This is a genomic window from Enterobacter sichuanensis (assembly GCF_009036245.1).
GTDB lineage: Bacteria > Pseudomonadota > Gammaproteobacteria > Enterobacterales > Enterobacteriaceae > Enterobacter > Enterobacter sichuanensis.
Genome location: NZ_CP027986.1, coordinates 3,772,910 through 4,228,346 on the forward strand (window position 1 = coordinate 3,772,910; position 455,437 = coordinate 4,228,346).

The 455,437-nt window shown below is 55.6% G+C and carries 436 protein-coding genes, 8 tRNA genes, 2 other RNA genes, 1 pseudogene and 1 riboswitch (1 of these 448 only partly in view); of the genes and pseudogenes, 192 read left to right on the plus strand and 255 right to left on the minus strand.

Annotation, left to right across the window (positions count from 1 at the left end):
* Nucleotides 1–34: 34 nt before the first annotated feature.
* The 4 genes from rlmM to C1N69_RS18240 form a co-directional block, all read right to left on the minus strand.
* Nucleotides 35–1,135, minus strand: coding sequence for a 23S rRNA (cytidine(2498)-2'-O)-methyltransferase RlmM (gene rlmM, locus C1N69_RS18225; RefSeq protein WP_025757041.1), 1,101 nt, complete (start codon nt 1,133–1,135; stop codon nt 35–37).
* On the minus strand, nt 1,128–1,523 hold the full coding sequence (locus C1N69_RS18230) for a DUF423 domain-containing protein (RefSeq protein ID WP_008499646.1): 396 nt from the start codon (nt 1,521–1,523) through the stop codon (nt 1,128–1,130). The genes rlmM and C1N69_RS18230 overlap by 8 nt, the downstream gene beginning before the upstream one ends.
* 39 nt (nt 1,524–1,562) lie before the next feature.
* On the minus strand, nt 1,563–2,480 hold the full coding sequence (gene gcvA, locus C1N69_RS18235) for a glycine cleavage system transcriptional regulator GcvA (RefSeq protein WP_008499647.1): 918 nt from the start codon (nt 2,478–2,480) through the stop codon (nt 1,563–1,565).
* A gap of 349 nt (nt 2,481–2,829) precedes the next feature.
* The gene (locus tag C1N69_RS18240; RefSeq protein ID WP_008499648.1) at nt 2,830–3,057 is read right to left on the minus strand and encodes a YgdI/YgdR family lipoprotein; all 228 of its coding nucleotides are present in this window, start codon (nt 3,055–3,057) and stop codon (nt 2,830–2,832) included.
* Nucleotides 3,058–3,249: 192 nt separating this feature from the next.
* Between C1N69_RS18240 and csdA the strand changes: the two genes are divergently transcribed.
* A complete protein-coding gene (csdA, locus tag C1N69_RS18245; RefSeq protein ID WP_155031661.1) occupies nt 3,250–4,455 on the plus strand; it encodes a cysteine desulfurase CsdA in 1,206 nt (401 codons plus the stop codon).
* Nucleotides 4,455–4,901 (plus strand): cysteine desulfurase sulfur acceptor subunit CsdE, encoded by a 447-nt coding sequence (gene csdE / locus C1N69_RS18250; protein WP_155031662.1) that lies wholly within the window; start codon nt 4,455–4,457, stop codon nt 4,899–4,901. Before csdA ends, csdE begins: the two co-directional genes overlap by 1 nt.
* Here csdE and tcdA read toward each other — a convergent pair.
* Nucleotides 4,892–5,698, minus strand: coding sequence for a tRNA cyclic N6-threonylcarbamoyladenosine(37) synthase TcdA (gene tcdA, locus C1N69_RS18255; protein WP_008499651.1), 807 nt, complete (start codon nt 5,696–5,698; stop codon nt 4,892–4,894). The two genes, csdE and tcdA, sit on opposite strands and share 10 nt — an antisense overlap.
* Before the next feature lie 76 nt (nt 5,699–5,774).
* Nucleotides 5,775–6,872 carry a murein transglycosylase A gene (mltA, locus tag C1N69_RS18260; RefSeq protein ID WP_047959387.1) on the minus strand — a complete coding sequence of 366 codons (1,098 nt, stop codon included), beginning with the start codon at nt 6,870–6,872 and terminating at the stop codon, nt 5,775–5,777.
* 209 nt (nt 6,873–7,081) lie between these two features.
* On the opposite strand from mltA, the gene C1N69_RS18265 reads away from it, so the two are divergent.
* From C1N69_RS18265 to C1N69_RS18275, 3 genes are all read left to right on the plus strand, one after another.
* Nucleotides 7,082–7,158: transfer RNA gene (locus C1N69_RS18265), tRNA-Met, on the plus strand.
* A 33-nt stretch (nt 7,159–7,191) separates the two neighbouring features.
* Nucleotides 7,192–7,268, plus strand: a tRNA-Met gene (locus tag C1N69_RS18270).
* 33 nt (nt 7,269–7,301) lie between these two features.
* Nucleotides 7,302–7,378: transfer RNA gene (locus C1N69_RS18275), tRNA-Met, on the plus strand.
* 86 nt (nt 7,379–7,464) lie between these two features.
* Here the strand turns inward: C1N69_RS18275 and amiC are convergent.
* Nucleotides 7,465–8,718 (minus strand): N-acetylmuramoyl-L-alanine amidase AmiC, encoded by a 1,254-nt coding sequence (amiC, locus tag C1N69_RS18280; RefSeq protein ID WP_025760261.1) that lies wholly within the window; start codon nt 8,716–8,718, stop codon nt 7,465–7,467.
* 227 nt (nt 8,719–8,945) lie between these two features.
* Here amiC and argA point away from each other — a divergent pair, with 227 nt between their 5' ends.
* Nucleotides 8,946–10,277 carry an amino-acid N-acetyltransferase gene (gene argA / locus C1N69_RS18285; RefSeq protein WP_014885072.1) on the plus strand — a complete coding sequence of 444 codons (1,332 nt, stop codon included), beginning with the start codon at nt 8,946–8,948 and terminating at the stop codon, nt 10,275–10,277.
* Between the two features lie 34 nt (nt 10,278–10,311).
* Here the strand turns inward: argA and recD are convergent, their stop codons facing one another.
* From recD to rppH, 12 genes are all read right to left on the minus strand, one after another.
* The gene (gene recD, locus C1N69_RS18290; protein WP_155031663.1) at nt 10,312–12,132 is read right to left on the minus strand and encodes an exodeoxyribonuclease V subunit alpha; all 1,821 of its coding nucleotides are present in this window, start codon (nt 12,130–12,132) and stop codon (nt 10,312–10,314) included.
* Complete coding sequence (recB, locus tag C1N69_RS18295) at nt 12,129–15,671, minus strand: exodeoxyribonuclease V subunit beta (protein WP_155031664.1); 3,543 nt, start codon at nt 15,669–15,671, stop codon at nt 12,129–12,131. Before recB ends, recD begins: the two co-directional genes overlap by 4 nt.
* The gene (gene ptrA, locus C1N69_RS18300) at nt 15,668–18,550 is read right to left on the minus strand and encodes a pitrilysin (protein ID WP_155031665.1); all 2,883 of its coding nucleotides are present in this window, start codon (nt 18,548–18,550) and stop codon (nt 15,668–15,670) included. Before ptrA ends, recB begins: the two co-directional genes overlap by 4 nt.
* A 139-nt stretch (nt 18,551–18,689) precedes the next feature.
* Nucleotides 18,690–22,064 carry an exodeoxyribonuclease V subunit gamma gene (gene recC / locus C1N69_RS18305; protein WP_155031666.1) on the minus strand — a complete coding sequence of 1,125 codons (3,375 nt, stop codon included), beginning with the start codon at nt 22,062–22,064 and terminating at the stop codon, nt 18,690–18,692.
* A 12-nt stretch (nt 22,065–22,076) separates the two neighbouring features.
* Complete coding sequence (locus tag C1N69_RS18310) at nt 22,077–22,400, minus strand: prepilin-type N-terminal cleavage/methylation domain-containing protein (RefSeq protein ID WP_095441244.1); 324 nt, start codon at nt 22,398–22,400, stop codon at nt 22,077–22,079.
* Nucleotides 22,385–22,786, minus strand: a complete 402-nt coding sequence (locus C1N69_RS18315) for a DUF2509 family protein (protein ID WP_095441243.1) — start codon at nt 22,784–22,786, stop codon at nt 22,385–22,387. Before C1N69_RS18315 ends, C1N69_RS18310 begins: the two co-directional genes overlap by 16 nt.
* Entirely contained in the window at nt 22,783–23,343 is a 561-nt protein-coding gene (locus C1N69_RS18320) for a prepilin peptidase-dependent protein (protein ID WP_155031667.1), read from the minus strand. Before C1N69_RS18320 ends, C1N69_RS18315 begins: the two co-directional genes overlap by 4 nt.
* Nucleotides 23,334–23,798: a prepilin peptidase-dependent protein gene (locus tag C1N69_RS18325; protein WP_155031944.1), complete on the minus strand. Its 465-nt coding sequence runs from the start codon at nt 23,796–23,798 to the stop codon at nt 23,334–23,336. Before C1N69_RS18325 ends, C1N69_RS18320 begins: the two co-directional genes overlap by 10 nt.
* 184 nt (nt 23,799–23,982) lie before the next feature.
* Entirely contained in the window at nt 23,983–24,777 is a 795-nt protein-coding gene (thyA, locus tag C1N69_RS18330; protein ID WP_025760095.1) for a thymidylate synthase, read from the minus strand.
* Between the two features lie 6 nt (nt 24,778–24,783).
* Nucleotides 24,784–25,659: a prolipoprotein diacylglyceryl transferase gene (lgt, locus tag C1N69_RS18335; protein WP_025760096.1), complete on the minus strand. Its 876-nt coding sequence runs from the start codon at nt 25,657–25,659 to the stop codon at nt 24,784–24,786.
* Nucleotides 25,660–25,852: 193 nt separating this feature from the next.
* A complete protein-coding gene (gene ptsP / locus C1N69_RS18340) occupies nt 25,853–28,099 on the minus strand; it encodes a phosphoenolpyruvate--protein phosphotransferase (RefSeq protein ID WP_045285824.1) in 2,247 nt (748 codons plus the stop codon).
* Between the two features lie 12 nt (nt 28,100–28,111).
* Nucleotides 28,112–28,642 carry an RNA pyrophosphohydrolase gene (gene rppH, locus C1N69_RS18345; RefSeq protein ID WP_013098553.1) on the minus strand — a complete coding sequence of 177 codons (531 nt, stop codon included), beginning with the start codon at nt 28,640–28,642 and terminating at the stop codon, nt 28,112–28,114.
* Between the two features lie 683 nt (nt 28,643–29,325).
* Here rppH and mutH point away from each other — a divergent pair.
* The 3 genes from mutH to C1N69_RS18360 all read left to right on the plus strand — a co-directional run bounded on the left by mutH (nt 29,326) and on the right by C1N69_RS18360 (nt 31,537).
* Complete coding sequence (gene mutH / locus C1N69_RS18350) at nt 29,326–30,018, plus strand: DNA mismatch repair endonuclease MutH (RefSeq protein WP_025760098.1); 693 nt, start codon at nt 29,326–29,328, stop codon at nt 30,016–30,018.
* 128 nt (nt 30,019–30,146) lie between these two features.
* A complete protein-coding gene (locus C1N69_RS18355; RefSeq protein ID WP_008499668.1) occupies nt 30,147–30,365 on the plus strand; it encodes a YgdI/YgdR family lipoprotein in 219 nt (72 codons plus the stop codon).
* Nucleotides 30,366–30,496: 131 nt separating this feature from the next.
* Nucleotides 30,497–31,537, plus strand: coding sequence for an NADP(H)-dependent aldo-keto reductase (locus tag C1N69_RS18360; protein WP_094919657.1), 1,041 nt, complete (start codon nt 30,497–30,499; stop codon nt 31,535–31,537).
* An 80-nt stretch (nt 31,538–31,617) separates the two neighbouring features.
* Here C1N69_RS18360 and lplT read toward each other — a convergent pair whose 3' ends face one another.
* Both lplT and aas read right to left on the minus strand, forming a co-directional pair.
* Nucleotides 31,618–32,811 carry a lysophospholipid transporter LplT gene (gene lplT, locus C1N69_RS18365; protein WP_025757803.1) on the minus strand — a complete coding sequence of 398 codons (1,194 nt, stop codon included), beginning with the start codon at nt 32,809–32,811 and terminating at the stop codon, nt 31,618–31,620.
* Nucleotides 32,804–34,963 (minus strand): bifunctional acyl-ACP--phospholipid O-acyltransferase/long-chain-fatty-acid--ACP ligase, encoded by a 2,160-nt coding sequence (gene aas / locus C1N69_RS18370; protein WP_059384968.1) that lies wholly within the window; start codon nt 34,961–34,963, stop codon nt 32,804–32,806. Before aas ends, lplT begins: the two co-directional genes overlap by 8 nt.
* A gap of 425 nt (nt 34,964–35,388) precedes the next feature.
* On the opposite strand from aas, the gene galR reads away from it, so the two are divergent.
* Nucleotides 35,389–36,405: an HTH-type transcriptional regulator GalR gene (galR, locus tag C1N69_RS18375; protein ID WP_025757800.1), complete on the plus strand. Its 1,017-nt coding sequence runs from the start codon at nt 35,389–35,391 to the stop codon at nt 36,403–36,405.
* On the opposite strand, the gene C1N69_RS18380 is transcribed toward galR, so the two are convergent.
* From C1N69_RS18380 to C1N69_RS18395, 4 genes are all read right to left on the minus strand, one after another.
* Nucleotides 36,366–36,842, minus strand: coding sequence for a GNAT family N-acetyltransferase (locus C1N69_RS18380; protein WP_155031668.1), 477 nt, complete (start codon nt 36,840–36,842; stop codon nt 36,366–36,368). The two genes, galR and C1N69_RS18380, sit on opposite strands and share 40 nt — an antisense overlap.
* Complete coding sequence (locus C1N69_RS18385; RefSeq protein WP_095441237.1) at nt 36,839–37,612, minus strand: GntR family transcriptional regulator; 774 nt, start codon at nt 37,610–37,612, stop codon at nt 36,839–36,841. Before C1N69_RS18385 ends, C1N69_RS18380 begins: the two co-directional genes overlap by 4 nt.
* Nucleotides 37,613–37,702: 90 nt before the next feature.
* Nucleotides 37,703–39,130 carry a glycoside hydrolase family 1 protein gene (locus tag C1N69_RS18390; protein ID WP_155031669.1) on the minus strand — a complete coding sequence of 476 codons (1,428 nt, stop codon included), beginning with the start codon at nt 39,128–39,130 and terminating at the stop codon, nt 37,703–37,705.
* Nucleotides 39,131–39,137: 7 nt separating this feature from the next.
* Nucleotides 39,138–40,463, minus strand: a complete 1,326-nt coding sequence (locus C1N69_RS18395) for a PTS sugar transporter subunit IIC (protein ID WP_095441235.1) — start codon at nt 40,461–40,463, stop codon at nt 39,138–39,140.
* Between the two features lie 300 nt (nt 40,464–40,763).
* Here C1N69_RS18395 and C1N69_RS18400 point away from each other — a divergent pair, with 300 nt between their 5' ends.
* Nucleotides 40,764–41,801 (plus strand): LacI family DNA-binding transcriptional regulator, encoded by a 1,038-nt coding sequence (locus C1N69_RS18400; RefSeq protein WP_059384966.1) that lies wholly within the window; start codon nt 40,764–40,766, stop codon nt 41,799–41,801.
* Here the strand turns inward: C1N69_RS18400 and lysA are convergent.
* On the minus strand, nt 41,771–43,033 hold the full coding sequence (lysA, locus tag C1N69_RS18405; RefSeq protein ID WP_155031670.1) for a diaminopimelate decarboxylase: 1,263 nt from the start codon (nt 43,031–43,033) through the stop codon (nt 41,771–41,773). The genes C1N69_RS18400 and lysA overlap by 31 nt on opposite strands.
* A 122-nt stretch (nt 43,034–43,155) precedes the next feature.
* Between lysA and C1N69_RS18410 the strand changes: the two genes are divergently transcribed.
* A complete protein-coding gene (locus C1N69_RS18410; protein WP_126801254.1) occupies nt 43,156–44,082 on the plus strand; it encodes a LysR family transcriptional regulator in 927 nt (308 codons plus the stop codon).
* On the opposite strand, the gene C1N69_RS18415 is transcribed toward C1N69_RS18410, so the two are convergent.
* The 7 genes from C1N69_RS18415 to C1N69_RS18445 all read right to left on the minus strand — a co-directional run bounded on the left by C1N69_RS18415 (nt 44,077) and on the right by C1N69_RS18445 (nt 51,957).
* A complete protein-coding gene (locus C1N69_RS18415; RefSeq protein ID WP_155031945.1) occupies nt 44,077–44,769 on the minus strand; it encodes an aspartate/glutamate racemase in 693 nt (230 codons plus the stop codon). The genes C1N69_RS18410 and C1N69_RS18415 overlap by 6 nt on opposite strands.
* Before the next feature lie 90 nt (nt 44,770–44,859).
* On the minus strand, nt 44,860–45,984 hold the full coding sequence (gene wzz(fepE) / locus C1N69_RS18420; protein ID WP_047959404.1) for an LPS O-antigen length regulator Wzz(fepE): 1,125 nt from the start codon (nt 45,982–45,984) through the stop codon (nt 44,860–44,862).
* Nucleotides 45,985–46,194: 210 nt separating this feature from the next.
* Nucleotides 46,195–47,610, minus strand: coding sequence for an arabinose-proton symporter AraE (gene araE, locus C1N69_RS18425; protein WP_025757791.1), 1,416 nt, complete (start codon nt 47,608–47,610; stop codon nt 46,195–46,197).
* Between the two features lie 309 nt (nt 47,611–47,919).
* The gene (kduD, locus tag C1N69_RS18430) at nt 47,920–48,681 is read right to left on the minus strand and encodes a 2-dehydro-3-deoxy-D-gluconate 5-dehydrogenase KduD (protein ID WP_047959405.1); all 762 of its coding nucleotides are present in this window, start codon (nt 48,679–48,681) and stop codon (nt 47,920–47,922) included.
* Nucleotides 48,682–48,744: 63 nt separating this feature from the next.
* A complete protein-coding gene (gene kduI, locus C1N69_RS18435) occupies nt 48,745–49,581 on the minus strand; it encodes a 5-dehydro-4-deoxy-D-glucuronate isomerase (protein WP_155031671.1) in 837 nt (278 codons plus the stop codon).
* Between the two features lie 237 nt (nt 49,582–49,818).
* Complete coding sequence (locus tag C1N69_RS18440) at nt 49,819–50,997, minus strand: acetyl-CoA C-acetyltransferase (RefSeq protein WP_025757788.1); 1,179 nt, start codon at nt 50,995–50,997, stop codon at nt 49,819–49,821.
* A gap of 93 nt (nt 50,998–51,090) precedes the next feature.
* The gene (locus C1N69_RS18445) at nt 51,091–51,957 is read right to left on the minus strand and encodes a LysR family transcriptional regulator (RefSeq protein ID WP_155031672.1); all 867 of its coding nucleotides are present in this window, start codon (nt 51,955–51,957) and stop codon (nt 51,091–51,093) included.
* 105 nt (nt 51,958–52,062) lie between these two features.
* On the opposite strand from C1N69_RS18445, the gene C1N69_RS18450 reads away from it, so the two are divergent.
* Together C1N69_RS18450 and C1N69_RS18455 are read left to right on the plus strand one after the other, a co-directional pair.
* Complete coding sequence (locus C1N69_RS18450; RefSeq protein ID WP_025757786.1) at nt 52,063–52,524, plus strand: multidrug/biocide efflux PACE transporter; 462 nt, start codon at nt 52,063–52,065, stop codon at nt 52,522–52,524.
* A gap of 119 nt (nt 52,525–52,643) precedes the next feature.
* Nucleotides 52,644–53,873: an amino acid permease gene (locus C1N69_RS18455; RefSeq protein WP_025757784.1), complete on the plus strand. Its 1,230-nt coding sequence runs from the start codon at nt 52,644–52,646 to the stop codon at nt 53,871–53,873.
* 55 nt (nt 53,874–53,928) lie between these two features.
* On the opposite strand, the gene C1N69_RS18460 is transcribed toward C1N69_RS18455, so the two are convergent.
* Nucleotides 53,929–54,381, minus strand: a complete 453-nt coding sequence (locus C1N69_RS18460; RefSeq protein WP_021242030.1) for an Lrp/AsnC family transcriptional regulator — start codon at nt 54,379–54,381, stop codon at nt 53,929–53,931.
* 116 nt (nt 54,382–54,497) lie between these two features.
* Here C1N69_RS18460 and C1N69_RS18465 point away from each other — a divergent pair, with 116 nt between their 5' ends.
* Nucleotides 54,498–55,109, plus strand: coding sequence for a LysE family translocator (locus tag C1N69_RS18465; RefSeq protein ID WP_025757782.1), 612 nt, complete (start codon nt 54,498–54,500; stop codon nt 55,107–55,109).
* A 169-nt stretch (nt 55,110–55,278) separates the two neighbouring features.
* Here the strand turns inward: C1N69_RS18465 and C1N69_RS18470 are convergent, their stop codons facing one another.
* Nucleotides 55,279–55,551: a GNAT family N-acetyltransferase gene (locus C1N69_RS18470; protein WP_008499687.1), complete on the minus strand. Its 273-nt coding sequence runs from the start codon at nt 55,549–55,551 to the stop codon at nt 55,279–55,281.
* A gap of 10 nt (nt 55,552–55,561) precedes the next feature.
* Entirely contained in the window at nt 55,562–55,792 is a 231-nt protein-coding gene (yjdI, locus tag C1N69_RS18475) for a 4Fe-4S mono-cluster protein YjdI (protein ID WP_008499689.1), read from the minus strand.
* Between the two features lie 176 nt (nt 55,793–55,968).
* Here yjdI and C1N69_RS18480 point away from each other — a divergent pair, with 176 nt between their 5' ends.
* The 12 genes and pseudogenes from C1N69_RS18480 (at nt 55,969) to C1N69_RS23100 (ending at nt 67,286) form a co-directional block, all read left to right on the plus strand.
* Complete coding sequence (locus C1N69_RS18480; RefSeq protein ID WP_155031673.1) at nt 55,969–57,609, plus strand: ATP-binding protein; 1,641 nt, start codon at nt 55,969–55,971, stop codon at nt 57,607–57,609.
* The gene (locus C1N69_RS18485) at nt 57,593–58,288 is read left to right on the plus strand and encodes a response regulator (RefSeq protein ID WP_155031674.1); all 696 of its coding nucleotides are present in this window, start codon (nt 57,593–57,595) and stop codon (nt 58,286–58,288) included. The genes C1N69_RS18480 and C1N69_RS18485 overlap by 17 nt, the downstream gene beginning before the upstream one ends.
* Before the next feature lie 168 nt (nt 58,289–58,456).
* Nucleotides 58,457–59,545: an ABC transporter substrate-binding protein gene (locus C1N69_RS18490; protein WP_095441228.1), complete on the plus strand. Its 1,089-nt coding sequence runs from the start codon at nt 58,457–58,459 to the stop codon at nt 59,543–59,545.
* An 81-nt stretch (nt 59,546–59,626) separates the two neighbouring features.
* The gene (locus tag C1N69_RS18495) at nt 59,627–61,396 is read left to right on the plus strand and encodes an ABC transporter permease (protein WP_025757776.1); all 1,770 of its coding nucleotides are present in this window, start codon (nt 59,627–59,629) and stop codon (nt 61,394–61,396) included.
* Nucleotides 61,389–62,459 carry an ABC transporter ATP-binding protein gene (locus C1N69_RS18500; protein ID WP_155031675.1) on the plus strand — a complete coding sequence of 357 codons (1,071 nt, stop codon included), beginning with the start codon at nt 61,389–61,391 and terminating at the stop codon, nt 62,457–62,459. The genes C1N69_RS18495 and C1N69_RS18500 overlap by 8 nt, the downstream gene beginning before the upstream one ends.
* A gap of 357 nt (nt 62,460–62,816) precedes the next feature.
* A complete protein-coding gene (locus C1N69_RS18505; protein WP_155031676.1) occupies nt 62,817–63,629 on the plus strand; it encodes a LecA/PA-IL family lectin in 813 nt (270 codons plus the stop codon).
* A gap of 688 nt (nt 63,630–64,317) precedes the next feature.
* On the plus strand, nt 64,318–64,644 hold the full coding sequence (locus tag C1N69_RS18510; protein ID WP_155031677.1) for an NIPSNAP family protein: 327 nt from the start codon (nt 64,318–64,320) through the stop codon (nt 64,642–64,644).
* Nucleotides 64,605–64,939, plus strand: a pseudogene (locus C1N69_RS18515) (IS3 family transposase); the annotation flags it as partial. The gene C1N69_RS18510 and the pseudogene C1N69_RS18515, both read left to right, overlap by 40 nt.
* A gap of 219 nt (nt 64,940–65,158) precedes the next feature.
* Entirely contained in the window at nt 65,159–65,620 is a 462-nt protein-coding gene (locus C1N69_RS18520) for a PAAR domain-containing protein (protein WP_072438991.1), read from the plus strand.
* Nucleotides 65,621–65,630: 10 nt separating this feature from the next.
* The gene (locus C1N69_RS18525; protein ID WP_155031678.1) at nt 65,631–66,767 is read left to right on the plus strand and encodes a PAAR domain-containing protein; all 1,137 of its coding nucleotides are present in this window, start codon (nt 65,631–65,633) and stop codon (nt 66,765–66,767) included.
* A complete protein-coding gene (locus C1N69_RS18530) occupies nt 66,751–67,026 on the plus strand; it encodes a hypothetical protein (RefSeq protein ID WP_089600312.1) in 276 nt (91 codons plus the stop codon). The genes C1N69_RS18525 and C1N69_RS18530 overlap by 17 nt, the downstream gene beginning before the upstream one ends.
* A complete protein-coding gene (locus C1N69_RS23100; protein WP_104556535.1) occupies nt 67,023–67,286 on the plus strand; it encodes a hypothetical protein in 264 nt (87 codons plus the stop codon). The genes C1N69_RS18530 and C1N69_RS23100 overlap by 4 nt, the downstream gene beginning before the upstream one ends.
* Before the next feature lie 509 nt (nt 67,287–67,795).
* Here C1N69_RS23100 and C1N69_RS18540 read toward each other — a convergent pair.
* Both C1N69_RS18540 and actS read right to left on the minus strand, forming a co-directional pair.
* Nucleotides 67,796–67,869, minus strand: a tRNA-Gly gene (locus tag C1N69_RS18540).
* A gap of 80 nt (nt 67,870–67,949) precedes the next feature.
* Nucleotides 67,950–68,693, minus strand: coding sequence for an amidase activator ActS (actS, locus tag C1N69_RS18545; protein ID WP_095452427.1), 744 nt, complete (start codon nt 68,691–68,693; stop codon nt 67,950–67,952).
* A gap of 164 nt (nt 68,694–68,857) precedes the next feature.
* On the opposite strand from actS, the gene idi reads away from it, so the two are divergent.
* Entirely contained in the window at nt 68,858–69,400 is a 543-nt protein-coding gene (idi, locus tag C1N69_RS18550) for an isopentenyl-diphosphate Delta-isomerase (RefSeq protein WP_025757767.1), read from the plus strand.
* Between the two features lie 38 nt (nt 69,401–69,438).
* Here idi and lysS read toward each other — a convergent pair whose 3' ends face one another.
* From lysS to xerD, 5 genes are all read right to left on the minus strand, one after another.
* Entirely contained in the window at nt 69,439–70,956 is a 1,518-nt protein-coding gene (gene lysS, locus C1N69_RS18555; protein ID WP_047959417.1) for a lysine--tRNA ligase, read from the minus strand.
* A gap of 9 nt (nt 70,957–70,965) precedes the next feature.
* Nucleotides 70,966–72,064 (minus strand): peptide chain release factor 2 gene (gene prfB, locus C1N69_RS18560; protein ID WP_095908218.1). Its coding sequence is split into 2 segments (ribosomal slippage): nt 70,966–71,988 and nt 71,990–72,064, totalling 1,098 coding nucleotides; the frame shifts between segments, so codons are not numbered across the junction.
* 90 nt (nt 72,065–72,154) lie between these two features.
* Complete coding sequence (gene recJ / locus C1N69_RS18565; RefSeq protein WP_155031679.1) at nt 72,155–73,888, minus strand: single-stranded-DNA-specific exonuclease RecJ; 1,734 nt, start codon at nt 73,886–73,888, stop codon at nt 72,155–72,157.
* A gap of 5 nt (nt 73,889–73,893) precedes the next feature.
* Nucleotides 73,894–74,607 carry a bifunctional protein-disulfide isomerase/oxidoreductase DsbC gene (gene dsbC, locus C1N69_RS18570; protein WP_047959419.1) on the minus strand — a complete coding sequence of 238 codons (714 nt, stop codon included), beginning with the start codon at nt 74,605–74,607 and terminating at the stop codon, nt 73,894–73,896.
* A gap of 28 nt (nt 74,608–74,635) precedes the next feature.
* Nucleotides 74,636–75,532: a site-specific tyrosine recombinase XerD gene (gene xerD, locus C1N69_RS18575; protein ID WP_028016949.1), complete on the minus strand. Its 897-nt coding sequence runs from the start codon at nt 75,530–75,532 to the stop codon at nt 74,636–74,638.
* A 101-nt stretch (nt 75,533–75,633) separates the two neighbouring features.
* Between xerD and fldB the strand changes: the two genes are divergently transcribed.
* Nucleotides 75,634–76,155: a flavodoxin FldB gene (fldB, locus tag C1N69_RS18580; RefSeq protein WP_008499710.1), complete on the plus strand. Its 522-nt coding sequence runs from the start codon at nt 75,634–75,636 to the stop codon at nt 76,153–76,155.
* 6 nt (nt 76,156–76,161) lie between these two features.
* On the opposite strand, the gene C1N69_RS18585 is transcribed toward fldB, so the two are convergent.
* Together C1N69_RS18585 and sdhE are read right to left on the minus strand one after the other, a co-directional pair.
* The gene (locus C1N69_RS18585; protein ID WP_025757758.1) at nt 76,162–76,572 is read right to left on the minus strand and encodes a protein YgfX; all 411 of its coding nucleotides are present in this window, start codon (nt 76,570–76,572) and stop codon (nt 76,162–76,164) included.
* Nucleotides 76,553–76,819 (minus strand): FAD assembly factor SdhE, encoded by a 267-nt coding sequence (gene sdhE / locus C1N69_RS18590; RefSeq protein ID WP_025757757.1) that lies wholly within the window; start codon nt 76,817–76,819, stop codon nt 76,553–76,555. Before sdhE ends, C1N69_RS18585 begins: the two co-directional genes overlap by 20 nt.
* A gap of 294 nt (nt 76,820–77,113) precedes the next feature.
* On the opposite strand from sdhE, the gene ygfZ reads away from it, so the two are divergent.
* The gene (gene ygfZ / locus C1N69_RS18595) at nt 77,114–78,094 is read left to right on the plus strand and encodes a tRNA-modifying protein YgfZ (RefSeq protein WP_025757755.1); all 981 of its coding nucleotides are present in this window, start codon (nt 77,114–77,116) and stop codon (nt 78,092–78,094) included.
* An 84-nt stretch (nt 78,095–78,178) separates the two neighbouring features.
* On the opposite strand, the gene trhA is transcribed toward ygfZ, so the two are convergent.
* Nucleotides 78,179–78,838: a PAQR family membrane homeostasis protein TrhA gene (trhA, locus tag C1N69_RS18600; protein ID WP_025757753.1), complete on the minus strand. Its 660-nt coding sequence runs from the start codon at nt 78,836–78,838 to the stop codon at nt 78,179–78,181.
* Nucleotides 78,839–79,103: 265 nt separating this feature from the next.
* On the opposite strand from trhA, the gene C1N69_RS18605 reads away from it, so the two are divergent.
* Nucleotides 79,104–79,835 carry a MurR/RpiR family transcriptional regulator gene (locus C1N69_RS18605; RefSeq protein ID WP_025757752.1) on the plus strand — a complete coding sequence of 244 codons (732 nt, stop codon included), beginning with the start codon at nt 79,104–79,106 and terminating at the stop codon, nt 79,833–79,835.
* Between the two features lie 116 nt (nt 79,836–79,951).
* Nucleotides 79,952–81,385 (plus strand): 6-phospho-beta-glucosidase BglA, encoded by a 1,434-nt coding sequence (gene bglA, locus C1N69_RS18610; RefSeq protein ID WP_128339439.1) that lies wholly within the window; start codon nt 79,952–79,954, stop codon nt 81,383–81,385.
* Between the two features lie 85 nt (nt 81,386–81,470).
* Here bglA and C1N69_RS18615 read toward each other — a convergent pair whose 3' ends face one another.
* The 8 genes from C1N69_RS18615 to C1N69_RS18650 all read right to left on the minus strand — a co-directional run bounded on the left by C1N69_RS18615 (nt 81,471) and on the right by C1N69_RS18650 (nt 91,502).
* Entirely contained in the window at nt 81,471–82,214 is a 744-nt protein-coding gene (locus C1N69_RS18615; protein ID WP_045285852.1) for an SDR family oxidoreductase, read from the minus strand.
* 70 nt (nt 82,215–82,284) lie between these two features.
* Complete coding sequence (gene gcvP / locus C1N69_RS18620) at nt 82,285–85,158, minus strand: aminomethyl-transferring glycine dehydrogenase (protein WP_045285853.1); 2,874 nt, start codon at nt 85,156–85,158, stop codon at nt 82,285–82,287.
* A gap of 126 nt (nt 85,159–85,284) precedes the next feature.
* On the minus strand, nt 85,285–85,674 hold the full coding sequence (gcvH, locus tag C1N69_RS18625) for a glycine cleavage system protein GcvH (protein ID WP_094919342.1): 390 nt from the start codon (nt 85,672–85,674) through the stop codon (nt 85,285–85,287).
* A gap of 23 nt (nt 85,675–85,697) precedes the next feature.
* Nucleotides 85,698–86,792, minus strand: a complete 1,095-nt coding sequence (gcvT, locus tag C1N69_RS18630) for a glycine cleavage system aminomethyltransferase GcvT (protein ID WP_095441318.1) — start codon at nt 86,790–86,792, stop codon at nt 85,698–85,700.
* Nucleotides 86,793–87,188: 396 nt separating this feature from the next.
* Nucleotides 87,189–88,391: an FAD-dependent 2-octaprenylphenol hydroxylase gene (gene ubiI / locus C1N69_RS18635; RefSeq protein WP_155031680.1), complete on the minus strand. Its 1,203-nt coding sequence runs from the start codon at nt 88,389–88,391 to the stop codon at nt 87,189–87,191.
* A 12-nt stretch (nt 88,392–88,403) separates the two neighbouring features.
* Nucleotides 88,404–89,582, minus strand: coding sequence for a 2-octaprenyl-6-methoxyphenyl hydroxylase (gene ubiH / locus C1N69_RS18640; RefSeq protein WP_155031681.1), 1,179 nt, complete (start codon nt 89,580–89,582; stop codon nt 88,404–88,406).
* Nucleotides 89,579–90,892, minus strand: a complete 1,314-nt coding sequence (gene pepP, locus C1N69_RS18645; protein ID WP_095452450.1) for a Xaa-Pro aminopeptidase — start codon at nt 90,890–90,892, stop codon at nt 89,579–89,581. Before pepP ends, ubiH begins: the two co-directional genes overlap by 4 nt.
* 31 nt (nt 90,893–90,923) lie before the next feature.
* Nucleotides 90,924–91,502: a YecA/YgfB family protein gene (locus tag C1N69_RS18650; protein WP_024906571.1), complete on the minus strand. Its 579-nt coding sequence runs from the start codon at nt 91,500–91,502 to the stop codon at nt 90,924–90,926.
* Nucleotides 91,503–91,670: 168 nt separating this feature from the next.
* Here C1N69_RS18650 and zapA point away from each other — a divergent pair, with 168 nt between their 5' ends.
* From zapA to C1N69_RS18665, 3 genes are all read left to right on the plus strand, one after another.
* The gene (gene zapA, locus C1N69_RS18655) at nt 91,671–92,000 is read left to right on the plus strand and encodes a cell division protein ZapA (protein WP_006811891.1); all 330 of its coding nucleotides are present in this window, start codon (nt 91,671–91,673) and stop codon (nt 91,998–92,000) included.
* A 41-nt stretch (nt 92,001–92,041) separates the two neighbouring features.
* Nucleotides 92,042–92,225, plus strand: a non-coding RNA gene (ssrS, locus tag C1N69_RS18660) — 6S RNA.
* 24 nt (nt 92,226–92,249) lie between these two features.
* Nucleotides 92,250–92,846: a 5-formyltetrahydrofolate cyclo-ligase gene (locus tag C1N69_RS18665; protein ID WP_155031682.1), complete on the plus strand. Its 597-nt coding sequence runs from the start codon at nt 92,250–92,252 to the stop codon at nt 92,844–92,846.
* Between the two features lie 100 nt (nt 92,847–92,946).
* Here the strand turns inward: C1N69_RS18665 and serA are convergent, their stop codons facing one another.
* Both serA and rpiA read right to left on the minus strand, forming a co-directional pair.
* The gene (serA, locus tag C1N69_RS18670; RefSeq protein WP_094919346.1) at nt 92,947–94,179 is read right to left on the minus strand and encodes a phosphoglycerate dehydrogenase; all 1,233 of its coding nucleotides are present in this window, start codon (nt 94,177–94,179) and stop codon (nt 92,947–92,949) included.
* A gap of 267 nt (nt 94,180–94,446) precedes the next feature.
* Complete coding sequence (gene rpiA, locus C1N69_RS18680) at nt 94,447–95,106, minus strand: ribose-5-phosphate isomerase RpiA (RefSeq protein ID WP_032672491.1); 660 nt, start codon at nt 95,104–95,106, stop codon at nt 94,447–94,449.
* A gap of 127 nt (nt 95,107–95,233) precedes the next feature.
* Here rpiA and argP point away from each other — a divergent pair, with 127 nt between their 5' ends.
* On the plus strand, nt 95,234–96,127 hold the full coding sequence (argP, locus tag C1N69_RS18685) for a DNA-binding transcriptional regulator ArgP (protein WP_008499727.1): 894 nt from the start codon (nt 95,234–95,236) through the stop codon (nt 96,125–96,127).
* Between the two features lie 42 nt (nt 96,128–96,169).
* Here the strand turns inward: argP and C1N69_RS18690 are convergent, their stop codons facing one another.
* From C1N69_RS18690 to tkt, 7 genes are all read right to left on the minus strand, one after another.
* On the minus strand, nt 96,170–96,901 hold the full coding sequence (locus tag C1N69_RS18690; protein WP_025757736.1) for an oxidative stress defense protein: 732 nt from the start codon (nt 96,899–96,901) through the stop codon (nt 96,170–96,172).
* Between the two features lie 92 nt (nt 96,902–96,993).
* Complete coding sequence (gene argO / locus C1N69_RS18695) at nt 96,994–97,629, minus strand: arginine exporter ArgO (RefSeq protein ID WP_155031684.1); 636 nt, start codon at nt 97,627–97,629, stop codon at nt 96,994–96,996.
* Nucleotides 97,630–97,775: 146 nt separating this feature from the next.
* On the minus strand, nt 97,776–98,630 hold the full coding sequence (gene mscS / locus C1N69_RS18700; protein ID WP_045286591.1) for a small-conductance mechanosensitive channel MscS: 855 nt from the start codon (nt 98,628–98,630) through the stop codon (nt 97,776–97,778).
* 186 nt (nt 98,631–98,816) lie between these two features.
* Nucleotides 98,817–99,896 carry a class II fructose-bisphosphate aldolase gene (gene fbaA, locus C1N69_RS18705; RefSeq protein ID WP_008499731.1) on the minus strand — a complete coding sequence of 360 codons (1,080 nt, stop codon included), beginning with the start codon at nt 99,894–99,896 and terminating at the stop codon, nt 98,817–98,819.
* A gap of 92 nt (nt 99,897–99,988) precedes the next feature.
* The gene (gene pgk, locus C1N69_RS18710) at nt 99,989–101,152 is read right to left on the minus strand and encodes a phosphoglycerate kinase (RefSeq protein WP_023309116.1); all 1,164 of its coding nucleotides are present in this window, start codon (nt 101,150–101,152) and stop codon (nt 99,989–99,991) included.
* Between the two features lie 49 nt (nt 101,153–101,201).
* Nucleotides 101,202–102,221, minus strand: a complete 1,020-nt coding sequence (epd, locus tag C1N69_RS18715; RefSeq protein WP_025757731.1) for an erythrose-4-phosphate dehydrogenase — start codon at nt 102,219–102,221, stop codon at nt 101,202–101,204.
* A 341-nt stretch (nt 102,222–102,562) separates the two neighbouring features.
* A complete protein-coding gene (gene tkt / locus C1N69_RS18720; protein ID WP_025757729.1) occupies nt 102,563–104,554 on the minus strand; it encodes a transketolase in 1,992 nt (663 codons plus the stop codon).
* A gap of 272 nt (nt 104,555–104,826) precedes the next feature.
* Between tkt and loiP the strand changes: the two genes are divergently transcribed.
* On the plus strand, nt 104,827–105,585 hold the full coding sequence (gene loiP, locus C1N69_RS18725; protein ID WP_021242066.1) for a metalloprotease LoiP: 759 nt from the start codon (nt 104,827–104,829) through the stop codon (nt 105,583–105,585).
* Nucleotides 105,586–105,794: 209 nt separating this feature from the next.
* Nucleotides 105,795–107,063, plus strand: coding sequence for an OprD family outer membrane porin (locus C1N69_RS18730; RefSeq protein ID WP_155031685.1), 1,269 nt, complete (start codon nt 105,795–105,797; stop codon nt 107,061–107,063).
* A 51-nt stretch (nt 107,064–107,114) separates the two neighbouring features.
* Here the strand turns inward: C1N69_RS18730 and speB are convergent, their stop codons facing one another.
* The 5 genes from speB to C1N69_RS23030 all read right to left on the minus strand — a co-directional run bounded on the left by speB (nt 107,115) and on the right by C1N69_RS23030 (nt 111,014).
* Nucleotides 107,115–108,035, minus strand: coding sequence for an agmatinase (gene speB, locus C1N69_RS18735; RefSeq protein WP_014071686.1), 921 nt, complete (start codon nt 108,033–108,035; stop codon nt 107,115–107,117).
* A gap of 216 nt (nt 108,036–108,251) precedes the next feature.
* Nucleotides 108,252–110,228 carry a biosynthetic arginine decarboxylase gene (speA, locus tag C1N69_RS18740; protein WP_025757724.1) on the minus strand — a complete coding sequence of 659 codons (1,977 nt, stop codon included), beginning with the start codon at nt 110,226–110,228 and terminating at the stop codon, nt 108,252–108,254.
* 8 nt (nt 110,229–110,236) lie between these two features.
* Complete coding sequence (gene yqgB / locus C1N69_RS18745; protein WP_127312443.1) at nt 110,237–110,368, minus strand: acid stress response protein YqgB; 132 nt, start codon at nt 110,366–110,368, stop codon at nt 110,237–110,239.
* A gap of 94 nt (nt 110,369–110,462) precedes the next feature.
* The gene (locus C1N69_RS23180; RefSeq protein WP_420796100.1) at nt 110,463–110,606 is read right to left on the minus strand and encodes a hypothetical protein; all 144 of its coding nucleotides are present in this window, start codon (nt 110,604–110,606) and stop codon (nt 110,463–110,465) included.
* A 9-nt stretch (nt 110,607–110,615) separates the two neighbouring features.
* A complete protein-coding gene (locus C1N69_RS23030) occupies nt 110,616–111,014 on the minus strand; it encodes a hypothetical protein (protein ID WP_025757723.1) in 399 nt (132 codons plus the stop codon).
* A gap of 138 nt (nt 111,015–111,152) precedes the next feature.
* Here C1N69_RS23030 and metK point away from each other — a divergent pair, with 138 nt between their 5' ends.
* The 8 genes from metK to ruvX all read left to right on the plus strand — a co-directional run bounded on the left by metK (nt 111,153) and on the right by ruvX (nt 118,231).
* Nucleotides 111,153–112,307, plus strand: a complete 1,155-nt coding sequence (gene metK / locus C1N69_RS18755) for a methionine adenosyltransferase (protein WP_014885184.1) — start codon at nt 111,153–111,155, stop codon at nt 112,305–112,307.
* 359 nt (nt 112,308–112,666) lie between these two features.
* Nucleotides 112,667–114,064, plus strand: coding sequence for a galactose/proton symporter (gene galP / locus C1N69_RS18760; RefSeq protein ID WP_047959430.1), 1,398 nt, complete (start codon nt 112,667–112,669; stop codon nt 114,062–114,064).
* Nucleotides 114,065–114,122: 58 nt separating this feature from the next.
* Nucleotides 114,123–114,620, plus strand: coding sequence for a SprT family zinc-dependent metalloprotease (locus C1N69_RS18765; RefSeq protein ID WP_025757721.1), 498 nt, complete (start codon nt 114,123–114,125; stop codon nt 114,618–114,620).
* 94 nt (nt 114,621–114,714) lie between these two features.
* Nucleotides 114,715–115,422, plus strand: a complete 708-nt coding sequence (endA, locus tag C1N69_RS18770) for a deoxyribonuclease I (RefSeq protein WP_059384945.1) — start codon at nt 114,715–114,717, stop codon at nt 115,420–115,422.
* 52 nt (nt 115,423–115,474) lie between these two features.
* Nucleotides 115,475–116,206, plus strand: coding sequence for a 16S rRNA (uracil(1498)-N(3))-methyltransferase (gene rsmE, locus C1N69_RS18775; RefSeq protein WP_095451743.1), 732 nt, complete (start codon nt 115,475–115,477; stop codon nt 116,204–116,206).
* 18 nt (nt 116,207–116,224) lie between these two features.
* Nucleotides 116,225–117,172 carry a glutathione synthase gene (gshB, locus tag C1N69_RS18780; RefSeq protein ID WP_155031686.1) on the plus strand — a complete coding sequence of 316 codons (948 nt, stop codon included), beginning with the start codon at nt 116,225–116,227 and terminating at the stop codon, nt 117,170–117,172.
* An 82-nt stretch (nt 117,173–117,254) separates the two neighbouring features.
* A complete protein-coding gene (locus C1N69_RS18785; protein WP_025757717.1) occupies nt 117,255–117,815 on the plus strand; it encodes a YqgE/AlgH family protein in 561 nt (186 codons plus the stop codon).
* Nucleotides 117,815–118,231, plus strand: coding sequence for a Holliday junction resolvase RuvX (ruvX, locus tag C1N69_RS18790; protein WP_021242076.1), 417 nt, complete (start codon nt 117,815–117,817; stop codon nt 118,229–118,231). The genes C1N69_RS18785 and ruvX overlap by 1 nt, the downstream gene beginning before the upstream one ends.
* A gap of 9 nt (nt 118,232–118,240) precedes the next feature.
* On the opposite strand, the gene C1N69_RS18795 is transcribed toward ruvX, so the two are convergent.
* On the minus strand, nt 118,241–119,221 hold the full coding sequence (locus tag C1N69_RS18795) for a type IV pilus twitching motility protein PilT (RefSeq protein ID WP_059384942.1): 981 nt from the start codon (nt 119,219–119,221) through the stop codon (nt 118,241–118,243).
* A 17-nt stretch (nt 119,222–119,238) separates the two neighbouring features.
* Between C1N69_RS18795 and C1N69_RS18800 the strand changes: the two genes are divergently transcribed.
* Genes C1N69_RS18800 through C1N69_RS18825 form a run of 6 tightly spaced genes read left to right on the plus strand, consistent with a single transcriptional unit; the run spans nt 119,239 to nt 122,954 of the window.
* Nucleotides 119,239–119,940 (plus strand): YggS family pyridoxal phosphate-dependent enzyme, encoded by a 702-nt coding sequence (locus tag C1N69_RS18800; protein ID WP_059384941.1) that lies wholly within the window; start codon nt 119,239–119,241, stop codon nt 119,938–119,940.
* 21 nt (nt 119,941–119,961) lie between these two features.
* Nucleotides 119,962–120,528, plus strand: coding sequence for a YggT family protein (locus C1N69_RS18805; RefSeq protein ID WP_013098667.1), 567 nt, complete (start codon nt 119,962–119,964; stop codon nt 120,526–120,528).
* Nucleotides 120,525–120,821 carry a DUF167 family protein YggU gene (yggU, locus tag C1N69_RS18810; protein WP_025757710.1) on the plus strand — a complete coding sequence of 99 codons (297 nt, stop codon included), beginning with the start codon at nt 120,525–120,527 and terminating at the stop codon, nt 120,819–120,821. The genes C1N69_RS18805 and yggU overlap by 4 nt, the downstream gene beginning before the upstream one ends.
* Nucleotides 120,822–120,824: 3 nt before the next feature.
* On the plus strand, nt 120,825–121,418 hold the full coding sequence (locus C1N69_RS18815) for an XTP/dITP diphosphatase (RefSeq protein WP_047959435.1): 594 nt from the start codon (nt 120,825–120,827) through the stop codon (nt 121,416–121,418).
* Nucleotides 121,411–122,559, plus strand: a complete 1,149-nt coding sequence (gene hemW, locus C1N69_RS18820) for a radical SAM family heme chaperone HemW (protein WP_155031687.1) — start codon at nt 121,411–121,413, stop codon at nt 122,557–122,559. Before C1N69_RS18815 ends, hemW begins: the two co-directional genes overlap by 8 nt.
* A 56-nt stretch (nt 122,560–122,615) precedes the next feature.
* The gene (locus C1N69_RS18825) at nt 122,616–122,954 is read left to right on the plus strand and encodes an endonuclease domain-containing protein (protein WP_047959437.1); all 339 of its coding nucleotides are present in this window, start codon (nt 122,616–122,618) and stop codon (nt 122,952–122,954) included.
* An 82-nt stretch (nt 122,955–123,036) separates the two neighbouring features.
* Here the strand turns inward: C1N69_RS18825 and C1N69_RS18830 are convergent, their stop codons facing one another.
* From C1N69_RS18830 to trmB, 3 genes are read right to left on the minus strand one after another with little or no spacing between them, the layout of a single operon-like run.
* The gene (locus C1N69_RS18830; protein WP_025760375.1) at nt 123,037–123,753 is read right to left on the minus strand and encodes a YggN family protein; all 717 of its coding nucleotides are present in this window, start codon (nt 123,751–123,753) and stop codon (nt 123,037–123,039) included.
* A gap of 56 nt (nt 123,754–123,809) precedes the next feature.
* Nucleotides 123,810–124,136: a YggL family protein gene (locus C1N69_RS18835; RefSeq protein WP_003862421.1), complete on the minus strand. Its 327-nt coding sequence runs from the start codon at nt 124,134–124,136 to the stop codon at nt 123,810–123,812.
* The gene (gene trmB / locus C1N69_RS18840) at nt 124,136–124,855 is read right to left on the minus strand and encodes a tRNA (guanosine(46)-N7)-methyltransferase TrmB (protein ID WP_155031688.1); all 720 of its coding nucleotides are present in this window, start codon (nt 124,853–124,855) and stop codon (nt 124,136–124,138) included. The genes C1N69_RS18835 and trmB overlap by 1 nt, the downstream gene beginning before the upstream one ends.
* A gap of 144 nt (nt 124,856–124,999) precedes the next feature.
* On the opposite strand from trmB, the gene mutY reads away from it, so the two are divergent.
* The 4 genes from mutY to C1N69_RS18860 all read left to right on the plus strand — a co-directional run bounded on the left by mutY (nt 125,000) and on the right by C1N69_RS18860 (nt 128,965).
* Complete coding sequence (gene mutY / locus C1N69_RS18845; protein WP_141237272.1) at nt 125,000–126,052, plus strand: A/G-specific adenine glycosylase; 1,053 nt, start codon at nt 125,000–125,002, stop codon at nt 126,050–126,052.
* Between the two features lie 25 nt (nt 126,053–126,077).
* Complete coding sequence (locus C1N69_RS18850) at nt 126,078–126,350, plus strand: oxidative damage protection protein (protein ID WP_023309138.1); 273 nt, start codon at nt 126,078–126,080, stop codon at nt 126,348–126,350.
* Between the two features lie 56 nt (nt 126,351–126,406).
* A complete protein-coding gene (mltC, locus tag C1N69_RS18855; protein WP_045286756.1) occupies nt 126,407–127,483 on the plus strand; it encodes a membrane-bound lytic murein transglycosylase MltC in 1,077 nt (358 codons plus the stop codon).
* A gap of 225 nt (nt 127,484–127,708) precedes the next feature.
* Nucleotides 127,709–128,965: a nucleoside permease gene (locus tag C1N69_RS18860; RefSeq protein WP_025760238.1), complete on the plus strand. Its 1,257-nt coding sequence runs from the start codon at nt 127,709–127,711 to the stop codon at nt 128,963–128,965.
* Between the two features lie 82 nt (nt 128,966–129,047).
* On the opposite strand, the gene citG is transcribed toward C1N69_RS18860, so the two are convergent.
* The 8 genes from citG to C1N69_RS18900 are packed head-to-tail and all read right to left on the minus strand — an operon-like array spanning nt 129,048 to nt 136,356.
* Complete coding sequence (gene citG / locus C1N69_RS18865) at nt 129,048–129,851, minus strand: triphosphoribosyl-dephospho-CoA synthase CitG (RefSeq protein WP_095442102.1); 804 nt, start codon at nt 129,849–129,851, stop codon at nt 129,048–129,050.
* The gene (gene citX, locus C1N69_RS18870) at nt 129,829–130,368 is read right to left on the minus strand and encodes a citrate lyase holo-[acyl-carrier protein] synthase (protein ID WP_155031689.1); all 540 of its coding nucleotides are present in this window, start codon (nt 130,366–130,368) and stop codon (nt 129,829–129,831) included. Before citX ends, citG begins: the two co-directional genes overlap by 23 nt.
* Nucleotides 130,365–131,888, minus strand: a complete 1,524-nt coding sequence (citF, locus tag C1N69_RS18875; protein WP_155031690.1) for a citrate lyase subunit alpha — start codon at nt 131,886–131,888, stop codon at nt 130,365–130,367. The genes citX and citF overlap by 4 nt, the downstream gene beginning before the upstream one ends.
* A 10-nt stretch (nt 131,889–131,898) precedes the next feature.
* Complete coding sequence (gene citE, locus C1N69_RS18880; protein WP_025760235.1) at nt 131,899–132,774, minus strand: citrate (pro-3S)-lyase subunit beta; 876 nt, start codon at nt 132,772–132,774, stop codon at nt 131,899–131,901.
* Nucleotides 132,771–133,064 (minus strand): citrate lyase acyl carrier protein, encoded by a 294-nt coding sequence (citD, locus tag C1N69_RS18885; protein WP_045286752.1) that lies wholly within the window; start codon nt 133,062–133,064, stop codon nt 132,771–132,773. The genes citE and citD overlap by 4 nt, the downstream gene beginning before the upstream one ends.
* Nucleotides 133,065–133,080: 16 nt before the next feature.
* Complete coding sequence (gene citC, locus C1N69_RS18890) at nt 133,081–134,103, minus strand: [citrate (pro-3S)-lyase] ligase (protein ID WP_155031691.1); 1,023 nt, start codon at nt 134,101–134,103, stop codon at nt 133,081–133,083.
* A gap of 10 nt (nt 134,104–134,113) precedes the next feature.
* Nucleotides 134,114–134,977 (minus strand): fumarylacetoacetate hydrolase family protein, encoded by an 864-nt coding sequence (locus C1N69_RS18895; protein WP_025760232.1) that lies wholly within the window; start codon nt 134,975–134,977, stop codon nt 134,114–134,116.
* Between the two features lie 17 nt (nt 134,978–134,994).
* Nucleotides 134,995–136,356: a 2-hydroxycarboxylate transporter family protein gene (locus C1N69_RS18900; RefSeq protein ID WP_047959445.1), complete on the minus strand. Its 1,362-nt coding sequence runs from the start codon at nt 136,354–136,356 to the stop codon at nt 134,995–134,997.
* 345 nt (nt 136,357–136,701) lie between these two features.
* Here C1N69_RS18900 and C1N69_RS18905 point away from each other — a divergent pair, with 345 nt between their 5' ends.
* Together C1N69_RS18905 and C1N69_RS18910 are read left to right on the plus strand one after the other, a co-directional pair.
* Nucleotides 136,702–138,327, plus strand: a complete 1,626-nt coding sequence (locus tag C1N69_RS18905) for an ATP-binding protein (protein WP_047959446.1) — start codon at nt 136,702–136,704, stop codon at nt 138,325–138,327.
* Nucleotides 138,317–139,009, plus strand: a complete 693-nt coding sequence (locus C1N69_RS18910) for a response regulator (protein WP_155031692.1) — start codon at nt 138,317–138,319, stop codon at nt 139,007–139,009. The genes C1N69_RS18905 and C1N69_RS18910 overlap by 11 nt, the downstream gene beginning before the upstream one ends.
* 99 nt (nt 139,010–139,108) lie before the next feature.
* On the opposite strand, the gene speF is transcribed toward C1N69_RS18910, so the two are convergent.
* On the minus strand, nt 139,109–141,244 hold the full coding sequence (gene speF, locus C1N69_RS18915) for an ornithine decarboxylase SpeF (RefSeq protein WP_155031693.1): 2,136 nt from the start codon (nt 141,242–141,244) through the stop codon (nt 139,109–139,111).
* Between the two features lie 180 nt (nt 141,245–141,424).
* On the opposite strand from speF, the gene C1N69_RS18920 reads away from it, so the two are divergent.
* A complete protein-coding gene (locus C1N69_RS18920) occupies nt 141,425–142,138 on the plus strand; it encodes a DUF554 domain-containing protein (RefSeq protein ID WP_155031694.1) in 714 nt (237 codons plus the stop codon).
* Between the two features lie 95 nt (nt 142,139–142,233).
* Nucleotides 142,234–142,309: transfer RNA gene (locus C1N69_RS18925), tRNA-Phe, on the plus strand.
* Nucleotides 142,310–142,535: 226 nt separating this feature from the next.
* Here C1N69_RS18925 and C1N69_RS18930 read toward each other — a convergent pair.
* From C1N69_RS18930 to C1N69_RS18940, 3 genes are all read right to left on the minus strand, one after another.
* Complete coding sequence (locus C1N69_RS18930; RefSeq protein WP_155031695.1) at nt 142,536–142,862, minus strand: hypothetical protein; 327 nt, start codon at nt 142,860–142,862, stop codon at nt 142,536–142,538.
* 127 nt (nt 142,863–142,989) lie between these two features.
* The gene (locus C1N69_RS18935; RefSeq protein WP_155031696.1) at nt 142,990–144,786 is read right to left on the minus strand and encodes a hybrid sensor histidine kinase/response regulator; all 1,797 of its coding nucleotides are present in this window, start codon (nt 144,784–144,786) and stop codon (nt 142,990–142,992) included.
* Nucleotides 144,783–145,415: a response regulator transcription factor gene (locus C1N69_RS18940; protein WP_155031697.1), complete on the minus strand. Its 633-nt coding sequence runs from the start codon at nt 145,413–145,415 to the stop codon at nt 144,783–144,785. Before C1N69_RS18940 ends, C1N69_RS18935 begins: the two co-directional genes overlap by 4 nt.
* A gap of 175 nt (nt 145,416–145,590) precedes the next feature.
* On the opposite strand from C1N69_RS18940, the gene C1N69_RS18945 reads away from it, so the two are divergent.
* Together C1N69_RS18945 and C1N69_RS18950 are read left to right on the plus strand one after the other, a co-directional pair.
* Nucleotides 145,591–145,905: a lipoprotein gene (locus tag C1N69_RS18945; RefSeq protein WP_045286548.1), complete on the plus strand. Its 315-nt coding sequence runs from the start codon at nt 145,591–145,593 to the stop codon at nt 145,903–145,905.
* Nucleotides 145,906–146,021: 116 nt separating this feature from the next.
* Nucleotides 146,022–149,084, plus strand: coding sequence for an autotransporter outer membrane beta-barrel domain-containing protein (locus C1N69_RS18950; RefSeq protein ID WP_155031698.1), 3,063 nt, complete (start codon nt 146,022–146,024; stop codon nt 149,082–149,084).
* Nucleotides 149,085–149,139: 55 nt separating this feature from the next.
* On the opposite strand, the gene C1N69_RS23105 is transcribed toward C1N69_RS18950, so the two are convergent.
* Nucleotides 149,140–149,673, minus strand: a complete 534-nt coding sequence (locus tag C1N69_RS23105; RefSeq protein WP_167514986.1) for a helix-turn-helix transcriptional regulator — start codon at nt 149,671–149,673, stop codon at nt 149,140–149,142.
* 672 nt (nt 149,674–150,345) lie between these two features.
* On the opposite strand from C1N69_RS23105, the gene pgaA reads away from it, so the two are divergent.
* From pgaA to pgaD, 4 genes are read left to right on the plus strand one after another with little or no spacing between them, the layout of a single operon-like run.
* Nucleotides 150,346–152,784, plus strand: coding sequence for a poly-beta-1,6 N-acetyl-D-glucosamine export porin PgaA (gene pgaA, locus C1N69_RS18960; protein WP_155031699.1), 2,439 nt, complete (start codon nt 150,346–150,348; stop codon nt 152,782–152,784).
* 8 nt (nt 152,785–152,792) lie between these two features.
* Entirely contained in the window at nt 152,793–154,730 is a 1,938-nt protein-coding gene (gene pgaB / locus C1N69_RS18965) for a poly-beta-1,6-N-acetyl-D-glucosamine N-deacetylase PgaB (protein ID WP_155031700.1), read from the plus strand.
* On the plus strand, nt 154,723–156,054 hold the full coding sequence (gene pgaC / locus C1N69_RS18970) for a poly-beta-1,6-N-acetyl-D-glucosamine synthase (protein WP_155031701.1): 1,332 nt from the start codon (nt 154,723–154,725) through the stop codon (nt 156,052–156,054). The genes pgaB and pgaC overlap by 8 nt, the downstream gene beginning before the upstream one ends.
* Nucleotides 156,051–156,491, plus strand: coding sequence for a poly-beta-1,6-N-acetyl-D-glucosamine biosynthesis protein PgaD (gene pgaD / locus C1N69_RS18975; protein ID WP_155031702.1), 441 nt, complete (start codon nt 156,051–156,053; stop codon nt 156,489–156,491). Before pgaC ends, pgaD begins: the two co-directional genes overlap by 4 nt.
* 438 nt (nt 156,492–156,929) lie before the next feature.
* On the opposite strand, the gene gss is transcribed toward pgaD, so the two are convergent.
* The 6 genes from gss to C1N69_RS19005 all read right to left on the minus strand — a co-directional run bounded on the left by gss (nt 156,930) and on the right by C1N69_RS19005 (nt 164,289).
* Nucleotides 156,930–158,795: a bifunctional glutathionylspermidine amidase/synthase gene (gene gss, locus C1N69_RS18980; protein ID WP_047959460.1), complete on the minus strand. Its 1,866-nt coding sequence runs from the start codon at nt 158,793–158,795 to the stop codon at nt 156,930–156,932.
* Between the two features lie 110 nt (nt 158,796–158,905).
* On the minus strand, nt 158,906–159,883 hold the full coding sequence (locus C1N69_RS18985) for an ABC transporter ATP-binding protein (RefSeq protein WP_155031703.1): 978 nt from the start codon (nt 159,881–159,883) through the stop codon (nt 158,906–158,908).
* The gene (locus tag C1N69_RS18990; RefSeq protein ID WP_155031704.1) at nt 159,880–160,857 is read right to left on the minus strand and encodes an ABC transporter ATP-binding protein; all 978 of its coding nucleotides are present in this window, start codon (nt 160,855–160,857) and stop codon (nt 159,880–159,882) included. The genes C1N69_RS18985 and C1N69_RS18990 overlap by 4 nt, the downstream gene beginning before the upstream one ends.
* A complete protein-coding gene (locus tag C1N69_RS18995; RefSeq protein WP_045286653.1) occupies nt 160,850–161,695 on the minus strand; it encodes an ABC transporter permease in 846 nt (281 codons plus the stop codon). Before C1N69_RS18995 ends, C1N69_RS18990 begins: the two co-directional genes overlap by 8 nt.
* 5 nt (nt 161,696–161,700) lie before the next feature.
* A complete protein-coding gene (locus C1N69_RS19000) occupies nt 161,701–162,654 on the minus strand; it encodes an ABC transporter permease (RefSeq protein ID WP_155031705.1) in 954 nt (317 codons plus the stop codon).
* Nucleotides 162,655–162,699: 45 nt separating this feature from the next.
* Complete coding sequence (locus C1N69_RS19005) at nt 162,700–164,289, minus strand: ABC transporter substrate-binding protein (RefSeq protein ID WP_095451809.1); 1,590 nt, start codon at nt 164,287–164,289, stop codon at nt 162,700–162,702.
* Between the two features lie 245 nt (nt 164,290–164,534).
* Between C1N69_RS19005 and yghU the strand changes: the two genes are divergently transcribed.
* The 3 genes from yghU (at nt 164,535) to C1N69_RS19020 (ending at nt 166,343) form a co-directional block, all read left to right on the plus strand.
* Nucleotides 164,535–165,401, plus strand: a complete 867-nt coding sequence (yghU, locus tag C1N69_RS19010; RefSeq protein ID WP_047959464.1) for a glutathione-dependent disulfide-bond oxidoreductase — start codon at nt 164,535–164,537, stop codon at nt 165,399–165,401.
* A 160-nt stretch (nt 165,402–165,561) separates the two neighbouring features.
* The gene (locus C1N69_RS19015; RefSeq protein ID WP_155031706.1) at nt 165,562–165,894 is read left to right on the plus strand and encodes a glycine zipper family protein; all 333 of its coding nucleotides are present in this window, start codon (nt 165,562–165,564) and stop codon (nt 165,892–165,894) included.
* Between the two features lie 125 nt (nt 165,895–166,019).
* The gene (locus tag C1N69_RS19020; RefSeq protein WP_155031707.1) at nt 166,020–166,343 is read left to right on the plus strand and encodes a hypothetical protein; all 324 of its coding nucleotides are present in this window, start codon (nt 166,020–166,022) and stop codon (nt 166,341–166,343) included.
* Between the two features lie 46 nt (nt 166,344–166,389).
* On the opposite strand, the gene C1N69_RS19025 is transcribed toward C1N69_RS19020, so the two are convergent.
* The 3 genes from C1N69_RS19025 to C1N69_RS19035 are packed head-to-tail and all read right to left on the minus strand — an operon-like array spanning nt 166,390 to nt 169,258.
* On the minus strand, nt 166,390–167,292 hold the full coding sequence (locus C1N69_RS19025; protein ID WP_155031708.1) for an alpha/beta hydrolase: 903 nt from the start codon (nt 167,290–167,292) through the stop codon (nt 166,390–166,392).
* Nucleotides 167,282–168,178, minus strand: a complete 897-nt coding sequence (locus tag C1N69_RS19030) for an alpha/beta fold hydrolase (protein WP_025759780.1) — start codon at nt 168,176–168,178, stop codon at nt 167,282–167,284. Before C1N69_RS19030 ends, C1N69_RS19025 begins: the two co-directional genes overlap by 11 nt.
* A gap of 24 nt (nt 168,179–168,202) precedes the next feature.
* Nucleotides 168,203–169,258 (minus strand): sugar phosphate isomerase/epimerase family protein, encoded by a 1,056-nt coding sequence (locus tag C1N69_RS19035; protein ID WP_155031709.1) that lies wholly within the window; start codon nt 169,256–169,258, stop codon nt 168,203–168,205.
* 141 nt (nt 169,259–169,399) lie between these two features.
* Here C1N69_RS19035 and C1N69_RS19040 point away from each other — a divergent pair, with 141 nt between their 5' ends.
* Entirely contained in the window at nt 169,400–169,990 is a 591-nt protein-coding gene (locus tag C1N69_RS19040; protein ID WP_059384915.1) for a TetR/AcrR family transcriptional regulator, read from the plus strand.
* A gap of 41 nt (nt 169,991–170,031) precedes the next feature.
* On the opposite strand, the gene C1N69_RS19045 is transcribed toward C1N69_RS19040, so the two are convergent.
* Nucleotides 170,032–171,579: a methyl-accepting chemotaxis protein gene (locus C1N69_RS19045; RefSeq protein WP_155031710.1), complete on the minus strand. Its 1,548-nt coding sequence runs from the start codon at nt 171,577–171,579 to the stop codon at nt 170,032–170,034.
* A 220-nt stretch (nt 171,580–171,799) separates the two neighbouring features.
* Here C1N69_RS19045 and C1N69_RS19050 point away from each other — a divergent pair, with 220 nt between their 5' ends.
* Nucleotides 171,800–172,840 carry an aldo/keto reductase gene (locus C1N69_RS19050; RefSeq protein ID WP_025759772.1) on the plus strand — a complete coding sequence of 347 codons (1,041 nt, stop codon included), beginning with the start codon at nt 171,800–171,802 and terminating at the stop codon, nt 172,838–172,840.
* Between the two features lie 93 nt (nt 172,841–172,933).
* Here C1N69_RS19050 and C1N69_RS19055 read toward each other — a convergent pair whose 3' ends face one another.
* Both C1N69_RS19055 and C1N69_RS19060 read right to left on the minus strand, forming a co-directional pair.
* On the minus strand, nt 172,934–173,422 hold the full coding sequence (locus C1N69_RS19055; RefSeq protein ID WP_014171606.1) for a TIGR00645 family protein: 489 nt from the start codon (nt 173,420–173,422) through the stop codon (nt 172,934–172,936).
* Between the two features lie 81 nt (nt 173,423–173,503).
* Nucleotides 173,504–174,007 (minus strand): ESA_00282 family adhesion-associated protein, encoded by a 504-nt coding sequence (locus C1N69_RS19060; protein WP_025758470.1) that lies wholly within the window; start codon nt 174,005–174,007, stop codon nt 173,504–173,506.
* Between the two features lie 103 nt (nt 174,008–174,110).
* On the opposite strand from C1N69_RS19060, the gene C1N69_RS19065 reads away from it, so the two are divergent.
* Nucleotides 174,111–174,515, plus strand: coding sequence for a hypothetical protein (locus C1N69_RS19065; RefSeq protein WP_025758471.1), 405 nt, complete (start codon nt 174,111–174,113; stop codon nt 174,513–174,515).
* Nucleotide 174,516: 1 nt separating this feature from the next.
* A complete protein-coding gene (locus C1N69_RS19070; RefSeq protein ID WP_045285891.1) occupies nt 174,517–174,963 on the plus strand; it encodes a hypothetical protein in 447 nt (148 codons plus the stop codon).
* On the opposite strand, the gene C1N69_RS19075 is transcribed toward C1N69_RS19070, so the two are convergent.
* The 3 genes from C1N69_RS19075 to exbB form a co-directional block, all read right to left on the minus strand.
* Nucleotides 174,960–176,411, minus strand: a complete 1,452-nt coding sequence (locus tag C1N69_RS19075) for a methyl-accepting chemotaxis protein (protein ID WP_155031711.1) — start codon at nt 176,409–176,411, stop codon at nt 174,960–174,962. The two genes, C1N69_RS19070 and C1N69_RS19075, sit on opposite strands and share 4 nt — an antisense overlap.
* A gap of 274 nt (nt 176,412–176,685) precedes the next feature.
* Nucleotides 176,686–177,111 carry a TonB system transport protein ExbD gene (gene exbD, locus C1N69_RS19080; protein ID WP_025758475.1) on the minus strand — a complete coding sequence of 142 codons (426 nt, stop codon included), beginning with the start codon at nt 177,109–177,111 and terminating at the stop codon, nt 176,686–176,688.
* Nucleotides 177,112–177,115: 4 nt separating this feature from the next.
* Nucleotides 177,116–177,847 carry a tol-pal system-associated acyl-CoA thioesterase gene (gene exbB, locus C1N69_RS19085; protein WP_025758477.1) on the minus strand — a complete coding sequence of 244 codons (732 nt, stop codon included), beginning with the start codon at nt 177,845–177,847 and terminating at the stop codon, nt 177,116–177,118.
* A 251-nt stretch (nt 177,848–178,098) separates the two neighbouring features.
* Here exbB and metC point away from each other — a divergent pair, with 251 nt between their 5' ends.
* Nucleotides 178,099–179,286, plus strand: coding sequence for a cystathionine beta-lyase (gene metC, locus C1N69_RS19090; RefSeq protein ID WP_025758478.1), 1,188 nt, complete (start codon nt 178,099–178,101; stop codon nt 179,284–179,286).
* A 143-nt stretch (nt 179,287–179,429) separates the two neighbouring features.
* A complete protein-coding gene (gene yghB, locus C1N69_RS19095; protein WP_025758479.1) occupies nt 179,430–180,089 on the plus strand; it encodes a DedA family general envelope maintenance protein YghB in 660 nt (219 codons plus the stop codon).
* 48 nt (nt 180,090–180,137) lie between these two features.
* Here the strand turns inward: yghB and C1N69_RS19100 are convergent, their stop codons facing one another.
* Nucleotides 180,138–181,037 carry an AraC family transcriptional regulator gene (locus tag C1N69_RS19100; protein WP_021242116.1) on the minus strand — a complete coding sequence of 300 codons (900 nt, stop codon included), beginning with the start codon at nt 181,035–181,037 and terminating at the stop codon, nt 180,138–180,140.
* Nucleotides 181,038–181,232: 195 nt separating this feature from the next.
* On the opposite strand from C1N69_RS19100, the gene yqhD reads away from it, so the two are divergent.
* Complete coding sequence (gene yqhD, locus C1N69_RS19105) at nt 181,233–182,396, plus strand: alcohol dehydrogenase (RefSeq protein WP_155031712.1); 1,164 nt, start codon at nt 181,233–181,235, stop codon at nt 182,394–182,396.
* Nucleotides 182,397–182,501: 105 nt separating this feature from the next.
* Nucleotides 182,502–183,329 (plus strand): 2,5-didehydrogluconate reductase DkgA, encoded by an 828-nt coding sequence (dkgA, locus tag C1N69_RS19110; RefSeq protein ID WP_155031713.1) that lies wholly within the window; start codon nt 182,502–182,504, stop codon nt 183,327–183,329.
* Nucleotides 183,330–183,370: 41 nt separating this feature from the next.
* On the opposite strand, the gene C1N69_RS19115 is transcribed toward dkgA, so the two are convergent.
* Together C1N69_RS19115 and C1N69_RS19120 are read right to left on the minus strand one after the other, a co-directional pair.
* Complete coding sequence (locus tag C1N69_RS19115; protein WP_045285897.1) at nt 183,371–183,772, minus strand: transthyretin-like family protein; 402 nt, start codon at nt 183,770–183,772, stop codon at nt 183,371–183,373.
* A gap of 109 nt (nt 183,773–183,881) precedes the next feature.
* The gene (locus tag C1N69_RS19120) at nt 183,882–186,056 is read right to left on the minus strand and encodes a YgiQ family radical SAM protein (RefSeq protein ID WP_045285898.1); all 2,175 of its coding nucleotides are present in this window, start codon (nt 186,054–186,056) and stop codon (nt 183,882–183,884) included.
* Nucleotides 186,057–186,255: 199 nt separating this feature from the next.
* Between C1N69_RS19120 and C1N69_RS19125 the strand changes: the two genes are divergently transcribed.
* Entirely contained in the window at nt 186,256–187,731 is a 1,476-nt protein-coding gene (locus C1N69_RS19125) for a TrkH family potassium uptake protein (protein WP_155031714.1), read from the plus strand.
* A gap of 31 nt (nt 187,732–187,762) precedes the next feature.
* On the opposite strand, the gene ftsP is transcribed toward C1N69_RS19125, so the two are convergent.
* The 4 genes from ftsP to C1N69_RS19145 form a co-directional block, all read right to left on the minus strand.
* Nucleotides 187,763–189,175 carry a cell division protein FtsP gene (ftsP, locus tag C1N69_RS19130; protein ID WP_045285900.1) on the minus strand — a complete coding sequence of 471 codons (1,413 nt, stop codon included), beginning with the start codon at nt 189,173–189,175 and terminating at the stop codon, nt 187,763–187,765.
* A 58-nt stretch (nt 189,176–189,233) separates the two neighbouring features.
* Nucleotides 189,234–189,971, minus strand: coding sequence for a 1-acylglycerol-3-phosphate O-acyltransferase (plsC, locus tag C1N69_RS19135; protein WP_025758488.1), 738 nt, complete (start codon nt 189,969–189,971; stop codon nt 189,234–189,236).
* 163 nt (nt 189,972–190,134) lie between these two features.
* Nucleotides 190,135–192,393: a DNA topoisomerase IV subunit A gene (parC, locus tag C1N69_RS19140; protein WP_045285901.1), complete on the minus strand. Its 2,259-nt coding sequence runs from the start codon at nt 192,391–192,393 to the stop codon at nt 190,135–190,137.
* Nucleotides 192,394–192,511: 118 nt separating this feature from the next.
* On the minus strand, nt 192,512–192,913 hold the full coding sequence (locus tag C1N69_RS19145; RefSeq protein WP_025758490.1) for a YgiW/YdeI family stress tolerance OB fold protein: 402 nt from the start codon (nt 192,911–192,913) through the stop codon (nt 192,512–192,514).
* Between the two features lie 138 nt (nt 192,914–193,051).
* Here C1N69_RS19145 and qseB point away from each other — a divergent pair, with 138 nt between their 5' ends.
* The 4 genes from qseB to C1N69_RS19165 all read left to right on the plus strand — a co-directional run bounded on the left by qseB (nt 193,052) and on the right by C1N69_RS19165 (nt 196,090).
* Complete coding sequence (gene qseB, locus C1N69_RS19150) at nt 193,052–193,711, plus strand: quorum sensing response regulator transcription factor QseB (protein WP_155031715.1); 660 nt, start codon at nt 193,052–193,054, stop codon at nt 193,709–193,711.
* Entirely contained in the window at nt 193,708–195,057 is a 1,350-nt protein-coding gene (gene qseC / locus C1N69_RS19155) for a quorum sensing histidine kinase QseC (protein WP_155031716.1), read from the plus strand. Before qseB ends, qseC begins: the two co-directional genes overlap by 4 nt.
* A gap of 105 nt (nt 195,058–195,162) precedes the next feature.
* Nucleotides 195,163–195,744 (plus strand): NAD(P)H-dependent oxidoreductase, encoded by a 582-nt coding sequence (locus C1N69_RS19160; protein ID WP_008502985.1) that lies wholly within the window; start codon nt 195,163–195,165, stop codon nt 195,742–195,744.
* Nucleotides 195,745–195,775: 31 nt separating this feature from the next.
* Complete coding sequence (locus C1N69_RS19165) at nt 195,776–196,090, plus strand: putative quinol monooxygenase (protein ID WP_025758496.1); 315 nt, start codon at nt 195,776–195,778, stop codon at nt 196,088–196,090.
* Nucleotides 196,091–196,186: 96 nt separating this feature from the next.
* Here the strand turns inward: C1N69_RS19165 and C1N69_RS19170 are convergent, their stop codons facing one another.
* The 5 genes from C1N69_RS19170 to C1N69_RS19190 are packed head-to-tail and all read right to left on the minus strand — an operon-like array spanning nt 196,187 to nt 200,857.
* On the minus strand, nt 196,187–197,074 hold the full coding sequence (locus tag C1N69_RS19170; RefSeq protein ID WP_155031717.1) for a MurR/RpiR family transcriptional regulator: 888 nt from the start codon (nt 197,072–197,074) through the stop codon (nt 196,187–196,189).
* Nucleotides 197,071–198,021 carry an iron-siderophore ABC transporter substrate-binding protein gene (locus C1N69_RS19175; protein ID WP_155031718.1) on the minus strand — a complete coding sequence of 317 codons (951 nt, stop codon included), beginning with the start codon at nt 198,019–198,021 and terminating at the stop codon, nt 197,071–197,073. The genes C1N69_RS19170 and C1N69_RS19175 overlap by 4 nt, the downstream gene beginning before the upstream one ends.
* 9 nt (nt 198,022–198,030) lie before the next feature.
* Nucleotides 198,031–199,071, minus strand: coding sequence for a FecCD family ABC transporter permease (locus tag C1N69_RS19180; RefSeq protein WP_155031719.1), 1,041 nt, complete (start codon nt 199,069–199,071; stop codon nt 198,031–198,033).
* Nucleotides 199,068–200,051, minus strand: a complete 984-nt coding sequence (locus tag C1N69_RS19185) for a FecCD family ABC transporter permease (protein ID WP_155031720.1) — start codon at nt 200,049–200,051, stop codon at nt 199,068–199,070. The genes C1N69_RS19180 and C1N69_RS19185 overlap by 4 nt, the downstream gene beginning before the upstream one ends.
* Nucleotides 200,048–200,857, minus strand: coding sequence for an ABC transporter ATP-binding protein (locus tag C1N69_RS19190; protein WP_047959858.1), 810 nt, complete (start codon nt 200,855–200,857; stop codon nt 200,048–200,050). Before C1N69_RS19190 ends, C1N69_RS19185 begins: the two co-directional genes overlap by 4 nt.
* Before the next feature lie 385 nt (nt 200,858–201,242).
* Here C1N69_RS19190 and C1N69_RS19195 point away from each other — a divergent pair, with 385 nt between their 5' ends.
* Entirely contained in the window at nt 201,243–203,384 is a 2,142-nt protein-coding gene (locus C1N69_RS19195; protein ID WP_155031721.1) for a TonB-dependent siderophore receptor, read from the plus strand.
* A gap of 83 nt (nt 203,385–203,467) precedes the next feature.
* On the opposite strand, the gene parE is transcribed toward C1N69_RS19195, so the two are convergent.
* Genes parE through nudF form a run of 5 tightly spaced genes read right to left on the minus strand, consistent with a single transcriptional unit; the run spans nt 203,468 to nt 207,876 of the window.
* Nucleotides 203,468–205,360 (minus strand): DNA topoisomerase IV subunit B, encoded by a 1,893-nt coding sequence (gene parE, locus C1N69_RS19200; RefSeq protein WP_025758507.1) that lies wholly within the window; start codon nt 205,358–205,360, stop codon nt 203,468–203,470.
* A gap of 28 nt (nt 205,361–205,388) precedes the next feature.
* Nucleotides 205,389–205,970 (minus strand): esterase YqiA, encoded by a 582-nt coding sequence (gene yqiA / locus C1N69_RS19205; protein WP_094918783.1) that lies wholly within the window; start codon nt 205,968–205,970, stop codon nt 205,389–205,391.
* Nucleotides 205,970–206,797 carry a 3',5'-cyclic-AMP phosphodiesterase gene (gene cpdA, locus C1N69_RS19210; protein WP_045285910.1) on the minus strand — a complete coding sequence of 276 codons (828 nt, stop codon included), beginning with the start codon at nt 206,795–206,797 and terminating at the stop codon, nt 205,970–205,972. Before cpdA ends, yqiA begins: the two co-directional genes overlap by 1 nt.
* Before the next feature lie 27 nt (nt 206,798–206,824).
* Nucleotides 206,825–207,247 (minus strand): DUF1249 family protein, encoded by a 423-nt coding sequence (locus C1N69_RS19215; RefSeq protein ID WP_003862516.1) that lies wholly within the window; start codon nt 207,245–207,247, stop codon nt 206,825–206,827.
* Nucleotides 207,244–207,876 carry an ADP-ribose diphosphatase gene (gene nudF, locus C1N69_RS19220; protein ID WP_025758512.1) on the minus strand — a complete coding sequence of 211 codons (633 nt, stop codon included), beginning with the start codon at nt 207,874–207,876 and terminating at the stop codon, nt 207,244–207,246. The genes C1N69_RS19215 and nudF overlap by 4 nt, the downstream gene beginning before the upstream one ends.
* Nucleotides 207,877–208,080: 204 nt before the next feature.
* Between nudF and tolC the strand changes: the two genes are divergently transcribed.
* From tolC to C1N69_RS19235, 3 genes are all read left to right on the plus strand, one after another.
* Nucleotides 208,081–209,568 carry an outer membrane channel protein TolC gene (gene tolC / locus C1N69_RS19225; protein WP_059384900.1) on the plus strand — a complete coding sequence of 496 codons (1,488 nt, stop codon included), beginning with the start codon at nt 208,081–208,083 and terminating at the stop codon, nt 209,566–209,568.
* A 194-nt stretch (nt 209,569–209,762) separates the two neighbouring features.
* Nucleotides 209,763–210,428 carry a DUF1190 family protein gene (locus C1N69_RS19230; protein ID WP_025758515.1) on the plus strand — a complete coding sequence of 222 codons (666 nt, stop codon included), beginning with the start codon at nt 209,763–209,765 and terminating at the stop codon, nt 210,426–210,428.
* Between the two features lie 2 nt (nt 210,429–210,430).
* Nucleotides 210,431–211,591 (plus strand): glutathionylspermidine synthase family protein, encoded by a 1,161-nt coding sequence (locus C1N69_RS19235; RefSeq protein ID WP_155031722.1) that lies wholly within the window; start codon nt 210,431–210,433, stop codon nt 211,589–211,591.
* Nucleotides 211,592–211,685: 94 nt separating this feature from the next.
* Here C1N69_RS19235 and ygiD read toward each other — a convergent pair whose 3' ends face one another.
* Nucleotides 211,686–212,474, minus strand: a complete 789-nt coding sequence (gene ygiD, locus C1N69_RS19240; protein WP_155031723.1) for a 4,5-DOPA-extradiol-dioxygenase — start codon at nt 212,472–212,474, stop codon at nt 211,686–211,688.
* Nucleotides 212,475–212,670: 196 nt separating this feature from the next.
* On the opposite strand from ygiD, the gene zupT reads away from it, so the two are divergent.
* Complete coding sequence (gene zupT / locus C1N69_RS19245; protein ID WP_025758519.1) at nt 212,671–213,444, plus strand: zinc transporter ZupT; 774 nt, start codon at nt 212,671–212,673, stop codon at nt 213,442–213,444.
* Between the two features lie 31 nt (nt 213,445–213,475).
* On the opposite strand, the gene ribB is transcribed toward zupT, so the two are convergent.
* Nucleotides 213,476–214,129, minus strand: a complete 654-nt coding sequence (ribB, locus tag C1N69_RS19250) for a 3,4-dihydroxy-2-butanone-4-phosphate synthase (protein ID WP_008502964.1) — start codon at nt 214,127–214,129, stop codon at nt 213,476–213,478.
* Between the two features lie 109 nt (nt 214,130–214,238).
* Nucleotides 214,239–214,389: riboswitch (FMN riboswitch) on the minus strand.
* A 119-nt stretch (nt 214,390–214,508) separates the two neighbouring features.
* On the opposite strand from ribB, the gene ubiK reads away from it, so the two are divergent.
* On the plus strand, nt 214,509–214,805 hold the full coding sequence (ubiK, locus tag C1N69_RS19255) for a ubiquinone biosynthesis accessory factor UbiK (protein ID WP_013098757.1): 297 nt from the start codon (nt 214,509–214,511) through the stop codon (nt 214,803–214,805).
* Nucleotides 214,806–214,920: 115 nt separating this feature from the next.
* On the opposite strand, the gene hldE is transcribed toward ubiK, so the two are convergent.
* Genes hldE through C1N69_RS19270 form a run of 3 tightly spaced genes read right to left on the minus strand, consistent with a single transcriptional unit; the run spans nt 214,921 to nt 220,570 of the window.
* Nucleotides 214,921–216,351, minus strand: a complete 1,431-nt coding sequence (gene hldE / locus C1N69_RS19260; protein WP_045285913.1) for a bifunctional D-glycero-beta-D-manno-heptose-7-phosphate kinase/D-glycero-beta-D-manno-heptose 1-phosphate adenylyltransferase HldE — start codon at nt 216,349–216,351, stop codon at nt 214,921–214,923.
* Nucleotides 216,352–216,391: 40 nt separating this feature from the next.
* The gene (gene glnE, locus C1N69_RS19265) at nt 216,392–219,247 is read right to left on the minus strand and encodes a bifunctional [glutamate--ammonia ligase]-adenylyl-L-tyrosine phosphorylase/[glutamate--ammonia-ligase] adenylyltransferase (protein ID WP_155031724.1); all 2,856 of its coding nucleotides are present in this window, start codon (nt 219,245–219,247) and stop codon (nt 216,392–216,394) included.
* 21 nt (nt 219,248–219,268) lie between these two features.
* The gene (locus C1N69_RS19270) at nt 219,269–220,570 is read right to left on the minus strand and encodes a CYTH domain-containing protein (RefSeq protein WP_155031725.1); all 1,302 of its coding nucleotides are present in this window, start codon (nt 220,568–220,570) and stop codon (nt 219,269–219,271) included.
* A 229-nt stretch (nt 220,571–220,799) separates the two neighbouring features.
* On the opposite strand from C1N69_RS19270, the gene C1N69_RS19275 reads away from it, so the two are divergent.
* Nucleotides 220,800–221,420 (plus strand): TIGR04211 family SH3 domain-containing protein, encoded by a 621-nt coding sequence (locus tag C1N69_RS19275; RefSeq protein WP_025758524.1) that lies wholly within the window; start codon nt 220,800–220,802, stop codon nt 221,418–221,420.
* A gap of 60 nt (nt 221,421–221,480) precedes the next feature.
* The gene (locus tag C1N69_RS19280; RefSeq protein WP_045285915.1) at nt 221,481–222,722 is read left to right on the plus strand and encodes a multifunctional CCA addition/repair protein; all 1,242 of its coding nucleotides are present in this window, start codon (nt 221,481–221,483) and stop codon (nt 222,720–222,722) included.
* A gap of 10 nt (nt 222,723–222,732) precedes the next feature.
* Here the strand turns inward: C1N69_RS19280 and bacA are convergent, their stop codons facing one another.
* Both bacA and folB read right to left on the minus strand, forming a co-directional pair.
* A complete protein-coding gene (gene bacA, locus C1N69_RS19285) occupies nt 222,733–223,554 on the minus strand; it encodes an undecaprenyl-diphosphate phosphatase (RefSeq protein WP_045285916.1) in 822 nt (273 codons plus the stop codon).
* A 107-nt stretch (nt 223,555–223,661) separates the two neighbouring features.
* Nucleotides 223,662–224,030, minus strand: a complete 369-nt coding sequence (folB, locus tag C1N69_RS19290) for a bifunctional dihydroneopterin aldolase/7,8-dihydroneopterin epimerase (RefSeq protein WP_025758528.1) — start codon at nt 224,028–224,030, stop codon at nt 223,662–223,664.
* A 107-nt stretch (nt 224,031–224,137) separates the two neighbouring features.
* On the opposite strand from folB, the gene plsY reads away from it, so the two are divergent.
* The 10 genes from plsY to ureG all read left to right on the plus strand — a co-directional run bounded on the left by plsY (nt 224,138) and on the right by ureG (nt 231,946).
* Entirely contained in the window at nt 224,138–224,752 is a 615-nt protein-coding gene (gene plsY, locus C1N69_RS19295; RefSeq protein ID WP_025758529.1) for a glycerol-3-phosphate 1-O-acyltransferase PlsY, read from the plus strand.
* Nucleotides 224,753–224,842: 90 nt separating this feature from the next.
* On the plus strand, nt 224,843–226,309 hold the full coding sequence (locus C1N69_RS19300; protein ID WP_047959483.1) for an MFS transporter: 1,467 nt from the start codon (nt 224,843–224,845) through the stop codon (nt 226,307–226,309).
* Nucleotides 226,310–226,460: 151 nt separating this feature from the next.
* Nucleotides 226,461–227,288, plus strand: a complete 828-nt coding sequence (locus tag C1N69_RS19305) for an urease accessory protein UreD (protein ID WP_155031726.1) — start codon at nt 226,461–226,463, stop codon at nt 227,286–227,288.
* 10 nt (nt 227,289–227,298) lie between these two features.
* Complete coding sequence (locus C1N69_RS19310; protein ID WP_006811999.1) at nt 227,299–227,601, plus strand: urease subunit gamma; 303 nt, start codon at nt 227,299–227,301, stop codon at nt 227,599–227,601.
* A gap of 10 nt (nt 227,602–227,611) precedes the next feature.
* Nucleotides 227,612–227,926 carry an urease subunit beta gene (locus tag C1N69_RS19315; protein ID WP_047959485.1) on the plus strand — a complete coding sequence of 105 codons (315 nt, stop codon included), beginning with the start codon at nt 227,612–227,614 and terminating at the stop codon, nt 227,924–227,926.
* Nucleotides 227,919–229,622 carry an urease subunit alpha gene (gene ureC / locus C1N69_RS19320; RefSeq protein ID WP_155031727.1) on the plus strand — a complete coding sequence of 568 codons (1,704 nt, stop codon included), beginning with the start codon at nt 227,919–227,921 and terminating at the stop codon, nt 229,620–229,622. The genes C1N69_RS19315 and ureC overlap by 8 nt, the downstream gene beginning before the upstream one ends.
* 9 nt (nt 229,623–229,631) lie before the next feature.
* Nucleotides 229,632–230,096 (plus strand): urease accessory protein UreE, encoded by a 465-nt coding sequence (gene ureE, locus C1N69_RS19325; RefSeq protein WP_025758536.1) that lies wholly within the window; start codon nt 229,632–229,634, stop codon nt 230,094–230,096.
* Nucleotides 230,097–230,105: 9 nt separating this feature from the next.
* Nucleotides 230,106–230,645 carry a HupE/UreJ family protein gene (locus C1N69_RS19330; RefSeq protein WP_155031728.1) on the plus strand — a complete coding sequence of 180 codons (540 nt, stop codon included), beginning with the start codon at nt 230,106–230,108 and terminating at the stop codon, nt 230,643–230,645.
* The gene (locus tag C1N69_RS19335; RefSeq protein ID WP_047959488.1) at nt 230,645–231,319 is read left to right on the plus strand and encodes an urease accessory protein UreF; all 675 of its coding nucleotides are present in this window, start codon (nt 230,645–230,647) and stop codon (nt 231,317–231,319) included. Before C1N69_RS19330 ends, C1N69_RS19335 begins: the two co-directional genes overlap by 1 nt.
* A gap of 9 nt (nt 231,320–231,328) precedes the next feature.
* On the plus strand, nt 231,329–231,946 hold the full coding sequence (gene ureG / locus C1N69_RS19340) for an urease accessory protein UreG (protein WP_047959489.1): 618 nt from the start codon (nt 231,329–231,331) through the stop codon (nt 231,944–231,946).
* Nucleotides 231,947–231,978: 32 nt separating this feature from the next.
* Here ureG and C1N69_RS19345 read toward each other — a convergent pair whose 3' ends face one another.
* Nucleotides 231,979–234,003 (minus strand): S8 family serine peptidase, encoded by a 2,025-nt coding sequence (locus C1N69_RS19345; RefSeq protein ID WP_155031729.1) that lies wholly within the window; start codon nt 234,001–234,003, stop codon nt 231,979–231,981.
* 286 nt (nt 234,004–234,289) lie between these two features.
* On the opposite strand from C1N69_RS19345, the gene C1N69_RS19350 reads away from it, so the two are divergent.
* Nucleotides 234,290–234,973 (plus strand): response regulator transcription factor, encoded by a 684-nt coding sequence (locus C1N69_RS19350; protein WP_155031730.1) that lies wholly within the window; start codon nt 234,290–234,292, stop codon nt 234,971–234,973.
* An 18-nt stretch (nt 234,974–234,991) separates the two neighbouring features.
* Here the strand turns inward: C1N69_RS19350 and tsaD are convergent, their stop codons facing one another.
* A complete protein-coding gene (gene tsaD, locus C1N69_RS19355) occupies nt 234,992–236,005 on the minus strand; it encodes a tRNA (adenosine(37)-N6)-threonylcarbamoyltransferase complex transferase subunit TsaD (protein ID WP_025758545.1) in 1,014 nt (337 codons plus the stop codon).
* A gap of 236 nt (nt 236,006–236,241) precedes the next feature.
* On the opposite strand from tsaD, the gene rpsU reads away from it, so the two are divergent.
* The 3 genes from rpsU (at nt 236,242) to rpoD (ending at nt 240,330) form a co-directional block, all read left to right on the plus strand.
* Nucleotides 236,242–236,457 carry a 30S ribosomal protein S21 gene (gene rpsU, locus C1N69_RS19360; RefSeq protein WP_001144069.1) on the plus strand — a complete coding sequence of 72 codons (216 nt, stop codon included), beginning with the start codon at nt 236,242–236,244 and terminating at the stop codon, nt 236,455–236,457.
* 114 nt (nt 236,458–236,571) lie between these two features.
* Nucleotides 236,572–238,317 carry a DNA primase gene (gene dnaG / locus C1N69_RS19365; protein ID WP_025758547.1) on the plus strand — a complete coding sequence of 582 codons (1,746 nt, stop codon included), beginning with the start codon at nt 236,572–236,574 and terminating at the stop codon, nt 238,315–238,317.
* Between the two features lie 165 nt (nt 238,318–238,482).
* Entirely contained in the window at nt 238,483–240,330 is a 1,848-nt protein-coding gene (rpoD, locus tag C1N69_RS19370; RefSeq protein ID WP_025758549.1) for an RNA polymerase sigma factor RpoD, read from the plus strand.
* A gap of 101 nt (nt 240,331–240,431) precedes the next feature.
* Here rpoD and mug read toward each other — a convergent pair whose 3' ends face one another.
* On the minus strand, nt 240,432–240,938 hold the full coding sequence (gene mug / locus C1N69_RS19375; RefSeq protein WP_025758550.1) for a G/U mismatch-specific DNA glycosylase: 507 nt from the start codon (nt 240,936–240,938) through the stop codon (nt 240,432–240,434).
* A gap of 125 nt (nt 240,939–241,063) precedes the next feature.
* Between mug and C1N69_RS19380 the strand changes: the two genes are divergently transcribed.
* Nucleotides 241,064–241,139, plus strand: a tRNA-Ile gene (locus tag C1N69_RS19380).
* 157 nt (nt 241,140–241,296) lie between these two features.
* Here the strand turns inward: C1N69_RS19380 and C1N69_RS19385 are convergent.
* From C1N69_RS19385 to C1N69_RS19450, 14 genes are all read right to left on the minus strand, one after another.
* Nucleotides 241,297–241,515 carry a DNA-binding transcriptional regulator gene (locus C1N69_RS19385; protein WP_095450178.1) on the minus strand — a complete coding sequence of 73 codons (219 nt, stop codon included), beginning with the start codon at nt 241,513–241,515 and terminating at the stop codon, nt 241,297–241,299.
* A 68-nt stretch (nt 241,516–241,583) separates the two neighbouring features.
* The gene (locus C1N69_RS19390; RefSeq protein WP_155031731.1) at nt 241,584–242,750 is read right to left on the minus strand and encodes a phage late control D family protein; all 1,167 of its coding nucleotides are present in this window, start codon (nt 242,748–242,750) and stop codon (nt 241,584–241,586) included.
* The gene (locus tag C1N69_RS19395) at nt 242,747–243,211 is read right to left on the minus strand and encodes a phage tail protein (RefSeq protein ID WP_095450176.1); all 465 of its coding nucleotides are present in this window, start codon (nt 243,209–243,211) and stop codon (nt 242,747–242,749) included. The genes C1N69_RS19390 and C1N69_RS19395 overlap by 4 nt, the downstream gene beginning before the upstream one ends.
* Before the next feature lie 11 nt (nt 243,212–243,222).
* Complete coding sequence (locus C1N69_RS19400; protein WP_155031732.1) at nt 243,223–245,670, minus strand: phage tail tape measure protein; 2,448 nt, start codon at nt 245,668–245,670, stop codon at nt 243,223–243,225.
* Entirely contained in the window at nt 245,660–245,782 is a 123-nt protein-coding gene (locus tag C1N69_RS19405; RefSeq protein ID WP_032658721.1) for a GpE family phage tail protein, read from the minus strand. The genes C1N69_RS19400 and C1N69_RS19405 overlap by 11 nt, the downstream gene beginning before the upstream one ends.
* A gap of 32 nt (nt 245,783–245,814) precedes the next feature.
* The gene (locus C1N69_RS19410) at nt 245,815–246,123 is read right to left on the minus strand and encodes a phage tail assembly protein (protein ID WP_155031733.1); all 309 of its coding nucleotides are present in this window, start codon (nt 246,121–246,123) and stop codon (nt 245,815–245,817) included.
* Nucleotides 246,124–246,183: 60 nt separating this feature from the next.
* Entirely contained in the window at nt 246,184–246,702 is a 519-nt protein-coding gene (locus tag C1N69_RS19415; RefSeq protein ID WP_023209060.1) for a phage major tail tube protein, read from the minus strand.
* A 12-nt stretch (nt 246,703–246,714) separates the two neighbouring features.
* A complete protein-coding gene (locus tag C1N69_RS19420) occupies nt 246,715–247,908 on the minus strand; it encodes a phage tail sheath protein (protein ID WP_155031734.1) in 1,194 nt (397 codons plus the stop codon).
* A 124-nt stretch (nt 247,909–248,032) separates the two neighbouring features.
* A complete protein-coding gene (locus tag C1N69_RS19425; protein WP_155031735.1) occupies nt 248,033–248,455 on the minus strand; it encodes a tail fiber assembly protein in 423 nt (140 codons plus the stop codon).
* On the minus strand, nt 248,456–250,444 hold the full coding sequence (locus C1N69_RS19430; protein ID WP_155031736.1) for a phage tail-collar fiber domain-containing protein: 1,989 nt from the start codon (nt 250,442–250,444) through the stop codon (nt 248,456–248,458). It lies immediately after the preceding gene.
* An 11-nt stretch (nt 250,445–250,455) separates the two neighbouring features.
* Complete coding sequence (locus tag C1N69_RS19435; protein ID WP_047352498.1) at nt 250,456–250,986, minus strand: phage tail protein I; 531 nt, start codon at nt 250,984–250,986, stop codon at nt 250,456–250,458.
* The gene (locus C1N69_RS19440) at nt 250,979–251,887 is read right to left on the minus strand and encodes a baseplate assembly protein (RefSeq protein ID WP_155031737.1); all 909 of its coding nucleotides are present in this window, start codon (nt 251,885–251,887) and stop codon (nt 250,979–250,981) included. The genes C1N69_RS19435 and C1N69_RS19440 overlap by 8 nt, the downstream gene beginning before the upstream one ends.
* 5 nt (nt 251,888–251,892) lie before the next feature.
* Entirely contained in the window at nt 251,893–252,243 is a 351-nt protein-coding gene (locus C1N69_RS19445) for a GPW/gp25 family protein (RefSeq protein WP_155031738.1), read from the minus strand.
* Nucleotides 252,240–252,875 carry a phage baseplate assembly protein V gene (locus C1N69_RS19450; protein ID WP_155031739.1) on the minus strand — a complete coding sequence of 212 codons (636 nt, stop codon included), beginning with the start codon at nt 252,873–252,875 and terminating at the stop codon, nt 252,240–252,242. Before C1N69_RS19450 ends, C1N69_RS19445 begins: the two co-directional genes overlap by 4 nt.
* Before the next feature lie 83 nt (nt 252,876–252,958).
* Between C1N69_RS19450 and C1N69_RS19455 the strand changes: the two genes are divergently transcribed.
* Nucleotides 252,959–254,029, plus strand: coding sequence for a hypothetical protein (locus C1N69_RS19455; protein WP_155031740.1), 1,071 nt, complete (start codon nt 252,959–252,961; stop codon nt 254,027–254,029).
* 34 nt (nt 254,030–254,063) lie between these two features.
* Here the strand turns inward: C1N69_RS19455 and C1N69_RS19460 are convergent, their stop codons facing one another.
* From C1N69_RS19460 to C1N69_RS19510, 11 genes are all read right to left on the minus strand, one after another.
* The gene (locus C1N69_RS19460) at nt 254,064–254,516 is read right to left on the minus strand and encodes a phage virion morphogenesis protein (RefSeq protein WP_155031741.1); all 453 of its coding nucleotides are present in this window, start codon (nt 254,514–254,516) and stop codon (nt 254,064–254,066) included.
* Nucleotides 254,509–254,976, minus strand: a complete 468-nt coding sequence (locus C1N69_RS19465) for a phage tail protein (protein WP_155031742.1) — start codon at nt 254,974–254,976, stop codon at nt 254,509–254,511. The genes C1N69_RS19460 and C1N69_RS19465 overlap by 8 nt, the downstream gene beginning before the upstream one ends.
* Nucleotides 254,939–255,184, minus strand: a complete 246-nt coding sequence (gene lysC, locus C1N69_RS22865; protein ID WP_244956310.1) for an Rz1-like lysis system protein LysC — start codon at nt 255,182–255,184, stop codon at nt 254,939–254,941. The genes C1N69_RS19465 and lysC overlap by 38 nt, the downstream gene beginning before the upstream one ends.
* Nucleotides 255,072–255,497, minus strand: coding sequence for an Rz-like lysis system protein LysB (lysB, locus tag C1N69_RS23040; protein WP_155031743.1), 426 nt, complete (start codon nt 255,495–255,497; stop codon nt 255,072–255,074). The genes lysC and lysB overlap by 113 nt, the downstream gene beginning before the upstream one ends.
* Nucleotides 255,494–256,003 carry a lysozyme gene (locus tag C1N69_RS19480; RefSeq protein WP_155031744.1) on the minus strand — a complete coding sequence of 170 codons (510 nt, stop codon included), beginning with the start codon at nt 256,001–256,003 and terminating at the stop codon, nt 255,494–255,496. Before C1N69_RS19480 ends, lysB begins: the two co-directional genes overlap by 4 nt.
* Complete coding sequence (locus tag C1N69_RS19485) at nt 255,987–256,208, minus strand: phage holin family protein (RefSeq protein ID WP_017382980.1); 222 nt, start codon at nt 256,206–256,208, stop codon at nt 255,987–255,989. Before C1N69_RS19485 ends, C1N69_RS19480 begins: the two co-directional genes overlap by 17 nt.
* Nucleotides 256,199–256,402: a tail protein X gene (locus C1N69_RS19490; RefSeq protein ID WP_006175797.1), complete on the minus strand. Its 204-nt coding sequence runs from the start codon at nt 256,400–256,402 to the stop codon at nt 256,199–256,201. Before C1N69_RS19490 ends, C1N69_RS19485 begins: the two co-directional genes overlap by 10 nt.
* Nucleotides 256,402–256,908: a head completion/stabilization protein gene (locus C1N69_RS19495; protein ID WP_047352507.1), complete on the minus strand. Its 507-nt coding sequence runs from the start codon at nt 256,906–256,908 to the stop codon at nt 256,402–256,404. The genes C1N69_RS19490 and C1N69_RS19495 overlap by 1 nt, the downstream gene beginning before the upstream one ends.
* Before the next feature lie 99 nt (nt 256,909–257,007).
* Nucleotides 257,008–257,763: a phage terminase small subunit gene (locus tag C1N69_RS19500; protein WP_155031745.1), complete on the minus strand. Its 756-nt coding sequence runs from the start codon at nt 257,761–257,763 to the stop codon at nt 257,008–257,010.
* 3 nt (nt 257,764–257,766) lie between these two features.
* On the minus strand, nt 257,767–258,834 hold the full coding sequence (locus C1N69_RS19505; protein ID WP_155031746.1) for a phage major capsid protein, P2 family: 1,068 nt from the start codon (nt 258,832–258,834) through the stop codon (nt 257,767–257,769).
* A 55-nt stretch (nt 258,835–258,889) separates the two neighbouring features.
* Nucleotides 258,890–259,732 carry a GPO family capsid scaffolding protein gene (locus C1N69_RS19510; RefSeq protein ID WP_155031747.1) on the minus strand — a complete coding sequence of 281 codons (843 nt, stop codon included), beginning with the start codon at nt 259,730–259,732 and terminating at the stop codon, nt 258,890–258,892.
* Nucleotides 259,733–259,897: 165 nt separating this feature from the next.
* Here C1N69_RS19510 and C1N69_RS19515 point away from each other — a divergent pair, with 165 nt between their 5' ends.
* The 3 genes from C1N69_RS19515 (at nt 259,898) to C1N69_RS19525 (ending at nt 264,020) form a co-directional block, all read left to right on the plus strand.
* Complete coding sequence (locus C1N69_RS19515; protein ID WP_155031748.1) at nt 259,898–261,667, plus strand: terminase ATPase subunit family protein; 1,770 nt, start codon at nt 259,898–259,900, stop codon at nt 261,665–261,667.
* Nucleotide 261,668: 1 nt separating this feature from the next.
* Nucleotides 261,669–262,694 carry a phage portal protein gene (locus tag C1N69_RS19520; protein ID WP_155031749.1) on the plus strand — a complete coding sequence of 342 codons (1,026 nt, stop codon included), beginning with the start codon at nt 261,669–261,671 and terminating at the stop codon, nt 262,692–262,694.
* A 426-nt stretch (nt 262,695–263,120) separates the two neighbouring features.
* Complete coding sequence (locus C1N69_RS19525; protein ID WP_155031750.1) at nt 263,121–264,020, plus strand: SIR2 family protein; 900 nt, start codon at nt 263,121–263,123, stop codon at nt 264,018–264,020.
* 79 nt (nt 264,021–264,099) lie between these two features.
* Here C1N69_RS19525 and C1N69_RS19530 read toward each other — a convergent pair whose 3' ends face one another.
* From C1N69_RS19530 to C1N69_RS19580, 11 genes are all read right to left on the minus strand, one after another.
* A complete protein-coding gene (locus C1N69_RS19530; RefSeq protein WP_155031751.1) occupies nt 264,100–264,831 on the minus strand; it encodes a hypothetical protein in 732 nt (243 codons plus the stop codon).
* 82 nt (nt 264,832–264,913) lie between these two features.
* Nucleotides 264,914–265,354: a DinI family protein gene (locus C1N69_RS19535; RefSeq protein ID WP_155031752.1), complete on the minus strand. Its 441-nt coding sequence runs from the start codon at nt 265,352–265,354 to the stop codon at nt 264,914–264,916.
* Nucleotides 265,355–265,472: 118 nt separating this feature from the next.
* Nucleotides 265,473–267,692: a replication endonuclease gene (locus tag C1N69_RS19540; RefSeq protein ID WP_155031753.1), complete on the minus strand. Its 2,220-nt coding sequence runs from the start codon at nt 267,690–267,692 to the stop codon at nt 265,473–265,475.
* Nucleotides 267,689–268,933: a phosphoadenosine phosphosulfate reductase domain-containing protein gene (locus tag C1N69_RS19545; protein ID WP_155031754.1), complete on the minus strand. Its 1,245-nt coding sequence runs from the start codon at nt 268,931–268,933 to the stop codon at nt 267,689–267,691. Before C1N69_RS19545 ends, C1N69_RS19540 begins: the two co-directional genes overlap by 4 nt.
* On the minus strand, nt 268,930–269,202 hold the full coding sequence (locus C1N69_RS19550; protein ID WP_155031755.1) for a DUF5405 family protein: 273 nt from the start codon (nt 269,200–269,202) through the stop codon (nt 268,930–268,932). The genes C1N69_RS19545 and C1N69_RS19550 overlap by 4 nt, the downstream gene beginning before the upstream one ends.
* Entirely contained in the window at nt 269,203–269,424 is a 222-nt protein-coding gene (locus C1N69_RS19555; protein WP_155031756.1) for a TraR/DksA family transcriptional regulator, read from the minus strand. It abuts the gene before it with no gap.
* Nucleotides 269,424–269,651, minus strand: coding sequence for a DUF2732 domain-containing protein (locus C1N69_RS19560; RefSeq protein ID WP_155031757.1), 228 nt, complete (start codon nt 269,649–269,651; stop codon nt 269,424–269,426). Before C1N69_RS19560 ends, C1N69_RS19555 begins: the two co-directional genes overlap by 1 nt.
* A 67-nt stretch (nt 269,652–269,718) precedes the next feature.
* The gene (locus tag C1N69_RS19565) at nt 269,719–270,057 is read right to left on the minus strand and encodes a DUF5347 domain-containing protein (protein WP_000963463.1); all 339 of its coding nucleotides are present in this window, start codon (nt 270,055–270,057) and stop codon (nt 269,719–269,721) included.
* The gene (locus C1N69_RS19570) at nt 270,021–270,221 is read right to left on the minus strand and encodes a phage filamentation protein Fil family protein (RefSeq protein ID WP_155031758.1); all 201 of its coding nucleotides are present in this window, start codon (nt 270,219–270,221) and stop codon (nt 270,021–270,023) included. Before C1N69_RS19570 ends, C1N69_RS19565 begins: the two co-directional genes overlap by 37 nt.
* A 7-nt stretch (nt 270,222–270,228) precedes the next feature.
* The gene (locus C1N69_RS19575; protein ID WP_155031759.1) at nt 270,229–270,738 is read right to left on the minus strand and encodes a phage regulatory CII family protein; all 510 of its coding nucleotides are present in this window, start codon (nt 270,736–270,738) and stop codon (nt 270,229–270,231) included.
* A gap of 30 nt (nt 270,739–270,768) precedes the next feature.
* Nucleotides 270,769–271,032, minus strand: coding sequence for a hypothetical protein (locus C1N69_RS19580; RefSeq protein WP_001630878.1), 264 nt, complete (start codon nt 271,030–271,032; stop codon nt 270,769–270,771).
* A 129-nt stretch (nt 271,033–271,161) separates the two neighbouring features.
* On the opposite strand from C1N69_RS19580, the gene C1N69_RS19585 reads away from it, so the two are divergent.
* From C1N69_RS19585 to C1N69_RS19595, 3 genes are read left to right on the plus strand one after another with little or no spacing between them, the layout of a single operon-like run.
* Nucleotides 271,162–271,740, plus strand: a complete 579-nt coding sequence (locus C1N69_RS19585) for a phage repressor protein CI (protein ID WP_155031760.1) — start codon at nt 271,162–271,164, stop codon at nt 271,738–271,740.
* A complete protein-coding gene (locus C1N69_RS19590; RefSeq protein WP_155031761.1) occupies nt 271,740–272,750 on the plus strand; it encodes a phage integrase in 1,011 nt (336 codons plus the stop codon). Before C1N69_RS19585 ends, C1N69_RS19590 begins: the two co-directional genes overlap by 1 nt.
* Nucleotides 272,747–273,640 carry a hypothetical protein gene (locus C1N69_RS19595; protein WP_155031762.1) on the plus strand — a complete coding sequence of 298 codons (894 nt, stop codon included), beginning with the start codon at nt 272,747–272,749 and terminating at the stop codon, nt 273,638–273,640. The genes C1N69_RS19590 and C1N69_RS19595 overlap by 4 nt, the downstream gene beginning before the upstream one ends.
* Nucleotides 273,641–273,988: 348 nt before the next feature.
* Here the strand turns inward: C1N69_RS19595 and C1N69_RS19600 are convergent, their stop codons facing one another.
* The 5 genes from C1N69_RS19600 to C1N69_RS19620 all read right to left on the minus strand — a co-directional run bounded on the left by C1N69_RS19600 (nt 273,989) and on the right by C1N69_RS19620 (nt 280,059).
* Entirely contained in the window at nt 273,989–274,606 is a 618-nt protein-coding gene (locus C1N69_RS19600) for a hypothetical protein (protein WP_155031763.1), read from the minus strand.
* A 44-nt stretch (nt 274,607–274,650) separates the two neighbouring features.
* Complete coding sequence (locus C1N69_RS19605; RefSeq protein WP_155031764.1) at nt 274,651–275,976, minus strand: McrC family protein; 1,326 nt, start codon at nt 275,974–275,976, stop codon at nt 274,651–274,653.
* Nucleotides 275,973–277,955 (minus strand): AAA family ATPase, encoded by a 1,983-nt coding sequence (locus tag C1N69_RS19610; RefSeq protein ID WP_155031946.1) that lies wholly within the window; start codon nt 277,953–277,955, stop codon nt 275,973–275,975. The genes C1N69_RS19605 and C1N69_RS19610 overlap by 4 nt, the downstream gene beginning before the upstream one ends.
* Nucleotides 277,956–278,524: 569 nt before the next feature.
* Nucleotides 278,525–278,806 carry a hypothetical protein gene (locus C1N69_RS19615; protein ID WP_244956311.1) on the minus strand — a complete coding sequence of 94 codons (282 nt, stop codon included), beginning with the start codon at nt 278,804–278,806 and terminating at the stop codon, nt 278,525–278,527.
* Nucleotides 278,807–279,375: 569 nt separating this feature from the next.
* The gene (locus C1N69_RS19620; protein WP_155031765.1) at nt 279,376–280,059 is read right to left on the minus strand and encodes an outer membrane protein; all 684 of its coding nucleotides are present in this window, start codon (nt 280,057–280,059) and stop codon (nt 279,376–279,378) included.
* Nucleotides 280,060–280,422: 363 nt separating this feature from the next.
* Between C1N69_RS19620 and C1N69_RS19625 the strand changes: the two genes are divergently transcribed.
* The gene (locus tag C1N69_RS19625) at nt 280,423–281,592 is read left to right on the plus strand and encodes a coiled-coil domain-containing protein (protein ID WP_155031766.1); all 1,170 of its coding nucleotides are present in this window, start codon (nt 280,423–280,425) and stop codon (nt 281,590–281,592) included.
* On the opposite strand, the gene C1N69_RS19630 is transcribed toward C1N69_RS19625, so the two are convergent.
* Nucleotides 281,593–282,357 (minus strand): siderophore-interacting protein, encoded by a 765-nt coding sequence (locus C1N69_RS19630; protein ID WP_155031767.1) that lies wholly within the window; start codon nt 282,355–282,357, stop codon nt 281,593–281,595.
* A 147-nt stretch (nt 282,358–282,504) separates the two neighbouring features.
* On the opposite strand from C1N69_RS19630, the gene C1N69_RS19635 reads away from it, so the two are divergent.
* Nucleotides 282,505–282,999, plus strand: coding sequence for a PadR family transcriptional regulator (locus tag C1N69_RS19635; protein ID WP_155031768.1), 495 nt, complete (start codon nt 282,505–282,507; stop codon nt 282,997–282,999).
* Here C1N69_RS19635 and C1N69_RS19640 read toward each other — a convergent pair.
* Entirely contained in the window at nt 282,996–284,555 is a 1,560-nt protein-coding gene (locus C1N69_RS19640) for a methyl-accepting chemotaxis protein (RefSeq protein WP_155031769.1), read from the minus strand. The two genes, C1N69_RS19635 and C1N69_RS19640, sit on opposite strands and share 4 nt — an antisense overlap.
* Nucleotides 284,556–284,891: 336 nt before the next feature.
* Nucleotides 284,892–286,412: a methyl-accepting chemotaxis protein gene (locus C1N69_RS19645; protein ID WP_155031770.1), complete on the minus strand. Its 1,521-nt coding sequence runs from the start codon at nt 286,410–286,412 to the stop codon at nt 284,892–284,894.
* A gap of 435 nt (nt 286,413–286,847) precedes the next feature.
* Here C1N69_RS19645 and ygjG point away from each other — a divergent pair, with 435 nt between their 5' ends.
* Nucleotides 286,848–288,227 carry a putrescine aminotransferase gene (ygjG, locus tag C1N69_RS19650; RefSeq protein ID WP_167514972.1) on the plus strand — a complete coding sequence of 460 codons (1,380 nt, stop codon included), beginning with the start codon at nt 286,848–286,850 and terminating at the stop codon, nt 288,225–288,227.
* An 85-nt stretch (nt 288,228–288,312) separates the two neighbouring features.
* On the opposite strand, the gene lsrG is transcribed toward ygjG, so the two are convergent.
* The 6 genes from lsrG to lsrA are packed head-to-tail and all read right to left on the minus strand — an operon-like array spanning nt 288,313 to nt 293,999.
* Nucleotides 288,313–288,606, minus strand: a complete 294-nt coding sequence (gene lsrG / locus C1N69_RS19655) for a (4S)-4-hydroxy-5-phosphonooxypentane-2,3-dione isomerase (RefSeq protein ID WP_008503162.1) — start codon at nt 288,604–288,606, stop codon at nt 288,313–288,315.
* Nucleotides 288,603–289,490, minus strand: a complete 888-nt coding sequence (gene lsrF / locus C1N69_RS19660) for a 3-hydroxy-5-phosphonooxypentane-2,4-dione thiolase (protein ID WP_025759588.1) — start codon at nt 289,488–289,490, stop codon at nt 288,603–288,605. Before lsrF ends, lsrG begins: the two co-directional genes overlap by 4 nt.
* An 11-nt stretch (nt 289,491–289,501) precedes the next feature.
* The gene (gene lsrB / locus C1N69_RS19665) at nt 289,502–290,503 is read right to left on the minus strand and encodes an autoinducer 2 ABC transporter substrate-binding protein LsrB (protein WP_025759587.1); all 1,002 of its coding nucleotides are present in this window, start codon (nt 290,501–290,503) and stop codon (nt 289,502–289,504) included.
* Nucleotides 290,500–291,483, minus strand: coding sequence for an autoinducer 2 ABC transporter permease LsrD (gene lsrD / locus C1N69_RS19670; RefSeq protein ID WP_155031772.1), 984 nt, complete (start codon nt 291,481–291,483; stop codon nt 290,500–290,502). The genes lsrB and lsrD overlap by 4 nt, the downstream gene beginning before the upstream one ends.
* Nucleotides 291,484–292,515, minus strand: coding sequence for an autoinducer 2 ABC transporter permease LsrC (gene lsrC / locus C1N69_RS19675; protein ID WP_095450133.1), 1,032 nt, complete (start codon nt 292,513–292,515; stop codon nt 291,484–291,486). It lies immediately after the preceding gene.
* Nucleotides 292,512–293,999: an autoinducer 2 ABC transporter ATP-binding protein LsrA gene (gene lsrA, locus C1N69_RS19680; protein ID WP_155031948.1), complete on the minus strand. Its 1,488-nt coding sequence runs from the start codon at nt 293,997–293,999 to the stop codon at nt 292,512–292,514. The genes lsrC and lsrA overlap by 4 nt, the downstream gene beginning before the upstream one ends.
* A 215-nt stretch (nt 294,000–294,214) precedes the next feature.
* On the opposite strand from lsrA, the gene lsrR reads away from it, so the two are divergent.
* The 3 genes from lsrR (at nt 294,215) to C1N69_RS19695 (ending at nt 299,044) form a co-directional block, all read left to right on the plus strand.
* On the plus strand, nt 294,215–295,186 hold the full coding sequence (gene lsrR, locus C1N69_RS19685) for a transcriptional regulator LsrR (RefSeq protein WP_094918747.1): 972 nt from the start codon (nt 294,215–294,217) through the stop codon (nt 295,184–295,186).
* Nucleotides 295,187–295,218: 32 nt separating this feature from the next.
* A complete protein-coding gene (gene lsrK, locus C1N69_RS19690) occupies nt 295,219–296,853 on the plus strand; it encodes an autoinducer-2 kinase (protein WP_025759580.1) in 1,635 nt (544 codons plus the stop codon).
* 169 nt (nt 296,854–297,022) lie between these two features.
* Nucleotides 297,023–299,044: an NADPH-dependent 2,4-dienoyl-CoA reductase gene (locus tag C1N69_RS19695; RefSeq protein WP_155031773.1), complete on the plus strand. Its 2,022-nt coding sequence runs from the start codon at nt 297,023–297,025 to the stop codon at nt 299,042–299,044.
* Nucleotides 299,045–299,119: 75 nt separating this feature from the next.
* Here the strand turns inward: C1N69_RS19695 and rlmG are convergent, their stop codons facing one another.
* A complete protein-coding gene (gene rlmG, locus C1N69_RS19700; protein WP_047959510.1) occupies nt 299,120–300,256 on the minus strand; it encodes a 23S rRNA (guanine(1835)-N(2))-methyltransferase RlmG in 1,137 nt (378 codons plus the stop codon).
* 85 nt (nt 300,257–300,341) lie between these two features.
* Here rlmG and C1N69_RS19705 point away from each other — a divergent pair, with 85 nt between their 5' ends.
* From C1N69_RS19705 to sstT, 4 genes are all read left to right on the plus strand, one after another.
* Nucleotides 300,342–300,845 carry a YgjP-like metallopeptidase domain-containing protein gene (locus C1N69_RS19705; protein ID WP_025759578.1) on the plus strand — a complete coding sequence of 168 codons (504 nt, stop codon included), beginning with the start codon at nt 300,342–300,344 and terminating at the stop codon, nt 300,843–300,845.
* Between the two features lie 70 nt (nt 300,846–300,915).
* Nucleotides 300,916–301,914, plus strand: a complete 999-nt coding sequence (locus C1N69_RS19710) for a Gfo/Idh/MocA family protein (RefSeq protein ID WP_047959511.1) — start codon at nt 300,916–300,918, stop codon at nt 301,912–301,914.
* Between the two features lie 251 nt (nt 301,915–302,165).
* Nucleotides 302,166–303,131 (plus strand): TerC family protein, encoded by a 966-nt coding sequence (locus C1N69_RS19715; RefSeq protein WP_025759576.1) that lies wholly within the window; start codon nt 302,166–302,168, stop codon nt 303,129–303,131.
* A gap of 255 nt (nt 303,132–303,386) precedes the next feature.
* The gene (gene sstT, locus C1N69_RS19720; protein WP_045286328.1) at nt 303,387–304,628 is read left to right on the plus strand and encodes a serine/threonine transporter SstT; all 1,242 of its coding nucleotides are present in this window, start codon (nt 303,387–303,389) and stop codon (nt 304,626–304,628) included.
* 92 nt (nt 304,629–304,720) lie between these two features.
* On the opposite strand, the gene C1N69_RS19725 is transcribed toward sstT, so the two are convergent.
* A complete protein-coding gene (locus C1N69_RS19725) occupies nt 304,721–306,208 on the minus strand; it encodes a UxaA family hydrolase (protein ID WP_047959512.1) in 1,488 nt (495 codons plus the stop codon).
* A gap of 17 nt (nt 306,209–306,225) precedes the next feature.
* Nucleotides 306,226–307,638: a glucuronate isomerase gene (uxaC, locus tag C1N69_RS19730; protein ID WP_025759858.1), complete on the minus strand. Its 1,413-nt coding sequence runs from the start codon at nt 307,636–307,638 to the stop codon at nt 306,226–306,228.
* Between the two features lie 476 nt (nt 307,639–308,114).
* Between uxaC and C1N69_RS19740 the strand changes: the two genes are divergently transcribed.
* From C1N69_RS19740 to C1N69_RS19790, 11 genes are all read left to right on the plus strand, one after another.
* On the plus strand, nt 308,115–309,413 hold the full coding sequence (locus C1N69_RS19740) for an MFS transporter (RefSeq protein ID WP_047959513.1): 1,299 nt from the start codon (nt 308,115–308,117) through the stop codon (nt 309,411–309,413).
* 133 nt (nt 309,414–309,546) lie between these two features.
* A complete protein-coding gene (gene exuR, locus C1N69_RS19745) occupies nt 309,547–310,323 on the plus strand; it encodes a transcriptional regulator ExuR (RefSeq protein ID WP_025759862.1) in 777 nt (258 codons plus the stop codon).
* Between the two features lie 344 nt (nt 310,324–310,667).
* The gene (yqjA, locus tag C1N69_RS19750) at nt 310,668–311,330 is read left to right on the plus strand and encodes a DedA family general envelope maintenance protein YqjA (RefSeq protein ID WP_045286330.1); all 663 of its coding nucleotides are present in this window, start codon (nt 310,668–310,670) and stop codon (nt 311,328–311,330) included.
* 2 nt (nt 311,331–311,332) lie between these two features.
* On the plus strand, nt 311,333–311,716 hold the full coding sequence (gene mzrA, locus C1N69_RS19755) for an EnvZ/OmpR regulon moderator MzrA (RefSeq protein WP_059386481.1): 384 nt from the start codon (nt 311,333–311,335) through the stop codon (nt 311,714–311,716).
* A gap of 143 nt (nt 311,717–311,859) precedes the next feature.
* Nucleotides 311,860–312,228: a DUF1090 domain-containing protein gene (locus C1N69_RS19760; RefSeq protein ID WP_025759866.1), complete on the plus strand. Its 369-nt coding sequence runs from the start codon at nt 311,860–311,862 to the stop codon at nt 312,226–312,228.
* 29 nt (nt 312,229–312,257) lie between these two features.
* On the plus strand, nt 312,258–312,563 hold the full coding sequence (locus C1N69_RS19765; RefSeq protein ID WP_008503141.1) for an ElaB/YgaM/YqjD family protein: 306 nt from the start codon (nt 312,258–312,260) through the stop codon (nt 312,561–312,563).
* Between the two features lies 1 nt (nt 312,564).
* Nucleotides 312,565–312,963: a phage holin family protein gene (locus C1N69_RS19770; protein WP_025759867.1), complete on the plus strand. Its 399-nt coding sequence runs from the start codon at nt 312,565–312,567 to the stop codon at nt 312,961–312,963.
* Nucleotides 312,960–313,256: a YqjK-like family protein gene (locus C1N69_RS19775; protein ID WP_008503139.1), complete on the plus strand. Its 297-nt coding sequence runs from the start codon at nt 312,960–312,962 to the stop codon at nt 313,254–313,256. The genes C1N69_RS19770 and C1N69_RS19775 overlap by 4 nt, the downstream gene beginning before the upstream one ends.
* A 686-nt stretch (nt 313,257–313,942) precedes the next feature.
* A complete protein-coding gene (locus C1N69_RS19780) occupies nt 313,943–314,335 on the plus strand; it encodes a DoxX family protein (RefSeq protein WP_023309292.1) in 393 nt (130 codons plus the stop codon).
* A 72-nt stretch (nt 314,336–314,407) separates the two neighbouring features.
* Nucleotides 314,408–315,394, plus strand: a complete 987-nt coding sequence (locus C1N69_RS19785) for a glutathione S-transferase family protein (protein ID WP_047959515.1) — start codon at nt 314,408–314,410, stop codon at nt 315,392–315,394.
* A gap of 106 nt (nt 315,395–315,500) precedes the next feature.
* Entirely contained in the window at nt 315,501–315,866 is a 366-nt protein-coding gene (locus tag C1N69_RS19790; RefSeq protein WP_025759870.1) for a DUF805 domain-containing protein, read from the plus strand.
* A gap of 41 nt (nt 315,867–315,907) precedes the next feature.
* Here the strand turns inward: C1N69_RS19790 and C1N69_RS19795 are convergent, their stop codons facing one another.
* The gene (locus C1N69_RS19795; protein ID WP_025759871.1) at nt 315,908–316,810 is read right to left on the minus strand and encodes a LysR family transcriptional regulator; all 903 of its coding nucleotides are present in this window, start codon (nt 316,808–316,810) and stop codon (nt 315,908–315,910) included.
* A gap of 103 nt (nt 316,811–316,913) precedes the next feature.
* Between C1N69_RS19795 and C1N69_RS19800 the strand changes: the two genes are divergently transcribed.
* Nucleotides 316,914–317,615 carry a pirin family protein gene (locus tag C1N69_RS19800; RefSeq protein WP_025759872.1) on the plus strand — a complete coding sequence of 234 codons (702 nt, stop codon included), beginning with the start codon at nt 316,914–316,916 and terminating at the stop codon, nt 317,613–317,615.
* A 37-nt stretch (nt 317,616–317,652) separates the two neighbouring features.
* On the opposite strand, the gene C1N69_RS19805 is transcribed toward C1N69_RS19800, so the two are convergent.
* The 11 genes from C1N69_RS19805 to garL all read right to left on the minus strand — a co-directional run bounded on the left by C1N69_RS19805 (nt 317,653) and on the right by garL (nt 330,853).
* Entirely contained in the window at nt 317,653–318,957 is a 1,305-nt protein-coding gene (locus C1N69_RS19805) for an L-cysteine desulfidase family protein (protein WP_155031774.1), read from the minus strand.
* A 20-nt stretch (nt 318,958–318,977) separates the two neighbouring features.
* On the minus strand, nt 318,978–320,309 hold the full coding sequence (locus C1N69_RS19810; RefSeq protein WP_155031775.1) for an SLC5/6 family protein: 1,332 nt from the start codon (nt 320,307–320,309) through the stop codon (nt 318,978–318,980).
* Between the two features lie 261 nt (nt 320,310–320,570).
* Nucleotides 320,571–320,981, minus strand: coding sequence for a Spy/CpxP family protein refolding chaperone (locus C1N69_RS19815; RefSeq protein WP_045286334.1), 411 nt, complete (start codon nt 320,979–320,981; stop codon nt 320,571–320,573).
* A 153-nt stretch (nt 320,982–321,134) separates the two neighbouring features.
* Nucleotides 321,135–323,429 carry a formate C-acetyltransferase gene (pflB, locus tag C1N69_RS19820; protein ID WP_155031776.1) on the minus strand — a complete coding sequence of 765 codons (2,295 nt, stop codon included), beginning with the start codon at nt 323,427–323,429 and terminating at the stop codon, nt 321,135–321,137.
* A gap of 15 nt (nt 323,430–323,444) precedes the next feature.
* The gene (tdcD, locus tag C1N69_RS19825; protein ID WP_155031777.1) at nt 323,445–324,653 is read right to left on the minus strand and encodes a propionate kinase; all 1,209 of its coding nucleotides are present in this window, start codon (nt 324,651–324,653) and stop codon (nt 323,445–323,447) included.
* 29 nt (nt 324,654–324,682) lie between these two features.
* Nucleotides 324,683–326,014 (minus strand): threonine/serine transporter TdcC, encoded by a 1,332-nt coding sequence (gene tdcC / locus C1N69_RS19830; protein ID WP_047959522.1) that lies wholly within the window; start codon nt 326,012–326,014, stop codon nt 324,683–324,685.
* Between the two features lie 9 nt (nt 326,015–326,023).
* Nucleotides 326,024–327,013: a bifunctional threonine ammonia-lyase/L-serine ammonia-lyase TdcB gene (tdcB, locus tag C1N69_RS19835; protein ID WP_047959859.1), complete on the minus strand. Its 990-nt coding sequence runs from the start codon at nt 327,011–327,013 to the stop codon at nt 326,024–326,026.
* 115 nt (nt 327,014–327,128) lie between these two features.
* Nucleotides 327,129–328,049, minus strand: coding sequence for a transcriptional regulator TdcA (tdcA, locus tag C1N69_RS19840; protein WP_014885345.1), 921 nt, complete (start codon nt 328,047–328,049; stop codon nt 327,129–327,131).
* Nucleotides 328,050–328,735: 686 nt separating this feature from the next.
* Nucleotides 328,736–329,112, minus strand: an RNA gene (gene rnpB, locus C1N69_RS19845) — RNase P RNA component class A.
* A 59-nt stretch (nt 329,113–329,171) separates the two neighbouring features.
* On the minus strand, nt 329,172–330,062 hold the full coding sequence (gene garR / locus C1N69_RS19850) for a 2-hydroxy-3-oxopropionate reductase (RefSeq protein ID WP_126801121.1): 891 nt from the start codon (nt 330,060–330,062) through the stop codon (nt 329,172–329,174).
* A 20-nt stretch (nt 330,063–330,082) separates the two neighbouring features.
* The gene (garL, locus tag C1N69_RS19855; RefSeq protein WP_094918733.1) at nt 330,083–330,853 is read right to left on the minus strand and encodes a 2-dehydro-3-deoxyglucarate aldolase; all 771 of its coding nucleotides are present in this window, start codon (nt 330,851–330,853) and stop codon (nt 330,083–330,085) included.
* 374 nt (nt 330,854–331,227) lie between these two features.
* Between garL and garD the strand changes: the two genes are divergently transcribed.
* On the plus strand, nt 331,228–332,799 hold the full coding sequence (garD, locus tag C1N69_RS19860) for a galactarate dehydratase (RefSeq protein ID WP_025756742.1): 1,572 nt from the start codon (nt 331,228–331,230) through the stop codon (nt 332,797–332,799).
* A gap of 46 nt (nt 332,800–332,845) precedes the next feature.
* Here garD and C1N69_RS19865 read toward each other — a convergent pair whose 3' ends face one another.
* Nucleotides 332,846–333,649 (minus strand): DeoR family transcriptional regulator, encoded by an 804-nt coding sequence (locus C1N69_RS19865; protein ID WP_059385424.1) that lies wholly within the window; start codon nt 333,647–333,649, stop codon nt 332,846–332,848.
* 239 nt (nt 333,650–333,888) lie between these two features.
* Between C1N69_RS19865 and kbaZ the strand changes: the two genes are divergently transcribed.
* The 9 genes from kbaZ to C1N69_RS19910 all read left to right on the plus strand — a co-directional run bounded on the left by kbaZ (nt 333,889) and on the right by C1N69_RS19910 (nt 343,114).
* Nucleotides 333,889–335,196 (plus strand): tagatose-bisphosphate aldolase subunit KbaZ, encoded by a 1,308-nt coding sequence (gene kbaZ, locus C1N69_RS19870; protein WP_155031949.1) that lies wholly within the window; start codon nt 333,889–333,891, stop codon nt 335,194–335,196.
* Between the two features lie 18 nt (nt 335,197–335,214).
* On the plus strand, nt 335,215–335,688 hold the full coding sequence (gene agaV, locus C1N69_RS19875) for a PTS N-acetylgalactosamine transporter subunit IIB (protein ID WP_094918730.1): 474 nt from the start codon (nt 335,215–335,217) through the stop codon (nt 335,686–335,688).
* 10 nt (nt 335,689–335,698) lie between these two features.
* Nucleotides 335,699–336,478, plus strand: a complete 780-nt coding sequence (agaW, locus tag C1N69_RS19880; RefSeq protein WP_155031778.1) for a PTS N-acetylgalactosamine transporter subunit IIC — start codon at nt 335,699–335,701, stop codon at nt 336,476–336,478.
* On the plus strand, nt 336,468–337,346 hold the full coding sequence (gene agaE / locus C1N69_RS19885; protein WP_095452517.1) for a PTS N-acetylgalactosamine transporter subunit IID: 879 nt from the start codon (nt 336,468–336,470) through the stop codon (nt 337,344–337,346). The genes agaW and agaE overlap by 11 nt, the downstream gene beginning before the upstream one ends.
* Nucleotides 337,347–337,362: 16 nt before the next feature.
* The gene (gene agaF / locus C1N69_RS19890; RefSeq protein ID WP_155031779.1) at nt 337,363–337,797 is read left to right on the plus strand and encodes a PTS galactosamine/N-acetylgalactosamine transporter subunit IIA; all 435 of its coding nucleotides are present in this window, start codon (nt 337,363–337,365) and stop codon (nt 337,795–337,797) included.
* On the plus strand, nt 337,794–338,927 hold the full coding sequence (gene nagA, locus C1N69_RS19895) for an N-acetylglucosamine-6-phosphate deacetylase (protein WP_155031780.1): 1,134 nt from the start codon (nt 337,794–337,796) through the stop codon (nt 338,925–338,927). The genes agaF and nagA overlap by 4 nt, the downstream gene beginning before the upstream one ends.
* Nucleotides 338,928–339,173: 246 nt before the next feature.
* Nucleotides 339,174–340,319, plus strand: a complete 1,146-nt coding sequence (locus C1N69_RS19900) for an SIS domain-containing protein (RefSeq protein WP_155031781.1) — start codon at nt 339,174–339,176, stop codon at nt 340,317–340,319.
* 12 nt (nt 340,320–340,331) lie between these two features.
* Nucleotides 340,332–341,204: a tagatose-bisphosphate aldolase subunit KbaY gene (gene kbaY / locus C1N69_RS19905; protein ID WP_155031782.1), complete on the plus strand. Its 873-nt coding sequence runs from the start codon at nt 340,332–340,334 to the stop codon at nt 341,202–341,204.
* A 20-nt stretch (nt 341,205–341,224) separates the two neighbouring features.
* Nucleotides 341,225–343,114 carry an alpha-galactosidase gene (locus tag C1N69_RS19910; protein ID WP_155031783.1) on the plus strand — a complete coding sequence of 630 codons (1,890 nt, stop codon included), beginning with the start codon at nt 341,225–341,227 and terminating at the stop codon, nt 343,112–343,114.
* 52 nt (nt 343,115–343,166) lie between these two features.
* Here C1N69_RS19910 and rsmI read toward each other — a convergent pair whose 3' ends face one another.
* Nucleotides 343,167–344,030 (minus strand): 16S rRNA (cytidine(1402)-2'-O)-methyltransferase, encoded by an 864-nt coding sequence (gene rsmI, locus C1N69_RS19915; RefSeq protein WP_045284768.1) that lies wholly within the window; start codon nt 344,028–344,030, stop codon nt 343,167–343,169.
* A 60-nt stretch (nt 344,031–344,090) separates the two neighbouring features.
* Between rsmI and C1N69_RS19925 the strand changes: the two genes are divergently transcribed.
* The 4 genes from C1N69_RS19925 to dolP are packed head-to-tail and all read left to right on the plus strand — an operon-like array spanning nt 344,091 to nt 347,800.
* A complete protein-coding gene (locus tag C1N69_RS19925) occupies nt 344,091–346,250 on the plus strand; it encodes a penicillin-binding protein activator (protein WP_155031784.1) in 2,160 nt (719 codons plus the stop codon).
* A complete protein-coding gene (locus C1N69_RS19930; RefSeq protein ID WP_025756731.1) occupies nt 346,208–346,603 on the plus strand; it encodes a YraN family protein in 396 nt (131 codons plus the stop codon). Before C1N69_RS19925 ends, C1N69_RS19930 begins: the two co-directional genes overlap by 43 nt.
* 21 nt (nt 346,604–346,624) lie before the next feature.
* Complete coding sequence (diaA, locus tag C1N69_RS19935) at nt 346,625–347,215, plus strand: DnaA initiator-associating protein DiaA (protein WP_003861754.1); 591 nt, start codon at nt 346,625–346,627, stop codon at nt 347,213–347,215.
* 9 nt (nt 347,216–347,224) lie between these two features.
* Complete coding sequence (dolP, locus tag C1N69_RS19940; protein ID WP_025756730.1) at nt 347,225–347,800, plus strand: division/outer membrane stress-associated lipid-binding lipoprotein; 576 nt, start codon at nt 347,225–347,227, stop codon at nt 347,798–347,800.
* 48 nt (nt 347,801–347,848) lie between these two features.
* Here the strand turns inward: dolP and C1N69_RS19945 are convergent, their stop codons facing one another.
* Together C1N69_RS19945 and C1N69_RS19950 are read right to left on the minus strand one after the other, a co-directional pair.
* Nucleotides 347,849–348,886: a permease gene (locus C1N69_RS19945; protein WP_104556955.1), complete on the minus strand. Its 1,038-nt coding sequence runs from the start codon at nt 348,884–348,886 to the stop codon at nt 347,849–347,851.
* A 40-nt stretch (nt 348,887–348,926) separates the two neighbouring features.
* Entirely contained in the window at nt 348,927–349,571 is a 645-nt protein-coding gene (locus tag C1N69_RS19950) for an NAD(P)H-binding protein (protein ID WP_155031785.1), read from the minus strand.
* 128 nt (nt 349,572–349,699) lie between these two features.
* Between C1N69_RS19950 and C1N69_RS19955 the strand changes: the two genes are divergently transcribed.
* A complete protein-coding gene (locus C1N69_RS19955; RefSeq protein WP_025756727.1) occupies nt 349,700–350,218 on the plus strand; it encodes a type 1 glutamine amidotransferase domain-containing protein in 519 nt (172 codons plus the stop codon).
* On the opposite strand, the gene C1N69_RS19960 is transcribed toward C1N69_RS19955, so the two are convergent.
* The gene (locus tag C1N69_RS19960) at nt 350,198–350,632 is read right to left on the minus strand and encodes a YhbP family protein (protein ID WP_025756726.1); all 435 of its coding nucleotides are present in this window, start codon (nt 350,630–350,632) and stop codon (nt 350,198–350,200) included. The genes C1N69_RS19955 and C1N69_RS19960 overlap by 21 nt on opposite strands.
* A gap of 14 nt (nt 350,633–350,646) precedes the next feature.
* On the opposite strand from C1N69_RS19960, the gene C1N69_RS19965 reads away from it, so the two are divergent.
* Nucleotides 350,647–350,976, plus strand: a complete 330-nt coding sequence (locus C1N69_RS19965; protein ID WP_141237599.1) for a GIY-YIG nuclease family protein — start codon at nt 350,647–350,649, stop codon at nt 350,974–350,976.
* Here the strand turns inward: C1N69_RS19965 and C1N69_RS19970 are convergent.
* Nucleotides 350,963–351,466: a GNAT family N-acetyltransferase gene (locus tag C1N69_RS19970; protein ID WP_025756724.1), complete on the minus strand. Its 504-nt coding sequence runs from the start codon at nt 351,464–351,466 to the stop codon at nt 350,963–350,965. The genes C1N69_RS19965 and C1N69_RS19970 overlap by 14 nt on opposite strands.
* A complete protein-coding gene (ubiT, locus tag C1N69_RS19975) occupies nt 351,460–351,984 on the minus strand; it encodes a ubiquinone anaerobic biosynthesis accessory factor UbiT (protein WP_025756723.1) in 525 nt (174 codons plus the stop codon). The genes C1N69_RS19970 and ubiT overlap by 7 nt, the downstream gene beginning before the upstream one ends.
* 211 nt (nt 351,985–352,195) lie before the next feature.
* Between ubiT and ubiU the strand changes: the two genes are divergently transcribed.
* The 3 genes from ubiU (at nt 352,196) to C1N69_RS19990 (ending at nt 355,163) form a co-directional block, all read left to right on the plus strand.
* On the plus strand, nt 352,196–353,191 hold the full coding sequence (ubiU, locus tag C1N69_RS19980) for a ubiquinone anaerobic biosynthesis protein UbiU (RefSeq protein ID WP_059385413.1): 996 nt from the start codon (nt 352,196–352,198) through the stop codon (nt 353,189–353,191).
* A 7-nt stretch (nt 353,192–353,198) separates the two neighbouring features.
* Nucleotides 353,199–354,077 (plus strand): U32 family peptidase, encoded by an 879-nt coding sequence (locus tag C1N69_RS19985; protein ID WP_155031786.1) that lies wholly within the window; start codon nt 353,199–353,201, stop codon nt 354,075–354,077.
* 78 nt (nt 354,078–354,155) lie between these two features.
* Nucleotides 354,156–355,163, plus strand: a complete 1,008-nt coding sequence (locus C1N69_RS19990) for a luciferase-like monooxygenase (protein ID WP_047959535.1) — start codon at nt 354,156–354,158, stop codon at nt 355,161–355,163.
* An 85-nt stretch (nt 355,164–355,248) separates the two neighbouring features.
* On the opposite strand, the gene mtr is transcribed toward C1N69_RS19990, so the two are convergent.
* From mtr to C1N69_RS20050, 12 genes are all read right to left on the minus strand, one after another.
* On the minus strand, nt 355,249–356,493 hold the full coding sequence (gene mtr, locus C1N69_RS19995; RefSeq protein WP_155031787.1) for a tryptophan permease: 1,245 nt from the start codon (nt 356,491–356,493) through the stop codon (nt 355,249–355,251).
* Nucleotides 356,494–356,635: 142 nt separating this feature from the next.
* Nucleotides 356,636–358,531 (minus strand): DEAD/DEAH family ATP-dependent RNA helicase, encoded by a 1,896-nt coding sequence (locus tag C1N69_RS20000; RefSeq protein ID WP_025756718.1) that lies wholly within the window; start codon nt 358,529–358,531, stop codon nt 356,636–356,638.
* Nucleotides 358,524–358,604: a protein YrbN gene (gene yrbN / locus C1N69_RS23185; RefSeq protein ID WP_100122156.1), complete on the minus strand. Its 81-nt coding sequence runs from the start codon at nt 358,602–358,604 to the stop codon at nt 358,524–358,526. The genes C1N69_RS20000 and yrbN overlap by 8 nt, the downstream gene beginning before the upstream one ends.
* 107 nt (nt 358,605–358,711) lie before the next feature.
* Nucleotides 358,712–359,596: a lipoprotein NlpI gene (gene nlpI, locus C1N69_RS20010; RefSeq protein ID WP_013098912.1), complete on the minus strand. Its 885-nt coding sequence runs from the start codon at nt 359,594–359,596 to the stop codon at nt 358,712–358,714.
* 108 nt (nt 359,597–359,704) lie between these two features.
* Nucleotides 359,705–361,843 carry a polyribonucleotide nucleotidyltransferase gene (gene pnp, locus C1N69_RS20015; RefSeq protein ID WP_025756716.1) on the minus strand — a complete coding sequence of 713 codons (2,139 nt, stop codon included), beginning with the start codon at nt 361,841–361,843 and terminating at the stop codon, nt 359,705–359,707.
* Between the two features lie 242 nt (nt 361,844–362,085).
* Entirely contained in the window at nt 362,086–362,355 is a 270-nt protein-coding gene (rpsO, locus tag C1N69_RS20020; RefSeq protein ID WP_003861789.1) for a 30S ribosomal protein S15, read from the minus strand.
* Nucleotides 362,356–362,509: 154 nt separating this feature from the next.
* A complete protein-coding gene (gene truB, locus C1N69_RS20025; RefSeq protein WP_025756715.1) occupies nt 362,510–363,460 on the minus strand; it encodes a tRNA pseudouridine(55) synthase TruB in 951 nt (316 codons plus the stop codon).
* The gene (rbfA, locus tag C1N69_RS20030) at nt 363,460–363,864 is read right to left on the minus strand and encodes a 30S ribosome-binding factor RbfA (protein WP_003024988.1); all 405 of its coding nucleotides are present in this window, start codon (nt 363,862–363,864) and stop codon (nt 363,460–363,462) included. Before rbfA ends, truB begins: the two co-directional genes overlap by 1 nt.
* 102 nt (nt 363,865–363,966) lie before the next feature.
* Entirely contained in the window at nt 363,967–366,657 is a 2,691-nt protein-coding gene (gene infB, locus C1N69_RS20035; protein WP_025756714.1) for a translation initiation factor IF-2, read from the minus strand.
* A 24-nt stretch (nt 366,658–366,681) separates the two neighbouring features.
* The gene (nusA, locus tag C1N69_RS20040) at nt 366,682–368,184 is read right to left on the minus strand and encodes a transcription termination factor NusA (RefSeq protein WP_003861798.1); all 1,503 of its coding nucleotides are present in this window, start codon (nt 368,182–368,184) and stop codon (nt 366,682–366,684) included.
* Between the two features lie 28 nt (nt 368,185–368,212).
* Nucleotides 368,213–368,665: a ribosome maturation factor RimP gene (rimP, locus tag C1N69_RS20045; RefSeq protein WP_014833432.1), complete on the minus strand. Its 453-nt coding sequence runs from the start codon at nt 368,663–368,665 to the stop codon at nt 368,213–368,215.
* A 207-nt stretch (nt 368,666–368,872) separates the two neighbouring features.
* Nucleotides 368,873–368,949 (minus strand) — tRNA-Met (locus C1N69_RS20050).
* Nucleotides 368,950–369,236: 287 nt separating this feature from the next.
* Here C1N69_RS20050 and argG point away from each other — a divergent pair.
* Entirely contained in the window at nt 369,237–370,583 is a 1,347-nt protein-coding gene (gene argG / locus C1N69_RS20055) for an argininosuccinate synthase (protein ID WP_047959538.1), read from the plus strand.
* 186 nt (nt 370,584–370,769) lie between these two features.
* Here argG and C1N69_RS20060 read toward each other — a convergent pair.
* The 6 genes from C1N69_RS20060 to rlmE all read right to left on the minus strand — a co-directional run bounded on the left by C1N69_RS20060 (nt 370,770) and on the right by rlmE (nt 376,362).
* Nucleotides 370,770–370,856, minus strand: a tRNA-Leu gene (locus C1N69_RS20060).
* 9 nt (nt 370,857–370,865) lie between these two features.
* The gene (gene secG / locus C1N69_RS20065) at nt 370,866–371,198 is read right to left on the minus strand and encodes a preprotein translocase subunit SecG (protein WP_045284760.1); all 333 of its coding nucleotides are present in this window, start codon (nt 371,196–371,198) and stop codon (nt 370,866–370,868) included.
* A 223-nt stretch (nt 371,199–371,421) separates the two neighbouring features.
* A complete protein-coding gene (gene glmM, locus C1N69_RS20070) occupies nt 371,422–372,759 on the minus strand; it encodes a phosphoglucosamine mutase (protein ID WP_025756711.1) in 1,338 nt (445 codons plus the stop codon).
* Complete coding sequence (gene folP / locus C1N69_RS20075; protein WP_025756710.1) at nt 372,752–373,600, minus strand: dihydropteroate synthase; 849 nt, start codon at nt 373,598–373,600, stop codon at nt 372,752–372,754. The genes glmM and folP overlap by 8 nt, the downstream gene beginning before the upstream one ends.
* A gap of 98 nt (nt 373,601–373,698) precedes the next feature.
* Complete coding sequence (gene ftsH, locus C1N69_RS20080; protein WP_013098921.1) at nt 373,699–375,633, minus strand: ATP-dependent zinc metalloprotease FtsH; 1,935 nt, start codon at nt 375,631–375,633, stop codon at nt 373,699–373,701.
* Nucleotides 375,634–375,735: 102 nt separating this feature from the next.
* Entirely contained in the window at nt 375,736–376,362 is a 627-nt protein-coding gene (rlmE, locus tag C1N69_RS20085) for a 23S rRNA (uridine(2552)-2'-O)-methyltransferase RlmE (RefSeq protein WP_003861812.1), read from the minus strand.
* A 127-nt stretch (nt 376,363–376,489) separates the two neighbouring features.
* On the opposite strand from rlmE, the gene yhbY reads away from it, so the two are divergent.
* Complete coding sequence (yhbY, locus tag C1N69_RS20090) at nt 376,490–376,783, plus strand: ribosome assembly RNA-binding protein YhbY (RefSeq protein ID WP_003861814.1); 294 nt, start codon at nt 376,490–376,492, stop codon at nt 376,781–376,783.
* Nucleotides 376,784–376,934: 151 nt separating this feature from the next.
* Here yhbY and greA read toward each other — a convergent pair whose 3' ends face one another.
* Nucleotides 376,935–377,411: a transcription elongation factor GreA gene (gene greA, locus C1N69_RS20095; RefSeq protein WP_025756709.1), complete on the minus strand. Its 477-nt coding sequence runs from the start codon at nt 377,409–377,411 to the stop codon at nt 376,935–376,937.
* Nucleotides 377,412–377,638: 227 nt separating this feature from the next.
* On the opposite strand from greA, the gene dacB reads away from it, so the two are divergent.
* Genes dacB through pmrB form a run of 3 tightly spaced genes read left to right on the plus strand, consistent with a single transcriptional unit; the run spans nt 377,639 to nt 380,777 of the window.
* The gene (gene dacB / locus C1N69_RS20100) at nt 377,639–379,072 is read left to right on the plus strand and encodes a serine-type D-Ala-D-Ala carboxypeptidase (protein WP_025756708.1); all 1,434 of its coding nucleotides are present in this window, start codon (nt 377,639–377,641) and stop codon (nt 379,070–379,072) included.
* 2 nt (nt 379,073–379,074) lie between these two features.
* Nucleotides 379,075–379,737 (plus strand): two-component system response regulator PmrA, encoded by a 663-nt coding sequence (gene pmrA / locus C1N69_RS20105; RefSeq protein WP_025756707.1) that lies wholly within the window; start codon nt 379,075–379,077, stop codon nt 379,735–379,737.
* Nucleotides 379,734–380,777 (plus strand): two-component system sensor histidine kinase PmrB, encoded by a 1,044-nt coding sequence (pmrB, locus tag C1N69_RS20110; protein ID WP_059385409.1) that lies wholly within the window; start codon nt 379,734–379,736, stop codon nt 380,775–380,777. Before pmrA ends, pmrB begins: the two co-directional genes overlap by 4 nt.
* A 37-nt stretch (nt 380,778–380,814) precedes the next feature.
* Here pmrB and cgtA read toward each other — a convergent pair whose 3' ends face one another.
* The 4 genes from cgtA to rplU form a co-directional block, all read right to left on the minus strand.
* Entirely contained in the window at nt 380,815–381,990 is a 1,176-nt protein-coding gene (gene cgtA, locus C1N69_RS20115; RefSeq protein ID WP_045284746.1) for an Obg family GTPase CgtA, read from the minus strand.
* 15 nt (nt 381,991–382,005) lie between these two features.
* Nucleotides 382,006–382,971, minus strand: a complete 966-nt coding sequence (locus C1N69_RS20120; protein WP_059385408.1) for a DMT family transporter — start codon at nt 382,969–382,971, stop codon at nt 382,006–382,008.
* Between the two features lie 96 nt (nt 382,972–383,067).
* Nucleotides 383,068–383,325: a 50S ribosomal protein L27 gene (gene rpmA / locus C1N69_RS20125; protein ID WP_004385076.1), complete on the minus strand. Its 258-nt coding sequence runs from the start codon at nt 383,323–383,325 to the stop codon at nt 383,068–383,070.
* A 19-nt stretch (nt 383,326–383,344) separates the two neighbouring features.
* Nucleotides 383,345–383,656, minus strand: a complete 312-nt coding sequence (gene rplU / locus C1N69_RS20130; RefSeq protein WP_003025032.1) for a 50S ribosomal protein L21 — start codon at nt 383,654–383,656, stop codon at nt 383,345–383,347.
* A gap of 257 nt (nt 383,657–383,913) precedes the next feature.
* Here rplU and ispB point away from each other — a divergent pair, with 257 nt between their 5' ends.
* Both ispB and sfsB read left to right on the plus strand, forming a co-directional pair.
* Nucleotides 383,914–384,885 carry an octaprenyl diphosphate synthase gene (ispB, locus tag C1N69_RS20135; protein WP_047959542.1) on the plus strand — a complete coding sequence of 324 codons (972 nt, stop codon included), beginning with the start codon at nt 383,914–383,916 and terminating at the stop codon, nt 384,883–384,885.
* Nucleotides 384,886–385,113: 228 nt separating this feature from the next.
* Nucleotides 385,114–385,401 carry a DNA-binding transcriptional regulator SfsB gene (gene sfsB, locus C1N69_RS20140; RefSeq protein ID WP_047959543.1) on the plus strand — a complete coding sequence of 96 codons (288 nt, stop codon included), beginning with the start codon at nt 385,114–385,116 and terminating at the stop codon, nt 385,399–385,401.
* Between the two features lie 61 nt (nt 385,402–385,462).
* Here the strand turns inward: sfsB and murA are convergent, their stop codons facing one another.
* From murA to mlaF, 7 genes are all read right to left on the minus strand, one after another.
* Nucleotides 385,463–386,722 carry a UDP-N-acetylglucosamine 1-carboxyvinyltransferase gene (gene murA, locus C1N69_RS20145; protein ID WP_025756701.1) on the minus strand — a complete coding sequence of 420 codons (1,260 nt, stop codon included), beginning with the start codon at nt 386,720–386,722 and terminating at the stop codon, nt 385,463–385,465.
* A 50-nt stretch (nt 386,723–386,772) separates the two neighbouring features.
* Entirely contained in the window at nt 386,773–387,027 is a 255-nt protein-coding gene (gene ibaG / locus C1N69_RS20150) for a BolA family iron metabolism protein IbaG (protein WP_008501458.1), read from the minus strand.
* Between the two features lie 126 nt (nt 387,028–387,153).
* On the minus strand, nt 387,154–387,447 hold the full coding sequence (gene mlaB, locus C1N69_RS20155) for a lipid asymmetry maintenance protein MlaB (RefSeq protein ID WP_094919362.1): 294 nt from the start codon (nt 387,445–387,447) through the stop codon (nt 387,154–387,156).
* The gene (gene mlaC, locus C1N69_RS20160) at nt 387,447–388,082 is read right to left on the minus strand and encodes a phospholipid-binding protein MlaC (protein ID WP_155031788.1); all 636 of its coding nucleotides are present in this window, start codon (nt 388,080–388,082) and stop codon (nt 387,447–387,449) included. The genes mlaB and mlaC overlap by 1 nt, the downstream gene beginning before the upstream one ends.
* 18 nt (nt 388,083–388,100) lie before the next feature.
* The gene (gene mlaD, locus C1N69_RS20165) at nt 388,101–388,649 is read right to left on the minus strand and encodes an outer membrane lipid asymmetry maintenance protein MlaD (protein ID WP_047959544.1); all 549 of its coding nucleotides are present in this window, start codon (nt 388,647–388,649) and stop codon (nt 388,101–388,103) included.
* Nucleotides 388,650–388,653: 4 nt separating this feature from the next.
* Nucleotides 388,654–389,436 carry a lipid asymmetry maintenance ABC transporter permease subunit MlaE gene (mlaE, locus tag C1N69_RS20170; protein ID WP_010436044.1) on the minus strand — a complete coding sequence of 261 codons (783 nt, stop codon included), beginning with the start codon at nt 389,434–389,436 and terminating at the stop codon, nt 388,654–388,656.
* Between the two features lie 7 nt (nt 389,437–389,443).
* Nucleotides 389,444–390,256: a phospholipid ABC transporter ATP-binding protein MlaF gene (gene mlaF, locus C1N69_RS20175; protein WP_025756698.1), complete on the minus strand. Its 813-nt coding sequence runs from the start codon at nt 390,254–390,256 to the stop codon at nt 389,444–389,446.
* A gap of 227 nt (nt 390,257–390,483) precedes the next feature.
* Between mlaF and C1N69_RS20180 the strand changes: the two genes are divergently transcribed.
* The 11 genes from C1N69_RS20180 (at nt 390,484) to npr (ending at nt 398,403) form a co-directional block, all read left to right on the plus strand.
* Nucleotides 390,484–391,461, plus strand: a complete 978-nt coding sequence (locus tag C1N69_RS20180) for a calcium/sodium antiporter (RefSeq protein WP_045284743.1) — start codon at nt 390,484–390,486, stop codon at nt 391,459–391,461.
* Between the two features lie 13 nt (nt 391,462–391,474).
* On the plus strand, nt 391,475–392,461 hold the full coding sequence (kdsD, locus tag C1N69_RS20185) for an arabinose-5-phosphate isomerase KdsD (protein ID WP_059385406.1): 987 nt from the start codon (nt 391,475–391,477) through the stop codon (nt 392,459–392,461).
* Between the two features lie 14 nt (nt 392,462–392,475).
* On the plus strand, nt 392,476–393,042 hold the full coding sequence (gene kdsC / locus C1N69_RS20190; protein ID WP_059385405.1) for a 3-deoxy-manno-octulosonate-8-phosphatase KdsC: 567 nt from the start codon (nt 392,476–392,478) through the stop codon (nt 393,040–393,042).
* Nucleotides 393,039–393,614 (plus strand): LPS export ABC transporter periplasmic protein LptC, encoded by a 576-nt coding sequence (lptC, locus tag C1N69_RS20195; RefSeq protein WP_047959546.1) that lies wholly within the window; start codon nt 393,039–393,041, stop codon nt 393,612–393,614. Before kdsC ends, lptC begins: the two co-directional genes overlap by 4 nt.
* A complete protein-coding gene (gene lptA / locus C1N69_RS20200) occupies nt 393,583–394,137 on the plus strand; it encodes a lipopolysaccharide ABC transporter substrate-binding protein LptA (RefSeq protein WP_025756693.1) in 555 nt (184 codons plus the stop codon). Before lptC ends, lptA begins: the two co-directional genes overlap by 32 nt.
* A 6-nt stretch (nt 394,138–394,143) precedes the next feature.
* Nucleotides 394,144–394,869, plus strand: a complete 726-nt coding sequence (lptB, locus tag C1N69_RS20205) for an LPS export ABC transporter ATP-binding protein (RefSeq protein ID WP_025756692.1) — start codon at nt 394,144–394,146, stop codon at nt 394,867–394,869.
* 47 nt (nt 394,870–394,916) lie between these two features.
* Nucleotides 394,917–396,350 carry an RNA polymerase factor sigma-54 gene (rpoN, locus tag C1N69_RS20210; RefSeq protein WP_155031789.1) on the plus strand — a complete coding sequence of 478 codons (1,434 nt, stop codon included), beginning with the start codon at nt 394,917–394,919 and terminating at the stop codon, nt 396,348–396,350.
* A 22-nt stretch (nt 396,351–396,372) separates the two neighbouring features.
* Complete coding sequence (gene hpf / locus C1N69_RS20215; RefSeq protein ID WP_013098943.1) at nt 396,373–396,660, plus strand: ribosome hibernation promoting factor; 288 nt, start codon at nt 396,373–396,375, stop codon at nt 396,658–396,660.
* Nucleotides 396,661–396,742: 82 nt separating this feature from the next.
* Complete coding sequence (ptsN, locus tag C1N69_RS20220) at nt 396,743–397,234, plus strand: PTS IIA-like nitrogen regulatory protein PtsN (RefSeq protein ID WP_008501443.1); 492 nt, start codon at nt 396,743–396,745, stop codon at nt 397,232–397,234.
* Between the two features lie 45 nt (nt 397,235–397,279).
* On the plus strand, nt 397,280–398,134 hold the full coding sequence (gene rapZ, locus C1N69_RS20225; protein ID WP_014885397.1) for an RNase adapter RapZ: 855 nt from the start codon (nt 397,280–397,282) through the stop codon (nt 398,132–398,134).
* Nucleotides 398,131–398,403 (plus strand): PTS phosphocarrier protein NPr, encoded by a 273-nt coding sequence (npr, locus tag C1N69_RS20230; protein WP_025756690.1) that lies wholly within the window; start codon nt 398,131–398,133, stop codon nt 398,401–398,403. Before rapZ ends, npr begins: the two co-directional genes overlap by 4 nt.
* Before the next feature lie 39 nt (nt 398,404–398,442).
* Here the strand turns inward: npr and mtgA are convergent, their stop codons facing one another.
* The 5 genes from mtgA to lptF all read right to left on the minus strand — a co-directional run bounded on the left by mtgA (nt 398,443) and on the right by lptF (nt 404,702).
* The gene (gene mtgA, locus C1N69_RS20235; RefSeq protein WP_095441913.1) at nt 398,443–399,168 is read right to left on the minus strand and encodes a monofunctional biosynthetic peptidoglycan transglycosylase; all 726 of its coding nucleotides are present in this window, start codon (nt 399,166–399,168) and stop codon (nt 398,443–398,445) included.
* Entirely contained in the window at nt 399,165–399,818 is a 654-nt protein-coding gene (gene elbB / locus C1N69_RS20240; RefSeq protein WP_025756688.1) for an isoprenoid biosynthesis glyoxalase ElbB, read from the minus strand. Before elbB ends, mtgA begins: the two co-directional genes overlap by 4 nt.
* 232 nt (nt 399,819–400,050) lie before the next feature.
* Nucleotides 400,051–402,384 (minus strand): aerobic respiration two-component sensor histidine kinase ArcB, encoded by a 2,334-nt coding sequence (arcB, locus tag C1N69_RS20245; protein ID WP_045284740.1) that lies wholly within the window; start codon nt 402,382–402,384, stop codon nt 400,051–400,053.
* Between the two features lie 135 nt (nt 402,385–402,519).
* Complete coding sequence (lptG, locus tag C1N69_RS20250; RefSeq protein WP_025756686.1) at nt 402,520–403,602, minus strand: LPS export ABC transporter permease LptG; 1,083 nt, start codon at nt 403,600–403,602, stop codon at nt 402,520–402,522.
* Nucleotides 403,602–404,702: an LPS export ABC transporter permease LptF gene (gene lptF / locus C1N69_RS20255; RefSeq protein ID WP_045284739.1), complete on the minus strand. Its 1,101-nt coding sequence runs from the start codon at nt 404,700–404,702 to the stop codon at nt 403,602–403,604. Before lptF ends, lptG begins: the two co-directional genes overlap by 1 nt.
* A 266-nt stretch (nt 404,703–404,968) precedes the next feature.
* Here lptF and pepA point away from each other — a divergent pair, with 266 nt between their 5' ends.
* The 5 genes from pepA to ahr all read left to right on the plus strand — a co-directional run bounded on the left by pepA (nt 404,969) and on the right by ahr (nt 411,592).
* Nucleotides 404,969–406,480 carry a leucyl aminopeptidase gene (gene pepA, locus C1N69_RS20260; protein WP_025756684.1) on the plus strand — a complete coding sequence of 504 codons (1,512 nt, stop codon included), beginning with the start codon at nt 404,969–404,971 and terminating at the stop codon, nt 406,478–406,480.
* 83 nt (nt 406,481–406,563) lie between these two features.
* Nucleotides 406,564–407,007 carry a DNA polymerase III subunit chi gene (gene holC / locus C1N69_RS20265; protein ID WP_025756683.1) on the plus strand — a complete coding sequence of 148 codons (444 nt, stop codon included), beginning with the start codon at nt 406,564–406,566 and terminating at the stop codon, nt 407,005–407,007.
* Nucleotides 407,007–409,862 carry a valine--tRNA ligase gene (locus tag C1N69_RS20270; protein WP_059385403.1) on the plus strand — a complete coding sequence of 952 codons (2,856 nt, stop codon included), beginning with the start codon at nt 407,007–407,009 and terminating at the stop codon, nt 409,860–409,862. Before holC ends, C1N69_RS20270 begins: the two co-directional genes overlap by 1 nt.
* Before the next feature lie 123 nt (nt 409,863–409,985).
* Nucleotides 409,986–410,489, plus strand: coding sequence for a GNAT family N-acetyltransferase (locus tag C1N69_RS20275; RefSeq protein ID WP_025756681.1), 504 nt, complete (start codon nt 409,986–409,988; stop codon nt 410,487–410,489).
* Nucleotides 410,490–410,572: 83 nt separating this feature from the next.
* On the plus strand, nt 410,573–411,592 hold the full coding sequence (gene ahr / locus C1N69_RS20280) for an NADPH-dependent aldehyde reductase Ahr (protein ID WP_155031790.1): 1,020 nt from the start codon (nt 410,573–410,575) through the stop codon (nt 411,590–411,592).
* A gap of 89 nt (nt 411,593–411,681) precedes the next feature.
* On the opposite strand, the gene C1N69_RS20285 is transcribed toward ahr, so the two are convergent.
* Entirely contained in the window at nt 411,682–413,319 is a 1,638-nt protein-coding gene (locus C1N69_RS20285; RefSeq protein ID WP_155031791.1) for a dihydroxyacetone kinase subunit DhaK, read from the minus strand.
* 137 nt (nt 413,320–413,456) lie between these two features.
* Here C1N69_RS20285 and C1N69_RS20290 point away from each other — a divergent pair, with 137 nt between their 5' ends.
* Nucleotides 413,457–414,959, plus strand: a complete 1,503-nt coding sequence (locus C1N69_RS20290; RefSeq protein ID WP_155031792.1) for a helicase HerA-like C-terminal domain-containing protein — start codon at nt 413,457–413,459, stop codon at nt 414,957–414,959.
* Here the strand turns inward: C1N69_RS20290 and mnmL are convergent.
* Nucleotides 414,939–415,880 carry a tRNA modification radical SAM protein MnmL/YtqA gene (gene mnmL / locus C1N69_RS20295; RefSeq protein WP_104556610.1) on the minus strand — a complete coding sequence of 314 codons (942 nt, stop codon included), beginning with the start codon at nt 415,878–415,880 and terminating at the stop codon, nt 414,939–414,941. The genes C1N69_RS20290 and mnmL overlap by 21 nt on opposite strands.
* Nucleotides 415,881–416,567: 687 nt before the next feature.
* Between mnmL and gltB the strand changes: the two genes are divergently transcribed.
* Nucleotides 416,568–421,028: a glutamate synthase large subunit gene (gene gltB / locus C1N69_RS20300; RefSeq protein ID WP_094919370.1), complete on the plus strand. Its 4,461-nt coding sequence runs from the start codon at nt 416,568–416,570 to the stop codon at nt 421,026–421,028.
* Between the two features lie 9 nt (nt 421,029–421,037).
* Complete coding sequence (gltD, locus tag C1N69_RS20305) at nt 421,038–422,456, plus strand: glutamate synthase subunit GltD (protein ID WP_155031793.1); 1,419 nt, start codon at nt 421,038–421,040, stop codon at nt 422,454–422,456.
* A gap of 26 nt (nt 422,457–422,482) precedes the next feature.
* On the opposite strand, the gene sspB is transcribed toward gltD, so the two are convergent.
* From sspB to zapE, 5 genes are all read right to left on the minus strand, one after another.
* Entirely contained in the window at nt 422,483–422,980 is a 498-nt protein-coding gene (sspB, locus tag C1N69_RS20310; protein ID WP_025756675.1) for a ClpXP protease specificity-enhancing factor, read from the minus strand.
* 5 nt (nt 422,981–422,985) lie between these two features.
* Nucleotides 422,986–423,624 carry a stringent starvation protein SspA gene (gene sspA, locus C1N69_RS20315; RefSeq protein ID WP_025756674.1) on the minus strand — a complete coding sequence of 213 codons (639 nt, stop codon included), beginning with the start codon at nt 423,622–423,624 and terminating at the stop codon, nt 422,986–422,988.
* A 307-nt stretch (nt 423,625–423,931) separates the two neighbouring features.
* Complete coding sequence (gene rpsI, locus C1N69_RS20320) at nt 423,932–424,324, minus strand: 30S ribosomal protein S9 (RefSeq protein ID WP_003860436.1); 393 nt, start codon at nt 424,322–424,324, stop codon at nt 423,932–423,934.
* 15 nt (nt 424,325–424,339) lie between these two features.
* Nucleotides 424,340–424,768 (minus strand): 50S ribosomal protein L13, encoded by a 429-nt coding sequence (rplM, locus tag C1N69_RS20325; RefSeq protein ID WP_003860434.1) that lies wholly within the window; start codon nt 424,766–424,768, stop codon nt 424,340–424,342.
* Nucleotides 424,769–425,070: 302 nt separating this feature from the next.
* Nucleotides 425,071–426,195, minus strand: coding sequence for a cell division protein ZapE (gene zapE, locus C1N69_RS20330; RefSeq protein WP_047959553.1), 1,125 nt, complete (start codon nt 426,193–426,195; stop codon nt 425,071–425,073).
* Between the two features lie 189 nt (nt 426,196–426,384).
* Between zapE and zapG the strand changes: the two genes are divergently transcribed.
* The 3 genes from zapG to degS all read left to right on the plus strand — a co-directional run bounded on the left by zapG (nt 426,385) and on the right by degS (nt 429,482).
* A complete protein-coding gene (zapG, locus tag C1N69_RS20335) occupies nt 426,385–426,783 on the plus strand; it encodes a Z-ring associated protein ZapG (RefSeq protein WP_008502832.1) in 399 nt (132 codons plus the stop codon).
* 171 nt (nt 426,784–426,954) lie between these two features.
* Complete coding sequence (gene degQ / locus C1N69_RS20340) at nt 426,955–428,322, plus strand: serine endoprotease DegQ (RefSeq protein ID WP_025756671.1); 1,368 nt, start codon at nt 426,955–426,957, stop codon at nt 428,320–428,322.
* 92 nt (nt 428,323–428,414) lie between these two features.
* Nucleotides 428,415–429,482 (plus strand): outer membrane-stress sensor serine endopeptidase DegS, encoded by a 1,068-nt coding sequence (gene degS / locus C1N69_RS20345; RefSeq protein ID WP_045284728.1) that lies wholly within the window; start codon nt 428,415–428,417, stop codon nt 429,480–429,482.
* 89 nt (nt 429,483–429,571) lie between these two features.
* Here the strand turns inward: degS and mdh are convergent, their stop codons facing one another.
* On the minus strand, nt 429,572–430,510 hold the full coding sequence (gene mdh / locus C1N69_RS20350) for a malate dehydrogenase (protein WP_025756669.1): 939 nt from the start codon (nt 430,508–430,510) through the stop codon (nt 429,572–429,574).
* A gap of 395 nt (nt 430,511–430,905) precedes the next feature.
* Here mdh and argR point away from each other — a divergent pair, with 395 nt between their 5' ends.
* The 3 genes from argR (at nt 430,906) to yhcN (C1N69_RS20365) (ending at nt 432,390) form a co-directional block, all read left to right on the plus strand.
* Nucleotides 430,906–431,376 carry a transcriptional regulator ArgR gene (argR, locus tag C1N69_RS20355; RefSeq protein ID WP_025756668.1) on the plus strand — a complete coding sequence of 157 codons (471 nt, stop codon included), beginning with the start codon at nt 430,906–430,908 and terminating at the stop codon, nt 431,374–431,376.
* 375 nt (nt 431,377–431,751) lie between these two features.
* The gene (gene yhcN / locus C1N69_RS20360; protein ID WP_025756667.1) at nt 431,752–432,015 is read left to right on the plus strand and encodes a peroxide/acid stress response protein YhcN; all 264 of its coding nucleotides are present in this window, start codon (nt 431,752–431,754) and stop codon (nt 432,013–432,015) included.
* A 108-nt stretch (nt 432,016–432,123) separates the two neighbouring features.
* Nucleotides 432,124–432,390 (plus strand): peroxide/acid stress response protein YhcN, encoded by a 267-nt coding sequence (yhcN, locus tag C1N69_RS20365; RefSeq protein ID WP_045284727.1) that lies wholly within the window; start codon nt 432,124–432,126, stop codon nt 432,388–432,390.
* 67 nt (nt 432,391–432,457) lie between these two features.
* Here the strand turns inward: yhcN (C1N69_RS20365) and C1N69_RS20370 are convergent, their stop codons facing one another.
* The 5 genes from C1N69_RS20370 to aaeX all read right to left on the minus strand — a co-directional run bounded on the left by C1N69_RS20370 (nt 432,458) and on the right by aaeX (nt 437,437).
* Nucleotides 432,458–432,730, minus strand: coding sequence for a barstar family protein (locus C1N69_RS20370; protein WP_025756665.1), 273 nt, complete (start codon nt 432,728–432,730; stop codon nt 432,458–432,460).
* Between the two features lie 45 nt (nt 432,731–432,775).
* Nucleotides 432,776–434,230 carry an NAD-dependent succinate-semialdehyde dehydrogenase gene (locus C1N69_RS20375; RefSeq protein ID WP_095450661.1) on the minus strand — a complete coding sequence of 485 codons (1,455 nt, stop codon included), beginning with the start codon at nt 434,228–434,230 and terminating at the stop codon, nt 432,776–432,778.
* Nucleotides 434,231–434,320: 90 nt separating this feature from the next.
* Nucleotides 434,321–436,288: a p-hydroxybenzoic acid efflux pump subunit AaeB gene (gene aaeB / locus C1N69_RS20380; protein ID WP_104556612.1), complete on the minus strand. Its 1,968-nt coding sequence runs from the start codon at nt 436,286–436,288 to the stop codon at nt 434,321–434,323.
* A 5-nt stretch (nt 436,289–436,293) separates the two neighbouring features.
* The gene (gene aaeA / locus C1N69_RS20385; protein WP_045284724.1) at nt 436,294–437,226 is read right to left on the minus strand and encodes a p-hydroxybenzoic acid efflux pump subunit AaeA; all 933 of its coding nucleotides are present in this window, start codon (nt 437,224–437,226) and stop codon (nt 436,294–436,296) included.
* 7 nt (nt 437,227–437,233) lie between these two features.
* Complete coding sequence (gene aaeX, locus C1N69_RS20390) at nt 437,234–437,437, minus strand: p-hydroxybenzoic acid efflux pump operon protein AaeX (protein ID WP_003860416.1); 204 nt, start codon at nt 437,435–437,437, stop codon at nt 437,234–437,236.
* Between the two features lie 179 nt (nt 437,438–437,616).
* On the opposite strand from aaeX, the gene aaeR reads away from it, so the two are divergent.
* Nucleotides 437,617–438,543 carry an HTH-type transcriptional activator AaeR gene (gene aaeR, locus C1N69_RS20395; RefSeq protein WP_045284722.1) on the plus strand — a complete coding sequence of 309 codons (927 nt, stop codon included), beginning with the start codon at nt 437,617–437,619 and terminating at the stop codon, nt 438,541–438,543.
* A gap of 217 nt (nt 438,544–438,760) precedes the next feature.
* Entirely contained in the window at nt 438,761–439,375 is a 615-nt protein-coding gene (locus C1N69_RS20400; RefSeq protein WP_155031794.1) for a YagU family protein, read from the plus strand.
* 48 nt (nt 439,376–439,423) lie between these two features.
* Here the strand turns inward: C1N69_RS20400 and tldD are convergent, their stop codons facing one another.
* The 8 genes from tldD to csrD all read right to left on the minus strand — a co-directional run bounded on the left by tldD (nt 439,424) and on the right by csrD (nt 451,692).
* On the minus strand, nt 439,424–440,869 hold the full coding sequence (tldD, locus tag C1N69_RS20405) for a metalloprotease TldD (protein ID WP_047959556.1): 1,446 nt from the start codon (nt 440,867–440,869) through the stop codon (nt 439,424–439,426).
* An 84-nt stretch (nt 440,870–440,953) separates the two neighbouring features.
* Nucleotides 440,954–444,754 (minus strand): AsmA2 domain-containing protein YhdP, encoded by a 3,801-nt coding sequence (gene yhdP / locus C1N69_RS20410; protein WP_155031795.1) that lies wholly within the window; start codon nt 444,752–444,754, stop codon nt 440,954–440,956.
* Between the two features lie 42 nt (nt 444,755–444,796).
* Nucleotides 444,797–446,266 carry a ribonuclease G gene (gene rng, locus C1N69_RS20415; protein WP_025756660.1) on the minus strand — a complete coding sequence of 490 codons (1,470 nt, stop codon included), beginning with the start codon at nt 446,264–446,266 and terminating at the stop codon, nt 444,797–444,799.
* The gene (locus tag C1N69_RS20420) at nt 446,256–446,849 is read right to left on the minus strand and encodes a Maf family protein (protein WP_095452370.1); all 594 of its coding nucleotides are present in this window, start codon (nt 446,847–446,849) and stop codon (nt 446,256–446,258) included. The genes rng and C1N69_RS20420 overlap by 11 nt, the downstream gene beginning before the upstream one ends.
* Before the next feature lie 9 nt (nt 446,850–446,858).
* Nucleotides 446,859–447,347, minus strand: a complete 489-nt coding sequence (mreD, locus tag C1N69_RS20425; protein WP_025756658.1) for a rod shape-determining protein MreD — start codon at nt 447,345–447,347, stop codon at nt 446,859–446,861.
* Nucleotides 447,347–448,363: a rod shape-determining protein MreC gene (mreC, locus tag C1N69_RS20430; RefSeq protein WP_023309400.1), complete on the minus strand. Its 1,017-nt coding sequence runs from the start codon at nt 448,361–448,363 to the stop codon at nt 447,347–447,349. The genes mreD and mreC overlap by 1 nt, the downstream gene beginning before the upstream one ends.
* 62 nt (nt 448,364–448,425) lie before the next feature.
* Nucleotides 448,426–449,469 (minus strand): rod shape-determining protein MreB, encoded by a 1,044-nt coding sequence (mreB, locus tag C1N69_RS20435; RefSeq protein ID WP_000913396.1) that lies wholly within the window; start codon nt 449,467–449,469, stop codon nt 448,426–448,428.
* Nucleotides 449,470–449,751: 282 nt separating this feature from the next.
* Complete coding sequence (csrD, locus tag C1N69_RS20440) at nt 449,752–451,692, minus strand: RNase E specificity factor CsrD (RefSeq protein WP_155031796.1); 1,941 nt, start codon at nt 451,690–451,692, stop codon at nt 449,752–449,754.
* A gap of 182 nt (nt 451,693–451,874) precedes the next feature.
* Between csrD and acuI the strand changes: the two genes are divergently transcribed.
* The 5 genes from acuI to accB form a co-directional block, all read left to right on the plus strand.
* Entirely contained in the window at nt 451,875–452,849 is a 975-nt protein-coding gene (gene acuI, locus C1N69_RS20445; RefSeq protein ID WP_155031797.1) for an acrylyl-CoA reductase (NADPH), read from the plus strand.
* Between the two features lie 77 nt (nt 452,850–452,926).
* Complete coding sequence (gene msrP, locus C1N69_RS20450) at nt 452,927–453,928, plus strand: protein-methionine-sulfoxide reductase catalytic subunit MsrP (protein ID WP_155031798.1); 1,002 nt, start codon at nt 452,927–452,929, stop codon at nt 453,926–453,928.
* Nucleotides 453,929–454,528 (plus strand): protein-methionine-sulfoxide reductase heme-binding subunit MsrQ, encoded by a 600-nt coding sequence (msrQ, locus tag C1N69_RS20455; RefSeq protein WP_025756654.1) that lies wholly within the window; start codon nt 453,929–453,931, stop codon nt 454,526–454,528.
* 233 nt (nt 454,529–454,761) lie between these two features.
* Nucleotides 454,762–455,214, plus strand: a complete 453-nt coding sequence (gene aroQ / locus C1N69_RS20460; protein WP_025756653.1) for a type II 3-dehydroquinate dehydratase — start codon at nt 454,762–454,764, stop codon at nt 455,212–455,214.
* A gap of 21 nt (nt 455,215–455,235) precedes the next feature.
* Nucleotides 455,236–455,437: the 5' end (the start) of an acetyl-CoA carboxylase biotin carboxyl carrier protein gene (accB, locus tag C1N69_RS20465; protein WP_013098992.1), read on the plus strand. It continues 263 nt past the right edge of the window; the window shows 202 of its 465 coding nt (coding positions 1–202); the start codon lies at nt 455,236–455,238; the stop codon falls past the right edge of the window.

Here is a 455,437-nt window from a genome sequence, read left to right on the forward strand (position 1 = left end):
ACTGTACAGGGGAGAGGGCCGGGGTGAGGGAGAACTACCGCTCGTCGCGACGCCCGCCCACAGCCGCCCACCAGCGACGAATATGCACCGTCACCTCTTCACGGTCGTGATACAGCTGACGCGCCTGGATTTCCACGTTAATGCCGTGTTCATCCAGCTGTTCCTGGATATAGGCCAGGTTTTGCGACACCTCTTCGTAGCGCTTTTTCATCGGCAACTTGAGGTTGAAAATCGTCTCGCGACACCAGCCGTTCACCAGCCAGGAGGCCATCAGCGCGGCCACTTTTGCCGGTTTCTCAACCATGTCGCACACCATCCAGGAGATGTTGTTACGGGTCGGGCGATAGCGGAAGCCGTCTTCACGCAGCCAGGTAACCTGTCCGGTATCCATCAGGCTTTGCGCCATCGGGCCGTTATCGACAGAAGAGACCCACATATTGCGTTTCACCAGCTGATAGGTCCAGCCACCCGGGCATGCACCAAGATCGACGGCATACATACCGTTTGCCAGACGCTCATCCCACTCATCCGCCGGAATAAAGACATGGAACGCCTCTTCCAGTTTCAGGGTGGATCGGCTTGGCGCATCGGCAGGGAACTTAAGGCGCGGGATCCCCATAAAGAACGGGGAGTTATTGTTGGTGTAGGAGTAACCTGTATAGCAGCAGCCCGGCGCAATAAAGAAGATATGCACCACCGGGCGCTTCGGCGTTTCGTAGTTCGTCAGCACACCCGCATCGCGCAGTGCCGCGCGCAGCGGCACGGTAAATTTGCGGCAGAACTTCATCAGCTCTTTGCTTTCGTTGGTATCCGCGACTTCAACGCGCAGCTCGCCCCCCTTCTCCACCACGCCCTGCAGCATGCCGACAATCGGCGTGATGCGGTCTTCCGGCGGAAGATCTTTGAGCAACTCACCCGCAACAAACATCTGGCGAGCGAAGATCAATGAGCTGAACGGCAGCTCGCGCGCCAGCTTATCGGCATCTTCAGGCTGATAGCATTCGAATACCACATACCCCGCGTTCTCTTTCACGCGGGCAAAGCCGAAGACGTCGCGCTTCGCCGCTTTATCGGTAATTTCCGCGGCGCACTCTTTCTCAAACCCCGGGCGACAATATAAAACAACCTTATTCATGAACAACGCCCTTGCGTTTCAGACGGATAGCTCCGATAAACATTAATACCCACCCCGCCAGGAAGCTGACGCCGCCGACAGGTGTAACAAACGCCCACAGGCGTAAATGCGAAAGTGCCAGACAGTAAAGGCTGCCGCTGAAAAGCACCGTACCCAGCGCCAGGAAGACGCTGCTCCAGTAAAACCAGATGCTGATACGGCGCTGCATCGCCACCGCCAGCCCAAAAATCGCCAGCGTATGGAACGCCTGATATTCAAGGCCGGTCTGGATCCAGCCCATCTCCACTGCGCCCAACGACTTGCTTAATACATGTGCGCCAAAAGCGCCCAATGCAACAAAAATAAAGCCACTCACCGCGGCAAAAATCAGCATGAATCGGCTGGTCATGTTTAAGTCCTGAATTGATGCGTGCCCGGCACACAAACGTTATTGTTCATACCTGAAGCGGAATTTTTCTTGCTCACTTGCCGCTTTCGCCAGTATCCACTGCCGGAAGGCGGCTATTTTACCCAGTTCTGCCTGACTGTCATGACAAACCAGATAAAACGCATTCTTGCTGACCAGTACATCATTAAAAGGACAAACCAGGCGGCCTGCCTCAATTTCGGACTGCGCCATGACGTTGTTCGCTAACGCCACGCCCTGCCCGTGAATGGCAGCCTGTAACACCATCGCGCTGTGGCTAAAAATGGGTCCCTGCTGCACGTTTATATGAGTAAGACCTAATTGACGGGTATAAGTTTGCCAGTCCCGGCGAGAAGCATCGTGCAAAAGCGTATGCTGAGCCAGGTCAGCGGGTGACTTCAGCGCCTTGTCGCCCGTTAACAGCAAGGGAGAACAGACCGGCAGGAGATATTCTGCGTATAATTTCTCGACACGCAAGCCCGGCCAGTTACCGCGCCCATAAAAAATGGCAACGTCCACATCATCGGCCAGTTTGTCTTCCTGACGATCCACCGCCTGGATTCGAACGTCGATCCCCGGATAAGCTGAGTTAAAGCTTGAGAGTCTGGGCACCAGCCATTGAATGGCAAAACTGGGCAATAAACTGACAGTCAGGGCACCTTTTGCACTGCGCGCCTGAAGCTTACGCGTGGCTTCCGTAAGCTGGGAAAAAATCTCTTTAATATCCTGAAAATAGCTCTGCCCCTCTTCGGTCAACAGCAGCGAACGGTTGCGTCGACGAAACAGCTTAAGGCCCAGAAAATCCTCCAGAGACTTGATTTGGTGACTTACTGCGGCCTGTGTCACAAAAAGCTCATCTGCTGCGCGGGTGAAGCTCAGGTGACGTGCTGCTGCATCAAAAACACGTAATGCATTGAGGGGTGGCAATCGCTTTGACATGGTTATCTGGCTTAGATGTTAACGGATTTTAACAAACAGGAAACAACGTTTAACCTATTAGTTTTTTTTATCTGAGCCATTATAATTTGTCCGTTGAGGAACTACCAGCAAATACCTATAGTGGCGGCACTTCCTGAGCCGGAACGAAGAGCTTTTTTCGGAATGCGTGTTCTGAAGGGCTTTTGGCTTACGGTTGTGATGTTGTGTTGTTGTGTTTGCAATTGGTCTGCGATTCAGACCACGGTAGCAACGCTACCAATTTTTCACTTCCTGTACATTTACCCTGTCTGTCCATAGTGATTAATGTAGCACCGCCAACTTGCGGTGCTTTTTTTTCGCCTGCGATCGGTTAATGCTCGATCTCTTTCATCTCTTTCACGTCCGTGCGGTTGATCTGCTGCTTGTTCCCGTTAGCATCTTTGTATGAAATCATCCCGGTATCGTTATCGGTTGTCGGTTTCCCTTCCGAAACAATGGAACGACCATCATTGGTGTGCATCACGTAGTTATTACCGGAACAGGCGCTCAGGGCAAAAGTAAACGCACAGGCAGAGATGATTGCAGCTGTCTTATTCATGATTATTCTCCTTTAGCAATTAATGCTATTCAAACCTCGATTTATAACAGGCTAAAACATCCGCCTAACACTATTTAGCATAACCTGCTTTTTGAGGGGCATCCGGATAAGCAGACAATTCTGATAGATATCAACCTCCTTGCCCTGCCGCGGAAATTGCGCGACGATCGCAGTATTGAAATGAGGAATCCCATGAACGCTTTCAGCCCTGCGCAGTTCCGCGCCCAGTTCCCGGCGCTGGCCGATGCTGGTATTTACCTTGATAGCGCCGCCACCGCCCTTAAGCCACAGGCGGTGATTGAGGCGACGCAGCAGTTCTACAGCCTGAGTGCCGGCAATGTGCATCGCAGCCAGTTTGCCGAAGCGCAGCGGTTAACCGCGCGCTATGAAGCCGCGCGCGATCAGGTCGCACACCTGATTAATGCCGAAAGCGGGAAAAACATCGTCTGGACGCGCGGCACAACCGAAGCCATCAACATGGTGGCCCAGTGCTACGCGCGCCCGCTGCTTCAGCCGGGCGATGAGATTATCGTCAGTGAGGCGGAGCATCACGCCAACCTGGTACCGTGGCTGATGGTCGCTGGGCAAACGGGTGCACGCGTGGTAAAACTCCCGCTGGGTTCAGATCTTCTGCCCGACATAGCCCTTCTACCAGAGCTTATCACCCCCCGCAGCCGCATTCTGGCGCTTGGACAGATGTCAAACGTCACCGGCGGCTGCCCTGACCTGGCGCAGGCAATTCGCATCGCGCATGTCAGCGGCATGGTCGTGATGGTCGACGGCGCACAGGGCGTGGTGCATTTCCCCGCCGACGTGCAGGCGCTGGATATCGACTTCTATGCCTTCTCAGGGCATAAGCTTTACGGGCCAACCGGTATTGGGGTGTTGTATGGTAAGCCAGAACTGCTGGCAAAAATGACGCCGTGGCTCGGTGGCGGCAAGATGATTACGGAAGTGACCTTCGAGGGCTTTAACACGCAGGAAGTCCCTTACCGCCTGGAAGCGGGTACACCAAACGTGGCGGGCGTCATTGGCCTGAGCGCCGCACTCGAGTGGCTCGCTGAAACCGACATTGTTCAGGCTGAAAGCTGGAGCCGGGGACTGGCGACGCTGGCAGAGGAAGAACTCAAAAAGCGCCCGGGTTTCCGTTCGTTCCGCGTGCAGGACTCGAGCCTGCTCGCCTTTGATTTCGCGGGCGTACACCATAGCGATATGGTGACGCTGCTGGCCGGGTATGGCATTGCCCTGCGTGCCGGGCAGCACTGCGCCCAGCCGCTTCTGGCGGCGCTTGGCGTAAGCGGTACGCTGCGCGCCTCGTTTGCGCCGTATAATACGCAAAGCGACGTCGACGCGCTGGTTGCCGCCGTCGATCGCGCCCTTGAAATACTGGTGGATTAATGACTCGCGCAGATTTAGCCGGACATCCGTTTGGCACCGTCATCACAGAAGAGACGTTAAAGCAGACCTTCGCCCCGCTTTCACAGTGGGAGGATAAATATCGCCAGCTGATCCTGCTCGGTAAGCAATTACCGACCCTCTCTGACGACCTGAAAGCGCAGGCAAAAGAGATCGCAGGCTGTGAAAATCGCGTCTGGCTGGGCGTGAGCGTCTCCAGCGGGAAGCTGCATTTCTTTGGCGACAGTGAAGGACGTATCGTACGCGGGCTGCTGGCGGTACTGTTAACCGCCATCGAGGGAAAAAGCGCGGCGGAGCTGCTGACGCACTCTCCGCTGGCGCTCTTTGATGAACTGGGACTGCGAGCACAGCTTAGCGCCTCGCGCGGTCAGGGTCTTATCGCGCTGAGCGAAGCCGTGCAGGATGCCGCGCGTCAGGTTCAGGCCTGACGTTCCGCCTTCGCCATCATCTTCTTCAGGGCGTGAGACACCGCCACAAAGCCAAAGGAGGCGGTCACCATGGTGGCCGCGCCAAAACCTGAGGCGCAATCCATCCGTTTTGGCCCTTCCGCCGTGCTTTTCATCGCGCAGACTGAGCCGTCCGCCTGCGGGTAGACCAGCGCTTCAGTCGAAAATACGCAGTCAACGCCCAGCTTGCCCTTGCTGTTCTTCACCACGTTGAAGTCGCTCTTCAGCCGTTCACGCAATTTGGCGGCCAGCGGATCCTGAATGGTTTTCGCCAGGTCGGCCACCTGAATCTGCGTCGGATCGATTTGCCCGCCCGCGCCGCCGGTCGTCACCAGGGGAACCTTGTAACGACGACAGTAGGCGATCAGCGCCGCTTTTGGACGCACGCTGTCGATGGCGTCAATCACATAGCTGTAGCCTTTACTCATGTATTCAGCGACGTTATCTGCCGTCACAAAATCATCAATCACCGTTACCCGACATTCCGGGTTGATCAGGCGGATACGTTCTGCCATGACCTCCGATTTTGCCAGACCGACGCTATCACGCAGGGCATGGATTTGACGGTTGGTGTTGGTAACGCATACGTCATCCATATCAATCAGCGTGATTGCGCCAATACCGGTTCTCGCCAGCGCTTCTGCCGCCCACGAGCCCACACCACCAATGCCCACGACGCAGACGTGCGCATCCGCAAACAGCTGCAGGGCTTTTTCACCATAGAGACGTGCCGTACCGCCAAAACGCTGGCGCCAGGCATCGCTGATTACCACAGACATAAAACCTCAGATGTAAAAAGGGTGAGGTTTTTCCTCACCCTGAACAGTAATCCGTATTCCGCTCAGAATACCACAATCAGCCGCTGAATACGTTTCCGGCGCCAGGTGCGGCCTTCAGCACCCATACGCGCCCGTAATGGTTATACCAGCCTGCACGGTGGCCGGCATCCGGGCCAATGCCCTGATAGATATCGAAGTGCTGGCCTTTAATCGCCCCGCCGACATCCAGCGCGACCATCAGACGCAGCTCATACTGCCCGTTGAATTTGCCGTTGTTGTCCAGCAGCGGGACTTCCGCCAGCAGCGTGGTGCCCGCAGGAATAATGGAACGATCCGATGCCACCGACGCCCGGCCGATCAGCGGGACGGCGCTCGCCCCTTTCACCGGAGCAAAGTTCTGCGGTTTGAAGAAGACAAACGACGGGTTCTGCTCCAGCAGCTCACGCACTTCGGCTTCACTGTGTTTTTCGCCCCACTCGCGGATCGCCTGCATCGACATGTCTTCTTTCTTCACTTCGCCGCGGTCGATCAGCACCTTACCGATACTGCGATAGGCGTGGCCGTTTTTGCCGGAATAGCTGAAGAAGTTAAGCGGCGAACCATCACCAAAATCAATATAGCCGCTGCCCTGAACGTCCATGATGAAGTTGTCCATCAGGGAGTTGCTATAGGCCAGAACGTAGTTTTCGCTCAGCGCACCGGCATAAATCTCAGCGCGCGACGGCAGACGTCCTCGTTTTGGCGGCATACGATAAATAGGATACTGGAACTCACCCTGGCGCGTGTGTCGCGCCTGAATCACAGGCGTGTAATACCCGGTGAACTGGACGTTGCCGTAGTTATCCGCCCCTTCCATCTGCCAGGCATCAATACCAAACTGGCGCATATTGCGCGTATCACCGCCTGCACGCAGCCAGTCCTGGACCGCGTTATACACGCTGCTCTGAGCGCCATACAGACGCGGCGACGCGTTGCGGATCTGGTAAACCTGCTCAGAAAAATCGCCGGCGTTAATCGGTGCGCCAACGGCATCAGGTTGATTAACTAACGAGAAAGGCTGGGATAACTTCCCGTCTTTATACTGTTGACCGCGATCGGTCGGTTTAGAAGAGCAGGCGGCAAGAATGGCTACCATTGCGCCCGTCATCAGATACTTCGCCCAACGTCCTTTCATTATATCTCGTCTTTAAGTTGCCCATTTCCGCGTGATGAAGATAACAAACCGCCAGGGCTAATGAAATGCGATCGCATGCCCTTTGGCAAATTCTGAGCAAAAAATAGTCCAAATGTCGCAACACCGTTCAATTTACATACAAAGTTAATGATTTATGTAAAAAAGGGGTTGCATCACAAAGCTATCCGAGTATAGTGCGCATCCACGGACGCGGGGTGGAGCAGCCTGGTAGCTCGTCGGGCTCATAACCCGAAGGTCGTCGGTTCAAATCCGGCCCCCGCAACCAATACAATGTGAAGAAGTAAAAGCAGTACGGTGACGCGGGGTGGAGCAGCCTGGTAGCTCGTCGGGCTCATAACCCGAAGGTCGTCGGTTCAAATCCGGCCCCCGCAACCAACACAATGTGAAGAAGTATAAGCAGTACGGTGACGCGGGGTGGAGCAGCCTGGTAGCTCGTCGGGCTCATAACCCGAAGGTCGTCGGTTCAAATCCGGCCCCCGCAACCAACACTTCTAAAACAATAAACACCCTTAAGGGTGTTTTTTTGTTTTTGTCGTTTGTGAATTTGCCGGGCGAGCCCCCGGCGTCCACACTATCCGCGTCGCGCCAGCGTCGCCCCGTCAGAGAAATACGCCCGGATCCCTGCCAGAATCGACTCCGCTACCTCTTGCTGGAATTTGGCCGTTTTGAGCTTACGCTCCTCTTCCACGTTACTGATAAATGCCGTTTCGACCAGTATGGACGGAATATCCGGTGCCTTCAGTACTGCAAACCCGGCCTGCTCAACGCTGTTTTTATGCAGCTTGTTGATGTTACCCAGCTTACCCAGCACCGCTTTACCAAACTTCAGGCTGTCGTTGATGGTCAGCGACTGCACCATGTCGAACATGGTGTGGTCGACGTAGCGGTCGCCGCTTTTACTCACGCCACCAATCAGGTCCGAGGCGTTCTGGGTGTCCGCAAGGTATCGCGCCGCGGTACTGGTCGCACCTTTGGTGGAAAGTGCAAACACCGACGAGCCGCTTGGCTGACGGCTGGTAAACGCATCCGCATGGATCGACACGAACAAATCCGCGCGCTGCTTCTGCGCTTTCGCCACCCTGACCTTCAGCGGGATAAACACATCCTCATTACGCGTCATGTAGGCGCGCATATTGCCTTCTTTATCAATCAACGCCTTCAGACGACGGGCGATTTGCAGCACCACGTCTTTTTCACGCGTGCGATATTTCCCCACTGCGCCGGAGTCTTCGCCGCCGTGGCCAGGATCAAGCATGATCACAATCGGGCGATCGCGCCCTGCTTTTCCCGGCTGCGGGCCGCTTTGCGCAGGAGGGACCTGTTTCTCAAGGTTGCCCTGGTTGTAGTCTTCCAGCAGCGCCAGCAGCGGATCCTGAATATCCGTCGCATTCGCCGGGTAGAGATCCATCACCAGACGCTCTTTGAACGTGGCTACAGGCGCAAGGGCAAACAGCTGCGGCTTCACGTTCTGCTTCAGCTCAAACACCATGCGCACGGTTTGCGGATCAAACTGCCCCACGCGCGCCGATTTAATAAACGGATCGTCGCCGCGGATCTGTGCCGCCATCCCCTTCAACACGGAGTTGAGGTTAACACCTTCGAGATCCACCACCACACGTTCAGGGTTACTGAGGGCAAATTGCTTATATTTCAGTACGCGATTGGATTCGACCGTCACGCGCGTATAGGTCGATGACGGCCAGACGCGCACCGCCACGACCTGACTGGTGGCGGCAAGACCGACCTGACTGACGCTAAGCAACCACATTGCCCCGGCCCCTTTTAACAAACGGCGGCGGCTTATTGCTGAATTGGATCCCGACATGCTTCTCCCGAGCAAGAACACTGATTGATATACAAAATGTCCAGATTGACCGAAAACTTTAACGAATGACGCATAAACTGTCATCTATAAAAGGGTAAACAATCCTATGCTAACGCACGGATTACTTATTATTTTCTATGGGTCGCGGAAAATTTACGCTTGCACACGCGGTCATAATCGAATAAAAATACAGAAATTACGAATAAACATTCATTAAGGGTTGTGCCATGGTGAAGGAGCGTAGAACCGAACTGGTCCAGGGATTCCGCCATTCTGTTCCCTATATCAACGCCCATCGGGGAAAAACGTTTGTCATCATGCTTGGCGGCGAAGCCATTGAGCATGAAAATTTTTCCAGCATCGTCAATGACATTGGCCTGCTGCACAGCCTCGGGATCCGCCTGGTGGTGGTCTATGGCGCACGTCCGCAGATCGATGCCAACCTGGCCGCTCATCACCACGAGCCGATTTATCACAAACACACCCGCGTAACGGATGCGAAAACCCTTGAACTGGTGAAACAGGCCGCTGGCCTGCTGCAGCTGGATATTACGGCTCGCCTGTCGATGAGTCTGAACAACACACCGCTGCAGGGCGCGCATATCAACGTCGTGAGCGGCAACTTTATCATTGCCCAGCCGCTCGGCGTGGACGATGGCGTCGATTACTGCCACAGCGGACGCATTCGTCGTATTGATGAAGAAGCCATTCACCGCCAGCTGGACAGCGGTGCCATCGTGCTGATGGGCCCGGTGGCGGTTTCCGTGACCGGTGAAAGCTTTAACCTCACTTCAGAAGAGATTGCCACGCAGCTGGCGATCAAGCTGAAGGCGGAGAAAATGATTGGGTTTTGCTCCTCCCAGGGGGTTGTGAACGACGAAGGGGTTATCGTGCCAGAGCTCTTCCCGAACGAAGCCCAGGCCCGCGTGGAAGCGCTGGAAGCAGAAGGCGATTACCACTCCGGCACCGTGCGTTTTCTGCGTGGCGCCGTGAAAGCCTGCCGCAGCGGCGTGCGCCGTAGCCACCTGATCAGCTATCAGGAAGACGGTGCCCTGCTGCAGGAGCTGTTCTCCCGCGACGGTATCGGCACCCAGATTGTGATGGAGAGTGCGGAGCAGATCCGCCGCGCCACCATTAACGACATCGGCGGCATTCTGGAGCTGATCCGCCCCCTCGAACAGCAGGGGATTCTGGTGCGTCGTTCGCGCGAGCAACTGGAGATGGAGATCGACAAATTCACCATTATTCAGCGTGATAACCTGACCATTGCCTGCGCTGCGCTCTATCCGTTCCCGGAAGAGAAGATCGGCGAAATGGCCTGCGTGGCGGTGCATCCTGACTACCGCAGTTCTTCACGCGGTGAAATGCTGCTTGAGCGCGTGGCAGCACAGGCGCGCCAGATGGGCCTGAGCAAGCTGTTTGTGCTGACAACGCGCAGCATTCACTGGTTCCAGGAGCGTGGGTTCACGCCGGTGGATATTGATTCGCTGCCGGAAACGAAGAAAGAGATGTACAACTATCAGCGGCGCTCAAAAGTGCTGATGGCGGATCTGGGATGAGACAACGCCCTCACCGTCCGGCGAGGGCTTTTGTTTACAGAGACTCAAATATCGCGCTCAGCCCGCTTCGACGTTCCGTGCGGGTGGCGATCGCCTGCACCAGCACGCGTTCATCGGTATACAGCGACAGGCGCTGACGCGCGCGTGTAATGGCGGTATAGATCAGCTCGCGGGTAATGACGGGTGATAGCTGCGTGGGCAGGATCAGCGCCGCATGGTTAAACTCAGAGCCCTGGGATTTATGCACCGTCATCGCCCATGCGGTTTCATGCTCAGGCAAACGGCTCGGCTGGAAAGACTTCACGCTACCGTCCGGCATCTGGAACCAGACGCGCAGCCCCTGGCCGCGATCGAGCGCAATTCCAATATCCCCGTTAAACAGCCCCAGCGCGCTGTCGTTGCGGGAGATCATCACCGGTCTTCCTTCATACCAGCGCGAATGCGGGGTACGGTGTATTTTACGCTTTTGAGCCAGCAGCTGTTCCAGCCTGTCGTTCAGGCCGCTGACGCCAAAGGGCCCTTCCCTCAGCGCACAGAGCAACTGATATTCACCAAACGCGGCAATCACCTGCTCCGGTGTGCGTTGCTGCTGTACGCCCGTCAGGAAATGCTGATACCCCAGCAGAGCATCATCAAGCATCGCCTGATACTCCTCCCCGTTTTGCAGCGATTTTTTCTCAATATCCGTAAAGGTGCCGTCAAAGACCGCACAGGTGGTGTGACGGTCCCCGCGGTTCACGGCCGCCGCAAGCTGGCCAATGCCGGAGTCGCTGCCGAAACGATAGCTCTTTTGCAGCAGACACAGGCTGTCGCGCAGAGCCCCCGCAAGGGAATGGTTTTCAGAGGCGAGCGAACATCCCGTCAGACGCGCCAACTCCTGCGCGCGTTCCGCGGTATACCCCAGGCTGGCATAGGTGCAGATATCGCCGAGTACAGCCCCGGCCTCCACGGAGGCAAGCTGGTCACGATCGCCGAGAAAAATGACGCGTGCATGAGGCGGTAGCGCATCAATCAAACGCGACATCATCGTCAGGTCAATCATCGACGCTTCATCCACCACCAGCACATCCAGATGCAGGGGGTTACCAGCATGATAACGCAGCCGCTGGCTACCCGGCTGCGCGCCAAGCAGCCGGTGTAGCGTGCTGGCTTCGTTGGGGAAAAGCGCGAGCTGCTCGCCGGTAAGGGGTAATTTTTGCAGCGCCCCGCCTAACGACTCCGTCAGACGCGCCGCCGCTTTACCGGTAGGGGCCGCCAGGCGAATACGGCACTTTTGCTCACCCGAGAGCTGAATCAGCGCAGCAAGCAGCTTTGCCACGGTGGTCGTTTTCCCGGTGCCCGGGCCACCAGATATCACCGAGATCCGTCGCGTTAACGCCACGGCGGCCGCCACTTTCTGCCAGTCTGTTTCGTTCTCAGAGGTAAACAGCGTATCCAGCACCTGCCGAAGCTGCGCTTCATCGCAGGGAAGCGGGGCGTTCGTCTCACTAAAGAAGCGCGCCACCGTCAGCTCGTTGCGCCAGAGTCGGTTAAGATACAAACGCTCGCCGGTGAGGATCATCGGCGTGCCGGTATCGGTTCCGCTCACGGCAGGCGAACTGAGTAATATCGCTTCCCAGTCCACGGTGTCACCCAGCAGAGCGAAACAGGCCTGTAAAGCCGGGGGCATTTTGTCGTCCACCGCCAGACGCGACAGCGGCAGACAGACGTGCCCTTCCCCCGCGTCTTTGCTCAGAATGGCGGCAGCGAGCATCACGGCTGGCTCTTCGCCCGCCACCATCATGGCAAACTGCACATCAAGGTGGCGCAGTAATCGTTGTTCAACCGCGTCCAGCAGTAGCGCCTGCATTGTCATGCCACCTCCTCCGTGCCTGCAGCAAACAGGTTATCCATTTTTTCAATCAGTTCCGCAGCCGGACGCGTGCTGAAGACGCCGGAACGCGGGTCGTTAGCATCCACGCCGCGCAGGAACAGGTAAATCACGCCGCCAAAATGGTCTTCGTAGCGATAATCGGCAATGCGATGGCGCAGATAACGATGCAGCGCCAGGGTATAAAGCTGGTACTGCAGATCGTAGCGATGCATTTGCATGGCTGACGCCATCGCCTGTTGGGTATAGGCTTCGCTGTTTTCGCCCAGCCAGTTCGATTTGTAATCCAGCAGGTAATAGCGCCCCTGATGGCGGAAAACCAGGTCGATAAAGCCTTTCAACATCCCCTGCACCTTGCGGAAGTTCAGCGGCGGGCACCCGGCGGATAGCGGATCGTACTCGCGGATCAGCCCATCAAGCGCCTCGGCCCTGAGCGGGCCAGCGATGGGGAGATAAAACTCCATCTCGACCTGCTTATCTCTGGCAGTCAGCTGGCTGAGGGAGACCCCCTGCGTGGTGAGCGGCGCGTGTAAAACCGCGTGGATCCAGTCACGCAAAACCGGCTGCCATTGTGCGTCGTAGCCGCCGCTCTGTAACATCTTCAGCACCCACTCTTCGGAAACCGGCTGCGTGAAATCGAGCTCTTCGAACAGGCTGTGCAAAAACGTGCCCGGAGAGGCGCCGCGCGGGAACTGGTGCGGCGTAAGCACCGGCTCAACGAGTACACTACCGGTTCCTGCCGCGTCCACGTCCAGTTTTGGCATCAGATCCAGCGCAACACTCTGTCCGTGCTGCTGTAAACCGGAGTAGCTGGTGACGCGCCAGTCGTCAGCAATCGGGCGTAGCACCTGGCGGGCATGCAGATCTGACTCACGCGGCTCCGGCATTTGCCAGCGGTCATTATCCGGTTGTGCCGGAATATGCAGGGCAACATGCTCCCCGCAAAGTGATTCGAGACACTGCCGTAACCCCGCAGCGTCTTTGGGTTCGCCGTGCTGAATTAAGCGCCCCAGCGCGCTCAGGTGAAAATCGCTCTCCCCGGTCTTTTCACCGCGACGACGGAACAGAGGGGCAACGCCCAGACTGCAGTGCCAGACCGAACGGGTCAGTGCCACGTACAGCAGGCGTAAATCTTCCGCCAGACGTTCGGCTTCTGCCAGCTCAACGCTGGACTCCGCGTTGCTGAGATCGAGCACCGCCTCGAACGACTCGCGATCGTGGTAAAAGGCCTGATCCTGCACTCGGTAATTGGCGATAAACGGCAACCAGACCAGCGGATACTCAAGCCCTTTCGATTTGTGAATGGTGACGATCTGCACCAGGTGTTTATCACTCTCAAGACGCATCTGCTGGCTGGACGAATTGCTGTTCGGGTCGGCAATCTGCTGTGCCAGCCAGCGCACCAGAGCGTGTTCGCTCTCCAGCTGCGTGCCCGCCTCCTGCAGGAGTTCGCTGATATGTAAAATATCGGTCAACCGGCGCTCGCCGCCCGCGGTTGCCAGCATATTCTCCGCAATGTGACGCTGTGCCATCAGCTCACGCACCATGGCCATCACGCCGCGCTTTTGCCATTTCTCCCGGTAGCGAACAAACTCTTCCACCACCGCATCCCATTCGGACTCGTCATTGTTGAGCGCATCGATATCACGGGCATTCAGCCCGAGCATCGCGCTGGCTAATGCGCTGCGCAGCGTGCTTTCCCGCTCCGGGGCCAGCACGGCCTGCAGCAGCCATAGCATCTCCTGCGCTTCCAGCGTTTCAAAGACGCTGTCACGGTTTGAGAGGTAGACGGACGGAATACTCAGCAGGGTCAGGGCATCCCGAATAAGCGCGGCCTCCTGACGGCTACGCACCAGCACCGTGATATCCGATGCTTTTACGGGGAGTGCATCCTGGCCTTTCCAGAGCACCGCCTCGCCGCGAGCCCCCGCACTGAGCCAGTCACGGATCTGCGCGGCACAATGCTGTGCCATGGCGTTTTGATAGTCGGCGACGCCACACCCTTCACCGTCCAGCAGCCAGAAGCGCATGGCAGGCTGCGTCTCGCCGTTGAACTCAAAGCGCAACGAGGCATTTTTCGCGGCAAATTTTACCGGCTGGAACGGGATCTCACGGAACATAAACGCCGTATCCATGCGGCTGAACAGCGCATTCACGCTTTCCACCATCCCGGGAGACGAACGCCAGTTGGTATCCAGGGTGTAGTGCGCCTCAACTTCGCTGCGGGCCTTCATGTAGGTGAAAATGTCCGCACCGCGGAAGGCGTAGATAGCCTGTTTAGGATCGCCGATTAACAACAGCGCGGTGCCGGGCTGCTGGCGCCAGATACGGCGGAATATGCGGTATTGTTGAGGGTCGGTATCCTGAAATTCGTCAATCATCGCCACCGGGAAACGGGTGCGGATCGCGGCGGCAAGCGCTTCGCCATTCTCACTGCACAAGGCCGCATCGAGGCGGCTCAGCATATCGTCAAATCCCAGTTCCCCCCGGCGGCGTTTCTCACGGGCGACGGCTTCGCGAATTTCCGTCATGGCGCGGGTGATCATCAGATCGTTGAGCGTCAAGGGTTCAGCCAGCAGGGTTTCAATCGCCACAAACAGGGGATGTTCAGGCACAATACCGTCGGGTTTGGTGCGCTCAACGAGGAAACGCCGGGAGAATTTCTCCAGCGCGTCCGGGAGCTGGTAGCCCCGCGTCTCTTCCTGCGCCCAGGCGTTGATCTTGTCGATCCATTTCCCCTGGTTGCCACGGTTGAATTTGCGTCGGTCGATCCCGGAGTTTTCGATAATGGCGTCAATCTCGCCGACTGACTCAATCCATTTTTGCTTAATGTCGACAATGCGCGCGATGATTTTTTCATGGCGTGACGCCAGGGTTTCATCCGCCGGCGGCGGAGATTTGATAACCGGCGCTTCCCCCTGAAGATAGCGATCGATCGCGCGCAGCAGCGCCTCAGGGCCCTTCCACAACGCATGTACCGCTTCGGCGATATCGCGCTGTAGCGGGTAGCAGTGGCGACGCCAGAAGTCCGCGCAGGCCTGATAGCGAAGTACGGTTTCATCTTCAATGAGCTGTTGTTCAAACAGCATGCCGGATTCAAACGCATTCAGGCTCAGCATCCGCTGGCAAAAACCGTGAATGGTAAAGACGGAGGCTTCATCCATCTGTCGTTCGGCAAGTAGCAGCCACTCTGCGGCCTGTTGCCTGTCGGCAATCTCTTCCAGAAGACTGGCATAAAGGGGGTTATCCGTGCTCTGACGCAGGCAGGCGATGCGCAGCTCGTGGATATTGGCGCGAATACGGCCACGCAGCTCTGCTGTGGCGGCTTCGGTGAAGGTCACTACCAGCAGCTCTTCCACGCTCAGCGGGCGGGGAAAAGCGGCGTTGCCGCCGAGCCCTAACAGCAGACGCAAATAGAGCGCGGCGATGGTGAAGGTTTTTCCCGTTCCCGCTGAGGCTTCAATCAATCGTTCACCCTGAAGAGGTAAACGTAAGGGATTAAGGGGCTCAGCGGTGTCGGTCATTCTTTCTTACTCCAGGGCATAGATTGCTGCAGCGCGCTGACGCTCTTCCAGACTTTCCAGCCTTGCGGGTTCACGTACTCCGTTTTCCCGTTCTGGCTACCGGAAACCTGAGACAGGATGGTCATTCCCTGCGGTTTAATCACCGCCTGATGGAAGAAGTCGGCAACCTTTTGCGGCGTCAGCTGTTTTATCTCGGCCACTACTTTATCACGCGAATCAAATTTCAGATTACCGCGATCAAAATCTTTGCTCAGCTGCGAGGCTTCTTCACCCAACGTCTGCGGCGGCTGCATCACCTGTGCAATGACGGCCTGCTGGATCTGGGCGAACTCTTCCGGCTTCATGGCACGCAGTTTTGCTTCCACCTGAGGGAAGAAAGCCTGGTAACGCTGCCAGAGATATGCCGGTTGCTTATCGCTGCTCTGCAGCAGGAAACCCAACCCCCACTGGCGGCCTACGTTCATGGAGAAAGCAAACACTGCGTAGCCGAGCTGCTCTTCCGTGCGTAACTGGTTATAGAACCACGGTTGAATAATTTGGCCCAGCACGGCACTCTGCGCCGAACTGGCGAATTCATCGTAGCCCGTTGGCACAAATACCGCGGCCAGGGCGGAATCCGTGCTGTTACCCGCCTTTTCAAAGATTACATTCTGCTTTTTCTCAACCAGCACGTCCTGGTTGCGGCACCACTCATCGCCTTTAGAGCCGAGCTGAGTGCGAACATTTTGCGCCAGGGTTTTGGCCTGATCCTCGCTCATGTTGCCCACAATCAGGAACTCCGGGCGCGTGTTGGTTTTCAGCGCGTCACGGTAAGCCAGCACGTCTTTTAAGGTGATCGAAGGCAACAGCGCGCGGCGATCCTCCCGCTGGAAATAAGGAACCTGCGATAACATTTGCGCTGGCATAAGCGCCAGATCGTAAGCTTTGCCCTTCTCCGCAGAATCCATCATCTGCGCATACCACGATTTGGCCTGCTCAAACTGTTCTTCCGTCGGCGTATAGCTGAAATAGCCCTCCAGCAGCGCCTGGAACAGCTGCGGCAAGCGCTGGGTATAGCCGTTTGCATTGAGCATCAAACCGTTGTTGGCGTTGGTGGAGAAGCTGATGCCGCCCACGGCCGCCTGGTTACTCAGCTGGTCAAGTGCAATACCGGCAAGATAGTCATTGAGCGCGAACATCACCTGATTTTTGGCGCTGTTCATCGCCTTCGGGTTACGCAGCACCACGCTGACGTCGGCCTTTGGCTCGCTTGCAAAATAGCGGCTTGGGCTATACACCACGCGAAGCGTCGGCTCATCAATGATAAGTGCCGGATGCGGATAGTCCTTCTCGGTTTTGATCAACGAGAAATCATCCGGGATATAGGGGTTCAGTTCCGGCAGTTTTAACGCGATCGCTCCCGCCTTCTTTTGCCAGTCGGCAAAGGTCTGGGCGCTGATTTTATCCACCTGATAAGGGGCATCGACAAAGTAAGCCGTTTTGTTATGCGGCTCATCCGGGCTGATGTACCAGATGCGGGCATTCTCCGGGGTCATCATCGCCAGACGGGCTTTGACCGCCTCAGGGTTGTACTGGTCGGCAATGTTCACCGCGTCGAGGGTGTGTTCCACCGGCACGCGGATCATGGTATCGGCCAGCCACTCCACATAATCCATGTCGCGGGTTATCGATGGGTAACGGAAATCAAGATCCAGCACGTGCGCCAGTTCATCAAAGTAGCGCTTGTCGACGCCTTTTTCACGCAGCAGAGAGAGGTAGCTGAAGATTGCAGCCACCACTTCATCGCGGTGTGCCTGACCTTTGTCGGTCAGGGTGGCGGATATCGCCAGCACGCCGCTGTTCCCGTTTACCACCGGATCGGAGTCGGCGCGGATACCTTCCGCCAGCCCTTGTTTTTGCAGCCAGTCAGACAGCGTATCCGGGCTACGGTTACCGATGAGATAGGTCACCAGCTCGTCGGTTTTACTGCGAAACTGTGCCGTGTTGTTATCAATGCGAAATTCAACGCGTAACACTTTGCGCGGCAGCGCAGGCACGTAGTGGATCACGATGCCTTTTTGCGCATCCGTGACCACCGGAACATCTATTTGCGGCCGGTCGATATTTTTATTCGGCACCCGACCAAACGTTTTGGCCGCCATGCCCGCCAGCTCTGGCAACGGTTTATTGCTGTAAATAACCGCTTTCATCAGATTGGCAGAGTAATATTTATCGCGAAACGCGTGCAGCGCATCCAGAACCGGGCTGTTCGGTTTGTCGCTCAAGGTCTCCAGGTTACCGCCGGAGAAACGAGACCCCGGATGCGCAGGGTTGATGGTTTCGGCGCTCACCTGGGCCATGCGCATACCGTCTCGCGTGCGGGCCAGGGTCAGTTCGGCATTCACCGCATTGCGTTCACGATCCGCGTATTTTTTATCCAGCAACGGGGCGGCGATGGCATCAGCAAGGCGATCGACCGCGCCTTCCAGCGCATCGTTCTCGACTTCGAGATAGAAGGCCGTGCGGTACGGGGCGGTACTGGCATTATGGCTGCCGCCATGCATTTTCAGAAATTCGGACAGGCTATCTGGCTGCGGGTATTTTTTTGACCCCATCAGCGTCATATGTTCCAGATAGTGTGCAAGCCCGGGATGGGATTCAGGATCTTCCAGCGACCCAACCGGCACCACCAGCGCCGAGAGGGATTTTACCGCCTGCGGGTCGGAAACCAGCAGCACGGTCATGCCGTTATCAAGGCGGATGGCCTGATACTGCCGGGTATCTTTTTCACTCTTACGGATAGTTTCCTGAACGGGTTGCCAACCGGAGTCTGCCTGAGTGACAGGTGCCCAAAGGGCGACAAACAAAACCAACGCTTTAAACAAGGTGCTGCCAGGCATTACGACCTCTTTATCACGGCTACATCATTAACAAACTGCGTGCTGGACACGCCAACATCTCTTTCTTTGGGTACATCAGTCCGTGATAAGAAGTGCATCATAAATGAACACCCCTGGCTGTGCAATTTTTATACAGACCTCAGGACTGATTAAATCTGAACAACGGTAACAAATAGCGTTGCGCTTCTTCCTTGATCGCCTCAAAGTACTCGGGTTCAAGCGCGCGCCATAAGCGCTGATACCAGACATCTTCCCCTTCGCCCTGCACCATCATGTTTCCTTCGTAGGCCTGCATAAACTTACTGCGCGCCTTCTGCAGTGACGCCTCATCCGTTAACATCGCATCATTCTGCGCGTCATAACAGGCTTTTATCCAGGCCCCGCCACTTTCCGGCAGGAGCAGGAGCGGTTTGTTCATTCCCTGACGGTAGCCCTCAATGTACAAAGACAGGTATTGTAAGGCCTGCTCCGCCTCCATCGGCGGGAAACGCCATTCGCCCTCTTTGCGCACAAAAATGCGGCTTTCGCCTTTATGGCCATCCGCACTGTAGACAAGATGTTCCAGCCAGAGTTGCAATCCTTGCGAAACACTCAACATTGAGGGCCGCCAGCGCAGCAGACCATCTGGCTGAACCTGGGTTAACCAGCCCGTAAGCTGCACACCATTACAGTTGAGATCGATTTCGATACTCTTCCCGGGCTGTCGGCACGCTCTGACGCGCTCTGCCAGAGCAGTCATCTCCTGACACTGCGCCTCCCAGACGATCTCCCCGAACGCACCATAAGGCAGTTGCCCTGCCGCACGGTAGCGGCGGTAAAGTTTGTCCGCATCTTCCTCTTCAACCAGCGCATTCAGCAGTTGCAGGTTTAACTGATAGCGCTCCAGCCCTTCCAGGGTAAAGGGTTCTGCATCAGGAATTTCGCTCTCTTCAGAGCGGAAGTTGACCTGTAATCGTTGCTGGAAGAAAGCGCGCACCGGATGCGCCCAAAACCGCTGAAGCTGTTCGACGGTCAGGGTATCAATCGGTAGCGGGTCAAGTTCCTGAATGAAATCGGTATGCGCGCTCCCCTCTTTTTTGGCCGCCGGCAGCCACTCCTGGGCATAGCTCTGGCGCTCGCTGGCAACGTAATTCACCGGATCAAACGGCATGCGGCTGTGGTGACAGGTGATATGCGCTTTCACCCGCTGCTCGCTCTCATCACAGTTGCGCTCTTCATCCCCCGGCAGGTAGTGGCTCTGGCCGATATAATCCACCAGCTCCTGCACCAGAACCGAAGGGAAACGCTCGCTGTTGTCCTGAATGGAACGGCCGATATAGCTGATATAGAGCTTACTCTGGGCGGAAATGAGTGCTTCCAGGAAGAGATAGCGGTCATCATCTCGGCGGCTACGGTCGCCGCGTTTTGGGTCTGCGCTCATCAAATCGAACCCCAGCGGCGCCAGCGCGCGCGGATAGACGCCGTCATTCATGCCAAGCAGGCAAACCACTTTAAACGGGATAGAACGCATTGGCATCAGGGTACAGATATTGATCGGACCCGCCAGGAAACGCTGACTAATTCGCTCCTGATCAAGCCGCTGCGTCAACTCATCCCGCAGCAGCGACAACGGAATCGCCTCGTGATAGTGGGAATTTACCCCCTCGTCGATGATAGCCTGCCACTGCGTTTCAATGAGGGCCATCGCCGCTTCGGTATCGCTGTCTGGCAGGAAGAAATCATTGAGCAGTGCCCGGCAAACCGGGAGCCACTCTTCAAGCGGGCGCGGCTGCATCAGTGCGTGTCGCCAGCGGTTAAGCTGCATCAGTAGTGACGCCAAATGTCCCACCAGTTCCGCAATCAAGCCGCTGGACTCATCGTAAGGCAGAACCTCGTTCCACTCGCCCTGGCTGCTTTCCATGGCGTAGCCCAACAGCATACGCGTCAGGCCAAATCGCCACGTGTGCTGCCCGGTTGGGGGAAGTTCAAACTCCTGGACGTTATCATCGTCAATCCCCCAGCGCACGCCAGACTCGTTAACCCACTGGCGAAGGTAACGTAACCCCTCTTCATTGATGTTGAAGCGTGCAGCCAGCACGGGCACATCCAGTAAGGCAAGGACATCTTCGGAGATAAACCGACTATCCGGCAGCGACAGCAACGTGATAAATGCCTGTAACGCCGGATGAGATTGACGGGCGCGACGGTCCGAGATGGCGTAAGGCAGGTACCGCTCGCCTGTCGCACTGCCAAACACGGCCTGAATGAAGGGACTGTAGCTGTCGATATCCGCCACCATCACCACGATATCGCGCGGCGTCAGCTCAGTATCCTCCTGCAGCATCGCCAGCAGTTGGTCGTGAAGCACTTCGACTTCACGCTGTGGGCTATGACAAACGTGGATCGTAATGCTGCGATCGTCAGGCTCCAGCTTTCGTTTCCTGTCGCTGCGTTCAAACTCGTCCGCCGTCACGCCCATAACGGCGCGGTTTTCCAGATCCAGAATATCTGACTGAATATGATGCAGCAGGCTGTCCGGAGAGATTTCAACGAAGGCATCCACATCGCCTTCGCCTGATGACGTGATGTCGGAGAGCATATGGATGTAATCACGCCCCAGCTTCCCCCAGGAGGCAAGGAGCGGATTGGGCAGGTTCTGAATACCGTGTTCATCGAAAAGCTGCGCGGCGGAAGCACTGTCCTTAAACAGGGGGACGGTACGCTCTTCAAAAAGGCGTCGCCTCTGGCGGCTCACCAGTCGAGAAAGCCAGCGACCATCCTGAATATCGCCCCAGTACTGGCGACAGGGGTTAGTAAAGAGAATATGAATGTCGATATGTTTACCCAGCGCATTCAGCGCTTGCAGGTAAACCGGTGGCAACGCCGAAATACCGCAGATAAACACACGGGAAGGCAGTCGCGGCGGTCGTTCATTGCTGTTTTGCAGAACAGAGATAAACCGCTGATAGAGGTTGGCACGGTGCCACTTAGGCTGCCCAAGTTTCTCCGTATGTTCCACCAGCGCTTTCCACAAGGGAGCCTGCCAGACCTGTGCCTCCGGCAACCCCTCTACCTGCTCACCCGCTTCCCAGCGGGCCAGCCACTCCGGACGGTAGACCAGATACTGGTCATAAAGGTCGGCGGTGCGCGACGCCAGCTGGAACAGCTTGCGTTTATCGGTATCGTCATTGAGGTAGTGGCGCAGCATGGCAAATTCATCGTGCTGCAGCATTTCTGGCAGCAGCGCCATCAGTTTCCAGCTCATGCCTTGCTTGTTGAAGGCGCTTTGCTCCGGAATGTCCGGCAATACGCGGACAAACATCTCCCAGATAAAACTCGCGGGCAGCGGGAAATCAATATTGGCGGCAATGCCAAACTTACGCGAAAGCGACATTTGCAGCCACTGTGCCATACCGGTGCTCTGCACCAGCACCATTTCAGGCTCAAAAGGATCGTCAAGCCGCTCGCGCTCAACGATAAATTCCATCAGTGCTTCCAGCACATCCAGACGATTTGAGTGGTAGACCCTTAACATAGACGCTCCCGACTACTGGCTAACCGGGCAATGCAGACGCGTTAACTCACCACGCCGCCCCAGAGGAGAAATTAGTGTAACCGTGATGCTGACACATCCGGCGAGCGTTGTCTGCCCCCGACTGGCCTGCCAGCCTGCGGGGAGACTCTTTGGTGAGAGCTGTGTCTGATTCCAGGCATGGTGCCAAAGCTGGCGATACTGGTTAAACACGACAAACCGCGCCGCCAGCGCCCGATGATAACCCGCCAGTGCCGTCACGATCATCACCAGCAACATCATCGCCAGCAGAACCTCCACCATGCTAAACCCTCTTTCTCTACTCACGGCAGCTGGCATAACGCGCTCTCCTGTAGTGGACAAAAATCACTCCAGCCATGCGGCGAAAAGTGAACTTTACCGTCGATAACTTCCCCTGAACGCCAGAGCAGCAGGTCATTGCCGCCAGCAATCAGTAGCACATGCGCCTCACCCAGCGGACGCAAACACACCTGCGAGGAGAATACCTTTTTGCACTGAACCTGTGTCGCTGATGACCAACGCTGAACGCGTCCCCACTCAAGCGCGGACTGCACAGACGCCTGTTGCTGGAGCGACCGGCTCTCACCCGCGACGAGCGCACTAAAGGTCACGAGCTGCTGGTTAAGGCCGGTAAGGATCAGAGTACCGAGCACCAGCAACAGCAGTACCAGAGCCAGCGAAGAGATTCCGCGTTGTCGCCTCACAGGTTGTACCCCGTGACCATGTACAGCGCCTGCCAGGGTTCCCCTTGTTCACCCTGACGAAGAGCAGCCAGTTCAATATTCAGCTCTGGCGCAAAACCGGCGCGATCGGCTTTACTCACCTTAAAGTGCGTGATCGCCAGACTTTCCGGGTCCGTGAGCTTTTCCCATCCCTTTCCTTCGCACGACGTTGCCCCTCGCAGGGTTTCCAGCGCCCCCGATTCCAGGCGAAAACCGGTGCTGTCGTTTTCTGATGCGGTGCTATCCCATTTGCCGTTACTGTTAGCGTCCCATCGCACAATGACACAGCTCCCTTGCCTGCCGATTAACAGCCCTTGTCCCTGACAGTTTCCTGCGCAGTATCCCGCACGTTGAAGCTGTTTGCCGATCGCAAACAGGTGCTGCCAGACCTCTTCCTCCCGCTCTCGTTGCCCGGATTGCAGTAGTACCGCCCGCTGCAGGCCGGGTAAGAAACGCGATGCGCTTATCAGTAAAAGGCTGCTTACCGCCGTGGCAATCAGCACTTCAGTCAGTGAAAAACCGCGCTGCCTCATCGACATGGACTTCCCTCTGAGACCTTACACATCCTGATGCGCCCTCCATTTGAGACAATGATCAGCCATTCTCCAGCCTGGCTTTGAACGCGTATCCGCCCTGCCCACGCTGTATTCCGTAATCCATAGAACCCTAGCGAGGGCGTTACCTCACTCACCTTCACGTCAGGCCAGAGCGGAATCAGTACAAAGGGGCTGCCTTTCTCGCAGGCCTGCATGACAGAACTCATCAGACAGCTTTTTTCGCCCACCCGATGAAGAGTAATCTGGTGGTCGCGGTTATGCCGGTTGGCATGGTTGCGCAGAAACAGCAGGTAATCTCGCACCTGACTGGCGGTCTGCCACAGACGCTGCTGCCGTTGCCAGCTGTCCCAGCCGTACAGACCTGAAGCGCTGAGAACAACCACAAGCGAAATGGCGACCAGCGTTTCGATAAGCGTAAAACCGTTCTCTTTGTTCATAGCGGGAGTGTGGCGAAGCGCCGTTGACATGACGAGCAACGAATGATCGTTTTACGAGGCGTTATCCGCAGAATCAGGAGAGTTGCAGCGTGTTGCACGCTTTCTGGATAGCACGTCGGGAAAGGGGATAATGGCGAAAAAAAACCGGCGCTCTAAAGCACCGGTTGTGTCACGCTTTATCCCATCAGATAGCGACGGGCGCTTTGATGCCTGGGTGCGGGTCGTAACCTTCAATCTCAAAATCGTCAAAGCGATAATCGAAGATTGACGCCGGTTTGCGTTTGATAATCAGCTTCGGCAGCGCACGCGGTTCGCGCGTCAGCTGAAGATGCGTTTGTTCCATATGGTTGCTGTAGAGATGGGTGTCCCCACCGGTCCAGACAAAATCACCCACTTCCAGGTCGCACTGCTGGGCCATCATGTGAACGAGTAGCGCATAGCTGGCGATGTTAAACGGCAGGCCGAGGAACACATCACAGGAGCGCTGGTAGAGCTGGCAGGAAAGCTTGCCGTCTGCGACATAGAACTGGAAGAACGCGTGGCACGGTGCCAGCGCCATTTTATCCAGCTCGCCCACGTTCCAGGCGGAAACGATGATGCGGCGCGAGTCCGGATCGTTTTTCAGCTGGTTCATCACGGTGGTGATCTGGTCAATATGGCGGCCATCAGGCGTTGGCCATGCGCGCCACTGCTTGCCGTAAACCGGGCCCAGGTTGCCGTTTTCATCTGCCCATTCGTCCCAGATAGTGACGTTATTTTCGTGCAGATACGCAACGTTGGTATCGCCTTGCAGGAACCAGAGCAGTTCATGAATGATCGAGCGCAGGTGGCAGCGCTTCGTCGTCACCAGAGGGAAGCCTTCCTGCAGATTGAAGCGCATCTGGTGGCCAAAAATGGAGAGCGTACCGGTACCGGTGCGGTCGTTTTTCGGCGTGCCCTCGTCGAGCACTTTTTTCATCAATTCAAGATACTGTTTCATGGTTCCTCAGGAAAGTTGTTGCTGTGGACGACGACGATACGCCCAAATCATCATAATGGCACCCGCGACAATCATCGGAATGGAGAGAATTTGCCCCATGCTGATGTACTGTACCCACTCGCCGGTAAACTGCGCATCCGGCTGACGGAAGAACTCGACGATGATACGGAACGCGCCATAGCCAATCAGGAACAGACCGGACACGGCCCCCATTGGACGTGGCTTGCGGATAAACAGGTTCAGGATGATAAACAGCACCACGCCTTCCAGCGCCAGCTCGTACAGCTGAGACATATGGCGCGGCAGAACGCCGTAGGTATCGAAAATGGACTGCCACTCCGGGTGTGATGGCAGCAGGGCGATATCTTCCGCACGCGAGCCCGGGAACAGCATGGTAAAGGACACGCTCGGATCGACACGTCCCCACAGCTCACCGTTGATGAAGTTACCCAGACGGCCAGCGCCCAGCCCAAACGGGATCAGCGGTGCGATAAAATCGGAAACCTGGAAGAAGTTGCGTTTGGTGCGTTTGGCAAAAATCACCATCACCAGGATCACCCCAATCAGACCGCCATGGAAGGACATGCCGCCGTCCCAGACGCGGAACAGATAGAGCGGATCGTTCAGGAATACCGGGAAGTTATAGAACAGCACATACCCAATACGGCCGCCGAGGAACACGCCGAGGAAGCCCGCATACAGCAGGTTTTCAACTTCGTTTTTGGTCCAGCCGCTGCCAGGACGGCTGGCGCGACGGCCAGCGAGCCACATGGCAAAAATGAAGCCCACCAGGTACATCAGACCGTACCAGTGAAGCGAAACAGGTCCTATTGAGAAAATGACCGGATCAAATTCCGGAAAATGCAGATAACCACTGTTCATCTGTCACCACAAGATGTTGTTATTCCGCTGAAAGTGGACAGCGGTAGAAATGCGATTCTGCCGTAAGCAGAGGCTCCAAAGTTGCGAATCATAGCATAAGGCGGGCGCGGAGGATGCGCCAGAGATGTAAAAGATGTGTATAGGATTTTATGCGCGCAGGTGCCCTCTCCCACAGAGAGAGGGCGAAAGGCGATTAGCGGCCGCCGCGGATCAGACCGCCCATGCCGCGTCGTTCCATAAACGCGGCGACCTGGTGGCGAACCTCGGTTGCCAGTTGCGCTTCAAGACTGCGTTCAGCCAGCTCGCGGGCATCGTTGATATCGATATGGCGCAACAGATACTTCACGCGTGCGACGGCCCGGCCGTTCATCGACAGATGGCGGTATCCCAGACCAATCAGGATCGCGACGCACATCGAATCCCCTGCCATTTCACCACACAAGCGTAAATCAATACCGTACTGCTCCGCTTCCCGGGCGATCATCGCCAGCGCACGAATGATCGCCGGATGCAGGCTATCGTAGATACTGGCGACGCGGGTATTGTTACGGTCGACAGCCAGAATATATTGCGTCAGGTCGTTCGTGCCGACGGAAATAAAATCAACCCGGTTTGCCAGCTGCGGCAGCATAAAGACCATAGATGGGACTTCGAGCATCACCCCAATCCGTGGTTTGGGGATCGCATAGCCAATCATCTCTTCTACTTCACGGCCTGCACGCTCAATCAGCCGCCGTGCTTCGTCGATCTCATCAATGCTGGTGACCATCGGCAACAGAATGCTGAGGTTACCCGTCGCCGCATTGGCGCGCAGCATCGCGCGCACCTGGATCAGGAAGATCTCAGGCTGATCGAGCGTAATGCGGATCCCACGCCAGCCCAGGCACGGGTTTTCCTCACTGATCGGCATATAAGGCAGCTGTTTATCCGCCCCGACATCCAGCGTACGCAGGGTAACCGGTTTGTCGTTAAACATCTGCAGCATGCCCTGATACTGCGCCACCTGCTCCTCTTCGGAGGGGAAACCGCTCTGCAGCATGAACGGGATCTCAGTGCGGTACAGGCCAATACCGTCGATGCGGCTGCCAAGTTTTTCTTCGTGCTCAGGGCTTAAACCGGCATTGAGCATCACTTTGATCCGCTCACCGCTTTTAAGCTGTGCGGGCAGGTTAACGTCATCTTCTGCCAGCTTGCTTAATTCATTCTCTTCGCTGATAAGACGCTGGTATTCCTGGAGCAGAACCGGCTCAGGATCGACCAGCAGCTCTCCGCGATAGCCGTCCACCACCAGCGTCCGTCGGTGCAGAACCGACGGCTGGATATCCGCCCCCATAACGGTCGGAATACCCAGCGCGCGCACCATAATAGCGGCATGGGAGTTAGCCGCCCCATCGCGCACCACGACACCGGCCAGCCTGTCCTGGGGCAGTTCAGCCAGCGTCGTTGCCGAGAGTTCATCGGCGACCAGAATAAACCGTTTTGGCCAGGCATTCGGCCCCTGAATAGTGTCATCAAGGTGGAACAGCAGCCGTTGTCCGAGGGCCCGTAAATCCCCGGCCCGCTCTTTCAGGTAACCGTCGGTCAGCGCCGCAAATTGCTCGGCAAATTTTTCGATAACCTTCTTAACTGCCCACTCCGCGACCGAGCCTTTATCCACCTCCGCAAAAAGCTCACGGCGCAGACGCGCATCGGAGAGAAGGTGCGAATAGAGGTCAAAAATGGCCGCCGTCTCTTTCTGCGCGCCTGCGGCAAAACGTTTGCTGTAGCGACGAAATTCATTCGCCGCCTCTTCCAGCGCGGCGGTAAGGCGCTCGCGCTCAAGCGCTTCATCAAGCGTTGAGGCTTCGTAAACCTGCTCCATCAACGGCAGCGTGGCGTCCATCCAGCCTTCAGCAATCGCCACCCCTGGCGAGGCCGGAAGGGCACGAATGCGCGTATGGCGGTACTGACCAAAGAGCGCGGCAAGCTGAGACTGAGAGAGGATGGCCGCCATCTGCGTAGCCAGCGTCACGAGGAAAGACTCTTCGCTTTCATCGTACTGACGTAGCTCGCGCTGCTGGACAACCAGCACGCCGAGCAGCTGACGACGCTGGATAATCGGCACGCCAAGGAAAGCGCGGAAACGCTCTTCTTTTACGGAAGGAATGTATTTAAAGCTGGGGTGTTTTTGCGCATCAGCAAGGTTGATGGGTTCAGCCAGCCGCCCAACCAGACCCACAATACCTTCATCAAATGCGAGGGTTACGGTGCGCCCACGTGGTTTTTTCAAACCACGGGTTGCCATCAGGTAATAGCAGCGTCGATCGTGGTCGGCCAGATACACCGAACAGACCTCGGTCTCCATCGCAAGACAGATGTCAGTGACCAGAATATTCAGCGCCTCGTTCAGACGCGGCGCACTGGCCACCTTCTCGACTATTTCTCGCAAGCGGGTGAGCATGATTTGCGTAGCTTAACCTCTTTTACGTCGCCAGGCAGGTGCGCTCTGCGGCTTAGGCGGGATCTCCTGAAGCTGCATCACCACACTTGCAAACTCTTTCATCACCCTACGGTAAACATCGCGTTTAAATGACACGACCTGACGAACAGGATACCAATAGCTCACCCAGCGCCAGCCATCAAACTCCGGCGTACTGCTGGTCTGCATATTGATGTCTGAATCGTTACCCACCAACTGCAACAGAAACCATTTCTGTTTCTGGCCGATACAAACCGGCTTTGTGTCCCAACGCACCAAACGTTTCGGTAACTTGTAACGCAACCAGTTGCGGGTCGAAGCCAGAATACGAACATCTTTCCGGCTTAAACCGACCTCTTCAAAAAGCTCCCGGTACATCGCTTGTTCTGGGGACTCTCCCGGATTGATCCCGCCTTGCGGGAACTGCCAGGAGTGCTGACCATACCGCCGGGCCCACATTACCTGGCCCTGACGATTACAAATTACTATTCCTACGTTCGGGCGGTAGCCATCGTCATCAATCACCGGACTACCCCAAACTAAACCTTATATATGAATGATTGTTTCACACTACAGGGAGGCGGTAAACCACTCTCTTACAGGCCTGCAACCTAATAACATTTGAATAACTCACAAATAAGTGCTGAGTTATAAACAGATGTGAGGCAGAGAGGGGAATTTTATTCACCTTTTCTGTGGATATAGTTGTGAAGAAGTGTCTGATTACCGATGAACAACCTTTATCACCGCCGTTCCCCCTCTTATACCAACTGAATATAATTTCTTTATTTACAGTCAGTTAAATGCAGATCGGTAAACAAAAAGCAGAATAGCGTGACGATCATCACATCAGAGATCGTTGTGCTGATGAAAGATCGAACAGCGTCGGTTTTATCCACAGATTGTGCCAATAAGTTAGTCACAATTTGTGTGAAAATTCGATTTTCATCGCACGTCAAGGCTGTAGATTGAAACAGTAGTCAGGGTTATGCCCAGTTATCCCATTTTTCTGTGGATAACATGGTGTAAGATCCTGTTCATTGTCAGTGACCAGATTTGAACAACCGCTTTTCCGCCCACGGTGAAACGATTTCAACGCGACAAAATATCCAATAAATCATAGACATGTCATATTGGTACAGAAAAAGTTAAACTCTATCCACAGGGGACAATTTCTTCGTTTATTTTTTAATCAAAAGGTTACCATCATGCATCCGCTTACACCCTTGCTTTCACCGCCCTCCAGCGAGAGCCAGTTGCTACAACAGGCCCAGCGCCTGGCAGGCTTTTCGCTTGGCGAGCTGGCCGCCATGGCAGGGCTGCCGATCCCGAAGGATCTGAAGCGGGATAAAGGCTGGATCGGCATGCTGCTCGAGCTCTGGCTGGGCGCCAGCGCAGGGAGTAAACCTGAGCAAGATTTTGCCGCCCTTGGCGTGGAGTTAAAAACCATTCCCATAGACCGTCAGGGGAAGCCGCTTGAAACCACGTTTGTCTGCGTTGCGCCATTAACCGGCAATACCGGCGTAACGTGGGAAACCAGCCATGTTCGCCATAAGCTGAAGCGCGTCCTGTGGGTACCGGTTGAAGGCGAGCGGGCGATCCCGCTGGCCGATCGTCGCATTGGCGCCCCGCTGCTCTGGAGCCCAACCGATGATGAGGAGCACCAGCTGCGTCTGGACTGGGAGGAGCTGATGGACATGATTGTGCTTGGGCAGGTAGAGCGCATTACTGCCCGACACGGAGAAGTGTTACAGCTGCGTCCGAAAGCGGCGAACAGTAAAGCGCTCACTGAGGCCATCGGCGCACAGGGTGAACCCATACTGACTCTGCCACGCGGTTTTTATCTCAAAAAGAATTTTACCGGCGCGCTGCTGGCACGCCATTTCCTGCTTAACACATAGTTTTTTACTTATTTTGAGAGCTCTCAAACATAATCACCTGGTTTTTAAGATTTTACCGCTTTCTCCATTCGCCATATCGGGTTAATACTAGACTATGATTTGATACGAGCCAGATGAGGACAATAACGATGAAAAAATGGGCAGTGTTAGTTTCAGCAGTCGGTTTAGCCTTTGCCGTATCGGGTTGTAGCAGCGATTACGTCATGGCGACAAAAGACGGTCGAATGATCCTGACTGACGGCAAACCCGAAGTCGATGATGATACCGGTCTGGTCAGCTACCGCGACCAGGAAGGCAATAAAATGCAGATCAATCGCGACGAAGTCTCGCAAATTATCGAGCGATAAACAGAGAGAGGTCAGTAGCTTGCTGGCCTTTTTGATTTTTTTCTTCCCCTTTTGCTTCCCCTCTGCCATGTTTATATTCCTTTGTCGGGAACACCCTGACGCGGTCTATATGTCTCATGAGGAAGCCGGCTATGCATTATCACCGTATCCCCCACAGCGCTCTCGAAATAAGCCAACTGGGGTTGGGCACGATGACATTTGGTGAACAAAACAGCGAAGCCGATGCCCATGCACAACTCGATTATGCCGTCAGCCAGGGCATTAACCTGATTGATGTAGCAGAGATGTACCCTGTTCCACCCCGTCCGGAAACGCAGGGACTTACCGAAACGTATGTGGGTAACTGGCTGGCAAAACACGGTAACCGTGAAAAGCTGGTGATCGCCTCAAAAGTCAGTGGCCCGGCGCGCAACAACGATACCGGGATCCGCCCGAATCAGATCCTCGATCGCAAAAATATCCGCGCCGCGCTGGATGCCAGCCTGAAGCGTCTGCAGACCGACTACCTCGATCTGTACCAGGTACACTGGCCACAGCGCCCCACTAACTGCTTTGGTAAGCTTGGCTACAGCTGGAATGAAAGCGCCCCTGCCGTGACGCTGCTGGAAACACTGGAAGCGCTGGCCGAGTGCCAGCGCGCGGGGAAAATCCGCTACATTGGCGTCTCTAACGAAACGGCCTTTGGGGTGATGCGCTATCTGCATCTGGCGGATAAACACGATCTGCCGCGCATCGTCACCATCCAGAACCCGTACAGCCTGCTTAACCGCAGCTATGAAGTGGGTCTGGCCGAAGTGACGCAGTATGAAGAGGTGGAACTGCTCGCCTATTCCTGCCTCGGTTTCGGCACGCTGACGGGGAAATACCTGAACGGGGCGAAACCGGCCGGGGCGCGTAACACTCTCTTTAGCCGCTTTACCCGCTACAGCGGCGAGCAGACGCAGAAAGCCGTTGCCGCCTATGTGGATATCGCAAAGCGTCACGGTCTTGACCCTGCGCAGATGGCGCTTGCCTTCGTGCGTCGTCAGCCGTTTGTTGCCAGCACCCTGCTGGGCGCGACCACCCTGGAGCAGTTGAAAACCAACATTGAGAGTTTCCATCTGAACCTGAGTGAAGAGGTGTTAGCGGAGATTGAAGCGGTGCATCAGGTATACACATACCCTGCACCGTAATAAAAGCAAAACGGCAACGCACGTTGCCGTTTTTAGGGTTTGCTCCCTCTCCCTTTGGGAGAGGGCCGGGGTCGCACTGATCAACGGCGACGCTGCCAAAGCCATAATGCGGCAATCGCAATCGCAAACAGCCCGCCAAACCCGACGCCAATCCCCACCACCGGCACGCCCACTTTTACTGCCAGTGAATAAAGCCCCAGCATCAACAGCATCGCCAGGTTTTCACCCAGGTTTTGTACCGCGATGGCATTTCCCGCCCCGACGGTCTGCTTGCCCCGTTCCTGCAGTAACGCATTGAGCGGCACCACGAAGAAGCCCCCGAGAATACCAATCAGGATCAGGAGGGCATAAGCGGGCAATAATGCATGCTGCAGCGAGAAAATAAGCACCACCACGCCAATCAGGATCCCTGCCGGCATGCAGCGTGCTACCGTCTCAAGCGTGACCAGCTTCGCCGCCGCGCCTGCCCCAACCACAATCCCGATAGCCACCATCGCATTCAGATAGGTTGGCGTCGCGTTGTCGGTGATCCCCAGCGCCACTGGCACCCACAGTACCAGCAGGAAGCGCAGCGTAACGCCTGCGCCCCAGAACATACTGGTGCCCATCAGGGAGAAACGGGTTTCACCGTTACGCCACAGCACACGACAGGCAGTAAAGAAGCTGCCGGTCATTGGCTTAAAGCGCCAGGACTGGCCCGGGCGAGCCACCGGCAGCTTCGGAATAAACAGGTTAGCGACGACCGCCCCGCCATACACCACTGCACACACGCCCAGGGCCGCCAGAACATGCCAGTCGGCCAGGACGCCGCCCGCGACGGAGCCGAGCAGGATAGCGGCAATCGTTGAGGACTCCATCAGGCCATTGGCTTTGACCAGCTTATCTCCCGTGGTCAGCTCTCCGAGGATGCCATACTTCGCCGGGGAGTAGGCGGCAGCACCGATGCCCACCAGCGTATAGCCAACAAACGGATTGAAGCCAAAACAGATACTGGCTGCGCCCAGCAGCTTGAGTCCGTTGGCAAACATCATCACCCGACCTTTGGGGAAGCTGTCCGCCACCTGTCCGACGAAGGGAGCAAATATAATGTAAGCGCCCACAAACACCATCTGCAGGATCGGCTGGCTCCAGTCGGGGTAAAACTCGGCCTTAAGCAGCGCCAGCGTGGCAAACAACAGCGCGTTATCGCCAAACGCAGAGAGAAACTGCGCGGCAATGACCGCCAGCATGCCTTTCGATCTGAGCGAGGTGTTAGTGTGTACTGACTCACGCATTTTGCTGTTCCGCCTCTTCAACCATGCCTTTCAGGGTCACGAAATCGGGCTTCCCGCTTCCCAGCACCGGAAGCTGCTTTAGGTAGCGAATATCGCGCGGTACCGCCAGCTCAGGAATACCATGTTCACGCGCATAGCTGAGTAACCTGTCGCGCTTAAGCTCACTGTCGGTTGTAAACAGCACCAGCGCCTCACCTTTGCTGGCATCGCTCTTCACGACCGTCGCGTGCATCTTCTCGGCGGACACGGCGGTCGCCAGCTGCTCAACCATTTCCAGAGAGACCATTTCACCGGCAATTTTGGCGAAGCGTTTTGCACGTCCCTGGATCTGTACAAAGCCTTGTTCATCGAAGCGGACAATATCACCGGTGTCGTACCAGCCGGTTTCAACCTCGCCGTTGACGTTCTCCGCCGTCGGCGCTTCCAGCACGCCTGGGTTTTCCACGCGCAGATACCCGTTCATCACGTTTGGCCCTTTGAGCTGCAGACGGCCGCCGTCCTCTATGCCCGGCACTGCCAGCAGACGCGCGTCCATCCCCGGCAGAATGCGGCCAACCGTTCCCGGTTTCGCCGCCATCGGCACGTTAATCGAGACAACGGGCGCACACTCGGTCACGCCATAGCCTTCGAGAATGCGCAGACCAAACTTGTCCTGCCAGATCTGACGCGTGCTCTCCTGCAGTTTTTCTGCGCCAGCCACCACATACCGCACGCGATAGAAGTCATACGGATTGGCAAAACGCGCATAGTTACCCAGGAAGGTTGAAGTCCCGAACAGCACGGTGCAGTTACGGTCATACACCAGCTCCGGCACAATGCGATAATGCAGCGGGCTGGGATAGAGGAACACTTCAGCGCCGGTCAGCAGCGGCGTAAACAGCCCGACCGTCAGGCCAAAGGAGTGGAACAGCGGCAGCGCCGACATAAACCGGTCGTTCGCGGTAAAGTCGGCAATGCTTTTGATCTGCTCAACGTTTGCCAGAATGCTCTTGTGGCTGTGGACAACGCCTTTTGGGTTCCCTTCAGAACCCGATGTGAAGAGGATAATCGCGTCATCTTCCGGCTGCTGTTTGACCTGGGCCAGACGCGGCATCAGCAGATGCGCAAAAATCCACAGCTTGTCGCCGGTGGTCACGTCCGCTTTCAGATCTTCCAGGAAGACCCAGCGCACCTGAGTGAGCTGCTCGGGAAGATGCCAGAGCTTGCCTTTGTCCAGGAACTGACGGGAGGTAAAGACGGTGTTAATCTGAGCGGCGGTGATGGCGCTGGTCAGCCCCTTCACACCCGCCGTGTAGTTCATCATCGCCGGAATACGGCCCCGTGAAACCGCGCCAAAAATCACCGCTGCGCTGATGCCCGCGTTAGGCAGCATCAGGCCAATCTTTTCGCCCTTTTTGCTGTACTTCTCCAGTATGCGGCCCACAAACAGGGTCTTGGTCAGCAGTTTGCGATAGGTATCCGGGGTAAAGTTGATGTCTTCGATACAGTTTTTCTTCGCGCCATAGCGGTACTGCGCAGAAAGCAGGGATTCGTACAGCGTTTCGCGCGGACGAACGGCCATACGCGCTTCCATCATGATCTGATGCAGCATCTCCCCGGCGATCTTACGGCGATCGCGGGCACGCGGCGCGTCGGGCATCGGGAGCGACGTTGGTGGCAGAATATGCAGCGTGATGGTGGGGAACAGACGCTGCTTGACCAGCCCTTTCAGACGACTGAAATGGGTTAGCTCCGCCCCTTCAATACGCAGCGGCACCACGGTCGCTTTTGACTTCGCCGCGACAAACCCCGCACCGTCGTAGATCTTCATCAGCGATCCGGTCACTGAGATACGCCCTTCCGGGAAAATGACCACCGGGCGCCCCTGCTCTACCAGACGGACCAGATGTTTAATCATCATCGGCTTTGTCGGGTCGAGCGGCACAAAATCAATCAACGGCGTGAGCCAGCGCATGTACCACTGCTGGCTAATGGATGTATAGACCGCAAACACCGGACGCACGGGCAAAAACAGTGCCAGCAGAATGCCATCGATAAAGGAAACGTGATTTGGTGTGATTAAAACGCGTTCACCGCGAAGCGCCTGGGCATCGCCCGTGACGCGGATGCGAAAGAGGATACGGAAAAGTGTACGGAAGAACCCAAATAGCATCTCAACTCCCTTTGCCAGCCAGTGTGAAGGGTTGATAGTAAATGGTGGCAGATTACACGAGAAGTGATACGGGAGCGACAGCAAAAATGGAGGCGAAAAAAAACCTGCGCATCCGCGCAGGTTGGTGCAAGAGATGAGTACGAAACCGTACTAAGAATTCTCACCAATCAATACCTCTGGGATCTCGACTTTAGCAATCTCTTTCACGTCCTCGCTATCTGACAATCGCAACAGCCTGAGGCAAAGTGTAACTAAAGGTTCAGAATGACATTCTTCAGACATGACTGCGCGTGTAACGATTACACCGCCAGGGTTGTTCTGCGTCACGTTTGTGGAGAGCGGGGATCCGCTCCCCTTGAATGCGCGGCGCTTTTCCGCAACACTATTTGGTGTGTAAACGCTTACCCCCAATAAGAAGGTATTGAATGGCGACAATAAAGGATGTGGCCCGTCTGGCAGGTGTCTCGGTAGCCACCGTCTCGCGTGTGATTAACGACTCCCCAAAAGCCAGTGACGCATCGCGCCAGGCGGTACAAAACGCCATGGAATCCCTGAACTATCATCCCAATGCCAATGCCCGCGCGCTCGCCCAACAGGCCACAGAAACCATTGGTCTGGTGGTGGGAGATGTTTCTGACCCCTTTTTCGGTGCCATGGTAAAAGCGGTTGAACAGGTTTCTTATCAGACAGGCAATTTTTTACTGATCGGCAATGGCTATCATAATGAGCAAAAAGAACGCCAGGCCATCGAGCAGCTGATCCGCCACCGCTGCGCGGCGCTGGTGGTTCACGCCAAAATGATCCCGGATGCCGAACTGATTCATCTGATGAAGCAGATCCCCGGGATGGTAATCATCAACCGTATTATTCCCGGCTTTGAAAAACGCTGCGTGGCGCTCGACGATCGCTACGGTGCCTGGCTTGCTACCCGTCACCTGATCCAACAGGGCCACACCCGGATTGGCTATCTCTGCTCAAATCACCCGATTTCTGATGCTGAAGACCGTCTGCAGGGCTACTACGATGCCCTGCGCGAAAACGGTCTGCCGTGTAATGACCGGCTTGTAGCCTACGGTGAACCGGATGAGAGCGGCGGCGAACAGGCGATGACCGAACTGCTGGGTCGCGGCCGAAACTTTACGGCAGTGGCCAGCTATAACGACTCCATGGCCGCAGGGGCGATGGGGGTGTTGAATGACAACGGGATTGAGGTGCCGGCAGAAATCTCACTGATTGGCTTTGATGATGTGCTGGTCTCCCGTTACGTCCGCCCGCGCCTGACTACCGTACGTTACCCGATCATCACGATGGCAACGCAGGCCGCGGAGCTGGCGTTAGCGCTGGCCGAGCAACGCCAGCCGCCGGATATTACCCATCTCTTCAGCCCAACCTTAGTGCGCCGTCACTCCGTCGCGTCGCCTGCGGAAGCGCAGAGCGAATAACGGTAAAGGTGTACCGTCTTATCCGGGTACTCCAGCGCATCGCCAATGTACTGCCAGCCGTAACGTTCATAGAAGTCACGGCAGGCAGACCACAGATGGAGCGTCTCATACCCCGCCTGCGCGGCGCAGGAAATGACATGTTGCTGAAGTTGCCCTGCCAGCCCTTTGCCGCGCGCCGCGTCGTCAACGTACAGCGCCGCCAGCCATGGAAAGAGATCCTGTCGGGTGATGAGATCGCAGCGCCAGAGCCCCACCGTGCCCACAAGCCGTTCGTCTTCCAGAGCAATAAAGGTCAGCGGTAATGCCCCCGGCGTCTGGCTATGCTCCACGATGCTGTGGAAAAATTCCCGTGGAAGCCCCTCGCCAAAAGCCTGCCAGATCCAGTCGGTCACCTGCTGCGCATACTGCGGCGCGGCGTAAAGAGGCAAAATCGTCATACCAGTTTCCCCTGGAAAATTGGTACGGACTCAAACAGATAGCCGTCAAAATCTGGCGCATCTTCATCCGAGAGTTCAAGTAAGCTCTTTTTGACATTTTCAAGGTGCTGGAACATCGCCTGCCAGGCCCCCATCACGTCACGACGACGGAGCGCCGCAAGGATAGTTTGCCTGTCGCCCAGCCATTTCAGACGGTATGCGCGGCTGGCGATGTGGACATTAAACTGCTGCCATAGCGGGCTACTGTCCATGTGGTGCCAGATACTTTCCACCGTCGCCAGCAGCATCTGGTTTTGCGTTGCGCCCGCCAGCACCAGGTGGAACATTTTGTTGTTATCCTGGCTGTTGTCGTCGGCGGCTATCGCGCGCTGCTCCTGCTCGATAATCCGGCGCAGGTTGTCGATATCGGCACGCGTCGCCATTTTAGCGGCAAACGCGGCAATATTGCTTTCAAGAAGCTGGCGCGCCTGCAGGATCTCAAACGGCCCCACGTCGCTATTAAGAAAACGCTCTTCTTCGTTTTCGTGTTCTTCCGGAATACGCATGACGTACACGCCAGAACCCTGACGGATATCTACCGTACCCTGTAATTCCAGCATCAGCAGCGCCTCGCGCACGATGGTGCGGCTCACGCCATATGTCTCAGCGATATTTCGTTCCGGCGGCAGACGGGAACCAACGGGATAGTGCCCCTGGATAATCTGCGCCCGCAAATCCTCGCCAATTTCCTGGTACTGTTTTTTTTCCGGCAGGATGACAGCCTTATCCACGTTACCACCTGTTTTTTCAGTTAATGCGCAGGCCAGGCGTCCTCCCGGCCAGTTTGCACACTATTTTACCAGAACCCGCCTGGTTTTCGCCTATTTCCATTCATCGTCAACGCCGAGCGTGAGGACGCGCGTATCGCGCAGCTGGCGAAACCAGGTTGCCGATTTTTTCGCTCGCCGGGCGCGGTTATCGTCCAGATCAATCTCAATCAGACCATAGCGATTTTTGAAGGCGTTCATAGGTGAGACATTGTCGGTAAAGGCCCACAGCATGTAGCCGTGACAGTTCGCCCCCGCCTCTCGCGCCAGTAGCGCGTAGTAAAGATGCTCGCTGATAAACGCAATGCGGTAGCTGTCGTCGATGATGCCGTCATCGTTGCGAAACCGCGCTTCGTTTTCCACGCCCATCCCGCTCTCCGCCACGAACCAGTCGATGTTCCGGTATTCCTGTTTAATCCGCATCGCCATGTCGTAGATAATGCGCGGGTAAATCTCCCAGCCGCGGGAGGGGTTCATCCGCCGCCCCGGCAGCTCAAACGGCTCGTAGTAGTAGGCCGGGTGGAACGGGGTTTCCGGGTGCCAGGCGCGGGAGGGGGCTTTTACGCGGTGCGGGTAATACAGGTTAATTCCCAGCTCATCAACGGTGTTTTCCGCGATCAGTGCCAGTTCGTCTGCCGTGTAGTCCCACTTCACCCGGTGCTGTTCCAGCAGGGTAAAAAGCACCGGTGGATAATGCCCGTGCACCAGCGGATCGAGAAAGACACGGTTGTAGAACAGATCGTACATTTCTGCCGCCCGCACGTCATGCGGCGCGCGGGAGCGCGGATATGTGACTTCCGGGTTAAGAATACAGCCCACCGAACCGCGGTAGCCTTTGGCGCGAAACAGCTTCACTACCTTCGCCGTCGCCAGCACCTTATGGTGATTCCACTGCATCCAGGTACTGGTGTTCTGCTCGTAGGGCCAGCGCAGCGCGTCGAGGTAGACGCGGGTCTGGACCACAATCGGCTCGTTGAAGGTAAACCAGCGGGTCACTTTGCCGTGGAAGCGTTCAAACACCTTTTCCGCATAGCGGACAAACAGCTCAACTACGTGCTTCGACGCCCAACCGCCGTATTTTTCAAACAGCACGCCGGGAAGCTCGTAATGTTCCAGGCAGATCATCGGCTCAATGCCCTGACGGTGCATTTCATCAAACAGGTCGGCGTAATACGCCGCGTACTCCTCATCCACCGTCGCATTTTCATAATCGGTCAAAAAACGGGACCAGTTGATCGAGGTCCGGTAATGCGTCAGCCCCGCCTGCTTCATCAGGGCCACATCTTCACGGAAGCGATTGATAAAATCGGTCGCCACCGCCGGGCCATAGCCGTTGTGCCAGACGTGACGATCGTTTTTATACCAGAGGTCGATCCACGAATCCTGGCCCGGTTTTTTGCCGCTCCAGCCTTCGGTTTGCCAGGCTGATGCCGCCGCACCGAGAATAAAATCCTGCGGCAGAGTGATCTTTTTTGTGCTCATCGCATCCTCACACGTTATCGGTGGCTTGCTGCAGCGCGGCCTGCTCTGCGCGGCGTGAGGCAATCTTCACAAACGGCAGATAAATAATGACGGCAGTGACGATGCAAATAAGCTGGGTGATCACCGCCCCCATCGACCCTGCGGTGGAAAGCCAGGCGTTAATCAGCGGCGGCGTGGTCCATGGCACCATCACCACGGCTTTACCGGCAAAACCGGTTACCGTCGCAAAGTAGCCAATCGATCCGGTCACCAGTGGGGTGATGATGAAGGGAATGGCGAGGATCGGGTTAAGCATGATTGGCATGCCGAAGATCACCGGCTCGTTAATGTTAAAGATGCCGGGGCCGATAGAGAGTTTGGCGATCTCCTTCATCTCTTTGCGTTTGGTGGCGATCATCACCGCGATCAGCAAACCGATGGTGAGCCCCGATCCGCCGATGCTCATATACACGTCCCAGAACGGCATGGTGATGATGTTCGGGACCTCTTTACCCTGCTCGAAGGCGCTCATGTTGACGGTGATCGCCCCCAGCAGCAGCGGCTCGCGGATAGGCTTAATCATCTGGTTGCCATGAATGCCAATGACCCAGAACAGCTGAGCGACAAACATCAGCAGCAGAATGCCCGGCAGACTTTGTACCACGCGCTCCAGCGGCTGTTGCACCACCTGATAGACCGCATCATAAAGATACATGCCGGTAAGTTGATGGAATACGAAGCCGAAGGTGGCAATGGCAGTGGTGGTGATGATAGCCGGGATCAGCGCGGAGAACGACGCGGCCACGTTAGGCGGCACGGTATCCGGCATTCTGATCTTTAGCCCTTTGCGGTTTTCCAGCCAGCAGTAGATTTCTACCGAAAGAATGGCGATAAACATGCCGAGGAACAGGCTGCGGGTATCGGAGAACTGACGCAGCAGGACATCCTTCACCACGTGCATTTCGCCATCCACCAGCATTTCCACGGTGGTCGGCGTCACGCAGATAAAACAGATCACCGCCAGCAGGCCGGGGAACAATGATTTTATGCCGTTAATACGCCCCAGTTCGATGCCGATTAAAAACACCGCGCCAATATTGAGGAAATTCAGGGTCGCGTAATTAAGCGCGCTGGTGATCGGTTTCAGCACTGCGAGGAATGACAGGGACTGGAAGCTCGCCAGCCCATTTTTCGGATCCAGTACCATGTTGGAGATCAGCACGGAAAATGCGCCAACGATGATGACCGGCATTAAAGTAATGAAGGCAGATTTGATCGCCATAATGTAGCGATAGCTGTTGAACGTAGTGGCGAAACTGCCCAGAGCGTCAATCAGTTTTTCCTGTAATGCCATAGGGTAATACCTCAGTAAAAGGGCTTTTATGGAATAAGAAGATCAGCCGGATACTATTGGCATACCAAAAATAGCTTTAAGGGGCTCTACGTTCTGTGATTTAGCTCTCAACGAGGCAAGAGGTATTCCAGATGAATATTTTTGACCATTTTGGCATACCACTTTCAGGCGTTTATTCCGCGCTGATCGATCCTTACCGAAAAGCGTGATCGTGGCGGAGTTTTTGCCCTTTCCGCATCGCTTATACGCCGTGAGGTCTGTGTTAAACTGCAGACCAATACGTGGAATCAGGAATGTAGAATGGCAACAATGCTGGATGTCTCACTGCGTGCGGGCGTGTCGAAGGCCACGGTATCGCGCGTGCTGAACGGCACAGGTCAGGTTAAAGAGAGTACGCGCCAGCAGGTGTTTGCGGCGATGGAAGAGCTGGGCTATCGCCCGAACTTTCTCGCGCGTTCCCTGGCAAACCAGACCAGCAACAGCATTGGTCTGGTGGTCTCGACCTTCGATGGCTTTTACTTTGGCCGCCTTCTGCAACAGGCGTCGCGGCAGACCGAAACCCACGGGAAACAGCTGATCGTCACCGATGGCCACGACGCGCCGGAACAGGAAGAACAGGCGGTGCAGATGCTGGCCGATCGCCAGTGTGATGCCATCGTGCTTTACACGCGCTATATGAGTGAAAAAGCGATCATCAAGCTGATGAATACCGTACAAACGCCGCTGGTGGTCATTAACCGTGAAGTGAGCCAGGCGCCGGATCGCTGCGTTTTCTTCGAACAGCAGGATGCCGCGTTTAAGGCCGTGGATTACCTGATCAATCAGGGCCACCGGGAGATCGCCTGTATCACCGTCCCAATCCACACCCCCACCGGGAAAGCGAGGCTGATGGGCTACCGCAAGGCGCTGGAAAAGCACGGTATTCGTCTGGACGAGCGTCGGATTAAATACGGCGATGCGGGCATGACGCGGGGATATGAGCTGTGCAAGGAGCTGATTGCCGAAGGTGTGTCGTTCAGCGCCCTGTTTGCCTGTAACGATGATATGGCGCTGGGTGCGTCCAAAGCGCTGCATCAGGCGGGACTGAAGATCCCGCAGGATATTTCCCTGTTCGGCTTTGACGATGCCCCCAGCGCGAAATGGCTGGAGCCTGCGCTGTCATCGGTCTATCTGCCCATCGACAGTATGATTATCACCGCCATCGATCAGGCGATCCGGCTGGCAAAAAACCAGCCGGTCGATGCGATCCCGCCGTTTACCGGCACGCTGGTCTTACGCGATTCGGTCACCACCGGGCCCTACTTTACTCAGACGAGTTCCAGCGCCAGCAGTTCCTGAATAGTCTGGCGGCGGCGGATCAGCCGCGCCTTGCCGTTATCAAACAGCACTTCCGGCAGCAGCGGGCGGCTGTTGTAGTTAGAGGACATCGACGCCCCGTAGGCACCGGTATCATGCAGTACCAGATAATCACCCGGTTTAACCTCTGGCAGCGCGCGGGTTTCCACTTTACCTCCCTCCTGCTGAGTAAATACGTCACCCGATTCGCACAGCGGCCCTGCAACGACGGTCTCAACGCGCGGCGCCTGCGTTAAATCGCGGCCGTCGGCAGCCAGTGCGGTAATGTGATGATAGCTGCCGTACATGGACGGACGCATCAGATCGTTAAAGCCCGCGTCAATCAACACGAAGTGACGAGAGCCCATCTCTTTCACGCTGCGCACCTGCGACACCAGCACGCCGGCTTCCGCCACCAGGAAACGACCCGGCTCAATTTCCAGTTTCACCGCGTGGCCCAGATGCGCGGCAATTTGGTCACGCGCGGCGCTCCACAGGCCGTAATAGTGATCGGTATCGATCGCCTCTTCGCCTTCACGGTAAGGAATGGAGAGACCACCACCGGCGGAGATCGCCTCCAGATCCTGCCCGAAGTCCACCACCTGGCGCACCATTGCGCCGCACACCTGCTCCAGATGACCATAATCCACACCAGAGCCAATGTGCATATGAATGCCCACCAGCTTCAGGTTGTAACGCTGCAGTACCTCCAGCGCAGCAGGCATATCGGCATACCAGATCCCGTGTTTGCTGTTTTCACCGCCGGTGTTGGTTTTTTGGCTGTGACCATGGCCAAAGCCCGGGTTCACGCGCAGCCAGACGCGATGGCCAGGAGAAACCTGACCCAGCTGCTCCAGCATATCCACAGACCCGGCATTCACCGGGATCTGCAGTTCGTGCACGCGCGCCAGGGTGGCATCGTCGATGACATCGGCAGTAAAGACGATCGCATCGCTGTCAGTTTTTGGATCAAAACCCGCCGCCAGCGCGCGCTCGATTTCCCCCAGTGACACGGAGTCAACTTTTACCCCCTGCTCGCGCATCAGACGCAGGATATGAATATTGGAACAGGCCTTCTGGGCAAAACGCACCACGTCAAACTGATGCAGGGCGGCGATCTTTTCGCGAATGATCTGTGCGTCATAAACCCACACCGGGCAGCCAAACTCGGCAGGCAGGCGTAGCAGGTTGTCAGCATTCAAATCGGTATCAGTCTGGTTGAGCGGGCGTGGCATGGTCTTCTCCGGGTCATCAAATTTTTTATGATTACGCCACAGCGCAAAGAGAATAAAAAATATCGTTTTATCCCGAGTCTATGCAAAAATGATATGGATCACCCTCAGCCTTCAGGTGCCCTATGCCCGCCGTCAACTTACGCCAGATTGAGATTTTTCACGCCGTGATGACCACCGGTAATCTCACCGAAGCCGCGCAGATGCTGCATACCTCACAGCCGACAGTCAGCCGCGAGCTGGCGCGCTTCGAGAAAGTGCTGGGGCTAAAGCTGTTTGAACGCACCCGGGGAAGGCTGCACCCAACGGTGCAGGGGTTACGTTTGTTCGAAGAAGTGCAGCGTTCCTGGTACGGGCTGGACAGAATAGTGAGTGCGGCAGAAAGCCTGCGCGAGTTTCGTCAGGGCGAGCTGTCGATTGTTTGCCTGCCGGTCTTTTCGCAATCCTTTTTGCCGATGCTGCTACAGCCTTTTCTGGCCCGCTATCCTGAAGTCAGCCTCACTATCGTGCCGCAGGAATCCCCGCTGCTGGAAGAGTGGCTTTCGGCGCAGCGTCATGATTTAGGACTCACCGAGACCCTCTCCACCCCCGCGGGAACGGAACGCATGGAATTACTCTCTTTAGATGAAGTGTGCGTTCTCCCGGCCGGACATCCGCTTGCCGGAAAGAGCGTGCTGACACCCGAGGATTTTCACGGGGAAAACTACATTAGTCTGTCGCAGACCGACAGTTACCGACAGCTCCTGGATACGCTTTTTGCCGAGCATCAGGTAAAACGGCGAATGGTCGTGGAGACGCACAGCGCAGCCTCAATCTGTGCAATGGTGCGGGCAGGCGTCGGCGTCGCGGTCGTTAACCCGCTGACGGCGCTGGACTATGCCGGAAGCGGGATCGTTATCCGCCGCTTCAGCGTTTCCGTTCCGTTCACCGTGAGCCTGATCCGTCCGCTGCACCGCCCCTCTTCCGCACTGGTAGATGCGTTCACCGAACACTTAGTGGCGCACGCGCGCCAGGTAGCGCTTCGCTTACCAGATCGACAAGCGCCATTATGAGAGCATAAACGCTACGGCATCCGCTGCGTGAATGGCGGCGGTATCAAATACCGGAACAGGGCTTCGCTCAACCGGCACCAGCAGGCCAATCTCCGTGCAGCCGAAGATCACCCCTTCAGCCCCCTGCTGCGCCAGCTTTTCAATCACGCTGACATAATATGCCCGGGATGACTCGCTGAAGGTACCGAGGCAGAGTTCGTCAAAGATGATCTGGTTGATGCGCGCCCGGTCATGCTCATCAGGGATCAGGCTTTCGATGCCGAACTGACTGTGCAAACGCCCACGATAAAAATCCTGTTCCATGGTGTAGCGCGTACCCAGCAGCGCCACGCGGCGTAGACCGGATGCCGCAATCGCACGCCCGGTGGCATCAGCAATATGCAGGAACGGCAGCGGGCAGCGATCCTCAATGTGCGACGCCACTTTGTGCATAGTGTTGGTACAGAGCAAAATCCCTTCGGCGCCGGCACGCTCCAGCCCCAGCGCCGCCTGGGCCAGGATCTCCCCGGCTTTATCCCATTCTCCGCTCGACTGGCACGCTTCTATTTCATGAAAATCCACGCTGTGCAGCAGCAGACTCGCGGAATGCAGACCACCCAGACGTTGCTTTATTCCTTCGTTAATCAGGCGGTAATAAGGGATTGTCGATTCCCAGCTCATTCCACCTATCAGGCCGATCGTTTTCATCATCCCTCCTTATTATCCAGGATCTTTTTTAACACAACCGGCAGCCATAAAAAAAGGCGCTGAAGTCAGCGCCTTTTTAATCTGCAGAGGTTATTCCGTCACCGGCTCTGGCAGAGGATTGCGGGTGAGCATCGCCTCACGCAGTAAAACGCTACCGCAGGCAAACAGCCCACCCAGGATCGCCGACAGAAGGACAATCAGCGCTTTACCCGGGCCATCTTTTTTCACCGGCATGGACGGTGAAAGCTGGTACCTGAAGGGCTCAAGTTTGACGTCGGCAAAGGAGAGTTTTTTCAGCTGTGCCAGGTAGTATTCCCGGTTCTGGAAATCCGCATTCAGCTCGGTCACGTCCTTCAGATTTTTTTCAATCTGCAGTTTTTGCGCAATGCCGTCAGCGCCGAGCGCAACGGAGTAATCAGGGTCATCTTTTACTGCCTGCCCGTTACTGTAGACCGGCTTCTTAATACCTGCGGCATTCGCCACGGCCAGCGAATAATTCAGTCGCTGCAGGTTGGTATTATGAATATTGGTCAGACGAACACGGTCCAGTTCCAGCTGCTGTTCAACGGCTTTCGTTTTCAGGGTTATCTGGCTACGGATATTCTGAATCGTCTCTTTTTCGACAATCGCGGTAATGTAATTGATATATCCTTCCAGCACGGTTTGCGCATCGCCTGCTGTTGGTGCCGTGAAGCTCAATGTCCAGGAGACATACGGCATTTTATCCGCATCTTTAACCTGAGTGTCATTCACCGCTTTCATTCGTTCTGAGATATTGACTATTGCACGATGCAGCTCAAGCGCATCCACCTCAGTACCTTCCAGCTGCGATGTCACGTAAGGAGAGGTTTTCATGTACTCTTCGAGCAATGACTGCGACTGAAACTTTTTAATAAACAGATCAAAGACTTCCGGGCGGGAAATTTTCGCATCCACATCAAGGACCTGTAATGCAACCAGCATCTGGCGCAACGGGTTCCACTGCGACTGCTCTGCCTGCGTGATCACGGCTTTACTGGTCCATTTCTGCGGCAGTAAAAATGAAACGGCCAGGCCTACCAGCGTGAAAGCAAGCGTCACGGCGATTATGCGTTTTTTCGCCGCCAGCAGCACTTCAACCAGACCCAAAAGATCTATCTCTTTAGCGTGTACAACCGGGGTGGCATAACGGGGAAAATCAAGATCTGTGCTTTTTTTGATATCCATCTCAGACATAGGCATTTTTCTTTTTAGGATTCGGCTTAATTTGCGCAAATAACAGCGGTGGTCGGATGATACATTATCCTAAGAATTATCTTAAGCTCAAATCCCTTAATTTATCCCCCCCTGCCAGAGTTGGTAGTGAGTTTCATTACGTTATTATTGTCATAACGCTGAATCATTCCAACTCCGGCATCGTCTGAAGCGTTTATACAGGCAATACGATCACACCCCGATATTGCGCAATTTCTCTCCTGCCATCAGCTTGCGCTCGATATGTTCCAGCGTTACGCCTTTCGTTTCCGGGATCAGCCAGAACGTGACGCCGATAAACACCACGTTCAGCACGGTATAGAGCCAGAACGTTCCCGCGGCGCCAATGGCGTCCAGCAGCGTCAGGAACGTCGCGCCGATGATCATGTTGGACACCCAGTTGGTGGTCGTCGAGCAGGTGATGCCAAAGTCACGGCATTTGAGCGGCTGGATTTCGGAGCACAGGATCCAGACCACGGGCGCGGCGCTCATCGCGTATCCTGCAATACACATCATCGTCATGCCGACAGAAAGCCAGGAAAGGCCACTTGAGGCGGTGCCGTTATCGAACTGCATCAGGCAGTAGCCGAGGATCAGCGTACCGAGCGCCATCACGCTGAAGCCAATTTTCAACGCCGGTTTACGTCCGGCTTTATCCACGGTGAATACGGCAATAAAGGTGGCGAACATGAAGGTCAGCCCGACCACCAGGGTGGCGATCATCTGCTGTTCCGTGGTGGTGAACCCGGCCATTTTGAAAATGCGTGGCGCGTAGTACATGATGATGTTCATGCCGGTGAATTGCTGCATCGCCTGCAGCAGCATGCCGAGGAAGACCGCGCGGCGCACGTTGCGGTTGATCTTAAACAATGCCCAGCCTCCCTGCTTCAGCTTCAGGCTTTCGCGGATTTCATTGAGCTCTTCGCGCGCTTTTTCTGAGGTGTCGCGCAGCATACGCAACACCTCTTCCGCCTCCACGTGGCGCCCTTTTTGCGCCAGCCAGCGCGGACTGTTTGGCAGGAAAATCACCAGCACGATCAGCACCAGCGCCGGTAAGGCCAGCACGCCGAGCATTGCGCGCCAGTTGCCGCTGTAGCTGAAGTAAGTGTCAGAGAGGAACGCCAGCACAATACCCAGGGTGACCATCAGCTGGTACATGCTGATCATCTTCCCGCGGACATTCTCACTCGCCATTTCGGAGAGATAAAGTGGGGCCGTGTAGGAGGCAATCCCCACCGCCACCCCCAGCAGCACGCGGGAGAGCAGCAACACCTCCACGTGCGTGGCAAATGCGGAGCCAATGGAACCCGCGACAAACAGAACCGCCCCGACCATCAGGCTGTATTTGCGCCCCAGACGAAACGAGAGCCAGCCGTTGAACAACGCGCCGATAGCCGCGCCAAGCATCATGCTGCTCACCACCCACTCCTGCAGACGGCTGCTCAGGGTAAAGTGATCGGTAATAAACGGTAAGGCGCCGGCAATCACGCCGATATCCAGCCCGAATAATAAGCCCGCCACGGCGGCGGCCACAGAGACAAACTGGTTCATGCGGCGTGTATCCCGCAGCGCAGCGGGCATAAGGGTAGAGTCATTTATTGATGTCATAGTTTCCTGCCTGAACAGTAAATGCGTTAAGTGAAATTACGAGATAGCGAGAAAAAGTGTCAGGTGGGAAAAGGTGAAGATATGGATTATTTCGCTACGACATAGCGATCTGTGATGGACATTACAATTTCAATTAATGCTGAATAATCGCATTGTTTTACTAATACATTAATTTTCCAGCAATAAAAGTGTGATGATGGTCATTTATGACTTTTTAGTATGGATTTTTCGTGTTTATCGATATGGATGTTGACAATTTTTGAGCAAAAAAACCTCCGCCCGAAGGCAGAGGTGTTTGCCCCAAACGGCTTATCGCGCCAGCCAGCCGCCATCCACCGCCACGGTGTAGCCGTTGATATAGTCCGACGCCGACGAGGCCAGAAACACGACCGGCCCCATCAAATCGCCCGGAAGCCCCCAGCGCCCCGCCGGAATGCGGTCGAGAATTTCCGCGCTACGCTGCTCGTCGGCACGCAACTGCTGCGTGTTGTTGGTTGCCATGTAACCCGGTGCAATCGCATTCACATTGATATTATGCTTCGCCCATTCGTTTGCCAGCAGGCGGGTCACGCCCATCACGGCACTTTTGGACGCGGTGTAAGACGGTACGCGAATACCGCCCTGGAACGAGAGCATAGAGGCGATATTAACGATCTTGCCGCCGTTCCCCTGCGCAATAAAGTGTTTTGCCGCCGCCTGGGACATGAAAAATACGCTCTTGATGTTCAAATCCATCACGTCGTCCCAGTCGCGCTCGCTGAAGTTAATCGCATCTTCGCGGCGAATCAGCCCGGCATTGTTCACCAGGATGTCGATATGACCGAATTCAGCTACCGCGCGATCCAGCAGTTCAGGAATGGCGTCAATTTTACGCAGGTCAGCGGTCAGGCTCAGGAAACGGCGGCCCAGGGCCGTCACGCGCTCGATGGTTTCCGTTGGCTCGACGAGATTAATCCCGACGATATCGCAGCCCGCTTCCGCCAGCCCTAACGCCATCCCCTGACCCAGACCGGTGTCACACCCGGAGACCACGGCCACTTTACCCTGCAGAGAGAATGCATCCAGAATCATGTTTGTTCCTTACTCGTTCAGAGCCTGTCACGCACAGGCAGGTTGATACTTCACTGCCCGCGACTAGCGCAGATCGCTGACCGCAACATGGTCCATATCATCAAAGACCTGGTTTTCACCCACCATTCCCCAGATAAAGGTATAGGCTTTCGTCCCGACGCCGGAGTGAATGGACCAGCTCGGCGAAATGACCGCCTGCTCATTGTGCATCACGATATGGCGCGTTTCCTGGGGTTGTCCCATCATATGGAACACGCAGGCGTCCTCCTCCATATTGAAATAGAAGTAGACCTCCATCCGGCGCTCGTGGGTATGGCACGGCATGGTGTTCCACAGGTTGCCCGGCGCCAGCTCGGTCAACCCCATGCTGAGCTGGCAGGTCTCCAGCACATCAGGAACGAAGTATTTATTGATGGTGCGGCGGTTGCTGGTGAGGTTGTCGCCAAGCGTTACCGGGGCGACATCCGCCGGAGTCACTTTTTTGGTTGGACAGGTGTAATGTGCCGGCGCGCAGTTATAGTAAAACTTCGCCGGTTTGCCGCCGTCGATGCTGGCAAAGAGCACCTCTTTTGCCCCTTTCCCCACGTACAGCGCCTCGCGATGGCCAATCTCATAGCACCGGCCGTCGACGGTGATGGTGCCCGGCCCGCCGATGTTAATGACCCCCAGCTCGCGACGCTCCAGAAAATAGCTTACGCCCAGCTGTTTACCGACCTCACCGCCCACGGAGACGGTTTGCGTAACGGGCATAATCCCGCCCACAATAATGCGGTCGATATGGCTGTAAACCATGGTGTAGTTATCAGCCTCGAACACCTGCCCGACTAAAAACGCATTGCGCAGCCCCTGAGTATCCAGCGTTTTGGCGTGCGCACTGTGGATGCTTTCTCTGACGTCCACGGTAACCTCCAGATGTGGTCATGCCCGAAGGCGGAAAATAAACGAAACAACGTTTCGTTTTTCATCATGAGCACATACTATCGGCATAAAATGGGCTTTTCAATTACAATTAAAACAGCGTTTCATTTTTTGTTTTGTTTATAACGAAAATGACGCCCGGATCACGATACGCAGCCAGGCAACAAACAGCAGGATAAAAAAAACCTCCCGCAGGAGGTTTTATTCGATGAACCAGGATTAGCGTTCGATGGCCAGCGCCACCCCTTGCCCACCGCCGATACAGAGAGTGGCAATCCCTTTACGGGCGTTGCGCTTTTTCATTTCGTGGACCAGCGAAACCAGGATCCGGCACCCGGAGGCGCCGATAGGATGCCCCAGCGCGATCGCCCCACCGTTAACGTTAACCCGCAGCGGATCCCACTCCAGCATTTTGCCAACCGAGATGGCCTGCGCGGCAAAAGCTTCGTTCACCTCAATCAGATCAACGTCAGAAAGCTGCCACCCTGCGCGATCGAGACAGCGACGGGTCGCATAGACCGGCGCGATCCCCATTAACGCAGGATCAACCCCCACGCTGGCGAAGGCTTTAATGCGGGCCAGCACGGGGAGATCGAGCTCAAGGGCTTTGCTTTCGCTCATCATCATGACGGCGGCTGCGCCGTCGTTAATGGAAGAGGCATTCCCCGCCGTGACGGAGCCCTGCGTTTCAAAAGCAGGATTCAGTCTCGCCAGGCCTTCGGCACTGGCGTCGGTGCGCGGCTGTTCATCGGTATCCACGACGATAACGTCGCCATTCTGGCGCCGGGTGCTGACCGGTACAATTTCGTCGCGAAAACGACCAGAGTCGATCGCCGCGCGCGCTTTTTGCTGCGAGCTGAGCGCATACGCATCCTGCAATTCACGGCTGATGCCGTACTCGCGCGCCAGGTTTTCCGCCGTCACGCCCATATGGTAATCATTAAAGGCATCCCACAGCCCGTCATGCACCAGGCTGTCGAGCAGCTGGCTATTGCCCAACTGTGCGCCGGTACGGCTGTCGGTCAGTACATGCGGCGCACGGCTCATGTTCTCTTGCCCGCCAGCAATAACCACATCCGCTTCACCACACTGAATGGCCTGCGTCGCGAGATGCAGCGCTTTTAATCCTGATCCACAGACGTCGTTGATGGTAATGGCGGAGACGGTATTGGGCAGTCCGCCTTTCAGCGCCGCCTGCCGTGCAGGGTTTTGTCCGGCGCCGGCCGTGAGCACCTGGCCGAGGATCACCTCGTCCACTTCATGTGCTGCGATCCCGCTGCGTTCCACCAGCGCTTTCACCACCACGCTCCCCAGGTCAACCGCCGAATGACGCGCCAGCGCTCCCTGAAAACAGCCGATAGCTGTACGCAACGCACCCACTATTACGACATCTTTCATCACGACCTCTGTGTTAAATGACATGACGATAGTAGAGGATTGTTACTGGCAATTATCTTAATTGTTTAAAAATAGTGAGTTTAATCACAAGGATCAGCGCGCATCCTGCAGATACTGCCGCAGCCAGCGTCCGGCCACGCCGGGAGGGGATCGTTTATTCCACAGCAGATCGATGCCGATCGCCCGCGGCCAGCCTGGCACGTTGAGCTGTACCAGGGATTTCGCGGCGGCAAACTCATCCACCAGCGCGCAGGGCAACACGCACCAGCCAAATCCCTGTACCGCCATACTCAAGAGTAACAGGTAATTCGGTGCTGACCAGACGGGCCCGCGGGCGATCTCAGCCTCGCGTTCAAGATAGGTGCTCAGCCGCAGCTCCCGCCAGCCGTGCAGCTCGTCATGCTGAACGTCATCCTGCCCCGCCAGCGGGTGTGTGGTGGCAACATAGATCGCCATCCGGGTCTGCATCGGCAGGCGGGTAGCGCCGATATCGGTGGGGTAGTTGTCCCGGGCTTCCGTCAGTCCCACCTGAGCCCGCTCCTTTTGCAGCAGATCGATCACGTCCTCCTCCTCGCCAATCAGACATTCGAATTCCGTATGGGGAAAGCGGGCGTCAAACTGCTTCATCATCTCTTCCAGCACGTCCGGGTTGAGGGTATCGGAAAGGACAAACGTCAGGCGCGCTTCGGTTTGCGCCGTTAGCGACACCGCCAGCTCGTCCAGCCGCGTGCTGGCGGCGAGAATGGCCTGCACATAGCCCAGCACCTGTTCCCCCTGGGCCGTTAACACCGGCTGGCGCGCCGAGCGGTCAAACAGCTCGAATCCCAGATCGGCTTCAAGATTGGCAATGGACGTGCTGATCGTCGACTGGCTTTTACGCAGCCGGCGAGCGGCCGCCGAAAAAGAGCCCGCCGCAACGGTCTCGACAAAGGCGGTAAGGGCTTCAGGTGAATAGCGCATAACCTATCTACTTTTACGATGGATACTATCTTTAATATATCAGCTTTAGCGATAAAAATAGACTGCATCAACGCCCATACCGGCGAATTAATGAGGTCTATAACTATGCAACATCAGGATGCACTCCAACGTAAACTGCCGGAGCGGATCTTTCATGCTGTCTGTTTCGAAGGGATCGCGACGGCGATCCTCGCCCCCACCGCGGCCTGGCTTATGCAGCGTTCCGTGGTGGAGATGGGTGGGTTGACCATTATTCTGGCCACCACGGCTATGCTCTGGAACATTATCTATAACGTCGGCTTCGACCGTTTCTGGCCGGTTCAGCGTGTCACACGTACGGCAAAAGTGCGTACGCTGCATGCGCTGGGCTTCGAATGCGGGTTTATTGTGATTGGCGTATCGATTGTCGCCGCCGTGCTGGGGGTCACGCTGCTTCAGGCATTCACACTGGAAATAGGTTTCTTCCTGTTCTTCCTGCCGTACACCGTATTCTATAACTGGGCGTACGATGGCCTTCGCGAGAAATTTCTTAAGCGCCGCCAGCAGCGACGCGCTCTGGCAGGCTAAATCTCCTCTGGCCGGACGTCCGTTCCGGCCTGACCACTTCGAAGCAACTGCGCTCTCCAGGCATAACTATGGTAAATTGCACTCCATTCCGATGGTTTGATAGTTGATACGTTGCTCTAATGTCGAAAATTTGGTCAAAAGATGAGACTCTCTGGAGTTTCGCTCTCTACGGCACGGCCGTGGGCGCAGGAACGCTATTCCTGCCCATTCAGCTGGGCTCCGCAGGCGCTATTGTCCTGTTTATTACCGCCCTCGTGGCCTACCCCTTAACCTACTGGCCGCACCGGGCGCTGGCGCAATTTATCCTGTCGTCAAAAACAAAGGGCAATGAAGGGATCACCGGCGCCGTCTCGCACTACTACGGCAGGAAGATTGGCAATCTGATCACCACGCTCTATTTCATCGCCTTCTTTGTGGTGGTGCAGATTTATGCGGTGGCCATCACCAACTCGCTGACGGAACAGCTGGCGAAACACCTGACGGTAGACACCACCGTTCGCGTGCTGGTCAGCCTGGGCGTGGTGCTGGTGCTTAATCTGATCTTCCTGATGGGACGGCATATCACGATAAAAGTGATGGGCTTCCTCGTGTTTCCGCTGATTGCCTATTTCCTGTTTGTCTCACTCTATCTGATCGGCAGCTGGCAGCCCTCGCTGCTCACCAGCCAGATGACCGTCGATCGCCATACGCTGCATCAGGTATGGATTTCGATTCCGGTGATGGTGTTTGCGTTTAGCCATACCCCGATTATCTCGACGTTTGCCGTTGATCGTCGCGAGAAGTTTGCCGATGGCGCGATGGATAAATGCAAGAAGATCATGAAGGTGGCATATCTGATTATCTGCCTGAGCGTGCTGTTCTTTGTCTTCAGCTGCCTGCTCTCTATCCCGCCGTCGTATATTGTGACCGCCAAAGCGCAAGGGGTGACTATCCTGTCAGCGCTGTCGATGATGCCCTCGTCACCGGCATGGCTCGGTATTTCCGGGATTATTGTGGCGATTATTGCGATGTCGAAATCGTTCCTCGGCACCTATTTTGGGGTGATAGAAGGGGCGACGGAGATCGTGAGGTCGTCGCTCAACCAGGTGGGTGTGAAAAAGAGCCGCGCCTTTAACCGCGCAGTTTCTATTATGGGGGTGTCGTTCATCACCTTTGCCGTCTGCTGCATTAACCCGAACGCCATTTCGATGATTTACGCCATCAGCGGCCCGCTAATCGCCATGATCCTGTTTATCATGCCGACGCTGTCGACGTATCTGATCCCCTCCCTGAAACAGTACCGTTCCATGGGCAACCTGCTGACGCTTATCGTCGGCGTGCTGTGCGTGTCGGTGATGTTTGTGGGCTAATTCCCTTTCCTGCCCGGCGCGATGCCGGGCAGGCCATTCAGTCCCGGCCTGCTGCTTACAGCGGAAAAGGCCTGTCTTGCACCACCGTTTTCATAACAAGCGTTGAGCGAAGATGCTGCACGCCGGGCATGGCGGAGAGCTTCTCGTCGTAGAGCTTCTGGAAAGCGGAAAGGTCGCGTGTCACGACGTGCATCAGATAATCAGGATCGCCAAATAAGCGCTGGGCCAGCACGATCTGCGGGATCTCTTCCACCGCCTCTTCAAACGCACTGACCGCCTTGCGGTCACCCTCTTTCAGCGTCGCGAACACTATCGCCAGGAAATTAAATCCCATTTTGGCAGGGTCGAGGCTGGCACGGTATCCCGTTATAGCCCCGCTTTGCTCCAGCGCCCGCACGCGACGATGGCACGGCGAGAGGCTCAGATTCACCCGCTCAGCCAGTTCGGTAAGCGACAGGCGGCCGTCAGACTGCAGCTCAGCAAGAATTTTTCGATCAATGCTATCCATATGGAAGATTTTCTCAATTTCACCGTGTTCTGAGCATAACATTGAAAACCTATTTCGCAGTGTTAGCGATATTCTTTTTCGCAACGTATAACGCACTGCGGGAGTATTTCAGGACGATGGAAATGAGTATTGTGGCCGGCTTTTGGGTGGTTTCTTTTCTGCTCATCATGACCCCGGGGGCCGACTGGGCCTACGCTATCAGCGCCGGGATCAACGGCCGCCGCGTGGTCCCGGCGGTGATGGGGCTTATGTCCGGGCATCTGCTAGCCACATTGGTTGTGGTGGCTGGCGTGGGGGTATTGATTGCTCAACATCCGCTGGCGTTAGCCGGGCTGACCGTGGCGGGAGCCCTGTATCTGCTGTGGCTTGGCATAACGTTATGGCGTCACCCTGCCGCACCGGAAAAGGCCACCCAACATGCGGGTAACTGGACGCAGTGGGCGGTGAAAGGACTCTGCATTAGCGGCCTAAACCCGAAGGTTTTTTTGCTATTCCTGGCCCTGCTTCCGCAATTTACAGATCCAACCGGAAGCTGGTCGATAGCGATGCAGATGTCTGCGCTTGGGATGATGCATCTTATCACCTGTACCCTGGTCTACCTGCTGGTGGGGTATGGTTCGAAAGCGGTACTGGCGACCCGGCCACAGGCGGCGCGTCTGGTGAGCAGGGCATCGGGAGGGTTGATGGTGCTGATAGCGCTGGTATTGCTGTTTGAGCAGGTGAGATAACTGTCTTTTTTGCCGGGTGGCGCTGCGCTTACCCGGCCTACATTTCACAACAATATCAATTAATTGCACAATTCATTGTAGGCCCGTGCAAGCGTAGCGCCGCCGGGGGAAACTCACAAATCGCACGTTGTCAGCAGTCTGAAATAACACCAGCCATCGCCGGTGTTATTTACGCCCGAATATCGTCATATTCCCGCGTTTTATCAAACTCATGTTTCGCGAACGGGCACAGCGGAATAATTTTGCGGTTCTCACCGCGCATCTTCTCCACCACTTTCGCCACCAGCTGTTTACCGACGCCCTGCCCTTTCAGGCTTTCATCCACATCGGTATGCTCGATAATGCTCAGGTGCTCGCCGGTCGGCACGAAGACAATCTCTGCGACCTGGTTGCCGTTCGCATCGTTCACGTAAAACTTGTTATGGCCTTCAAGAATATCCATGGTTCCTCGCTTATTTCTGGCGATATTTCAGAGCACCGCTCGGGCAGGTATCAATTACGCGTACAACCGTTTCAACGTCCACTTCATCAGGAATGATCCACGGCTTACGTTTCAGATTAAACAGCTTTGCGCTCCCACGCACGCAGTTACCGGAGTGTTTGCAGATCCCGGTGTTGAAGTAGACGTCAATTTTCTCGCCGGTATAGGCCCGGTAGCCCGCATCCAGTAGTTCTTTATCCATGACATTGCCTCTGTAATTATTATCGTGCTGAATGAAGAATAGCCTGACAGGATCCTTGTGGCTATAACGCCGAAAACGAAAAGCCAGGTCACAACTCTTTTCTCGCCAGATTGCGTCCGCTATTTGCACATGTCAGGCTCGGCAAATGTCACTTTTACAACACTGTCGCAGGTTGAATGAAACGCAGACTCTCTTTTCAGGTAAAGCTGTTTTTAGCGCTGGTGTGCTTCTCCTGCCTGCTGTTAGTTCTGCTGGGAACCATCCTGTTTCATTTTATTGACCGACAGCTTCATCACGATCTCGGCCAGCGCGCCCGGGTTCAGGCCAGCCAGATTGCGCTGATGCCGGGTCTGGCAGACAAGGTGGCCGCCAGAGATATTCCGGGCATCGCTCGGCTGATTCAGCCGCTGCGTGCCGAAAGCGATGCCAGCTATATTGTGATTGGCGATACCCGCGAGCAGCACCTCTACCATTCGGAATCTCCGGAGCGCATTAATTTACCGATGATCGGAGGGGATAACGCGGAGGTATTAAAGGGTAAAACCATCATTTCCGTGCGTCAGGGTGGGATTGGCGTGTCGCTGCGCAGTAAAGCGCCCATTTTCAACGCCCAGCATCAGGTCATCGGCATTGTCTCGGTCGGCTATCTGACGTCGTATATTGCCAACATTAACGCCCGCATTTTGTGGCAGTCCGGGTTATACGGCGTTGCGCTTCTGCTGTTGCTGTTTATGTTCTCCTGGCTGTTTACCCGCAATTTAAAAAAACAGATGTTCCGGCTGGAGCCGAAAGATATCGCTCAGCTGGTTTTGCAGCAGCGCGCGCTATTAGAAGCCATGTATGAAGGGGTATTTGCCGTTAATGAAGAGAAGCAGCTGATTTTAATTAACCGCGCCGCACGCGAAATGCTGGATATTCGTCAAAGTGAGAAAGACCTTATCGGCAAACCGCTGGAAGACGTTCTGCAGACATCTCCGGGCTTTTTATCCCAGCGTTACGCCTCGGTGAGCGCTGGCCGCCACGACCAGATTGCCGTGCTGAACCAGCGGGAGGTGATCGTCAACCGCGTCGCCATTGAGGTCGAGCCCGGCGTTGAAAGCGGCTGGGTGTATAGCTTTCGCGACAAAAACGACATCAACACCCTCAGCAGCCAGCTTAGTCAGATCAAACGCTATGCGGATAACCTGCGCATTATGCGTCACGAACAGCTGAACTGGACCGCCACGCTGGTGGGCTTGCTGCAGATGAAACACTATGATGAGGCGATCCGTTACATCCAGGTGCAGTCAGAAGGCGCGCAGCGCGTACTGGACTTTGTCTCTGCCCGTTTTGTCTCCCCGGCGCTGTGCGGGCTGCTGCTGGGTAAATATGTCAGCGCGCGCGAAAAAGGCATCGAACTGCAGTTTGATCCCGCCTGCCAGCTCACCCGCATGCCTGCCGCGCTCAGTGAAACGGAGCTGATGTCCATTATTGGTAATCTACTGGATAACGCCGTGGATGCGACCCTCAACGCACAGGTCCACGCCCCGGTAGAACTCTACATCTCTGACCGTAACCAGGAGCTGCTGATCGAGGTGGCCGACAGAGGCTGCGGCGTGGACGATGCGCTGAAGCCGCATATTTTCCGCCAGGGGTTCAGCAGCAAACCGGAACGTGAAAACGACATTGTGGGCACCGAGCATGGTATTGGCCTGTTCCTGGTGGCAGGCTATATCGATAAGGCGGGCGGCAGTATTGAGATTGCCGATAACACGCCGCAGGGCACGATTTTTTCTGTGTTTATTCCGAATGGACAACAGCATGACCCGACCACTTGATGTTGTGATAGTTGAAGATGAGCCGCACCTGGCGGAGCTGCATCGCGAGTATATCGAGCAGAATTTTCATTTGCGCGTGGTGGGCATCGCCGCGTCAATCGAACAGGCGCACAGCCTGATCCGTCAATATCAGCCGCGGCTTATCCTGCTGGATAACTATCTCCCGGACGGCAAGGGGGTGGAGTTAATCGATAACCCGCTGCTGAAAAGCTATGAATGCTCGGTGATCTTCATCACCGCCGCCAGCGATATGCAAACCTGCAGCCACGCCATGCGCAGCGGCGCGTTTGACTACCTGATAAAGCCCGTTTTTTTCCAGCGTCTGCACGCTTCGCTGGAGCGCTTTATGCGCTTCATCCACACCGTGCAGCAGGTGAAGGTGGTCGACCAGCATGCGCTGGATCGCCTGTTTAACCTGCCGGCCGCGGAGTCCTCACCTGCGCCGTCCACGAAGGGCATTGAACCCCAGACGCTGGAGCGGATTAAAAGCCTGTTCGCCGACCATCCCGACAGTGCGATGTCGGTTGAAGAGGTGGTGGAAAACGTGGGGATCAGTAAAACCACGGGGCGCCGCTACCTTGAATACTGCGTGGAGAGCGGGTTGATCAACATCGAAATGCTGTATGGCAATATTGGTCATCCGCGCAGGTTATACCGCAAAGCCCCCGACAAACCGTAATCCGCAACCGTTCGTTGGCTAACGTTCGCGGATTTTATGGTGTTAATTGCTGAAACGACGGCGACAATCACACTTCGGAATCATTATCCGCTCCCCCCTATTGTGGGGAGAGCCCGATACGCTATGTTGATAATTAGTTCCTCAAATGTAACTAAAAGGTTAACTATAATGTCGAACACGTTCCGAATTTCTCTGCTTACCGCTACTGTACTGTTCTCTGCTTCTGCACTGTCCGCCCTGCCGCAGGGCTATCCTGCTGAGTACCAAAAAGTGGTCGATGCCGCCACGAAAGAGGGCAAGGTTGTCATTTATTCCACCACCGACATCAAAGCCGCCGGACCGCTGATCCAGGGCTTCGAACAAACCTACCCGGGCATCAAAGTCGAATACAACGACATGAACAGCACCGAGTTGTACAACCGTTTCATCAGCGAACAGGCCTCGGGCGGCGTGAGCGGCGACGTGGTCTGGAGCTCCTCGATGGACACCGGGCTGAAGCTCGCCACCGACTACGCCATGGAGTACAAATCCCCGGAACAGAGCCAACTGCCGAAATGGGCGGTCTGGAAAGATAAGGCCTACGGCACCACCTATGAGCCGGTGGTCTTTATCTACAACAAGCGCCTGATCCCGGCGGGCGACGTGCCGGATTCGCACGCCGCGCTGGCGAAGCTTATCGCCAGCCAGACGGACAAATTCAAGAACAAAGTCACCACCTATGACATCGAAAAATCGGGTCTGGGCTTTATGCTCTCGGTGCAGGATCACAACGCCGATCCAAACTACTTTAAGACCCTGGCCGACGTCGCCAAAGGGGGCTTATCGGTGCAGTCGTCTACCGGCACCATGATGGAGCGTGTCTCCTCCGGTGAAAACCTGATCGGCTTTAATATCCTTGGATCCTATGCTGAAGCGCGTGCGAAGAACGATCCGTCGCTCGGCATCTCCTATCCGAAGGATTACACCCTGGTGCTGTCGCGCGTGTCGTTCATCAGCCAGCAGTCGCAAAACAGCAATGCGGCCAAACTGTGGCTCGACTACGTGCTATCTGAAAAAGGGCAAAGCATTCTGGCCAATCAGGCGGACATTCCGTCCATTCGTAACGATATCGAAGGGAAAAATGATATCGACGGCCTGACCAAAATCCTCGGCAACGCGCTGAAGCCGATCCCGGTTGATGAAACGCTGCTGGAATACCTGCAGCCGAAAAAACGCCTGGAGTACATCAAAGAGTGGCGTACCGCCGCCGGCAAATAAGCGTCTGAGCGCGGCGCAAGCCGCCGCGCTCCCTTATCGACCTGAGTTCGTTTTTCTGGGCTGCAATACCAGGGATACCCCATGAATACATTACGCAGAAAGTGGCAAAGCCTGCCGCGCGGCATCGTCGTGCTGATAACCGCTCTGGTTATCTATACGCCGCTGTCGTTTATCGTGATACAGAGCTTCCTGTCCGCCCCCTTCTTTTCGCCGTCAAAAGAGTGGAGCTTTGAATCATTTGATTTTATTTTCACTGACCCTGATTTTTATAAGGCCCTGAAGAGTGGCTTTATTCTGGCCTTCGGGCTGGTGTTTATCTCTATCCCGCTGGGCGGCGTGCTGGCCTTTTTGATGGTGCGTACCGACCTGCCCGGCCGCCGGTTGATTGAGCCGCTGATCCTGGTTCCGATTTTCGTTTCACCAATGGTGCTGGGCTTTGGCTACGTGGTGGCCGCCGGTCCGGTGGGCTTTCTCTCCCAGTGGGCTGAGGCGCTGATTGGCTTTGTGCCGTGGAATATCTACGACATGTCGAGCATTGTGGTCATTGCCGGCCTGACGCACGTCCCGCACGCCTATCTGTATATCTCGTCAGCGCTGCGCAGCGTGGGCTCCGATGTGGAAGAGGCCGCACGCACCGCGGGCGCGTCGCCCTGGCAGGTAATGACCTCCGTCAGCCTGCCGATGGTGCGCCCGTCAGTGCTGTACGCCACCGTGCTGCTGTTCTTCCTCGGGCTGGAAGTGTTCGGCCTGATGCTGGTCCTCGGAGACCCGGAAGGCAACATGGTGCTGGCGACCTATCTCTACAAGCTGACGAACAAGATGGGTACCCCCTCCTATAACCTGATGGCAGCGGTTGCCGTGGTGCTGATCTGTATCACTATCCCGCTGGTGATGCTCCAGCGACGCCTGATGCGCACCGCCAACCGCTTCGTCACCATGAAGGGCAAGGCCTCGCAGGCCCGTGCGTTACCGCTGGGCAAATGGCGCTGGGTGGCCGGCGCGGTGATTGCCTTCTGGCTTACCGTGACCATCGGCGTTCCGCTGCTCGGCGTGGTATTGCGCGCGTTTATCTCCAACTGGGGCGTGGGCGTTTCGCTGTGGGACGAGCTTTCTCTGAACACCTTCCGCACCATCTGGGCGCAGCCCAACCTGCTGCGCGCCATTATCAACTCCATGGCGATCGGGGTGATTGGCGGTGCGCTGGCGGTAGTCTGCTATCTGTTTGTCGGTATTGCGATGCACCGTAAGCCGGACAACACCACGCGTTTCCTCGATTACAGCGTACTGGTGCCGCGCGCGGTGCCCGGCCTGCTGGCGGGCCTGGCCTTCCTGTGGGTGTTCCTGTTCCTGCCGATGTGGCTCGATAACTCGCTGAAATCCGGCTGGCTTTCCGGTTTTGCCTGGACTGACTGGATGCGCGAAAACGTCATCGTCTGGCTGCGTTCCCTTCGCAGCACCATTTTCAGCGTCTGGCTGGCCTATACCGTGGTGTGGATGGCCTACGGGCTGAGGCTCATCTCTTCCACGCTGCTGCAGGTGGGGCCGGAGCTTGAAGAGGCAGCGCGCAGCACCGGGGCGACGCGCGGGCAGATCACCCGCCACGTCACCATCCCGCTCTCCCGTTACGGTCTTATTGGTTCGTGGCTGCTGATGTTCCTGATCTTTGAACGCGAATACTCAACGGGTGTGTACCTGCTGTCACCCGGCACGGAGACCATCGGCTCGATGCTGGTTTCCCTCTGGGCCGCAGGCGCCATTGATATCGTGGCGGCGCTCTCTTTCATTAACATCCTGCTGGTCGTGGTAGGTCTGGGCATTGCCCTTCGTTTCGGAGTGAAAATACATGATTGAATTAGCGGTTGACGATCTGCACTTAACCTACGGCGACAATCCTGTTTTAAAAGGTGTCTCCATGAACCTGAAGCGCGGCGAAGTGGTCTCTCTGCTGGGCCCATCCGGCAGCGGCAAAACCACCCTGCTGCGTGCCGTCGCGGGTCTGGAAAAGCCGACCCAGGGCTCGATTGTGATTGGTAAAAATAAAGTTTACGACGGCACGCCGCGCAGTGAGGTCCCGGCGGAAGAGCGTAACCTGGGGCTGGTGTTCCAGTCCTACGCCCTGTGGCCGCACAAAACCGTGTTTGAGAACGTGGCCTATCCGCTCAAGCTGCGCAAAGTTCCGGCCAAAGAGATCCAGCAGCGCGTGCAGGACGTGCTGGACCAGCTTGGTCTGGGCCATCTTGGTAAACGTCACCCGCACCAGCTCTCTGGTGGGCAGCAGCAGCGTGTGGCGATTGGCCGTGCGCTGGTCTACAACCCGCCGGTGATTTTGCTGGACGAGCCGCTTTCCAACCTCGACGCCAAGCTGCGCGAAGAGGCCCGCGTGTTCCTGCGCGAGCTGATTATCAAGCTCGGGCTATCGGCGCTGATGGTGACGCACGACCAGAATGAAGCGATGTCCATTTCCGATCGCATCCTGCTGCTGAACAACGGAAAGATCGAACAGCAAGGCACACCACAGGAGATGTACGGCTCGCCGAAAACCCTGTTTACCGCCGAATTTATGGGCAGCAACAATCGCCTGCACGGTAAGGTCACTGAAGTGCGCGACGGCAGAGCGCGCATCGAGGGGAAAGGTTGGGTGCTGTGGGGCCAGGCCGGTGAAGGGGTGCAGAGCGGTGATGAAGCCACAGCGGTGATCCGCGTCGAGCGCGTCGCGGTGGTCGAGGGGCCAGGGGAAAACCAGCTTGAGCTGCCGCTGCTCACCAGCATGTATCTCGGCGACCGTTGGGAGTACCTGTTCCGTACGGCGGGGGATGACTTTGTGATCCGCGCGTACGGGCATGAGGTGCGGGATCCGCAGCACTGCCATCTTTCGCTGCCTGAGAAGTATGTGTGGGTGTTTCCTAAAAACTAATAAAAAGGCTGCGTAATGCAGCCTTATTTATGTGCAGAAACAGGAATGGAAAAACAAAAGGGCAGCGTTCTTTTTTACTCTCTAAGCTCAGATTATTCTTAATGTCATGAAAAATAGCTTTTACTTTTTAATGAATTATAAAAATGCAACCCGGCATAAATGATTCAGACTTTTGAAATATAGATCCCCCCTGACTATTCTCATTCGAGCCGATAAGAAGCAGGAAGTGAATACGATAATATCATGAACTATTCACTAACCTTATCAGGCAAATAACCGAAGAGTTTTAAATTCACTCTTTTTGTATGGATATTTGAAAAGGTGTATTGACGCACCACGATGTCACAGGAGTAAGACATGAGCGAAAATTTAATCTGGTCAGGAAAAGTTGACGCTAAAAATGCCGAAGGAACAAACACAGGGATATTCCTCAAAGCGGGAGAGATAATTACCATTCTGGCCAGTGGTTGGGCCCGGAATGGGATTGAAACGTTTGCACTGACCGCGCCTCAGGGACGCATTCCCAGAGAGGGTGAAACGCTGACGGTACGTAATCCTTCGCTTCAGGCACGGATCGGTAAGGATGCCTGGCCAGTTGGCAACCATAAATATCGCTGGTCAGTTCCAGCTGAAGGCACTCTGACGCTGATTTTTGCCGACGGTAAAGACCAGTACAAAGATAATTCGGGTGAATTCAGCGTTGAAGTTTATCGCGAGGCGGATATTTCGGCCGCGACGGCAGCACCGTTTGAAGATTTAACCAACTTCGAACGTGATAACTGGAATAGCTGGCAGGCGGGACCGGCCGGGCACGATCTTTACCTGGTTGATGCCAGCACCCGCGCCGTCGAGTTCATTACCAATGCCAACAAAAACCACGCCGGCGTGATCCTCAAAAAGACGCTGGCAGGTCTTACTGCCGGGCATGAATATACCTGGACGGTGAAAGCTGCGCGCATTATTGGAAAATATGAAGCGCCAAAAATTTCTCTCCGTGCTGACGGCAAAGATATTTCCGCACCGTTAGAACTGAAGCAAGCGAACGAATGGATAACCCTGAGTGGTAAATTCAAAGCCACAGGCAGTAAAGCTGAACTCGAGGTAGTCAGCCATGTTGCAGCCAGTATGGGGAATGATTTCCGCATCAAGGAACTAAAAATTAAGGGTTAATCTCCTGAAATATCGGCTTTCTGTTCAGCGAGATGCTGGTGAGCCGTAAAAAATTGTGTAGCGCATATGATGAGATATGCGCTACACCAACAGGCAATAAACACACGCGGCATTACTCTTTGTTATGTTGTCTATCTTCTCAGGATCGCCAGCGCGTTGAAACAAGACACGTCTCGATTAACACCACCCGCAAGCAAGACGCTTACCGATTCCAGGTCAGGGTACCTGAGCGGAAGTAACATACTTCATGCCTAATAAACACCAGTGGGGGATTCCGGGTTGCGAACCTGCGTTTGAAAAAGCGTATTCCTTTAATAAAAAGAGCATGGTGCCTGAAAAAGCACACCATGAAAGAGTCACTACCTGCATTGAGCAAAGCACTTCCCTGTTTAATTAAAAGGCAACGCAATAGTACTGCCGCACTATCAATAAACGATACAAGACCTGTCTGGTTAATTTACGAAAAATTGAATCGCCGCGGATAAACGTGACTCTTTTGAACCGTGACTGGGCTGAACCTGCCCCATGCTAAAAACGCGGCATAGCGCTTTACTACGTGTTTGAATCACATACTGCTACTTTGATTACGGAAAGTCGTTTAATTACTTGTGGTCTCGCGGATCAATTCCGTTTACTTTAATCTCCATTAACAAGGAACTGCCGAGTGGCAACCAACGGAGATGATACTTTGAGAACGGTTGAGATACTGCAATACACACTGCACAAAGGCACCGGAGCAGCTTTTCACGCCATCATGCAGGAAATCAGTGTACCCCTTCACCAACGCCACAAGATCGATGTTGTTGCGTTTGGTAACTCGCTGCATGACCCGGATTGCTACTACCTTATTCGCGCCTTTGATAGTGCTGAAAGCATGGCTACGGTTCTTGAAAATTTTTACGCAAGTGCTGACTGGCGTAACGGTCCACGTGAAGACATTATTCGTAGCATCGAAACCAGCATTAAAACAGTGATGAATCTGCCATCAGAAAGCGTGGAAGGGCTGAGGGGGTAATCGTAGATCAGGACAGTCATTATACGAGCCTGCAGTACCAGCAGTTACTGTGACGTTACCGGCTCAGGCAAAGTATGAGCCGGCGTGGAAACAGCTGGGATAACAGCCCAATGGAACGCCTCTTCCGGAGCCTGAAGAATGAATGGGAGCTGGTGACTTTAGCGAAGCAGCTCATGTGATCACAGGCTATATCGTCGTGTATTACAGTTCGCTTAGGCCGCATGAATATAACGGTAGTTCCTCCCCCAACAAATCGGAAAACCGATACTGGAAAAACTCTAACGCGGTGGCCAGTATTAGTTGCCCCTTACAATACAGCAACGCCAATTATACGGAGATAGTGACGATCAGACCGTCGCAGCAATGCCGCTACACAATAACCTTTGAGGAGGAGTAACCCCCTTTACTGGTTGTTACGAAACATAATTTTGCTTAAGTCTAATACTTGTTGTTCATGAGGTCATTGCTTGTAAAATAGCCACTGAAATTATTTCCATAGCAAGTAGAGGGACTTATGAAGCAATACACCAATGAACTCACCGCCGAAATGCTGGCAGCATTTGACCAGTCACCATTCACAGCTGAACAGCTCGCGGAAATGAACGAAGAAGCCCGTAATCTGATCGCTGAAAGAAACGCCTACAACCTCGCTCACCCAGTTACAGCCGCTTATCTGATTGCTACAGAGGGTAGCTTAACCCGCAACGGGGGAACGGTTATCAGTGAATACAACGGGCAGCAGATCGAAATTGAAGACGGAACACGCCTAAATGTATCTCTTGTGGGTGATGAAGTTCGTTATCCAGATGGAACCACCGCGAAAATCAGCACTGGAGTAGGCAATACCTCTGGTGACTCCGCCGCTCTTGTCGGTAGCTTGCTCGACAACGGCGACGAAATTATCAGTAGCCCACAGAATGCCGGAAGAAGAGTAGTCCGAGCAGGGGAATCGTTGCCAGAAAACTTTCTGAAATAAGGCGGTCACTATGGCATCGGTTAACAGAGGCTGCACAGTTCACGGTAAGAACGTTGGTCTACATGGAGATAAAACATCTACAGGCGCACAATGTATTGCCGCCCGCCCCGGTATGTCTGTCATGGGCAAGTGGAAACTCTATATCGGCGATAAGACCACCCCTTGCCCGAAATGCGGGAAAGTGGGGGTGATAGTGAGCGGTGATCCTCGCTGCTCAAATAGCGCCGCAGTCGCCGTGGACGGTGCAGAAATCCACTGCGGTTGTCCACAGGGTACTAATTTTCTTATCGCGCCTGGCACCGTTGAGGTGAATACCCCTTCTTGGGCGACAGCGCCTGTAGAGCCAGTGCAACATGCACAGGCAGCGAAGAAGCAAAACACCTTTGCTGATACCTGCAAACCAGAAGATAACCAGCTATTGAACGGCGTTTACCTCTGGACTGAAACCAAAAACGCAGGTCACGCTTTCGTTTCGGTGCACGAGAATAACAATGTCTATCTCTACACGTATGGTCGCTATGGCAGAACCAATCGTGGAGGCTTTACGGGAGATGGTGTTCTTAACTTCCTGCAAGATGAAGATGCAAGGGTTTACTATCGTTCTGAACTCTATGAGATGGGTGCTCGTGTTTTCCGCATAGACGATGCTGACCCGATGAAGACAAGAGCGTTCTTCGAAGACCTATGGAACAACAGTAAGCCAGCTATACAAACATCAAAAATGCCAGAGACAACAAGGAGGAGAGGCCATACCATTGATGAGTATGACGTTACTGGCAGCAACTGCACCACACATTCAGTTGCGGGGATTAAGTTTGCTGGCTCTACGGTATTTGAGCACGGTTACACATCTACGACGACCCAACTACCTATTGAAGCTGAGGAAGATTTCACCGTTCCGGTATCGCTGCAAAGATTTCTCATCGCAAAGGGTGGAGACATGTCCTCAATGCTTGTCGTTGAGATGACCGGAGTATTCAAAGAGCAATACCCTAATTCAGGCAACTTACAACCATTCCAGGAAACTCGCGGTGGTGTAGCTCAGCATGTTGCAGCGGAAGGTGCAGCCACTGGCGATTCATTGTCTCCGTATTCCGGCGGCACTGTAGGTGGCGTATTAGGGGGATCTTATGGCGATGACGAATAGAATTAAAACAATTTTCCGATGGGGTGGGATTGTCATTGTATCGCTATGCTACTTTATCGCACTGGTGCTATCTACCTTCTCTTTTTCCGCATTCAGCGAGAGTGAAAGTATGCGGTTTTCTGGCCCAATCCCATTAAAAGAGTACCAAGCTTCTATAGACTCGATCATGCAAGCCACTGATGGCGTTTTTACTGTCGCCCTTTTTGGCTTTGCGATCTGCGTGCCTCTCATCCTACTGATCTTTAAAAAGGTGAGATGATGAATAAGAAGTTCTGGATCAGGTGGGGGATTATCGCGCTGATCTGCATAGCCTATTACGTCATCGTGCTGTATTTCGATCTGGTCTTCGCGCTTAACTTTTCAGAGACAATGAGCCAGAGTGGGGAGCTTACGCCTTCTCAATGCACCTGGTTTGTTAAGGATCTATCGCAAAATCACTCTGATTCGGCTTTAGCCTCTATCATTGGTTTCGCTGTCTGCGTCCCTCTGATCCTGCTTATCTTCAAGAAAGTGAGATGACCGCCAAAGGCTGGAGAGATCCAGCCTTTCCCCTTTTCCCTAATTTTAGATAATAGAAGCCATAAAGCCCCGTTGGTGATACAACAACAAGCGGAGCGTAGCGACTTCATCAGACTGTCAGAGGGATAACACCTTATCAGGATAACCGTGTACCCTTGCGGGAGCGTGGCTGAAACGCTGATAGAGCCTACATGTCGTTTGTAGGTACGTTATCACCATAAACCTGTTTACGTAGCTCTGAGAGCCGCACATCGGGCTTGAAATGCGTATGATCAATCTGTCGATGACATAACTATGCCTGGATGGGCTTTTTCTTCACGTTTTACTATCGCGGTTTGAGGATGCAACTGCCGCCAACGCTGAGTTATACTGTCATCTCACCATGTAACTTAGCGTGACAGTTACCAAGGGCGGATCACAATGGTAGAACCCATAGGCGACTAAAATAGGTAACTATTTAAGTTGCTGATAGCGAAGCCTTTTAAGGCTTCTCCACAAGGGGAGAGATCTGGAGCGGGCGAAGGGAATCGAACCCTCGTATAGAGCTTGGGAAGCTCTCGTTCTACCATTGAACTACGCCCGCTTTGAGGTGCGTAAGGCATTATAGACCTTACGCTTCTTCATACAAGCCTCTTCACCACTAACCGGCGATAAAATAATCACTTAGCACTTCGGTTTGCCACCGGGAGCAGGAAGATAACGCTGCGGATCGATGGCCGTCGCCTTATAGCGGATCTGGAAATGCAGCTTCACCGTGTCCGTGCCTGTGCTGCCCATGGTGGCAATCTTCTGCCCTGCCTTCACGTTCTGTCCGTTGTTGACCAGCATCGTGTCGTTGTGCGCATAGGCCGTGATGTAGTCTTCGCCATGCTTAATCATGATCAGGTTACCGTAGCCGCGCAGCTGGTTACCAACGTAAACCACCTTCCCGGCACCGGAGGCATAAACCGGCGTACCGCGTGCGGCAGCAATATCAATACCTTTGTTGCCACCTTCAGAAAGGGAGTACGGCAGCACCACTTTACCGCTGGCCGGCCAGATCCAGCAGCGTTGACCGACCGGCGGCCAGGAAGACTGCGGCACCGCGTAAGACGGCGTCACTTTCGCAGTTTTGCCCTTCGAGGAGGATTTTTTGCCTGCGGACGAACCGCCGGAAACCTTCAGCTTCTGCCCCACCTCGATAGTGTAAGGCGGAGAGAGATTATTGAGCCGCGCCAGATCCTTCACGCTGGTCCCGGTCGCACGCGAAATGCGATACAGCGTATCCCCGCGCTTAACGGTATAGACCGAACCGGTATAGCTGCCCATATCCGATGATTTGCTTCCTGAGCAGCCTGCCAGTAATAGCGTCAGCGTCAGACAAAAAATGGCGGTGATGGGTTTTCTCGTCAGGCTTCCTGCAAACAAAACAGATCCTCGGTCAGCGTGAATGGCGCCCTATAATACCAGCCTGAAGAGAGAAGGGTCAGCCCTTTTCCGCTCCTGGAGACAAACCGTTCGTATAAGAATGCCGTATAATGCTGCTCTGCTGATGGTGCAGAACCATCCGCATCGTTGGCACTGGAGCAGGAATGAGTATTCAAGAACACGTTATTTTGGTAAACGACCAGGGAAAGGTGATTGGCACTCAGGAAAAGTACGCCGCGCACACGACCCAAACCCCTCTGCATCTGGCGTTCTCCTCCTGGTTGTTTAACGACAACGGTGAATGTCTCGTAACCCGGCGCGCGTTAAGCAAAAAAGCCTGGCCGGGCGTCTGGACGAACTCCGTCTGCGGGCATCCGCAATCGGGTGAAGAGACGCAAGAGGCCATTATCCGACGTTGCCGCTATGAGATCGGCGCTGAAATTACCGATATTACCCCCGTGGCGTCCGAGTTTCGTTACCGTGAAACCGATCCTTCCGGGATCGTTGAAAACGAGATTTGCCCGGTATTCGCAGCACGCATCACCAGCGAACTGCGGATTAACCACGATGAAGTGATGGCGTTCGAGTGGGTTACGCTGGAGTCGTTATTCCACGCCCTCGATGCCGCGCCCTGGAGCTTTAGCCCGTGGATGGTGCTGGAAGCGACGGCCGCACGAGACGCCCTCAGAGCGTTCGCCGCGCAATAAAAAAGCCCCTTTCGGGGCTTTTTTTACGTCGGTTAGACTTATTTCACCGGGCGCATCGCCGGGAACAGGATCACGTCACGGATGGTGTGGCTGTTGGTAAACAGCATCACCATACGGTCGATACCAATCCCCAGACCCGCCGTTGGTGGCAGACCGTGCTCCAGCGCGGTCACGTAGTCTTCGTCGAAGAACATCGCTTCGTCGTCGCCTGCCGCTTTCGCATCAACCTGGTCCTGGAAACGCTGAGCCTGGTCTTCCGCATCGTTCAGCTCGCTAAAGCCGTTGCCGATTTCACGGCCGCCGATGAAGAATTCAAAGCGGTCAGTGATCTCCGGGTTCTGGTCATTACGACGCGCCAGCGGAGAAACTTCAGCCGGATACTCGGTGATGAAGGTCGGCTGAATCAGGTGCGCTTCGGCCACTTCTTCGAAGATCTCAGTTACGATACGACCCAGACCCCAGCTCTTCTCAACCTTGATACCGATGCTTTCGGCGATCGCTTTTGCAGAATCGAAGTTATCCAGATCCGCCATGTTGGTTTCCGGACGGTATTTCTTGATCGCTTCGCGCATGGTCAGTTTTTCGAACGGCTTGCCGAAGTCGAAGACTTCTTCACCGTAAGGGACCTGGGTGGTGCCTAGAATATCCTGCGCCAGCGTACGGAACAGGGATTCGGTGAGCTCGATCAGGTCTTTATAATCTGCATACGCCATATAGAGTTCCATCATGGTGAACTCTGGGTTATGACGAACGGAGATACCTTCGTTACGGAAGTTACGGTTGATTTCAAACACGCGGTCAAAACCACCGACCACCAGACGCTTCAGGTACAGTTCCGGCGCGATACGCAGGTACATGTCCAGGTCCAGGGCGTTGTGATGGGTGATGAACGGACGCGCAGACGCGCCGCCTGGGATCACCTGCATCATCGGGGTTTCCACTTCCATAAAGTCGCGGTTAACCATGAACTGGCGAATACCGGCCATGATCTGGGAGCGAATTTTGAAGGTCTTGCGGGATTCATCGTTAGAGATGAGATCCAGGTAGCGCTGACGATAGCGCGCTTCCTGATCCTGCAGGCCGTGGAATTTGTCCGGCAGCGGGCGCAAGGCTTTGGTCAGCAGACGCAACTCGGTGCAGTGGATAGACAGTTCACCGGTTTTGGTTTTGAACAGTTTACCTTTCGCGCCCAGGATATCGCCCAGGTCCCACTTCTTGAACTGCTCGTTGTAGATACCTTCCGGCAGATCGTCACGGGACACGTACAGCTGAATGCGGCCGCCAACGTCCTGCAGAGTCACGAAGGAGGCTTTACCCATGATACGGCGGGTCATCATGCGGCCTGCAACGGCCACTTCGATGTTCAGCGCTTCCAGCTCTTCGTTCTCTTTCGCGTCGAAGTCAGCGTGCAGTTGGTCTGAGGTATGGTCACGACGAAAATCGTTCGGGAACGGCACGCCCTGCTCACGCAGCGCTGCCAGCTTCTCGCGGCGGGTTTTCAGTTCGTTGTTAAGATCGACTACCGCGTCAGCGCCCTGTGCTTGTTGTTCAGACATGTTGGTTCCTCATAACCCTGCTTTCAAACTTGCTTCGATAAATTGGTCCAGGCTGCCGTCCAGCACCGCCTGCGTGTTGCGGGTTTCAACCCCGGTACGCAGGTCTTTGATGCGGGAGTCATCAAGGACGTAAGAACGGATCTGGCTGCCCCAGCCGATGTCAGACTTATTATCTTCCATCGCCTGTTTCTCAGCATTTTTCTTCTGCATCTCCAGCTCATAAAGCTTCGCTTTCATCTGCTTCATGGCCTGGTCTTTGTTCTTATGCTGGGAACGGTCGTTCTGGCATTGCGTGACCAGCCCGGTTGGAATGTGGGTAATACGTACCGCAGATTCCGTACGGTTAACGTGCTGTCCGCCCGCGCCGGACGCGCGGTAAACGTCGATACGCAGGTCCGCCGGGTTGATTTCGATATCGATGTCTTCATCCACTTCCGGGTAAACAAACGCGGAACTGAAGGAGGTATGACGACGGCCACCGGAGTCGAACGGGCTCTTACGCACCAGACGGTGTACGCCGGTTTCGGTACGCAGCCAGCCGTAGGCGTAGTCGCCAATGATCTTGATGGTGACGGACTTAATACCAGCCACTTCACCTTCAGACTCTTCGATAATTTCGGTTTTGAAACCGCGCGCTTCAGCCCAGCGCAGATACATACGCATCAGCATGCTGGCCCAGTCCTGCGCCTCGGTACCGCCAGAACCTGCCTGAATATCGAGATAGCAGTCAGCGCTGTCGTATTCGCCGGAGAACATACGACGGAATTCAAGCTGCGCCAGCTTCTCTTCCAGCACGTCGAGTTCTGCTACGGCTTCGTTAAAGGTTTCTTCGTCGTCGGCTTCTACAGCCAGCTCCAGCAAACCGGAAACATCTTCCAGCCCCTGAGCCATTTGATCCAGCGTATCTACGATAGCTTCGAGAGAGGAACGCTCTTTACCCAGCGCCTGTGCGCGTTCAGGTTCGTTCCAGACGTCCGGCTGTTCCAGCTCGGCGTTTACTTCTTCAAGACGCTCTTTCTTGGCATCGTAGTCAAAGATACCCCCTAAGAACGTCAGAGCGCTCCGTGAGGTCCTGAATACGGTTTTTTACCGGATTAATTTCAAACATGGTCTGTTTTCTTTTATGGACTAGTCAAAATGCGGTGATAAGAGCGGGATTGTACCGAATCCACGCCCTTTTTTATAGAGATTACTGCCGCTAAATTGGCCAGATATTGTCGATGATGATCTGAAGGGAGCGGTTACCGCGAAACTCGTTGATATCCAGTTTGTACGCCAGTTCAACTTCGCGCACGCCGTTATCCGGCCATATCGACGTGTCCACGTTGAAGGCAATGCCGTCCAGCAGCGGCCCGCCGCCGACCGGCTCAACCATCACTTTCAGATGACGCTCGCCGACGATACGCTGCTGCAGCAGACGGAAACGGCCGTCGAACAACGGTTCCGGGAACATCTGCCCCCAGGGACCCGCATCGCGGAGCATTTGCGCCACCTCCATCGTCATCTCCAGCGGTGAGAGCTCGCCATCGGACACCACTTCTCCCTGCAACAGGGCCGGGTCAATCCAGTCGGTGACCAGCTCACCAAACAGACGCTGAAACTCGTCGAACTTCGCCTCTTCAAGGGACAAACCCGCCGCCATCGCATGGCCGCCGAACTTGATCATCAGACCCGGGTAGAGCGTATCGAGCCGCTCCAGCGCGTCGCGCATGTGCAGACCCTGAATCGAGCGGCCGGAGCCTTTCAGCGTGCCGTCGCCCGCAGGTGCAAAGGCAATCACCGGCCGGTGGAAACGCTCTTTAATGCGTGACGCCAGAATGCCGACCACGCCCTGATGCCACTCGGGATGATACATCGCCAGGCCGCCCGGCAACGTATCGCCGCTGCGCTCCAGCTTTTCACACAGGGTCAGCGCTTCAGCCTGCATCCCCTGCTCAATCTCTTTACGGGTCTGGTTCAGGGCATCCAGCTCGTTGGCCAGCACGCGCGCTTCACCGATGTTGTCGCACAGCAGCAGCGCGACCCCGACGGACATATCGTCCAGTCGTCCGGCAGCGTTCAGGCGCGGCCCGAGGGCAAAGCCGAGATCGCTTGCCGCCAGCTTGAGCGGGTCGCGGTTGGCAATCTCCAGCAGCGCCTTGATCCCAGGACGGCACTTGCCTGCCCGGATACGGCTTAAGCCCTGCCAGGTCAGGATACGGTTATTGGTATCGAGCGGGACCACGTCCGCGACGGTACCCAGCGCCACCAGGTCGAGATATTCGGCCAGGTTCGGTACGGCAATCCCGCGGGATTCAAACCAGCCTTTATCACGCAGCAGCGTGCGCAGCGCCAGCATCAGATAAAACGCCACGCCTACGCCCGCGAGAGCTTTGGAGGGAAATTCACAGTCGCGCAGGTTTGGGTTAACGATCGCTTCCGCCGCAGGCAGCGTTTCGCCCGGCAGGTGGTGATCGGTGACCAGCACCGGGATCCCCAGCTGATGGGCATGATCGACCCCCGCATGGGAGGAGATGCCGTTATCCACGGTCATGATCATCTGCGCACCGCGGGCGTGGGCCTGATCGACCACTTCCGGGCTGAGGCCGTAGCCGTCTTCAAAACGGTTCGGCACCAGATAGGTGACGCTATCGCAGCCCAGCGCGCGCAGGCTGAGTACGCTCAGCGCGGTGCTGGTGGCGCCGTCGGCATCGAAATCCCCTACCACCACAATACGCGTGCCTTCGCGCAGCGCGTCGTAGAGCATCTCGGTCGCTTTTTCGATACCGTTCAGCTGCTGCCAGGGCAGCATCCCTTTCACGCTGCGTTCAAGATCCTCAGCGCGGCGCACGCCGCGGCTGGCATAGAGGCGCTTCAGCAGCGGTGAGAGATCGTCTGGCAAATCAACCGGTTCAACCGCCTCACGGCGGCGCAATTTTATGGGGGCTTTCACGCGGATTATTTACCACCAAACTGTTTCTGGTGGGCATCGAGAAATTCTTTCATCTCTTTCGGTCCCTGATAGCCCGGAACAACGTAACCGTTGCTCAGCACAATCGCAGGCGTACCGTTCACGCCAAACTGCACACCCAGCGCGTAGTGGTTAGCAATGTCGATGTCGCAGGACGCAGGCTTAACCTCTTTCCCACTCATCGCATCATCAAACGCTTTGTTGCGGTCTTTCGCACACCAGATAGCCTTCATGTCCTTCTCCGGCTGGCTCTGCACGCCTGCACGCGGGAAAGCCAGGTAACGCACGGTAATGCCCAGCGCGTTGTAGTCTTTCATCTCTTCATGCAGCTTGTGGCAGTAGCCGCAGGTGATGTCGGTGAAGACGGTAATAACGTGTTTTTCCTGCGCCGCTTTATAGACGATCATCTCTTTTTCGAGCGCGTTCAGGTTTTTCATCAGCAGCTGGTTGGTGACGTTGACCGGCTGCGCGCCGCTCACATCGTACAGCGGGCCCTGAATCATATGTTTGCCGTCTTCGGTGACGTACAGCACGCCGCTGTTGGTCAGCACCGTTTTCAGGCCGGCAACCGGGGCTGGCTGAATATCGCTACTGGTGACGCCAAGCTTCGCCAGCGACTGTTTAATGGCGGCGTCATCCGCATGGGCGAAACCGGTAAATGAGGCTGCCAGCAGGGTGAACAGCGCGAAAGACTTTTTCATAGTTGATCCTGTTACAATTCGTCGGCACTCACGCTCGAGGGTGGTGCTGTTGGTGTAGCTGCCGCAGGCGTTCCGTCGCGACATGGGTGTAAATTTGCGTCGTGGAAAGATCGCTGTGTCCCAGCAGCATCTGCACCACGCGCAGATCGGCGCCATGGTTCAGCAGATGCGTCGCAAAGGCGTGACGCAATACGTGCGGCGACAGCTTTTCACTGTCGATACCCGCCAGTGTGGCGTAATGCTTGATGCGATGCCAGAACGTTTGCCGCGTCATCTGCTGGGCGCGCTGGCTCGGGAACAGGACGTCGATAGACGCACCGTTGAGCAACCACGGACGGCCGTGCTCCAGGTACGTTTCCAGCCAGTACACCGCCTCTTCACCCAGCGGTACCAGCCGTTCCTTGTTACCTTTACCTATTACGCGCACCACGCCCTGACGCAGGCTGATATCGCTCATCGTCAGGCCAACCAGTTCCGAAACGCGCAAGCCGGTAGCATACAATAGCTCAAGCATGGCTTTATCGCGTAACTCCAGCGGCAGGTCAACTGCCGGTGACTGTAATAATCTCTCAACTTGTGCTTCGCTGAGATCTTTCGGCAGCCGCTGCGGGAGTTTCGGCGATGCCAGCAACGCACTGGGATCGTCTTCGCGGATCTTCTCCCGGTAAAGGTGCTGGAACAGCCGACGCATGGCGCTGAGCAAACGTGCGGAACTGGTGGCTTTGTACCCCCCCGCGATACGTTCCCCGAGCAGCGCCTGCAGGTCGTCACTTTGCGCGCTCGCAAGGGATAACCCCCGGTGCGCCAGCCACTCCACCAGCATGGTGAGATCGCGACGGTAGGCACTGAGGGTATTCTCGGCCAGATTTTTCTCCAGCCACAGTGCATCGAGAAACTGTTCGATCAGTGCGAGATCCTTTTCCACGTCAGCCCCTTTGATTCTGCAGTCAGGCCATTATGCCTGATTGTGACCGGTTTCTGGTACACTACGCGCAAAGTCAACGCAAGAATTGAGATAGTTACGCGATGAATATTGGTCTGTTCTATGGTTCCAGCACCTGCTACACCGAAATGGCGGCAGAAAAAATTCGCGACATCATTGGCCCGGAACTGGTGACGTTGCATAACCTGAAAGATGACGCGGTCGCGCTGATGGAACAGTACGATGTGCTGATCCTCGGCATCCCAACCTGGGATTTCGGTGAAATACAGGAAGACTGGGAAGCCATCTGGGATCAACTCGATTCAGTCAATCTCGACGGCAAAATCATTGCCATGTACGGCATGGGGGATCAGCTGGGTTACGGGGAGTGGTTCCTGGATGCCCTGGGCATGCTGCACGATAAGCTGGCGCCGAAAGGGGTGTCGTTCATCGGCTACTGGCCAACCGAAGGTTACGAGTTCACCAGTAAAAAACCGATTATTGCCGACGGCGAACTGTTTGTCGGGCTCGCGCTGGATGAAACCAACCAGTACGATCTCAGCGATGAACGCCTACAAACCTGGTGCGAGCAGATTCTTGGCGAAATGGCGGAAAAGTTTAGCTAACGCGCATTACCCCTGCGTCGTCTGTTGCAACAGCATACGGCGCAGGTCTCGCCACTCGGCCGCATCCATACTGTCAGCGGCCAGCCACAGATGCTGGCAACGTCCGCCTTCTACCTTGCGTAACCGTAACATCATGCCGGTATTGAGCATCCAGGGCATACCGAGGATATCCCACTCTGTTCCCTGCCAGCGCAGGCGGGAATCCATCAGTAATTTGATCTCTCCCTGACGGGCATTGATGCGACGCTGGCTGCGTACGCTGTCAAATACAACAAACGACAGTAGCAGCAGCCACAGCGGCGTGTAGCTCAGCGGCCATGGCATCAGCAGCACAATGGCCGCAACCAGGCCGTGGAGCAATAACGACATCCACTGCGAGCGCCATGAGACGCGAAGATCAGATTGCCACAGGACCACGTTCCCGATTCCGTGTTTGAATTAATTGCACCATCCGTTGCAACTCGGTGTCGGCGGGTTTGCCGTGGTTCATCAGCCAGTTGAATAAATCCGGATCGTCAGACTCAAGCAGGCGAACAAACAGATGCTTATCCTCATCGCTTAAGCTGTCATACTCATATTCAAAGAAAGGCATGATGGAAATATCAAGCTCACGCATGCCGCGACGACACGCCCAGTGGATACGGGCCTTGTTGTTAATATCCATGTTCAGTTTCCTGCATTACGTTTGGCACAGTCGGCGCCCCGTTCAGTGTTCTTTATTTCTCTACGGGGACACTCGTTAGTGTAACGTGTTTTTGACCGTTTCTTTACTGGAATATTGCGATCAACGAGTCAGCTTCCAGAATAAACCCTACGAAGACAGCGGATTACACTATTTTGCGTGGCGCTACGCATAAGCGGTTTAAGGCACAAATGGCCTGTTGAAAGCGCTTGCATTGCCTGCAGGCTCTTTTACCATTAGGCATTATCAAAGCGTTAAGCAATTCAGGATATCGTTATGGCATTTACACCATTTTCTCCTCGCCAGCCCGCCGCCTCTGCGCGTCTGCCGCTGACGCTTATTTCTCTTGATGACTGGGCGCTGGCAACCCTCACCGGTGCCGACGCCGAAAAATACCTGCAGGGCCAGGTGACAGCCGACGTCAGCCAGATGACCGAACACCAGCACCTGCTGGCGGCGCACTGCGACCCAAAAGGCAAGATGTGGAGCAACCTGCGTCTGTTCCGCCGTCAGGACGGCTTTGCCTTTATTGAGCGTCGCAGCCTGCGTGACGCACAGCTCAAAGAGCTGAAAAAGTACGCCGTCTTTTCCAAAGTCACTATCGCCCCGGACGATGAACATGTCCTGCTGGGCGTGGCCGGCTTCCAGGCACGTGCGGCGCTGAAAAACCTGTTCAGTGAACTGCCGGATGCAGAAAAGCAGGTGGTCAGCGAAGGCGCGACGTCCATTCTGTGGTTTGAACACCCGGCGGAGCGTTTCCTGTTAGTCACGGATGCCGCAACGGCCGAGCGCGTGACCGAGGCGCTGCGCGGCGAAGCGCAGCTCAATAACAGCCAGCAGTGGCTGGCGCTGAATATCGAAGCGGGCCTGCCGGTCATTGACGCGGCCAACAGCGCGCAGTTTATTCCTCAGGCCACCAACCTGCAGGCGCTGGGCGGCATCAGCTTTAAAAAAGGCTGTTACACCGGCCAGGAGATGGTCGCGCGGGCAAAATTCCGCGGAGCAAACAAACGTGCGCTGTGGACGCTGGCAGGCCACGCCAGCCGCGTACCGGAAGCCGGTGAAGATCTCGAGCTGAAGATGGGTGATAACTGGCGCCGTACCGGCACCGTGTTAGCCGCCGTACAGCTGGATGACGGACGTCTTCTGGTGCAGGCGGTGATGAATAACGACATGGAAGCCGACAGCGTGTTCCGCGTGCGTGACGACGCGAATACGCTGAGCATTGAGCCGCTGCCGTATTCTCTGGAAGAGTGATGCTGTATCGCCCGGTGGCGCTGCGCTTACCGGGCCTACAGATCCCGTAGGTCGGGTAAGGCGAAGCCGCCACCCGACAAAAAACTACACCTGCCCCACATACAAATAAATCGCCAGAAAATGGCACACGCTGCCCCCCAGCACAAAGCCGTGCCAGATGGCATGGTTGTAGGGGATACGCTTGCAGACGTAGAAAATCACACCGAGCGAGTACACCACGCCACCTAAGGCCAGCAGGGTCACGCCTCCTACCGCCAGTTTGACGGCCAGCTGATACACCACAATCAGCGACAGCCAGCCCATCGTCAGATAAGTCACCAGCGACAGCACCTTGAAGCGGTGCGCGATGGTCAGCTTAAACAGGATCCCCAGCAGCGCCAGGCTCCAGATAACAATCATCAGGCCGCGCGACAGCGGTGAGTTGAGCCCCACCAGCAGAAACGGCGTATAGGTACCTGCAATAAGAAGATAGATAGCGCAGTGGTCAAATTTCTTAAGCCACATCTTGGCCCGCTGATGCGGGATAGCGTGATACAGCGTCGAGGCCAGGAACAACAGGATCATGCTCCCGCCATACAGGCTGTAGCTGGTAATGGCCATCGCGCTGGCGTTGGTATCCACCGCCTGTACCAGCAATAACACTAAACCGACAATCCCAAACACCAGGCCAATGCCGTGGCTGATGCTGTTGGCTATCTCCTCAGCCAGCGAATATCCCTGTGCGATTAATGGTCTACTCACCATACAAAACTCCGGGAAAACAAAAGATGATTATTCATCGCATCACTATGCTAACTGAGAATGATTCCAGTGAACACCTGTTAGCTAAAATAATTTCATTTCAGAATTTATACCTAAAAATCATAGGCATAAATAAATTTTTCACCTAACATTTGTTCACATAAAAATTTAATCATTATGAATCAAAGGTATAAAAATGGATCGTGCCGTCTGGCTGCATGTTATGATGGGGAGATAAGGTCTGAATGAGAGTTATGCCATTGTGAGTATGTTCACCCACTCCGTCATTGCCAGTCTCAATAACCTTGAGATGATGGTCTATAACTATGTTATTAAAAACCGTGACAAAGTGATGTACATGACCATCCGCGAACTGGCGGATGCGGCGGGGGTCTCCACCACCACGATCCTGCGCTTTTGCCGCAAACTCAACTGCGAAGGCTATTCGGAGTTTCGCGTGCGCTTTAAGCTCTATTTAGAGCAAAATGAGCCCCAACAGGCGAATTTCGGTGCCAGCGAAATTATCAGCTTTTTTAAGAGCGTGAATAACGAAGAGTTCGATGCGTTACTGGATGATGCAGTCGATATTATTTTATCTTCAGAGCGAATTATATTTGTCGGCGCTGGTACATCTGGATCGCTGGCGAAATATGGTGCACGCTTCTTCTCAAATATTGGAAAATTCAGCAACCATATCGACGATCCGTATTTCCCTGTGACCAATGACATGGCGAAAAATGCACTTGCCATTGTCCTTTCCGTCTCAGGTGAGACCGAAGAGATCCTGCGCTTCGCCAGCCAGTTCAGCCTGCACCATTGTAAGGTGCTCTCTATTACCAGCCACGAGCACTCGCGTCTGGCAAAACTGGCGGATTTTAATCTCTCCTGGCATGTCCCCCAGACGCGTATTGCGGGCGTTTACGATATTACCACGCAAATTCCCGTCATCTATATTCTGGAATCTCTCGGCCGTAAACTGGCGAAGAAACTGACAGAATAAAACATCCTGTTTTTTTGATGTAACAAATCACATTGAGTGCAAATTGTTATATCGTGACATTTAATTCCGCTTTGCTAGACTCGATGCCAGTAAGCCATTTATTGAGAATAGCAGCGATGAAAAAATTAACCTTACCAAAAGATTTTTTATGGGGTGGTGCCGTTGCCGCTCACCAGGTGGAAGGCGGCTGGAATAAAGACGGTAAAGGGCCGAGCATTTGTGATGTTCTGACCGGCGGCGCACACGGTGTGCCGCGTGAGATCACCCAGGAGGTGGTGCCGGGTAAATACTACCCCAATCATGAGGCCATCGACTTCCACGGCCACTATAAAGAAGACATCAAGCTGTTCGCCGAGATGGGCTTCAAATGTTTCCGCACCTCCATCGCCTGGACGCGCATCTTCCCGAAAGGTGATGAAACGCAGCCCAACGAAGAAGGGCTGAAGTTTTACGACGACATGTTCGATGAGCTGCTGAAATACAACATCGAACCGGTGATCACCCTCTCCCACTTCGAAATGCCGCTGCACCTGGTGCAGGAGTACGGCAGCTGGACCAACCGTAAAGTGGTCGATTTCTTTGTGCGCTTCGCGGAAGTGGTTTTTGAACGCTACAAAAACAAGGTCAAATACTGGATGACCTTCAACGAAATCAATAACCAGCGTAACTGGCGTGCACCGCTGTTCGGCTATTGCTGCTCAGGTGTGGTTTATACCGATCACGACAACCCGGAAGAGACCATGTACCAGGTGCTGCATCACCAGTTTGTGGCCAGCGCCCTGGCGGTAAAAGCCGCGCGCCGTATCAACCCGGAGATGAAAGTCGGCTGCATGCTGGCCATGGTGGCGCTCTATCCCTTCTCCTGCAAACCGGAAGACGTGATGTTCGCCCAGGAATCGATGCGCGAGCGCTATGTCTTTACCGACGTCCAGCTTCGCGGTTACTACCCGTCTTACGTGCTGAATGAGTGGGAGCGTCGTGGCTTCTCCATCAGGATGGAGCCAGGTGACGAACAGATCCTGCGTGAAGGTACCTGCGACTACTTAGGCTTCAGCTACTACATGACCAACGCGGTCAAAGCGGAAGGCGGCACCGGAGATGCGATTTCGGGCTTTGAAGGCAGCGTGCCAAACCCGCACGTCAAGGCCTCCGACTGGGGCTGGCAGATTGATCCGGTGGGCCTGCGCTATTCGCTGTGCGAACTGTACGAGCGTTACCAGAAGCCGCTGTTTATCGTGGAAAACGGCTTCGGCGCTTACGATAAAGTCGAAGAAGACGGCAGCATCAACGATGACTACCGCATCGACTACCTGCGCGCTCACGTGGAAGAGATGATCAAAGCCGTGACCCATGATGGCGTGGATCTGATGGGCTACACGCCGTGGGGCTGTATCGACTGCGTGTCGTTCACCACCGGTCAGTACAGCAAGCGCTACGGCTTTATCTACGTGAACAAACACGACGACGGTACGGGCGACATGTCGCGCTCCCGTAAGAAAAGCTTCGAGTGGTATAAAGGCGTGATTGCCAGCAACGGCGAGAAACTTTAACTCCGTAACGCCGGGCGGCGCTACGCTTGCACCGGCCTACGATTGATCCCCTCTCCCCATTGGGGAGAGGGTTAGGGTGAGGGGGTTATTTCCCGCCCGCCAACTCTATAAAACTCCCCGTCACGTACGACGCCTTCTCGCTCAGCAGCCAGACAATCGCCTGGGCCACCTCTTCCGGTTGCCCGCCGCGCTGCATCGGCAGTAACGATTTCACCCGGTCCACGCGGCCCGGTTCCCCGCCTGAGGCATGGATATCGGTATAAATCAGCCCCGGTCGTACACAGTTTACGCGAATACCCTGCGCCGCTACCTCCAGCGCTAAGCCGGTGGTCAGAGAGTCAACCGCTCCCTTGGACGCGGCATAATCAACATATTCGCCTGGTGCACCGAGTCGGGACGCCGCTGACGAGACATTCACTATCGCCCCGCCCTTGCCGCCATGTTTAAAAGACATGCGCTTGACCGCTTCCCGGCAGCAGAGGAAGTAACCCGTGACGTTAGTTGCCAGTACGCGGTTAATGCGCTCTGCGGACAAATTCTCGATAGTCGATTGTTCAAACAGGATCCCCGCATTATTGACCAGCGCGGTAAGCGGCTCGCCATCACGATCGAGGCTGTCAAACATCGCCAGCACCTGAGCTTCATCGCTGATGTCTGCGCGAACGGCAAAGGCTTTCCCTCCGGCATTGACAATCTGGTTGATAACGTCCGTCGCGGCCTTGATGTTGTGATGATAATTTACCGCCACGGTATAGCCTTCGCGTGCCAGCTGCAGCGCGGTGGCTTTCCCGATGCCGCGGCTCGCGCCGGTCACAAGTGCAATACCCATTCTCTTCTCCCAATAAAAAAGCCGGGTGGCGGCTTCGCCTTACCCGGCTTATATGACTTCACCCGCGCGATTACTGGTATTCGCTCATCGGTACGCAGGAGCAGAACAGGTTACGGTCGCCGTACACATCATCCAGACGCTTCACGGTCGGCCAGTATTTGTTTGCCACACCTGCCGGGAAGACCGCCAGCTCGCGGGAATAGCCGTGGTTCCACTCGGCCACCATTTCGTGCTGAGTGTGCGGGGCGTTAACCAGCGGGTTATCTTCCAGCGTCCACTCGCCGTCCTGCACGCGATCGATCTCCATGCGGATGGCCAGCATCGCGTCGATAAAGCGGTCCAGCTCGGCTTTGCTTTCGGACTCCGTTGGCTCCACCATCAGCGTGCCCGCTACCGGGAACGACATGGTTGGCGCGTGGAAGCCGTAGTCGATCAGGCGCTTGGCGATATCCAGCTCGCTGATGCCGGTCTGCTCTTTCAGCGGACGAATATCGAGGATGCACTCGTGCGCCACGCGACCGTCACGGCCGGTATAGAGGACCGGGAAGGCCGACTTCAGTCGAGTCGCAATGTAGTTGGCATTCAGGATCGCCACCTGGCTTGCTTTTTTCAGCCCTTCCGCGCCCATCATGCGAATGTACATCCAGCTGATTGGCAGGATAGAAGCGCTGCCGAACGGTGCCGCAGAGACCGCCCCCTGACGGGTCAGCATGCCTTCAATCTGCACGACGCTGTGGCCTGGGACAAACGGCGCCAGGTGCGCTTTCACCCCGATTGGCCCCATGCCCGGACCGCCACCGCCGTGCGGAATGCAGAAGGTCTTGTGCAGGTTCAGGTGCGACACGTCCGCGCCGATAAAGCCCGGAGAAGTAATGCCTACCTGAGCATTCATGTTCGCGCCGTCGAGGTATACCTGACCGCCGAACTGATGCACCACTTCGCACACTTCACGGATGGTCTCTTCGTACACGCCGTGGGTGGACGGATAGGTCACCATGATGCAGGAGAGCTTGTCGCCTGCCTGCTCGGCTTTCGCACGCAGGTCGGCCAAATCGATGTTGCCGTTCTTATCGCACGCCACGACCACCACTTCCATGCCCGCCATCTGAGCGGAGGCCGGGTTGGTGCCATGCGCGGAGCTTGGGATCAGGCAGATATCGCGGTGCCCTTCGTTACGGCTTTCATGGTAATGACGGATGGCCAGCAGGCCCGCGTATTCACCCTGCGCGCCGGAGTTCGGCTGCATGCAGAGCGCGTCGTAACCGGTCAGCTTCACCAGCCAGTCGGAAAGCTGATTGATCATCATATGATAGCCTTCCGCCTGCTCTGGCGGGCAGAACGGGTGCAGCTCGGCAAACTCAGGCCAGGTGATTGGGATCATCTCTGCCGCGGCGTTCAGCTTCATGGTGCAGGAGCCCAGCGGGATCATCGCCTGATTCAGCGCCAGATCTTTGCGTTCCAGAGAGTGCATGTAACGCATCATCTCGGTTTCGCTGTGGTAGCGGTTAAAGACCGGGTGCGTCAGGATCGCGTCATTACGCAGCATGCTGTCCTGAATGGAGCGGCTGTCGAGCGCAACCTCTTTGTCGAGCGCGTCAATGTCCAGACCGTGCGCGTCACCCAGCAGCACGTTAAACAGGTTGAGAATATCGTCGCGGGTGGTGCTTTCATCCAGCGTAATGCCGACGGCGTTGTGGATGTCGCTGCGCAGGTTGATCTCTGCGGCATTCGCGCGAGCCAGCACTGCCGCTTTATCCGCCACGTCCACACACAGCGTGTCGAAGTAGTGGGCATGGCGCAGTTTGAGGCCTTTCTGCTGCAGGCCGCAGGCCAGAATATCGGCCAGACGGTGAATGCGGCTGGCAATGCGTTTCAGGCCAGCCGGGCCGTGGAACACGGCGTACAGGCTGGCGATGTTGGCCAGCAGCACCTGCGAGGTACAGATGTTAGAGTTCGCTTTCTCGCGGCGGATATGCTGCTCGCGAGTCTGCATCGCCATGCGCAGCGCAGTGTTACCGGCAGCGTCTTTTGAAACGCCGATAATACGGCCAGGCATGGAGCGTTTGAATTCATCTTTCGCGCCGAAGAACGCCGCATGTGGGCCACCGTAGCCCATCGGCACGCCAAAGCGCTGTGCAGAGCCGAAGACAATATCCGCCCCCTGTTTACCCGGGGCCGTCAGCAGCACCAGCGCCATAAAATCGGCGGCAACGCTGACCACCACTTTACGGGATTTCAGCTCGGCAATCAGTGCGCCGTAGTCGTGAACTTCACCGGTGGTCCCCACCTGCTGCAGCAGCACGCCGAAGACGTCCTGGTGATCCAGCACTTTATCAGCGTCGTCGACAATCACGTCAAAGCCGAAGGTTTCCGCTCGGGTACGCACCACGTCCAGCGTCTGCGGATGAACGTCCGCCGCCACGAAGAAACGGTTAGCATTTTTCAGCTTGCTGACGCGCTTCGCCATCGCCATGGCTTCGGCAGCCGCGGTAGCTTCATCCAGCAGAGACGCGGAAGCGATGTCCATTCCGGTCAGATCCAGCGTCACCTGCTGGAAGTTCAGCAGCGCTTCCAGGCGACCCTGAGAGACTTCTGGCTGATACGGGGTATAGGCGGTGTACCAGCCCGGGTTTTCCAGCATGTTTCGCAGGATGACCGGCGGCAACTGCACGTTGGTGTAGCCCATGCCAATGTAAGACTTAAAGCGCTTGTTGAGGCCGGCGATAGCCTTCAGCTCCGCCAGTGCGGCGAACTCCGTGGTGGCTTCACCCACCTGAGGCGGTGTGGCAAGCTGGATGTCTTTTGGCACAATCTGGCCGATCAGTGCGTCTAATGAATCCGCGCCAACCGTCTTCAGCATCTCCTGCTGTTGCTGAGCATCCGGCCCAATGTGACGTTCAATGAAGGCGCCACGGTTTTCAAGCTGGCTTAAAGTCTGTGTCATGAGCGATGGTTCCTGAAACGTGCAGTGAATGTGTTTTCTCCCTCTCCATGAGGGAGAGGGCTGGGGTGAGGGTGTCGTCTGTTCCCCTCACCCTACCCTCTCCCCAAAGGGGAGAGGGATAATGGCTTACTCGTCTTCTAACAGGGCTTCGTACGCGGTCGCATCCAGCAGCGCGGCAACCTGCGATTCGTCGCTGGCTTTGATCTTGAAGATCCAGCCGCCTTCATAAGGCTCGCTGTTGACCAGCTCCGGGGAGTCGTTCAGCGCGTCGTTGACAGCGACAATTTCACCGCTTACCGGTGCGTAGATATCGGATGCCGCTTTGACGGACTCCGCCACCGCGCAGTCGTCGCCCGCGCTCACGGTCGTGCCCACGTCAGGCAGGTCAACAAACACCATGTCGCCCAGCAGCTCTTGCGCATGCTCGGTGATCCCGACGGTGTAAGTGCCGTCCGCCTCTTTGCGCAGCCACTCGTGTTCTTTGCTGTATTTCAGTTCTGCTGGCACATTGCTCATTGAAGTTCTCCTGATAAAAATAGTTAGGCGACCGGCTTACCGGCGCGAACAAAAATCGGTTTGGTCACGTTGACCGGCATTTCGCGGTTGCGGATTTGCACCACCGCCGTTTCGCCAATGCCTGCCGGCACGCGTGCCAGTGCAATACTGTAGCCCAGCGTCGGGGAGAAGGACCCGCTGGTGATCACGCCTTCACGCGGATTGCCGTCAGCATCGGTAAAACGCACCGGCAGCTCGCCGCGCAGTACGCCTTTTTCCTTCATCACCAGGCCAACCAGCTGTTCAGTGCCCTTCTCGCGCTGCATCTCCAGCGCTTCACGGCCAATAAAGTCACGGTCAGCCGGTTCCCATGCGATGGTCCAGCCCATGTTAGCGGCCAGCGGAGAGACGCCTTCATCCATCTCCTGACCGTAGAGGTTCATGCCTGCCTCCAGGCGCAGCGTATCGCGCGCGCCAAGGCCAGCCGGCTTCACGCCCGCTTCCACCAGCGCACGCCAGAAATCAGCGGCCTTCTCGTTCGGCATCGCAATTTCGTAGCCTGCTTCGCCGGTGTAGCCGGTGGTGGCGATAAACAGATCGCCCGCCTGCACGCCGAAGAACGGCTTCATGCCTTCAGTGGCTTTACGCTGCTCATCGTTGAACAGAGACGCGGCTTTCGCCTGCGCGTTCGGCCCCTGCACGGCAATCAGTGACAGATCGTCACGGACGGTGATGTCGATGGCATACGGTTCGGCGTGTTGGGTGATCCAGGAGAGGTCTTTTTCGCGGGTGGCGGAGTTTACAACGAGGCGGAAGAAATCTTCGGTGAAGTAATAAACGATAAGGTCGTCAATCACGCCGCCAGAGGCATTCAGCATGCCGGTATAGAGCGCTTTACCCGGCGTTTTTAGTTTGGCGACGTCGTTTGCCAGCAGATAACGCAAAAACTCCCGGGTGCGGCTACCGTGCAGATCGACAATCGTCATATGGGACACGTCGAACATACCGGCATCGGTGCGCACCGCGTGGTGCTCATCAATCTGCGAGCCGTAGTGCAGCGGCATCATCCAGCCGTGGAAGTCCACCATGCGGGCGCCGCATAACACGTGCTGTTCGTACAAAGGAGTCTGTTGAGCCATCTTGTCCTCGTTGAAAAATTCACCGTGAAACCCGGTATCGGCCCCGTTATCAGGCCCGACGCAAACGTTCTCTTTTACCTGAACTTACCACCGAAACCGGCGGTTAACCATAAGGTAAAACGGGTCATCACATTAGCTTATGACCAAAAAACGCTGAAAAGCCTACAGAGTTATTCACTGGAAAAATGCGATTAACCCCGCACAAAATTAACATCGCGCTAACAGGATTTAGCACATGGTGATATTTCATGCGGAAAAACGGGCTGAATTTCCGTAACCCGAAAAACGCGGCATTAGATTATCTAATGCGAAAAATGGCGTGAAATTAGAATATTTCAAACGAGGAAATTTCCCCGGCGCAGAGGCCGGGAAAATAAAGTGTGACGGGGGTCTAAATTAGCGTAGCCAGTCCGGCAGGTCGTTCAGACCCATCGCCTGACGAAGGAGTTGGGGTTTAACACCCGGAAGGGTATCGGCAAGCTTGAGGCCAATGTCGCGCAGCAGTTTTTTCGCCGGATTGGCCCCGGCAAACAGTTCGCGGAAGCCCTGCATGCCCGCCAGCATCACCGCCGCGCTGTGCTTGCGGCTGCGTTCGTAGCGACGCAGATAGAGATGCTGACCGATATCTTTCCCTTCGCGATGCAAACGACGCAGCTCTTCTACCAGCTCCGCCGCGTCCATAAAGCCAAGGTTAACCCCCTGCCCGGCCAGCGGATGAATGGTATGCGCTGCATCCCCCACCAGCGCCAGACGGTGCGCCGCAAACTGGCGCGCGTAACGGCCAGTTAGCGGGAACACCTGCCGCTCGCTCTCAAGCGTGCACAGGCCAAGGCGGTTATCAAACGCCACGCACAGCGCCTGGTTAAAGGCGTCCGGCGTCGCCTCATGCATCTGCAGGGCTTTCTCCGGCACCAGCGACCAGACAATCGAGCACAGGTGCGGATCGGCAAGCGGCAGGAACGCCAGTATGCCGTCGTTGTGGAAAATCTGCCGCGCCACGCCGCCGTGCGGCTCTTCGGTGCGGATCGTCGCGACCAGCGCGTGATGACGGTAATCCCAGAAGGTCAGCGGGATATCGGCTTTATTACGCAGCCAGGAGTTCGCCCCGTCAGCCCCCACCACCAGACGCGCGGTCAGCATGTCGCCGCTTTGCAGGGTAATAAATGCCTCGTTTTCCCCCCACGCCACCTGCTGGATTTGCGCGGGTGCCATCAGGGTGACATCGCTACAGGACTGCGCTTTTTGCCACAGCGCATGATGAATAACGGCATTCTCAATAATGTGGCCAAGGTGGCTGTAGCCCATGCTTTCATCATCAAAAGCAATATGACCAAAGCTGTCTTTGTCCCACACTTCCATGCCGTGATAGCAGCTGGCGCGCTGCGCCACGATATCCGGCCAGACGCCAAGGTGCGTCAGCAGCTTTTCGCTGGCCGCATTGATTGCCGAGACGCGCAGTTCCGGCGGCGCATCCTGGGCTACCGGCTGGGGCTGCTTTTGTTCCAGCACCGCCACGCGCAGGCCGCTGCCCTGTAAACCACAGGCCAGCGCCAGTCCAACCATACCGCCGCCAACGATAGCGACATCAACATTTTGCACGGTGATAACTCCTTAACGCGCGACCCAACCAAGAGTCCGCTGCGCCAGCACGTCACGTGCCGGTATGAATAGTTCCATCGCCATCAGCCCGAGGTTGCGGCCCGCAACCAGCGGCGCCCAGCGATTGGCAAACAGATGAACCAGGCCATCGGTGACACCGATTGTCGCCTCTTTATCCGCCTGGCGTCGTTTCTGGTAATGGCTGAGCACCTGATATGCGCCACAGTCTTTTTGCTCGCCCCACGCCTGCGAAAGCGTTTCTGCCAGACTCATCACGTCGCGTAATCCAAGGTTGAAACCTTGCCCCGCAATGGGGTGCAGCGTCTGCGCGGCATTACCGACCAGCGCCAGACGATGGGAAATGGACTGCGACGCGGTGGTTAACGAAAGAGGATATACCGTCCGCTTGCCGGCATGGGTAATGCGCCCCAGCCGCCAGCCAAACGCCTTTTGCAGCTCGGTACAAAAACGTTCGTCTGACCAGGCCTTAACCTCTTCCGCCTTATCCTGCGGGTGACACCAGACCAGAGAACAGCGACCGTTCGACATCGGCAGCATCGCCAGCGGACCATGCTGCGTAAAGCGTTCAAACGCCCTGCCGTTGTGTTCTGCAGCAGTAGAGACGTTGGCGATAACCGCCACCTGCCCGTAAGGCTGCTGGCGCCACTCCACGCCACACTGGGTGCCGAGCGCCGAGCGCGAACCGTCTGCGGCAACCAGCAGTTGGCCATCCAGCACGGTGCCGTTTTCCAGCGTCACGCTGACCGACGCTTCACTGCGGCTTACGCTTGCCACGCGTGCCGGACAATGCAACGTCACGCCCTGCGCATCCTGAAGCAGGCGGAACAGACGTAAACCCACATCGTGTAGCTCAACGACCTGACCCAGGGCATCAATACGGTAATCCTGCGCCTCCAGCGTGACAAAGCCAGCATGGCCGCGATCGCTGACGTGAACAGTACCGATCGCCGTGGCACGGTCGGCTATCGCCTGCCAGATACCAATACGCGCAAGCTGCTGACAGGTTCCCTGCGCCAGCGCAATGGCGCGGGCATCAAAACCGGGGTGATTCGACGCCTCTGGCGCAACGGCTTCCACCAGGTGCACCGGAAGCTGGCCCTGCGTCAAATGCGAAATGGCCAGCGCCAGCGTGGCCCCGGTCATGCCGCCACCCACGATGATCACGCTCATGCGCGCGCCGCTGCCATCAGCGCCTCGATATCGTCAGCGTTTTTCACGACGCTCGCGGTCAGGTTTTCATTACCGGTTTCGGTAATGACAATGTCGTCTTCAATACGAATGCCAATCCCGCGGTATTCTTCAGGCACGTCGGCATCCGGCGCGATATATAACCCCGGCTCCACGGTTAATACCATGCCCGGCTCCAGCACGCGCGAACGGTCGGCGCCATACGCACCAACGTCATGGACATCCAGCCCCAGCCAGTGGCTCAGGCCATGCATGAAGTACGGTCGATGCGCATTTTCAGCAATCAGGGTCTCCACATCCCCTTTCAGGATCCCGAGCCTGACCAGACCGGTAATCATGATGCGTACCACTTCGCCGGTCACTTCCTGCATGGAGGTCCCCGGGCGATACAGGTTGAGCGCCGTCTCAAGGGATTCCAGCACGATGTCGTAAATAGCGCGCTGTGCCGGTGAAAATTTACCGTTCACCGGGAAGGTGCGGGTGATATCCCCCGCGTAGCCCTGATATTCGCAACCAGCATCGATAAGCACCAGATCGCCATCGCGCAGCGCGCTTTCGTTTTCGGTGTAGTGCAGAATGCAGCCGTTTTCCCCGCCGCCAACAATGGTGTTGTAAGAGGGATAACGCGCGCCGTGACGGTTAAATTCGTGGTGAATTTCGCCTTCCAGCTGATATTCGAACATCCCGGGACGGCATTTCTCCATGGCGCGGGTGTGCGCCAGGGCGCTGATTTCGCCCGCACGGCGCATCACGTTCAGCTCTTCTTCAGATTTGAACAGACGCATCTCATGCACCACCGGACGCCAGTCCGTGAGGGTAGCGGGCGCGGAGAGGTTCTGCCGCGAGCCTTTGCGCAGCTTATCCAGCGCGGTGAAAACAATCTCATCGGCGTACGCATATTCGCCCTGCGCGTGATAGAGCACGTCGAGGCCGTTAAGCAGCTGGTAAAGCTGCTGGTTGATTTCGCTAAATGCCAGCGCACGATCAACGCCCAGTTTTTCCGGTGCGGCCTCCTGCCCCAGGCGGCGGCCAAACCAGATTTCGGCCGTCAGATCGCGCACGCGGTTAAAAATCACGCTGTGGTTGTGAGTGTCATTGCTCTTAATCAGCACCAGTACCGCTTCCGGCTCGTTAAAGCCGGTGAAGTACCAGAAATCGCTGCTCTGGCGATAGGGATATTCGCTGTCGGCGCTGCGCGTCACTTCGGGCGCAGCGAAAATCAGCGCGGCGCTGCCCGGCTGCATTTTTGCCAGCAGCGCCTGACGGCGGCGCGAATACTCTTGACTCGAGATAACCATGACACCCTCCTGTGCGTTATTTTTCTTAATGTAAGGTTGGCTTGCGGACTTCCGGCGCGGTCGGCTGTGAGCGCGTAAAGTTGTCATGGCACAGCAGTGCCGCCACGCGCACGTACTCAATGATCTCTTCGAGAGACATTTCCAGCTCTTCCTGGTCTTCGTCCTCATCGTAGCCAAGCTGGGCAATGTTGCGCAGATCGTCGATCGCTTCACCCGCTTCGCCGGTTACTTTGTCCAGTTTAGGCTGCGTGACGCCCAGACCCAGCAGATAATGATTTACCCAACCCGCCAGCGCATCGGCGCGATCGAACACGCTGACGTCGTCGCCTTCAGGCAGATAAAGCTGAAAAAGGAAGCCATCGTCTTCCAGCGAATCGCTGATGGCGGCATGCATTTTACGCAGCGCTTCCGCCAGCTCGTGACCAAACGCCAGCCCTTCATTCGTGAGGTCGTGGATCAGCGGCTGCCATGAGCTGTCGCTGTTTCCGCCGCACAGCATGCCACTGATCAGACCGTGCATTTCGGCAGGGGTTAAACCGACTCCCTGCTGGTTCAGTAACTGGTTTAAATCCTTGTAACCAGGCATTTCGTTCTGTATAGACATGCGCATTCGTCATCATTGGGGGGAAGTTTCATGATATGCTACCACTTTGGACCCTGGTGATACCAGAAAAGGGCTTGTATCTTCACATCAGGGTAGCTATAGTGTCGCCCCTTCGCAGCCCCCGGGGCATCAGGCGAAGGCAGCGCAGTCAATCAGCAGGAAGGTGGCATGTCTGCACAACCCGTCGATCTCCAGATTTTTGGCCGTTCACTGCGAGTGAATTGTCCGCCTGAACAAAGGGATGCTTTGAATCAGGCTGCGGACGATTTGAATCAGCGGTTGCAAGATCTAAAAGAACGCACTAGAGTCACAAATACTGAGCAGCTGGTTTTCATCGCCGCGTTGAACATCAGCTATGAACTGACTCAGGAAAAAGCGAAAACCCGCGACTACGCGGCAAGCATGGAGCAGCGCATTAAAATGCTCCAGCAGACCATTGAACAGGCATTGCTTGATCAGGGTCGCAATCCCGAAAGACCGGGACCAAAGTTTGAATAACACTTCTCAGTTGACTATGGTAGAGTAACTGTGAAGACAAAATTTCTCTGAGATGTTCGCAAGCGGGCCAGTCCCCTGAGCCGATATTTCATACCACAAGAATGTGGCGCTCCATGGTTGGTGAGCATGCTCGGTCCGTCCGAGAAGCCTTAAAACTATGACGACACATTCACCTTGAACCAAGGGTTCAAGGGTTACAGCCTGCGGCGGCATCTCGGAGATTCCCTCTCTTTTCTTCTACCGACTACCATGACTCAATTCCCTGAAGTTTCTGCCTCACGCCAGGATATTCGTCAGCTCATTCGTCAACGCCGTCGTGCGTTAACTCCAGAACAGCAAGCGCATTTTGCGCAGCAGGCCGCCGCTCGCATGATGGCGTATCCCCCTGTTGTGATGGCGCATACGGTCGCACTGTTTTTGTCGTTTGATGGCGAACTGGATACCCAACCGCTCATCGAGCAACTCTGGCGAGCCGGGAAGAAGGTCTATCTGCCGGTGCTGCATCCGTTTAGCAAAGGAAACCTGCTGTTTCTGCACTACCACCCACACAGCGAGCTGGTGGTGAATCGTCTGAAAATCACAGAACCCAAACTCGACGTGCGCGACGTGCTGCCGCTTGCCGAACTGGATGTGCTGGTCACGCCGCTGGTGGCGTTTGATGAACAGGGTCAGCGTTTGGGCATGGGCGGCGGTTTTTACGACCGGACGCTGCAAAACTGGCAGCAATACGGTTTACAGCCGGTGGGTTACGCGCATGATTGTCAGGCGGTGGAATCTTTGCCGGTCGAGAGGTGGGATGTGCCGTTGCCGGCGGTAGTAACGCCCAGTAAAACCTGGACCTGGTAGAATAAAGCCGGGTGGCGCTTACGCTTACCCGGCCTACATAAATCCTCGAACTTTGTAGGTCGGGTAAGCGTAAGCGCCACCCGACACACAGCCCGCACTATCAGTAAAGAAGACGTGCGCGAATCGTCCCTGGAATCGCCTTCATGCTCTGCAGCGCTTTCTCGGCAACGTCTTCATCCGCTTCGATATCAATAACCACGTAGCCCATCTGCGAATTGGTTTGCAGATACTGCGCGGCGATGTTGACGCTCTGCTCAGCAAAGATCTGGTTGATGGCAGTCAGCACGCCTGGACGGTTTTCGTGAATGTGCAGCAGACGACGGCCGCCGTGCAGCGGCAGAGACACTTCCGGGAAGTTAACGGCGGAGAGCGTCGAGCCATTGTCGGAGTATTTGCTCAGTTTACCCGCCACTTCCAGACCGATGTTCTCCTGCGCTTCCTGAGTCGAACCGCCGATGTGCGGCGTCAGAATCACGTTGTCGAACTCGCACAGCGGAGAGTTAAACGGATCGCTGTTGGTTGCCGGCTCCGTCGGGAAGACGTCAATCGCGGCACCTGCCAGATGCTTGCGTTTTAGCGCATCACACAGGGCTGGAATGTCGACAACTGTACCGCGCGCGGCGTTGATCAGCAGTGAACCTGGCTTCATCAGCGCCAGCTCTTCCGCACCCATCATGTTTTTGGTGGAGGCGTTTTCCGGCACATGCAGGCTGACCACATCGCTCATGTTCAGCAGGTCGGAGAGATGTTGAACCTGAGTGGCGTTACCCAGTGGCAGTTTGCTTTCAATGTCATAAAAGTAAACGTGCATCCCCAGAGATTCCGCCAGAATCCCGAGTTGAGTACCGATGTGGCCATAACCAATGATACCCAGTTTCTTACCACGGGCTTCGTATGAACCTGTAGCCAGTTTGTTCCAGACGCCACGGTGCGCTTTGGCGTTAGCCTCCGGGATACCGCGCAGCAACAGCAGCAATTCGCCAATCACTAACTCCGCCACGGAACGGGTGTTGGAGAAAGGTGCGTTGAATACAGGAATACCGCGCTTAGCGGCGGCGTTCAGATCAACCTGGTTGGTACCGATGCAGAAACAACCGATGGCAACCAGCTTTTCCGCCGCGGCAATCACATCTTCAGTCAGGTGGGTACGGGATCGCAGGCCAATGAAGTGAGCATCCCGGATGGCTGCCTTGAGCTCTTCGGTATCCAGCGCGCCTTTATGGAATTCGATGTTGGTGTAACCTGCCGCACGAAGGCTATCGAGTGCTTTCTGATGCACACCCTCGACCAGCAGGAATTTAATCTTGTCTTTCTCCAGTGATACCTTTGCCATTTACCCGACCCTGTATTTTATCTGAACTGATGTTGTGCTGGATTGAAATCCGCTCTAGCCAACATATCAAAAAAAACTATTGCAGCAATATTAACGTTTGCGTCGGCACTCTGAAGAAAAGTCATACAGGGCGAAATGACAGAGGAAAATGCTGCCGAATTTTACGTACGTGGCAGGATCGGCAAACGAGGCGTAAAAACGTGACACAAGTCACCGAATTTAGCTTTTCAAAAATTTTTTAGCGGGGGGTGAGCGCCCCCCGTCAGATCATTTTACGATGGTTTTCACACCGTCAGCCGTACCAATCAGCGCCACGTCCGCGCCACGGTTGGCAAATAACCCTACAGTGACAACGCCCGGAATGCCATTGATGGCATTTTCCAGCGCAATCGCGTCGAGAATTTCCAGACCGTGAACGTCGAGGATCACGTTGCCGTTATCGGTCACTACGCCCTGGCGATATTCCGGACGTCCACCCAGTTTGACCAGTTCACGCGCCACGGCGCTGCGTGCCATCGGGATCACTTCAACCGGCAGCGGGAATTTACCCAGAATATCGACCTGCTTGGACGCATCAGCGATGCAGATGAACTTATCCGCAACGGAGGCAATGATTTTTTCACGGGTCAGCGCCGCGCCGCCGCCTTTGATCATCTGCATATGGCCGTTGATCTCATCCGCGCCATCAACGTAAATGCCCAGACGATCAACGTCGTTTAGATCGAAAACGGTAATGCCGAGGCTTTTCAGCTTTTCCGTGGAAGCATCAGAGCTGGACACAGCCCCCTCAATCTGCCCTTTCATCGTGCCCAGCGCATCGATAAAGTGCGCCGCCGTCGACCCGGTACCAACACCGACAATGGTGCCCGGTTGTACGTACTGGAGAGCGGCCCATCCTACTGCTTTTTTCAGTTCATCCTGCGTCATGATCGTTTTGCCTGTGGTGTGAAAACTCAGGGCGCATTATAGAACACGTCGAATGGAATTCGTCTGCCACGAAGGGAAAATTGTGTCATAGTGCAGAATAAGCAAAATTAAGGAGCCAGCCAGAGCAATGAAACGTCCGGACTACAGAACACTACAGGCACTTGATGCAGTTATTCGTGAACGAGGTTTTGAGCGCGCGGCGCAAAAGCTTTGCATCACGCAGTCCGCCGTATCGCAGCGTATCAAACAGCTCGAAAATATGTTCGGCCAGCCACTGCTGGTGCGTACCGTGCCGCCTCGCCCAACGGAGCAAGGACAAAAGCTCCTCGCCCTGCTGCGTCAGGTTGAGCTGCTGGAAGATGAGTGGCTGGGTGACGAACAAACGGGCTCTACGCCGCTGCTGCTCTCTCTGGCGGTTAACGCCGACAGTCTGGCAACCTGGCTGCTGCCGGCCCTTGCGCCGGTATTGGCGGACTCCCCTATCCGCCTGAATTTGCAGGTTGAGGATGAAACCCGTACCCAGGAGCGCCTGCGTCGTGGTGAAGTGGTTGGGGCGGTCAGTATTCAGCCTCAGGCGCTACCGAGCTGTCTTGTCGATCAGCTGGGTGCGCTGGATTACCTGTTTGTTGGTTCAAAAGCCTTTGCCGAGCGCTATTTCCCCAACGGCGTGACCCGCGCCGCGCTGCTGAAAGCGCCTGCCGTGGCGTTCGACCATCTGGACGATATGCATCAGGCGTTCCTGCAGCAAAACTTTGACCTGCCACCGGGCAGCGTGCCGTGTCATATCGTCAACTCGTCGGAAGCCTTCGTGCAGCTGGCGCGTCAGGGCACGACCTGCTGCATGATCCCGCATCTGCAGATTGAGAAAGAGTTGAAAAGCGGTGAGCTGATTGATTTGACGCCGGGGCTGTATCAGCGCCGGATGCTCTACTGGCACCGTTTTGCGCCAGAAAGCCGCATGATGCGCAACGTCACCGACGCGCTGCTGGCCTACGGGCATAAGGTGTTGCGACAGGATTAAAAGAAAAGCCGGGTGGCGGCTACGCCTTACCCGGCCTGTTAATTATTGTGCAGGTTTCGGCTGTGCTGCAACGGGTTCCAGCTGGAACACCACATCAACCTGATCGTCAAACTGGATCGTCGGCTGCTCGTAAGTTTCCTGAGCGGATACCGGCGCCGCATCGGCTTTCATCATTCGTACCATTGGGCTTGGCTGGTAGTTAGAGACGTGGTAACGCACGCTGTATACCGGGCCGAGCTTGCTGTTAAAGCCGGCAGCCAGCTGCTGTGCCTGGTGCATTGCGTCATCAATTGCCGCTTTACGTGCCTGGTCTTTGTATTTCTCCGGTTGCGCAACGCCCAGTGACACGGAACGAATTTCATTCAGGCCCGCCTTCAGCGCACCATCCAGCAAGGCGTTCAGCTTATCCAACTGACGGACGGTCACTTCAACGGTACGAACGGCACGGTAACCTTTCAGGATACTTTTGCCATTCTGGTAGTCGTAATCGGGTTGAGTGCGCAGGTTAGCGGAGTTGATATCTTTTTTACCGACACCGTTCTGCTCAAGGAAAGAGAGGTATTGCGCAACGCGATCGTCAGCCTGCTTTTTGGCAGACGCCGCATCTTTCGCGGCCACATTCACTTCAATTGCCAGCGTTGCAACATCGGGTACCGCATCCACGCTTGCGGTGCCTGACGTGACGATGTGCGGACCATCCGGCAGTTCACTTGCCTGCACCGACACCGCACCTAAACTTACTAATGCCGCCAGGGCCATCACCTTAAACTTCACTGTCATTCCTCCATGTTGCAAAGAGTGCCCCAACAACAGGGCGCATGCCAGCAAGCTTAGCGCGTCTTGTTCAGTTGTCCATAAGACAAGGCTTAGTTGAACAATTGCTGGACATGGTGAATCCCCTCTTTTGCCAGCTGAAAGGCGATAAACCACATCACCACGCCCACCAGCGTGTTGATGATCCGCTGCGCTTTGGCCGTACGCAGACGAGGGGCCAGCCAGGCCGCCAGAATCGCGAGTCCGAAGAACCAGAGGAAAGAGGCGCTTACCGTACCGAGCGCAAACCAGCGTTTAGGTTCAACGTCCAGCTGTCCGCCCAGGCTGCCCAGCACCACGAAGGTATCAAGATAAACATGCGGGTTAAGCCAGGTCACCGCCAGCATGGTGACGATAATCTTCCATCGCCCCTGCTTCATCACTTCAGCGCTTGCCAGTTCGAGGTCGCTGCTCATGGCCGTTTTCAGCGCGCCGAAACCATACCAGAGCAGGAACGCCACGCCGCCCCAGGTAACCAGCGCCAGCAGCCAGGGAGACTGCATCAGCAGTGCGCTACCGCCAAAAATGCCGGCACAGATCAGCAGTAAATCGCTTACCGCGCACAGCAGGGCAATCATCAGATGATACTGGCGGCGGATGCCCTGGTTCATCACAAACGCATTTTGTGGACCGAGGGGAAGGATCATGGCCGCACCCAATGCAAGCCCTTGAAAGTAATACGATAACATGACGAGATTCTCACTGTATTGTCCTAGAAGCAGACTATACTGCGCGAATCACATTAGAGGAAATTGATAATATTAATTGGGGATTAGCGGGGCTTATAAAAACTAAAGCCCGGTGTCGCGAGCGCGTACCGGGCCTGAGGATGATGTTATTCTGCTTCTTTGACTTTTTTGACGTTGACGTCCATCTGCGGGTACGGGAAGCTGATGCCGTTGGCGTCGAAGTCGCGCTTAATACGCTCCAGCACGTCCCAGTAAACGTTTTGCAGATCGCTACTCTTGCTCCAGATACGCACCACAAAGTTAATAGATGATGCCCCCAGTTCGTTCAGACGAACGGTCTGCTCTTTGTCTTTCAGAATGCGATCGTCTGAGGCAATGATGTTGCTAATCAGCGTCTTCACCTGATCGATATCGGAGTCATACGCCACACTGATAATCAGCTCGTTACGACGCACCGGTTCACGGGAGAAGTTAATGATGTTGCCTGCAATGATTTTCCCGTTCGGCACGACCACGATGCGGCCATCAACGGTACGCAGTGTCGTTGAGAAAATCTGCACCTGCAGCACGGTTCCGGCAATGCCGCCAAGGTCGACATATTCACCTGAGCGGAACGGGCGGAAGGTTACCAGCAAGACACCTGCCGCCAGGTTCGCCAGCGAGCCCTGCAGTGCCAGACCAATAGCCAGGCCGGCGGCACCGAGCACTGCGATGACGGATGCCGTCTGTACGCCCACGCGCCCCAGGGCAGCAATCAGCGTAAAGGCGATGATGCCGTAGCGCACCAGTGCGGAGAGGAAATCAGCGACCGTAGCGTCAATATGACGAGCCAGCATCACTCGGTTAACCGCATTCGAGACAATACGCGCCACGATCATCCCGACGATAATGATGGCGATCGCCGCGACAATGTTCACGGCATAGCTCAGCAGCAGTGCCTGGTTGCGCACCAGCCAGTTACCGGCGGTATTGATGCTGTCTACAACATCGAGTTGTTCCATTTATTCTTCCTTTTGTTAAACCCAAACATAAAATCCATCCCCCGTGGAGACAGGCAGGTCAGTAAAGGGTAAACAAAAAGCACCGGATTTGCCAAACAGATCACAAAAACCAGCCCGACAGGCTATTGAAAAAGCATAAAAAAAGGCCCGCATTTGCGGGCCTTCTGATGCTGTTAGCAGCTCTGATTACAGAACGTCGATCGCGTTCAGTTCTTTGAAAGCCTGCTCCAGACGGGTCACCATGGACGTCTGCGCTGCGCGCAGCCATACGCGTGGATCGTAGTATTTCTTGTTCGGCTGGTCTTCGCCTTTCGGGTTGCCCAGCTGGCCCTGCAGGTAAGCTTCGTTCGCTTTGTAGTACTGCAGAATACCGTCCCAGGTTGCCCACTGGGTGTCGGTATCGATGTTCATTTTCACTACGCCGTAGCTTACGGAGTCTTTGATTTCCTGAGCAGAAGAACCGGAACCGCCATGGAAGACGAAGTTCAGGCTGTTGTGCGGCAGGTTGTGTTTCTTGGACACGTATTCCTGAGAGTCACGCAGGATGGTCGGGGTCAGAACCACGTTACCTGGTTTGTAAACGCCGTGTACGTTACCGAAGGACGCTGCAATGGTGAAGCGTGGGCTGATTTTGCTCAGCTCGGTGTAAGCGTAATCAACGTCTTCTGGCTGAGTGTACAGGGCAGAAGCGTCCATGTGGCTGTTGTCCACGCCGTCTTCTTCACCACCGGTGCAACCCAGTTCGATTTCCAGGGTCATGTCCATTTTGGCCATGCGCGCCAGGTATTTAGAGCAGATTTCGATGTTTTCGTGCAGGGACTCTTCAGACAGGTCGATCATGTGAGAAGAGAACAGTGGCTTACCGGTTGCCGCGAAGTGTTTTTCACCTGCGTCCAGCAGACCGTCGATCCACGGCAGCAGTTTCTTCGCGCAGTGGTCAGTGTGCAGGATAACAGGAACACCGTAATGTTCAGCCATCTGGTGTACGTGGTGCGCACCAGAGATCGCGCCCAGGATAGCAGCACCCTGAGGAATGTCAGTTTTCACGCCTTTACCCGCGATAAACGCAGCACCGCCGTTAGAGAACTGAACGATAACCGGCGCTTTAACTTTTGCAGCGGTTTCCAGTACGGCGTTGATGGAGTCGGTACCCACGCAGTTAACTGCTGGCAGAGCGAAGTTGTTTTCTTTAGCTACCTGGAACACTTTCTGTACGTCATCACCAGTGATCACGCCAGGTTTTACGAAATCAAAAATTTTAGACATGTTGCTTAGTCCTGTATCTTCGGCCGTTAGAAAAGGTGCGAGCTCTTAAAAGCGCGCTGAAAATTGGGCAGGTTTCCCTGCCCCTGAATGGCTTACTTCTTAGCGCGCTCTTCGAGCATTGCTACTGCTGGCAGTACTTTACCTTCCACGAATTCGAGGAATGCACCGCCACCAGTGGAGATGTAGGAGATCTTGTCAGCGATACCGAACAGGTCGATTGCTGCCAGGGTGTCACCGCCGCCTGCGATAGAGAACGCTTCGCTGTCCGCGATAGCGTTAGCAACAATTTCAGTACCTTTACGGAAGTTCGGGAATTCGAACACGCCAACAGGACCGTTCCACAGGATAGTTTTTGCGTTCTTCAGGATTTCAGCCAGTTTCTGTGCAGAAACGTCGCCCAGGTCCAGAATCTGCTCTTCATCTTTGATGTCGTTTACAGATTTCAGGGTCGCAGTCGCGGTTTCAGAGAACTCTGTTGCGACGCGAACATCCGTTGGAACCGGGATATCGCAGGTGCCCAGCAGGCGTTTAGCTTCGTCAACCAGGTCAGCTTCGTACAGGGATTTACCGACATTGTGGCCCTGAGCGGCAACGAAGGTGTTCGCGATACCACCGCCAACGATCAGCTGGTCAGCGATTTTAGACAGGGAATCCAGAACGGTCAGTTTGGTAGACACTTTAGAACCACCCACGATAGCCACCATTGGGCGAGCGGGTTCTTTCAGTGCTTTACCCAGTGCTTCCAGTTCGTCAGCCAGCAGAGGACCGGCACACGCAACGTCTGCAAATTTACCGATACCGTGGGTAGACGCCTGCGCACGGTGAGCCGTACCGAAAGCATCCATCACGAATACGTCGCACAGTGCAGCGTATTTTTTGGACAGGGTTTCGTCGTCTTTCTTCTCGCCTTTGTTGAAGCGAACGTTTTCCAGAACCACCAGTTCACCGGCAGCAACTTCAACGCCGTCCAGGTAATCTTTTACCAGGCGAACCGGGTTGGACAGTTTGTCTTTCAGGTAATTAACAACTGGCAGCAGAGAGAACTCTTCGTTGTACTCGCCTTCGGTTGGACGACCCAGGTGGGAGGTAACCATCACTTTCGCGCCCTGCTTCAGAGCCAGTTCGATGGTTGGCAGTGATGCACGGATACGCGCGTCACTGGTCACTTTGCCATCTTTAACCGGTACGTTCAGATCAGCACGGATGAAAACGCGTTTACCAGCCAGATCCAGATCGGTCATCTTAATTACAGACATGGTGAATCCTCTCGTTGATTCTTAAAGTTTTGCAGACGCACGATGCGTCTTACCTGAAACCTTGAGCGGCCATTGCTAACGTGGTGTCGAGCATTCGGTTAGCAAAGCCCCATTCGTTATCACACCAGACCAGCGTCTTGATAAGGTGTGCGCCACTGACGCGCGTTTGAGTACCATCGACGATGGCGCTGTGCGGGTCGTGGTTAAAATCCACTGAGACCAACGGTAATTCCGTATAGTCAACTATACCATGAAATGCCCCCTGTGCCGCTTTTTGCAGCAACTGGTTGACTTCACAGGCTTTTACTGGTTTTTTCACCGTCACGCTAAGATCGATGGCGGTGACGTTGATTGTCGGAACACGCACGGCAATCGCTTCAAAGCGGTCATTAAACTGCGGAAAAATTCGGGTGATCCCTGCCGCCAGTTTGGTATCCACCGGAATGATTGACTGGCTCGCTGCACGCGTGCGCCGTAAATCCGGGTGGTAAGCGTCAATCACCTGTTGATCGTGCATGGCGGAGTGAATCGTGGTCACGGTACCGGATTCAATGCCATACGCATCGTCTAACAGTTTGATGACCGGAATAATGCAGTTAGTGGTACAGGAGGCGTTGGAGACAATGCGGTGTTCAGCTTGCAGCTCATGCTGGTTGACGCCAAACACGACGGTCGCGTCGAGGTCGTTACTGCCGGGATGGGAGAACAGGACTTTTTTCGCACCTGCCGCGAGATGCGCTTCGCCATGTTCACGGTTGCCATACACACCGGTACAGTCAAGCACCACATCCACACCCAGTTCGCGCCAGGGTAGCCCGGAAATGCTGCTCTCATGCAGCACACGAATAGCGTCGTCACCCACATAGAGCTGATCTCTGTCCTGGCGCACATCCCAGGCAAAGCGTCCGTGGCTGGTGTCATATTTCAATAAATGCGCCATGCCCGTAGCATCCGCCAGTTCATTGATTGCCACCACGGTTATTTCCGCCCGACGTCCGGATTCATACAGAGCACGAACCACATTACGCCCGATGCGACCGAAGCCATTAATCGCTACGCGTACGGTCATAGATCTCCTGCAAAGCACTCCCTGGGTTTGAGGTGGCTGAAAGAGTAATCCAGCTACGCCCGAAGGGGAATCCTTGCTGTCACAAACTGCGATTGATTGGTCAATTGTCGAACATTTAATCGACTGAAACGCTTCAGCAAGAATAAGCGAAACGAGGAATAAAAGGAATGTCTGTCCAGATGAATAAGCAAGCTATATGACTTGCGTCACATTTTAGGTGGAATAATTTACGGCGAGGTAAAAGCAAAACGGTAACCGGGAGGTTACCGTTTTTAGTGTTTGCACCCTCTCCCAGTGGGAGAGGGTTGGGGTGAGGGCATCAGCCCGCAACGTACAAACAATTACAGCAGTTCTTTCGCTTTCGCGACAACGTTCTCAACGGTGAAGCCGAACTCTTCGAACAGCTGTTCTGCCGGAGCAGATTCACCGAAAGTGGTCATACCGACGATGGCGCCGTTCAGGCCCACATATTTGAACCAGTAGTCAGCGATACCCGCTTCCACTGCCACACGCGCGGTTACCGCTTTAGGCAGAACGGATTCACGGTAAGCAGCATCCTGTTTGTCGAACGCATCGGTAGACGGCATGGATACCACGCGCGCTTTCACGCCTTCGGCAGTCAGTTTGTCCCAGGCGGCGACAGCCAGTTCCACTTCAGAACCGGTTGCGATGAAGATCAGCTCAGGCTGGCCTGCGCAATCTTTCAGCACATAACCACCGCGCGCGATGTTCGCCAGCTGCTCTGGCGTACGATCCTGCTGAGCCAGGTTCTGACGGGAGAGGATCAGCGCGGTTGGGCCGTCCTGACGCTCAACACCGTATTTCCACGCCACAGCAGACTCAACCTGGTCACATGGACGCCATGTGCTCATGTTCGGGGTCACACGCAGGGAAGCCACCTGCTCTACCGGCTGGTGAGTTGGACCATCTTCGCCCAGACCGATGGAGTCGTGGGTATAGACCATCACCTGACGCTGTTTCATCAGCGCAGCCATACGCACGGCGTTACGTGCATATTCCACGAACATCAGGAAGGTAGAGGTGTACGGCAGGAAACCACCGTGCAGCGCGATACCGTTCGCGATCGCCGTCATACCGAATTCACGTACACCGTAATGGATGTAGTTACCGGCAGTATCTTCGTTGATTGGCTTAGAGCCAGACCACAGGGTCAGGTTAGACGGAGCCAGGTCAGCGGAGCCGCCAAGGAATTCCGGAAGCAGAGGACCGAACGCTTCGATCGCGTTCTGAGACGCTTTACGGCTGGCGATTTTGGATGGGTTCGCCTGCAGTTTAGCAATGAACTCGTTCGCTTTCGCGTCGAAGTCAGACGGCATGTCACCTTTCATACGACGGGTGAATTCAGCCGCTTCCTGCGGGAAGGCTTTCGCGTACGCAGCAAACTTCTCGTTCCATGCCGCTTCTTTGGCCTGACCTGCTTCTTTTGCATCCCACTGCGCATAAATGTCAGAAGGGATTTCGAATGCAGGGTGTTTCCAGCCCAGCGCTTCACGGGTCAGCGCGATTTCCGCGTCGCCCAGTGGCGCACCGTGGGAGTCGTGAGTACCCGCTTTGTTCGGTGAACCAAAGCCGATGATGGTTTTGCACATCAGCAGGGATGGTTTGTCAGTGACTGCGCGCGCTTCTTCAACCGCACGTTTAATCGAGTCAGCATCATGGCCATCAACGCCACGCACCACGTGCCAGCCGTAGGCTTCGAAACGTTTAGCGGTGTCGTCAGTGAACCAGCCTTCAACGTGACCGTCGATGGAGATGCCGTTGTCGTCATAGAACGCAACCAGTTTGCCCAGCTTCAGGGTACCTGCCAGAGAGCACACTTCGTGAGAAATGCCTTCCATCATGCAGCCGTCACCCATGAACGCATAGGTGAAGTGGTCAACGATGTCGTGGCCAGGACGGTTGAACTGCGCCGCCAGGGTTTTCTCAGCAATCGCCATACCCACTGCGTTAGCAATACCCTGACCCAGTGGGCCGGTGGTGGTTTCTACGCCAGCGGTGTAGCCCACTTCCGGGTGGCCAGGTGTTTTGGAGTGCAGCTGACGGAAGTTTTTCAGCTCTTCGATAGGCAGATCGTAGCCCGTGAGATGCAGCAGGCTATAAATCAGCATCGAGCCGTGGCCGTTAGACAGTACGAAACGGTCGCGGTCAGCCCATGACGGGTTCTGCGGGTTGTGGTTCAGGAAATCACGCCACAGGACTTCGGCGATATCAGCCATACCCATAGGGGCCCCTGGGTGGCCGGATTTGGCTTTCTGTACTGCGTCCATGCTCAGCGCACGAATAGCATTAGCAAGCTCTTTACGTGAGGACATTTTAACTCCAGATCGGACTGTTAAAGGCCATGCCCTTGACGACAGCGCGTTTTGGGCTACGCCGGAAAAAAGTGCCAACAATGTAACCCAAGCGGCATGCCATGTACATGGACCATTCTTTTGCAGCTTAAGAAATCTCTGGATCATGCTCGCATGTTGCGCAATCTGCTCGCCCGGCCTCGTCGATATTCCTTATACTTAGCCCGAGTCCGGCTTCGCTGCCGGTGCACTTTTCAGATTTTATTCAGATTAACGAGTACGGAAACAACCTCATGAAAATGCGTGCAATAGTGCTGGCCCTGGGTACAACGCTCCTGCTGAGCGGCTGTCAGAATATGGATTCTAACGGTCTGATGACGTCAGGCGCAGAAGCCTTTCAGGCCTATTCCCTGAGCGATGCGCAGGTTAAAGCGCTGAGCGACCAGGCCTGTAAAGATATGGACGGAAAAGCCACCCTCGCGCCGGCTAACAGTACCTACACGCAGCGTCTGAATAAGATTGCTTCCGCGCTGGGCGATAACATCAACGGCCAGCCGGTGAATTACAAGGTTTACATGGCGAAAGACGTGAACGCCTTCGCCATGGCGAACGGCTGTATCCGCGTTTATAGCGGGCTGATGGACATGATGACCGACAATGAAGTTGAAGCGGTCATCGGCCATGAGATGGGCCACGTTGCGCTCGGTCACGTGAAGAAAGGGATGCAGGTTGCCCTGGGCACTAATGCCATTCGCGCAGCGGCGGCCTCAGCGGGCGGTATCGTTGGCAGCCTGTCACAGTCACAGCTGGGCGATGTCGGTGAAAAACTGGTTAACTCCCAGTTCTCACAGCGCCAGGAGTCCGAAGCGGATGACTACTCCTATGATCTGTTGCGCAAACGCGGGATTAATCCTTCCGGTTTAGCCACCAGCTTTGAAAAACTGGCCAAACTGGAAGCGGGACGCCAAAGCTCCATGTTTGACGATCATCCGGCCTCAGAAGAACGCGCACAGCATATTCGCGACCGTATGGCAGCAGACGGAATTAAATAATTTTGGAAGGAGGCAAATTTGCCTCCTTTTTATTTAGCATGAATTGTTAACTTAACCGCACGTATCGGTAACGCCCCCGGAAGCCCCGCCAAATCAGTCTTATCCATTGAAATCTTTGGTCACATAATTATTGCAAACGTTAACCTTTCCGGTAATTATCACGTCCGCAGTCATTCAAATTAATATATCCATACAGAGACGTTCCCTCCGTGAAAAAAGAATTATCATTAGTTGCTTTAAGCTTATTTGCCGCATTACCCGCCGCTGCAAGCCAGCAATCCGACAGCCAGGGTTTTATTGACGACAGCCATTTGAACCTGTTTTTACGTAATGCGTATATCAGCCGTGATTACCATCAGGGCCAGCAGGATAAAGCCGAATGGGGCCAGGGCATCATCGCGACCTTTGAATCCGGCTATACCGAAGGCGTGGTGGGCTTTGGGGTCGATGGCATCGCCCAATACGGCGTGCGTCTGGACGGTGGTCGCGGCAAGAGCGGCGCGGGTGGCATTGACTTCTTTAAACAGGAAGACGACGGCCGGGCGAAATCCGATCTGGCGAAGTTTGGTGCAACCGCAAAAATGCGCTTTTCAAACACCGTCCTGAGCTACGGTAATCAGCGCCCTGAGCTGCCCATCGTTAATGCCGACAGCTCCCGCCTGCTGTTTGAAAGCTATACCGGCACCATGCTGACCTCAAAAGAGATCGACGGTCTGGAAATCAACGCCGGTTACTTCACCGACGAGCAGCGTAAAAGCGACGATCGCCACGACAGCGGACTGAAGAGTCTCTCCTTCGGCGGCGCGAGCTACCAGTTCAACGACCAGTTCAGCGGCGCGCTGTACGCCTCGCATAATGAAGAGGTGATGAACAAGCAGTATCTGGGCATGAACTTCAAACAGCCGTTCAGCACCGGACAACAGCTGGTGCTCGACTTCAACGGGTATAACTCACGTCTGGATCAGCGTTACGCTGACAGCCTCAACACGGGCCGCAGCAACACCATCTGGAGCCTGGCGGCAAGCTATATCTGGGATATTCACACGTTTAAACTGGCGTACCAGCAGAGCAGCGGCAGCACCGGCTACAACTACGGCGGCTACCGCGACCAGGGCGGCGTGGGTGACGGTGGCAACACCATCTGGCTGGCTAACTCCTACTGGTCTGATTTCAACGGAGAAGACGAGCGTTCATGGCAGGCTTCTTACGGTCTGGACTTCGCGGGTCTCGGCCTGCCGGGACTGAGCTGGACCACCGCCTACGTGCGTGGTGACAACATCAAAACGTCTGAAACCAGCAACGGCAAAGAGCACGAGTGGTTTAACCAGATCCAGTACCAGGTGCAGGATGGTCCGGCGAAGGATCTTAAACTAAAACTGCGTTACTCCGTCCTGCGCGTCTCCAGCAACGCCAGCGATTACAACGTCGGTGGGGACGAGATCCGCGCTTACGTGGAGTATCCGTTTAACGTGTTCTGATGAAAAAAAACCTCTCCGCGGAGAGGTTTTTTTACGCCACGAGAAGCTGGCTTATTCGCCTTTTTTCGCTGCCTGAATGTACAGCATTTCCAGCGCCAGAGTCGCTGCAGCCAGCGCAGTGATCTCGGACTGGTCATAGGCAGGGGCCACTTCCACCACGTCCATCCCGACAATATTCAGATCCTTCAGGCCGCGCACCAGTTTAATCGCACGGTCTGAGGTCAGGCCGCCGATCACCGGCGTACCAGTACCCGGGGCAAATGCCGGATCCAGGCAGTCAATGTCGAAGGTCAGATAGACAGGCATATCACCCACGATCTGTTTCACCTGCGCGATGATGTCATCCACGCCGCGATCGTTAACCTGGCCCGCATCCAGCACGGTGAAGCCATTGTCTTTGTCGAACTCGGTACGGATACCAATCTGCACGGAGTGGTTCGGGTCGATCAGACCTTCGTTCGGCGCGGTGAAGAACATGGTGCCGTGGTCGAACTCGCAGCCGTTCGCGTAGGTGTCGGTATGTGCATCGAAGTGCACCAACGCCATTTTACCAAAGTGCTTCGCGTGGGCGCGCAGCAGCGGCAGGGTCACGAAGTGGTCGCCGCCGAAGGAGAGCATGCGCTTACCGGCAGCCAGCAGCTTCTCGGCATGGGCCTGCAGCTTCTCGCTCATCTCACGCGCGTCACCGAAGGCGTACACCAGGTCACCGCAGTCAACCACGTTCAGCCGCTCACGCATGTCGAAGTTCCACGGGAAGCGGTTATGCTCCCAGGCCAGGTTAGTGGAAACCTGACGGATCGCTGCCGGGCCGTGACGACCACCCGCGCGACCAGAAGTGGCCATATCGAACGGCACACCGGTGATGACCCAGTCAGCGTCGCTGTCGTACGGCTGGAAGTTCATCGGAAGGCGTAAAAAACCAAACGCGTTAGATACCAGAGAGTTATCGTACTGATGACCTAAAGTGCTCATGTCCTGACCTCATTCAAAGTCTATGTAAAAAAAATCCCCTCCGCGTCGTTAAACCCGACGAGGAAGGGATTGATTCGTAAATCGCTAATTGGGGCGAATTATCGCCGGTAATGCATACGGGTTCAAGTGAGTATAGCACTCTGCCGGATGACGGCTTCGCCTTATCCGGCCTACAGTCGTAGGCCCGGTAAGCGCAGCGCCACCGGGCATCAGCGACTACTCGTCTTCCAGATACGTATACCCGTACAGACCCGCTTCAAACTCTTCCAGGAACTGCTGCTGCAGCGCATCGTCCAGACCGGTGTTTTTCACCTGATCGCGGAACTGGGTCAGCAGCGTTTTCGGATCCAGCTGCACATATTCCAGCATGTCCGCCACGGTGTCCCCTTCGTCGGACAGCTCAACTTCCACGCTGCCGTCAGGGAAGACAAACACGTCAACCGCTTCGGTATCACCGAACAGGTTGTGCATGTTGCCGAGGATCTCCTGATACGCCCCGACCATAAAGAAGCCCAGCATTGGCGGGTTCTCCGGGTCGTATTCCGGCATTGGCATCGTCGTGGCGATACCGTCGCCATCTACGTAGTGGTCGATAGCGCCGTCAGAGTCGCAGGTAATATCCAGCAGCACCGCACGACGTTCCGGAGCATGATTCAGCCCTTCCAGCGGCAGAACCGGGAACAGCTGATCGATACCCCAGGCATCCGGCATCGACTGGAACAGCGAGAAGTTGACGTAAATCTTGTCCGCCATACGTTCCTGCAGCTCGTCGATAATCGGACGGTGCGCACGGTTGCTCGGATCGAGCTGCTTCTGCACTTCGTGGCACATGTTCAGATAGAGCTGCTCTGCCCACGCACGCTCCTGCAGGCTAAAGGTGCCTGAAGAGTAGCCGACGTGGATATCGTGCAGATCCATCTGGCTGTCGTGCAGCCATTCGCGCAGGGAACGACGCGTGCCCGGCTCATGCATCTCCTGCCAGGTTTCCCACATGCTTTGCAGGGAACGGGGAGCATCCTCTGCCGGCGGCGTCGCTTCGGTGGTTTCGCTGCGCTCAACGCCAATGATATTCGAGACCAGCACGGTATGGTGCGCCGTAACGGCACGTCCGGATTCGGTGATCACCGTCGGGTGCGGCAGGCCATGCTCTTCACAGGCATCGCCAATCGCCCAGATAATGTTGTTGGCATATTCGTTCAGGCCATAGTTCACGGAGCAGTCGGACTGCGAGCGGGTACCTTCATAGTCCACGCCCAGGCCGCCGCCCACGTCAAAGCACTGAATATTGACGCCAAGCTTATGCAGTTCAACGTAGAAACGCGCTGATTCACGCACGCCAGTGGCGATATCGCGAATGTTGGCCATCTGCGAGCCGAGGTGGAAGTGCAGCAGCTGAATGCTGTCCAGACGACCGCGCTCGCGGAGAATTTCTACCAGCTGCAGCACCTGGTTGGCCGCCAGGCCGAACTTGGATTTTTCGCCACCGGAGGACTGCCATTTACCGGACCCCTGGGACGCCAGACGCGCACGCACGCCAAGACGTGGCACCACGTTCAGACGCTCGGCCTCTTCCAGCACGATCGCGATTTCGGTCATCTTCTCGATAACCAGATAGACCTTGTGGCCCATCTTCTCGCCAATCAGCGCCAGACGAATATATTCACGGTCCTTATAGCCGTTACAGACGATCACCGAACGGGTCATGCCCGCATGCGCCAGCACGGCCATCAGCTCTGCCTTGGAGCCCGCTTCCAGACCCAGCGGTTCACCGGAGTGGATCAGAGATTCAATCACGCGGCGGTGCTGGTTCACCTTGATCGGGTAAACCAGGAAGTAGTCGCCTTTATAGCCGTAAGATTCACGCGCACGCTTGAACGCGGCGTTAATCGAACGCAGACGGTGTTGCAGGATCTGCGGGAAGCAGAACAGTGCAGGCAAACGCTGGCCCTGCGCTTCGCGGGCTTTTACCAGTTTGGCAAGATCCACGCGCGCTTCAGGGACGTCGGGATCCGGGCAGACGCTAATGTGGCCCAGTTCGTTGACGTCGTAGTAGTTATTGCCCCACCAGGCAATATTGTAAGTGCGCAGCATCTTGCTGGCTTCCTGGGAGCTCATCGCAACCTCCTGCATAGAACGTAGTACACCCTGTTCGCCCGCTGACGAAGGCGAAAAAGAAGACATGTCGTCAGACATAGCGAACCTCAACTCTTTGTATTAAGTGTAAAACAGTTGACTACTATCGCAGCGTTATACGGCGATAACAACCCATAAACGGCTCCGTTTCCCAGCAGAGTATGCTGAAATCCAGACCGTGCGACCGGTTTCTTATTCATATCATTGTAAAACACGTATCCGAACTCTGTATGACAAGGTTCGGCGAAACCACGAGAAAACTCTTGTATTAACAAGAGCGCCCTTGTTCAGTTTTCACAAAGCGTGACCGGCCCTGGAATCCTGAGAAGCGCCGAGATGGGTATAACATCGGCAGGTTTGCAGACTAGAAATGCGGGTTGCGGGAATCAAATGCGCGCCAGAACGGCTGCGCTGAATTAGCGAAAAACGATGGTTCATTATCTCGTATCACCTCCACGGCCGCCTCTGTTGAAACGGACCACAAGCCAAAGCTAAAAGTTCACTGCTTAACCCGGCTGGAAGTGGCGACACGATGAATCCATCGAGCGCTTTTTTGGTTATCCTAAATAATTCGAGTTTCAGGAAGGCGGCGACGCAGCGAATCCCCGGGAGCTTACAAAAGTAAGTGACTGGGGTGAGCGAGGAAGCCAACGCACATGAAACTTGAAGTATGACGGATATGAGCCGCGCGCCGCGTTTTATACCGAGAAGGGGGCTAAAAAGCAAAACAAAAATGCGCGTGTTGCCAGTACCGTCAGGAAAAATTTCCAGCGCTGTTTTCAACTCAGTGAGAGGTGAGTCAAAAAAAACTGGAAATCGGGCGAAGAAGTGACCTAAAATAGCCATCCAGATGTTAATCCATCTATACTGATTAACACTCATACTGCCAGTGTCAAAAACCTGCAGGCCTTGGTAGAATTATCTCCTTTGGCTATTCCACACAGCAGCTTGAGCTAACCAAATTCCTCTTAGGTGAAATAAAACATGGCAAAACACCTGTTTACGTCCGAGTCCGTATCAGAAGGACATCCTGATAAAATTGCTGACCAAATCTCCGATGCGGTGCTGGATGCGATCCTGGCCCAGGATCCAAAAGCGCGCGTAGCGTGTGAAACCTATGTCAAAACCGGCATGGTTCTGGTTGGCGGTGAGATCACCACCAGCGCATGGGTTGATATCGAAGAGATCACCCGTAACACGGTGCGTGAGATCGGTTATGTGCATTCTGATATGGGCTTTGATGCCAACTCCTGCGCGGTACTGAGCGCGATTGGCAAACAGTCTCCAGACATCAACCAGGGCGTTGACCGTGCCGATCCGCTGGAACAGGGTGCGGGCGACCAGGGCCTGATGTTCGGCTATGCAACCAACGAAACCGACGTGCTGATGCCAGCACCTGTCACCTACGCACACCGTCTGGTGCAGCGCCAGGCTGAAGTACGTAAAAACGGTACCCTGCCGTGGCTACGTCCGGATGCGAAAAGCCAGGTGACCTTCCAGTACGACGACGGCAAAATCGTCGGCATTGACGCGGTGGTTCTCTCTACCCAGCATTCAGAAGAGATCGATCAGAAATCCCTGCAGGAAGCAGTGATGGAAGAGATCATCAAACCTGTTCTGCCAACTGAATGGCTGAGCAGCGCAACCAAATTCTTCATCAACCCAACCGGACGCTTTGTGATCGGCGGCCCAATGGGTGACTGCGGTCTGACCGGCCGTAAAATCATCGTTGATACCTACGGCGGCATGGCGCGTCACGGCGGCGGTGCGTTCTCCGGTAAAGACCCGTCCAAAGTGGACCGTTCTGCGGCGTATGCGGCGCGTTATGTGGCGAAAAACATCGTTGCTGCCGGCCTGGCTGACCGCTGTGAGATTCAGGTTTCCTACGCTATCGGCGTGGCTGAACCCACCTCCATCATGGTTGAAACCTTTGGTACTGAGAAAGTGCCTTCAGAACAGCTGACCCTGCTGGTGCGCGAGTTCTTCGACCTGCGTCCATACGGCCTGATTCAGATGCTGGATCTGCTGCACCCTATCTACAAAGAAACCGCTGCATACGGTCACTTTGGTCGCGAACATTTCCCATGGGAAAAAACCGACAAAGCCGCCCTGCTGCGTGAAGCTGCCGGTCTGAAATAATCGACTGACATCTCTTTTAAAAGGCCAGCCTTCGGGCTGGCCTTTTTTTGTCGGGTGGCGGCTGAAAGGCGCACTATTTGGAACCGATTACACCGCAACGGAAGCCTTCCGCTTTCAGAATATTCTCTTTGCATGATCGCCTTTCTTCTGCTGTTACATCCCCTTTCAGTTAAGTCTGAAATGTGCTCTTTCGCGATGCATATCACCTCATTTACCTCTATATTTTCAAAGCCTTAATTTTATTTACGGTTGCACATTAGTGTAACCGATTACACCAATGTGATTAATCTCACATATTTTTACGGGTCGCTCACCTACCCTTAATATCAATAAAACTGATAACCCAACTGGAGGGCATAATGCCTGACAATAAAAAACAGGGGCGTACGTCCAACAAGGCGATGACTTTCTTCGTCTGTTTCCTCGCCGCCCTGGCAGGATTACTTTTTGGCCTGGATATCGGCGTAATTGCCGGTGCATTACCCTTTATCACTGAAGAGTTCCAGATCAGCGCTCACACCCAGGAGTGGGTGGTCAGCTCCATGATGTTTGGTGCTGCCGTCGGGGCCGTCGGTAGCGGCTGGCTCTCCTTCAAACTTGGACGTAAAAAGAGTCTGATGATCGGCGCGATCCTGTTCGTTGCCGGTTCACTCTTCTCTGCCGCTGCGCCTAACGTTGAAGTGCTGCTGGTTTCCCGCGTGCTGCTCGGCCTGGCCGTAGGCGTGGCATCCTACACCGCACCGCTTTACCTGTCGGAAATCGCGCCGGAAAAGATCCGCGGCAGCATGATCTCGATGTACCAGCTGATGATTACCATCGGTATTTTGGGCGCATACCTTTCCGATACCGCGTTTAGCTACAGCGGCGCATGGCGCTGGATGCTCGGCGTAATCATCATCCCTGCGGTTCTGCTGTTGATTGGCGTCTTCTTCCTGCCGGACAGCCCGCGCTGGTTTGCCGCTAAGCGCCGTTTCGTCGATGCCGAGCGCGTGCTGCTTCGCCTGCGTGATACCAGCGCAGAGGCGAAGAACGAACTGGAAGAGATCCGCGAAAGCCTGAAGGTTAAACAGTCTGGCTGGGCGCTGTTCAAAGAGAACAGTAACTTCCGCCGTGCGGTCTTCCTCGGCGTGCTGTTGCAGGTCATGCAGCAGTTCACCGGGATGAACGTCATCATGTACTACGCGCCAAAAATCTTTGAGCTGGCGGGTTACACCAACACCACCGAGCAGATGTGGGGGACCGTCATCGTGGGTCTGACCAACGTGCTGGCGACCTTTATCGCCATCGGCCTGGTGGACCGCTGGGGACGTAAGCCAACCCTGACGCTGGGCTTCCTGGTGATGGCGGCCGGCATGGGTGTCCTCGGGACCATGATGCACGTAGGCATTCACTCACCAACCGCACAGTACTTTGCGGTAGGCATGCTGCTGATGTTTATCGTCGGGTTTGCGATGAGCGCCGGTCCGCTGATTTGGGTGCTCTGCTCCGAAATTCAGCCGCTGAAAGGGCGTGATTTTGGTATCACCTGCTCTACCGCAACGAACTGGATTGCCAACATGATCGTCGGCGCAACGTTCCTGACCATGCTCAACACCCTGGGTAACGCCAACACCTTCTGGGTCTACGCCGGTCTGAACATCTTCTTTATTGTGCTAACCATCTGGCTGGTTCCAGAAACCAAACATGTGTCCCTGGAACATATTGAACGTAACCTGATGAAAGGTCGTCCTCTGCGCGAAATCGGCGCCCACGACTAATCCTCACGCGGGAGGTGCCCCTTGCACCTCCCCGCTTCGCGCTTTATGCTCTGCCCCTATGAAAGCTCCCCGTCTCCCCATTGCCATCCAGCAAGCCGTTATGCGCAGCCTGCGGGAAAAACTCGCCCAGGCGAACCTGAAGCTCGGTCGCAACTACCCTGAACCTAAGATCGTGTATCAGCAGCGTGGCACCGCGGCCGGTACTGCCTGGCTTGAGTCTTATGAGATCCGCCTTAACCCGGTTCTGATGATGGAAAATCAGCAGGCGTTTATCGATGAAGTGGTACCGCATGAGCTGGCGCACCTGCTGGTGTGGAAGCACTTTGGGCGCGTCGCCCCCCACGGGAAAGAGTGGAAGTGGATGATGGAGGCGGTGCTCGGCGTTCCGGCGCGCCGAACCCATCAGTTCGAACTGGAATCAGTACGCCGCAATACTTTCCCCTACCGCTGCCAGTGTCAGCAGCACCAGCTTACCGTCCGTCGCCATAATCGCGTGGTGCGCGGCGAAGCGACCTACCGCTGCGTGAAATGCGGTGAACCGCTGGTTGCGGAATAATCACCTGAACTTTCAGGAACTTTCCTGATCTGACTGATTGCATACAGGAACAACATTCGTTACGTTGCGGGCTCGTTTTGACACGGAGTGTAAGATGTCCCGTAATGTTTCTCTCGCGGTCGCCTTTTTGACGACGGCGCTCTCAGGCCACGCGCTGGCCGACGGTATCACCAGTTTCTCTCAGGCCAAAGCGGCCGGTGTAAAGGTTAACGCTGACGTGCCGGGCGATTTCTACTGCGGCTGTAAAATTAACTGGCAGGGTAAAAAAGGGGTCGTTGACCTTGAGTCCTGCGGCTATAAGGTGCGTAAAAACGAAAACCGCGCCAGCCGTATTGAATGGGAACATGTCGTTCCGGCATGGCAGTTTGGCCATCAGCGCCAGTGCTGGCAGGATGGCGGACGTAAAAACTGCGCCAAAGATCCGGTCTATCGCCAGATGGAAAGCGATATGCATAACCTGCAGCCCGCTGTGGGTGAAGTGAATGGCGACCGCGGCAATTTCATGTACAGCCAGTGGAACGGTGGCGAAGGCCAGTACGGCCAGTGTGGAATGAAGGTTGATTTCAAAGAGAAAGTCGCCGAGCCTCCTGCCCGCGCGCGCGGCAGTATTGCCCGCACTTACTTCTATATGCGTGACCGTTACGACCTCAACCTTTCCCGCCAGCAGACGCAGCTGTTCAACGCCTGGGACAAGCAATACCCGGTGACAGAGTGGGAATGCCAGCGCGACGAACGCATCGCCAGGGTTCAGGGGAATCATAACCCTTACGTCCAGCGGGCTTGCCAGGCGCAAAAGAGCTAACCTACACTAGCGGCAATTCGCTTACATCGTATGACACACGGAATTTCTGACTATGCGCATTCCCCGCATTTACCATCCTGAACTGATTACCGCAGGCCGAGAAATCGCCCTGTCTGATGACGCAGCCAACCACGTTGGTCGCGTGCTGCGCATGGGCGCAGGTCAGGCCATTCAGCTGTTCGATGGCTCTAACCAGGTTTTCGACGCGGAAATTACGCGGTCCGATAAAAAAAGCGTGCACGTTAGCGTGCTGCATGGCGAGGTGGATGATCGCGAATCACCGCTGCACATTCATCTGGGCCAGGTGATGTCGCGCGGGGAAAAGATGGAGTTCACCATTCAGAAATCCATTGAACTCGGTGTAAGCCTCATTACGCCACTTTTTTCTGAGCGCTGTGGCGTTAAACTGGATGCGGAACGTCTGAACAAGAAGATCCAGCAGTGGCAGAAAATTGCCATTGCGGCTTGTGAACAGTGCGGCCGTAACCGTATTCCGGAGATCCGCCCGGCGATGGATCTGGAGGCGTGGTGTGCAGAAGAGGAAAGTGGGCTGAAGCTCAATCTTCATCCGCGCGCCAGCGCCAGCATCAATACGCTGCCCTTGCCCGTCGAGCGCGTACGCCTGCTGATTGGTCCCGAAGGTGGGCTTTCGGCGGATGAAATCGCGATGACGGCACGTTACCAGTTTACTGATATTCTGTTGGGACCTCGCGTTCTGCGCACTGAGACAACGGCACTCACGGCCATTACCGCGCTACAGGTACGGTTTGGCGATCTGGGTTGACGCATATTGGAGAGAAAGATGATCAAGCTCGGCATCGTGATGGACCCCATCGCAAACATTAACATCAAGAAAGATTCCAGCTTCGCTATGCTGCTGGAAGCGCAGCGTCGCGGCTATGAACTCCACTATATGGAGATGAACGATCTTTACCTGATCAACGGTGAAGCCCGGGCGCGCACCCGCATCGTTAACGTCGAGCAGAACTACGACAAATGGTACGAATTCGGCACAGAGCAGGACATCGCGCTTGCCGATCTCAACGTCATTCTGATGCGTAAAGATCCGCCATTCGACACCGAGTATATCTACTGCACCTATATCCTTGAACGTGCAGAAGAGAAAGGGACGCTGATTGTCAACAAACCGCAGAGCCTGCGCGACTGTAATGAAAAACTCTACACTGCCTGGTTCTCTGACCTGACGCCTGAAACGCTGGTGACCCGCAGCAAAATCCAGTTGAAGGAATTCTGGCAGAAACACGGTGATATCATCATGAAGCCGCTGGACGGCATGGGCGGCGCGTCGATTTTCCGCGTGAAAGAAGGCGATCCGAACATTGGCGTGATTGCCGAAACCCTGACCGAGCTGGGCACCCGTTACTGCATGGCGCAGAACTATATTCCGGCGATCAAAGACGGCGACAAACGCGTGCTGGTGGTGGATGGCGAACCGGTGCCGTACTGCCTGGCACGCATCCCGCAGGGTGGCGAAACCCGCGGTAACCTGGCCGCGGGTGGCCGCGGTGAGCCACGCCCGCTGACCGAAAGCGACTGGGAAATTGCCCGCCGCGTCGGTCCAACCCTTAAGGCTAAGGGACTGATCTTCGTTGGCCTGGATATCATCGGCGATCGTCTGACGGAAGTGAACGTCACCAGCCCGACCTGCATTCGTGAAATTGAAGCGGAATTCCCGGTCTCGATCACCGGAATGCTGATGGACGCCATCGAAAAACGCCTGCAGAAATAACCCACCAATGAGTGACAGCGCCCGGGTTTCTCCGCATACTGGTCGCTGTCGCTTTTTAAACCAGGAAACAGTACCTCTGACAATGAATTTACAGCATCACTTTCTTATTGCCATGCCTGCTCTCCAGGACCCGATTTTTCGCCGCGCTGTGGTGTATATCTGTGAATACAATGAAGACGGCGCGATGGGCATTATCATCAACAAACCGCTGGAAAATCTTCAGGTTGAAGGGATTCTGGACAAGCTGAAAATCCCGGCTGAAGCGCGCTTGCCGGAAATCCGGCTGGATAAACCCGTGATGCTGGGTGGACCTCTTGCAGAAGATCGCGGTTTTATTCTTCATACACCGCCAGTATTCGCTTCCAGTATTCGCATTTCGGATAACACCGTCATCACTACCTCGCGTGACGTGCTTGAAACGCTGGGCACCGCTGAGCAGCCTTCAGAAGTGCTGGTGGCGCTGGGCTATTCCTCGTGGGAAAAAGGCCAGCTTGAGCAAGAGATCCTCGATAACGCCTGGCTCACCGCCCCTGCGGACATGAATATCCTGTTTAAAACCCCTATCGCCGATCGCTGGCGTGACGCGGCGAAACTGATTGGCATTGATATTCTGACCATGCCTGGCGTAGCGGGGCACGCCTGATGAGCGGAACACTTCTGGCCTTTGATTTTGGCACCAAAAGCATTGGCGTCGCCGTGGGTCAGCGCATTACCGGCACCGCACGTCCGCTGACGGCCCTGAAGGCCAACGACGGCACGCCAGACTGGAATCTCATTGAACGTCTGCTCAAAGAGTGGCAGCCGGATGACGTGATTGTTGGGCTGCCGCTCAATATGGATGGCACAGAACAGCCGCTTACCGCCAGGGCGCGTAAATTTGCCAATAAAATTCATGGCCGCTTTGGTGTTTCCGTAAAGCTTCACGACGAGCGTCTCAGCACAGTCGAAGCGCGTGCGGGTCTGTTTGAACACGGCGGCTTCCGGGCGCTCAACAAAGGCAGCGTGGACTCCGCTTCTGCCGTCATCATCCTCGAAAGCTATTTCGAACAGGGCTTCTGAGCAAGGGGCCTATAGCCGCCCCTGCGCCCGTCTCTCCGCCAGGCTCTGGTCAAAGTTCTGCATGCCCGCCTGCTGACCGGTTTGAATGATGCCGGGCAGTTGCCACGTTTTTCCTTCGCGAATCAGATTCGCCGCCGCAGCGGTATTCACCAGCAGTTCATACAGCGCGACGCGTCCATCCTGGAGATCGGGAACCAGCCTCTGCGCCAGCACCGCCCGCAGGCTGCCGGCCAGCTGGTTGCGCACCGGATCTTTCTCCTGCGCCGGAAACGTATCCACCAGCCGTTCAATCGCCTGCGATGCCCCGCGCGTATGCAGCGTCGCCAGCACCAGATGCCCGGTTTCGGCCGCCGTCAGCGCCAGGCGGATTGTCTCGCTGTCGCGCAGCTCCCCCAGCAGGATCACGTCCGGATCCTCGCGTAACGCACCGCGCAGCGCTTCCGCAAATGACGGCGTGTGCTGGCCTATCTCCCGCTGTTGTATCAGGCAGCGTTCACTCTGGTAGATAAACTCCACCGGGTCTTCAAGCGTGAGGATATGGCCGTCGGTATGATGGTTGAGAAAATCGACCATCGCAGCGAGCGTAGTGGATTTGCCGCTACCGGTTGCCCCCGTCACCAGAATCAACCCGGCATCATTGGATAACAGTTCCGAAGTGGCCCGCGGCACGCCCAACGAAGCGAGTTGCGGACAGGTTCGCGGCAACAGCCGTAGCGTTACGGAAACACCTCTCATCTGCCTGAAGGCACTGCCGCGCAGGCGCTGGCCCCCCGCTACCGTCACCGCAAAATCCACCTGCCCGTTTGCCCACCATATTCCCTGCTGCTCGTCGTTGAGCCACGCTTTTAGCAATGCTTCAACGTCCGGAGGCGGAAACGGTGCCGGCTCAAGACGGCCTGTTCTGCGCCAGCGGGGTGGCGAATCACTGCACAGGTGTAGATCGGAGACGTTATGCTTTACACTAAGGGCCACAATTTCTTCCACATTCATAGACTACTCCTCGGAAAATGAACGACATTGCGCATAACCTGGCACAGGTCCGGGACAAAATCTCAGCAGCCGCAACGCGTTGCGGCCGTGCTTCAGAAGAAATTACGTTACTTGCAGTCAGCAAAACGAAGCCTGCGAGCGCCATCGCAGAAGCCATTGATGCAGGCCAGCGAGCGTTTGGTGAAAACTACGTTCAGGAAGGCGTGGACAAAATTCGCTATTTCCAGCAACAGGGGAATACGTCTCTGCAGTGGCACTTTATTGGTCCCCTGCAGTCGAACAAAAGCCGTCTGGTGGCAGAGCACTTCGACTGGTGCCACACCATTGACCGTCTGCGCATTGCGACCCGCCTGAATGACCAGCGTCCGGCAGAGTTGCCTGCGCTTAACGTGCTGATTCAGGTCAACATCAGCGATGAAAACAGCAAGTCTGGCATTGCGCTCGGTGAATTAGATGCGCTGGCGGCAGAGGTGGCCGCCCTGCCGCGCTTAACCCTGCGCGGGCTGATGGCCATTCCGGCCCCTGAGTCAAGTTATGAAAGGCAGTTTGCCGTGGCACAGCAAATGGCTGTAGCATTTGAGGCGCTTAAAGCGCGCTATGACACGGTAGACACGCTTTCTCTGGGCATGTCGGATGATATGGAAGCCGCCATCGCGGCAGGCAGCACTATGGTGCGCATCGGTACAGCCATTTTCGGTGCGCGCGACTACACCCAATAATAAGGAAACCTGAGGAACGCCATGAAGACGTTGACTTTCCTGCTCTCAACGGTCATTGAGCTGTATACGATGGCGCTTTTGCTACGCGTCTGGATGCAGTGGGCCCGCTGTGATTTTTACAACCCGTTCTCGCAGTTTGTCGTGAAAATCACGCAACCTGTTGTCGGACCGCTGCGCCGTATTATCCCGGCAATGGGTCCCATCGACAGCGCGTCTTTGCTGGTGGCGTTTATTCTGAGCGTTATCAAAGCAATCGTGCTGTTTATGGTCATTACCTTCCAGCCGATCATCTGGATTGCAGCCGTCCTGATCCTGATTAAAACCATCGGTCTGCTGATCTTCTGGGTGCTGCTGGTGATGGCCATCATGAGCTGGGTCAGCCAGGGACGTAGCCCGGTGGAGTACGCCTTGATTCAGCTGGCCGAACCGCTGCTGCGTCCGATCCGTAACCTGCTTCCGTCTATGGGCGGTATCGATTTTTCTCCGATGATCCTCGTTCTGCTGCTTTATGTGGTCAACATGGGGATCGCCGAGCTGTTACAGTCCACGGGCGATATGCTGCTGCCGGGGCTGTGGATGGCGCTATGAGTGCAGTAAGCACCTGCGCTGACGGGCTGGTTTTAAGGCTGTATATTCAGCCGAAAGCCAGCCGTGACACTATTGTTGGACTGCATGGCGACGAGTTAAAAGTCGCCATCACTGCCCCGCCCGTTGACGGCCAGGCGAACGCGCATCTGACCAAATATCTGGCAAAACAGTTTCGCGTGGCTAAAAGCCAGGTCATCATTGAAAAAGGCGAACTGGGGCGGCATAAACAGGTAAAAATCCTCAACCCGCAATCTATCCCGACGGAAGTCGCGGCTTTGACAGAACAGGACTAAACCATGCAGAAAGTTGTTCTCGCGACCGGTAATGCCGGTAAAGTGCGCGAGCTGGCCTCGCTATTACATGATTTTGGGCTGGATGTGGTCGCCCAGACCGAGCTCGGCGTGGATTCCGCCGACGAGACGGGGCTGACGTTTATCGAAAACGCGATCCTGAAAGCACGCCATGCCGCACAGATTACGGGCCTGCCCGCAATCGCTGACGACTCCGGCCTGGCGGTCGATTTTCTCGGCGGCGCGCCGGGGATCTACTCTGCACGCTATTCCGGCGTGGACGCGACCGACCAGCAGAATCTGGAAAAGCTGCTTGTCGCGCTGAAAGACGTGCCGGACGAGCAGCGTACCGCGCAGTTCCACTGCGTGCTGGTCTATATGCGTCATGCGGAAGACCCGACCCCCATCGTCTGCCACGGCAGCTGGCCGGGAGTGATTACCCGCGAAGCGGCAGGTAACGGCGGTTTTGGTTACGATCCTATTTTCTTTGTCCCGTCTGAGGGCAAAACCGCTGCGGAACTGACCCGCGAAGAGAAAAGCGCGATTTCCCACCGCGGACGCGCCCTGAAACTGTTACTGGAAGCACTGCGTAATGGCTAATCTGCCACCTCTGAGTCTTTATATTCACATCCCGTGGTGCGTGCAGAAATGCCCGTACTGTGATTTCAACTCGCACGCGCTGAAGGGCGAAGTGCCGCACGATGACTACGTTGCGCATCTGCTGGCCGATCTGAACGCCGATGTCGCGTACGCACAGGGACGTGAAGTTAAGACCATTTTCATTGGTGGCGGTACGCCGAGCCTGCTGTCAGGCCCGGCGATGCAAACGCTGCTGGACGGCGTGCGTGCGCGCCTGAACCTGGCAGCGGATGCTGAAATTACGATGGAAGCCAACCCCGGCACCGTTGAGGCCGACCGTTTTGTCGAGTATCAGCGTGCAGGCGTGAACCGCATCTCCATCGGTGTGCAGAGCTTTAGCGAGTCGAAACTGAAACGCCTGGGGCGCATTCACGGCCCGGATGAGGCGAAGCGTGCGGCAACGCTGGCGACGGGGCTTAATCTTCGCAGCTTCAACCTGGATTTGATGCACGGTCTCCCGGACCAGTCGCTGGACGAAGCGCTGGACGACCTGCGCCAGGCGATTGAACTGAACCCACCACACCTTTCGTGGTACCAGCTCACCATCGAGCCCAACACGCTGTTTGGTTCGCGCCCGCCAGTCCTGCCGGACGACGACGCCCTGTGGGATATCTTCGAGCAGGGCCACAGGCTTTTGACTGCCGCAGGCTATCAGCAGTATGAAACGTCCGCCTATGCGAAACCGGGCTATCAGTGTCAGCACAACCTGAACTACTGGCGGTTTGGCGACTATCTGGGGATTGGCTGCGGCGCGCACGGTAAAGTGACTTTCCCGGACGGGCGCATTCTGCGCACGGCGAAGACCCGCCACCCGCGTGGCTATATGGAAGGCCGTTACCTGGAACGTCAGCATGATGTCGAGGCGGTGGATAAACCGTTTGAGTTCTTTATGAACCGCTTCCGCCTGCTGGAAGCCGCACCGCGTGCGGAATTTTCGCGTTACACCGGGCTGCCGGAGTCAGTGATTCGTCCACAGATTGACGAAGCGCTGGCGAAGGGGTATCTCACGGAATGTGAGGAATACTGGCAGATCACCGAGCACGGCAAACTGTTCTTAAACTCCCTTCTTGAGCTGTTCCTCGCCGAAGAATCTGAAGGCTGATTCAGGATTTTGCATCCCGCGCTGCCGGCTGAGGGAGAGGCTGGCAGAGTGTGGGGATGGACAAATCAAAACAACTCCGCAAACACATGACGCCCGAAGAGTTACGCCTCTGGTATTTACTCAGGGGACGCCGCTTCTTTGGCTATAAGTTTCGCCGCCAGATGCCGATTGGTGCGTATATCGTAGATTTTGCCTGCTTTAAGGCGAAACTGATCATTGAGCTGGATGGTGGACAACATCAGAACAACGAAATGTATGATTCACGTCGTGCTGAATTTTTGAATGCGAACGGCTGGGAAATACTACGGTTCTGGAATAATGAATTCAGGACAAACGAGGAGGAGGTGTTGATGGCTATATTGCAACGACTGCGCTGCCTGATGCCCTCACCCTAACCCCCTCCCACAGGGAGAGGGAACGATTACACCCTCTCCCATGGGGAGAGGGCCGGGGTGAAGGGCCCAGCGCGCAGAGATCTTACTTCAACGTCCCCACCAGCGCCTTCCGGCTATCTTCCAGCGATACCACGCGTTTACACACGTCTTTGCCGAACTTCTGGAAATCATCTTCCTGGTTCTTCCACTCGTTCTGAATGGAGGTCTGCAGGCCGCCCAGACTGCCCAGCACGCCCTGAAGTGGGTTACCGCCGCCTTTCAGTACCGCTTTGGCGCCCATCTCGTTAATGCTGTCCTGCAGGATGCCGCCCATCGCCTGGTTCACCAGCTGCTGCCCGTCAGCGCGGACCTGATCAATCGCCTTGTAGTGGAACGTCAGGCCGTCGGTACGCGTTTCGATAATCCGGTTCATCTGCTCTTTCAACTGCTTATCGAGCTTCGTCAGGCGGGTGCGCATATTGCTGCTCTCCCCCACCTCTTTGGTGATGATCTTATCCAGCGCCACGCGGCTTTTCTCAACGCGCGTCAGCGCGCCTTCGTTAATCCATGGCAGCGCGGTACGCAAATCGGCCTGGTAGTCTTTCGCCTGCTCACGCTGTGCCGCAGTCAGGTTGTACTGTTTGCCGTTAAAGGTGACGTTACCTTCCGGCGTAATCACCAGATTGCCGTTCTCGCCTTTGACCTGCACGGTTTGCGGGCTTAACACCACGTCATCACGCGGGGTGACGCTACATTTATACTCCGCATGGGCGGTGAATCCGGTTGCCATCAAAGCAGCAGCCAGCAACGTTTTGCGCATCTTAAACACTCCCTCAGACAAAATGGGCCAGCTAATGCTGGCCCTTTACTACTTTATTAGTCCCACCAAACGTCGAAAAGTTCGCTGACGCGAACATCTTCCAGCTTGTGGTCTTCAAGCCATTTACGTACCAGGGCCTGATGTTCTTCGGTGCATTTACCCACTTCCTGGGTGCAGATCAGACCTTCCCACGCCAGATAGCCGCTACCATCGAAGGCCAGTTTGTTTGGCTCGATCACCTCGTTGATGAACGCATCAACGTCCTGATCAATCTGCTCAACGCTGGTGCCTTCCGGGAAACGCCAGGCAACGGAGAAGCCCACTTCCTGGAATTCTTCGATGTGCATCTTTTTACGCAGACGACGGCTACGATTCTTTGCCATTATTTCACCCTCTCGAACATTAAGTCCCATACACCGTGACCAAGACGATGGCCACGCTGTTCAAATTTCGTTACCGGACGCGATTCCGGACGCGGTACATAGTCGTTGCTCGCCGACTGGTTTTTGTAACCGTCCAGCGATGACATCACTTCCAGCATATGTTCCGCATAAGGTTCCCAGTCGGTCGCCATATGGAAGACACCGCCTAGCTTGAGCTTACTTTTTACCAGCTCAGCAAACGGCGCCTGAACGATACGGCGTTTATTATGACGTGCTTTGTGCCACGGGTCAGGGAAAAAGAGCTGAACCATGGTTAAAGAATTGTCAGGAATCATTTTGTGCAGCACTTCCACTGCGTCATGACACATCACGCGCAGGTTCTCAACGCCCTCTTCATGGGCCGTAGCCAGGCACGCGCCCACGCCCGGGGAGTGCACTTCAATGCCGAGGAAGTTCTGATCCGGGCGGGCTTTGGCCATGGCCACCAGCGAGGCGCCCATACCGAAACCAATTTCCAGGGTTACCGGCGCGTCGCGGCCAAACAGCTCGCTAAAATCCAGAGGCTGCTCGCTGAACTCAACGCCCATCACCGGCCAGTAGTTGTCCAGCGCATGTTGCTGCCCTTTCGTCAGGCGACCCTGACGGCGGACAAAGCTGCGAATACGGCGCAGCGGGCGACCGTTTTCATCAAATTCCGGTGAAATGACGTCGTTTTTCATAAAAGAGTTGTCTGCTTGTGAGAATGTTCGGGAAACGGGCATTATCCAAAGTTAAGGCTTCTATGCAAGCATGGGAAAGATCCGGTTTACAGCAGATTGACGCTGTGCTGCAATCGGCGTCCCTGATTATACGAATCGATGACCATGCAAGCCTCTCAATTTTCAGCCCAGGTGCTGGACTGGTACGACAAATACGGGCGTAAAACCCTGCCCTGGCAAATTGAAAAAACGCCTTACAAAGTATGGCTCTCCGAAGTGATGTTGCAACAAACGCAGGTCGCGACGGTGATTCCTTACTTTGAGCGTTTTATGGCGCGCTTCCCAACGGTGACCGATCTGGCTAACGCTCCGCTGGACGAGGTGCTGCACCTGTGGACCGGGCTTGGCTACTACGCCCGCGCGCGTAACCTGCACAAAGCAGCACAGCAGGTCGCGACGCGCCACAACGGACGCTTCCCGGAAACCTTTGACGAGGTAGCGGATTTACCCGGCGTCGGACGTTCAACCGCCGGCGCCATTCTCTCCCTCTCTTTAGGCAAGCATTTTCCGATCCTCGACGGCAACGTGAAGCGCGTGCTGGCACGCTGCTATGCCGTCGACGGCTGGCCGGGAAAGAAGGATGTTGAAAAACGTCTTTGGGAAATAAGTGAAGAGGTCACCCCGGCAAACGGCGTCGAGCGATTCAACCAGGCGATGATGGATCTTGGCGCGATGGTCTGCACGCGCTCAAAGCCAAAATGCGAACTCTGCCCGGTGAATAATCTCTGCGTGGCGTACGCCAACCAGTCGTGGGCACAGTATCCCGGTAAGAAACCCAAACAGACGCTGCCGGAACGCACCGGCTATATGCTGCTGATGCAGCACGGCGATGAAGTGTTCCTGGCCCAACGTCCACCGAGCGGTCTGTGGGGTGGTCTATACTGCTTCCCACAGTTTGAAGATGAAGACTTGCTGCGTGAATGGCTTAAAAAGCGCGGGATTGCTGCCGATAACCTGACGCAGCTGACCGCGTTTCGCCACACCTTCAGCCATTTCCATCTGGATATTGTGCCGATGTGGCTTCCCGTGTCCTCCTTCGCCTCGTGCATGGATGAAGGCACCGCTCTCTGGTATAACTTAGCGCAACCGCCATCAGTCGGGCTGGCGGCTCCCGTGGAGCGCCTGTTACAGCAATTACGTGCCGGTGCAATGGTTTAGCATCGGCTAAAAAAGAGGAATGAGTATGGCCAGAACGATTTTTTGTACTTTCCTGCAGCGTGACGCTGAAGGCCAGGATTTCCAGCTTTATCCGGGCGACCTGGGTAAACGCATTTATAACGAGATTTCCAAAGAAGCCTGGGGGCAGTGGCAGAAAAAGCAGACCATGCTGATCAACGAGAAGAAACTCAGCATGATGAACCCGGAACACCGCAAACTGCTGGAGCAGGAGATGGTGAGCTTCCTGTTCGAAGGTAAAGACGTGCACATCGAAGGCTATACGCCACCGGAAAAATAACAGCGCGCGGGGGAAACCCCGCCGTTAGAGCAAACACAACACGCACTCCCGGAATGATGAAAAAACTTTTAGCGCTAGCCCTTGTTGCGCCGTTGCTTGTCTCGTGTTCGTCAAAAAAAGGTGATGAGTACAACGAAGCCTGGATCAAGGACACCAACGGTTTTGATATTTTGATGGGGCAGTTTGCCCATAACATCGAGAATATATGGGGATTTAACGAAGTTCTTATTGCCGGACCTAAGGACTACGTTAAGTACACCGACGCCTATCTGACCCGTAGCCACATCAACTTTGATGAGGGTACGATCACGATTGAAACCATTGCCGGCACAGACCCTGCCGCTCGGCTCCGTCAGGCAATCATCAAAACCCTGCTGATGGGTGACGATCCGGGCTCAATCGATCTCTACTCCGATGCCGACGACATCACGATATCCAAAGAGCCGTTCCTGTACGGTCAGGTCGTCGATCAGACCGGCCAGCCCATTCGCTGGGAAGGCCGCGCCACGAAATTTGCCGACTACCTGCTGCAGACGCGCCTGAAAAGCCGCTCGAACGGCCTGAAGATTATCTATAGCGTCACCATCAACCTTGTTCCGAACCACCTCGACAAGCGTGCGCATAAGTACTTAGGCATGGTGCGTCAGGCCTCACGCAAGTACGGCGTGGATGAGTCGCTGATCCTGGCGATTATGCAGACCGAATCATCGTTTAACCCTTACGCGGTGAGCCGTTCCGACGCCCTGGGGCTGATGCAGGTTGTACAGCACAGCGCCGGTAAAGACGTCTTCCGCGCGCAGGGGAAATCCGGAACGCCGAGCCGCAGCTATCTGTTCGATCCGCAGAGCAACATTGATACCGGCACCGCCTATCTGGCGATGCTGAACAATGTCTACCTGGGCGGGATTGATAACCCGACCTCGCGCCGCTACGCGGTGATCACCGCCTATAACGGCGGTGCGGGCAGCGTGCTACGTGTCTTCTCGAATGACAAAGTGCAGGCCGCAAACATCATCAACAGCATGGCGCCGGGAGATGTCTACGCAACCCTGACCACCCGCCATCCGTCCGCGGAATCCCGTCGTTATCTGTATAAAGTGAATACGGCGCAGAAGAACTACCGTCGTCGCTAGCCCCCCTCCCCCTAACCCTCTCCCCAAAGGGGAGAGGGGACTGAACACCCTCACCCATACGAAAATGTTATTTGCATCACAATCCAAACTGCAAATTAATGTGGATTGCATTTTTTTGCGGGAGGTAACAAAACATATCGTTGCCAACTGATAGAATTGCATCAAATAACAACCCTGAATGTTCCTATAACAACATATCTCCCGCTCACTTGTGAGGAAAGTAACATGAACCTTAAGCTGCAGCTTAAAATATTGTCGTTTCTGCAGTTCTGCCTGTGGGGTAGCTGGCTGACTACACTCGGCTCCTATATGTTTGTGACGCTCAAGTTCGATGGCGCGTCAATCGGTGCCGTATACAGTTCGCTCGGTATTGCGGCGGTCTTCATGCCAACGCTGCTGGGGATCGTGGCGGATAAATGGCTGAGTGCCAAATGGCTGTACATGCTTTGCCATCTGGTGGGCGCGGGGACGCTGTTTATGGCAGCCCAGGTGACCACACCGGGGGCGATGTTCATGGTGATCCTGCTTAACTCGCTGGCCTACATGCCAACGCTTGGGTTGATCAACACCATCTCCTACTATCGCCTGAAATCCGCGGATATGGACATCGTGACCGATTTCCCGCCAATCCGTATCTGGGGCACTATCGGCTTTATCATGGCGATGTGGGGCGTGAGCTTCGCGGGCTTCGAACTGAGCCATATGCAGCTTTACATCGGCGCTGCACTCTCCGTGCTGCTGGCGCTGTTCACCCTGACGCTGCCAACCATTCCGGTCTCTAACCAGCAGAAAAACCAGAGCTGGAGCACCATGCTCGGCCTGGACGCCTTCGCGCTGTTTAAAAACAAACGCATGGCGATCTTCTTTATCTTCTCCATGCTGCTGGGCGCGGAACTGCAGATCACCAACATGTTCGGCAACACCTTCCTGCACAGCTTCGATAACAACCCGCTGTTCTCCGGCAGCTTTATCGTTGAACATGCGTCGGTGATGATGTCCATCTCGCAGATCTCTGAGACGCTGTTCATCCTGACCATTCCGTTCTTCCTGAGCCGCTACGGCATCAAGAACGTCATGCTGATCAGTATCGCGGCATGGATGTTGCGCTTCGGTCTCTTCGCCTATGGCGACCCAAGCCCGTTCGGTACCGTGCTGCTGGTTCTGTCGATGATTGTTTACGGCTGCGCCTTCGACTTCTTCAACATCTCGGGTTCCGTGTTTGTGGAAAAAGAGGTGAAACCTGAAATCCGCGCCAGTGCACAGGGTATGTTCCTGATGATGACCAACGGCTTCGGCTGTATTCTGGGCGGCGTGGTGAGCGGCAAAGTGGTTGAGATGTACACCACCAACGGCATCACCAACTGGCAGCCGGTGTGGCTGATCTTCGCCGCGTACTCACTGGTGCTGTTCTTCGCGTTTATCGTGCTGTTCAAGTACAAACACGTTCGCGTGCCGAATGGTGCGCAGCCAGTCGCGCATTGATTGTTGTGCCCGGTGGCGCTAACGCTTACCGGGCCTACAAAAACACCGTTCGTAAGCCGGGCAAGGCGAAGCCGCCACCCGGCTATTTTATTGCAGCAAGCACCCACCCCACCGACAGTAAATCCGCGCTGCCTCCGGGACTCAGGTTCCGTTCAATCAATGCGTTATCCATTCTGAGCAACGCCTCGCGGTCCCAGCCTGCAGCCAGCAGTTTCCGCGCATAACCCTGAACGAAGCGTAGCCCCTCAATGCCGCCGCGCGACACCAGATTGCTGTCCTGATTGACTGACATCAGGCGTAACAGCAGGTCGTGAAGTGAATGTCCGTTCCACTGCGCCAGCGCCTTACGCACCGTCGCAAAACCGCTTTCGGCCTCTCCGCGCGCGCCGGTTAAGCCATAAAGCTGATACTGCCGCTCGCCCGCCGTCGCCTGCCCGCTGCGTGCGGCCAGCTCCCGCGAGACCAGCCCGCTGCAGAGGTTACTCACCTCACAACAGAGGCTGTCTGCGGAGACCCTTTTCACACGCCCGGCAGCAAAGCACAGTAAACCAAGGGCAAAAATACCGCCTTTGTGGGTGTTCACCCCGTTCGTTGCGGCATACATCGCCTGCTCGCAGGCCATCCCCATCGGGCGGAGAACCCGTAACTGTTCGTCAGCGGGTTTATCGGCATGCGCGCTGCCCAGCTCAGCAAAGCGCGAAAACCACGGCGTAATCGCCGCAATGCTGCGGACAAACAGCGCGTGGTCCATATCGCGATGGGCGCCGTTATTGAGTTTGTCTACCAGACCCGGCTTGGGCGTCAGCTCCAGCTCCTGCCATAGCGCCGCTTCGGCAAGCGCGGGCACGTCAGCCGGGCGCAGTTTAGTCGCGAGCAAACCAGTCATCGATCATCTTCTCCACGCGAGCCACAACCTGCTCCACTGGATGCGCGCGCGAACGGGAACAGGCATGCGCCGGCTCGTCGCAGATCAGACAGCGTCTGAGATTCGTCCCCAGCGACTGTCGCCCGACGTGGCCGTGCTGAGGGCAGATCACATCCAGATCCCACAGCCTGCCGAGCGGATGCGTCTGCTCCAGTTCCGCACAGTGCGCTTTGATTTCTGCCGCCGGATGGGCCACGCACCACAGGGCTTCCGGCCCGGTCGGGAGCCACAGTACCTGGCGGTCCAGCACCTGCCAGCGGTTTTCCCACAGCAGCTGGTCGCACATCTGCAGCGCCACGCCCATGGTGTTGCGATAGCGCAGGCTGTCTTTGACCTCCCCCGGCGTCACCAGAGTGAGGGAAATGACCGGTTGTTGATAGTACTCAAGCATGTCAGCCTGACGCCCTGCGCGGCGCTCTTTCGCCGCCAGCAGTTCGTCCAGGCTGACACCCGTCCGCACGGGTGTCGCTGAAATCATACGTCCTCCTTTACCTGTCGCACGGTGTCGATCACGCTGCCGTCGCGGTAGCGGATCACCCCGACGATTTTGTCGGTAAACGCGATTGGTTTGGGGACGCCAGTCAGGGAAATCGCCCGCTCGTACAGCGCAGTGATGTCCACAACCTTGAGCCCCGCCTTCAGCAGCCGCTCGCGGATCTCCGGACGCGACGGGTTGACCGCAATACCGTGATCGGTGACCAGTACGTCAATGCTCTCCCCCGGCGTGAGGCGCGTGGTAACCCGCTTCACCACCGTCGGAATGCGGCTACGCAGCAGGGGGGCAACGACGATGGTCAGGTTCGCCGCGGCGGCCACGTCGCAGTGTCCGCCGGACGCACCGCGCATTACGCCGTCAGAGCCGGTGATGACGTTGACGTTGAAATCGACGTCAATTTCCAGGGCGCTGAGGATCACCACGTCAAGCTGGTCGCAGCTTGCCGCCTTACTGCCAGGGTTGGCGTAGACGTTGGTGGAGATCTCCACGTGATTCGGGTTGCGCGCCAGCGAGGCCGCCGCCTGGCCGTCAAAGCACTGGGTATCGAGCAGCTTTTCAATAAGCCCCTTTTCATGCAGATCCACCAGGCTGCCGGTGATGCCGCCGAGCGCAAAGCGTGCCTTCACGCCGCTGCGCTCCATCTTCTCTTCCATAAAGCGGGTGCAGGCGGTGGCCGCCGCGCCGGAGCCGGTCTGCATCGAGAAGCCCGGTTTGAAGTAGCCGGAGTGCTCAATGACGTCCGCCGCATAGCGGGCAATCATCAGCTCGCGCGGGTTGCTGGTGACGCGCGCTGCGCCGACGCTGATTTTCGCCGGATCGCCCACGCTCTCCACCTGCACGATGTAGTCCACCTGGTCCTGCACCAGGCTGGCGGGCATATTGGGGAACGGCACCAGCGCTTCGGTCAGCAGCACCACCTTACGGGCAAAATGCGCATCCACCATCGCATAGCCCAGCGAGCCGCAGCACGATTTGCCGTGCGTGCCGTTGGCGTTGCCAAATTCATCGCTGCACGGCACGCCGAGAAACGCCACGTCGATATTCAGCTCGCCGTCCTGGAGCAGCTTCACCCGCCCGCCGTGGGAATGAATTTGCACCGGCTCGTCCATCAGCCCGTGGGAGATGGCCTCTGCCAGCCTGCCGCGCATCCCGGAGGTGTAAATCCGGGTGATCACCCCGCTTTCAATGTGTTCGATCAGCGCGTCGTTGCAGGTCATCAGCGAGCTGGAGGCCAGGGTCAGGTTTTTGAAGCCCATCCGCGCCAGCAGCGCCACTACAGTGTTAATCACCCGGTCGCCTTCACGAAACGCGTGGTGGAAGGAGATGGTCATCCCATCCTGCAGACCGCAGCGCTTAACCGCCTCTTCGACAGAGGCGCACAGTTTGCGGTTGTGCCTCGCGTCGCTGTCCGCCAGCCACGGCGTCGCGCTGTGGGCGGTATCAAACGGTTTTAAGTCCCGCAGATGGGGAAAATTGACATGGAGAAGTTCAGTCTGATTCATTATCTCATCCTTACCGACGCACGCCGGAGGCCGCCGCGCGCTCCAGCACCACCTGCGCGTGGTTAATAATCGGTGCATCCACCATTTTGCCGTTGAGCGACACTACGCCCAGGCCGTTACGCTCGCCCTCTTCTGCCGCTTCAATCACCCTTTTGGCGTGATCCACCTCTTCCTGGGTCGGGGCATAGGCGTTATGCAGGAGATCGATCTGGCGCGGGTTGATCAGCGATTTACCGTTAAAGCCCATCTTGCGGATCAGATCGACCTCGCGCAGGAACCCGGCCTCGTCGTTAACGTCTGACCACACCACGTCGAAGGCGTCGATGCCTGCGGCACGCGCGGCGTGCAGCACGGCACAACGGGCGTAGAACAGCTCGGTGCCGTCACCGCGTTCGGTCTGCATGTCCATGACATAGTCAAAAGCGGCCAGCGCGATGCCGATTAAGCGCGGCGAGCTGCGGGCAATCGCCACGGCGTTAATCACGCCAACGGCCGACTCAATCGCCGCCATCACGCGGGTGGAACCCACCTCGCGGCCACACTCTTGCTCAATGCGCACCAGGTGGCCTTCCAGCTCATAGATGTCATCCGGCGTATCGGTTTTCGGCAGACGGATCACGTCCACGCCGGCCCGCACAGCGGCCTCCAGATCCAGCAGGCCAAACGGCGTGCTCAACGGGTTAATGCGCACCACGGTTTCGATATCCTGATACATCGGATGCTGCAGCGCATGAAACACCAGCATGCGTGCGGTGTCTTTCTCGCGCAGGGCAACGGCGTCTTCCAGGTCAAACATGATGGAGTCCGGGCGGTAGATAAACGCAGTGGAGAGCATGGCGGCGTTGGCACCCGGGAGGAACAGCATACTGCGGCGGAGTTTGCTCATTTCAGCGCCCCCCAGTTGATGGCCTGTTCATCGGCGGCACGCATCAGCGCGCTCTGCAGGCGCGCGCGGATCACACAGTCCAGCGCCCCTTTGTCTTCAATAATGATGAGTCCCTGGTGCACGTTCATGGCGCGCAATGTGTCGTTGACCACCTGGCGAATTTGCTCGCCAAACTGCTTAATCACTTCGCTGTGGATGACTACCTCCAGCTCGCCGTGAGCGGGAGCGATTTTCACCATCAGGTCGCTGGACTCCTGCGTTCCGGCCAGCGCCTCCCTTACAATTTTCATGATAAATTCCTGGTAGTTAAGCGACTTCCGCACTCGCCCGATAGTGTGTTTCGAGGTGCGCGAAGGTGGAGTCCGGGACAATCTCCCGGATCCGGGAAAACTGCTGTGTCTTCAGTAAGCGGCGCACTTCGGACGCTGAAATGGCGTTGCCGGTGGCCTTGATGCGCGGCATTTCCACCACCTCGATATGCGAGGCCAGCAGGTCGTGCAGCGTCTGGTTGTACTGGCGGGTGATGTCGCAAAACGGCTCCGAGCCGATGAAGCGGTGCGTGATGCCCAATGCCGGGGCAATGAAATCCCGGAAGATCAGCACATCGATTTCGCTCCACGCCTGCTGCACTTTGCCGGTCTCCTTCAGGAAGTAGGCCGGAAACGTGGCGCGGGAGATGATGTACTGCGAGCCTTCATGCACCACCACGTTCGGCAGATGCGCCACGCCCGCGCGCACCATCTCAAGACGCGCGCTGAACGGGAAAAACGAGGCATCTTCACGCACCACGAACAGATGCAGGGCATCACACTGCATCGCCGCCTGCTCCACCAGATGGCGGTGGCCGAGGGTGAACGGATTGGCGTTCATCACAATGGCGCCAATTTTCTCCCCGCTCTTGCGGTTCGCGCGCAGAGAACGGCAATAACGATCAATCCCCTGCGGGGTGTTCTCCATCAGTACCGCGTTGTTCCCGCTCTCGGCAATCGGCCAGAAACCGCTGCGGGCAAAACGCGCCTTGTTGCACGGACGGGTGCAGAGGAAGAGGTGAAAATGGCCGCGCTCCAGCGCCGCATTTTGCACCTCCGCCAGCAGCCGTGCGCTGAGATTCTCGCCGCGAAGTTGCTCGTTGACCGCCACGCATTTGATGACGTTGGCGGCAAGCCCTGCGCAACCCACCAGCTGCGGGCCGGACCAGGCTTCGACAAACAGCGTGATGTCGTTGTCCAGGCCCAGGCCGCTGTCCGCCAGCAGGTAACGGATCTGGCTTAAGCGTTCCGGGTGCTTCGCCACCAGCGTGTGGCGAAAATCGATGGGTTGACTGTTCATGCCGCCTTTCTCAGTGTGCCGCCGCAAGCCCGACGGCTGGCGCTTCCACGATCACGTTACTCAGATGACCGATATGCTCGATCTCCACCTCAATGCGATCGCCCTCTTTCATAAACAGCGGCGGGTTACGCTTTTTACCCACTCCGCCCGGGGATCCGGTGATGATCACGTCACCCGGGCTTAAACGGGTAAAGGTGCTGATGTACTCGATAAGCTCGGCGACTTTGTGGATCATGCTGCTGGTATTGTCTTCCTGCACCATACGACCGTTCAGCCAGGTGCGGATCGCAAGCTGGTGCGGGTCCGGGATCTCATCCGCCGTCGCCATCCACGGGCCAAACGCGCCGGTTTTGCGCCAGTTTTTACCGGCGGTAAACCAGGTGTGCTGCCAGTCTCGGGCGGAGCCGTCCATGTAGCAGCTGTAGCCCGCCACGTGGCGCAGGGCGTCGTCGCGGCGGATATTCTCCCCGCCTTTACCGATGATCACCGCCAGCTCGCCTTCGTAGTCGAATTCGCTGGAGTGGCGCGGCTTCAGCACCGGCTCGTTGTGGCCGGTCTGGGAATCCGGGAAGCGGACAAACAGCGTTGGAGCCGGGTTATGCTGGTCAAACTCCTTGCGCTTGTCGGCGTAGTTCATGCCCACGCAGAGGATTTTTTCCGGCTGCTCAATCACCGGTAAGAAGGTGATGGCGCTCATCGGCACGTCCACTGCGTCATTCAGGTAACGGGTGGCCTGTGCCAGCCCGTTACCCTGCAGCAGCGCTTTAAGGTCGCTGTAGCGGTCGCCCAGACGGCGGCCTAAATCAATCACGCCGTCGGCCTGCACGATGCCGTAGCTGCGTTTTCCCTGGTATAAAAAGCTTGCGAGTTTCATTGTTCTTTCCTGAAAACTTAAACGAGGAAGTTGCCCAGAATCAGCAGTGAGACAGAGACGTTAATCGCGCCGCCAATTCGGGTAGCAATCTGGGCGAACGGCATCAGGCTCATGCGGTTGCCTGCGGTCAGGATCGCCACGTCGCCGGTTCCGCCCTGGCCGCTCTGACAGCAGGAGACGATGGCGACATCAATCGGGTGCATACCAATCTTTTTGCCGACGAAGAACCCGGTCGCCACCAGCGCGGAGACGGTGCTGATGATCACCAGCAGGTTGGTCAGCGTGAAGGCCGCCACCAGTTCATGCCACGGGGTGATGGCCACGCCAACGGCAAAGAGAATCGGGTAGGTCACGGAGGTCTGGAAGAATTTGTACACCACCTGCGAGCCTTCCAGCAGACGTGGAGAAGCGCCGTTGCAGAGCTTCACCAGCACTGCCATAAACAGCATGCCCACTGGCGCAGGCAGGCCAATCAGCTTGTGGCCGAGCATACCCAGCATGTAGAGCAGCACCGCCAGCAGCGCGCCGGAGGCGATGGTGGTCACGTCCGCTTTACCAGAGAACGCAGGCTGAGAGACGGTGGCATCCGCATTCGCGCGGTTCGGCATCAGCTGGCCTTCACCGGTCAGGTGCGGATAGCGTTTGCCGAGCTGGTTCAGGCACCCGGAGATAATGATTGCCGTCAGACCGCCGAGCATCACCATCGGCAGCACGCGTCCGAGCGCAACGCCCTGGTCCATATGCAGCAGGGTGGCATAGCCGATGGAAAGCGGGATCGCCCCTTCTCCTACGCCGCCCGCCATAATCGGCAGAATGATGAAGAAGAAGATCTGGAACGGCTCAAGACCCAGCGCCAGACCGACGCCCATCCCCACCAGCATGCCGACGATTTCGCCGCACAGCATCGGGAAGAAGATGCGCAGGAAGCCCTGAATCAGCACCGTGCGGTTCATGCTCATGATGCTGCCAACAATGATGCAGCAGATGTAGAGGTAGAGAATGTTGGTGGATTTGTAGAACTTAGTGGTGGACTCGACCACCACGTCCGGCAGCAGGCCGTAGTAGACCAGCGCGGAAGGGATAAAGGTGGCGCAAATCGCCGCCGCGCCGAGCTTGCCGACAACCGGCAGGCGTTTGCCAAACTCACCGCAGGCAAAGCCGAAGAAGGCCAGCGTCGCCACCATCACCACGATATCACTCGGCAATTTTCCGCCCAGGCAATCAATCGCAATCAGCGCACCCGCCAGAACGAACAGCGGCAGAGGAATAATCCCAATTTTCCAGGTATCCATAATATGCCACCAGCGCTCTTTGAGCGAAGGTCGCTGAATTTCAATCGGGTCGTGGGTAACAGAGAAAGAATCGTCAGTTGTGCTCATAATAAGCCCCTTGGTTATTTTGTGCGTTCAGCTTAGAGTCACAAAGGCTTACTTTATGTGAGGGAAGGCATATTAAAAGCGAAGTTTTTATGGCCGCTATGGTTTTAATGGTTTCTTTTATTTACTGTGATTTATACCTTATTTATTCCCGTGGTTTTTATGGTTTCTTTTCCGAATTGAACAAACAAATAACATTTATTGCTGCAGCCTGAAGTCTGCCCTCCTTCCGGACTATGCTTTTACAGCCCCTGCTGTGCAAGGGATCACAAGTTTTCGGCAAAGCAGGCATCCGCAAGAAAAAAGATGATATATTGGCGATCTTTGTCGCTACCTCGCGTGATAGTTATGAAAGTCTCTTTCCAGATTAAGCTGTTTATTTCGCTGGTTGCCTTTTTCTCAGTACTTTTTACCTTACTGGGCGGATATTATTATGTCGATGTTGGTAAACAGCTTTATCAGGAAATGAGCGCGCGCGCCAAAATACAGGCTGAAGAGATAGCACTTATTCCGACATTACGTGATGAAGTTGAACAAAAGAATATCAATGCCATTCATGATTTTATGCAGAAGATTTCTGCGCTCAGTGACGCCAGCTTTATTGTGATTGGTGATAATAAGGGGCTGCACCTTTTTCACTCCGTCTTTGCCGACAGAGTGGGGACCACGCTGGTCGGCGGTGACAATGAAGCCGTTTTACAGGGGAAAAGTATCACCACGATCCGCAAAGGCGGGCTGGGCATTTCGCTGCGCAGTAAAGCTCCCATCTTTAACAATGCCGGACAGGTGGTCGGTATTGTTTCGGTAGGCTATCTTACCAGCTATCTGGATACCATTACCGTCAGTAAGGTAGTCAATATCCTGATTGCCGCCGTGCTGCTGCTGATCGCCCTCTTTGTCTTCTCCTGGTTCTTTACCCGCAGCATTAAGAAGCAAATCTTCTCCCTCGAGCCGCGAGAGATCGGTCTGCTGGTACGCCAGCAGAAGGCGATGATGGAGTCCATCTACGAAGGCGTGATCGCCATTGATAACGAACGACGCATAGAGGTGATCAACCAGGCGGCGCGCAAGCTGCTGGGCCTGAGCCAGCCGGCCCGGGAACTGCGCGGGCAGCTGATAAGCCAGGTGATTGAGCCGGTGCCGTTCTTCGACACGCAAACTATGCTGGCGAAAGATACCCATGACGAGATTTGCCGTTTTAACGACCTCACGGTCATTGCCAGCCGGGTACACATCATGCTTGAGGGGGCGCTGCAGGGCTGGGTGATCACCTTCCGCGATCGCAACGAGATCGACTCGCTGAGCGCCCAGCTCAGCCAGGTCAAACGCTATGTCGATAATCTGCGCATCATGCGCCACGAACAGTTAAACCGGATGACTACCCTCTCCGGCCTGCTGCATATGGGCCGCTATGAGGAGGCCATTGGCTACATTCAGGCGCAATCGGAACATGCCCAGGAGCTGCTGGACTTTATCTCATCGCGCTTCAGTTCCCCGACGCTGTGCGGCCTGCTGCTGGGGAAAGCCGCCCGCGCGCGGGAGAAAGGGGTCGAGCTCAGTTTCGACCCGGCCTGTCGGCTGGACAAACCGTTCCTGCCGCTGGGGGAACAAGAGCTGATTTCGATTATTGGCAACCTGCTGGATAACGCCATCGAAGCGACGCAACGGTCGCCGCTTCCCCACGCGCCGGTGGAGGTGCTGATCAAACTCAGCGAACAGGAGCTGATCGTTGAAGTGGCCGACCAGGGCGTTGGCATTACCCCTGCGATCCGTGACAGGATCTTTGAGCGCGGCATCACCACCAAAACACGCGGCGATCATGGGATTGGCCTGTATCTGATTGAAAGCTATGTCACACAGGCAGGCGGCACAATTGAAGTTGCCGATAACACGCCGCGCGGCGCCATTTTCTCACTGTTTATCCCTGCGACTGGAGCCGCCCGGCAACTGGAAGACACCGACTATGCAACATGAACTTATCGACGTACTGATTGTTGAAGACGAGAGCGAGCTGGCGCAGCTGCACGCCGAGCTGATAGGTAAGCATCCGCGTCTGAGGCTGGTGGGCATTGCCTCGTCGCTGGCTGCGGCCCAGGCTGAGCTTGAAAGTAAACAGCCGCAGCTGGTGCTGCTGGATAACTATCTGCCTGACGGCAAAGGGATCTCGCTTATCACTAACCCTATGCTGGCGCGCGCCAACTGCTCGGTGATTTTTATTACGGCCGCCAGCGATATGGACACCTGCAGCCAGGCGATCCGCAACGGCGCGTTCGACTACATTCTTAAACCGGTCTCCTGGAAGCGGCTCAGCCAGTCGCTGGAGCGGTTTGTGCAGTTTGCCGAACAGCAGCGCGTCTGGAAGATTGTCGACCAGCAGAACGTCGATTCGCTCTATCAGCTACAGGCGAAAAACTACCGCCAGGACAACGGCAGCAAAGGCATTGAGGAAAATACGCTGGCGCGGGTGCAGTCGCTGTTTAACGCCCGGGCAACGCACTGCTTTACCGTGGATGAGGTCGTGAGCGAGACGGGGCTGAGTAAAACCACCACCCGACGCTATCTGGAGCACTGCGTGGAGGCAGGTTTTCTGACGGTGGAGATGCTGTACGGCAAGATTGGGCATCCGAGGAGGATGTACAAGCGTAGTGCGGCTTAATACCCCTCACCCCGGCCCTCTCCCCAAAGGGGCGAGGGTGAAAAGACGGCTCCGCGCAATTCCCTCTCCCCTTTGGGGAGAGGGTTAGGGTGAGGGGGACTACTTCAATACATACCCATACAGCCGCTTAATCCCGTCGGCATCCTTCTCGCTGTAGACCCCCTGCAGCTCCGGCGAGAAGCCCGGCAGCAGGTTGATGCCCTCCTCCAGCGCCAGGAAGTAACGCTGCACCGCCCCGCCCCAGACTTCACCCGGCACCACGCACAGCACGCCCGGCGGATAAGGGAGCGCCCCTTCAGCAGCGATCCGCCCTTCAGCATCCCGAATACGCACCAGCTCCACGTTCCCGCGAATATACGCCTGATTGGCGTCCTGCGGATTCATCACCACCTCTGGCAGGCTCTCCTTGCGGAACATCGCCTTCTGCAGATCTTTCACGTCAAAGCTGACGTAGAGATCGTGCATCTCCTGACATAACTGGCGGAGCGTATAGTCCCGGTAGCGCACCGGGTATTTCTGGAAGATAGTCGGCAGCACGTCCGCCAGCGGCGTATCGTCTTCAATATGCTGTTCAAACTGCCCCAGCATCGCCACCAGCTGCGCCAGCTTCTCGCTGCTTTCAGCAGGCGTCAGCAGGAACAGGATCGAGTTAAGGTCGCACTTCTCCGGCACAATGCCGTTTTCGCGCAGATAGTGCGCCAGAATCGTCGCCGGAATACCGAAATCCGTATATTCCCCCGTTTCGGCATCAATGCCCGGCGTGGTCAGCAGCAGCTTGCACGGGTCGACAAAGTACTGCTCGCGAGCATAGCCCTCAAACCCGTGCCATTTAGCTCCGGGCTCAAAGCTGAAGAAGCGAAGCTCGCTGGCGATGGCGTGGGTGGGATGATCCTGCCACGGCCGCCCTGCCACCACCGGTGGGATAAACGGTTTGATCATATGGCAATTGGCAATGATCGCCTTACGCGCCTCAATGCCCAGCTCAACGCACTCCGCCCACAGCCTGCGCCCGCTTTCCCCTTCGTGGATTTTCGCGTTCACATCCAGCGCCGCGAACAGAGGATAGAACGGGCTGGTGGAAGCATGCAGCATAAACGCATTGTTAAGACGCTTGTGCGGGCAGAAACGCGCCTGACCGCGGATGTGGTTATCTTTTTTATGGATCTGCGACGTTTGCGAGAACCCGGCCTGCTGTTTATGCACCGACTGGGTCACAAAGATGCCGGGATCGTTCTCGTTCAGTTCCAGCAACAGCGGGGACGTCTCCGCCATCATCGGAATAAACTGCTCGTAGCCCACCCAGGCGGAGTCAAAGAGAATGTAATCGCACAGATGACCGATCTTGTCGATCACCTGACGGGCGTTGTAGATCGTCCCGTCGTAGGTGCCAAGCTGAATGATCGCCAGTCGGAACGGCCGCGCCTCGTCGGCCTTTTCCGGCGCAGTCTCGCGGATCAGCTCCCGGAGATACGCCTCGTCAAAGCAGTGCTCGTCAATTCCGCCAATAAAGCCAAACGGGTTACGCGCGGCCTCAAGATACACCGGCGTGGCGCCCGCCTGGATCAGCGCCCCGTGGTGGTTGGATTTATGGTTGTTACGGTCAAACAGCACCAGATCGCCACGGGTGAGCAGTGCGTTAGTCACCACCTTGTTGGCCGCCGACGTACCGTTCAGCACAAAGTAGGTTTTATCCGCGTTGAACACCTTTGCCGCAAACTTTTGCGCATGCTTGGCGGACCCTTCGTGGATCAGCAGATCTCCCAGCTTCACGTCGGCATTGCACATGTCGGCGCGGAAGACGTTCTCACCGAAGAAATCATAGAACTGCCGCCCGGCCGGGTGTTTTTTGAAAAAGGCGCCGTGCTGGTGACCCGGACAAGCAAAAGTGCTGTTGCCCATCTCCACATACTGGCTCAGGGTGTCGAAAAACGGCGGCAATAGCGTCTCTTCGTAACGGCTGGCTGCGGTCTCCAGCTCCAGAAACTCCTGAGCTTTACCCGAGATGACCGCGCTGACGCCGTCGGGCACTTCCATGGGCTCCTGCGAGAAAATGAACACCGGCAGCTGAAATCCCGTGCGTTTCAGTAGCGCAAGAATGCCGCTGCGACTGTCTGTCGTCGTCAGGACGACGGCGGCCACATCGGTGAAATCCGTGTTATCCAGCGTCACCTTTTCGCGGTGCGTAGACACAGTAGAGAGCAGCTCGCGGCTGACGGCGATTTTCATGGTTTTCATAAGCGCAGTTACCCTCACCGAACGGTGAGACAGGAGGAGAAAATTCGCGCAATAATGTCACCTTTTATTTTTAGCTGCAACAAGCAATCCTTATGCATTTAATCACCCAATGCTTACGGCCGGAAAGCAGAAGCATGTCATAATCATGCAATACCAATGAGTAAGTAACAGGAGTTAAGCGTGGTTATCGGGCCATTTATCAACGCCGGCGCCGTATTGCTGGGCGGCGTACTCGGCGCAGTGCTGAGCCAGCGGTTACCGGAGCGTATTCGCACCTCAATGCCCTCCATATTCGGCCTGGCGTCGCTAGGGATCGGTATTCTTTTAGTCATCAAATGCGCCAATCTGCCCGTGATGGTGCTGGCCACCCTGCTCGGCGCGCTCATTGGTGAGTTCTGTTATCTGGAAAAAGGTATTAACAGTGCAGTCAGTAAAGCCAAAAACCTGATTGCCCGGCCGGACAAAGCGAAGCACGGCACGCATGAGTCCTTTATTCAGAACTATGTCGCCATCATTATTCTGTTTTGCGCCAGCGGTACGGGGATTTTCGGTTCGATGCAGGAAGGGATGACCGGTGACCCGAGCATCTTAATTGCGAAGGCGTTTCTCGATTTCTTCACCGCCACCATTTTCGCCACCACCCTTGGCATCGCAGTGGCGGCGATTTGCGTCCCAATGCTGCTGATTCAGCTGGCGCTCGCCACCTGCGCCACCTTGATTCTCCCGCTGACCACGCCAGCGATGATGGCGGACTTCACCGCCGTCGGTGGCCTGCTGCTGCTGGCGACAGGCTTGCGTATTTGCGGGATCAAGATGTTTGCCGTGGTCAACATGCTACCCGCACTGCTGCTCGCCATGCCGCTCTCTGCGCTCTGGATGCACTTTTTCGCCTAAAGATGCGGCGAAATGGCGAGAGATTGCGCAGTCTGTAACGAAAACAACATTTTTCGTTGACGACAGAGGGCAGATCGGGTTTAATGCGCCCCGTTGCCCGGATAGCTCAGTCGGTAGAGCAGGGGATTGAAAATCCCCGTGTCCTTGGTTCGATTCCGAGTCCGGGCACCACTTATTTTGAACCCTCGCTTAGGCGGGGGTTTTTGCTTTCTGAGTCAGCAATTTTTGTTTTATCAGTAGCTAACGCCCTTATCTTCCCTCCGGCCCCGCTTCCCTGTGGTGCAACATGGGCATTATGATAAAGCCTACCAAAGACCGAAACGGTACCTACTACATCCGAAAAGTGTTTCCTCAGGCGCTACGTTTAGGGTCACACTCGGAGACAATCTGTTGTCCGTCAGCGACCCGTCCCAGAATTAGTCAGCATTTTACGATAACGCCAGGATTTATAGCCAAGTTTTGCTGGCGTTATATACCAAATAAAAGGGAGTAAAATCAATAACGTGAGCGCAAGGGCAAGACTTGTATCACTGGAGGCAAGTAAAAGAGTTAAAGCCAGTATGATGAACGCAATAATCGTTATCCACTTCATTGCTTTAAAACGATTGGACAGATCATGAGTTACGCTATCCAACGAACCACCGTAATTCTCAATATTGTTTTTTAGCTTTTGAAGATCTCGTTTACTAAAACCTGATTTTAAAAGTGCTTCTTCGCTGGTCATTCCGTTACCCGCCCTATAGCCCACTGAAATATTTGATGAAATTTATATTTATATCAACTAGTTGAAGATATCTATACCCTCGAAAACTGACATTATTGTCCACTTCAGAGCTTCACTGCTGCTGTTATCAATTCCCATATCCACGACACCCCGACCACTGCGTCAGCAGCGCATGCAGTTTAGACGGTTCGAGAGGCTTGCGAAGCACCAGGTATCCCTCCTGCTCCGCTTCCAGCAGAACCGGTGAATTAAATTCGCCGCTGACTATCGCGCCGCTCATATCAGGGAGACGTTCAAAAAGCGCTTTCAGGATATCGAAGCCGCTTTCGCCGGATCGCAGGCGCTGGTCGCACAGCACGGCAAACGGCGTGAAGCCGTCGTCGATAATGGCGAACGCTTCTTCAGCAGAGGCCGCACAGCGCACGTTGATTCCCCAGATGCTCATCAGGCTCTCCCAGGCAGACGTTACCAGCGGATCGTCATCGACGACCAGGCAAGAACCGTGCAGCGGCGCATAGCGTACCGGCGTGGCAGTGTTGTCACAGGTGGGCGAAATATCCGGCGCGATGTCTTCGCCAGTATATTGGGTGAAGCGCATCCAGAAGCGTGAGCCTTTACCTTCAATGGATTGCATCCCGTACTTCACCTTCATCAGCTTGGCACAACGGGCCACTACGGCCAGTCCCAGCCCGTGTCCGGCGCTGTCGATCTTCCATGCCAGCTCGGGACGGTAGTAAGGCGAGAAGATTTTGCCCTTCTCGTCATCGGCGATACCGACCCCCGTATCCCACACCTCCACCATACACTCCTCGCCGCGTGGTCGGATGGCGACCAGCACGCCGCCCTGGAGCGTGTAGCGGAGGGCGTTTTGAATCAGGTTAATCAGAGATTGTCGCACCAGCAGCGGATCGCCCAACACGTAGATGCGGCGTTTGGGCCGCCGGGTACATAGCCTAAGTGCGCGGCTGTTGGCCTCTTCGCGAAACAGCGTGATGACCGAGTCGAGCAGAGCACCGATATCCACTTTGCCAGGAGCAGAAAGTACATTCCCGGATTCTATTTTGCTGAGATCGAGCAGAGAATTGAGCATCAAATGTACCGAGCGAACGCTCTGCTGCAGGTCAAGAAGCTGTGGCATCAGGCTAACGTCCCGGTTTCGGTGGAGAATGGCCTCAATCAAAAAGCCCATCGCGTGCACGGGCTGGCGCAGATCGTGGCTGGCGGTGGTCAGAAATTGATTTTTATCCAGCAGCGCCTGCTCCGCGTCCTCTTTGGCCTGACGAAACTGTTCCGCCAGCCGTGAGCTTTTTTCCTCAAGCAACGCTTGCTGAATAAAGAACGCATGTGACGTTAACGCATGGCGGTAAATTGCGAAGCCGTAAAGCAGATTCAACATAAGCACGATAAACATTAGCTCATCCAGCCGCCAGATAATACCGAGGTTCAGCATCCCCCAGGAGGCGAAGAAAAACCGCGTAAAGGTGCTGATGACAGGCGTCAGATGCGTCGCATTGGCGGCGACGATGGCGGCGATGCTGATATTAAGCAGCAGGAAAAAGTCAAAGTTCTGCGTCTGCGGGGTAATTAAATAGAGTGATGAGATTCCCAGCCCGTGAATAAAGGCGATATTATTAATACGCGGAAGCCAGCGTCTCAGGACGTCTTTTTCAACGTCTTCCTTCGCTTCGCGCTGATAACGTCGGTGCAATATTCGTATCGCCACAGCGCATAGCAGATAAATGATTATCCAGGTAATCGTTGGGCCAAGGTCGTCCCCAAGCATATAAATCCAGATGGCGAAAGGAATACCGACAAAGGGCACCGCGCTAAAGCTGAACACCAACCGTAAAAAGGTGTTGTTTAGCAAACGGATCTGCGCTGGAGCGGAGATCCCATCGTTCTGTAAACTCTGAAAAAACCTCATTCCGACGGTTCCTGCTTGCCATGCAGAAGTGTAATGGCCTCGACCCGGCTATTAACGCCTATCTTTTTCAAAATATTACTGATGTGTTCTTTTACCGTGGGCTCGGAAATTGAAAGCTGCGCGGCGATTCTTTTATTTGGCAGGCCGCGCATAATCATATTTAACACGTCAATTTGTCGCGGCGTTAAGTTAAATTTACTTAACTTCTCATTATTCGACTTGATGGAAAGTTCGTTTCCCTCAGGAAACCAGGTCAGATTATCGGTGAGTGCGAAAACAGCCCGTGAGAACATTTCAGGCGGCTCGCTTTTTAATACAAAACCGTGCCCCCCGGCGGTATGAACTTTACGCCAGATATCATTATTGTCATCCCCACTGACCACCAGGAGTCGTACCTGTGGGTAAAGTTGTTTTATTTCCTTGAGTAAACTCAAGGCCGTTCCGGACGAGAGCCAAAAATCGATTACCAGCAAGCGTGGTGGGCCATTGTCCCTAATTTGTCGGTAGCAATCATCCTCATTCGTCACCACATACGCCTGCTTAAACTGGCAGTGTGTAATCAGAAAATTGGCGATGCCGCTTGCTACCAATGGATGGTCATCAACGACCAACGCATAATTCTGTCCCAAAGGGTCCTCCTTTTACCTTCGCATATCTAAGAGTACGGATGAATTATTTTCTACCCACCCTACTTTAGGAGGGTTTTTTCGATTAGGAAAGGGAAATATATTATTTGCTGATTTGGGTAACTGTAAACATAAATACAATCAGTGAAATTAACTGATTGGATATAAAGGGTAATTTATGAGAAAACCACTAATCTTTTTAACCGTTACGTTGATGCTAGCCGGTTGTTCCACGCTAAAAACCGATCAGGCTATTCCACTCCTGCAGGCGGAGACCGCTAAAATGCTGGGGCTGGGCTCATCGGATGAAATAACCGTGACTAACGTTAATGGCGCCCAGCCAGACGCACTGGGAGGACAAAAACTCTCTTATCGCGCGACGACAGAAAAAGGGCGTATTTTCGATTGTTCATCAATGATGATGCCAGGGATTTTAGGATCCGCACCGACGCTGAGCGCGCCAACCTGTACACCTGTTGTCACCCATAAATAATTAACACCATATTAAAAGGCGTACTGAAATAACGCCTTTTACGTCATCTGACATATCTGAGTTTTCATATAAAAACGATTTTCCCGACATCACGCTAATGAGTACGGAGATAGCCCGTGAATAACTCTACATCGCATTCTTTAGCGGTTAAGACACCGCTTTCCAGACTTTACCTCGCTCTATTTTCCGCGCCGCTGTTACTGCTTTCACCTGCCGATTTCGCGCGTGCAGCGGATGCAATTTTTGATGGCGACTCGCGTATTACCGAAACGCTGGGTTACACCGGAGATGTTTACGTAGGACGTAATCAACGCGGAAACCTGCTGATCGATAATGGCAAAATCACCGCCTATAACATCAATATCGGTCGGCTGTTCGACGGCCAAATTTATGAAAGCGTGGTCACGGTCCGTGGGCCAAACGCGGAGCTTAACGCGGTGAACGATCAATACGTCCTGCACGGCGACCTGAATCTTGGCCTCGGCACCCTTCGAGTCGAAGAGGGCGCGCTGGCAAGCGCTAAGGAGATCGTTGTCGGCACCACGCGTGGCTATGACAGTCACCTTATCGCCACGGGTGCTGGCTCTCGCGTGACCAGTAATTTTCTTAGCGTAGGCACCGATCTGGGCGCACGCTCCACGCTGGCGATTGAAGACGGCGCGGCGCTCAATACCGCCTACGATGCGCGCATCGGCAATGGTACCGGGCCGGATGAAACCGACACGCTGAGCCCAAAAGCCACCGTCACGGGGAGCGGCTCACAGTGGAATGTTGGCCGTACGTTGACGCTTAATGGCGACCTGGACGTACTGAACGGCGGAGCGGTTAACGTTGGCAGCGTGCAGGTAGCGGGCGTCTCCGGGGCAGGGAAAACCGCTGAGCTGGTTATTGCGGGCAAAGACTCGCGTTTTACCAGCGAGAGCAGCGTTAGCGTGGGCGATTATGGCAACGGCGTGCTGTCGGTTATTGACGACGGTTCATTTTCCGCTGGCAGCAATGCGCTGATCGTGGGGACATCGGGTTCCGGTTCGAACCGGGGTGCGCTAATTATCGGCAGCCGCGGCAACATGGACACCGGCACGGGTATAACTGAACCAACGCTTGGTAAGGCGGGCGGTGCGGGTGCCCTCGATGCGAAGACGGCGATCAGCCTGCGTGGCGGGCTGTTCGGCAGCTATGTCTACTTCAACCATACCAACGAAAATTACGTCTTCAGCAACACGATGAGCGGCGAAGGTGAGGTGATCAATACCTCCGGACAGACAACGCTGAACGGCGATCTTTCAGCCCTTCAGGCGAACGTGACCGCGCGCAGAGGCAAAGTCATTATTGCCAGCAACATCAACACCCAGGCAGAAGACGATATCTTTGACATTCAGACCCTTAGCGCCGAGAACGGCGGCACGCTGATCCTCAACGCGACGGCGGGTTCAGACGTCAGCAATGGACTGGGTTACAGCAGCGCCGCGTCAATCAAGGCCGGCGGCACCCTGGGCGGCAACGGCACGCTGGGCCAGACCGAGATCCTGTCCGGTGGGCATATCTCACCAGGGGATGGCGATATCGGCACGCTGACGCTGAAACGCTATCTGAATTTTGTGGGCGAGTCCTTCTATGACGTCGATATCGCAGGAGATGGCCGCAGCGACCAGCTGCTGGTATCGGGCAAAACGACTATCAGCGATCTGGCTAAAGTACAGGTCACCGCGCTGGACCCGCAAACCAGTTACAAAACGGGCCAAAGCTATCGCATATTAACCTCGGACGGGGGAATTGACGGTCAGTTCGCCGGAGCGATTTCCAAATCTGCCTTCCTGGACGTGGCGCTCAGGCAGGGCACCAACGCCGTCGATCTGACCATCGCCCAGAAAGAGACTGGAGGCGAGAATCCTGGAGGCGAAAACCCGGGTGGTGAGAACCCGGGAGGAGAAAACCCAGGAGGTGAGAATCCAGGAGGTGAGAATCCAGGAGGTGAGAATCCAGGAGGAGAAAACCCAGGAGGCGAAAACCCGGGCGGTGAGAATCCTGGCGGTGAAAACCCCGGCAGCGGCAAGCCGGGGATTTTCCAGACCGTGGCCAAAAGCAGCAACCAGTGGAACACTGCCGGCGCGCTCTCCACGCTGACGCAAAGCGGCCCGTCGCTGGCATTGTATAACTCGCTACTGGTGCTGAGCGCGCCGGAAGCACGCGAGGCGTTCAACCAGCTATCCGGTGAAGTCTATCCGTCAATGCAGTCCAACCTGATTGCCGGCAGCACGCAGGTGTTTAATGTGTTAAACCAGCGGATGCAGCGCGCGTTTGATAACGACACCCTGCCGATACCACCGTTAGCAATGTCGCTGGTGCAGCAGCCGGAGCCGCAAAACAATGGCGTCTGGGGCCAGACCTTCAGCTCCTGGAGCCGAAACAGCGGCGACGGTAACGTGGGCAAGCTGGACGGCAACACCACCGGCTTCCTGCTGGGGGCAGATCGCAAGCTGGCGGACCATAACGTGCGTGTCGGTGGCTACTTCGGCTATAGCCGGGGGGATTACGACGTCGACAGCCGTCGTTCCTCAACGGATACCGATAACTACCACCTTGGCCTGTATGCGGCTGGCCAACAGGATGCGTTCTCCCTTCGTGGCGCGCTGGGTTACACCTGGCACAAGATTGAAGGCGAGCGCAATGTGGATTTCAGCGGCTTCTCGGATCGGCTGAAGTCGGATTACGACGCCAACTCGCTGCTGGCGTTCACCGAAGCGGGCTACCGTTTCGGCCAGCCAGAGATGAATGTCGAGCCCTTTATTAATCTTTCCTGGATCCGACTGCATACCGACAGCTTCAGGGAAGACGGCGGTGCCGCCGCGCTGAGCGTACGTAATGAAACGATGAACACCTTCTATTCCACCCTCGGGGTGCGCGGCGTGACCGAGTTGCCGAAGAACATTAACCTCTATGGTTCACTGGGCTGGCAGCACGCCTATGGCGATAAGAATACGTCTTCGCGCATGGCGTTTGCGGGCAGCGACGCGTTCATTACTCAGGGACAAGCCGTGGATGAGGACGTGATGGTGGGTGATATCGGTGTGAGTGTACAGCTGTCGCGGGCTGCGACGCTGGATGTGGGGTATCAGGGACAATACGGTGCGGATACCCGCGTCAACTCGGTTAACGCGAATCTGCGCTGGTCGTTCTGAATGATTTCCCTTTAAAGAACCCGCCCTTGTGGCGGGTTCTTTGTTTCGGTTTCTGTCAAAGCCAGGGATCGTTCCCACCTGCGTCCAGCAGTTTGTTTTTAAAGATAAACAAACACGCCTCATTAAAGTTCTCAGCCCCCAGCCGTTCCGAGAGCGCCGTGCGTTTGCGGTAGAGGCTTTTAACCGACATCCCCAGCTCGCTTGCCACCTCCTCCATCGACATGCCTGCCCGCAGCAACCGCAACATGATCGCTTCGTGCATGCTTAGCCGCAGGTTAAGCAGCCACTTCGTGGTCAGACGCCTGCCCTTCATATTCAGCACCAGATTAAACAGTGAGGCCATATCCGCCGCGGTGTGCGACATGTTGGTAAACAATTTCATACTGAGCAGATTCTCCTCACGATGGCGCATATCGAGCATAACGCAGCAGATCGTTTTTTTCGTTCTGGCCGGATGGCGTATCAGGTAATCATATAAACGGAGCGGAGAACGACTATCAATCAATACAGAATATTCATCTGCACCGTTATCAAATATGTTTCTGTCAACCGAGTCGAGCAGGATAATATCCGGGAAAAATAGCCTCATCCCCCTGACAAGGTAGCGATCCTGAGTCACTAACACTATTGAAGTTGCCACTAACCATCCCTTTTAGATTAAAGCAAGAACGATCCTGCGGAAAGAAAACCGCCTTCGTTTTATAGCGCTGTCATATTAACGATAAATGTATTCTGGCTTTGGACATCCCTCAATTCAGACATTGATGAGTGAGACTTCCTGTAGACTCTCATTCAATGGCTGCCATTAATTATAAATAAAAAACAATCGCAGAAAAGTCACTTCTCTGAACATTAAGAATTTTTGTCATGAAACTTCCCAAACATGCACCAGAAACTACTTTAATTGACGCAGATAATCGGCATTAAAAATATAAACATTCTTGTCACAATAAAAATAAATTAAATATATTTCAAATAGTTAGAATTAACCAACCCCTTCGAAATAATCGTTAAAACCGGCTCATCCCAGAATTATCTCAAAACAGCATAGCCGCTTTTCAGCATATTTATCCGGCAAGATATCAGGTGTACATTATCTTCCATCCCACCGACTGAGATAAGGATCCATAATTACCTTTAAGTAAGTACCCCGTAACATCACTGCATTCAGATTTAATGTTCTCATTTATGGCCTTTAACGCTGAGTTTAAAGGCGGCCGTGTTATGCAATGGATTCATGATAAACAAATGGCAAATAGATATGGAAAGTTCACTTCGCTTCAATACGTTATTCTTTAATCGCATCCCAACATTATTGTTCCTGTTATTACTCTTTCCTGTTCTGGTTCAGGCTACGGGATCCGTTTATGAGCAAGAGATTCAGCAGGCGCGTAACGGTAATTACACACCGTTTCTCGATTATGTTCAGCGTTATCAGCAACAGCATGCCCTGACGCCTGAGAACGTTGCGGACTGGCTACAGGTAGCAGGATGGGCAGGGCGCGATGACGAGGTGATTCAGGTCTGGCGGCGTTATGGTATTTATATGCCGCTTCCCGCCCGGGGCGTTGCGGCCGTCGCGCAGTCCAGGCGAAATCAGAAAGCGTGGCAGCCCGCGTTATCGCTCTGGAATGAAGCGCGTAGCCTTGCTCCAGAGAATGACGATTACCGTATCGGCTACATCAAAACCCTTGCCGATGCCCGCATGGATACCCTTGCGCTGCAGGAAGCCCGGCAGCTGGTGGCTGAAAATCCCTCGCAGGCCCATCTTCAGACGCTCGCGTATGTCTGGTTAATGCAGGGAAAAAACGGCGATCGGCTTTTAGCGGACACGCGCGCGTTGAATATCGCGCCAGAGAATAACGCGCTGCAGAGAGACTTCATCGACGCGCTTACGGATAACCGGGTGAATACCCCCGCGCTTCAACGTTCACAACGGGTGGCGCTGACTCCGGCGCAGCGTCGCCGTCTTGAGCTGAATGCCGCTGCCGAAACCGTTCGCCTTGCTGATGTCCCCGCAAAGACAGAAAAAGAGCGCCTGCTTCTTGCGCAAAGCGCACTGAATCGTTACGACACCCTGTTTGCTCGCTGGCAAAACGATCCGCAGGCGGCGGACGACATTATCCTTGCCCGTATCGACAGACTTGGTGCGCTGTATGCGCATGGCGATTATCCGCAGGTCATCCGCGAGTATCAGGCGCTGACGGCCGCACGGCATCCGGTCCCGGGCTGGGCAATCGGCTGGGTTATCTCCGCGTATCTGCAGGAGAAAAACGCCGCTGCCGCCTTCTCACTTCTGCAACGCTATCCACAATATGCGTCCGATCCGCAGGACGAGGAGCATGCGCTGTTCTATGCCTGGCTGGATACCGGTCAGTATCAGGCCGCCCGTCAGTATGCTGAGCGCCAGACCCGCAACATCCCCTGGAGTCGTTACGATTTTGGTTCCCCTACCCCTCAGCCGAACGATCGATGGCTTAGCGGACAGTCGCTGCGCTTTAACTATTTACTGGCGACCCACGCCGAGCCGGAAGCCGAAAAGCTGGCTCAGCGTATGGCCGCAACGGCGCCCGGCAACCAGGGATTACAGATTGACTATGCCTCCCTGCTTCAGGCCCGGGGTCTGCCGCGCGCGGCCGAGCGAAAGCTGAAAATGGCAGAGGCGCTGGAACCGTCGAATCTGGAGCTGGAACTGCAGCAGGCCTACGTCGCGATGGATCTGCAGGAGTGGCGACAGATGGACGTACTGGCCGACGACGTGCTTGCCCGCGCACCCGTCGATCGCAGCGCCCGGCGTCTGGACAGGCTCAGAGCGGTCCACCACCTGTCCGAGCTGCGTCTCAACGCGGGAAAAGGTTTGCACTCCGATAATCCCGTTAGCGGTACCCACGACATGAACTGGGACGCCACGCTCTATGGTCCGCCAATGGCAGATAACTGGCGGCTGTTTGCGGGCACCCGCTACGCAGAGGGTAATTTCGATGAAGGCAAAGGTTCCAGCCGTCATTTGTCGGGCGGTGTCGAATGGCGGTCTCGTGACCTCCAGCTCGAAGCCGAACTCTCCGGGAACCACTATCACGGGGCCAACAAGCCCGGGGCTCGGCTCTCAACCACCTACAACCTCACGGATAACTGGCAGGTCAGCGGCAGCCTCGAACGCCTGTCCCGCACCACGCCTCTGCGGGCGTTACGCAATGGGATCAGTGCTAACCGGGGTGAAGGCGGCGTGCGCTGGTATCAAAACGAGCGGCGTGAGTACCAGTTCAGCGCCGCCGTCAGTCACTTTTCAGACCATAACCGCCGACAGGAATACACCCTCACGGGGAAAGAGCGTCTCTGGCAGGCGCCGTCCCTGACGCTGGATCTCGAACCGGAGATCGCCGCCAGTAAAAACAGCCAGCGGAACACGCTCTATTACAACCCGGCGCGGGACCTGTCCGTGACGGCTGCCCTGTCCGTCGATCATGAGATGTATCGCCATTACGACACCCTCTGGAGCCAGCAGATCGTGGCGGGAGGCGGCAGGTACTGGCAGAAAAATCAGTCCGCCGGGGCCATCACCCTGATGGGTTACGGACAACGCATCCAGTGGAACAACGTCATTGATACCGGCGTGATGCTGAACTGGGATAAACGCCCTTACGACGGCAAGCGCGAAAGCAATCTCTCCGTCACGTTTGATGCGACTTTACGCTTTTAAGGATGAATATGCTGAATACACGTCTTTCCGTGAGCCTGCTCCTCTTCGGCTGGCTCTGCCTGAGCGCGAGCGCCTGTGCACAGGCTTTCTCATTTATTGCCCCCAAAGCGCGACCGCAGCTGGAGGCGAGCAAACCCTGGCCGACGAACCAGTTTCTGGTCCTGGCCTACCACGACGTAGAAGATGATGCCGCCGATCAGCGCTACCTCTCCGTTCGCACCAGCGCGCTGAACGAGCAGATTAGCTGGCTTGTGCACAACGGCTATCACGCCATCAGCGTGCAGGACATTCTGGATGCCCATGACGGGAAAAAAACGCTGCCGCCGAAAGCCGTATTACTCAGTTTTGACGACGGCTACAGCAGCTTTTACACCCGCGTCTGGCCGCTGCTTCAGGCGTGGAACGTTCCTGCGCTGTGGGCGCCGGTGGGCAGCTGGGTGGATACGCCGGAAAATCAAAAAGTTAACTTCGGCGGCCTGATGACGCCCCGCGATCGCTTCGCGACGTGGGACATGGTGCGCGAGCTCAGCCACTCCCCGCTGATTGAGATCGGCTCGCATACCTGGGCCTCGCACTACGGCATTCCGGCCAACCCGCAGGGCAGCCGCGAACCGGCGATCGCCAATCGCTTTTATGATAACGCAACGGGCCGCTATGAAACGGACCTTGAGTTCAGCCAGCGGATCGGCGATGACGTGCGCAAAGTCACCGAAAAAATCACCCAGGTGACCGGCAAAGCTCCGCGTGCCTGGGTCTGGCCCTATGGCGCCGCCAACGGCACGTCGCTCGGGATTGCCAAAAAACAGGGCTATCAGCTGGCCTTTACCCTTGAGGACGGGCTGGGTGACGTGCGCAATCTCGGCAGCATTCCCCGTCTGCTGATCGCCGGGAATCCCTCGCTCAAAGCCTTTGCCAGCACGGTTAGCCAGGTTCAGGAGCCTGAACCGGTGCGCGTCATGCATGTCGATCTCGACTACGTTTACGATCCCAACCCGGCTCAGCAGACCCAAAATATCAACCGGCTGATCCAGCGGGTTTACGACATGAAAATCAGCCATGTTTTCCTGCAGGCGTTTGCCGATCCGCAGGGCGATGGCAGGATCAAGGCGCTCTATTTCCCCAACCGACGGCTCCCGGTCCGGGCCGATCTGTTTAATTTTGTCTCCTGGCAGCTGCAAACCCGCGCGGGGGTAAAAGTCTTCGCATGGATGCCGGTACTCTCGTTCGATCTCTCCCCTTCCCTGCCGCGCGTCCAGCGCCGGGATCGGCAAACCGGCCGGTTAAGCGACGCCACCGAGCCTTATATCCGGCTCTCCCCGTGGGATCCGCAGGTGCGTCAGCAGGTGACGGACATCTATGAGGATCTGGCCCGCTATGCCAGCTTCAATGGGATCCTGTTTCATGACGATGCGGTACTGACGGACGTGGACGACGCCGGGCAGGACACGACTCGCCAGAAGAGCCAACTGCTTATCGGGTTTACCCACGCCCTTGGCCTGGCGGTGAAGCACATCCGCGGTCCGCAGATACAAACCGCCCGTAATCTGTTTGCCTTACCCATCCTGCAGCCCGAAAGCGAGGCGTGGTTTGCGCAGAATCTCGATGACTTTCTGGCGGAGTATGACTGGACGGTGCCGATGGCCATGCCGTTGATGGAGTCCGTCCCGGTAGACGAAAGCGATGCCTGGCTGACGCGTCTGGTTAAGGCCGTCGCCGAACGCCCCGGCGCGCGCAATAAAACCATTTTTGAGCTGCAGGCCAGGGACTGGGGGCAGAAACCGCCCCGTGCCGTTTCCGATAGCCAGCTTGTGGCGTGGATGCAGGTGCTCCAGCTGAACGGCATTAAAAACTACGGCTACTACCCCGACGACTTTCTCAATAACCAACCTGATATTTCCCGTATCAGGCCTGAATTTTCATCGTACTGGTACCCTGACAATGACTGATCGCCTTATCGCCTTCTCTATTTTATGTCTGGTATTCGGGTTGCCGTTAGGCGTGGCCGCCCTCTTTACCGGCGAACTGATTCTGGATTTTGTCTTCTTCTGGCCGCTGTTTATGTCAGTGCTCTGGATAACCGGCGGACTCTATTTCTGGTTTCAGCTTGAACGACACTGGTCATGGGATCACGACACACCGGCCCCCACGCTCGCCGGCGAGCCGCTGATTTCCATTCTGATCCCCTGTTTCAATGAGGAAAGGAACGCCAGAGAGACCATCAGCGCCGCACTGGCTCAGCGGTATGAGAATATAGAAGTGATCGCCATTAACGACGGCTCGTCTGACAACACTGCGCAGGTGCTGCAGGAGCTGGCGCTGGAACAGCCGCGCCTGCGGGTGATTAACCTCGCGGAAAACCAGGGCAAAGCGCTGGCGCTCAAAGCCGGGGCAGCGGCGGCCCGGGGCGATCTGCTGGTCTGTATTGACGGCGACGCGCTGCTCGATCGCGATACCGCGGCTTATCTGGTGGCGCCGCTGATCCAGTACCCCCATGTCGGGGCGGTGACCGGCAACCCGCGTATTCGCACGCGCTCCACGCTGATTGGCCGCATACAGGTGGGCGAGTTCTCCTCCATCATTGGGCTCATCAAGCGGACGCAGCGGATTTACGGTCGGGTCTTTACCGTCTCCGGCGTCATCGCCGCCTTTCGCCGGCAGGCGCTGGCGGATGTCGGGTACTGGAGCCCGGACATGATCACCGAGGACATCGACATCAGCTGGAAGCTTCAGCTTCGCCACTGGGATATTTTTTTCGAGCCGCGCGCGCTGTGCTGGATCCTGATGCCGGAGACGCTAAAAGGCCTGTGGAAACAGCGTCTGCGCTGGGCCCAGGGCGGTGCTGAGGTGTTTCTGGTTAACCTGCGTAAGATCGTGCGCTGGGAGCACCACCGCATGTGGCCGCTGTTTATGGAGTACGCGCTGTCAACGCTGTGGGCCTTCGCCTACGCGATGACGGTGCTGCTGTTCGTCTTCAGCCATGTCGCCCCGCTTCCCGCGAACCTGACCGTCGAGAGCCTCTTTCCCCCGGCGTTTACCGGGCTGCTGCTGGGGGTCATGTGTCTGCTGCAATTCCTGGTCAGCCTGTACATCGAGCGGCGCTATGAGCGAAACGTGGCCAGCGCGCTTTTCTGGGTGATTTGGTTCCCGATGGTGTACTGGATGATTGGCCTGTTCACTACCCTCGTCGCCTTTCCAAAAGTGATGCTTAAACGCCAGCGTGCCCGCGCGCGCTGGATCAGTCCGGACCGGGGAAAAGGAAGCCTGCCATGAACGAAAATACCTTAATTTTGACTGAACATCGGCTCTTGCCGCGTCTTTTTGATGCCGCGTTAACGCTGGTCGCGTGGGGAGGGTTTTTCTTTTTCCTGTACGCCCGACTCTGGATGCAGCTCACCGATGAGAGCGACTACCGCTGGGGCGCGATCGTTGCGTCCTTTAATACGGTGTTGATCTATTTACTGTTCGCCGCGCTCAACGGCTGGCTGCTGATTTTGTGGTATCAGTACAACCGCCGCCGGGCTCAGGTGAGACGGCGTCAGCCGGGTTATTTGCCGGAGGAGGAGCTTGCCCGCAGCTTTAATGTCTCACCGCAAATCATCTCTGAGATGAGCCAGTACAACCTGCTGACGGTCTATCATGACCAGATTGGCCGGATTATTGATTTGAAGGTCAGCGGGCAGCAGGAAGAGGAAGAGGAAGAACCGTAACAAAAGGCGCCCGCAGGATGCCCTGCGGGCTGAGGGATCCACAGTAATTTTTAAACAGAAGCAATAATCTTGTTTCAGAATGACTAAAGGCTTTCAGCGATGCCCTGGTCCGGCTGTAAATCGCTGAGGCGTTTTCCTTCCGGCCGGGGCGAGGCGCATGGATGCGCCGAGAGGGCGGGCTTTACAGGGACGTTACCTCCGCCCGTCCCCGATAAGCCGGAAGGAATTAGCCGAAGGTACCGCGAAGCGGCGATTTACCGCCGGGAGCCCGGGTCGCCAGGGTGGTGGCGACTGAGCCACCCTGGCACGTTCACAGGCCATGTCGTTGCAGAGTAGCAAGGAACATAAAGTGAACGGAATGACCACCAGAGCCGTATGTTCCCCCTCACCCCAACCCTCTCCCTCAATGGAGAGGGAGTCGTCCGTGCAGGTAATATTTTATAGTGAGTCCCTTACCACAATCAGCGGCTCAATATCACTCTCTTTTTTCACCACCAGCGAGTCATCACCGCGCAGACAGGTTCCGCCGTAGTTCCCGCCCACGGTAAAGGTGCAAACCTGAATATGCTTGCCATCAACGTTTGGCAGGCACCACAGTTGCTGGTAGATATTTTTGCGGTCAACAAACTTGCCGCTGGATTTGTCCAGCAGTTCGTCCTCAGCACTAATCAGATCGATATTGCTGCCGCAGCGCCCGGCGATGGGCTTAACGGCATAGCCGGTCTGTTTCAGCAGATCGTTAACCTCAAAATCGGTATCGAGCAGGTAGCGGTGGTTCGGGAACAGTTGCCACAGCACCGGGAGGATCGCCTTGTTGCCGGGGATCACCGTCCACAGCGGTTCGAAGACCAGCACTTCCGGGCGCAGCAGGACGTCAATCAGCCGTACTTCCCCAGCCGGGTGGCCGGTGCGAATCGGTACCGCGGCATACTCGGTTTCACTCACCTCGCGGATCTGCTCTATCGCCGTCTCCCACGCCCAGGTTTTCCACACGCAGTTGACGTGACGGCCTTCGTCGTCAATCAACTGCCCGGCGGCATCCCAGCTCAGGGCGCCAAGCCCGTGAAGAATTTTCGTTTCAAACCCGGCCTGCAGCAGAGAACGCTGGATAAAGAGCGCGTGATAGTCCTCTTCGACATCGTTGTCCTGCATGATATGCACGAACGGACGCGCGTGGCTGTGCTTCCACGCCCCGGTCAGCTCTTCCAGCAGGCCTTCCGCCGGATTGTGCCCGTTGCCGCGATAGCCGTTTTTGACCCACTCTTCGAGGATCAGCCCGCCCTCCGTGTGGCAGGAGGCGGAGTCGGCGTTGTACTCATACACCTTAATCCCCCGCTCATCCATGCAGAAATCCATACGACCGGTGATCATATGGTGGCGGCGCCACTGCCAGGAGAGGCGCAGGCGCGGCCAGAGAATTTTCGGTATGTCGAAAAGCGCCAGTAAGTTGTCATCTTTCAGCACTTTATCGGTCGCGTGCAGGTACATCAGGTGCAGCTCGTTGGTGGCTTTGATCAGCTCCTGCTCGGCGCTTTCGGTAATGGTGAAGTACTGGCAGGGATCTTTATTGATAAAGTGACCGTTGGCGCGGATATAGGCCTGTTGCAGGGGGTCATTTTCGTTGAGCCACTTCCCGTCGAACTGGCGTCTGTTTTTCAGCCGCGCACCGCTGATTTTCAGCAGTTCGCCGTCGATTTCCGGCTGCGGAATGCTGTGTTCTGTGTCGTCAGTCTGGATCATCCAGCCGAGGATTTCGGTGTCAGTAAAGGTGTCGTGGATCGTGTAACTGCCGTTCTCAACACAGAGGCGCAGCTCGCGCGTCCACTGCTGCCCGAGCGGCAGCGGCGCGTGAATGACGTTCTGCTCCGCGATACGCACTTTATCGTCCAGAAGCTGGGTGATCACCGCCACGTGGCCGGTCTCGTGAAACTCGCCGCCCTTTTGCCAGATCAGCAGCGCCCCGGCGCGCGGCGCGCGCTTCGAGCCGTTGGCAAAGGCCTGAAGGGGCAGAATGTTATCGTTCACCACCTGACGCAAAAAGCGCAGAGAGAAGATCTCCCACGCCATGCCGACATCGGTAAACACAAAGCCATAGTTGAGAAACAGAAAACGGCGGGCGAACTCAACGCACTGCCACTTGTGGCCCATGTATTCGTTGCCAATATAGCTGCGGAAATCCGCATCTTCCGGGTAATTTCGCGGGTCCAGACTGCCGTAATTTGAAGAGTAAATCGCCACGCCACCGGGCGCATAGCCTAACAATGTCCCGAATGGCGCATCACTGCTTAACGTTCCTTTACGCATGTATCCAACCTAAAACAGGCAGGCGGCAATTTTTTAAGGGTTGTCGTCGTCTGCACGTTGTAATTAACCTGACAGAGGAGGATTTATCATACACCTGCGTGGCGCATTAATTACACGTTAAACAACCAGCATGCTGCAAAATGCCCTGGCGCAATCTCCTGCATCGCCGGCTCCTGCGTCTGGCAAACCGGCATGGCATGCGGGCAGCGGCTGCAGAACTTACAGCCAGGCAGCGCGGAGGTGGGGCCGGGAATATCGCCGCGCAGGGTAGCGTCGTCGAGGTGACGAATGCGCGGGTCGGGACGGGGAACCGCCGCCAGCAGCGCGCGGGTGTAAGGGTGCGCCGGATGCTGATACAGCGCATTCGCCGGGGCCACCTCCATCAGCTTACCGAGATACATCACCCCAATTCGGCTGGAGATATGGCGCACCATGGAGAGATCGTGGGCGATAAACAGATAGGTCAGCCCCAGCTCCTGCTGCAGGTCCTGCAGAATATTCACCACCTGCGCCTGCACCGAGACGTCCAGCGCCGAGAGCGGTTCATCGCACAGCACAAACTCCGGATTCACGGACAACGCGCGGGCAATACTGATGCGCTGGCGCTGCCCGCCGCTGAACTCGTGCGGGAACCGTTCAAGGTGTTCCTGCTTCAGCCCGACTTTATAGAGCAGCGTTTCCGTACGCTCCTGCTGCGCTTCCCGGCTGTAGCCGTGGATTTGCATCGGCTCGGCCACCAGCTGTCGCACGGTCATCCCCGGGTTGAGCGAGGACCAGGGATCCTGAAAAATCGCCTGCATTCTTTTACGCAGCGGCTTCAGCTCTTTTTCACGGGCGTGGGCGATCGCCTGTCCGGCAAAGTGGATCTCGCCCGAGGTGATATCGAAAAGACGCAGAATGGCGCGCCCGAGGGTCGATTTCCCGCAGCCGGACTCCCCGACCAGGCCAAACGTCTCGCCGGGCTGGATATCAAAGCTCACGCCATCGACCGCTTTCACGGCCACGCCTTTACGCAGCAAACCGCCGTTAAGTTGATAGTGTTTGTGCAGGTCCCGTACGCGCACTAAAGGCGTCTGTTGTTCACTCATGCCTGAATCTCCTTATCGGCCCATAGCCAGCAGGCGGCGCGATGGCCCTCTCCGACGGAATAAAACGCGGGCTGCCGCTCACACTGCGGCATACGCTTCGGACAGCGTTCGGCAAACGGGCAACCCGGCGGCGGATTAAGCAGGCCTGGCGGCGAACCTTCTATCGGTGACAACCGCTGATTCTCCTCATCCGGACGCGGCAGCGAGGCCAGCAGCCCCTGGGTGTAAGGATGCGCAGGGCGATAAAAAATGTCCTCCACGCTCCCCTCCTCCATCACCAGCCCGCCGTACATCACCACCACGCGGCTGCAGACCTGCGCCACCACGCCGAGATCGTGGGTGATCAGCAAAATCGCGGTTTGGGTCTGCTGCTGCAGGCTTTTCAGCAGGCGCAGGATCTGCGCCTGAATGGTCACGTCCAGCGCGGTGGTCGGTTCATCAGCAATAAGAAGCTTCGGATTACAGGAAAGCGCAATGGCGATCATCACTCGCTGACGCATCCCGCCGCTGAACTCGTGGGGATACTGGTCATACCGGCGTTCCGCCTCAGCAATGCCCACCTGTTGCAGCATGGCGATCGCCGCCGCTTTAGCCGCTTTTTTGCTGAGCCCTTTATTGCGCATCAGGATCTCCGCCATCTGCTTGCCGATGGTCAGCACCGGGTTGAGGGCGGTCATCGGATCCTGGAAAATCATCGCGATCTCGTTGCCGCGAATGTCGCGCATCTGCGCCGGGGTTTTCTGCGCCAGGTCCTCGTTCTGAAAACGGATGCTGCCGCCCGTTATCCGGCCGTTGCTCCCGAGAAGCTGGATAATCGACTTACAGGTGACGCTCTTGCCGCAGCCCGATTCGCCAACGATACCCACCAGTTCTCCCGGCTGAACCTGAAAGCTCACGCCGCGCACCGCATGCATTTCCCCCTCCCGGGTGCGGAACGTGGTATGCAGGTCATCGAGTTCTAATAAGCTACTCATCGCGACTGGCTCCCGGCTCAAAGGCGGTACGGAACACATCGCCCAGCACGTTAAAGCTGAACACCGTCAGCAGGATCAAAATACCGGGGAACATTGCCAGCCACGACGCTTCGCCAATATAGGACTGCGCGTTGTTCAGCATGCTTCCCCACGACGCCGCAGGTGCCTGCACGCCCAGCCCTAAGAAGCTGAGCGTTGATTCCATCAAAATCGCCGAGGCGATATTGAGCGTGGCGGCCACGATAATGGTCGGCAGCACACCGGGAATAATGTGGCGCACGATAATGCGCAGCGGATATTCTCCCGACGCGCGGGCATAGAGCACATACTCGCGCTCTTTCACCGACAGCGTTTCGGCACGCACCAGCCGCGACATGTTCATCCACGTCAGCAGGCTGATGATCAGGATGATGTTATCCACGCCCGGCTTGAGGTAAGCATTCACCACCAGCAGCAGGAAGAAGGCCGGAATGGCCATCAGGATATCCACAGCGCGCATCATCAGGTTATCCAGCCAGCCGCCAAAATAGCCGCTCACCGTTCCCACCACCGTGCCGATAAGCGTGGAGAAGAGCATGGCGAGAAAACCGACCATTAACGAGATCTGGCCGCCATACAGCGCCCGGGTGAAGTAATCGCGTCCGTATTCATCGGTACCGAACCAGTGCGCGGCATCCGGCGGTAGCGTGCGTGCGCCGAGCGCCATCCGATCCGGATCGTACGGACTTAAGCCGGCGCAAAGCGCGGCGACAACGAAAATAAAAAGCACAAACAGAGAGAACTGCGCCGGACGGTTGCGGCGCAGCTGGTGACGAACCTGCTGCCAGCGTCTGCTCATCCGGGTTACCTCAGCGTACGAATGCGGGGATCGGCGAAGCGATAAAGCAGATCGGCGATCAGGTTACCGACGATCAGCATCATCGACGAGAGCATGATGATCGCCATGATCAGCGGGTAGTCCAGCGAGGCGATCGACTGGATCCCGAGCAGCCCCATCCCCGGCCAGGAGAAGACGCTCTCCGTCACATAGGCCCCCACGATCAGCTCGCCGAACGACAGGCCAAACAGGGTGATCACCGGCAGCAGCACGTTTTTCAGCACGTGACGGAACAGAATACTGGCGCGCGTCGCGCCGTAGGCCAGCTGGGTCTGCACGTAGTCGGCGGAGAGCTGCGAGATGGTGTTGGAGCGGATGTATCGCACGTAGCTGGAGAGGTTGTAGAACGTCAGCGCAATGCACGGCAGCACGCCGTGGCGCAAGACATCCAGCGCGTTATCGTCCATGCCGATGGTGCGCATTCCCATGCTGGGGAACCAGTTAAGCTGCACGGCAAAGACGGTGATAAGCAAAATGCCGAACCAGAAAATCGGCACCGAGATGCCAATATAGGCGAACAGGTTCAGCACGTGATCCAGCCAGCGGTGCTTAAATGCTCCCGCCAGCAGGCCGAGCGGAATAGCCAGCACGATCGCCAGCAGCAGCGACGCCCCCATCAGCCCCAGCGTGGCCGGAATGCGTTCGCCGATCATCTCCAGCACCGGGCGGTGGTAGATCAGCGAATAGCCGAGATCGCCCTGCAGGACGTTTTTCAGCCACAGGACGTACTGCGTAACCAGCGGCTTATCCAGCCCCAGGGTCTGGCGAATACGTTCGATATCTTCCGGAGCCATACGCGGCGTGATGTACGCCGCCACCGGATCGCCCGGGGCGAGTTTGACCAGCAAAAATGCCACCAGTGAAATAAAGAACAGCATCGGGAACAGTTGCAGCAGCCGACGCGTGAGAAGTGTGTTCACGACATGCCCTTACCCAGGCCCCGACCCAACGGCCGGGGCAATGACTTATTTCTGATAGATTTTTGACAGATCCTGGAACAGGTAGACCGGCTTCGGCTCTGCTTCCTGGGTGCCGCCGAAGCGCTTGTCCACCGCGACGGTCGCATTGGTATAGGCAATCGGGTAGTAGGTCATGTCGTTTGCCACGGTCTGCTGAATTTGCTTGTAGATATCTGCCCGTTTCGCGGCGTCGGTTTCCACGGCGCCTTTATCCCACAGGGCATCGAACTGCGGGTTTTTATAATGCGCGTAGTTATAGGCCTCGTTGCTCATGAACAGTGATTTGTAACCGTCCGGCTCTGAGCCCATGATGTAGCCGCCCAGGTTCAGCTCCCAGGCGGTGTTGTTCATGTCGAGACTGCGCTGAGACATGGCGTTGGAGTCCAGCGGCATCAGCTCCACGTTCACCCCAATGCCCTTCAGCGCCTGCTGAATGTAGAGCGCCATACTCTCCTGGGTTTTGTTGGTGTTCACATACGCCAGGCGCAGCCTGAGGTTGTCCGGTGCGCCGGACGCTTTAAGCAGATCTTTGGCTTTTTGCAGATCGAATTTGTACTGCTCGACGTCATCCGTCTTGTAAAGCGTATCTGGCGTCAGGAACGAGGTCGCCGGTTTGGCGTAGTCCAGCGAGGTAAACGCGGTCTGGGTCAGCTCATCTTTGTTGATCGCGTAAGCAATGGCTTGCCGCAGCGCCTTGCTCTTCATCACCGGTACGTTCTGGTTGAAGGTCATGTAGGCCAGACGCCCTTCCGGATAGACCACGAAGTCAAACTTACCGGTATTTTTCAGGCGGTTCACATCCTGCGGGTCCACCATCTTGAGGTTGATTTCACCATTTTGCAGGGCAAGATTCGCGGCATTGCTGTCTTTGGCGAAACGGTAAGTCACGGAATCAAGCTTCGCTTTGCCGTTCCAGTAATCGTCAAAACGGGTCAGGGCGTAATACTGTCCGGCGCGGTACTCTTTGAATTTGAACGGGCCAGAACCCACCGGCGCATCGTTTTTGCTGCTCTTTTCCAGATCGTCTTCACCGGCGAACACGTGCTGCGGGATCGGGTAGATCTGCACCAGGGTGCCGGTAAAAGCCGCGCTGACCTGCGGTAAGGTGAATTTAACGGTGCGGTCGTCAACCTTGCTTACCTGCACCGGCTTATCGCCGTAGGTGAACATGCTGCGGAAGAAGCTGTGCTGTTTGGCATCCAGCAGCTTATTGAACGTAAAGACCACGTCGTCCGCCGTCAGCGGCTGCCCGTCCTGCCATTTCAGGTTGGGTTTTAACGTGAGGGTGTAGCTCAGGTTATCGGCAGAAGGCGTCAGGCTTTCCGCCAGGCCCCACTCAATTTTGCCGTTATTAAAGCTGTACAGCGGAGCATACAGCGCCTGCATGATGGTTAACGTTGTGCGGTCACTGGCATAGAGCGGATTAACGGCTAGCGGGTCGCCGGAGGTTATGCCGATAATAAGCGAACCGCCCTCTTTTGGCGCATCGTTTTTTGCCGCGGGGGACGTATTTGTCTCTTTATTTTTCGCATCATCACAGCCCGCCAGGCCTAACGCGAGCGAAACGACCACGGCCGATAACAGAAGCTTACGCATCTCACTAACTCCTTGCCTTATAAAGTGTTTATGACTGCATCTTTTATTTATGTTGAAGCATCATATGCAGCTTTATCTGTTTACGCATTAATTATGAAAATGCGATTTTCGATTAAGCTTATGCCGGATTTGTTATATATAAGCGCCGGAAGGAATAGCGGCAGATCGATTACGCTCAGTTCGTTAAACGCTTCACAAATCTCCTGCTACACTGCCTCAACACATCACAAAAAAGGCAGGCCAACATGTCAGACAACACCTATCAGCCACCCAAAGTGTGGGAATGGAAAAAGAACAACGGCGGCGCATTCGCCAATATCAACCGTCCCATTTCCGGCGCAACGCATGAGAAAGATCTGCCTGTCGGCTCTCACCCGCTGCAGCTCTACTCGCTGGGGACACCTAACGGCCAGAAAGTCACCATCATGCTCGAAGAGCTGCTGGCGCTGGGCGTGACGGGCGCGGAGTACGACGCGTGGTTGATCCGCATCGGCGAGGGCGATCAGTTCTCCAGCGGCTTCGTTGAGGTGAACCCGAACTCGAAAATACCGGCGCTTCGCGACCACTCCACGAATCCGCCAACGCGCGTATTTGAATCCGGCAATATCCTGCTCTATCTGGCAGAGAAATTTGGTCATTTCCTGCCAAAAGATCCGGCGGGACGCACCGAGACGCTGAACTGGCTGTTCTGGCTTCAGGGCGCGGCGCCGTTCCTCGGCGGTGGTTTTGGCCACTTCTACAACTATGCGCCAGTGAAGATTGAGTACGCGATCGACCGCTTCACGATGGAAGCCAAACGCCTGTTCGACGTGCTGGATAAACAGCTGGCTCGCGGTCGTTACGTCGCGGGTGAGGAGTACACCATTGCGGATATGGCGATCTGGCCATGGTTCGGCTGCGTGGCGCTGGGTAGCGTCTATAACGCCGCCGAGTTCCTGGACGCAGAGAAGTACACCAACGTGCAGCGCTGGGCGAAAGACGTGGCAAACCGCCATGCCGTGAAGCGTGGACGGATTGTCAACCGCACCAGCGGCGAGCTGAACGAGCAGCTCCACGAACGTCACGCGGCGAGTGACTTTGATACGAATACCGAAGACAAGCGTCAGGCATGACGAGTGGCCGGGCGGTTTACCGCCCGGCAGAACAGATCCCTGTTCAGGGCATGATTAGCCTAAGGGTTGGGCAGGTATTGCTGGCACTATCCGGGCGTGTTTCTTCCGCCAGACGGTGAGAAATGACGTATCAACCGACAGCAGTCACAAAGGATCTGTTATGAAACTGATTAAAACAACGCTGGTTATCAGCGCCCTCATTTTTTCCGCCTCGGGAATGGCTATCGATAAAACCGCCGCTGGCGCGGTAGCAGGCGCGGCAATTGGCGCGGCCACGGGTAAAGATCTGAAATCAACCGTTGGCGGTGCCGTGGTGGGCGCAGGCACCGGTGCCATGTTCAAAAACGGCGACAAAGGCAAAGCCGCACGTAAAGGCGGTGCCGTTGGTGCTGTTGTGGGTGCTGGCGCAGCTGCCGTGACGGACAATAGCGTGCTGAAAGGCGCAGCTGTCGGCGCCGGTTCCGGCGCGCTGATCGGTGAAGCGACGCACTGATAAACGCCGTAATTCTCCCTTTTCGAATCGGCATGATGAAGAAACCCAGCTATTACGCTGGGTTTTTTGTTTTCTCTCATTATTGTTTTAATACAGTATACTTTCGCCTGATTAGGGAGGATGTGATGGCTATCAGTGAGAAAGACTTGCTTGAGGCAGGTTTCAGCCAAAGCGAAGTAGACAATTTACAGGCCCGACTCTCAGCAGCTGGAGGCACCCTGCAGCATCTCATCGATGCGCTCTCACGGCGCTTCCAGGTTTCGGTATGGCTCACGGTCGCGCTGGTTCTGGTTATGCTGGTCACCCTCATCGCGGGTAGCCGGACACACATTCTTTCCGGGAGCATGAGTTCCCTCATTATCCTGATCATTGCCTGGGTGACCTTTCCACCCGCTCTGGGCTGGAAAGCATTCCGCCTGCTGAGGACTCTTACCCGGAAGGCTCGATAGCCAGCAAATCAAGCGCCACGTTTGGAAAACGAAGCCCCACCCTGAACTATATACGAGCCCGTTCAAACAACCGACGCGCGGCAGGCGTTAGCCCCGACATATGAATACAGGCATGCACCATGCCCGGCAGCCGTTCACAGCGTACTGGCACCCCCGCCTCCTCAAGCCGCCGCGCATACGCTTCAGCCTCATCGCGCAGGGGATCATACTCACAACTCAGGATGGTTGCTGGCGGTACCCCCCTCAGCGAGGGCATACGCAGCGGCTCGGCATAAGGATGACGACGGTCTCCCAGATAGTTTTCCCAGCAAAACGCCATCGCATCACGCGTTAAAAAATAACCTTCAGCAAATTCACAATAGCTTTCGGTCGACATATCGCGACTTAACGCCGGGTAGAGCAGCAACTGATGCTCTATATGAGGTCCACCGCGATCCCGGGCCAGCAGCGTTGTCGCTGCAGCGAGGTTTCCGCCTGCACTGTCGCCGCCCACCGCCAGACGAGTGGCATCAATACCCAGAAGCGCGGCCTGTTCACTGGACCAGCACAATGCCTGATAAACATCTTCTAACGGCCTCGGGAAGGGGAACTCCGGCGCCAGACGGTAATCCACGGAGAGTATTTTCCGGCCAGTAGCATTCGCCAATGCCTGACAGGGTCGATCGTACAGCGACAACGACCCCAGGCACCATCCGCCGCCATGAGCAAACAGCATTGCAGGCTGCGCGATTTCTACCTTCGAGGCGGCAGGGGTATAGACGCGAAGTTCAATCTCGTAGCCATCATCGGCAATCACAACGTGATGTTGAATGGCGCCACCCGTTTCCTCCTCGCCCTGTAGCCGCAGCAAATCCACGTCGGTGGCGACACGCAGTTCGGCTAATGACGCCGGCTGCGGCGCGCCCGATGACGCAGCCAGAAAATCAGCAATATGTTTATCAAGCGGCATGATGTGCATCCTCTGAGAGGAATGGCACGATCAGCCCAATAAACGCCTCGTGACACTCTTCGGTAATAAAATGCCCGCAATCGGCCACCGTCTCACCACGCAGATCACGGGCATTGCCCTGCAGGGTTATCAGCGGTGCATCGCGCGTGGCATGTTCGGCCCCCACCGTTAACACCGGCATGGTTAAAGGCGTTTGCGCGCGACGCTGGTTCTGCCGGATGGTCTCCGGGATAGCGCGATAATAGTCGAAGCCGGCACGCAATCCGCCGGGCGTCGAATAGGCGGTGATATACACCTCTGCAGCGACCCGTTCACGACGATGCGACCAGCGGTCAAAAATATAGCTGAGATATTGTGATTCGCGCCCGCTGGTCAGGGTTTCAGGTAAATCCGCCAGCTGATTGAACATGAAGTGCCAGAGAAAGATATTCTCTTCCGGTGCGACAAAAATTGGCGGTGGCGGTGCCAGTCCAGGGATAACCGCTTCTGTCAGCACAAGCCGTTCTATCGCCTGTGGAAAATCGCTCGCCATGGCATAACCCACCCACATGCCGATATCATGGCCCACGATGCTGTAATGTGAATGCCCCAGTTGCGCCATCATCGTATGCAGCGTGGCACCAACGCGTCCGGTGTCATAGCCGTCGCGCGGTTTGTCTGATTCCCCCATGCCTGGTGGATCAACCGCGATAGCCTTAAAACCTGCCGCTGCCAGCGCGCGCATGACATAGCGCCAGGTATACCAGGTCTGCGGCCAGCCCGGTATCAGTAATACCGGTTGACCTTCTCCCGCCACGACGCAATGGATGCGCTGTCCGTTCACTTTCGTATAGACGTGTTCTGCCCTGAGATCCGCATGCGCGATCTCACCGTATTGTTGTTCCATGGGGACTCCCTGTAATGTCGTGGCTTAGCGAATACCGAGTAATGCGTTGATTTGTTGAGGGTTCACCGGCGCACCGGCGAAATCATCAAAGACTTTATCGGTGATGTGAATAATATGGTCGCGGATGAACGCAGCCCCTTCTCTGGCACCGTCCAGCGGATTTTTCAGACAGCATTCCCACTCGAGGGTTGCCCAGCCGGCATAATCGTGTTGGGTCAGCGTCGAGAAAATAGCCCTGAAATCCACCTGACCGTCACCCAGTGAGCGAAAACGTCCTGCACGATCAACCCATGACTGATAGCCACCATAAATCCCCTGACGACCGGTCGGATTGAATTCAGCGTCTTTGACGTGGAACATGTTGATCAGGTCCTTATAGATATCAATGAACTCCAGGTAGTTAAGCTGCTGGAGCACCATGTGGCTGGGGTCGAAAAGTATCCGGCAGCGGGGATGTTCTTTAACCCGCTGATAAAACATTTCAAACGTTATCCCATCATGCAGATCTTCACTCGGGTGGATCTCATAGCAGAGGTTTATGCCCTGCTCGTCACAGGCATTGAGCACCGGCATCCAGCGTCTGGCCAGCTCGTCAAAGGCGGTTTCAATTAACCCTTCCGGACGCTGCGGGAACGGGAACAGATAGGGCCACGCCAGCGAGCCAGAGAAGGTACCCAGATCGCTGAGACCAAGCCGGGCGGAGGCCTTGACCGCCAGGAGCAGCTGCTGCCTTGCCCATTCGCCGCGGGCTTGTGGGTTGCCGTGTACTTCCACCGGCGCAAAGCTGTCGCATAAGCTGTCGTAAGCGGGATGTACCGCCATCAGTTGGCCGAAGATATGGCTGGTCAGTTCACTTACCACCAGATCATGCTCCGCCAGCATACCGGTCAGATCGTCGCAGTAGGTCTGGCTTTCTGCCGCCGTCGCCACGTCGAAGAGACGGCGGTCCCATGCCGGAATTTGCAGAGCGCTAAAACCCGTTTGCGCCGCCCACCGGGCGATCGCAGGCAAATTATTAAAGGGGGCCGCATCATCGCTGAACTGAGCCAGATGGAGAGAGGGACCTTTGAGGGTTTTCATCGTATACTCCTATTGTTTGTCGATTGACAAACAATAGGAGTAAAGCCGGATAACCGCAAGCGAAAATTATAAATTCGTTGGTAATCCAGATGATTTAGGCGATCCTGTTGCACAGAATTCAGGACCAACCGGAGCAACAAAATGGCAGGCAGACCGCGCCAGTTCGATCGTGACCAGGCGCTTATCAAAGCGCGTAACCTGTTCTGGCGACAGGGTTATGAAGGCACCTCAATGTCGGATCTGGTGGCAGAGCTGGGGATTGCATCGGCACGTATTTACAAGGCGTTCGGTTCAAAAGAGCAGCTCTTTCGGGAAGCTATCGCCGATTACGAAAAACAGGAAGGCGGTTTTGCGGATCGGGCCTTAGCCGCCGGGGGCAGCGTGCGGGATACCCTCCAGACGCTGTTAATGGATGCGGTTCATCTGTACTGCCATCCGCAATTGCCGCAAGGATGTATGGTGGTGGCCTCTGCAGCCAGCGTCAGTGCGGAAAATGAGACGATCAAAACCTGGCTGGCGCAGCATCGCCTGCAGCGTACACAGCAGATCATCGACCGTCTCCATCTGGCAGTGCGTAACGGTGAATTGCCGGCGTCGACCGATGCCGAGAGTCTGGGAGACTATTTTGCCGTCTTTTTACATGGTTTGTCGGTGCAGGCCCGGGACGGAGTGCCGGAATCACGTTTGCAGGCGGCGGTTAAACAGGCGCTTAGCCTGCTGCCGCATTCCTGAGTAAGAGGCTGAGAAAGACCGCACAGGGCGGCCTTTGCGCGTTAAGCCGTCAGGCGGAACTTCTGCACCGAACGCTGAAGATCTTCGGTCTGGCGCTCAAGCGCCGCCGCCGCCGCGGAAACCTCTTCCACCAGCGAGGCGTTTTGCTGGGTAACGCCGTCCATCTGGGTGATGGCGATACCGACCTGAGAAATGCCTTTGCTTTGCTCCTCTGAAGCCGACGCAATCTGCTTCATGATGGTGGTTACCTCTGTCACGTCACGCAAAATCGCATCCATGGTCGTGCCCGTGTCGCTCACCAGCTGCGCCCCCTGCTCCACGCGGGAAACCGAATCGGCAATCAGCCCCTCAATCTCTTTCGCCGCGTTGGCGCTGCGGCTGGCCAGATTGCGGACTTCGCCTGCCACAACGGCAAAACCACGACCCTGCTCGCCCGCGCGCGCCGCTTCAACCGCGGCGTTAAGCGCCAGGATATTGGTCTGGAAGGCGATGCTGTTGATGACGTTGGTGATTTCCGCAATTTTCTTCGAGCTTTCCGAGATCCCGCTCATGGTGGTGACCACCTCTTCCACCAGCGAGCCGCCGCGGCTGGCAGTTGTCGAGGCCACATCGGCCAGCTGGCTCGCCTGACGCGCGCTTTCGGCGTTCAGTTTCACCGTGGCGGTCAGTTGCTCCATGCTGGCTGCCGTCTCTTCCAGCGCCGCCGCCTGCTCTTCGGTACGGGAAGAGAGATCGTTGTTACCGCTGGAAATCTCCGTCGCCCCACGCCAGATATTCTCACTGCCGGAGCGGATGGTGCTGACCGCTTCGCGCAGGCTGTCCTGCATGGCGCTCAGCAGCGGCACCAGCTGTCCCACACAGTTGCGGCCAAACGGCTCAATAGGCTGGCTGAGATCGCCCTGGGCAATCTGGCGGAACTGATGGCGAATGCGATCCAGCGGTTTGACCAGCATTGCCACCAGATAACGGTCGGTGAAGAGGAGGATCAGCAGGCCGATAATCGTGGCGACGATAATCACCGTCCGGGTCATGCTGGTCAGGCCGTCCACCACCACACGGGTGCTGTCGAGCGACGTCGCGGCGGCAGTGTTGAATGCCTCAGCCGCCGCACCGAACGCGCGGCTCAGCGGTGGGGTGACATTATTCGCCTGCTGACGATAGCCGTCCAGCGCGCCCTGTTTCGCCTGCTGCATTTGCGGGGTCACCCCCTGTTCGAGCAGCGCCTGCCAGGCGCCAATCACCCGGGATGAGACCTGCTCATCCATCGGGCCTGGGGAGATGGCTTTCATCTCGGCCAGTTTCTTGCCCATGTTATCCAGCGCCTGTTGGGCAGAGGCCAGATCCGGCGTGCCGCCTGCGGCTTTGACTTCCATTGCGCGGCTCAGACGGGTCACGAAGCGGAAATACTGATCGTTACCCTGGCTGAGTACCGTCATCTGTTTAACCAGCTGGCGGTCCACGTCATTGCCATCGGAAACGCGGGAAAGGGACCAGGTGCTGTACAGCCCAACCCCCGCCCACATTACACAAAAGATCCCGAGGATCGTCAGCATGACGAAACGTATTGTGAAATTACGGAGCATATTCATAAGTCTTCCTTGCCGTGAGGGTGAATTCGCCCAGAGGCGAGTGCTTCTCTCGTTATCGGCAGGAAAGAGGGAAATTATAACGTTTTGTGATCATTTTTAATTAGCGTGGCTTCACTGGTCACACAGCCACCGTTAACCCTTATCTTCGCGAGGAGCGATGTGATAAGTTCAGAATGAAAACGACGTTTCAAAAAAATTATCGACAAGAAAAGGAGACATCATGACCTGGTACCCTGACGCTGCCCGCTATGAAACGATGCTCTACCGCCACTGCGGCAAGAGCGGCCTGCGCCTTCCAGCGCTGTCGCTGGGGCTGTGGCATAGCTTCGGCCACGTACAGCCTCTTGATGCCCAGCGCGCGCTGCTGCGCAAAGCCTTCGACCTCGGCATTACCCATTTCGATCTCGCCAACAACTACGGCCCACCGGCGGGCAGTGCGGAAGAAAATTTTGGCCGTCTGCTGCGTGAGGATTTTGCCGCGTATCGCGACGAGCTGATTATCTCCACCAAGGCGGGTTACGACATGTGGCCGGGCCCTTACGGTTCGGGCGGTTCGCGCAAGTATCTGCTCGCCAGTCTCGACCAAAGCCTGAAGCGGATGGGCGTGGAGTATGTGGACATTTTCTACTCCCACCGGGTGGATGAAAACACGCCGATGGAAGAGACTGCCGCTGCGCTGGCCCATGCCGTGCAGAGCGGTAAAGCGCTGTACGTCGGGATTTCGTCCTATTCAACCGAGCGCACTCGGAAAATGGCTGACCTGCTTCGCGAGTGGAAAATCCCGCTGCTTATTCATCAGCCCTCCTATAACCTGCTCAACCGCTGGGTCGATCATACTGGCCTGCTGGATACGCTTGAGAAAAACGGGACGGGCTGTATCGCATTTACCCCGCTGGCACAGGGGCTGCTCACCGGAAAATACCTGAACGGAATTCCTGACGGTTCACGCATGCAGCGCGAAGGAAACAAAGTGCGCGGACTGACGCAGAAGATGCTGACCGAAGCCAATCTGAACAGCCTGCGCTTGCTGAATGAGATGGCGCAGGCGCGCGGTCAGACAATGGCACAGATGGCGCTGAGCTGGCTGCTGAAAGATGAACGCGTGACGTCCGTACTCATTGGCGCAAGCCGTCCGGAGCAGATAGAGGAGAACGTGCGGGCGCTGGATAATCTACACTTTAGCCCGGATGAGCTGGAAAGAATTGATCGGCATGTTGCAGATGGGGAGTTGAATCTTTGGCAGGCGTCGTCGGAGAAATAGTGCGGTCTGATGCCCTCACCCCGGCCCTCTCCCACAGGGAGAGGGAGCTAACTATCCCCTCTCCCTGTGGGAGAGGGTTAGGGTGAGGGGTCATTACTTCTTACTGATCTTATCCAGATACCCCATTACAAACGCCGACAGTACAAACGTCAGATGGATAATCACATACCACATCAGTTTGTTATCCGGAACGTTCTTTGCGTCCATAAACACGCGCAGCAAATGGATGGAGGAGATCGCCACAATCGAGGCGGCCACTTTATTCTTCAACGACGAGGCATCCATTTTGCCCAGCCAGTTCAGTTTTTCTTTTCGCTCATCGATATCCAGCTGAGAGACGAAATTTTCATAGCCGGAGAACATCACCATCACCAGCAGTCCACCCACCAGCGTCATGTCCACCAGCGACAGCAGAACCAGAATTAAATCTGCTTCGGCGATGGAAAAAATGTTCGGCAGAACATGCAGGATTTCCTGAAAGAACTTAATCGTCAGCGCGATAAGGGCCAGCGAAAGGCCAAAATAGACGGGGGCCAGTATCCAGCGAGAGGCGTACATGGCGTTTTCAAAAAAGCGTTCCATAAAGTCCTGTTTGCAAAAGAAACCAGCGCCCAGTATAGCTCAACGGCGCTGACTGTTTGCAATAGCTAACCAGAACGTCACTCAGACGTTGTCGGGGTTAACCTCAGGACGGGCATATTCCGGCCAGACCAGCGCCACCAGCTCCGGGTAGGCTTCCAGACTAAACTCACGAAAACACTGGCGCAAATTTAATACATCCAGGTCGGAATAAGAGACCTTCTCACCGTTAAGGCAGCGCTTTTTGATATTGTCGTAATATTTATACACGGCTGAATTGAGGTCGCTACAGCGACGCTGGGCCTCAAACAGTCCGGGCGTGTCATTAATTTCCGACATTTTCATACGCTTAATTGTTGCGTGTAAAAAATCGATATATTCATGGTTGACCCGCCAGTACCAGACAGGCGTAACAGAGTTCATCAAAACAGAGAAATGGTCTTCACCTTCCTCTTTTGTCATGCGTTCCGGTTGCGGGGGTTCACTGGTGTCGTTCGACACTTTCGTTTTATTGAACTCCTGCATCAATAAAAGAACACCAGCGGTCAGTAATAGTAATGTGATGACCGTAAAAAAGATGCTGTTCATGGGTTGGCTCCATTTTTTTTGATTTTAAATTTGCCTCATGATATTGTCAACGAATCTCACGCCTTTACCAACCCCACCCTGTTGAAATTAAAGGAAATTAAAAATGCTGCCCGACTATCTCGTCCCGGCTAAGTACCACATTACGCCTGTGGAACAGCAACCGATGGAAGCAGAAAAAGAGGCCAGTTTCACTCAGGGGAAAAGAAAGCTCTCTGATTTCGAGCCTGATATATTAATTGGTGTTTCCGACAGCGGCAAATCCCGTAATATGTTGCTGGAAGAGCACGATCGCCATATAAAAGACCGCTTATTTCGTGCCATGAAAATTGAAGCCTTCGTCCATCTGCTGAATGACCTGCAGGCCGAAGGTGAAATAGATGCCCAAAAATTAAGCCAGATAATGGCCGAGAAAACCAAAGCAATTAATGAAGCGGGCAATGAAATTTGGCTTAATCTAATTACACGCGAAAAAAACAACCCTATTTTTTATACCCTGGGGGAAGATTAACGTGAAAGAAATTAAGAACAATGACGTTTATTTGACTTTAGATGATAAAAAAAGTGATGAATTTATCTTAAAGCAAAATCTCGATGCGCTGAGAAAATCAAAAAATGATGAGATGACGCGTATTACGCAAGACCTGGTCTCGATCCCGGCAGCACTGGTTCGACTGAAATGGCAGAACCGACGCGATATTTATCCGTTACAGGTAAAGGAAGAGATTTACGGTGCGGTGATGAATGCCATTATCGAACAGCGACCGGAACTCAAAGAGAAGCTTCTGGGACGCCTTGAAGCCAACTATCAGTATCTGCTTGCCAGAGAAATCGCCACCCTGCGCCTGACGCGCAAACTGGCAGACGGCGAGTACCGCACCTCAAACGTGACCTGCGTTGCGCTTGATGAGGACGCGCTGGCGTCTGGCAGCAGCGCCCCCACCGAACCACCACGCTAATTAAATCTGAATACGGCAATCGCCTCTTTTAACTGACTTGTCTGCTGCCGCTGCGCTTCAGCCACCTGCAGGGTCTGCGCAACGTGACGCACATTCTCCTGTACGCTGGCATCAATGCTGGCAATGCTGTCGTTCATTTGTGCGATGCTCGTCCGCTGCTGCTCACTCATCTGTGAGAGCTCTTCCAGCAAAGAGCGAAGCCCTTCGATACTCTCAATGATCGACTTCATCGTTAGCCCGGCGTGCTCAACCTGCTCGACCCCGTGCTGAGTGGTCGCCTGCGCCGCCGTCAGCAGCTGGCGGATCTCTTTTGCGGCCTCCTCGCTACGTTGCGCCAGGACGCGCACTTCGGAGGCGACCACTGCGAAACCTTTGCCATGCTCGCCCGCTCTGGCAGCCTCGACCGAGGCGTTAAGCGACAAAATATTGGTCTGAAAGGCAATGCCGTCGATCAGTTCCAGAATGGCGTAAATGCGCTGCGACTCCTCGCGAATCTGCTCCATTGCCGCCATCGCCTGCCGTACGTTATTCCCGCCCTGCTCCGCCACGTGGCTGGTGCTGAATGCCACTTCTCTGACCTGGCTGGCTTTTTCACTGGTCAGGGTGGCGACAGCCCGTAGCTGTTCCATCGCGCTGGCCGCCGTTGCCAGCGAGTTTGCCTGGTGATCGGTACGCTCTGACAGCGCACTGTTACGCTGGCCTAATGTGCGGGAAGCTTCCAGCAACTGGCCAATATTGGCGCTGACCTGCTCAAGCGTGGCGCGCATGGTGCCCAGCGTCAGGCTAAAGGTACGGGCGAAGGGCGACCCGGCGGGCGCGGCATCGACGGCGAGCGTCAGATAACCCGGCTCGCGGTTAATGACCCCGGCGAGTGCGGCCACCTCGCTCGCCGAGCGGGCGTCCTGCTCCATGCGCACCGCCAGCAGGATCAGGATCGCCGTCTGGACTACCACAAACAGGGCGTGAAAAACCACCATATGAAAACCGGTGTGCATAAACACCACCACGCCATACAGGTCGTGCTCCTGCAAATAGTTAAAGACCAGATGGTGTATGGCGATGACCGCAGCCCCCATCAACAGCGGTCGCCAGTCGCGCCAGGCAAGCAGCGCGGAGAGGAGGACGAAAACAGAGAAGTGATATTCGGTTTCCCCGTGCCCCAGATGGATCAGCAGCGCGGAAAAGGCCATCAGCACAAATGCCGAGCTCAGACGAAGCAGCAGCGCGCCGGGAAACAGCAGTGTTAGCACCGACGATAAACACGCCAGCGCAGTCGCCACGATGGCACCCTGCACCACATTCTCATTGAGGTAGCCCACGGCCAGGGAGATGCCCCAGAGTGACCAGATGAACACCAGTATTAGTCTGTCGGCGCGGCGACGTATGGAAGAAAGGGAAATCAGATCGTTTTGATGCGCGTGCGGATAGAGCCATGTCATCGTAGGCATACTGAGTCTCTTGCTGTGCAGGTGAAAAAGATCCTTCGAAGAAGGTCTGTTTTTATTATCTTTTTTAAGCGTAGCGGGGATATTCCGCGACGCCAGCACAATAAAAGATAGCGTTAAATGACGCAGCCGAATATTGATATTTGCTTAACAATCAAGAGATTATTAATGATGGCTTTATTGATAAATAAATATGATGTGTGGGGAGATACGGCAGAAAATAATAACGATTTGGCCTTAGAGAAAACAAAAAAGCCGGCTTTCGCCAGCTTTTATTTTATTTTTTAGCCGCTTTTTCTTCGCCGACCAGTCCAATCTTCAGGTAACCCGCCTGATGCAGCGTGTCCATTACCTTCATCATGGTTTCATAATCAACGGTTTTATCCGCCCTGAAGAAGACCGTGGTATCTTTCTTACCGCCAGTAAGCTGCTCCAGCGCCGGGATGACAGAGTCAGTCGTTACCGGGTCGTTACCGAGGAACATCGATTTATCCGCCTTCACGGACAGATAAACAGGCTTCTCCGGACGCGGCTGTGGCTGGCTGGAAGAGGCCGGCAGATTGACCTTCACGTCAACCGTCGCCAGCGGCGCAGCCACCATGAAGATAATCAGCAGAACCAGCATAACGTCGATAAACGGCGTCACGTTGATTTCATGCATTTCGCCGTTATCGTCCAGGTTTTCGTTTAGACGCATCGCCATCGCATTAACCTACGCGCAGTTTGGACGCCGCATGCACCGGCTTAACCGAGCTGGCATTAAGGTCGAGATCGCGGCTTTGCAGCAGCAGAACCTGCGCGGCCACGTCACCAAGCGTGGCTTTGTAGCTGCCAATCATCCGCGCGAAGATGTTGTAGATAACCACCGCCGGGATGGCCGCTACCAGACCGATTGCCGTCGCCAGCAGCGCTTCTGCGATACCCGGTGCCACCACCGCCAGGTTGGTGGTTTGGGTTTGGGCGATACCGATGAAGCTGTTCATGATGCCCCAGACCGTACCGAAGAGACCGATGAACGGCGAAATTGCGCCGATGGTCGCCAGATATCCGTTACCACGTCCCATATGTCGGCCAACGGCCGCAACGCGACGCTCCAGACGGAAGCCGGTACGCTCTTTGATGCCTTCGTTATCTTCACTGCCAGCGGAGAGTTCCAGCTCGTTTTGCGCTTCGTTAACTAACAGGGTGGTCAGGCTTTTCGCGTGGAAGGATGAGGTCATGTCAGAAGCCTGATCCAGCGAGCGGGCTTCGGCTAACTGCAGCTGCTCCCGCTTGAGGCGACGCTTCTGAGAAATGAGTTCGGCGCTCTTGCTAAAGAAGATAGCCCACGTGATCACGGACGCCAGAATCAGGCCGATCATCACAATCTTAACCACGATGTCAGCATGTTGATACATGCCCCAAACGGAGAGATCCGTCTGCATCAAATTATTACCCACTCTGTATCTCCAGGACGCAAATCACAAAATCTGAGCATAATAATATCAAAACGTCGCCGAATTGATAGTCGTTCTCATTACTATTTACATAGTGCCGCAATTTTTGCTCACTTTCTTTGCGCTTACGCAGTAAAAATTTCTTATGCGGTTTTTTGCTAATATTTTCTGCTTATTCGATAAGCCTCAGGGTGCAGATTTTTACAATCGTGGTAGTCTGGACGTCCAGACGTATAAAAACAGGGTTAGCGAACATGACTAAGAAGCATCTTGATACCACGCTGGTACAGGCAGGACGCAGCAAGAAATATACCCAGGGCTCGGTCAACAGCGTGATTCAACGCGCCTCCTCGCTGGTGTTTGATACCGTGGAGGAGAAAAAAAACGCCACGCGTAACCGCGCGAAAGGCGGGCTGTTTTACGGCCGTCGTGGCACGCTAACCCATTTTTCTCTGCAGGAAGCGATGTGCGAGCTGGAAGGCGGTGCGGGCTGCGCGCTGTTCCCGTGCGGCGCCGCGGCGGTCGCTAATACCATTCTGGCGTTTGTGGAACAGGGCGACCATATCCTGATGACCAACACCGCCTATGAACCCAGCCAGGACTTCTGCACCAAAATCCTCAGCAAGCTCGGCGTCACCACCGGCTGGTTCGATCCGCTGATTGGTGAAGGCATTGCCGAGCTTATTCAGCCAAACACGCGCATTGTGTTCCTGGAATCGCCAGGATCGCTCACCATGGAAGTGCACGACGTGCCGGCCATCGTGAAAGCCGTGCGCAGTAAAGCGCCAGAGGCGATTATCATGATCGACAACACCTGGGCGGCTGGTGTGCTGTTTAAGGCGCTGGAATTCGACATTGATATCTCGATTCAGGCGGCAACCAAGTACCTGATTGGCCACTCTGACGGCATGATTGGCACGGCGGTCTCTAACGCCCGCTGCTGGGATCAGCTGCGTGAAAATGCCTACCTGATGGGCCAGATGGTGGATGCCGACACGGCCTATATGACCAGCCGCGGTATTCGCACGCTGGGGGTTCGTCTGCGCCAGCACCATGAAAGCAGCCTGAAAGTGGCCGAATGGCTGGCACAGCACCCGCAGGTTGAGCGCGTTAATCATCCGGCGCTACCGGGCAGTAAGGGACATGAATTCTGGCAACGTGACTTTACGGGCAGCAGCGGTTTGTTCTCGTTCGTTCTGAAAAAACGCCTGACCCATGACGAGCTGGCAAATTATCTGGATAACTTTACCCTCTTCAGCATGGCCTACTCCTGGGGCGGATTTGAGTCCCTGATCCTGCCTAACCAGCCGGAACAGATTGCGGCGCTGCGTCCCGGCGGCGAAGTGGACTTCAGCGGTACCCTGATCCGACTGCACATCGGTTTAGAAAATGTGGACGATTTAATTGCCGATTTAGCAGCAGGGTTCGAGCGTATCGTGTAAAGTGCTGGCTTAAAATGTACTCCCTGGACGCTTTTGTGGACACTGCAACCAGAAAAGTCTGCATGAGATGCGCCCGCGATCAAACCCGACGGGCGAATAAGGGAGTACAATAGCGTTATATCTGCTGTTCCACAGGAAAGTCCATGGCTGTTATTCAAGATATTATCGCGGCGCTCTGGCAACACGACTTTGCCGCGCTGGCGGATCCTCACGTCGTCGGTATCGTCTATTTCGTGATGTTCGCAACGCTGTTCCTGGAAAATGGACTACTGCCAGCCTCATTTTTACCCGGTGACAGCCTGCTTTTACTTGCCGGGGCGTTAATCGGCAAAGGCGTCATGGACTTCACGCCAACCATGGTCATCCTCACCTCCGCCGCGAGCCTGGGCTGCTGGCTGAGCTATCTGCAGGGCCGCTGGCTGGGGAATACACGCGTCGTTAAAAGCTGGCTGGCGCAGTTACCGCATAAATATCATCAGCGTGCCACCTGCATGTTCGATCGGCACGGCCTGCTGGCGTTGCTGGCCGGGCGTTTCCTGGCGTTTGTTCGCACCCTTCTGCCTACCATGGCGGGCATTTCCGGTCTGTCGAACCGCCGCTTCCAGTTCTTCAACTGGCTGAGCGCGCTTTTGTGGGTCGGCGTGGTCACTACGCTCGGCTACGCGCTGAATATGATCCCGTTTGTGAAACACCATGAAGACCAGGTGATGACCTTCCTGATGGTGCTGCCGATGTTCCTGCTGGTGGCGGGACTGGTAGGGACCATCGCGGTGGTGATTAAGAAGAAGTACTGCAGCGCATAATTCAACAAAGCCGGGTGGCGCTATTGCTTACCCGGCCTACATGTCGCGTCAGGCTCCCTGCATCGTTCTGATACGTGACGCATCTTCTCCCGGCGTGACGCCGAAGTAGCGTTTAAATTCCCGACTGAACTGTGACGCGCTCTCATAGCCTACCCGCATTGCCGCCGCGCTGGCCTTCATGCCATCGTGGATCATCAGCATCCGCGCCTTATGCAGCCGGTAGGTTTTGAGGTACTGCAACGGCGAGGTGCTGGTCACCGACTTAAAGTTGTGGTGAAACGCCGAGACGCTCATGTTCGCCTCCGCGGCGAGCTGGTCAACGCTCAGGTTTTCGGTGTACTGGCTCTCAATACGCTTGAGCACGCGGCTTATCAGGCTGAAGTGGGTCTGCCGACTCACCAGGGCGAGCAACGCCCCACCGCCGGGTCCCAGCAGTACGTGGTAAAGAATTTCGCGGATGATCTGTTTGCCGAGAATGCGCGCATCCAGCGGCCTCTCCATCACGTCCAGCAGACGCTCAATGGCGCAGAGGATCTCTTCCGATAACGTCGCAGAGTTAATACCGCTCGACGCCATTGACGGCTGGAAGAGTTCGTCTTCGCCAATCTCCATCAGCAACTCCTGCAGTTGAAGGATATCGACATTGACGCGGATCCCCGCCAGCGGAACCGCCTCTGTCGCGAAGGTTTCACATTCAAAGGGTAAAGGTACCGTCAGCAGCAGATATTCATTGGTGTCGTAACGGAAGACGCGCTCGTTGATATAGCCAATTTTATGGCCAGAAAAGAGAAAAACGATGCCCGGCTGGTACATCACCGGCGTACGCGTCCCGGGCTGGGTGCCATAAAGCAGGCGAATATCCGGCAGCAGTTCGCTGGCGCGGTTTTCATTATCTATCAATCTCTTAATCTGCGCAGTGAGCTGCTGACAGATAGCCTCACGGTTCATTTTTCGTTACTCCGGGTACGGTTTCCGACGTTGACAGTGTGCGTCGTTTTCCGCGCTTTCTCCAGCGCTCTGTAGAAATGGGCAAGACATCGGCAGGAATGTGCATTGAGAGGATAGCCGCAGGCGACCACAATGTGCAGCATCAGGTTGCCCTCTGCGCCACCACGATTATTCACCCACTAAAGGGAACGAGCCATGAACAACTTTAATCTTCACACCCCAACCCGCATTCTGTTTGGTAAAGACGCTATCGCCGATCTGCGCGCGCAGATCCCGGCAGACGCCCGCGTCCTCGTCACCTACGGTGGCGGCAGCGTGAAAAAAACCGGCGTGCTGGATCAGGTTTACAGCGCGCTGGACGGTCTGGACGTGCGTGAGTTCGGCGGCATCGAGCCAAACCCCTCTTACGAAACGCTGATGAACGCGGTGAAAATCGCCCGCGAAGAAAACATCACCTTCCTGCTGGCGGTCGGCGGCGGCTCCGTGCTGGACGGCACCAAATTTATCGCTGCGGCAGCCCACTACGCAGACGGCGTTGATCCGTGGCACATCCTGGAGACCCGCGGCAGCGACATTAAAAGCGCGATCCCGATGGGCTCGGTGCTGACTCTGCCGGCTACCGGCTCTGAATCCAACAAGGGCGCGGTGATCTCCCGCAAAACCACTGGCGATAAACAGGCCTTTATGAACGAACACGTTCAGCCGGTGTTCGCTATCCTGGATCCGGTTTACACCTACACCCTGCCTGCGCGTCAGGTGGCGAATGGCGTGGTCGATGCCTTTGTGCATACCGTTGAGCAGTACGTCACCTACCCTGTGAACGCAAAAATTCAGGATCGTTTCGCGGAAGGCATTCTGCTGACGCTGATTGAAGAAGGTCCGAAAGCGCTGAAAGAGCCGGAAAACTACGACGTGCGTGCCAACGTGATGTGGGCTGCAACGCAGGCGCTGAATGGCCTGATCGGGGCTGGCGTGCCGCAGGACTGGGCGACCCACATGCTGGGCCACGAGCTGACGGCGATGCATGGTCTGGACCACGCCCAAACGCTGGCCGTTGTTCTGCCTGCGCTGTGGAACGAAAAGCGGGATACCAAACGTGCCAAACTGCTGCAGTACGCCGAGCGCGTGTGGAACATTACCGAGGGCTCTGACGATGCGCGTATTGATGCGGCAATCGACGCGACCCGCAACTTCTTTGAAGGGCTGGGCGTGCCAACGCGTCTGTCTGGCTACGGTCTGGATGGTAGCTCTATCCCTGCCCTGCTGGCGAAACTGGAAGAACACGGTATGACCCATCTGGGCGAACACGGCGACATTACGCTGGACGTGAGCCGTCGTATCTACGAGGCGGCACGCTAAGCGTTTTTGTCCCTCCGACTTTCGTTTTTTGACATTTCGTCCAGACTTAATGCACACCCCATCGCCGGAGTCCCTCTCCGGCGATGCGCACCTGAAGGAGGAAAAATGGCAAACCAAACCGTAATCAAGCTGCAGGACGGCAACGTGATGCCCCAGTTGGGGCTAGGTGTATGGAAAGCCGGTAACGACGAGGTCGTCTCCGCCATTCATAAGGCCCTGGAAGTCGGCTATCGGTCGATTGATACCGCCGCCGCATATAAAAATGAGGACGGCGTGGGTAAGGCTCTGACCAGCGCCGGTGTCCCTCGCGATGAGTTATTTATCACCACGAAACTCTGGAACGACGATCAAAAGCGCCCGCGCGAAGCGCTGCAGGAGAGCCTGGAGAAACTCCAGCTTGATTTCGTCGACCTGTATCTGATGCACTGGCCGGTTCCGGCTATCGACCATTACGTTGACGCCTGGAAAGGGATGATTGAACTGCAGAAAGAGGGGCTGGTGAAAAGCATCGGCGTCTGTAACTTCCAGGTACCTCACCTGCAGCGCCTGATAGACGAAACGGGCGTCGCGCCGGTGATTAACCAGATCGAGCTGCACCCGCTGATGCAGCAGCGCCAGCTTCACGCATGGAACGCCACGCACAAAATCCAGACCGAATCCTGGAGCCCACTGGCTCAGGGCGGCGAGGGGGTGTTCGACCAGAAAATTATCCGCGATCTGGCGGATAAATACGGCAAAACCCCGGCGCAGGTTGTCATTCGCTGGCACCTGGACAACGGCCTGGTGGTGATCCCGAAATCGGTCACGCCATCGCGCATCGCCGAGAACTTCGACGTCTGGGATTTCCGCCTGGACAAAGATGAGCTGGGTGAGATTGCGAAGCTGGATAAGGGCAAGCGTTTAGGGCCGGATCCGGATCAGTTTGGCGGGTAATACCTAAAACGAGCCCGATCTTACACCGGGCTCGTTTTAATCTATAAACCGGACTGACATCTCGCTTCTCCGGGGAGGTCAGGCAAGGTGCAAATAACGTTAAACGCTTTCCCTTCAAGTTCATGTGGTCCGCCGAGACCGCCGCCTGCTTCTGCTTCATATTCCTTTCCGTTGACACTTATCTGGAGCGGGGTGCGATAAATCCAGTCCATCGGACCTATTGGCAGAAAGAAGATCCACTCATGCTGGCTCTGAAAAGCAAAACGACCGTTGTCGTCAGAAAGCGTTTGCTCCCTCTCTAATGTTATTTTAGCGCCCGGGACTGGCTTACCTGCGCTGTCGATTAGACGTCCTTCCACTTCTGGCTGTGTCTGGCGGTGCATTACACAACCGCTTAACGTCAGGCCAATCAGCATCGCTCCCGTTAACTTCATTATTTTCATGTTGGGCCTCCTGCCCTTATGCAGAAAAAAGCCGGGGGGCGTCTGCGCCTTACCCGGCCTACGCGCTGAACTGTAGGCCCGGTAAGCGCAGCGCCACCGGGCAATATGTCTAGCCGCTCTTACGTTTTACGTTTTTCTTCGTTCCCGCCCCACCGTTCGAACGCTGATGCACAATCGGCGTGTGCTTGGTCAGCGCCGGGCGCGTATTGCGGTTCTGGCGACGCGCTTCGCGCATCTCCTCAAGCGTAGGCGCCGGCACCAGGCAGTCGCGGCGCGAGCCGATCAGGTGCTTTTTGCCCATCTCTTCCAGCGCCTGGCGGATCAGCGGCCAGTTTTTCGGATCGTGATAACGCAGCAGCGCTTTGTGCAGACGACGCTGTTTATCCCCTTTCGGCACCACCACCTCTTCGCTCTTATAGCCAATCTTACTCAGCGGGTTTTTGCCGGTGTAATACATGGTCGTCGAGTTGGCGAGCGGTGAAGGATAGAAGTTCTGCACCTGATCCAGACGGAAGCGACGCTGCTTAAGCCACAGCGCCAGGTTCACCATGTCCTCATCACGCGTGCCAGGGTGCGCCGAGATGAAATACGGGATCAGATACTGCTCTTTGCCCGCCTGCTTCGAGTAGGTGTCGAACAGCTCTTTAAAGCGGTCGTAGCTGCCCATGCCCGGCTTCATCATCTTCGACAGCGGGCCTTCTTCGGTATGCTCCGGCGCAATCTTCAGATAGCCACCCACGTGGTGCGTCGCCAGCTCTTTGATGTAGCGCGGATCTTCCACAGCGATATCGTAACGTACCCCGGAAGCGATCAGGATCTTCTTGATGCCTTTCAGATCACGCGCGCGGCGGTAGAGGTTGATCGTCGGCTCGTGGTTGGTGTCCATGTGCTGACAGATATCCGGATAGACGCACGACAGGCGGCGGCAGGTCTGCTCCGCGCGTGGCGACTTACAGCGCAGCATATACATGTTGGCGGTTGGGCCGCCAAGGTCGGAAATCACGCCGGTAAAGCCCGGTACGGTGTCGCGAATGGCTTCGATCTCATTGATGATCGAATCTTCAGAGCGGCTCTGAATAATGCGTCCTTCGTGCTCGGTAATAGAGCAGAAGGAGCAGCCCCCGAAGCAGCCGCGCATGATGTTGATCGAGAAGCGGATCATCTCATACGCCGGGATACGGGCGTTGCCGTACGCCGGGTGCGGCACGCGCTTGTAAGGCAGCGCGAAGACGCTGTCCATCTCTTCCGTGGAGAGCGGGATCGCCGGCGGGTTGATCCAGATAAAGCGCTCGCCGTGCTTCTGCATCAGGGCGCGGGCACAGCCCGGGTTGGTTTCATGGTGCAGAATACGGGACGCGTGCGCGTAGAGCACCTTGTCGGCTTTCACCTTCTCGTAGGACGGCAGCAGCACATAGGTTTTTTCCCACGGTTTCGGGCGCGGCGGCTGCACGACGATCGCCTTTGCCTCCGCCTTCTTTGGCTCTACCGGCTTGTTATCGGCACACGGCAGATCTTCACCATAGGGGTGGGGGATCGGGTCGATTTTGCCCGGCATATCAATGATACGGGAATCCACCCCGCTCCAGCCTGGCAGCGCCTCTTTCACCATGATCGCGGTATTGCGCACGTCGCGGATGCTGCTCACCGGCTCGCCCTGCGACAGACGGTGCGCCACTTCCACCAGCGGACGCTCACCGTTACCGTAAATCAGCATGTCGGCTTTGGAATCCACCAGCACCGAACGGCGCACGGTATCTGACCAGTAGTCGTAGTGCGCGGTGCGGCGCAGGCTCGCCTCGATGCCGCCCAGGATCACCGGCACGTCTTTCCAGGCTTCTTTGCAGCGCTGGGTATAGACCAGCGTGGCACGGTCAGGACGTTTACCCGCTACGTTATCCGGGGTGTAGGCATCGTCATGACGCAGCTTACGGTCGGCGGTATAGCGGTTAATCATCGAGTCCATGTTGCCTGCGGTCACGCCGAAGAACAGGTTGGGTTTACCCAGACGCATAAAGTCGTCTTTGCTGTTCCAGTCAGGCTGGGAGATGATCCCCACGCGGAAGCCCTGCGCTTCAAGCATACGGCCGCAGATGGCCATGCCGAAGCTCGGGTGGTCAACGTAGGCATCGCCCGTGACCAGAATGATATCGCAGCTGTCCCAGCCCAGTTGGTCCATCTCTTCCCGGGACATCGGCAGGAACGGCGCCGGTCCAAAGCAGGCCGCCCAGTACTGGGGCCAGGAGAAGAGGTCACGATCCGGCTGGATCAGGGAAATTGCGCTCATAATGCTTCCGAAGAAAAAATAGACAAAAGGAGCCGGATTATACGCTGTTCATCCGCCAGATTTGAAGAAAAGGATGCAGCAAGCAGGCAGATATTCACAGAAGTCGTTAAAATACGCCGCCCTGATAATTTTGAATCATAATATTCACTATATTTTCCGGTGATTTGCCCCGGAATACGTGTTTGCGCGGAGCTCACCTGTGAAGCCCAACGATTCGTTACATGTCTCCCAGTTGCGGGTGGTCCTTCACCTCTGTGGTTTTCTGGTGCTGCTGTACAGCCTCTCCATGCTGCCGCCGATGGTGATCGCTCTGCTGAACAAAGAGCGAACCTACTTTGCGTTTTTGACCACCTTTTTGACCTTTTTCAGCCTCGGTGGGATGGCCTGGCGGGCCACCCGTCACGCCGGTATACAGCTGCGTACCCGCGACGGTTTTGTCATTATCGTCCTGTTCTGGCTGCTGTTCTCATTCATTAGCGCCATGCCGTTATGGATGGATGACGGCCTGCAGCTCTCCTTTGCTGACGCGCTCTTTGAAGGGGTTTCCGGGATCACCACCACGGGCGCCACGGTCATCGGGGATGTTAGCGCCCTGCCTAAGTCCTACCTTTATTACCGCGCACAGCTCAATTTCATAGGCGGGTTAGGCGTTATTGTGCTGGCCGTCGCGGTTCTGCCGCTGCTGGGCATCGGTGGCATGAAGCTGTACCAGTCAGAAATGCCGGGGCCGTTTAAAGAGGAACGCCTGACGCCCCGGCTCGCCGATACCGCACGCACGCTGTGGGTAACGTACTTAGCGCTGGGGCTGGCCTGTACCCTGGCCTACTGGCTGGCGGGAATGTCCTTTTTTGACGCAGTCTGTCACGGGCTTTCAACCGTATCGTTGGGGGGATTTTCAACCCGTAGCGAAAGCATCGGTTTTTATGACAGCCACGCGATTGAGCTGGTCGCTGGTGCGTTTTCCTTGCTCTCCGCCTTCAACTTCACGCTCTGGTATGTTGCCATTGCCAGACGCACGCTAAAGCCGATTCGTCGCAGCCCGGAGGTCAAATTCTTTCTGAGCGCCGCCGGGGTGATTATTCTTATCACCGCCTGGCAGGTCTGGCATGCCGGGATGTATGACGCCACGGATAGCCTGGTGCACGCCTTCTTCCTTGCCAGTTCGATGATGACCGATAACGGCCTTTCAACAGCGGATTATGCCCACTGGCCTGCACACACCATTTTCCTGCTGTTGAGCGCCAGCTTTTTTGGCGGCTGCGTAGGCTCGACCTGCGGCGGGATCAAGGCCCTGCGTTTTCTGATTATGTTCAAACAGAGCATTCAGGAGATGAATCAGCTGGCGCATCCGCGGGCGCTGCTGAGCATCAAAGTTGGCAACAGCGTAGTGAATGAGCGCGTCCTGAGATCGGTATGGAGCTTCTTCTTTCTCTACGTGATGATCACGGGCTTTTTCGTCTGGGCGCTCAATCTGATGGGCTACGACCTGTTTACGTCATTCGCGACGGTTGCCGCCTGTATCAACAACATGGGGCTGGGCTTTGGCGAAACAGCCTCAACCTTTGGGACGTTAACAGAAGGGGCTAAGCTGTTGATGTGCGCGGCGATGATCTTAGGGCGTCTGGAAATTTACCCGGTGCTGATTCTGTTTTCGCGCTTTTTCTGGCGGGCTTAAACCATTCCCGGCGAACCGGGAATGTGAGAGGTTATGGCGCGGGATTGATCAGCATTTGCCCCACGGAGCCCCTGTCCATCATCTCCAGCGTCTGGCTGTGGAACAGGAACGGGAAGTGCGGCCACGAAGGCTGACCATAGTAGACGAGCAGTTCAACCTGACCATCCACCCAGACGGTATCTTTCCAGCCGCGGTCTTCCGGGAACGGCATCGCACCGTTCACGTTGCGGATCAGGAATGACACGCCTTCAATATGGAACGACTGCGGCATGTCCGAGCGAACAATCCAGCGCTCCCAGGTGCCCTGCTGCGCGGTAATGTCGATACGGTTGACGTCCCACAGCGCACCGTTGATGCCCGGATCGTCGCCCAGGCTGATATCCCGGCTGCGCACCGGCGAACCGCTCATGATCTCCTGCGGCAGCAGGCGCATGGGCAGGCTGTCGGTCACCAGCGGCAGCAGGCCGGTTGGGCGCAGGGTCAGCACCAGGGTGGAAACCAGAATACTCGACGGCTCAAAGAACCCGCGAATACGGTCCACAATGCTCGCCGCTTCGCCGCAGGTGACAGAAACTTCATCCCCGTTGGTCATATCAATGAGGATTTCGCGGCGCTCACCCGGCGAGAGGGCCAGCTGTTTAACGGACACCGGTGCCGGTAAAAAGCCCTGATCGCCGGAGATGACGTGCAGCGGACGGCCATCGCTCATCTGGAGCTGATAGCGGCGCGAGTTAGAGGCGTTGAGCAGACGCAGGCGTACCCAGCCGCGCGAGACTTCTACGTAAGGGCTTTGTGCGCCGTTGACCAGCAGCGTATCGCCCACAAAGCCACCGCTGCCCGGCTCGCTGTATTCCGGCGTACCGAAGTTATCCAGACGTTTGTCCTGGATAATAATCGGGAAGTCATCCACACCGTAGTGGTTCGGGATCGGCAGAGATTTACTGACCTCATCTTCCACCAGCCACATTCCGGCCAGGCCGTTATAGACCTGCTGCGCCGTACGGTTAGGGGTGTTGGCGTGATACCACAGGGTGGCCGCGCTCTGACGGATCGGCAGCACCGGCGCCCAGTCGGCGTTAGGCGACATCATGCGCGCCGCGCCGCCAATCAACGGGCCCGGAACCTGTAAACCGCTGATGGTCATAGCGACATTTTCAGACGTACGGTTGCTGTAGATGAGCTTAACGTCATCGCCATTCCATACGCGGATGGTCGGCCCAAGGTAACGTCCGTTAATGCCCCAGACCGGCGCGCGGGTTCCCTGGGTAAAGGACCAGTGGCTGCGCTGCAGCGTCAGGAAAAGCGGCTGACCGCGACGGGATTCTATCAACGGCGGAATGGGCAGCGGCTGCTGCTGCCCGGCGGCGCTGGCTGTCAGCGGCATCGCACCCGCACAAAGGGCGATCCCCGAAGCCTGAATAAACTGACGCCGACTGAGTGACATATAAGCTCCATCTGAAACGACTAACAACGCGGGAATTCGTTTTCCCTTCAACGCCGGGTTAAATCTTACCGGCGGCTTCTCTCTCTGCGACTTCTTTGTCGAGCAGCGCAATATGCTGAGCCATCAGCTCGCGGCAGTGTGCTGCCAGCTCGCGCACCTGATCTTTACCGTATTTGCTGGTATCAACGGGTGGCAACATTTCGACAATCACCAGCCCGTTATTCAGGCGGTTAAGATTAATCTTATTAGAAGTATTGGAAACGCACACAGGAATAATTGGAACACCTGCCGCAATTGCGGCATGAAACGCTCCGGTTTTAAACGGCAGCAGGCCGCGACCGCGGCTGCGCGTTCCTTCCGGGAACATCCAGATTGAGATTTTGCGCTTTTTAAAATGGTTCACCACTTCCGCAATGGTGCTGTGCGCTTTTGCACGGTTATTACGATCGATCAGCAGGTTGCCGGTAAGCCAGTACAGCTGACCGAAAAACGGGATCCACAGCAGGCTTTTTTTCCCCACCGTCACGGTCGGCGGAAGGACAATATTGGAGGCCGTCACCATATCGTAGTTGTTCTGATGGTTAGCGATATAGATGGCGTTACCGAAATTCTCCGCCCCTTCAGGCAGACGTTTTTCAACCTTCAGACCGAACAGTGGCGCCAGACGACCGAACATATGACCAAAAGTGGCAACATGCTTCGGATTACGCGGGCTGAACAGGCAATAAACAGAGCCGAAAACACAGACCAGAATGCAGTAGATAACGGTAAGAATGAGACGAACAATGTATAGCATAGCGACCTCTGAAGCCCTGACAGCTGACAATTATACTTCACCTGTGGCCAGGTAAGGACTTTATTACGAGCGCGTATTGTTAATCGCAACGCACGAATTAACAACGATTTTACGGGAAATTTTATTGAAATTCCCCCTCCGGACAGAGGGGGATATCACGACATCACTCTTCGCTGTCACCCGCGGAGCTGCGTGCAGGAGAGTCAATCTCCACGCGGTCGATACGCTGCAGGCCGCGCATCAGCGAGCCGCGGCGACCGCGCTCACCCACCACTTTCTGCAGCTCTTCCGGACGAAGTTTGATTTTACGCTTGCCGACATGGATGGTCAGCGTGCTCTGCGGCGGCAGAAGGAAGAGGTGCGCCAGGCCATCTTCGCCTTTCGCGGCTTCCGCCGACGGGATGTTGATGATCTTGTTGCCCTTGCCTTTTGACAGCTCCGGCAGATCGCTGACCGGGAACATCAGCATACGTCCGGCGGTGGTGATCGCCAGCAGCATATCGCTTTCGTTCTCGATCACCAGCGGCGGCATCACGTGAGCGTTGTCCGGCAGGCTAATCAGCGCCTTACCGGCACGGTTACGCGAGACCAGATCGTTAAAGGTACAGATAAAGCCGTAACCCGCATCAGAGGCCAGCAGCAGTTTCTGGTCATCGGCTTCCATCAGCATATGGTCAACCGTCGCCCCCGGCGGCAGCGTTAGCTTACCGGTCAGCGGTTCGCCCTGCCCGCGCGCGGATGGCAGCGTAATCGGGTCGATGGCGTAGCTACGACCGGTGGAGTCGATAAACGCCACCGGCTGGTTGCTCTTACCTTTCACCGCCGCTTTGAAGCTGTCGCCCGCCTTGTAGCTGAGCCCCGGCGCGTCGATATCGTGCCCCTTGGCGCTGCGCACCCAGCCGCTCTGCGACAGGACAATGGTCACCGGCTCGGACGGCTGCATGTCGTGCTCGTTCATCGCCTTCGCTTCTTCGCGCTCGTGCAGCGGAGAACGGCGGTCGTCACCAAACGCGTCGGCATCGGCCTGCAGCTCTTTTTTCAGCAGGGTATTCATCTTGCGTTCGGACGCGAGGATCGCCTGCAGCTGATCGCGCTCTTTTTCCAGCTCGTTCTGCTCACCGCGGATCTTCATCTCTTCCAGTCTGGCGAGATGGCGCAGCTTCAGTTCGAGGATCGCTTCGGCCTGGGTTTCGCTGATGCCAAAACGCGACATCAGGGCAGGCTTCGGCTCGTCCTCGGTACGGATGATCTCAATCACCTCGTCGATATTGAGGAACGCCACCAGCAAACCTTCGAGGATATGCAGGCGCTTAAGCACTTTCTCCAGACGATGGTTCAGACGACGGCGAACCGTATCGCGGCGGAACGTCAGCCATTCGGTGAGGATCTCCAGCAGGTTTTTCACCGCCGGGCGTCCGTCGAGGCCAATCATGTTCAGGTTGATGCGGTAGCTTTTTTCCAGATCGGTGGTGGCAAACAGGTGGTTCATCACCTGCTCCATGTCCACACGGTTAGAGCGCGGCACAATCACCAGACGGGTCGGGTTTTCGTGGTCGGACTCGTCGCGCAGATCATCCACCATCGGCAGCTTTTTGTTGCGCATCTGGGCGGCGATCTGCTCCAGCACTTTAGCGCCGGAGACCTGATGCGGCAGCGCGGTGATCACCACGGCGCCGTCCTCTTTGGTCCACACCGCGCGCATGCGCACGGAGCCGCGACCGTTCTGGTAAATTTTACGGATTTCCGCGCGTGAGGTGATGATCTCGGCTTCGGTCGGGAAGTCCGGCCCCTGCACGATATCCAGCAGCTCATCCAGCGAGGTTTTCGGTTGCTCAATCAGGGTGATGGCGGCATTCGCCACTTCACGCAGGTTGTGCGGGGGAATGTCCGTCGCCATACCAACGGCGATACCGGTGGTCCCGTTCAGCAGGATGTTCGGCAGACGCGCAGGCAGCATCTTCGGCTCCTGCAGCGTGCCGTCGAAGTTTGGCACCCAGTCAACGGTACCCTGCCCCAGCTCGCCCAGCAGCACTTCGGCATATTTAGACAGACGGGATTCGGTATAACGCATCGCCGCGAAGGATTTCGGATCGTCCGGCGCCCCCCAGTTCCCCTGACCATCCACCAGCGGATAGCGGTACGAGAATGGCTGGGCCATCAGCACCATCGCTTCATAACAGGCACTGTCACCGTGCGGATGGTATTTACCCAGCACGTCACCGACGGTACGGGCGGATTTCTTGAACTTGGCGGTAGCATTCAGCCCCAGTTCGGACATCGCATACACGATGCGGCGCTGTACGGGCTTCAGGCCATCCCCGATAAACGGCAACGCCCTGTCCATGATGACGTACATGGAGTAGTTCAGGTAGGCGTTTTCCGTGAATTCATGTAGCGCGAGGCGCTCTGCCATATCGCTCATTACGTGTGATTCCTCAACTCAGAAACCGATGGGTTTCAGGCAATATTGCCGCAGATACTACCCTATCTGACGAGTTGAGTCACAAAGAAAAAGGGCCGCTCAGGCGGCCCTTTCCGGGTTATTTGTTCAGCTTAATGATCTGCTTCACATCGATTTCAAAATCGTTCCACTCTTTATCGACCTTGCCCTGGATTTCCACTTTATCCTGCGGGGTGACGGTCACGCCGTTCCAGCGCTTGTGGTCAATCTCCACGTTTACCGTGCCGGTCTCATCGCGGAAGGTGTAGCGGTCGTCGGACAGGCGCTGGGTAATGTTCCCGCGCAGCTTCACCCAGCTGTCGTCTTTCATCTCTTTAACCTTCACCGCGGTGGTGAGGTTCGCGTCATTATCAACAAACCCGCCTGTCTGCGCGTGAGTCTGAGTTTGCGTGGCTGACGGGCCGTTAAATCCGCCCTGGGCAGCAAAAACAGGGGCAGTGGTCATCATCATGATGGCAGCAATCGCAGCGAATTTTTTCATATTAACTCTCCCTTTAATCTGGTTTCGCAAACCATTTAACAGGGTAATCCTTAACAACTTCTTAAGGGGAAAATTTATTTATTTTTACTGTACAGCAGGCGGATTCAGAGGGTTTACTGACGACATCAAGGAGGGAATATGCGCATTTTACTGGTAGAAGACGACAAGCTCATTGGCGACGGCATCAAAACGGGCTTAAGCAAAATGGGCTTTAGCGTGGACTGGTTTACCGATGGAAAAACCGGCCAGACCGCACTCTACTCTGCACCTTACGATGCCGTGGTGCTGGACCTGACGCTGCCGGAAATCGACGGTCTTCAGATCCTGCGCGCATGGCGAGAAAGCGGCCGCAGCGAACCGGTATTGATCCTGACCGCGCGGGATGCGCTTAACCAGCGCGTCGAAGGGTTGCGCCTGGGCGCGGATGATTATCTCTGTAAGCCGTTCGCGCTGATCGAGGTGGGTGCCCGCCTCGAAGCGCTGGTCCGCCGCAGCCACGGCCAGACGCGCAGCGAGCTGCGCCACGGTAAGGTCACTCTCGACCCGACAAGCCTCGTCGCCACGCTGGAGGGGGAAACGCTGACGCTCAAGCCCAAAGAGTTCGCCCTGCTGGAGCTGCTGATGCGCAATGCCGGCCGCGTGCTGCCGCGCAAAGCGATCGAAGAGAAGCTCTACACCTGGGACGACGACGTCTCCAGCAATGCGGTGGAAGTCCATGTCCACCATCTGCGCCGCAAGCTTGGCAGCGAGTTTATCCGCACCGTGCACGGCATCGGCTATACCCTGGGTGACGCATGAAACTGACGCAACGCCTGAGCCTGAAGCTGCGCCTGACTCTCCTCTTTTTAGCGCTCTCCCTGACGGCATGGTTTGCCGCCAGTCTGGTGGCCTGGCAGCAGACGACCCACAAGCTGGATAAGCTGTTTGATACCCAGCAGATGCTGTTCGCCAAACGGCTGCTGACGATGGATCTGGACGAGATCCGTGCCCCTGAGCGCATGCGCGAAATCCCGAAAAAAGTGAAGCATGGTCGTCTGGATGACGACGCGCTGGCTTTCGCCATTTATGCCGTCGACGGCAAAATGATCCTCAATGACGGCGAAAACGGGCGCGATATCCCGTATCACTATCGTCGCGACGGGTTTGCTAACGGAAGGCTTAAAGACGATAACGATGAATGGCGTTTCTTATGGCTGACGTCACCCGACGGGAAATACCGCGTGGTGATCGGCCAGGAGTGGGAGTACCGCCAGGAGATGGCGCTGGACGTGGTCAGTTCACAGCTCACGCCCTGGCTGGTGGCGCTGCCGGTGATGCTGCTGTTGCTGATTGTCCTCCTGAGCCGGGAACTGAAGCCGCTGAAAAAGCTGGCGCAGACCCTGCGCGCCCGCTCGCCGGATGCCACCGATACTCTGCCGACGCAGGGCGTCCCTGCGGAAGTGCGCCCCCTGCTTGACGCGCTGAATCATCTCTTCGCACGTACCCAGGAGATGATGATCCGCGAGCGTCGTTTTACCTCCGATGCCGCTCACGAGCTGCGCAGCCCACTGGCGGCCCTGAAAGTGCAAACTGACGTGGCGCAACTCTCTCTGGATGACCCGCAGGCGCAGGAAAAAGCGCTTTCGCAGCTTCATGCGGGGATCGACCGCGCCTCCCGGCTGGTGGATCAGCTTCTTACGCTCTCGCGTCTGGATTCGCTGGACAATCTGGAAGATGTCGAACCCATCACGATGGCCGATTTACTGCAGTCAGCGGTGCTGGATATCTGGCATCCGGCTCACCAGGCGGGCACGGATATTCGCCTGAACATTCATGCCCCGGAGGTGACACGCACGGGTCAGCCACTGCTGATGAGCCTGCTGGTACGTAACCTGCTGGATAACGCGATTCGCTACAGCCCGCGCGGCAGAGTGGTGGACGTGACGCTGGACGCCCGGAGCTTCACCGTGCGCGACAACGGCCCGGGGATTTCCCCCGAGGCGCTGGCGCGTATCGGCGAGCGGTTTTATCGCCCGCCCGGCCAGGATGCGACGGGCAGCGGGCTGGGGTTATCCATTGTGAAATGTATTGCTGCGCTACATGGACTGCGTGTCTCGCTGAACAATGCGCCGGAAGGGGGCCTGGAAGTCAGGGTCAGCTGGTAAGGGATTATTGCGTTTAATGCAAAAGACTTTGCACATTTTGCTCATTTTACCGTCCCGCCCTCGCGCGTAGAATACTCGCCATACTCTCATCGACGAGGACAAATAATGAGCAACATTCTGATTATCAACGGCGCGAAAGAGTTCGCGCACTCGAAAGGCCAGCTGAATGACACCCTGACCGAGGTCGCGGACGGTTTCCTGCGCGACGCCGGGCATGATGTTAAGGTCGTGCGCGCAGACAGCGATTACGATGTGAAAGCCGAAGTGCAGAACTTCCTGTGGGCTGACGTGGTGATCTGGCAGATGCCTGGCTGGTGGATGGGCGCACCGTGGACCGTGAAAAAATACATGGACGATGTGTTCACTGAAGGTCACGGCTCGCTGTATGCCAGCGACGGCCGCACCCGCTCAGATGCGTCTAAAAAATACGGTTCCGGCGGCCTGATTCAGGGCAAAAAATATATGCTGTCGCTCACCTGGAACGCCCCGCTGGAAGCTTTCACCGAGAAAGATCAGTTCTTCGAAGGCGTGGGCGTTGACGGCGCGTATCTGCCGTTCCACAAGGCTAACCAGTTCCTGGGCATGGATCCGCTGCCGACCTTTATCGTCAACGACGTGATTAAAATGCCTGATGTCCCGCGCTATATCGCAGAATATCGCAAGCATCTCGCGGAAATTTTTGCTTAACTGGTAACCTGGAATTAAAGGAGTAGTCACAATGCTTACCGTTATTGCAGAAATCCGTACTCGTCCAGGTCAACATCACCGTCAGGCGGTGCTGGATCAGTTCGCGAAAATTATCCCGACCGTACTGAAAGAAGAAGGCTGCCACGGCTACGCGCCGATGGTGGATGCCGCCACTCACGCCAGCTTCCAGGCGACCGCACCGGACTCGATCATCATGGTTGAGCAGTGGGAAACCGTCGCGCACCTTGAAGCGCATCTGCAGACCGCGCACATGAAAGCGTGGAGTGATGCCGTGAAAGGTGACGTGCTGGAAACCCACATCCGCATTCTGGAGCAAGGGGTTTAAATTTGTGGAATTTGCCGGGTGGCACTGCGTTTACCCGGCCTACAAAACCTGAACCGTAGGCCCGGTAAGCGCCAGCGCCACCGGGCTTTGTTGTTTTTAGCTGCTTTTCTTCCCCGGTTTTAACCCACGGTGTAGCTCGTTAATACGCTTCATGGACCTGATGGTGCGCTGCGGCTCGGTGGCGGCGACGGATAAAATGAGCATCTCCAGACACAGCAACACCGTGCCATGGAGCGGAATTTTACCCTTTTCACCGCCGCGCGGGACGTGGATCACTACGCTTGACTCTTTACTGAAACGTGAATCCAGCGCGTTGGTCAGCAAAATGGTGGGGATGCCCAGACGTTTCGCTTCACGCAGCGTAGTTTGTCCTTCCCGGTGCGCGGATTTCTGCGCCATCATCACCAGCACGTCACCGCGCTGAAGCGCTATCAGCTGTTCAGCAAGGCCTATCCCGGTGCGATTAAGCGGCGTGGCGGGCAGCCCCATCCGGCTGAACAACCTGGCGGTGTACTCGGCCAGAATGCCGGAGGCGCCAATCCCAAACAGGGCGACCTGCCTTGCCTGTGCCAGCAGTGAGACCGCCTGCGCCATCGCGAAGCGGTTGTGCGGTTGCGACAACACCTCGCAGGTGTGCTGGTGCCCTTCCAGCACAAAATCGATACTCGCATTCACGTCGCTGGTGAGCGTATTGACCGTAGAGGAGATTTTTTCGCTCGAGGTCACCACCGGACCAAACCACTGCTCCAGGGTCTGCTTGAGATCGCGCAGTCCGGCAAAGCCCAGCGCCTGGATCGCGCGGACCACCGTGGCGTCTGACGTTTTAAGCTGCGTGGCGATCTCCATTGCCGTCTGCTCCATCACCGCTTCGCGATTGTCATGAATATAGCGGGCGACCTGCAGCAGACGCGGCGTCAGCTGATGCGCCCGCGCGCGAAAACGTTCGCCATAAACATCCACGCGACCTTTCTCTTTGCGGATCACCGTGATGCCTCCGGCAGCGGACGCCCGGCAATCTGCGACTGTACCTGCGCGGCCATCAGCCCTAACGAGGCGAACGAATTCGAGATGGCCTCCTCGCGCGAGATCAGCACGTAGTGTCCGGTCCGGCAGGCGTTCAGGAACTGGCACCAGCCCGGCATCACGGCATCCATTGCCGCCAGCTCATCCTGCGGTTTTCCGCCGGTGTCCCCGCGCCAGGTAGCAAAGACAAAATCGGCATCCAGCTCCGGCAGGCGCTCGGCGCTGACGTCAATGCGCCCTCCGTCCGGGATGCTCTCAATCAACGGCGGGAATGTGAATCCTGCGTCGCGCAGCACGCGTCCAAGCGAGTGGTAGCTGTGCATGGCGTTAATTTTCCCCTGGTTGGCCTGAATGACCGACACGGTGATATGGCGGGTGTCGAGGGTTGCCTTCAGCGCTTTGATTTGTGCCTGATAACGGCGCTCCAGGATTTTCAGCCGCGCCTGCGTACCGGTAAGCTGCGCCAGCTTGCGGTAGATTTCCGGCGCACCGCCGTCGAGGTGATCGATACTCACCGTCGGGGCAATTTTCGCAAGCTGTTCCACTGGGGTATTACGGGTCGGCTCGGTAATGATCAGGTCAGGTTTGGCGGCGGCAATGGCTTCAATGTCGATATCGGCCGTGCCGATAAATTTGATGTCGGAGTTATCGAAATCGACACCCGTTAACATGCCGCTGGAGCGCAGAAAGTGGCTACCGTCCGGGCGCGTGCGGCCATGGCTTGCGACCGGTGGCACGCCAAGCTCAATCAGCGGAATGGTGATATCCAGGTCATGCAGCGAGACGATCCGCTTTGGGTGAAGCGGCACAACAGCCTTACGTCCCAAATCGTCGGTAAATGTTTGAGTCGGCTCAGCCGCACTCACTGCAAACCCCACCAGCAACAGCATCGAAAAAAGTACGCGCATTATCGTCCTCTAAAATCTGTCCCGGCGCTGCCAGAGCAGCAGCAGGAAAAACGGTCCGCCAATTAATGAAATGACAATGCCCGCCGGCAGCTGCAGCGGGAGGAATGCCAGCCGTCCAATGTTATCCGCCAGCAGCACCAGCAGCGCTCCCAGCACGGCACTGCCCGTCAGGAGCGCGGTTTGACCACCGCGCAGCAGCAGGCGCGCCATGTGCGGGGCAATCAGCCCCACGAAGCCAATACTGCCCACGCAGGAGACGCAGGCCGCCGTCAGCACCACCGGGGCGAGAACCCGCAGCAGCGCCAGCCGGCTGGTGCGCACGCCAAGGCCCGCTGCGGCCTGATCGCCGAGCAGCGCCACGTCCGCGGCACGGGCGGTAAACAGCAGCAGCGCAAACGCGGGGGCAGCCCAGAGCGCGGCCAGCCCCACCAGCGTCCAGTTTGCCGCATGCAGGCTTCCCGCCAGCCACAGCATCGCCGTCTGCACGTCGCGCACGTCAGCGGTGGTGATAAAAACCCCCATTGCCGCGGCAAAGGCCCACGACACGCCAATACCGATCAGGATAAATCGCGGGCGCGAGATATCCCGCGCCAGGGCTATCACCAGCAGCGCGGTGAGCAGCCCACCGGCCATCCCGACCAGCGGACGCCAGGCCAGGCTTAGCGCCGGGAACTGAAAAATCAGCAGCAGTACCGCTGCGCTACAGCCCTCTTTCACGCCGATCAGTCCCGGATCGGCCAGGCCATTGCGGGTGATAGACTGCATGGCTGCCCCTGCCATACCGAGCATTGCGCCGCACAGGATCGCCATCAGCAGACGCGGCAGGCGGATGTCCATCACGATGTAGCGCGTCTCTGTCGTCAGACTTTCAGGCAAAAACAGCGCGCGTCCGATGGCGGAGGTGGGAATGGGCAGGGACCCGTGCGTCAGGCCAAAACCGGCCAGCAGGCAGGCGGCCAGCGTCAGGATGGCAAGACACGCCAGCGCCTTTGGACGAACCAGCGCTGAGAAGGTGCCAACGCGCAACGCACGCAGTCCGGCGCGGTTCATTTAAACATCCTCGACGCCATGAAGATAAAGACCGGGGCGCCCACCAGGGCGGTCATGATGCCGGTTGCCAGCTCCCAGGGCGTAAACAGCCTCCGGGCCGCAATATCCGCCAGCAGCAGAACCAGCGCGCCGCACAGCGCAGACAGCGGCACCATCACCCGCAGATCGACCGACACCAGACGGCGAATAAGCTGCGGCACCACAAGGCCAATAAAGCCAATCGGCCCGGCAATGGAGACGGCCGCGCCGCAGAGCAGCGCGATAGCCAGCAGAGCGAGCAGACGGGTTTTCAGCAGCGATACGCCAAGCCCCTGCGCCATGTTGTCGCCAAGCGCCAGCATATTGAGCGAAGGCGACAGCGCAAGAGCAAGAACAAAACCAGCGGTGGCGGCCCATAGGGCGCTCTGCAGCGTCTGTGCGTTGACCCCGGCGACATCACCCGCCAGCCAGGTGCGCAGGGAGAGCAGCGTCTGTTCGTCCAGAATCAGCACGGCGGCGGTCACTGACGAGGCAAAGGCCGACATCGCGACGCCGCACAGGGTGACTTTCATCGGCGTGAGTCCGGTCCGCCCGGAAGAGGAGAACACCAGTACCAGCAAAAACAGCGTGGCGGCACCGGCAGCGGCAATAAGCGGCTGCCCCACTGGCAGGGTCAGGCCCAGCGCGCTCGTCAGCACCACCGCCAGCGCCGCCCCGGCATTGAGCCCCAGAATATGCGGCTCAGCCAGCGGGTTGCGGATGACCGACTGCAATAATACCCCCGCCACGCCCAGCGCCGCGCCAACGATCGTGGCCGCCATCAGGCGTAACAGGCGCAGCCTGATGATGATGTTATGGTCGAAATTGTGCGGGTCGAAAGCGAAAAAGGCCTGGGCCACTGTCCAGGGCGGAATAACGCGCGCGCCAGTTCCCAGATGGGCAATCGCGCCCGCCGTCAGCAGTAAGGCAAAAAGAATAAACGCCAGAGAGGTGCGGATCATTTTTCAGCGACCTGGCGAAACGGCATAAAGAACGGTTTGCCGGTCAACGGGTTGATGGACATATGCACGTCGACATCGAACACCGCTTTAATAAGCTCTGGCGTACAAACGTCCCCCTCATGCAATACCCCCTCCACCTTTCCCTGGCGTAAAAAGACCAGCGTATCGCCATAGTTCACGGCGAAGTTAAGATCGTGCAACACCACCAGCACGGTACGCCCGTGCTCACGCGTCAGCGTATGTAGCAGTTCGAGGATCTCCACCTGGTAGCGAAGATCGAGAAAGGTGGTGGGTTCATCCAGCAGGATATACGGCGTTTGCTGCGCCAGCGCCATCGCGATCCAGCAGCGCTGTCGCTGACCGCCGGACAGGCTTTCTACCGGCATATGGGCAAACGCTGCCGTACCGGTCAGCCGCAGGGCCTCTTCCACCGCCAGTTCGTCCTCTTCGCTCCACTGGCGCATAACGTTTTGCCAGGGATAACGACCGCGCGAGACCAGTTCAAAAACGGTTAACCCTTCCGGCAACAGCGGGGATTGCGGCAGAATGCCAAGCTGACGGGCGACCGCTTTGGTCGGCTGCTCATGAATGGCTTTGCCGTCCAGCAGCGCGGCCCCCCCAAGTGGCCGCAGCAGCCGCGCGATAGTGCTCAACAGCGTGGATTTCCCGCAGCCGTTCGCTCCTACCAGCACCGTCATTTTCTGCTGAGGGATCGCAAGGGTGAGCCCATCAATGATGATTTTTTTCTGATACCCCGCAGAGAGGTTCTCCAGAACCAGTCCCGGTTTGTTTGTGTTGTGAGCCACGTGAATGCCAACGTAATGAAAAGCCAATAAATAAAAATAAAACTCATTCTCTTTTGAGAGTTTGACGCTGCGCCATGTAGTAGTCAAGCGAAGAAACACCCTGTAAAAAACCAGGGGGAAACGGACAAGCAAGCGAGCTCGGATAGCTTTATATCAACTTTATTTTCAATAAATTAACTCTGTCGCCGTTACGCTTTATCTCCTTATTTCTAGCTGTAGTCGATTTATGCTTTTTTCCATTTACTACTACATCTGCTCATGATTGAATGATTCTCAATTACATGTCCGATGCCAGTTCTGGCTAACGGGCAGACCGTAAGGGGCAATGACTCACACATTCTTCCGCGAAACGTCTTTTGCGGAATATTTCGGGATAACAGATGTAATGGCTACGTTCACACCTTCACTCTCTGGGGTAAAAGGGCGCGCGCTCTTTTCACTGCTGTTTATGGCGCCGCTGGTGCAGGCAGCAGACACCACCACGGCTAAAGACGGCGAAACGCTGACCGTCACGGCCGATCCAAATACTACGGCGGACGCCACGAACGGCTACCAGCCGCTGAATACCTCCACCGCCACGCTAACCAACATGCCGATGCTGGATATCCCGCAGGTGGTGAATACCGTCAGCGATAAGGTGCTCCAGGATCAGCACGCCACCACGCTGGATGAAGCGCTCTACAACGTCAGCAACGTGGTGCAGACCAACACGCTGGGCGGCACGCAGGATGCGTTTGTGCGCCGCGGGTTTGGCGCGAACCGCGACGGCTCGGTCATGACCAACGGTCTGCGCACCGTGCTGCCGCGCAGCTTTAATGCCGCAACCGAGCGCGTGGAAGTGCTGAAAGGCCCCGCCTCGACGCTTTATGGCATTCTCGATCCCGGCGGGCTGATTAACGTGGTCACCAAACGCCCGGAACAGCGCTTCGGCGGGTCGATTTCTGCCACCTCTTCCAGCTTTGGCGGCGGCACCGGACAGGTTGACGTCACCGGCCCGATTGACGGCACGCGGCTGGCGTATCGCCTCACGGGCGAATATCAGGACGAGGATTACTGGCGTAATTTTGGTAACGAACGCAGCACCTTTATCGCTCCGTCGCTCACCTGGTTTGGTGACGATGCCACCGTGACCGTGCTCTATTCCCATCGCGACTATAAGACGCCGTTCGATCGCGGGACGATCTTCGATCTCAACACCAAACAGCCGGTAAACGTGGATCGTAAAACCCGCTTTGACGAGCCGTTTAATATCACTGACGGGCAGTCGGACCTCGCCCAGCTCAACGCGGAATATCGTCTCAACAGCCAGTGGACCGCAAAGTTCGACTACAGCTACAGTCAGGATAAATACAGCGATAATCAGGCCCGCGTGATGGCCTATGATTCAAAAACCGGCAACCTGACCCGCCGTGTGGATGCCACCCAGGGATCGACCCAGCGCATGCACAGCACCCGCGCGGATCTGCAGGGGAATGTGGATATTGCCGGTTTTTACAATGAGATCCTGACCGGCGTGTCGTATGAAAATTACGATCTGCTGCGCACAGACATGATGCGCTGTAAAAACGTGAAAGATTTCAACATCTACCACCCGACGTATGGCAACCTCGGCAAATGCACCACCGTGTCGGCGTCCGACAGCGATCAGACGCTCAAGCAGGAGAGCTACTCGGCCTACGCGCAGGATGCCCTGTACCTGACCGACAACTGGATCGCCGTCGCCGGGCTGCGCTATCAGTATTACACCCAGTACGCAGGTAAAGGTCGTCCGTTCAACGTCAATACCGACAGCCGCGACGAGCAGTGGACGCCAAAGCTGGGGCTGGTTTACAAGCTCACGCCATCCGTCTCGCTGTTTGCCAACTACTCACAAACGTTTATGCCGCAGTCGTCGATTGCGAGCTACATCGGTGATCTGCCGCCGGAAACGTCGAATGCCTATGAAGTGGGTGCAAAATTCGATCTGTTCGACGGGATTACCGCCAATATCGCGCTGTTTGATATTCACAAGCGCAACGTGCTGTACACCGAGAGCATTGGCGGGGAAACCATCGCCAAGACTGCGGGACGCGTGCGCTCTCAGGGCGTGGAGGTGGATCTTGCCGGGTCGCTGACCGAGAACACTAATATCATCGCCAGCTATGGCTATACCGACGCGAAGGTGCTGGAAGATCCGGACTATGCCGGCAAACCGCTGCCGAACGTGCCGCGCCATACTGGCTCACTGTTCCTGACCTATGATATTCACAATGCGTTTGCCGGGAATACCCTGACGCTGGGCGGCGGCGGGCATGGCGTAAGCCGTCGTTCCGCGACCAACGGGGCGGATTATTATCTGCCGGGCTATTTCGTGGCGGATGCGTTTGCGGCGTATAAGATGAAGCTGCAGTATCCGGTGACGCTGCAGGTGAACGTGAAGAATCTGTTTGATAAGACCTACTACACCTCGTCTATCGCCACCAACAATCTGGGTAACCAGATTGGCGACCCGCGCGAAGTGCAGTTTACGGTGAAGATGGAGTTTTGATGTAAAAAAGCCCGGTGGCGCTAATGCTTACCGGGCCTACGATCCATTCCCTCTCCCTGTGGGAGAGGGTTAGGGTGAGGGCATCAGGCCTCAATATCCGCCATATCGCCTTTCTCCTGCAACCAGTTACGACGGTCTTCCGAACGTTTCTTGGCAAGGAGCATATCCATCATGGCGTTGGTCTGCTGTTCGTCTTCGTCGCTGATCGTCAGCTGTACCAGACGGCGGGTGTTCGGATCCAGCGTCGTTTCGCGCAGCTGCATCGGGTTCATCTCGCCCAGCCCTTTAAAGCGCTGTACGTTTGGTTTGCCCTTCTTACGCTTAAGCTGTTCCAGCACGCCCGCTTTCTCTTCTTCCGTCAGCGCGTAGTACACCTCTTTGCCGAGATCGATACGGTATAGCGGCGGCAGCGCCACGTAGACGTGACCGTTTTTCACCAGCGTACGGAAGTGTTTCACAAACAGCGCGCACAGCAGCGTAGCGATGTGCAGACCATCGGAGTCCGCATCCGCGAGGATACAGATCTTGCCGTAGCGCAGCTGGCTCAGATCGTCACTGTCAGGATCGATGCCGATCGCCACCGAGATATCGTGCACTTCCTGCGAGGCCAGCACTTCATCAGACGAGACCTCCCAGGTGTTCAGGATCTTACCCTTGAGCGGCATGATCGCCTGATATTCGCGATCGCGCGCCTGCTTGGCCGATCCCCCTGCCGAGTCCCCTTCCACGAGGAACAGTTCGGTACGGTTGAGATCCTGCGCGGTACAGTCCGCCAGCTTGCCCGGCAGCGCAGGGCCGCTGGTCAGCTTTTTACGCACCACTTTCTTGGCCGCACGCAGACGACGCTGGGCGCTGGAGATGGCCATTTCGGCCAGCATCTCCGCCGCCTGCACGTTCTGGTTCAGCCACAGGGTAAACGCATCTTTCACCACACCGGAGACAAAGGCCGCGCACTGACGTGAAGAGAGGCGCTCTTTGGTCTGCCCGGCAAACTGCGGATCCTGCATCTTCACGGAGAGCACGTAGGCGCAGCGATCCCAGATATCTTCCGCCGAGAGCTTCACGCCGCGCGGCAGGATATTGCGGTATTCGCAGAACTCGCGCATCGCATCCAGCAGACCCTGACGCAGGCCGTTGACGTGGGTCCCGCCGAGCATCGTGGGGATCAGGTTAACGTAGCTTTCGGTCAGCAGCTCGCCACCTTCCGGCAGCCAGAGCAGTGCCCAGTCCACCGCTTCGGTGTCACCGGTGAAATTACCGACGAACGGTTTTTCCGGCAGCGTCGGCAGGCCGTTTACCGCTTCGCACAGATAGTCATTAAGGCCATCTTCGTAGTGCCAGCTCTGCTCGGTGTTGTTAACGTGGTCTTTGAAGGTGATTTCCACGCCAGGGCAAAGCACCGCTTTGGCTTTCAGCAGGTGCGTCAGGCGGGAAACAGAAAAGCGCGGGCTGTCGAAGAAGCTTTCGTCAGGCCAGAAGTGGACGCTGGTGCCGGTGTTGCGTTTACCGCACGTGCCAACAACCTGCAGATCCTGCACCTTCTCGCCGTTCTCAAACGCGATGTTGTACACCTGACCGTCGCGACGAACGTTAACTTCCACGCGTTTCGACAGGGCGTTGACGACGGAAATGCCTACGCCGTGCAGACCACCGGAGAACTGGTAGTTTTTATTGGAGAACTTACCGCCCGCATGCAGACGACAGAGGATCAGCTCGACGGCAGGCACCCCCTCTTCCGGGTGGATATCCACCGGCATGCCGCGCCCGTCGTCGATAACTTCCAGCGACTGATCGGCATGCAGGATGACGTCAACGCGTTTGGCATGACCCGCCAGCGCTTCGTCCACACTGTTATCAATAACTTCCTGGCCCAGATGGTTTGGGCGCGTCGTATCGGTGTACATCCCCGGGCGGCGGCGAACCGGCTCTAGCCCGGTGAGGACCTCAATGGCATCTGCGTTATAGGTTTGCGTCATGATTTAAACTAGCAATTCGCATTGATTGTCAGTGGCTGTGCAGTCCAAGAAAATCGACAATCTGGGTGAAATGATTCTCAAAGCCCGTGAAAGCATGATTTCCGCCCTCTTCTATAGTCTGGCGGCAGGATGCGTAATACGCCACTGCCTGGCGGTAATCCAGCACTTCATCTCCCGTCTGTTGCAGCAGCCAGATGAGATCCGGCGCTTCAAGCGGGTCGACCTGCATAACTTTGAGATCGTAAATATGGCGTGACTCTAGCACATATTGCTGGCCGGTGTAGGGGTTCTCGTTTTCGCCAAGAAAGTCCCGCAGCAGCTCAAATGGCCGTACCGCCGGATTGACCACAACGGCCGGCAGCATGAAGCATTGCGACAGCCAGGTGGCGTAGTACCCGCCCAGCGATGAGCCGACCACACCGAATGACTCGCCGCCGTGTTCAAGCACAATAGATTCCAGCATCTCCGCGGCCTCCGCAGGATAAGGCGGCAGCTGCGGGATAATCATGTCAACGTCGGGGTGATGCTCGCTCAGCCAGTGGCGAAACTGTGTCGCTTTTGCGGAGCGCGGCGAGCTGTTGAATCCGTGCAGATAAAGGAGCGTAGACATCAGTAGCCTTCTGAAGCGGTATCCGGGCGGAATTTTGCGCCGGTCAGACGACAGACTTCCGTGGTCAGCGTGCCATCGGCATGCAGGTCCAGCCAGCGCCAGCCTGGTGCGATGGTATCCAGCGTAAAGTTGGCGCAGTGCGGTTTAAACTGCACGCAGGTCGACGGCGTCGCCAGCATACGGCGTCCGTTCCAGTCGAGATCCTGTTCCTGATGAATATGTCCGCACAGCAGATTTTTTACCCGCGGGAACTTCGCCAGTACGTGATCCAGCGCCGCAGAGTTGCGCAAGCTGTGTTGATCGAGCCAGCTGCACCCCGCCGGCAGAGGATGATGATGAAGCAACAGCAGCGTATGACGTTCAGGCTCAGCAGCCAGTTTGGTCTCCAGCCAGTCGAGTTGAAACTCGCTTAACTCACCGTGCGGAACGCCGAATACCTGGCTGTCCAGCAGCAGGATCTGCCACTGTTCACCCGCAAAAACACATTTCGCCGGAGAAATGCCCGCATCCTGAAGAGAACTGTACATCGCCGGCTGGAAATCATGGTTTCCAGGCAGCCAGACGCAAGGCACGCTAAAGCTCGCGATGCCTTCAGCGAAATGCTGGTAGGCCGCGGAGGATTGATCCTGCGCCAGATCGCCGGTTGCGACAATCAGATCGCATGCACGATTTTCAGCGTGAATGGCGCTAAGTACCGCCTGATAACTCTCCCAGGTATTGACCCCCAGCAGCGTCTCATGCTTTTCGGCAAAAAGGTGGGTATCGGTGATTTGTAATATCCTGACTGGCGCCCCACCAGCAACAGTCAGGTTCAACAGGCTTTCCAAATGGTGTCCTTAGGTAGGTTTATGACGCTAACAAACCGGAATCGCCATTGCTCCATGTGCTAAACAATACCTTAGCCAGTCGGCTAAAAACTGGTTAATTTGATGCTTTTCGTCGCGTTGATGCAACTTTTTATTCGGATAATCATACCGCGCCTTGAAGCGAAAGATCTGCTGACTTGAACACACTTCAGCGACCATCGCGTCGTGATAGAGGCGCACCGTCATCGACGGCAGGCTCCAGTAACTGATGCTGGGGGCCGTTTGCTCAATCTCCACCAGCGTAGTGTAGCGCGTTGATTCTGTTATCGTTAACCGATACTGCGCATTGCTCACCTGATAGCTTACCGTTTCGCCGGGTGCGTCGTTTCTCGGCAGCAGGCGGCGCAATTGTGCGAAATTGGTTTCGCACAGGCGCATCATTTCTGGGAAGTCAGGCGTATAGCGCTTCATTTTTTCCACTCGTTTCGTAATGTCTGATAATGCAGCTGTAGCCATTGCAGGGCGATGACAGACGCTGCGTTGTCTATTTTCCCCTCTTCTACCCACTGATAAGCCTGTTCCCGGCTCACCACATGAACCCGAATATCTTCGTTTTCATCTGCCAGACCGTGGATCCCTTCCGCCGTCGTGGCGTCCACTTCGCCAACCATAATGGACAAGCGCTCGCTGGTGCCTCCCGGGCTTGCCAGATAGCTCAACACCGGTTTGGTGCGGCCCACCACCAGCCCCGCCTCTTCCAGCGCCTCGCGCCGGGCGACGTCCTCGACCGACTCACCTTCTTCGATCATCCCGGCCACCATTTCCAGCAGCCACGGGCTTTCACTGACGTCATAAGCGGCGATGCGGATCTGCTCCACCAGTACAACTTCGTCACGCACTGGGTCAAAGGGTAGCAAGACTGCCGCATGGCCGCGCTCAAAAATTTCGCGTCGAATTTCGCCGCTCATTTCACCGTTAAACAGGCGATGCCGGAAACGGTAAAGTTCCATCGAAAAAAAACCGCTATAAAGCGTTTCTCGTGCAATAATTTCTACATCGTTTTTGGCGAATGTCACGGGCAACTTTTCTGGTTTTTGCATGAGTCGGGTCCTGGTAGCAATAGTGATGAAATGATGAATTTCAAGGCTGTTTGGCTGCCGTTTGTAAGGCTCTATGGTAGATTGGTGCAAATTACCGCCAGATGGCACGTAACGCCAACCTTTTGGTGTGGATGATTCTGTTAGAATCGGCAATTATTTTTTAATTAGATCAGCGCTAATACTGCTTCACAACAAGGAATGCAAATGAAGAAATTGCTCCCCATCCTTATCGGCCTGAGCCTGACGGGCTTCAGTGCATTGAGCCAGGCGGAAAACCTGTTACAGGTCTACCAGCAGGCACGTCTGGGCAACCCTGATTTACGTAAATCAGCGGCCGATCGTGATGCTGCGTTTGAAAAGATTAACGAAGCACGTAGCCCACTGCTGCCGCAGTTAGGCTTAGGTGCAGATTATACCTACAGCAACGGTTTCCGCGACGCTAACGGCGTTAACTCCAATGCTACCAGCGCCTCACTGCAATTGACACAAACGCTGTTTGATATGTCCAAATGGCGCGCCCTGACCCTGCAGGAAAAGAGCGCGGGCATTCAGGATGTGACCTACCAGACCGACCAGCAAACGCTGATCCTGAACACGGCCACAGCTTACTTTAACGTGCTGAGCGCGATCGACGCGCTCTCCTACACCGAAGCGCAGAAACAGGCCATTTACCGCCAGTTAGATCAAACCACCCAGCGTTTCAACGTGGGTCTGGTGGCGATTACCGACGTGCAGAACGCCCGTTCACAGTACGACACCGTGCTGGCTAACGAAGTGACCGCGCGTAACAACCTCGATAACGCGCTGGAATCCCTGCGTCAGGTCACCGGGAATTACTACCCGGAACTGGCCTCCCTGAACGTGGACAACTTCAAAACGGATAAGCCGCAGGCGGTTAACGCCCTGCTGAAAGAGGCGGAAAACCGTAACCTGACGCTGCTGCAGGCGCGTCTGAGCCAGGACCTGGCCCGCGAGCAGATTCGTCAGGCGCAGGACGGCCACCTGCCAACCCTGAGCCTGACCGCGTCTACCGGTGTATCGGATACCAGCTATAGCGGTTCCAAAACCCACGGAGCCAGCGCTTCAGCGTATGACGATAAAAATAATGGAGAGAACCAGGTTGGCCTGAGCTTCTCCCTGCCGCTGTATCAGGGCGGTCAGGTCAACTCTCAGGTGAAACAGGCGCAGTACAACTTTGTGGGCGCGAGCGAGCAGCTGGAAAGCGCGCACCGCAACGTGGTGCAGACCGTGCGTTCTTCCTTCAACAACGTGAACGCGTCGATCAGCAGCATCAACGCCTATAAACAGGCCGTGGTGTCTGCACAGAGCTCCCTGGATGCGATGGAAGCGGGTTACTCCGTCGGTACACGTACTATCGTTGACGTGCTGGACGCGACCACCACGCTGTACAACGCCAAACAGCAGCTCTCCAGCGCTCGTTACCAGTACCTGATTAACCAGCTGAACATCAAACAGGCTCTGGGTACGCTGAACGAGCAGGATCTGCAGATGCTGAACAGCGCGCTGGGCAAACCGGTCTCAACTTCTCCGGACAGTGTCGCACCGGAGAACCCGGAGCAGGTAGCCGCAGTTGATAACTTCAACGCTGACAGCAGCGCGCCTGCTGCACAGCCAGCCGCTGCGCGTACCACGACGTCCGCCAGCAAAGGCAATAATCCGTTCCGTAACTAAGCATTGCCCGATGGCGCTTCGCTTATCGGGCCTACTGAATCGTAGGCCGGGTCAGCGCAGCGCCACCCGGCGCAAAATCACGCCCGAACGTAAGCCAACGTAAAGATCCCCCTGATTCCGCCCCTCTTCGCTTCATTTTCAACCACTCATCCTCTATCCTGAGCGTTATTACCACTGGGTCCTGGAAGACAAACATGAAACGGACAAAATCCATTAATCACGCGTCGTTCCGCAAAAGCTGGAACGCCCGTCATCTCACCCCTGTTGCGCTGGCGGTCACCGCTGTCTTTATGCTGGCAGGCTGTGAGAAAAACGACGAAACGGTTTCGCTGTATCAAAATGCAGACGACTGCTCTGCGGCCACCGGTAAAGCCGCCGAATGTAAGACGGCCTACACCAATGCCTTGAAAGAAGCGGAACGTACCGCGCCGAAATATGCCTCACGCGAAGACTGCGTGGCCGAATTCGGTGAAGGTCAGTGCCAGCAGACGCCTGCTCAGGCGGGCACGGCGCCAGAAAATCAGGCGCAGGCGCAGTCCAGCGGCAGCTTCTGGATGCCGCTGATGGCTGGCTATATGATGGGCCGCCTGATGGGTGGCGGTGCGGGTTATCAGCAGCAGCCGCTGTTTAGCTCGAAAAACCCGGCCAGCCCGGCTTACGGCCAATACACCGATGCCAGCGGCAAAGGCTACGGCGCAGCTACCCCAGGCCGCACCGTGACCGTACCGAAAACGGCAATGGCACCGAAACCGGCTACCACCAGCACCATCACCCGCGGCGGGTTTGGTGAGTCTGTGGCGAAACAGACCAGCATGCAGCGTAGCGCGACAGGTACCTCTTCTCGCTCAATGGGCGGCTGATCATGGAACGAGTCAGTATTACCGAGCGCCCGGACTGGCGCGAAAAAGCCACCGAATACGGTTTTAACTTCCACACCATGTACGGTGAGCCGTACTGGTGTGAAGACGCCTATTACAGGCTGTCGCTGGACCAGGTTGAAAAACTGGAAACGGTGACGGCCGAGCTGCACCAGATGTGCCTGAAGGTCGTGGAAAAGGTTATCGACAGCGACGCGCTGATGGCAAAGTTCCGCATTCCAAAGCACACCTGGGGCTTTGTACGTCAGTCGTGGAAAACGAATCAGCCTTCGCTTTACTCTCGTCTTGATCTGGCATGGGACGGCGTGGGTGAACCTAAGCTGCTGGAAAACAACGCCGATACGCCGACCTCCCTGTACGAAGCGGCGTTCTTCCAGTGGATCTGGCTGGAAGACCAGATGAACGCCGGAAACCTGCCGGAAGGCAGCGACCAGTTCAACAGCCTGCAGGAAAAGCTGATCGAGCGTTTTGCCGAGCTGCGTGAACAGCATGGCTTCAATCTGCTGCATCTCGCCTGCTGCCGCGACACGGAAGAAGACCGTGGCACGGTTCAGTATCTGCAGGACTGTGCGGCCGAAGCGGAAGTGGCGACCGAGTTCCTCTATATCGAGGATATCGGCCTGGGTGAGAAAGGTCAGTTTACCGACATGCAGGACCAGGTGATCAGTAACCTGTTCAAACTCTACCCGTGGGAATACATGCTGCGTGAGATGTTCTCCACCAAGCTGGAAGATGCGGGCGTACGCTGGCTGGAACCGGCCTGGAAGAGCATTATCTCTAACAAAGCCCTGCTGCCGATGCTGTGGGAGATGTTCCCGAACCACCCGAACCTGCTACCGGCCTACTTTGCGGAAGATGATTACCCGCAAATGGAAAAATATGTCGTGAAGCCTATCTTCTCCCGTGAGGGGGCAAACGTCTCCATTATCGAAAACGGTAAAACGCTGGAAGCGGTTGAAGGGCCTTACGGCGAAGAAGGGATGATCGTCCAGGAATTCTATCAACTGCCGAAATTTGGCGACAGTTATACGCTGATTGGCAGCTGGCTCATCAACGATCAACCTGCCGGAATTGGCATCCGCGAAGATCGCGCGCTGATCACGCAGGATCTGTCACGGTTTTATCCGCACATTTTTGTGGAGTAAGACTGCGGCCTGATGCCCTCACCCCAACCCTCTCCCACAGGGAGAGGGTGCAAACACTAAAAAACGGCAACCTTAAGTTGCCGTTTTGCTTTTATTACCCCACCTGCACCGACAGCATACTCAAACTCCCCATCTCAATACCGTCAACCGGGATCGTAATCGGCTCTTGTCCATCCCATGCGCCAAGAACGTACAGCAGCGGCAGGAAATGCTCCGGCGTCGGGTTAGAGAGCGAACCGCCCTCGTGATCCAGATAGTTCACCAGCGGATGCTCCTCCACCGGGCCCTGCCAGGACAGGTTCGCTTTTACGAAGTCGTTAAACGATGTTGCCCACGGGTACGGCGTATTTTCACCGTGCCAGCGTGCCGTGCGAAGGTTATGCACCACGTTGCCGCTCGCCACCAGCATGATGCCTTCATCACGAAGCGAAGCCAGCTTGCGCCCCATCTCCATGTGCCAGGCGGCCGGTTTGGTGCTGTCGATGCTCAGCTGCACCATCGGGATATCCGCATCAGGGTACATTTTGATCAGCACGCCCCACGAGCCATGGTCAAAGCCCCAGGCTTCTTTATCCAGCGCGACCGGGACAGGTGCCAGCAAATCAACCAGCTTCTGTGCCAGCTCAGGCGAGCCGGGGGCCGGATAATGAGTGTCATACAGCGCCTGCGGGAAGCCACCGAAATCATGAATGGTTTTTGGCGTTTCCATGGCGGTCACGCCCGTCCCGCGGGTAAACCAGTGTGCAGACACCACCACAATCGCTTTTGGACGCGGCAACATTTCGCCCAGATGATGCCATGCGCGGGTATAGACGTTATCTTCCAGCACGTTCATGGGGCTACCGTGGCCTAAAAACAGGGCTGGCATACGGGAAGTAGTCATGGTGATATCCTTACAGAAGGTGTCAATTTAATGGTGCTACATTACGCGCAATCGGGCCAGGATGAACGCTGATAAGCGTGAAGATCATCATCAGGAAATTTGAATGTAAGGAATGTGTAAAACAGCGTTCCCTCTCTCGCTTTACGCGTAGTGAATCATTAGGATTAATGAGAATCATTATCACAAGGAGCAATGCATGTCAGTCCCCTTGATCCTGACCATCCTGGCGGGCGCCGCAACCTTTATCGGTGCACTCCTCGGCGTGCTTGGCCAGAAGCCGTCTAACCGCGTACTGGCCTTTTCACTGGGCTTTGCTGCCGGGATCATGCTGCTTATCTCCCTGATGGAGATGCTCCCCGCTGCGCTGGGCACAGAGGGCATGTCTCCGCTGCTGGGTTACGGTATGTTTGTCTTTGGCCTGCTGGGGTACTTTGCTCTTGACCGTATGCTACCGCACGCGCATCCGCAGGATTTAATGCAGAAAAACATCACCCCCATGCCGCGGAATATTAAGCGCACGGCGATTCTGCTGACGCTGGGCATCAGCCTGCATAACTTCCCGGAAGGGGTCGCCACCTATGTGACGGCCAGCAGTAATCTTGAGATGGGCTTCGGCATCGCGCTGGCGGTCGCCTTACACAATATTCCTGAAGGACTGGCCGTTGCCGGGCCGGTTTATGCCGCCACGGGTTCAAAGCGAACGGCCGTGTTTTGGGCAGGGATATCCGGCATGGCAGAAATTCTTGGCGGCGTGCTGGCCTGGCTGATCCTTGGCAGCCTGGTCTCGCCTGTTGTGATGGCGGCCATCATGGCAGCGGTGGCCGGGATTATGGTCGCGCTTTCGGTGGATGAACTGATGCCGCTGGCGAAAGAGATTGACCCGAACAACAACCCCAGTTACGGCGTGCTGTGCGGAATGTCGGTGATGGGGTTCAGCCTGGTATTGCTGCAAACGGCAGGAATTGGGTAAAAAAACGCCGGGATGTCCCGGCGTTTTATCATCAGCTGGCTTTGCGCTCGTGCGCCTGGCGATACTCGATCAAATCTTCAATCGTCACGACCGGCATGTTGTGCAGACGTGCGAAGGTGATGCACTCTGGCGCACGCGCCATAGTGCCGTCGTCGTTGGTCAGTTCACACAGCACGCCAGCGGGTTTGAAGCCTGCCAGCGTCACCAGATCGATGGTCGCTTCGGTGTGACCACCGCGGGTCAGCACGCCACCCGCCTGCGCACGCAGTGGGAAGACGTGGCCAGGACGGTGCAGATCGGAAGGTTTTGCGTCATCGGCGATGGCGGCACGGACGGTGGTCAGACGGTCAGCCGCCGATACACCGGTGGTCACGCCATGCGCGGCTTCGATGGTCACGGTAAAACCGGTTCCGAAGGCGCTGGTGTTGTTCTCAACCATCATTGGCAGCTCAAGCTGCTTACGACGGTCTTCAGTAATACACAGGCATACGATGCCGCTGCCGTGACGGATGGTCAGCGCCATCTGTTCAACGGTCATGTTTTCGGCGGCGAAAATCATGTCGCCTTCGTTTTCACGGTTTTCATCGTCAAGCACCATCACACCGCGACCTTCGCGCAGTGCATCCAGTGCATGTTCAACACGTTGAGTTGAAGTGCCAAAAGAGGAAAGTAGCGTCTGATTCATGGTAAAAAAACCTCATTAACATTATGGTTACCAGAATCAGGGCAGTCTTAGGAGCGCCGTATTATAAGCGGCAAAAAGATAACGTGAGCGGGCCCATGCCCGACTGGATCGTTACTCTCTCCCATCCGGACTCTAACCGTCGGCCCCGGAATTACACCGGATCTGCTGACCTTTGAGAATGCACCCAAAGCGCTCGCGGGCTTTCAGCGTTACGCTGATTTACCGCCGGTGGGGAATTTCGCCCCGCCCTGAGAATAAGCGAGATAACTATAACGCTATTGATTAACCTGGGCAATGCATAAGCATCAAACAATTTTGTTTACCCCGGGCATGACGCGCTACAATGGACACTAACACCTTTCCATCAAGGGAAACGACAATGATTGACCCGAAAAAAATTGAGCAGATCGCGCGTCAGGTTCATGAATCCATGCCAAAAGGCATTCGTGAATTTGGTGATGACGTTGAGAAGAAAATCCGCCAGACGCTGCAGGCGCAGTTGGTTCGCCTTGATTTAGTCAGCCGCGAAGAGTTTGACGTGCAGACGCAGGTGCTGCTGCGCACCCGCGAGAAGCTGGCGCTGCTGGAACAGCGTCTGACCGAGCTGGAAAACCGTAATACGCCGGAAGAAGTGAAGCCGGCCCCGGCGATTCCGCCGGTGGATGACCAGGCCTAAGTGCGGCCTGTTGTGCCCGGTGGCGGCTACGCCTTACCGGGCCTACATGAACGCGTAGGTCGGGTAAGGCGCAGCCGTCACCCGACATAAAAAAACGGGCCAACTGGCCCGTTTTTTACTGACTGTCTTTCTGGATCTTCTTAATGATGTTGGTGGTTGAACACCCGTCTTCAAAGTTCAGCACCATCACTTCGCCGCCGTTGGCCCAAACCTCTTCGCTGCCCGCGATTTGCTCCGGTTTGTAATCCCCACCTTTCACCAGCAGATCCGGCAGAATTCCGGCAATCAGGCGCTGCGGTGTGTCTTCCTCAAACGACACCACCCAGTCCACCGCTTCCAGCGCGCCGAGGACGATCATGCGCTGTTCCAGCGGGTTCACCGGGCGCGTTTCGCCCTTCAGACGTTTCGTCGAGGCATCGCTGTTCACCGCCACAATCAGGCGATCGCCCAGCTTACGCGCATTCGCCAGATAAGAGACATGGCCCGCGTGCAGGATGTCGAACACACCGTTGGTCATCACCACTTTCTCACCGCGCTTGCGCGCAGCGGCGACGGCCACTTTCAGCTCGTCTTCGCTCATGACGCCAAAACCGGTATCGGCGCGACCGCGTACCGCGTTTTCCAGCTCGATGGGCGAAACGGTAGAGGTACCGAGTTTCCCGACGACTACGCCTGCCGCCGCGTTGGCAAAATAGCACGCCTCTTCCAGAGAGTTACCCGCGGCCAGGGTTGCCGCCAGCACACCAATCACCGTATCACCGGCACCGGTCACGTCGTACACTTCCTGCGCCTGAGTCGGCATATGCAGCGGCGCTTTACCCGGTTGCAGCAGGGTCATTCCCTGCTCGGAGCGGGTGACCAGCAGCGCAGACAACTCGAAGTCAGCGATGATTTTCATGCCGCGCTCGACGATCTCAGCTTCGGTCTTGCATTTGCCCGCCACCGCTTCAAACTCAGAGAGGTTAGGCGTCAGCAACGTTGCGCCACGGTAACGCTCAAAATCGGTCCCTTTCGGGTCGATCAGCACCGGCACATTGGCTTTGCGCGCCAGCTGGATCATCGTCTGCACGCTCGCCAGCGCGCCTTTGGCGTAGTCGGACAGCACCAGCGCGCCGATATTGCCCAGCGCCTGGTTGATGCGCTCGTGCAGCGGCTCAGGATCAACCCCTTCGAACCCTTCTTCAAAGTCGAGACGGATCAGCTGCTGGTTACGCGACAATACGCGCAGCTTGGTAATGGTCGGGTGTGTCGGAACAGAAACGAAGTCGCACTTCACGTTCACGTCCGCCAGCGACTTGCTCAGCGCACGTGCCGCATCGTCAATGCCGGTCAGGCCCACCAGACGCGAATGCGCGCCCAGAGAAGCAATGTTCATCGCCACGTTTGCCGCGCCGCCGGGACGTTCTTCAATGGTGTCGACCTTAACCACCGGTACCGGTGCTTCCGGAGAGATGCGGCTGGTCGGCCCATACCAGTAGCGATCCAGCATCACATCCCCAACAACCATTACTCCAGCACGTTCAAACTCTGGCAGTGTTACTTTCATTCCTGACTCCAGAAAGATTCACAATTTGCGCGCGATAATATCACACTTGTTTTGTTACGCACGGTTCCACCAGCCACTTCTGCCAGCTGGCCGTTACCTGAGCGCGTTCAGCGGTGAAACAGTCCAGCGCCACATGCCCTGGCTGCTCCTGCAACGCCAGATGATGAAGTTCATCGCGCAGCGTGGTGTAGGCGCGGGTTAAGGCCAGCGCCTCCTGCTCGTCCATGATGTCGTTTTGCGCCAGCAGTTCCAGAATGCGCACGTTATCCGACCAGCGCGTCAGCTTCGGCTTGTCGTGCGCGTGGAGCAGCACCAGATACTGGGTAATAAACTCGATATCGGTAATACCGCCCTCGTCGGCTTTGATATCAAAGCGATCGCGGTGTTTATTGCCCAGATGCGCGCGCATTTTTTCACGCATCTCACGCACTTCGGTCTGCAGCGTACTGCCCTCACGCGGGGTGGTCATGACCTCCTTACGGATAGCATCGAACTGCGTTTTGAGCTGCGGATCGCCATACACCACGCGGGCGCGCACCAGCGCCTGATGCTCCCACGTCCAGGCTTCATTCTTCTGATAATCGGCGAAGGATTCCGTCGAGGTGACCAGCATCCCCGCCGCACCGGACGGGCGCAGGCGGGCATCCACTTCATACAAAATGCCCGACGAGGTGCGGGTACTGAACAGATGCATAATGCGCTGCGCCAGGCGCAGGTAGAACTGACGCCCGTCAATCTCACGCTCGCCGTCGGTCATCACGTCGACCGGGCAGTCGTGCAGGAAGATCAAATCCAGATCGGAGCTATAGCCCAGCTCCCAGCCGCCGAGCTTGCCGTAGCCTACCACCGCGAAGCCGCGACCTTCACGATCGGCCAGATGTTTCGGCTGGCCGTAGCGCGCCACCATCTGCACCCATGCCTGCTGTACCACCGCGTCGATGATCGCTTCCGCAAGCCAGGTTAAGTGATCGCTCACTTTCATCACCGGCAGCGTGCCGGCGATATCCGCCGCCGCCACGCGCAGCATCTGCGCCTGCTTAAACTGGCGCAGCGCCTCCAGCTGTTGCTCCTCGTCCTCTTCCGGCACGCGCAGCAGATACTGACGCAGCTCGTCCCGGTAGGCATCGGTTGCCGTCGGCTGATAGAGGGTATTTGGATCAAGCAGCTCATCCAGCAGCAGCGGGTAACGCGCCAGCTTGTTGGCCACCATCGGCGAGGCGGCGCAGAGCGTAATCAGGTGCTTCAGCGCGCCGGGGAACTCGCTCAGCAGTTCAAGATAGGTGGTGCGCGTGATAATGCCACTTAGCAGCGGCATCATGCGTGACAGGGGCACCGGCGCATCCGCCCGCGAACAGACCTCGCTCAGCAGGTGCGGCATCAGGTGATCCAGCACCTGGCGCCCGCGCGGCCCAATGGCGCGTTTGTTCAGTTCGAGACGGAAATCGGCAATCAGCGCCACCACGCGATGGCGCGCGTCGTCGGTTAAGTGCGTCAGCACCGGCGTGGTGTCATCCTCCTGGAGCGCGTCCTGCCACAGCTCGCGCCAGTGTTCGGAAAGCGCATCGTCCTGCGATTCGCTTTCATCATCACCGATCAGCTCGTTAAAGATTCGGCGCACGCCTGCCATATGGGCATCGAGCCGTTCGGTCAGCGTTGACCAGTCGTCCACGCGCATTCCCCACGCCAGACGTGCCCGGTTAAGGTCATCGCCCGGCAGGGTCTGGGTCTGTTCGTCATTGATGCTTTGCAGCAGGTTTTCCAGACGACGCAGGAACAGGTAGGCCTCGCGCAGAGTGTGCGCATCGCCGTCCGGCAGAAGGTGCAGTTGCTCAATCGCTGACAGCGTCGGCAGCAGCGAGCGGGACTGTAGCGACGGCTCGCGTCCGCCGCGAATAAGCTGGAAGACCTGAACAATAAATTCAATTTCGCGGATGCCGCCTGCGCCAAGCTTGATATTGTCCTTCAGGCCGCGGCGGCGCACCTCACGGGCGATCATCCCTTTCATATTACGCAGGGACTGGATGACGCTGAAATCGATATAACGTCGGAAGACAAACGGGCGCAGCATGGCGCGCAGCTCGTTGGCATAGGCATCGTCGCTGTCGCCCATGATCCGCGCTTTGACCATCGCGTAACGCTCCCAGTCGCGCCCTTGCTCCTGGTAATAATCTTCCAGCGCCGCAAAGCTCAGCACCAGCGGGCCGCTGTCGCCAAACGGACGCAGGCGCATGTCCACACGGTAGACAAACCCGTCCTGGGTGGGTTGATCCAGCGCCTTAATCAGACGCTGACCGAGACGGGTAAAGAACTGGGCATTGTCCAGCTCGCGACGCCCGCCGCGCGTAGAGCCGTTCTCCGGCCAGGCAAAAATCAGGTCGATATCGGAGGAGAAATTCAGTTCGCAGCCGCCCAGCTTGCCCATCCCCAGGATCAACAGTGGCTGAGGAACCCCTTCCTCGCTGCACGGCGTGCCCCACTCTTTACAGCAGGCGGCGTAGAGCCAGTCTCGCGCGGCGACAATCAACGTTTGCGCCAGCTCGCTTAACTGCTGCAGCGTGCTCTCTTCACTCACGATTTCCAGCGCCTGCGCCCAGGCAATGCGCACCATCACCCGACGGCGGAACTGGCGCAGGACGCGCATCAGCGCGGCCTCATCCGCAACGTCTTCGAGTGCAGTCTGCAGCCAGCCAGCATAGTGCCGCCACTCATCTGCCTGCGGCGGTGCGGTTTCAAGTTCCGCCAGCCAGTCCGGATTGGCGGTGATACTTTCCTGCACAAAGTCACTGAAGGCGAGCACGCTCTTCGCCTGTTCGCTTAACGATGACGCCGGTAATGACTCAGGCAGACGTTCGCAAACGGTCTGCCACTGCTGCTGTAATTGCGAAGAAAGCGGCATTTTAGGGGTTCCTTGCCAGAGTTAACGTTTTCCGCTGTGCAGCCAGAACGGCTCCTGCGAAATGGCCTCGTTACGGAAATGCTCTATCTCAATATGCTGACGGGTTTCAATGGCATGCTTCAGCCCCTGCCAGTTTTCCAGCCACGCCTGCGCCTTTGGACCGTCGTAAGCACCGGAGAGGAGCAGCATGCTGTCGATGTTGCGCGAAAGACGAGGGAGCTGATCGCCATACCTATCGCCCAGCGGATAGGCAAAGGTGTTTTTCAGTTCGGCGGCATGACGGGAGAGATGAATATCCGCAAAACGCTTAAAGTTTTCCGCGATTTTGGCCTGCGCTTTCGCATCCAGGAAAGCGCGCCAGCCGCGCGTCACCAGGAACTCGGTCAGTGCGAGTTTTGCCGTTGCGGTTTGCGGGCTGTAGATCGCCGTTTGCGCCGAGACGTCGGAAAGCATCAGCGTTTCGGTTTGCGTCAGCAGATCACGTAAGTGAGCGCTCGCTTTTCGAGGAACGATGCCGCCGAAGAGCGCCAGAGTATGGCGCACCAGGGCAATAGCCGCCAGCACGTGGTATTTGGCGTGTTTCACGTTTCGCACCCACAGCTCTTCATGGAACTGCCACTGAGAAAGCGCCAGTTCCAGTGCGGCTTCCAGTCCCTGCTCAACGCTGGCTTTCGGCGCAACGTGCAAAATGGTTGTCTCTTTCAGCGCACGTGGCGCATTCCCGGCGGCCAGATGGTAGCCCCGCGCGGCTTTGCTCAGGCTCCCCTGGCGCAATCCGGACTGGTTCACCAGCTTGCGCGCCAGCTTCAGCACGTCGTTCGCATCCCCTTCCAGCAGCTCAAGCTCCAGTTCGCAAATCGGCTCCTGGAACTCACCCGCCTTCACGTCCCCCAAATCCAGGGCGATTTCAATGCGGCTTTTGCCTTCTGTCACCAGCCATTTTTCGCGCCAGAAATCGGTGCTGAACAGCGGCTGCACCTGTTCCGCAAGGGTGGAAGGCAGCACACCTTCCGGCCAGACTTCGGCCGGAAAACGTTCCAGCTCAAGTTCTGGCTTATTGATGTCGATATTATATTCCGGACGCTGATGTAACCCGCCGACCACGCGGCCGGCAATTTTCATCGTCATCTCGTAGCGTCCGCTTGCGCCGCGGATGCGCAGCCCCATATCGTGGCGGCGCAGCCAGTTGTCTGGCGTTTCGTAATAGATATTAAGCAGTTGTACCGGTGCATGGTGTTCGCCGGAAAGCGTATGCAGATGCTGGCGGAGTGCGTCAACGCTGTCTTTTTCGACGATAAATTTTAATTCGATTTCCTGAGCCATAGCCTTGTACTTTTGCGGGCGTCACAGACGCGTCAATGAGGGCGAACTTCCTCGCCATTTATTTGTCAGTACATAGTATTTTGCGCCAAATTGCCATGCAATGAGCAATTTGACGGGCGTAAATGTGTAGAGTCGTGACACAGATGATTCTGATTGCTGACGAATGCTTTGCGTAGAGACACTGTTGCCACTACTATCGTTCCACTTTTTATGAAAATAACGACTAATGATGCTTAAATTACGCCTGATTGGACTTACTTTACTCGCTTTTAGCGCCGCAACCGCCGTGCACGCTGAAGAGAAGCGTTACGTTTCTGACGAACTGAACACCTGGGTACGCAGTGGCCCCGGAGATAATTATCGCCTCGTGGGCACGGTAAATGCCGGCGAGGAAGTGACGCTGTTACAGACCAACGCGGAGACCAATTACGGTCAGGTTCGCGACAGTTCCGGCCGTACGTCCTGGATCCCGCTGAAAGAGCTGAGCACCGTGCCAAGCCTGCGCACCCGCGTGCCGGATCTGGAAAACCAGGTAAAAACCCTGACCGACAAGCTGAACAACATCGACGGCACCTGGAACCAGCGCACCGCTGAAATGCAGCAGAAAGTGGCGCAGAGCGACGGGGTGATTAACGGTCTGAAAGAAGAGAACCAGAAACTGAAAAACGAGCTGATTGTCGCGCAGAAGAAAGTGAATGCCGCCAATCTGCAGCTCGATGACAAACAGCGCACCATCATCATGCAGTGGTTTATGTATGGCGGCGGCGTGCTGGGCGTAGGTCTGGTGCTGGGTCTGGTTCTGCCGCATCTGATCCCAAGCCGTAAGCGTAAAGACCGCTGGATGAACTAATTCGTCTTCTCTGTCAGACTTACGTATTATCCTGGAAAAGAGAAAACAGGAGTGTAAGGCGTGAAGAGTTATCTGGTCGGTGGTGCGGTACGTGATGCGTTGTTAGGTCTGCCGGTCAAAGATAAAGACTGGGTGGTGGTTGGCGCCACCCCGGAAGAGATGCTCGACGCGGGCTACCAGCAGGTAGGCCGCGATTTTCCCGTGTTTCTGCACCCGCAAAGCCGCGAAGAGTACGCCCTGGCGCGTACCGAGCGGAAATCGGGCTCGGGCTATACCGGCTTCACCTGCTATGCCGCGCCGGACGTGACGCTGGAGCAAGACCTTCTGCGTCGCGATCTCACCATCAACGCGCTGGCGCAGGACGAGAACGGCCAGATCGTTGACGCGTATGGCGGCCAGGACGATCTGCGCAACCGTCTTTTACGTCACGTCTCCCCGGCGTTTTCTGAAGATCCGCTGCGCGTGCTGCGCGTGGCGCGCTTTGCCGCACGGTACGCTCATCTCAGCTTCCGGATTGCCGATGAGACAATGGCGCTGATGACCGCCATGACCGAAGCCGGCGAGCTTGCACACCTGACGCCAGAGCGCGTCTGGAAAGAGACGGAAAATGCCCTCACCACCCGCAACCCGCAGGTCTTTTTCCAGGTTCTGCGCGACTGTGGCGCGCTGAAGGTGCTGTTTCCGGAAATAGACGCGCTGTTTGGCGTCCCCGCGCCAGCGAAATGGCACCCGGAAATTGACACCGGCGTGCATACGCTGATGACGCTCAGCATGGCGGCCATGCTGAGCCCGGACGTGGACGTGCGCTTTTCCACCCTGTGCCACGATCTGGGCAAAGGCTTAACGCCAAAAGAATTCTGGCCTCGCCATCACGGTCATGGCCCGGCGGGGGTGAAGCTGGTCGAGGGGCTGTGCCAGCGTCTGCGCGTCCCGAACGAGATCCGCGATCTGGCGAAACTGGTGGCCGAGTTCCACGACCTGATCCATACCTTTCCGATCCTGAAACCGGCCACCATCGTCAAGCTGTTCGATAACATCGACGCCTGGCGCAAACCCCAGCGCGTGGAGCAGATCGCGCTCACCAGCGAGGCTGACGTGCGCGGGCGCACCGGGTTTGAAGCCTGTGACTATCCGCAAGGGCGCTTGCTGCGGGCGGCGTGGAACGTGGCAAAAGCCGTGCCGACGAAAGACGTTGTCGAGGCGGGATTCAAAGGACCGGAGATTCGGGAAGAGCTGACAAAACGGCGAATTCAGGCGGTATCAGACTGGAAGGAAAAACATTGCCCTCAGCCAAAAGACTGAGGGCAGTCGGTCAGAAGAAGACCACGTACACCGCAGCCGCGACGATAAAGCGATAGATCGCGAACGGAATAAACGAGATACGCTTAATCAGCTGCAGGAAGGTTTTGATGGCAATCAGCGCCACGATAAACGCGGTGATGAAGCCAACGGCGAACATCGGAATGTCGCCGGTGGTCAGGAAACCAATGCTTTTATAGAGGTCAAGCGCGGTGGCGCCCATCATCATCGGCACGGCCAGCAGGAACGAAAACTCTGACGCGGCGTAACGGCTCACGCCCATCAGCATCCCGCCGGAAATGGTGGCACCAGAACGCGAGAATCCCGGCCACAGCGCCAGACACTGGAAGCAGCCAATAATAAACGCCTGACGATACGTCATATCATCCAGACCTTCCGCGCGCGGCGTTTTTGGCTTCAGCACTTCCGCGGCGATCAGCAGGAAGCCCCCTACCACCAGCGCGTACATCACGTTAATCGGGTTGAACAGTGATTTAATGGTGTCGTGGAATACCAGCCCCAGCACTACCGCCGGGAGCATGCCGAGCAGAATATGGATAAGCGTCAGACGGCCGGTACCTTCACCTTCGCGCTGAGGAAGACGACCAAAGTGGATCCCGATCAGGCCAAACAGGCGACGCCAGAACATGACCACCACGGCCAGAATAGAACCCAGTTGAATGACCACTTCGAAGGTTTTTGCGGTATCGCCTTCAAAGCCCAGCAGATGGCCAACGATAATCATATGGCCGGTACTGGAAACCGGTAAAAACTCCGTCAATCCTTCGACCACACCCAGTATTGCCGCCACCAGCAGCGAGTGCATATCGCTCATCTATAAACCCCTAAAAAGATATAAAAAAACGGTGCCCCATACGGACAACCGATTAAAGATACAGTCCTGAGACCGGTATAACCTAAAATGGTTTAGCTATTATGACGTTAAATCTTCCCTTTCAGATTTGTGCCACGCTCGATGATGACCCCCACATTGGCGGCACGCGCCACCGCGCCCGGCTTGCTTAGTTTGATACGCACCCACGGTGAGTTGAATTTGCTAAGCAGCAGTTCCGCCACCTCTTCCGCCACCCGCTCGACCAGCGCAAAACGTTGCCCTTCAACGTGGGCGATGACCGTTTCACTGATGTCGGCATAGCTCAGACAGTCATTCACGTCATCACTTTTTGCCGACTTGCGGTTATCCCAGCCCATTTCGATATCGAACACCAGCTTCTGCTCGATGGTCTGTTCCCAGTCGTAAACACCAATTGTGGTGATTACCGAAAGTTGCTCTATAAATACAATATCCATCACGACCTGCCTGCTTTTTGGCTAAACCGGATACCACTTCCGGCGAATTATGCGTATTATCCACAGATGCTGAGAATACAGATACATTTTCAAAACGGAACAGCGTTATGAGTGCAATCGCGCCTGGAATGATCCTCCTCGCCTACCTTTGCGGCTCAATCTCCAGCGCCATTCTGGTCTGCCGCATCGCCGGGTTACCTGACCCGCGTGAAAGTGGTTCCGGGAACCCGGGAGCGACCAACGTACTACGAATTGGCGGCAAGGGAGCAGCCGTAGCGGTTTTGGTTTTTGATGTTCTGAAAGGGATGCTACCCGTCTGGGGCGCGTATGCGCTGGGCGTCACGCCGTTCTGGCTGGGGCTGATTGCGATTGCCGCCTGCGTTGGCCACATCTGGCCCGTATTCTTCGGCTTTAAAGGTGGTAAAGGCGTGGCGACGGCCTTTGGTGCCATTGCGCCTATCGGCTGGGATCTGACCGGCGTGATGGCAGGCACCTGGCTGTTGACCATTCTTCTCAGCGGCTATTCGTCGCTGGGCGCCATCGTCAGCGCGCTGATCGCCCCGTTCTACGTCTGGTGGTTCAAACCGCAATTTACCTTCCCGGTGTCGATGCTCTCCTGCCTTATCCTGCTGCGCCATCACGATAATATTCAGCGCCTGTGGCGTCGTCAGGAGACCAAAATCTGGACGAAGCTCAAGAGGAAGAAAAAAGACGCTCAATAAGGTTAGTTATGCCTTATAGCCAAATGTGATTTTGGTCACCTTCTGCCTGTGGTAACTGTTAGAGACACAACACAACCACATCAGAAGAAAATGGCAGACATTACAGACACCACTCCTCTTTCAACACCACGCCACGCAGCGGATGGCGATATCCAGTGGGTGCGCAGCGCCGCTGACGTTTCGCGGCTGGTCAATCACGGTTCGCAGGGACGAGCCAATGCACGCATCGTTATCGGCATCGCATTGGGCGGTATTTTTCTCGACGCCTACGACCTTGGTGCGCTGGCGTTCGGTATCAAAGACATCACCCGCGAATTTAACCTCACGCCAGCAGGCACCGGCATGGTGGCCTCGGCCATTACCTTTGGGGCCATTGTCGGGGCGCTGCTTGGCGGTTATCTTACGGACAAAATTGGCCGCTACCGGGTCTTTATGGCCGACATGCTCTTCTTCGTGGTGGCCGCCATTGCCTGCGCGCTGGCACCTAACGAATACGTGCTGGCGGGCGCCCGGTTTGTAATGGGGCTTGGGGTCGGGATCGACCTGCCCGTGGCGATGGCCTTTTTAAGCGAGTTTGCCAGGCTGAAAGGCCCGGGAAACAAAGCCTCCAGCGTCGCGATGTGGTGCCCCACCTGGTATGCCGCCATCAGCGTCTCCTACCTGCTGGTGCTCTTCTTCTACGCCGTACTGCCGGAAAGCCACAGTGACTGGCTGTGGCGCCTGATCCTCGGTTTTGGCGCGGTACCGGCGCTGGTGATTATTGCTATTCGTAGCCGCTATATGAGCGAATCGCCGGTCTGGGCGGCGAATCAGGGCAACCTGAAAGAGGCGGCGTCGATTTTACGCCAGTCGTATAACATCAATGCCCACGTACCGCAGGACGCGCTCAGCCAGCCAGCACCTGTCGTCAATAAAGCAAAATGGGCAAACTACCTGAACCTGTTTCGCGGCATCTATTTACGCCGTACGACGCTCGCCACGCTGCTGTCTGTGGTCTCCTCCTTCGCCTACAACGCCGTGGCGTTTGGTCTGCCGGTGATCATCTCCAGCTTCTTTGTTCAGTCGATGCTGACGACCATTCTGATTTCCCTGGTGCTTAACCTGCTGTTTGCCTTCGTCGGCGGGCTGCTGGCGGTACGCTACGTGCCGCGCTTCGGTGCCTGGCGGATGTCGCTTGCGGGCTACGCCTGCCAGCTGGTCGCGCTGCTCGGGCTGGCACTGGTGGGGCGGCCTGAAGGCGCAACGGAAGGTGTGGTCGCCGTCGGCATGCTGGCCCTGTTCCTGTTCGGCCAGGGCTTTGGTCCGGGTGCGCATACCATGACGTTTGCCTCCCTGAGCTACCCGACCTCGCTGCGCGGCGTCGGCGTGGGTCTCAACCAGACGCTGATGCGCAGCAGTTCCACGCTGTCGCTGTTCCTGTTCCCGCTGCTGGTCGCATCCCTTGATACCGCCGTGTTCTGGGTGATTGCGCTGGCGCCGTTTATCGGCCTGGCCTCTCTGCTGGCGATCCGCTGGGAGCCGTCCGGGTATGACGTGGATGCGGAGGATTACCGCTAGTCTCATCGCCTTTCTTGCCGGGTGGCGCTGCGCTTACCCGGCCTGCATTAATCATATGATCCGGTTTTTATCCATAAGCGACTCATATGACAGCCTTCAATTCTGCCAGGGCATACTGAAACGACCCCGATGATGAGCAGATGGATGCAGCATGTTAGCAGCTCAGGTCACTGATAATACGTATAAAGGCTGGCAGGCGTCGCTTGCCCTGCAGTTTTGTCACACCCCTGAGAAAACCCTCCTGCACTCCGCTCATCACCTCGGGCCGCTAACCGTTCAGCGGCCGTTTTATCCTGAAGGTGAAACCTGCCACCTCTATCTGCTGCACCCACCAGGTGGCGTTGTGGGTGGTGATACGCTGGATATTTCTGTCCGGCTGGACGCCAACAGCCACGCGCTCATCACCATGCCCGGCGCCAGCAAGTTCTATCGCAGCAGCGGCCCGCAGGCCTGCCTGAATCAGCACTTTTATCTCGATGATGGCTCCACGCTGGAGTGGCTGCCGCAGGACACTATTATCTTTCCCGGCGCCAATGCCGCGCTGCGTTCCGTCTTCCATCTGAAGGCCTCCAGTACGCTGCTGGCGTGGGAGTTGTACTGCCTGGGGCGTCCGGTGATCGGTGAGACCTTTAGCCACGGCACGCTGGAGAGCCGCCTTGAGGTGTGGGTCGACGACGAACCGCGCCTGATTGAACGTCAGCATCTCAGCAACGGCGATCTCACGCCCGTTGCCGGGCAACCGTGGCTCGGCACGCTGCTGTTCTATCCGGCCAGAGAAGAACATCTCGACGCGGCGCGGGTGCTTCTCGCCCCACTGGATACGTTTGCGGGCGCCACGCTCACGGACGATCTCATGTCGGTGCGTTTTCTCTTCCACGACAACCTGATTTGCCAGCGGGTGATGCGCGACATCTGGCAGTCGCTTCGCCCGCTTCTCACTACCAAAACCGCCTGTTCGCCGCGTATCTGGCAGACATAAGAGAAACGTTATGGAACTGACCCCCAGAGAAAAAGACAAGCTGTTGCTGTTCACCGCCGCGCTGGTTGCCGAACGCCGCCTTGCGCGCGGAGTAAAGCTCAATTACCCGGAATCGGTCGCGCTGATTAGCGCCTTCATCATGGAAGGCGCGCGCGATGGCGAAACCGTCGCCTCGCTGATGGAGGCAGGCCGCCACGTTCTGAGACGTGACCAGGTGATGGAGGGCGTACCGGAGATGATCCCGGATATTCAGGTGGAAGCCACCTTCCCGGACGGATCCAAGCTCGTCACCGTCCATAACCCGATCGTCTAAGGAGCGCGTGATGATCCCAGGTGAATACCAGATCAAGCCCGGTACTATCGCCCTCAACGTCGGGCGAGACACCCGGCGTGTCATCGTCGAAAACCACGGCGACAGGCCGATCCAGGTCGGGTCGCACTACCACTTTTACGAGGTCAACCCGGCGCTGAAGTTTGACCGGGAGGCCACCCGCGGCTACCGGCTGAATATCCCGGCGGGTACCGCCGTGCGCTTCGAGCCCGGCCAGAAGCGTGAAGTGACGCTGGTACAGGTGACAGGCGCGCAGCGCATCGTCGGTTTTCGCGGCGAGGTAATGGGAGAGGTGAAAAATGGCTGATATTTCGCGCCAGGCTTACGCCGATATGTTCGGCCCAACCACCGGCGATAAAGTGCGGCTGGCCGACAGCGAGCTGTGGATCGAAGTGGAAGACGATCTCACCGTCTACGGCGAAGAGGTCAAGTTCGGCGGCGGGAAGGTGATCCGCGACGGCATGGGCCAGGGGCAGATGACCGCAGACGACTGCGTGGATCTGGTGCTGACCAACGCGCTGATTGTCGATCACTGGGGGATCGTGAAAGCCGACATCGGCGTGAAGAACGGGCGGATCTTTGCCGTCGGCAAAGCTGGCAACCCGGACATTCAGCCCGGCGTAACGATCCCGATTGGCGCCGCGACGGAAGTGATCGCTGCCGAAGGGAAGATCGTCACCGCCGGCGGGATCGACACTCACATCCACTGGATCTGTCCGCAGCAGGCGGAAGAGGCGCTGGTCTCCGGCGTCACCACCATGATCGGCGGCGGCACCGGGCCCGCGGCGGGCACCAACGCCACCACCTGCACGCCCGGCCCGTGGTATATCGCCCGCATGCTGCAGGCTGCGGACACTCTGCCGGTAAACATCGGTCTGCTCGGCAAGGGCAACGGTTCAAACCCCGACGCGCTGCGCGAGCAAATCACAGCTGGCGCCATTGGGCTTAAGATCCACGAGGACTGGGGCGCGACGCCTGCGGCGATCAACTGCTCGCTTGAGGTGGCTGAAGAGATGGATATTCAGGTGGCGCTGCACAGCGATACGCTGAACGAGTCCGGCTTTGTGGAAGACACGCTGGCCGCCATTGGCGGGCGAACTATCCACACCTTCCACACCGAAGGGGCAGGTGGCGGCCATGCGCCGGATATTATCACCGCCTGCGCGCACCCGAATATTCTGCCCTCCTCCACCAACCCAACGCTGCCCTACACCGTGAATACCATCGACGAGCATCTCGACATGCTGATGGTGTGTCACCACCTCGATCCGGATATCGCCGAGGACGTCGCCTTTGCCGAGTCGCGCATTCGCCGGGAGACCATCGCCGCCGAAGACGTGCTGCACGATATCGGCGCGTTTTCTCTCACTTCGTCAGACTCTCAGGCCATGGGCCGCGTGGGAGAAGTGATTATCCGCACCTGGCAGGTGGCGCACCGCATGAAGGTCCAGCGCGGTGCCCTGCCGGAAGAAAGCGGCGATAACGACAACTTCCGCGTGAAGCGCTATATCGCCAAATATACCATTAACCCGGCGCTGACCCACGGCATCGCCCATGAGGTGGGTTCGATTGAGGCGGGCAAGCTGGCCGATTTAGTGGTCTGGTCCCCGGCGTTCTTCGGCGTAAAACCCGCCACCATCGTCAAGGGCGGAATGATCGCCTGCGCGCCGATGGGCGATATCAACGCCTCCATACCCACCCCGCAACCGGTCCACTATCGCCCGATGTTTGGTGCGCTGGGTGCCGCGCGCCACGCCACGCGGCTGACGTTTGTCTCACAGGCCGCTGACGCGCTGGGCATCCCGCAGCAGCTCAACCTGCAGAGCGCCACCGCGGTGGTGAAAGGGTGCCGGACGGTGAAAAAGGCGGACATGATCCACAACGGCCTGCAGCCAACTATCACCGTCGATTCGCAAACCTATGAAGTGCGCGTTGACGGTGAACTGATTACCAGCGAACCGGCTGAGGTTCTGCCGATGGCGCAACGCTATTTCCTGTTTTGAGGAGTGATGATGATCTATTTAACCCAACGCCTGGACCATGCGCATCCGATTACCGCCAGCGTCACGCTGCCGATTGACGTGCGGGTGAAAAGCCGCGCCCGCGTGGCGCTGAACGACGGCCGCGAAGCCGGGCTGATGCTGCCGCGCGGTTTACTGCTGCGCGGCGGCGACCTGCTCAGCAACGACGACGGCAGCGAGGTGATCGAAGTGATCGCCGCCCCTGAGTCCGTCTCCGTGGTGCGCTGCGCCGATCCGTTCCTCCTCGCCCGCGCCTGCTACCACCTGGGCAACCGCCACGTGCCGCTGCAGGTGATGCCCGGCGAGCTGCGCTATCACCACGATCATGTTCTCGACGACATGCTGCGCCAGTTCGGGCTGGAGGTGACGTACGCCACGCTGCCGTTTGAACCGGAAGCGGGCGCGTATGCCAGCGATGCCCACAGTCATAGTCACTCTCACGCCCATTCACACTGAGGATTATTCATGCGCACGTTACTTCCCCTGTTACTGCTGGCCTTTTCGGTTCCCGCGCTCGCCCATCCTGGCCACGGCGCCGAAAGCTTTCAGGCTGGTTTCTTCCACCCGCTGACCGGGCTCGATCACCTGTTGATGCTGGCGGGCGCTGGCGTGCTCTCGGCGCTGAGCGGTCGCAAACTGCTGCTGCCGTTTGCCACCCTCGGGATGATGCTTGTCGGCGCCGTGGCGGGTAGCCTGCTCGGCGGCTTTAGCGGCATGGAGATGCTGATTATCGCCTCGCTGGCGGTCTGCGGCGTGATGATGTTTAAAACCGAAAACCGCCTGCTGCTGGCGGTGCCAGCCCTGGCGATGTTCCACGGCTGGGCGCACGGCGTGGAGATGTCCGGCCATAGCTTCTGGCTCTTCACCAGCGGGTTTATGTTCGCCAGCGCTACCGTACTGTGCGCCAGTTTCGCCGCAGGCTTGCTGCTGCGCCGACACGACGGCCTGCGCAAAACCTTCGGCGGCGGGCTGATCGTCTCTGCCCTGCTGGCGCTGATGAGCTGATGGAGCATTCCCGCCAGTGGCTGCGCCTGATGCAGCTCTCCAGCAGCAGCCTGCCGGTCGGGTCATTTACCTGGTCGCAGGGGCTGGAGTGGGCCGTGGAAGCAGGCTGGATCACAGATGCCGACGCCTTTAAACGCTGGCAAACGCTACAGATGGAGCAGAGCTTTTTCTGCGTTGACCTGCCGCTGTTTGTCCGGCTGTACCGGGCCTGTGAACAAGGCGACCTTGCGGCAGCAAAACGCTGGACGGCTTACCTTCTCGCCTGCCGGGAAACCCGTGAACTGCGGGAAGAAGAGCGCAATCGCGGTGCCGCCTTTACGCGTCTCATTAAAAGCTGGGAGCCGGACTGCCCGGCCCGGTGGCAGACGCTGTTTATGCAGAGCCAGCTCTGCGGCATGGCGTGGCTCGGCGTACGCTGGGGCATTGGCGTGCGCGAGCTGGCCCTGAGTCTCGGCTATAGCTGGATTGAGAGCGCGGTAATGGCGGGCGTCAAGCTGGTGCCGTTTGGGCAACAGGCCGCGCAGCAGCTGATTATTGCGCTGAGCGACCATTTTGCGGCCGGGCTTGAACAGGCTTTTTTACGTGGCGACGACGAGCTGGGGGCGGCAACGCCGCTTTCCGCCATCGCTTCTGCCCGCCACGAAACACAATATTCACGACTTTTCCGTTCCTGAGGAAGCAACATGGCTGATTACAAACATCCCCTGCGCGTGGGCGTGGGCGGCCCGGTGGGGTCGGGCAAAACCGCGCTGCTGGAGGCACTCTGCAAGGCGATGCGCGACACGTATCACCTGGCGGTGGTGACGAATGATATCTACACCAAAGAGGATCAGCGCATCCTGACCGAAGCGGGCGCCCTTGAGCCGGAGCGCATCGTCGGCGTGGAGACTGGCGGCTGTCCGCACACCGCCATCCGCGAAGATGCCTCGATGAACCTGGCGGCCGTTGAAGCGCTGAGCGAAAAATTCGGCAATCTGGATCTGATCTTCGTTGAAAGCGGCGGCGATAACCTGAGCGCGACCTTCAGTCCCGAGCTGGCTGACCTGACGATCTACGTCATCGACGTGGCCGAAGGCGAGAAGATCCCGCGCAAGGGCGGGCCGGGGATCACCAAATCCGATTTTCTGGTGATCAACAAAACCGATCTCGCACCGTACGTGGGGGCTTCGCTGGAGGTGATGGAGCGCGACACCAACCGCATGCGCGGCGAACGCCCGTGGACCTTTACCAACCTGAAAGCGGGTGACGGTCTGGCGACGATCGTTGCGTTTCTGGAAGAGAAAGGGATGTTGCGGATCTAAAAAAGGCCTGGCATAACGCCAGGCCGTGAGGGTTATTTACAGCTGTTATTAGAAGAACCCTGTTCGCGCCATGCGCCCCACTGGCCGCCGGTTCCCGGCGTTTCCTGGCCCGGGTTGACATACCACTGGTTAAACCAGATTTTACCGTCGTACGAGACTTTGGTGCATTTGGTTGGATAGGCAATTTTGGCGTTGTAGGCCGGCGCCGCAGGTTTTACCGGTGTGTCATCTTTCGCCGGCGTATCATCCTTCGGCGGCACCGCGGGCTTACTGACCTTAATGGTCATGCTGTCGGTCGCGGTACGCCCATCCGCGCCGGTGGTGGTCAGGGTGTAGGTCGCCTCTCCCTCGCTGTTGGCAGGAATGACGGCATAGGCATGCGCGCTATCCACACTCTTGACCAGCGTGCCGTTCAGTTTTTCTTCCAGCGAGAAGGTTTCCGCCCCTTTCGTCACGCTCCAGTTAAAGGATACGGCATTCAGGCTCTTGCTGCCGTCCAGCGGATAGGTACTTACGCCAGTCGTCGGGGAGACCATCGTATAATCTGCTCCCGCGGCGGCAGTTGGCGCCGGAGCGGCAGGCGTGCCGCCGTCTTTCAACGCCATAATACGGGCAACCGCACGCTCCATCTCCGGGAAGGTGCCAATCCTGGCCGAATCCCCGTTTGCCAGCGGCGTCCCGGTTTCCTGCAGAATCTGACGCATCTGCTTCGGCGTAACGGTAATCCCGTGCGCTTTTGCAATCCCTGACAGGCTCGCCACCACCCCTGCAATGATGGGGTTAGCGGAGGACGTACCGGCAAATGAACGGGTGTAGTTATTGACGCCGTCTCTGTATAAATCGCCACTGCCGGTGGTCACCACGTCCCAGCAGCCCCACGCCGCGCTGGTCACACGTGAGCCATAGCTGCTGAAGTACGCTTTTTTGCCATCACTCGCACACATTGCGCCAACAATAATCGCGCCGGAATCCTTCACTGACAGATCAAATTTGCCGTTGTAAGCCGGATCGTCAAGGCTGAGGCCGCCGTTACCTGCGGCAGCGATGACATATACCCCTTTATCGGTCAGCGCCTTAGTGATATCAAAGAAGGCTGGCTGCGCCTCCCACGGGTTATAACACTCTTTCGTGCAGCCAGCAGGTTTGGCGCTTTCGGCCTGCATACCCACCTGCACCACGTCACCCGCTTTCAGCAGGGGGATCATGTTATAAAGATTGTTCGTCTGCCAGGCGGCATAACCCACCTTGCTGTTCCAGGCAAAGCCGCGAATACCGCTGCCGATATCTTTCCCTGCCATAATCCCCACGGAAGAGGAGTCATGATCGCCACAGCCAGGTTTCCAGGTGCGGTCGCCCTGGCTCAGGGACATCGCCGGTAAGTTAACGTGGCTGGTGTTCCAGGCGCAGTTTTCGGTGGAGATAATGGTAACGCCAGTACCATCGCTACCGGCATAACCGCTAACGCCGTCGCGGTTAACTCCACCCATATAATAACCCGGGCGTTTTTCCGCAGAGGATTTTAAATAATCCTGCAGGTTACGGAAATCAGGAACGGCAGTGGCGGTCAGCGTCGCATTTCCGGCGGACTGACGTAAAAGCGGCGCCGTGGTATTATCATGTTGATATTCATCCAGCGAAACCGGCATGGCTTCAGCATACACTAATTCAACTTTTGGATTTTGTTCCAGCTCGGCAATCGCGTGGTTAATAAAGGCTTTATCCTGACTTTTGTTTTCAGGAATATCTATCCGCATATAGCGATCAAACCCGTAGGTAGCATCCAGTTTAGTTAATTCATCCGACTGGGTGCTACGAAGTTTATTGGAGCGAAACATTTTATTCGCCACTAAAGAGGGATCGCCGAGCGTGAGCTCCTCTGGCGCCGTCGTGGTGGCGGTGTTTGTAGCTTTCAGCAGGGGCTTGCCGGGCTTAAGTTTTACGACGATAGCCGTATACGTGACGCCCTCCTGAGCGAACTCTACCTTTGTCGCTGCTTCAGCATACGCAGAGCTGGTTACTGCTGCGCAAATTAACAGTGAGAGAATACTTTTTTTCATTTGAGCCATTGTTCCTTTATGACATGTATACGCTTAATTGCTTTATTCAAACTGTATTAATGCGCATCACGGAACAATGAGAACCCTCTATTTAACGCTGAGAATTTTCTTTATAAAGCGTCACAAAAAAGAGATGAAATAAGTCAACCAGTCATGCAAATAAAATTACTTAAAAACAAGTAATCACAATAAAAATATCTTCCCGCAAGTTTTACAGATAAAACCATCTCTCAGGTAAAATAATTTCAACCAGGACATATACGCGTATAACGCAAGAGGAACCTCCGTGACCGTCAAATTTGCCATTGCTGATGAAAACCCTATTTTTCGGCGGGGACTGTACGCCATTATTGTGGATCAGTTGGCAACTAATCTGAGTCTTCACTCGCTTTCCTTTACTTTGGCGGGGGAAGCGGATGCAACATCAGCCCTGGTGGAGATGCTCGCGCAAGAAACGCCTGACATTTTGCTGCTGGGCTACAACCTGCGCACATCGCAGGGGCCACATCCTGCTTGCGGAATGGACGGTCTGGCGCTGCTGAAGTGGATCACCCGTCAATATCCGCTGCTGAAGGTTATTATGGTTTCCCCCTACAGCAACCCACAGCTGATTCGCGCGGCGCTGAAAGCGGGCGCCCACGGCTACATTACCCGCAATGTCAGTGAAAAGCGGCTCATTCAGGCCCTGGTTACCGTGGCTGGCGGGGAGATGTATATTGAGCGCTCAACAATGAACGCCTTTTTCCAGTCAGGAAAGCAGAGCGCAGACGAGCTGTCGCCGCGTGAGATGGATGTGCTGCGTCTGCTGTGCAGAGGGTTACCGCTGGTGGCAATCGCGAGGCAGATGCATCTGAGCATCAAAACCGTCAGCGCACATAAGCTCCGGGCGATGGAGAAATTACATGTCGCCAGCGACTGCCATCTTTATTGTCTGCTCACTACGACCCGGATGTTTGATATCCCCATCTGACATCCGGGTTTAGCGCCTTCAGGCCTCGGGCAGTTCCGCCAGCGGCCAGCGCGGACGTACGGAGACGCTGAGATCGGCGGTCGCTCCCGCGTTCAGACGCACCATCCCGGCGTAGGCGATCATCGCCCCGTTATCGGTACAGAATTCCGGACGCGCATAGAACACTTCCCCGCGACGTTTTTGCATCATCTCGGCCAGCTTCGCGCGCAGCGTGCGGTTGGCGCTGACGCCACCGGCCATCACCAGACGCTTAAAGCCGGTCTGATCCAGCGCGCGCTTGCACTTGATCATCAGCGTATCGACCACCGCATCTTCGAACGCGCGGGCAATATCGGCCCGGGTCTGCTCGCTGTCATCATTATTGCGGATAGTGTTGGCCGCGAAGGTTTTCAGCCCGGAGAAGCTGAAATCCAGCCCTGGCCGGTCGGTCATCGGGCGTGGGAAGACAAAGCGCCCTTCCGTTCCCTGTGACGCCATTCTGGACAGCATCGGGCCGCCCGGGTAATCCAGCCCCAGCAGTTTGGCGGTTTTGTCAAACGCTTCACCGGCGGCGTCGTCGATCGACTCGCCCAGCAGTTCATACTTGCCAATGCCCGTCACGCTGATCAGCTGGGTATGCCCACCTGAGACCAGCAGCGCCACAAACGGAAACTCAGGCGGATTCTCTTCCAGCATCGGTGCCAGAAGATGCCCTTCCATATGGTGAACCGGAATGGCCGGCACATCCCACGCGAACGCCAGCGAACGTCCCACCGTGGCGCCAACCAGCAGCGCGCCAACCAGCCCCGGGCCTGCGGTATAGGCCACGGCATCAATATCGTTTGAACGCAACCCGGCCTCTTTCAACGCCGCCTGAATCAGGGGAACCGTTTTACGCACGTGGTCACGAGAGGCCAGTTCAGGCACGACGCCGCCGTAGTCAGCGTGCAATTTCACCTGACTATACAGTTGGTTGGCCAGAAGCCCTTTTTCGTCGTCGTAAATGGCGATGCCGGTTTCATCGCAGGATGTTTCAATACCCAGTACACGCATGACTTGTTTTACCTCGCTTCAATACCGCGCAGTGTAGGGCGAATGCGGGTTGATGTAAAACTTTGTTCGCCCCAGGACATCCGCTCGTGTATACTCTTCCCCCTTATAAAAGTCCCTTTCAAAATCGCTTCGGTGCTTTACAAAGCAGCAGCATTTGCAGTAAAATTCCGCACCATTTTGAAATAAGCTGGCGCTGATGCCAGCGGCAAACCGAATTTATTAAAGGTGAGAGTTACATGCCGGTAATTAAAGTACGTGAAAACGAGCCGTTCGACGTAGCACTGCGTCGCTTCAAACGTTCATGCGAGAAAGCAGGTGTTCTGGCTGAAGTTCGTCGTCGTGAGTTTTATGAAAAACCAACGACCGAACGTAAGCGCGCTAAAGCTTCCGCTGTGAAACGTCACGCGAAGAAACTGGCTCGCGAAAACGCACGCCGTACTCGTCTGTACTAATTGATTGAGGGCCAACGCCCTCAATTGACAGACAGAGTAATAGTCGTAAGGCCGTGCTTCCGGAAGGAATGCGCGGCTTGTTTTCGTTTATAAGTCGCTTAAATTTTGGGGCATATGGCCGGAAGAATCCCACGCGTTTTCATCAATGACCTGCTCGCCAGAACCGACATCGTCGATCTCATCGACGCGCGGGTAAAGCTGAAAAAGCAGGGCAAGAATTACCATGCGTGCTGTCCGTTCCATAACGAAAAAACCCCCTCCTTCACCGTAAACGGTGAAAAGCAGTTTTACCATTGCTTCGGCTGTGGTGCTCACGGTAATGCCGTTGATTTTTTAATGAATTACGACAAGCTCGAGTTCGTTGAAACCGTCGAAGAGCTGGCGGCGATGCATAACCTTGAAGTGCCGTATGAAGCAGGCAGTGGCCCAAGTCAGATCGAGCGCCATCAACGGCAAACGCTGTATCAACTGATGGATGGCCTGAATTCGTTTTACCAACAGTCTCTTAAGCACTCTGCGGCTGAGCCTGCGCGTCAGTATCTGAACAAGCGCGGACTGAGCGATGAGGTCATTGCGCGTTTCGCTATTGGTTACGCCCCGCCCGGCTGGGACAACGTGTTAAAGCGTTTTGGCGGCAATAGCGAAGATCGTAAGTCTCTAATCGATGCAGGCATGCTGGTCACCAACGACCAGGGACGTAGCTACGACCGCTTCCGTGAACGGGTGATGTTCCCGATCCGCGACAAGCGTGGCCGGGTGATTGGTTTTGGTGGTCGCGTGCTGGGTGATGCCCTGCCGAAGTACCTCAACTCCCCGGAAACCGATATTTTCCATAAGGGCCGCCAACTGTATGGCCTTTATGAGGCGCAACAGAACAATGCGGAACCTCCGCGTCTTCTGGTCGTCGAAGGGTATATGGACGTTGTTGCGCTGGCGCAGTACGACATTAACTACGCGGTAGCGTCGTTAGGAACGTCCACAACGGCGGATCATATCCAGCTGCTGTTCCGCGTGACCAACAACGTGATTTGTTGTTACGACGGTGACCGCGCAGGACGCGACGCCGCCTGGCGCGCGCTGGAAACCGCGCTACCCTACATGACCGACGGTCGTCAGTTGCGCTTTATGTTTCTGCCTGACGGTGAAGACCCGGATACGCTGGTGCGTAAAGAGGGCAAAGCGGCGTTTGAAGCGCGGATGGAGCAGGCTCAGCCGCTCTCCACGTTTCTGTTTAACAGCCTGATGCCGCAGGTCGATTTGAGTACCCCTGACGGGCGCGCGCAGCTCAGTACGCTGGCGCTGCCGTTAATCAGCCAGGTGCCCGGCGAAACGCTGCGTATCTATCTGCGCCAGGAGTTAGGCAACAAGCTCGGCATTCTGGATGACAGCCAGCTTGAACGTTTAATGCCTAAACAGGCTGAAAACGGCACGGTTCGCGCCGCGCCTCAGCTAAAACGCACAACCATGCGTATACTGATAGGGTTGCTGGTTCAAAACCCCGAGCTTGCGCCGCAGGTGCCGTCGCTGGCGGGTTTGGACCACGAAAAATTGCCCGGACTTGGCTTATTTTCAGAACTGGTCAACACGTGTTTGTCTCAGCCAGGTCTGACCACCGGACAACTTTTAGAGCATTATCGCGGTACAAAAGAGGCCGCTACCCTTGAAAAATTGTCGATGTGGGACGATATAGCTGATAAGGACATTGCAGAAAAAACGTTCACCGACTCACTCAACCATATGTTTGATTCGATGCTTGAGCTGCGCCAGGAAGAGTTGATTGCTCGCGAGCGCACACACGGTTTGAGCAGCGAAGAACGCCGGGAGCTCTGGATGATTAACCAGGAACTGGCGAAGAAATAAGTCAAAGACAAAAGTATTTAACGGCTTAAGTGCCGAATATCGATCGGGAAGCCCCCGGCAGCCGCACTGAGAGGCAGCGGCAAAAATATAAGTACGCCCTCGCTTTAAAGGTTGGCAGCCCCATCGCCGACACCAATCAAACGAATTAAGTGTGGATACCGTCTTATGGAGCAAAACCCGCAGTCACAGCTGAAACTTCTTGTCCAACGTGGTAAGGAGCAAGGCTATCTGACCTATGCCGAGGTCAATGACCATCTGCCGGAAGATATCGTCGATTCAGATCAAATCGAAGATATCATCCAAATGATCAATGACATGGGCATTCAGGTGATGGAAGAAGCACCGGATGCCGATGATCTGTTGCTGGCTGAAACCTCCAACAACACTGACGAAGATGCGGAAGAAGCTGCTGCACAGGTACTGTCCAGCGTGGAATCTGAAATCGGGCGTACTACTGACCCGGTCCGCATGTATATGCGCGAAATGGGCACCGTTGAACTGTTGACCCGCGAAGGCGAAATTGACATCGCAAAACGCATCGAAGACGGGATCAACCAGGTTCAGTGCTCTGTAGCTGAGTACCCGGAAGCGATCACCTATCTGCTGGAGCAGTACGATCGCGTTGAAGCGGAAGAAGCGCGCCTGTCTGACCTGATCACCGGTTTTGTCGACCCGAACGCTGAAGAAGATATGGCACCAACCGCCACTCACGTCGGTTCTGAACTGTCTCAGGAAGAGATGGATGATGACGAAGACGAAGATGAGGAAGAGAGCGACGACGACACCGCGGATGATGACAACAGCATCGACCCGGAACTGGCACGTGAGAAATTTGCCGAACTGCGCACTCAGTACGAAGTGACGCGTGACACCATCAAAGCCAAAGGTCGCAGTCACGCTGCTGCCCAGGAAGAGATCCTGAAACTGTCTGAAGTCTTCAAACAGTTCCGCCTGGTGCCAAAACAGTTCGACTACCTGGTGAACAGCATGCGCGTGATGATGGATCGCGTACGTACCCAGGAACGCATCATCATGAAGCTGTGCGTTGAGCAGTGCAAAATGCCGAAGAAGAACTTCATCACCCTCTTCACCGGCAACGAAACCAGCGAAACCTGGTTCAACGCAGCTATCGCGATGAACAAGCCGTGGTCTGAAAAACTGCACGACGTGAAAGAAGACGTGTATCGCGGCCTGCAGAAACTGCAGCAGATTGAAGAAGAGACCGGCCTGACCATCGAGCAGGTTAAAGACATCAACCGTCGTATGTCTATCGGTGAAGCGAAAGCCCGCCGTGCGAAGAAAGAGATGGTTGAAGCGAACTTACGTCTGGTTATCTCTATCGCTAAGAAATACACCAACCGTGGTCTGCAGTTCCTGGATCTGATTCAGGAAGGCAACATCGGTCTGATGAAAGCGGTAGATAAGTTTGAATACCGTCGTGGTTACAAGTTCTCCACCTACGCAACCTGGTGGATCCGTCAGGCTATCACCCGCTCTATCGCGGATCAGGCGCGCACCATCCGTATTCCGGTGCATATGATTGAGACCATCAACAAGCTCAACCGTATTTCCCGCCAGATGCTGCAGGAGATGGGTCGCGAGCCGACGCCGGAAGAGCTGGCCGAGCGCATGCTGATGCCGGAGGACAAGATCCGTAAAGTGCTGAAGATCGCCAAAGAGCCAATCTCCATGGAAACACCAATCGGTGATGATGAAGATTCGCATCTGGGAGATTTCATCGAGGATACCACCCTCGAGCTGCCGTTGGACTCTGCCACCACCGAGAGCCTGCGTGCCGCCACGCACGACGTGCTGGCCGGCCTGACCGCCCGTGAAGCCAAAGTGCTGCGTATGCGTTTCGGTATCGATATGAACACCGACCACACGCTGGAAGAAGTGGGTAAACAGTTCGACGTAACCCGCGAACGTATCCGTCAGATCGAAGCGAAGGCGCTGCGTAAGCTGCGTCACCCAAGCCGCTCTGAAGTGCTGCGTAGCTTCCTGGACGACTAACCCAGGTAAACAGCAAAAAGCTCCCAATCGGGAGCTTTTTTTTTGTTTATTGCCTCTCCCTATGGGAGAGGGCTAGGGTGAGGGCATCAGGCCGCAGAGTATTAAAGCCCCCGCACCATCAGCGCCTCATCCAGCTCCCGATAGGCCTCTACCAGCTTGTCCAGCGTTGCCCTGTTGAGCCCGCTCGGATTCGGCAGCACCCACACCTGCGTCACGCCGATGGTGATAGCCTGCTTGCCCCACTGCGCCCCACGCTGACTGAATGCCTGCTCGTAGGCCTGCTTACCGAGGATTGCCAGCGCGGCGGGCTGATAATCTTCAATCTTCTTGATCAGCTCCCGACCGCCACTTCGCAACTCATGCAGGTTGACTTCACTCGCCTGTACCGTCGGGCGCTCTACCAGCATGGTAATGCCGCAGCGCGTATCCAGCAGGTGCTGTTCCTCTTCGGGCTTTAGTAACCTGTCGGTAAACCCGGCCTGATAGATCACCTTCCAGAAGCGATTTCCCGGATGGGCAAAGTGAAAACCGGTGTGCGCCGAGGACTTGCCGGGGTTAATGCCGCAGAACACCACCCGCAGGCCAGGGGCCAGAATATCGTTGATCATCGTTACTCCCACTCAATACATCGTCAGGGAAGTATAAAGGATTGATTATGCGTTGTTTATAAAAACAGCAGGCAGGTGTGAATGGCTGGATTGCTGAGGGGAGTTACTTTATAATTCACCGCCACGGCCCCTTAGCTCAGTGGTTAGAGCAGGCGACTCATAATCGCTTGGTCGCTGGTTCAAGTCCAGCAGGGGCCACCAAATTTTAGCTTTAAAATCATATAATTAAGCCACTCAGTTGAGTGGCTTTTTTGTTGTCTTTTTTTCGAATGGCGATGAAATGGCGGTGTTTTTTTTACCGCCACTTTTCTTCGCGCATAAAAAAACCCGCGCGCGGCGGGCATTTAGAGAAAATTTGTCATAGCCATAATGTACGCTGACCACCGACAGCCGGGTGCGGTGGAGCAGGAGTTACCGTCCCGGGCGTAACAATAAAACGCTCTACCGACTCCATCGTCACAAACGTACAACTACAGTTGATGTTTGTGCACTGGTGATAGCGTTCTTTAGTATTCTCACTCAGATAGCGACTTGTGCGCGCATGCGCTGCGTGCTGACATTTAGGACAGTGAAACATAAATCGCCCTCAATTCACATAAAGTGAATGAATGATACTCACATTTTCACCATTTGAGAATAACTTATTTATTCTTCATCTACAGTTGTGTATTCAACATCAGATACTTTTACCTCAAGCTCTAGCCCCGTCGTGTAGCCGTTTCCGTTGAGGTTATGCACCACCCGGCTGATTATCCACGCCTGTTCGTCTATAACGCGCTTAAAGCCTTTTACGGCTATTGGCGTTTCAGGAAATAAATCCGCCCGTCCAATTGCCAGCGAGATTGAAAACTCCGCAACGCCGCGCTGCAGCTTGTCCCACTTTGCCTGAGCGGCGCGCATGGCCTGCGCCTTTGTCGCGTAGATGGTCGTGAGCTCCAGCACGTTGTCAGATTCACCGGCCATATACTCACCCTCGCGTGCTTCCTGCTCTTTTTGGGTTTTGACCTTTGTCGGGGCTTTGGTCGCTTTCGGGTGCTGCAGCGCGCGCAGGTGCTGCTCTTTCGGTTTACGCTGGAGCTTTACCTTTTGCTTCTGCGGTTTCGGGTCTTTCGTATGCAACCATTTAGCCGTAACGCCGGTGTAAGCTTCTCGGTCAGCAATGGCAAACTGATGACGGTCTCCGTCGCCACGCTCAAGGGTCATCTGAGGGATGGGCTTCCCGCTGGCCGTCTTACCGCTCCCGGCTTTCAGGAATAACAGTTTCCCCGCTTTTACCGAGACCGCTGCACCGTTCCGGTCAGCCAGGCGGGAAAGAAACACCGCGTCGGACTCCTGCGACTGGTCAATGTGGGGCACGGGGATCGCTTTCAGCGTGTCGGCCACACTGGCCGTCAGTTTGTTGCGTGCTGCAATCGTCTCCAAGATTTGCCCGATAGTGGTGTTATGCCATGACTGCTCGCGGCGTGAATTCAATGTCCCGCGAAAATCGGCGCTGCGCCCCCGGATGGTCAGAGTATCAGGTGCGCCTCTGTGCTCGATTTCGTCGACCGTGAACGTGCCTTTATTCAGCAAAGCCGCCCCCTGCCAGCCTAACCACAGCGTGAGCATTGCCCCGCGTGGCGGCAGCTCGACAAGCCCGTCGGTGTCATCCAGCTCAATATCGAGCTGGTCGGCCTCGAATCCGCGATTGTCGGTCATGGTCAGACCGATAAGACGGTCGCTGAAATTCTGCGTGATATCCGCACCATCAAGCGTGAGCATAAACGCAGGGGCTATCTTCGCCCCGGCATGAATATCCATTCCTGTAATCATCCTGCCAGCCCTCCCAGCCAGTTACCGGCAGACGTGACCAGATTGTCGGCCTGCGTCTGCAGGTCGCCATAAATGGCCGCGAGCGATTTATCGACCCGCTTTAGCGACAGGCTAAACTCGATTTTTCTGGCTGCACCGTCGCTGAAAAGTTCGGTGTGCGTGTGCGTCACCTTGTCGATGACGTACATGCCGTGGATCATGCCCGTTCCGTCAATCAACGGCCACGCTCTGCCCTCGTCGGCCATCAGCTCGATGGCGGTCAGCGACAGACGACCACCGGTGATTTCGGGATAGAGCACTCCCGACAGCGTGCGCGTGGTTTCCCCTTCCCCGAGATACTGATAAGCCGGTGGCTTGCCGATACGGTCGTTTGACACCCAGCGGTAATCTTTCGAGTACTGCATTGACTGATGCGGTATCGTGTGGCGCTCAAACACAAACAAACCTAAAACCATTAACATGCATTTCCCCCTCAGTCATGGCGCATACTTGAGCGCTGGCGCGCACGGTTTTCCCGGTCAAGTTTATCGACCGCCTCGCGGAGCTGACGGTCAAGGTCGCTACCCGGCGCGATACCACCATTCAGGTGAATGTTATATTCCGGCTTGCTCTGGTCGACGTAAGTCTTTCCAGTGGGAGCCGTTACCGGCTGATATGCCTGATAACCGCCATATGTTGAGGTTGCCGGAATATAAGACCCATTTTGCGAGCCCGTTGTGGCACTGGCTTTTGCTGCGGTCTGGTCGAGGTCACCCGACTCTTTTTTGATGACTCCGAGCTTTTCCAGCAGCCAGCTAACCTTGCCGCTCAGGCTGTTGAAGATATTGAGTGGAGCCATCAGCGCATCAGCCAGCATCTGACCAAACGCCACGCCGACATTTTTGCAACGGTCGAGTGTTTCCTGCGTCGCCTTCACCGGTGCTAGCAGGTCAGTGAACCATTGCCAGACCCCGCGCAGTTTCTCGATGATGGAATCAAACACCGGCGCAAGTGGTGAGAAAATTCCGGCCACCGGCGCAAAGGCCGCTTTAAGCCCTTCCACCACGCCGGAAAAGAATGCGCTGATTGGCTCCCAGTGTTTCCGAATCAGGAGCGCACCGGCCACCACCGCACCGACAACCGCCACCACTGGCAGGCTAATTGCCCCGATGGCGGTCACTATCGCGCCACCGGTCACGGTAAACACCGTTCCCAGCAGGCCAGCAGCGGCAATAATGGCGTTGATACCCATCACTACCGGCCACGCAACGAGACCAATACCGCCTATAATGCCAATCAACGCCAGCGCGCCACCGGCAACGACACCAATAGTGGTCGCAAGTGTTTTATTTTGGGTGATCCACCCGTCGAGCTTTAAAACATATCGTGTAGCCGTTTGCGTCAGCTTACGCAGTGAGCCCTCCTGCTGGTCAAACAGGTCAGTACCGACGGCCTCATAAGCTGACTGGAATTCTTTGAAGTCGCCCCCGAGGTTGTCCTGCATGATTTTGACCAGCTCCTCGGTTTTGCCGTCAGAGGCTTTAAACGCTGCCGTGAGCTGGTCGAGTTTGCCGCTTGAGGCCGCGGTCATCAGTACCGCCGCCGCTGAGCTGGCCTCCTCACCGAAAATGGTTTTCATGTACTCGCCGCGCTGGCTTGTTCCGAGATTGTTTTTCTCAAAACTGTGCTGCATTTCTTTCAGAATGGCGAATATCGGGCGCGTATTACCCTTGCTGTCAGACGTTTTAACACCGAGTTCTTTAATGGCCTCGTATGCTTTACCGGTTGGAGCCTGCAGGCGACTCAGGACGGCACGGCTACCCGTTCCCGCCATCGAGCCGGTGATTTTGGCGTCATGGAGCGCCCCGACCATTGCGGCAGTCTGCTCGATACTGACCCCGGCATTTTTTGCCACCGGCGCGGCATAGGTCAGCGCGTCGCTCAGCCCGTCAAAGTCAGCAGCCGTTTTGTTCATCGTCATAGACAGCACGTCGCCGATGTGTGCGATCTGGTCGTTTGACATCTGAAACGCGGATTTCATACCCGTCAGCAGCGCGGCGTTTTCTTCCATCGAGCGCTGGTTAGACAGCGCCATATTCAGCGTGACCGGCGTCGCCGCCTGAATGGCTGCAGCATCCCCGCCGCTTTTCGCAATGATAATCTGCGCGCTCGCCGCATCGTCTGCAGACGCAGCGGTATTGTCACCGAGCTGGCGTGCCTGTTTGCGCAGCGCCTCCATTTCGGGTGACTGTTTGTCGACCCCGAGCACGGCCTGCAGCTCAGAGTTTTTCTGTGCAAACGAATAGCCAGGCATCAGCAGTTTTACCCCGGCCATCGTTCCCGCCGTGGCGATACCTACACCGGCAGCGCCTGCAGCGGCCATATTTCCCGCTAGCTCCTTGCCAGATTTATATCGCTCTTTCACCTGGCTTAATTTCGCCTGCTGAGCACTGACCCGCGCCAGTGCTTCACGTTGCCGGTTAAGCTGAGCGGTGGTTTCACTGATGCTCGTTTTCAGGCGGCGCTCATCCGCCGAGAGGGTGCGGGTATTAATCCCGGCCTGCGCGAGCTCGCTGCGCTGGCGCTGTATCGACTGCCTGAGGCTGTTGTATTTGAGCTGCAGGTCAGCAGCGGATTTTTTTGCCGCTTCCATTGCGCGCGCCTGCGCATTAGTGGGGTTTTCCGTGTTTTTAAACTGGACGGCCAGCGCAGCGGCCTCCTGTTTCGCTTTGTTAAGCGACTGACCGGTCACGGCAAGCTGTGCGCTCGCTTTCCTGAATCCGTCAATTCGGGACGCCTGCGCATTCAGATCGCGCAGGCTGTTTTGAGAAGTGCGGATGTCGCCTGCAAGGGTCTTGCTGGCAGTCTGGATAGCTTTGAGCGGTCGGCTTGCCCGGTCTACTGCGTTCAGCAGTACCTCAATCCTGACGTTATTGCTCATGGTGGTTTCCGCTTCGCTGCAGCGCCTTGTCGCGCCATGTGATGAGCTCGGTCACACTCAGGGAATTCAGCTCTGATGGCGGCCAGTGAAATATCACCGCGATATCCGCCATCAGGTCATCGACCGAAAGGTTATCCGGGAAGGTCAGCGAGCCGAAGATTGTGACAAAAAACCGACCACCTTACCGGCGAGTAAAATCAGGTCTGATGCTTCCAGACGCATGACCTCGTGCTCGGTCAGCGCCGGGTAAGTCATGCGCGGCAGCACCTTAATCAGCGCATCGACGTCAGAGTTTGCCAGTGCCGCCAGACTCACACCGCGCAGGGTTCCGGCGTTGGGTTTGGTCAGCGTCACCTGTTCGATTTTTTGCTCACCGCGCATGACAGGGTTATCGAGGATCACAATGTTCGGGTTTTCGGTTTCGGTGGTGGCGATTTCGTTGATGTTTTCCATGATGTTGCTCTCTTTGAAATTGAGTAAATGCCCGGCCAGCCTGGCTGACCGGTTAAGGGATTACAGGCCAATCGCCCGGCGGTGCTCAGCGAGACGGTCGACGCCGTCGACTTTCATCACCATGTTGATGACGTCAATTTCGATGACCTCTTTGCCGTCAATCGTAAGCTGGTAGTAAGCGCACTCGGTCGACATCTTGGTCGTGCCGCTTTCACCCTGTTTGTTCTCGCCGCCGTCGTACTCCTTGTGACGGCCACGCATGACCACCTCAACGGCAGAAATTGCGCCGGTATCATCGCGCTGGAATGAGCCAGTGAAGCGCAGCGGCACGCTGTCTGCACCCGGTGACGCGTACTGCGCCCACAGCTCAACGTCAGGCAGGCCGCCCAGCGTCCACTCAAGCGACAGCGCATCGTCGTCGAGGCCGAGGTCAATCGACACCGCGCCCGGCATCCCGCCGCCGCGATATTTTTCGAGCTTACGGGTCAGCTTTGGCAGGGTGACGGATTCAACGACGCCCATGTAGCTGAGACCGTCGTTAAACATATTCAGATATTTCAGTTTGCGTGGTAACGCCATGCTCTGAGCTCCTTAGCTGTTGACCGAGTCTGACAGGTCTGCCAGATAGGTATCAGTGATGCGCTGGCGCAGGGTCAGGTTTTCCAGCGGCGGGACGGGGGTGTAGTCGTAGTCAATGTATAGTTTCCCGGCTTTCAGGGTTTCCACGCTGTTTGACTCCGGGTCGTACCAGCATGAGCCGTCAACGATATAGCCGTTATTTTTCAGCTCGCGGAATTTGGCATTGATACCGGCGACGATGTCACGGATGAGCGTTGCAGAAACGGGCTTATCCATCGCCCACGCGTGCGCCTCTGCCATCGTGTCGGCCAGCACCTGCGCCGTGCGGGTGTAGTTTTCAAACACGAATAACGGATCGTCCGAGCAGGTGCGGTTACCCCAGAATTTGAAGCCGTCGTTACGGATGAGTGTTGTCACCCCGGCCTGATTCAGCAGGTTGGCGTCGGTGGCCTGCTCCTGCAAATCCCATGAGACCGAGGCACTGACACCGGTGACGCCATTCACCCCCACGTTGGACAGCGTTTTGTGCCAGCCGGTCTCCTGGTCGATTCTGGCACGCAGGCCGAGCGCCCGGGCGGTCGCCCATGCAATATCGGTTTCGTTTGCCGTGGTGTCCCATGCAAGAAAATCAGGGTGAATCACCATGAGCTCACGCTGGCTGAAGTTCTCACGGTATTTGATGGCGTCAGAAATGGTCTTGCATCCCCACGCGCTCACATAGCCGAACGCGCGCAGGCTCTGGCAGGTCGACGCAAGCTCGGTCGCCACTTCCTGCGTATCCAGCCCCGGCACGCCGAGAATGCGAGGTTTAACGCCGGTGACGGTTTTCGCCGTTAACAGCGCTTTCAGACCGGTGTATTTGCCGTTCTCATCCGTCGTACCGATGATGTTGGAAATGGTCTCTTTTTGTGCCGCTTCCGGGTCGTCAGGGTCTTCGATACCTTCGGGAACGCGCACCACCACAATGACCGGTTTGCACTGGTCGGCGATGGCCTGCAGGGATTTTGCCAGCGTGCCTTTTTTACCGGCTTTACCGATAGCCGTTTGCACACTGGTAATCAGCACCGGCTCGTTAAGGGGGAATGTCTTTGCGTCAGCATCGCTGGCCGTGCAGACCATGCCGATGATGGCCGTCGAGACGGTGGAAATGGTGCGCGTGCCATCGTTAATCTCGATGACCTCGACGCCGTGATGATAGTCGCCCATCTGTTTAACTCCGTGGTTAAGGGGTGCGACTATTTTCTGTTGTGTGCTCTGCGGGCGCGATGCAATGGCGTTGGTGGAGGTATGAGACAACAAACAAAAAGCCCTCCGGGTGGAGGGCTTCGAATTATTCAGGCAGCAAAGGCCAGTCGACCGGACCGGTGACGGATTCAGTGGGGATATCCTCCACCTCGTCAATGTAATCGAGCACGCTGTTTAACAGCTCTGTTTCCGCATCGCTGAGCGTGCGCCCGGCCTGCAGCTTGAGCTGAATAACGCTCACTGACTGCATGGCGTTGCCGATTAACATTTCCTTTTGCGCTTCTGCGATGGCCGGATAATTAATTTCAACGGCCTGCAGCACGGGCTGGCCGTACTCATCCGGGACAATCGAGCTGCCTTTAGCCTGCCCCTCAATTAAATACTGATACCACCGGTCTGATATCGCGCTGGCATCCTCAGGCCATCCGGCACCGGCAATACACGCCGGTTTATCCGCCTCAAAATAAAAGCCCTGTCTGCTTGCACTGTAATAAACTTGATTTTCCATTCAGTACCCCACGGCCTTAATCAATGCGGCAACCTGCCCGACGCTGCCGTAAGCCCTGTTTGCTCTTACCACACAACCGGTGTTTGATTTCGATATTAGCTGGAACATCCCCTCAGTATCATTGCTGTTATTCACGTTCAGGGTTCCCACCTCAACATGCAGGCAGGCACTCGGGAATGCTTTCGGAAAGGTGATCGTCTGCGTGGCTTCGCTGGTCATGGTTGCCCCCTGACACCACTGCTCTATAATGCCGGTACTCCCGCATTGCCACCAACCGTTATCCGCCCTAGAGGCCGAGTTTGGCGCACCGTAGGAGCCTTTGGGTTGGAATCGCCCGTCGCTTTCTGCTTTCGTGTAGACGCTGGTTTTTGCGGCGTAACCATTATCTGACTCAGCCTTAGTGTACGAATCCCCAACCTTTGCTAATTGCACCACTGCATTGCTGACCCTGTGACGCATGTAAGGTCTTGCTGCATCTCCGCTCACAAAACCTGCGTATGTGGCTCCATCCGTATTAATATATCGGCTGTCAAAATTGCTATAGTTTGTCGGTATAATCTGACCGGTGAATGAAAACGTTGTTTTATTCCAGAACCCAACCATTGCACCGTTAGACCATAAATCTACCTGTCCATCGATAGAGCTACGCAATCCAGAGTCATTGTCGCCAATATTAAGAATCCCTGAGCCGACGACACCTATCTGAGTGGTTCCTTTTATGGTTAATCCTCCGTTAAGAGTTCCACCTTTTATAGGAAGAGCACCAACATCATCGGCAGTTGGCTTGTTTAATGTCGTGTAATGCATAGCCCATGCAGTATCAACATCGAGAGCGACATCAGAAAGAGAAAACCTTGAATAAAATCTCCCGGAAGTGTCCATGAAAGCCTGGGCGCGGCGAGACGCGCCATATGCTGATTGCCATCCCGCGCCATTTGCGGGTACTTCTTTTGAATCAGCGGCGGCATATGCGAGGAATTGCGATGCCTGTCCCATGCGGAATTGAGCGGCAGAACCCAGCCCCTGCCAGCCCACCACTGGAACACGTCCTGCAGTTGTGTCGGTCATTGACGTTACGACATTTGCACCTGACGCCGTTCCCAGAGTCTCTTTCATTTCATTAACTGCGGCGCTTACTGCTTTAGGTGTGGCCGCCAATGTCTCTGACGCGCTGTTAGTCGCACTGCTTAACTGGACAATCCCCTTTCGTCCTGTGGTTGCATCCTGCGCAGTGTATTTGCCGTTCGCAAGGTCATACGCCGCTTTAACTGCTTTCGGCGTCGCTGCGAGCACCTCAGACGTGCTGTCGGTGGCACTGCTGAGCTGAACGATACCTTTTTGCGCCGTGGTGGCGTCCTGAGCCGTGTATTTTGCTTTAGCAAGGTCATACGCCGCCTTAACCGCTTTCGGCGTTGCTGCGACGCTCTCAGACACGCTGTCGGTCGCATTGCTTAACTGCGTAAACCCCTTTGCGGTGAGCGTGGCGTCAGGATGACGGCGGGACTGCTCATGCTCTGCGATTTTATCGTCGACATAGTCCTGCGTTGCCATGACCGTTGAGGTATCAATCGTCAGCTCGACCGACTCGATATCGCTCACCATAATGACCATGCGCACGGTCTGCGCGCGGCCTGAGCCCTCTGCCAGCGCTGGCTTGTAGCTTTCGGCCATATTACCGACTGCAATCAGCGTACCGGTGTCGTCATAGAGACCCATTTCACGCATCCAGAAACCGCCGGTTTCAGGCGGGATAAGCAGCTCCGCGACGACATAATTTTTGTTTTTCTTGTCCTGGCTGATTTTATTCAGGGCATGACGCCAGACCTCTTTGACGAGTTTCGTCTGGTTTGGGTCAGGCACCGGCAGCGTGCCGCCACCGTCACCGATGGCCATCGCCGTAAAATTCACTTTTTTCCCGTTCGGGACGGTCGCTGCGGCCAGCTTAATCGCACCGGCTTTGGTGATGACCGTTTTATATTTCACTGTCATTGTTCTCTCACTTATCCGGGATAAACCGTGATGATGTCGCCGTCATAGGTCAGGGCTCCGGTGTAGAGGTGGCCGGGGATGTCCTGAATGATATTGAGGCCGATAAGGTGGCGGCTGGCTGGCTTGGCATCCGCGATGAGCCGCTCCATCTCGTAATACATTTCTTCGGTGATGCCGGTCTCTAACACACCGATATCGAGGCGAAACGTGCCGGGCGGGTCGTTGGTTTCCCACCATTCGGTCACGTTAATCAGATAGCCGAGCGGCTCCACCACGCGACGCACAGCCCCAATCGTCCCTTTGTGTGCATGAATAAACCACGCCGAGCGGATCACATCGCGCTTTGTGGCCTCCGGCCAGTTCTCATCCCAGCGGTCAACGGAAAACGCCCACGCCAGCCACGGCAGCAGATTTGCCGGGCAGTCGTCAGGGCTCCAGAGGCGGCGCAGGGGAACGGGGGTATTTTCAATCTCAGCGCAGGCGCGCGCTGCCGCCACCTCAAGCGGTGACGAGCCCACCGGCAGCAGGCGGGTATCATTCATCGTTGCCCCCGATAGTCACACTGTACTCACTGCACCATGACGCCTGCGTGTCATCGAGTACGATGTCGGCCACCGGCGCGGCCAGCTCGACGCGCTGCACGCCCTCGACGTGGAGCGCGGCATAAATGGCCGACTTGCGGATATCGCGACCGAGGCGGTGCTGCGCGGTGATATACGCCTGCAGCTTTGCTTTTGCCGCATTGAGCACCGGCTCGCTTTCGGGACCGGGGTAAAGGTAAAGCGACGCGATGATTTTATAGTCGACAATGTTCGCCGACTGCACGGTCACGCGGTCAGCGACCGGCCTGACGTCCTCATCGTTGAGCGCGTTGCGCACGATAGCGAGCAGCTCGTCAGACGCCACGCCGTTATTTTCGCGGGACAGCACCGTCACCGTGACACACGCAGGCGCGGGACTGATGACCGAAATATCGGCGACCCGCCCGTCAGCGCTGCGGCCATGAAACTGATATGCGCCGGTTGAGCCTGCGGTACTCAGCCCCTCGAATGCCTGTTGAATGCGCAGACGGTAGTCGGTGTCCGACTCCATGACGGCAGGCGTCGGCGGTAACGTCGTGTCGTCTGCAGGCGTGATGACAAGGCGCTCGACGTTGTAATTTCCGCCTAACTGGTCGAGGTCAGTACCGGCAGCGTAGGCCAGCATGACCGCGCGTGCGGACTCGTTTACACGCTGACGCCAGATAACTTCCCGGTAGGCGTTATCCTGCAGCAGCTTCACCAGTGGCTCTGACTCAAGCGTCAGCGTGCGCGCGATAGCGTCCTGCTGGTCTTCCGGGTACAGCGAGACGAGCGTCGCCTTTCGCTCTGCAAGGATGGTTTCATAGTCCAGCACTTCCACGACATCAGGCGCGGCGAGCTGGTTAAGGTCAACAATTGCCATAGCGTTTAACTCAGTGGAATGGTGAGTGAAAAAGGCTGGCCGCCGGTTGAGCGCGTGCCGGTGATATCGACATACAGCCCGCCGTCGGTGTCCGACCGTTCAAAGGTGATGGTTGTCAGGCTGACGCGGGGCTCCCACTTCTGGATCGCGGAATAGCACGCGGCCATAATCTGCAGGCGCAGTGCCGGGGTCTGCGGCTGGTCAATAAGCTGCGACAGGAGCGAACCGTATTCGCGACGCATGACGCGCGAGCCAACCGGCGTGACCAGAATGTCGCGCACGCTTTGCCGGATATGCTCAACCTCAGAGATACTGAGCCCGGTCTGGCTGTTCATTCCCAGATAACGCACGGTCATTTGATGCCCTCCGTCCAGCTTCCGCCCCGTTCGACGCCGCCGTGGTCGTGGTCATCCACCTGCACGCCATTTGAGGTCAGTTTCCCGCCGGTGTGTTCGATGTTCCCGGTCATTTTCCCGCCTTTCTGCACTTCGAGCGTGCCGGTTATCAGCTTGTTGGTACACACCACCTCGGGTGTATCGAGCGTAATGCGGGTATCGGCTTTCACCAGCACCACCGGCACGGTGGCCGTAATGAAATCTGACGCGGTGATGTCGGCGGTTTGGATGCCTGACACGGTGAGCGCGCCGTTTTCGGGTTCGTACTCAATAACCGCCCCGTCAGGAAAGGAAATGTGAAGCGCATCAGGGGAGGCAGACGGCGCGGGATGGTCATCAGAGAAAATGCCCGGCAGCACAAAGGCCGTATCGAGCTCACCGCCGATGGCCAGCAATAACACCTGCTCGCCAACGGACGGAGCCCACCATACGCGTGAGCGACCAGCGCGACAGGTAAGCCAGTTCAGCCAGGTGGTTTCCATCCCACCAGTTTGAACACGACACAGCCCCTTGTCGGAGTCGACTTCGCTAATAACACCAATGCGGATGAGATTCCGCAGAATTCGCATAACGTTATTGAGTTCGGTTTTCATTAGCGCATAATGTTACGTTACAAAAATGATTTAAACTCAATGTCGTTTTGTCACATCCTATACAACGTAACGGGCAAGCCTTAATGAAAATAAAGTTTTTTGAGACTCCAAAAATTCAACAACTGCTTCAAAAGTACATTATCGAAATGGAGTCATTAGCTGTTTCGAATGAATTTGAAAACGAGAGAAATCACCTCATCAAAAATGCTCTGGATATGTTTTTAAAAGAGCCCGAGCAATGGGATGAGAAAGCAGCGTTTAACATCAAGTTTATAGGCGAAGCAATTAGCAATGAGTTAGAAGATAAGTTACTTTCTTTTTATTCCCTAAACCTTCTTTTTACCTCGTGCTTTCGCATTGTTATTGAACCTTCCACATTTACAACAATGGTTAATAGTCCATCGGATACTATAAGGAAAATAAAGGACTTTGGAATTTATAGATATAATGAATTCGACGAAAGAAGTAAGGGGCAAATAGATTACGCACTCAGGGAGATGCCGATAGTTATAGTGAGGGAGGCATTTAAAGACGGTGATATAAGCACCTACAATGATTTCTTAAAGAATGTTAGGTCGTCAAGAGCGTTTGCGCGTGAATGGGAGAAATATATAGAAAACAAAACCAAGCAAATTGATGGTATAAAAACCACCCTTGACGGTTATGAGAGTGCTTTCAATTTTGTCGGCCTGTATGACGGTTTTAATTCGCTGGGAAACCAAAAGTCGAGTGAGATTCTTTGGTCAAGGTTCTTGCTTGTAGCTCTAGCTATAGCTATCCCTTGTCCGCTAATGATTGAGGTTGTGTTAACTATAAAAGGCGTTATAGGCACAACCTTAATTGACAAGCTTGTAAGTTTTATCCCTTTATTTTCACTGACATTTATTTTGATTTATTATTTTAGGGTTGCCCTTACAAACCATACCTCACTTAAGGCACAGGCATTGCAAATTGATTTAAGAAAAAGTCTTTGTCAGTTCATTCAAAGCTATGCCGATTACTCCAAAAAAATTAAAGAGTCAAACCCCAACTCACTTGCGAAATTTGAAGAGGTTATCTTTTCAAACATTATGCCAAATCAAGAAAAGATCCCTTCTACCTTTGATGGCATCGAACAAATAGCAACCCTGATTTCAGCGGTAAAGCCAAAGTAACTTTTTTAGTGGCGGGGCTATCCCGCCATGCAAGTTAATTATTAAGAATAAATTCACTTATCACTTTATTTATTACTTCTTGATCAGTCTGGCTAAATCCGAGTAACTTTCGCTCTGCATACTGCACGTCACGGCTGTGCGGATTTGGCCGGTCTTTGAGGCCGTACTGATGGACACGCGCTATGCGCTGCACTTTTCCGGTAAATTCCACCACAGCACTGTTTTCGCGACCTGTGGCTTTCATGTACCGGCTTGTGCGGAGCTTCTGGAACATCGCCCGCTTAATCCGCCCGCTCTTAGCCCTGAGAGGCTGACGCTTTCGCGCCTGATACGGTGAGCCGTCCGGGGCTTTTTGCTGTTTGATACGTTGCTGTTGCGACTTGCGCAGATCCTTTGCTATCTCCCCGGCCAGTTTCCGGCGCGCTGCCGGTGACAGGGCTGCAATCAGACCATTGAGCCTGTCGTCAAAGGGCTTTAATTCACTCATCCCACTTACTCACCAGTTCGCCGTTGATGTAGAGCTCTTTTGGACGCGTGACGGGTTCAGGCAGTGGCGGCTCCGGGGCATAGCTCACATGCAGTGCGCCGTTTTCCTCTTTGATGAGGGTGCGCTCGGTGAGCTGCAGGCTGATGCTGATATCGACACTATCCCCGTCGTTTAAATCCATCTGGAAACGATAGCCCTTTTTACGCCCCTCATCGAGCGTGCATATATCCGGCTGATTTTCCCTGAGCCACGCGGCCACCGGCACGAAAATCAGGTCAGGGTCGCCCACAAAGTCACACACGATCACATTCAGGGTATAAATTTTCTCATGCGACAGCGAAGCCGCGAGACGCGCATCGATATTGCCCTCATCGGCAAAGATGCGCATCATTTCGGGGTTCGTTTCCAGTTGCGGAATGGCTTTAATCAGCGCTTCGCGCAGGCTGCGTGCTTTCTTCATCAAGTTTATCCTGACAGTCTTTGACGGTTTCAACCTGCAGCGCGCAGGCGGCGAGCGCGTGCTCAAGCCTGCGAATATCGGCGCTCAGGTCGCCATTAGTGGCCGGGTCGCTTTCCGGCATCGGGCAATAACTCACCTTCGGGCAGGCGCTGTAAACAATGACCGGCGGAGGCGCAACCGGCGCGGGTGTGCAGCCTGCGCACAACATCAGGCAGCTTATCGCCATACCAGCGGCGTAAGGTTTCATTCTCATTAATCAGCCTCGTAATGGTTTCTTCTCGCCGCACGGCCATTTCACCTGCGGCCATCAGTTCGCTGCGTAAACTGACCTGCGCGGTTTCGTTCGTCCTGGCGATTTGCTGCGACACGGAAAGCTGATTTTTCAGCATTCCTATCGTCGTTTTTTGTTCGGTAGCGACCTTATTCGCCCGCTCAAATGAGCGGGACAGGTTGCCGTTTTCATGACGCTGCCAGATCACAACCGCCATCAGCGCGGCCAGTAAAAACAACATCACTTTCATTGAATCCCCCTGAGGCAGTAAGCACGCTCTCGCGCACGGCGGTTTTCCAGCCCTTTGTTTATTTCGCCATTCACATAAACCCAGCGGGGGAGCTGGTCGCATACCTGCCACCATTGATGGCGCTTGATATAAGCGACCATCGTCGACCGGCAGGCCGCACCGGTTCCCACGTTGAATGAGAAACTGACCAGCGCGTCGTAAATGTGCTGCGGCATTTCCACCGGCACGCAGACCGCGAGGCGTTTCTCGACGTTCATGACATCCGCGACCAGATTCGCCGCCGCCTGACGCTCGGTAATTTCCCCTTTCGGCACGACGCCTGCAGTGTGGCCGATGCCTGACGTCCACACTCCCGCGCTGCACTGGTAAGGCGTCAGGCGACATCCTTCGAGGTCGGCAATCAGCGCCAGCCCCTCGGGCGAGGTGTTAAGCAGACGAAAGTCAGGCATCAGAGCCGCCAGCGCCAGCACTGCGGCCACACTGCAACGTTTAACGATTGATTTCACGAATAGCCCCTTTATCGAGTCCGAGCGATGTCAGATAGAGGTACGTCTTGCGCTTAAACCAGTAGTTAGTCAGCGCAGTAAAAATGGCGCATCCGCCGCCCACGTAAAGCGCCATCTTTTCGGGCGACATTGCCCCGAGATATGCCAGCGCGACGGCCAGCCAGTAGGCGATAAACGTGGTGATTTTTTCCATACTCAGTCCCATAGATTCACCGTTTCGGTTCTGGCCGCGCTGTCGGTCTCGGGCAGTTCAATTGCCGTGCCGTGCGGCAGGATGACGCCGAGTTCAGACAGGCCGGGATTTGCCTCCAGGACGGTTTCGACCACGCCCTCTGTGCGCCCGTAGTAGCGCGCACAAATCGCGTCGAGGGTGTCGCCCTGCAGCGCATACGCTTTCATCAGATTTGCCCCACAATGCAGCGTGCTTTGTCCTGGATGCGCGCCACAGACCAGCGCATGTCCCGCCACATTTCATCGATAGTGCTGTCGATGCTGTCGGCCTTTTTGTCGCCTTTGGCAGTCGCATCCACGCCGCGAAAACGCTCATAAAGCGTGGCCGTCGTCATCGAGCACACGGCGTTGAAGTAGTGGAAAACGCGCACGCTCTCGCCGTCGAGTTTGTCCGTCGGGACATCCGCCAGCGTGGCGTAACCGGCATCGATCTGACGCTCGCGCCAGTCGCTCAGCTCTGCGTTAGTCTCCGCGATGGCGGTCTTAATCGCCCGGCGCAGACGCACAGGGGAAACGGTCTGCTCTAAACGCATTTCCTCGCGCACGCGCTTCGGATCCACGTCAGGAAAAAACGGGGTGTTTTTGATTACCGGCTCGCTCACGCCCGGTGGCGGTATCACCACGCCCGGCACATCCTGCGGCTCTTTGTTTTGCTCAATAATCAGCGTCGTCATGACAACCTCGGGTAATGGGTGGGCGGTGGACGCCGGTCGCAGTCAGGGCAATTGATACCCGCATTGACCGGCGTGCCGCCCGGCTCGGGGAGCGCTCGGTTAACCTGCGGCTTTTACCGCCTTTGGTGGACGCCCGCGCCGTGCCGCAGGTTTGGCGGCAGGTTTGCGCGTGCGCGGTTTAGTCGTTTTGGTTTTCGGTGCCGGTTCGGGTTTTGGCCTGAGCTGACGCTCTAACTGCTCGATGTCTTTTCGAACGCCGATGGCGCTCTCTAACTGGATCGCACGCTGCAGGTGCGCCAGTGCCTCGGGCAGTTGCTCTGCGTCACGCAGCACGTAGCCGGTGATTTTGTGCAGCTTCGCGCGCACGATGTCGGGCATATCCGCACGCTCGGTCAGTGCGAGGGTGTCGAGCAGGTTCGCCAGTTCGACAGGCTGTTTTGCACTGCGCAGGCGCTGCGCGGCCAGTGCCACCTCCTCGGCCAGCAGGTAAGGCGTCGGACGGCGACCGGTCGGCATGGTCAGGCCATAGGTCAGCGCATAACGGGCAATTTCCAGCGCCCCGGCGATATCGTCAGCATCAAGACGCCAGAGCATGACCGTCATGACGATGTCATCCTGTGCACCTTTGCCGTTTGCGAGGACGCCAGCGACCCACGGCAGATAGAACGGCAGCAGCTCGCGCTTTTTGTCTGCCTTGCGTTCATTGGATCGGATTTGTTTCAGCGTGCGGTTGTCTGCGGCCAGCTTAACGAGCATCTGCTCATAGACAGTTGCATTGCGCAGCGGGACAGCAGCCCGCCGCGCTGTTTCAGAGGCCGAGACCCGCATCATGTGACGCGCTGCGGGACTCGTCATGGCTTACTCTCCGCTTTCCGGTGCTGCAGGGGCGGTGAAGTCACCGAGCTTGATATTTTCAATCAGGCAACCAGCGGCATAAGCCTCGACCACATAGTCAACATTCATTGACTCGTAGTTTTCGATGCGGTCTTTCTTCGGGTTTTCAATGATGCTGCGGCGATGCGCGTCATCCATGAAGTAGATAGACAGATTGTCGAGACGCGTCACCATCAGGGCATTAGCCGGGAAGTAAGGCACGCGCACGGCTGGCAGGTTGCCGATTCGCTTCTGGCTGATGATGATGTCAGCGGCCAGCGACTCGCTGTTTTCCTGCTCTTTGTTGACGATCGGGAAATACTTATCCGCCATCAACTTACGCCCGGTGATGACAACCAGCTCCGGGTCATCCTGATAAATCTCGTCAATCAGATTGCCGGTGGCATCCATAACCAGCGCGTCGAGGTTCGCATAGTCGCCGTTTTTACCCACGCGGATCACATCGGAAATGACCTTGCCGTCCTCGTCGGTGATTTTGGACATCACGCGCGCGGGCGCTTCTTTGCGGTACTTCTGCAGCCAGCCGGTCGCTACGTCCTGCAGCAGGGGATTTTTTTTACGGTCGGACGTTTCCGCACGCTCGATACCGTTAAAACCGGCCATGATGAAATCAAGGGACTGACGCTTGATAATGGCGTCACGGATACGGGTCTGGAAGTCCTGGAATCGCGCCCACAGGTCGAGCTGTTTGTAGCGGATATGGAAGTCAAAGTTAATCTGCGCGCACTCGTATTTGAATGACTCCAGCGCCGTGAAGTCAGCGGTTTTACGCTCATCATCACCGGCGGTGTCGGCGGTGCTCGCAATCGTACCGTTAACGCCCACCCCGACTTTTTCGCCCTTCAGCTCGTCGACCGGCACGATGTTGATTTTGGTCAGAAACGCGGATGACATCTGCAGGGTGGTCATCAGGGTTTGCGTGACCGACGGCTCGACGGTGAATTTCTTCGCCACGTCATCAGTGGAAACGCCGTTCAGCTCCGCAACGCGGGACAGATAGGCATTAAATTTGAAACGGGTATCTTTACGCATGGTTTTTCCTGTTCGGGTAATAGGTATCTGGCCGGGCAACGCGCCCGGCGTGTTATCAGCAGTTGGTCAGCAGCTCGTCGCCCGTACCGCCTTTTGAAAGCTCGCGGCGCGGCTGGCGCTGGCTTTCGGTGTTATCGAGGGAGTTTTTCAGGGAGGTAAACGCCTGCTTGTTTTTAGCAACCGCATTGGTCACACCCTGCATTAATGTCTCCAGCTCGGTAATGCGCTGGTCAGTGGCGGTGAGGTTGGTTTGTACCAGCTCAGTGACGGTGGTCACCGCCTCATGCACATCGGCGAAACGTGCGTCGTCGCTGGCCTGCTTGCGGCTGAAAATGGCCTTAACTTTGTCGGTCAGGCTGTTGAACATGGTGTCGGGAACGTCCTCAAACTCCAGCTCAGCCAGTGAGGCCACAGAGAAAACGTCGTCCGGCTGGTCTTTTTTACCGGCGAGCGGGTTCTGCGTGGCTCGGCTGCAGAATTCGAGGTATTCCGTGCCGAGGCTTGCCGGGTCATCGGTGACGGCCAGGCCAACGAGATAACACTTGCCGCTGTTGGCAAAGTTCGGGCGGATCTCCATGGAGGTGTAAACCTTCTGCCCGGCCTTAACCATGCTGACCAACTCGTCGAGCGGCTGGATTTTGCCAAACAGCGCTTTTTTGCCATCGAGCGCAGAGCCATCGCTGATAATCTCCGCCTTAAGCTCGGTTACATCGCCATAACGTTTAAACTGGCTGTCAGGCATCAGTCCCCGGATATGTTCGAGGTTAATGCGGCAGCCGTAGACGCGCGGGTCGAACGTGTCGGCCATATCCTGAATATCATCGCCGCTGATGACACGGCCATCGCAGGTGTCACCCTCGACGCCGATGCGAAACCATTTAGAAACTTTCTTTGCCATTGTTCAGGTGTCCTGATGTTGGGTTTTCGGGTCGGGGTTAGTTTCCCGACTCTCTCCCGCATCAGCCACCGATTGAGCTCCTGTTAGCTCTGACACAACAGGCACTTAGCGCTAACAGCGCCCCATTTCCTTAGCCTTGCCACGTGACACCAAAACGAGGCAAGCATGACTATTTCAACTGACCTTTCACTGTTAAATGACCCGCGACGGCAGGCGCGACTGTTGTACTGGCAGGGGTTCGCCGTGCCGCAAATCTGCGACATGCTGCAGCTCAAGCGCCCGACAGTGCAGAGCTGGAAGCAGCGCGACGGATGGGAAGAAACCGCGCCGATTAACCGCGTGGAATCGACATTAGAGGCACGACTTATCCAGCTCTACGCTAAGCCAGACCTGACCGCGCATGACTTCAAAGTCGCCGATTTTTTGTCGCGCCAGATGGAGCGGCTCGCGCGCATTAACCGCTACGGCCAGACCGGAAACGAGGTGGATTTAAACCCCAATATCGCCAGCCGCAACAAAGGGGATCGCAAAAAGCCGAAACGCAACTATTTCAGCGAGGAGGCCATAGAGAAGCTGGAAGAAATTTTCTTCGACCAGTCGTTTGAGTATCAGCTCAACTGGCATAAGGCCGGTTTAGAGCACCGCATCCGCCACATCCTGAAATCGCGCCAGATTGGCGCGACGTTCTACTTTGCGCGTGAGTCACTCCTGCGCGCGCTCAAGACCGGACAAAACCAGATATTTTTATCGGCGAGTAAAACGCAGGCATATGTGTTCCGTAAGTACATCATCGCCTTTGCCCGTCTGGTTGACGTCGACCTGTCAGGCGACCCGATTGTCATCGGCAATAACGGCGCAGAGCTGATTTTTCTCGGTACCAATTCCAACACTGCGCAGAGCCACAACGGGGACCTGTACGTCGATGAGATTTTCTGGATACCCAATTTCCAGCGCCTGCGCAAAGTGGCCTCGGGCATGGCGTCACAATCGCACCTGCGCACCACCTATTTTTCGACGCCGTCCACGCTGGCCCACGGTGCTTACCCGTTCTGGTCAGGTGAGCTGTTTAACCGTGGCCGCAGTAACCGCGACGAACGTGTCGACATTGATATCAGTCATCAGGCACTCGCCGATGGCGTGCTTTGTGGTGACGGCCAGTGGCGGCAGATTGTCACTATTGAGGACGCGCTCGCCGGTGGCTGCACCCTGTTTAACCTCGACCAGCTTAAACAGGAAAACAGCACGGATGACTTCCGTAACCTGTTTATGTGCGAGTTCGTCGACGATAAGGCGTCGGTATTCCCGTTTGAGGAGCTGCAGCGCTGCATGGTCGATGCGATGGAAGAATGGGAGGACTTCGAGCCGTTCGCCGACCGTCCGTTTAACTGGCGTCCTGTGTGGATTGGCTATGACCCTTCACACACCGGCGACAGTGCCGGGTGCGCGGTACTGGCTCCGCCGCTGGTTGCCGGTGGCAAGTTCCGCATCCTTGAGCGCCACCAGTGGAAAGGCATGGACTTTGCCGCGCAGGCCGAGGCCATCCGGGCGCTGACCGAGAAATACACCGTCGACTATATCGGCATTGATGCAACCGGCATCGGCCAGGGTGTTTACCAGCTCGTGCGCTCATTCTTCCCGGCAGCGCGCGCCATCCGCTACACGCCGGAAATGAAAACCGCAATGGTACTCAAAGCGAAAGACACCATCCGACGCGGGTGCCTGGAATACGACGCCGGTGCAACCGACATCACGCAGTCATTTATGGCTATCCGCAAAACTATGACCAGCAGTGGCCGCAGCGCCACCTACGAAGCCAGCCGCAGTGAAGAGGCCAGCCACGCGGATATCGCATGGGCAACCATGCACGCGCTGTTAAACGAGCCGCTTTCAGCCGGTAGCGGTATGCAGTCAAGCTCAATTCTGGATATTAACTAAGATGAAAAAGCGCCAAAAGAAACAGCCAAAACAGAACAACATGACCGCCAGCGCGCCCCAGAAAATGGAGGCGTTCACCTTTGGTGAGCCGTCACCAGTTCTGGATCGCCGTGACATCCTCGACTATGTCGAATGCATCAATAACGGCAAATGGTACGAGCCGCCGGTCAACTTCTCGGGACTGGCAAAAAGCCTGCGCGCCGCCGTGCATCACAGCTCCCCGATTTACGTTAAGCGCAACATCCTGACGAGTACCTACATTCCGCACCCGTTGCTGTCGCGTCAGGACTTCAGCCGCCTTGTGCTCGATTATCTGGTGTTTGCCAACGGCTATCTCGAAAAGCGTATGAGCGTGACCGGCCAGCTCATGAAGCTGGAAGCCTCCCCGGCCAAATACACCCGCCGTGGCGTGGAAGATGGCGTTTACTGGTACGTGTCGAGCTTTAACCACCCGCACCAGTTTGCCCCCGGTTCGGTGTGCCATCTGCTTGAGCCCGATATCAATCAGGAGCTCTACGGAATGCCGGAATACCTGAGCGCACTCAATTCAGCCTGGCTGAATGAATCCGCCACACTGTTTCGTCGTAAGTATTACCAGAACGGCGCGCACGCGGGTTACATCATGTACGTGACCGACGCGGCGCAAAGCAGCACCGACGTCGAGGCGCTGCGCTCCGCGATGCGCGACTCGAAAGGGCTCGGTAATTTCAAAAACCTGTTTTTTTACGCCCCGAACGGGAAACCGGACGGCATTAAGATCGTGCCGCTGAGTGAAGTCGCCACGAAGGATGATTTTTTTAACATCAAGAAGGTGAGCGCCGCTGACCTGCTCGACGCGCACCGCGTGCCGTTTCAGCTCATGGGCGGCAAGCCTGAAAATATCGGCTCGATGGGCGATATCGAGAAGGTGGCACGGGTGTTTGTGCGTAACGAACTGACGCCGTTGCAGGAGCGTTTCAAAGAAATCAATGAATGGCTTGGTATGGAAGTGATCCGCTTTAAGGATTACAGCATCGAGACAGAATAAACCCCGACTGAAATGCCGCCTCAGGGCGGCATCCCCTCAGAGCCAGCCAGACACCGCACACGCGACGCAATTGCACCAACATCACCATGAACGATCCCACACCTCAGCACGTCGCCACGACGCGCACAGGCGCGTAAAATAAATTCCGTCACCACGGCTGGCGCGCAGTGCTATCCCCGCCTCGCCTACCCGCTTTATGGGTCGGTTTTAATGCAGCTGCATATACCTCGAAAAAACTCGCCAAGCCTGGCAGGACGAACGGTTCACAACTCGATTAAGCTCATGCACTTTCATGCAGCATAGACATGCAGACAACCTTCCACAGAATCGAGCTATCAATTAGAAAAAACCTGTCTATCTTAACTGTTTTATCGCGCATTAATGATTAAGATGCATAGCATAACTTACTGTTTATAAGGAAACAAAATGGGAACGTTATTTTTATTCGGTGCCGGGGCTAGTTTTGGTAGTGGTCCATGCAACGGAGGGAGGCCTCCGTTAGGAGGTGATTTAATAGACGCAATGAGAACTGAAGGGCATATCTCAAGGACAATACAGGGTGAAATGCTTGAACTTTTCAGGAAGGATCCAGAAATGGCAATGATAAGATTTTTCGAAGAAAGAAACAGTGACGTTACGAACCTATTAAAAGAGATGGCTGCCGCATTGGCAAGATTTAGCATCAGAAAGGGTAATCACTATCTTGAGCTCATAGCCATGATAAAGAAAAAAAAGAACATTTATCTGGCCACAACTAACTATGACCTGCTCATTGAGCAAGCAATATTGTCACATCGAAAACACGTGCAGTACAGTACCAACAACCGCATTCACAACAGCGTATCTCTTTTAAAGATACACGGCTCATGTAATTTCATACCTGCGGGCAGAGTCACAGGAGTTACTTTTCGGCACGCCCCAGGTGCTGTAGGTGCATTCACTGATGGTGACATTAACATCTATAGCAACCAACAAGAAATCATTAATTATTGCAAGAGTGATACGTCGTTAGCTCCTGCTGTTGCCATGTACCATCCAGAAAAACCAGTTCTCTTTTGCCCCAGCATTGTTACTCTGCAACAGCAGCAGTTTAAAGAAAAGCTTAAAACATCCAATAAAATTATAATTATCGGTCTAAAAATAAATCCTGCCGATCATCACATATGGGATGAATTAAATAAAACCAAAGCTGATATATACATCGTTGATAAACAAAAACAACCAGTTATGGAATGGAAAAAACAAACAGCCAAAACAAACATTTTCTATTTATCAGATACTTTCGAAAACTCCCTTAAGCCAATAGAACGACTATTAGGTCGCTAACGCCTCGCAAAGCTCGTTGCTCAACCCCGCCAGCACTGAAAGCGAGTTTCAGCACCGGCGGCATTTGTCAATTTATTGTTTAATTGTCGAGTATCGAATCGACCTCACCCGTTCGCACGTTGACGCGTGCCGCTACGGTCTGTTTGACCACGCCGCCATAGGTATTAGTGCCGCGAAACGTTGTTTTTACAACGGCATGCGGGTCTTTATTCAAAATCAGATGGTAGACCGTTGAAACGTGTTTATAAGAGGAATCATCATTCATGCTGGCTTTTATCAGCTTCTCTAACGGGCGATAAGAGCCATCCCAACCGCTAAAATTACCCTGAAATGCATCAAGGTTGATTTTATTATTCAGAGATTGTGGATCCTTCTCGAAATCATTGAAACACCACCCCAACACATCACCGAGCTTTAACGCATCATCTTTAGTAAAAGTGTACTCACTCATACAGGCATAAAATGCATCAGCAGAGTTGGCCGGTACACCTTTGAAGTCCACATAGTCTTTAACGATATCGTGCCGGGTTTCTTTTGGCTCGTTGCGATATTCTTTGAGAGTTTTATCTGCATACTCAAACGTTGGCGTTGCCGGTTCCGCTTTAACCGCCGGTGCGTCAATTTTTGCCACTGGCTGACTTTTTTCAGTCGGCCATAAGATTGAGCCAATAACGCCAAGCGCCAGACAGCCACCGAGATAAACTGCACTGGAGCGCTTACGGCTCGGCATTCGAACCAGCGACGGCTTGATTAACCCCACGATAAAAGCAATAAATAGTGCCAGAGATAAAAATGCTATTAAGGTATCCATGATTTTCCTTTGTGTGTAATCCCCATACAAAACAACCCCATGCTATCAAACATGGAGTCGAGGGTTGCACATTTTTCAGGGATTAACGCCAGCTCTCATCTTCCCAGACTTCCTGAAGGATGCTATCCAGCGCCTCGCGGTCTGAATCTTTATCGAACCCCATCAACTCGACACCGGTCATGGATCCCTTTTTAACAGTAACGCGCGTCGACGGGAAAACAGACTGTATTCGCCTGGTCAATTCGCATTGAAAAGCATCAATTATCGGCTGTCCTATTTTTTGGTCTTTATCTAACGTGATATTTACCTTCACCTTGCTCTCCTTTGCAAAAGACTCATCGACAGGCTGAGCGGAAAAAACAACGGAAAAATTATTGTTTTTCATTAGGTTGCCTTTTGCTATTTCCGCAATCAAATTTAAGGCAATTTCTCGGTCTCGCTCCTGACAAGCACCCTCAGTCGTCAGACGCGCAATCATTTCGACACGTTCAATCATGACATGCTCTCTTAACTCTCTATCCACACAACCTCCACAACGTGATACTGTATAAATATACAGTACCACGTGTCGATAAATGGTGTGAAGAAAAAAATCACAAAGAAATGCACTGTATGTGCATGATATGGATGAACATTGTCGCTTAGGTTTTCGTTGCCATTTCTGTTAAAGCCGCTACACGATTGAGGATTTTCCTAGCTTTAGCCTGATGCGATGGCGCTGCGGAAAATATTTCTCCTTTGGCAGTTCCGCGTAGCCATTTGCCATCAAAACAACTTTTACCACCAGCCATCAGGTGCAGGGCTTCGCCCCGGCTGATATTAATGCCGGTTGTAAGATGTATCTCATCGATAGTTTTCGCTATAGCTGCGTTTTGCTCATCCGTTCCGTGGATGAATTTTCGCTGTGAAACTGCTTTTTTCTCTCTAAGCTGGTTCGTCAGAGCTCGCCTTTCTCGCCTACTCAGTGGTTTTGATAAATCGAGCGCCGATGGATCGCTTTCGCTTCCCGTACAGTTATTGACAGAACTCCGAGAGGGCGCAGAAGCGCCCTTAACGTCAACGGCCAAATCAACGGCACGCTTCGGCACAATTTTCCACTGCGTTAGCCGGGTTAAAATCGGAGTACCTGCACCAACAGCGGAATCGTACACTCCACGAATGCAGACGGTTTCCTCACCATACTGGTTAAACTCGGCGCGCGGTTCATACAGCGTGCGCACCTGCAAATCATCGCGACGGACAAACGGGCCACCCTGCGCATTAACGTAACCAGCCCAGTCACCAGCGTCAGCGGCATCATGGACGGCGGCGAACTCAACGCTCAGACCATGTGCGGTCTCGGTGTCAGCGAGACGGCGCAACTCACGGTAGACCGTCACTGGCGCACCGCCGATAAACTGAAACTGACGGATGTGCCAGCGTGCCGCCCATGCGGAAACGGCGGGGGCTGTCTCTTTCAGCAGCTCACCGCTTTCGTCATCGGTTTCACCATCAAGAGCATAGCCGTCGATGTTTTTGGAAATGTATTTAGCGACATAACCGGTAGCGCTGCCCTTTTCCGGGTCAATGGCTTCGGCATGGAAGCGTGCCTTTTTGGCTTTCTCGCTTCTCAGTTCGTGGCGTTCTTCCTCCCACGCATAATCACGGACGATGAGGCGCACGCGCTCGACGTCTTCCGGCAACATGAACATAAGCATGTGCCAGTGAGGCGTTCCGTCGTGATGAGGCTCGGCAACACGTATGCCGAAAATGCGGATTTCTTCCCGGTGCAGCTTGGCGCGTATGCGCGCCCAAAGGCCGGTGAGATAGCTCTGCGTGTCCGACGGGCTGGCACCGTTCCATTTGCTGTTACGGTAACCAGCTTTGGTGGTGGCGTGATATTTAGATGGTGCAGTCAGGGTGTAAAACTCCCCGACATAACCGAGCTCATTACAGATATTTTCAAACCCACGAATGCGGGTCATCAGCTCGCAACGGCGTATCGCAGGATTAGCGACCGAGCCATCGTATTTTTCAATCAGGCTGATGCGGTTGCCGTCTTCGTCTTCGAGATCCAGCCCCTTGAGAAATTCGCGCGTGCGGCGCTTCTGCTCGCGCCAGTCAGTCACGCAGTTTTTACTCGCGTAGGCATGCTTTTTCTTGCTGACGTTTCCGATAGCAATTTGCAGATGTTCGCGCCATGCAGCCGCAATGCGACGCAGACGACCACGCCACCACACATCATTAAACATGCGGGTGATAGCCGGAGCTATTTCATCCTCGCCGACATATTTCTTTGTCACCTGTTCCCAATGCGGCGGGTTAACGTTGAATTGCAGGGAAATAAAACCGGCGCGCATGTACCACGTGTACAGCGTTTTGAGCTCGCTAAATCCGGTGTCATCAATGTCGGCCAGTTCAGCACGAATGAAATTAGCGATATCAGCGGCCAACAGGTCAATATCGGCGCGCGACATATCAGGGAGGCGGTTGTATCTGGCGACCATATTAACCATGCGTGATGCCAGATATTGCATAAGCTGGGTATCAAAATATCCCCCGAAAACAGCGGCTGATACGTTGCTGTTGATACCCGCGCACTCATATTTTTTTGCAACTAGTTCAAGACGCGGCAATGCCTTTTTGCAGAAGCTGATTAAAAAGGCATTGGCTCGTTGACTGCCCTGAGTTTGCTCCAGCACTGCAGCGGTGCGATAAACGTCAAAACGCACGCACTCAGGCTGGAGAGAAAGCACCTTTCTCGCATGCAGCAAAGCCGCGAACATACGGTCGCGGCGATACTGTTGCTCATAGGTAAGATATGGGCTGGCTATTGCCGACCGTGGAGCATTCCACGGATAGGCATAAGAAATGGAGCTCATTCGCACAGGCCGTAGCGCGAGGAGCAAGTAGCCGTATCAAGACTGGCTTTAACGAGGTCATAGACCTTTCCGCCGCGACCAGTTTTAGCCCATTCAACAACATCGCCAACGCCAGGGGAATTAAGCCCCCCGCGCGGGCCATAGAATCCCGACCAATCGATGTTCTGGACTTCTGGTGCAATCCCTAACATCTGAACATTGCGGCCAAGAGGTAAATCAAACTGCTTCATCCAGCGCTGGCTAACTTCTCCAACACTCATCCAGTGTACCCAGCGGCTGGTCAGGCGAACTTTAAGTTCCCATTGTTTGTGCTTCTCGATGTGTTCAGGCCAGCGCGCTGCCGTCTCGGCAATTTCTTCTTTGTTGCTAAGAACACAGTTCATACAGCCAACACGCGAAGCTCCCTGCATGTATAGTGGGTTTGGCTTAATACCAAAATATTTATGCAGAGCAAAAACATCGGCTGCTGTCCACTGATGGATAGGCAGAAAATTATATAAAAATTCCTGGTCTCGTCGGTCAGGAGCGAAACGCTCATAACCAGCTCGCTTTGATGACTCATCGGCTCGTACACCTGACCATTGAACAACAACATCACCATCGTCCAGCATTGGCAGCATTGTTTTTTCATAAGCGATTTGAATTTTCAGTTCATCAGTACAGAAACGGTCGCGCAGCATTGGAAACTTGCCGTGAAGCAATGCACAGTCCAAGAAGCTGTTTCCTGATGGATGTAAAACTGAAAGTGCCGCGTCGAGGGGGGTTTCAAATTCAATTCCCCACCGTTCAGCGGTACGTAACCACGCTTGACCGAATTTAGTGTCCGAGCGAGCAAGGGACGGCATCACAATTCCACGATACACTCCCATACGGATTGCCTGACGTTTTCGCCAGTTTTTCTCCAAATATGCGCGGCGTTTAGCAAAGTCAGCCTCTGTGTAAACCCGTTTAACTACCTGCACTGGGTTGCAGCCAATTTGCTGATGGACGTTGCGAGCAGATTCAACAGTCAACTCATGCTCGTTATCAGTGTCCGCCATTACAGCTTGCACACGGTTTCCGAACAGTGCATTAGCGACAGCAAGAGTCGCAGTGCTGTCTTTACCGGCAGAATAATTCACGACTATTTTATGGTCATCTGGGATACGGAATAAATTCAAATAGCGGTGGTATGCTATTTCGATTTCCCTGACCTTCTCCGCAATATCAGATACAGAAATTACAGTAGCTGACTGGCTCATTTTTCCCCCTTAAATTCCGCAGAGCAGATAGCGCTAACCCTCTCTATTTCCGACGCCATTTCAGAAAGAGAATTAATCGTTGCAGTTTGAATATGGTGATGAACCAGACCGGAAATAAGCTGGTTAATCTTTGGGTAATAGCCGATGGTATCGAGCCATTCCTCGCCAACTTTATTACCTGACTTAACGACTTTCTTTTCATTCAGGATGAATTGATATTGGTCGCTTGTAATAACCCATTTGTCTCCGACTTCTATACGAATACTCATTTATACGCCCCTATAATGTTTTGATTTGAGCTCGGCGATTTGCTGACAAGTCACGCAAAAGGCCACGCCCGGTATCGCAATACGGCGAACTTCCGGAATTGGTGCGTCACATTCTTCGCAGAGAAAACGGGAAGGTGCAGCGATACGACTACGCGCGTTGCTGATGTGGCGTTCGCGGTCTTCCTGCTCGCGCTGTTGTGCTAAATCCATTGCGTCGGCCATTAGTGCAGCTCCTGTAATTCATTCTCAAAGCGGGTTGCTTCACGGCGCAGCAGTTCGGCAGCTTCGGTGCCGCTCATACCTTCTTTGGTGATATGGATAGCCAGCGCCTCAAGGCGAATGGAAACAGCGAGCGCGCGGTCTTTACGCTCCTCTTTTTTTGCATCGGTCAGCAATACGGCCAGCGCATCACTATCAGTGTTAAAACTACGGATTTCGGTATTACGCATAATTAACTCTCCTGATTTCGGGCAATAAGAAGCCCGGCGGGTTTACGCCATTAAATTTCTGTTTGGATTAATTCGGCATGGTTAGCCGTTTGGGAAATAAACTCACCACTGCACGAAAATGATTCATCGCTGTAATAAGCGCCTTTTTCTCGTCAGTAGTCAGCTCACTTAATTCGAGCTCATGACGAGCCGCCGGTATTTTTGCCAGAAAGAAAATAGCGGCCAGCGCCCGATTATTTTCTTCAAATTGTGGGTCACGTTTATCGCGCATATCATCGACAAAACGCTCAACCTCTTTCCAGCTATCGCCCCAATATCTCGCGCGCAATTCAGCCACATGATTGAGACCGGCCAGACGTTCTCCCGCTTTTAGCGGAACAGTCGCGGAAACAGCTTCGATAGCCACGATTCCCCCTGCTTTTGAGTAGAGAGACCAGCCAATAAATCAGCCTGTGAGTGACTCGGGTGCCAGCGCTTGCCGTCCTTACCTGCGATCCAGCCGTGGCCGTAGTGCATGCAGGGGCTTTGCTTAACGAGCAGAGACGCGAATGACGGTTCACTTTTCAGCATACGCACCTCAAATCAGACCGAATGACGCGCCAATACCGCTCATGGTATCGACCACGCTCGTCATAGCGGGATTAGTCTGCAGACGTGCATGCAGCGCCAGTGCCGACAATGACAACATGCGAATGCCAGCGTTAACGCTTTCAATCATGTTGTGCTTGCGGGCAGAGGTCAGACGTTCATCAGATACCGCACCGCTCGCCAGTTCGCCGAGTTCACGCATTGCGCGCATTACATAAGACTGCAATTTTTCTTTAGCCAGCTCATTAACCGGCACGCATGGCAGGCAATGAATCTGCGCCAGAAAACCATCAACAAGGGTTGAATCTTCGGTCAGGTCAGTCAGCAGCCACAATTCAGGCGGTGTGAACTGGTGAGGCTGTTCAGGGTTGAGCTTGTTACGTAACGTTTGAACGTTCATACCCGCACGCTCGGCCAGCTTCGCCATGTTGTGACGCTGCGCAAAAGCCCGGCATGCTTCGTCATAGTGGGGATGTTTGGAAACCTGAAAATCAAACATGTTGCATCCTTACAATTCACATAAAGTGAATTAAGCGCCGATGACGAGTTGAAAACGGGAATGACCCAACGCCTTACGCAACTGCTCTTCTTTCCAGCGTGCGTAATAAATACGAATCGGGCCCCCGGCTTTCTTGCAGCCTTTACGGATGGTGCGGGGTTCGATTGGTACACAAGGGTTGTCGCCGGTTGTCCAGCGGTAAGCGGTGCGTTCAGATACACCCTCAAGCTCTGCGAATTGCTGCAGAGTAACGATAGGTGCAGGCACTTTGATGATTGCGATTTCAGAAGCCATATTGCATGATTCCCTATTAGCCAAGGTTTGCAATTGATTTGACTCTGTTTGCCAACACTTGCCATCAATTGCGTGGGTTTAGCCAAAATATATCTCCCAATTGAGAGATAGTAAATAGGTTTTATCGAAATGAGAATAGATTCTTTAGGATGGAGCAACGTAGATGTACTTGACCGCATCTGCGAGGCGTACGGATTTTCACAGAAAATTCAATTAGCTAACCACTTCGATATCGCATCCAGTTCATTGTCAAATAGGTACACCCGAGGCGCTATCTCCTATGACTTTGCGGCTCACTGCGCCCTTGAAACAGGTGCTAATCTTCGGTGGTTACTTACCGGAGAAGGGGAAGCGTTTGTAAATAACAGAGAAGCTAGCGACGCTAAAATGATTGAGGGATTCACATTAAGTGAAGAAATCCTCAAATCCGATAAGAAACTGAGTATTGATGCCCAATTTTTCACAAAACCACTCACAGATGGGATGGCTATCCGTTCCGAGGGGAAAATTTATTTTGTGGACAAGCAAGCATCATTGTCTGACGGCCTATGGCTAGTCGACATTGAGGGAGCAATAAGCATTCGAGAGTTAACAAAACTACCGGGCAGAAAACTACATGTTGCAGGCGGGAAGGTTCCTTTCGAATGCGGCATTGATGATATTAAAGCGCTGGGGCGTGTGGTGGGTGTATACAGCGAGGTTAACTGATGACCGTCCGTAAAAATCCGGCTGGCGGTTGGATTTGTGAACTCTACCCAAACGGCGCAAAAGGCAAACGTATCAGAAAGAAATTCGCTACCAAGGGCGAGGCTCTGGCGTTTGAACAGTACACCGTTCAAAACCCGTGGCAGGAAGAAAAGGAAGACAGGCGCACGTTAAAAGAGCTGGTTGATTCATGGTATAGCGCTCATGGCATTACACTGAAAGACGGCTTGAAACGCCAGTTAGCCATGCACCATGCTTTTGAGTGTATGGGCGAACCACTCGCACGCTATTTCGATGCGCAGATGTTTTCCCGCTACCGAGAAAAACGGTTAAAAGGTGAGTATGCCCGTTCAAACAGAGTGAAAGAGGTATCGCCTCGCACACTTAATCTTGAGCTGGCCTACTTCCGGGCGGTGTTCAATGAGCTAAACCGCCTCGGAGAATGGAAGGGTGAAAACCCACTGAAAAATATGCGCCCATTCCGCACAGAAGAAATGGAAATGGCCTGGCTAACTCACGACCAAATTTCGCAACTGCTCGGAGAGTGTAAACGGCATGACCACCCTGATGTAGAAACCGTGGTAAGAATCTGTCTCGCCACTGGCGCACGGTGGTCTGAGGCTGAGAGTCTGAGAAAAAGCCAGCTCGCGAAATACAAAATCACATACACCAACACTAAAGGCAGAAAAAACCGCACCGTCCCAATCAGCAAAGAGCTCTATGAGTCTCTACCTGATGATAAAAAAGGCCGGTTGTTTAGTGATTGTTATGGCGCGTTCCGTTCAGCTCTGGAAAGAACAGGCATTGAGCTACCGGCAGGACAGCTAACCCACGTTTTGCGCCACACCTTCGCCAGCCACTTTATGATGAATGGTGGTAATATTCTTGTCTTGCAACGCGTGCTCGGCCATACCGACATCAAGATGACAATGCGTTACGCACATTTTGCTCCAGACCACTTAGAAGATGCAGTAAAGCTCAATCCACTTAGTACTCTTAAGGAACACCAATGAAAAAGTGTCCTATCTGTAACAAGCTAAGCAACCTCGATAATCATCTCTATGAACTATCTATAGCTTGCGAATACTTTAAATCCGACAGATATGATAATTTTTCAAATATTGCTGAATGGCTTAAGCTTTCAGCATACCTCGATGAAGTTCAAATTGCCCCAGAAAAATACGCAGGCTCTGACCTGATATGGTGCAGACCTGCTGCCGAAGCATATGAAGCTGAACGGCTCCATTACAGCCGCTACTCAACTGCACTGACCCGTTTTCTATATACCTCTAACGCATTAGAGGAAACATACCGTTTCGCCAGTACGTATTACTCTCTTTCGTCAAAGGAGATTAAAAGTAATAGAGAGTACAATGACAGTAAGAAAAGTGTTCTTTTGTTCGAAAAAACCGACGAACAAAATTTACCTGTAGGCTTCTATCATTATTGTGACAACTTGTTTTCGAGATTCGAGAAGTATAAAAAAGAATATGACCCTCAAATAAGCATTATTAAAAACTACCCAAAGAGTCACAAGTGTCACGGGCTTCATATAGTTCGCAACCTAAGAAATTTTATTGCGCATGGTACAATTCCAATAAATCTTGTGCCTGAATATTACGGTTCAGCCGAGATGTGGCATGTATTGCATAGCTTACTAATTTCTGCGACTCGGGTCACAGCGCTCTATATACAATCATTTCTCCTTGAATTTGGCGACAAGTTTGACATGCATGCTTACCTCCAAAGGATGGATTATGACTACTATCTTGAGCGGCAAGATGACATGCTTGAAGACAATCCCGAGCATGTAGCAATGCCAGTACCTTCAGGCGCTCAACAGCTGATGACTAATCTTCACCTGAAGGATGGCTTTGGCTATTTGAAAATTGCGATGTATTGATAGTAAATGTGGCGATAAAGTGGCGGTAGAAATGGCGAATAATGGGTAATCATTGGCAAACAATGGCAGTCTATGTCAGTGATAAATAAAGCAAACTATTGATTTTCGGTTGTTCCGGTAGGAACTCATAATCGCTTGGTCGCTGGTTCAAGTCCAGCAGGGGCCACCAGACATATCAAGGAGTTAGATACGAAATTATCTAACTCCTTTTTCTTTGCGTCGAATCAGGGTCTGGAAATGGGTAAGTCCAGCTATAGGGCAGGATCGTCTACCGGGGGGTTAGTCCATAAATGGCTCTGAGCAGTTTGTTAAACCCGTGCCGATTCAATATAAAGCGTTAAACTGGAATTAAGGCATTTTACTCTTTAAACAAGCATGCTTTTTCACGGTGCTAAGCTTTGTTATTTTGATGGCTTCTTTCTCAAGAAGACAAAGGCTTACTGAGCAAATTTTAAAGTAATCATTACCAGTGAATGGCTCTGAATGTGAATAACTGCGTTCATTATTTACCGAAGAACAGCCTGCGGAATGCAGACAGGTTGAATTTGTAAGGTCCAGCTCACTGCTTCTCTCACTTCTTTTAAGCAAATTTAAAACATAGCCTTCAGGATTTTCTTTTAGCCAGTATTTATATTGCATTTCGCTGTTGTGAATTTCTTCACTGTGGAATCGCACAACAGATGAATTCTGCTCAGTAATATATTTCATTGCTGCCAACAAATAGGAGGCTTTGAAAGTCACATCCTGATAGTCTTTTGCTAACAAACTTTCACTTTCTTCAAACCGCTCAACAAACGCTGCAACTTCTTTAGGATCGATACGGCTGATATTATTTTTTCCATTTCGGACAAACAGCTTTGTTTCTTCAGCATAGAGAGTAAAAGGTACATTTCTTGAGCCAGTGAATAGCTCAACTGGTTGGGAAAATGTATCCAACAGTAAATGGTAAAAATCTTTATAGAGCATGATTACTTCTCCCTCGCCATTCTAACTTTCTAGAAGTGAATGGCTTATTCATAAGCCGTTGCAGGATCATCACCCGGAAAGCAGCGGAACGAATCCCGCCATTCACCTTTTACTAATCCCCCCGATTCAAGGTCAAATGGCACGCACCACAATGATAAATCTTCGTCGAAACGGAACACCGGTAGCGGTTTAGCAAAGTACTGATGCCGCGGATAAATCAACATCATATTTCCTTGCCCATGGAGATACTTCTGCCCATAGGCAAACATCTGATAGAGGTCAGCCTGGCTGATTTCATACTTCCTTAGGCTGTCACCGGCTCTGCTATCTAATAGTTTCCATTTAGCATCGAGGACCAACGTCTGCCCACCGATGATAAGAAAGTCCGGTTTAAGCATAAACCATCGTTGAGATGACTTTTCGCTAACAGGAACATGCTCTAGCAAGTACTGGCTCTTAGTCTGTTCTATGAGTTGGTAATCATGATGCAACGCTCCAGACAGACCGTATCCTACCCAGCCCTCATATAACTTCTCCATCGGGAACAACAAAGAAATTCCCTGATGCGACCCATGTTGAAAATCCGGATTCATCTGTTCAAGAACGAGTTTGCACCACGGTTTTATGGCGCGATAACCCAAAAGATATTTACCATCACTCCATTGCCTCATGGATTGTGTTTTACTACCACAAATAGGCTTAATGCCATCCAGTTGGTGGCTAAGTGAATTTGCCTGCCTCCAACTCTGTCCTTGCCTGGTCATTTTAAGCGCCCAATCCAAAGCGGTCCGCAACAGACGGTTCTCGATACGCTGTGGGGAAAACTCGGCATAACGCACATGAAAATGAGTCTCTCTGCCCGGAGGCGTTCTCATCTGCGCAGTGACATTCCATTGACCACGGATGAACGCGCTATGTTCATCCTCGATAAGGTGGTAATCAAAACGCAGCCCTTTACGCACTAACTCAGTAAGATGCCGCAAAAATTCACTGATTATCCATTCATGTAGAGGCTGGTCACTACATTGCAATGCCGCCTGGTTCGCCTCACGGGGTGTAATACCTAAAGAGATGCTTAGCATTCGGCGTAAAAGCAGACGCAGGGAGACTACTTCAGTTGGAGCTTCAAATGTGGTTTTTGGTAAAATTTCAATTGATTCGCCATTCGGGGATTGGAGATAACCGACATAACTTCCCAAACGCAAAAAACGCTTCCCTTCTCGGTTGAGAATTTGAGAAGTACCACTCCACTTTTGTTGCAATTGCTCAAGCCAGGAAAAGGTTGCCTCAGAGACAATCCCCAAGTCCATACTGGCTAGTTGAGAGTTATCACAGGTAAGCAGAGCGTATTCCCGAACCTGGATCATCATGCGACAATACCCTGATAAGCTTCTGCCGACACGAAAGCATGCTCATTGATACGGAAACGCCTGTCAGACAAACTATCCGCAATATCTTTCGGGAATAGAGCAGAAAATGATGGTAGTTGTGCTGACTGTTGCAACAGGATAAAACGATTTTCTTTCGCTTTCACCGAATCATTCAGCACCCAACCGATACGCTCATAATCGTCAAAGAAATACTCTCTCAGCAATGGAATGATTTTGTCCTTGAAAATGCTGGCAAGACAGGTCTCGCGGTCGTCATTATCATCTAATTTCTTTAATGGCATAAAGTAAGCATGACCAATCATATGCTCACTATCCAACAGCGCTTCGATACGTTGATTAATACGCGTCAACAACGTTTCGACATTAACGCCAAATACCGTGACCCCTGCTAGCAGTTCCGGGCGTGAGGGCATTTCGGTAAAGCTAAAACGTCGTCTTAGTGCCAGGTCCATTTGAATCAGGGATTTATCCGCAGTATTCATCGTCCCAATAACATAGATATTTTTTGGCACTGAGAATGTTTGTTTTGAATAGGGGAGCATGAGTGACCGCTCGTCATCAGCCCCCTGACGCTTGTCCGGTTCAAGAAGAGTAATAAGCTCACCAAATATACGCGCTATATTACCGCGATTGATTTCATCTATTATCAGTACATGTGGAAGATCCTGACTATCGACATTCTCAACTGGAGCCAACAACTGTGTTAATTTTTCACGATCAATCGTCGTATCCTGCAATTCATAAAGGGTCATCTGAGATAGCGACTTGGTGAAAATTTGCTCTTTAGGCAGACTTGGGGTGTATGTTCTTAACCATTTAACTGAGCGCATTTGATGGTAATACTCACGCTCATCATTGGGGAAGTAACTATATTCTCCAGTAATTTCAGCTATAGCACGGAACTTATGATTCCCATCAGAGACGACGACTAAATCACCTTTCTTAATAATATTTTTAAAAGTATTAACGGCGACTGCCATATAATTACTGGTGCCTTCCAGTGACTGTTTTGCTGATGCAATCCGAGCTTTAACTGATTCATAGGTTGGGCAATTACTAAAGTCGATATCTTCTCCCCAGCCCAGGAGGACATAATTGTTTGCCAGGCAATCTTCATACACATCCTCTTCTCCCCCCATGGTATTACCCAAAGACATTTTCCAGATCCGTCGACCTTTGAGAGAGATAGATTGTGTAGCATTCCCCTGGATCTTAACCCTGGCATTCAGACACAGCTGTTTAAAAATACCATCCACCACGTCGTAGCGTAGCGCGCCCGATTTTTCATCAGTTGTCGCGCGAATTCCTTCAATAAAGTCTTCATAGGAGAAACTCTGATGGAAAGTGGTAAACATAATGCGCTGCTTTTCTACCAAGGCCTTATAGCGTTCTTTTACCAACTCCCGAAAGTCATTGCCATGTTGTTCTCGCGTAGCTTGTTGGTACCAGGCATGATCGGCAATTTTGACCGCCATTTCGGTCGTCGTATAGGTTTTACCTGTGCCAGGTGGTCCGAAGAGAATCTGATTTAAGGGGTACATAGGCGATCGTTCCTTGTGTTCGTTGTCTCTTTTTAGTTCGGTTTGAGGAATCGAAGAGGGTTGACCACCCAGTAAAGTCACCAGCGCCAGTAGCGCTTCGACTGATTCAACATCAGCCGCGAAACCATATTGAGACGTACCATTATCTTTCGGGTAACGACGGTAGCTGGTGCTTTTTACTTTTTCCCAAAGGCAGTGTATACCCGCAATACGATCAATGTCCGCCTTTAAGGATAGGGTTTCTGGTGCAAGAACCAATGGGCTCTTGTTAACCACGCCATCCCGGCTACGTTTGACATACAGATACTTTCCATTCCCAAGCGCATGCTCGGATGCATAGCTTGGCTCGAATTTTCCAGCCTCAAGCCGGTAACCCAATTCATTCAACGCCTGGTATATCTCGAGCGAATTCAGCATTTCCTGCACCACACTCCTTGATGAAAAGGCGTTAAGCCCCTTCCAACATATCTAACACAACCCGATCAAAGCCGTTCGCCAGTCAGAGTTAGAGAGGTATTGCACCATCAACTCTGCTATCTGGTAAATGCGTTGCCATGTCATCACCTATTCATTTTCGCTTACCTCACCCAATCAAATTTTGGGTCAGGCAATGGGCCAGGTAACGATATTACTGCCGCAAACATTTACGGGCAAAGAGAAACCAAGGTAAAGAAATAACACAATGATTTATATCACCTTAAATCAAGGCCCCGCATAAATGAGAACATATAGGAAATAATGATTTTTATGATTCATAATCGCTTAGTCGCTGGTTCAAGTCCAACAGGGGACACCAAATTATTGCTTAAGAATCATTTAATTAAGCCACTCTAACGAATGGCTTTTTCTATGTAACTGACAGTATCCCATTACCGTTACATAGCATCTTAACTGAACCCGATCTCGATCCAGCCCCCAACAGTATGACGTAAATCTGAACACACTAACTCCGCCTCACCTGCCGCCTTGTGGATCAGTTTTGAAGATTAGCTTTTGTATCGAGTGACATGGTGGTAAATTTTTTTCGTTACAAAAATGGCGAGTACACCCATCAGAATGGAAGCTAAGCCAAGGAAAATCAATAAAGAAAGGATATGACTGAACAAGCCACCAAAGCTTGTAAAATCACTTAATCGAGCAAACTGCTCTGGAGTAAGTACACGAACGACGATCTCCGGAATAGTGAGAAAGAAAATAATCACCACCAGAACATAAATTGCCACTCTACCGCTTTTTTTCATTTTCTTGCTTGCCCCTATGACGATCATGATCAATTATTGGCAGGGTAATTTTACAACAAGGCAAATTATAATGGCAGACAGCTATGTAAAAATGAAGGTGAAATCAGAAAGGAATTTTACCCTGACGATTACTGCCGCAATGTCTGTCGCGAGGTAATAAATAAAGACCACCGTCCGACATTAGCACTTGTCGAAATCTATAACCGAAGCGATGTTGCTCTTGATATACCACAAATGACAAAAATAATTTATCAAATTGAATCAGGTGGCAACAATGAGGAAATAATCGGTGATGCTTTATATGAGTTATTAAAAAGATGAAACGAACAATATTATGGTTTCTGCAGTCATATATTTATTATATCCCTATAGCGCTCATCGTTGCTGGCGCTTATCTGTTTGCGCGTTTCTTCCCCGACTATTTTGGTCTTCTTACCCTGGCATGGATCATCATCGTTAGCTATTTTTATGTAAAACATAATCGTTGGTTTTGATGGGATTCAGGAAACCTACATGCCACATGCACGCAAGAAAAAAGCCAACCCCGCACTTCCACGGTGTTGGCCCTGTTTTAAAGCAGTGACATTCACAACAGGTTAAAACACGTAACGCATGCCCAGCGTAAATTCGTTAGAGACGATATGCGCCTTCATCTGCTCATCCTTTAAGCCACGCATGTTCGCATAATTGTTATATCCACTTTCGATCTTACCCATATCGATATAGCGATAGCCCAGATCGACATACAGACGCTCAACCGGCGTGTAGCTTACGCCTGCGCCTAATGCGTAAGTCAGGTTGTTTTGCGTCGTCGAGCCGTATTCACGGCCAGGATTGCCCTGCCAGCCGCCGGCTTTAATCCTGCTCACACCAAGCCCTGCAGTACCGTAAAGAGAGACACCGTAGCCCAGTTCATAATCACGATAGACGTTCAGCATCAGACGTTCTGTTTCCGTCTTAAGATGATCAAAACCGTTAGGGAAGGCGCTGGAACCGTTGGTGTATTCGGTTTTCTGCTTAAAGGTATATTCACCTTCAGTGCGCCAGCCGTTACCAAACTGATAACCCGCAGCAATCGCCGCGCCGCCTAAGTGTTCTTTTTGTTTACCGCCCACAAACTGCCCGACACCCGGACGGGAGCTGGTATCCATCTCTTTGGCCCGCTGTTCAATCTGCAGATATTTTGCCGAACCGTAATACCCTTCTTCCGTATTTGCCGCCAGAACGGTAGCCGGGATCATCGCGACAGGCAGGGCGACTACAATAGCTTTCATCTTCATCTACACTCCTTTGGAAAAACATTCCGCACGGCGAACCCTCGTCTGCCGGTGTCAGGAAAAGTCAGTGAGACGAAGCATAAGCACTCCCGAAAGGGCAAACTATTCGGAGGAATACGCGTTTTACCTGGTAATTTTACGTAGGGACTGGTCTTGTTTTTAAAACGATTGTTATTTATTTCAATGGATTAGCGCTTATCATCAAAATCAACCTGCTCATTTCATCTGTTACGCGCCCATCTTCACATTCTGCAATTCTAAAGAAATCCCCCATCGCGCCGATCATCATCCGTGTGTATTATTTCCTGTAGCTTTTACAACAACTACCCTTAACTCAAATACTTAAGCGCCAAAGCGAAAGGCATCATGAGCACACCGATCAAACGGCTAGAAATCATTAAAAATGCCATTGAACTGGAAGATGACGACATCATCCAGAGCCAGCTGACACGCCTGAAAAATGAAGCGTTTGACGATGCGCTACAGGCAATCGTCGTGGCGCTTGAGGAGAAGAACTACACCGCGGCGATGGCAGCAATCGTCGCCTGGCTGCAGGGCCAGCGCGCCGTGACCCCATGGCGCGACCCGCAGGTGGCGGCCAGCAAGCTGGAGCTGAAGGCGCTGGAAGAGCGTCTTCGCGATCTGATTGACCGCCGCAACGCGCGGGTGCAGCAGCTGGATGAGTTTAACGATCTCTATTTCTCCCGCCTGGGTCCCCTGATGCAGCAGATCCTCGCCCTGCGTAAAACCCTGGCCGAGCTAAACCTGCGTCGTCAGCAGGCGGAGGCGCGTCGTCGCGAGGAAGATTACCGTCGCTGCCAGCACTATATGGCGCAGGCGGTAGAGGTGCTAGCGACGCTCACCCAGCGCTGGCGCGATCTTCCGGCAGATTCCGTACAGGCCGCCGAGGCGCGTAAGCATCTGGAACAGCAAAGTAATCTGATTGCCAACCTGCTGGCCGAGGCGCTCGAGCTGGAGAGCGGCTTAACCCGCGAAGAGGAGCCTGCGCGGCAGGCCCGCGACGAGGCCAACGAAGAGTATGAGAAGTATCGCGAGCAGCATCACGATGCCGAAGTGCGTCTGCGCAAGGGGAAAGATCTTTCGGACGAAGATCGGAACGAACTGAAGCGACTCTGGCGGCAGGCGAGCAAACTTTGCCATCCGGACCTGGTGGCGGACGACCTGAAAGAAGAAGCCAACGCAATGATGGTGCAGCTTAACCAGGCCAAACAGCGTGGAGATGTGAAAGCCATCCGCTCACTGGTGGCCCGTTTGCAGCAGGGCTTCGAGCCGCTGATGGCCAGCGACAGGCTGAACGATCTGGAGCGTATCCGCAAAAAAATGGCGCAGGTCCGCGAGCAGATCGACATTTTAGTGAACGAGCTGGCGGAGCTGGAGAAAGAGGAGTCCTGGCTGCTGGTCTCGTCGCTGAGCAATATGGAAGCGTACTTTGCTCAGCAGGAGAAGGCGCTGCACGAGGTCCGCGCCTCGCTCGAACATCAGGTGAACGAAGCGCAGCTGGATTCCGCCGCCTGACTATTTGTCGTGCCAGTATGCGCTGGCACGCACCAGCTGCGGGTCAATCGCGTCGGTTTCAAACTGACGGCTCAGCGTTTTCACCACCTTCCCTTCCCCGGTGAGCCAGATGAAGTAGTCCTCCGCCGGGACGCTCAGCGCCGCCAGATGATCTGCGACCGCCTGCTCGCTGTGCCCCACCACCCAGGTGATATCGAACCCACTCAGGTGCGCCAGATACGCCTTATAAGACTCGTCTCCAACCGTCACTACCGCATGAACCTCCGGGCGAACCGGCAGTTTAGCAAGGCTCTCTAAGCGCCGACGCAGCGCGGGCATGCCGGATTCATCGCACACGTACAGCTGCCAGGCGTAATCTTCCGGCACCACCAGCGAACCGCGCGGGCCGCCGATGGTCAGTCTGTCGCCCGCTTTCGCCTCAAGGGCCCAGCGGCTGGCAATACCGCCATCATGAATGAAGAAATCAAGCATCAGTTCATGACGGGCTTCATCGTACAGCGGTGTATAGTCGCGCGCCTGCGGACGCACGCCTTCACCCCAGTCGATGCCTTCATCGGTCACCACCGGCGGTACAAACGTTGTCCCGGGGGCCGGGAAAAAGACTTTGGTGTGGTCGTCGAAACCGCGGGAGCTGAAGCCCTCCAGCGCCTCGCCGCCTAAAACAATGCGCTGGAAGCCCGCGCTGACGCGCTCAACGCGAAGCACCGTCAGCTCGCGAAAACGCAGCTCATTACGAACACGCTGTGGGTAACGGGTAGATGCCATTTTTAGACCCTTCTCTGGTGAATACGATATATCTAAATCAATCTTCAAATGATAATGATTACTAATCAGAGAAAAAGCAAGATCTTTTAGATTGCATCTGAATATATCTTAGATATAGTTTAGATATATCAAATCAAAGGGGATAGTATGCGACACGAACACGAGGGCGGCGGACGTCGACCGCGCTTTTTCGGCCACGGCGACCTGCGGCTGGTGATTCTGGATATCCTGACCCGCAACGCGAGCCACGGCTATGAGCTGATTAAAGAGATCGAGAACCTGACCCAGGGAAACTACACCCCCAGCCCTGGGGTGATCTATCCGACGCTGGACTACCTTCAGGATCAGGCCTTTATCACCATTACCGAAGAAGACAACGGGCGTAAGCGGATTGCGATTAGCGCTGCAGGACAGCAGTGGCTGGATGAAAACCAGGAACAGCTTGAACACATACAGGCCCGCATTAAAGCGCGCTCCGTCGGCTTTCAGCTGCGCAAAAACCCGCAGATGAAGCGGGCCCTGGATAACTTCAAAGCGGTGTTAGACCTGAGGGTGAATCAGGGAGAGCTCAGCGACGCGCAACTGAAGCAGATCGTCGGCGTGATTGACCGCGCGGCGCTGGAGATCTCCCAACTGGATTAAGCCGGCGCGTGTTCGCTCACGCGGAAGACGCGTACCAGCTCTTTAAGGTGCATCGCCTGTTCGTTAAGCGATGCCGCCGCCGCAACCGACTCCTCGACCAGCGCGGAGTTTTGCTGGGTGGTGGCATCAATCAGGCCAATCGCGCTGTTGATCTGCGAAATCCCCTCCGTCTGCTCATGGCTGGCCTGGCGGATCTCGCGCAGGATCACATCCATCTCCTCCACGTTGCCGACCATCCCGTTGATTAGCGCGCTCGCTTTCTCCACCAGGTTCATCCCATCCTGAGTTTGGCTGGTAGAACTCTCAATCAGCTCGCGGATTTCACTGGCTGACGACGCGCTCTTCTGCGCAAGCTGGCGCACCTCACCGGCCACCACCGCAAAGCCGCGACCGTGCTCGCCGGCACGCGCCGCTTCCACTGCCGCGTTCAGCGCCAGAATGTTGGTCTGGAACGCAATGGCGTCGATCAGGTCGATAATGTCGGACATCCGGTTCGAGGTCTCATTAATCAGGCGCATTTTGCTGGTCACCTGCTTCATCATCTCGCCGTTGTTTTTGACCACCGTGGCGGCATCTGCCGAGAGGTTGGTCGCTTCCCCGGTGTGCGCGGCCGTGTTTTTCACCGTCGCGGTGATCTGCTCCATTGAGGCGGCGGTCTGTTCAACGGAACTTGCCTGCTCTTCCGTGCGCGCGGCCAGATCCTGGTTCCCGGCAACAATCTGCGCGGCGGCGCTGGAGATATTCTCCGAGCCGGTCTGGACCTGCTGTACAATATCCAGCAGGCGCGTTTTCATCTCCATCAGCGCATGCAGCAGCAGGCCCGTTTCGTCTTTGCCGTGCGGCGTGATGCTCCCCGTCAGATCGCCTTCTGAAATCGCTTTTGCAAAATTCACCGCCTCGCCGAGCGGACGGGTGATAGCGCGCACAATTAACCAGCCAATCAGGCTACCTGCCGCGACGCTAAAAAGAGTAATCAGGATCAGCAGCAAACGGCTGGACCGGAAATCCCCTTCCACCTGCGCGCCAGCACTCTGCATCTCGCTGTTTTGAATGGCAATCAGCTCCTTCACCTTCGCTTTATAAGCCTGCTGCACGGCGAGAGTGGTGGTCATCATCTCCTGAATGGCGCCCTCACGATTGTTGTTCTGCACCGCCTGCAAAATGCGGTAGCGCGAGTCCAGATACTGCTGGCGCACGCTGCGGATCTCCGCCAGCACCTGCTGAGACTTTTGATCCTGCAACGCGTTGTTCAGCTCGCCCAGGATCACCGTGATATGCTCGCTGATCTCTTTCAGGCGCTGCTGAGACTGCCCCGTGTAAGTTCCCCGTTCATCCAGCAGCATCATTTGCTGAGTGCTAATAAATTCCTGGAAGTTATCAATTAACTGGTTCGCTTTTACCGTGGTGGGATAATCACGGGTAATAATGGATTGCATCCCGTTATTTGCCCGGTTCAGGCTCAGCAATGACAGGCTCGCGCTGATGACCATCAGGACAATAAAGAACCCAAACGCCAGAAATAATTTCGTGCCGATCTTTACGTCATGTAGGAACATATTTTCTCCATCGATGTGATTATTTCTCAGACGATCGCTGTTATCGGTAACGGACTAGCTAACTTTATGACTTTGATCGTTTTTTTATTTCATAACCATCACAATGGATAGGTAGCGACTATTAATATTGCTTCATCGATCGTTACCAGACCGCCGGACGGGGCTTTTTCGAAATAGCATTCTGAAGAACTGACTTAGGCAGGAATAAATAACTGAGGCACTTTCTTTAGTTATTTAATATAAGATTAACATTAAACCACATGAATAGTTACAATCAGAAAAATAAAAAGCCGCTTATTCCTTACGGTATAAACGGCTTTTCTGGAACATAATGGCTTAATGGAGCACGGTCACGGCATCCTTAAGACGTCCGGCGCGGTGTTTCACCATCGCAGAAATGTGCGCGCTCTCCTCGACCAGGTCGGCGTTTTTCTGCGTGATGCTGTCGAGCTCAGCCACCGCGCGGGTTAACTCTGACAACCCGGTGGCCTGCTCGGACGTGGCGTGGCTGATCTGGGCGATCAGCTGGGTCACGTTCTTCACCTGCTCAACAATATCATCCATTGTGCGACCTGCGGCGTGTACCTGTTCGGAGCCGGACTGCACCTTGCTGGCGCTGGCATCAATCAGCTTACGAATATCATTTGCTGCGCTGGCGCTGCGGCTGGCGAGATGGCGAACTTCACCAGCCACCACGGCAAAACCTTTCCCCTGTTCGCCGGCCCTTGCCGCTTCAACAGCCGCATTCAGCGCCAGAATGTTTGTCTGGAACGCAATGTCGTTAATCAGGGAGGTAATGGAGCCAATGCGCTGCGTGCTGTCGGCGATGTCATCCATGGTTTTAACGACGGTCTGCATCGCATTACCCCCTTTCGTCGCCGCACTGCTGGCAGCCACAGAGAGTTTATCCACCTCGGCGGCGGTTTCAGAGTTACTCTGTACGGATGCGGCCATCTGGTTCATTGTCGCGACGGTCTGCTGCACGTTTGCCACGGTCTGACGCGTACGATCGTTCAGATCGTCATTTCCCTTCGCCAGCCTGTCGCTGCCGTCACGGACGCTCACCACCTGGCTCGAGACGTCATTGATCAACCAGCGGCACATCAGGCCCAGCTGCCCTACCGCCCGCAGCGTTAGCCCCAGCTCATCGCTGCGGTTCAGATGCTCCACGCTGTTGCGCTCACCGGTTGCGACCCTCAGCGCCTGTCGCGCCACATTCTCTACCGGGCGGACAATCTGTTGCTCAAACAGCAGCGTCCCCAGCAGCATCACCACCGCAGCAGCGGCGAGCGGTGTCCAGCCTGCGGAGGTGGTAACCAGCGAGACGGCGAGTACGGCAAAGAGTACCGCCATCACGCTGCGCACGCGCCAGCGCAGCGGCATGGCCGGTAGTTTACCCAGCCAGCCCTTTCTGACCACCAGCCCTTTATGAATACGTTTCTTACAGCTTCCGTCATTCAGCGCCCGGTAGAGCGGCTCCACGGTGGCAATTTCCTCCGCAGTGGCCCTGGTGCGAATCGACATATAGCCTGTCACCTGCCCGTGGCGCACCATCGGCACCGCGTTAGCACGCACCCAGTAGTGGTCACCGTTTTTACGTCGGTTTTTGACGATCCCGCTCCACGGCTCGCCCTGCTGCAGCGTGTACCACATATCGGCAAACGCGGCTTTTGGCATATCGGGGTGACGCACCATATTGTGTGGCTGGCCCGTCAGCTCATCGAGCTGGTAGCCGCTCACCTGCACAAAGGTGTCGTTGGCGTGGGTGATGTAGCTGTGGATGTCTGTGGTAGACATTAAGGTGGTGTCATCGTCCAGAGGATATTCATTCTGGGTGACATAGGTTGGAGAGGACATCGTGGGCATCCCTTGCAGGTTATTTGAATGTTAATTTTGTGGGTCAATGTTTTTTCGGCGGTAAACAATTTATCTTTAGTTGTTAAACTTGATGAAGATCGCAGATTTGACTTAAACCATACTTTTTGTACGATTTTATAATCCATTGATTTCAAATACTTTCGATAAGAAATTACCCACAGTGCATGACCCATTAACGCCCACTTAAGTCGCATCACCTGCACCTCTTTAGTGCAACATGGCGCTTACCCCCTCCCTGATGCTCGCAATCCGGTACCGCGAAATCCCGTTTCGGTTGTATCGGCATGATTAAATATTGTGCAACATTATTTTAACCTGGCGTTTATCCCGATTTTCGTTAAGGCAGCTGAAGTGGCGTAATCCCTGCAATACTTAAACCAGTATCATGTGATACGCGATCCCCGGGAGCATATTTTGAACAGGTTACCTTCCAGCGCCTCGGCTCTTGCCTGTACCGCGCACGCACTGAATCTCATTGAGAAGCGAACGCTTGATCATGAGGAGATGAAACAACTTAACCGAGAGGTCATCGATTACTTTAAAGAGCACGTCAATCCAGGGTTTCTGGAGTATCGCAAATCTGTTACCGCCGGCGGGGATTACGGAGCCGTAGAGTGGCAAGCGGGGAGTCTGAATACGCTTGTCGACACCCAGGGACAGGAGTTTATCGATTGCCTGGGAGGTTTTGGAATTTTCAACGTGGGGCACCGTAATCCAGTTGTGGTTTCCGCCGTACAGAATCAACTTGCGAAACAACCTCTCCATAGCCAGGAGCTGCTCGATCCGCTTCGCGCCATGCTCGCGAAAACGCTGGCAGCCTTAACGCCCGGCAAACTGAAATACAGCTTCTTTAGCAACAGCGGCACGGAATCGGTCGAAGCGGCGATTAAGCTCGCCAAAGCGTACCAGTCGCCGCGCGGGAAATTTACCTTCATTGCCACCAGCGGCGCGTTCCATGGTAAATCCCTGGGCGCACTGTCGGCGACCGCGAAATCCACCTTCCGCAAACCGTTTATGCCGCTGCTGCCGGGCTTCCGCCACGTGCCGTTTGGCGACATTAACGCCATGCGCACCGTGCTGACGGAATGCCGTAAAACCGGTGATGACGTGGCCGCGGTGATCCTGGAGCCGATTCAGGGTGAAGGCGGCGTGATCCTCCCGCCGCAGGGCTATCTGCCTGCCGTGCGTCAGCTGTGCGATGAGTTTGGCGCATTGCTGATCCTCGACGAAGTCCAGACCGGGATGGGGCGCACCGGCAAGATGTTTGCCTGTGAGCACGAGAACGTTCAGCCGGACATTTTGTGCCTGGCGAAAGCGTTAGGCGGCGGCGTGATGCCAATCGGTGCGACGATCGCCACCGAAGAGGTCTTCTCGGTGCTGTTCGACAACCCGTTCCTGCATACCACCACCTTTGGCGGTAACCCGCTGGCCTGTGCGGCCGCGCTGGCGACCATCAACGTGCTGCTTGAGCAAAACCTGCCTGCGCAGGCGGAGCAAAAAGGTGACATCCTGCTGGACGGTTTCCGCCAGTTGGGCCGTGAATACCCGGATCTGATCCAGGAAGCACGCGGCAAAGGGATGCTGATGGCGATTGAGTTTGTTGATAACGAAATCGGCTATAGCTTCGCGAGCGAGATGTTCCGCCAGCGGGTGTTGGTCGCCGGCACGCTGAACAACTCGAAAACCATCCGCATTGAACCGCCGCTGACGCTGACTATTGAGCAGTGTGAGCAGGTGCTGAAAGCGGCACGCAAAGCGCTGGCGGCGCTGCGCGTGAGCGTGGAAGAGGCGTAATCAACGCCCGGTGGCGCTACGCTTACCCGGCCTACCAAATACGGCATATGTAGGCCCGGTAGCGTAGCGCCACCGGGCATGGCCGTTACTCCGGCAACAACCCAACAAAACTGCGTTTTTTGCGCGGCTCGGACATCAACTCTTCAAGCTTATCCACGCACGCCAGATAGTGCGGGGTTTGCTTGTGCGCCAGCACCGCCTCTTCGTCTTTATAGGCCTCGTAGATAAAGAACCGGGTTTTCACCCTGGGGTCCTGCAATACGTCAAAGCGCAGATTTCCGGGCTCCTGAATCGCCCCCTCGTGGTTGGCGCGAAACACCTCCAGAAACTCGTCCACCCGCTCGGGCTTAATGTTGATTTCAACCAGCGTCACGTTCATTTTGCTTCTCCCTGTTTCTCTTCCTGCCAGAACTGGAACGCCTCCCGGGCGTTCATGTTCTCGTGAACCACTTTCTTCACCGCTTTCAACATGGCGAGCGGCGCGCTGGACTGGAAGATATTGCGTCCCATGTCCACGCCGGAAGCCCCCTGATCAATCGCGCGCCAGCACATCTCCAGCGCCTCGTGCTCCGGCAGCTTTTTGCCACCCGCGATGACGATCGGGACCGGGCAGCTGGCAGTCACTTTTTCAAAGCCCTCGTCCACATAGTAGGTTTTGACGAACTGCGCCCCCATTTCGGCGGCGATGCGGCTGGCGAGCGAGAAATAGCGCGCGTCCCGCGCCATCTCTTTCCCGACGCCGGTCACCGCCAGCGTCGGCATACCGTAGCGCGCCCCGGCGTCCACCAGCTTGATGATGTTGTTGATCGACTGATGCTCAAACGGGCTTCCGATATAGACCTGCGCCGCCACCGCGCAGACGTTCAGGCGCAGCGCGTCCTCCATCGCCACCGCCACACACTCGTTGGAGAGCTCACCCAGAATCGAATTCCCCCCGGAGGCACGCAGCACCACTGGTTTGTTCGTCGCGGCTGGTACCTGGCTCCTGAGGATGCCGCGGGTACACATCAGCACGTCGGTTTCGCCGAACAGCGGCGCGATGGAGAGATCGATACGCTCAAGGCCGGTGGTCGGCCCCTGAAAATAGCCGTGGTCAAAGGCCAGCATCACCGTGCGGTTGCTTTGCGGGTTAAAGATGCGCGCCAGCCGCGACTGCATTCCCCAGTCCAGCGAGCCGCAGCCTTTCAGGGTGAACGGCACATTTTGCTGCGGCGTGCCGATGCCAAAATCCTTACCGTCTTTGATGTCGTCTAAATCAGCCATTTGCTCCCCCGTCAGAAATCGTATTTGTTGATGTTCTCTTTGGTGAACACCACGCGCTCCGGCAGCAGCACAATGCCGTTGCCCTTCGCCTCATACTGGTAGCCCTGCACGCTGTTCGGCTCGACCTTCAGCGCCCCGATGTTTTTTACGTCCACGCTGTCGCCAACGTTAAGATCGCCTTTTTTCAGCAAACGATCGGCGACATTGACCGCAATTTTTCCCTGTTGTACGACATCCCACAGGCCGAAGGCTTTCACCGTGCCGCGCTCCACGTACGGGCGCATCACGTTCGGCGTGCTGAACCCGACAATCGCTACCCCTTCCCGTTTCAGGTTTTCTGCCGCCTGGGCGGCGGCGGGAAGTGCGTTGGCGTCCGGCGCGATGATGGCATCCAGATCCGGATACGCTTTTAAGATCCCCTCGGCGGTCTGCAGGGATTTGGTGGCGTCGTTATAGCCAAACTGCGTGGTCACGATCTGCCACTGGGGATGGTCTTTCTCAATTTTGGCCTTCGCCTCTTTCACCCACTGGTTCTGGTCGGTAACGGTGGGGCTGGAGTAGAAGAACGCCACTTTGGCATTCGGTTTGGTGACCTGCTTGCCCGCCATCTCCACCAGCAGTCCGCCGAGCTGTTCCGGCGTCCCCTGGTTGATGTAGATGCTGCGGCACTCCGGTTTGGTGTCGGAGTCCCAGGTCAGGACCTTGACGCCGCGCTGCATCGCGCGCTTCAGCGCCGGGCAGAGGCCGTCCGGCGACACGGCGGAGACAATAATCGCGTTATAGCCCTGGTTGACGAAGTTATTGATGAGCTGCACCTGGCCGGAGACGCTCGGCTCGGTGGGGCCGTCGTAGGTGACGTCCACGCCAAGATCTTTCCCCGCCTCTTTCGCGCCGTTGCCGCCGCTGGTGAAGAAGCCGACCCCCACCAGTTTCGGGATAAAGGCAATGCGGTCTGCGGCCTGCGCCGAGGCGAAGCTGAGGGCCATTGCCAGGACGAGCAGTTTTGTTTTCATCTTACGCTCCGGGTAGTTTTCAGGAAGATATTGCGCACCCATTCACGGTGCAGACTCAGCGACCGTCCCATCACCACCACAACCAGCAGCGCCCCTGACAGCGCGCTCGACACCTGGTTGGGGATGCCGACCATCTGTAAACCCTGTTGCAGGTAGCCCACCAGCAGCGCCGCCAGCGCCGTACCGACAACCGAACCTGACCCGCCGTAGATATTGGCCCCGCCGAGCACGGCGGCGGTGAGTGCGGGCATCAGCAAATCGCGCCCCAGATCCGAACGCGCAGAGCCGAAATAGGAGACCATCACCAGCGCGGCAATGGCCGAGGCCACGCCCACCAGGCCGTACAGCGCGTAAGGCATGCCGTTCACCGACAGCGCTGCGTAGCGCGCCGCGCGCGGGTTCTGCCCGATCAAGAACAGATGACGGCCAAAGCGCCCGCGGTGGGCAATCAGCCAGAAGAAAACGGTCATCACCGCGAACAGCACCAGCGGGACTGGCAGGCCAAGCACCGTGAGGTTAGCGAACGCGGTAAAACTGTCCGGGAAAGCGCCAATCCCCTCATAGCCCGTCGCTCCCGCCATGCCGGAGAGCAGCAGCGCCCCGCCGCCGTAGAGGTAGAGCGTGCCGAGGGTGATAACCAGAGGACTAATGCCGGTGTAGTGGATCAGCGCCGCATTCAGCAGTCCGCACAGCAGGCCCAGCAGCAGCGTCAGAGGAATGGCAACCGCCAACGGCCACCCGGCCTGCATCATCACCCCCAGCGCGATAGCGCACAGGCCGATGGTGGACCCCAGCGAAATATCGATCCCGCCGCTGACGATCACCAGCGTCAGCGGCAGCGCCACAATGCCAATGCAGATGAAATCGCTGGTGCTGAACAGCAGCATATTGATGTCGAGCATGCGCGGGTTGAGGGCGCCAAAGAGCAGGATCTCCAGCACCAGTAACATCAGCAGCGCGCTTTCCCAGTTAAGCTTCATTTACGCCACCTCTTTTTTGCGTTTGGGAAAGGGGGTGACGTGCTTTCCCCCTCGGTTGCCCGGCTGGAAGCGACCGTACTTGAGCGCCCGCTGATGACGCGCCAGCGCCTGACGCAGCCGCCCGTCGAGCACCAGCACGCCCAGCAGCACCAGCCCGGCGATAAAGTCGTTCCACCACGCCGGGAGCTTAAACAGCACCAGCACGGTGTCGATTTGCGTCAGGAAGAAGGCACCGAGTAACGCACCAATCAGCGTGCCCGTGCCGCCCAGCAGTGAAATGCCGCCGAGCACGCAGGCGGCAATGGCTTTCATCTCCAGCCCGCTGCCGGTCTGGTTCGGCACAAAACCGATCTGTGAGGCAAAGACGATCCCGGCGCAGGCCGCCAGCATGCCGTTAAGCGTAAAGGCGATCATCCGCGTGCGGTTCACCGCCACGCCCAGCTGGCGCGCCGCGGCAAGGTTATCCCCCACGGCATAGAAATCACGACCAAAGGCGGTGCGCGACAGCGTCCACGCACCTGCGGCGGCTAAAAACAGCACCCCCATACCGAGCGGCGAAACGCCGAGGGCCACCGGCTCTGAGAGGGATTTCAGCCCGGGCGGCAGCCCTTCAATCCACTTCCCGTCGGTCCAGAGCAGCATTGCCCCGCGGTACAGCCCCAGCGTGCCGAGGGTGGCGACTATCGCCGGAATGCGCAGCCCCACCACCAGAAAACCGTTGAACGCCCCCGCCAGCGCCCCAACGGACAGGGCAAAGAGCATTGCCACCGGCAGGCTGTAGCCGCTGTTGAGCGCCACGCCGACGGCAATCGCCGACAGCCCGACGGTGGAGCCCACGGAGACATCAATATTGCGGGTCAGCATCACCAGCGCGGCACCGAGCGCCAGCAGGATCAGGATTTGCGCGCTGGCGAAGATCATCCCCAGCGTCTGAAGGCTCAGGTACGCCGGATTGAGCGCCACCAGCACGACAAACAGCGCCAGAATGGCGAGAAAGGCGCTCAGCTCACGATTTTTCAGTAACGTCTTCATGATTGTCCTCCGAACGCCAGCGCCATCATGCGATCCAGGCTGACGGCGTGGCGCGGCAGTTCGCCGCTGAGCACGCCCTGGTGCATCACCAGCACGCGATCGGCGAGGCCTGGAAATTCATCGAGATCGCTTGAGATCATCAGCACCGCCACGTTCTGCGCCGCCACGCTTTTGAGCAGCTGATAGATATCGGCCCGCGCCGCCACGTCCACGCCGCGCGTGGGCTCATCAACGATCAGCAATAACGGATTGGCTTCAAGACAGCGCGCCAGCAGCACCTTTTGCTGGTTGCCGCCGGAGAGGGTACGCACGGGTTGATCCGCATGGTTGAGCTTGATCCCGAGCGCCCGGTGGTAGCGTTCCACCACCGCAGACTCCCGCTTGCGCTGCTGCCAGAGAGACGGCTCGTTCAGGGCCACCGTGTTCCAGCGAACCGGCGCATCCAGGAACAAACCGGATACCTGCCTGTCCTCCGGCAGGTAGACCAGGCCTTTGTCCAGCCGCGCGCCAACGCTCTCGTGCGTGATCTCCTGATTCTCCAGCCAGACCCGCCCGCCGCGCACCGGGCGCAGGCCGTAGAGGGTTTCGGCAAACTCGGTGCGCCCGGATCCCACCAGCCCGGCCAGACCGACGATCTCTCCCGCGTAGATCTCAAGGCTCAGATCGATAAACCCCTCCCCGGTGAGATCGTCCACCCGAAGCACCGGAAAGTCCTGCGGCTGGGTACGGCGATTGCCCGGCAGCGCCAGCCACAGTTTTTGCGCATCGCTTAAGCCTTTCTCACGGCTCACCGGCGTCATGGCGGAGATCAGGGCGTTATCGTCGAACTGCGCCGTTTCGCCGCTCAGCACCACCGCGCCGTCGCGCATCACCGAGACGTGGCTCGAAAGCATGCGGATCTCCGGCAGCTTGTGGGAGATAAAGACAATCCCGACGCCGAGTTCCTGCAGGGCACGGATCTGCCGGAACAGGCGCTCAGTTTCGCCGGGCGTGAGCGAGGCCGTGGGTTCATCAAGGATCAGGATCCTGGCGTTGCGCATTAATCCGCGCAGGATCTCCACCATCTGCTGATCCGCCACTTCAAGGGTGCTGGCGGTGGCATCGAGGTTAAGCTGGCACTGCAACTGCTGGAGCTTATCGCCCAGCCGCTTTTCCAGATCCCGTTCGCGCGGCAGGCGGAAAAGGATGTTCTCCCTCACCGTCAGGTTGGGGAACAGCAGCGGCTCCTGCGGCACCAGATAGATGCCTGACTTGTGCGCCTGCACCGGGGAGAGCCGCGCATATGACTGCTCCCCGACACAAAGTTCACCGCTGTCCGGGGTCTCAACCCCGGCGATGATCTTCATCAGGGTCGATTTTCCCGCACCGTTACCGCCCATCAGCGCATGTACCTGACCCGCAAGCAGTGTGAAATCAATGCCTTTTAGAACCGGCACACCGGAGAACTGCTTGCAGATATCGCGCGCTTTAAGAAGTGGGGTCATCATCGCTCCGTTATTGAACAAATGATTTTTAGATTTAATAATGTTCAAAAGCGTAGACGGTGAACTATATTTACAACCGTGCAGGGATCACAGTTTTATTGATTAAGATCCAGATTAAACAGAAAGCACCATAAAGATCTGTTTTGTCGCGTGGCTCACATTTTCCCTGCGCGCCAACGCGAACATATGATCTAAATTTTTATAAGAGTTCAACTATGAGCGATAAACGCACTGCGGAAGAAGGACGGTTTGCCGGGCTGGCACTGGCGGAAGAGGAGCTGGTGGCCCGCGTGGCCTGGTGCTACTACCACGACGGGCTGACCCAGAATGACATTGGCGAACGGCTTGGCCTGCCGCGGCTTAAAATCTCCCGCCTGCTGGAGAAGGGGCGTCAGTCCGGGGTGATCCGGGTGCAGATCAATTCCCGCTACGAGGGCTGTCTGGCGCTGGAAACCGAGCTACAACAGCGCTTTGGCCTGAAGCTGGTGCGCGTACTGCCTGCCCTGAATACCCCGCCGATGAATGTGCGGTTAGGCATTGGCGCTGCGCAGTCACTGATGGGCGTGCTGGAACCCGGCCAGCTGTTAGCGGTGGGATTTGGTGAAACCACCATGAGCAGCCTGCAGCACCTGAGCGGCTTTATCAGCTCACAGCAGATCCGCCTGGTCACCCTTTCCGGTGGCGTGGGGCCGTATATGACCGGAATCGGCCAGCTGGACGCCGCCTGCAGCGTCAGCATGATCCCCGCCCCGCTGCGCGTGTCATCCGCAGAAGTCGCCGGGATCTTAAAACGCGAAACCAGCGTGCGGGACGTGATCCTCGCCGCGACCGCAGCCGACGTGGCGGTGGTCGGCATTGGTTCGGTGAACCAGCGCCGTGACGCAACGATACTGCGCTCCGGCTATATCAGCGAGGGCGAACAGCTGATGTACGCCCGTAAAGGCGCGGTCGGCGACATTCTCGGTTATTTCCTCAATGCCGAAGGGGAATGCGTCGAGGAGCTGGAGATCCATAAAGAATTACTGGGCGTCACGCTGGATGAACTGGCGCAGCTGCCCACCATCGTTGGCGTAGCCGGCGGTGTTGAAAAAGCCGATGCGATTTATGCCGCACTGAAAGGTCGCCGTATCAATGGCCTGGTGACGGAAGAGACGACAGCCCGCGCGGTGCTGGCTCTGGCCGGATAAGAGTCGCCCTGCGCTAACAACGAGGCAAGCTCATGAGTTACCTTTTAGCGTTAGATGCAGGGACAGGCAGCGTTCGCGCCGTTATTTTCGATTTACAGGGCAACCAGATTGCCGTTGGTCAGGCCGAGTGGAAGCACCTGAGCGTGGAAAATGTGCCGGGCTCGATGGAGTTTGACCTCGACACCAACTGGCGGCTGACCTGCCGGTGTATTCATCAGGCGCTGGCGCAAGCGGGCCTGAGCGCGGGGGATATTCAGTCCGTCGCCTGCTGCTCCATGCGCGAAGGGATTGTGCTGTATGACCGCAACGGCGAGGCCATCTGGGCCTGCGCCAACGTTGACGCCCGCGCCAGCCGCGAGGTGGCGGAGCTCAAAGAGATCCACGACGATCGTTTTGAATCCGAAGTGTACGACGTCTCCGGCCAGACCCTGGCCCTGAGCGCGATGCCGCGCCTGCTGTGGCTGGCGCACCATCGTCCGGACATCTACCGCAAGGCCGCAACCATCACCATGATCAGCGACTGGCTGGCGGCGAAACTCTCCGGCGAGCTGGCCGTTGACCCCTCCAACGCGGGCACCACCGGCATGCTGGATCTCTTCTCCCGCGACTGGCGTCCGGCGCTGCTGGACATGGCCGGGCTGCGGGCCGATATCCTCTCGCCGGTGAAAGAGACCGGCACCGTGCTGGGGGCCATCACCCATGATGCCGCGCAGCAGAGCGGACTGCGCGAAGGGACCCCGGTGGTGATGGGCGGCGGTGACGTGCAGCTGGGCTGTCTGGGACTGGGCGTGGTACGCGCCGGGCAGACGGCGGTGCTGGGCGGCACCTTCTGGCAGCAGGTGGTCAACCTGCCGCAGGTACGCACCGATCCTGAAATGAACATCCGCGTGAACCCGCACGTCATCCCCGGCATGGCGCAGGCGGAGTCGATCAGCTTCTTTACCGGGCTGACCATGCGCTGGTTCCGCGACGCCTTTTGTGCCGAGGAAAAACTGATTGCCGAACGGATGGGGATGGACACCTATTCCCTGCTGGAAGAGATGGCCAGCCGCGTGCCGGCAGGTTCCCACGGGGTGATGCCGATCTTCTCCGACGCGATGCATTTTAAGCAGTGGTACCACGCTGCACCGTCGTTTATTAACCTCTCCATCGACCCGGAAAAGTGCAACAAAGCGACGCTGTTCCGCGCGCTGGAAGAGAACGCGGCGATTGTCTCGGCCTGTAACCTGGCGCAGATATCCCGCTTTTCCGGCGTGACGTTTGAGAGCCTCGTCTTCGCGGGCGGCGGGTCAAAAGGTGCCCTGTGGAGCCAGATTTTAAGCGACGTTACCGGCCTGCCGGTGCGCGTGCCGGAAGTGAAAGAAGCCACGGCGCTGGGCTGCGCGATCGCGGCCGGAACAGGCGCGGGACTGTTTGCGGATATGGCCTCGACGGGCGAGCGGCTGGTGAAATGGAGCCGCGAGTTCACGCCAAACCCGCAGCATCGCGAGCTCTACGACGGCATGATGCAGAAGTGGCAAGCGGTGTACGCCGACCAGCTTGGGCTGGTAGACAGCGGGCTGACGACGTCGATGTGGCAGGCGCCGGGGCTGGTGCGGGCATCCCCCTCACCCCGGCCCTCTCCCCAAAGGGGCGAGGGAGAAAACCAGATCGAGCCAATACATTAAGACCGCACCGGCCAGCCCCCTCTCCCCTTTGGGGAGAGGGTTAGGGTGAGGGGCGAAGTTCTTTGAGATCTATCACAATCATTCGATCCCGCTTTTACCTTTCTTCCGCCGCTGGCTAAATTAGTAACTCATCCGACCACATAACAATAATTTTACACTGGAAGAGACTATGAGCCGCTACCCGTCGTTATTCGCCCCCCTGGATCTGGGGTTCACCACCCTCAAAAACCGCGTGCTGATGGGCTCGATGCACACCGGGCTGGAGGAGCATCCGGACGGGGCCGAGCGTCTGGCGGCCTTCTATGCCGAGCGCGCGCGCCACGGGGTGGCGCTGATTGTCACCGGCGGCGTGGCTCCTGCCCCTTCCGGCGTCGGCATGGAGGGCGGCGCGGTGTTAAACGATGCGTCACAGCTGCCGCACCACCGCATGGTGACCGACGCGGTACACCGTGAGGGCGGCAAAATCGCCCTGCAAATCCTCCACACCGGGCGCTACAGCTACCAGCCGAATCTGGTGGCCCCCTCCGCCATTCAGGCGCCGATTAACCGTTTCACGCCCCATGCCCTCAGCCACGACGAGATCCTGGCGCTGATTGACGACTTCGCACGCTGCGCCGCGCTGGCCCGTGAAGCGGGTTATGACGGCGTCGAGGTCATGGGCTCCGAAGGCTATCTGATTAACGAGTTCCTCGCCGCGCGCACCAACCAGCGTGACGACGAATGGGGCGGCGACTATGCCCGCCGCATGCGCTTTGCCGTGGAGGTGGTACGCGCGGTGCGCGAACGTGCGGGGGCTGATTTTATTATTATTTTCCGCCTGTCGATGCTCGACCTGGTGGAGGGCGGCGGCACCTTCGACGAAACCGTGCAGCTGGCGCAGGCGATTGAAGCCGCCGGCGCCAACCTTATTAACACCGGTATTGGCTGGCACGAGGCGCGTATCCCGACCATCGCCACCCCGGTACCGCGTGCAGCGTTCAGTTGGGTGACGCGCAAGCTGAAAGGGAAAGTCTCTGTTCCGCTGGTTACCACCAACCGTATTAACGACCCGCAGGTGGCGGACGATGTGATATCACGCGGGGATGCCGATATGGTCTCCATGGCGCGGCCGTTCCTGGCCGATGCCGAACTGCTGTCCAAAGCGCAAAGCGGCCGTGCGGATGAGATCAACACCTGCATCGGCTGTAACCAGGCCTGTCTGGATCAGATCTTCGTCGGCAAGGTCACCTCCTGTCTCGTCAACCCGCGCGCCTGCCATGAAACCAAAATGCCGGTCATTCCGGCGGTCAACAAAAAACGCCTGGCGGTTGTGGGTGCAGGCCCTGCGGGCCTGGCATTTGCGGTCAATGCCGCCTCGCGCGGGCACAGCGTGACACTGTTTGATGCCGCCGGTGAAATTGGCGGGCAGTTTAATATCGCCAAACAGATCCCCGGCAAAGAGGAGTTCTATGAAACCCTGCGCTACTACCGTCGGATGATCGACCTGACGGGCGTGGATCTGCGCCTCAATCAGTGGGTAAAAGCGGCCGATCTGCTGGCGTTCGACGAGGTGATCCTGGCGAGCGGGATCGCCCCACGCACGCCTGCGATCGAGGGTATCGATCATCCGAAGGTCCTGAGCTATCTCGACGTGCTGCGTGACAAAGCACCGGTTGGGGAGAAAGTGGCAATTATCGGCTGCGGTGGGATCGGCTTTGATACCGCCATGTACTTAAGCCAGCCGGGCGAGGCCACCAGCCAGAACATTGCCGAATTTTGCGTGGAATGGGGGATCGACACCAGCCTGAACCAGTCCGGCGGCCTGCGTCCGGAAGGACCCCAGCTGCCAAAAAGCCCACGGCAGATAGTGATGCTCCAGCGTAAAGCCAGTAAGCCAGGCGAAGGGCTGGGCAAAACCACCGGCTGGATCCACCGTGCCACCCTGCTCTCGCGTGGAGTGAAGATGATCCCGGCGGTGAGCTACCAGAAGATCGACGATGAGGGCCTGCACGTCACGATCGGCGGTGAGTCGCAACTGCTGCGCGTGGATCATGTCATTTTATGTGCCGGGCAGGAGCCGAAGCGGGATCTCGCAGATCCGCTGCGCGAGGCGGGGAAAACAGTGCATTTGATTGGCGGGTGCGACGTGGCGATGGAGCTGGATGCGCGGCGGGCAATTGCGCAGGGGACAAAATTAGCTCTGGCGATCTAGGACATTGCCGGGTTTGCTCCCTCTCCCTGTGGGAGAGGGTTGGGGTGAGGGCATCAGGCCGCACCGCTCTCAATCTTAACGACGACGCCCCAGCTTCACCGCTTTCAGCACCACAAACTTGTTGTTGGTCGCAATGGTGACGCAGTTACCGAAAATCTTCTTCAGCTTGTGGAAGTAGTCCAGGTGGCGGTTGGCCACGATGTAGAGCTCGCCGTTGATCTTCAGACAGCGGCGCGCGTGGTGGAACATCTCCCAGGCGACGTTATCCGTCAGGGCATGCTTCTGGTGGAACGGCGGGTTACAGAACACCGCGTTGAAGCGGAACGGTTCTACGCCGGACAGCGCGTTGTTGATCATAAACTCGCAGCGGTCCAGCGCCTCTGGCAGGTTGGTTTCCACGTTCAGACGGCTGGAGGCCACCGCCATTGGCGATTCGTCGCTGAACACCACGCTGGCCTCCGGGTTCTTCGCCAGCAGCGTCAGGCCAATCACGCCGTTACCACAGCCCAGATCGACAATCTCCCCTTCCAGATTTTCCGGCAGATGCTCAATAAAGAAACGCGCCCCGATATCCAGACCGGTGCGGGAAAAGACGTTCGCATGGTTATGGATGGTCCAGCCGGTCCCTTCCATCTTCCAGCTCAGCGTGTCCGGCGCGTCGGCCAGATCGGGCGCGCTGAACGTACAGTTGATCAGCCGCGCTTTTTTCCATGCCAGCGTGGTGGTGGTTGGGCCAAGGACTTTCTCAAACAACTCCAGTGTCGAAGTGTGAATATCGCGCGCTTTGGCGCCCGCAATGATGCGGGTTTCTGGCGTCACGACCTTACGCAACGCACGCAGCTGTTGCTCCAGCAGCGCCATGGTTTTTGGCACTTTAATGAGTACCACGCCAGGCGCCTGCGGGTAGTCCGCGGTGCTGTCGAGGAACTTCACGCTGGACTCTTCGATGTCGTTATGGCGCAGGTTTTCACGCGTCGCCAGCTCGCTTAAGTAAGAATCGCCGATGCTGTACGGCGCGTGTTCCGCCAGCGCGCAGCCCAGCGCGCCAAAGGCATCATTCAGGATCAAAACCGGGCCGCGGATTTCAGTCTCATCCAACTGCTGCAGCAGATATTCATCCGCCGCTTCCCACGCCTGAAGCGGGTTAACGTCGTCCGTCTCCGGGAAACGTTTAAGGTTGAGTGAACGGAAACCGTTGTCTAAGTGGCTCATCGGCCCTCCTGAATGGTAAAATTTCGGCGTTATCCCTGAAAAGGGTGCGTGAGTATACCCGTTTTCAACTTATTTTGGGGTTTTGATGAACCAGCTGACTTATCTCCAGGGCTACCCGGAGCATCTGCTTTCCCAGGTCCGCACGTTAATTGCCGAGCAGAAACTGGGCGCAGTGCTGGAAAAACGCTACCCCGGCACGCACGATGTCGCGACCGATAAAGCCCTCTGGCAGTATACGCAGGATCTGAAAAACCGGTATCTGAAGAGCGCGCCGCCGATCAATAAGGTGATGTACGACAACAAGATCCACGTGCTGAAAAACGCGCTCGGCCTGCACACCGCCATCTCCCGCGTGCAGGGCGGCAAGCTGAAAGCGAAAGCCGAGATCCGCGTCGCGACGGTTTTCCGCAACGCGCCGGAAGCCTTCCTGCGAATGATAGTGGTGCACGAACTGGCGCACCTGAAAGAGAAAGAGCACGACAAAGCGTTTTACTCCCTGTGCTGCCACATGGAGCCGCAGTACCACCAGCTGGAGTTTGATACCCGCCTGTGGCTTACGCATTTATCGTTAAAAGGTAATGCGCAGTAGCGCACGCGAATTGTCATGATGACGTGCTACAGTGGCTAAAGGTTCCCCGCTACGGAGTACGTAAACGTTTATGATACGTTTCGCAGTCATTGGTACGAACTGGATCACGCGCCAGTTCGTCGACGCCGCCCATGAAACCGGCAAACTTAAACTTACCGCAGTCTATTCCCGCAGCCTTGAGCAGGCGCAGAGTTTTGCCAACGACTACCTCGTCGAGCATCTCTTCACCTCACTTGAGGACATGGCGCAAAGCGACGCCATTGACGCGGTTTATATCGCCAGCCCGAACTCTCTGCACTTCCCGCAAACGAAGCTGTTCCTCAGCCATAAAAAGCATGTGATTTGCGAGAAGCCGCTGGCGTCGAACATCGATGAAGTGGAAGCCGCCATTGCGCTGGCCCGCGAAAACCAGGTGGTGCTGTTCGAAGCGTTCAAAACCGCCAGCCTGCCAAACTTCCTGCTGCTGCAGCAGTCGCTGCCGAAAATTGGCAAGATGCGTAAAGCCTTTATCAACTACTGCCAGTATTCGTCGCGCTACCAGCGCTACCTGGACGGCGAGAACCCGAACACCTTTAACCCGGCCTTCTCGAACGGCTCGATTATGGATATCGGTTTTTACTGCCTGGCCTCCGCCGTGGCGCTGTGGGGCGAGCCGCACAGCGTAAGCGCTCAGGCCAGCCTGCTGGAGAGCGGCGTGGATGCGCACGGGTTAGTGGTGCTGGATTACGGTGATTTCAGCGTCACGCTGCAGCACTCCAAAGTCAGCGATTCCGTGCTGCCGAGCGAAATTCAGGGCGAAGCCGGGTCGCTGGTGATCGAGAAGATCTCAGAGTGCCAGAAGGTCAGCTTTGTGCCGCGCGGCGGTAAAGCGCAGGAGCTGACGCAGCCTCAGCATATAAACACTATGCTCTATGAGGCAGAGGTCTTCGCCCGCCTGGTGGAAGACAACGAAGTGAATCACCCGGGGCTCGCGGTGAGCCGCAGCACGTCGAAACTGCAAACGGAGATCCGCCGTCAGACCGGCGTGGTGTTCCCGGCAGACGGCGTGAGCGCGAACGCTATCGCGTAAAGCTGTGTAATGAAACGGCGCAGACCATTGACGAAACCAATGGTCTGACATATTTTGTTACCTGCAAAGGGGAGTAACTTCTTCGCCGGTGGATCGTCATTACGATGCGTGCAAAACCGCATCCGGTCGCCGGGCAACCTTCGTGGTTGTAAGTGAGACCTTGCCGGAAGGCGAGGTCTATGCATAAAAAGCTAACGGCTATCGTCTTCTGACCATAGCCGTTTTTGTTTTTTATGTGTAAGGAAAATAGTATGCATTCTGTCGGCACTCCAATGTTGTGGGGCGGATTCGCGGTTATCGTGCTCATCATGCTGGCGATCGACCTCTTTTTGCAGGGGCGTCGCGGCGAGCACGGTATGACCATGAAACAGGCCGCCGTCTGGTCGCTGGTGTGGGTTACCCTCTCTCTGCTCTTCTGCGCCGCCTTCTGGTGGTATCTGGCCTCCACCGAGGGCCGGGCGGTGGCCGATCCTCAGGCGCTCGCCTTCCTCACCGGTTATCTGATTGAAAAAGCGCTGGCAGTCGATAACGTCTTCGTCTGGCTGATGCTGTTCAGCTACTTTGCCGTACCTGCTGCCCTGCAGCGCCGCGTGCTGGTGTACGGCGTGCTGGGCGCGATCGTTCTGCGTACCATTATGATCTTCGCCGGTAGCTGGCTGATTACCCAGTTCGAATGGCTGCTGTACGTCTTCGGCGCGTTCCTGCTGTTTACCGGGGTCAAAATGGCGCTGGCGAAAGAGGACGGCTCGGCGATTGGCGATCGTCCGCTGGTGAAGTGGATCCGTGGACATCTGCGCATGACCGACAGGATCGAGAACGAGCATTTCTTTGTGCGTAAGAACGGTCTGCTGTTTGCCACCCCGCTGCTGCTGGTGCTGATTCTGGTTGAGCTGAGCGATGTGATTTTCGCCGTGGACAGTATCCCGGCTATTTTCGCGGTGACCACCGACCCGTTCATCGTGCTGACCTCAAACCTGTTTGCGATCCTCGGTCTGCGCGCCATGTACTTCCTGCTGGCAGGTGCGGCGGAGCGCTTCTCAATGCTGAAGTACGGCCTGTCGGTGATCCTGGTGTTTATCGGTATCAAGATGCTGATCGTCGATTTCTACCATATCCCGATCGCCATCTCGCTCGGCGTGGTGTTTGGCATTTTGATCGTGACGCTGATTATCAATACCTGGGTTAACCGCCAGCACGATAAAAAGCAGCAGGCTTAGTACGTTTTGCCCGGTGGCGCTGCGCTTACCGGGCCTACAACGTCACCCCGTAGGCCGGGCAAGTGCAGCGCCACCCGGCATTTTCGTTAATCAATAGTTAAAAAACATGACGCAACACGTAAAATCCAGCATTTTACGCTTCCCTCCTTTCGCGCATTCCCTATACTCGACCAGGCAAACATTTTCTTACATCCGGACATAAATGTGACTTAGAGCACATCCAGGATGGAACGCAATTTCACTCAGGAATAACGTATGAGCACACAATCTAGCGGTCTGTTCGCGCGCCTGGCGCAGGGCAGCCTCGTAAAACAAATTCTGGTCGGGCTGGTGCTGGGTATTCTGCTGGCGATGGTCTCAAAACCTGCCGCGGAAGCTACGGGGCTGCTCGGGACACTGTTCGTTGGCGCCCTGAAAGCCGTCGCGCCGGTGCTGGTTCTGATGCTGGTGATGGCATCTATCGCCAACCATCAACACGGACAAAAAACCAACATTCGCCCTATTCTGTTCCTGTATGTTCTGGGAACCTTCTCCGCGGCATTAACAGCCGTTGTATTTAGCTTCCTGTTCCCGTCCACGCTGCATCTGACCAGCGCCGCCGGTGAGATCACGCCGCCATCCGGGATTGTGGAAGTGCTTCGCGGTCTGCTGATGAGCATGGTTTCTAACCCTGTCACGGCGCTGATGAGCGGCAACTACATAGGTATTCTGGTCTGGGCGATTGGTCTGGGCTTCGCGCTGCGTCACGGTAATGAGACCACCAAAAATCTGGTTAACGATCTGTCGAACGCCGTGACCTTTATGGTGAAACTGGTGATTCGCTTTGCGCCAGTCGGGATTTTCGGTCTGGTCTCCTCCACGCTGGCGACCACCGGTTTTGACGCGCTGTGGGGCTATGCCCAGCTGCTGGTTGTGCTGATCGGCTGTATGCTGCTGGTAGCACTGGTGATCAACCCGCTGCTGGTGTTCTGGCAGATCCGCCGCAACCCGTATCCGCTGGTGCTGACCTGCCTGCGTGAGAGCGGTGTCTATGCCTTCTTCACCCGCAGCTCTGCGGCAAATATTCCGGTGAACATGGCGCTGGCGGAGAAGCTGAACCTGGATCGCGATACCTATTCCGTGTCGATCCCGCTGGGCGCAACCGTGAATATGGCGGGTGCGGCGATTACGATCACTGTACTGACTCTGGCGGCGGTGCATACGCTGGGTATTCCGGTGGATCTGCCAACCGCATTGCTGCTTAGCGTCGTGGCATCGCTGTGCGCCTGTGGCGCATCCGGCGTGGCGGGCGGTTCGCTGCTGCTGATCCCGCTGGCGTGCAATATGTTCGGTATCCCGAACGAGATCGCCATGCAGGTCGTAGCCGTCGGCTTTATCATCGGCGTGCTGCAGGACTCCTGCGAAACCGCGCTCAACTCCTCTACCGACGTGCTGTTTACCGCGGCGGCCTGTCAGGCGGAAGACGCGCGTTTAGCGAAGAACGCCCTGCGAGGTTAACAGCAAAACGGCAACCCTGAGGTTGCCGTTTTTAGTGTTTGTACCCTCTCCCCGTGGGAGAGGGTCAGGGTGAGGGCATCAGGCCGCACCGATTACAGCGTCACACCACTCTTAAAGATCGCCAGCTCGCGGAAATCGTTCTTCTCGTTACAGGTCTGCTTGCCGTTAGCAAATTCCACAATGCTGTCCACAAACTCCGCCAGTAGCTCAGGCATCGCTTTACCGTGAATCAGCTGTCCGGCATCAAAGTCGATCCAGTGTTTTTTCTTCGCCGCCAGCTCGCTGTTGGTGGCGATTTTCACCGTCGGTACAAAACCGCCGTACGGCGTGCCGCGGCCAGTGCTGAACAGCACCATATGGCAGCCTGCGCCGGCCAGGGCGCTGGTGGCGACCGCATCGTTTCCGGGGGCGCTCAGCAGGTTGAGACCATGCGTTTTCAGGCGCTCGCCGTAGCGCAGCACATCGACGACCTGGCTCGCGCCCGCTTTCTGGGTGCAGCCGAGGGATTTCTCTTCAAGCGTGGTGATCCCGCCCGCTTTATTACCCGGCGACGGGTTCTCATAAATCGGCTGGTTATGGGCGATGAAGTACTGTTTGAAGTCGTTCACCATGGTGACGGTCTTTTCAAACGTCGCTTCGTCACGGCAGTGGCTCATCAGAATACGCTCCGCACCGAACATCTCCGGCACTTCGGTCAGTACCGTCGTGCCGCCGTTGGCGATCACGTAGTCCGAGAAACGGCCCAGCATCGGGTTGGCGGTGATACCGGACAGGCCATCGGACCCGCCGCATTCCAGACCAAATTTCAGCTCGCTCAGTTTGCCCGGCTCGCGCTTGTCATGACGCATCACCGCATAAAGCTGATGAAGCTGCTCAATGCCCGCTTCCACCTCGTCATCCTGATGCTGACACACCATAAAATGCACGCGCTCAGGGTCAAACTCACCCAGCGTCTCGCGGAAGGCGTCCACCTGGTTGTTCTCGCAGCCGAGACCGATCACCAGCACCGCACCCGCATTCGGATGACGCACCATATTTTGCAGCATGGTACGGGTATTGATATGGTCGTCACCCAACTGGGAGCAGCCGTAGGTATGGCTGAAGAGATGCACCCCGTCAGTGCCTTCGGCATTATTGGTCTCTTTCAGAAAGCGCGTCTGGATCTGACGCGCAATCCCATTGACGCAGCCGACGGTCGGGAGGATCCACAGCTCGTTGCGGATCCCCACGTCGCCATTGGCGCGACGGTAGACCTGCACCTCGCGATCCGCCGCCTGAACGCTTTCTGCGGGTATATCAGGTTGATAGCTGTACTCGTCCAGATCGCTAAGATTGGTGCGGGTATTGTGGGAATGAAGATGTTCACCTGGCTCAATATCCGCTAACGCATGTCCAATCGGCAGACCGTACTTCACGACGTTGTCCCCTTTGGCGAGAGGCTTCACGGCAAACTTATGTCCGCGAGCAATCGCCTGACGCAGGGTGACGCTCTGGTTATCAACGGTCACCACGTCGCCTTCAGCGAGATCCGTCAGCGCGACGGCCACGTTATCCAGCGAATGGATTTTGATGTATTGCATATCAACCTCAAACGGCCTTAGTTCAGTTCAATGGCGAAGTAATCGCGCGCATTGTTAAAGCAGATGTTTTTCACCATTTCGCCCAGCAGCTGGATATCCGCCGGCGCTTCGCCTGCGTGTACCCAGCGGCCAATCATCTGGCACAGGATGCGGCGGAAGTATTCATGGCGGGTATAGGACAGGAAGCTGCGGCTGTCGGTCAGCATGCCGACAAAGCGGCTTAACAGGCCAAGCTGCGCCAGCTGCGTCATCTGACGTTCCATACCGTCTTTCTGGTCGTTGAACCACCACCCGGAACCGAACTGCATCTTGCCCGGCATCCCTTCCCCCTGGAAGTTGCCGACCATGGTGCCCAGCACTTCGTTATCGCGCGGGTTCAGGCAATAGAGAATGGTTTTTGGCAGCAGATTTTGTTCGTTCTGCTTGCTCAGCAGCTTAGACAGCGCTTCAGCCAGCGGACGGTCGTTGATGGAGTCGAAGCCCACATCCGCGCCCAGCAGCGTAAACTGGCGCTGGTTGTTATTGCGCAGCGCGCCGATATGGTACTGCTGTACCCAGCCACGACGGGCATATTCTGCGCCGAGGAACACCAGCACCGCCGTTTTGAACTGCGCCACTTCATGCTCACTCAGGGACTCACCGGAAAGACGACGCGCCAGAATGCTGTCCAGCTCGGCTTCGTTTGATTCCGCGAACAGCACCACATCCAGCGCATGGTCAGACACTTTACAGCCGTGCGCCGCGAAGTGATCCAGCCGTTTGGTCAGCGCGGTTTGCAGGTCTGCGAAACGACGGATGTCGGTATCAGAAACCTCGGCCAGCTTCGCCATGTAATCCTTAAATGTGGCCTGTTCGATATTAAAAGCTTTATCCGGGCGCCAGCTTGGCAGCACTTTGATGTCAAACGCGCTGTCTTTGGCGATGGCCGCATGGTGCTCGAGAGCGTCAATCGGATCGTCGGTGGTGCCCACCATTTTTACGTTCATCTGCTTCATGATGCCGCGCGCGGAGAAGTTATCCTGTGCCAGCAGCGCATTACACCGATCCCAGATCTCATCCGCGGTCGCTGGAGAAAGCAGTGTTCCGGTGATACCAAACGGACGGCGAAGCTCAAGATGCGTCCAGTGGAATAACGGGTTGCCGATGGTGTGCGGAACGGTCGCCGCCCAGGCATCAAACTTCTCGCGGTCAGTGGCGTCGCCGGTACACAGGCGTTCAGCCACGCCGTTGGTGCGCATAGCGCGCCATTTGTAGTGGTCACCCTTCAGCCAGATGTCATACAGGTTTTTGAAACGGTAATTTTCGGCAACCTGCTGCGGCGGTAAATGGCAGTGGTAGTCGAAAATCGGCTGGTCTTTGGCGTAGTCGTGGTACAGGCGGCGGGCAAATTCGGTATCTAACAGAAAATCTTCAGTCATAAACGGCGTCATTATCGTCTTCCTCATTACGGGAGCGTCAGAAAGCGTATGTTCATATGCTGCAAAGTTATCACACCAATTTCCACCCACCGAACCTTTTTTCGTGAGTGAGATCAATAAACGCCAACAAATTCATTCCCCTCACTGGAACAAACCCTGCTGCAGGCCGCGCCATTACTGGCTTTGCCCGCAGCGACGAATGTCCCCACAAATAATCATACATTTGTGATGTCACTCACCTTTTAAAGTTGTATGACAAGTTATCTTTTCGCCGTCGCAAACACTTAGCCGACGGAATGCATTACCGGTGTGAGAGACATCGGGTTTAACGGTACGGATACCGACTTATGCACGCTTACTTATGGCAAGGTTCGGGCCGTTCCGGGAGCTGTTCCCGGCTACGCCCCTCCCGTTACACAACGGCTCCCGGCAACGGTTGAGCGGTTGCCGTGCTCTGGCGCGGAAATAACATAACGATGAGGTTTTAGATGCGTAAAATTAAAGGGTTACGTTGGTATATGATCGCGCTGGTGACGTTAGGCACCGTGCTGGGCTACCTGACGCGTAACACCGTGGCAGCAGCAGCGCCAACGTTGATGGAAGAGCTGCATATCTCCACGCAGCAATACTCCTACATCATTGCCGCCTATTCCGCGGCGTATACCATCATGCAGCCGGTGGCAGGCTATGTGCTGGATATTCTCGGGACCAAAATCGGTTATGCCTTCTTCGCCATCGCCTGGGCGGTGTTCTGCGGGGCAACGGCGCTGGCAGGCAGCTGGGGCGGTCTGGCGCTGGCACGCGGCGCGGTGGGTGCCGCGGAAGCCGCGATGATCCCTGCCGGGCTGAAAGCCAGCTCGGAGTGGTTCCCGGCAAAAGAGCGTTCGATTGCGGTCGGTTATTTCAACGTGGGCTCCTCCATCGGGGCGATGATTGCGCCGCCGCTGGTAGTGTGGGCTATCGTAATGCACAGCTGGCAGATGGCGTTTATCATCTCTGGCGTGCTGAGCTTTGCCTGGGCAATAGCGTGGCTGCTGTTCTATAAGCACCCGCGTGACCAGAAAAAACTGTCTGAAGAAGAGCGTGACTACATCATTGGTGGTCAGGAAGCGCAGCATCAGACCAACAACGGCAAGAAAATGACCGTCTGGCAGATCCTGGGCACCCGTCAGTTCTGGGGTATCGCCCTGCCGCGTTTCCTCGCGGAACCAGCCTGGGGTACCTTTAACGCCTGGATCCCGTTGTTCATGTTTAAAGTCTACGGCTTTAACCTGAAAGAGATTGCCATGTTCGCCTGGATGCCAATGCTGTTCGCAGACCTGGGCTGTATCGTTGGCGGTTATCTGCCACCGCTGTTCCAGCGCTGGTTTGGCGTGAACCTGATTGTCTCCCGTAAAATGGTTGTGACTATGGGCGCGCTGCTGATGATTGGCCCGGGGATGATCGGCTTGTTCACCAGCCCGTATGTGGCTATCGCCCTGCTGTGCATCGGCGGTTTTGCGCACCAGTCCCTGTCCGGCGCGCTGATCACCCTCTCCTCTGACGTCTTTGGTCGTAACGAAGTGGCCACCGCCAACGGTCTGACCGGGATGGCCGCCTGGACCGCAAGTACGATGTTTGCGCTGGTGGTTGGCGCGCTGGCGGATACCATCGGCTTCAGCCCGCTGTTTGCGGTACTGGCGGTCTTCGACCTGATGGGCGCGGTGGTGATCTGGACGGTGCTGAAAAGTAAATCGGCAGAAGAGCTGGCGAAAGAGTCTCTCGGAAAACCGGCCACACAAAGTTAGCATTGCGGTGCCGGGTGACCCGGCAAAACGTCTTAAAGGCCGCCTCCGGGCGGCTTTTTTAATGGCAAAATCTGGAGAGTGGCACGCAAAAGTGGTATAACAAATCATCTGCCGTACCCTGCCTGGAGCGCATATGGAAATCACCGAACCACGTCGTTTATATCAACAACTTGCTGCCGAGCTGAAAAATCGCATCGAGCAAGGGGTCTATCTTGTCGGTGACAAACTTCCCGCCGAGCGTTTTATCGCGGATGAAAAAAGCGTCAGCCGCACGGTGGTGCGCGAAGCGATTATCATGCTGGAAGTGGAAGGCTACGTTGAGGTACGCAAAGGCTCCGGCATTCACGTGATTTCCAATCTGCCGAAACACTCCCCCGTCGCGGACGAAAGTCTGGAATTCGCCAGCTATGGCCCGTTTGAGCTGCTCCAGGCTCGCCAGCTGATCGAAAGCAATATTGCCGAATTTGCGGCGACGCAGGTGACCAAGCAGGACATCATGAAATTGATGGAAATCCAGGAGAATGCCCGCAAGGAAAAATGTTTCCGCGATTCAGAGTGGGATCTGCAGTTCCACGTTCAGGTGGCTCTGGCCACGCAAAATACGGCGCTGGCGGCAATCGTTGAGAAAATGTGGACTCAGCGCGTTCACAACCCGTACTGGAAAAAACTGCACGACCATATCGATTCCCGTACCGTCGACAACTGGTGTGACGATCACGATCAAATCCTTAAAGCGCTGATTCGTAAAGACCCGCATGCCGCTAAGCTGGCGATGTGGCAGCACCTGGAAAACACCAAGCAGATGCTGTTCAATGAAACCAGCGACGACTTCGAATTTAACGCTGACCGCTATCTTTTTGCCGATAATCCTGTTGTTCATCTTGATACGGCCTCCAGTGGCGCAAAATAGATGACCTTTCTGCTGGCAGGCGCTTCGCTGCGCCTTCCGGCTTAAGTGGGTAAGCAAAACATATATAGTGTCAGCCTTTGTAAATCCCCTCGCTCACTTCCTGGCCTTACGCCAAAATCAACTCGCCCCTGCAAATTCTGTGACGCAGAACGTTGGGCTTTGTTACAATTGGATTCACTTCGTTATTTTGTAAGTTAGTGCTTGCCAACCAGCCAATTAACAGGGAACAGTGTTGGCCACACCGCAATGTGTCCGCGAGCGACCATAATGAAATCACAACAATGTTGCCGTGCTGTTTGTCCCGGATAACAGGCGTGACGTTAACCGATTTCCAGGAACACTGAATGGAACTTTTGACCCAACTACTGCATGCCCTCTGGGCGCAGGATTTTGAAACGCTGGCCAACCCTTCCATGATTGGCATGCTCTATTTTGTCTTGTTTATGATCCTGTTCCTCGAGAACGGTTTGCTGCCTGCTGCGTTCCTGCCCGGTGACAGTTTACTGGTGCTTGTCGGCGTGCTGTGTGCCAAAGGGGCGATGGCATTTCCGCAAACCATTCTGTTACTGACCGTCGCCGCGAGTCTCGGCTGCTGGGTGAGCTACATCCAGGGCAGATGGCTGGGCAATACCCGGATCGTTCAGAACTGGCTCTCGCATCTGCCTGCGCACTATCATCAGCGGGCGCACCACCTGTTCCATAAACACGGGCTTTCTGCGCTGCTGATAGGCCGTTTTATCGCCTTTGTCCGCACCCTGTTGCCGACCATTGCTGGCCTCTCCGGGCTGAGCAGCACACGCTTCCAGTTCTTTAACTGGATGAGCGGCCTGCTGTGGGTGCTTATTCTGACCACACTGGGCTATGCGCTGGGTAAAACCCCGGTCTTCATGAAATATGAGGACCAGCTGATGTCTTGCCTGATGCTGCTGCCCGTTGTTCTGCTGGTCTTCGGCCTGATTGGCTCGCTGGTCGTCCTGTGGAAAAAGAAATACGGAGCCAGAGGCTAACGATGGTTATCTCGCCGCTCGCCCTGCGCCGCTTTGCCTGTACCGCGATTGCCCTGGTGGTCATCAGCGCCCTGCTGCTGGCCTGGAGTGCGCTTTCGCATCAGGAATCGACGCTGGCCATTCGCCCGATAAACCAGGGGGCGAGCGTACCTGACGGCTTTTCTGTCTGGCATCATCTTGATGCGAACGGGATCCGCTTTAAGAGCATCACCCCGCAGGACGACGTTTTACTGATTAAGTTTGATTCCCGTGCGCAAAGTGCCGCCGCGAAAGTGGTTCTCGACCGTACGCTGCCGCACGGGTATATCATCGCTCAGCAGGAAGATGACAGCCAGCCTGCTGCCTGGCTGTCCTTGATTCGCGATACGTCGCATCGGTTCGGATAATTACCAGGATTCCGAATCTTTTCACCCACTTTGGTGAATCCCCCGTTTACTTACTATGCTTAAGTACGCGGAGCACCCCTCGAATGTACTCCGCATTAGTCTGGAACGCGGCTTACGCCGTAACACAATGGAAGGTTTCGATAATGAAATTCCGCATGACCCTGGCTCTGGCCCTTTTTTCTTTGAGCACAGCATCCTTTGCAAACTCTCTCTGTCAGGAGAAAGAACAGGATATTCAGCGTGAGATCGGCTATGCCGAAAAGCATAACAATCAGCACCGTGTTGATGGTCTTAAAAAAGCGCTGAGCGAAGTGAAAGCGAACTGTACAGACAGCAAGCTTCGTGCCGATCACCAGAAAAAAATCGCTGAACAGAAGGACGAGATAGCCGAACGCCGTCGCGACCTGCAGGAAGCGAAAGAGAAAGGCGATGCGGAAAAAATTGCTAAGCGCGAGAAGAAGCTGAAAGAAGCGCAGGACGACCTGAAAGCGCTGGAAGCTCGCGATTATTGAGTTAACGGAAATCTCAACAGGAGAGAATCATGTCAAAAGATACGACGTCTGAACATCTGCGCGCTGAACTGAAATCCCTGGCCGATACCCTGGAAGAGGTGCTGAACTCCTCTGCTGACAAGTCAAAGGAAGAGGTCAGCAAACTGCGTAGCAAAGCGGAGCAGGCACTCAAAGAGAGCCGCTATCGCCTGGGTGAAACCGGTGATGCACTGGCAAAACAGACCCGCGAAGCGGCTGCCCGTGCTGACGAATACGTGCGTGATAATCCATGGACGGGTGTCGGGATTGGTGCCGCAGTCGGTGTGGTACTGGGTGTCCTTCTGACGCGTCGTTGATATGGAAGATCCTCGTCACGCACAAGGGCCTGCTAATAACGTCCTCGGCATCGGCCAGCGTATTTTAACAACGCTGGTTGGCATTGCCGAAACGCGCGTCCGGCTGGCAGTGGTAGAGCTGGAAGAGGAGAAAGCGAACCTCTTCCAGATGCTGCTGATGCTGGGCCTGACCATGCTCTTCGCCGCGTTTGGTCTGATGAGCCTGATGGTGTTAATCATCTGGGCCATTGACCCGCAGTATCGTCTTAACGCGATGATTGCCACCACCGTCGTGCTGCTGGTTGCGGCGCTGATTGGCGGGATCTGGACGCTGCGTAAAGCACGCCAGTCCACTTTCCTGCGCCATACGCGTCAGGAGCTGGCTAACGATCGCGCCCTGCTGGAGGATGACAAGCCGTGAGCGGTAAAGCCGAACGTCAGAAGCGCAAAGCGTATCTGTTAAGCCAGATCCAGCAGCAACGGCTGGATCTGTCTGCCAGCCGTCGCGACTGGATTGATGCGACGCGACGCTTTGATCGTGGCTGGAACACCTTCCTGAGCCTGCGTTCCTGGGCTCTGGTCGGCAGTAGCGTGATGGCTATCTGGACGGTTCGTCATCCGAATATGCTGATCCGCTGGGCCCGGCGTGGCTTTGGCGCCTGGAGCGCCTGGCGTCTGGTGAAAGCCACAATTCGTCAGCAGCAGCTGCGGTGATAAAAGCAAAACGGTAACCCTGGTTACCGTTTTTTGTTTTGCGCCCTCTCCCTGTGGGCTGAGGGATCCCCACAAAATAATGTCTGCACAGACGACCCCCTCTCCCTTGAGGGAGAGGGCTGGGGTGAGGGGGAACATACGGCTCTGGTGGACGTTCCGTTCACTTTATGTTCATTGCTACTCTGTAACAACATGACCTGTGAACGTGCCAGGGCGGCTCAATCGCCGCCGCCCTGGCGACCCGGGCTCCCGGCGGTAAATCGCCGCTTCGCGGTACCCTCAGCTTATTCCTCCAGGCTATCGGGTCGGGCATGAGCCTGCATCCCTGCAGGCCACGCCCTCTCGGCGCATCCCTGCGCCTCGCCCCGGCCTTACGGAAACGCCTCGGCGATTTACAGCCGGACCAGGGCATCGCTGTAATTCATTCATTTTCCTGAAACAACCTTCGTCGCTTTCGGTAAAAAATTACTGGGGATTCCTCACCCCTGTGGGAGAGGGTTGGGGTGAGGGGACCAGCGCGCACGCACCCTTACTCAATATCTTTGAAGAAGATTGACAGTTTTCCTTGCTAACAATCGCCAACCGTCACGTTTATGATGCTCTCCATCGACAGCAATACCGCGGTATCTACCCGGAATTGCAGACAAATAACGTTCAGCCGCTGATGTGGTTTCCTGGAGAGTAAAATGAAAAAATTAGAAGATGTTGGTGTACTGGTAGCACGTATTCTGATGCCAATTCTGTTCATCGTGGCAGGTTGGGGCAAAATCACCGGTTATGCGGGTACCCAGCAGTATATGGAAGCCATGGGCGTTCCGGGGTTCCTGTTGCCACTGACTATTCTTCTTGAGTTCGGCGGCGGCCTGGCGGTACTGTTCGGCTTCCTGACCCGTACCACCGCGCTGTTTACCGCGGGCTTCACCGTGCTGACCGCGTTTATCTTCCACAGTAACTTTGCGGAAGGCGTGAACTCTCTGATGTTCATGAAAAACCTGACCATCGCGGGTGGCTTCCTGCTGCTGGCCGTCACTGGCCCGGGTGCATACAGCATCGACCGCGTTCTGAATAAGAAATGGTAAGCACGCTATACTGAATGAACACAAAGCGAGGAGATCTCTCCTCGCTTTTGCTATCTGACGGAGGAGAAAAGAATGGGACAACTCGTAGACGGCGTCTGGCAGGATGTCTGGTATGACACCAAATCCACCGGTGGACGCTTTAAGCGCTCTGTTTCGGCCTTCCGTAACTGGCTCACCGCCGACGGGGCTCCCGGCCCAAGTGGCGAAGGCGGCTTTGCGGCCGAGAAAGATCGTTATCATCTTTATGTCTCCCTTGCCTGTCCGTGGGCGCATCGCACGTTGATTGTGCGCAAGCTCAAAGGTCTTGAATCCTTAATTCCGGTTTCCGTGGTGAACCCGCTGATGCTGGAAAACGGCTGGACGTTTGACAGTGACTTCCCTGCCGCGACCGGCGACGATCTATACCACCATGATTTCCTTTACCAGCTCTACCTGCGGGCCGACCCGCACTACACCGGGCGCGTGACCGTGCCGGTGCTGTGGGACAAGAAAAACCAGACGATTGTCAGCAATGAGTCTGCGGAAATCATCCGCATGTTCAATACCGCGTTTGACGCCCACGGTGCCCGCGCCGGGGATTACTATCCGGTTGAGCTGCGCGATAAAATTGATGAGCTGAACAGCTGGATCTACGACAACGTCAACAACGGTGTCTACAAGGCCGGTTTCGCCACCAGCCAGGAAGCGTATGACGAAGCGGTCGGAAAAGTCTTTGAATCTCTTGAGCGTCTGGAGCAGATCCTCGGCCAGCACCGCTACCTGACGGGCGATCGTCTGACGGAAGCGGATATCCGCCTGTGGACCACGCTGGTTCGCTTTGATCCGGTCTATGTCACCCACTTTAAGTGCGACAAGCACCGCATCAGTGACTATCTGAACCTGTATGGTTTCCTGCGCGACATCTACCAGATGCCGGGCATCGCCGACACGGTCGACTTCGACCATATCCGCACTCACTATTTCCGCAGCCACAAGACCATTAACCCAACGGGCATTATCTCCATTGGGCCGTGGCAGGACCTGGATGAACCGCACGGGCGCGATGTGCGTTTTGGATAAATATTAAGGGCATCAATGGATGCCCTTTTTTAATTCACAATCTCCATCTATCCTTACCTCGATCGCTTAGAAAACAAGTGATTGACTGACTAATGAGGCAAGGAAAATGGACTGGTATTTAAAAGTACTGCGCAACTACATTGGATTTGGTGGCCGCGCCCGCCGCAAAGAGTACTGGATGTTCGTTCTGGTGAACTTCGTCCTGATTATGGTGCTGGGCATCGTGGATAAAATTCTCGGCTGGGAGCGGGCTGGCGGTGAAGGCGTACTGACCACCATCTATGGCCTGTTAGTCCTGCTGCCATCGTGGGCGGTACTGTTCCGTCGGCTGCACGATACCGATCGTTCGGCGTGGTGGCTACTGCTGCTGTTGATCCCGATTGTGGGCTGGATCGTGATTCTGATCTTCAACTGCCAGAGCGGCACCCCAGGCGAAAACCGCTTTGGTCCGGATCCGAAAGCCGGCGTGTAAATCAGAGCCCGGTGGCGCTTACGCTTACCGGGCCTACGGATCTACTTATTGTGGTGCGCAAAGAGCTTTGGAATTTCTCGCAAACACCACGACTTGGCTTCGCCCATGCTGTCACGACGCCATGCCATAATGATATCCACCTCGCTGGTGTATTCCGGGCTTACGACCCGCAACCGTCCTTCCGCAATATCTTTTTCCACAAACGGGTATGGCATCGTCGCCACGCCTAACCCTGCCAGCAGCGCCTGGCGCTTATCTTCCAGAGACGTAACGGTGAGTCGCGGCTGTTTATCCAGAAGCTGTACCGTCAGAACCGGACGTTCACGTGCGGTATCCGCAACCGCCACGCCGCGATACTTCACGCGAGTGACTTCAGAGAGTGGTTCCGGCTCCTGGTGAATCGGGTGATTGGGTGCGGCAACGTAGACATTCATCACGCTGTAAAGCTTGCGCGAGTTGATCTCCGACGAGGAACGGAAGTGCATGTCCGGCGCAATGACGATGTCCGCCCTGCCCGTCTCCAGCCGCTCCCACGCCCCTGCCAGCACCTCAGTGATGATCGACAGCTGCGTGTTAGCCTTCGCTGCCAGACGGTCCACCAGCGGGAACAGCGATTCGGTCGGCACCAGGGCTTCCGTCACCAGCGTCAGATGAGTTTCCCAGCCACGAGCCAGTGCTTCGGCATCCGTCGTGAGCTTATCCGCCGCTTCCAGCAGCACGCGGCCGCGCTCCAGCAGCATCCGCCCGACGTTGGTGAATTTTGTTCGATGACCGGAGCGGTCAAACAGCACCACGTCCAGCTCTTCCTCCAGCTTTTGCATGGTGTAGCTCAGCGCAGACGGAACGCGCCCCAGCTCATCTGCCGCCGCCGCAAAACTGCCGCGCCGGTCGATTGCGTCCATGACGCGAAGCGCCTCAAGCGTCAATGCTCTCTCTTTAGCCATCTCGTTCTCATTCAGGAAATTTGAACATACCCGGCAGAATATCTGGCTAACAATGCAGCGTCCATACCTTTACCATTGTTTTAGTGTAAAGAGAGGTCAGTTTATGATTACGACAAGAACAGCTAAACAGTGCGGACAAGCCGATTTCGGTTGGCTGCAGGCCCGCTACACCTTTTCCTTTGGACACTACTTTGACCCTAAACTCCTCGGTTACGCATCACTACGCGTGTTAAATCAGGAAGTGCTCGCCCCGGGCGCCTCCTTCCAGCCGCGTACGTACCCGAAAGTCGATATCCTGAACCTGATCCTGGAAGGCGAGGCAGAATACCGCGATAGCGAGGGCAATCATGTCCAGGCGAAGGCTGGCGAAGCGTTATTAATTTCCACACAGCCGGGCATCAGCTACAGCGAGCATAACCTCAGCAAAGACAAAACGCTGACCCGCATGCAGCTGTGGCTTGACGCCTGCCCTGAGCGGGAAAACCCGCTGGTACAAAAGCTAGACCTGACGGGCGATAAACAGCAGCTGATTGCATCGCCTGACGGCAGCAAAGATAGCCTGCAGCTGCGTCAGCAGGTGTGGCTGCACCATATCGAACTGAAGAAAGGTGAACAGGCGAGCTTCCAGCTTCACGGTCCGCGCGCCTATCTGCAGTCGATTCACGGCACGGTGCATGCGGTAACGCATACGGAAGAGAAGGAAGCGCTCACCTGCGGTGACGGGGCGTTTATTCGTGATGAAGCGAATATCACGCTGGTGGCGGATACGCCGCTGCGCGCGCTGCTGATTGATTTGCCGGTGTAAGATATTCCCCCTCTCCCCAGAGGGATGAGGGGGAAGTTCACAACACCTTACTCGCCATAATCTCAATTATCTGCCGGTCCGTGGCCTGCATCGAACGGCACGCGAGCGCGCACAGATTCGCGATCGATTGCTCCACATCGTGCGCTACAATGCCTTCGTTGCCCGTCACAGCCGAATCATCCAGCGCCATCATCACCGCTTTCCACGCACTTGCCACGCTGGTAGAGACCTTCATGGCACAGCTGTTTGAAGCGCCGTCGCAAATCATCCCGCTGACGTCGCCGATCATGCTGCTGATGGCCATCGCAATCGTCTGATAACTGCCGCCCATCAACCACGCCATACCCGCCGACGCCCCCATAGCCGCCGTTGTTGCCGCACACAGCGCCGACAAACGCGGAAGCTGGGCGTGAATATAAATAGCGGAAAGATGAGACAACATCAGCGCCCGCGCCAGCCGTTCGTCGTCGGCCTGAACGTGCTCAGCGACCACCACCACCGGCATGGTGGCGGTAATGCCCTGATTGCCGGAACCCGAATTGCTCATCGCCGGCAGCGTCGCGCCGCCCATGCGGGCGTCCGAGGCCGCACTGGTGCGAATAACAATGTCTGAACCCAGATCCTGCGCCAGCCATCCGCGCGCACGCTGCTTATTCAGCGTGGCACCAATGTGCAGCCCCCACTTCCCGCTAAGCCCTTCCCGGGAGAGCGCATCGTTTAGCTGCCCTGCTTCCAGGATAAAACGGATCGCCTCAAACGGCACCTGCTCGACAAACTCCAGGATCTGCGACAGCGTGGCGTTTGTCAGCACCGCCAGCGGATCGTCATTTTCTTCGCCCTGTTGCTCCTCAAGCGCAAAGCGCGTTTCGTCCTGATAAACCACCTCCACCACCCGGGTATGCTCACCGGCAATGGTCACCATTGCCGAGGTATCTCCGGCATATACCCGGGCGCGCGAGTAGAGGATTTCATCGCACGGCTCCTGCAGTTTCACCTGGACCTTACCTGAGTTCAGCAGCGATTTGGCCTGTACCAGCGCCCCGGCTGACGCGTCTTTTAACACCTCCAGCCCGGCGTGTGCGTTACCGCCAATCGCGCCCAACGCTGCCGCAATCGGTAACCCGACCATGCCGGTTCCCGGCACCGTCACGCCAAGCCCGTTTTTCATCAGGTTCGGCGAGACCCACGCCTCAATCTGTGTGACATCACCCGGCAGAAGGTCTGCGGCCATCGCGCAGGCCAGCGCCAGAGAGACGGGTTCGGTACATCCAAGTGCGGGTTTAACTTCTTCCTGCACTGCGCGAATAAATTGATTCCATAAAGGATAAGTTTGCTCAGACATCGTTACGACCTTAATAATCCTCAGGAGAAGGCGAGGAAAGGAGAAACACAAAGCAGCAGCCCGGTGATAACAATAATCACCAGCGAAACGCCTTTATATTTGTGCAGTGCCGGGACCTTACAGACCAGCCATGCGGGGATCAGGCAGCCCACCATGCCAAAAATGGGGCTGCAAATAGACGTGAAGCTCAACACCGGCGCATTTAATACAATCGCGCTCCAGGCCAGCAGGATGGCGAACAGCATAATCCCGCGCTGGACGGCGTTCTCATTGATTTTCTCTGCCGGCATTTTGCGGCGCAGGATATTCATGATGATACCCTGCGTGGCCTCGCGAAAACCGAGGTAGACGCCGAAGAATGCGGTCATGACGGCAAAGATATTCAGGACCACGCTGACGATTTTGACCCAGCCCGCGCCGTCGCCGCTGATAAACTGCGCCGCTATCGCCAAGGCAGAGATATTCTGTTCATAGGCTTTGACCGCCTCATCGTGCCCCATCGCCAGCGTAAAGGAGACTGCATAGAAGAAGACCGTTACAAACAGCACACCAAAGGCAATGTTCATTGCCCGCAGCGCTTTATGACGCGCCACCTCCACGGATTTTTCCCGTGAACGGTATGAGATCACCATCGGGCTCAAGGTCTGAATAAACAGAATGGAGGTTAAGGTAAAGGGCAACGTGATGATGGCGTTTTTAACCAGCAGCCCTACGGGCGGCAGCATGCCTACGTTGGCTAAATGCCACAGACCTATCATCGACACTCCCAGCGCCGCGACCACGAATAATTTGGTCAACACCATCAGGCTGGAGACTTTAAACAGCAGCTTTTCCCCCCGTGAAGAGATGGCCACCAGAATACAAATCAGGAATAACCCGTAGAATGGATTTTCAGAGAGCAAATGGTCGGTCACACCGAAGGTATGCAAATACGATGCGCTGTCGTTGGTAATGGCGGTGGAATAGACAAACATCCAGATCACCAGCATCACGAAATAGAGCGCACCTAATAAAATACCCCAGTTCTTGCCTAAATAACCGCTAATGACGCTCGGGTAGTCTTTGCATTCCGGTGATTCCGCAAGGGTATTAATAAACAGACGCTGGAATAAATACATGGCCGGATAACCGATTATGGACGAGAGTAAAAAGACCCACAGCCCCATGAGTCCTACCTGCACTGGGAGAAAAACAATCCCCGCGCCGATAGCCATCCCGATACTCATGATGACCCAGCCCGTATCGGTGCTGTCGAATTTAATTGCCGCTTGCCACTCACTTTCGCTCATTCCCGCACGCCTTGCCGCGGGGGAATCATTCACAATCACACTGCTGTTTGTTGCCGTATCCATTGGGCACTCGCTTATTTTGTAGGGTAAACAGTTGTTTTTATAGGTTTCCGATCGCCAGCGATTGCGATTCAGAGGGTTGCAGGTGTGTGTTATTGGTGTGGGAAGATCATATCCGGAGCGCGGGAGAAAAAGGTCACAACATTAATAAGGATATTCTTTGTCGGGAGGAAATTTTGCTTCTGAAGGAGGATATTCAAAGCCAGTTTTCTAAAAGTGATGACGATCAAGAAATAAATACCCGCGCCATGCGCGGGTAGGAAATCACTCAGCCAGCGCGTTAGCCATATCGGTTCTGATCTGCTTGCGTTGCTCCGGCGTCAATACCTGGCTGACGTCGAAGTAATATTTCACGCGGTAATAACGGGTCTGCTCTTCAATTTTGCTGAATGCGGTAAGCTGGCTTTTCACTGTGCTTTCGTCCCATTTACCAGCCTGGAACATGTCGATCAGCGCACCGTCCTTCACCCCCGTCATCGGGATCTTGCTGACATTTTCTTCCAGTTGCTTATGCAGATCTTCAATCTTCTTAACCTGCTCGTTGCTGAGCTTCAGGTGCTGTACCAGCGGATCCTGCGAGGGCGACGGGGCGGCCTCAACGTTAGCGGCCTGCGCCGTAAAACTGCACACCACCAGTGAAGCAGCAGCCAGCGCTATGCGGGTCATTTTCATCATCTTACAGTCCTTACAATCTGTTATAGGAAAAAGCAGGCGTATTGTTTTTCAAGAACGGATGAATATGTGTGAGTAATTATATAAACAATTTTGTATGTTAAGCGGGCCAAAAAAATGCCCCCTGCGGTGAGGGGGCATCAGGACTGACTTGCGTCAGATAGATTGCGTAAACGTCCTGGAGATCACATCCTGCTGCTGCTCACGCGTCAGGGCATTAAACCGCACCGCATAGCCCGAAACACGGATGGTCAGGTTCGGATAATTCTCCGGATGCGCAATGGCATCCAGCAGCATCTCCCTGTTCATAACGTTGACGTTCAGATGCTGTCCCCCCTCAATGGACGCTTCATGATGGAAGTAGCCGTCCAGCAGCCCCACCAGATTGGTTTTGCGCACCATCTCATCTTTACCGAGCGCCTGCGGCACGATGGAGAAGGTGTAAGAGATCCCATCTTTGGCATAGGTGAACGGCAGCTTAGCGACCGAGGTTAACGAAGCCACGGCCCCTTTTCTGTCGCGACCGTGCATCGGGTTCGCGCCTGGCGCAAACGGCGTGCCGCCGCGGCGTCCGTCCGGCGTGTTGCCGGTCTTCTGACCGTAAACCACGTTGGAGGTAATAGTCAGGATCGACTGAGTCGGTACCGCGTTGCGGTAGGTTGGCAGCGCCTGAATTTTCTTCATAAAGCGCTCCACCAGGTCACAGGCAATGCTGTCCACGCGGTCATCGTTGTTGCCGTACTGCGGGTAGTCCCCTTCTATCACAAAATCGACCGCCAGACCGGTGTGGTCGCGCACCGGTTTCACTGTGGCATATTTAATAGCGGACAGGGAATCCGCCGCCACCGACAGGCCAGCAATACCGCAGGCCATGGTGCGGTAAACGTCCCGGTCGTGCAGCGCCATCAGCGAGGCTTCGTAGCTGTACTTGTCGTGCATGTAGTGAATGAGATTCAGCGCACTGATGTACTGCACCGCCAGCCAGTCCATAAAGTGATCGAGGCTCGCCATCACGGTGTCGTAGTCCAGCACGTCATCCAGTAGCGGCGCGGTTTTCGGGCCGACCTGGATCTTCAGCTTCTCATCCATCCCGCCGTTGATCGCGTACAGCAGCGTTTTGGCGAGGTTGGCGCGGGCACCGAAGAACTGCATCTGCTTGCCGATCACCATCGGGCTGACGCAGCAGGCAATGGCGTAGTCGTCGCTGTTGAAGTCGGCACGCATCAGATCGTCGTTCTCATACTGCAGCGATGAGGTGACGATCGATACCTGCGCGGCATATTTCTTGAACGCGATCGGCAGGTGTTCAGACCAGAGGATCGTCAGGTTAGGCTCCGGCGCAGGCCCCATGGTGTGCAGCGTATGCAGATAGCGGAAGCTGTTTTTGGTCACCAGTGTCCGCCCGTCCAGCCCCATCCCGCCGATCACTTCCGTCGCCCAGATCGGATCGCCGGAGAAAAGCGTGTCGAACTCCGGCGTGCGCAGGAAGCGCACCATGCGGATCTTCATAATGAAGTGGTCGATCAGCTCCTGCGCCTGGACTTCATTCAACCGCCCGGCCTGCATGTCGCGTTCAATGTATATATCGAGGAACGAGGCCGTGCGACCCAGCGACATCGCCCCACCGTTCTGGGATTTCACCGCCGCCAGGTAGGCAAAATAGACCCACTGCACCGCTTCCTGGGCGTTTATCGCCGGACGTGAAATATCAAAACCATAGTTTGCCGCCATCTGCTGGATCTGCAGCAGCGCACGTTTGTGTTCCGCCAGCTCCTCACGCAGACGGATCGTCGCCTCAAGATCTTCACCACGTTCCAGTCTCGGCTGGAGATCGGCAAACTGCAGTTCACGCTCGCGCACCAGATAGCTGATGCCGTACAGCGCCACGCGGCGATAGTCGCCAATGATGCGCCCACGCCCGTAGCCGTCTGGCAGCCCGGTCAGCACCCCGGATTTACGGCAGCGCATCATCTCCGGCGAGTAGACGTCAAATACGCCCTGGTTATGGGTTTTGCGCAGATCGGTAAACAGGTATTCGAACTGCGGATCCATCTCCCGCCCGTAGGCTTCAAACGAGCTGCGGATCATGTTGATCCCACCGTACGGATGCAGGGCGCGCTTAAGCGGTTTATCGGTTTGCAGACCGACGATCGTCTCCAGATCCTGGTCGATATAGCCCGGTCCGTGAGCCGTAATGGTGGTGGCGATATTGGTGTCAAAATCCACCGGGGCGTGGGTGGCATTCTCCTGACGAATGCCGACCATTACCTTCTGCCACAGCGCCGTCGTTGCTGGCGTCGCCTGCGCGAGGAAAGCTTCGTCGCCTTCATAAGGGGTGTAGTTATGCTGAATAAAATCGCGCACATTGACGGCGTTTTTCCATTCTTCACCGCGAAACCCGGCCCATGCGTCGCTGTAGGGCGCGACGCCCGTATCGATTGTTACTTTCATCTTATTCTCGCTTTATCAGGCGTAAGCCGCAGCCGGGGTAACCTTCCCAAGACGGAGGGCATCCAGTGCGATCATTTTTTCTTCGTTGGTAGGGACAACCGCGCAGGCTACGCGGGACGACCCGGTGGAGATCACGCGCTCACCCGCGCTGCCCGGCAGGGCATTTTTGGCGTCGTCGAGGATGAGGCCAAAGACCTTCAGGTGTTCCGCCACCAGCGCGCGGATAAGCGTCGAGTTTTCGCCGATACCGCCGGTAAAGACCACGCCGTCCAGGCGGTGCAGCGATGCCGCGTGCCCGGCGATATGGCGCGCAACGCGGTGAACGAAGGTCTGGATCGCCAGCTGTGCGCGTTCATGACCCGCGTGCCAGGCCTTCTCCAGCGCACGCAGATCAGACGAGAGGCCGGAGATCCCCAGTAATCCGGACTCTTTATTGACCACGCGCTCCAGATCCTCGAACGACTGGCCGGTCTGCTGGGCAATCCACGCCATGGCACCAAAATCCACGTCGCCACAGCGTGTGCCCATCACCAGCCCTTCCAGCGGCGTCATACCCATGGAGGTATCAACGCTTTCGCCGTTGCGCACTGCGCAGATGGAGGCGCCGTTACCGAGATGGGCAATCACCAGACCGCTGTTATCGGGGGACAGCCCGAGAAGCGCCTGCGCCCGCCCGGCCACGTAGCGGTGAGAGGTGCCGTGGAAGCCGTAGCGACGCACGCCCAACTCTTCAAAATAGCGGTACGGTAAGCCATACAGATACGCCTGCGGCGGCAGCGTCTGATGGAAGCTGGTATCGAACACCGCAACCTGCTGCACGCCAGGGAAGAGGCGCTCTGCGGCTTCCACGCCGCTTAAGTTGGCGTAGTTATGCAGTGGCGCCAGCGGGGAAACCTGACGGATCTGCGCAATCACCTCCTCCGTAATCAGGGTCGACTCGCTGAAGAGGTCGCCGCCGTGAGCAATGCGATGGCCAATTAAGGCCACGCTGCTCATCAGGTTACGCTTCTCCAGCTCCAGGGCGATGGCAGCCAGCGCCCCTTCGTAGTCATGGTGAGCCAGTCTGGCTGGCTCACCCCCGTTTACGGAAATAAAGGCGTTATCCGTGTTGATGCCGTCTGCAATGCCCGTCATCAGGGCGTCACAGGCGCTGGCATCGATCACCGAAAACTTAACAGAGGACGAACCGCAGTTAATAACCAGTACTACCGGAAACTCAATCATGGTGTGGCTCCGCTCTTCCTGAGCTTTGGTTAGAACAGTTTGTAAACGATATTCAGAATGGTCAGCAGGCCCACAACCGTGACGAAGATGTTCTCCGGTCTGCCTTTATACTTCGCCATGGCTGGCGCTTTGCGGATGGCGTACATCGGCAGCAGGCACAGCAGAGAGGCGATGATCGGCGCCCCCATCGCTTCGATAAGGTCAAGAATGTTCGGGTTGGCGTATGCAACAATCCAGGTGGATCCCATGATGAACACCATGCTGATGGTGTTCAGCTTGCCCACAGAGACCTTCTTCTTGTCGCCCTTATAACCGAACTTCAGGATCAGACCGTTCAACCCTTCCAGCGTGCCCAGGTAGTGACCAAAGAAGGATTTGAAGATAGCGACCAGCGCGATGATGGAAGCCCCGTATTCCAGTACCGTCGCGAAGGTCGATTTGGTTCCCGACATCGAGGCAAAGTGGTTCGCCAGGTATGAGAGCACCGGAATGTTCTGCGCTTTGGCATCCGCCATGTTCTGCGGAGAGAGCGTAAACAGACAGCTAAAGGCGAAGAACATCACCACGGCGACCATCAGCAGGCTGGCGCGACCGATGATTTTGGAACATTTCTGCTCGGTAAATTCTTTTCCGTACGCCGGCTCGTACTCTTCACGCTTGGAGACCACAAACGAGGAGACAATCGGCGAGAAGTTAAAGGAGAAGACCATGATGGAGATGCCCAGCCACACCGTGACCAGAATGCCGTCATGGCCGGTGAAGGCGATATCGCTCAGGTTGACCTGGTCGATAACCGCCGAGTTCCAGTAAGGGATCAGCGACAGGGAAATCAGCACCAGACTGGCGATAAACGGGAACACCAGGAAGCTCATCACCTTCACCATCAGGTCTTTGCCGAACCAGATCACAAAGGCCATCAGCAGCAGCAGGAACAGCGCCACCACGCCGCGGTTCAGCGCAGGCAGCTGGAGCTGGTTTTCCCAGAAGGTCATAAAGGTGTTGGTAATGGTGACGCCGTAAATCCACAGCAGCGGGCAAATGGCGAAGAAGTAGAGGAAGGTAATGACCACTCCACCGGTTTTACCAAAATGCTCTTCCACCGTTTCGGTGATGTTGCCGGAGACGTTGCTACCGGACAGGCACAGACGCGCCAGCGCACGGTGGCAGTAAAACGCGATCGGGAAGGCGAGAACCAGCATCAGCAGGATAGGGATCAAGCCACCAAAACCTGCGCGAATGGGGAAGAACAGCACGCCTGCGCCAATGGCGGTTCCGAACAGGCCAAGCGTCCAGGTGGTATCAGACTTACGCCAGGAGGACGTTTTTGTCTGGCCAACGATAATGCTTTCTGTGTTGCTCATAGGTCACCTTTATGCGTCAACGAAGCCGGTAATTTGGGAAACACGGGAAAGGTCAATATTGCCGCCGGAAATAATGCAGACGGTTTTACGACCCTGAATATAGTGGTCAAGCTTGCCGCTTAATAACGCGGCACAGGCCAGCGCGCCGGCACCTTCGGTCACCACTTTATTTCGCTGAATAAGTGCAATCATGCTGTCGCGAATGTTCTCTTCACTGACCAGTACGATGTCATCGACCAATTCACGAACAATTTCGAACGTTAATTTACCCGGGCGAGAGACATCGCAACCGTCGGCTAATGTACCTGTGACGCGATGATTCATAATTTCTCCGGCCTGATACGATGCCGCCATCCCGTGAACATTTTCTGACTGCACGCCGATAATATTGATGGTGGGGTTGATGGATTTAATCGCCGTCGCGATCCCTGCAATTAAGCCGCCACCGCCAATTGGCACAATGACGTTATCCACATCGTACAAGTCTTCGAGAATTTCCAGCCCGATGGTGCCCTGTCCGGCGATCACTTTGGCGTCATCGTAAGGCGGGATAAAAATACGCCCTTCCATCTCGACGATTTCGCTGACTTTGGCGATGGTGTCATTGAAGTTCTCCCCGTGCAGCACTACCTCCGCCGAGTAGTCGCGCGTCGCGGCGACTTTAGACTTTGGCGCGCCCATCGGCATCACCACTTTGCCGTCAATGCCCAGCATGGCACAGGAGAGAGACACCCCCTGCGCGTGGTTTCCCGCGGAACAGGCAACCACGCCTTTGCGTCTTTCCGCATCGGTCAGCGAGCTTAATTTGTTGAACGCACCGCGAATTTTAAAGGAGCCGGTACGCTGCATATTCTCAAACTTAAGGAATATTTCACCCTTACAACGTTCGCTGAGGTAATTTGAGCGCGGCATGCCGGTTTTATATATTTTTCCTGCCAGTCGTTTTCTGGCATCCTGAATATCTTCAATCGTTACCGGGAGATCGTAGGTAATATGCATAATATCCTCGTTATAATAATTCATTCTTTTCAGGCAAAGTCAGGGTATCAGAGCACGGCTAAAATAAGCTCTGGGTGTTTTAAAAAGGTTTAATACTTATCCGGGAGTTAATATATCATCGTCGTCTTTCGCCAGTGAGTGACGCATATTGTTTTGCCAGTTCGACTAATACTGACGCCGATTTTTTTATTCTGTAATTTTTTGACCATACGGCGGCATAACGCGCCACGGGTAATTCATCTTCCACTGGCAGGACAATAAATTGGTCGGAACCGAACGGGGCAATCATGTCACGGGGAATGACCGTCAGATAATCGGCATTCAACACAAGGTTATAAATGGTGACGACGGAATCGGTCTGGACGATATTTTCAATGCTGATGTGGTTGTCTTGCAGGGTGGTCAGGAGTTCTTTGTAGTAGCCCATGTCGGTTTGCGGCATCACCCACTGCTCGTGGGTGAGTGATGCCAGTGTCGTCGGGCCGGTGCACGTTCGTGATTTGCTGGCTACCAGCACAAACTCGGATTCAAACAGCGGCTCGACGTGCAGATCCTGCAGCAACATTTCATCGCTCAGCGTACCGATGGCAAAATCCAGCCGACCGTCGCGAATGGCCGGCAGGAAAGATGACAACTGCGCTTCATACATGGAGACACGCGCTTTCGGGAACACTTCCTTGAATTTTTTGATCATTTCAGACAGGAAGGTAAAACCAATCAGCGACGGATAGCCAAAGGAGACGTCCATGACGGTGCTGAAACTCAGGCTGTTGATTTCGCTCACCATGTTTTTCATCTCACGAGTGATCGACTCTGAGTACGAGAGCAGAACCTGGCCCGCGGCAGTGAGTTTTACGCCCGTGTTTTTACGCACCATCACTTCGACGCCAAAGTAGGACTCAATATCGCTGATAATTTTGCTGACGGCGGGTTGCGTCAGCCCCAGCTGTCTTGCTGCAGAACCTATGGAGCCACTTTTAATGACTTCCTGAAATACCACGAGGTGCTGTGTTTTCGGTAGAATAATAGTGTTCATAATATTCTGCGCTTATTTCCCTATGACGGGGTGGATTCTACTCAATAATGTTTCAGGGGGTATGTGCTGTTACTCACAATTTACCTTTTCGCACCCAAACCAGACAGGATGAAAACCCATTAAAATACTTTATTATCAATAGCATAGCGACATCACAACACGCCATTACGCTGATATTGATCAATAAAAACCGTGGTAATAAATTTATTTTATGGCGATAACACGGATAAATTTTCCTGCATTAAAAAAATCAATAAAGACGATCTTTCAGGCAATTAAAGGACAATAAATAACCACTACTCTTTTGAAACATTCTTTTAATTTCTAAAAATTTTCAGACGTGATTGGACAGACTGGCGTTAAAGAGTGGAATACGTCACACATTCATGGAGTGAATGTTTTTAATTTCAATATGTTTATATCAAACGAGAAAAAAATCGAGATCATTAAGGTAACAATCATAACAAACTATCAATACCAAAAAATGACCACTTTTTAGCGTGAAATTTTGTGATGACGATCGTCTACAGAAGCGGGATGAACACTGACGGGGCAAAAACAGTGAAATGTGCTTAATGTCGCAAATATGAGAATTGATGTCGTTTGTACGGTTGCCGGGTGGCGCTGCACTTACCCTACCTACACACCCGGAAAGTAAAAACCCCGCCGAAGCGGGGTTTTCTAAGAAGTGAAACTGACCGATAAGCCGGGTTCTGTCGTGGACAGTCATTCATCTAGGCCAGCAATCGCTCACTGGCTCAAGCAGCCTACCCGGGTTCAGTACGGGCCGTACCATGTGAACCCCTATTTGGCCTTGCTCCGGGTGGAGTTTACCGTGCCACGGACTGTTACCAGCCGCGCGGTGCGCTCTTACCGCACCCTTTCACCCTTACCTGATCCCGCTTGCGCGGGCCATCGGCGGTTTGCTCTCTGTTGCACTGGTCGTGGGTTTCCCCCCCAGGCGTTACCTGGCACCCTGCCCTATGGAGCCCGGACTTTCCTCCCCTCCGCCCGTCTCCCCCGAAGGGGACGACGACGAAGCGGCGACTGTCTGGTCAGCTTCGGCGCGCAGTATAGAGGGTTTGCGCGCCGCTGTCACCCTCAGGTGTAGGCAAGACGCGATTAACGGGCGACTTCCACCTTCGCCAGCTTTTCGTAATAGCACGCGAGCGCGCTGTGATCGGCCGTGCCCAGGCCATCCGCGCGCAGCGCCTGCATCATCTCCATGACCGCCGCCGTCAACGGCAGCTGGGCTCCCACGCCGTGTGAGGTATCCAGCGCGTTGGCCAGGTCTTTAATGTGCAGATCGATACGGAAGCCAGGTTTGAAATTCCGGTCCATCACCATCGGCGCTTTGGCATCCAGCACGGTACTGCCCGCCAGCCCACCGCGAATAGCCTGATAGACCAGGTCCGGGTTGACGCCCGCTTTGGTTGCCAGCGTCAGCGCTTCCGACATGGCGGCAATGTTCAGCGCCACAATCACCTGGTTCGCCAGCTTAGTCACATTACCCGCCCCGATGTCCCCCGTATGCACCACGGAGCCCGCCATCGCTTTCATCAGATCGTAGTATTTGTCGAAAACGGCTTTCTCACCGCCGACCATGACCGACAGCGTGCCGTCGATCGCTTTTGGTTCACCGCCGCTGACCGGCGCGTCCAGCATATCAACGCCCTTTGCTTTTAACGCCTCGCTGATTTCACGGCTTGCCAGCGGCGCGATAGAGCTCATATCGATCAGCACCAGGCCCGGCTTCGCACCGTCGATAATACCGTTCTCACCCAGCGCGACCTCTTTGACATGCGGTGAGTTTGGCAGCATGGTGATGATGACATCGCACTGCTCAGCAATGGCTTTGGCGGTGGTGGCCGTTTCTGCGCCAGCCGCCATAAGCTCAGCCACGGCCTGCGGATTGTGATCGGATACCACCAGTGAGTAACCTGCTTTGATGAGGTTCTTACTCATTGGTTTACCCATGATCCCCAGGCCAATAAAACCCACTTTCAGCGTCATAGTCTTTTCCTCAATGATGGTTATTTTTTAAAAGCGTCCGCTAATTTCTGCGTGGCCGAGCGGAATACGCCGAGGTCGCTGCCGACGGCAACAAACGTGGCTCCCCACTCCAGATAGCGGCGGGCATCCGCCTCAACCGGTGCCAGAATGCCGCTCGGTTTGCCGTGCGCGCTGGCGCGGGCAAAGATGTGCTGTATGGCACGTTGTACGTCCGGATGACCGGCATTGCCCAGGTGTCCGAGTGCGGCCGCCAAATCGCTTGGGCCTACGAAGATACCGTCCACGCCGTGGGTGGCGGCAATCTCATCGACGTTATCAACACCCTGCTGGCTCTCGATCTGGACCAGGATGGTGATGTTGCTGTTGGACTGCACGAAGTAGTCCGGGACGGTGCCAAACATGTTGGCGCGGTGCGAAACGGAAACGCCGCGGATCCCTTCCGGGGGATAGCGCGTGGAGGCCACAGCCAGCGCTGCCTGCTCTGCCGTTTCCACAAACGGGATCAGGAAGTTGTAGAAACCTATATCCAGCAGACGCTTAACGATCACCGGCTCATTGGTGGGTACACGCACTACCGGGGCGCTCGGGCTGCCTTTCAGCGCCATCAGTTGCGGAATAAAGGTGCTGATATCATTAGGCGCATGTTCGCCGTCCAGCACCAGCCAGTCGAACCCGGCCAGTCCCAGCACTTCCGTGCTGATTGGGTTTGCCAGCGCGGACCAGCAGCCAATCTGAATCTGGTGCGCCGCAAGGGCCGCTTTAAACTTATTCGGGAAGATATCGTTATTCATCGCGTTTACCTTTTTAATTCCGCAGCCTTGTTCAATATCATTTTATTTATTCAGACACAGCGACAGGATGATATTTATTATTCTGACCTGGTTTGGCGTAATAAAATCGTCATTCAGTATAAGACGCTATTCATGACCACACATTGTTTTAATGCTCAAGCATTACGTTGCATTTTGATAATATTTTGAGCATATGCACAAAGCACTGGGCGCTGATGCACAGAATCAGGCATTACTGGTTCGGGAGCGATCGGGATCACATTTTCATATGTCATCTGCTGACATGCTTTATTTCTGAAAGCCGCGTATTAATTTCTACCATTAGAAAACTGGATGAATTTATTATCAGACACTTTGCCGGAGAATAGTGAACAATGGCCGACATTGAAATTCGACACGCATCGCCGACGGCGTTCTATATAAAAGTGCACGACACCGATAATGTGGCGATTATTGTCAACGACAATGGCTTAAAAGCAGGAACCCGCTTCCCGGACGGACTGGAACTGATTGAGCATATTCCGCAGGGGCATAAAGTCGCCCTGGTGGATATTCCTGCTAACAGCGAAATCGTGCGTTACGGTGAAGTCATCGGTTATGCCGTGCGCTTCATTGCCAGGGGGAGCTGGGTTGAGGAGTCGCTGGTTGAGCTACCGGAAGCCCCGCCGCTGAATACGCTGCCCCTGGCAACCCGCGTGCCGGAGCCGCTTCCCCCGCTGGAAGGCTATACCTTCGAAGGCTATCGCAATACGGACGGCAGCGTCGGCACCAAAAACCTGCTCGGCATTACCACCAGCGTACACTGCGTGGCGGGCGTAGTGGATTACGTGGTGAAAATTATCGAACGCGATCTGCTGCCGAAATACCCGAACGTGGACGGCGTGGTCGGCCTGAACCACCTTTACGGCTGCGGCGTGGCGATTAACGCCCCGGCAGCCGTCGTGCCCATCCGGACCATCCACAATATCGCCCTCAACCCGAACTTTGGCGGCGAGGTGATGGTGATCGGCCTGGGATGTGAAAAGCTCCAGCCCGAGCGCCTGCTGCAGGGCACGGAAGATGTCAAAGCCATCCCGGCCGATGAGGCCAGCATTGTGCGCCTGCAGGACGAACGCCACGTCGGTTTCCGCTCAATGGTTGACGACATTCTGCAGGTCGCAGAGCGCCATCTGGACAAACTCAACCAACGCCAGCGCGAAACATGCCCGGCATCGGAACTGGTGGTGGGCACCCAGTGCGGCGGCAGCGATGCATTCTCCGGCGTGACGGCCAACCCGGCGGTGGGCTATGCGTCCGATCTGCTTGTTCGCTGCGGTGCCACGGTGATGTTCTCCGAGGTGACCGAAGTCCGTGACGCCATTCATCTGCTTACGCCGCGCGCCGTCAATGAAGAGGTGGGCAAACGCCTGCTTGAGGAGATGGCCTGGTACGATAACTATCTCGATATGGGCAAAACCGACCGCAGCGCCAACCCCTCTCCCGGCAACAAAAAAGGCGGTCTGGCAAACGTGGTGGAAAAAGCCCTTGGCTCGATTGCCAAATCCGGTCAGAGCGCGATTGCGGAGGTGCTTTCTCCCGGCCAGCGCCCGACGAAGCGCGGCCTGATCTACGCGGCAACCCCCGCCAGCGATTTCGTCTGTGGTACCCAGCAGGTTGCTTCCGGCATTACGGTACAGGTCTTCACCACCGGGCGCGGTACGCCGTACGGCCTGATGGCAGTGCCGGTAATAAAAATGGCGACACGCACCGAGCTGGCAAACCGCTGGTATGATTTAATGGATATCAACGCGGGCACCATCGCCACCGGGGAAGAGAGCATTGAAGAGGTGGGCTGGAAATTGTTCCACTTCATTCTGGACGTGGCGAGCGGACGGAAGAAAACATTCTCGGATCAATGGGGGTTGCATAACCAGCTGGCGGTGTTTAACCCGGCGCCGGTGACGTGATTTCCCCTCACCCTACCCTCTCCACATAGGGGAGAGGGTAAAAACCTTAAACCAGCACCACCTCAATCCCGCTTTTCCGTAATCCTTCCAGACTCTCCGGCGGAATACCTTCATCGACAATAATCATATCAATCCTTTGCGTATCAATGATTTTATGCAGACTTGAGCGGTTAAACTTGCTTGAGTCAGTGACAACGATAATACGCTCCGCCACCTCGCACATTTTACGGTTCAGACGGGCTTCGTCTTCGTTGTGCGTACTTACGCCGCGGTCGAGATCGATAGCGTCAACGCCCAGGAACAGCAGATCAAAATGGTAATTCTGTAGCGACTGTTCTGCCTGGTCACCGTAGAAGGATTGCGACTGACGGCGCAAATGCCCGCCGGTCATCAGCAGTTCAACCCCTTCCGCTTCCAACAGCGCATTTGCCACGTTCATGCCGTTAGTCATCGCAATCACGTCCGAGTGCTGACGCAGCATACGGGCGATTTCAAACGTCGTGGTGCCGGAGTCCAGAATAATACGGTGCCCGGGTTTGACCAGCGCGGCAGCGGCCTGCGCGATACTGCGCTTTACCGCCGTATTCAGCGAGCTTTTATCCTCTACGGAAGGCTCAGCGCCCGGCATGTTGCCTTCGCAAATCAATGCCCCACCGTAGGCGCGAACGGCAATGCCCTGCTTCTCAAGAAAGGCGAGGTCATTGCGGATCGTCACCGTCGATACGCCGTACAGATGAGACAGATCGTTAACCTGCACGCTTCCCTGCGCCCGCAACCGCTGAATGATCTGCTCTCGCCTTTCACTGGTGCCGGTGATGCGCTTTTCTGCGGATGAATCGGTGCTGCTCATACGAGCTCCTTAATCAATATTCTTTCGTTTCATTTCGTTTTGTCTATTAAGGCCTTTCCTTTACGGGAATGCAAGCCCTGCATGGTGACGATACGCAAGCTGGCATCGCGCTGAAAACTTTCATTATGTTTCTTTTGTGAAACAGATCGGAAAACCATTATCTTTCGTTTTATTTTTATATCACCGTGATGCAGGATTAAATGAAACAAAACGAAAGACAGGTATCATTACCATCCGACATGGAGAGGAAAGTGAAACATCTGACAGAAATGGTGGCGCAGCATAAACGGGGGAAGACAAACGGAATTTATGCCGTCTGCTCCGCACATCCGCTGGTACTGGAAGCTGCAATTCGTTACGCCCATTCACAGCAGACGCCGCTGCTGATTGAGGCTACCTCTAACCAGGTCGATCAGTTTGGCGGCTACACCGGCATGACGCCCGCTGATTTTCACGGATTTGTCTGCCAGCTGGCCGAGTCGCTCGGTTTCCCGACGTCACAGCTGATCCTCGGCGGCGATCACCTTGGCCCTAACCGCTGGCAACACCTGCCAGCGGTTAGGGCAATGGCAAATGCCGACGATCTGATCAAAAGCTATGTCTCTGCCGGGTTCAAAAAGATCCACCTCGACTGCAGCATGTCCTGTGAGGACGATCCGGTTCCCCTGACCGACACGATCGTCGCCGAACGCGCAGTGCGTCTGGCAAAAATTGCCGAAGCGACCTGCCGGGAACAGTTTGGTGAATCCGATCTGGTCTACGTTATCGGCACGGAGGTTCCGGTGCCGGGTGGCGCACACGACACGCTCACCGAGCTTGAGGTCACCACACCAGACGCGGCGCGCGCGACGCTGGAAGCGCATCGTCACGCGTTCGAAAAGGAAGGGTTAGGTGACATCTGGCCGCGCATTATTGGCCTGGTGGTACAGCCCGGTGTGGAGTTCGACCACGCACACGTCTGCGACTACCGGCCGGAAAAAGCCATTGCCCTGAGCGAAATGGTGGAAGCCTACGATACGCTGATTTTTGAAGCGCACTCCACTGACTACCAGACGCCGCAGGCGCTGCGCCAGCTGGTAAAAGATCACTTCGCCATCTTAAAAGTCGGTCCGGCCCTGACCTTTGCCCTGCGCGAAGCCCTCTTCTCACTGGCCGCTATCGAAGAGGAGCTGCTGCCAGCGAAAGCCAGTTCTGGCCTGCGCCACGTGCTGGAAAACGTGATGCTCGACCGACCGGAGTACTGGCAAAGCCATTACCACGGTGACGGCAACGCGCGTCGCCTGGCGCGCGGCTACAGCTACTCTGACCGCGTGCGTTATTACTGGCCGGACAGCCAGATTGACGAAGCCTTCGCGCGGCTGGTACGTAACCTGGCAAACGAACCCATTCCATTGCCACTCATCAGCCAGTACCTGCCGCTGCAGTACAGCAAAGTTCGCGAGGGCGCTCTCAAGTCGACGCCTCGGGAACTCATCCTCGACCACATTCAGGACATACTCCAGCAATACCACGCCGCCTGCGAAGGCGTAACGACGCAAAACGCATAATAAAAAGAGGAAAGCACTATGCCAAACATTGTCTTATGCCGCATTGATGAACGCCTGATCCACGGTCAGGTGGGCGTACAGTGGGTAGGGTTTGCGGGGGCAAACCTGGTTCTGGTCGCCAACGATGAGGTGGCTGAGGATCCTGTTCAACAGAACCTGATGGAAATGGTGCTCGCGGAAGGGATTGCCGTGCGTTTCTGGTCATTACAAAAAGTGATCGACAACATTCATCGCGCCGCGGACCGTCAGAAAATCCTGCTGGTCTGTAAATCTCCCGCCGATTTTCTGCAACTGGTCGAGGGCGGCGTGCCCATCACCCGTATCAACGTAGGAAACATGCACTACGCCAGTGGCAAACAACAAATTGCCAAAACGGTCTCCGTCGACGCGAACGATATCGCCGCGTTCAACGGCCTGAAAACGGCCGGGGTGGAATGCTTTGTTCAGGGCGTTCCGACAGAAACTGCTTTGGATCTCTTTAAACTACTCTGAGGGATTCACAATGGAAATCAGTCTGTTGCAGGCATTCGCGCTGGGGCTTCTCGCCTTTATCGCGGGTCTGGATATGTTTAACGGGTTAACGCACATGCACCGCCCGGTCGTTCTCGGGCCGCTGGTTGGCCTGATTCTTGGCGATCTGCACACCGGGATTTTGACCGGCGGGACGTTAGAGCTGGTCTGGATGGGCCTGGCGCCGCTCGCGGGCGCACAGCCGCCTAACGTGATTATCGGCACTATTGTGGGTACCGCATTCGCCATAAGCACAGGTGTGAAGCCGGAAGTTGCCGTTGGCGTCGCCGTGCCGTTTGCTGTCGCGGTACAGATGGGGATTACGTTCCTCTTCTCGGTGATGTCCGGCGTGATGTCCCGCTGCGATCGCATGGCGGCCAATGCTGATACCAACGGCATTGAACGGGTTAACTACCTGGCTCTGCTGGCGCTCGGCATCTTCTATTTCTTGTGCGCGTTTCTTCCCATCTATTTCGGTGCAGAGCACGCGAAAACCGCCATTGATGTTCTGCCGGCGCGTCTGATTGACGGCCTCGGCGTCGCGGGCGGCATCATGCCAGCTATCGGCTTCGCCGTGCTGCTGAAGATCATGATGAAAAACGTCTACATCCCCTACTTCATTATCGGCCTCGTGGCTGCAGCCTGGCTCAAGCTCCCGGTGCTGGCGATTGCCGCCGCCGCGCTGGCCATGGCGCTGATCGACCTGATGCGTAAATCACCTGAACCGACGGCTCAAACGGCCCAGAAAGAGGAATTCGAAGATGGCATCTAATCAAACAACGTTACCGGGCGTGTCTGAAATTGAAGAGACCCTGCTGACCGGCATCAACGAAAACGTCTACGAAGACCAAAGCATCGGTGCCGAACTGACGAAAAAGGATATTAACCGCGTCGCCTGGCGTTCAATGCTGCTGCAGGCCTCGTTCAACTATGAACGTATGCAGGCCTCCGGCTGGCTGTACGGATTGCTGCCAGCGCTGAAAAAGATCCACACCAACAAGCGGGACCTGGCGAGGGCAATGAAAGGCCATATGGGCTTCTTTAATACCCACCCATTCCTCGTGACCTTTGTAATCGGCATTATTCTGGCGATGGAGCGCTCCAAACAGGATGTGAATAGCATCCAGAGCACCAAGATTGCCGTCGGTGCGCCGCTCGGCGGCATCGGTGACGCCATGTTCTGGCTTACCCTTCTGCCCATCTGCGGCGGTATTGGTGCCAGCCTGGCGCTGCAGGGATCAATTCTGGGTGCGGTGGTCTTTATCGTGCTGTTTAACGTTGTGCACCTCGGCCTGCGTTTTGGTCTGGCGCACTACGCTTACCGGATGGGCGTTGCGGCCATTCCGCTGATCAAGGCCAACACCAAAAAGGTCGGCCATGCGGCCTCCATCGTCGGGATGACGGTGATCGGCGCGCTGGTAGCAACCTATGTCCGCCTCAACACCACGCTCGAAATCAAAGCCGGGGATGCGGTTGTCAAGCTGCAGGCCGACGTTATCGACAAGCTGATGCCCGCGTTTCTGCCGCTGGTCTACACCCTGACCATGTTCTGGCTGGTACGCCGGGGCTGGAGCCCGCTGCGGCTGATTGGTATCACCGTGGTATTGGGCGTTGTCGGTAAATTCTGTCACTTCCTGTAAAAGCAAAGAGGTTGCGATGTTAGGCATTATTTTGACGGGTCACGGCGGTTTTGCCAGCGGGCTTGAGCAGGCGATGAAGCAGATCCTCGGCGAGCAGCCACAGTTTATCGCCATCGATTTTCCTGAAACATCCACTACGGCGCGGCTGACCGCTCAGCTTGAGCAGGCGGTGAGCGAACTCGACCCCCGGCACGATATTGTGTTTCTTACTGATTTGCTGGGCGGCACGCCGTTTCGCGTGGCCTCAACGCTCGCGATGCAAAGACCAGGCAGCGAAGTCATCACTGGCACCAACCTGCAGCTCCTGCTGGAGATGGTGCTGGAGCGCGACGGATTAACCAGCGAAGCGTTTCGTCTGCAGGCGCTGGAGTGTGGACACCGCGGCCTGACGAGCCTGGTGGATGAGCTTGGCCGCTGCCGCGAGGAAACGCCCGCAGAGGAAGGGATATGAGCCAGCTGCTGCGTGCGCGACGGGTGCTGACCGAAAAGGGCTGGCTGGATGACCACCAGCTTCGTCTCGAGAACGGCGTTATCGCGGCGATTGAGCCCATCCCCGCGGGCGTTACGACGCGCGATGCGGAGCTGCTCTGCCCGGCGTATATCGATACCCACGTCCACGGCGGTGCGGGCGTGGACGTCATGGATGATGCGCCTGACGTGCTGGACACTCTGGCGATGCATAAAGCACGCGAAGGTGTGGGTGCATTTCTGCCCACCACCGTCACCGCGCCACTGGAGGCCATCCACGCCGCGCTGATGCGTATCGCCCGGCGTAGTCAGTCCGGCGGACCCGGCGCTCAGATCCTGGGCAGTTATCTGGAAGGTCCGTACTTTACGCCTCAGAACAAAGGGGCGCATCCGCCTGAACTGTTCAGGGAGTTGGATATCGCCGAGCTGAACAGGCTGATTGACGTTTCACTGAGCACGCTACGGGTGGTGGCGCTCGCGCCGGAGAAGCCCGGCGCGCTGCAGGCGATCCATCACCTTAAACAGCGCGGTATACGCGTGATGCTGGGCCACAGCGCTGCCTCATACCGGCAAACTCTCGCCGCGTTTGATGCGGGTGCCGACGGGCTGGTGCACTGCTATAACGGTATGACGGGGCTGCATCACAGGGGGCCCGGCATGGTTGGCGCCGGGCTGACGGATAAACGGGCGTGGCTGGAGCTTATCGCCGACGGGCACCATGTTCATCCAGGAGCCCTGCGCTTATGCAGCTGCTGTGCAAAAGAGAGGGTGGTACTGATTACCGATGCCATGCAGGCGGCAGGTATGCCGGATGGGCGGTATACACTCTGCGGCGAAGAGGTCACGATGCAAAACGGCGTGGTTCGAACCGCATCTGGCGGACTGGCGGGCAGCACGCTGTCGCTGGATGCGGCAGTCAGGAATATGGTGGAACACGCGGGCGTCACCGCTGAAGACGCTATTCATATGGCCTCGCTGCACCCTGCCCGCCTGCTGGGCATCGATCGTCAGCTCGGATCCTTAACGCCGGGAAAAAGCGCCAATATTATTGCTCTGGACGGTGGTTTACACCTTCAACAGATCTGGATTCAGGGCCAGGCTCTCCCCCTTTAGCCCTTTCATTGTGTCTCCTTTTGGCTTTACGGCCTGAAACCGTAAGGCCTTTCTTTTCCTTTCTTTAAATTTGCCCTTTCCTTTCACGATCACACTTTTCGTTTTATTTCTTTTCTTTCATTGAACTTTCAGTTTCTTTTCTATAGATTTTATTTAACTGCTGAAGTGAACAAGTGAAACGAAACGAAAGATGGCCACACGTTTGCCAGCGTCTGATGTGGAATTCACACGACTAAGGACTGAGTTATGCCACAAATCACCCCCACCACCACCGGCACCTGGACCGAAGAAGAGATCCGCCAGCAGCCTGCCAGCTGGATCCGCTCGCTCAACAACATCGATAATCTGCGTTCCTCAATTGACGGTTTCCTGACGCCGCTGCTGCGCAAGCGCGATCTGCGGATCGTGCTGACCGGCGCGGGCACGTCCGCGTTTATTGGCGATATCATTGCGCCATGGCTTGCGAGCCATACCGGGAAAAACATCTCCGCCGTACCGACCACCGATCTGGTCACGAATCCGATGGATTACTTCAGCCCGGCACATCCGCTGCTGCTGGTTTCGTTTGCCCGTTCCGGTAACAGCCCGGAAAGCGTGGCTGCGGTAGAGTTGGCCAATCAGTTCGTGCCGGAGTGCTACCACCTGTCGATCACCTGTAACGAGGCGGGCAGCCTGTATCAGAACGCCGTCAACAGCGATAACGCCTATGCCCTGCTGATGCCTGCTGAAACGCACGATCGCGGCTTCGCGATGACCAGCAGTATTACCACCATGATGGCGAGCTGCCTGGCGATATTCGCCCCGGAAACGATCGGAAGCCGCACCTTCCGCGACGTGGCCGATCGCTGTCAGGCGATCCTCTCCTCACTCGGTGATTTCCGCCACGGCGTCTTTGGCAACGAACCGTGGAAAAGGATCGTCTACCTGGGAAGCGGTGGCCTGCAGGGCGCGGCGCGTGAATCGGCACTAAAGGTGCTGGAGCTGACGGCAGGCAAGCTGGCGGCGTTCTACGAGTCCCCAACGGGCTTCCGTCACGGGCCTAAATCACTGGTGGATAGCGAAACGCTGGTGGTGGTGTTTGTCTCCAGCCATCCGTATACGCGTCAGTACGATCTCGATCTGCTGGCTGAACTGCGCCGCGAACGCCAGGCTCTGCGCGTCGTCGCTATCGCCGCTGAAAACGATCCGGTTATTGAAGCGGGTCCGCACATCCTGCTGCCACCTTCCCGCCCGTTTATCGATATGGAACAGGCGTTCTGCTTCCTGATGTACGCCCAGGTCTTTGCGCTGTCTCAGTCCCTCAGCGTGGGCAATACGCCCGATACGCCATCTGCCAGCGGCACGGTCAACCGCGTGGTCCAGGGCGTAGTTATTCATCCGTGGCAGGCTTAAGAGGATCGCACTATGAGCATTATCTCAACGAAATATCTTCTGCAGGACGCGCAGGCAAAAGGCTACGCGGTGCCGGCGTTCAACATCCACAACGCTGAGACGATCCAGGCGATCCTCGAAGTGTGTAGCGAAATGCGATCGCCGGTGATCCTCGCGGGCACGCCGGGCACGTTTAAGCACATTGCGCTGGAAGAGATCTACGCCCTGTGCAGCGCCTACTCGCTAACCTACGACATGCCGCTGGCGCTGCATCTCGATCACCACGAATCTCTCGACGATATTCGTCGCAAGGTCAACGCTGGCGTGCGTAGCGCGATGATCGACGGCAGCCACTATCCGTTCGAACAAAACGTGAAGCTGGTGAAGTCGGTGGTCGATTTTTGCCACCTCAACGATTGTAGCGTCGAGGCCGAGCTGGGCCGACTGGGCGGCGTGGAAGATGACATGAGCGTCGACGCCGAAAGCGCGTTTCTCACCGACCCTCAGGAAGCGAAACGCTTTGTCGAACTGACCGGCGTCGATAGCCTCGCCGTCGCCATCGGTACCGCACACGGCCTGTATACCAAACGCCCGAAAATCGACTTCCAGCGGCTGGCCGAGATCCGCGACGTGGTCACCGTGCCGCTGGTGCTGCACGGCGCGAGCGATGTGCCGGATGAGGATGTTCGCCGCACCATCGCGCTGGGCGTGTGCAAAGTCAACGTGGCTACCGAGCTGAAAATTGCCTTCTCTGACGCGGTGAAAGCCTGGTTTGCCGAAAACCCGCAGGGCAACGATCCACGCTTCTATATGCGGGTCGGTATGGACGCCATGAAAGAGGTGGTCAGAAGCAAGATCGCCGTTTGCGGCTCGGCAAATCGATTGCTGCTTCCGGCAGAAGCCTGATAAAAAAAGAGATTACGCTGATGAAAAAAATCCTCGCACTCTCAGTGCTGGCCCTGTGCGTTTCCCATAGCGCAGTGGCCGCGAACTACACGCTCAGTAACGACAATATTGCTCTGTCATTTGATGATGCAAACTCAACGGTAGTGGTTAAAGACAGTGAAGCTAACCATCCGCTCACGCCGCAGGAGCTGTTCTTTCTGACGCTGCCGGACGAGACTAAAATCCACACCGCGGATTTTAAAATCAAGCATGTCGAAAAGCAGGACAGCGGGATTGTCGTTGATTTCACCCATCCGGAATTTAACGTGACGGTGAAGCTGAACCTGGTGAAGGGCAAATACGCCAGCATCGACTACACCATCGCCGCCGTTGGTCAGCCCCGGGACGTGGCGAAAATCACCTTCTTCCCGACCAAAAAGCAGGCTCAGGCTCCTTACGTAGACGGGGCAATTAACAGCTCGCCGATCGTCGCAGACTCGTTCTTTATTCTGCCGGATAAACCCATCGTTAATACTTACGCCTATGAAGCGACGACCAACCTCAACGTGGAGCTGAAAACACCTATTCAGCCCGCAACGCCGGTCAGTTACACCACGTACTTTGGTACCTTCCCGGAGACCAGCCAGCTACGCCGTAGCGTTAACCAGTTTATCGATGCCGTCCGTCCGCGTCCGTATAAGCCTTATTTACACTACAACAGCTGGATGGATATCGGCTTCTTTACACCGTACTCCGAACAGGACGTGCTGGGGCGGATGGATGAATGGAATAAGGAATTTATCACCGGGCGCGGCGTGGCGCTGGATGCATTCCTGCTTGACGATGGCTGGGATGACCTGACCGGGCGCTGGCTGTTTGGCCCGGCTTTCAGCAAGGGTTTTGGCAAGGTACGGGAGAAAGCTGACAGCCTGCACAGCTCCGTCGGCCTGTGGCTCTCGCCGTGGGGTGGATATAACAAACCGCGCGATACGCGCGTCTCGCATGCAAAAGAGTACGGTTTCGAAACGGTAGACGGGAAGCTGGCGCTGTCAGGCCCGAACTACTTTAAAAACTTTAATGAGCAGATCGTTAAGCTTATTAAAAACGAGCATATTACCTCGTTCAAGCTCGACGGGATGGGCAATGCCAATTCGCATATTAAGGGCAGCCCGTTCGCCTCGGATTTTGACGCCTCTATCGCTCTGCTGCATAACATGCGCAGCGCCAATCCGAATCTGTTTATTAACCTGACGACCGGTACCAACGCCAGCCCATCCTGGTTGTTCTACGCCGATTCCATCTGGCGCCAGGGGGATGATATCAACCTGTACGGCCCCGGCACGCCGGTGCAGCAGTGGATGACCTACCGCGATGCGGAAACATATCGCTCCATTGTGCGTAAAGGTCCGCTGTTCCCGCTGAACTCCCTGATGTACCACGGGATCGTCAGCGCGGAGAACGCGTATTACGGTCTGGAGAAGGTGCAAACGGACAGCGATTTTGCCGACCAGGTCTGGAGCTACTTCGCCACCGGAACCCAGTTGCAGGAGCTGTATATCACCCCATCCATGCTCAACAAGTCGAAGTGGGATGTCCTGGCGCAGGCCGCGAAGTGGTCCCGGGAGAATGCCAGCGTGCTGGTGGATACCCACTGGATTGGCGGTGACCCGACGGCATTGCAGGTTTACGGCTGGGCATCCTGGAGCAAGGACAAAGCGATTATCGGCTTGCGTAACCCGTCGGATAAACCACAAAGCTACTATCTGGATCTGGCAAGAGACTTTGAGATCCCGACAGACGGCACGACGCACTTCAATTTGAAAGCGGTGTACGGCAGTAACGATAGCGTACCGGAGGGGTATAAAAACGCGGTGGTGATTACCCTGAAACCGCTGGAAACGCTGGTGTTTGAGGCGATGCCTGTTAACTAACCGTAGGCCGGGTAAGGCGAAGCCGTCACCCGGCAAAAAAATTCGCAGGGGATTACTCCCCCTGCTGCTCCAGCGCATACTTATAGAGCGCATTTTTCTTCACGCCGTGGATCTCCGCCGCCAGTGCCGCCGCTTTCTTAAGCGGCAGTTCTGCCTGCAGCAGCGCCAGCGTGCGCAGCGCGTCGGCAGGCAGCGCGTCTTCTTGCGCTTTGTGCCCTTCGACAATAAGCACCATCTCACCCTTGCGGCGGTTCTCATCTTCCTTCACCCATGCCAGCAGTTCGCCCACCGGCGCGCCGTGAATGGTCTCCCAAGTTTTGGTCAGCTCGCGCGCCAGCACCACGTAGCGACCTTCGCCCCAGACGGTCACCATGTCTTCCAGGCTCTCCAGCAGGCGATGCGTAGATTCGTAAAAAATCAGGGTACGCGGTTCCGCTTCCAGATCCTTCAGCACGTCACGCCGGCCTTTGGATTTGGCAGGAAGAAAGCCTTCATAGCAGAAACGGTCGGACGGCAGACCCGCGGCGCTCAGCGCAGCAATGGCAGCGCACGGCCCCGGCAGCGGCACAACGCGAATACCGGCTTCACGACAGGTACGCACCAGGTGATAGCCAGGGTCGTTAATCAGCGGCGTACCGGCGTCGGAGACGAGGGCAATGTTCTGCCCTTCCTTCAGCTTCGCCACCAGCGTTTCGGCTTTTTGTTGCTCATTGTGATCGTGCAGGGCAAACAGACGGGCGTTAATCGCGAAATGTTGAAGCAGTAAACCGGTGTGTCGGGTATCTTCAGCGGCAATTAAATCAACAGTTTGCAATACGGTCAGCGCACGTTGGGTAATATCAGATAAATTCCCGATAGGAGTAGGTACAATATAAAGCTGGCCTTGAGAATTATCTGCCGTTTCGTGTTGTTTCATTGTTTCGTCCGTATTGCCGTTTTAATATTGAGCATTGCGTAAAAAATCACTGGATACAGTATGGTACCGTTAACGTTTCTTCGAAAAAAAGCCACGCGCAGCGTGCCGCTTCTGCTGGCAGCCCTGATCTTTGCAGGCTGTGGCACTCAGGCACCTGACCAGAGCACAGCCCATCTTCAGGGGTCTGCTCAGGCTGATTCTGGCTTTTATCTGCAACAAATGTCGCAGAGTTCAAATGATACCAGGATCAACTGGCAATTACTCGCCATTCGTGCACTGCTGAAAGAGGGGAAAACCCAGCAGGCCGCCGAGCTGTTCAACCAGTTGCCGAACGATCTTAACGACACCCAGCGCCGTGAGCAGAGCCTGCTCTCCGCCGAGCTGAAAGTCGCACTGAAAGATTACGCCGCCGCGAAGAAGATCCTCGGCGACATCGACGTGAGCGCGCTGGATAAAAATCAGCAGGCCCGTTTCTGGCAGACGGGCATTACCGCTGAACAGGGACGCCCTTCCCTGACGCTGCTGCGTGCGCTGATTGCCCAGGAGCCGCTGCTTGGCGGTGCGGATAAGCAGAAAAATATCGATGCCACCTGGCAGGCGCTTGCCTCTATGACCCAGGAACAGGCTCAGGCGCTGGTCATCAACGCGGATGAAAACGTGCTGCAGGGCTGGCTGGATCTGCAGCAGATGTGGTTTAACAACCGCAGCGATCCAAAAATGCTGAAAGCCGGTATTACCGACTGGCAGACACGCTACCCGCAGAACCCGGGCGCGAAAATGCTGCCCACTCAGTTGGTTAACGTGCAGAACTTTAAGCCTGCCTCCACCAGCAAAATCGCCCTGCTTCTGCCGTTAAACGGCCAGGCGGCGGTATTTGGCCGTACCATTCAGCAGGGCTTTGAAGCGGCGAAGAACGGTACCACGCCCGTGACCGGCAGCGCAGTGCCCGCCCAGGCCGCACAGGCGGCGAACGTGAGCGACGTTGTCAGCCCTTCCGCCGCGGAGACCAGCGACCTGACCACAGCGCAAACCCCGGCGCAGGGCACGATGCAAAACCCGGTGACGGCCCCGACAACGCCTCCAGCCGCGACGCCAGAGCCAGCCACGCCGGCTCAGGCGCCGGCAGAGACACAAGCCGCGCCGACCACGGCGCCCGCGACAGCGGAACAGCCTCAGTCGCAGACCACTCAGCCCACCGCTCAACCTGCCGCTCAGCCGCAGGCCGTGGCAACCGCCAGCGCTAACCCTGGCGCTGAGCTGAAAATCTATGACACCAGCTCGCAACCGCTTGATCAGGTTCTGGCGCAGGTTCAACAGGACGGTGCCAGCATCGTTGTCGGCCCGCTGCTGAAAAATAACGTGGAAGAGCTGATGAAGAGCAACACCACGCTGAACGTGCTGGCGCTCAACCAGCCTGAGCAGGTGCAGAACCGGGCCAATATCTGCTACTTCGCGCTCTCACCGGAAGATGAAGCCCGCGACGCGGCGCGTCATATTCACGAGCAGGGCAAACAGGCTCCACTGCTGCTCATCCCACGCAGCACGCTGGGCGATCGCGTGGCCAATGCTTTTGCCGATGAGTGGCAGAAGCTGGGTGGTGGCGTGGTGCTGCAGCAGAAATTCGGTTCCGTCTCTGAACTGCGCGCGGGCGTAAACGGCGGGGCAGGCATTGCGCTTAACGGTAGCCCGGTCACCGCGAGCCTGCCGCAGCAGCAGGGGGTGACCATTGGCGGTCTGACGATCCCTGCCCCACCAACTGACGCGCAGATTAGCGGCGGCGGTAAAGTGGATGCAGCCTATATCGTTGCCACGCCACAGGAGATCGCCTTTATCAAACCGATGATCGCGATGCGTAACGGCAGCCAGAGTGGCGCAACGCTCTATGCCAGCTCCCGCAGCGCGCAGGGCACCGCAGGTCCGGATTTCCGCCTGGAGATGGACGGTCTGCAGTACAGCGAAATCCCGATGCTGGCTGGCAGCAACCCGGCGCTGATGCAGCAGGCGCTGGGCGCGGTGCGTAACGATTACTCGCTGGCGCGTCTGTATGCGATGGGTGTCGATGCCTGGGCGCTGGCGAACCACTTTACCCAGATGCGTCAGGTACCGGGTTTTGAGCTTAACGGCAACACCGGCGATCTGACCGCGACTCAGGACTGCGTGATCAACAGGAAGTTATCATGGCTCAAATACCAGCAGGGGCAAATCGTCCCGGCCAGTTAAGCCGTAAAGAGACCGGCGACGCATGGGAATTAAAGGCGCGTCGCTGGCTTGAAGGCAAAGGACTGCGCTTTATCGCCGCTAACGTTCGCGGACGTGGCGGCGAAATCGATCTGATCATGAAAGAGGGTCAGGTGATTGTGTTTGTCGAAGTCCGCTTTCGACAGTCCTCCCGTTTTGGCGGTGCTGCCGCCAGCGTGACGCTCGCCAAACAACATAAATTATTACAGACTGCCCACTTGTGGCTTGCCCGCCATAATGGGAGTTTTGATACTGTGGATTGCCGGTTCGATGTGATAGCCTTCACCGGAAATGAGATCGAATGGCTTAAAAACGCTTTTGGCGAAGACGCATAATTAAGATTTAAAAGGGATAACGTGCTCGAAAGAATTAAAGTGTGCTTCACAGAAAGCATCCAGACTCAGATTGCCGCGGCGGAAGCCCTTCCGGATGCTATCTCTCGTGCCGCAATGACGCTGGTGCAATCCCTGCTTAACGGCAACAAAATCCTCTGTTGTGGCAATGGGACTTCCGCCGCCAACGCACAGCATTTTGCTGCCAGCATGATCAATCGTTTTGAAACAGAACGCCCCAGTTTACCTGCCATTGCACTTAATACCGATAATGTGGTCTTAACAGCGATTGCTAACGATCGTCTGCATGACGAAATTTACGCAAAGCAGGTGCGCGCTCTGGGTCATGCCGGAGATGTGCTGCTGGCCATTTCCACGCGCGGCAATAGCCGGGATATTGTTAAAGCCGTTGAAGCCGCCGTCACCCGCGACATGACTATTGTGGCCTTAACCGGCTATGACGGGGGGGAGCTGGCGGGTCTGCTGGGGCCGCAGGATGTGGAAATCCGCATTCCGTCTCACCGGAGCGCACGCATTCAGGAGATGCATATGCTCACGGTGAACTGCTTATGTGATTTGATCGATAACACGCTTTTCCCTCACCAGGATGATTAAGGAGTTCTTATGAAGGCTTTATCGACCCTCGCAGTCCTTATGTCTGCATTACTGCTTCAGGGATGTATCGCTGCGGCCGTTGTGGGTACCGCCGCAGTCGGCACCAAAGCGGCAACCGATCCACGTACTGTGGGTACGCAGGTGGATGACGGTACGCTGGAGCTGCGCGTTAACAGTGCGCTGTCGAAAGATGAACAAATCAAGAAAGAAGCGCGTATCAACGTGACGGCTTATCAGGGCAAAGTGCTGCTGGCAGGCCAGGCGCCGAACATGGAACTCGCCTCTCGCGCTAAACAAATTGCGATGGGTGTTGAAGGAACCACTGAAGTCTTTAACGAAGTGCGCCAGGGCAAACCCATTGGTCTGGGTGAGGCCTCGTCCGATACCTGGATTACCACCAAAGTGCGTTCCCAGTTGTTGGGCTCGGATCAGGTCAAATCTTCCAACGTGAAAGTGACGACGGAAAACGGTGAAGTGTTCCTGCTGGGTCTGGTGACCGACCGTGAAGGGAAAGCGGCGGCCGATATCGCCAGCCGGGTGAGCGGCGTGAAACACGTCACCACCGCGTTTACTTACATTAAGTAATCCACACCCGACTCCACGCCCGGTAAGCGCTAGCGCCACCGGGCTTTTTTACATCAGCGCCAGACTCCCCACTATCACCCCACTCAACGCCACCAGTCCCGCGGTGAGCCACAGCGCTTTCGCCGGGAATGACTTACGCAGCATGATGAGTGACGGCAGGCTGATGGCAGGCAGGGTAATGAGCAGCGCCAGTGCTGGCGCGGTACCCATACCAGCCAGCATCATGGTCTGTACAATGGGAATTTCGGCGGCCGTCGGGATAACAAACAGGCAGCCTGCAACGGCCATCGCAATCACCCACATCAGCGTGTTGTCGATAGCACCATCCGCATGCGGGAACAGCCAGACGCGCGCCGCCCCGAGAACCAGTACCGCCAGGATATAGACCGGGATAGTGCTCCAGAAAAGCTGCCATAGCGCCTTGCCCCAGCGTGCGAAAAAACCACCCTGCGGCTCGCTGACGTCCAGCTCAACGGACGCAGGCTCGACGGCAGTATCCTTCACCCATTTTTGCACCAGCGTCGCCACCACCAGCACAGTCAGCAACCCGGCCACCAGACGGATGAACGCGAAATGCCAGCCCAGCACAAAGCCCATAAACACCAGCGTTGCTGGGTTGAGCAGCGGGTTGCCCATCCAGAACGCCAGCGCACCGCCCATCGACACGCGCTGGCGACGCATCCCTGCGGCCACCGGTGCGGCACAGCAGGAGCACATCATGCCCGGCAGGGAGAAAACCGTCCCCAGCAGCGTGCCCTGAAAGCGCGGCTGGCCCAGGGTTTTGATCAACCAGTGACGCGGGATCAGCACCTGTATCAGCGAGCCCAGAATGACGCCTAAAACGGCCGCTTTCCAGACGGCAAGGAAATAGACCATGGCGTAATCCCACGCCGCCCGCAGCGGGCTGGCATCAGCCTGCGCGAGAATAGATTTTCCGATGCTGTGTGTTTCGGCGGCAGTGAAGGCTTTGCCGTAGTACGGCTGCCATTTCACATACCAGAGTCCAACAAGGACCACGAGAAAGAAGAGTGCGGGCTTCCACCATTGAACAGGTGTTGCCGCCTGAGATGAAGACTGACCAGTCATAGCATTCCCCGGAGAGTATTAGGTAATTAGCCGGGGGAGTTTACGCCTCGCCCTGTGCGATTTCACGCAGTTTTGCCGACGGGATAATGTTCACCCCTTCTTTCGAAGGAGATAACGCCTCTTTCAGCATCGTGCGCGCCACATCCCGCGCTTCAATTGATTTCCAGTTTCCGGGAAGAATGCGGAACAGCGGTGCGAAGATTGACTCATTAAAACGCCGTTCGTCCCGGTGTCCCAGCAGCATGGAGGGACGAACAATCGTCAGGTACTCCCATTTCTGGGCAATCAGCGCCTCTTCCATTTTGCCCTTCACCTTGTTGTAGAAAAAGGGCGATCCGGCGCTGGCCCCCAGCGAGCTGACCACCAGGAAATGTTTGGCCCCCAGCCTTTTGGCGGTGAGCGCCGTATCAATCACCAGCGTGTAGTCCGCATGCACAAACGCCTCCTTACTGCCCGCCTCACGCCGGGTCGTGCCAAGACAACAAAAGGCGATCTCAATCGGATCCTGCATCTGCGCCAGCGCGTCAGTCAGCTGCGGGTCGTGGGGGTTAAAGACGCCGGAGACGTCGGCGAGCGGTCGTCGCGTCGGGGCGGCGATGTAATTCACGCGACGATCCTGAATCAGCAGGCGCAGCAAATGTCCGCCCACCAGCCCGGTTGCGCCTGTTATCAGTACCTGGCTCATCTTCTCCCCTTTACAGAATTGTCCGTTTGCGAACTCGTCGTGGTCGACCACACTTAGAAGTCTGTTACAGGTAAGTATTTACCACAAGCGGAGAAAAATCAGTCTGAAGCCAAAACAACGGAGGAAGCATGGGCAAGAAAATCGCAGTCTTGATTACCGACGAGTTTGAAGATTCAGAATTTACCTCTCCTGCAGAGGCGTTCCGCAAGGCGGGACATGAAGTGATCACCATTGAGAAAGAAGCGGGCAAAACGGTGAAAGGCCATAAGGGCGAGGCCAGCGTGACCATCGACGAGACTATCGATAACGTCAGCCCCTCTGATTTTGACGCCCTGCTGTTACCCGGCGGCCACTCGCCGGACACCCTGCGCGGGGACGAGCGCTTCGTGACCTTTACCCGGGACTTTGTCTCTACCGGCAAACCTGTCTTTGCCATCTGTCACGGCCCGCAGCTGCTGATCAGCGCGGAGGTGGTACGCGGTCGTAAGCTCACGGCGGTGAAACCGATCGTTATCGATCTGAAAAACGCGGGGGCCGAGTTTTACGATCAGGAGGTGGTCAACGACAAAGACCAGCTGATCACCAGCCGGACCCCGGACGATCTCCCGGCGTTTAACCGCGAAGCGCTACGCCTGCTCGGCGCGTAACCAGTGCAGCTTCTTGCCAAAGCCCAGGGTGTTGTCGGTAAATTTCAGCTCATCGAGGCGGATTTCCCACACCGGGGCTTTTAGCGCAGCGGCAACCGGAAAGCGGCGCGTGTAGTGCTTACGACGCGCGTCGCTCTCTTCTCCATCCAGACGACGGATTTCCCCTTTAAACTGCACCCCACGGATCAGCGCGACCGTTTTAGGCTGACCATTCACCGTGCCCGCGACTTTTGCCTGCTGGCCGGTCATCTGCGCATGACGCGTTTTGTCTTCGCTCATGACGTAAAACGCGACGCGCTCAGGATCGTAGTAGTAAAACGCGTTTGCGCACCACATTTCTCCCTCGTGGTATACGCACCAGGTGACGACATGCTGCTTCGCCAGCCAGCGGTTAATGGCGGCCAGTGTTTCCATTTTCGCTCTCTCTCATGCTATGGTGCGGTCACCTTAACATACTGAATCTTTTTACCGTGTGCTGGTTTCTTTATCTTGTCCGAACCGCTGATAATACCCTCTACACCGGGATCACCACCGATGTGGCGCGGCGTTTTTTACAACATCAAACGGGGAAAGGCGCAAAGGCGCTGCGGGGGAAAGGGGAATTGCAGCTGGCATTTTCAGCCGCCGTGGGCGAGCGTTCCCTGGCGCTGAGGCTGGAATACCGCATTAAACAGCTGACGAAGCGCCAGAAAGAGCGCCTCGTGACCGGAGACGGCTCTTTTGAGGCGCTACGCGAGAGCCTGCTTAAAAGCGATTAAAATGGTCGTGGTACTCTACCAGGCCATGCACGCCGTTGAGCGCGTCGTCCGCCAGACGATGAACCTGGAAGGCGGATTCGGTGCCCGGCCAGCGGCAGCGAAGATCGTAATGCGCGGCCTGTTCAAAGCCTAAACGGCCATAAAACGCGGGATCGCCCAGCGTGACAACGGCCGCGTAACCGAACTCATTCAGTGAATCCAGCCCTTCATAGACCAGCTGGCGCGCCAGCCCCTGCCCGCGATAGCTTTCATCTACCGCCAGCGGTGCCATTCCTACCCACTGGAGCTCTTCGCCCTGAACGCTGACCGGACTGAAGGCCACATAGCCCACCACCTGACCTTCGTCATCGGTGGCAACCAGCCCCAGCGTAATCAGGCCGTCTTCGCGGAGATCGTGGACCAGTTGGGCTTCGGCATCGCTCTCAAAAGAACGTCGCAGCAACGCATCAATCCCCGGCGCATCAATCCCAATTTCGACTCGAATCAGCATGGCTCACCTACTGAAGTGTGTTTACTGTCCGGCGGGGTTGTCAGCCCGGCCTCAACGAAATCTGCCATTTGCATTAACATCACGCGCAGCGCTTTCGGCATCTGCTCCAGCTCAATGGCATCCATTAAATTTTTCACGTACAGGCCCAGCTCCGTATCGCCTTCAATCACCAGACGGCGCTGGAAGAAGAGCGTATCCGGATCCTGCTTACGCGCGGCAATCATCAGCAGATCGCTGGCGTTGGCGCTGAAGCTCACGTCCGCGTCAGCGGATTCGCGTACGATCAGCTGGTCATTCTCAACCGAGGTAAACCAGCGCAGCCCGATGTCACGCACGTCGATGCTTAACCAGCGTCCTTCCAGGAACTCCAGCTCGCCATCCTGCAACGCCTGACGGAACTGCCAGCTCAGGACCTGCTCCAGCACCTGACGTTTAAGCGCGAACGGCGCCAGTTTTACCGGCACGCTCAGCATTGATGGACCAAATTGTACGAGACGTGAACGCAGTTTATCCAGCACGAGCTTTACTCCCTGATAGCTATAGTCCCGCTATTTTGCCATATCCGGCACATAACATAGCGGCGTAAATCAACAAACCGTCGTCCGGTGACGCTCATTATTGGTGCCATCAATACGCCATTAGCTGCCTTAAATCAAAAATTGTCGCGTATGGGTTAATTAAAATCCCAGCTCGTTAACATTTTTGCGATCGACTACATCAGGATAAATTATGGAGCTGCTCTGCCCTGCCGGAAACCTTCCGGCGCTTAAGGCGGCCATCGAAAATGGGGCCGATGCGGTCTATATCGGGCTGAAAGATGATACTAACGCCCGCCATTTTGCTGGCCTCAACTTTACGGAGAAAAAGCTTCAGGAAGCCGTTAACTTCGTTCACCAGCACCGCCGCAAACTGCACATCGCCATTAATACCTTTGCCCATCCTGACGGCTACGCCCGCTGGCAGCGCGCGGTGGATATGGCCGCACAGCTGGGAGCCGATGCGCTGATTCTGGCCGACCTCGCCATGCTTGAGTATGCGGCAGAACGCTATCCCCATATTGAGCGCCACGTCTCTGTTCAGGCATCTGCCACCAACGAAGAGGCCGTACGTTTTTATCACCGAAACTTTGACGTAGCCCGCGTGGTGCTGCCGCGCGTACTCTCTATTCATCAGGTTAAGCAACTCGCGCGCGTCACGCCAGTGCCGCTGGAAGTTTTTGCCTTTGGCAGCCTGTGCATCATGGCTGAAGGCCGTTGTTATCTCTCCTCCTATTTAACCGGTGAATCACCCAATACCGTCGGGGCCTGCTCCCCTGCCCGCTTTGTTCGCTGGCAGCAAACACCGCAGGGGCTGGAGTCTCGTCTGAATGAGGTGCTGATCGACCGCTATCAGGACGGCGAAAATGCCGGTTATCCAACCCTCTGTAAAGGGCGCTATCTGGTCGACGGCCAGCGTTACCACGCGCTGGAAGAGCCCACCAGCCTCAACACGCTGGCGCTGCTGCCGGAACTGCTGGCGGCCAATATTGCCTCGGTGAAAATCGAAGGTCGCCAGCGCAGCCCGGCCTACGTGAGCCAGGTTGCGAAAGTCTGGCGTCAGGCCATCGACCGCTGCATGGCGGACCCGCAGCACTACGCCCCGCAGCCGGCATGGATGGAGACGCTGGGGTCGATGTCTGAAGGCACGCAAACCACGCTGGGCGCGTATCACCGTAAATGGCAGTGAGAAAATCATGAAATATTCATTAGGGCCCGTACTCTACTACTGGCCAAAAGAGACGCTGGAAGACTTTTATCAACAGGCCGCCAGCAGCAGCGCCGATGTGATTTACCTCGGCGAAGCGGTGTGCAGCAAGCGCCGGGCCACCAAAGTGGGCGACTGGCTGGAGATGGCGAAAACCCTCGCCGGAAGCGGCAAACAGGTGGTGCTTTCGACGCTCGCCCTGGTACAGGCCGCTTCTGAACTGGGCGAGCTAAAGCGCTACGTGGAGAACGGCGAGTTCCTGCTGGAAGCGAGCGATCTCGGCGTGGTGAACATGTGCGCCGAACGCAGGCTGCCGTTTGTCGCGGGTCATGCGCTGAACTGCTATAACGCCGTGACCCTGCGCCTGTTGCTGAAACAGGGAATGACGCGCTGGTGCATGCCGGTTGAGCTCTCCCGCGACTGGCTGGCAAACCTGCTCACGCAGTGCGAAGAGCTGGGCATTCGCAACAAGTTTGAAGTGGAAGTGCTGAGCTACGGGCATCTGCCGCTGGCCTATTCCGCCCGCTGCTTTACCGCGCGCTCGGAAGACCGTCCGAAAGACGAGTGCGAAACCTGCTGCATTAAGTACCCGAACGGGCGCAGCATGCTGTCGCAGGAGAATCAGCAGGTGTTTGTCCTGAACGGCATTCAGACCATGAGCGGCTATGTCTATAACCTCGGCAACGAGTTGGCGTCGATGGACGGGCTGGTAGACATGGTGCGTTTATCCCCTCTGGATACGGGTGTGTTCGCCATGCTGGATGCCTTCCGCGCCAATGAAAACGGTGCCGCGCCGCTGGCGCTGCAGGCTAACAGCGACTGCAACGGCTACTGGCGACGTCTCGCCGGGCTGGAGCTGCAGGCGTAAAAAAGGCTCACTTTGTTAACAACGGTTATCATTTTTTAATGCACTATTAATGATTGACCGTCGACAAAGTGAGCTGTTATGACTGACAAAACCCTTCCGTTTTCGGTGCTGGATCTGGCGCCGATCCCTCAAGGCTCCTCGGCACGAGAAGCCTTTTCGCACTCGCTCGATCTCGCTCAACTGGCCGAAAAACGTGGCTATCACCGTTACTGGCTGGCCGAGCACCACAACATGGTCGGCATCGCCAGTGCGGCAACCTCGGTTCTGATTGGCTATCTGGCGGCAAATACGACCACCCTGCACCTGGGATCCGGCGGCGTGATGCTGCCTAACCACGCCCCGCTGGTGATTGCCGAGCAGTTTGGCACGCTGAATACGCTCTATCCGGGCCGTATAGATTTAGGGCTTGGCCGTGCGCCGGGGAGTGACCAGCCCACCATGCGCGCCCTGCGCCGCCATATGAGCGGCGATATCGACAACTTCCCACGCGACGTGGCGGAACTGGTGGACTGGTTCGATGCGCGAGACCCGAACCCGCACGTGCGCCCGGTACCCGGTTATGGTGAGAAGATCCCGGTCTGGCTTTTAGGCTCAAGTCTGTATAGCGCGCAGCTTGCCGCACAGCTGGGGCTGCCGTTTGCGTTTGCCTCGCACTTCGCGCCGGATATGCTGCATCAGGCGCTGCATCTTTACCGCACCCATTTCAAACCGTCTGAGCGTCTGGAGAAACCGTACGCGATGGTGTGTATCAACATCATTGCCGCCGACAGCAATCGCGACGCGGAATTCCTGTTTACCTCCATGCAGCAGGCGTTTGTGAAGCTGCGTCGTGGTGAGACGGGCCAGCTTCCGCCGCCAGTGGAAAATATGCATCAGCTCTGGTCAGCCTCCGAGCAGTATGGTGTTCAACAGGCGCTGAGCATGTCACTGGTGGGTGATAAAGCGAAGGTGCGTCACGGGCTGGAAGCGGTGCTGCGTGAGACTCAGGCCGATGAGATTATGGTTAACGGCCAGATCTTCGATCACCAGGCGCGTTTGCACTCCTTTGAGCTGGCGATGCAGGTGAAAGAGGAGCTGGTAGGGTAGCCCTTTTGCCCGGTGGCGCTTCGCTTACCGGGCCTACGGGATCGCGTAGGCCGGATAAGGCGTAGCCGCCATCCGGCACAAAAACTTACTGATACACAGGCAACAGGTTAAAACTCGACAGCACGTGAACCAGCGCGTTACCCACCCCAAATACCAGAATCAGTACAATCATCGGTTTGCCGCCCCAGACGCGGAATTTAGGGCTGCCGAAGCGTTTACGTGATTTGCGGGCCAGCAGCGCCGGCACAATTGCCGCCCAGATGGTCGCCGCCAGACCGGCATAGCCGATGGCGTACAGGAAGCCGTTCGGCCACAGCAGGCCACCCGCGACTGGAGGCAGGAAGGTCAGTAACGCAGTTTTGAAGCGACCCATCGCGGAGTCATCGAAGCCAAACAGATCCGCCAGGTAGTCAAACAGGCCCACTGTCACGCCGAGGAACGAGCTCGCCACCGCAAAGTTAGAGAAGATAACCAGCAGCAGATCCAGGCTACGGCTGTTCAGAACGCCACTCAGCGCCTGCACCAGCACATCAATGTTACCGCCCTTCTGCGCAATGCCAATAAATTCCGGACGCGGGATGTTGCCCATGGTTCCCAGCAGCCAGATGACATACAGCCCCAGTGCCAGCAGCGTACCGTAGACCAGACATTTCACGATAGTGCGCGGATCTTTGCCGTAGTACTTCATCAGGCTCGGCACATTACCGTGGTAGCCAAACGAGGCCAGACAGAACGGCAGTGTCATCAGCAGATACGGCGTATACGAGGTGTTCACCTCGGCGACATTAAACAGCGTTGCCGGCGTTACGTGCCCCAGCAGGCTGCCGAACGTCAGGAAGAAGGTGATCACCTTTGCGCCCAGTACAATGGCCGTCATCCGGCTCACCGCTTTGGTACTCATCCAGACGATAAACGCCACGCCCAGTGCAAAGCACAATCCTGCCAGACGCGCCGGAACATTCAGCGACATCTCCGAGAAGGTGTGATGCAGAATCGAGCCGCTCGCCGAAATGTAGGCGTAGGTCAGGATGTACAGGACAAACGCGATGGAGAGTCCATTGACCAGGTTCCAGCCTTTGCCTAACAGATCTTTGGTGATGGTGTCGAAGCTCGCGCCAATGCGGTAGTTCAGGTTGGCTTCGAGGATCATCAGCCCGGAATGAAGCATACAGAACCAGGTAAAGACCAGCGCGGCCAGCGACCAGAAGAACCACGCACCGGACATGACCACGGGCAGGGAAAACATCCCGGCACCTATAATGGTTCCGCCGATGATCACCACGCCGCCAAGCAGCGAAGGTGACGTTTGGGTGGTGGTTAGTGTCGCCATACAGCCTTTTCTCCAGTCAATCATGCGGTTCTGCATTTTAATGTGACGCACTGTACCAGTACAAGAGTACAAAGGGAATAAAAAAAGCCCCGATAGCGTCTATCGGGGCTGTATATTTTACTTTACGTCAGAAGTGCAAGGCTTACGCGTCACCGAAACGACGACGGCTGGTGCCTTCTTCACGACGTGGGCCACGGTTTTCGCGACGCTCGCCGGAGAAACGACGACCTTCACCACCGCGACCTTCGCTGCGACCGCCTTCACGACGCTCGCCACCGAAACCGCGGCCGCCGCCACGACGTTCGCCGCCACGGTCAGGACGTGGCTGTGCATCGCCCAGCAGCTGCATGTTCATCGGCTTGTTCAGGATGCGGGTACGCGTAAAGTGCTGCAGTACTTCACCCGGCATACCTTTTGGCAGCTCAATGGTAGAGTGAGATGCGAACAGCTTGATGTTACCGATGTAACGGCTGCTGATGTCGCCTTCGTTGGCGATCGCGCCAACGATGTGACGCACTTCAACGCCATCATCACGGCCCACTTCAATGCGGTACAGCTCCATATCACCCGCATCGCGACGTTCACGACGTGGACGGTCTTCACCACCACGCTCTGGACGGTCGCCACGTGGGCCACGATCGTTACGGTCGCCACGACGTTCGAAGCGATCGTCACGGTCACGGAATTCACGCTTAGGACGCATCGGTGCATCTGGCGGCACGATCAGGCTACGTTCGCCCTGCGCCATCTTCAGCAGTGCTGCTGCCAGGGTTTCCATATCCAGCTCTTCGCCTTCAGCAACAGGCTGGATCTGGGACAGCAGCGCACGGTACTGATCCAGATCGCTGCTTTCCAGCTGCTGCTGGACTTTCGCGGCGAACTTTTCCAGACGGCGTTTGCCCAGCAGCTCTGCGTTTGGCAGATCGGCTTCTGGGATGGTCAGCTTCATGGTGCGTTCGATATTACGCAGCAAACGACGCTCGCGGTTCTCAACGAACAGCAGCGCACGGCCCGCACGACCCGCACGACCGGTACGACCGATACGGTGAACGTAAGACTCGGAATCCATCGGGATGTCGTAGTTAACCACCAGGCTGATACGCTCAACGTCCAGGCCACGTGCTGCCACGTCGGTTGCAATCAGGATATCCAGACGACCGTCTTTCAGACGCTCCAGCGTCTGCTCACGCAGGGCCTGGTTCATATCGCCGTTCAGCGCTGCGCTGTTGTAGCCGCTACGCTCCAGGGCTTCAGCCACTTCCAGGGTCGCGTTTTTGGTACGAACGAAGATGATCGCCGCATCAAAATCTTCCGCTTCCAGGAAACGTACCAGCGCTTCGTTTTTGCGCATGCCGTACACAGACCAGTAGCTCTGGCTGATGTCCGGGCGAGTCGTCACGCTGGACTGAATACGCACTTCCTGCGGCTCTTTCATGAAGCGGCGGGTAATGCGACGGATAGCTTCAGGCATGGTGGCAGAGAACAGCGCGGTCTGATGACCGTCCGGGATCTGCGCCATGATGGTTTCAACGTCTTCGATGAAGCCCATACGCAGCATTTCATCGGCTTCGTCCAGTACCAGACCGCTCAGTTTAGAGAGATCCAGCGTACCGCGCTTCAGGTGATCCAGCAGACGGCCCGGCGTACCGACAACAATCTGTGGGCCCTGGCGCAGGGCGCGTAACTGCACGTCATAACGCTGGCCGCCGTACAGGGCTACCACGTTTACGCCGCGCATATGTTTAGAGAATTCCGTCATGGCTTCAGCAACCTGAACAGCCAGTTCACGGGTTGGAGCCAGGACGAGGATCTGCGGTGCACGCAGGTCCGGATCAATGTTGTTCAGCAGCGGCAGCGAGAACGCTGCAGTTTTACCGCTACCAGTCTGGGCCATGCCCAGCACGTCACGACCAGAAAGCAGGTGTGGGATACACTCAGCCTGGATCGGAGATGGTTTTTCGTAACCCAGATCGTTAAGGGCTTCAAGGATAGGAGCCTTCAGGCCCAGATCTGCAAAAGTGGTTTCGAATTCAGCCATGTAGTACGAGTGCCTCAATGTCAATGGCGGCCAGTCTACTTAGCTCATCGTGAAAATGATTAGCAATTTTCATTGAAAAGTGTGAACCGGCTCAAAGTAGGTGTATTGACGAACAACAACGCCCTCACCAGTTAAGGTGATGGCAATCAAAAGATTACGGGCTGATGTTTATGTCGTCAGCTATTGCTGGTCCGATTCTGCCAGGTCGTCTTGCTCCTGGCCCAAGAGCGATAATTCCAACAATGCATAACGGTGCTCAACGAAGTTGTGTACGTTGTTAGCAACCGCTAATTTGAACAGTGCCGTAGCGCTGTCCTTATCCCCCAGACTTAGGTAGTACTTACCTAAATAGAAGTTGGTTTCACTGAGATGCTCAGCGAGCGAGGTGTTATCCGTTGCGTCCGCCTTGAGGCGTTCCATCAGCGTTGCTTCGCTAATGTTGCCCAGGTAGAACTCGACAATGTTCCATCCCCACTGTTCCTTATCCGATTTATCGAAGCGCTGTTTCAGTGCCTCTTTTGCCTGCTTCTCATCGAGCTTCTGCTCAACGATGTAAAGCCACAGGCTACGGAAAGGATCATTAGGATCGTCTTGATAAAACGCCAGCAGATCATCTTGCGCTAACTTATCACGACCGCCGTAATACAATGCGATACCGCGATTCAAGTGCGCGTAGTTGTAAGTTGGATCAAGCTCAAGTACAGAATCAAACGCTTCATAGGCAGCATCAAAATTGCCTGCCTGCGTTAAATAAATGCCTAAGTAATTGAATACTTCAGGCATATCAGGTCGGATAGCCAGCGCTTGTGAAAAATCATTCCGCGCTAATGCCCTCAGACCAAGACTATCATACAACACTCCGCGCTCATATAAAAGCTGTGCGCGTTCGTCATCGGTTAAAGCCCGACTGGCAAGTATTTGTTCCATGCGTGCCAGAATCACTTCCTGCTGCAAAGTCGGTTGCAATGGCACTGCGAGGACTTCGCTCTTACGCCAGGCAGAGTTGCTGCATCCTGCCAGCGTTAAAGCTGTCGCAACGAAACACCAGCGCAAAAAAGGCTTCATTTCCCACTCCCGAAGACAACTATTGGATGAACGTCCTGTCCCCCGGCGGCTTAACAAGGCGTCCTGCCTGATACCAGGCCCTCCGCAAAGCGGAGGGCAAATCGCAACTTACTCGCCTTGCTGTTCTGCAGCCTGTGCTTCAGGCGCAGCAGCTGGCTGAGACTGCTCAGTTGCTTCTTTAATGCTCAGACGGATACGGCCCTGGCGATCAACTTCCAGAACTTTAACCGGTACTTCCTGACCCATCTGCAGGTAATCGGTCACTTTCTCAACGCGCTTGTCAGCGATCTGAGAGATGTGAACCAGACCTTCTTTACCGCCACCGATGGCAACAAATGCGCCAAAGTCAACGATACGGGTCACTTTACCACTGTAGATACGGCCCACTTCGATTTCTGCGGTGATCTCTTCGATGCGACGGATCGCGAATTTCGCTTTCTCGCCGTCGGTTGCTGCGATTTTCACAGTACCGTCATCTTCGATTTCGATCGTGGTGCCCGTCTCTTCGGTCAGCGCACGGATAACGGAACCGCCCTTACCGATAACATCTTTGATCTTGTCTGGATTGATCTTGATGGTGTGAATGCGCGGAGCGAATTCAGAGATATCACCACGCGGCGCGTTAATCGCCTGTTCCATCACGCTCAGGATGTGCAGACGTGCACCTTTAGCCTGGTTCAGAGCAACCTGCATGATCTCTTTGGTGATACCTTCAATTTTGATATCCATCTGCAGCGCAGAGATACCGTCGCGGGAACCCGCCACTTTGAAGTCCATATCGCCCAGGTGGTCTTCGTCGCCCAGAATGTCAGACAGAACAACATAGTTGTCGCCTTCTTTCACCAGACCCATTGCGATACCCGCAACGGCGGCTTTGATTGGCACGCCTGCATCCATCAGCGCCAGAGAGGCACCACATACGGAAGCCATAGAAGAAGAACCGTTGGATTCGGTGATTTCAGAAACCACACGGACGGTGTACGGGAATTTGTCCGCATCTGGCATCACAGCCAGCACACCGCGCTTCGCCAGACGACCGTGACCAATTTCACGACGCTTCGGCGAACCAACCATACCGGTTTCACCAACGGAGTACGGAGGGAAGTTATAGTGGAACAGGAAGCTGTCAGTGCGCTCGCCCATCAGTTCGTCGATGATCTGCGCGTCACGTGCAGTACCCAGCGTCGCAGTTACCAGCGCCTGCGTTTCACCACGGGTGAACAGCGCAGAACCGTGAGTACGTGGCAGCACGCCAGTACGCACATCCAGACCACGGATCATGTCTTTTTCACGGCCATCGATGCGTGGCTCACCTGCCAGCACGCGGCTACGCACCACGTTTTTCTCGATGGCATGCAGAATTTCGCTCAGCTCGTTAGCATCCAGCGTTTCGTCTTCAGCAACCAGCGTGGCGATGGTTTCGTCTTTGATCACGTCAACCTGAGCATAACGCTCCTGTTTGTCAGTGATACGGTAAGCATCGCTCAGGCGAGATTCTGCCAGTGCAGCAACGCGTGCGTTCAGCGCGTCGTTTGCTGCTTCAGGCTGCCAGTCCCAACGTGGTTTACCGGCTTCTTTCACCAGTTCGTTGATGTTCTGAATAACAACCTGCTGCTGGTCGTGGCCGAAGACCACAGCGCCCAGCATCTGGTCTTCGCTCAGCAGTTCAGCTTCGGATTCAACCATCAGCACAGCGGCTTCAGTACCGGCAACCACCAGGTCCAGCTTGCTCTCTTTCAGCTCTTCCTGAGTCGGGTTCAGCACGTACTGGTCGTTGATGTAACCCACGCGCGCCGCACCGATTGGGCCATTGAATGGAATACCAGACAGTGACAGGGCAGCAGATGCACCGATCATCGCAACGATGTCCGGGTTAACCTGTGGGTTAACGGACACAACGGTCGCGATAACCTGAACTTCGTTAACGAAGCCTTCCGGGAACAGCGGACGAACCGGGCGGTCAATCAGACGCGCGATCAGGGTTTCGCCTTCGCTTGGACGGCCTTCACGACGGAAGAAGCCACCCGGGATTTTACCGGCAGCGTAAGTACGCTCCTGGTAGTTAACGGTCAGTGGGAAGAAGTCCTGACCTGGTTTAGCTTTTTTCTGACCCACAACGGTAACGAATACCGCGGTGTCATCCATGCTTACCATAACGGCAGCAGTAGCCTGACGAGCCATCATACCGGTTTCCAGCGTGACGGTATGTTGACCATACTGGAATTTACGAACGATCGGATTCAGCAAAATTCTGTCCTTTCTTAAATGTTTGACAGCACACCACCGGTGTGCTGTCGATTTGACCCGACCTTCTTCGCATCCTCGCGACTAATGACAACCAACACCTCCATGGGTGAAGCCTCTCATTAGCCGCGCGAACCTCTGCAATGAAGATCATTTATAGCAACAATACAATAGTTTCCAGTGAATTGCTGCCGTCTGGTTGAAAAAAGGGGCCATCAGGCCCCCTTTTCTGAAACTCGCAAGACTTAGCGACGCAGACCCAGACGCTCGATCAGCGCGGTGTAGCGTGCAACATCTTTACGTTTCAGGTAGTCGAGCAGTTTACGACGCTGAGAAACCATACGCAGCAGACCACGACGGCTGTGGTGATCTTTTTTGTGCTCTGCAAAGTGACCCTGCAGGTGGTTAATCTGTGCAGTCAGCAGTGCAACCTGAACTTCGGTAGAACCGCTGTCGTTAGTACCACGACCAAACTCAGAAACGATTTTAGCTTTAGCTTCAACGCTTAGAGACATTTTCAAACTCCAAAGTATAAAGAATGTAAGGGTGCCGATCTCTAATTCAGCGACCCCATGTACGCCTCGCGGATTGTTAAACAATTCACCAGGCGTTAAGCGGCGATATTCTACTCGTCTCCCCTGCTTATCGCAAGGTGAGCCGTTATCGCCGTCACGCGTCGACCGGATATTCGACGACCAGACGACGCGGCGCAACGCGCCCTTCGCCATCCATTTCGCCCATTCCGATGAACTTACCGTCGTCACCTTCAGTCACGCGAACCAGCCCTTCCTGCGGCGCTTGCGCCGTACGAACCGGGTTGCCGTTCTTAAAGTAAACGGACGATGTTAAAGGAAGATTAACCACCGGGAAATCCGCAGCCGGGCTATCCATCGGCATCAGCAGAGGATCGAGCAAATCGGCCGGCGCTATCCCCTGCGCGTGTGCCTGTTCAACCAGAGCGTGCAGCTGTTCCAGGGTCACCATCCGCTCAACCGGGTATTTACTGACCGCCAGGCGACGCAGGTAGATCACATGCGCGCCACAGCCCAGCTTCTCGCCCAGGTCATCGATGATGGTACGAATATAGGTGCCTTTCGAACAGTGTACTTCCAGTTCCAGCTCATCACCTTCGTGGCGAATAAAGAGCAGCTCATACACGGTGATCGGACGGGCTTCACGCGGGACGTCGATGCCCTGGCGCGCATATTCGTAGAGTTTTTTTCCCTGATATTTCAGCGCTGAATACATCGATGGCACCTGCATCGTGTCCCCGCGGAAGCTCTCCAGGGCAGCATCAAGCTGTTCCGCGCTGAACGTCACCGGGCGCTCTTCGACCACCTGGCCATCGGCATCGGAGGTATCCGTGCGCTGGCCCAGTTTAGCGATAACACGGTAACGTTTATCGGAGTCGAGCAGGTACTGGGAAAACTTTGTCGCCTCTCCCAGGCAGACCGGCAGCATGCCGGTTGCCAGCGGATCGAGCGCGCCAGTGTGGCCCGCACGGTTGGCGTTGTAAATGCGCTTCACTTTTTGCAGCACGTCGTTGCTGGAAGCGCCCTGGGGTTTATCCAGCAGCAGCACACCATGCACGTCGCGACCACGACGACGAGGACGACTCATCAGTCCTCCTTGCTGTCGTCCGCCGGGTTAACACGACGCTCGTCGTCATGTTTCACCACGCTGGTCACCAGGTTGGACATACGCATCCCTTCAACCAGCGAGTTGTCGTAGAAGAAGGTCAGCTCTGGCACGATACGCAGACGCATTGCTTTGCCGAGCAGAGAGCGGATGAAACCTGACGCTTCCTGCAGCGCTTTAATGCCGTTTTTCACAGCCGCTTCGTCCTGATCGTTCAGGAAAGTGACGAACACCTTGGCATAGGCCAGGTCGCGGGACATTTCTACACCCGACACGGTGGTCATCATGCCGACGCGGGGGTCTTTAATTTCACGTTGCAGAATGAGGGCGATCTCTTTCTGCATTTCCTGCGCGACGCGCTGTGGGCGACCAAACTCTTTCGCCATAATAAATTCTCCAGACAAAAAAGGGGCATTCAAGCCCCTTTTGAAATAGTTGCCGGGTGGCGCTTCGCTTACCCGGCCTACGATCAGCAATCTTAACGAAGATTAAGCGATGGTACGCTGGATTTCGATGATCTCGAACACTTCGATCATATCGCCTACGCGAACGTCGTTGTAGTTCTTCACGCCGATACCACATTCCATGCCGTTACGGACTTCGTTAACGTCATCTTTGAAGCGGCGCAGGGATTCCAGCTCGCCTTCATAGATAACCACGTTATCGCGCAGAACGCGGATTGGGTTGTGACGTTTGATGGTACCTTCGGTAACCATACAGCCCGCGATTGCACCGAATTTCGGTGATTTGAAGACGTCACGTACTTCAGCCAGACCGATGATCTGCTGTTTCAGCTCAGGCGACAGCATACCGCTCATCGCTGCTTTCACTTCGTCGATCAGGTTATAGATGACGGAGTAGTAACGCAGATCCAGGCTTTCTGCTTCGATCACGCGGCGAGCAGAAGCATCAGCACGCACGTTGAAGCCAACCAGGATGGCGTTGGACGCAGCAGCCAGGGTAGCGTCGGTTTCAGTGATACCACCGACACCAGAACCGATGATCTTCACTTTCACTTCGTCAGTCGACAGTTTCAGTAAGGAGTCGGAGATCGCTTCCACAGAGCCCTGAACGTCAGCTTTCAGTACGACGTTCACTTCGTGAACTTCGCCTTCAGCCATGTTCGCGAACATGTTCTCGAGTTTAGATTTCTGCTGACGAGCCAGTTTAACTTCACGGAATTTGCCCTGACGATACAGTGCAACTTCACGCGCTTTCTTCTCGTCACGCACAACGGTCACTTCGTCACCCGCAGCCGGCACACCGGACAGGCCAAGGATTTCCACTGGAATGGACGGACCGGCTTCCAGCACTTCCTGACCCAGTTCGTTACGCATCGCACGCACGCGACCGTATTCGAAACCACACAGAACGATATCGCCTTTATGCAGGGTACCTTCACGAACCAGAACGGTAGCAACCGGGCCACGGCCTTTGTCCAGGAAGGATTCGATAACCGCACCGCTCGCCATACCGTTACGGATGGCTTTCAGCTCCAGAACTTCAGCCTGCAGCAGGATCGCATCCAGCAGATCGTCGATACCGGTACCCGCTTTCGCAGACACGTGTACGAACTGGCTTTCGCCGCCCCACTCTTCCGGCAGGATGCCGTACTGGGACAGTTCGTTTTTAACACGATCCGGATCCGCTTCTGGTTTATCGATCTTGTTCACTGCAACCACAACCGGCACACCCGCCGCTTTCGCGTGCTGGATAGCTTCGATGGTCTGTGGCATCACGCCGTCGTCTGCAGCAACAACCAGAACAACGATATCCGTCGCCTGCGCACCACGAGCACGCATTGAGGTAAACGCGGCGTGGCCTGGGGTATCCAGGAAGGTGATCATGCCGTTGTCAGTTTCTACGTGGTATGCACCGATGTGCTGGGTAATACCACCCGCTTCACCGGAGGCCACTTTCGTAGAACGAATGTAGTCGAGCAGAGAGGTTTTACCGTGGTCAACGTGACCCATGATGGTCACTACCGGTGCGCGCGGTTCTGCCGCAGCACCCGTATCACGGTCGCTCATTACCGCTTCTTCCAGTTCGTTTTCACGACGCAGGATAACTTTGTGGCCCATCTCTTCAGCAACCAGCTGTGCGGTTTCCTGGTCGATCACCTGGTTGATGGTCGCCATGGCGCCCAGTTTCATCATCGCTTTGATGACCTGAGAGCCTTTTACCGCCATTTTGTTTGCCAGTTCGCCAACGGTGATGGTTTCGCCGATCACAACGTCACGGTTAACCGCCTGAGCTGGCTTCTGGAAGCCCTGCTGCAGAGAAGAACCTTTACGCTGTTTACCACCTTTACCGCCACGCACGGCTGCACGCGCTTCTTCACGGTCAGCTTTAGACTCAGCGTGTTTGTTGCCTTTCTTCGCCGGACGCGCTGCTTTCGCATTGCGACCACGGCCACGACCACCTTCTACTTCACGGTCGTTGTCATCTTCAGCCTGACGCGCATGCTGAGAAGTGGTCACGTGATAGTCGCTGGTATCTTCAGACTGCTCAGCGGTATCAACACCGTTCTTCTCGTTTTCTTCTGCCATACGGCGCGCTTCTTCAGCCACACGACGTGCTTCTTCTTCCAGCTTGCGGCGGGCTTCTTCTTCCGCTTTACGCTTCAGCTCGGCAGCTTCATTTTCACGGCGGGCTTTTTCAGCCTGGGCGGTTTTGGTCATTTCGTCTGTCTGTTGATTGCTCACTTTGTCTTTTTCCGCAGCGTCACGCTTCACTTTATCACTTGCGTCGCGTTTCGCTTTTTCTGCGGCCTCACGTTCAGCTTTTAATTCTGCCTCACGTTTGGCGGTTGCTTCCGCTTCACGCTGAGCTTGTTCTTCCGCTTCACGCTGTGCCTGCTCTTCCGCGGCAAGACGTTCTGCCTCTTGCGGATCACGTTTTACAAAGGTGCGCGTCTTGCGGACTTCAATTTGTACCGATTTACTTTTGCCACCGGTACCAGGGATATTCAACGTGCTACGCGTTTTGCGCTGCAGCGTCAGCTTGTCAGGCGTAGAGCCGTGTTCACGGTTCAGGTGCGTTAACAAGGTTTGTTTTTCTTGCGCGGTCACCGAGTCATCAGCGGACTTCGGGATCCCTGCATCAGCAAATTGCTGTACCAGGCGGTCCACGGAGGTCTGAATCTCGGCAGCCAGCGATTTTACAGTTACATCAGTCATGCTGTTCCTTCCTGCTACAGTTTATTACGCTTCGTCGCCGAACCAGCAAATATTACGTGCGGCCATGATGAGCTCGCCGGCTTTCTCGTCGGTTAAACCTTCGATATCAGCCAGGTCATCAACGCCTTGCTCAGCGAGATCTTCCAGCGTACAAACACCACGGGCAGCCAGCTTGAACGCAATCGCACGATCAAGACCTTCCAGATTCAGCAGGTCATCAGCCGGCTTTTTATCGCCAAGGCTTTCTTCCTGAGCCAGTGCCAGGGTGGTCAGTGCGTTTTTAGCGCGTTCACGCAGGGCTTCAACGGTTGGTTCATCCAGACCGTCGATTTCCAGCAGCTCTTTCATTGGCACATAGGCCAGTTCTTCCAGCGTAGAGAAACCTTCTTCAACCAGAACAGTGGCGAAATCTTCGTCAATATCCAGGTATTTAGTGAAGGTATCGATCGCCGCATGGGCTTCAGCCTGATGCTTAGCCTGCAGGTCATCAACGGTCATCACGTTGAGTTCCCAGCCGCTCAGCTGTGACGCCAGACGTACGTTCTGACCGTTACGGCCGATTGCCTGCGCCAGGTTGCCCGCTTCAACAGCGATATCCATAGTGTGTTTGTCTTCGTCAACAACGATAGACGCCACATCAGCTGGAGCCATTGCGTTGATCACGAACTGCGCCGGGTTGTCATCCCACAGAACGATATCAATACGTTCGCCGCCCAGCTCAGTTGAGACTGCCTGGACACGCGCACCACGCATACCGACGCAAGCACCGACCGGGTCGATACGCTTGTCGTTGGTTTTCACCGCAATTTTCGCGCGGGAGCCCGGATCGCGAGCCGCCGCTTTAATTTCGATAACTTCTTCACCGATTTCCGGTACTTCGATACGGAACAGTTCAACCAGCATTTCTGGTTTAGAACGGGTCACGAACAGCTGCGCACCGCGCGCTTCTGGACGGACAGCGTACAGAACACCACGGATACGGTCGCCTGGACGGAAGTTTTCACGCGGCAGCATATCTTCACGCAGGATCACGGCTTCAGCGTTACCCGGCAACCCTTCGGATTTGATCTCCAGGGAGATGTTGTCGCGGTTCACTTTTTTCACCACGCCGGTGATGATTTCGCCTTCCTGATCGCGGAACTGATCGACAACCAGCGCGCGCTCGGCTTCGCGCACTTTCTGCACGATAACCTGCTTGGCGGTCTGGGTAGTGATACGGTCGAAGGTCACAGATTCGATCTGATCTTCAACGTAGTCACCCACGTTCAGACTCTCGTCTTCAAAACGTGCCGCTTCCAGCGTGATCTCTTTGGTCGGCTGGGTCACTTCTTCAACGATTACCCAACGACGGAATGTATCGAAGTCACCGCTTTTACGATCGATTTCTACGCGAACATCGATCTCTTGCTCGTATTTTTTCTTGGTTGCTGTAGCCAGTGCACTTTCCAGCGCTTCGAAAATCTTCTCACGCGGCAGTGATTTCTCGTTGGAGACGGCTTCAACAACAGCCAAAATTTCTTTGTTCATCGCGGGCTTTTCACCTCAATCCAGACTGTTAAAAGTGGGGAACCAGGTTCGCCTTCTGGATATTACTCAGCGCGAACACTTCATCTTTGCCTTCGACTGTCACCGTGATCATTTCACCATCAACGGCTTTGATAATTCCCTGCCATTTACGGCGGTTCTGTACGGCCATACGCAGAACGAGAGCCACTTCTTCACCGGTAAAGCGCACATAGTGCTCGGCCGTGAACATCGGGCGATCGAGGCCAGGTGAGGAAACTTCCAGGTTGTACGCAACGGTAATCGGATCTTCAACATCAAGAACCGCACTCACCTGGTGGCTGACATCAGCACAATCATCAACATTGATGCCATCTTCACTATCAATATAGATGCGCAGCGTCGATGTACGGCCGCGAACGAATTCGATGCCGACCAGTTCGTAGCCCAGTGCTTCGACCGGTGCAGTAATCATCTCTGTTAATTTTTGCTCTAATGTGGACAAGCCCACCCCCAAGACATAAAAAAAGGGCGTAAAGCCCAGTTATTCTGTAGTCAGATAACAAAAAACCCCGATAAATCGGGGCTTTAGATAACTGAACCCTATAGCCACAACTGTGGCCTGGAGCACTCTCCGAAAGAAATTTTTCAAATCCAGCTACGAAGGCTCTAAGTCTTCACAGTATATTTGAAAAAGAACTTTATGGGAAAGTGGTTGCGGGGGCCGGATTTGAACCGACGACCTTCGGGTTATGAGCCCGACGAGCTACCAGGCTGCTCCACCCCGCGCCTGAAACGTGGCAAATTCTACGCGTTTTGGACAGAATTTGCAAATAATGCTGGGATTTGGTACCGAAGACGGGACGTAAAACCGGCGTTTAGTATATTGATAGTTGCCCCAACCTGTCAAGGTGACATCAGCCAGACAGAACAGACCAAAATTTTTACAAAAAACGCACGAGTCTCTTCCGGTCTTCGCCAAAAGATGATTAAATGAATACTCACTTATTTTGCATAAAAATGCACAAGAGAGCGAAAGCGGTCTCTAATCAGTCAATCAAGCAGGGTTTTATTCTATGACGACGATTCTCAAGCATCTTCCGGTAGGACAACGTATTGGCATCGCTTTCTCAGGCGGCCTGGATACCAGCGCTGCACTGCTGTGGATGCGCCAGAAGGGAGCGGTTCCGTATGCATACACTGCGAACCTGGGTCAGCCGGATGAGGACGACTATGATGCCATTCCTCGTCGCGCAAAAGAGTATGGTGCAGAGAACGCGCGCCTGATTGACTGCCGTAAGCAACTGGTCGCTGAAGGTATCGCGGCTATTCAGTGCGGTGCGTTCCATAACACCACCGGCGGCCTGACCTATTTCAACACCACTCCGCTGGGCCGTGCGGTTACCGGCACCATGCTGGTTGCCGCCATGAAAGAAGACGGCGTAAACATCTGGGGTGACGGTAGCACCTATAAAGGCAACGATATCGAACGTTTCTATCGTTATGGCCTGCTGACCAACGCCGAACTGCAGATTTACAAACCGTGGCTGGATACCGACTTCATCGACGAGCTGGGTGGTCGTCATGAGATGTCTGAGTTTATGATCGCCTGCGGTTTTGACTATAAGATGTCAGTCGAGAAGGCCTACTCTACCGACTCGAACATGCTGGGTGCGACGCACGAAGCAAAAGATCTGGAATTCCTGAACTCCAGCGTGAAGATCGTTAACCCGATCATGGGTGTGAAGTTCTGGGATGAGAGTGTCAAAATCCAGGCCGAAGAAGTGACCGTGCGTTTCGAACGCGGCCATCCGGTGGCGCTGAACGGTAAAACCTTCTCTGATGATGTCGAACTGATGCTGGAAGCTAACCGTATTGGTGGCCGTCACGGTTTGGGCATGAGCGATCAGATTGAAAACCGTATCATCGAAGCGAAAAGCCGTGGCATCTACGAAGCCCCGGGCATGGCGCTGCTTCACATCGCTTACGAGCGTCTGCTGACCGGTATTCACAACGAAGACACCATCGAGCAGTATCACTCTCATGGCCGTCAGTTGGGTAAATTGCTGTATCAGGGCCGCTGGTTTGATCCACAGGCGCTGATGCTGCGTGATGCCCTGCAGCGTTGGGTGGCAAGTGCGATTACGGGTGAAGTGACTCTGGAACTGCGTCGCGGGAATGACTACTCCATCCTGAACACCGTGTCTGACAATCTGACTTACAAAGCAGAGCGTCTGACCATGGAGAAAGGCGAATCCGTCTTCTCGCCGGACGATCGTATTGGCCAGCTGACCATGCGTAACCTTGATATCACCGATACCCGTGAGAAGCTGTTCAACTATGTTGAGAACGGTTTGCTGTCAGCCAGTTCCGGTAACGGTCTGCCGCAGGTTGAAAACCTGGAGCACAGCGACAAGAAGTAATCCCTGATGTGACAAGCAAAAGGCGCCCAACAGGCGCCTTTTTTGTAGCTTTCCCAGGCCCGGTAAGCGCAGCGCCACCGGCCCAAAATGGCGGGTGGCGCTGCGCTTATCCGCCCTACAAAAGATCAGATCCACAGAATACAGACGAAAAAAAAGACGTCTTTCGACGTCTTTCTTCTGGAATATTGGTACCGAGGATGGGACTCGAACCCACAAGCCCGTTAGGGCACTACCACCTCAAGGTAGCGTGTCTACCAATTCCACCACCTCGGTACAGAATACTTAGTGCGGGATATCGCTGGTTGGCTTAGCCGGTGCAGCTGGCTGAGTCTGCTCAGTTTTTGCTGGCGCGCTCAGGTTTTCCCACTCACTTCCTTTGTTGGTCTTGTTGCTGTTGATATTACCAAGCACCAGACTGATGATGAAGAACAGCGTAGCCAGAATCGCCGTTGTGCGGGTCATGAAGTTCGCAGAACCACTTGAACCGAACAGCGTACCGGAAGCGCCTGCTCCGAAGGAGGCTCCCATATCAGCGCCTTTACCTTGTTGCAGCATGATCAGCGCTACGAGAGCGATGGCTACAATAAGGAAAACAACTAAAAGAGCTTCGTACATAATCAACCTGTTCCTTGCGGATTTGCCGCATACCAATGCTTCGACCAATTAGCAGGATTTTTGTTTCCCACTGAAGCGGGTGTGAATACTAACCAAAGCGAATGACCTTCGCAAGGGCATTTTCGACGCATTGTATCAACTGCGGAAAAAAACAGCAAAAAGCCATTAATTGCTTAAAACCAAGGCGGCAAACGCCGCCTTTTTAATCATTTAGCGTGCACGGTTATGCAGCTTTCACGGCATCCGCAATACGGTGCGCAAATTCCGTCACCTGCGCTTCGTCTTCGCCCTCTACCATCACGCGGATCAGCGGTTCAGTACCAGACTTACGCAGCAGAACGCGCCCACGGCTGCCGAGCGCGGCTTCAACCTCAGCCATTACCGCTTTCACATTTTCACTTTCCAGCGGATCGCCTTTGCCAGCGGTGAAGCGCACATTAACCAATACCTGTGGGAACATCTTCATGCCGCTGCAGAGATCCTGCAGGGTCATATGGTTACGTGCCATGGCGGCAACGACCTGCAGCGCAGCCACGATGCCGTCACCGGTGGTCGTTTTGTCCAGCAGGATCACGTGGCCGGAGTTTTCAGCACCGATACGCCAGCCCTTCTCCTGCAGTTTTTCCAGCACATAGCGGTCGCCCACTTTCGCGCGGACAAACGGGATCCCAAGCTGTTTCAGCGCCAGTTCCAGACCCATGTTACTCATCAGGGTCCCCACCGCGCCTCCGCGCAGCTGACCCTGACGCAGACCTTCGCGCGCGATGATATACAGGATTTGGTCGCCGTCGACTTTATTCCCTTCGTGGTCGACCATGATCACACGATCACCGTCACCGTCCAGCGCAATACCCAGATCGGCTTTCTCCGCCAGTACGCGCGCCTGCAAGGCACGAACGTCCGTCGCACCGACCTGTTCGTTAATATTCAGACCATCCGGCTCACAACCGATAGCGATCACTTTCGCACCCAGCTCGCGGAAGACATTCGGAGCGATGTGATAGGTCGCACCGTTTGCACAGTCCACCACAATTTTGAGGTGCGCCAGGCTCAGCTCATTCGGGAACGTACCTTTGCAGAATTCAATGTAACGACCCGCTGCATCGACAATACGGTTCGCTTTCCCCAGCTCAGCAGAATCTACACAGGTGATCTCTTTTTCCATTTCGGCTTCAATGGCTTCTTCCACTTCGTCCGGCAGCTTGGTGCCATCGATAGAGAAGAATTTGATGCCGTTGTCATAGAACGGGTTGTGAGAAGCAGAAATGACAATCCCCGCTTCCGCGCGGAAGGTGCGGGTCAGATACGCGACAGCTGGCGTTGGCATTGGCCCTGTAAAGGAGGCAGAAAGACCGGCAGCCGCCAGACCGGCTTCCAGCGCAGACTCCAGCATATAACCCGAAATACGGGTATCTTTGCCGATAATGATCTTACGGGAACCATGACGTGCCAGTACCTTGCCAGCAGCCCAGCCAAGCTTCAGGACAAAATCAGGGGTGATTGGCGCATCGCCTACCCGCCCACGGATACCATCGGTACCAAAATATTTACGATTACTCATAGCGTTTGTTTTCCTTCGCTGCCAGTGTGGCTTCCACCACACGCATGGCTTCTACTGTTTCTTTGACGTCATGGACACGAATAATGTGCGCCCCCTGCATCGCCGCAATCACCGCGCAGGCCAGACTCCCGCTCAGGCGTTCACTCGGACCGACATTAAGCAACTGCCCAATCATCGACTTTCTCGACATACCCACCAGCAGCGGCAGGCCGAAATGATGAAACTCTGATAAGCGTGCAAGCAACGCATAATTGTGTGAGAGATTTTTACCGAAACCGAACCCCGGGTCGAGCAGCAATTTCTCTTTTGGGATGCCCGCACGTTCACAACGTGCGATGTGCTCAATAAAGAAGCGATTTACATCAGCAAAGACGTCGTCATACTTCGGCGCATCCTGCATCGTTTTCGGCTGACCCTGCATGTGCATCAGACAAACCGGCAGCCCGGTTTCCGCAGCCGCTTCAATCGCCCCCGGCTCTGTCAGTGAACGAATATCATTAATAATGTGAGCGCCCACTCTCGCCACTTCACGAATCACCTCAGGTTTGGAGGTGTCGACGGAGATCCATACCTCAAAGCGCTGGGCGATGGCTTCAACCACCGGCACCACGCGTGCCAGCTCTTCTTCCACCGAAACATCTGCCGCACCAGGTCGTGTCGACTCACCTCCAACGTCAATGATGGTGGCACCCGCGTTGATCATTAAATTGGCGTGCTTAACCGCCTCGATCAGGGTGTTATGCGTGCCGCCATCTGAGAAGGAGTCAGGGGTAACATTCAGGATCCCCATCACATGAGGATGTGAAAGATCGAGATGCGAGTCCTGGGCGAATAGTTTCATGGCTAAATCCCTGGTATTAATGTGGTTTAACGGAAAAGAAAAACCCCGGAGCAAGCTCCAGGGTTTGAGGTACAGAAAAACATTTCAACAGCAGTGACTTACTTATCGCCCAACTGTTCTGACATGGTGTTGCCCGGGTTCGGCGTACGCGGTTCATCAACCGGACGCGGCGCACGCGGAGTGCCATTATTGTCAGAATTGTTGGAAGCGCCTGGGTCTTCCCAGCCTGCTGGCGGACGCACTTCGCGGCGAGCCATCAGGTCGTCAATCTGCGGAGCATCGATGGTCTCATATTTCATGAGTGCATCTTTCATCGAATGCAGGATGTCCATATTGTCGTTCAGGATCTGACGTGCGCGACCATAGTTACGTTCAATCAGCGCTTTCACTTCCTGGTCGATGATACGAGCTGTTTCATCGGACATATGTTTCGCTTTCGCCACGGAGCGGCCCAGGAACACTTCACCCTCTTCCTCTGCATACAGCAGCGGACCGAGTTTGTCGGAGAAGCCCCACTGAGTCACCATGTTACGCGCCAGATTTGTCGCGACTTTAATGTCGTTGGACGCGCCGGTAGAAACATGTTCTGGCCCGTAGATGATCTCTTCCGCCAGACGACCACCGTAAAGGGTCGAAATCTGGCTTTCCAGTTTCTGACGGCTGGCGCTGATCGCGTCGCCTTCAGGCAGGAAGAAGGTCACACCCAGCGCACGGCCGCGTGGAATAATCGTCACTTTATGCACCGGATCGTGTTCCGGCACCAGGCGACCGATAATCGCGTGGCCTGCTTCGTGGTATGCGGTGGACTCTTTCTGCGCTTCCGTCATCACCATGGAGCGACGTTCCGCACCCATCATGATTTTGTCTTTCGCTTTCTCGAACTCTACCATCGACACCACGCGCTTGTTACCGCGAGCGGCAAACAGTGCAGCTTCGTTGACCAGGTTAGCCAGGTCCGCACCGGAGAAGCCCGGGGTACCGCGCGCAATGATTGCCGCATCGATATCTGGCGCCAGCGGTACGCGACGCATATGGACTTTCAGAATCTGTTCACGGCCGCGAACATCCGGCAGACCGACAACAACCTGACGGTCGAAACGGCCTGGACGCAGCAGCGCAGGGTCAAGAACGTCCGGACGGTTAGTCGCCGCGATTACGATGATACCTTCGTTACCTTCGAAGCCGTCCATCTCAACCAGCATCTGGTTCAGGGTCTGTTCACGTTCATCGTGACCACCACCAAGGCCCGCGCCACGCTGGCGGCCTACGGCGTCGATTTCATCGATGAAGATAATGCACGGTGCTGCCTTCTTAGCCTGCTCGAACATGTCACGCACACGAGATGCACCAACACCCACGAACATTTCGACGAAGTCAGAACCTGAAATAGTAAAGAACGGCACCTTCGCTTCACCCGCGATGGCTTTCGCCAGCAGGGTTTTACCGGTACCCGGAGGACCAACCATCAGAACGCCTTTCGGGATCTTACCGCCCAGTTTCTGGAAACGGCTCGGCTCGCGCAGGTATTCAACCAGTTCACCCACCTCTTCTTTCGCTTCGTCACAACCGGCGACGTCAGCAAACGTGGTCTTGATCTGATCTTCCGTCAGCATACGCGCCTTGCTCTTACCGAACGACATGGCACCTTTGCCACCGCCGCCCTGCATCTGGCGCATAAAGAAGATCCAGACGCCGATAAGAAGCAGCATCGGGAACCAGGAAATGAAGATAGAAGCCAGCAGGCTTGGTTCTTCTGGCGGCTCGCCTACAACTTTGACGTTTTTGGTCAGAAGGTTATCAAGCAGCTTAGGATCGTTCACCGGGATGTAAGTCGTGTAACGGTTACTATCTTTCTTGGTAACGTTGATCTCACGTCCGTTGATACGCGCTTCGCGAACCTGGTCCTGATTGACCTCCTGCAGGAAGGTAGAATAATCCACCTTGCGGCCATTCGACTCGCTGGGCCCAAAGCTCTGGAATACTGACATCAGCACAACGGCAATGACCAGCCAGAGTATTAGGTTTTTCGCCATGTCACTCAAGGGATTAACCTCATATTACAACTGTGTTAAAAACAGCGTCAGGATACTCTATATCCAGTTTCATTCAAACTTTCGCCTGAAATCTACCGGTTATCATTTTCGCCCGGTCGCTACAATATACACTTCACGGGAACGGGCCCGGGAAGAGTCCGGCTTACGAACTTTGACCTTCGCAAACAGGGAGCGAATTTCCTTAAGATACTCCTCGAAACCTTCGCCCTGAAACACCTTCACAACAAAACTACCACCAGGCGCTAGTACATCACGACACATTTCTAACGCTAGCTCCACCAGATACATGGCGCGGGGGATATCCACCGCCGGTGTTCCACACATATTTGGTGCCATATCTGACATGACAACCTGGACCTTACTGTCACCTACACGATCAAGTAACGCTTTCAGCACTAATTCATCACGAAAGTCGCCCTGAAGGAAGTCGACACCGACGATGGGATCCATTGGTAAAAGATCGCACGCGATGATTCGGCCCGTTCCGCCGATCTGCGTTACCGCATACTGGGACCATCCGCCAGGTGCTGCTCCGAGGTCGACAACCGTCATCCCCGGCTTAAAAAGTTTGTCACTTTGCTGTATTTCATCAAGTTTAAACCAGGCACGGGAACGCAACCCCTTTTTCTGTGCCTGTTGAACATATTTATCGCTAAAGTGTTCCTGAAGCCAGCGGCTGGAGCTGGCAGAACGCTTTTTACCTGTCATTTAACATTTCCGTCCTGGTTCATCGTTGCTTGCCTGTGACGTAAATTTCTACGCAGCTATTTGGCGATATAAGGGAGATGGCGGTAGAATGAACCGTTTTCAATCCCAACGTAAGCAAAAATATACGATGAATCTGAGTACTAAACAAAAACAGCACCTTAAAGGTCTGGCACATCCGCTCAAGCCTGTAGTGATGCTTGGCAACAATGGTTTGACCGAAGGGGTGCTTGCCGAGATTGAACAAGCGCTGGAACACCACGAGCTGATCAAGGTGAAAATCGCCTCTGAAGACAGAGACACTAAAAACCTGATCGTGGAAGCCATCGTGCGCGAAACCGGTGCCTGTAATGTACAGGTCATCGGTAAAACGCTGGTGCTCTATCGCCCATCTAAAGAGCGTAAAATCTCGCTGCCACGCTAAGGATATCCTGAATCAAACACATTTTCTGTGTTAAACGAGGGATTTCTGTCAGCAGGTGAGCAAAATGCCATGCTCCTTGAGTTGTTAAAAGGCCGCTATGCGGCCTTTTTCCTTTCTTTACAATGTATCAACATCTTTGCAGAGAGGCGAATTACAGGTACTCAACCTTGATAATTTCGTATTCCACTTCGCCGCCAGGGGTGCGGATGGTGACAACATCATCCTGCTCTTTGCCAATCAGGCCGCGAGCAATGGGTGAGTTCACCGAAATCAGGTTCTGTTTAAAGTCGGCTTCATCGTCACCCACGATACGATACGTTTGCTCTTCGTCGGTATCCAGGTTCAGCACGGTAACCGTTGAGCCGAAGATCACGCGGCCATTGTTAGGCATTTTGGTAATATCGATAACCTGCGCATTCGACAGCTTCGCTTCGATATCTTTAATACGCCCTTCACAGAAACCCTGCTGCTCACGCGCCGCGTGGTATTCAGCATTCTCTTTCAGGTCGCCATGCTCACGCGCTTCCGCGATAGCGGCGATGATTTCAGGGCGGCGAACGGATTTCAGGAAATCCAGCTCTTCGCGCAGTTTTTCGGCACCACGTAAGGTCATCGGAATAGCTTGCATTTGTTATACCTCTTAAACATTCCTGTTGGGAGCAGTGTTCCCTGCCCCGGCCCTCAAGAGCAGGCCAGAAGCAAAAAGAAAACCGACCCGGGAGCAACGCCCCAGGTCAGCAGCAATTTTCAATTTGATACGCATTTTACCGCGAAGTTCAGTATGGGTCATCGTTTACTTTGCAGTGCCATGCACCGTAGTATGACGGTTTGTTTTCGGGTTGTTAGCGCGAGATTATGCGATTTTCCAGATTTATCATCGGATTGACTACCAGTATAACGTTCAGCGTTCAGGCCGCGAATGTTGATGAGTATATTAATCAACTGCCCGCAGGTGCCAACCTTGCCTTGATGGTGCAAAAGGTCGGGGCGCAGACGCCGGAGATTGACTACCATAGTCAACAGATGGCCCTGCCTGCCAGCACCCAGAAGGTGATCACTGCGCTTGCCGCCCTCCTTCAGCTTGGTCCTGACTTCCGCTTTACCACCACGCTAGAGACCAAAGGCAAGGTCGAAAATGGCGAGCTGAAAGGCGATCTGATCGCCCGTTTTGGCGGCGATCCGACCTTTAAACGCCAGGATATTCGCAATATGGTGGCGGTGCTGAAAAAATCGGGCGTGCAGAAGATTGATGGCAACGTACTGATCGACACCTCCATTTTTGCCAGCCACGATAAAGCCCCCGGCTGGCCGTGGAATGACATGACGCAATGCTTTAGCGCCCCACCCGCCGCCGCGATTGTTGACCGAAACTGCTTCTCGGTTTCACTTTACAGCGCTCCCAAACCGGATGATTTAGCGTTTATCCGCGTGGCGTCTTATTACCCGGTCACGATGTTCAGCCAGGTCCGCACGCTGGCCAAGGGCTCTCCGGATGCACAGTATTGCGAACTGGATGTGGTGCCCGGCGATCTTAATCGCTTCACGCTTACCGGCTGCCTGACGCAGCGTGCCGATCCACTGCCGCTGGCCTTCGCCATCCAGGATGGCGCAAGCTACGCAGGCGCCATTCTTAAGGACGAACTGAAACAGGCAGGGATCACCTATACCGGTACCCTGCTGCGCCAGACGCAGGTTAATCAACCCGGCACGGTTATCGCCAGCAAACAGTCTGAACCGTTGCACGATCTGCTAAGGATCATGCTGAAGAAGTCTGACAATATGATCGCTGACACGGTGTTCCGCATGATTGGCCACGCGCGCTTTGGCGTTCCTGGAACCTGGCGTGCAGGTTCCGATGCAGTCCGTCAGATCTTACGTCAGCAGGCGGGAATCGATCTGGGTAATACTATCGCTGTCGATGGCTCCGGGTTATCGCGACACAATTTGATCGCCCCGGCAACCATGATGCAAGTGCTTCAGTACATTGCTCAACATGACACTGAGCTAAACTTTATCTCGATGCTGCCGCTCGCCGGGCATGACGGTTCACTTCAATACCGGGCCGGCCTTCACGCTGCCGGCGTTGATGGTAAAGTGTCAGCCAAAACAGGTTCACTGCAAGGGGTATACAACCTTGCGGGCTTCATCACTACCGCCAGCGGACAGCGCATGGCATTCGTGCAGTATCTTTCCGGCTATGCCGTCGAACCGACCGACCAGCGCAACCGTCGTATTCCACTGGTTCGCTTCGAAAGCAGGCTTTATAAGGACATCTACCAGAATAACTAGCGATGAAACTACTTATAGTTGAAGACGATCTGTTATTACAGGAAGGGCTGGCGCTTGCGCTGGCCAGTGAAGGATATGCCCTCGACTGCGCCGCCACGGCGGCGGAGGCCGATGCCCTGATCCAGAGCGGCGAATACAGTCTGGTGATCCTCGATTTAGGTTTACCGGATAAAGACGGCGCGACGCTGCTCACCCAGTGGCGCCGCCGCGGCATCGCTAATCCGGTGTTGATCCTGACGGCACGCGATGCCATTGAAGATCGTATTACCGGCCTTGATGCTGGGGCCGATGATTACCTGGTGAAGCCCTTTGCTCTGGCAGAGTTGCAGGCGCGCGTCCGGGCCCTAATCCGCCGTTATCAGGGACACAGTGATAACTTACTCACCGACGGCGATATCACGCTGAATCTGCAAACCCAGCAGGTCCTGCGCCAGTCCCAGCCGGTAGAAGTCACGCCCAAAGAGTTTGCCCTGCTTACGCGCCTGATTATGCGCAGCGGACAGACGGTGCACCGTGAGACCCTCCAGCAGGATATCTACTCCTGGCAGGACGATCCGGGGTCGAATACCCTTGAGGTTCATATCCATAATCTGCGTCGTAAGCTCGGGAAAGACAGGATCAAAACCGTCCGCGGCGTGGGCTACCGTCTGGAGAGTCAGAAATGAACAGCATGCGTCGGCGGTTAATGGTCCTGCTGGCGGTGATACTGTTGTTTTTCCAGCTGATCAGCGTGATCTGGCTCTGGCATGAAAGCCGCGAGCAGATCGGTTTTCTGGTCAATGAGACATTGTCTGCCAAATCACGCAATAACCATGTCGAGAAAGAGATCCGTGAAGCGATTGCCTCGCTGCTGGTCCCTTCCCTGGTGATGGTCGGCTTCACCCTGTTTTTCTCCTTCTGGGCCGTTACCTGGATAACCCGGCCCCTGAATAAACTGCGTGCCAGTCTGGCGAATCGTTCGGCGGATAACCTGACCCCGCTTCCGATGTACTCTGACATGGAAGAAATTGGCGCTGTCACCACCTCTCTCAATCAGCTACTTGCCCGGCTGGATCACACCATTCAACAGGAGAGGCTGTTTACAGCCGACGCCGCACACGAGCTGCGAACGCCCCTCGCCGGGATCAGGCTGCATCTGGAACTCATGGCGCAGTCAGGCACGCCGCAGGCCGCGACATTGATAACCCGTATAGATCAATTGATGCACACGATTGAACAGTTGCTGATGCTGGCGCGAGCCGGGCAGGCGATGGCGAGCGGTCACTACGAGACGGTGAACTGGACAGATACGATTATTACGCCGCTTGGCCTTGAGCATGAAGCCAAAGAGCATACGGTCATTTGGCCGCCTAAAAGTACGCTCACGGTGCAGGGAGACGCTGTGCTTCTGCGCCTTATGCTGCGCAACCTGCTTGAAAATGCCGGACGTTACAGCCCCGCAGGGACAACCATCACAGTGACATTATCCGCGCAGGGCGGCGGAACGCAGGTCAGCGTTATCGATCAGGGGCCTGGTATCGATGAAGCGCACCGACAGTCAATCACAGAACCGTTCCGTCGTCTCGACCAACGCTTTGGTGGCAGTGGCCTGGGCCTGAGCATCGTGCAGCGTATCCTGCAGCTTCATCATGGAAAACTGACGCTGGAGAATGGCGAGAAAGGCGGTCTCATTGCCAGCTGCTGGCTGCCTGCAACGTTAGAATAAAAAAAGCCCCTGAATCAACAGGGGCCTTTCACGACGATTAGTGCTTGTAGATGAACTCGACGCCTTCTTCGTCGTCTTCATCCCAGTCATCGTCCCAGTCTTCATCATCCTCTTCCGCTTCCAGCTCTTCGAGCTGCTGGCGGTGGTAGTCATCCCACATGAATTCGACTTTTTCAGGCTGTTTGGCTTCTTCCGCCTGAACAACTGGGTTCTCGATGATGAAGGTCATCACATCCCAGCACAGATCTTTCACGCCCACCTGGCTTGCGGCGGAGATAAGATAGTATTTATCTTCCCAGCCCATCGCTTCAGCAATGGCTTTCGCTTTTGCTTCCGCTTCGGCTTTATCCATCAGGTCGATTTTGTTAAAGACCAGCCAGCGCGGTTTGTTGGCCAGTTTTTCGCTGTATTTCTCCAGCTCGCCGACGATGATACGGGCATTTTCTACCGGATCGGAACCATCAATTGGATCGATATCGATCAGGTGCAGCAGGACGCGGCAACGCTCAAGGTGTTTCAGGAAGCGGATACCCAGACCGGCACCTTCCGCTGCGCCTTCAATCAGACCCGGAATATCGGCAACCACGAAGCTCTTCTCGTTATCCATACGAACAACGCCCAGGCTTGGCACCAGGGTTGTAAACGGATAATCCGCCACTTTTGGTTTCGCAGCAGAGACGGCACGAATAAACGTCGATTTGCCCGCGTTTGGCATCCCGAGCATGCCCACGTCTGCCAGAAGCATCAGCTCCAGCTGCAGATCGCGCTTATCGCCCGGCGTACCCATCGTTTTCTGACGTGGCGTACGGTTAACAGATGATTTAAAACGGCTGTTGCCCAGACCGTGCCAGCCACCTTTAGCGACCATCAGGCGCTGACCGTGTTTGGTCATGTCACCCATGGTTTCACCGGTCCCCTGGTCAATCACACGCGTACCGACAGGCACCTTAATGGTGACGTCTTTTCCGCGTTTACCGGTACAGTCACGGCTCTGGCCGTTCTGACCACGCTCAGCGCGGAAGGATTTTTCAAAACGGTAGTCGATCAGCGTGTTGAGGTTCTCATCCGCCTCCAGCCACACGTCACCACCATCCCCGCCGTCGCCGCCGTCAGGGCCGCCACGAGGGATATACTTTTCACGGCGGAAGCTCACGCAACCGTTGCCGCCATCACCAGCCACGACAAGGATCGTCGCTTCATCAACAAACTTCATTTTACACTCCGTAACTCATTCGCCTGAGCGGGGGACTACTACAACCGCTTCATTTTTGCGCCAACGTCCCCAAAGACGATGACCAATGGCGGAATACATCGCGCCCGCAACCACGACAAACGCACCGAGATAGCCCAACAGGTTGAGCATCGGTCTGACGAAGACATCGGGCCAGGCCATTGATAACAAATCTGAAAATAACAGCGTAAACAGCGGAGTAAGCGTAATTAATGCGCTCACCTGTGCTGCCTGCCAGCGCGCCATTGCTTCGGCCAGCGCGCCATAACCAACCAGCGTGTTCAGCCCACAAAAAAAGAGGCACGCCAGTTGCCAGTCGCTAAGCTCGGTGATTACCCCCGGCTTCGCTAACGGCAACAACGCCAGTGTACACAAAGTGTACAGCAAAAAGAGGATCTGCTGTGAGGCAAGACGACGCAATAACACCTTTTGCGCGACGCCATAGCTCACCCAGACCGTTGCTGCCCCTACACCGAAGATCACACCCCAGGTGTAATCGGTCAGCCGGGTAAAAATCTCGATCAGACTGGTATTGAAGAACATCACCAGACCGCATAGCAGCATGCTCGCCCCGATAATCTGCGTACCGCGCATCTTCTCCTTGAGGATAAAGACGCTGGCGACCATCATGCCCACGGGTGAAAGCTGACCAATCACCTGTGACGCCGTAGGGCTAAGATATTGCAGGGAAGAACTGAACAGAATGAAGTTCCCAAACAGTCCACCTGTCGCGATAGCCAATAACACCAGCCAGCGCGGTTTACGGAAGAGTCGCAGCGGAGGAAGCTTACCTTTGACAGCCAGAATCGCCCCGAGGCCGATACTTGCCATCAGAAAGCGATAAAAGACCACCGTAGGCGGCTCCATCACTTCCAGTACCTGCTTCATTGCAATTGGCAACGCACCCCAGCACATTGCGGTAGTGAGCGCCAAAAGAATACCTATGCCGGCCTGCTGCTTCATGCCCGTTTTCCCTACAGAAAAAATTACCGGGTTTCCAATGTAAAAAGCCCCGCAACAGGTTGCGGGGCTTTAATCCGTTACCGGACCGAGAAAACCTTACTCAGCAACGATGCTGATGTATTTACGGTTGTTCGGGCCTTTAACTTCAAATTTCACTTTACCGTCTGCTTTAGCAAACAGAGTGTGGTCACGACCGCAACCTACGTTGTTGCCAGCGTGGAATTTGGTACCACGTTGACGAACGATGATGCTACCCGCCAGAACGGATTCGCCACCGAAACGCTTAACGCCCAGGCGTTTAGCTTCTGAATCGCGACCGTTACGTGTGGAGCCGCCAGCCTTTTTATGTGCCATTTAAATCTCTCCTCAGGTCTTAGGCGCTGATGCCAGTAATTTTCACATCAGTGAACCACTGACGGTGGCCCTGCTGCTTACGGTAGTGCTTACGACGACGAAACTTAACGATTTTAACTTTCTCGCCACGACCGTGTGCAACAACTTCAGCTTTGATAACGCCGCCATCAACGAAAGGAACGCCGATTTTGACTTCTTCACCGTTTGCGATCATCAGAACTTCTGCGAACTCAACAGATTCGCCAGTTGCGATGTCCAGCTTTTCCAGGCGAACGGTCTGACCTTCGCTTACTCGGTGTTGTTTACCACCACTTTGGAAAACCGCGTACATATAAACTCCGCTTCCGCGCACGTCCTCGTATGAATCAGAGTGCGCTATAAATATTCACAATAGGGCGCGAATATTACGCAAAACGCGAGCCTTTGACAAGTGCTACCGTCAATACATGAAGAAAAAAAACACAACACGTACGGTAACGTTTATCTGAGCCGTTTTTTCAGTACAATCAGCAATACTATTGATAAACCGAAACCCTTCGTTACCCCATAGTAGATGGGATCAACAGGATAAAAAGCCCGGCTTTTGCGATGAATTTAGAAAAAATCAACGAGTTAACCGCGCAAGATATGGCGGGTGTGAATGCAGCAATCCTGGAGCAACTCAACTCTGACGTTCAACTGATCAATCAGTTGGGCTATTACATTGTCAGCGGTGGCGGTAAACGCATACGCCCGATGATTGCCATTCTGGCTGCCAGAGCCGTTGGTTATCAGGGAAATGCCCACATCACCATCGCAGCGCTCATCGAATTTATTCACACAGCGACGCTTCTGCATGATGATGTTGTGGATGAATCGGATATGCGTCGTGGCAAAGCCACGGCGAACGCCGCTTTCGGGAACGCAGCCAGCGTACTGGTGGGGGATTTTATCTATACCCGCGCCTTCCAGATGATGACCAGTCTGGGCTCCCTGAAAGTACTGGAAGTGATGTCCGAAGCCGTTAACGTCATCGCAGAAGGCGAAGTACTGCAGCTGATGAACGTCAACGATCCTGATATTACTGAAGAAAACTACATGCGCGTGATCTACAGCAAAACCGCGCGCCTGTTTGAAGCAGCCGCCCAGTGTTCCGGCATTCTGGCTGACTGTACCGAGGCCCAGGAAAAAGGGCTGCAGGACTATGGTCGTTATCTGGGTACGGCATTCCAGCTGATAGATGATTTGCTGGACTACAGTGCGGACGGCGAGACGCTCGGCAAAAACGTTGGTGATGACCTGAACGAAGGCAAACCGACCCTGCCGCTGCTCCACGCCATGCGCAACGGAACGGCCGACCAGGCGAAAATGATCCGTGAAGCGATTGAGCAGGGAAATGGCCGCCATCTTCTGGAACCCGTACTGGAAACCATGGCCATTTGCGGATCGCTCGAGTGGACGCGCCAGCGTGCGGAAGAGGAAGCGGATAAAGCCATTGCTGCACTTCAGGTTATTCCAGACAGCCCGTGGCGCGATGCGCTGATCGGTCTGGCGCACATCGCCGTTCAGCGCGATCGTTGATCCCTCCTGTTTCTCCCCGCGCCTTTGCGGGGAGATTCCCGTACGTTCCTGTAAATTACGTCTTCATGTAAATGCATCGGTTTAGAGACTGCATGAATAAAGCTGTGTCTTATTCTGAATATCCCTTCAAGTAACGCGAACTTTTTAGAACAAGAGTGTGAAATGGGTATAGTAACCCCGTCGTTTCTGACGAAACGGCGAAGGTGAATCCGAACTAAGGACAGCGTTATGGACACGAAATTTATCGACTGGCACACGGCGGATATTATTGCCGCACTGCGCAAAAGAGGCACGTCACTGGCAGCAGAGTCACGCCGCCACGGACTGAGTTCTTCAACCCTGGCAAACGCCCTCACCCGCCCCTGGCCTAAGGGAGAGCTCATTATCGCAACGGCGCTAGATACGCACCCGTGGGTGATTTGGCCCTCGCGTTACCACGATCCTATTACCCATGAGTTTATTGACAGAACGCGCATGATTCGCCAGAAAAAGGCAAAGAAAGGATTGCAGGAATAACACGTTAATTGACAGGCACAGCAACCCCCCGGTCATTGCTGGCAGGGGGCTGCCGGAACGATTACTCGCCCTTCACACGCTCGATATTCGCACCCAGCGCGCGCAGTTTATCTTCGATACGCTCATAACCACGATCGATGTGATAAATACGATCCACAATCGTTGTCCCTTCCGCGATACAACCCGCCAGCACCAGGCTCGCAGACGCACGCAGATCGGTGGCCATCACCTGAGCACCCGACAGTTTCTCCACGCCGTGGCAAATTACGGTATTACTCTCGATTTCTGCATGCGCACCCATACGGATCAGCTCCGGTACGTGCATAAAGCGGTTCTCGAAAATGGTTTCAGTGATGAAGCCGGTCCCTTCGGCGACCAGGTTCAGCAGGGTGAACTGCGCCTGCATGTCGGTCGGGAACGCCGGGTGTGGCGCCGTACGCACATTGACAGCTTTTGGACGCTGACCGTGCATATCGAGGCTGATCCAGTCTTCACCGATTTCGATATCCGCGCCGGCATCGCGCAGCTTCGCCAGCACCGCATCCAGGGTATCAGGCTGTGCGTTACGGCAAACAATCTTACCGCCAGAGATCGCCGCTGCCACCAGGAAGGTGCCGGTTTCGATACGGTCCGGCAGGACGCGATAAACACCACCGCCCAGACGCTCAACGCCTTCAATGGTGATACGGTCAGTACCCTGACCGGAGATCTTCGCCCCCAGCGCCACGAGGAAGTTGGCGGTATCCACAATTTCCGGCTCACGCGCGGCGTTTTCGATGATCGTGGTACCTTCAGCCAGCGTTGCCGCAGACATAATAGTGACCGTTGCGCCCACGCTCACCTTGTCCATGACAATGTGTGCGCCTTTCAGACGACCGTTGACGGACGCTTTAACGTAACCTTCTTCCAGTTTGATCTCTGCGCCCAGTTTTTCCAGGCCAAAGATATGCAGGTCAACCGGACGCGCCCCGATGGCACAACCGCCCGGAAGTGAAACCTGCCCCTGGCCAAAACGCGCCACCAGCGGGCCAAGCGCCCAGATGGAAGCACGCATGGTTTTCACCAGATCGTAAGGGGCAGAGAAGTTATTCACATTGCTGGCGTCGATCCAGACAGAGCCGTTACGCTCAACTTTAGTGCCCAACTGGGTGAGCAACTTCATGGTCGTGTCGATATCTTTCAGTTTCGGGACATTCTGAATTTCTACCGGCTCTTCCGCGAGCAGCGCAGCAAAGAGGATTGGCAGCGCGGCGTTTTTCGCGCCAGAAATTGTGACTTCGCCCTGGAGGCGCGTAGGCCCCTGTACACGAAATTTATCCATTGTGTGCTCTCTTATAAATTCAACCGTGCTGCGGGCCTGTCGCCCTCAGCTCAAAAACCGTTTAGTTTGCGATCGCGTGCCCACTCTTGCGGGGTGAACGCTTTAATCGACAGGGCGTGGATGCGGTTATCCGCAATATATTCCATCAGCGGCGCGTACACAGCCTGCTGTTTCTTCACGCGGCTCATGCCGTCGAACATCTCACCCACAGCAATAACCTGGAAGTGACTGCCATCGCCAGTGACGTGGGCTTCCTGAAGGGAGAGTGCATTCATCAGCACTGTCTGGATTTCATGATTTTCCATGGGTTCTTAATCATCTGATAGTGAAAACAAGCCCAACATCTTAGAGCAAAGTGGCGTCGTCTTAAACAAGCAAAAAGCCCCGACGATGAAACTGTCAGGGCTTTCGGAAGTAACGCACTGAAAATATTAACGAGGCAGTACGTCCTGAGGAAGATTGTACAGCTGCGCAAGGGTCACGACATTATCGCTCGCGCCGTGAAGCCTGACGCTCGCCCCCTGCTTTTTCCCCTCGGCAACCAGATGGGCAAGCAGCGCAACACCTGCCGTATCCACCCGGGTGATACCGCTTAAGTCAATCAGCGTCACGCCCTGCATGGCTTCATGGCGTTGGTCCCATAACGGGTTCAGGAGGTCCTGATCCAGTTCGCCGGACAGTTTCAATGTCTCGCCTTCACGCGACCAGCTGAGTTGCTGTGACATTACTTCTTCTCGTCCAGCGTGATTTTCTGACGAGCAATGGACTGCAGCTGTGCAGTCAGGCCATCAATGCCTTTGGTGCGCAGCAGGTCGCTCCACTCGTTCTGCTTGGTCGTGATCATGCTTACCCCTTCGGCAATCATATCATACGCCTGCCAGTGGCCGGTCTGGCTGTTTTTACGCCACTGGAAATCCAGACGAACCGGTGGACGGCCGTTTGGATCGTTGATCGTCACACGGATAGGCACGATGGTCGCATCACCCAGCGGCTGCTCAGGCGCAATCTGGTAGGTCTGGCCGTGATACATCGCCAGCGCCTGACCATAAGCCTGCTTCAGGTATTCACGGAACGCGGCAAAGTAGGCCTCACGCTGCGCAGGGGTCGCGTCTTTGTAATAACGACCCAGCACCAGCGCACCCGCATATTTAATCTGCACATACGGCAGCAATTCCTGGTCAACAACGTCACGCAGGTAATCAGGATTCGCACGAATTTTAGGCTGTTCGTTTTTAAGACGGTCGAAGGTTTTCTTCGCCGCTTCGTCCATCAGTTTGTACGGGTTACTCTGATCCGCAGCATAGGCAGCGGTAAGAGGGGCAATGACCAGCATGGCCACCATTAACAGTCGTTTAAACATGAATGACTTCTCCTGAAATTAATGCGTCGAGCCAGGTGTCGGTGCGACGTCGGTATGATCTTCAGACTGCGCAGGGGCAGCGTCGGATTTTTTCTCATCCCCTTTACTGTTGTAAAGGAACTGACCAATCATATCTTCCAGCACCATTGCGGACTTCGTATCCTGAATAACGCTGCCGTCTTTAAGAATAGTCGTTCCCAGCTCGGGGTCTTCAAAGCCGACGTTAAGCGCCAGATATTGTTCACCCAGCAGACCGGAAGTCCGGATCGACAGGGAACTGGTGTCCGGAATATGGTTGTAACGCTCTTCGATATCCATCGCGACGCGTGGCAGATAGGTTTTCTCATCAAGCGTAATATCTGATACGCGTCCGATCACCACGCCGCCAATACGGACCGGTGAACGGGCCTTCAGCCCGCCGATGTTATCGAAGGTGGCATAGATGCGATATGTCGGCTCGGTACGCACGGAGGTGATATCCGCCGCTCTCAGGCAGATAAACAGTGCGGCCAGCAGCGCCAGCAGCAGGAACACGCCGACCCAAATTTCATTTTTTTTCGTTTGCATGAACTCAATTCCCAAACATCAGTGCGGTGAGCACAAAATCCAGACCCAGTACGGCCAACGACGAATGTACGACTGTACGTGTAGTTGCACGGCTAATGCCTGCCGACGTCGGGATGGCATCGTAACCATTGAACAAGGCAATCCAGGTGACCGTAATGGCGAATACCACGCTTTTAATCAGACAGTTAACCAGATCCATTCGCAGGTCGATGGCGTCCTGCATGGCGGACCAGAAGAAACCGGCATCAATGCCTTTCCAGTGAACGCCAACCAGCGAACCGCCCCAGATACCCACGGCGACAAACAGAATAGTCAGTAACGGTAAAGAGATCACCCCAGCCCAGAAACGCGGCGAAATTACGCGACGCAGCGGGTCAACCGCCATCATCTCCATACTGGAGAGCTGCTCAGTCGCACGCATCAGGCCAATTTCAGCCGTTAATGCCGACCCCGCGCGTCCGGCGAACAACAGCGCCGCCACAACCGGCCCCAGTTCACGCAGCAGCGAAAGCGCCACCAGCATCCCAAGACTGGTTTCCGCACTGTAGGTTGTCAGGACGAGGTAACCCTGCAGCCCCAGCACCATGCCGATAAACAGACCGGACACAATGATGATGAGCATCGACAGCACGCCGACGTTATAGAGTTGCCGCACCAGTAAAGGCGCATGCTTTCGGAACTCCGGCTTGCCGACCAGCGCGTTGAATAACATCAATCCGGCACGCCCGAACGTCCTGATGGTTTTTATGCCACGGTGTCCGAGAGCGGCCAACGCATTTAACAGCATGAGTGGCTTAACTCCCTATTCCCAGTAAATCGTCACGATAGTCGCCCGCCGGGTAGCGGAACGGCACAGGGCCATCGGCAATACCGTCGAGGAACTGTCGCACGCGCGGATCGCAATTTTCCTGCAACGCCTGGGCGCTACCGTGTGCGACGATCTTTTTGTCCGCCACGATATAGGCGTAATCGGCGATGCTCAACACTTCCGGTACATCGTGAGAAACCACAATGCAGGTTACGCCAAGTGCGCTGTTCAGCTCAGAGATGAGCTTCACCAGCACGCCCATCGTGATGGGATCCTGCCCGACGAACGGTTCATCGAACATGATTAAATCCGGTTCTAATGCAATGGCTCGCGCCAGCGCGGCGCGGCGCGCCATCCCGCCGGAGAGTTCCGAAGGCATCAGCTTCGCCGCCCCGCGCAAACCGACGGCTTCAAGCTTCATCATCACCGTACTTTTCAGCAACGCCGGCGGCAGGCTGGTGTGTTCGCGAAGCGGATAGGCCACGTTATCAAAGACGTTCATATCGGTGAACAACGCCCCCGACTGAAAGAGCATGCTCATGCGCTTGCGAACGGTATACAGACGCGAGCGCGACATCTCGGGGACATTTTCGCCATCAAAGAGGATTTCACCGCTGTCAGGTGGGATCTGCCCACCGATAAGACGCAGCAGGGTCGTTTTACCGATCCCGGACGGCCCCATGATGGCCGTGATCTTGCCACGCGGTACGGTCAACGAAATATCATCAAATATCAATCTGTTGGCGCGAGAAAAACTCACACCGCGGACATCGACTAAATTCGCCATCGTTTGGCTCATTTATGGTTCCTTTCTTACCCTGCTCACGTTTAGGCATGCAGCCTGGATCAGCCCTAAACTCAGCATTTTTACAGAATAATAGCCGTTGAGGTTAGCGAAAGCTGGCATTTGTTTTACTTTTCCGGCGCATAAAGTCAAAATTAGGAATTCGTTACGCCTCAGACTGTATGCAGTCCAGCCATTCCCGCGCGATGGACCGACGAGTATACCTGAAGAAAGGACTTTTGATGCTTTTAGCAACAGCACTGTTAATAATTGGTTTACTTTTGGTGGTCTACAGTGCTGACCGTTTAGTGTTTGCTGCATCTATCCTGTGTCGCCTGACGGGCGTGCCACCTCTCGTCATCGGGATGACCGTTGTCAGCGTTGGAACATCACTTCCTGAAATCATCGTCTCTGTCTCGGCATCGCTGCATGGCCAGTTAGACCTGGCCGTCGGCACCGCGATTGGCTCTAATATCGTCAATATATTGTTGATTTTAGGGCTGGCGGCACTGCTCCATCCATTTCGCGTGCATTCTGATGTTCTGCGTCGTGAATTGCCGCTAATGTTAATCGTAAGTCTGCTGGCAGGATGCGTATTTTATGATGGCATACTGAGCGTCAGTGACGGCATTTTCTTGCTGGCGCTGGCCGTCATTTGGTTGCTGTATAGTGTTAAGATCGCCCGTCTGGCTGAGAAGCAGGGGCACGATAGCCTCACGCGTGAGCAGGTCGCCGAACTCCCGCGGGAAGGCACGCTCCCCGTTGCCCTGCTCTGGCTTGGCGTGGCGCTGATCATCATGCCGATGGCCACGCGCATGGTCGTAGATAACGCGACGGTCGTGGCGAACTATTTCGCCATCAGTGAACTGACCATTGGCCTGACGGTTATTGCCATCGGTACCAGTCTGCCGGAGCTGGCTACGGCCATCGCCGGGGCGCGAAAAGGGGAGGATGACATTGCCATTGGTAATATCATCGGCTCCAATATTTTTAATATCGCGATAGTAATGGGCCTGCCGGCCCTGATTACGCCGGGGCCCTTTAATCCCCTGGCGTTTTCACGCGATTACGGTGTGATGCTGCTGGTCAGCGTGATATTTGCCCTGCTCTGCTGGCGGCGGCAACGACAGATTGGCAAAGGCGCAGGCGCGCTGTTGACGGGTGGATTTATCGTATGGATGGCGATGCTGTACTGGCTCTCGCCTCTTCTCTCTGGGTAAACGGAAACGCATTATGTCGCAAATAGAATTGCAGCCGGGTTTTGACTTTCAGAAAGCAGGCAAAGACGTTCTGGAGATTGAACGTGAAGGTCTGGCGCAGTTGGATCAGTACATTAATCAGGATTTTAGTCTGGCATGTGAGAAGATATTCTACTGTGCCGGCAAAGTCGTGGTGATGGGGATGGGCAAGTCCGGCCACATTGGACGCAAAATGGCGGCAACGTTTGCCAGTACCGGAACCTCTTCTTTCTTTGTCCACCCGGGTGAAGCCGCCCACGGCGACCTGGGTATGGTCACGCCGCAGGATATCGTCATCGCGCTGTCCAACTCCGGTGAGTCCAATGAAATTCTGGCGCTGATCCCGGTACTGAAGCGTCTGCAGGTGCCGCTCATTTGCATGACCAGCCGTCCGGAAAGTAGCATGGCGCGTGCAGCCGATATTCACCTGTGCGTAAAGGTGCCGAAAGAGGCCTGCCCGCTCGGCCTGGCGCCGACCTCCAGCACCACCGCGGCGCTGGTGATGGGCGATGCGCTCGCCGTGGCGCTGCTGGAAGCCCGTGGTTTTACGCCGGAAGATTTCGCCCTTTCCCACCCGGGGGGCGCGCTGGGGCGTAAGCTGCTGCTGCGGGTTAACGATATTATGCACACCGGGGATGAAATCCCCCACGTCAGTAAAGACGCCTCCCTTCGTGATGCGCTGCTGGAAATCACCCGTAAGAATCTGGGTATGACGGTCGTGTGCGACGATCTGATGAAAATTCAGGGGATCTTCACCGATGGCGACCTGCGTCGCGTGTTCGACATGGGTGTGGATGTCCGTACGCTGGGCATTGCCGATGTGATGACACCCGGCGGCATTCGCGTGCGTCCGGGTACGCTGGCTGTGGATGTGCTGAACCTTATGCAGTCCCGTCATATCACCTCCGTCATGGTTGCCGATGGCGACCAGTTGCTGGGTGTGGTACATATGCATGATCTGCTGCGCGCAGGCGTAGTGTAATGAAGGATAAGACAATGAGTAATGCGGGTGCATCCCTTGCAACCTGTTATGGTCCGGTCAGTACCCAGATGATGGCAAAGGCGGAAAACATTCGCCTGCTCATTCTGGATGTGGATGGCGTACTCTCCGATGGCCTGATTTATATGGGTAATAACGGTGAAGAGCTAAAAGCGTTTAACGTTCGCGACGGCTACGGTATCCGCTGTGCGCTGACCTCAGGTATCGAGGTGGCTATCATCACCGGACGGAAAGCTAAACTGGTAGAAGACCGCTGTGAAACCTTAGGCATTACCCATTTGTATCAGGGTCAATCCGATAAGATGGCGGCGTTCAACGATTTACTGGGTAAACTGGCTATCGCACCGGAAAAGGTGGCCTACGTCGGGGACGATCTGATTGACTGGCCAGTAATGGCTGAAGTTGGGCTGAGTATCGCCGTTGCCGATGCGCATCCGCTGCTGATCCCGCGTGCGGACTACGTTACCCACATCAACGGGGGCCGAGGTGCCGTCCGTGAAGTCTGCGATCTGCTCCTGCTGGCGCAGGGCAAGCTTGATGAGGCCAAAGGGCAATCGATATGAGTAAAACCAGACGTTGGGTTATCATTTTGCTTTCGCTTATCGCCCTGGTATTGATTGGCGTGAACCTTGCCGATCGCGACGATACGCAAACGGAAGTGATCAACAATAACGATCCAACCTATAAAAGCGATCACAGCGACACTGTGGTCTACAGCCCGCAAGGCGCGCTGAACTATCGCCTGATTGCCCAGCATGTTGAATATTTTTCAGATGACGGTATTTCGTGGTTTACCCAACCTGTTATGACCACGTTTGATAAGGACAAAGTACCGACGTGGTCAATCAAGTCAGACCGGGCAAAACTGACAAATGACCGTATGCTTTATCTGTATGGCCACGTTGAAGTCAACGCCCTGACCGCTGACTCGCAACTGCGAAAAATTACGACGGATAATGCCCAGATCAACCTGGTGACCCAGGATGTGACGTCGCAGGATCTGGTTACTCTGTATGGCACAACATTTAATTCCAGCGGTTTGAGAATGCGCGGGAACTTACGCAGCAAAAACGCCGAGCTGATTGAAAAGGTTAGAACCTCCTATGAAATTCAAAACAAACAAACTCAGCCTTAAAGTAATTATCGCCAGCGCGATGCTGGCGACCAGTCTCCCCGCGCTTGCTGTAACGGGCGATACCGAGCAGCCGATTCATATCGAGTCCGACACCCAGTCTCTTGATATGCAGGGTAATGTCGTCACCTTCACGGGTAACGTCGTCATGACTCAGGGCACCATCAAAATCAACGCCGACAAGGTGGTTGTTACCCGTCCGGGTGGCGAGCAGGGCAAAGAGATTATCGATGGCTACGGTAATCCGGCGACCTTCTACCAAATGCAGGACAACGGCAAACCGGTGAAAGGCCATGCCACGCATATGCACTATGAGCTGGCGAAGGATCTGGTGATCCTGACCGGAAATGCGTACCTGGAACAGCTGGACAGCAACATTACCGGCGACAAGATTACCTATCTGGTTAAAGAGCAAAAAATGCAGGCCTCCAGCGAGAAAGGCAAACGCGTCACCACCGTACTGGTACCGTCGCAGCTGCAGGACAAAGGCAAAGGCCAGGCCCCGGCACAGAAGAAGAGTAACTAATTCGTTATGGCAACATTAACTGCAAAAAATCTCGCGAAGGCCTATAAGGGCCGCCGTGTCGTAGAGGATGTCAGTCTGACCGTTAACTCCGGCGAAATTGTGGGCCTGCTTGGCCCTAACGGTGCGGGTAAAACGACAACCTTCTACATGGTCGTTGGCATTGTGCCGCGCGATGCTGGCAACATTGTCATTGATGATGAAGACATCAGCCTTCTGCCGCTGCATGCACGCGCACGCCGCGGGATCGGCTATTTGCCGCAGGAAGCCTCCATTTTCCGTCGCCTTAGCGTTTACGATAACCTGATGGCGGTTCTGCAAATTCGTAACGATCTGACCAGCGAACAGCGTCAGGATCGTGCCAACGAGCTGATGGAAGAGTTCCACATTGAGCATCTGCGCGACAGCCTCGGTCAGGCACTCTCCGGTGGGGAACGCCGACGCGTTGAGATTGCGCGTGCGCTGGCCGCAAACCCGAAATTTATCCTTCTGGATGAACCGTTTGCGGGTGTTGATCCGATCTCCGTTATCGACATTAAACGTATCATTGAGCACCTGCGCGACAGCGGGCTTGGCGTGTTGATCACCGACCACAACGTGCGTGAAACGCTGGCCGTGTGTGAACGTGCGTATATTGTGAGCCAGGGTAACCTGATCGCCCACGGTACGCCGCAACAAATCCTCGAAGATGATCATGTTAAGCGCGTCTATCTTGGGGAAGACTTCAGACTCTGATAGGGTAGAGGTAACGTAACGCCGAACCGGAGAAAAATGCTCTGAACATGAAGCAAGGTTTGCAATTAAGGCTCAGCCAACAACTGGCAATGACGCCGCAGCTACAGCAGGCAATTCGCCTGTTGCAACTGTCCACGTTAGAACTTCAGCAGGAACTCCAGCAGGCGCTGGACAGTAACCCCCTGCTGGAACAAACCGATCTTCATGACGAGGTAGATACCCAGCAATCGCAGGATACAGAAGCGCTCGACACCGCGGATGCACTCGAACAAAAAGAGATGCCGGACGAGCTTCCGCTGGATGCCAGCTGGGATGAGATCTACACCGCCGGAACCCCATCCGGAACGCGTGCGGACTACCAGGACGATGAGCTACCGGTCTATCAGGGAGAAACCACTCAGTCGCTTCAGGATTACCTGATGTGGCAGGTGGAACTGACCCCCTTCTCCGACACCGATCGTGCGATTGCCACATCCATTGTCGATGCCGTTGATGACACCGGCTATTTAACCGTCACGCTGGACGACATCCTCGAAAGCATGGGCGACGAAGAGATTGAGCTTGAGGAGGTTGAAGCCGTTCTGAAGCGCATTCAGCGTTTCGATCCGGTAGGCGTGGCCGCAAGAGATCTGCGCGACTGCCTGCTGATCCAGCTTTCTCAGTTCAGCAAAGAGACGCCGTGGCTTGATGAGGCGCGCTTAATCATCAGCGATTATCTGGATCTGTTGGCTAACCACGATTTCCGCACCCTGATGCGCGTCACGCGGCTGAAAGAAGACGTGCTGAAAGAAGCGGTGAATCTGATACAGTCGCTCGATCCGCGCCCCGGTCAGTCGATCCAGACCAGCGAACCCGAATACGTGATCCCGGATGTGCTGGTCCGAAAACACAATGGCCGCTGGGTCGTTGAACTGAATTCTGACAGTATTCCTCGCCTGCAAATCAACCAGCAGTATGCCTCCATGTGCACCAGCGTGCGTAACGACTCCGACAATCAATATATTCGTAGCAATTTGCAGGAAGCGCGATGGTTGATCAAAAGTCTGGAGAGCCGTAATGATACGCTGCTTCGCGTCAGCCGCTGCATTGTCGAACAGCAGCAGGCGTTCTTTGAGCAGGGCGAAGAGTATATGAAACCGATGGTGCTGGCGGATATCGCCCAGGCCGTCGAGATGCATGAATCAACCATTTCCCGTGTCACCACGCAGAAGTATCTGCACAGTCCACGCGGTATTTTTGAGCTTAAGTATTTCTTCTCCAGCCACGTCAATACCGAGGGTGGCGGCGAAGCGTCCTCAACCGCGATTCGTGCCCTGGTGAAGAAGTTGATCGCCGCGGAGAACCCCGCGAAGCCACTGAGTGACAGTAAGTTAACCACCATGCTGTCCGAACAGGGTATTATGGTGGCACGTCGTACTGTCGCGAAGTATCGAGAGTCTTTATCCATTCCGCCGTCCAACCAGCGTAAACAGCTGGTCTGACACAACCGATAAGGAAGACACTATGCAGCTCAACATCACTGGACAAAACGTCGAAATTACTGAGGCTTTACGCGACTTTGTGAATACGAAGTTTGCAAAACTCGAGCAGTATTTCGAAAGGATCAACCAGGTCTATATTGTGTTGAAAGTGGAGAAAGTGACTCACATCTCGGATGCCACCCTGCATGTTAATGGGGGGGAACTTCATGCCAGTGCGGAAGGGCAAGACATGTACGCGGCTATCGACGGCTTGATTGATAAGCTTGCGCGACAGCTCAATAAACATAAAGATAAACTGAAACAACACTAATTGTCCGGGCAGTTAACGGGTGCAGGACGGCCTGTTGTGAAACACAACAGGCCATTTGTACAGTTAGCGCTTAGGTGAAATTATGATGAACAACGATTCCGCTCTTCAACTGAGCAATGTCCTTAACCAGGAATGTACCCGCAGTGCTGTTCACTGCCAGAGCAAAAAACGTGCGCTGGAGATCATCAGTGAGCTGGCCGCAAAACAGCTGGGCCTGCCGCCACAGGTGGTGTTCGAAGCGATCCTGACCCGTGAAAAAATGGGCAGTACCGGTATCGGCAACGGCATCGCCATCCCGCACGGCAAACTGGAAGAGGATACCCTGCGTGCCGTGGGTGTGTTTGTGCAGCTTGAAACACCCATTGCCTTCGATGCCATTGATAACCAGCCCGTCGATCTTCTCTTCGCGCTGCTGGTGCCTGCCGACCAGACGAAAACCCATCTGCATACGCTGTCGCTGGTTGCCAAACGTCTGGCCGATAAAACCATTTGCCGCCGACTGCGCTCGGCCCAAAGTGATGAAGAGCTCTATCAGATTATCACTGAAGCAGAAGGCAATCAGGATGATGCATAACCAGGAGATGGCCTTCACATCTGTTGTCCTGAGGAGAAACGGAACATGGTGCTGATGATTGTCAGTGGTCGTTCAGGGTCGGGGAAGTCCGTTGCTCTGCGCGCGCTGGAAGACATGGGTTTTTACTGCGTAGATAACCTGCCGGTCGTGTTGCTACCCGATCTGGCTCGCACGCTTGCGGAAAGACAAACCTCTGCCGCCGTCAGTATCGACGTTCGTAACATGCCTGAATCGCCTGAAATTTTTGAACAGGCGATGAGTAACCTGCCTGATGCGTTTTCGCCTCAGCTACTGTTCCTTGATGCAGACCGCAATACCCTGATCCGTCGCTACAGCGATACCCGTCGTCTGCACCCGCTTTCCAGCAAGAACCTCTCTCTGGAGAGCGCTATCGACGAAGAGAGCGACCTGCTGGAGCCGCTGCGTTCACGCGCTGACCTGATTGTCGACACCTCTGAGATGTCCGTTCACGAGCTGGCGGAAATGCTGCGTACCCGGTTGCTGGGCAAGCGCGAGCGCGAACTGACGATGGTGTTCGAATCCTTTGGCTTTAAGCACGGGATTCCAATTGATGCGGATTATGTTTTCGACGTGCGCTTCCTGCCGAACCCGCACTGGGATCCAAAACTGCGTCCCATGACCGGTCTGGATAAACCCGTCGCGGCCTTCCTCGACAGGCACACAGAAGTTCACAATTTTATCTACCAGACGCGAAGCTACCTTGAGCTATGGTTACCTATGCTGGAGACAAACAATCGCAGCTACCTGACGGTGGCGATTGGCTGTACCGGCGGTAAACATCGTTCGGTCTACATCGCCGAACAGCTGGCCGACTATTTCCGCTCGCGCGGGAAGAACGTTCAGTCCCGTCATCGCACGCTGGAAAAACGTAAAACATGACCGTAAAACAAACCGTTGAGATCACCAATAAGCTGGGCATGCACGCGCGCCCGGCGATGAAGCTGTTTGAACTGATGCAGGGTTTCGATGCGGAAGTTCTGCTGCGAAATGATGAAGGTACCGAAGCGGAAGCAAACAGCGTGATTGCGCTGCTGATGCTGGACTCCGCCAAAGGCCGCCAGATTGAAGTTGAAGCCACCGGCCCTCAGGAAGAGGAAGCGCTGGCGGCGGTGGTTGCGCTGTTTAACGCCGGTTTTGACGAAGACTAACGCCTCATTTTCTGGCGGGTGGCGCTGCGCTTACCCGCCTTACATCAGCTGATTACGCTGCATAAACCCTTCCCCACCCAGTTGACGCATCTGACGCAGAATCCACGCCTGACGGCTTCGCACGTACCCTGACGGGGCACTGGCTTTAAAGCGGATAGGGTTAGGTAACACCGCGGCCAATAACGCCGCTTCAGACATACTCAACCGGCTGGCCGGTTTATTAAAATAGCGTTGTGCAGCCGCTTCCACGCCAAATACCCCATCGCCAAACTCAGCGATATTCAGGTAGACGGTCAGAATGCGCTTTTTACTCCAGACCGTTTCCATGCCCAGCGTCAGCCCCGCTTCCAGCCCTTTTCGTACCCAGCTGCGGCCGTCCCATAAAAACAGATTCTTTGCCGTCTGCTGTGACAGAGTTGATGCGCCGCGCACGCGGTTTTCGTGGCGTTCATTATGGGCCAGCGCCTTCTCTATGGCCGCGACGTCGAACCCCCAGTGTTCCGGGAATTTCTGATCCTCCGCCGCAATCACGGCCAGCCCCATAAAGGGCGAGATGTCGTCCATGCTCACCCAATCAGAATGCGCGACATAGCTGAAATCACCGGTAAACCATGCGCCGAGCTGACGTTCAACCATCACGGCAGAAAATGGCACGGGCAGAATGCTGAACAGGGCGAGTCCCCCGCCCCAGAAGACCGCCAGCACAAGAACGATGCGCAACAGGGTGCGCTTCACCCATGCGCCAGCACCGGATGGACGACTCATTCAGCCAGCACCAGCACTCTGGCCACCAGCTTCTCAATACCCGTGGCCGCTTCTGCAATATTCTGCGCCAGCATATACGCAGGCGTGGTGACGATCTTATTGTCTTCGTCCACCACAATGTCATCCACCGGACAAGGCACGTGCTCGCCGCCCATATCTTCAATGACTTCCGCGGTATCAATATCCGTCCCGATGGTCAGGCGCAGCGGGAAATCAAAAATGTTAGGCAGCATGGCGGGGGCGATGCAGATAAAGCCCAGCGGTTTTCCCGCCGCGTGCATAGCCTGCGACAGCGTTTTTAGATGCGGATCGATCTGACACTCCGCCCCCTGGGTGGCAAACGTACTGAGATTTTTGGCCGCGCCAAACCCACCGGGCACAATTAGCGCATCAAGCTCTGTGGCGTCTGCCTGAATAAGAGGGTGAATATTTCCGCGGGCAATACGCGCGGCCTCAACCAGTACGTTACGGGTTTCCGCCATTGGCTCACCCGTGAGATGGTTAATCACATCCGCCTGATTTTTGTCCGGCGCAAAACAAATCACCTCTGCACCCTGTTTTGCCAGGGCCAGCAGCGTAATGACGGCTTCATGTATTTCAGAGCCATCGTAAACACCGCATCCACTCAGCACGACACCAATCTTTTTCATCATGAGGATCCTTTTCTGCAACTTGCTGAAGCACATTAATAATTTTGATTAAAACGCTATGCTTCACACATTTCACTGATTCATGTAACAAACCATTTAAGATTTGCTATCTTATCTGCGTGCGGCCTAAATTTTTCAGGCGGCGCCGATTCGAAAAATACTTGAAAAAACAGGCGCAGCCACAATTTCCCTGGTGTTGGCGCAGTATTCGCGCACCCCGGTTAAGCCGGGGTCATTTTTTTCTGGTATCGACCCAGGCTTTAAGCACCGCAACATCGTTTTGCCACTCTTGTTTCATCTCTTCAACCCAATCACCCACGTTATCTTCCCATGCAGGTAAATCAGGCGACTGAATCTGTTGACCCAGCTGTTGCAGGTGGCGCAGGCCGACCGAGCCGGCTGCGCCTTTGATTTTATGTCCTTCTTCTACGATGCCTTTCTGGTCGCGCGCAGTCAGGTTGGACTCCAGCACGCTCAGATAGCCCGGCATCATTTTTTCGAACACCGCCAGACCGTCGGTAATCAGTTTCGGGCCGACCAGATCGATATACTGCTCCAGCATCGCGGTATCGAGTATCGTTTGGGCTTTTGCGCTATCAACAGACGTCATGGTGCTCTCCTCTTCATCATGGGTATCCCAGAACTTCTTGATCATAGCGGTCAAAGCAGGCACCGCCAGCGGCTTGCTGAGCACATCGTCCATACCGGCATCGAGATACTCTTTTTTATCTTTCAGTACGTTCGCCGTCAGCGCAACCAGCGGCGGCAGCTCATCGGCCGCGTACTGACGCGTCAGCTCACGCGAGATATCCAGCCCGGTCATATCCGGCAGTTGAATATCCAGCAGAACGAGGTCGTATTCACCCGGTTTAAACATCTCCAGCGCGGCTTTGCCCGTCATCGCGACATCCACGCTGTTGCCCAGTTTTTCCAGCACCGAGCGCGCCACAATCACGTTCAGCTCGATGTCTTCCACCAGCAGGACATGCAGCGCAGGCAGCGGCATATCGTCGTCTTCAAAGGTATCCTCAACCTCTTCCGCCACCGCCGGAGCATGCACCGTCAGGGTGAACGTTGAGCCTTTGCCCGGCTGACTGGCAACGGTGATATCCCCGCCCATGCTCTTCGCCAGCCGTTTCGACACCGCCAGGCCAATGCCCGTACCGGTAGCCGGTTTCCCGCCATTGCTGTCTTTCACCTGGTAGTACATGGCAAAGATTTTGTCCTGCTCCTCCTGCGGAATACCAATCCCGGAATCCTCCACCTCAAAGTGCAGCATGTCACCGTCGTCATAGCGGACACGCACGGCCACCTGCCCCTTCTGGGTAAACTTTACCGCGTTGCTGATCAGGTTCCACAGGATCTGACGCAGACGCGTACCGTCAGTCACCACTTTATGCGGCAGCGGCAGGGTTGGCTCCATGACAAAGCTCAGTCCCTTCTGCTGCGCCTGCAGGCCGGACAGGTTTTCCAGATCCGCAAGGAAGCTGGTGAAATCAACCGGCTGATTATCAAGCTGAACTTTTCGGCGCTCCATCTTATCCATATCAATAATATCGTTGAAGATATTCCCCAGCGTGACCGCCGAGACATGGATAGTTTTGAGGTATTTTTCCTGCTCCGCGGTCAGGTCGGTATCCAGCAGAATGCGGCTCAACCCGACGATACCATTCAGCGGCGTACGCAATTCGTGGCTAATGGTAGAGATAAAGGTGGTCTTATCGCGGCTGGCACGCTCCAGGGCATCCTGATAGCGCTTACGCTCGGTGATGTCGCGCCCAAAGCCCATCAGGCCGTGGCGTTTCCCCACGCGGTCATAGTAGGGGACCTTACGGATCTCAAAGCAGGCTTTGCGTCCGTCCGGATAATCCAGCCACTGTTCATAGGTCAGCGAGACATTGTGACGGAACACTTTTTCGTCCGTTTCCATAACCTTGGCGGCCGCCTCTTCAGAGTAAACGTCCTGCGGCTTCAGGTGGATAAGCTGCTTCTCGCTTTTCCCGGTGAGCAACTCCATGGCCCGGTTACAGCCGGAAAACTCTTTATCTTCATTGCGGTAGAACACCAGATCCGGCGACGCGTCCAGGAACGAACGCAGGAAAGAGGATTGCTGTTCAAGCTGGATCTGCGTGACCTCACGCTCTTTCATTTCGATTTTCAGCTGCTCAAGCGTGGCCTGACGCTCGGCTTCCGCCTTCTCACGATCCGAAATCTCCTGATTGAGCTGCGCAATGTTGTCTTTGAGCTGAACGTTAAGCTTAAGGTCGCGCTCGCGCATCTCTTCCAGTTTATCGACCAGTTTTGACAAACGCTGACGGGACTCTTCCAGCTGTTCAACTACCACAGACAGGAAATAGACCGCCCAGGGAGTAATGAGCAATCCAAAGAAGATAGAGCGGATGACGTCGATACTCTCGACCTGACCATGCAGAACCATGGTGACGGCCATTTGCACGACGATGGCCAGAACGACCAGCGCCAGCGCAAGCAGCATGGAGAAACGCACCAGCCCAAGCTTCATCATCAGGTCGACGTAATACTGGGCAAGCATTCGAATTTGCTTCATAGAGGATCCCTTCACGACTTTATCGCTCAATAATACTCAAATTCGCGGCGGGACGTTGAAGGTTGTGAGAAAAAGTGCGGGGTGAAACAGGAGATTAGCCTCGCTCCCGGGTAACCGGAAGCGAGGAGAGGTCAATCAGGAGCGTTTAAGCAACAACCAGAGGCTGATCAGGAGGAAACTGGCGCTTGGCAGCAGCGCGCCAATAATTGGCGGAATGCCATACACCAGCGTCAATGGACCGAAGATCTGATCGAGCACGTAAAACACAAAGCCGAAGCTGATACCGGTGACAACACGCACCCCCATCGGCACGCTGCGCAGCGGGCCGAAGATAAACGACAGCGCCATCAGCATCATCACCGCCACGGACATCGGCTGGAAGATTTTGCTCCACATGTTGAGCTGATAACGTCCCGCATCCTGGCCGCTCGACTTCAGGTATTTCACATAGTTGTGTAAACCGCTGATGGAAAGCGCGTCAGGATCCAGCGCCACGACCCCGAGCTTATCGGGCGTGAGGTTGGTCTTCCACGTACCGGACACCGTCTGAGAACCGGTGATCTGTTTCGGATCTCTCAGGTCAGACTCATCAACCTGCGACAAACGCCACTGCTTATGTTCAGGGTCAAACTTCGCCGAAGAGGCGTGTTTAACTGACTGCAAGCGGCGCTGGTCATTGAAGGCGTAGATGCTCACACCGCCTAACTCATCATCGCCTTTTACGCGTTCGATGTAGACGAAGCTGTTGCCATCTTTCGCCCATAACCCTTGCTGAGTGGAAAGCAGAGAACCACCGTACATCGCCTGAGCGCGGTAGTTACGCGCCATCTGTTCACCCTGCGGCGCAACCCACTCACCGATCGCCATGGTCAACAGCACCAGCGGGATCGCGGTTTTCATTACCGACAACGCAACCTGCATACGGGTAAAACCCGATGCCTGCATAACAACCAGTTCACTGCGCTGCGCCAGCATCCCCAGCCCCAGCAGCGCACCCAACAGCGCCGCCATCGGGAAGAAGATCTGCACATCTTTCGGCACGCTGAGCAGGGTATACATTCCCGCGCCGAGCGCGTCATAACTTCCCTGCCCGGCTTTTTTCAGCTGGTCGACAAATTTGATAATGCCGGAGAGCGACACCAGCATGAACAACGTCATCATGATGGTGGTAAAAATGGTTTTACCGATATAGCGATCAAGAACGCCAAACGCCTGCATTAGATGGCTCCTTTACGCGAGAATCGGGCACGTATGCGGCGCACAGGCACCGTATCCCACAGGTTTAATCCCAGCGCCAGTAAGATATACAAGCTGTTCACGAACCATGTCCAGACCATAGGGTCCAGCTTACCCTTCGCGCCGTTGGAACGAATCGAGGTTTGCAGCAGGAAGTAGATCAGGTAAAGCAGCATCGCTGGCAGCATCGAGAGCACGCGTCCCTGACGCGGGTTCACCACGCTCAGCGGAACAACAATCAGCGCCATCATAAATACGGTAAATACGAGAGTAATACGCCAGTGGAACTCCGCACGCGCTCTGTTGGTATCGGTATTCCACAGGGTACGCATATCCATCTGCTCGGTATCGGTTGGATCGAGCGCCACCGTCTGATGGCCGATGATGGCCTGATAGTTCTGGAAATCCGTAATACGGAAGTCACGCAGCATCGCGGTCCCTTCGAAACGGGTACCTTTGTCCAGCGTCACGATCTGCGAACCGTCTTTGCGCTGAGCAAGTTGCCCGGAATCGGCAATGACCACTGACGGACGCGCGTTACCTTTCGTACGCAGCTGCGCCAGGAAGACGTCGTTAAACTTGCTGCCGTCAACGCTCTCAATAAAGAGCACGGAGTTCCCGTCGGTGGCTTGCTGGAATTGCCCCTGGGCTAACGCCGCCATGCCGGGGTTGGCTTTCGCTTCGGCCAGCACTTCGTCCTGATGACGGGAAGACAAGGGGCCCGCCCACATCACATTCACCGCCGCAACAATTCCCGTGAACAGCGCCAGTATCATGGCCGCTTTCACCAGTACCGCTTTGCTCAGGCCACAGGCATGCATCACCGTGATTTCACTCTCGGTGTAGAGCTTCCCAAGGGTCATGAGCAGACCAAGGAAAAGACTTAACGGCAGGATAAGCTGCGCCATTTCCGGGATCCCTAAACCAAGCAGGGAAAGCACCAGATTCGTTGGAATTTCGCCGTCAACAGCCGCACCGAGGATCTTAACCAGCTTCTGACAGAAAAAAATCAGCAGCAGGATGAAGAGGATCGCCAGCTGGCTTTTGAGCGTCTCCCGCACCAGATATCTTATGATTATCACTTTAAATACGCCCGTAAAAACCCGTCTCTTTGCAGGAATTTCGCTTGTTTCATGGCTTAAACGTCATTTATTCTCTTGAGTCGTCGAAATCATCGCTAAGATTAAAACATCCGGCGGATTCACGCTTCAGGACTTTTTCTGACGTGTCGAAACCGTAGTAACGTAAGATTAACACGAAGTCACCACAACAGCGGACATGAGTTACGAAAGGTTTCAATTCTATCCGTAGCCGCCGCCGTTGTCTTTAAGATTCAGGAGCGTAGTGCATGGAGTTCAGTGTAAAAAGCGGTAGCCCGGAGAAACAGCGGAGTGCCTGCATCGTTGTGGGCGTCTTTGAACCGCGCCGACTCTCCCCGATCGCCGAACAACTCGATAAAATCAGTGACGGCTATATTAGCGCCCTGCTGCGCCGTGGCGAACTGGAAGGCAAACCAGGGCAGACGCTGTTACTGCATCATGTTCCGAACGTCCTGTCCGAACGCATTCTGCTAATTGGCTGCGGCAAAGAACGCGAGCTGGATGAGCGTCAGTATAAGCAGGTGATTCAGAAAACGATTAATACGCTGAATGACACCGGTTCAATGGAAGCCGTCTGTTTCCTGACGGAGCTGCACGTCAAAGGACGTAACACCTACTGGAAAGTCCGTCAGGCGGTCGAAACGGCAAAAGAGAGCCTGTACAGCTTCGATCAACTGAAGACCAATAAAAGCGAGCCGCGTCGCCCGCTGCGTAAAATGGTCTTTAACGTGCCAACCCGCCGCGAACTGACCAGCGGCGAGCGCGCCATTCAGCACGGTCTGGCCATTGCTGCCGGCATTAAAGCGGCCAAAGACCTCGGCAACATGCCGCCGAACATCTGTAACGCCGCATACCTGGCCTCTCAGGCGCGTCAGCTGGCCGATGCCTACAGCAAGAATGTCATTACCCGCGTCATTGGCGAACAGCAGATGAAAGAGCTGGGAATGCACTCTTATCTGGCGGTGGGTAACGGCTCGCAGAATGAGTCGCTGATGTCGGTCATTGAGTACAAGGGCAATCCGTCCGAAGATGCGCGCCCTATCGTGCTCGTCGGTAAAGGCCTGACCTTCGACTCCGGCGGTATCTCCATCAAGCCGGCCGAAGGCATGGATGAGATGAAGTACGACATGTGCGGCGCGGCGGCGGTGTATGGCGTGATGCGCATGGTGGCGGAGCTTCAGCTGCCTGTTAACGTTATTGGCGTACTGGCGGGCTGCGAAAACATGCCTGGCGGTCGTGCCTATCGTCCGGGTGACGTCCTGACCACCATGTCCGGACAGACGGTTGAAGTGCTGAACACCGACGCCGAAGGCCGTCTGGTGCTGTGTGACGTGCTGACCTATGTGGAACGCTTCGAGCCGGAAGCGGTGATTGATGTCGCTACGCTCACCGGCGCCTGTGTGATTGCGCTGGGCCATCACATCACCGGTCTGATGTCGAACCACAATCCGCTGGCGCATGAGCTTATTAGTGCCTCGGAGCAGGCCGGCGACCGCGCATGGCGTCTGCCGCTGGGTGATGAGTATCAGGATCAGCTGGAGTCTAACTTCGCGGACATGGCGAACATCGGCGGACGTCCTGGTGGTGCTATCACTGCAGGCTGTTTCCTGGCACGCTTTACCCGCAAGTACAACTGGGCGCACCTGGATATCGCGGGCACCGCATGGCGCTCCGGTAAGGCCAAAGGCGCAACCGGTCGTCCGGTGGCGTTACTGTCGCAGTTCCTGCTGAACCGCGCGGGTTTTAACGGCGACGAGTAAGTCATCACGGCAGCAAACTGTAGGCCGGGTAAGCGTAGCGCCACCCGGCTTTGCCTTTGAATCCAAAACAAGAACCCCCATATATGAAGAATGCAACGTTCTACCTTCTGGACAACGACACCCATCAGGATGGCCTGAGCGCCGTCGAACAACTGGTGTGTGAAATTGCCGCAGAACGTTGGCGCGCAGGTAAACGTGTGCTGATTGCCTGTGAAGATGAACAGCAGGCGATTCGACTTGATGAAGCGCTGTGGGCGCGCCCGCCGGAGAGCTTTGTACCGCATAACCTGTCAGGCGAAGGCCCACGCGGCGGCGCACCGGTTGAAATTGCCTGGCCGCAAAAGCGCAGCAGCAGCGCGCGCGATATTCTGATTAGCCTGCGGATAGATTTTGCAGATTTTGCCACCGCTTTCACAGAAGTGGTAGACTTTGTCCCTTACGAAGAATCTTTGAAACAACTGGCGCGCGAACGCTATAAAGCGTACCGCCTGGCTGGTTTTAACCTGAATACGGCAACCTGGAAATAATGGAAAAGACATATAACCCACGCGATATCGAACAGCCGCTTTACGAGCACTGGGAACAGCAGGGCTATTTCAAGCCTAACGGCGACGAAAGCAAAGAGTCCTTCTGCATCATGATCCCGCCGCCGAACGTCACCGGCAGTTTGCATATGGGTCATGCTTTCCAGCAGACCATCATGGACACCATGATCCGCTACCAGCGTATGCAGGGTAAAAACACCCTGTGGCAGGCGGGGACTGACCACGCGGGTATCGCGACCCAGATGGTGGTTGAGCGTAAAATTGCCGCTGAAGAAGGGAAAACTCGCCACGACTACGGTCGCGACGCCTTCATCGACAAAATCTGGCAGTGGAAAGCAGAATCTGGCGGCACCATTACCCGTCAGATGCGCCGTCTCGGCAACTCCGTTGACTGGGAGCGCGAGCGTTTCACCATGGACGAAGGCCTGTCCAACGCCGTGAAAGAAGTTTTCGTCCGCCTCTACAAAGAAGACCTGATTTACCGTGGCAAACGCCTGGTAAACTGGGACCCGAAACTGCGCACCGCCATCTCTGACCTGGAAGTGGAAAACTGCGAGTCCAAGGGCTCCATGTGGCACATCCGCTATCCGCTGGCCGACGGCGCTAAAACCGCAGACGGTAAAGATTACCTGGTGGTCGCGACCACCCGTCCGGAAACCCTGCTGGGCGATACCGGCGTGGCCGTTAACCCGGAAGATCCGCGTTATAAAGATCTGATCGGTAAATTCGTGGTGCTGCCGCTGGTGAACCGCCGTATTCCGATTGTGGGCGACGAACACGCCGATATGGAAAAAGGCACCGGCTGCGTGAAAATCACCCCGGCGCACGACTTCAACGACTATGAAGTGGGCCGTCGTCACGCCCTGCCGATGATCAACATTCTGACCTTCGACGGTGATATCCGTGAAAGCGCAGAAGTGTATGACACCAAAGGCAACGAATCTGACGTTTACTCAAGCGACATTCCGGCTGAGTTCCAGAAGCTGGAACGTTTTGCGGCGCGTAAAGCGATCGTGGCTGCCGTTGACGCGCTCGGCCTGCTGGAAGAGATCAAACCTCACGATCTGACCGTGCCGTACGGCGACCGTGGCGGCGTGGTTATCGAGCCAATGCTGACCGATCAGTGGTACGTGCGTGCCGACGTGCTGGCGAAACCGGCTGTTGAAGCGGTTGAGAACGGCAGCATCCAGTTCGTGCCGAAGCAGTACGAAAACATGTACTTCTCCTGGATGCGTGACATTCAGGACTGGTGTATCTCCCGTCAGCTGTGGTGGGGTCACCGTATCCCGGCGTGGTACGACAACGAAGGCAACGTCTACGTAGGACGTAGCGAAGATGAAGTGCGTCAGGAAAACAACCTGAGTGCAGACGTTGCCCTGCGCCAGGACGAAGACGTGTTGGATACCTGGTTCTCCTCCGCACTGTGGACCTTCTCCACACTCGGCTGGCCGGAGAACACCGACGCGCTGCGTCAGTTCCACCCAACCAGCGTGATGGTGTCCGGCTTCGACATCATCTTCTTCTGGATTGCCCGCATGATCATGATGACCATGCACTTCATCAAAGACGAAGACGGCAAGCCGCAGGTTCCGTTCCATACCGTCTACATGACCGGTCTTATCCGTGATGATGAAGGCCAGAAGATGTCCAAGTCCAAGGGTAACGTCATTGACCCACTGGATATGGTTGACGGTATCTCTCTGGAAGAGCTGCTGGAAAAACGCACCGGCAACATGATGCAGCCACAGCTGGCAGAGAAAATCCGCAAGCGTACCGAGAAGCAGTTCCCGAACGGGATTGAGGCTCACGGTACCGACGCCCTGCGTTTCACCCTGGCGGCGCTGGCCTCTACCGGTCGCGACATCAACTGGGACATGAAGCGTCTGGAAGGTTACCGTAACTTCTGTAACAAGCTGTGGAACGCCAGCCGCTTCGTACTGATGAACACCGAAGATCAGGATTGCGGCTTCAACGGCGGCGAGATGACCCTGTCTCTGGCAGACCGCTGGATCCTGGCGGAATTCAACCAGACGGTGAAAGCGTTCCGCGAGGCGCTGGACAGCTTCCGCTTCGATATCGCGGCGGGCATTCTGTACGAATTCACCTGGAACCAGTTCTGTGACTGGTACCTGGAACTGGCGAAGCCGGTCATGAACGGCGGCACTGAGGCTGAACTGCGCGGTACGCGTAATACGCTGATTACCGTCCTGGAAGGTCTGCTGCGCCTGGCGCATCCGGTCATTCCATTCATCACCGAAACCATCTGGCAGCGCGTGAAGGTGATTGCAGGCATCAATGCCGACACCATCATGCTGCAGCCGTTCCCGGAATTCGATGCGGCGAAAGTTGATGACGCGGCATCTGCAGATACCGAGTGGCTGAAGCAGGCGATCGTAGCGGTACGTAACATCCGTGCTGAAATGAACATCGCCCCGGGCAAACCACTGGAGTTGCTGCTGCGCGGCTGCAGCGAGGCGGCGGTTCGTCGTGTCAACGAGAACAACACCTTCCTGAAAACCATGGCGCGCCTGGAAAGCATCACCGTGCTGCCTGCTGATGACAAAGGTCCGGTCTCCGTGACCAAAATCATCGACGGCGCCGAGCTGCTGATCCCGATGGCAGGCCTTATCGACAAAGATGCTGAGCTGGCGCGTCTGGCGAAAGAAGTGGCGAAAGTCGACGTGGAAATCGGCAAGATCGAAAGCAAACTGGCGAACGAAGGCTTTGTTGCCCGTGCGCCGGAAGCGGTCATCGCGAAAGAGCGTGAGCGTCTGGTGGCTTTCGCCGATGCGAAGACCAAGCTGATTGAGCAGCAGGCGGTTATCGCAGCCCTGTAATGCTATTACCCCTTACGCTTCAGGGCGTAAGGGGTATCCTTCCTGAAAACTCCTCGCTTGCACTCCCCTTTCCGCGGTGCTATTAACAGCAAATGTGTGTCAATTTTTGTAATGAGTAATGCTATGAGCGTGATCACTCCCGTCGCGACGACGATGCGTCGGATCGCTGTGCAGGACAACCCGGCTATCGCCGCCGTCATCCGCACGGTTTCTGCCGAATATGGCCTGACGGCCGATAAAGGCTACACGGTTGCCGACCCGAATCTGGACGAACTGTTTCAGCTGTACAGCCAGCCGGGGCATGCTTACTGGGTCATCGAGCAGAACGGCCAGGTCGTCGGCGGCGGCGGCGTAGCGCCCCTCAGCTGCAGCGAGCCGGATATCTGCGAACTGCAAAAAATGTATTTTCTGCCGTCCGTTCGCGGACAAGGCCTGGCGAAAAAGCTGGCGCTGCTTGCCCTGGACCACGCGCGCAAACAGGGTTTTACCCGCTGTTACCTCGAAACAACCGCCTTCCTCAAAGAGGCCATAGGCCTGTATGAACATCTGGGCTTTGAGCATATTGATGCACCGCTGGGCTGCACCGGGCATGTCGATTGCGAAGTCAGGATGTTGAAAACGCTGTAAACCTTTTTGCTGCCCTCTTCTGTTAAACGGTGGTTAACTGAATGCTCTACACTCTCAGTTCACACCACAACGGGGGAAACACGATGTCGAAGATAAAAAGCTACGCCGCACCGCAGGCGGGTGCAGAACTTGAACTGTACGAGTACGATGCAGGCGTTCTAAAAGCAGAAGACGTCGAGGTACAGGTTGATTACTGCGGGATCTGCCACTCGGATCTCTCGATGATCGACAACGAATGGGGCTTTTCAAGCTATCCACTGGTTGCCGGGCACGAAGTCATTGGCCGTGTTGTCGCGCTCGGTAGCGCTGCGCAGGACAAAGGGCTGAAAGTTGGCCAGCGCGTGGGCATTGGCTGGACAGCACGCAGCTGTGGGCACTGCGACGCCTGTATCAGCGGGAATCAGATCAACTGTCTCGAAGGCGCTGTTCCCACCATTCTGAACAAAGGCGGTTTTGCCGAGAAGCTGCGCGCCGACTGGCAATGGGTCATTCCGCTGCCGGACAACATTGATATTGAGTCCGCCGGTCCGCTGCTGTGCGGCGGTATTACCGTCTTCAAACCGCTTCTGATGCACCATATCACTGCCACCAGCCGCGTGGGCGTCATCGGTATTGGCGGCCTCGGGCATATCGCCATCAAACTGCTGCACGCGATGGGTTGCGAAGTAACGGCATTCAGCTCGAACCCGGCGAAAGAACAGGAAGTGCTGGCGATGGGGGCGGATAAAGTCGTTAACAGCCGCGATCCGGACGCGCTGAAGGCGCTGGCGGGTCAGTTTGATCTGATCATTAACACCGTTAACGTGGATCTTAACTGGCAACCGTATTTTGAAGCCCTGGCCTACGGCGGTAACTTCCACACCGTGGGTGCGGTGATGAAGCCGCTGCCGGTTCCGGCGTTTACCCTGATCGGTGGGGATCGTAGCGTATCCGGCTCTGCGACCGGTACGCCGTACGAGTTGCGCAAACTGATGAAGTTCGCCGGGCGCACCAAAGTGGCACCGACCACCGAACTGTACCCGATGTCGAAAATCAACGAAGCCATCCAGCACGTGCGCGACGGCAAAGCCCGTTATCGCGTGGTGTTAAAAGCGGATTTTTGATGTGATAGTGCCGGGTGGCAGCTTCGCCTTACCCGGCCAGGGTTCGTTTTTGTAGGCCCGGTAAGCGCAGCGCCACCGGGCTTTTTCGACTACCGAGCCAGTGCCGCAAAGACTTCCGCGACAGCCACCGCCCCCGGATCCATTACGCCATCCAGATTCTCTTTATTCACGTACGACGAACGTCCCGCACCCGCTTTTACCATTTTCGCCGTTGCCTCCGCCCCCTGCTGCGCCGCCTGCGCCGCAGCCTGAAGATCTTTTTTCTGTAAAGCCTCCAGCGCCGGTTGCAACGCGTCGATCAGCGTGCGATCGCCGAGATCCGCCCCGCCATACTGCTTCATCTGCGCCAGCCCGCTGAGCAATGCCTCCGGGAGCGATTGTCCGTCATGCAGCTTTTGCCCGGCCGCGGTGAAGAAGATCGACATTAATACGCCGCTCGATCCGCCCATTACCGTGGCCAGCCGCTCGCCTGCCAGTAACAGGAGCGTAGAGACATCATTAAGCGGGAGGGTATTCTCCTCCAGACGCTGCGCAATATCCCGTGCACCTTGCGCAAAGGTGGAGCCGGTGTCGCCATCTCCCACTTTCGCATCCAGCGCGTTGAGGCGATTTTCCAGCTGGATCAGCGTTTGCGTCACTGAGGAAACACACTCTCCCACCTGCGGATTGTCCGAAGGGGTATATTCCACGCGGTCATGAATGGCACTGTGCTCAACGGTGCGCAATGGCGCAAACGCCACGGGTTTCTGCCAGCCCAGCGTTTCGACGTCGGCGTGAATCGCCTTTTCGAAGAAATCGTTGAGCTTCAGCAGCGTCAGCGAAAAGCCCTTCATGTCCAGGGCGCTTATCAGTGGCGCGGGACCTATCAGGTACGCGATCTCTTCTTTCAGCGCCGAGTGCGCCAGCTCTTTCGTCAGCAACGCCATCTCCAGCGCCGATACGCCGCCGAGGTTGTTAATCAGTACTGCAAAGCGCCCCTCACCCGCCTCTGTTTTTAGTGGCGTGACCAGCGTGTCGATAATGGCTTTGCTGTTTTGGGTATCCACCACGGACGCCCCGGGCTCGCCGTGAATGCCCAGACCCAGCTCGACGTGGCCCTGCTTAATGCGCCCCTCTTCCTCCTCGCTGCCGGGCAGGTTACAGGTTTGCATTGCAACGCCCAGGCTCCAGAGGTTATCGCAGGCCTGTTGCGCGATCTCCCGCACTTCACTCAGCGATTTCCCGAGCTCCGCCGCATAGCCCGCAATCTTATGCACCAGCGCGGTGCCGGCAATACCGCGCGGTTGCTTGTTATCCGGCAGCGCGATGTCATCCGCTACAATCACCATCTCCACCTTCAGACCGTAACGTTTGGCCTTTTCCGCCGCGAGGCCGAAGTTCAGACGGTCGCCGGTGTAGTTTTTGACGATCAACAGACAGCCGCGATCGCCGGTTACGGCGACGATGGCATTGAGTACCGCATCCACGCTCGGCGAGGCAAACAGATCGCCACACACCGCCGCCGTCAGCATGCCTTTGCCAACAAATCCGGCATGCGCGGGTTCGTGTCCTGAGCCACCACCGGAGATCACCGCTACGCGGCTTTTGTCCCAGTCGCCGCGCGCGACAATCCTGATGGCCGGATCGATATCAAGCTTGACGAGATTTGCATGGGGCGCAGAGAGCAGTATGCCTTCAATGGCATCGTTGACCAGCTGTTTGCGGTCGTTAAAGAAGAATCTGGACATAGTTTCCCACTATTTTGTGAACCGTATGCAAAAGCATAGTCCGCGCTGGATAATGCGCCGCAAACTCAGGAATTTACTCATCCCTTTTGCCGTCAGGTTGCCTATACTCCACCCAGGACTACGAGAGGAAGCGCATCATGAGTACACCATTGTTAATTGCCCGGACGCTGGAAAAAGAGCTGTATTTACTGCCCGCCATGACGAACCGCCACGGCCTGATCACCGGCGCCACCGGGACGGGGAAAACCGTGACCCTGCAAAAGCTGGCGGAGTCGCTTTCAGAGATCGGCGTACCGGTGTTTATGGCTGACGTGAAAGGCGATTTAACCGGTGTGGCTCAGGAGGGTACCGCCTCAGAAAAACTGCTCGAACGGCTGAAGAATATTGGCATCACGGACTGGACGCCACACGGCAACCCGATGGTCGTATGGGATATCTTCGGTGAGAAAGGCCACCCGGTGCGCGCCACCGTCTCCGATCTCGGCCCGCTACTGCTCGCCCGCCTGCTGAACCTTAACGACGTCCAGTCCGGGGTACTGAATATTATCTTCCGCATTGCCGATGACCAGGGTCTGCTGCTGCTTGATTTTAAAGATCTGCGGGCCATTACTCAGTACATTGGCGATAACGCGAAATCCTTCCAGAACCAGTATGGCAATATCAGCAGCGCGTCGGTAGGGGCCATTCAGCGCGGGTTACTGACGCTTGAGCAACAGGGGGCTGAGCATTTCTTCGGCGAGCCTATGCTGGATATCAAAGACTGGATGCGCACCGACAGTAACGGCAAAGGCATTATCAATATCCTCAGTGCAGAGAAGCTCTACCAGATGCCGAAGCTTTACGCCGCCAGCCTGCTGTGGATGCTCTCCGAGCTGTACGAACAACTGCCCGAAGCAGGCGATCTGGAAAAACCAAAGCTGGTGTTCTTCTTCGACGAAGCGCACCTGCTGTTCAACGATGCGCCGCAGATATTGCTGGACAAGATTGAACAGGTCATTCGCCTGATCCGCTCTAAAGGCGTCGGCGTCTGGTTTGTTTCGCAAAACCCGTCTGATATCCCGGATAACGTGCTTGGCCAGCTTGGTAACCGCGTTCAGCACGCCCTGCGCGCCTTTACGCCGAAAGATCAGAAAGCGGTGAAAGCCGCTGCGCAAACCATGCGCGCCAATCCGGCTTTTGATACCGAAGCCGCTATTCAGGCGTTAGGCACCGGTGAAGCGCTGATCTCATTCCTGGATGCGAAGGGCAGCCCGTCCGTGGTGGAACGCGCGATGGTGATCGCTCCCTGTTCGCGGATGGGACCGGTGACGGACGATGAACGCAACGGCCTGATTAACCACTCCCCGGTGTACGGGAAGTATGAAGACGAGGTGGATCGGGAATCCGCGTTTGAGATGCTGCAAAAAGGGGTCCAGGCGACAACGGAATCGCAGGATGCTCCTGCCGCTAAAGGGCAGTCGGTGGCGGTGGATGACGGTATTCTCGGTGGGCTCAAAGATATCCTGTTTGGGAGCACCGGGCCGCGCGGCGGTAAGCGCGACGGCGTGGTACAAACCATGGCGAAGAGCGCTGCGCGGCAGGTGACTAATCAGATAGTGCGCGGCATGCTGGGGAGCCTGTTAGGCGGCCGTCGCCGGTAGACGGGGAACCCACGGGCGCCCCAGAGCCGAACCCTGCACGCCGTTTTCCTGAAGATAGCGGTCAATTTCCACCATCCCCGTCCAGCGGTTCTCGCACCACAAGGGTGCCAGAAGCGTTGGGCGGCGGGCGCTGGCAGAGATGCGATGGTAGACAATCTCCGGCGGCGTGTGACGAATCATCTCCCCCGCCGTCACCGTATAGGCGTCAAGTTCGATACCGTTCAAGCGCCCGGCTTCCCAGGCTTTGGCCATAATGCTGCCCTTCACGATATGCAGCGGGTGCAGCTTGATACCGTCCACGCCGGTCTCCACCACTTTTTCCAGCGTCTCCAGGCCGTGCCGCTGCCCTTCACCAGGCAACCCGACAATCAGATGCGAGCAGACTTTCAACCCGCGCTCACGGGCAAGACGGGTAGTGCGCTGGTAGCAGGCGAAATCATGACCACGGTTGATACGGTGCAGAGTTTTGTCGTGCGCGGTCTGTAGGCCCAGCTCCAGCCAAACCTCGTAGCCTTGATCGTTATACTCGCTAAGCAGATCCAGCACCGCATCCGGTACGCAGTCCGGCCGCGTACCCACACAGAGCCCGACAATACTGGCCTGGCTGACAGCCTGCTGATACATGTCGCGCAGCACCTGGACTTCCGCCCACGTGCTGGTATAGGCCTGAAAATAGGCCAGATAGCGTCTGGCGCGGTTTACCAGACTCGCCTGATGAGAAAGCTGTTCGGCAATAGAGCGATGCTGCTGGGCCTCGTCTGCAAATGACGCAACGTTACAGAACGTGCAGCCCCCGCGCCCGATCGTCCCGTCCCGGTTTGGGCAGCTAAACCCGCCATGCAGCGTCAGCTTGTGAACCTTTTGCCCGTACCGCTGCAAAAGATCCCCACCAAACATATTGACTAATTTCTGTAACTGCATAATCTGATAGACCGTCCCGGAGAAAGGGGACAAGCCTGCCACTTTTAGCCTCTGTCGGCGATGACTTGGATCAATCGCCCTGGACGGCTTTTATCTATATGAATAACTACTCAGGATTACTGCAATTTCATTCACGCCAGCCGTGATTACTTTTCCTTATGTTCTGATTGTTTTTTTCATTTATAGCGCCACCTCTGAAAAACAGTGACTTTATGCGGGTTTAACCCCCTCAGCAGCGTAATATTCTGTTAAAAAACCGCTATTCAGCATGCTGCATTGATAATACCGCTTTCAGATAGTGAGTCAGATCACACTCCGCTATGCCCTGCAAGGGCATTCATTCAATGTAAAATTAGTTAAATTGCCTTTAATTACAAACAGATAACTTACCTTTAGCACATTTTTGTATAAATAAGATTGCCATTTGACCTGTGTACCAATTCCCGATAAGTTGGAAATCCGCTGGAAGCTTTCTGGATGAGCGGCCTGCTCATCATATTTATGCAGTAATTGAGATTCCCTCTGAAGCAAGTCCTCAAACTTGTTTACCTGCGCGAAAGGATGAAAAAGAGGGCGAATACGAGGTCCGCGTATGAAACGCAAACCCCGTCGCCATGCTCTTTCTGCGCCTGTGCGCCACGGTTACGTTCAGAGAGAAGCCCGACGAGCCTGGGGAGGTTCACTGATATGTTGTACGATAAATCCCTTGAGAAGGATAACTGTGGTTTCGGCCTGATCGCCCACATAGAAGGCGAACCTAGCCACAAGGTAGTGCGTACTGCTATTCACGCACTGGCCCGAATGCAGCACCGTGGCGCCATCCTTGCCGATGGTAAAACCGGCGACGGTTGCGGCCTGCTGCTGCAAAAACCCGATCGTTTCTTCCGCATCGTGGCGGAAGAGCGCGGCTGGCGTTTAGCCAAAAACTACGCTGTCGGTATGCTGTTCCTGAACCAGGATCCTGAAAAAGCTGCCGCTTCGCGCCACATCGTCGAAGAAGAACTTCAGCGTGAAACCCTGTCTATTGTCGGCTGGCGCGATGTGCCTACCAACGAAGGGGTGCTCGGTGAAATCGCCCTCTCCTCGCTGCCTCGTATTGAACAGATTTTCGTCAATGCCCCTGCGGGCTGGCGTCCACGTGATATGGAACGCCGTCTGTTTATCGCCCGTCGCCGCATTGAAAAACGTCTCCAGGACGATAAAGAGTTCTACGTCTGTAGCCTCTCGAACCTGGTGAATATCTATAAAGGTCTGTGTATGCCGGCTGACCTGCCGCGCTTCTACCTGGACCTGGCGGACCTGCGTCTGGAATCGGCCATTTGCCTGTTCCACCAGCGCTTCTCCACCAACACCGTACCTCGCTGGCCGCTGGCGCAGCCGTTCCGCTATCTGGCGCACAACGGCGAAATCAACACCATTACCGGTAACCGCCAGTGGGCCCGCGCCCGTACCTATAAGTTCCAGACGCCACTGATCCCTGACCTGCACGATGCCGCGCCGTTCGTGAACGAAACCGGCTCCGACTCCAGCTCGATGGACAACATGCTGGAACTGCTGCTGGCGGGCGGGATGGATATCGTGCGCGCCATGCGTTTGCTCGTGCCACCAGCCTGGCAGAACAACCCGGATATGGATCCAGAGCTGCGTGCGTTCTTCGACTTTAACTCCATGCACATGGAGCCGTGGGACGGCCCAGCGGGCATCGTGATGTCCGACGGTCGTTTTGCCGCCTGTAACCTGGACCGTAACGGCCTGCGTCCGGCCCGCTACGTCATCACCAAAGATAAGCTCATCACCTGCGCCTCTGAAGTCGGTATCTGGGATTACCAGCCTGACGAAGTGGTTGAGAAAGGCCGCGTCGGTCCAGGCGAACTGATGGTTATCGACACTCGCGTTGGGCGCATTCTGCATTCCGCCGAAACCGATAACGACCTGAAAAGCCGCCATCCGTACAAAGAGTGGATGGAGAAAAACGTGCGTCGTCTGGTGCCGTTTGAAGATCTCTCGGACGAAGAAGTGGGCAGCCGCGAGCTGGACGACGATACCCTCGCCAGCTACCAGAAGCAGTTTAACTACAGCGCGGAAGAGCTGGACTCGGTTATCCGCGTGCTCGGTGAAAACGGCCAGGAAGCGGTCGGCTCGATGGGTGACGATACCCCGTTTGCCGTGCTCTCCAGCCAGCCGCGTATCATTTATGACTATTTCCGTCAGCAGTTCGCGCAGGTCACCAACCCGCCAATCGACCCGCTGCGTGAAGCACACGTGATGTCGCTGGCCACCAGCATTGGTCGTGAGATGAACGTCTTCTGCGAGGCCGAAGGCCAGGCGCACCGTCTGACCTTTAAATCGCCGATCCTGCTGTATTCCGATTTCAAACAGCTCACCACCATGAAAGAGGAGCACTACCGCGCTGACACGCTCGATATTACCTTCGACGTGAACGACGCGAGCCTCGAAGAGACGGTGAATGCGCTGTGTGACAAAGCCGAACAGATGGTACGTAACGGTACCGTACTGCTGGTGCTGTCCGACCGTAATATCGCGAAAAACCGTCTGCCGGTGCCTGCGCCGATGGCGGTGGGTGCTATCCAGACGCGTCTGGTCGATAAGAGCCTGCGCTGCGACGCCAACATCATTGTTGAAACCGCCAGCGCTCGCGACCCACACCACTTTGCCGTGCTGTTAGGCTTTGGTGCGACGGCGATCTACCCATATCTGGCCTACGAAACGCTGGCCCGCCTGGTGGACACCCGCGCGATCGACAAAGACTACCGTACAGTGATGCTGAACTACCGTAACGGCATCAATAAAGGTCTGTACAAAATCATGTCCAAAATGGGCATCTCGACCGTTGCCTCCTACCGTTGTTCGAAGCTGTTTGAAGCGGTCGGTCTGCATAACGACGTGGCAAACCTCTGCTTCCAGGGCGTAGTCAGCCGTATCGGCGGAGCCGGATTTGCTGACTTCCAGCAGGATCTGGTGAACCTGTCGAAACGCGCATGGCTGGCACGTAAGCCGCTGGATCAGGGCGGTCTGCTGAAATACGTTCACGGCGGAGAGTATCATGCCTATAACCCGGACGTGGTGCGCACGCTGCAGCAGGCGGTGCAGAGCGGCGAATACAGTGATTATCAGCAGTATGCTGAGCTGGTGAACAACCGTCCGGCGGCGACGCTGCGTGACCTGCTGGCCCTCAATCCGGGTGATGAAGCGGTCAGCATTGACGAGGTTGAGCCAGCATCTGAACTGTTCAAACGCTTTGATACCGCGGCGATGTCCATCGGCGCGCTGAGTCCGGAAGCCCACGAAGCGCTGGCGGAAGCCATGAACAGCATTGGCGGCAATTCCAACTCCGGTGAAGGCGGTGAAGATCCGGCGCGTTACGGCACCAACAAAGTGTCCCGTATCAAGCAGGTGGCCTCCGGCCGCTTCGGCGTCACCCCAGCGTACCTGGTCAACGCCGATGTCATTCAGATTAAAGTCGCTCAGGGTGCAAAACCGGGTGAAGGCGGTCAGTTGCCGGGTGATAAAGTCACGCCGTACATCGCCAAACTGCGCTACTCCGTACCGGGCGTGACGCTGATTTCTCCGCCACCACACCACGATATTTACTCTATCGAGGATCTGGCGCAGTTGATTTTCGACCTGAAACAGGTCAACCCGAAAGCGATGATCTCCGTGAAGCTGGTTTCCGAACCGGGCGTTGGCACCATCGCCACCGGCGTGGCGAAAGCCTATGCGGACCTCATCACCATCGCCGGTTACGACGGTGGTACCGGTGCAAGCCCACTCTCCTCCGTGAAATATGCGGGTTGCCCGTGGGAACTGGGCCTGGTGGAAACCCAGCAGGCGCTGGTGGCTAACGGTCTGCGTCACAAGATCCGTCTGCAGGTGGACGGTGGCCTGAAAACCGGCCTCGACATTATCAAAGCGGCGATTCTGGGTGCGGAAAGCTTTGGTTTCGGTACCGGCCCAATGGTTGCGCTTGGCTGTAAATACCTGCGTATTTGCCACCTGAACAACTGCGCAACCGGTGTTGCAACCCAGGACGAGAAGCTGCGTAAGAACCACTACCATGGTCTGCCGTTCAAAGTGACTAATTACTTTGACTTCATCGCCCGTGAAACCCGCGAGCTGATGGCGCAGCTGGGCGTGAAGCGCCTGGTAGACCTGATTGGCCGTACCGACCTGCTGAAAGAGCTGGAAGGCTTCACCGCGAAGCAGCAGAAGCTGGAGTTGAGCAAGCTGCTGGAAACCGCGCAGCCACACCCTGGCAAAGCGGTCTACTGCACCGAGAACAACCCGCCGTTCGATAACGGCGTGCTGAACGCGCAGCTGTTGCAGCAGGCGAAACCGTACGTGGATGACAAGCAGAGCAAAACGTTCTGGTTTGATATCCGCAACACCGACCGTTCTGTGGGTGCGTCCCTCTCCGGTTACATTGCGCAGACGCACGGTGACCAGGGGCTGGCGGCAGATCCGATTACCGCGCACTTCAGCGGTACCGCGGGTCAAAGCTTTGGCGTGTGGAACGCCGGTGGCGTTGAGCTATACCTGACCGGCGACGCCAACGACTACGTCGGGAAAGGCATGGCGGGCGGTCTGCTGGCGGTGCGTCCTCCGGTGGGTTCTGCCTTCCGCAGCCATGAGGCAAGCATCATCGGTAACACCTGTCTGTACGGCGCGACCGGTGGTCGTCTGTTCGCTGCAGGCCGTGCGGGCGAGCGTTTTGCGGTGCGTAACTCCGGTGCCATCACCGTGGTGGAAGGCATTGGCGATAACGGTTGTGAATATATGACGGGCGGGATTGTTTGCGTCCTGGGTAAAACCGGCGTGAACTTTGGCGCAGGCATGACGGGCGGTTTTGCTTACGTCCTGGATGAAGACGGCGAGTTCCGCAAACGCGTGAACCCGGAACTGGTGGAAGTACTGGACGTTGATACGCTGGCCATCCACGAAGAACACCTGCGCGGTTTGATTACCGAACACGTGCAGCATACCGGTTCTTCGCGCGGCGAAGAGATCCTGGCGAACTGGCCAGCATTCTCTGCAAAATTCGCGCTGGTTAAACCGAAGTCCAGCGATGTTAAAGCCCTGTTGGGTCACCGTAGTCGTAGCGCAGCAGAGCTGCGTGTGCAGGCGCAGTAAGGAATTCAGATGAGCCAGAACGTATACCAGTTTATCGACCTGCAGCGTGTTGATCCGCCAAAGAAACCGCTGAAGATCCGTAAAATTGAATTTGTAGAAATCTATGAGCCGTTTTCAGAAGGCCAGGCCAAAGCACAGGCAGACCGCTGCCTGTCCTGCGGTAACCCTTACTGCGAGTGGAAATGTCCGGTACATAACTACATCCCGAACTGGCTGAAGCTGGCCAACGAGGGGCGTATTTTTGAAGCCGCCGAGCTGTCTCACCAGACCAACACCCTGCCGGAAGTGTGCGGCCGCGTGTGTCCTCAGGACCGTCTGTGCGAAGGCTCCTGTACGCTGAACGACGAGTTTGGCGCGGTGACCATCGGTAACATCGAGCGCTATATCAACGATAAAGCCTTCGAGATGGGCTGGCGTCCGGATATGTCCGGCGTCAAGCAGACCGACAAGCGCGTGGCGATTATCGGCGCGGGCCCGGCGGGCCTGGCCTGTGCGGACGTCCTGACCCGCAACGGCGTGAAGGCGGTGGTCTTTGACCGTCACCCGGAGATCGGCGGTCTGCTGACCTTCGGGATCCCGGCCTTCAAGCTGGAAAAAGAGGTCATGACCCGCCGCCGTGAAATCTTCACCGGCATGGGGATTGAGTTCAAACTGAACACAGAAGTGGGCCGCGACGTGCAGCTCGACGACCTGCTGAAAGATTACGACGCCGTCTTCCTTGGCGTGGGCACCTATCAGTCCATGCGTGGTGGTCTGGAAAACGAAGACGCGCCGGGCGTTTATGACGCGCTGCCGTTCCTGATCGCCAACACTAAACAGATTATGGGCTATGGCGAAACAGCCGATGAGCCTTTCGTCAGCATGGAAGGTAAACGCGTGGTTGTGCTGGGCGGGGGTGATACCGCGATGGACTGCGTGCGTACCTCTATTCGTCAGAATGCGGCACACGTAATCTGCGCCTATCGTCGTGACGAAGAGAACATGCCTGGCTCCAAACGCGAAGTGAAAAACGCGCGTGAAGAGGGTGTCGAGTTCCAGTTCAACATCCAGCCGCTGGGTATTGAAGTGAATGCCAACGGAAAAGTGAGCGGCGTGAAGATGGCGCGTACGGAGATGGGCGCGCCGGATTCCAAAGGCCGCCGTCGTGCGGAGATTGTGGCGGGCTCTGAGCATGTGATCCCGGCCGATGCCGTCGTCATGGCGTTCGGTTTCCGTCCGCACAGCATGGAGTGGCTGGCGAAGCACAGCGTCGAGCTGGATTCGCAGGGCCGTATTATTGCGCCAGAAGGCAGCGATAACGCGTTCCAGACCAGCAACCCGAAAATCTTCGCCGGTGGTGATATCGTTCGCGGTTCCGACCTGGTGGTGACGGCGATTGCCGAAGGCCGTAAGGCGGCAGACGGAATACTGAACTACCTGGAAGTGTAAAAAAACAGGCCCGATTGGGCCTGTTTTTATTTTACAACGCGAAGAGCAGGACGCCCCCCGCGCGGTGGCGGATCGTCATCCGGATCGTTATCATCCTGGTGATCGGGTTTGTCACCGTCAATAACGGACATGACCGTGTCGCTTTCACGCTCCCCGGCGGTATCGTCATCATTCAGGCTGGCAACGTCTTCATCGTAAGCCGCTTCCGGCTCGAACATGGTACCCGCACCGTTTTCACGCGCGTAGATAGCCAGCACGGCAGCCAGCGGCACCGATACCTGACGCGGCACGCCACCAAAACGCGCGTTAAAGCGCACTTCGTCGTTGGCCAGTTCCAGGTTACCCACTGCTCGCGGCGCAATATTCAGCACGATCTGTCCGTCGCGTGCGTATTCCATTGGAACCAGCACGCCCGGCAACGTCACATCCACTACCAGGTGCGGCGTGAGCTGGTTATCCAGCAGCCATTCATAGAAGGCGCGCAGCAGATACGGACGGCGTGGGGTGAGTTGTGACATTTCCACAGTCATTAGCCTCGGCCGAGACGCATTTCACGTTCCGGTTCAGTTAAAGATGCCAGGAAAGAGTCGCGTTCAAAGACGCGAGTCATGTAGCCCTTCAGCTCTTTGGCGCCAGGGCCGCTGAATTCAACACCCAGGGTTGGCAGACGCCACAACAGCGGCGCAAGGTAGCAATCCACCAGGCTGAACTCATCGCTCAGGAAGAACGGTTTCTGGCCAAACACAGGGGCGATAGCCAGAAGCTCTTCACGCAGTTGCTTACGCGCAGCGTCAGCTTCCGCAGCGGAACCGCTGGTAATCACGTTCATCAGCGAGTACCAGTCTTTCTCGATACGCTGCATGTACAGGCGGCTTTCACCACGCGCAACAGGGTAAACAGGCATCAGCGGCGGATGCGGGAAACGCTCATCCAGATATTCCATAATGATACGGGATTCCCACAGGGTCAGCTCGCGATCCACCAGCGTCGGTACGCTTTGGCTCGGGTTGAGATCGATCAGATCCTGAGGCGGGTTATCCTTTTCCACATGCTCGATCTCAAAACTGACACCCTTCTCGGCCAGCACGATACGAACCTGATGGCTATAAATGTCAGTAGGACCAGAAAACAGCGTCATTACCGAACGTTTGTTGGCAGCGACAGCCATGAAAACCTCCAGGTATATTCAGAATTTTTACTGCTACCGGCCCAACAGGGGCCAGCCAGATGTTGTATCGCCCATCCCAGAGAAAACACATTGTTCAATAATCGAACAAAAAGCGAGTATTCACCGATATTTGGGCAGAAAATTGGATGATAGTTTACCAGATTTTGATGACTTTGTGGTGAGCGTTTCTGGAAATGTGGAAAAAGAGAAGATATATGCATTGATATTGTGGATAACCTGCGCATTATCCATAAAAAAACCCGCCGAAGCGGGTTTTTCGCCAATCGTTCTGCGCAAGCAGAATGGATTAACGTTTGGAGAACTGTGGACGACGACGTGCTTTACGCAGACCCACTTTCTTACGTTCAACCTGACGAGCGTCACGAGTAACGAAGCCAGCTTTACGCAGTTCAGAACGCAGGGATTCGTCGTACTCCATCAGAGCGCGGGTGATACCGTGACGGATCGCACCTGCCTGACCGGAGATACCACCACCTTTAACGGTGATGTACAGATCCAGTTTTTCTACCATATCAACCAGTTCCAGCGGCTGGCGAACTACCATGCGGGCAGTTTCGCGACCGAAGTACTGTTCCAGAGAACGCTGGTTGATAACGATTTTACCACTGCCCGGTTTGATGAAAACGCGAGCTGCGGAACTTTTGCGGCGACCAGTGCCGTAGTATTGATTTTCAGCCATTGCCTATAATCCCGATTAGATGTCAAGAACTTGCGGTTGCTGTGCCGCGTGGTTGTGCTCGTTGCCTGCGTAAACTTTCAGTTTACGGAACATAGCACGACCCAGCGGGCCTTTTGGCAGCATGCCTTTAACCGCGATTTCAATCACACGCTCAGGACGGCGGGCAATCATCTCTTCAAAGGTCGCTTCTTTGATACCACCGATGTGGCCGGTGTGGTGGTAGTACATTTTGTCAGTACGCTTGTTGCCGGTTACAGCAACTTTATCAGCGTTCAGAACGATGATGTAATCACCGGTATCAACGTGCGGAGTGTATTCCGCTTTATGCTTACCGCGCAGGCGACGAGCCAGTTCAGTAGCCAGACGGCCCAGAGTTTTACCGGTCGCGTCAACAACATACCAGTCGCGCTGTACGGTTTCTGGTTTAGCTGTAAAAGTTTTCATTAAAAGCTTACCCAAATAATAAGTTACACGTTGGTGAACACCCAAACGTTTAGTCAGTTGAGGTTCACACGACAAAGTCCGGCAAACCTACCCCTTCGAATAGCTCATGCCGACACATAGAAAGTTTCGGGAAAAAAACCTTCTCGTAACGTGGGGTCGCAAGATTATAGAGAAGTTGAGGTCAAAGATCGACCCTTAAATGTGATTCAAATTGGGTTTTTCGAGGCGGTGGAAAATGCCGGGTGGCGGCTGCGCCTTACCCGGCCTACAAGTCCCCCTTCACAGGGAGAGGGTGGCATTTATTATGGCATATGCTCAAGCTTCAGGTATTCCTCGCTCTGCATCTCCTGCAGGCGCGAGAGGCAGCGCTGGAACTCAAACTTCAGCCGCTCCCCCTGGTAGATCTCATATAAAGGTACCTCGGCGCTGACCACCAGCTTGACGTGACGCTCATAAAACTCGTCCACCAGCGCAATGAAGCGCCGTGCTTCGCTCTCCATCAGCCGGGTCATCACCGGAACATCCAGCACCATCACGGTGTGGAACAGACGCGAAAGCGCAATGTAGTCATGCTGACTGCGGGCATCAACGCAGAGCGTCGTAAAGGAGACCGCCAGCGTTTGGTTCTCAACACCGAGGGTGGGTAACGGGCGATGGTTAATCTCAAGTTCCGGGGCATGCTCGCGTTTTGCCCCCGCCAGCGCCAGCCACAGTTTGTCCATCTGGCGGGTGGTCTCGGTATTTAACGGTGAAAGCCACAGGTGCGCCTGGGTCAACGTGCGCAGGCGGTAATCCACCCCGGCATCCACGTTCATGATGTCGCAGTGCTGCTTGATGGCGTCAATCGCAGGCAGGAAGCGAGCCCGCTGCAGGCCATTGCGGTACAACTCGTCCGGCGGGATATTCGAGGTAGCAACCAACGTAATCCCGCGGGCAAATAACGCTTTCATCAGGCCGCCTAACAGCATGGCATCGGTGATATCAGAGACAAAAAACTCATCAAAGCAGAGCACGTCCGTTTCCGCCTTGAATCTGTCGGCCACAATCTCCAGGGGATCGCTTTTACCCTGCAGCGCCGTCAGCTCTTCATGCACCCGCAGCATAAAACGATGGAAGTGCAGACGCTGTTTACGCGACCCCGGCAGGCTCAGATAGAACAGATCCATCAGCCAGGTTTTTCCCCGCCCGACACCGCCCCACATATATAAACCGCGCACCGGCGTGTGCTCTGGTGGCGCTTTTTTACCGAGTAACCGCCCAAACGCCGCCTTTAGCCCACTGCTCTGCTCTGTTTCAGCGGGTCTGGCCGTGAGCTCCTGATATATCATCTCCAGACGGCTCACCGCCTCACGTTGAACGTCATCCGGCTGATGCGTGCCCTCGTTAAGGGCCAGTTGATATCGTGATGCAGGGGACAGGTTTTGCATAATCTTATTGTTATTCCTTCAATTAACGCTCATCAGCAGGCGTGACTGATGAAAAAAAGGCCGTTCTACACTACGCGATGATACGTCAGGATTCCACTTCTGCGGAAATAGCGGTTATAGTGGCATTATCAGGCACAGGCAGGAGCCGAGCCAACACCCTACGGAACAACAAGACAACGGGAGAAGTTCATGACCTGGGAATATGCGCTAATCGGTTTAGTCGTCGGCATCGTCATTGGTGCTGTGGCCATGCGTTTCGGTAACCGCAAATTGCGTCAGCAGCAGTCACTGCAGTACGAACTGGAAAAGAACAAAGCCGAGCTGGAAGAGTATCGTGAAGAACTGGTCAGCCACTTTGCCCGTAGCGCCGAGCTGCTGGACAACATGGCGACCGACTATCGTCAGCTGTATCAACATATGGCCAAAAGCTCCAGCAGCCTGCTGCCGGAAATGACGGCGGAAACCAACCCGTTCCGCAACCGTCTGGCAGACTCTGAAGCCGGTAACGATCAGGCCCCTGTCCAGATGCCTCGCGACTATTCAGATGGCGCGTCCGGCCTGCTGCGCGGCGGTGTAAAACGCGATTAATCGCACAACCTGAATTTATTTTACGGGCGCAGCGTTTGCGCCCGTCCTTTCTTCATGACCCCAGCTATCATTTAGTTAAACACCTCATTGTTCAGCGGTTTAAAATTCAATAACATCAACGTGTTTTTGGGGCCGTTTTTCCTTTATTCCAGGTTACGAGAGTCAACATCGATGAAGAAAAAAAACCAGCTGTTGAGCGCTATTGCGTTAAGTGTCGGGTTATCTCTCTCGGCGTCCTTCCCCGTCGTGGCCGCCATTCCCTCCCAGGTGCCCGGGCAAGCGGCCGTTCCAAGCCTCGCCCCCATGCTGGAAAAAGTGTTGCCGGCGGTCGTTAGCGTACAGGTTGAGGGCACGGCCGTACAAAGCCAACGCGTCCCTGAAGAACTGAAAAAATATTTTGGCGATGAGGCTCCCGACCAGCAGGCTCAGCCTTTTGAAGGCCTGGGTTCAGGCGTCATTATTGATGCAGCCAAAGGCTATATTCTGACTAACAACCATGTCATCAGCCAGGCCGATAAAATCAGTGTTCTGCTTAATGATGGCCGCGAGTTTGATGCCAAACTTATTGGCGGCGATGACCAGAGCGACATCGCGCTATTGCAGGTGCAAAACCCCAGCAATCTAACCCAGATTGCCATCGCGGATTCCGACAAACTGCGCGTCGGTGATTTTGCCGTCGCCGTGGGCAACCCCTTTGGTTTAGGACAGACCGCGACGTCCGGGATCGTCTCGGCGCTGGGCCGCAGCGGCCTGAATCTGGAAGGGCTGGAAAACTTTATCCAGACCGATGCCTCAATCAACCGCGGGAACTCCGGAGGGGCATTGCTCAACCTTAACGGTGAGCTGATTGGGATCAACACCGCGATCCTGGCCCCGGGGGGCGGCAGCATTGGGATCGGTTTTGCTATTCCGAGCAATATGGCCAAAACCCTGGCGCAGCAGCTCATCCAGTTCGGCGAGGTCAAACGTGGGCTGCTGGGTATCAAAGGAATGGAGATGAGCGCGGATATCGCGAAGGCGTTCAATATTAACGTGCAGCGCGGGGCGTTCGTCAGTGAAGTGCTGCCAAACTCCGGCTCGGCAAAAGCGGGCGTGAAGTCGGGGGACGTGATTGTCAGCCTGAACGATAAACCCCTGAGCAGCTTTGCAGAACTGCGCTCGCGGATTGCCACAACCGAACCCGGCGCCAAAGTGAAGCTGGGCCTGATCCGCGACGGCAAGCCGCTCAGTGTTGAAGTGACGCTGGATAAGAGCACCTCTTCCTCCGCCAGTGCGGAGCTTATCGCTCCAGCGCTGCAGGGGGCTACGTTGAGCGACGGGCAGTTGAAAGACGGGACGAAGGGGATCACCATCGACACCGTTGAGAAGAGCAGCCCTGCCGCACAGGCCGGATTGCATCAGGATGACGTTATCATTGGTGTAAACCGTAATCGCGTGCAGTCCATTGCTGAACTGCGCAAGCTGCTGGAAAGTAAACCGGCTGTGATTGCCCTGCAGGTTATGCGTGGCAATGAGTCTATCTATATTCTGTTGCGCTAAGCATTTGCGATCCCGGACATCACCGCTGCGTGTGATGTCCGGATAACTCATGTTATGCTGCAAATCGTTCCTTTTTTCACGACACGCGCATCATGCTTTTAAAGCTCTTACGTTCTATTGTCATCGGTTTGATTGTCGCTGGCCTGCTGCTGCTGGCGCTGCCGTCTTTACGTCAGTTCAATAAACTGTCGGCTCCCCAGTTTGATAGCACGGATGAAACACCGGCCACCTATAATCAGGCCGTTCGCCGTGCCGCACCTGCCGTCGTCAACGTCTATAACCGTGGTCTCAATACCTCAGCCCATAACCAACTGGAGATCCGTACCCTCGGCTCCGGGGTGATTATGGACGAGCGGGGCTACATTATTACCAACAAGCACGTGATTAACGATGCCGATCAGATCATCGTCGCCCTGCAGGATGGCCGCGTGTTTGAGGCGTTACTTGTGGGGTCGGATAGCCTGACCGACCTGGCTGTTCTGAAAATTAACGCTACGGGCGGTTTACCGGTTATCCCGATCAACCGTAAACGTACTCCGCATATTGGTGACGTCGTACTGGCTATCGGCAACCCCTACAACCTGGGCCAGACTATCACCCAGGGGATTATCAGCGCGACCGGTCGTATTGGTCTCAACCCATCGGGACGGCAGAACTTCCTGCAAACCGATGCCTCAATCAACCACGGTAACTCCGGTGGTGCGCTGGTCAACTCGCTGGGTGAGCTGATGGGCATCAATACCCTATCGTTCGATAAGAGTAACGACGGAGAGACGCCGGAAGGGATCGGCTTTGCCATTCCGTTCCAGCTGGCAACCAAAATTATGGATAAGCTGATCCGCGATGGCCGTGTGATCCGCGGCTATATCGGTATCGGCGGCCGTGAAATTGCGCCTATGCATACCCAGGGCGGCGGTATCGATCAGATTCAGGGCATCGTGGTCAACGAGGTCGCACCGGGTGGTCCGGCGGCTAACGCGGGAATTCAGGTCAATGATGTCATTGTGTCGGTCAACGGCACGCCGGCGGTTTCTGCGCTGGAGACCATGGACCAGGTGGCAGAAATTCGCCCGGGTTCCATCATCCCTGTAGAAGTCATGCGCAACGATAAGAAACTGACGCTGCATGTGACCATTCAGGAATACCCGGCCACCAACTGACAGCCATAAAAAAACCGAAGCCAGTAAGTGCTTCGGTTTTTTTGCCGGGTGGCGCTAACGCTTACCCGGCCTACAAAGGCGGGTTCGTTTTACTTGTTAACGAACTCTTCGCCCAGGGTGATATCTTTCTTCAGCGTATCCAGCATGCCTTCCATCGCGTGTTGTTCAAACGCGCTCAGCGTGCCAATCGGCTTACGCTCTTCGATACCGTTTTTACCCAGCAGCAGCGGCTGAGAGAAGAAACGAGCGTGTTCGCCATCACCTTCAACGTAAGCGCATTCGACCACGCCTTTCTCGCCCTGCAGCGCGCGAACCAGTGACAGACCGAAGCGCGCAGCCGCCTGGCCCATAGACAGAGTTGCAGAACCGCCACCCGCCTTCGCTTCCACCACTTCGGTGCCCGCGTTCTGGATGCGTTTGGTCAGATCAGCCACTTCCTGCTCCGTGAAGCTCACGCCAGGGATCTGTGACAGCAGAGGCAGAATGGTGACACCAGAGTGTCCGCCAATGACCGGGACTTCAATGTCAGTTGGCTGTTTGCCTTTCAGCTCAGCAACAAACGTGTTGGAGCGGATGATATCCAGCGTGGTCACGCCGAACAGTTTGTTCTTGTCGTAAACACCCGCTTTCTTCAGCACTTCTGCCGCGATAGCAACGGTGGTGTTCACCGGGTTAGTGATGATACCGATGCACGCTTTCGGGCAGACTTCTGCGATCTGCTGCACCAGGTTTTTCACGATGCCCGCGTTGACGTTGAACAGGTCTGAACGATCCATACCTGGCTTACGCGCCACGCCTGCAGAAATCAGCACCACGTCTGCACCCTGCAGGGCAGGACGCGCGTCTTCACCGGAGAAGCCTTTGATTTTTACAGCGGTCGGGATGTGGCTCAGGTCAACCGCCACACCTGGGGTTACCGGAGCAATATCGTACAGGGAGAGTTCTGAGCCTGAAGGCAGTTGGGTTTTCAGTAGTAGGGCAAGCGCCTGGCCGATACCACCAGCAGCGCCGAGGACTGCGACTTTCATCCTAAACTCCTTATTATGGTTAACTTAAGTATCTGTAAATCCGTTGCGGCGACCATAATTCAGCAAGTGTTTAATTACAATTTTCGTAGCTAAAGAATTTGAGGTCGCGCGACTTTATCTCTCTTCAGAAGGCTCTGACGACAGACGGCAACGCATTAAGAGGGGGTTACAATACACCCTGCCCCGCCACCAAAACAACATCATTTTGATAACATTTAATTTACTTTTAAGCTTATTTGCGCGGCGTGACCCAGGCATGTTTTCTGATAACGAAATCTGATAAAATCACTCCCTTTCATAACATTATTTCAGGCTGCTGCCTGGTAGATAATTTGCATAAAAATTCATCCACATGCATAATAATGTTGTTTCTATCGTCATATTCCGGGTGACTTATGCGAAGCTCGTCTAAGCAAGAAGAATTAGTCAAGGCGTTCAAAGCGCTACTCAAAGAAGAGAAATTCAGTTCTCAGGGAGAAATTGTTCAGGCGCTGCAGGAACAAGGCTTCGATAACATCAATCAGTCGAAAGTCTCCCGCATGTTAACCAAGTTTGGTGCGGTACGTACCCGCAATGCCAAAATGGAGATGGTCTATTGCCTGCCTGCGGAACTTGGCGTGCCAACCACCTCCAGCCCGCTCAAGAATCTGGTTCTCGATATCGACTACAACGACGCTGTTGTGGTGATCCACACAAGCCCGGGTGCTGCGCAGCTGATTGCCCGCATGCTGGACTCGTTGGGTAAAACGGAGGGTATTCTCGGCACCATCGCCGGTGATGACACCATCTTTACCACTCCGGCTAACGGATTCTCGGTGAAAGACCTCCACGAAGCGATTCTGGTGCTGTTCGAACAGGAACTGTAATTCTCTCTCCCCGTAGCACCGCTGCGGGGATCGTTCTGCTCCCCCTCTTTTTCTCCCGCTATTCCACTGCCCCTGCTTTGGCAAATAGTGCTTTTTACCACCCTTTAACATTCACTTGGTGAATGATAAATCAAAAAATCGCACAAAATATCAAAATCAAATATCCATATGATTTAATTAGAGATAACCACGTATATCGCACAAAAAACAGTCAATCTTATGCATTTTGGTTATTAAAAAAAGACCGGTTAACACGTAATAACAATAGAAACCATTAGCCTGGTATTAATTTTTGCCGTTATTAGTGTATACTTGATTTTGTGATGAGGGTCACGAAACAAGACCCCACTAAAAAATTCGACGAGGTAAAGAATCATGAAAATCAAAACCACTGTAGCGACGCTGAGCGTCCTGTCTGTCCTGTCATTCGGTGCTTTCGCAGCGGACTCCATCAATGCCGAACAGGCGCAATCCCGCCAGGCAATCGGTACGGTTTCTGTCGGCGCGATCGGCACGTCTCCGATGGACATGCATGAAATGCTGAACAAAAAAGCGGAAGAACAGGGTGCGTCATCCTATCGCATCATTGAAGCGCGTTCAGGTGACCACTGGCACGCTACCGCAGAGCTGTATAAATAAGTTTTAGTAATAACTGAATACGTGAATCTCCACTCAACGGCACCAGGCATAAAAATAGCGGTTCAACCCTTCTCGCCGTTGAGCAAAACCTCTTCAGGAGTAAAGACTATGAAAACTAAATTGATCATCGCAACCCTCGGTCTGGCATCGGTTCTCTCTTTCGGCGCAAGCGCAGCCGTTCAGCAGGTGAACGCAGACCAGGCACAAAATCTGCAGCCTATGGGCAGTGTGTCCGTAACATCCGTTACCGGCTCGCCGATGGATATTCGTTCCGAACTTGCCGCCAAAGCTGAAAAAGCAGGCGCCAGCAGCTATCGTGTCACCGAACTGAATCAGGGTGACCACTGGCATGCTACGGCAGAACTGTACAAATAAACCCTCGTCGTATCTCATCATACGACTTGCCCCTGGCCTTATGGTCAGGGGCTTTTTTTTATCTCTTTCAATGCCGCGCGTTAAAACGCAGTTGCCCTTCCAGCTCTTCTTCCGCCTCATCGAACAGTAATATCAGTGCGCCAAAACGTCTGCGCAGCTTATCGGGCAAATGGATGAACTCGATCTCCAGCGGTAGCGGCAACAGGCTACCGGTCACCACATCCCACAGCGTATCCAGATTCGTCACGCTTTGCCGTTCAAGATCAAACACCCGGATAAATTCACGATAGAAGTCTTCCTGACTGTCGATCTCGTCAAAATCAAAGGTATAGGTTTTCATTGCCAGCCACCCAGTCCAGGCGAGCGGCATCTGCCGCCCTGTCTATTATAATCCCCCGATATGCAGGGTTTTCACTTCCAGATACTCTTCCAGCCCCAGTACGGAGCCCTCACGTCCCAGCCCTGACTCTTTGACGCCACCAAATGGCCCCAGCTCCGTGGAGACGGCGCACTCGTTAATGCCAATCATCCCGCTCTCGATGGCCTGCGAAACGCGGAATACCCGCGAAAGGTTCTGGGTGTAGAAGTAAGCCGCCAGCCCATAAGGCGTGTTGTTGGCACGCTGGATCACTTCATCTTCCGAGGTGAAACGGAAGCAGGCCGCCACGGGGCCAAACGTCTCTTCTTCTGCGAGTTTCATCCCTTCATGGCAGTCACCCAGTACGGTTGGCATCCAGAAGTTCCCGCCCAGCGGGTGCGGTTTGCCGCCTGCCAGAACGGTCGCGCCCCGGGCAACAGCATCCTCTACATGCTCGCGCACTTTGTTCACCGCCGAAGGTTCGATCAGCGGGCCAACGACAACCCCCTCCTCCAGGCCATTCCCGACTTTCAGCGCCGTGACCGCATCGGCCAGTTTATTGACAAACTTGTCGTAGACGGTTTCCTGAATATAGAAGCGGTTAACGCTGACGCAGACCTGCCCGGCATTACGGAATTTATTGGCGATGGCCCCTTTAACAGCCGCGTCGATGTCCGCATCCTCAAACACGATATACGGCGCATTTCCCCCCAGCTCCATGGAGACTTTCTTCATGGTATCTGCGGCGTTACGCACCAGCGTTTTGCCAACGGCGGTCGAACCGGTAAAGGAAATTTTGCGCACCTCCCGGCTTGCCATAATCGCATCGCTGATCTCATGCGTATTCCCGGCCACGGCGTTAAGGACGCCGTCAGGCACACCTGCCTGTTTTGCCAGCGTAAGCAGCGCAAAAGCACTGAGCGGTGTGTTATTTGCCGGTTTGATGACCCCGGTACATCCCGCAGCCAGGGCCGGACCTAACTTGCGAGTGAGCATCGCCATCGGGAAGTTCCACGGCGTAATCGCCGCAACCACACCCACGGGTTCCCGGGTCGCCAGAATGCGCGAGCCGGGTTTGATAGGGGGAATAATTTCCCCGTTTGCGCGCTTGGCTTCTTCAGCAAACCACTGGATAAAGCTGGCAGCGTACTCTACTTCGCCTTCCGCTTCTTTCAGGGGTTTACCCTGCTCGGTCGTCATTAACCGACCGAGCCAGCTTTTATTCTCAATAATCAGCTCGTACCAGCGATAGAGAATGGCAGAGCGCTCCTTCGCGGTTTTGGCGCGCCATGCCGGGAAGGCTTTAGCGGCCGCTGCGATAGCGTCTTCGGTTTCCGCTTTGCCGGCCTTCGCCACTCTGGCGATGACCTCACCGGTCGCGGGGTTCAGCACATCAAACGTTGTGTCCAACGTTTTCCAGATCCCGTTGACCAGATAACCGGTCTGAAAAAGAATGTGGTCCTGTAGCGCCTGGGTCGTCATATGCCCTCCCTTTCTGAAATGTAAGAACATGCTGGAATTAAGTATAGCCACAAAAAACCGACGCTTTTGGCGTCGGCTTTTTTACTTCAGTCAGTTATCCGTAAGGGCATTCTGGTAGCGATGCAGCATAAAGACCAGCCGTCCTACCGGCTCGGTCACCTGAGGCGGTGCTTCCCAGACCTTAAGCTTCTCCTGGTAGATATCGAGCTCCTCCAGCAGTTGCGTAAAGTAACGACGCCGTTTGTCGTCACTGCTGGCGGACAATACGTGGTCGGCAGTGCGACGCAGCTGACGGTGCCAGGCCGACAGATCGTCGTTAATCGGCACCGGCGCGTTACGCAGGCGCTGGTGTGCAATGATCATGGTCAGCGCCAGGCGGAACTTGGCGATATCCCCCGGGAACTTATTCAGCAGTAAAAACAGCTGCTGATAGAGTGCGGGCAGGTGGTTCTCTTTCCGACGCGCCGTATTGGTGGTCATGGACGACACGGCAGCCGATACAAACTGGTTCAATAACACGCGTCCCGTTCTTGCCTGGGAGTTATCCCGTACCAGCAGAATAACCATCATCGCCAGGAAACAGCCCACCAGCTGGCCTAACGCGCTGTCGAGAAACTGGCTGAAATGGAAGGTCATCGGGTTATCCAGCACAATAATGTTAATCGTGCTCGCCAGCGCCCCCAGCGATCCGAGACGTCGTTTTTGCACCTCAATGCCGATAAAGAACGCCATCACCGCCAGGCTAATACAGAGCAGCAGCATGCTCTGCTGGGTAGACGGAATGATCACCAGGAAGTAAAGCGCACCTATCGGCAATGCGGCGATGGTGCCGTACAGGAAATCAATGGCGACCATACGCGGGTTAGGCAGGCGCATCGCAAGGGCGGTAACGACGGCAATCATCACCATCGCGCCGCTGCCGGAGGTCCAGCCCGTCCACAGCCAGAACAGCGTGCCGAGCATGCAGGCCAGCGTCGTACGCCAGAAGTTGACCATCGCATGATGACGTTCGGCAGATTCCGCCTTGATCACCACTTCCCCCTGCAGTACCTCTTCTTCCGCCGCGCTGATTTTAGTGTTACCGATCACGCCGCGTTTCAGCAACAGGTAGCGCGTCGCCGCGCCGACCCAGGTGTAGATCGTCACCGGCGTATCGCGCTCCCCGGTCCAGGCGATGACCCGGCGCATGCGCTTAAGCTGCTTGTGCACGTCCTGCACCGTTTCCACCGGTTCGGCAAACAGTTCGCGAAAGGTATCAGTGACCATTTCAGGTCGGGTGTTTTGAATGAGGTAGGTTTCGCATGCCTGGGTAATCAGCGTTAAGGAGACGGTGTTGAGCGCTTTAAGGCGACGGTTGGCGCGCGCCCAGCGCGACGACTCCATATTGAGGTTGCTGCGCATCCCTTCCAGGGCCTGCGTACGGCGAACCAGACCACTCCAGGCTTTATCTACCTCTTCACTGTCACCGTGCTTAATGCATAGCTGCATCAGCTGGTACTGGGCCACAATCAGCGCGTCGAGCTCGCGATCTACTTCCTGTTTAATGGATCGCGGAGAGAAAAGCAGGTCAGCGACAATGGCGCTGACGATACCAATCACAATCTCACTGCAGCGTTCAACCGCAAACTGCGGCGCGAGCAGCGGCTCGGACTGAATGGTGATGACAATAATCAGCGCGGTATAGCCCGCCAGTCCCCAGGCATAGGAGTTCTCGACTTTCACCAGCGAGGAGATCCAGGTGCAGAACCCCGCCCAGATGCAGCACACCATCAGCATCAGCAGCGGCGTGCGGATCATCAGAATAATAATGGTGAGTGCCGCGAAACAGCCGATGAACGTCCCGATGATACGCAGCATCCCGCGATAGCGGATCGCGCCTGAATAGGGCTCCCCACCCGCGGCAAAGGCTGGGCCCGCCGCGACAATCGCCGCCGTCAGCACCGCCCAGCGAGGGGTTTCAAGCTGGAAGTGGAAGCCCACAAACAGCGCCAGCACAATGGCACACGCCAGCTTCACAGCGAAGCGAATGTGCTGGCTGGCGATGGAAAAGATACCCATACCGGTTAACCAAACTCGCGCAGGCGATGGGCAATTTTACGGAAGAATGAGTCCTGGCTGGCGTCCCGGTCTTTTTCCCCGGTGATCACCACCGTCGCCGTGGTACCGGCAGGCCACACATTACCCTGCTGTTCATCCAGGTGGATACGCACCGGCACACGCTGGGCCAGACGTACCCACTCAAGGTTGGAATCGACGGTCGCCATCCCTTTTGCATCGTTAGAGCTGCTGGAGTTGGTCACCCCTGCCGCGACGCTGTCCACGGTACCTTTAAAGACGCGGTTGCTGCCAAGCGGCGTGATTTCCGCCCTAAAACCGGGACGTACGCCTTCCAGCTTGGTCTCTTCCATATAGGCGAGCACGTAGAAGGAGTTCTGTTTCACCAGCGCCACAGCGGTTGAGCCGCGGGTGATAAATTCTCCGGCATAGACATTCAGGTTGGTCACCCAGCCGTCAGCGGGCGCACGGATCACGGTGCGCTCCAGATCAAGCTTCGCCAGATCGCGCGTCGCCTGCGCTTTCGCCAGCTGGTGCAGTACGGTTTGCAGCACGTTGTTGGACTGATCAATCTCTTCGCGGGACATCGCCTGAACGCCCAGCTGATTACGACGCCCTGCCTCACGACGTTTCTCTGCGGCCAGCGCCTGGTAATAAGCTACGTCCGCTTCCGCTTCTTCCAGCGCCTTCTGGTAACGCGGCTGGTCGATGGTGAACAGCACCTGGTCTTTCTTCACTAACTGGTTATCGTGAACGTTAACCGCCGTGATAAGCCCGGCCACGTCGGGAGCGATCGCCACGACATCCGCGCTGAAACGCGCGTCACGCGTCCACGGCGATTCGGTGTAATAGACCCAGGCGCGAAAAATAGCGATGAACGCGAGGATAACCAGCGCCATGGTGATGGCGGTGCGGGAGATTTTTCTTGTTAGCGTTTTCACATCAACCTCAGACAAACATGCGCGATATCAGGTAAAACAGGCAGCAATACAGCGCGGTATTGAACAATGCAGGATGCCAGACGAAATCGTAGATCCCGGTAGGAACCAGCACCTTGCGCACCAGCCAGAAAATCGCCAGTGATAAAAGCAGCTCGAAAAATATCGGTGGGAACGACAGACCGAACACCACGATAACGGGAAACAGACTCATGTTGACCTTGATAAGCGAGAGTGCAGGCTTCAGAATTTTTTAGCGTACGCCACCGCAGGAGAGCAAGAAACGCCGGGCGGGAATGGCGCAGCCGTTATGTAATTAATAATATATTAACGTAACTGTTATGCTGTTATCTATAATATGTGATCTAAATCACTTTTAAGCCAGAGTGAACAATGGAACGTTTAAAACGCATGTCGGTCTTCGCCAAAGTGGTAGAACTGGGCTCTTTTACCGCGGCGGCACGCCAGCTTCAGATGAGCGTCTCATCCATCAGCCAGACAGTGTCCAAACTGGAAGATGAGCTTCAGGTCAAGCTGCTCAACCGCAGTACCCGCAGCATTGGGCTGACGGAAGCGGGTAAAATTTACTATCAGGGCTGTCGCCGCATGCTGCATGAAGTGCAGGATGTTCACGAGCAACTCTACGCCTTTAACAACACGCCTATTGGCACCCTGCGCATTGGTTGTTCTTCAACTATGGCACAAAATGTTCTCGCCGCCATGACCGCGGATATGCTGAAAGAATACCCGGGGCTGACCGTCAATCTGGTGACGGGTATTCCGGCGCCGGATCTGATTGCCGACGGGCTGGATGTGGTGATCCGCGTCGGTGCATTACAGGATTCCAGCCTGTTCTCGCGTCGGCTGGGCAGCATGCCGATGGTGGTCTGCGCCTCAAAAAGCTATCTGGCACAGTACGGTGTCCCCGAGAAACCCGCCGATCTCAGCAACCACTCGTGGCTGGAGTACAGCGTGCGGCCCGACAATGAATTTGAGCTGATTGCCCCGGAAGGGATCTCCACCCGACTGCTGCCGGAAGGCCGGTTTGTGACCAACGACCCGATGACCATTTCGCGCTGGCTGGTGGCCGGGGCCGGGATCGCCTACGTGCCGCTGATGTGGGTGATCAACGAGATCAACAGCGGCGTGCTGGAGATCCTGTTCCCGCGCTATCAATCCGATCCGCGCCCGGTGTACGCCCTGTATACCGAAAAAGACAAGCTGCCGCTCAAGGTACAGGTATGTATTAACTATCTGACCGACTATTTTGTGGACGTGGCAGAGCTGTTTCAGGGGATGCGGGGAAGAAGAAAGGAATAAGTGATTAATTTCTGAAATATCCGCGCCATTAATATTTCAGGATGAAGCAGACCTTCATCCAGGAATATTCTTTTGCCATTATCAGGAATAGCGAATTGACACTGCCGCCGCCTGCCCTTTACCTTAATAACAGTCTGGCATTCAGACTGTTATTAATTTGTTGCTGATTTGAATAATAAAATGTATTCCGCAGGATGACGTTAAACAAGGAAAAGAAATGAATATATTTGAACAAACACCGCCGTCACGCAGGCGCTATGGACTCGCCGCGTTCATCGGTTTGATTGCAGGGATTGTCTCCGCGTTTGTTAAATGGGGTGCCGAGGTCCCCCTCCCGCCACGAAGCCCCACCGATTTATTCAACGCCGCCTGTGGGCCGGAGCAATTAATAAGAGCCGCAGGTCAGATAGATTGCTCTCGTAATTTCTTAAACCCACCTTATGTTTTTTTACGCGACTGGCTGGGCGTCGTTGATCCTAACGCGGCGGTTTATACCTTTGCCGGACATATATTTAACTGGGTTGGTGTAACACATATTATTTTCTCCGTTGTCTTCGCGGTGGGATATTGTGTAGTTGCTGAAGTTTTTCCGAAAATTAAACTCTGGCAGGGTTTGCTGGCGGGTGCGTTAGCCCAGCTTTTTGTTCATATGATCTCCTTCCCGCTGATGGGGCTGACACCACCGCTGTTTGCACTTCCCTGGTATGAGCACGTGTCAGAGATCGTAGGTCATCTGGTCTGGTTCTGGTCGATCGAGATCATTCGTCGCGATTTACGCAACCGCATCACCCGCGAGCCGGATCCGGAGATACCGCTGGGTCACTTACGTTAAAAAAAAAAGGCGCTACCCGGTAGCGCCTGTTTTTTATGTGGACGCAGGTCAGGCCGTACCGCCCACCGTCAGGTTGTCCACTTTCAGCGTTGGCTGGCCCACGCCAACCGGCAGGCTCTGGCCCTCTTTACCGCAGACGCCGACGCCGTTATCGAGCCTGAGATCGTTACCGACCATGGAGATCTGCTGCATGGCTTCAATACCGGAGCCAATCAGCGTTGCGCCTTTCACCGCTTTGGTCACTTTGCCTTTCTCGATCAGGTACGCTTCTGACGTGGAGAAGACGAACTTCCCGGAAGTGATGTCCACCTGGCCACCGCCAAAGTTTGGCGCAAAGATACCGTAATCAACGGATTCGATAATCTCCTGTGGCGTCGATTTGCCCGGCAGCATATAAGTGTTGGTCATGCGCGGCATTGGCAGGTGCGCATAGGATTCACGACGACCGTTACCCGTTGGCGCGACGCCCATCAGGCGCGCGTTGAGTTTGTCCTGCATGTAGCCTTTCAGCACGCCGTTTTCAATCAGCACATTGTACTGGCCTGGGGTGCCCTCATCGTCGATAGCTACCGAGCCACGGCGATCGCGCAGAGTGCCGTCATCCACCACGGTGCACAGCTCAGAGGAGACAAGTTGCCCGATCTGACCGCTGAATACGGACGTACCGCGGCGGTTAAAATCGCCTTCCAGACCGTGTCCTACCGCTTCGTGCAACAGCACGCCCGGCCAGCCGGCACCCAGCACCACCGGGAATGACCCCGCCGGTGCCGCGACAGCATTCAGATTCACCAGCGCCATGCGCACGGCTTCTTTTGCCCACGCGTCAGCGCGCGCTTCACCGTCAACATCCCCCAGGAACCAGTCGTAGCCGAAACGACCGCCGCCGCCGCTGGAGCCGCGCTCGCGTTTGCCGTCATCATCGACCTGCACGCTGATGGAGAGACGCACCAGCGGACGCACATCCGCCGCCAGCGTACCGTCAGTGGCCGCCACCAGAATCAACTCGTACACACCGCTCAGGCTGGCTGAGACCTCCTGCACGCGTTTATCGGCAGCACGCGCCACTTTGTCCACGCGGCGCAGGATATCCAGCTTCTCTTCACGGCTCATGCTCTGCAGCGGATCGATGGTGGTATAGAGCGCAGAGTGCGACACTTCACCGAGGGTTTTCACGCGACCATCGCCGGTATCGCGCACAATGGTACGCGCGGCCTGCGCGCTCTGCTCAAGTGCGGCCAGGCTAATCTGATCGGCATAGGCAAAACCGGTTTTCTCGCCGCTGACGGCACGAACGCCGACGCCCTGGTCGATGTTATAAGAGCCATCTTTGATGATGCTGTCTTCTAAAACCCAGGATTCGTGATAGCTCGACTGGAAATAGAGATCGCCGTAGTCGAGACGGCGTTCGGTCAGTTGACCAAGAATGGAGAACAGGTCCTGATGGCTCAGGCCGTTCGCTGCGAGCAAATGTTCACTTACCAGGTTCAGACTCATCGTATTGCTACTCGTTCGTTGCCGCCCGTGGCGGTATAAAGATCGTATTTATTGAGAGTGAGGCAATTACCTGCCCACGTCAAATCATTGCTGTGCATCTTTGCGCGGCTGGCGCAGCACCTCGTTAATCTGCGGTTTATCCACCGGACCGGTAATGCGGTAGCGCAGAATGGAGACCTTGCTCCACAGCGGCCCCAGCACTTTACTGGCGGCAAACACCGCCGCACCGACAATCGGGTTCACCACAAAGGCCGCCGCCACACCCACGCTGGCGGAAATTTCCGGCGCCACCACGGCTTCCATATCCAGCTCGCGACGCACGAGGTTGACCGAGCCTTTCATGGCGATATCCGCTTCGAGGCCGTCCACCAGCGTGTCGTCCGTATGCATCACGCCGTCCTTGATCCACGCCGTACTGCGGATGGAGTCGTAGTAGAACCCTTCGCTGAAGGTATCGCTGAAATCAAAGCGCAGCTTGCGCAGCAGCGCATCAAAGCTCAGCAGGCGCAGGATCTGCCCGGCACGCCCCGTGCTCACGTCAGCGATTTCACCTTTGCCGAAGCGGGTTTTCAGAATGCCGTTCAGCGAAGCCTCATCCGGCTTCCACGGTGCGTCACGCCAGTGAAGATCGTAATCGACGTCAAATGACGAACCGCGCAGCGGTGTACTGATACCAAAGAAATTGGTGGCCGCATCCAGTTTGTTACCTTTAATGTCGCCTTTCAGAGACGTACGTTGTTCACCGGGATTATTCACCCATTCCCCTGCGGCGGTCATACGACCAAAACCGGTATCAACCAGGCCGCCGGAGAGCTTCAGCGTGTTTCCATCAATGGCGAAATCACCGTCGATACGGCCATATTTTTGCCCCCACAGCCAGCACTCCGCACAGCGCAGCTGGAGATCGGGCCAGCCGCTAAAATCAACGCGGGATGTCTTACTCAACGGCGATGTCTCGGCTGGCGAGTTTGTCCCGCTCGCGCTTGCCGGGTTGTAATAGAGATAGCGGATCGCCGCTTGCCATGGGGCGTTATCACGCATGGTGAGCGTACCGTTGATCTCCCTGCCCTGAGCCTCCACTTTCGAGCCGTTCGCGGTGGGCTGAGACACGATGCTCAGGTTGTTCCACTGCTGCCCGCCCAGCATCAGCGACGGGGTGCGTACGGTAATGGTTTGCGGGAACTGAGCCGATTCATCAACGTTTTGCCCCACACCTTTCTGGAACAGTGCCAGCCATTCTGCACCGTCCATTGGCGGGAGATTAAGCTCAATGCCCGACTGCTGCGGCAGCGGTGGCGTGGAGCGGCTATCCGTCGTCCAGATGGCTTTATCGAGGGTGAGCTTGCGGTTAAGCAGCCAACGGCTGTTGAAGTGGTTCATCCCGCCAGCGTTTCCGGTTAGCTCGAAGCTGTTCAGGTTGCCGTCAACGTTCAGCTTCACCGGCAGCGGCTGTCCGGGCTGTTTATCCAGCGGTGCAGGCAGCTGGCTCTGCAGGTTTTTCAGATCGCCCGTAATGTCGACCTGATAACGCGCCTCCGCGTGATAAGGCAGATCGATTGTAACCTTGCCCTGCCAGGCGACCGCGCCATTCACTGACGCCTCAATCGGCTTCGGTAGGACATCCATGCGCGATGGCTGCCAGTTACCGTTCAGATTGACGGCCACCTGATACGCCTTTTCCCCCTCGGTCGTCGAGAAGTCAATATTCACGGGCTGATTAAACCAGCTGGCGGTCAGCGGCTCGCTTTTCAGGTTACCGTTCTCAAAACTGAACTGCCCGCTGAGGTTTTTCAGGGTGCTCTCAAGGGGTTTGATATACAGACTGTTGTTCTTCAGACGGACGTCGCCTTTGGCGGTAGTCATTTCGCCGTCCAGCGGAATATCAAGATGTAAGCGAGCATTCACATCGCCATCAAGCTGGAGTTGCTGCAGCGTCGCCGCCAGCGACGCTTTTAGCGGCGTCTCCTCAAAATAGGGCCCCACGGCTTTACCCGGACCGTTGATGTCGGCATCAATCAGCAGTTTCTCTTTTGAATAGTCGGGGATATTTGCCGTCAGGTTGCTGGCCGTCACGCCGCCCAGCGCCACGTTGTCTGACTTCATCCACAATCCGTCATTGAGGAAATTAAGCTCAATGTCCAGGTTTTTCAGCGCCGGCCAGCCCGGCTGGAACGCGAAGGTGGCGTTGTGTAACGGCACCAGTACCTGGAACTGACCTTCATTATGTTTGTACGGGAAAAGATGTGGATTGCCACCGTAAACCAGCGTGGCATTATCGGCCTGACCGCCCTGAATGGCACCGCTCAGATAATCTACCAGCGCTTTACCCATCAGGTTTTCCGGGAAATAACGCCAGGCCTGAGAGCCATCAGTGGTACTGATCCCCGCCAGGATCCCCAGCCAGGGTTCATCACCTGCTGGCTGCAGATAGCGGAAATCGCCACGGGCATGTACGGCTTTGGCTTTAACGTCGATATGGCGGCCATCAAGCTGGAAACCCTTATCGTTACGCAGCCAGTTAAGCACAGCGTTGCCCTGTTCAATTTCCAGCGGCGCGCGGAACACCGTCTCGTAAGGCATTCTCGCGTCGTGCATATCAACCGTCAGCCGGCCGTCTTCCACGCTGCCTTCCAGCTTGCCACTAAAGTGTTCCGCCCCCGGCAGCAGCTTCCACTGCTTCCAGGCAAGATCTTTCCACGAGGCCTGAAAACGGGTCTTTTCCGTTGCCTGCAGCGGGATGTCGAGCGCCAGGGCGTCTATCTTCCCGCTCGGCTGCGTGGCCAGCCAAATCTCGCCGAGATCCGGGGAGAGCTTTGCAGCCATCGAGCGCAGGCCTTCAATGGCACCGAGATCCAGATTGCTGGCGCGGATGCGCAGTTCATCGCTGCGTTTGTTTGCCACGCCGCCGACATCCTGCTCCGGCATCCAGGCCAGCGTCAGCGCGCCGCGCGGCCAGGCCTTGCCGTCCATGGTGATACGCGTATCCGGAATGGCGAACTGCCATCCCTCTTTCTCCTGGGTTACGTGCGCCGTAAGGTTATCGACGGAAAGCTGGTGCTGTTGGTTTTCACCTTTCCAGCTTGCGCCACCCTGCTTGAGCCAGATATCCCCGCTGGCAAATTCGCCTTTCGTCAGGGTCAGCCAGCCTTCAAGGCTGAAACGGGCGGTTTCCAGCTGCATATTCTGCTGGATCCACTCCCCCAGCCACGGCTTCACATCCACATCGTCGGCCTGCAGCCAGACTTTGCCGTTGTTGAGCAGACCGTCATCATCCCGCAGATCCATGCGTACCTGCATGACGCCGTGCTGACCGTTCAGGCTGGAGAGACTCACCTGCCCTTCAGCGCGGTGCCGGTTTCTGCCGTTGAGCCAGGTCAGCTGTGGGATCGCCAGTTCCGCGCGCTGGCCGGAAAGGGTAATAAAGCTCACCTCGCTGTCGCGCAGATCGAAATGATCGAACTGGCGCAGGAAAAGATCGCTAAATCGGTTGGCCTCAAGCCCCTGACTGCTGTCGCCACCCGAAATGGGCGTATTGGTCAGAAACTGGAGCTGATAAAAGGTGAGATCGCGAAACTGCCAGCGCAGATGCAGCAGGCTTTGCCAGACATCGAGCGCCAGGGTCACGCGTTTGATTTTGAGGTGGCCGCCATCTTTCAGGCTGGCATTGATATCCCGGGCATCGAGCGTCGGGCCAAAGTTCTGCCAGCTGGCGCTTAGCTGGCTGACGTCCACCGGCACGCCGGTGGTGGATTCGATTTTTGCCAGCAGTTGCGGACGCCAGCTGTCCAGATGCGGTAAAACGAGGCGTAGCCCACTCACGAGCAACGCGACAATCACGACCAGCGTTGCCCCTGTAAGCAATAAAATCCCCGGCAATCGCCTCACGCATCTCTCCTTGTCAGCTTTGGTCACACAGCGAACTGCGTCTTACATCATCACGACGTCGAACTGCTCCTGGTTATAGAGCGGTTCAATTTGTACTTTTACCTGTTTGCCGACAAAAATTTCCACCTCCGCCAGCGCGTGTGACTCTTCGCCTTTCAGCGCTTCAGCCACCGCAGGGGAAGCATAGACCAGAAAACGATCGGAGTCGTAGGCATGATGAACGCGGACGATTTCACGCATAATTTCGTAGCAGACGGTCTCAACCGTCTTTACCGTTCCGCGTCCATGGCAGGTTGGGCATTCATTACACAGCACATGCTCCACGCTTTCACGGGTACGCTTACGCGTCATTTCCACCAGCCCCAGCTGTGAGAACCCGTTGATGCTGGTCTTCACGCGATCCTTACTCAGCGCCTGCTCAAGCGAGTGCAGCACGCGGCGGCGATGGTCTTCATTACTCATATCGATAAAGTCGATGATGATAATGCCGCCCAGATTACGCAGACGAAGCTGGCGCGCAATGGCCTGCGTGGCTTCGATGTTGGTGTTAAAGATGGTGTCATCCAGGTTGCGATGGCCGACAAACGCGCCGGTATTGATATCGACGGTGGTCATCGCCTCGGTCTGATCGATGATCAGGTACCCGCCAGATTTCAGCTCGACCTTACGCTCCAGCGCACGCTGGATCTCGTTTTCGACATCATACAGATCGAAGATCGGCTGACGCCCCGTGTAATGCTCCAGCAGGCCAGGCATCTCCGGAATGTACTCGGCGGTAAATTCCAGCAGCGCTTCGTAAGTCAGGCGAGAGTCCACGCGAATGCGGTCAAGCTGTGCATCGGCAAAGTCACGCAGGACACGCTGAGCAAGGGCCAGCTCACCATAGAGCTGGCAGCGGGTCTGGTTGCGTTTTTTACGCTCCATCACTTTGGTCCAGACGCGCTTCAGGTAAGCCGCGTCAGACGCCAGGTCTTCTTCGCTGATCCCTTCCGCGGCGGTACGGATGATAAATCCGCCCTGTTCATCGCAGTACGCGCTGACCACTTTTTTAAGGCGCTCACGCTCGCTTTCGCTCTCGATACGCTGCGAAACGCCCACGTGCGACGCGCCAGGCATAAAGACCAGATAACGGGAAGGTAAGGTAATGTCGGTGGTCAGACGGGCGCCTTTGGTGCCGAGGGGATCTTTCACCACCTGCACCATCAGATCCTGTCCCTGACGCACCAGCTCAGAAATATCGCGCACGGCAAACTGCTTTTGCTCTTCGCCGGCGACGCACTCGGTGTGCGGCATAATATCGGAGGCATGTAAAAATGCCGCCTTATCCAGTCCAATATCTACAAAAGCCGCCTGCATACCCGGTAGTACACGACTGACACGACCTTTGTAGATATTGCCTACTATTCCGCGCCGCGCTTCACGCTCAATATGAATTTCCTGAAGAATGCCACCATCAATGTAGGCCACACGGGTTTCCGATGGCGTTACGTTTACCAACAATTCAGCCGTCATAATTATCCCTTCCCTCACGCAGTGAGTTAAAATTGCTCAGCAACTCATACGTTTCCACCAGCGGTAAGCCGACTACGGCGTGATAGCTGCCATTAATCTTCCTGACAAAACAGCCACCCAGCCCCTGAATACCGTATGCACCTGCCTTATCCATCGGTTCACCGCTGGCGATATAAGCGGCGATCTCGTCGTCGGTAAGTACTCTGAATGTCACATCCGTCACCACCAGGCAATCCAGCACGTGCTGACGGTCAGCCAGCGCGACCGCCGTCATCACCTGATGCGTTTGTCCGGACATTTTGCGCAGCATGCGCGCCGCATGATCGGCGTCGCAGGGTTTCTCAAGCACTTCACCGTTAAGGATAACGATGGTATCTGCTCCCAGCACGGGAAGATCGCGCGGTACACTGGCGACGCCAGCCTGCGCTTTCTCGCGCGCCAGGCGCGACACGTACTGTTGAGCACTTTCGCCCTCGGCACGTTTTTCTTCAATGCCGGTCACGATGCGTTCAAAAGATACCCCTAACTGCGTCAGGAGTTCCTGGCGGCGCGGGGAGCCGGAAGCGAGATACAAAGACGTCATAGAAACCTTTTATTGCACAGCAAACTGCTGGCGAACCTTACGCATCAGCAGGAACAGCCATGGCCAGAGCACACCGTTTACTACACTACTCCAGAACACTTCCGGTCGGAAAGAGACGTTGATCACTAAAAACTCTGCCCAGAAAACAACGATATCCGCAGCGAGCGACAATAACATCACGACCAGAGCCTGTTGCCAGAGCGCAAGGTTACGAAAGAGCTGGAATTTGAGTGCGACGAGGTACGCAATAATACTCATGGACAAGGCGCGCACGCCAAGCGTAGAGCCGCTAATGAGATCCAGTATGGCACCCATCACAAAACCTGTGCCGACATTTACGCGATGCGGCAGGGCAAGGATCCAGTAAAGCAGAATGAGCAATACCCAGTTTGGCCGGAAAACGAGAATCTCATCCGGCCAGGGCATCACCTGCAGTAACAGTGCAATGAGAAACGAGAGCCAGATGACCCAGCGTCCCTGGCTACGATAACTTGCCACTACTGCCCTCCCGAAGAGAGTTTAGGCGGTGGCGGCGCATCCGGCAGCGGCTGCGTTAACCCTGTAGCCGGCGCTGGCACGGGCGCAGGCGGCCCCATGGAATCCGCAGGCGGGAGAACCTGCGGCATCATCTGCATCAGGCGTTCATTCGCCACACGATGCACCTCTTCAGGCGTCATCGGGTTAGCGCCATTCCGATCGGCACCCCACAACAGCAGCAGATAGCGCAGACGCTGTAAACCTGCGGTTGGACGCGCCTGGATCACGGTATAGGCCCGTTGCGTATCCAGCTTAACTGACGAGACCACCGCAACCGGATAGCCCTCAGGGAAGCGTCCACCCAGACCGGAGGTCACCAGTACGTCACCGACACGGATATCCGTGTTGGCAGGCAGGTGTTCCAGCTGCAGGTCATCCGTACAGCCGTTACCGGCCGCGATCACGCGAATGTCGTTACGCAGAACCTGGATCGGCAGCGCATGGGTAGCATCACAAATCAGCAGCACGCGACTGGTCAGCTTGGCCACGGCGACCACCTGGCCCACCACGCCTTTATCGCTGATAACAGGCTGGCCTTCATACACGCCGTTTACGCTCCCTTTGTCGATCACAACCTGATCGCTGTAAGGGTCGTTCACGGTGGAGATCACCTGCGTGACCATTTTCTGCTCATCCTGACGCAGCGGCGAGCCGAGGAGCTCACGCAGACGCGCGTTTTCCTGCTTGTATTGCCCCAGCATCAGCAGTTCGCTGTTTTTCAGCAGCAGTTCCTGGCGTAATGCCCGGTTTTCGAGTTCGAGTTGGTCACGCGAAGACAGCGTTTGTGAAACGGAGTCGAGGAGTTCACGGGGACCATTTGATACAAAGTAGAAAGGACTGACGGCGGTATCCATGTACGTTCTGATCTGGCTGAACGTACCGAGGCGGCTATCGGCAATAATGACCCCAAGCGCAACCAGAACCGCCAGAATAAGGCGAAACTGTAGCGATGGGCCACGGCTAAAAATTGGCTTCATAGGCTATGCGTATTCTCGCGTCAGAGAGAAAGGGTAGCAAATTGCTACCCTCTCGAACTCGACTACTCTTCGCTGAACAAATCGCCGCCGTGCATGTCGATCATTTCCAGCGCCTTGCCACCACCACGGGCGACGCAAGTCAGTGGATCTTCTGCAACTACGACAGGAATACCTGTCTCTTCCATTAACAGGCGGTCGAGGTTACGCAGCAGCGCACCACCACCGGTCAGAACCATACCGCGCTCGGAGATATCGGACGCCAGTTCTGGTGGGCACTGTTCCAGCGCAACCATTACTGCGCTCACGATGCCCGTCAGTGGTTCCTGCAGTGCTTCCAGAATTTCGTTGGAGTTCAGGGTAAAACCGCGTGGAACACCTTCAGCCAGGTTACGGCCACGCACTTCGATCTCACGCACTTCATCGCCCGGATACGCAGAGCCGATTTCGTGTTTGATACGCTCTGCGGTCGCTTCACCGATCAGAGAGCCGTAGTTACGGCGCACGTAATTAATGATGGCTTCATCGAAGCGGTCACCACCGATACGTACGGAAGAGGAGTAGACCACGCCGTTCAGAGAGATAACGGCCACTTCAGTGGTACCGCCACCGATATCCACCACCATCGAACCGGTGGCTTCAGAAACAGGCAGACCTGCACCGATTGCCGCCGCCATTGGCTCTTCAATCAGGAACACTTCACGTGCACCTGCACCCTGGGCAGATTCACGGATTGCGCGACGTTCTACCTGGGTTGCGCCAACCGGCACACATACCAGAACACGCGGGCTTGGACGCATGAAGCTGTTGCTGTGAACCTGCTTGATGAAGTGCTGAAGCATTTTTTCAGTCACGAAGAAGTCGGCGATAACGCCGTCTTTCATTGGGCGAATGGCGGCGATGTTGCCAGGGGTACGACCCAGCATCTGCTTCGCGTCATGACCCACTGCAGCGACGCTTTTCGGCGAGCCTGCACGATCCTGACGAATGGCCACAACAGAAGGCTCATTCAATACGATGCCTTGTCCTTTTACATAAATAAGGGTATTCGCGGTACCCAGGTCAATGGACAGGTCATTGGAAAACATGCCACGAAATTTTTTCAACATACTAAGGGATAATCCTGAAAGCTGGGGCGGAAAACAAAATCCGCTTACTTTACCAACCACACGCAGCAGCGACAAGGCGCAAAAATCATCTGCAACGGTGAAAATTTGTGCAGTACGTTTCCTGATGTTACAAATTCATCCCCTGACTCCCTCAGGGCTGAGTAAACAGTAGCGTTCCCCACTGACATTTGTAACCCGTTAAAGGTCGTTCACTGGCTATTTGCTCGACATACTCAAAGCTACAGGCGCGATATTCTACGTGAAAACAGCGTAAACGGCAGGTCAAACAGAGTATCTTTGCAAATATTTTTTCACGTTGGTGTCAAGCGGTTGAGAGGCAGCAAAAAAATCCCCCTGCCCCCCCATGACACCGCGCTCTGTTAACATCTGCCATTCGCTTCTGGAGCGTACGCCCGTGGCAAAGACTTGTGTCCGCGTTCCCTTGCAAGCTTCAACCAGACTCTGTACCAGCAACTGGTTTTCTGTTCGCTTCTCAATATTCCTTACCAGGCCTGGATGTAGCTTTAATAACTCCACATCCAGCTCCTTTATCCAGTTGGTACTCACCAGCGTTAAACCGGCCTGCGTCACCGCTATACGCGCGCCGAGCGCATTGATCAAACGTACCACCGGGCGTAACCGGCTGATGTGTTGACCAACATCCGCCTCTGCAAGTTCAAAAATAATGTGTTTGCGTTGCGATTTTTCGCATTGCATTAAGGTATCACGCAGCCAGCGCTGAAACCGCGGGCGTATTAACGACTCCACGGTGACCTGTAACGCCAGGTTTTCTTCAGGCCAGAACGATAAAAACGGCATCAGCCGGGTAATTTGCTGGCGGTCATACTCTTCAGAGAGGCCAAATTGCAGCACCATCGGCAGATATTCCGCAGAGATAACCTCTTCCGTACCGTCAAAAATACGACACATCAACTCGCGATGATGCACATTGCCATTTTTCATGACCGCGGGTTTTTGATAAATACGTGGTCCGCCGCGGCTAAGCATTTGCTCGATCAGCGTTCGCCAGCGCACGTTGCCGCGCCCTTTTTCCGGTAGCGAGTCATCATACACTGCCCATCCGTTCGCTCCCTGCAGCACGGCGTTGCGGGTGGCGGCTTCGGCATGTTCCATCACCTGTTCAGCCGATTGCCCACCGCGCCAGGCGCAGATCCCCATATGCACCATATCGTCCCTGTCGAGCATTTTGCTCTGCGGCAGCGCATCCACCGCCTTCAGCAGCTGGCTGGCAATGCTTTCCGACTCCTTCAGCGTGCGATGAGGCAGCAATACGGCAAAGTCGCTGCGGTGATAGCGGGCCAGTAACGCGCCCGGGTAGCGCATAATAAAGGTGGAGAGCAGGTTAATCAGCGTGAAGAGATTCTCTTCCGCGGCCCGCTGTCCCCAGGTGTCGCGCAGGAGATCGAAATCGGGCAGGCGAATCATCATTACCACCCCGTGTGTCCCTACCTTTTCTGAATCGTCGAGCAGCGTGGCGAGCTGATTATCAAAGAAAAGACGGTTGTTAAGGCCGGTTTTATTATCCTGGGCGGCATAAGAGCGGATCAGCGTGTCCATACGGCTACGCTGATCGCTGGCAAACTGGATTTCGGAGAGCAGCGTATCCAGCGCGCTGCTGGCGCGTGCAGGCCATTCATGGACCGAGCCCCTCACCTGCGGTCCGCGTTCACCGTTGAGGATCCGTACCGAGCGGAGCTCCAGTAGCTCCTGACCAGAGAGCTGGCGCCGCAGCCAGCGGACCGCGAGAAAGATCAGCATGACAATAAACACCACGGAGACGGTGAGCGGCGCAGTGGTCATCATGGAGCGGAAATAGCTGGCCATCGGATCGAGATAGACCATGTGTATAGTCATCCCAGGATTTTTAAGGGAATGTACCGTCACTTCCCGGTACTGGCTCACTACGCCCGCAGGCCGATAACCTCCCTGCCGTTCATGGCTTAATACGCGATGCTTTCCCTGTTGAATGTCGATCTGCACAATATCGACAGGGACCATTAACTCATCAAGTTCACGGGAAAGGGTCGGTAACGACGTCGTCACCAGACGCGTATCAATCACCGATGCGACAGACTGTACCCGGTTGACCAGTTTGTCCTGAATGGCGTTATAAAAGCTTAAAGAGCAACCCAGAAGGGTGACAAAAATGGTAAGTCCCGTCAGCAAGGTGATAAAAGCTGAGAACTTCGTCGTTAATCGCATCCTTGAGATTACTCCGTGGGTTGATGGGGTAGCGAGTAAGCGCTAACTTGCATTTCAAATGCGGCATACTACCAAATCGGGTGTATCTGGCAATTTATTGCGTTAAATCGGCATCGCGTTTCAATGAGCGAGTATAGTCTTCAGGACAAATTTTCCAATCATCAGAATAGTGAGGATCCTGTATGCAGGCTTTGATCTTAGAACAGCAGGACGGCAAAACCGTTGCTTCGGTGCAGGCCATTGAAGAGAGCCGACTGCCTGAAGGCGACGTCACTGTCGACATCGACTGGTCCAGTCTGAATTACAAGGATGCGCTGGCCATTACCGGCAAAGGTAAAATTATCCGAAATTTCCCGATGGTTCCCGGGATTGATTTCGCGGGCCGGGTTCGTAACAGCGAAGATCCGCGATTCCATACCGGCCAGCAGGTGTTGCTCACCGGGTGGGGCGTCGGTGAAAATCACTGGGGCGGGCTGGCCACGCAGGCGCGGGTGAAGGGCGACTGGCTGGTACCGGTGCCGAAAGGTATGGATGGCCGTAAAGCGATGATCATCGGCACCGCAGGCTTTACCGCCATGCTGTGCGTGATGGCGCTGGAAGATGCCGGCATCCGCCCTGAGTCGGGTGAAATTGTCGTCACCGGCGCCAGCGGCGGCGTGGGCAGTACGGCCGTCACGCTGCTGCACACGCTGGGCTATCAGGTCGCAGCGGTTTCGGGTCGCGAAAGCACGCACGACTATCTGCGCCAGCTCGGTGCCAGCCGTATTCTTGGTCGCGACGAGTTTGCCGAAACCCGTCCACTGGAAAAACAGGTCTGGGCAGGGGCGGTGGATACCGTTGGTGATAAGGTGCTGGCAAAAGTGCTGGCACAAATGAACTACGGCGGCTGCGTTGCCGCCTGCGGGCTGGCGGGAGGCTTTGCCCTGCCAACCACCGTGATGCCTTTTATTCTGCGTAACGTACGCCTGCAGGGTGTCGATTCCGTTATGACGCCATCCGCCCGTCGTCAGGAAGCCTGGGAACGGCTGGTGCGCGATCTGCCAGAATCCTTCTATACCCAGAGCGCAACGGAAATCACGCTCGGCCAGGCGCCGGAGTATGCCAGCAAGATCATGGCAAATCAGTTCCACGGTCGCGCGCTGGTGAAAATCGCCTAATCTTCAAATTTTCGTGACATATTCGCGCGAATCTCTCTCCTCCGTCATGCTTAGAAAAACGCATGACGGAGGATGCCATGAAAAATCGAAAACTGACGGAAGCCGACGTAACGTCCGAATCTGTCTTTATGTTACAGCGCCGCCAGATCCTGAAAATGCTTGGCATCAGCGCCACCGCGCTCACCCTTTCCCCGGCGGCACACGCCGACCTGCTCGACTGGTTTAAAGGCAACGATCGGCCTAAGGCCCCTTCCGGCGCCCCGCTCACCTTTACGAAACCTGCCGAGTGGCAAAACAAACTGACGCTCACGCCGGAAGATAAAGTCACTGGCTACAATAACTTCTACGAATTTGGCCTCGACAAAGCCGATCCTGCCGCCAACGCTGGAAGCCTCAAAACCGATCCGTGGACGTTGAAGATCGATGGCGAAGTGGCCAAACCCCTGACCCTGGATCATCACGACCTCACCACCCGTTTCACGTTAGAGGAGCGCATCTATCGTATGCGCTGTGTGGAAGCCTGGTCGATGGTGGTGCCCTGGGTCGGCTTCCCGCTGCATAAATTACTGGCAATGGTTGAGCCCACCAGCAACGCAAAATATGTCGCTTTCCAGACGCGTTACGCGCCGGATGAGATGCCAGGGCAGAAAGACCGGTTTATCGGTGGTGGACTGGACTATCCCTATGTAGAAGGATTACGTCTTGACGAAGCGATGCACCCTCTGACCCTGCTGACCGTCGGCGTTTATGGCAAAGCGCTTCCCCCGCAGAACGGTGCCCCTGTCCGCTTAACCGTGCCGTGGAAATATGGCTTCAAAGGGATTAAATCGATCGTCAGCATTAAGCTGACCCGCGAACGTCCGCCAACCACCTGGAACCTGGCCGCGCCGGACGAATACGGATTCTTCGCGAATGTGAATCCGCATGTGGATCACCCGCGCTGGTCGCAGGCAACCGAGCGTTTTATCGGTTCCGGCGGTGCGCTGGACGTGAAGCGGCAGCCGACGCTGCTGTTTAACGGCTATGCCGATGAGGTGGCGTCTCTCTATCGTGGGCTGAACTTACGGGAGAATTTCTAAGTGCGTTTAACAGCAAAGCAGATTACCTGGCTGAAAGTGCTGCTGCACCTGGCCGGGTTACTTCCTTTTATCTGGCTGTTCTGGGCCGCCAGCCAGGGCCTCTTTAGCGCCGACCCGGCCAAGGATATCCAGCATTTTACGGGTAGGATGGCGCTGAAATTTTTGCTGGCCACCTTGCTCGTGACGCCGCTGGCACGCTACGCTAAACAACCATTATTGATTCGCACCCGTCGGCTTTTGGGGCTATGGTGTTTTGCCTGGGCGACGCTGCACCTTACCAGCTATGCGCTGCTGGAACTGGGGATTAACAATCTGGCGCTGCTGGGCCGCGAACTGGTGACACGTCCTTATCTGACGCTGGGTATTGTGAGCTGGGTGATTTTACTGGCGTTAGCGCTGACCTCCACGCAATATGCGCAGCGTAAACTGGGCAGGCGCTGGCAGTTGCTGCACAACTTCGTCTATCTTGTCGCGATCCTCGCCCCCATTCACTACCTGTGGTCAGTGAAGATCCTCTCGCCTCAGCCCGTTCTGTATGCACTGGCGGCCGCAGTGCTTTTAGCATGGCGTTACAAGAAGTTCCGCCAGTGGTTGCGATAGTTCGCGAAACTGTGCGTTTTCCCGCAGATTCCCCGTCAACCGCAAATCTTTTTCGGATAGCGGTTGATAATCTTCCCTGATAAGACCAGTATTTAGCTGCCAAATGCTACGAAATCGTTATAATGTGCGACTTTGGTTTCCCTGACGGAGTTTTCGGACTCTGATTAGGTGACAATCGCGCGTTGAAGGTATATTTTGTTTTTTACCCGAGATTCGCAGGAGATAGCGGCACAATGGCTGATAAATTCCAGATCTTAGTTTTGAACGGACCGAACCTCAACATGCTCGGCACCCGCGAGCCAGAGAAGTATGGAACGCTGACATTGAGTGAAATTGTTAATCGTCTGGGTACGGAAGCAGCGTCACTGAATGTGGATTTGGACCATTTTCAGTCAAATGCGGAGTACGCACTCATCGACCGTATTCATCAGGCTAAAGACAATGTGGACTATATCCTGATCAATCCGGCCGCGTTTACGCACACCAGTGTTGCTATCCGCGACGCACTGCTGGCGGTGAGTATCCCGTTTATCGAGATCCACCTCAGTAACGTGCACGCCCGAGAGCCGTTCCGCCACCATTCGTATCTGTCGGATATCGCCGCTGGCGTTATCTGCGGACTGGGCGCTGACGGTTATTCATACGCTTTACAGACAGCGGTAAAACGCCTGTCACAATCACACTAAACAAGAGTACGGAACCCACTCATGGATATTCGTAAGATTAAAAAACTGATCGAGCTGGTTGAAGAATCAGGCATCTCCGAACTGGAAATTTCTGAAGGCGAAGAGTCTGTACGCATCAGCCGTGCAGCCCCGGCCGCTAGCTTCCCGGTAATGCAGCAGGCTTATGCTGCGCCAGTGCAGCAGCCTGCGCTCTCCGCAGCCGTTGCACCAGCAGCAACTGAAG

Excerpts from the sequence above, each read along its gene's own strand:
- degS (WP_045284728.1), top strand. The coding sequence starts at position 428,415 with ATGCTTTTAAAGCTCTTACGTTCTATTGTCATCGGTTTGATTGTCGCT.
- C1N69_RS20285 (WP_155031791.1), bottom strand. The coding sequence starts at position 413,319 with ATGTCCAGATTCTTCTTTAACGACCGCAAACAGCTGGTCAACGATGCC.
- C1N69_RS19335 (WP_047959488.1), top strand. The coding sequence starts at position 230,645 with ATGGAGCATTCCCGCCAGTGGCTGCGCCTGATGCAGCTCTCCAGCAGC.
- C1N69_RS18325 (WP_155031944.1), bottom strand. The coding sequence starts at position 23,798 with ATGAACAAAGAGAACGGTTTTACGCTTATCGAAACGCTGGTCGCCATT.
- rpiA (WP_032672491.1), bottom strand. The coding sequence starts at position 95,106 with ATGACGCAGGATGAACTGAAAAAAGCAGTAGGATGGGCCGCTCTCCAG.
- C1N69_RS19805 (WP_155031774.1), bottom strand. The coding sequence starts at position 318,957 with ATGTCTGAGCAAACTTATCCTTTATGGAATCAATTTATTCGCGCAGTG.
- uxaC (WP_025759858.1), bottom strand. The coding sequence starts at position 307,638 with ATGACGCCGTTTATGACTGAAGATTTTCTGTTAGATACCGAATTTGCC.
- hemW (WP_155031687.1), top strand. The coding sequence starts at position 121,411 with ATGGCTAATCTGCCACCTCTGAGTCTTTATATTCACATCCCGTGGTGC.
- C1N69_RS18650 (WP_024906571.1), bottom strand. The coding sequence starts at position 91,502 with ATGTCTATACAGAACGAAATGCCTGGTTACAAGGATTTAAACCAGTTA.
- C1N69_RS23100 (WP_104556535.1), top strand. The coding sequence starts at position 67,023 with ATGATGAATAAGAAGTTCTGGATCAGGTGGGGGATTATCGCGCTGATC.
- garL (WP_094918733.1), bottom strand. The coding sequence starts at position 330,853 with ATGAATAACGATATCTTCCCGAATAAGTTTAAAGCGGCCCTTGCGGCG.
- C1N69_RS19595 (WP_155031762.1), top strand. The coding sequence starts at position 272,747 with ATGAAAAAGTGTCCTATCTGTAACAAGCTAAGCAACCTCGATAATCAT.
- lsrC (WP_095450133.1), bottom strand. The coding sequence starts at position 292,515 with ATGAAGACGTTACTGAAAAATCGTGAGCTGAGCGCCTTTCTCGCCATT.
- C1N69_RS19310 (WP_006811999.1), top strand. The coding sequence starts at position 227,299 with ATGGAACTGACCCCCAGAGAAAAAGACAAGCTGTTGCTGTTCACCGCC.
- C1N69_RS18485 (WP_155031674.1), top strand. The coding sequence starts at position 57,593 with ATGACCCGACCACTTGATGTTGTGATAGTTGAAGATGAGCCGCACCTG.
- qseB (WP_155031715.1), top strand. The coding sequence starts at position 193,052 with ATGCGCATTTTACTGGTAGAAGACGACAAGCTCATTGGCGACGGCATC.
- C1N69_RS19445 (WP_155031738.1), bottom strand. The coding sequence starts at position 252,243 with ATGACCGTGCGTTATCTGGGAATGAACAGCCAGACCGGGCTCAGTATC.
- mreC (WP_023309400.1), bottom strand. The coding sequence starts at position 448,363 with ATGAAGCCAATTTTTAGCCGTGGCCCATCGCTACAGTTTCGCCTTATT.
- C1N69_RS19270 (WP_155031725.1), bottom strand. The coding sequence starts at position 220,570 with ATGGCTCAGGAAATCGAATTAAAATTTATCGTCGAAAAAGACAGCGTT.
- C1N69_RS19725 (WP_047959512.1), bottom strand. The coding sequence starts at position 306,208 with ATGCAATACATCAAAATCCATTCGCTGGATAACGTGGCCGTCGCGCTG.
- agaF (WP_155031779.1), top strand. The coding sequence starts at position 337,363 with ATGTTAGGCATTATTTTGACGGGTCACGGCGGTTTTGCCAGCGGGCTT.
- C1N69_RS18995 (WP_045286653.1), bottom strand. The coding sequence starts at position 161,695 with ATGAGCAGACGCTGGCAGCAGGTTCGTCACCAGCTGCGCCGCAACCGT.
- gss (WP_047959460.1), bottom strand. The coding sequence starts at position 158,795 with ATGCGTAAAGGAACGTTAAGCAGTGATGCGCCATTCGGGACATTGTTA.
- tcdA (WP_008499651.1), bottom strand. The coding sequence starts at position 5,698 with ATGTCTGTGGTAATCAGCGATGCCTGGCGCCAGCGTTTTGGCGGTACG.
- rpsI (WP_003860436.1), bottom strand. The coding sequence starts at position 424,324 with ATGGCTGAAAATCAATACTACGGCACTGGTCGCCGCAAAAGTTCCGCA.
- greA (WP_025756709.1), bottom strand. The coding sequence starts at position 377,411 with ATGCAAGCTATTCCGATGACCTTACGTGGTGCCGAAAAACTGCGCGAA.
- gltD (WP_155031793.1), top strand. The coding sequence starts at position 421,038 with ATGAGCCAGAACGTATACCAGTTTATCGACCTGCAGCGTGTTGATCCG.
- C1N69_RS19390 (WP_155031731.1), bottom strand. The coding sequence starts at position 242,750 with ATGATTACAGGAATGGATATTCATGCCGGGGCGAAGATAGCCCCTGCG.
- recC (WP_155031666.1), bottom strand. The coding sequence starts at position 22,064 with ATGTTAAGGGTCTACCACTCAAATCGTCTGGATGTGCTGGAAGCACTG.
- tdcA (WP_014885345.1), bottom strand. The coding sequence starts at position 328,049 with ATGAACACTATTATTCTACCGAAAACACAGCACCTCGTGGTATTTCAG.
- ptrA (WP_155031665.1), bottom strand. The coding sequence starts at position 18,550 with ATGCCTGGCAGCACCTTGTTTAAAGCGTTGGTTTTGTTTGTCGCCCTT.
- C1N69_RS18415 (WP_155031945.1), bottom strand. The coding sequence starts at position 44,769 with ATGAAAACGATCGGCCTGATAGGTGGAATGAGCTGGGAATCGACAATC.
- C1N69_RS18390 (WP_155031669.1), bottom strand. The coding sequence starts at position 39,130 with ATGAGCACAAAAAAGATCACTCTGCCGCAGGATTTTATTCTCGGTGCG.
- degQ (WP_025756671.1), top strand. The coding sequence starts at position 426,955 with ATGAAGAAAAAAAACCAGCTGTTGAGCGCTATTGCGTTAAGTGTCGGG.
- mlaF (WP_025756698.1), bottom strand. The coding sequence starts at position 390,256 with ATGAGCCAAACGATGGCGAATTTAGTCGATGTCCGCGGTGTGAGTTTT.
- sdhE (WP_025757757.1), bottom strand. The coding sequence starts at position 76,819 with ATGGATATTAACAACAAGGCCCGTATCCACTGGGCGTGTCGTCGCGGC.
- csdE (WP_155031662.1), top strand. The coding sequence starts at position 4,455 with ATGACTCGCGCAGATTTAGCCGGACATCCGTTTGGCACCGTCATCACA.
- C1N69_RS18465 (WP_025757782.1), top strand. The coding sequence starts at position 54,498 with ATGGAAATGAGTATTGTGGCCGGCTTTTGGGTGGTTTCTTTTCTGCTC.
- C1N69_RS19465 (WP_155031742.1), bottom strand. The coding sequence starts at position 254,976 with ATGAAGAAAGCACGCAGCCTGCGCGAAGCGCTGATTAAAGCCATTCCG.
- C1N69_RS19455 (WP_155031740.1), top strand. The coding sequence starts at position 252,959 with ATGAAAATAAAGTTTTTTGAGACTCCAAAAATTCAACAACTGCTTCAA.
- rpmA (WP_004385076.1), bottom strand. The coding sequence starts at position 383,325 with ATGGCACATAAAAAGGCTGGCGGCTCCACACGTAACGGTCGCGATTCA.
- lsrK (WP_025759580.1), top strand. The coding sequence starts at position 295,219 with ATGAGTTACCTTTTAGCGTTAGATGCAGGGACAGGCAGCGTTCGCGCC.
- C1N69_RS19065 (WP_025758471.1), top strand. The coding sequence starts at position 174,111 with ATGCTGCCCGACTATCTCGTCCCGGCTAAGTACCACATTACGCCTGTG.
- bglA (WP_128339439.1), top strand. The coding sequence starts at position 79,952 with ATGAAAAAATTAACCTTACCAAAAGATTTTTTATGGGGTGGTGCCGTT.
- C1N69_RS18450 (WP_025757786.1), top strand. The coding sequence starts at position 52,063 with ATGCAACATCAGGATGCACTCCAACGTAAACTGCCGGAGCGGATCTTT.
- argG (WP_047959538.1), top strand. The coding sequence starts at position 369,237 with ATGACGACGATTCTCAAGCATCTTCCGGTAGGACAACGTATTGGCATC.
- pepA (WP_025756684.1), top strand. The coding sequence starts at position 404,969 with ATGGAGTTCAGTGTAAAAAGCGGTAGCCCGGAGAAACAGCGGAGTGCC.
- C1N69_RS19615 (WP_244956311.1), bottom strand. The coding sequence starts at position 278,806 with ATGATCGTCATAGGGGCAAGCAAGAAAATGAAAAAAAGCGGTAGAGTG.
- argR (WP_025756668.1), top strand. The coding sequence starts at position 430,906 with ATGCGAAGCTCGTCTAAGCAAGAAGAATTAGTCAAGGCGTTCAAAGCG.
- C1N69_RS19790 (WP_025759870.1), top strand. The coding sequence starts at position 315,501 with ATGGACTGGTATTTAAAAGTACTGCGCAACTACATTGGATTTGGTGGC.
- metC (WP_025758478.1), top strand. The coding sequence starts at position 178,099 with ATGACTAAGAAGCATCTTGATACCACGCTGGTACAGGCAGGACGCAGC.
- truB (WP_025756715.1), bottom strand. The coding sequence starts at position 363,460 with ATGAGTCGTCCTCGTCGTCGTGGTCGCGACGTGCATGGTGTGCTGCTG.
- C1N69_RS19695 (WP_155031773.1), top strand. The coding sequence starts at position 297,023 with ATGAGCCGCTACCCGTCGTTATTCGCCCCCCTGGATCTGGGGTTCACC.
- rplU (WP_003025032.1), bottom strand. The coding sequence starts at position 383,656 with ATGTACGCGGTTTTCCAAAGTGGTGGTAAACAACACCGAGTAAGCGAA.
- tldD (WP_047959556.1), bottom strand. The coding sequence starts at position 440,869 with ATGAGTCTGAACCTGGTAAGTGAACATTTGCTCGCAGCGAACGGCCTG.
- C1N69_RS19230 (WP_025758515.1), top strand. The coding sequence starts at position 209,763 with ATGAAACGGACAAAATCCATTAATCACGCGTCGTTCCGCAAAAGCTGG.
- C1N69_RS19960 (WP_025756726.1), bottom strand. The coding sequence starts at position 350,632 with ATGGAAACACTGGCCGCCATTAACCGCTGGCTGGCGAAGCAGCATGTC.
- C1N69_RS19610 (WP_155031946.1), bottom strand. The coding sequence starts at position 277,955 with ATGCTGAATTCGCTCGAGATATACCAGGCGTTGAATGAATTGGGTTAC.
- C1N69_RS19440 (WP_155031737.1), bottom strand. The coding sequence starts at position 251,887 with ATGGCAATTGTTGACCTTAACCAGCTCGCCGCGCCTGATGTCGTGGAA.
- C1N69_RS18460 (WP_021242030.1), bottom strand. The coding sequence starts at position 54,381 with ATGGATAGCATTGATCGAAAAATTCTTGCTGAGCTGCAGTCTGACGGC.
- C1N69_RS19760 (WP_025759866.1), top strand. The coding sequence starts at position 311,860 with ATGAAATTCCGCATGACCCTGGCTCTGGCCCTTTTTTCTTTGAGCACA.
- ureG (WP_047959489.1), top strand. The coding sequence starts at position 231,329 with ATGGCTGATTACAAACATCCCCTGCGCGTGGGCGTGGGCGGCCCGGTG.
- C1N69_RS19555 (WP_155031756.1), bottom strand. The coding sequence starts at position 269,424 with ATGGCCGACGCAATGGATTTAGCACAACAGCGCGAGCAGGAAGACCGC.
- idi (WP_025757767.1), top strand. The coding sequence starts at position 68,858 with ATGAGTATTCAAGAACACGTTATTTTGGTAAACGACCAGGGAAAGGTG.
- C1N69_RS20180 (WP_045284743.1), top strand. The coding sequence starts at position 390,484 with ATGCTTTTAGCAACAGCACTGTTAATAATTGGTTTACTTTTGGTGGTC.
- C1N69_RS19020 (WP_155031707.1), top strand. The coding sequence starts at position 166,020 with ATGGCTATCAGTGAGAAAGACTTGCTTGAGGCAGGTTTCAGCCAAAGC.
- ptsN (WP_008501443.1), top strand. The coding sequence starts at position 396,743 with ATGATGAACAACGATTCCGCTCTTCAACTGAGCAATGTCCTTAACCAG.
- C1N69_RS20400 (WP_155031794.1), top strand. The coding sequence starts at position 438,761 with ATGAATATATTTGAACAAACACCGCCGTCACGCAGGCGCTATGGACTC.
- mltC (WP_045286756.1), top strand. The coding sequence starts at position 126,407 with ATGAAAAAACTTTTAGCGCTAGCCCTTGTTGCGCCGTTGCTTGTCTCG.
- kduD (WP_047959405.1), bottom strand. The coding sequence starts at position 48,681 with ATGATTCTGGATGCATTCTCTCTGCAGGGTAAAGTGGCCGTGGTCTCC.
- C1N69_RS19075 (WP_155031711.1), bottom strand. The coding sequence starts at position 176,411 with ATGCCTACGATGACATGGCTCTATCCGCACGCGCATCAAAACGATCTG.
- citX (WP_155031689.1), bottom strand. The coding sequence starts at position 130,368 with ATGATTTCAGCGACACCCGTGCGGACGGGTGTCAGCCTGGACGAACTG.
- galR (WP_025757800.1), top strand. The coding sequence starts at position 35,389 with ATGGCGACAATAAAGGATGTGGCCCGTCTGGCAGGTGTCTCGGTAGCC.
- ygfZ (WP_025757755.1), top strand. The coding sequence starts at position 77,114 with ATGGCATTTACACCATTTTCTCCTCGCCAGCCCGCCGCCTCTGCGCGT.
- C1N69_RS18500 (WP_155031675.1), top strand. The coding sequence starts at position 61,389 with ATGATTGAATTAGCGGTTGACGATCTGCACTTAACCTACGGCGACAAT.
- rpsU (WP_001144069.1), top strand. The coding sequence starts at position 236,242 with ATGCCGGTAATTAAAGTACGTGAAAACGAGCCGTTCGACGTAGCACTG.
- C1N69_RS19420 (WP_155031734.1), bottom strand. The coding sequence starts at position 247,908 with ATGGGCGACTATCATCACGGCGTCGAGGTCATCGAGATTAACGATGGC.
- gcvP (WP_045285853.1), bottom strand. The coding sequence starts at position 85,158 with ATGACACAGACTTTAAGCCAGCTTGAAAACCGTGGCGCCTTCATTGAA.
- C1N69_RS18830 (WP_025760375.1), bottom strand. The coding sequence starts at position 123,753 with ATGCGCAAAACGTTGCTGGCTGCTGCTTTGATGGCAACCGGATTCACC.
- C1N69_RS18805 (WP_013098667.1), top strand. The coding sequence starts at position 119,962 with ATGAAGACGTTGACTTTCCTGCTCTCAACGGTCATTGAGCTGTATACG.
- C1N69_RS19635 (WP_155031768.1), top strand. The coding sequence starts at position 282,505 with ATGCGACACGAACACGAGGGCGGCGGACGTCGACCGCGCTTTTTCGGC.
- C1N69_RS18785 (WP_025757717.1), top strand. The coding sequence starts at position 117,255 with ATGAATTTACAGCATCACTTTCTTATTGCCATGCCTGCTCTCCAGGAC.
- parC (WP_045285901.1), bottom strand. The coding sequence starts at position 192,393 with ATGAGCGATATGGCAGAGCGCCTCGCGCTACATGAATTCACGGAAAAC.
- C1N69_RS18240 (WP_008499648.1), bottom strand. The coding sequence starts at position 3,057 with ATGAATAAGACAGCTGCAATCATCTCTGCCTGTGCGTTTACTTTTGCC.
- nusA (WP_003861798.1), bottom strand. The coding sequence starts at position 368,184 with ATGAACAAAGAAATTTTGGCTGTTGTTGAAGCCGTCTCCAACGAGAAA.
- pgk (WP_023309116.1), bottom strand. The coding sequence starts at position 101,152 with ATGTCTGTAATTAAGATGACCGATCTGGATCTGGCTGGTAAACGCGTT.
- C1N69_RS19815 (WP_045286334.1), bottom strand. The coding sequence starts at position 320,981 with ATGATGAAAATGACCCGCATAGCGCTGGCTGCTGCTTCACTGGTGGTG.
- C1N69_RS18895 (WP_025760232.1), bottom strand. The coding sequence starts at position 134,977 with ATGAAACTCGCAAGCTTTTTATACCAGGGAAAACGCAGCTACGGCATC.
- rsmE (WP_095451743.1), top strand. The coding sequence starts at position 115,475 with ATGCGCATTCCCCGCATTTACCATCCTGAACTGATTACCGCAGGCCGA.
- C1N69_RS19625 (WP_155031766.1), top strand. The coding sequence starts at position 280,423 with ATGAGCACACCGATCAAACGGCTAGAAATCATTAAAAATGCCATTGAA.
- C1N69_RS19180 (WP_155031719.1), bottom strand. The coding sequence starts at position 199,071 with ATGAACCGCGCCGGACTGCGTGCGTTGCGCGTTGGCACCTTCTCAGCG.
- sstT (WP_045286328.1), top strand. The coding sequence starts at position 303,387 with ATGAGCACACAATCTAGCGGTCTGTTCGCGCGCCTGGCGCAGGGCAGC.
- C1N69_RS19460 (WP_155031741.1), bottom strand. The coding sequence starts at position 254,516 with ATGAGTGAATTAAAGCCCTTTGACGACAGGCTCAATGGTCTGATTGCA.
- C1N69_RS19585 (WP_155031760.1), top strand. The coding sequence starts at position 271,162 with ATGAGAATAGATTCTTTAGGATGGAGCAACGTAGATGTACTTGACCGC.
- C1N69_RS18860 (WP_025760238.1), top strand. The coding sequence starts at position 127,709 with ATGAACCTTAAGCTGCAGCTTAAAATATTGTCGTTTCTGCAGTTCTGC.
- C1N69_RS19490 (WP_006175797.1), bottom strand. The coding sequence starts at position 256,402 with ATGAAAGCGTATGCGCTGCAGGGCGACACCCTCGACGCGATTTGTGCG.
- C1N69_RS19645 (WP_155031770.1), bottom strand. The coding sequence starts at position 286,412 with ATGTCCTCTCCAACCTATGTCACCCAGAATGAATATCCTCTGGACGAT.
- C1N69_RS19965 (WP_141237599.1), top strand. The coding sequence starts at position 350,647 with ATGCTATGGTGCGGTCACCTTAACATACTGAATCTTTTTACCGTGTGC.
- C1N69_RS19605 (WP_155031764.1), bottom strand. The coding sequence starts at position 275,976 with ATGATGATCCAGGTTCGGGAATACGCTCTGCTTACCTGTGATAACTCT.
- kdsC (WP_059385405.1), top strand. The coding sequence starts at position 392,476 with ATGAGTAATGCGGGTGCATCCCTTGCAACCTGTTATGGTCCGGTCAGT.
- C1N69_RS18795 (WP_059384942.1), bottom strand. The coding sequence starts at position 119,221 with ATGAATGTGGAAGAAATTGTGGCCCTTAGTGTAAAGCATAACGTCTCC.
- yqiA (WP_094918783.1), bottom strand. The coding sequence starts at position 205,970 with ATGTCTACGCTCCTTTATCTGCACGGATTCAACAGCTCGCCGCGCTCC.
- plsY (WP_025758529.1), top strand. The coding sequence starts at position 224,138 with ATGAGTGCAATCGCGCCTGGAATGATCCTCCTCGCCTACCTTTGCGGC.
- C1N69_RS18455 (WP_025757784.1), top strand. The coding sequence starts at position 52,644 with ATGTCGAAAATTTGGTCAAAAGATGAGACTCTCTGGAGTTTCGCTCTC.
- C1N69_RS19800 (WP_025759872.1), top strand. The coding sequence starts at position 316,914 with ATGATTACGACAAGAACAGCTAAACAGTGCGGACAAGCCGATTTCGGT.
- ubiU (WP_059385413.1), top strand. The coding sequence starts at position 352,196 with ATGGAGCTGCTCTGCCCTGCCGGAAACCTTCCGGCGCTTAAGGCGGCC.
- mlaD (WP_047959544.1), bottom strand. The coding sequence starts at position 388,649 with ATGCAAACGAAAAAAAATGAAATTTGGGTCGGCGTGTTCCTGCTGCTG.
- lptC (WP_047959546.1), top strand. The coding sequence starts at position 393,039 with ATGAGTAAAACCAGACGTTGGGTTATCATTTTGCTTTCGCTTATCGCC.
- C1N69_RS19525 (WP_155031750.1), top strand. The coding sequence starts at position 263,121 with ATGGGAACGTTATTTTTATTCGGTGCCGGGGCTAGTTTTGGTAGTGGT.
- C1N69_RS19275 (WP_025758524.1), top strand. The coding sequence starts at position 220,800 with ATGCTTAAATTACGCCTGATTGGACTTACTTTACTCGCTTTTAGCGCC.
- npr (WP_025756690.1), top strand. The coding sequence starts at position 398,131 with ATGACCGTAAAACAAACCGTTGAGATCACCAATAAGCTGGGCATGCAC.
- tdcB (WP_047959859.1), bottom strand. The coding sequence starts at position 327,013 with ATGCATATTACCTACGATCTCCCGGTAACGATTGAAGATATTCAGGAT.
- folP (WP_025756710.1), bottom strand. The coding sequence starts at position 373,600 with ATGAAACTATTCGCCCAGGACTCGCATCTCGATCTTTCACATCCTCAT.
- C1N69_RS18320 (WP_155031667.1), bottom strand. The coding sequence starts at position 23,343 with ATGTCGATGAGGCAGCGCGGTTTTTCACTGACTGAAGTGCTGATTGCC.
- C1N69_RS19985 (WP_155031786.1), top strand. The coding sequence starts at position 353,199 with ATGAAATATTCATTAGGGCCCGTACTCTACTACTGGCCAAAAGAGACG.
- C1N69_RS18900 (WP_047959445.1), bottom strand. The coding sequence starts at position 136,356 with ATGAGCACAACTGACGATTCTTTCTCTGTTACCCACGACCCGATTGAA.
- C1N69_RS19785 (WP_047959515.1), top strand. The coding sequence starts at position 314,408 with ATGGGACAACTCGTAGACGGCGTCTGGCAGGATGTCTGGTATGACACC.
- C1N69_RS19300 (WP_047959483.1), top strand. The coding sequence starts at position 224,843 with ATGGCAGACATTACAGACACCACTCCTCTTTCAACACCACGCCACGCA.
- gcvT (WP_095441318.1), bottom strand. The coding sequence starts at position 86,792 with ATGGCTCAACAGACTCCTTTGTACGAACAGCACGTGTTATGCGGCGCC.
- C1N69_RS19345 (WP_155031729.1), bottom strand. The coding sequence starts at position 234,003 with ATGAAAAAAAGTATTCTCTCACTGTTAATTTGCGCAGCAGTAACCAGC.
- dkgA (WP_155031713.1), top strand. The coding sequence starts at position 182,502 with ATGGCAAACCAAACCGTAATCAAGCTGCAGGACGGCAACGTGATGCCC.
- metK (WP_014885184.1), top strand. The coding sequence starts at position 111,153 with ATGGCAAAACACCTGTTTACGTCCGAGTCCGTATCAGAAGGACATCCT.
- C1N69_RS19510 (WP_155031747.1), bottom strand. The coding sequence starts at position 259,732 with ATGGCAAAGAAAGTTTCTAAATGGTTTCGCATCGGCGTCGAGGGTGAC.
- C1N69_RS19955 (WP_025756727.1), top strand. The coding sequence starts at position 349,700 with ATGGGCAAGAAAATCGCAGTCTTGATTACCGACGAGTTTGAAGATTCA.
- C1N69_RS19545 (WP_155031754.1), bottom strand. The coding sequence starts at position 268,933 with ATGAGCCAGTCAGCTACTGTAATTTCTGTATCTGATATTGCGGAGAAG.
- C1N69_RS18605 (WP_025757752.1), top strand. The coding sequence starts at position 79,104 with ATGTTCACCCACTCCGTCATTGCCAGTCTCAATAACCTTGAGATGATG.
- rlmM (WP_025757041.1), bottom strand. The coding sequence starts at position 1,135 with ATGAATAAGGTTGTTTTATATTGTCGCCCGGGGTTTGAGAAAGAGTGC.
- nagA (WP_155031780.1), top strand. The coding sequence starts at position 337,794 with ATGAGCCAGCTGCTGCGTGCGCGACGGGTGCTGACCGAAAAGGGCTGG.
- holC (WP_025756683.1), top strand. The coding sequence starts at position 406,564 with ATGAAGAATGCAACGTTCTACCTTCTGGACAACGACACCCATCAGGAT.
- C1N69_RS19590 (WP_155031761.1), top strand. The coding sequence starts at position 271,740 with ATGACCGTCCGTAAAAATCCGGCTGGCGGTTGGATTTGTGAACTCTAC.
- fbaA (WP_008499731.1), bottom strand. The coding sequence starts at position 99,896 with ATGTCTAAAATTTTTGATTTCGTAAAACCTGGCGTGATCACTGGTGAT.
- C1N69_RS19385 (WP_095450178.1), bottom strand. The coding sequence starts at position 241,515 with ATGTTTCACTGTCCTAAATGTCAGCACGCAGCGCATGCGCGCACAAGT.
- mutY (WP_141237272.1), top strand. The coding sequence starts at position 125,000 with ATGCAAGCCTCTCAATTTTCAGCCCAGGTGCTGGACTGGTACGACAAA.
- mtr (WP_155031787.1), bottom strand. The coding sequence starts at position 356,493 with ATGGCGACACTAACCACCACCCAAACGTCACCTTCGCTGCTTGGCGGC.
- qseC (WP_155031716.1), top strand. The coding sequence starts at position 193,708 with ATGAAACTGACGCAACGCCTGAGCCTGAAGCTGCGCCTGACTCTCCTC.
- C1N69_RS20370 (WP_025756665.1), bottom strand. The coding sequence starts at position 432,730 with ATGAAAACCTATACCTTTGATTTTGACGAGATCGACAGTCAGGAAGAC.
- exbD (WP_025758475.1), bottom strand. The coding sequence starts at position 177,111 with ATGGCGATGCGTCTAAACGAAAACCTGGACGATAACGGCGAAATGCAT.
- mltA (WP_047959387.1), bottom strand. The coding sequence starts at position 6,872 with ATGAAAGGACGTTGGGCGAAGTATCTGATGACGGGCGCAATGGTAGCC.
- pgaC (WP_155031701.1), top strand. The coding sequence starts at position 154,723 with ATGACTGATCGCCTTATCGCCTTCTCTATTTTATGTCTGGTATTCGGG.
- ftsH (WP_013098921.1), bottom strand. The coding sequence starts at position 375,633 with ATGGCGAAAAACCTAATACTCTGGCTGGTCATTGCCGTTGTGCTGATG.
- rbfA (WP_003024988.1), bottom strand. The coding sequence starts at position 363,864 with ATGGCGAAAGAGTTTGGTCGCCCACAGCGCGTCGCGCAGGAAATGCAG.
- dnaG (WP_025758547.1), top strand. The coding sequence starts at position 236,572 with ATGGCCGGAAGAATCCCACGCGTTTTCATCAATGACCTGCTCGCCAGA.
- C1N69_RS18470 (WP_008499687.1), bottom strand. The coding sequence starts at position 55,551 with ATGGATATTCTTGAAGGCCATAACAAGTTTTACGTGAACGATGCGAAC.
- folB (WP_025758528.1), bottom strand. The coding sequence starts at position 224,030 with ATGGATATTGTATTTATAGAGCAACTTTCGGTAATCACCACAATTGGT.
- secG (WP_045284760.1), bottom strand. The coding sequence starts at position 371,198 with ATGTACGAAGCTCTTTTAGTTGTTTTCCTTATTGTAGCCATCGCTCTC.
- lptA (WP_025756693.1), top strand. The coding sequence starts at position 393,583 with ATGAAATTCAAAACAAACAAACTCAGCCTTAAAGTAATTATCGCCAGC.
- C1N69_RS20375 (WP_095450661.1), bottom strand. The coding sequence starts at position 434,230 with ATGACGACCCAGGCGCTACAGGACCACATTCTTTTTCAGACCGGTTAT.
- C1N69_RS19530 (WP_155031751.1), bottom strand. The coding sequence starts at position 264,831 with ATGGATACCTTAATAGCATTTTTATCTCTGGCACTATTTATTGCTTTT.
- C1N69_RS19165 (WP_025758496.1), top strand. The coding sequence starts at position 195,776 with ATGCTTACCGTTATTGCAGAAATCCGTACTCGTCCAGGTCAACATCAC.
- pgaA (WP_155031699.1), top strand. The coding sequence starts at position 150,346 with ATGGAAAGTTCACTTCGCTTCAATACGTTATTCTTTAATCGCATCCCA.
- C1N69_RS19925 (WP_155031784.1), top strand. The coding sequence starts at position 344,091 with ATGGTACCGTTAACGTTTCTTCGAAAAAAAGCCACGCGCAGCGTGCCG.
- yqgB (WP_127312443.1), bottom strand. The coding sequence starts at position 110,368 with ATGAATAAGAAACCGGTCGCACGGTCTGGATTTCAGCATACTCTGCTG.
- pgaB (WP_155031700.1), top strand. The coding sequence starts at position 152,793 with ATGCTGAATACACGTCTTTCCGTGAGCCTGCTCCTCTTCGGCTGGCTC.
- parE (WP_025758507.1), bottom strand. The coding sequence starts at position 205,360 with ATGACGCAAACCTATAACGCAGATGCCATTGAGGTCCTCACCGGGCTA.
- C1N69_RS19710 (WP_047959511.1), top strand. The coding sequence starts at position 300,916 with ATGATACGTTTCGCAGTCATTGGTACGAACTGGATCACGCGCCAGTTC.
- aroQ (WP_025756653.1), top strand. The coding sequence starts at position 454,762 with ATGGCTGATAAATTCCAGATCTTAGTTTTGAACGGACCGAACCTCAAC.
- ispB (WP_047959542.1), top strand. The coding sequence starts at position 383,914 with ATGAATTTAGAAAAAATCAACGAGTTAACCGCGCAAGATATGGCGGGT.
- ureE (WP_025758536.1), top strand. The coding sequence starts at position 229,632 with ATGATCTATTTAACCCAACGCCTGGACCATGCGCATCCGATTACCGCC.
- C1N69_RS19145 (WP_025758490.1), bottom strand. The coding sequence starts at position 192,913 with ATGAAAAAATTCGCTGCGATTGCTGCCATCATGATGATGACCACTGCC.
- pflB (WP_155031776.1), bottom strand. The coding sequence starts at position 323,429 with ATGAAAGTAACAATCGATACGGGCGTCGCGCCCTACAGCGACGCATGG.
- C1N69_RS19945 (WP_104556955.1), bottom strand. The coding sequence starts at position 348,886 with ATGACTGGTCAGTCTTCATCTCAGGCGGCAACACCTGTTCAATGGTGG.
- dacB (WP_025756708.1), top strand. The coding sequence starts at position 377,639 with ATGCGATTTTCCAGATTTATCATCGGATTGACTACCAGTATAACGTTC.
- C1N69_RS19865 (WP_059385424.1), bottom strand. The coding sequence starts at position 333,649 with ATGAGCAGCACCGATTCATCCGCAGAAAAGCGCATCACCGGCACCAGT.
- infB (WP_025756714.1), bottom strand. The coding sequence starts at position 366,657 with ATGACTGATGTAACTGTAAAATCGCTGGCTGCCGAGATTCAGACCTCC.
- C1N69_RS19100 (WP_021242116.1), bottom strand. The coding sequence starts at position 181,037 with ATGAACCGTGAGGCTATCTGTCAGCAGCTCACTGCGCAGATTAAGAGA.
- lysC (WP_244956310.1), bottom strand. The coding sequence starts at position 255,184 with ATGTTGTGCGCAGGCTGCACACCCGCGCCGGTTGCGCCTCCGCCGGTC.
- acuI (WP_155031797.1), top strand. The coding sequence starts at position 451,875 with ATGCAGGCTTTGATCTTAGAACAGCAGGACGGCAAAACCGTTGCTTCG.
- murA (WP_025756701.1), bottom strand. The coding sequence starts at position 386,722 with ATGGATAAATTTCGTGTACAGGGGCCTACGCGCCTCCAGGGCGAAGTC.
- C1N69_RS19740 (WP_047959513.1), top strand. The coding sequence starts at position 308,115 with ATGCGTAAAATTAAAGGGTTACGTTGGTATATGATCGCGCTGGTGACG.
- C1N69_RS18800 (WP_059384941.1), top strand. The coding sequence starts at position 119,239 with ATGAACGACATTGCGCATAACCTGGCACAGGTCCGGGACAAAATCTCA.
- mnmL (WP_104556610.1), bottom strand. The coding sequence starts at position 415,880 with ATGCAGTTACAGAAATTAGTCAATATGTTTGGTGGGGATCTTTTGCAG.
- C1N69_RS19035 (WP_155031709.1), bottom strand. The coding sequence starts at position 169,258 with ATGAAAACCCTCAAAGGTCCCTCTCTCCATCTGGCTCAGTTCAGCGAT.
- glnE (WP_155031724.1), bottom strand. The coding sequence starts at position 219,247 with ATGCCGCTTTCTTCGCAATTACAGCAGCAGTGGCAGACCGTTTGCGAA.
- C1N69_RS19485 (WP_017382980.1), bottom strand. The coding sequence starts at position 256,208 with ATGGGACTGAGTATGGAAAAAATCACCACGTTTATCGCCTACTGGCTG.
- speF (WP_155031693.1), bottom strand. The coding sequence starts at position 141,244 with ATGAAAACCATGAAAATCGCCGTCAGCCGCGAGCTGCTCTCTACTGTG.
- C1N69_RS19795 (WP_025759871.1), bottom strand. The coding sequence starts at position 316,810 with ATGGCTAAAGAGAGAGCATTGACGCTTGAGGCGCTTCGCGTCATGGAC.
- lplT (WP_025757803.1), bottom strand. The coding sequence starts at position 32,811 with ATGCGTGAGTCAGTACACACTAACACCTCGCTCAGATCGAAAGGCATG.
- galP (WP_047959430.1), top strand. The coding sequence starts at position 112,667 with ATGCCTGACAATAAAAAACAGGGGCGTACGTCCAACAAGGCGATGACT.
- rpoD (WP_025758549.1), top strand. The coding sequence starts at position 238,483 with ATGGAGCAAAACCCGCAGTCACAGCTGAAACTTCTTGTCCAACGTGGT.
- C1N69_RS19005 (WP_095451809.1), bottom strand. The coding sequence starts at position 164,289 with ATGCGTAAGCTTCTGTTATCGGCCGTGGTCGTTTCGCTCGCGTTAGGC.
- elbB (WP_025756688.1), bottom strand. The coding sequence starts at position 399,818 with ATGAAAAAGATTGGTGTCGTGCTGAGTGGATGCGGTGTTTACGATGGC.
- rpoN (WP_155031789.1), top strand. The coding sequence starts at position 394,917 with ATGAAGCAAGGTTTGCAATTAAGGCTCAGCCAACAACTGGCAATGACG.
- C1N69_RS19520 (WP_155031749.1), top strand. The coding sequence starts at position 261,669 with ATGAAAAAGCGCCAAAAGAAACAGCCAAAACAGAACAACATGACCGCC.
- zapE (WP_047959553.1), bottom strand. The coding sequence starts at position 426,195 with ATGCAAAACCTGTCCCCTGCATCACGATATCAACTGGCCCTTAACGAG.
- C1N69_RS23180 (WP_420796100.1), bottom strand. The coding sequence starts at position 110,606 with ATGAACCATCGTTTTTCGCTAATTCAGCGCAGCCGTTCTGGCGCGCAT.
- pmrB (WP_059385409.1), top strand. The coding sequence starts at position 379,734 with ATGAACAGCATGCGTCGGCGGTTAATGGTCCTGCTGGCGGTGATACTG.
- C1N69_RS18505 (WP_155031676.1), top strand. The coding sequence starts at position 62,817 with ATGAGCGAAAATTTAATCTGGTCAGGAAAAGTTGACGCTAAAAATGCC.
- hpf (WP_013098943.1), top strand. The coding sequence starts at position 396,373 with ATGCAGCTCAACATCACTGGACAAAACGTCGAAATTACTGAGGCTTTA.
- C1N69_RS18410 (WP_126801254.1), top strand. The coding sequence starts at position 43,156 with ATGCCCGCCGTCAACTTACGCCAGATTGAGATTTTTCACGCCGTGATG.
- arcB (WP_045284740.1), bottom strand. The coding sequence starts at position 402,384 with ATGAAGCAAATTCGAATGCTTGCCCAGTATTACGTCGACCTGATGATG.
- C1N69_RS18525 (WP_155031678.1), top strand. The coding sequence starts at position 65,631 with ATGGCATCGGTTAACAGAGGCTGCACAGTTCACGGTAAGAACGTTGGT.
- citF (WP_155031690.1), bottom strand. The coding sequence starts at position 131,888 with ATGAATCAGACTGAACTTCTCCATGTCAATTTTCCCCATCTGCGGGAC.
- C1N69_RS19050 (WP_025759772.1), top strand. The coding sequence starts at position 171,800 with ATGACCTGGTACCCTGACGCTGCCCGCTATGAAACGATGCTCTACCGC.
- C1N69_RS19025 (WP_155031708.1), bottom strand. The coding sequence starts at position 167,292 with ATGCCGCTTGATAAACATATTGCTGATTTTCTGGCTGCGTCATCGGGC.
- mlaE (WP_010436044.1), bottom strand. The coding sequence starts at position 389,436 with ATGCTGTTAAATGCGTTGGCCGCTCTCGGACACCGTGGCATAAAAACC.
- C1N69_RS18815 (WP_047959435.1), top strand. The coding sequence starts at position 120,825 with ATGCAGAAAGTTGTTCTCGCGACCGGTAATGCCGGTAAAGTGCGCGAG.
- gshB (WP_155031686.1), top strand. The coding sequence starts at position 116,225 with ATGATCAAGCTCGGCATCGTGATGGACCCCATCGCAAACATTAACATC.
- kbaY (WP_155031782.1), top strand. The coding sequence starts at position 340,332 with ATGAGCATTATCTCAACGAAATATCTTCTGCAGGACGCGCAGGCAAAA.
- C1N69_RS18530 (WP_089600312.1), top strand. The coding sequence starts at position 66,751 with ATGGCGATGACGAATAGAATTAAAACAATTTTCCGATGGGGTGGGATT.
- C1N69_RS19810 (WP_155031775.1), bottom strand. The coding sequence starts at position 320,309 with ATGGATACGGCAACAAACAGCAGTGTGATTGTGAATGATTCCCCCGCG.
- lgt (WP_025760096.1), bottom strand. The coding sequence starts at position 25,659 with ATGAACAGTGGTTATCTGCATTTTCCGGAATTTGATCCGGTCATTTTC.
- ubiH (WP_155031681.1), bottom strand. The coding sequence starts at position 89,582 with ATGAGCGTGATCATCGTGGGTGGCGGCATGACCGGGGCCACGCTGGCG.
- C1N69_RS19030 (WP_025759780.1), bottom strand. The coding sequence starts at position 168,178 with ATGGAACAACAATACGGTGAGATCGCGCATGCGGATCTCAGGGCAGAA.
- dsbC (WP_047959419.1), bottom strand. The coding sequence starts at position 74,607 with ATGAAAAAGTCTTTCGCGCTGTTCACCCTGCTGGCAGCCTCATTTACC.
- C1N69_RS18230 (WP_008499646.1), bottom strand. The coding sequence starts at position 1,523 with ATGACCAGCCGATTCATGCTGATTTTTGCCGCGGTGAGTGGCTTTATT.
- C1N69_RS20420 (WP_095452370.1), bottom strand. The coding sequence starts at position 446,849 with ATGACGTCTTTGTATCTCGCTTCCGGCTCCCCGCGCCGCCAGGAACTC.
- C1N69_RS18985 (WP_155031703.1), bottom strand. The coding sequence starts at position 159,883 with ATGAGTGAACAACAGACGCCTTTAGTGCGCGTACGGGACCTGCACAAA.
- ruvX (WP_021242076.1), top strand. The coding sequence starts at position 117,815 with ATGAGCGGAACACTTCTGGCCTTTGATTTTGGCACCAAAAGCATTGGC.
- cgtA (WP_045284746.1), bottom strand. The coding sequence starts at position 381,990 with ATGAAGTTTGTTGATGAAGCGACGATCCTTGTCGTGGCTGGTGATGGC.
- ahr (WP_155031790.1), top strand. The coding sequence starts at position 410,573 with ATGTCGAAGATAAAAAGCTACGCCGCACCGCAGGCGGGTGCAGAACTT.
- C1N69_RS18490 (WP_095441228.1), top strand. The coding sequence starts at position 58,457 with ATGTCGAACACGTTCCGAATTTCTCTGCTTACCGCTACTGTACTGTTC.
- kdsD (WP_059385406.1), top strand. The coding sequence starts at position 391,475 with ATGTCGCAAATAGAATTGCAGCCGGGTTTTGACTTTCAGAAAGCAGGC.
- lysB (WP_155031743.1), bottom strand. The coding sequence starts at position 255,497 with ATGAAAGTGATGTTGTTTTTACTGGCCGCGCTGATGGCGGTTGTGATC.
- dolP (WP_025756730.1), top strand. The coding sequence starts at position 347,225 with ATGAAGGCTTTATCGACCCTCGCAGTCCTTATGTCTGCATTACTGCTT.
- agaW (WP_155031778.1), top strand. The coding sequence starts at position 335,699 with ATGGAAATCAGTCTGTTGCAGGCATTCGCGCTGGGGCTTCTCGCCTTT.
- aaeX (WP_003860416.1), bottom strand. The coding sequence starts at position 437,437 with ATGAGTCTGTTTCCCGTTATCGTGGTGTTCGGTCTGTCGTTCCCACCG.
- zapG (WP_008502832.1), top strand. The coding sequence starts at position 426,385 with ATGACCTGGGAATATGCGCTAATCGGTTTAGTCGTCGGCATCGTCATT.
- lsrG (WP_008503162.1), bottom strand. The coding sequence starts at position 288,606 with ATGAACGTGACGCTGGTTGAAATCAACATTAAGCCCGAGCGGGTGGAC.
- C1N69_RS19015 (WP_155031706.1), top strand. The coding sequence starts at position 165,562 with ATGAAACTGATTAAAACAACGCTGGTTATCAGCGCCCTCATTTTTTCC.
- C1N69_RS19515 (WP_155031748.1), top strand. The coding sequence starts at position 259,898 with ATGACTATTTCAACTGACCTTTCACTGTTAAATGACCCGCGACGGCAG.
- C1N69_RS19435 (WP_047352498.1), bottom strand. The coding sequence starts at position 250,986 with ATGAATGATACCCGCCTGCTGCCGGTGGGCTCGTCACCGCTTGAGGTG.
- lsrF (WP_025759588.1), bottom strand. The coding sequence starts at position 289,490 with ATGGCTGATTTAGACGACATCAAAGACGGTAAGGATTTTGGCATCGGC.
- gcvH (WP_094919342.1), bottom strand. The coding sequence starts at position 85,674 with ATGAGCAATGTGCCAGCAGAACTGAAATACAGCAAAGAACACGAGTGG.
- C1N69_RS19450 (WP_155031739.1), bottom strand. The coding sequence starts at position 252,875 with ATGAAAACCGAACTCAATAACGTTATGCGAATTCTGCGGAATCTCATC.
- C1N69_RS18360 (WP_094919657.1), top strand. The coding sequence starts at position 30,497 with ATGCATTATCACCGTATCCCCCACAGCGCTCTCGAAATAAGCCAACTG.
- rapZ (WP_014885397.1), top strand. The coding sequence starts at position 397,280 with ATGGTGCTGATGATTGTCAGTGGTCGTTCAGGGTCGGGGAAGTCCGTT.
- C1N69_RS19430 (WP_155031736.1), bottom strand. The coding sequence starts at position 250,444 with ATGACAGTGAAATATAAAACGGTCATCACCAAAGCCGGTGCGATTAAG.
- lysS (WP_047959417.1), bottom strand. The coding sequence starts at position 70,956 with ATGTCTGAACAACAAGCACAGGGCGCTGACGCGGTAGTCGATCTTAAC.
- rlmE (WP_003861812.1), bottom strand. The coding sequence starts at position 376,362 with ATGACAGGTAAAAAGCGTTCTGCCAGCTCCAGCCGCTGGCTTCAGGAA.
- C1N69_RS18935 (WP_155031696.1), bottom strand. The coding sequence starts at position 144,786 with ATGAGGTTTTTTCAGAGTTTACAGAACGATGGGATCTCCGCTCCAGCG.
- C1N69_RS20275 (WP_025756681.1), top strand. The coding sequence starts at position 409,986 with ATGAGCGTGATCACTCCCGTCGCGACGACGATGCGTCGGATCGCTGTG.
- mutH (WP_025760098.1), top strand. The coding sequence starts at position 29,326 with ATGCATCCGCTTACACCCTTGCTTTCACCGCCCTCCAGCGAGAGCCAG.
- C1N69_RS18765 (WP_025757721.1), top strand. The coding sequence starts at position 114,123 with ATGAAAGCTCCCCGTCTCCCCATTGCCATCCAGCAAGCCGTTATGCGC.
- sfsB (WP_047959543.1), top strand. The coding sequence starts at position 385,114 with ATGGACACGAAATTTATCGACTGGCACACGGCGGATATTATTGCCGCA.
- C1N69_RS19120 (WP_045285898.1), bottom strand. The coding sequence starts at position 186,056 with ATGAGCGCAATTTCCCTGATCCAGCCGGATCGTGACCTCTTCTCCTGG.
- lsrR (WP_094918747.1), top strand. The coding sequence starts at position 294,215 with ATGAGCGATAAACGCACTGCGGAAGAAGGACGGTTTGCCGGGCTGGCA.
- C1N69_RS19215 (WP_003862516.1), bottom strand. The coding sequence starts at position 207,247 with ATGAAGCGCTATACGCCTGACTTCCCAGAAATGATGCGCCTGTGCGAA.
- nudF (WP_025758512.1), bottom strand. The coding sequence starts at position 207,876 with ATGCAAAAACCAGAAAAGTTGCCCGTGACATTCGCCAAAAACGATGTA.
- C1N69_RS18445 (WP_155031672.1), bottom strand. The coding sequence starts at position 51,957 with ATGCGCTATTCACCTGAAGCCCTTACCGCCTTTGTCGAGACCGTTGCG.
- C1N69_RS19580 (WP_001630878.1), bottom strand. The coding sequence starts at position 271,032 with ATGGCTTCTGAAATCGCAATCATCAAAGTGCCTGCACCTATCGTTACT.
- lsrB (WP_025759587.1), bottom strand. The coding sequence starts at position 290,503 with ATGAAAACAAAACTGCTCGTCCTGGCAATGGCCCTCAGCTTCGCCTCG.
- citE (WP_025760235.1), bottom strand. The coding sequence starts at position 132,774 with ATGAGCAAACTCCGCCGCAGTATGCTGTTCCTCCCGGGTGCCAACGCC.
- C1N69_RS23105 (WP_167514986.1), bottom strand. The coding sequence starts at position 149,673 with ATGAGGCTATTTTTCCCGGATATTATCCTGCTCGACTCGGTTGACAGA.
- hldE (WP_045285913.1), bottom strand. The coding sequence starts at position 216,351 with ATGAAAGTAACACTGCCAGAGTTTGAACGTGCTGGAGTAATGGTTGTT.
- yhcN (WP_045284727.1), top strand. The coding sequence starts at position 432,124 with ATGAAAACTAAATTGATCATCGCAACCCTCGGTCTGGCATCGGTTCTC.
- C1N69_RS19705 (WP_025759578.1), top strand. The coding sequence starts at position 300,342 with ATGAACCAGCTGACTTATCTCCAGGGCTACCCGGAGCATCTGCTTTCC.
- C1N69_RS19930 (WP_025756731.1), top strand. The coding sequence starts at position 346,208 with ATGGCTCAAATACCAGCAGGGGCAAATCGTCCCGGCCAGTTAAGCCGT.
- C1N69_RS19060 (WP_025758470.1), bottom strand. The coding sequence starts at position 174,007 with ATGAACAGCATCTTTTTTACGGTCATCACATTACTATTACTGACCGCT.
- lsrA (WP_155031948.1), bottom strand. The coding sequence starts at position 293,999 with ATGACCCCACTTCTTAAAGCGCGCGATATCTGCAAGCAGTTCTCCGGT.
- mzrA (WP_059386481.1), top strand. The coding sequence starts at position 311,333 with ATGGTTATCTCGCCGCTCGCCCTGCGCCGCTTTGCCTGTACCGCGATT.
- mug (WP_025758550.1), bottom strand. The coding sequence starts at position 240,938 with ATGATCAACGATATTCTGGCCCCTGGCCTGCGGGTGGTGTTCTGCGGC.
- csdA (WP_155031661.1), top strand. The coding sequence starts at position 3,250 with ATGAACGCTTTCAGCCCTGCGCAGTTCCGCGCCCAGTTCCCGGCGCTG.
- C1N69_RS19055 (WP_014171606.1), bottom strand. The coding sequence starts at position 173,422 with ATGGAACGCTTTTTTGAAAACGCCATGTACGCCTCTCGCTGGATACTG.
- mlaC (WP_155031788.1), bottom strand. The coding sequence starts at position 388,082 with ATGTTTAAACGACTGTTAATGGTGGCCATGCTGGTCATTGCCCCTCTT.
- mscS (WP_045286591.1), bottom strand. The coding sequence starts at position 98,630 with ATGGAACAACTCGATGTTGTAGACAGCATCAATACCGCCGGTAACTGG.
- C1N69_RS18945 (WP_045286548.1), top strand. The coding sequence starts at position 145,591 with ATGAGAAAACCACTAATCTTTTTAACCGTTACGTTGATGCTAGCCGGT.
- C1N69_RS20120 (WP_059385408.1), bottom strand. The coding sequence starts at position 382,971 with ATGAAGCAGCAGGCCGGCATAGGTATTCTTTTGGCGCTCACTACCGCA.
- tdcD (WP_155031777.1), bottom strand. The coding sequence starts at position 324,653 with ATGATTGAGTTTCCGGTAGTACTGGTTATTAACTGCGGTTCGTCCTCT.
- recB (WP_155031664.1), bottom strand. The coding sequence starts at position 15,671 with ATGACCGACACCGCTGAGCCCCTTAATCCCTTACGTTTACCTCTTCAG.
- gcvA (WP_008499647.1), bottom strand. The coding sequence starts at position 2,480 with ATGTCAAAGCGATTGCCACCCCTCAATGCATTACGTGTTTTTGATGCA.
- C1N69_RS19770 (WP_025759867.1), top strand. The coding sequence starts at position 312,565 with ATGGAAGATCCTCGTCACGCACAAGGGCCTGCTAATAACGTCCTCGGC.
- C1N69_RS19315 (WP_047959485.1), top strand. The coding sequence starts at position 227,612 with ATGATCCCAGGTGAATACCAGATCAAGCCCGGTACTATCGCCCTCAAC.
- C1N69_RS19395 (WP_095450176.1), bottom strand. The coding sequence starts at position 243,211 with ATGTTAATGGTTTTAGGTTTGTTTGTGTTTGAGCGCCACACGATACCG.
- C1N69_RS19630 (WP_155031767.1), bottom strand. The coding sequence starts at position 282,357 with ATGGCATCTACCCGTTACCCACAGCGTGTTCGTAATGAGCTGCGTTTT.
- C1N69_RS19970 (WP_025756724.1), bottom strand. The coding sequence starts at position 351,466 with ATGCTGATTCGAGTCGAAATTGGGATTGATGCGCCGGGGATTGATGCG.
- rplM (WP_003860434.1), bottom strand. The coding sequence starts at position 424,768 with ATGAAAACTTTTACAGCTAAACCAGAAACCGTACAGCGCGACTGGTAT.
- mdh (WP_025756669.1), bottom strand. The coding sequence starts at position 430,510 with ATGAAAGTCGCAGTCCTCGGCGCTGCTGGTGGTATCGGCCAGGCGCTT.
- ureC (WP_155031727.1), top strand. The coding sequence starts at position 227,919 with ATGGCTGATATTTCGCGCCAGGCTTACGCCGATATGTTCGGCCCAACC.
- C1N69_RS19900 (WP_155031781.1), top strand. The coding sequence starts at position 339,174 with ATGCCACAAATCACCCCCACCACCACCGGCACCTGGACCGAAGAAGAG.
- zapA (WP_006811891.1), top strand. The coding sequence starts at position 91,671 with ATGTCTGCACAACCCGTCGATCTCCAGATTTTTGGCCGTTCACTGCGA.
- C1N69_RS19185 (WP_155031720.1), bottom strand. The coding sequence starts at position 200,051 with ATGATCCGCACCTCTCTGGCGTTTATTCTTTTTGCCTTACTGCTGACG.
- yqhD (WP_155031712.1), top strand. The coding sequence starts at position 181,233 with ATGAACAACTTTAATCTTCACACCCCAACCCGCATTCTGTTTGGTAAA.
- ptsP (WP_045285824.1), bottom strand. The coding sequence starts at position 28,099 with ATGCTCACCCGCTTGCGAGAAATAGTCGAGAAGGTGGCCAGTGCGCCG.
- C1N69_RS19410 (WP_155031733.1), bottom strand. The coding sequence starts at position 246,123 with ATGGAAAACATCAACGAAATCGCCACCACCGAAACCGAAAACCCGAAC.
- lptB (WP_025756692.1), top strand. The coding sequence starts at position 394,144 with ATGGCAACATTAACTGCAAAAAATCTCGCGAAGGCCTATAAGGGCCGC.
- tkt (WP_025757729.1), bottom strand. The coding sequence starts at position 104,554 with ATGTCCTCACGTAAAGAGCTTGCTAATGCTATTCGTGCGCTGAGCATG.
- nlpI (WP_013098912.1), bottom strand. The coding sequence starts at position 359,596 with ATGAAGCCTTTTTTGCGCTGGTGTTTCGTTGCGACAGCTTTAACGCTG.
- yjdI (WP_008499689.1), bottom strand. The coding sequence starts at position 55,792 with ATGGATAAAGAACTACTGGATGCGGGCTACCGGGCCTATACCGGCGAG.
- C1N69_RS18825 (WP_047959437.1), top strand. The coding sequence starts at position 122,616 with ATGGACAAATCAAAACAACTCCGCAAACACATGACGCCCGAAGAGTTA.
- yghU (WP_047959464.1), top strand. The coding sequence starts at position 164,535 with ATGTCAGACAACACCTATCAGCCACCCAAAGTGTGGGAATGGAAAAAG.
- aas (WP_059384968.1), bottom strand. The coding sequence starts at position 34,963 with ATGCTATTTGGGTTCTTCCGTACACTTTTCCGTATCCTCTTTCGCATC.
- gltB (WP_094919370.1), top strand. The coding sequence starts at position 416,568 with ATGTTGTACGATAAATCCCTTGAGAAGGATAACTGTGGTTTCGGCCTG.
- C1N69_RS18355 (WP_008499668.1), top strand. The coding sequence starts at position 30,147 with ATGAAAAAATGGGCAGTGTTAGTTTCAGCAGTCGGTTTAGCCTTTGCC.
- C1N69_RS18520 (WP_072438991.1), top strand. The coding sequence starts at position 65,159 with ATGAAGCAATACACCAATGAACTCACCGCCGAAATGCTGGCAGCATTT.
- yhbY (WP_003861814.1), top strand. The coding sequence starts at position 376,490 with ATGAATCTGAGTACTAAACAAAAACAGCACCTTAAAGGTCTGGCACAT.
- aaeR (WP_045284722.1), top strand. The coding sequence starts at position 437,617 with ATGGAACGTTTAAAACGCATGTCGGTCTTCGCCAAAGTGGTAGAACTG.
- serA (WP_094919346.1), bottom strand. The coding sequence starts at position 94,179 with ATGGCAAAGGTATCACTGGAGAAAGACAAGATTAAATTCCTGCTGGTC.
- loiP (WP_021242066.1), top strand. The coding sequence starts at position 104,827 with ATGAAAATGCGTGCAATAGTGCTGGCCCTGGGTACAACGCTCCTGCTG.
- yrbN (WP_100122156.1), bottom strand. The coding sequence starts at position 358,604 with ATGAAAATTGCTAATCATTTTCACGATGAGCTAAGTAGACTGGCCGCC.
- speA (WP_025757724.1), bottom strand. The coding sequence starts at position 110,228 with ATGTCTGACGACATGTCTTCTTTTTCGCCTTCGTCAGCGGGCGAACAG.
- C1N69_RS18615 (WP_045285852.1), bottom strand. The coding sequence starts at position 82,214 with ATGGGTATTGCACTTGTGACCGGCGCGAGCCGCGGCATCGGGAAAGCC.
- C1N69_RS19505 (WP_155031746.1), bottom strand. The coding sequence starts at position 258,834 with ATGCGTAAAGATACCCGTTTCAAATTTAATGCCTATCTGTCCCGCGTT.
- trhA (WP_025757753.1), bottom strand. The coding sequence starts at position 78,838 with ATGGTGAGTAGACCATTAATCGCACAGGGATATTCGCTGGCTGAGGAG.
- garR (WP_126801121.1), bottom strand. The coding sequence starts at position 330,062 with ATGACGCTGAAAGTGGGTTTTATTGGCCTGGGGATCATGGGTAAACCA.
- C1N69_RS19330 (WP_155031728.1), top strand. The coding sequence starts at position 230,106 with ATGCGCACGTTACTTCCCCTGTTACTGCTGGCCTTTTCGGTTCCCGCG.
- csrD (WP_155031796.1), bottom strand. The coding sequence starts at position 451,692 with ATGCGATTAACGACGAAGTTCTCAGCTTTTATCACCTTGCTGACGGGA.
- agaE (WP_095452517.1), top strand. The coding sequence starts at position 336,468 with ATGGCATCTAATCAAACAACGTTACCGGGCGTGTCTGAAATTGAAGAG.
- tolC (WP_059384900.1), top strand. The coding sequence starts at position 208,081 with ATGAAGAAATTGCTCCCCATCCTTATCGGCCTGAGCCTGACGGGCTTC.
- mreB (WP_000913396.1), bottom strand. The coding sequence starts at position 449,469 with ATGTTGAAAAAATTTCGTGGCATGTTTTCCAATGACCTGTCCATTGAC.
- argO (WP_155031684.1), bottom strand. The coding sequence starts at position 97,629 with ATGTTATCGTATTACTTTCAAGGGCTTGCATTGGGTGCGGCCATGATC.
- C1N69_RS19415 (WP_023209060.1), bottom strand. The coding sequence starts at position 246,702 with ATGGCGTTACCACGCAAACTGAAATATCTGAATATGTTTAACGACGGT.
- C1N69_RS18310 (WP_095441244.1), bottom strand. The coding sequence starts at position 22,400 with ATGCCAGCTGCCGTGAGTAGAGAAAGAGGGTTTAGCATGGTGGAGGTT.
- pmrA (WP_025756707.1), top strand. The coding sequence starts at position 379,075 with ATGAAACTACTTATAGTTGAAGACGATCTGTTATTACAGGAAGGGCTG.
- rpsO (WP_003861789.1), bottom strand. The coding sequence starts at position 362,355 with ATGTCTCTAAGCGTTGAAGCTAAAGCTAAAATCGTTTCTGAGTTTGGT.
- C1N69_RS19115 (WP_045285897.1), bottom strand. The coding sequence starts at position 183,772 with ATGAAAATAATGAAGTTAACGGGAGCGATGCTGATTGGCCTGACGTTA.
- yhcN (WP_025756667.1), top strand. The coding sequence starts at position 431,752 with ATGAAAATCAAAACCACTGTAGCGACGCTGAGCGTCCTGTCTGTCCTG.
- kbaZ (WP_155031949.1), top strand. The coding sequence starts at position 333,889 with ATGGAGAGGAAAGTGAAACATCTGACAGAAATGGTGGCGCAGCATAAA.
- C1N69_RS19235 (WP_155031722.1), top strand. The coding sequence starts at position 210,431 with ATGGAACGAGTCAGTATTACCGAGCGCCCGGACTGGCGCGAAAAAGCC.
- C1N69_RS19990 (WP_047959535.1), top strand. The coding sequence starts at position 354,156 with ATGACTGACAAAACCCTTCCGTTTTCGGTGCTGGATCTGGCGCCGATC.
- C1N69_RS18395 (WP_095441235.1), bottom strand. The coding sequence starts at position 40,463 with ATGGCATTACAGGAAAAACTGATTGACGCTCTGGGCAGTTTCGCCACT.
- C1N69_RS18850 (WP_023309138.1), top strand. The coding sequence starts at position 126,078 with ATGGCCAGAACGATTTTTTGTACTTTCCTGCAGCGTGACGCTGAAGGC.
- exuR (WP_025759862.1), top strand. The coding sequence starts at position 309,547 with ATGGAAATCACCGAACCACGTCGTTTATATCAACAACTTGCTGCCGAG.
- epd (WP_025757731.1), bottom strand. The coding sequence starts at position 102,221 with ATGACCGTACGCGTAGCGATTAATGGCTTCGGTCGCATCGGGCGTAAT.
- C1N69_RS18930 (WP_155031695.1), bottom strand. The coding sequence starts at position 142,862 with ATGACCAGCGAAGAAGCACTTTTAAAATCAGGTTTTAGTAAACGAGAT.
- C1N69_RS19560 (WP_155031757.1), bottom strand. The coding sequence starts at position 269,651 with ATGCGTAATACCGAAATCCGTAGTTTTAACACTGATAGTGATGCGCTG.
- C1N69_RS19305 (WP_155031726.1), top strand. The coding sequence starts at position 226,461 with ATGTTAGCAGCTCAGGTCACTGATAATACGTATAAAGGCTGGCAGGCG.
- C1N69_RS19160 (WP_008502985.1), top strand. The coding sequence starts at position 195,163 with ATGAGCAACATTCTGATTATCAACGGCGCGAAAGAGTTCGCGCACTCG.
- C1N69_RS18380 (WP_155031668.1), bottom strand. The coding sequence starts at position 36,842 with ATGACGATTTTGCCTCTTTACGCCGCGCCGCAGTATGCGCAGCAGGTG.
- C1N69_RS19405 (WP_032658721.1), bottom strand. The coding sequence starts at position 245,782 with ATGGCGGATATCGCGGTGATATTTCACTGGCCGCCATCAGAGCTGAAT.
- msrP (WP_155031798.1), top strand. The coding sequence starts at position 452,927 with ATGAAAAATCGAAAACTGACGGAAGCCGACGTAACGTCCGAATCTGTC.
- sspA (WP_025756674.1), bottom strand. The coding sequence starts at position 423,624 with ATGGCTGTCGCTGCCAACAAACGTTCGGTAATGACGCTGTTTTCTGGT.
- mtgA (WP_095441913.1), bottom strand. The coding sequence starts at position 399,168 with ATGAGTCGTCCATCCGGTGCTGGCGCATGGGTGAAGCGCACCCTGTTG.
- C1N69_RS19195 (WP_155031721.1), top strand. The coding sequence starts at position 201,243 with ATGGCTACGTTCACACCTTCACTCTCTGGGGTAAAAGGGCGCGCGCTC.
- C1N69_RS19715 (WP_025759576.1), top strand. The coding sequence starts at position 302,166 with ATGCATTCTGTCGGCACTCCAATGTTGTGGGGCGGATTCGCGGTTATC.
- argP (WP_008499727.1), top strand. The coding sequence starts at position 95,234 with ATGAAACGTCCGGACTACAGAACACTACAGGCACTTGATGCAGTTATT.
- bacA (WP_045285916.1), bottom strand. The coding sequence starts at position 223,554 with ATGAGCGATATGCACTCGCTGCTGGTGGCGGCAATACTGGGTGTGGTC.
- rsmI (WP_045284768.1), bottom strand. The coding sequence starts at position 344,030 with ATGAAACAACACGAAACGGCAGATAATTCTCAAGGCCAGCTTTATATT.
- C1N69_RS19540 (WP_155031753.1), bottom strand. The coding sequence starts at position 267,692 with ATGAGCTCCATTTCTTATGCCTATCCGTGGAATGCTCCACGGTCGGCA.
- agaV (WP_094918730.1), top strand. The coding sequence starts at position 335,215 with ATGCCAAACATTGTCTTATGCCGCATTGATGAACGCCTGATCCACGGT.
- C1N69_RS19950 (WP_155031785.1), bottom strand. The coding sequence starts at position 349,571 with ATGAGCCAGGTACTGATAACAGGCGCAACCGGGCTGGTGGGCGGACAT.
- C1N69_RS19175 (WP_155031718.1), bottom strand. The coding sequence starts at position 198,021 with ATGCGCGTACTTTTTTCGATGCTGTTGCTGGTGGGGTTTGCAGTGAGT.
- C1N69_RS18905 (WP_047959446.1), top strand. The coding sequence starts at position 136,702 with ATGAAAGTCTCTTTCCAGATTAAGCTGTTTATTTCGCTGGTTGCCTTT.
- rlmG (WP_047959510.1), bottom strand. The coding sequence starts at position 300,256 with ATGAGCCACTTAGACAACGGTTTCCGTTCACTCAACCTTAAACGTTTC.
- citG (WP_095442102.1), bottom strand. The coding sequence starts at position 129,851 with ATGACTGGTTTGCTCGCGACTAAACTGCGCCCGGCTGACGTGCCCGCG.
- yghB (WP_025758479.1), top strand. The coding sequence starts at position 179,430 with ATGGCTGTTATTCAAGATATTATCGCGGCGCTCTGGCAACACGACTTT.
- C1N69_RS19640 (WP_155031769.1), bottom strand. The coding sequence starts at position 284,555 with ATGTTCCTACATGACGTAAAGATCGGCACGAAATTATTTCTGGCGTTT.
- ibaG (WP_008501458.1), bottom strand. The coding sequence starts at position 387,027 with ATGGAAAATCATGAAATCCAGACAGTGCTGATGAATGCACTCTCCCTT.
- ftsP (WP_045285900.1), bottom strand. The coding sequence starts at position 189,175 with ATGTCACTCAGTCGGCGTCAGTTTATTCAGGCTTCGGGGATCGCCCTT.
- C1N69_RS18665 (WP_155031682.1), top strand. The coding sequence starts at position 92,250 with ATGACTCAATTCCCTGAAGTTTCTGCCTCACGCCAGGATATTCGTCAG.
- lsrD (WP_155031772.1), bottom strand. The coding sequence starts at position 291,483 with ATGAAGCTTAACTGGGAAAGCGCGCTGCTGATGTTACTGGTGCTGGAG.
- C1N69_RS20270 (WP_059385403.1), top strand. The coding sequence starts at position 407,007 with ATGGAAAAGACATATAACCCACGCGATATCGAACAGCCGCTTTACGAG.
- rng (WP_025756660.1), bottom strand. The coding sequence starts at position 446,266 with ATGACGGCTGAATTGTTGGTAAACGTAACGCCATCGGAAACCCGTGTG.
- C1N69_RS19045 (WP_155031710.1), bottom strand. The coding sequence starts at position 171,579 with ATGAATATGCTCCGTAATTTCACAATACGTTTCGTCATGCTGACGATC.
- endA (WP_059384945.1), top strand. The coding sequence starts at position 114,715 with ATGTCCCGTAATGTTTCTCTCGCGGTCGCCTTTTTGACGACGGCGCTC.
- C1N69_RS19550 (WP_155031755.1), bottom strand. The coding sequence starts at position 269,202 with ATGAGTATTCGTATAGAAGTCGGAGACAAATGGGTTATTACAAGCGAC.
- pgaD (WP_155031702.1), top strand. The coding sequence starts at position 156,051 with ATGAACGAAAATACCTTAATTTTGACTGAACATCGGCTCTTGCCGCGT.
- tdcC (WP_047959522.1), bottom strand. The coding sequence starts at position 326,014 with ATGAGCAACACAGAAAGCATTATCGTTGGCCAGACAAAAACGTCCTCC.
- trmB (WP_155031688.1), bottom strand. The coding sequence starts at position 124,855 with ATGAAAAACGACGTCATTTCACCGGAATTTGATGAAAACGGTCGCCCG.
- araE (WP_025757791.1), bottom strand. The coding sequence starts at position 47,610 with ATGACATCAATAAATGACTCTACCCTTATGCCCGCTGCGCTGCGGGAT.
- C1N69_RS18835 (WP_003862421.1), bottom strand. The coding sequence starts at position 124,136 with ATGGCAAAGAATCGTAGCCGTCGTCTGCGTAAAAAGATGCACATCGAA.
- citC (WP_155031691.1), bottom strand. The coding sequence starts at position 134,103 with ATGAACAGTCAACCCATCGATTTTCGCCACACGCTGGTGGCGAAGCAC.
- C1N69_RS19620 (WP_155031765.1), bottom strand. The coding sequence starts at position 280,059 with ATGAAGATGAAAGCTATTGTAGTCGCCCTGCCTGTCGCGATGATCCCG.
- C1N69_RS18495 (WP_025757776.1), top strand. The coding sequence starts at position 59,627 with ATGAATACATTACGCAGAAAGTGGCAAAGCCTGCCGCGCGGCATCGTC.
- speB (WP_014071686.1), bottom strand. The coding sequence starts at position 108,035 with ATGAGCACTTTAGGTCATCAGTACGATAACTCTCTGGTATCTAACGCG.
- argA (WP_014885072.1), top strand. The coding sequence starts at position 8,946 with ATGGTGAAGGAGCGTAGAACCGAACTGGTCCAGGGATTCCGCCATTCT.
- garD (WP_025756742.1), top strand. The coding sequence starts at position 331,228 with ATGGCCGACATTGAAATTCGACACGCATCGCCGACGGCGTTCTATATA.
- yggU (WP_025757710.1), top strand. The coding sequence starts at position 120,525 with ATGAGTGCAGTAAGCACCTGCGCTGACGGGCTGGTTTTAAGGCTGTAT.
- C1N69_RS19570 (WP_155031758.1), bottom strand. The coding sequence starts at position 270,221 with ATGCTGAAAAGTGAACCGTCATTCGCGTCTCTGCTCGTTAAGCAAAGC.
- C1N69_RS18910 (WP_155031692.1), top strand. The coding sequence starts at position 138,317 with ATGCAACATGAACTTATCGACGTACTGATTGTTGAAGACGAGAGCGAG.
- fldB (WP_008499710.1), top strand. The coding sequence starts at position 75,634 with ATGAATATTGGTCTGTTCTATGGTTCCAGCACCTGCTACACCGAAATG.
- citD (WP_045286752.1), bottom strand. The coding sequence starts at position 133,064 with ATGAAAATTGTAAGGGAGGCGCTGGCCGGAACGCAGGAGTCCAGCGAC.
- C1N69_RS19780 (WP_023309292.1), top strand. The coding sequence starts at position 313,943 with ATGAAAAAATTAGAAGATGTTGGTGTACTGGTAGCACGTATTCTGATG.
- recD (WP_155031663.1), bottom strand. The coding sequence starts at position 12,132 with ATGACAATGCAGGCGCTACTGCTGGACGCGGTTGAACAACGATTACTG.
- ribB (WP_008502964.1), bottom strand. The coding sequence starts at position 214,129 with ATGAATCAGACGCTACTTTCCTCTTTTGGCACTTCAACTCAACGTGTT.
- aaeB (WP_104556612.1), bottom strand. The coding sequence starts at position 436,288 with ATGGGTATCTTTTCCATCGCCAGCCAGCACATTCGCTTCGCTGTGAAG.
- ygiD (WP_155031723.1), bottom strand. The coding sequence starts at position 212,474 with ATGACTACTTCCCGTATGCCAGCCCTGTTTTTAGGCCACGGTAGCCCC.
- C1N69_RS18400 (WP_059384966.1), top strand. The coding sequence starts at position 40,764 with ATGGCAACAATGCTGGATGTCTCACTGCGTGCGGGCGTGTCGAAGGCC.
- lysA (WP_155031670.1), bottom strand. The coding sequence starts at position 43,033 with ATGCCACGCCCGCTCAACCAGACTGATACCGATTTGAATGCTGACAAC.
- C1N69_RS18990 (WP_155031704.1), bottom strand. The coding sequence starts at position 160,857 with ATGAGTAGCTTATTAGAACTCGATGACCTGCATACCACGTTCCGCACC.
- C1N69_RS23030 (WP_025757723.1), bottom strand. The coding sequence starts at position 111,014 with ATGGCTATTTTAGGTCACTTCTTCGCCCGATTTCCAGTTTTTTTTGAC.
- C1N69_RS19400 (WP_155031732.1), bottom strand. The coding sequence starts at position 245,670 with ATGAGCAATAACGTCAGGATTGAGGTACTGCTGAACGCAGTAGACCGG.
- amiC (WP_025760261.1), bottom strand. The coding sequence starts at position 8,718 with ATGTCGGGATCCAATTCAGCAATAAGCCGCCGCCGTTTGTTAAAAGGG.
- C1N69_RS20000 (WP_025756718.1), bottom strand. The coding sequence starts at position 358,531 with ATGGCTGAATTCGAAACCACTTTTGCAGATCTGGGCCTGAAGGCTCCT.
- C1N69_RS19575 (WP_155031759.1), bottom strand. The coding sequence starts at position 270,738 with ATGTTTGATTTTCAGGTTTCCAAACATCCCCACTATGACGAAGCATGC.
- C1N69_RS18480 (WP_155031673.1), top strand. The coding sequence starts at position 55,969 with ATGAAACGCAGACTCTCTTTTCAGGTAAAGCTGTTTTTAGCGCTGGTG.
- yqjA (WP_045286330.1), top strand. The coding sequence starts at position 310,668 with ATGGAACTTTTGACCCAACTACTGCATGCCCTCTGGGCGCAGGATTTT.
- C1N69_RS19495 (WP_047352507.1), bottom strand. The coding sequence starts at position 256,908 with ATGACGACGCTGATTATTGAGCAAAACAAAGAGCCGCAGGATGTGCCG.
- mlaB (WP_094919362.1), bottom strand. The coding sequence starts at position 387,447 with ATGTCACAGCAACTCAGCTGGTCGCGTGAAGGCGAGACATTGAAACTG.
- zupT (WP_025758519.1), top strand. The coding sequence starts at position 212,671 with ATGTCAGTCCCCTTGATCCTGACCATCCTGGCGGGCGCCGCAACCTTT.
- C1N69_RS19040 (WP_059384915.1), top strand. The coding sequence starts at position 169,400 with ATGGCAGGCAGACCGCGCCAGTTCGATCGTGACCAGGCGCTTATCAAA.
- thyA (WP_025760095.1), bottom strand. The coding sequence starts at position 24,777 with ATGAAACAGTATCTTGAATTGATGAAAAAAGTGCTCGACGAGGGCACG.
- plsC (WP_025758488.1), bottom strand. The coding sequence starts at position 189,971 with ATGCTATACATTGTTCGTCTCATTCTTACCGTTATCTACTGCATTCTG.
- C1N69_RS20290 (WP_155031792.1), top strand. The coding sequence starts at position 413,457 with ATGAGTACACCATTGTTAATTGCCCGGACGCTGGAAAAAGAGCTGTAT.
- C1N69_RS19500 (WP_155031745.1), bottom strand. The coding sequence starts at position 257,763 with ATGACGAGTCCCGCAGCGCGTCACATGATGCGGGTCTCGGCCTCTGAA.
- lptG (WP_025756686.1), bottom strand. The coding sequence starts at position 403,602 with ATGCAGGCGTTTGGCGTTCTTGATCGCTATATCGGTAAAACCATTTTT.
- C1N69_RS19765 (WP_008503141.1), top strand. The coding sequence starts at position 312,258 with ATGTCAAAAGATACGACGTCTGAACATCTGCGCGCTGAACTGAAATCC.
- C1N69_RS19425 (WP_155031735.1), bottom strand. The coding sequence starts at position 248,455 with ATGGAAAATCAAGTTTATTACAGTGCAAGCAGACAGGGCTTTTATTTT.
- glmM (WP_025756711.1), bottom strand. The coding sequence starts at position 372,759 with ATGAGTAATCGTAAATATTTTGGTACCGATGGTATCCGTGGGCGGGTA.
- C1N69_RS18440 (WP_025757788.1), bottom strand. The coding sequence starts at position 50,997 with ATGAAAGATGTCGTAATAGTGGGTGCGTTGCGTACAGCTATCGGCTGT.
- C1N69_RS19910 (WP_155031783.1), top strand. The coding sequence starts at position 341,225 with ATGAAAAAAATCCTCGCACTCTCAGTGCTGGCCCTGTGCGTTTCCCAT.
- C1N69_RS19600 (WP_155031763.1), bottom strand. The coding sequence starts at position 274,606 with ATGCTCTATAAAGATTTTTACCATTTACTGTTGGATACATTTTCCCAA.
- ubiK (WP_013098757.1), top strand. The coding sequence starts at position 214,509 with ATGATTGACCCGAAAAAAATTGAGCAGATCGCGCGTCAGGTTCATGAA.
- tsaD (WP_025758545.1), bottom strand. The coding sequence starts at position 236,005 with ATGCGTGTACTGGGTATTGAAACATCCTGCGATGAAACCGGCATCGCC.